At 42.0% G+C, this 392066-nt stretch carries 331 protein-coding genes, 8 tRNA genes, 3 pseudogenes and 2 riboswitches; of the genes and pseudogenes, 186 read left to right on the top strand and 156 right to left on the bottom strand.

Translation table 11 applies throughout. The features are described 5' to 3' along the window. Positions 1-206: 206 nt before the first annotated feature. The gene (rimI, locus tag ES754_RS06590) at positions 207-689 is read left to right on the top strand and encodes a ribosomal protein S18-alanine N-acetyltransferase (protein ID WP_147223131.1); all 483 of its coding nucleotides are present in this window, start codon (positions 207-209) and stop codon (positions 687-689) included. Positions 690-764: 75 nt separating this feature from the next. Here the strand turns inward: rimI and ES754_RS06585 are convergent, their stop codons facing one another. From ES754_RS06585 to trxB, 3 genes are all read right to left on the bottom strand, one after another. Further along, positions 765-1205 carry a MerR family transcriptional regulator gene (locus tag ES754_RS06585; RefSeq protein ID WP_147223129.1) on the bottom strand — a complete coding sequence of 147 codons (441 nt, stop codon included), beginning with the start codon at positions 1203-1205 and terminating at the stop codon, positions 765-767. 179 nt (positions 1206-1384) lie between these two features. After that, positions 1385-2161 (bottom strand): leucyl/phenylalanyl-tRNA--protein transferase, encoded by a 777-nt coding sequence (gene aat / locus ES754_RS06580; RefSeq protein ID WP_147223363.1) that lies wholly within the window; start codon positions 2159-2161, stop codon positions 1385-1387. Between the two features lie 18 nt (positions 2162-2179). Further along, entirely contained in the window at positions 2180-3211 is a 1032-nt protein-coding gene (gene trxB, locus ES754_RS06575) for a thioredoxin-disulfide reductase (protein ID WP_147223127.1), read from the bottom strand. 729 nt (positions 3212-3940) lie between these two features. Here trxB and ES754_RS06570 point away from each other — a divergent pair. Next, complete coding sequence (locus tag ES754_RS06570; protein ID WP_147223125.1) at positions 3941-7300, top strand: DNA translocase FtsK; 3360 nt, start codon at positions 3941-3943, stop codon at positions 7298-7300. 185 nt (positions 7301-7485) lie between these two features. Continuing rightward, positions 7486-8979 carry an amidase gene (locus ES754_RS06565; protein WP_147223123.1) on the top strand — a complete coding sequence of 498 codons (1494 nt, stop codon included), beginning with the start codon at positions 7486-7488 and terminating at the stop codon, positions 8977-8979. A gap of 20 nt (positions 8980-8999) precedes the next feature. On the opposite strand, the gene ES754_RS06560 is transcribed toward ES754_RS06565, so the two are convergent. The 8 genes from ES754_RS06560 to dapC form a co-directional block, all read right to left on the bottom strand. After that, positions 9000-9899, bottom strand: a complete 900-nt coding sequence (locus tag ES754_RS06560; RefSeq protein ID WP_147223121.1) for a DODA-type extradiol aromatic ring-opening family dioxygenase — start codon at positions 9897-9899, stop codon at positions 9000-9002. A 108-nt stretch (positions 9900-10007) separates the two neighbouring features. Next, on the bottom strand, positions 10008-10496 hold the full coding sequence (gene rlmH, locus ES754_RS06555) for a 23S rRNA (pseudouridine(1915)-N(3))-methyltransferase RlmH (protein WP_147223119.1): 489 nt from the start codon (positions 10494-10496) through the stop codon (positions 10008-10010). 57 nt (positions 10497-10553) lie between these two features. Continuing rightward, on the bottom strand, positions 10554-11081 hold the full coding sequence (locus ES754_RS06550) for a DUF421 domain-containing protein (RefSeq protein ID WP_147223117.1): 528 nt from the start codon (positions 11079-11081) through the stop codon (positions 10554-10556). Between the two features lie 143 nt (positions 11082-11224). Continuing rightward, positions 11225-11713, bottom strand: a complete 489-nt coding sequence (locus tag ES754_RS06545; protein ID WP_201538814.1) for an ABZJ_00895 family protein — start codon at positions 11711-11713, stop codon at positions 11225-11227. 72 nt (positions 11714-11785) lie between these two features. After that, entirely contained in the window at positions 11786-13834 is a 2049-nt protein-coding gene (locus ES754_RS06540) for a D-alanyl-D-alanine carboxypeptidase/D-alanyl-D-alanine-endopeptidase (protein ID WP_147223115.1), read from the bottom strand. Positions 13835-13907: 73 nt separating this feature from the next. Beyond that, a complete protein-coding gene (locus ES754_RS06535) occupies positions 13908-14513 on the bottom strand; it encodes a 3'-5' exonuclease (RefSeq protein WP_147223113.1) in 606 nt (201 codons plus the stop codon). Between the two features lie 18 nt (positions 14514-14531). Then, the gene (locus ES754_RS06530; RefSeq protein ID WP_147223111.1) at positions 14532-16496 is read right to left on the bottom strand and encodes a DUF294 nucleotidyltransferase-like domain-containing protein; all 1965 of its coding nucleotides are present in this window, start codon (positions 16494-16496) and stop codon (positions 14532-14534) included. Between the two features lie 217 nt (positions 16497-16713). After that, positions 16714-17967 (bottom strand): succinyldiaminopimelate transaminase, encoded by a 1254-nt coding sequence (gene dapC / locus ES754_RS06525; RefSeq protein ID WP_147223109.1) that lies wholly within the window; start codon positions 17965-17967, stop codon positions 16714-16716. 310 nt (positions 17968-18277) lie between these two features. On the opposite strand from dapC, the gene ES754_RS06520 reads away from it, so the two are divergent. Further along, a complete protein-coding gene (locus ES754_RS06520) occupies positions 18278-18913 on the top strand; it encodes a hypothetical protein (protein WP_147223107.1) in 636 nt (211 codons plus the stop codon). A gap of 93 nt (positions 18914-19006) precedes the next feature. On the opposite strand, the gene glnD is transcribed toward ES754_RS06520, so the two are convergent. Both glnD and map read right to left on the bottom strand, forming a co-directional pair. Next, positions 19007-21754 (bottom strand): [protein-PII] uridylyltransferase, encoded by a 2748-nt coding sequence (gene glnD, locus ES754_RS06515; RefSeq protein WP_147223105.1) that lies wholly within the window; start codon positions 21752-21754, stop codon positions 19007-19009. Between the two features lie 97 nt (positions 21755-21851). Then, complete coding sequence (gene map, locus ES754_RS06510; protein ID WP_147223103.1) at positions 21852-22643, bottom strand: type I methionyl aminopeptidase; 792 nt, start codon at positions 22641-22643, stop codon at positions 21852-21854. 456 nt (positions 22644-23099) lie between these two features. Here map and ES754_RS06505 point away from each other — a divergent pair, with 456 nt between their 5' ends. The 5 genes from ES754_RS06505 to ES754_RS06485 all read left to right on the top strand — a co-directional run bounded on the left by ES754_RS06505 (position 23100) and on the right by ES754_RS06485 (position 29424). Next, the gene (locus ES754_RS06505; protein WP_147223101.1) at positions 23100-23588 is read left to right on the top strand and encodes an META domain-containing protein; all 489 of its coding nucleotides are present in this window, start codon (positions 23100-23102) and stop codon (positions 23586-23588) included. Between the two features lie 312 nt (positions 23589-23900). Then, positions 23901-24881: a Xaa-Pro aminopeptidase gene (locus ES754_RS06500; protein ID WP_227677914.1), complete on the top strand. Its 981-nt coding sequence runs from the start codon at positions 23901-23903 to the stop codon at positions 24879-24881. Positions 24882-24929: 48 nt separating this feature from the next. Then, positions 24930-25094: a DUF2256 domain-containing protein gene (locus ES754_RS06495; protein ID WP_147223097.1), complete on the top strand. Its 165-nt coding sequence runs from the start codon at positions 24930-24932 to the stop codon at positions 25092-25094. Positions 25095-25100: 6 nt separating this feature from the next. Then, positions 25101-25250 (top strand): DUF2256 domain-containing protein, encoded by a 150-nt coding sequence (locus ES754_RS06490; protein ID WP_147223095.1) that lies wholly within the window; start codon positions 25101-25103, stop codon positions 25248-25250. A gap of 121 nt (positions 25251-25371) precedes the next feature. Then, positions 25372-29424, top strand: a complete 4053-nt coding sequence (locus ES754_RS06485; protein ID WP_147223093.1) for an NACHT domain-containing protein — start codon at positions 25372-25374, stop codon at positions 29422-29424. 65 nt (positions 29425-29489) lie between these two features. Here the strand turns inward: ES754_RS06485 and ES754_RS06480 are convergent, their stop codons facing one another. Beyond that, positions 29490-30419: a bile acid:sodium symporter family protein gene (locus ES754_RS06480; RefSeq protein ID WP_147223091.1), complete on the bottom strand. Its 930-nt coding sequence runs from the start codon at positions 30417-30419 to the stop codon at positions 29490-29492. A gap of 199 nt (positions 30420-30618) precedes the next feature. Then, positions 30619-34419: a methionine synthase gene (gene metH / locus ES754_RS06475; RefSeq protein WP_147223090.1), complete on the bottom strand. Its 3801-nt coding sequence runs from the start codon at positions 34417-34419 to the stop codon at positions 30619-30621. A 544-nt stretch (positions 34420-34963) separates the two neighbouring features. On the opposite strand from metH, the gene ES754_RS06470 reads away from it, so the two are divergent. Both ES754_RS06470 and ES754_RS06465 read left to right on the top strand, forming a co-directional pair. After that, a complete protein-coding gene (locus ES754_RS06470; protein ID WP_147223088.1) occupies positions 34964-35518 on the top strand; it encodes a fasciclin domain-containing protein in 555 nt (184 codons plus the stop codon). A gap of 281 nt (positions 35519-35799) precedes the next feature. Beyond that, the gene (locus tag ES754_RS06465; RefSeq protein ID WP_147223087.1) at positions 35800-36429 is read left to right on the top strand and encodes a fasciclin domain-containing protein; all 630 of its coding nucleotides are present in this window, start codon (positions 35800-35802) and stop codon (positions 36427-36429) included. 197 nt (positions 36430-36626) lie between these two features. Here ES754_RS06465 and ES754_RS06460 read toward each other — a convergent pair whose 3' ends face one another. Beyond that, positions 36627-38192, bottom strand: coding sequence for an alanine/glycine:cation symporter family protein (locus tag ES754_RS06460; RefSeq protein WP_147223086.1), 1566 nt, complete (start codon positions 38190-38192; stop codon positions 36627-36629). Positions 38193-39062: 870 nt separating this feature from the next. Here ES754_RS06460 and ES754_RS06455 point away from each other — a divergent pair. From ES754_RS06455 to ES754_RS06445, 3 genes are all read left to right on the top strand, one after another. Beyond that, on the top strand, positions 39063-39695 hold the full coding sequence (locus ES754_RS06455; protein ID WP_147223085.1) for a LemA family protein: 633 nt from the start codon (positions 39063-39065) through the stop codon (positions 39693-39695). Between the two features lie 126 nt (positions 39696-39821). After that, entirely contained in the window at positions 39822-41027 is a 1206-nt protein-coding gene (locus ES754_RS06450; RefSeq protein WP_147223084.1) for a TPM domain-containing protein, read from the top strand. 160 nt (positions 41028-41187) lie between these two features. After that, positions 41188-41712, top strand: a complete 525-nt coding sequence (locus tag ES754_RS06445) for a TPM domain-containing protein (protein ID WP_147223083.1) — start codon at positions 41188-41190, stop codon at positions 41710-41712. A 10-nt stretch (positions 41713-41722) separates the two neighbouring features. On the opposite strand, the gene ES754_RS06440 is transcribed toward ES754_RS06445, so the two are convergent. Beyond that, positions 41723-42565, bottom strand: a complete 843-nt coding sequence (locus ES754_RS06440) for an SIR2 family NAD-dependent protein deacylase (RefSeq protein ID WP_147223082.1) — start codon at positions 42563-42565, stop codon at positions 41723-41725. A 35-nt stretch (positions 42566-42600) separates the two neighbouring features. On the opposite strand from ES754_RS06440, the gene ES754_RS12115 reads away from it, so the two are divergent. From ES754_RS12115 to ES754_RS06425, 3 genes are all read left to right on the top strand, one after another. Next, entirely contained in the window at positions 42601-43071 is a 471-nt protein-coding gene (locus tag ES754_RS12115) for a hypothetical protein (RefSeq protein ID WP_201538815.1), read from the top strand. A gap of 275 nt (positions 43072-43346) precedes the next feature. Next, a complete protein-coding gene (gene nhaC, locus ES754_RS06430) occupies positions 43347-44813 on the top strand; it encodes a Na+/H+ antiporter NhaC (RefSeq protein ID WP_147223080.1) in 1467 nt (488 codons plus the stop codon). A gap of 96 nt (positions 44814-44909) precedes the next feature. Further along, on the top strand, positions 44910-45680 hold the full coding sequence (locus tag ES754_RS06425; RefSeq protein WP_147223078.1) for a YggS family pyridoxal phosphate-dependent enzyme: 771 nt from the start codon (positions 44910-44912) through the stop codon (positions 45678-45680). A 229-nt stretch (positions 45681-45909) separates the two neighbouring features. Here the strand turns inward: ES754_RS06425 and ES754_RS06420 are convergent. Further along, positions 45910-45986 (bottom strand) — tRNA-Arg (locus ES754_RS06420). Between the two features lie 345 nt (positions 45987-46331). Here ES754_RS06420 and ES754_RS06415 point away from each other — a divergent pair. The 5 genes from ES754_RS06415 (at position 46332) to ES754_RS06395 (ending at position 50330) form a co-directional block, all read left to right on the top strand. Continuing rightward, on the top strand, positions 46332-46961 hold the full coding sequence (locus ES754_RS06415; RefSeq protein WP_147223076.1) for a c-type cytochrome: 630 nt from the start codon (positions 46332-46334) through the stop codon (positions 46959-46961). A gap of 187 nt (positions 46962-47148) precedes the next feature. Then, positions 47149-48111, top strand: coding sequence for an ABC transporter ATP-binding protein (locus tag ES754_RS06410; protein WP_147223074.1), 963 nt, complete (start codon positions 47149-47151; stop codon positions 48109-48111). A 32-nt stretch (positions 48112-48143) separates the two neighbouring features. Further along, positions 48144-48917: an ABC transporter permease gene (locus tag ES754_RS06405; protein ID WP_147223361.1), complete on the top strand. Its 774-nt coding sequence runs from the start codon at positions 48144-48146 to the stop codon at positions 48915-48917. Positions 48918-48989: 72 nt separating this feature from the next. Next, positions 48990-49856, top strand: coding sequence for an NADPH-dependent 7-cyano-7-deazaguanine reductase QueF (queF, locus tag ES754_RS06400; RefSeq protein ID WP_147223072.1), 867 nt, complete (start codon positions 48990-48992; stop codon positions 49854-49856). An 84-nt stretch (positions 49857-49940) separates the two neighbouring features. Beyond that, positions 49941-50330, top strand: coding sequence for a lysozyme inhibitor LprI family protein (locus tag ES754_RS06395; protein WP_147223070.1), 390 nt, complete (start codon positions 49941-49943; stop codon positions 50328-50330). Between the two features lie 92 nt (positions 50331-50422). On the opposite strand, the gene ES754_RS06390 is transcribed toward ES754_RS06395, so the two are convergent. Next, the gene (locus tag ES754_RS06390; protein WP_147223068.1) at positions 50423-52141 is read right to left on the bottom strand and encodes a proline--tRNA ligase; all 1719 of its coding nucleotides are present in this window, start codon (positions 52139-52141) and stop codon (positions 50423-50425) included. A 515-nt stretch (positions 52142-52656) separates the two neighbouring features. Here ES754_RS06390 and ES754_RS06385 point away from each other — a divergent pair. Both ES754_RS06385 and ES754_RS06380 read left to right on the top strand, forming a co-directional pair. Next, positions 52657-53424, top strand: a complete 768-nt coding sequence (locus tag ES754_RS06385) for a DUF4230 domain-containing protein (RefSeq protein ID WP_147223066.1) — start codon at positions 52657-52659, stop codon at positions 53422-53424. Between the two features lie 408 nt (positions 53425-53832). Beyond that, positions 53833-55242: a hypothetical protein gene (locus ES754_RS06380; RefSeq protein WP_147223064.1), complete on the top strand. Its 1410-nt coding sequence runs from the start codon at positions 53833-53835 to the stop codon at positions 55240-55242. A gap of 108 nt (positions 55243-55350) precedes the next feature. On the opposite strand, the gene ES754_RS06375 is transcribed toward ES754_RS06380, so the two are convergent. The 6 genes from ES754_RS06375 to ispZ all read right to left on the bottom strand — a co-directional run bounded on the left by ES754_RS06375 (position 55351) and on the right by ispZ (position 60216). Beyond that, on the bottom strand, positions 55351-56061 hold the full coding sequence (locus ES754_RS06375; RefSeq protein ID WP_227677916.1) for a hypothetical protein: 711 nt from the start codon (positions 56059-56061) through the stop codon (positions 55351-55353). A 237-nt stretch (positions 56062-56298) separates the two neighbouring features. Beyond that, positions 56299-56481, bottom strand: a complete 183-nt coding sequence (locus ES754_RS06370) for a hypothetical protein (RefSeq protein WP_147223062.1) — start codon at positions 56479-56481, stop codon at positions 56299-56301. A 134-nt stretch (positions 56482-56615) separates the two neighbouring features. Further along, entirely contained in the window at positions 56616-58748 is a 2133-nt protein-coding gene (gene mnmC2, locus ES754_RS06365) for a tRNA (5-methylaminomethyl-2-thiouridine)(34)-methyltransferase MnmC2 (protein WP_147223357.1), read from the bottom strand. A 34-nt stretch (positions 58749-58782) separates the two neighbouring features. Further along, on the bottom strand, positions 58783-59244 hold the full coding sequence (locus ES754_RS06360) for an SH3 domain-containing protein (RefSeq protein ID WP_227677920.1): 462 nt from the start codon (positions 59242-59244) through the stop codon (positions 58783-58785). Beyond that, the gene (locus ES754_RS06355) at positions 59241-59579 is read right to left on the bottom strand and encodes a YciI family protein (RefSeq protein ID WP_147223060.1); all 339 of its coding nucleotides are present in this window, start codon (positions 59577-59579) and stop codon (positions 59241-59243) included. Before ES754_RS06355 ends, ES754_RS06360 begins: the two co-directional genes overlap by 4 nt. A gap of 85 nt (positions 59580-59664) precedes the next feature. Further along, positions 59665-60216 (bottom strand): septation protein IspZ, encoded by a 552-nt coding sequence (gene ispZ, locus ES754_RS06350; protein WP_147223058.1) that lies wholly within the window; start codon positions 60214-60216, stop codon positions 59665-59667. A 166-nt stretch (positions 60217-60382) separates the two neighbouring features. On the opposite strand from ispZ, the gene ES754_RS06345 reads away from it, so the two are divergent. Both ES754_RS06345 and ES754_RS06340 read left to right on the top strand, forming a co-directional pair. Further along, positions 60383-61264, top strand: coding sequence for a PHP domain-containing protein (locus tag ES754_RS06345; protein WP_147223056.1), 882 nt, complete (start codon positions 60383-60385; stop codon positions 61262-61264). Between the two features lie 168 nt (positions 61265-61432). Beyond that, positions 61433-62998: a GGDEF domain-containing protein gene (locus ES754_RS06340; protein ID WP_147223055.1), complete on the top strand. Its 1566-nt coding sequence runs from the start codon at positions 61433-61435 to the stop codon at positions 62996-62998. Between the two features lie 41 nt (positions 62999-63039). On the opposite strand, the gene truD is transcribed toward ES754_RS06340, so the two are convergent. Further along, positions 63040-64281 carry a tRNA pseudouridine(13) synthase TruD gene (gene truD, locus ES754_RS06335; protein ID WP_147223053.1) on the bottom strand — a complete coding sequence of 414 codons (1242 nt, stop codon included), beginning with the start codon at positions 64279-64281 and terminating at the stop codon, positions 63040-63042. A gap of 295 nt (positions 64282-64576) precedes the next feature. Here truD and ES754_RS06330 point away from each other — a divergent pair, with 295 nt between their 5' ends. From ES754_RS06330 to ES754_RS06310, 4 genes are all read left to right on the top strand, one after another. Next, positions 64577-66208 (top strand): FAD-dependent oxidoreductase, encoded by a 1632-nt coding sequence (locus ES754_RS06330; protein ID WP_147223051.1) that lies wholly within the window; start codon positions 64577-64579, stop codon positions 66206-66208. A 75-nt stretch (positions 66209-66283) separates the two neighbouring features. Next, positions 66284-66862: a GNAT family N-acetyltransferase gene (locus tag ES754_RS06325; RefSeq protein ID WP_147223049.1), complete on the top strand. Its 579-nt coding sequence runs from the start codon at positions 66284-66286 to the stop codon at positions 66860-66862. A 343-nt stretch (positions 66863-67205) separates the two neighbouring features. Further along, positions 67206-67487: a DUF503 domain-containing protein gene (locus ES754_RS06315; protein WP_147223045.1), complete on the top strand. Its 282-nt coding sequence runs from the start codon at positions 67206-67208 to the stop codon at positions 67485-67487. A gap of 165 nt (positions 67488-67652) precedes the next feature. Further along, entirely contained in the window at positions 67653-69011 is a 1359-nt protein-coding gene (locus tag ES754_RS06310) for an AbiH family protein (protein WP_170231077.1), read from the top strand. Positions 69012-69126: 115 nt separating this feature from the next. Here ES754_RS06310 and uvrA (ES754_RS06305) read toward each other — a convergent pair whose 3' ends face one another. Then, positions 69127-72021, bottom strand: a complete 2895-nt coding sequence (gene uvrA / locus ES754_RS06305; protein ID WP_147223041.1) for an excinuclease ABC subunit UvrA — start codon at positions 72019-72021, stop codon at positions 69127-69129. Between the two features lie 749 nt (positions 72022-72770). On the opposite strand from uvrA (ES754_RS06305), the gene ES754_RS06300 reads away from it, so the two are divergent. The 11 genes from ES754_RS06300 (at position 72771) to ES754_RS06250 (ending at position 86026) form a co-directional block, all read left to right on the top strand. Next, a complete protein-coding gene (locus ES754_RS06300; protein WP_147223039.1) occupies positions 72771-74135 on the top strand; it encodes an MFS transporter in 1365 nt (454 codons plus the stop codon). Between the two features lie 76 nt (positions 74136-74211). After that, complete coding sequence (locus ES754_RS06295; RefSeq protein WP_227677921.1) at positions 74212-74784, top strand: DUF3833 domain-containing protein; 573 nt, start codon at positions 74212-74214, stop codon at positions 74782-74784. 251 nt (positions 74785-75035) lie between these two features. Continuing rightward, positions 75036-75695 carry a single-stranded DNA-binding protein gene (locus ES754_RS06290; protein ID WP_147223037.1) on the top strand — a complete coding sequence of 220 codons (660 nt, stop codon included), beginning with the start codon at positions 75036-75038 and terminating at the stop codon, positions 75693-75695. 461 nt (positions 75696-76156) lie between these two features. Then, positions 76157-76480: an H-NS histone family protein gene (locus ES754_RS06285; RefSeq protein ID WP_147223035.1), complete on the top strand. Its 324-nt coding sequence runs from the start codon at positions 76157-76159 to the stop codon at positions 76478-76480. Between the two features lie 221 nt (positions 76481-76701). Beyond that, the gene (gene gspN, locus ES754_RS06280; RefSeq protein WP_147223351.1) at positions 76702-77520 is read left to right on the top strand and encodes a type II secretion system protein N; all 819 of its coding nucleotides are present in this window, start codon (positions 76702-76704) and stop codon (positions 77518-77520) included. Beyond that, positions 77521-78435, top strand: coding sequence for a type II secretion system protein N (locus tag ES754_RS06275; RefSeq protein WP_147223033.1), 915 nt, complete (start codon positions 77521-77523; stop codon positions 78433-78435). It abuts the gene before it with no gap. Positions 78436-78562: 127 nt separating this feature from the next. Then, the gene (gspD, locus tag ES754_RS06270) at positions 78563-80806 is read left to right on the top strand and encodes a type II secretion system secretin GspD (RefSeq protein WP_147223032.1); all 2244 of its coding nucleotides are present in this window, start codon (positions 78563-78565) and stop codon (positions 80804-80806) included. A gap of 77 nt (positions 80807-80883) precedes the next feature. Beyond that, positions 80884-81069: a hypothetical protein gene (locus ES754_RS06265; RefSeq protein WP_147223030.1), complete on the top strand. Its 186-nt coding sequence runs from the start codon at positions 80884-80886 to the stop codon at positions 81067-81069. 1056 nt (positions 81070-82125) lie between these two features. Then, positions 82126-83124, top strand: coding sequence for a TatD family hydrolase (locus ES754_RS06260; protein ID WP_147223028.1), 999 nt, complete (start codon positions 82126-82128; stop codon positions 83122-83124). Positions 83125-83228: 104 nt separating this feature from the next. After that, the gene (locus tag ES754_RS06255) at positions 83229-84197 is read left to right on the top strand and encodes a tRNA threonylcarbamoyladenosine dehydratase (RefSeq protein WP_147223026.1); all 969 of its coding nucleotides are present in this window, start codon (positions 83229-83231) and stop codon (positions 84195-84197) included. Positions 84198-84208: 11 nt separating this feature from the next. After that, positions 84209-86026 carry a GAF domain-containing hybrid sensor histidine kinase/response regulator gene (locus ES754_RS06250; RefSeq protein WP_227677923.1) on the top strand — a complete coding sequence of 606 codons (1818 nt, stop codon included), beginning with the start codon at positions 84209-84211 and terminating at the stop codon, positions 86024-86026. Positions 86027-86164: 138 nt separating this feature from the next. Here the strand turns inward: ES754_RS06250 and efp are convergent, their stop codons facing one another. After that, positions 86165-86737: an elongation factor P gene (efp, locus tag ES754_RS06245; protein WP_147223022.1), complete on the bottom strand. Its 573-nt coding sequence runs from the start codon at positions 86735-86737 to the stop codon at positions 86165-86167. A gap of 185 nt (positions 86738-86922) precedes the next feature. On the opposite strand from efp, the gene epmB reads away from it, so the two are divergent. From epmB to ES754_RS06205, 8 genes are all read left to right on the top strand, one after another. Further along, positions 86923-87930, top strand: coding sequence for an EF-P beta-lysylation protein EpmB (gene epmB, locus ES754_RS06240; RefSeq protein ID WP_147223020.1), 1008 nt, complete (start codon positions 86923-86925; stop codon positions 87928-87930). A 229-nt stretch (positions 87931-88159) separates the two neighbouring features. Beyond that, positions 88160-90076 carry a hypothetical protein gene (locus ES754_RS06235; RefSeq protein ID WP_147223018.1) on the top strand — a complete coding sequence of 639 codons (1917 nt, stop codon included), beginning with the start codon at positions 88160-88162 and terminating at the stop codon, positions 90074-90076. Between the two features lie 258 nt (positions 90077-90334). Beyond that, complete coding sequence (locus tag ES754_RS06230) at positions 90335-92428, top strand: EAL domain-containing protein (protein ID WP_147223016.1); 2094 nt, start codon at positions 90335-90337, stop codon at positions 92426-92428. A gap of 102 nt (positions 92429-92530) precedes the next feature. Next, the gene (locus ES754_RS06225; RefSeq protein WP_227677925.1) at positions 92531-93154 is read left to right on the top strand and encodes a c-type cytochrome; all 624 of its coding nucleotides are present in this window, start codon (positions 92531-92533) and stop codon (positions 93152-93154) included. A 145-nt stretch (positions 93155-93299) separates the two neighbouring features. Continuing rightward, the gene (locus tag ES754_RS06220; RefSeq protein WP_147223347.1) at positions 93300-94298 is read left to right on the top strand and encodes an AAA family ATPase; all 999 of its coding nucleotides are present in this window, start codon (positions 93300-93302) and stop codon (positions 94296-94298) included. Positions 94299-94425: 127 nt separating this feature from the next. Continuing rightward, complete coding sequence (locus tag ES754_RS06215; protein WP_147223014.1) at positions 94426-95493, top strand: DUF58 domain-containing protein; 1068 nt, start codon at positions 94426-94428, stop codon at positions 95491-95493. Beyond that, on the top strand, positions 95490-97709 hold the full coding sequence (locus tag ES754_RS06210; protein ID WP_147223012.1) for a transglutaminase TgpA family protein: 2220 nt from the start codon (positions 95490-95492) through the stop codon (positions 97707-97709). Before ES754_RS06215 ends, ES754_RS06210 begins: the two co-directional genes overlap by 4 nt. A gap of 192 nt (positions 97710-97901) precedes the next feature. Next, positions 97902-97978 (top strand) — tRNA-Val (locus tag ES754_RS06205). Positions 97979-98251: 273 nt separating this feature from the next. On the opposite strand, the gene ES754_RS12345 is transcribed toward ES754_RS06205, so the two are convergent. Next, positions 98252-98305: a hypothetical protein gene (locus tag ES754_RS12345; protein ID WP_266094773.1), complete on the bottom strand. Its 54-nt coding sequence runs from the start codon at positions 98303-98305 to the stop codon at positions 98252-98254. A 623-nt stretch (positions 98306-98928) separates the two neighbouring features. On the opposite strand from ES754_RS12345, the gene ES754_RS06195 reads away from it, so the two are divergent. Together ES754_RS06195 and ES754_RS06190 are read left to right on the top strand one after the other, a co-directional pair. Further along, a complete protein-coding gene (locus tag ES754_RS06195) occupies positions 98929-99642 on the top strand; it encodes a hypothetical protein (protein ID WP_147223010.1) in 714 nt (237 codons plus the stop codon). Between the two features lie 175 nt (positions 99643-99817). Beyond that, a complete protein-coding gene (locus tag ES754_RS06190) occupies positions 99818-100942 on the top strand; it encodes a Fic family protein (protein WP_147223009.1) in 1125 nt (374 codons plus the stop codon). A gap of 344 nt (positions 100943-101286) precedes the next feature. On the opposite strand, the gene ES754_RS06185 is transcribed toward ES754_RS06190, so the two are convergent. Beyond that, positions 101287-101988 carry a GntR family transcriptional regulator gene (locus ES754_RS06185; RefSeq protein WP_147223007.1) on the bottom strand — a complete coding sequence of 234 codons (702 nt, stop codon included), beginning with the start codon at positions 101986-101988 and terminating at the stop codon, positions 101287-101289. Between the two features lie 139 nt (positions 101989-102127). Between ES754_RS06185 and ES754_RS06180 the strand changes: the two genes are divergently transcribed. Beyond that, positions 102128-102826: an aspartate/glutamate racemase family protein gene (locus ES754_RS06180; RefSeq protein WP_147223005.1), complete on the top strand. Its 699-nt coding sequence runs from the start codon at positions 102128-102130 to the stop codon at positions 102824-102826. Positions 102827-102871: 45 nt separating this feature from the next. Then, positions 102872-104278 carry an NCS1 family transporter gene (locus ES754_RS06175; protein ID WP_147223003.1) on the top strand — a complete coding sequence of 469 codons (1407 nt, stop codon included), beginning with the start codon at positions 102872-102874 and terminating at the stop codon, positions 104276-104278. Between the two features lie 423 nt (positions 104279-104701). Here the strand turns inward: ES754_RS06175 and ES754_RS06170 are convergent, their stop codons facing one another. Next, positions 104702-105208, bottom strand: a complete 507-nt coding sequence (locus ES754_RS06170) for a hypothetical protein (protein WP_147223001.1) — start codon at positions 105206-105208, stop codon at positions 104702-104704. Positions 105209-105478: 270 nt separating this feature from the next. Here ES754_RS06170 and ES754_RS06165 point away from each other — a divergent pair, with 270 nt between their 5' ends. After that, entirely contained in the window at positions 105479-105805 is a 327-nt protein-coding gene (locus ES754_RS06165) for a hypothetical protein (RefSeq protein ID WP_227677930.1), read from the top strand. A gap of 8 nt (positions 105806-105813) precedes the next feature. On the opposite strand, the gene ES754_RS06160 is transcribed toward ES754_RS06165, so the two are convergent. From ES754_RS06160 to ES754_RS06140, 5 genes are all read right to left on the bottom strand, one after another. Next, on the bottom strand, positions 105814-105954 hold the full coding sequence (locus tag ES754_RS06160) for a DUF3124 domain-containing protein (protein ID WP_227677932.1): 141 nt from the start codon (positions 105952-105954) through the stop codon (positions 105814-105816). Then, positions 105926-106414 carry a hypothetical protein gene (locus ES754_RS06155; protein ID WP_227677934.1) on the bottom strand — a complete coding sequence of 163 codons (489 nt, stop codon included), beginning with the start codon at positions 106412-106414 and terminating at the stop codon, positions 105926-105928. Before ES754_RS06155 ends, ES754_RS06160 begins: the two co-directional genes overlap by 29 nt. A 170-nt stretch (positions 106415-106584) precedes the next feature. Further along, a complete protein-coding gene (locus ES754_RS06150) occupies positions 106585-107283 on the bottom strand; it encodes a class I SAM-dependent DNA methyltransferase (protein ID WP_147222996.1) in 699 nt (232 codons plus the stop codon). 108 nt (positions 107284-107391) lie between these two features. Further along, positions 107392-108039, bottom strand: coding sequence for a thiaminase II (gene tenA, locus ES754_RS06145; RefSeq protein ID WP_147222994.1), 648 nt, complete (start codon positions 108037-108039; stop codon positions 107392-107394). Between the two features lie 239 nt (positions 108040-108278). Then, the gene (locus ES754_RS06140) at positions 108279-108983 is read right to left on the bottom strand and encodes a hypothetical protein (protein ID WP_147222992.1); all 705 of its coding nucleotides are present in this window, start codon (positions 108981-108983) and stop codon (positions 108279-108281) included. Between the two features lie 200 nt (positions 108984-109183). Between ES754_RS06140 and ES754_RS06135 the strand changes: the two genes are divergently transcribed. After that, positions 109184-109606, top strand: coding sequence for a DUF1810 domain-containing protein (locus ES754_RS06135; protein WP_147222990.1), 423 nt, complete (start codon positions 109184-109186; stop codon positions 109604-109606). A 149-nt stretch (positions 109607-109755) separates the two neighbouring features. Here the strand turns inward: ES754_RS06135 and ES754_RS06130 are convergent, their stop codons facing one another. Further along, positions 109756-111642 carry an autotransporter domain-containing protein gene (locus ES754_RS06130; protein WP_147222988.1) on the bottom strand — a complete coding sequence of 629 codons (1887 nt, stop codon included), beginning with the start codon at positions 111640-111642 and terminating at the stop codon, positions 109756-109758. Positions 111643-111973: 331 nt separating this feature from the next. Continuing rightward, the gene (locus ES754_RS06125; protein ID WP_147222986.1) at positions 111974-112729 is read right to left on the bottom strand and encodes a M90 family metallopeptidase; all 756 of its coding nucleotides are present in this window, start codon (positions 112727-112729) and stop codon (positions 111974-111976) included. A gap of 252 nt (positions 112730-112981) precedes the next feature. Between ES754_RS06125 and arcC the strand changes: the two genes are divergently transcribed. Further along, positions 112982-113923 (top strand): carbamate kinase, encoded by a 942-nt coding sequence (gene arcC, locus ES754_RS06120; RefSeq protein WP_147222984.1) that lies wholly within the window; start codon positions 112982-112984, stop codon positions 113921-113923. On the opposite strand, the gene ES754_RS06115 is transcribed toward arcC, so the two are convergent. From ES754_RS06115 to fdrA, 4 genes are all read right to left on the bottom strand, one after another. Then, positions 113913-114407, bottom strand: coding sequence for a DUF1097 domain-containing protein (locus tag ES754_RS06115; RefSeq protein WP_147222982.1), 495 nt, complete (start codon positions 114405-114407; stop codon positions 113913-113915). The two genes, arcC and ES754_RS06115, sit on opposite strands and share 11 nt — an antisense overlap. A 23-nt stretch (positions 114408-114430) precedes the next feature. Beyond that, entirely contained in the window at positions 114431-115327 is an 897-nt protein-coding gene (locus ES754_RS06110) for an oxamate carbamoyltransferase subunit AllH family protein (protein WP_147222980.1), read from the bottom strand. Positions 115328-115388: 61 nt separating this feature from the next. Beyond that, positions 115389-116780: a YlbE family protein gene (locus ES754_RS06105; RefSeq protein WP_201538816.1), complete on the bottom strand. Its 1392-nt coding sequence runs from the start codon at positions 116778-116780 to the stop codon at positions 115389-115391. Between the two features lie 82 nt (positions 116781-116862). Beyond that, positions 116863-118401 (bottom strand): acyl-CoA synthetase FdrA, encoded by a 1539-nt coding sequence (fdrA, locus tag ES754_RS06100; RefSeq protein ID WP_147222976.1) that lies wholly within the window; start codon positions 118399-118401, stop codon positions 116863-116865. 651 nt (positions 118402-119052) lie between these two features. Here fdrA and ES754_RS06095 point away from each other — a divergent pair. After that, positions 119053-119529: a nucleoside deaminase gene (locus ES754_RS06095; RefSeq protein ID WP_147222974.1), complete on the top strand. Its 477-nt coding sequence runs from the start codon at positions 119053-119055 to the stop codon at positions 119527-119529. A gap of 361 nt (positions 119530-119890) precedes the next feature. Continuing rightward, a complete protein-coding gene (locus ES754_RS06090; protein ID WP_147222972.1) occupies positions 119891-120130 on the top strand; it encodes a hypothetical protein in 240 nt (79 codons plus the stop codon). A 226-nt stretch (positions 120131-120356) separates the two neighbouring features. On the opposite strand, the gene ES754_RS06085 is transcribed toward ES754_RS06090, so the two are convergent. Together ES754_RS06085 and ES754_RS06080 are read right to left on the bottom strand one after the other, a co-directional pair. Then, complete coding sequence (locus ES754_RS06085) at positions 120357-120641, bottom strand: type II toxin-antitoxin system RelB/DinJ family antitoxin (protein ID WP_147222970.1); 285 nt, start codon at positions 120639-120641, stop codon at positions 120357-120359. Positions 120642-120815: 174 nt separating this feature from the next. Further along, positions 120816-122447 (bottom strand): phosphoethanolamine transferase, encoded by a 1632-nt coding sequence (locus ES754_RS06080; RefSeq protein WP_147222968.1) that lies wholly within the window; start codon positions 122445-122447, stop codon positions 120816-120818. A gap of 273 nt (positions 122448-122720) precedes the next feature. On the opposite strand from ES754_RS06080, the gene ES754_RS06075 reads away from it, so the two are divergent. The 3 genes from ES754_RS06075 (at position 122721) to ES754_RS06065 (ending at position 125105) form a co-directional block, all read left to right on the top strand. Continuing rightward, positions 122721-123419 carry a VIT1/CCC1 transporter family protein gene (locus ES754_RS06075; protein WP_147222966.1) on the top strand — a complete coding sequence of 233 codons (699 nt, stop codon included), beginning with the start codon at positions 122721-122723 and terminating at the stop codon, positions 123417-123419. 302 nt (positions 123420-123721) lie between these two features. Then, positions 123722-124351 carry a DedA family protein gene (locus tag ES754_RS06070; RefSeq protein ID WP_147222964.1) on the top strand — a complete coding sequence of 210 codons (630 nt, stop codon included), beginning with the start codon at positions 123722-123724 and terminating at the stop codon, positions 124349-124351. Positions 124352-124490: 139 nt separating this feature from the next. Continuing rightward, positions 124491-125105, top strand: a complete 615-nt coding sequence (locus tag ES754_RS06065; protein WP_147222962.1) for a YceI family protein — start codon at positions 124491-124493, stop codon at positions 125103-125105. Between the two features lie 219 nt (positions 125106-125324). Here the strand turns inward: ES754_RS06065 and ES754_RS06060 are convergent, their stop codons facing one another. Beyond that, complete coding sequence (locus ES754_RS06060) at positions 125325-125759, bottom strand: MgtC/SapB family protein (RefSeq protein WP_147222960.1); 435 nt, start codon at positions 125757-125759, stop codon at positions 125325-125327. Positions 125760-125909: 150 nt separating this feature from the next. Beyond that, positions 125910-126293, bottom strand: coding sequence for a TehB family protein (locus ES754_RS06055; protein WP_147222958.1), 384 nt, complete (start codon positions 126291-126293; stop codon positions 125910-125912). Positions 126294-126617: 324 nt separating this feature from the next. Here ES754_RS06055 and ES754_RS06050 point away from each other — a divergent pair, with 324 nt between their 5' ends. The 23 genes and pseudogenes from ES754_RS06050 to ES754_RS05940 all read left to right on the top strand — a co-directional run bounded on the left by ES754_RS06050 (position 126618) and on the right by ES754_RS05940 (position 151448). After that, positions 126618-127280 carry a 2Fe-2S iron-sulfur cluster-binding protein gene (locus tag ES754_RS06050; RefSeq protein WP_147222956.1) on the top strand — a complete coding sequence of 221 codons (663 nt, stop codon included), beginning with the start codon at positions 126618-126620 and terminating at the stop codon, positions 127278-127280. Further along, entirely contained in the window at positions 127277-128269 is a 993-nt protein-coding gene (locus ES754_RS06045) for an FAD binding domain-containing protein (RefSeq protein ID WP_147222954.1), read from the top strand. Before ES754_RS06050 ends, ES754_RS06045 begins: the two co-directional genes overlap by 4 nt. 2 nt (positions 128270-128271) lie before the next feature. Continuing rightward, positions 128272-130752 carry a xanthine dehydrogenase family protein molybdopterin-binding subunit gene (locus tag ES754_RS06040; RefSeq protein WP_147222952.1) on the top strand — a complete coding sequence of 827 codons (2481 nt, stop codon included), beginning with the start codon at positions 128272-128274 and terminating at the stop codon, positions 130750-130752. 101 nt (positions 130753-130853) lie between these two features. Beyond that, positions 130854-132146 (top strand): XdhC family protein, encoded by a 1293-nt coding sequence (locus tag ES754_RS06035; protein ID WP_147222950.1) that lies wholly within the window; start codon positions 130854-130856, stop codon positions 132144-132146. Between the two features lie 82 nt (positions 132147-132228). After that, positions 132229-133026, top strand: a complete 798-nt coding sequence (locus ES754_RS06030; RefSeq protein WP_147222948.1) for a nucleotidyltransferase family protein — start codon at positions 132229-132231, stop codon at positions 133024-133026. 240 nt (positions 133027-133266) lie between these two features. Continuing rightward, a complete protein-coding gene (locus ES754_RS06025; protein WP_147222946.1) occupies positions 133267-135312 on the top strand; it encodes a heme lyase CcmF/NrfE family subunit in 2046 nt (681 codons plus the stop codon). Positions 135313-135316: 4 nt separating this feature from the next. Next, on the top strand, positions 135317-135907 hold the full coding sequence (locus ES754_RS06020) for a DsbE family thiol:disulfide interchange protein (protein ID WP_147222944.1): 591 nt from the start codon (positions 135317-135319) through the stop codon (positions 135905-135907). A gap of 95 nt (positions 135908-136002) precedes the next feature. Continuing rightward, positions 136003-136458, top strand: a pseudogene (locus ES754_RS06015) (cytochrome c-type biogenesis protein); the annotation flags it as partial. 158 nt (positions 136459-136616) lie between these two features. Then, on the top strand, positions 136617-137897 hold the full coding sequence (gene ccmI, locus ES754_RS06010) for a c-type cytochrome biogenesis protein CcmI (RefSeq protein WP_147222942.1): 1281 nt from the start codon (positions 136617-136619) through the stop codon (positions 137895-137897). Between the two features lie 458 nt (positions 137898-138355). Continuing rightward, positions 138356-138526: a periplasmic nitrate reductase, NapE protein gene (locus ES754_RS06005; RefSeq protein WP_147222940.1), complete on the top strand. Its 171-nt coding sequence runs from the start codon at positions 138356-138358 to the stop codon at positions 138524-138526. Positions 138527-138660: 134 nt separating this feature from the next. Next, on the top strand, positions 138661-139908 hold the full coding sequence (torC, locus tag ES754_RS06000) for a pentaheme c-type cytochrome TorC (protein WP_227677936.1): 1248 nt from the start codon (positions 138661-138663) through the stop codon (positions 139906-139908). A gap of 28 nt (positions 139909-139936) precedes the next feature. After that, positions 139937-142459 carry a trimethylamine-N-oxide reductase TorA gene (torA, locus tag ES754_RS05995; protein ID WP_147222938.1) on the top strand — a complete coding sequence of 841 codons (2523 nt, stop codon included), beginning with the start codon at positions 139937-139939 and terminating at the stop codon, positions 142457-142459. Positions 142460-142680: 221 nt separating this feature from the next. Next, positions 142681-143370 carry a molecular chaperone TorD gene (gene torD / locus ES754_RS05990; RefSeq protein ID WP_227677938.1) on the top strand — a complete coding sequence of 230 codons (690 nt, stop codon included), beginning with the start codon at positions 142681-142683 and terminating at the stop codon, positions 143368-143370. Between the two features lie 96 nt (positions 143371-143466). Further along, positions 143467-144756, top strand: coding sequence for a molybdopterin molybdotransferase MoeA (locus ES754_RS05985; RefSeq protein WP_147223339.1), 1290 nt, complete (start codon positions 143467-143469; stop codon positions 144754-144756). 248 nt (positions 144757-145004) lie between these two features. Continuing rightward, positions 145005-146135: a GTP 3',8-cyclase MoaA gene (gene moaA / locus ES754_RS05980; RefSeq protein WP_147222936.1), complete on the top strand. Its 1131-nt coding sequence runs from the start codon at positions 145005-145007 to the stop codon at positions 146133-146135. Positions 146136-146203: 68 nt separating this feature from the next. Continuing rightward, positions 146204-146749, top strand: coding sequence for a molybdenum cofactor biosynthesis protein B (gene moaB / locus ES754_RS05975; protein ID WP_147222934.1), 546 nt, complete (start codon positions 146204-146206; stop codon positions 146747-146749). Beyond that, positions 146736-147491, top strand: a complete 756-nt coding sequence (gene mobA / locus ES754_RS05970) for a molybdenum cofactor guanylyltransferase (RefSeq protein ID WP_227677940.1) — start codon at positions 146736-146738, stop codon at positions 147489-147491. The genes moaB and mobA overlap by 14 nt, the downstream gene beginning before the upstream one ends. Positions 147492-147525: 34 nt before the next feature. Next, a complete protein-coding gene (gene moaC / locus ES754_RS05965) occupies positions 147526-148056 on the top strand; it encodes a cyclic pyranopterin monophosphate synthase MoaC (RefSeq protein WP_147222932.1) in 531 nt (176 codons plus the stop codon). Positions 148057-148077: 21 nt separating this feature from the next. Continuing rightward, complete coding sequence (locus tag ES754_RS05960; protein WP_147222930.1) at positions 148078-148380, top strand: MoaD/ThiS family protein; 303 nt, start codon at positions 148078-148080, stop codon at positions 148378-148380. 2 nt (positions 148381-148382) lie between these two features. After that, positions 148383-148916, top strand: coding sequence for a molybdopterin synthase catalytic subunit (locus ES754_RS05955; protein ID WP_147222928.1), 534 nt, complete (start codon positions 148383-148385; stop codon positions 148914-148916). Positions 148917-149181: 265 nt separating this feature from the next. Then, positions 149182-150141 carry a molybdate ABC transporter substrate-binding protein gene (gene modA, locus ES754_RS05950; RefSeq protein ID WP_227677942.1) on the top strand — a complete coding sequence of 320 codons (960 nt, stop codon included), beginning with the start codon at positions 149182-149184 and terminating at the stop codon, positions 150139-150141. A gap of 31 nt (positions 150142-150172) precedes the next feature. Next, on the top strand, positions 150173-150874 hold the full coding sequence (gene modB / locus ES754_RS05945) for a molybdate ABC transporter permease subunit (protein ID WP_147222926.1): 702 nt from the start codon (positions 150173-150175) through the stop codon (positions 150872-150874). Positions 150875-151007: 133 nt separating this feature from the next. After that, complete coding sequence (locus tag ES754_RS05940; protein WP_147222924.1) at positions 151008-151448, top strand: CopD family protein; 441 nt, start codon at positions 151008-151010, stop codon at positions 151446-151448. 129 nt (positions 151449-151577) lie between these two features. On the opposite strand, the pseudogene ES754_RS12425 reads toward ES754_RS05940, so the two are convergent. Further along, positions 151578-151685 (bottom strand): annotated as a pseudogene (locus tag ES754_RS12425) (manganese efflux pump MntP); the annotation flags it as partial. 14 nt (positions 151686-151699) lie between these two features. On the opposite strand from ES754_RS12425, the pseudogene ES754_RS05930 reads away from it, so the two are divergent. Continuing rightward, positions 151700-152137: pseudogene (locus ES754_RS05930) on the top strand (DUF421 domain-containing protein); the annotation flags it as partial. Between the two features lie 36 nt (positions 152138-152173). Here the strand turns inward: ES754_RS05930 and uvrA (ES754_RS05925) are convergent. Both uvrA (ES754_RS05925) and ES754_RS05920 read right to left on the bottom strand, forming a co-directional pair. After that, positions 152174-154762: an excinuclease ABC subunit UvrA gene (uvrA, locus tag ES754_RS05925; RefSeq protein ID WP_147222922.1), complete on the bottom strand. Its 2589-nt coding sequence runs from the start codon at positions 154760-154762 to the stop codon at positions 152174-152176. Positions 154763-155135: 373 nt separating this feature from the next. After that, positions 155136-155519: a VOC family protein gene (locus ES754_RS05920; protein WP_147222920.1), complete on the bottom strand. Its 384-nt coding sequence runs from the start codon at positions 155517-155519 to the stop codon at positions 155136-155138. A 440-nt stretch (positions 155520-155959) separates the two neighbouring features. Between ES754_RS05920 and ES754_RS05915 the strand changes: the two genes are divergently transcribed. Together ES754_RS05915 and ES754_RS05910 are read left to right on the top strand one after the other, a co-directional pair. Further along, entirely contained in the window at positions 155960-157075 is a 1116-nt protein-coding gene (locus tag ES754_RS05915) for an S-(hydroxymethyl)glutathione dehydrogenase/class III alcohol dehydrogenase (RefSeq protein WP_476705275.1), read from the top strand. 261 nt (positions 157076-157336) lie between these two features. Continuing rightward, a complete protein-coding gene (locus tag ES754_RS05910) occupies positions 157337-158026 on the top strand; it encodes a hypothetical protein (protein WP_147222916.1) in 690 nt (229 codons plus the stop codon). Positions 158027-158353: 327 nt separating this feature from the next. Here ES754_RS05910 and ES754_RS05905 read toward each other — a convergent pair whose 3' ends face one another. Next, complete coding sequence (locus ES754_RS05905) at positions 158354-158602, bottom strand: DUF2164 domain-containing protein (RefSeq protein ID WP_147222914.1); 249 nt, start codon at positions 158600-158602, stop codon at positions 158354-158356. 115 nt (positions 158603-158717) lie between these two features. Between ES754_RS05905 and ES754_RS05900 the strand changes: the two genes are divergently transcribed. The 3 genes from ES754_RS05900 (at position 158718) to ES754_RS05890 (ending at position 160327) form a co-directional block, all read left to right on the top strand. After that, positions 158718-159128 (top strand): PACE efflux transporter, encoded by a 411-nt coding sequence (locus ES754_RS05900; protein WP_147222912.1) that lies wholly within the window; start codon positions 158718-158720, stop codon positions 159126-159128. Between the two features lie 182 nt (positions 159129-159310). After that, on the top strand, positions 159311-159697 hold the full coding sequence (locus ES754_RS05895) for a tautomerase family protein (RefSeq protein WP_147222910.1): 387 nt from the start codon (positions 159311-159313) through the stop codon (positions 159695-159697). 54 nt (positions 159698-159751) lie between these two features. Then, positions 159752-160327, top strand: coding sequence for a GNAT family N-acetyltransferase (locus ES754_RS05890; RefSeq protein ID WP_147222908.1), 576 nt, complete (start codon positions 159752-159754; stop codon positions 160325-160327). On the opposite strand, the gene ES754_RS05885 is transcribed toward ES754_RS05890, so the two are convergent. The 6 genes from ES754_RS05885 to ES754_RS05860 all read right to left on the bottom strand — a co-directional run bounded on the left by ES754_RS05885 (position 160294) and on the right by ES754_RS05860 (position 165029). Continuing rightward, positions 160294-160989, bottom strand: coding sequence for a class I SAM-dependent methyltransferase (locus ES754_RS05885; RefSeq protein ID WP_147222906.1), 696 nt, complete (start codon positions 160987-160989; stop codon positions 160294-160296). The genes ES754_RS05890 and ES754_RS05885 overlap by 34 nt on opposite strands. A 442-nt stretch (positions 160990-161431) precedes the next feature. After that, on the bottom strand, positions 161432-162046 hold the full coding sequence (locus ES754_RS05880) for a hypothetical protein (RefSeq protein ID WP_147222904.1): 615 nt from the start codon (positions 162044-162046) through the stop codon (positions 161432-161434). A gap of 148 nt (positions 162047-162194) precedes the next feature. Next, entirely contained in the window at positions 162195-162848 is a 654-nt protein-coding gene (locus tag ES754_RS05875; protein ID WP_147222902.1) for a hypothetical protein, read from the bottom strand. A 307-nt stretch (positions 162849-163155) separates the two neighbouring features. Continuing rightward, the gene (locus ES754_RS05870) at positions 163156-163905 is read right to left on the bottom strand and encodes a PhnD/SsuA/transferrin family substrate-binding protein (RefSeq protein ID WP_147222900.1); all 750 of its coding nucleotides are present in this window, start codon (positions 163903-163905) and stop codon (positions 163156-163158) included. A 3-nt stretch (positions 163906-163908) separates the two neighbouring features. Then, positions 163909-164403: a PAS domain-containing protein gene (locus ES754_RS05865; protein ID WP_147222898.1), complete on the bottom strand. Its 495-nt coding sequence runs from the start codon at positions 164401-164403 to the stop codon at positions 163909-163911. A gap of 263 nt (positions 164404-164666) precedes the next feature. Continuing rightward, the gene (locus tag ES754_RS05860) at positions 164667-165029 is read right to left on the bottom strand and encodes a roadblock/LC7 domain-containing protein (protein ID WP_147222896.1); all 363 of its coding nucleotides are present in this window, start codon (positions 165027-165029) and stop codon (positions 164667-164669) included. A 645-nt stretch (positions 165030-165674) separates the two neighbouring features. On the opposite strand from ES754_RS05860, the gene gdhA reads away from it, so the two are divergent. The 5 genes from gdhA (at position 165675) to ES754_RS05835 (ending at position 173464) form a co-directional block, all read left to right on the top strand. Further along, positions 165675-167021 (top strand): NADP-specific glutamate dehydrogenase, encoded by a 1347-nt coding sequence (gene gdhA / locus ES754_RS05855; protein WP_147222894.1) that lies wholly within the window; start codon positions 165675-165677, stop codon positions 167019-167021. A 720-nt stretch (positions 167022-167741) separates the two neighbouring features. Beyond that, the gene (locus ES754_RS05850; protein ID WP_147222892.1) at positions 167742-169625 is read left to right on the top strand and encodes a glycosyltransferase family 2 protein; all 1884 of its coding nucleotides are present in this window, start codon (positions 167742-167744) and stop codon (positions 169623-169625) included. Between the two features lie 124 nt (positions 169626-169749). Further along, the gene (locus ES754_RS05845; protein WP_147222890.1) at positions 169750-171081 is read left to right on the top strand and encodes a glycosyltransferase family 4 protein; all 1332 of its coding nucleotides are present in this window, start codon (positions 169750-169752) and stop codon (positions 171079-171081) included. Positions 171082-171093: 12 nt separating this feature from the next. Next, a complete protein-coding gene (locus ES754_RS05840) occupies positions 171094-172359 on the top strand; it encodes a hypothetical protein (RefSeq protein WP_147222888.1) in 1266 nt (421 codons plus the stop codon). Positions 172360-172432: 73 nt separating this feature from the next. Further along, the gene (locus ES754_RS05835) at positions 172433-173464 is read left to right on the top strand and encodes a glycosyltransferase family 2 protein (RefSeq protein ID WP_147222886.1); all 1032 of its coding nucleotides are present in this window, start codon (positions 172433-172435) and stop codon (positions 173462-173464) included. Positions 173465-173545: 81 nt separating this feature from the next. Here the strand turns inward: ES754_RS05835 and ES754_RS05830 are convergent, their stop codons facing one another. Continuing rightward, a complete protein-coding gene (locus tag ES754_RS05830) occupies positions 173546-174355 on the bottom strand; it encodes a hypothetical protein (protein ID WP_147222885.1) in 810 nt (269 codons plus the stop codon). A 282-nt stretch (positions 174356-174637) separates the two neighbouring features. Here ES754_RS05830 and ES754_RS05825 point away from each other — a divergent pair, with 282 nt between their 5' ends. The 5 genes from ES754_RS05825 to ES754_RS05805 all read left to right on the top strand — a co-directional run bounded on the left by ES754_RS05825 (position 174638) and on the right by ES754_RS05805 (position 178671). Then, complete coding sequence (locus ES754_RS05825) at positions 174638-175225, top strand: PepSY domain-containing protein (RefSeq protein ID WP_147222883.1); 588 nt, start codon at positions 174638-174640, stop codon at positions 175223-175225. 115 nt (positions 175226-175340) lie between these two features. Beyond that, a complete protein-coding gene (locus ES754_RS12110; protein ID WP_201538817.1) occupies positions 175341-175523 on the top strand; it encodes a hypothetical protein in 183 nt (60 codons plus the stop codon). A 782-nt stretch (positions 175524-176305) separates the two neighbouring features. After that, positions 176306-177136, top strand: coding sequence for an amino acid ABC transporter substrate-binding protein (locus tag ES754_RS05815; RefSeq protein WP_147222881.1), 831 nt, complete (start codon positions 176306-176308; stop codon positions 177134-177136). 14 nt (positions 177137-177150) lie between these two features. Continuing rightward, a complete protein-coding gene (locus ES754_RS05810) occupies positions 177151-177873 on the top strand; it encodes an amino acid ABC transporter permease (RefSeq protein ID WP_227677943.1) in 723 nt (240 codons plus the stop codon). A 54-nt stretch (positions 177874-177927) separates the two neighbouring features. Further along, complete coding sequence (locus ES754_RS05805; protein WP_147222877.1) at positions 177928-178671, top strand: amino acid ABC transporter ATP-binding protein; 744 nt, start codon at positions 177928-177930, stop codon at positions 178669-178671. A gap of 398 nt (positions 178672-179069) precedes the next feature. Here the strand turns inward: ES754_RS05805 and ES754_RS05800 are convergent, their stop codons facing one another. The 8 genes from ES754_RS05800 to uraD form a co-directional block, all read right to left on the bottom strand. Continuing rightward, the gene (locus ES754_RS05800; RefSeq protein WP_147222875.1) at positions 179070-179906 is read right to left on the bottom strand and encodes a bifunctional allantoicase/(S)-ureidoglycine aminohydrolase; all 837 of its coding nucleotides are present in this window, start codon (positions 179904-179906) and stop codon (positions 179070-179072) included. A 547-nt stretch (positions 179907-180453) separates the two neighbouring features. Continuing rightward, positions 180454-181014, bottom strand: coding sequence for an ureidoglycolate lyase (locus ES754_RS05795; protein ID WP_147222872.1), 561 nt, complete (start codon positions 181012-181014; stop codon positions 180454-180456). A 239-nt stretch (positions 181015-181253) separates the two neighbouring features. Then, entirely contained in the window at positions 181254-182234 is a 981-nt protein-coding gene (puuE, locus tag ES754_RS05790) for an allantoinase PuuE (protein ID WP_147222870.1), read from the bottom strand. Positions 182235-182974: 740 nt separating this feature from the next. Further along, the gene (locus ES754_RS12255; protein ID WP_228267763.1) at positions 182975-183256 is read right to left on the bottom strand and encodes a cytosine permease; all 282 of its coding nucleotides are present in this window, start codon (positions 183254-183256) and stop codon (positions 182975-182977) included. Further along, entirely contained in the window at positions 183225-183593 is a 369-nt protein-coding gene (locus ES754_RS12250) for a cytosine permease (protein WP_265090713.1), read from the bottom strand. The genes ES754_RS12255 and ES754_RS12250 overlap by 32 nt, the downstream gene beginning before the upstream one ends. 514 nt (positions 183594-184107) lie before the next feature. Then, complete coding sequence (locus tag ES754_RS05780) at positions 184108-185370, bottom strand: urate hydroxylase PuuD (protein ID WP_147222868.1); 1263 nt, start codon at positions 185368-185370, stop codon at positions 184108-184110. A gap of 353 nt (positions 185371-185723) precedes the next feature. Next, on the bottom strand, positions 185724-186083 hold the full coding sequence (gene uraH, locus ES754_RS05775; protein WP_147222867.1) for a hydroxyisourate hydrolase: 360 nt from the start codon (positions 186081-186083) through the stop codon (positions 185724-185726). A 102-nt stretch (positions 186084-186185) separates the two neighbouring features. After that, on the bottom strand, positions 186186-186707 hold the full coding sequence (uraD, locus tag ES754_RS05770; protein ID WP_147222865.1) for a 2-oxo-4-hydroxy-4-carboxy-5-ureidoimidazoline decarboxylase: 522 nt from the start codon (positions 186705-186707) through the stop codon (positions 186186-186188). A 312-nt stretch (positions 186708-187019) separates the two neighbouring features. Here uraD and ES754_RS05765 point away from each other — a divergent pair, with 312 nt between their 5' ends. Further along, the gene (locus ES754_RS05765) at positions 187020-187694 is read left to right on the top strand and encodes a TetR/AcrR family transcriptional regulator (RefSeq protein ID WP_227677945.1); all 675 of its coding nucleotides are present in this window, start codon (positions 187020-187022) and stop codon (positions 187692-187694) included. Positions 187695-188181: 487 nt separating this feature from the next. Further along, the gene (locus tag ES754_RS05760; protein ID WP_147222863.1) at positions 188182-190248 is read left to right on the top strand and encodes a TonB-dependent receptor domain-containing protein; all 2067 of its coding nucleotides are present in this window, start codon (positions 188182-188184) and stop codon (positions 190246-190248) included. Between the two features lie 139 nt (positions 190249-190387). Here ES754_RS05760 and ES754_RS05755 read toward each other — a convergent pair whose 3' ends face one another. The 4 genes from ES754_RS05755 to ES754_RS05740 form a co-directional block, all read right to left on the bottom strand. Then, positions 190388-191146 carry an iron ABC transporter ATP-binding protein gene (locus ES754_RS05755; RefSeq protein ID WP_147222861.1) on the bottom strand — a complete coding sequence of 253 codons (759 nt, stop codon included), beginning with the start codon at positions 191144-191146 and terminating at the stop codon, positions 190388-190390. Between the two features lie 78 nt (positions 191147-191224). After that, a complete protein-coding gene (locus ES754_RS05750) occupies positions 191225-192277 on the bottom strand; it encodes an iron chelate uptake ABC transporter family permease subunit (RefSeq protein ID WP_147222859.1) in 1053 nt (350 codons plus the stop codon). Positions 192278-192315: 38 nt separating this feature from the next. Next, positions 192316-193422 (bottom strand): ABC transporter permease, encoded by a 1107-nt coding sequence (locus ES754_RS05745; protein WP_147222857.1) that lies wholly within the window; start codon positions 193420-193422, stop codon positions 192316-192318. A gap of 37 nt (positions 193423-193459) precedes the next feature. Beyond that, on the bottom strand, positions 193460-194512 hold the full coding sequence (locus ES754_RS05740; protein ID WP_147222855.1) for a siderophore ABC transporter substrate-binding protein: 1053 nt from the start codon (positions 194510-194512) through the stop codon (positions 193460-193462). A 452-nt stretch (positions 194513-194964) separates the two neighbouring features. On the opposite strand from ES754_RS05740, the gene ES754_RS05735 reads away from it, so the two are divergent. The 3 genes from ES754_RS05735 to ES754_RS05725 all read left to right on the top strand — a co-directional run bounded on the left by ES754_RS05735 (position 194965) and on the right by ES754_RS05725 (position 197494). Then, entirely contained in the window at positions 194965-196092 is a 1128-nt protein-coding gene (locus ES754_RS05735; protein WP_147222853.1) for an energy transducer TonB, read from the top strand. A 141-nt stretch (positions 196093-196233) separates the two neighbouring features. Beyond that, the gene (locus tag ES754_RS05730) at positions 196234-196938 is read left to right on the top strand and encodes a MotA/TolQ/ExbB proton channel family protein (protein ID WP_147223331.1); all 705 of its coding nucleotides are present in this window, start codon (positions 196234-196236) and stop codon (positions 196936-196938) included. 154 nt (positions 196939-197092) lie between these two features. Continuing rightward, entirely contained in the window at positions 197093-197494 is a 402-nt protein-coding gene (locus ES754_RS05725) for an ExbD/TolR family protein (protein WP_147222851.1), read from the top strand. A gap of 226 nt (positions 197495-197720) precedes the next feature. Here the strand turns inward: ES754_RS05725 and ES754_RS05720 are convergent, their stop codons facing one another. Beyond that, entirely contained in the window at positions 197721-198161 is a 441-nt protein-coding gene (locus tag ES754_RS05720) for a DUF2799 domain-containing protein (protein ID WP_147223329.1), read from the bottom strand. Positions 198162-198495: 334 nt separating this feature from the next. Here ES754_RS05720 and ES754_RS05715 point away from each other — a divergent pair, with 334 nt between their 5' ends. Continuing rightward, positions 198496-199173, top strand: a complete 678-nt coding sequence (locus ES754_RS05715) for a hypothetical protein (RefSeq protein WP_227677949.1) — start codon at positions 198496-198498, stop codon at positions 199171-199173. A 337-nt stretch (positions 199174-199510) separates the two neighbouring features. Next, positions 199511-202183 carry a type I DNA topoisomerase gene (gene topA, locus ES754_RS05710; RefSeq protein ID WP_147222849.1) on the top strand — a complete coding sequence of 891 codons (2673 nt, stop codon included), beginning with the start codon at positions 199511-199513 and terminating at the stop codon, positions 202181-202183. Positions 202184-202288: 105 nt separating this feature from the next. On the opposite strand, the gene ES754_RS05705 is transcribed toward topA, so the two are convergent. Continuing rightward, on the bottom strand, positions 202289-202846 hold the full coding sequence (locus ES754_RS05705; protein WP_147222847.1) for a superoxide dismutase family protein: 558 nt from the start codon (positions 202844-202846) through the stop codon (positions 202289-202291). A gap of 439 nt (positions 202847-203285) precedes the next feature. Here ES754_RS05705 and ES754_RS05700 point away from each other — a divergent pair, with 439 nt between their 5' ends. Further along, a complete protein-coding gene (locus ES754_RS05700; protein ID WP_147222845.1) occupies positions 203286-203708 on the top strand; it encodes a hypothetical protein in 423 nt (140 codons plus the stop codon). Positions 203709-203828: 120 nt separating this feature from the next. Here ES754_RS05700 and ES754_RS05695 read toward each other — a convergent pair whose 3' ends face one another. The 3 genes from ES754_RS05695 to lon form a co-directional block, all read right to left on the bottom strand. Further along, positions 203829-204992: an META domain-containing protein gene (locus ES754_RS05695; RefSeq protein WP_147222843.1), complete on the bottom strand. Its 1164-nt coding sequence runs from the start codon at positions 204990-204992 to the stop codon at positions 203829-203831. Positions 204993-205028: 36 nt separating this feature from the next. Next, a complete protein-coding gene (locus tag ES754_RS05690) occupies positions 205029-206120 on the bottom strand; it encodes an META domain-containing protein (RefSeq protein ID WP_147222841.1) in 1092 nt (363 codons plus the stop codon). A gap of 157 nt (positions 206121-206277) precedes the next feature. Next, the gene (lon, locus tag ES754_RS05685; protein WP_147222839.1) at positions 206278-208830 is read right to left on the bottom strand and encodes an endopeptidase La; all 2553 of its coding nucleotides are present in this window, start codon (positions 208828-208830) and stop codon (positions 206278-206280) included. 299 nt (positions 208831-209129) lie between these two features. On the opposite strand from lon, the gene ES754_RS05680 reads away from it, so the two are divergent. Beyond that, positions 209130-210491 carry a Na+/H+ antiporter family protein gene (locus tag ES754_RS05680; RefSeq protein ID WP_147222837.1) on the top strand — a complete coding sequence of 454 codons (1362 nt, stop codon included), beginning with the start codon at positions 209130-209132 and terminating at the stop codon, positions 210489-210491. A gap of 75 nt (positions 210492-210566) precedes the next feature. On the opposite strand, the gene ES754_RS05675 is transcribed toward ES754_RS05680, so the two are convergent. Next, entirely contained in the window at positions 210567-210809 is a 243-nt protein-coding gene (locus ES754_RS05675; RefSeq protein WP_147222835.1) for a hypothetical protein, read from the bottom strand. An 18-nt stretch (positions 210810-210827) separates the two neighbouring features. Next, positions 210828-211490, bottom strand: a complete 663-nt coding sequence (locus ES754_RS05670) for a 5-formyltetrahydrofolate cyclo-ligase (RefSeq protein WP_147222833.1) — start codon at positions 211488-211490, stop codon at positions 210828-210830. A gap of 228 nt (positions 211491-211718) precedes the next feature. Between ES754_RS05670 and fumC the strand changes: the two genes are divergently transcribed. Then, complete coding sequence (gene fumC, locus ES754_RS05665) at positions 211719-213122, top strand: class II fumarate hydratase (RefSeq protein ID WP_147222831.1); 1404 nt, start codon at positions 211719-211721, stop codon at positions 213120-213122. A 178-nt stretch (positions 213123-213300) separates the two neighbouring features. Continuing rightward, complete coding sequence (locus ES754_RS05660; RefSeq protein WP_147222829.1) at positions 213301-214179, top strand: hypothetical protein; 879 nt, start codon at positions 213301-213303, stop codon at positions 214177-214179. 156 nt (positions 214180-214335) lie between these two features. Here the strand turns inward: ES754_RS05660 and ES754_RS05655 are convergent, their stop codons facing one another. The 5 genes from ES754_RS05655 to ES754_RS05635 form a co-directional block, all read right to left on the bottom strand. After that, positions 214336-215175, bottom strand: a complete 840-nt coding sequence (locus ES754_RS05655; RefSeq protein ID WP_147222828.1) for a MipA/OmpV family protein — start codon at positions 215173-215175, stop codon at positions 214336-214338. Between the two features lie 45 nt (positions 215176-215220). Then, on the bottom strand, positions 215221-216144 hold the full coding sequence (locus ES754_RS05650; protein ID WP_147222826.1) for a rhomboid family intramembrane serine protease: 924 nt from the start codon (positions 216142-216144) through the stop codon (positions 215221-215223). Between the two features lie 127 nt (positions 216145-216271). After that, a complete protein-coding gene (locus tag ES754_RS05645) occupies positions 216272-217480 on the bottom strand; it encodes an alpha-hydroxy acid oxidase (RefSeq protein ID WP_147222824.1) in 1209 nt (402 codons plus the stop codon). 107 nt (positions 217481-217587) lie between these two features. Continuing rightward, entirely contained in the window at positions 217588-219363 is a 1776-nt protein-coding gene (locus tag ES754_RS05640; RefSeq protein WP_147222822.1) for an L-lactate permease, read from the bottom strand. Positions 219364-219681: 318 nt separating this feature from the next. After that, positions 219682-220020: a glutaredoxin family protein gene (locus ES754_RS05635; RefSeq protein WP_147222820.1), complete on the bottom strand. Its 339-nt coding sequence runs from the start codon at positions 220018-220020 to the stop codon at positions 219682-219684. A gap of 276 nt (positions 220021-220296) precedes the next feature. Here ES754_RS05635 and mtgA point away from each other — a divergent pair, with 276 nt between their 5' ends. From mtgA to ES754_RS05610, 6 genes are all read left to right on the top strand, one after another. Continuing rightward, positions 220297-220974 carry a monofunctional biosynthetic peptidoglycan transglycosylase gene (gene mtgA, locus ES754_RS05630; protein WP_147222819.1) on the top strand — a complete coding sequence of 226 codons (678 nt, stop codon included), beginning with the start codon at positions 220297-220299 and terminating at the stop codon, positions 220972-220974. Between the two features lie 169 nt (positions 220975-221143). Then, entirely contained in the window at positions 221144-223753 is a 2610-nt protein-coding gene (gene ppk1, locus ES754_RS05625) for a polyphosphate kinase 1 (protein ID WP_227677951.1), read from the top strand. 291 nt (positions 223754-224044) lie between these two features. Then, positions 224045-224215: a hypothetical protein gene (locus ES754_RS12085; RefSeq protein ID WP_170231076.1), complete on the top strand. Its 171-nt coding sequence runs from the start codon at positions 224045-224047 to the stop codon at positions 224213-224215. Between the two features lie 74 nt (positions 224216-224289). Further along, the gene (locus tag ES754_RS05620) at positions 224290-224559 is read left to right on the top strand and encodes a hypothetical protein (protein ID WP_147222817.1); all 270 of its coding nucleotides are present in this window, start codon (positions 224290-224292) and stop codon (positions 224557-224559) included. A 162-nt stretch (positions 224560-224721) separates the two neighbouring features. After that, positions 224722-225375 (top strand): hypothetical protein, encoded by a 654-nt coding sequence (locus tag ES754_RS05615; protein WP_201538818.1) that lies wholly within the window; start codon positions 224722-224724, stop codon positions 225373-225375. 85 nt (positions 225376-225460) lie between these two features. Beyond that, the gene (locus tag ES754_RS05610; RefSeq protein WP_147222816.1) at positions 225461-225670 is read left to right on the top strand and encodes a hypothetical protein; all 210 of its coding nucleotides are present in this window, start codon (positions 225461-225463) and stop codon (positions 225668-225670) included. Positions 225671-225793: 123 nt separating this feature from the next. Here ES754_RS05610 and ES754_RS05605 read toward each other — a convergent pair whose 3' ends face one another. Beyond that, positions 225794-226483, bottom strand: a complete 690-nt coding sequence (locus ES754_RS05605; protein ID WP_147222814.1) for a MiaE family protein — start codon at positions 226481-226483, stop codon at positions 225794-225796. A gap of 830 nt (positions 226484-227313) precedes the next feature. Here ES754_RS05605 and ES754_RS05600 point away from each other — a divergent pair. From ES754_RS05600 to ES754_RS05545, 12 genes are all read left to right on the top strand, one after another. Then, positions 227314-229512: a malate synthase G gene (locus ES754_RS05600; RefSeq protein WP_147222812.1), complete on the top strand. Its 2199-nt coding sequence runs from the start codon at positions 227314-227316 to the stop codon at positions 229510-229512. Between the two features lie 500 nt (positions 229513-230012). Next, entirely contained in the window at positions 230013-231206 is a 1194-nt protein-coding gene (locus ES754_RS05595) for a porin (protein ID WP_147222810.1), read from the top strand. A 351-nt stretch (positions 231207-231557) separates the two neighbouring features. After that, positions 231558-232733, top strand: coding sequence for a porin (locus ES754_RS05590; RefSeq protein ID WP_147222808.1), 1176 nt, complete (start codon positions 231558-231560; stop codon positions 232731-232733). Positions 232734-232957: 224 nt separating this feature from the next. Continuing rightward, entirely contained in the window at positions 232958-234592 is a 1635-nt protein-coding gene (locus tag ES754_RS05585; RefSeq protein WP_147222807.1) for a CTP synthase, read from the top strand. Positions 234593-234824: 232 nt separating this feature from the next. After that, on the top strand, positions 234825-235700 hold the full coding sequence (gene kdsA / locus ES754_RS05580) for a 3-deoxy-8-phosphooctulonate synthase (RefSeq protein WP_147222805.1): 876 nt from the start codon (positions 234825-234827) through the stop codon (positions 235698-235700). Between the two features lie 78 nt (positions 235701-235778). Next, positions 235779-236033 carry a hypothetical protein gene (locus ES754_RS05575; RefSeq protein ID WP_147222803.1) on the top strand — a complete coding sequence of 85 codons (255 nt, stop codon included), beginning with the start codon at positions 235779-235781 and terminating at the stop codon, positions 236031-236033. Between the two features lie 134 nt (positions 236034-236167). Beyond that, positions 236168-236392, top strand: coding sequence for a heavy-metal-associated domain-containing protein (locus ES754_RS05570; protein ID WP_147222801.1), 225 nt, complete (start codon positions 236168-236170; stop codon positions 236390-236392). A gap of 360 nt (positions 236393-236752) precedes the next feature. Continuing rightward, a complete protein-coding gene (locus ES754_RS05565) occupies positions 236753-239098 on the top strand; it encodes a heavy metal translocating P-type ATPase (RefSeq protein ID WP_147222799.1) in 2346 nt (781 codons plus the stop codon). Positions 239099-239364: 266 nt separating this feature from the next. Next, positions 239365-240681, top strand: coding sequence for a phosphopyruvate hydratase (gene eno, locus ES754_RS05560; RefSeq protein WP_147222797.1), 1317 nt, complete (start codon positions 239365-239367; stop codon positions 240679-240681). Between the two features lie 159 nt (positions 240682-240840). Then, the gene (locus tag ES754_RS05555; protein ID WP_147222795.1) at positions 240841-241146 is read left to right on the top strand and encodes an FtsB family cell division protein; all 306 of its coding nucleotides are present in this window, start codon (positions 240841-240843) and stop codon (positions 241144-241146) included. 142 nt (positions 241147-241288) lie between these two features. Continuing rightward, entirely contained in the window at positions 241289-242032 is a 744-nt protein-coding gene (gene ispD, locus ES754_RS05550) for a 2-C-methyl-D-erythritol 4-phosphate cytidylyltransferase (protein ID WP_147222793.1), read from the top strand. Between the two features lie 501 nt (positions 242033-242533). Beyond that, complete coding sequence (locus ES754_RS05545; RefSeq protein ID WP_147222791.1) at positions 242534-243166, top strand: BLUF domain-containing protein; 633 nt, start codon at positions 242534-242536, stop codon at positions 243164-243166. A 178-nt stretch (positions 243167-243344) separates the two neighbouring features. On the opposite strand, the gene ES754_RS05540 is transcribed toward ES754_RS05545, so the two are convergent. From ES754_RS05540 to pyrC, 4 genes are all read right to left on the bottom strand, one after another. Beyond that, a tRNA-Glu gene (locus ES754_RS05540) sits at positions 243345-243420 on the bottom strand. A 76-nt stretch (positions 243421-243496) separates the two neighbouring features. Then, entirely contained in the window at positions 243497-243700 is a 204-nt protein-coding gene (locus tag ES754_RS05535; RefSeq protein WP_147222789.1) for a hypothetical protein, read from the bottom strand. A gap of 364 nt (positions 243701-244064) precedes the next feature. Next, positions 244065-244727 carry a ribonuclease T gene (rnt, locus tag ES754_RS05530; RefSeq protein WP_147223325.1) on the bottom strand — a complete coding sequence of 221 codons (663 nt, stop codon included), beginning with the start codon at positions 244725-244727 and terminating at the stop codon, positions 244065-244067. A gap of 301 nt (positions 244728-245028) precedes the next feature. After that, positions 245029-246099, bottom strand: a complete 1071-nt coding sequence (gene pyrC, locus ES754_RS05525) for a dihydroorotase (protein ID WP_147222787.1) — start codon at positions 246097-246099, stop codon at positions 245029-245031. A gap of 306 nt (positions 246100-246405) precedes the next feature. On the opposite strand from pyrC, the gene ES754_RS05520 reads away from it, so the two are divergent. Then, positions 246406-247644, top strand: coding sequence for an argininosuccinate synthase (locus ES754_RS05520; RefSeq protein WP_147222785.1), 1239 nt, complete (start codon positions 246406-246408; stop codon positions 247642-247644). 129 nt (positions 247645-247773) lie between these two features. On the opposite strand, the gene ES754_RS05515 is transcribed toward ES754_RS05520, so the two are convergent. Continuing rightward, positions 247774-248985, bottom strand: coding sequence for a hypothetical protein (locus tag ES754_RS05515; RefSeq protein ID WP_147222783.1), 1212 nt, complete (start codon positions 248983-248985; stop codon positions 247774-247776). A gap of 144 nt (positions 248986-249129) precedes the next feature. Between ES754_RS05515 and ES754_RS05510 the strand changes: the two genes are divergently transcribed. Beyond that, positions 249130-249645 carry a L,D-transpeptidase gene (locus tag ES754_RS05510; protein ID WP_147222781.1) on the top strand — a complete coding sequence of 172 codons (516 nt, stop codon included), beginning with the start codon at positions 249130-249132 and terminating at the stop codon, positions 249643-249645. A gap of 230 nt (positions 249646-249875) precedes the next feature. Continuing rightward, positions 249876-250496: a nitroreductase family protein gene (locus ES754_RS05505; protein ID WP_147222780.1), complete on the top strand. Its 621-nt coding sequence runs from the start codon at positions 249876-249878 to the stop codon at positions 250494-250496. Positions 250497-250610: 114 nt separating this feature from the next. On the opposite strand, the gene ES754_RS05500 is transcribed toward ES754_RS05505, so the two are convergent. Next, on the bottom strand, positions 250611-252149 hold the full coding sequence (locus ES754_RS05500; RefSeq protein ID WP_147222778.1) for a CYTH and CHAD domain-containing protein: 1539 nt from the start codon (positions 252147-252149) through the stop codon (positions 250611-250613). A 194-nt stretch (positions 252150-252343) separates the two neighbouring features. Here ES754_RS05500 and ES754_RS05495 point away from each other — a divergent pair, with 194 nt between their 5' ends. Beyond that, positions 252344-253528 (top strand): DUF4349 domain-containing protein, encoded by a 1185-nt coding sequence (locus ES754_RS05495; RefSeq protein ID WP_170231075.1) that lies wholly within the window; start codon positions 252344-252346, stop codon positions 253526-253528. Positions 253529-253668: 140 nt separating this feature from the next. Here the strand turns inward: ES754_RS05495 and ES754_RS05490 are convergent, their stop codons facing one another. Next, positions 253669-255255 carry an isocitrate lyase gene (locus tag ES754_RS05490; RefSeq protein WP_147222774.1) on the bottom strand — a complete coding sequence of 529 codons (1587 nt, stop codon included), beginning with the start codon at positions 255253-255255 and terminating at the stop codon, positions 253669-253671. Between the two features lie 863 nt (positions 255256-256118). Here ES754_RS05490 and ES754_RS05485 point away from each other — a divergent pair. Both ES754_RS05485 and ES754_RS05480 read left to right on the top strand, forming a co-directional pair. Then, the gene (locus ES754_RS05485) at positions 256119-257108 is read left to right on the top strand and encodes a LysR family transcriptional regulator (protein ID WP_147222772.1); all 990 of its coding nucleotides are present in this window, start codon (positions 256119-256121) and stop codon (positions 257106-257108) included. A gap of 293 nt (positions 257109-257401) precedes the next feature. Then, on the top strand, positions 257402-258790 hold the full coding sequence (locus ES754_RS05480) for an NAD-dependent succinate-semialdehyde dehydrogenase (RefSeq protein ID WP_147222770.1): 1389 nt from the start codon (positions 257402-257404) through the stop codon (positions 258788-258790). A gap of 147 nt (positions 258791-258937) precedes the next feature. Here ES754_RS05480 and purN read toward each other — a convergent pair whose 3' ends face one another. Together purN and purM are read right to left on the bottom strand one after the other, a co-directional pair. Further along, on the bottom strand, positions 258938-259645 hold the full coding sequence (gene purN, locus ES754_RS05475; RefSeq protein WP_147222768.1) for a phosphoribosylglycinamide formyltransferase: 708 nt from the start codon (positions 259643-259645) through the stop codon (positions 258938-258940). Next, on the bottom strand, positions 259645-260694 hold the full coding sequence (gene purM / locus ES754_RS05470; protein WP_147222766.1) for a phosphoribosylformylglycinamidine cyclo-ligase: 1050 nt from the start codon (positions 260692-260694) through the stop codon (positions 259645-259647). Before purM ends, purN begins: the two co-directional genes overlap by 1 nt. Before the next feature lie 293 nt (positions 260695-260987). On the opposite strand from purM, the gene ES754_RS05465 reads away from it, so the two are divergent. From ES754_RS05465 to ES754_RS05455, 3 genes are all read left to right on the top strand, one after another. After that, positions 260988-262094 (top strand): AI-2E family transporter, encoded by a 1107-nt coding sequence (locus ES754_RS05465; protein WP_147222764.1) that lies wholly within the window; start codon positions 260988-260990, stop codon positions 262092-262094. A 348-nt stretch (positions 262095-262442) separates the two neighbouring features. Beyond that, on the top strand, positions 262443-263246 hold the full coding sequence (gene hda / locus ES754_RS05460) for a DnaA regulatory inactivator Hda (RefSeq protein ID WP_147222762.1): 804 nt from the start codon (positions 262443-262445) through the stop codon (positions 263244-263246). Between the two features lie 127 nt (positions 263247-263373). Next, positions 263374-264093: a DUF2057 family protein gene (locus ES754_RS05455; protein WP_147222760.1), complete on the top strand. Its 720-nt coding sequence runs from the start codon at positions 263374-263376 to the stop codon at positions 264091-264093. 104 nt (positions 264094-264197) lie between these two features. Here the strand turns inward: ES754_RS05455 and ES754_RS05450 are convergent, their stop codons facing one another. Both ES754_RS05450 and ES754_RS05445 read right to left on the bottom strand, forming a co-directional pair. After that, positions 264198-264719 (bottom strand): Dps family protein, encoded by a 522-nt coding sequence (locus tag ES754_RS05450; protein WP_147222758.1) that lies wholly within the window; start codon positions 264717-264719, stop codon positions 264198-264200. A 257-nt stretch (positions 264720-264976) separates the two neighbouring features. Beyond that, entirely contained in the window at positions 264977-265636 is a 660-nt protein-coding gene (locus ES754_RS05445) for a YcxB family protein (RefSeq protein WP_147222756.1), read from the bottom strand. A 300-nt stretch (positions 265637-265936) separates the two neighbouring features. Between ES754_RS05445 and serS the strand changes: the two genes are divergently transcribed. The 5 genes from serS to ES754_RS05420 all read left to right on the top strand — a co-directional run bounded on the left by serS (position 265937) and on the right by ES754_RS05420 (position 271708). Beyond that, on the top strand, positions 265937-267223 hold the full coding sequence (gene serS / locus ES754_RS05440) for a serine--tRNA ligase (protein ID WP_147222754.1): 1287 nt from the start codon (positions 265937-265939) through the stop codon (positions 267221-267223). Between the two features lie 433 nt (positions 267224-267656). Further along, a complete protein-coding gene (locus ES754_RS05435; RefSeq protein WP_147222752.1) occupies positions 267657-268016 on the top strand; it encodes an alpha/beta hydrolase family protein in 360 nt (119 codons plus the stop codon). Between the two features lie 38 nt (positions 268017-268054). After that, positions 268055-268798: an SDR family NAD(P)-dependent oxidoreductase gene (locus ES754_RS05430; protein ID WP_147222750.1), complete on the top strand. Its 744-nt coding sequence runs from the start codon at positions 268055-268057 to the stop codon at positions 268796-268798. A 300-nt stretch (positions 268799-269098) separates the two neighbouring features. Next, complete coding sequence (gene tkt, locus ES754_RS05425) at positions 269099-271096, top strand: transketolase (protein WP_147222748.1); 1998 nt, start codon at positions 269099-269101, stop codon at positions 271094-271096. Positions 271097-271360: 264 nt separating this feature from the next. Further along, positions 271361-271708, top strand: a complete 348-nt coding sequence (locus ES754_RS05420; RefSeq protein ID WP_147222746.1) for a hypothetical protein — start codon at positions 271361-271363, stop codon at positions 271706-271708. A gap of 74 nt (positions 271709-271782) precedes the next feature. Here ES754_RS05420 and ES754_RS05415 read toward each other — a convergent pair whose 3' ends face one another. Further along, entirely contained in the window at positions 271783-272388 is a 606-nt protein-coding gene (locus tag ES754_RS05415) for a YceI family protein (RefSeq protein WP_147222744.1), read from the bottom strand. 271 nt (positions 272389-272659) lie between these two features. Between ES754_RS05415 and ES754_RS05410 the strand changes: the two genes are divergently transcribed. After that, positions 272660-273643 (top strand): NERD domain-containing protein, encoded by a 984-nt coding sequence (locus ES754_RS05410; RefSeq protein ID WP_147222742.1) that lies wholly within the window; start codon positions 272660-272662, stop codon positions 273641-273643. A 28-nt stretch (positions 273644-273671) separates the two neighbouring features. Here the strand turns inward: ES754_RS05410 and ES754_RS05405 are convergent, their stop codons facing one another. From ES754_RS05405 to exaC, 3 genes are all read right to left on the bottom strand, one after another. Further along, the gene (locus tag ES754_RS05405; RefSeq protein WP_147222740.1) at positions 273672-274004 is read right to left on the bottom strand and encodes a DUF779 domain-containing protein; all 333 of its coding nucleotides are present in this window, start codon (positions 274002-274004) and stop codon (positions 273672-273674) included. 212 nt (positions 274005-274216) lie between these two features. Beyond that, entirely contained in the window at positions 274217-275245 is a 1029-nt protein-coding gene (adhP, locus tag ES754_RS05400) for an alcohol dehydrogenase AdhP (RefSeq protein ID WP_147222738.1), read from the bottom strand. Between the two features lie 98 nt (positions 275246-275343). Continuing rightward, positions 275344-276870, bottom strand: a complete 1527-nt coding sequence (gene exaC / locus ES754_RS05395; protein ID WP_147222736.1) for an acetaldehyde dehydrogenase ExaC — start codon at positions 276868-276870, stop codon at positions 275344-275346. 391 nt (positions 276871-277261) lie between these two features. Between exaC and ES754_RS05390 the strand changes: the two genes are divergently transcribed. The 4 genes from ES754_RS05390 (at position 277262) to ES754_RS05375 (ending at position 281744) form a co-directional block, all read left to right on the top strand. After that, positions 277262-279190 (top strand): AAA family ATPase, encoded by a 1929-nt coding sequence (locus tag ES754_RS05390; protein WP_147222734.1) that lies wholly within the window; start codon positions 277262-277264, stop codon positions 279188-279190. A gap of 158 nt (positions 279191-279348) precedes the next feature. Beyond that, positions 279349-280530 (top strand): type I glyceraldehyde-3-phosphate dehydrogenase, encoded by a 1182-nt coding sequence (locus ES754_RS05385; RefSeq protein ID WP_147222732.1) that lies wholly within the window; start codon positions 279349-279351, stop codon positions 280528-280530. Positions 280531-280591: 61 nt separating this feature from the next. Further along, positions 280592-280682, top strand: a tRNA-Ser gene (locus ES754_RS05380). A gap of 177 nt (positions 280683-280859) precedes the next feature. Then, positions 280860-281744 carry a hypothetical protein gene (locus ES754_RS05375; protein WP_147222730.1) on the top strand — a complete coding sequence of 295 codons (885 nt, stop codon included), beginning with the start codon at positions 280860-280862 and terminating at the stop codon, positions 281742-281744. A 98-nt stretch (positions 281745-281842) separates the two neighbouring features. Here the strand turns inward: ES754_RS05375 and ES754_RS05370 are convergent, their stop codons facing one another. From ES754_RS05370 to ES754_RS05350, 6 genes are all read right to left on the bottom strand, one after another. Next, entirely contained in the window at positions 281843-282331 is a 489-nt protein-coding gene (locus ES754_RS05370) for a hypothetical protein (RefSeq protein ID WP_227677955.1), read from the bottom strand. Beyond that, positions 282301-282651, bottom strand: a complete 351-nt coding sequence (locus ES754_RS12245; RefSeq protein WP_227677956.1) for a hypothetical protein — start codon at positions 282649-282651, stop codon at positions 282301-282303. The genes ES754_RS05370 and ES754_RS12245 overlap by 31 nt, the downstream gene beginning before the upstream one ends. A 387-nt stretch (positions 282652-283038) precedes the next feature. Beyond that, complete coding sequence (locus ES754_RS05365; RefSeq protein WP_147222728.1) at positions 283039-283365, bottom strand: CopG family transcriptional regulator; 327 nt, start codon at positions 283363-283365, stop codon at positions 283039-283041. 191 nt (positions 283366-283556) lie between these two features. Next, positions 283557-283632 (bottom strand) — tRNA-Asn (locus ES754_RS05360). A gap of 309 nt (positions 283633-283941) precedes the next feature. After that, positions 283942-284017 (bottom strand) — tRNA-Asn (locus ES754_RS05355). 232 nt (positions 284018-284249) lie between these two features. Beyond that, positions 284250-285467, bottom strand: coding sequence for a pyridoxal phosphate-dependent aminotransferase (locus ES754_RS05350; protein ID WP_147222727.1), 1218 nt, complete (start codon positions 285465-285467; stop codon positions 284250-284252). A 726-nt stretch (positions 285468-286193) separates the two neighbouring features. Between ES754_RS05350 and ES754_RS05345 the strand changes: the two genes are divergently transcribed. The 4 genes from ES754_RS05345 to ES754_RS05330 all read left to right on the top strand — a co-directional run bounded on the left by ES754_RS05345 (position 286194) and on the right by ES754_RS05330 (position 289698). Continuing rightward, positions 286194-286724 (top strand): GlcG/HbpS family heme-binding protein, encoded by a 531-nt coding sequence (locus ES754_RS05345; protein ID WP_147222725.1) that lies wholly within the window; start codon positions 286194-286196, stop codon positions 286722-286724. A 276-nt stretch (positions 286725-287000) separates the two neighbouring features. Further along, positions 287001-287567 (top strand): acyl-CoA thioesterase, encoded by a 567-nt coding sequence (locus tag ES754_RS05340; protein WP_147222723.1) that lies wholly within the window; start codon positions 287001-287003, stop codon positions 287565-287567. A gap of 158 nt (positions 287568-287725) precedes the next feature. Further along, positions 287726-288889, top strand: a complete 1164-nt coding sequence (locus ES754_RS05335; protein WP_227677958.1) for a cation diffusion facilitator family transporter — start codon at positions 287726-287728, stop codon at positions 288887-288889. Between the two features lie 32 nt (positions 288890-288921). Next, positions 288922-289698, top strand: a complete 777-nt coding sequence (locus tag ES754_RS05330; protein WP_227677960.1) for a DUF2059 domain-containing protein — start codon at positions 288922-288924, stop codon at positions 289696-289698. Between the two features lie 189 nt (positions 289699-289887). On the opposite strand, the gene dps is transcribed toward ES754_RS05330, so the two are convergent. The 4 genes from dps to ES754_RS12235 all read right to left on the bottom strand — a co-directional run bounded on the left by dps (position 289888) and on the right by ES754_RS12235 (position 291580). After that, positions 289888-290370 carry a DNA starvation/stationary phase protection protein Dps gene (gene dps, locus ES754_RS05325; RefSeq protein WP_147222721.1) on the bottom strand — a complete coding sequence of 161 codons (483 nt, stop codon included), beginning with the start codon at positions 290368-290370 and terminating at the stop codon, positions 289888-289890. A gap of 309 nt (positions 290371-290679) precedes the next feature. Beyond that, a complete protein-coding gene (locus ES754_RS05320; protein WP_147222719.1) occupies positions 290680-291132 on the bottom strand; it encodes an ATP-binding protein in 453 nt (150 codons plus the stop codon). 28 nt (positions 291133-291160) lie between these two features. Then, entirely contained in the window at positions 291161-291424 is a 264-nt protein-coding gene (locus ES754_RS12240) for a GFA family protein (protein WP_228267761.1), read from the bottom strand. A gap of 12 nt (positions 291425-291436) precedes the next feature. Beyond that, positions 291437-291580 carry a GFA family protein gene (locus tag ES754_RS12235; protein ID WP_228267760.1) on the bottom strand — a complete coding sequence of 48 codons (144 nt, stop codon included), beginning with the start codon at positions 291578-291580 and terminating at the stop codon, positions 291437-291439. Between the two features lie 249 nt (positions 291581-291829). Here ES754_RS12235 and uvrB point away from each other — a divergent pair, with 249 nt between their 5' ends. The 4 genes from uvrB (at position 291830) to ES754_RS05295 (ending at position 295718) form a co-directional block, all read left to right on the top strand. Then, complete coding sequence (uvrB, locus tag ES754_RS05310) at positions 291830-293941, top strand: excinuclease ABC subunit UvrB (protein WP_147222717.1); 2112 nt, start codon at positions 291830-291832, stop codon at positions 293939-293941. A gap of 230 nt (positions 293942-294171) precedes the next feature. Further along, positions 294172-294450, top strand: a complete 279-nt coding sequence (locus ES754_RS05305) for a hypothetical protein (protein WP_147222715.1) — start codon at positions 294172-294174, stop codon at positions 294448-294450. Positions 294451-294523: 73 nt separating this feature from the next. After that, a complete protein-coding gene (locus tag ES754_RS05300) occupies positions 294524-295030 on the top strand; it encodes a hypothetical protein (RefSeq protein WP_147222713.1) in 507 nt (168 codons plus the stop codon). A gap of 262 nt (positions 295031-295292) precedes the next feature. After that, the gene (locus ES754_RS05295; protein ID WP_227677962.1) at positions 295293-295718 is read left to right on the top strand and encodes a hypothetical protein; all 426 of its coding nucleotides are present in this window, start codon (positions 295293-295295) and stop codon (positions 295716-295718) included. A 157-nt stretch (positions 295719-295875) separates the two neighbouring features. On the opposite strand, the gene ES754_RS05290 is transcribed toward ES754_RS05295, so the two are convergent. Then, positions 295876-296283 (bottom strand): hypothetical protein, encoded by a 408-nt coding sequence (locus tag ES754_RS05290; RefSeq protein WP_147222711.1) that lies wholly within the window; start codon positions 296281-296283, stop codon positions 295876-295878. A 307-nt stretch (positions 296284-296590) separates the two neighbouring features. Between ES754_RS05290 and ES754_RS05285 the strand changes: the two genes are divergently transcribed. Beyond that, positions 296591-297577, top strand: coding sequence for a hypothetical protein (locus tag ES754_RS05285; protein WP_147222709.1), 987 nt, complete (start codon positions 296591-296593; stop codon positions 297575-297577). A gap of 80 nt (positions 297578-297657) precedes the next feature. Here the strand turns inward: ES754_RS05285 and ES754_RS05280 are convergent, their stop codons facing one another. Next, positions 297658-298173 (bottom strand): hypothetical protein, encoded by a 516-nt coding sequence (locus ES754_RS05280; protein WP_147222707.1) that lies wholly within the window; start codon positions 298171-298173, stop codon positions 297658-297660. Between the two features lie 326 nt (positions 298174-298499). Between ES754_RS05280 and recJ the strand changes: the two genes are divergently transcribed. Continuing rightward, the gene (gene recJ, locus ES754_RS05275; RefSeq protein WP_147222705.1) at positions 298500-300347 is read left to right on the top strand and encodes a single-stranded-DNA-specific exonuclease RecJ; all 1848 of its coding nucleotides are present in this window, start codon (positions 298500-298502) and stop codon (positions 300345-300347) included. Positions 300348-300454: 107 nt separating this feature from the next. On the opposite strand, the gene ES754_RS05270 is transcribed toward recJ, so the two are convergent. The 8 genes from ES754_RS05270 to lipA all read right to left on the bottom strand — a co-directional run bounded on the left by ES754_RS05270 (position 300455) and on the right by lipA (position 309513). Continuing rightward, on the bottom strand, positions 300455-301276 hold the full coding sequence (locus ES754_RS05270; RefSeq protein WP_227677963.1) for a trimeric intracellular cation channel family protein: 822 nt from the start codon (positions 301274-301276) through the stop codon (positions 300455-300457). Between the two features lie 39 nt (positions 301277-301315). Beyond that, positions 301316-301951 carry a trimeric intracellular cation channel family protein gene (locus ES754_RS05265; RefSeq protein ID WP_147222703.1) on the bottom strand — a complete coding sequence of 212 codons (636 nt, stop codon included), beginning with the start codon at positions 301949-301951 and terminating at the stop codon, positions 301316-301318. 72 nt (positions 301952-302023) lie between these two features. Beyond that, positions 302024-303118, bottom strand: coding sequence for a multidrug resistance efflux transporter family protein (locus ES754_RS05260; RefSeq protein WP_147222701.1), 1095 nt, complete (start codon positions 303116-303118; stop codon positions 302024-302026). A gap of 116 nt (positions 303119-303234) precedes the next feature. Beyond that, positions 303235-303957, bottom strand: coding sequence for a 7-carboxy-7-deazaguanine synthase QueE (gene queE, locus ES754_RS05255; RefSeq protein ID WP_147222699.1), 723 nt, complete (start codon positions 303955-303957; stop codon positions 303235-303237). 357 nt (positions 303958-304314) lie between these two features. Further along, positions 304315-305136 carry a 2,3,4,5-tetrahydropyridine-2,6-dicarboxylate N-succinyltransferase gene (gene dapD, locus ES754_RS05250; protein WP_147222697.1) on the bottom strand — a complete coding sequence of 274 codons (822 nt, stop codon included), beginning with the start codon at positions 305134-305136 and terminating at the stop codon, positions 304315-304317. Between the two features lie 175 nt (positions 305137-305311). Beyond that, entirely contained in the window at positions 305312-306253 is a 942-nt protein-coding gene (locus tag ES754_RS05245; protein WP_147222695.1) for an alpha/beta fold hydrolase, read from the bottom strand. Positions 306254-306302: 49 nt separating this feature from the next. Further along, positions 306303-308066, bottom strand: a complete 1764-nt coding sequence (locus tag ES754_RS05240) for an amidohydrolase (RefSeq protein ID WP_147222693.1) — start codon at positions 308064-308066, stop codon at positions 306303-306305. 400 nt (positions 308067-308466) lie between these two features. Next, positions 308467-309513, bottom strand: a complete 1047-nt coding sequence (lipA, locus tag ES754_RS05235; RefSeq protein ID WP_147222691.1) for a lipoyl synthase — start codon at positions 309511-309513, stop codon at positions 308467-308469. 820 nt (positions 309514-310333) lie between these two features. Here lipA and acnB point away from each other — a divergent pair. Both acnB and ES754_RS05225 read left to right on the top strand, forming a co-directional pair. Then, on the top strand, positions 310334-312937 hold the full coding sequence (acnB, locus tag ES754_RS05230) for a bifunctional aconitate hydratase 2/2-methylisocitrate dehydratase (protein ID WP_147222689.1): 2604 nt from the start codon (positions 310334-310336) through the stop codon (positions 312935-312937). Positions 312938-313188: 251 nt separating this feature from the next. Then, entirely contained in the window at positions 313189-313617 is a 429-nt protein-coding gene (locus ES754_RS05225; RefSeq protein ID WP_147222687.1) for a DUF805 domain-containing protein, read from the top strand. Positions 313618-313751: 134 nt separating this feature from the next. Here ES754_RS05225 and ES754_RS05220 read toward each other — a convergent pair whose 3' ends face one another. Together ES754_RS05220 and ES754_RS05215 are read right to left on the bottom strand one after the other, a co-directional pair. Beyond that, the gene (locus ES754_RS05220) at positions 313752-314150 is read right to left on the bottom strand and encodes a hypothetical protein (RefSeq protein ID WP_147222685.1); all 399 of its coding nucleotides are present in this window, start codon (positions 314148-314150) and stop codon (positions 313752-313754) included. 71 nt (positions 314151-314221) lie between these two features. Further along, entirely contained in the window at positions 314222-315019 is a 798-nt protein-coding gene (locus ES754_RS05215; RefSeq protein ID WP_147222683.1) for an enoyl-CoA hydratase/isomerase family protein, read from the bottom strand. A 267-nt stretch (positions 315020-315286) separates the two neighbouring features. On the opposite strand from ES754_RS05215, the gene ES754_RS05210 reads away from it, so the two are divergent. Beyond that, positions 315287-316099 carry an alpha/beta fold hydrolase gene (locus ES754_RS05210; RefSeq protein WP_147222681.1) on the top strand — a complete coding sequence of 271 codons (813 nt, stop codon included), beginning with the start codon at positions 315287-315289 and terminating at the stop codon, positions 316097-316099. Between the two features lie 101 nt (positions 316100-316200). On the opposite strand, the gene ES754_RS05205 is transcribed toward ES754_RS05210, so the two are convergent. The 7 genes from ES754_RS05205 to ES754_RS05175 all read right to left on the bottom strand — a co-directional run bounded on the left by ES754_RS05205 (position 316201) and on the right by ES754_RS05175 (position 324036). Then, positions 316201-317250, bottom strand: coding sequence for an HpcH/HpaI aldolase/citrate lyase family protein (locus ES754_RS05205; RefSeq protein WP_147222679.1), 1050 nt, complete (start codon positions 317248-317250; stop codon positions 316201-316203). Between the two features lie 81 nt (positions 317251-317331). Further along, on the bottom strand, positions 317332-318531 hold the full coding sequence (locus ES754_RS05200) for a cysteine protease StiP domain-containing protein (protein ID WP_147222677.1): 1200 nt from the start codon (positions 318529-318531) through the stop codon (positions 317332-317334). Between the two features lie 35 nt (positions 318532-318566). Then, the gene (locus tag ES754_RS05195; RefSeq protein WP_147222675.1) at positions 318567-319403 is read right to left on the bottom strand and encodes an HAD hydrolase family protein; all 837 of its coding nucleotides are present in this window, start codon (positions 319401-319403) and stop codon (positions 318567-318569) included. Continuing rightward, entirely contained in the window at positions 319400-320086 is a 687-nt protein-coding gene (locus tag ES754_RS05190; protein ID WP_147222673.1) for a hypothetical protein, read from the bottom strand. The genes ES754_RS05195 and ES754_RS05190 overlap by 4 nt, the downstream gene beginning before the upstream one ends. Before the next feature lie 86 nt (positions 320087-320172). Continuing rightward, positions 320173-321480 carry a phosphoribosyltransferase domain-containing protein gene (locus tag ES754_RS05185; protein WP_147222671.1) on the bottom strand — a complete coding sequence of 436 codons (1308 nt, stop codon included), beginning with the start codon at positions 321478-321480 and terminating at the stop codon, positions 320173-320175. Continuing rightward, positions 321473-322816, bottom strand: coding sequence for an NYN domain-containing protein (locus ES754_RS05180; protein WP_147222669.1), 1344 nt, complete (start codon positions 322814-322816; stop codon positions 321473-321475). The genes ES754_RS05185 and ES754_RS05180 overlap by 8 nt, the downstream gene beginning before the upstream one ends. 29 nt (positions 322817-322845) lie before the next feature. Then, positions 322846-324036 (bottom strand): ATP-grasp domain-containing protein, encoded by a 1191-nt coding sequence (locus ES754_RS05175; RefSeq protein WP_420825338.1) that lies wholly within the window; start codon positions 324034-324036, stop codon positions 322846-322848. A gap of 228 nt (positions 324037-324264) precedes the next feature. Here ES754_RS05175 and ES754_RS05170 point away from each other — a divergent pair, with 228 nt between their 5' ends. Next, a complete protein-coding gene (locus ES754_RS05170) occupies positions 324265-325500 on the top strand; it encodes a TerD family protein (protein WP_147222667.1) in 1236 nt (411 codons plus the stop codon). A 167-nt stretch (positions 325501-325667) separates the two neighbouring features. On the opposite strand, the gene ES754_RS05165 is transcribed toward ES754_RS05170, so the two are convergent. The 11 genes from ES754_RS05165 to queC form a co-directional block, all read right to left on the bottom strand. Continuing rightward, positions 325668-326276, bottom strand: coding sequence for a TerD family protein (locus ES754_RS05165; protein ID WP_147222665.1), 609 nt, complete (start codon positions 326274-326276; stop codon positions 325668-325670). Positions 326277-326408: 132 nt separating this feature from the next. Next, entirely contained in the window at positions 326409-327161 is a 753-nt protein-coding gene (locus ES754_RS05160) for a TIGR00266 family protein (protein ID WP_147222663.1), read from the bottom strand. Between the two features lie 165 nt (positions 327162-327326). After that, a complete protein-coding gene (locus tag ES754_RS05155) occupies positions 327327-327902 on the bottom strand; it encodes a TerD family protein (RefSeq protein WP_147222661.1) in 576 nt (191 codons plus the stop codon). A 417-nt stretch (positions 327903-328319) separates the two neighbouring features. Next, complete coding sequence (locus ES754_RS05150; RefSeq protein ID WP_147222659.1) at positions 328320-329381, bottom strand: DUF475 domain-containing protein; 1062 nt, start codon at positions 329379-329381, stop codon at positions 328320-328322. Positions 329382-329586: 205 nt separating this feature from the next. Then, positions 329587-330162, bottom strand: a complete 576-nt coding sequence (locus ES754_RS05145) for a TerD family protein (protein ID WP_147222657.1) — start codon at positions 330160-330162, stop codon at positions 329587-329589. Between the two features lie 196 nt (positions 330163-330358). Next, a complete protein-coding gene (rlmKL, locus tag ES754_RS05140) occupies positions 330359-332644 on the bottom strand; it encodes a bifunctional 23S rRNA (guanine(2069)-N(7))-methyltransferase RlmK/23S rRNA (guanine(2445)-N(2))-methyltransferase RlmL (RefSeq protein WP_147222655.1) in 2286 nt (761 codons plus the stop codon). A 279-nt stretch (positions 332645-332923) separates the two neighbouring features. Continuing rightward, on the bottom strand, positions 332924-334123 hold the full coding sequence (locus ES754_RS05135; protein ID WP_147222653.1) for a mechanosensitive ion channel family protein: 1200 nt from the start codon (positions 334121-334123) through the stop codon (positions 332924-332926). Positions 334124-334183: 60 nt separating this feature from the next. Beyond that, the gene (locus ES754_RS05130) at positions 334184-335686 is read right to left on the bottom strand and encodes a dihydrolipoyl dehydrogenase (protein ID WP_147222650.1); all 1503 of its coding nucleotides are present in this window, start codon (positions 335684-335686) and stop codon (positions 334184-334186) included. Between the two features lie 61 nt (positions 335687-335747). Beyond that, complete coding sequence (locus tag ES754_RS05125) at positions 335748-336245, bottom strand: peroxiredoxin (protein WP_201538819.1); 498 nt, start codon at positions 336243-336245, stop codon at positions 335748-335750. Between the two features lie 185 nt (positions 336246-336430). After that, entirely contained in the window at positions 336431-336760 is a 330-nt protein-coding gene (locus ES754_RS05120; RefSeq protein ID WP_147222647.1) for a hypothetical protein, read from the bottom strand. A gap of 227 nt (positions 336761-336987) precedes the next feature. Further along, entirely contained in the window at positions 336988-337737 is a 750-nt protein-coding gene (gene queC / locus ES754_RS05115; protein ID WP_147222645.1) for a 7-cyano-7-deazaguanine synthase QueC, read from the bottom strand. 310 nt (positions 337738-338047) lie between these two features. On the opposite strand from queC, the gene ttcA reads away from it, so the two are divergent. Beyond that, positions 338048-339217, top strand: a complete 1170-nt coding sequence (gene ttcA / locus ES754_RS05110; protein ID WP_147222643.1) for a tRNA 2-thiocytidine(32) synthetase TtcA — start codon at positions 338048-338050, stop codon at positions 339215-339217. A 151-nt stretch (positions 339218-339368) separates the two neighbouring features. Here ttcA and ES754_RS05105 read toward each other — a convergent pair whose 3' ends face one another. Both ES754_RS05105 and ccoG read right to left on the bottom strand, forming a co-directional pair. Further along, positions 339369-339956, bottom strand: a complete 588-nt coding sequence (locus ES754_RS05105; RefSeq protein ID WP_147222641.1) for a FixH family protein — start codon at positions 339954-339956, stop codon at positions 339369-339371. Positions 339957-340152: 196 nt separating this feature from the next. After that, positions 340153-341562, bottom strand: coding sequence for a cytochrome c oxidase accessory protein CcoG (gene ccoG, locus ES754_RS05100; protein WP_147222639.1), 1410 nt, complete (start codon positions 341560-341562; stop codon positions 340153-340155). A gap of 422 nt (positions 341563-341984) precedes the next feature. On the opposite strand from ccoG, the gene ES754_RS05095 reads away from it, so the two are divergent. Continuing rightward, positions 341985-342743, top strand: coding sequence for an IS5 family transposase (locus ES754_RS05095; protein WP_147222637.1), 759 nt, complete (start codon positions 341985-341987; stop codon positions 342741-342743). Positions 342744-342871: 128 nt separating this feature from the next. Here ES754_RS05095 and ccoP read toward each other — a convergent pair whose 3' ends face one another. From ccoP to ccoN, 4 genes are read right to left on the bottom strand one after another with little or no spacing between them, the layout of a single operon-like run. Then, positions 342872-344023: a cytochrome-c oxidase, cbb3-type subunit III gene (gene ccoP / locus ES754_RS05090; RefSeq protein ID WP_147222635.1), complete on the bottom strand. Its 1152-nt coding sequence runs from the start codon at positions 344021-344023 to the stop codon at positions 342872-342874. Next, the gene (locus tag ES754_RS05085) at positions 344020-344202 is read right to left on the bottom strand and encodes a cbb3-type cytochrome oxidase subunit 3 (protein ID WP_147222633.1); all 183 of its coding nucleotides are present in this window, start codon (positions 344200-344202) and stop codon (positions 344020-344022) included. Before ES754_RS05085 ends, ccoP begins: the two co-directional genes overlap by 4 nt. Beyond that, entirely contained in the window at positions 344202-344840 is a 639-nt protein-coding gene (gene ccoO, locus ES754_RS05080) for a cytochrome-c oxidase, cbb3-type subunit II (protein ID WP_147222631.1), read from the bottom strand. The genes ES754_RS05085 and ccoO overlap by 1 nt, the downstream gene beginning before the upstream one ends. Positions 344841-344849: 9 nt before the next feature. Further along, positions 344850-346331 carry a cytochrome-c oxidase, cbb3-type subunit I gene (ccoN, locus tag ES754_RS05075; protein WP_147222629.1) on the bottom strand — a complete coding sequence of 494 codons (1482 nt, stop codon included), beginning with the start codon at positions 346329-346331 and terminating at the stop codon, positions 344850-344852. A gap of 1185 nt (positions 346332-347516) precedes the next feature. On the opposite strand from ccoN, the gene ES754_RS05070 reads away from it, so the two are divergent. Next, positions 347517-347906, top strand: coding sequence for an SCP2 sterol-binding domain-containing protein (locus ES754_RS05070; RefSeq protein ID WP_147222627.1), 390 nt, complete (start codon positions 347517-347519; stop codon positions 347904-347906). A 146-nt stretch (positions 347907-348052) separates the two neighbouring features. Here ES754_RS05070 and ES754_RS05065 read toward each other — a convergent pair whose 3' ends face one another. Next, the gene (locus ES754_RS05065) at positions 348053-349018 is read right to left on the bottom strand and encodes a hypothetical protein (protein ID WP_147222625.1); all 966 of its coding nucleotides are present in this window, start codon (positions 349016-349018) and stop codon (positions 348053-348055) included. Between the two features lie 438 nt (positions 349019-349456). Here ES754_RS05065 and ES754_RS05060 point away from each other — a divergent pair, with 438 nt between their 5' ends. Together ES754_RS05060 and lolD are read left to right on the top strand one after the other, a co-directional pair. After that, entirely contained in the window at positions 349457-350695 is a 1239-nt protein-coding gene (locus tag ES754_RS05060; RefSeq protein WP_147222623.1) for a lipoprotein-releasing ABC transporter permease subunit, read from the top strand. Between the two features lie 86 nt (positions 350696-350781). Beyond that, the gene (lolD, locus tag ES754_RS05055; protein WP_147222621.1) at positions 350782-351462 is read left to right on the top strand and encodes a lipoprotein-releasing ABC transporter ATP-binding protein LolD; all 681 of its coding nucleotides are present in this window, start codon (positions 350782-350784) and stop codon (positions 351460-351462) included. Positions 351463-351526: 64 nt separating this feature from the next. On the opposite strand, the gene ES754_RS05050 is transcribed toward lolD, so the two are convergent. Then, positions 351527-352240 carry a DUF2062 domain-containing protein gene (locus ES754_RS05050; protein ID WP_227677667.1) on the bottom strand — a complete coding sequence of 238 codons (714 nt, stop codon included), beginning with the start codon at positions 352238-352240 and terminating at the stop codon, positions 351527-351529. 222 nt (positions 352241-352462) lie between these two features. On the opposite strand from ES754_RS05050, the gene ES754_RS05045 reads away from it, so the two are divergent. The 4 genes from ES754_RS05045 to ES754_RS05030 all read left to right on the top strand — a co-directional run bounded on the left by ES754_RS05045 (position 352463) and on the right by ES754_RS05030 (position 358595). Continuing rightward, positions 352463-355435: a ComEC/Rec2 family competence protein gene (locus ES754_RS05045; RefSeq protein WP_227677669.1), complete on the top strand. Its 2973-nt coding sequence runs from the start codon at positions 352463-352465 to the stop codon at positions 355433-355435. Between the two features lie 201 nt (positions 355436-355636). After that, positions 355637-356698 carry a signal peptide peptidase SppA gene (gene sppA, locus ES754_RS05040; protein ID WP_147222617.1) on the top strand — a complete coding sequence of 354 codons (1062 nt, stop codon included), beginning with the start codon at positions 355637-355639 and terminating at the stop codon, positions 356696-356698. Positions 356699-356834: 136 nt separating this feature from the next. Continuing rightward, positions 356835-357716 carry an alpha/beta fold hydrolase gene (locus ES754_RS05035; protein ID WP_147222615.1) on the top strand — a complete coding sequence of 294 codons (882 nt, stop codon included), beginning with the start codon at positions 356835-356837 and terminating at the stop codon, positions 357714-357716. Between the two features lie 78 nt (positions 357717-357794). Continuing rightward, positions 357795-358595: a CPBP family intramembrane glutamic endopeptidase gene (locus tag ES754_RS05030; RefSeq protein WP_227677670.1), complete on the top strand. Its 801-nt coding sequence runs from the start codon at positions 357795-357797 to the stop codon at positions 358593-358595. 36 nt (positions 358596-358631) lie between these two features. Here ES754_RS05030 and dusA read toward each other — a convergent pair whose 3' ends face one another. From dusA to ES754_RS05015, 3 genes are all read right to left on the bottom strand, one after another. After that, positions 358632-359603, bottom strand: a complete 972-nt coding sequence (gene dusA / locus ES754_RS05025; RefSeq protein ID WP_147223311.1) for a tRNA dihydrouridine(20/20a) synthase DusA — start codon at positions 359601-359603, stop codon at positions 358632-358634. Positions 359604-359718: 115 nt separating this feature from the next. Then, a complete protein-coding gene (locus ES754_RS05020; RefSeq protein WP_147222613.1) occupies positions 359719-361020 on the bottom strand; it encodes an MFS transporter in 1302 nt (433 codons plus the stop codon). 178 nt (positions 361021-361198) lie between these two features. Further along, complete coding sequence (locus tag ES754_RS05015) at positions 361199-362896, bottom strand: phospholipase D family protein (protein ID WP_147222611.1); 1698 nt, start codon at positions 362894-362896, stop codon at positions 361199-361201. A 611-nt stretch (positions 362897-363507) separates the two neighbouring features. On the opposite strand from ES754_RS05015, the gene ES754_RS05010 reads away from it, so the two are divergent. From ES754_RS05010 to ES754_RS04995, 4 genes are all read left to right on the top strand, one after another. Further along, on the top strand, positions 363508-364785 hold the full coding sequence (locus tag ES754_RS05010) for an O-succinylhomoserine sulfhydrylase (protein ID WP_147222608.1): 1278 nt from the start codon (positions 363508-363510) through the stop codon (positions 364783-364785). 131 nt (positions 364786-364916) lie between these two features. After that, positions 364917-365246: a YbaB/EbfC family nucleoid-associated protein gene (locus ES754_RS05005; RefSeq protein ID WP_147222606.1), complete on the top strand. Its 330-nt coding sequence runs from the start codon at positions 364917-364919 to the stop codon at positions 365244-365246. A gap of 180 nt (positions 365247-365426) precedes the next feature. Further along, on the top strand, positions 365427-366020 hold the full coding sequence (recR, locus tag ES754_RS05000; protein WP_147222604.1) for a recombination mediator RecR: 594 nt from the start codon (positions 365427-365429) through the stop codon (positions 366018-366020). Between the two features lie 261 nt (positions 366021-366281). Then, complete coding sequence (locus ES754_RS04995; RefSeq protein WP_227677671.1) at positions 366282-367619, top strand: ribonuclease D; 1338 nt, start codon at positions 366282-366284, stop codon at positions 367617-367619. Positions 367620-367676: 57 nt separating this feature from the next. Here ES754_RS04995 and ES754_RS04990 read toward each other — a convergent pair whose 3' ends face one another. The 5 genes from ES754_RS04990 to gcvT all read right to left on the bottom strand — a co-directional run bounded on the left by ES754_RS04990 (position 367677) and on the right by gcvT (position 374352). Then, a complete protein-coding gene (locus ES754_RS04990) occupies positions 367677-368378 on the bottom strand; it encodes an esterase/lipase family protein (protein WP_147222600.1) in 702 nt (233 codons plus the stop codon). Positions 368379-368493: 115 nt separating this feature from the next. Then, complete coding sequence (gene gcvP / locus ES754_RS04985) at positions 368494-371394, bottom strand: aminomethyl-transferring glycine dehydrogenase (protein WP_147222598.1); 2901 nt, start codon at positions 371392-371394, stop codon at positions 368494-368496. Positions 371395-371517: 123 nt separating this feature from the next. After that, positions 371518-372351 (bottom strand): nitroreductase family protein, encoded by an 834-nt coding sequence (locus ES754_RS04980; protein WP_147222596.1) that lies wholly within the window; start codon positions 372349-372351, stop codon positions 371518-371520. Positions 372352-372676: 325 nt separating this feature from the next. Continuing rightward, on the bottom strand, positions 372677-373060 hold the full coding sequence (gcvH, locus tag ES754_RS04975; RefSeq protein ID WP_147222594.1) for a glycine cleavage system protein GcvH: 384 nt from the start codon (positions 373058-373060) through the stop codon (positions 372677-372679). Positions 373061-373188: 128 nt separating this feature from the next. Then, entirely contained in the window at positions 373189-374352 is a 1164-nt protein-coding gene (gcvT, locus tag ES754_RS04970; protein ID WP_147222592.1) for a glycine cleavage system aminomethyltransferase GcvT, read from the bottom strand. 166 nt (positions 374353-374518) lie between these two features. Beyond that, positions 374519-374674, bottom strand: a riboswitch (glycine riboswitch). 42 nt (positions 374675-374716) lie between these two features. Beyond that, positions 374717-374844, bottom strand: a riboswitch (glycine riboswitch). Positions 374845-375218: 374 nt separating this feature from the next. Between gcvT and ES754_RS04965 the strand changes: the two genes are divergently transcribed. From ES754_RS04965 to ES754_RS04935, 7 genes are all read left to right on the top strand, one after another. Beyond that, the gene (locus ES754_RS04965; protein WP_147222590.1) at positions 375219-375539 is read left to right on the top strand and encodes a YcgL domain-containing protein; all 321 of its coding nucleotides are present in this window, start codon (positions 375219-375221) and stop codon (positions 375537-375539) included. A gap of 229 nt (positions 375540-375768) precedes the next feature. Continuing rightward, positions 375769-376617, top strand: coding sequence for a hypothetical protein (locus ES754_RS12230; RefSeq protein ID WP_227677674.1), 849 nt, complete (start codon positions 375769-375771; stop codon positions 376615-376617). Between the two features lie 278 nt (positions 376618-376895). After that, the gene (locus tag ES754_RS04955) at positions 376896-377759 is read left to right on the top strand and encodes an AAA family ATPase (RefSeq protein WP_147222588.1); all 864 of its coding nucleotides are present in this window, start codon (positions 376896-376898) and stop codon (positions 377757-377759) included. Positions 377760-377821: 62 nt separating this feature from the next. After that, positions 377822-379078, top strand: a complete 1257-nt coding sequence (locus tag ES754_RS04950) for a vWA domain-containing protein (RefSeq protein WP_147222585.1) — start codon at positions 377822-377824, stop codon at positions 379076-379078. A gap of 391 nt (positions 379079-379469) precedes the next feature. Continuing rightward, on the top strand, positions 379470-380663 hold the full coding sequence (locus ES754_RS04945) for a globin domain-containing protein (protein WP_147222583.1): 1194 nt from the start codon (positions 379470-379472) through the stop codon (positions 380661-380663). Positions 380664-380883: 220 nt separating this feature from the next. Next, positions 380884-382659: an FAD-dependent oxidoreductase gene (locus ES754_RS04940; RefSeq protein ID WP_147222581.1), complete on the top strand. Its 1776-nt coding sequence runs from the start codon at positions 380884-380886 to the stop codon at positions 382657-382659. Between the two features lie 309 nt (positions 382660-382968). Next, positions 382969-384276 carry a lytic murein transglycosylase gene (locus ES754_RS04935; RefSeq protein WP_147222579.1) on the top strand — a complete coding sequence of 436 codons (1308 nt, stop codon included), beginning with the start codon at positions 382969-382971 and terminating at the stop codon, positions 384274-384276. 192 nt (positions 384277-384468) lie between these two features. Here the strand turns inward: ES754_RS04935 and ES754_RS04930 are convergent, their stop codons facing one another. The 3 genes from ES754_RS04930 to ES754_RS04920 all read right to left on the bottom strand — a co-directional run bounded on the left by ES754_RS04930 (position 384469) and on the right by ES754_RS04920 (position 385754). After that, the gene (locus ES754_RS04930) at positions 384469-385272 is read right to left on the bottom strand and encodes a YidX family protein (protein ID WP_227677676.1); all 804 of its coding nucleotides are present in this window, start codon (positions 385270-385272) and stop codon (positions 384469-384471) included. Positions 385273-385547: 275 nt separating this feature from the next. After that, positions 385548-385624: transfer RNA gene (locus ES754_RS04925), tRNA-Asp, on the bottom strand. Between the two features lie 54 nt (positions 385625-385678). Continuing rightward, positions 385679-385754 (bottom strand) — tRNA-Val (locus tag ES754_RS04920). A gap of 311 nt (positions 385755-386065) precedes the next feature. On the opposite strand from ES754_RS04920, the gene ES754_RS04915 reads away from it, so the two are divergent. The 4 genes from ES754_RS04915 to ES754_RS04900 all read left to right on the top strand — a co-directional run bounded on the left by ES754_RS04915 (position 386066) and on the right by ES754_RS04900 (position 391948). Further along, positions 386066-387703, top strand: a complete 1638-nt coding sequence (locus ES754_RS04915; RefSeq protein WP_147222577.1) for a cardiolipin synthase — start codon at positions 386066-386068, stop codon at positions 387701-387703. A 116-nt stretch (positions 387704-387819) separates the two neighbouring features. Next, positions 387820-389316, top strand: a complete 1497-nt coding sequence (locus ES754_RS04910; RefSeq protein ID WP_227677678.1) for a sel1 repeat family protein — start codon at positions 387820-387822, stop codon at positions 389314-389316. A 172-nt stretch (positions 389317-389488) separates the two neighbouring features. Next, on the top strand, positions 389489-391051 hold the full coding sequence (locus ES754_RS04905; RefSeq protein WP_147222575.1) for a 3-deoxy-D-manno-octulosonic acid transferase: 1563 nt from the start codon (positions 389489-389491) through the stop codon (positions 391049-391051). 72 nt (positions 391052-391123) lie between these two features. Further along, positions 391124-391948, top strand: a complete 825-nt coding sequence (locus ES754_RS04900) for a 16S rRNA (uracil(1498)-N(3))-methyltransferase (protein ID WP_147222574.1) — start codon at positions 391124-391126, stop codon at positions 391946-391948. Positions 391949-392066 lie beyond the last annotated feature (118 nt).

The following is a 392066-nucleotide window of genomic DNA, read 5'->3' as shown; positions in this document are numbered from 1 at the left end:
TAACGTTTAATACTTCTGTATTAGATGCTTAGCAGTGTCAGAGCAATCTGCTAGTCTGCTAAATGGTTAGTCAAAAAGCCGCTCTCTTTGTTGAGAGCGGCTTTTTTATGAGTGGCGAAATTTATTAGAACAACTGTATCACTTGCTATTAATAATTGACGCTAGAGTAAAGTACGTTTGAATAAGTAAGTAGACAAAGGAAGCCCATGTTTAATATAAAGAGGCTAGCAACCGAACCAGATGAACGCGCGGCATTTATTAAAGTGGTTGCGACTATCGAAACTATTGTCCAGATACAAGAGGCCTGGACTTATCAAACCCTTACCGATCTGCTTAAACAAGAGAGCATCAGTTTAATGGTCGTTATTGATATGGCTGAGGATGAAGTGGTGGGATATTGTTTATATCAGGTAGTTTTCGAGCAGGCGGAGATATTACGTATTGGTACTCATCCACAGTATCAGCGTCGAGGAGTGGCATCAAAAATTTTTGCAGCACTTAAGAAAGAATTACAAAATAATGAAGTTGAAAGTCTGCTACTAGAAGTGCGCGCGGACAATACGCCTGCAATAGCACTATATGAGCAGCAAGGGTTTGAGGTTATTCATAGACGTCAAGGCTACTATCATCAGCCGTACCAGCCAGCAATAGACGCTTTGATTATGCAGCGTAGCTTTTTAGAAGAATGATAAAAATTTAAATAAAACTGTAAAAATAGGTCAGCTAACAAACTGTTAAAAAACAGGATTACTGATAAATGGTTCTTAGGGTAATAGAGGCGGCATAGCGTTTTTGCAGTCTTCAACATCGTACTTATAGTTACTGTCTACTTTCATACGTTCGAGTATTTCAATGCGCTCGGTCAATAGCTCGACCATACGATTAATATTGGCTTGTTGTTTTTCAACTTGTTCAAGCTTTTGTTGCGTGACATGTAGCTGTTCGTTAAGATCAAGATGCCCATCATAGTAGTCATTTAAACTGTCTTTAATTTCAGTGAGCGTAAAGCCAATAGCTTGAGCGCTTTTAATCAGCTCAATGCGTTCGATGCATTCTGGGTGAAATTCAGTATAAAGACGCGATCCCGCTTGGCGCTTACGAGATTTTAGTAGGCCCAATTGATCGTAATGGCGCACGGTATCTTTAGTGGTATTAGCCTTTTTTGCTAATGTTCCAATAAGTAAAAACGATTCATCAGGTGCCATATAATAATCTCAAAAGTATAGTGCTTGGTACTTAAAAAAAGAACTACTGACCATGAAAAAGAGTTGAGACTTAGTTTTAATTTCTTCAAAAGTAGTTTCTAACAGTATTATTTCAAAATAATGGCTTGATAATTATTGGCTACGTTATTCGTATAAACACGAGCTTAAAACTTCCTAATTTACAGTTTCAGTTGCCAAGGCTTAAGACTGTCTAACATAGCAACGGCCATTGGCTGATGTGAATGAGGGTGCCATTGGACTGAGCGCTTGCCAATCAAGGTATCTAATTGGATCAAAAAGTCAGCTCGCGGTCGAATTGCTGCGCCTAAACTTAACAGATGGTCATTAGGTAATTGGCAGTCTACCAGCATTACCTCACTTTGGACACATAAGCGCATCAACCCCCAGAATGCCAGTTTTGATGCGTTTGTAGCACGGTGAAACATAGATTCGCCAAAATATATACTGCCTATCTTCAGACCGTACAAGCCGCCAATCAGCTGCCCCTCATTATCCCAAACTTCAACACTATGGGCAAAGCCAAAGCTGTGGAGCTCGGTATAAGCGTCAATCATTTCTTCGTGAATCCAAGTATGCTCGCCTTCAGGCAGCCCATCGCTACGCGGCAGACTACAAGCGCGGATGACTTCGTCAAATGCTTGGTTGAGTGTTAATTGCCAACGCTCACGTTTAGCTTGGCGACGTAGCGATTTACTAGGCAGATAATCAGACGGTACCATCACGCAGCGCGGCTCAGGGCACCACCATGCAATTGGTTCATCTTCATTAAACCATGGGAATAATCCTTGCGAATAAGCAGAAATCAGCGTATCAGGGGCAAGGTCGCCGCCTACTGCTACTATGCCAATGCCATCAGGATCAATGTCAGCAGGACTCGGGAAGTCATAGCGCCCAAGACATCTTAAAGCCTCGGGCGTTATGTCAGTAGTAGACAAATCGAAAGAATTGCTCACTTAAGCTTCTTTATCTGCAGTCAACGTCGATGCGTAAGTATGATCGCGAGCAACCGTTTCACCGATAGCATCTAGATATTTCTCAGCGTCAAGTGCTGCCATACAGCCTGTACCCGCAGAGGTAATGGCTTGGCGATATACGTGGTCGGCAACGTCGCCTGCAGCAAAGACACCTTCGATGCTGGTTTGGGTGGCTTTACCATTAAGGCCACTATTCACCACAATATAGCCATCTTTCATCTCTAATTGGCCATCAAATAGTGCTGTATTAGGTTTATGACCAATCGCAACGAACATGCCAAGAACGTCTAACTGCTTAGTGCTACCATCAATGGTAGATTTAATGACCACGCCATTGACGCCCATATCATCACCGACTACTTCTTCGACGCTATGATTCCATTCAATTTTAATGTTACCGTTTTTGGCCTTTTCAAACAATTTATCTTGGAGAATTTTCTCTGAGCGCACGCTATCACGGCGATGTACTAAAGTAACTTCAGCGGCGATATTGGATAAATAGAGTGCTTCTTCAACAGCTGTATTACCACCGCCGATAACCGCGACTTTTTGGTCTTTATAAAAGAAACCGTCACAAGTAGCACAAGCTGACACACCGAGGCCTCTAAATTTGGTTTCTGACTCTAGACCTAAATACTGGGCAGAAGCGCCTGTCGAGATAATTAGCGCATCACAAGTATAGCTGCCATTATTGCCTGTCAACTGAAAAGGGCGCTCATTTAAATTGACTTCATTAACATGGTCATAAACCAGCTCTGTACCGAAGCGTTCGGCATGAGCTTTCATACGATCCATCAACGCAGGGCCGGTTAAGTCATGCGCATCACCTGGCCAGTTATCGACTTCAGTCGTCGTGGTGAGCTGCCCACCGACTTCCAAACCGGTAACCATAACAGGCTTTAAGTTGGCTCGTGCGGCATAGACGGCTGCTGAATAGCCTGCAGGGCCTGAGCCTAGAATAATTAATTTTTCATGACGTGGACTATTATTAGTAGTAGATGCAGTACTCATGGATATTCCTTATTAGGGGTCAAAATTTAAAGTGATAAGAGGATATGCTAAAATCGGATGTTAAAATTGAAAAAAGTCGTTATTAGTATGTAATAAAATTGAGCATAACTAAGCTATTGTCAATGCTGAGTGATACTAACATAAGGGCAGGCGACAAAAAGTGCAAGTTTGCTAAAATAAACACGGATATCATTAGAACTAAATTATCTTAAGCTGCAAGATAATATAGAGGGTGCGGGTCGTCTCTTCAAACCTATTATTCAATGATATTTTTTTTCGATTGACTCTATTAGTCAGGTGGTGGTTTCGTGCTTGTAGGCTTGTTTTTTGTCAACTTTACATGTAAGACAGTCGCCACTTAAGCGAGGTATTTGTTATTATAAGAAGTTATATTCAGCACCATTGAGGTTGAAGATTATCATCTATAATTTGATAGATTACTTATCATTAACCGGGTTTGGTAAGTATCCGTTATTGTCTATCAATGATGAATATATAATGAGTACCTGCAAAGGGTTGAACGTGTATTTTACGCCATAATTCGTATTCTATATACCTTTAGTGGCTATACATAAGTGGCCATGCATAATGGACAGCCAGCTATGTCATAATAGACACTTCGCTACCCAATTTCAAACGAGTCATTTATGTCAGCATGATTACATTTAATCATGCGTTGACGATTATTTAGTATCGTTCATTTAGTGTTAATAATAAGGCAGATCCTACGTGATATCAGCACCACTTATTGAGTATTTGAAGAAAGGAATATTTACTATCCTTGGGCTAATGTTGTCCGTTTATTTGTTCGTGATTTTGCTCACTTATACGGGTAATGATCCGAGCTGGTCACACATCAGTAGCGACATGACGACCGTTCACAATACTGGTGGCGCGATGGGCGCATGGTTGTCCGATTTGCTCTACAGCTTTTTTGGTCTTGGCGCGTGGTGGCTGCTGGTATTTTTGATATATGAATCCATCTTGATATGGTGGGACAATAAGCCAACATTTGGGCTATTACGACTGGTAGCTTATGTGTTTGTAATATTAAGTGCGAGTGCATTAATTGCTCAGCTGGTTGCTTTAATTCAGCCGATGACCGCTCCCGTAATAACAGGGGTTAAGGGACTTGCAGGCGGTATTATCGGGACCGAGTTGCAGATACGATTGGCGCAACTGTTAACACCGTGGGGCAGTTTCATATTCCTGAGCCTATTCGTGATTATTACGGCAACTTTTGCCTTCAATATTCATTGGCTCGTACTTTATCATAAGTTAACTAACTTAGCGTGGCTTGGTTCGGGGGTAAAAGCTGAAGATAATACGGCTACAGCGTTTAGTAATGAGCAGCAAAATATGAATAAACGCTCGCGAGTTCAAGAAGGTAAAGACTTAATCATCAGTAAATTCACGCAGAAAAAAGTGGACTATGGGCAGTTGCCCCTTGATTTGCAACCAGCTCATCAAACTAACGACGATATCGAGAATCAAGCACCAGATCATAGTGGCCGCTTTAGTGGCGTACTGTCGGATTTTTTAGCCAAATCAGGGTTGGGTGCCAGCGTTAAAGCCACTATGGTTGCAGAGGCAGCAATGGCAAACAGTGCCAATGCCCGCTTACAATCTCCAACAGGAATACCTAGTAACAAGACGGCTGCTATTAACAGTGTAAATAATAACCATACCTTTGTTCCTACCTCTCATTCTAACGCAGCTCCTAACGCCACAACGGTACGCAAAGTAGAGCCTAGCTTTGCTTGGAATGATGCAGACACGGTTCATGACTTATTAGCAAATGCCACGATTATTGAACAAAATAACCCTACGCATAGCCCTGCTCCTGCTGAGCATGCATATATTGAACCTACGCAGGCAGCAGCACCGGTGGCAATAAATACGCCAACAACTGAGACCAATAGTGCCTGTAAAGTAGATACTAGTTTGTCAGCGTCCAATGTAGATGAATTGGCGGATGCTTGGTTGGCAGAACATAGTTCAGTTGAAGATGTCGCTGTAGTATCGACATCGGAAGCAGCCTCTACACCAGAAGACTCATCAGCATTGGTAGATGATGTAACGCATCACTCGACGGTTCAATTTGCACCGGAAACACTAGCTGAGCCTATTAAAGAGTTATCTGAAAAAGTAGAAGAACCGCTCGATGTTTTTGAACAAATGGTATCCGAAACCTCAGTTTTTGAAACGAGAAGACCTTCTAAAGCGCCTGTTTCCGTGCCAGTTATTGCTAAGACTCCTGTTTCTGCTACTGTTGAAGAGGTTGCTTCTGCAGTAGAGCCTGTTGTAGATATGACCCCAACCAACACGCCGCCTGCCAATCCAAAAGCTGCACCAGCAGCGGTTGTTAATACCAAAAATGCGACTACAAGTGAATCTGTTGAGCCAATACCATCACCTAAGCCAACGATAAGTTTTGCCGTGCCCGAAGGTGATAGTAGTAATCATATTACCGACATGATGCCTGAAGATGACAGCTATGATGATGCAGACAGCAACGAAAACTATCATGCCCCAGTGATGCCTGAAATCCATAACGATGCCGCTTTTTCTCAGCGTTCACGCGCTATGCAAACGGCTGCATACCGTGCCCATTTATCGCCTATTCCAGAGATGTCCATATTAGATAAGCCAGATCCCAATCATCAGCCCAGTTATACGGTTGCTGAGCTTGAACAACTATCAGAACTGTTAGAAATAAAATTACAAGAATTCAATGTCAAAGCGCAAGTGGTCAACGCTATTCCGGGCCCAGTGGTGACCCGCTTTGAGGTGGAGCTGGCCGCTGGGGTTAAAGCCAGTAAGGTGACCGGTATTTCACGTGATTTGGCTCGTTCGTTATCGATGGCATCCTTGCGTGTGGTCGAAGTCATTCCCGGTAAGCCCTATATCGGTATTGAAGTCCCTAACAAACAGCGCGAAATGGTACGCCTTATTGAGTTACTGGATACCGAAAAATTCAGAGACTCTAAATCTCAAATAAGTATGGCAATGGGTAAAGATATTGGCGGCAAGCCGATTATTACTGATCTTGCGCGCGCGCCGCATATGTTGGTTGCAGGCACGACCGGTTCTGGTAAATCAGTATTGGTCAACGCTATGCTGCTATCGATGCTACTCAAATATACACCCAATGAGCTGCGCCTTATCTTAATTGACCCTAAGCAGCTTGAGCTTGCTAATTACAATGATATTCCACATTTACTTACTCCAGTGGTCACGGATATGACCGAAGCAGCGAGTAGTTTGTCATGGTGCGTGGCAGAGATGGAGCGTCGTTATCAGCTGATGAGTTTATTAAAGGTTCGTAAGCTCAGTGATTTTAATAAAAAAGTCATAGCCGCTGAAAGGGCTGGCACGCCGATGTTAGATCCGCTGTGGCGTCCCAATGACAATGTGAGTATCAGCCAAGCCCCTAAGATGAAAACCTTACCGATGATTGTGATTGTTGCGGATGAATTTGCCGATATGATTATGCAAGTCGGCAAGCAAGCTGAAGAGCTTATCACTCGTCTGGCACAAAAATCACGAGCAGCAGGGATTCACTTAATTCTTGCGACTCAGCGCCCCTCAGTTGATGTCATTACTGGTTTGATTAAAGCCAATATTCCAGTACGGGCGGCCTTGCGGGTAAACTCAAAAGTGGATTCGCGTACGATTTTGGACAGTGGCGGTGCCGAAGATATGTTAGGTAACGGCGATATGCTGTTCCTAGGTCCAGGACAAATTGAGCCAGATCGTGTTCACGGGGCTTATGTTAGTGATGAGGAAGTTAACAGTGTTTGTGATGCGTGGCGTGAGCGTGGCGCGCCTGACTATATTGATAATATGGCAGGTAACTTTGAATTATCGAGTCCTGGTGGCAGTACGGGTAGCCCATCTGGTGAAGATGATGACCTTTATAATGATGCGGTTGGCTTTATTATGGAAACCCGTAAAGTTTCGGCCTCCAGTATCCAGCGCAAATTCAGCATCGGCTATAACCGTGCTGCGCGGATTGTCGACTCAATGGAGGATGCTGGACTGGTCAGCCCGATGGGTAAAAGTGGTAAGCGTGAGTTATTGATGTAAGTACTATTGAAGTAAAGATTGATTGATTTAATTGAGCAAAGAAAAGACGATTTACGAAAGTAGCTCGTCTTTTCTATTTAAGTAAAGTGGAAATACTACATCAATAATTATTTATAAGATGACTAGCAGTCACACTATTAACTCAATATACTCAATAAAAGCCTAATTTTAATGGGAAATAAATCATGTTTAAAGAATATAACCAATATGACGCGCTAGGATTAGCTGCGTTAGTCAACTCAAAACAAGTGAGCGCTAAAGAATTATTAGACGCTGCGGTTGATAGTGCCAATAAGCTCAATCCAAAACTGAACGCCATTATCCATCGTTTTGATGAGCGTGCCTATAATGCTGCGCAAGCAGGATTACCAGCAGGGGCGTTCACTGGCGTGCCCTATCTGCTAAAAGATTTATCTTTTTATTTTGAAGGCGAGCCGCTAACGATGGGCAGTCGTAGCGTCAATATTGTGAATACTTATGATAGCGAAATTGTCAAACGTATGAAGGCAACTGGGGTCAATACCTTTGGCAAAACCAATACCCCAGAGTTTGGTTTGATTATCACCACTGAACCCAAAGCTCATAGTGCCACGCATAATCCATTTAAAAAAGGCTATAGCTCAGGCGGCTCATCCGGTGGTAGCGCAGCAGCAGTTTCCAGCGGTATCGTACCGATGGCAGGCGCGGGTGATGGGGGCGGCTCAATTCGTTTTCCAGCAGCTTGGTGCGGCGTGTTTGGATTGAAACCCAGTCGCGGACGCAATCCTTTAGGACCAGCGTTTGGTGAAGGCTGGGATGGCGCGATTGCAGATCATGTCATTACTCGTAGCGTCCGCGATAGCGCAGCAATGCTTGATGCCACTAGTGGCGCAGAAGTTGGTGCGCCTTATGTTATTGCGCCACCTGATGGCACATTTTTGCAGGCTGCGATGCGTGCGCCGAGGCCTTTGACTATTGCCCTACATCAACAGCCATTAGTTGCGAATACGGTAGTCGATAAAGAGGTGTTAGCCGTACTTGAGCAAACTGCTGCCCAGTTAGAAGCCATGGGTCATCGCGTTATTCCTGCTGAGCCTAATATTAATATAGAAAAGTTTTGGCACGATTTTATGGTTGTCGTCTGCGCGCATACTGCTTTTACTATCGATAATATTGAACGCCGTTTTGGCTCAGAGCATATAAAAAATCTAGAACCACAAACTTATAATATGGCCATGCTTGGGCGATCGTTGTCAGCGGTAGATTTGGTCCATGCCAAACAAGGCTGGCATGACAGCCAATATCAGACAGGTAAGCTGTTGACTCAATACGATATGATTTTATGTCCGACTGTACCGACCACTGCGGTGAAACATGGTGTTTTGCCACCAAGCCGGATGGATGAGCTGCTCATGCGTAGCGCTGGGGTGCTCAATAAAGGCTTGGATATGGGCAAGGTTGCCTTTAGCTCAGGTATGATTGAGAAGCTTAGCCAACCGGTGTTAGGTAAAATGGCGTTTACTTTATTAGGCAACGTTACTGGACTGCCAGCCATGTCTGTACCGATTGGTATGAGTAAAAAAGGCTTACCAATTGGAATGCAATTGATAGGACGAATGAATGATGAGGTCACATTGTTGAGTCTAGCAGGGGAGATGGAGCGCGCTGGTCTGTTTACCAAACCAGCTTTTGAAAGATAGGTTTTGATGTGTAAATAATACTAATCGAAACGATAAATATCCATCCCTAAACTATGATGTGCCATGCTTTCATGGATGACCGAGACCCGTTGGCCAGCACCTAAAGCAAAGAATAATGGCAGCAAATGTTCATCGCTTGGATGGATATGTTGATAATCAGGGTATTGTTGCCAGTCTAAGGCAGCAGGAATATCCGACTTGAGCTGTTGTAATAGCCACAATTTAAAGTCTTTTGCGCGCACGTCAATACTATCTGCCTCCCAGCGTAAGGCTTTTAGGTTATGAGTAATATTTCCTGAGCCAATAATCAAGATTTGCTGATCACGTAACTGTGCCAGCTGTGCGCCTAATTGGTAGCAGGCATTACTGTCATAATGCTGCGGTAGCGAGACTTGAACAATAGGAACATCTGCCTGCGGATATAGATGCCGCAGTGGCGCCCAAACGCCATGATCACAGACGCGCAGTGGATTGACACTACAAGCAATACCACGTGCACTGAGCTGCTGTGCTAATGATTCGGCAAGCGCAGTATGCCCGTCTACTGGGTATTGCAATCGATGTAGCTCAGCGTCAAAGCCTGAAAAATCATGCCAAGTCTTAGGCTTGGGATTACTGCTAATTTCAAGCTTGGACGATGTCCAATGGGCGGACATGATGATAATCGCCCGCGGCTTAGGTAAGTTATGCCCTATTCGTGCTAAAGCGCTGGTGGTTGCAGACTGCTCAATGGCAAGGGTCGGCGCACCATGTGAGATAAAAATTGCTGGCAGGTTAGACGCATTACTTAACCCAGCAGGCGTGTCTGCCCAAGCTACCGCTGCCGTAATAGGCGCAGTAGGGTCTGTATCATCGCGGTGTTGACCATGATGATTCGGATAATTGGTAGGGATTTTTTTAACAGGTTTTGAATAGCTCATGTGCCAGTTATTAGGGCGCGCACGATTTTTTCAATCCGTTTAGTGATTGATATTTTATTGATATGAGTTTCTTATTTCTTCCAGTCAGTAAGTTTTAATGACTAGATTCTAATTGCCACGGTGATAAGGGTGGTTGTTATTAATACTCATCGCTCGATATAATTGTTCCATTAATACTACCCGCACTAAAGGATGCGGCAAGGTCAATGCAGATAATGACCATTTCATATCAGCGTTATCTAATACCTCTTTTGAGACTCCATCCGCGCCACCAATCACGAGCGCAATATCATTGCCTTGCTGCATTGCCTCTGCCAGTTTTTCGGCTAAGTTTTCTGTTGATAGCATTTTACCTTTGACATCCAACACCCATAGCTGCTCGCGTCCGGCACTATTATGAGCGGCTAAAATTGACTGACCCTCTTGCTCACGATACTGAGCAAGATTGGCCTCAGAAGGATTTTTGGCACGCTTAGCCGCTGCCAGCTCAATGATTTCAGTACTAAGCATTGGCTGGATACGTTTATAGTATTCATCAAAACCGCTTTGTATCCAGCTTGGCATTTTATTACCGACGGTTAACAGTCGTACTTTCATTGCGGCTAATCCTCTATTCTCTATATTATTTATAATGAAAAATGACGTTTAATCTACTCAATCTGTTAACGGTAATAGCGTTTCAGAAACAGCATCAGTGGGCATTTCTTTGTTTTTAGTAATGACCGTCAGTGTGGCATTAGACTCGAATACTATCGCCTCAACATCACTTAATTTATGAACGCCCTCAGCACGCATCGCGTTCTCAAGCTCTTGACGATTCAGACGCTCAGCGCGCATGGCGTCTGGTAAATATTGCCCTTGATAAAAAACAATGCGTGGCTCAGATAAAAGAACACTACTAAACTGCGGCGAGAGAGAGGTATATTTGGTCACCAAAAATTGCATGAGATAAAGTACGGCAATAGCCGACCCGCCCTCAATAAACGGGATATCTTCGAGCAATATCGTACTAGCACCCAATGAGCCAATCATTACCGTAACAATCCAGTCAAAATTATTGAGCTGGGAGGTGGAGCGCTTGCCGGAGATTTTGGTCACAATAACAATCAGGATATAAACCATCGCTGCTGTCAGAACAATACGCCCAAGCTTGTCTATATTGTCAAAAAATAACATATCCATAGTGCTGTCTCCCAATTATGTAGAGCAATTAATACGTTAAAATTTATGGTATAGAGTCAGCGTAACGGATTTTGTGAGCGAAGGGGGCAAAAGGTTTGTAGGTCGTTTGGGCTATAGCAAATTGAGGTGCGTCTATTGCACGTTTATTTAGGGGCAAGTAACCGATTAAAACCCCAAATACCTAAGCGCGCACTGATTAAAGTGAGCACCAATATCATTACCAGCGCACTCAGTAAAGGCAAAGGCTGCTGCGTGGTCATCTCCAGTAATACCTCACGATCAATGGTATCAAATAGCAAGAACCAGATACCAATGAAATAAATAGCGGTCAGTAGCCAAACAACAGCGACACCGCCTATCGTTAAACGGTTCATCTCGCTACGGTCTAGGCCACGGCGCTGATGCTTAATAAATTTATGCACGGCGATATACGCACCGATTAAAATAGAGAGCACGGTAACCAGTTGCGAGTTGACGGTCAATTTAGTCTGAATCATCATAAATATTGCTGTAGCAAGGACATATCCGACGACAAAAAAGCCGACATATTGCGTCATTTTTACCGCTACTATCGGTTTAGAGTTTTTTGATGAGGTATTGCGTTTACTAAGATTAGGTATCGTGCGTGGCATAAGCTGACCTGTATTAATATTAAAAAAATTGAGCAATAAATTAATATGACGTGCTTAATTAATCTTGGGCTATCATTGCTGCGCGGTCCAATCCAGTAAGGCGTCTAGCACGGGTCTTGCAGTATAAGTATTTAAAGAGTGTTCAGTGTTAATCAAGCCGACCACCACATAATCCTGTCCCGATTGGCCTTTGACATATCCTGCCATGGAAGTGACATTATCTAATGTGCCTGTTTTTATCCATGCGCGTCCAATGGCAGACGACTCCGGCAAGCGCTCACTGTGCGCTGCAATAGTACCACTCACGCCCGCAATACCTAAGGAATTCACGTAAGCGTCAAAGCTTGGGTGATGATAAGCGTAGGTTAATAGCTCATTCAAATTAGAGGCAGTGACGGTGCAATCTCGGCATAACCCAGAACCATTAGTCAGGTGCGGCGGCGGTGAAGTGAGGTGCGTTTGCCACCACTGATTAATAGTTGTCAGCGCTTGTGGGTAGCTCGTAGAGTTGGGCTTACCAAATTGATATAAGCTCGCTGTTTTATGACTGGTTATATTGGGCGTACCAGTTTGAGCGATATTGGCTTTTGTCACTGCTGTTTTATGATAAGCCGCTATCGATAATGCCACTTGTTCGGTCATGACATTGTTTGAGAAATGATTAATGTCATAAATTTGCTGAGTCAGGGTCAAAGATGGGTAGCTGACTATTGGTAGTGGCGACACTGGCAAGGTGGCTAAACCACGCTTTGCTTGTGTGTTTTTGGCAGACTGAGTAGCGTCATAAGGTGTCTCTTGTGACACTACTTTTCCGCTCAAAGTATTCCCCAACTCTTGCCACTTAGCAGCAATAACTCGAGCAGCGAAGTCTTTAGCATCGGGATAAGCAACATAAAATACATGCTCGCCGCAACTGTCTGGAAGATTGGCATTGAACGTCAGTTTATCTGTTTGCCACTGTGGTGCTAAGCTGTAGCTGGCTTGTGAACAGACTGCGGTACGGGTATTCACAAGACTAGGCAGCTGATAGTTTGCCAGTTGCGGGGTGTAGGTTAGCTGGGCTTGTCCATTATCTAGTGGATAACTTTGAATGCCCATACTACTAAAATTTACCAAAAAACCATCGGGACTGGCGTTATAAGGTCGCAATGGTGCGTTATCAAAAGCGGCTGGGTTTTTAGTCACGTTACTAAAGATGGTGCTGTCGATAATAATATCCCCATCAATGTGACGTATACCTGCATTTTGGACTTGATAAAGCAGTTGCTGCAAGCGGTCGTGAGTCATTTTTGGGTCGCCACTACCTTGAATAATTAGGTCGCCATGCAAACGATTACCAATAATAATACCCGAATGATAAACCCGCGTGTGCCACACAAAATCAGCCCCCAAGGTATCAAGCGCAATAAAGCTGGGAATGAGTTTCATGGTGCTGGCAGGAGTGCGGGCGATATTAGGCTGATGGCTAATAAGGGGTTTTAGAACGGTTATAGTAGAAGACGTGGTGCTTAGACTGCTTTTAGAGGAACTGTTTTTAGAAGGGCTATTTGTAGATGCAATATCACGGGCTGGCAGAATAGAAGGCGGATTTTCTATACTTTTATAGGTATAAGTGTCGTCGGTATAAGCATGGAGTTTGCGCTCTTGCTGGGCAATTTCTTGTTTGCTGATAACAATAGGTGTGTTTTGGCTCTCTGTCTTTTTATGAACACTATTGACGTTAGCGGAAGTCTGTTTATGAGGCTTAGTGTTGGTAGTGGTAGGGGCGCTAGAACTGGTAATAACAATGTGGTCGGTACTGGTAGTAAGATTGGCACTGTCAATAACTTCTATTATTGGCGGTAGACGACTGGTATTTTTTTCACCGACTGGCGTGATAATAATACTAATATCAGCAGGTGTGAGCACTGCACGCGTTAACGCAGCTTGAATGTTAGCTGGCAATACTGCTTGAGCACCAATGGGCGTGAGTGTCATAAGAACACAGAGCAAACCCAGCTTGAATAAGCGCCCGTTATGGTCGCGGGGTAATGGTAAACGGTTCGATGTGCGGGTACTGGATGAGCGCGTACTAACAGGGATTAGTAAACGCTGACTATAAGTGTTAGGAAGGATAGGCATGAAATATCTATTGTCAGATGTCGAAAACCGCCTATAGTAACATGAGTTGCTAAATTGACGTAGATGCTAAACATTAGCGTACATGCAAAAATGCCATGGCGGTCATCACGGCGTCGTTGTAAGCGTCATGCGTGCCCAATTCAGGGATATTATAATGCGCTAGAATCTTGGTCAAATGTTGCGATGGATTGGGCGCGCTTTGGTCGTGATTGCCCATACGCCGACTGTATAACAGGCGCACATCAATCACTTCATTGGGCAAAGCTGTACCCATGTATTGCTTAACCAAAGGGTTCAAAAAAGCAGTGTCAATCTGCGGGCAAAAACCAACGATGGGACGATTATCAATAAAGGGTAATAATATCGCCAGCATCTCATCGTAGCTTATACCATGTTCAACGTCCGCAGTACGCAGTCCATGAATAACAATGGTATCGCGGTCAGGCATAACCGGCGGACGGCAGACCAAATGTAGCCCATTACCCGTATCAATGGTATCGCCGTTCACATGAATGGCGGCGACAGACAATAGATGATGCTTACGAGGGTTCAATCCAGTCATTTCACAATCAATCGCCACCCACTGTCCAGCCACCGGCGGTTCAAACATTGATGCCAATTCAGGACGCTGCAATCGCTTTTGTTGCCATGAAGAGGATAACTGTTTAAGCCAGCTCATAAGGAATTACCATTCATATTAATTGATATCCAGTTGATAATGCTGTCGCAGTTGGACTTTGAAGCTTTTGACCACTGCCAAACATTCTTTTAACACATCACGCTCAAGCGCCGACAAAGTAGTGGGGTCAACTTGTCGCGCATGCTTGTCCTCCGTTGACAAGGCAACCGCCAAACGCTGCGCCATAAAAAACTCTAGCGCTTCACCTAAAGTATCCGCACGCTCTTGAGTGAGAGCATGGGCTTGCACCAATCCTTTTAGCCGATTTTTGGTACTGGATACTTGCACGATATGGTTCTCTAACGCCAATGCTCGAATACCATGCACCAGTGGAAAGATACCGGCTTTTTTAAGGTCAATATCATCTGGGCTGGGCTTACCCAATAAAGGTACAAACTTTTGCCACCATTGATTCACGTCACCAAACTGTAAGGCGGCACGCGCAAACTGACGGACAAACATAGGGTCTGCCTGCCGATGGGCAATTCTTAAATATTCGCGGACATGTGTTAGTAAGTTTTTATCACCGCAGACATATTCACCGTCTAGTATGGCGGACAGATAGATGCTGTGCATGGGATCAGTGTTTCTAAACCATAAGCTAATCTGAGCTTCAAACTGCTTAAGCGGCTTTCGCCACATCGGGTTGGTCATCATGATATTACCATCGCATAGCGGATAACCAAGCGTTGCCAGATGATTATTAAAAGTCTCCGCAAATTGTGCTAAGTCTGGGTGTGAAAAGTCATCTTTGATAATAAGGGCATTATCTTGGTCGGTACGCATGATTTGCTCGCCGCGACCCTCCGAGCCCATTACAATCACACACGTATTTTTCATGACCTCATCTGGCACAATAAGTTGCCAGAGTTTGGTAAAAACTTGTGCATTCAGCGTTTGTACCATACGGCTGACGATACCAATCTTTACCCCATTCTCATGTTGCGCACGAATATAGCGCCCAATCAAATCCACTGCGGTATGCAGGCTGGCTAAGTCTTTTGCTTGCTCAATTTGAATACTAATCAGTTGGGAATGATGACCAATATGGGCGAGCATATCGCTTTGCCCCAATATGCCTGCGACTTTACCCTGCGCATCAATAACCGGCAGGCGATGAATACGGTAACGGGTCATGGTCAAAAGGGCATCGCCAATTTCATCATCGGTATCAATGGTATGTAGATTAAAGCTTGCATAGCGCTGGCAAGGCGTCGTGGCAGGGTCTTGCTCTTCACTCACGGCGCGACAAATGTCATTATCGGTTAAAATACCGAGCGTTCTTTCCGAGTAGTTCTCGAGGCTAAGTAGCGCTATAGATGGATTGTCTGAAACACTTTCTGAAACCGTTGATGGGCGTACCAGAACGTGTTTCAGTCCGGCTTCGGTCATGATGCGAGCCGCTTGCTGTAAGCTATTATCTGCATCAATAATATGCACCGGTAACAAGGTAACATCAGTCACCGGCTGTAGCATGATTTGCTGCACTTCTTGTTGTGCGCTATAGCCTGTCGACCCCAAAGACCGACTTTGTGAGCTGCGTCGCTGCTGCAACGCTTTTAAGCGCTCCGGTAATTTATCGGACAATAATTGGCGTACCAGATGATTTTGTGCACTGATTTTATTCATTGCAATGCCATCAACTTGCAGTAACAACGTGTCCTCGTCAGCGCGATAGTGATAACTATAGGGCTGAAGATCTGCTGACACGCTATCTTGTTCTTCAGGCAGGCGACGACTGTCAAACCAATCATTGTTATTGAGATGGTCGGAGTGGTTACCGCCTAAATAGGAGGCGACAAATTCCCCATTTAGGGTTTGCTCAACTTGACCTTTTAGCACCACAAAAAAATACTGCAAATCGTCAGGATGTAGAGTTTCATTAGCGGCCAGATAGCGCACTTGGGTATGTTTTTTTAGGCTTTGGCGCTCAGTGGCACTTAATACGTCAAAAGGGGGCTGGGTAAAATCAAGATGGGGCATGGCATCATCCTTGATGGCACGTGCAGTAAAGACTGCTTCATAGAGTTAGTGAGCAGCTACTGCGTGCGACAGGCTACAGTAATGTCCTTTTACTATAGCACTATCTACGCCCTTATCCCCAATAACATAAGGGTAATTAAGATTATTAGGGATGTTTTAAATATTAAGGGTGTTCATTCACTTTATTAACGCTGTTTTTTAAGAGCCAAGATATTTTTTAAGCATTAAGAAGCTTACGGATGCGATTGATTGCCTCACGACTTTCCTCAACGCTAGCGACAAGCGCAACACGCACATAGCCTTCACCTGGATTCTTACCATTCACTTCACGGGATAAATAGCGACCTGCTAAGGCATGAATATTCGCCTGCTCATACAAAGCTTTCACAAATACCTCATCATCACCGTTGAACGATTCGGGGACTTTTATCCAAAAATAGAATCCTGCTTCTGGCATCCGTAAATCCAACAGCTCGCCAAGTTCTGCCATCCACAATGCAAATCTTTCTTGATAAAGCGCTCGATTCTGCGCCACATGCTTCTCGTCCTGCCATGCAACAATGGAGGCAAGCTGATGCGGAATGGGCATCGCACAGCCTTGATAGGTACGGTATTGTAGATAAGAGGTCAAAATGGACGCATCACCTGCGACAAAACCTGAGCGCAGACCTGGTAGGTTTGAGCGTTTTGATAACGAATGAAAAACCACGCAATTCTTAAAATCATTGCGGCCCAACGTTGCGCACGCTTGTAGCAAACCAATCGGTGGCTCATCAAAGTACAATTCGCTATAACACTCGTCACTGGCAATAATAAAATCGTATTTATCAGACAGGCGGATAAGAAATTCCCAATCGTCCATTGTCATTATTGAACCAGTAGGATTGTTCGGACTACAAATAAATAACAGCTGCGTTTGTTCCCAAATATCTTTGGGAACAGCGCGGTAATCACCTTTAAAATCGTTATCTACGGTACAGGGCACAAAGTAAGGCGTCGCCTGCGCAAGTATTGCCGCGCCTTCATAAATTTGATAAAACGGATTGGGCATGACGACTATGGGTGTCTGACTTACAGGGTCCTGATTTATAGAGTTCTGCTTATCTGTGGAGACTGGCTCAGCAGTTTCGCCATGATCGATTACCGCTTGCACGAAGCTAAAAATCGCCTCACGTGTGCCCATCACCGGTAAAACTTCGGTATTGGGATTCACATGATGAAGGAAAAACCGCCTCTCCAACCAATGCGCGATGGTTTGGCGCAGATCAAAAGTGCCCTTTGTGGTTGGATATTGACATAGTTTGTCCAAGTTTTCTCTTAGAACGTCCAGTACAAAGGCGGGAGGGGCATGTTTTGGCTCACCGATACCCAGCTTAATCTCAGTGCAGGCTTGGGCTGGAGCGCTATTTTCAAGTAAAGTTGCCATCTTAGCGAAGGGGTAAGGGTGCAGATAAGATAAGTTGTGATTCATAATTAGGCTAACTATAATAAGGGATAGTAACAAATAGTAAGAATAAGTGACATCTAGTAAAGACTGTACAACAGGCTATAATGAAGGTATAACGAAAAATTACATTTGAGCAGTGTAGCATTTCTCTAATTTTTTGTCTTTTGCTTCTGATAGCCATTGTTATGGCTTTGTCATCTTCCAAGCCAAATCTTCACCGTGCTAATGGTTAGATTGTTTTTAGCCATTTTCATTACTAATGACCCCTGATGATTTTTTGATATAACAACAATGGCTGCCATGCTACCTAGCGGATTATGTAAGGATTACTCATATGCCCATTTTTTCCGATAATAGTGAACGTCGCACCGCCTTTTATAAAGAGCTGCAACGGCGCGAGGGGCAGTGGTGGCAATCACGTCAGCGTCTGATTACGCTTCAAGAGCAGCAGATGTTTTGGTTTGGGGATAATAGTCTTATTATGTGGCTGTTGTGGCAATTGGTCAGTTATGTGGTGGTAGCCATTGTGCTGATGCTGCTGAGCAAATTGTTCAGTGTGCATTTATACTTATGGCAATACCTCGCAGTGTTCGGGTTACAGACGCTGTTTTTTATGGCGATGTTTACTGCTAAAGGCCGCCTCGCCAATATTATGCAAAACAATATTGATAAAGCAGATCTGGTACGCGAGCAGATGCTCAATGAGATGGTTATCCTAGCATCTGACAGTATTTTTCCTGACATTCATGCACATGCACCCATCTCATTACAGCAGATTCATGAACGTTATGAGGCGCAATTGCGTCTGGCAAGCTTACAGTGCTTGTTGCAAAAAGAGATTGACGCTGGACGGTTACTATTATCACAGCAAGAAATAGAGGCGCGGGTGCTACCGCCAGAGCTGGCCGAAGATGAGCTGATTCCACACGCTGGCGATATGATATATAAAAGCTTGGTTCAGTTTCAATAGGTTCAACTGGTACACATATTTATTTGATTACAGCCATTTAGTTCTAGTGATTCAAAGATAGTCATTTAAAGAAAACGACGTAAAGATAATAACTTAAACACAGTTATTATCTTTACGTATAACGAGACTCGCGGTTAAAGCGGCTTGTAAAATATCAAGTTTCTCTGCTGTTAGCGGTTTATCTTGTTGGTCAGTGATATAAAACATATCCTCTGCACGCTCGCCTAACGTAGTAATACGCGCTGCATGTACCTCAATCTGTTGTTGCAAAAATACTTGCCCAACTCGTGCTAATAGTCCTGGTTGGTCAAGCGTTTGCAGACTCATAATATGCTGGTTTGAGGCTTCATTAAACTCAAAGCTAATAACGGTCGGCACATCAAAATGTCTGAGATGACGCGGAATGCGCTTATTAACCAGCTTAGGCAGCGTCGGGTTTTTAAAGGCATCAATTAAGCGCTGTTTTAGCTCTTGTTGGCTGTCTTCATCAGCTAATAATGTGCCGCTACGATCCAATAATACATAAGAATCTAGAGCAAAGTCGCGGGTCGCAGTAATAATACGCGCGTCCAATACATCCAGATTCATCTGGTCAAATACTGACATGGTTACGGCAAACAAATTGGCTTGATCTTGGGTATACACAAAAACTTGCACCGCATCCAGTGCCAGCTCGCGATGCTCACGCAAAACGACTAGCGGCGCACTATCAGCGTCAGAGGCGCGGCCAATGGGTGGGTGGTTTAATATCGCTCCGGTATGCCATAAAATGTCTTCTGCAATCTCCCTCAAAAAATATTCATCACCCAAATCATCCCATAATTTCAACACTTCATCGCGATTCATATTTTGATTGTCAGTGCTATCAAGCATAGCCAGCGCCTGCTTGCGTGTAGCAACAATCATATCTTGGCGATTGGTCGGCGCATCGATATCCGCGCGTAGAATACGCCGTGTTTGTGCATATAACTGCTTCATCAGAGTCGCCCGCCAGCTGTTCCAAAGCTGAGGATTGGTAGCATTCATATCAGCAACGGTCAATACATACAGATGATTAAGATGAGTGACATTACCCACTAAATTGGCAAAAATAGCCACGACCTCGGGGTCAGAGATGTCCTTTTTCTGCGCCGTCCTCGACATTAATAAATGATGACGCGTCAGCCAACCAACCAATTGGGCATCGGCGCTACTCATGCCATGAGTGAGACAGAACTCAATTGCCTCAGTCTCACCAAGCTCGCTATGATTGCCACCGCGACCTTTGGCAATATCATGGAACATGGCAGCCAATACCAAAATCTCTTTACGCTCAATACGCTGAAAAATCGCACTGACTAGCGGGAAGTCTTGTTGAAAACGTGGGTCGGTAAAACGATGTAAAATGCGTATCAAAAATAACGTATGTGCATCGACCGTATAACGATGGAATAAATCGTATTGCATCAGACCCGTCACTTGCGCAAAAGCAGGAATATAATTACCCAGTACGCCGTAGCGATTCATCGTACGCAGACGGTGAAATAGATAGTTTTGCTCTTTTAAATTCGACAAAAATAGCGCTTGGTGTTCAGGATTATCACGATAGGTTTGATCAATACCGCGAGCGGCTATTTTGAGAGCCCGTAACGTCCGCGTCCGCACCTTTTTGATGCCATACTGCCCCATTAATAGAAACATCTCTAAAATAGTTTCCGGATGCTGAGCAAAAACCCGATGATGGGCGATAGCAATGTGATCGCCCATTTGATTAAAGTGCGCATTCAGTGGGCGTTTTACCGGACGTTCATTACTAGGCAGCTTTGGCTCAATAATAGTCTCATAGTAATGATTGGTTAGCATCTCGGATAGCGTGGATATCTGCATAGCACAACGATAATAATCGCGCATAAAACGCTCTACTGCCGCATTAGGCGCATCGTCGGGCTGAGTCTCATAACCCATTCGCTGGGCAATCTCACGTTGATAGTCAAAAAGCAACCTGTTCTCATTGCGTTCCGTTAGCTCATGCAAATAATGACGTATTTGCCATAAATAGCTTTCAGCGAAGCTTAACTCATCAAACTCTTTTTCAGTCAAAAAGTCTTGCTGTACCAAGTCATAAAGCTTACCGATACGAAAATAACGTTTCGTTACCCAGCCAATAATATGGATATCGCGCAGACCGCCTGGTGCGGTTTTAACATTTGGTTCAAGGTTATATTCTGTCGCATTGTGCTGAATATAACGCGCTTTGGCCTCAGCAATCTTAACCTCAAAAAAGTCGCGCTGCGACCACACTTTATTAACAATGTCATTAGGCACGTTTTCTAAAGCTTCATTGCCGATGAGCAACCGTGATTCTAATAACGTACTAGCAACCGTATGATCGCTTGCAGCCTCCAAGCATTCTTCGACGCTACGCACCGCTAATGCTGGCTCCAAACCGATATCCCAAAGCATCGCGACTAAGCTATCAATCTTAGTGCTGACCTCTGCTGCAATATCATCAGGCGCAAGCAGCAAAATATCGATATCTGAATAGAGGGATAACTCCCCACGACCATAACCACCTGTTGCGAACAACGCCAAGTCTGTTTTATCTAACTCAAACCAATTGAACAAAGCGATAAGTAAGTCATCGATTGCACAAGCACGCGCTGCTACCAATTGACGAATAGCAACGCCACACTCAAGCTCACGGCTGATATCGTTATTAATTTGTGTTAGCCACTGCGGAATCCCAAATAGAGATTTATCAGTGACAGAGGAGGCATCCAAACTTGTAGTATTCGAACCTTGTGTTGCAGGTAAAGTCGGCAGCGGTGTAAGATAAATGGAGGCGACATCGCATGTGAACATGTGTGTTATCCGATTAAGAGTTTAAAATATAGGTAATAAAAGCAGTAGTAACAAAACAAGCGCAATAAAAAGACCGCCTAAGCGATCTTTCATTATGTTACTGGGTCAAAAAGCTTAAGTCTTCTTCAGGACGCGTGGTAAATACCTCACAGCCATTGTCAGTCACGACCATTGTATGTTCCCATTGCGCGGACAGCTTACGGTCTTTAGTAATTGCCGTCCATTCGTCCGGTAGGATTTTAGTCTGCCATTTGCCCTCATTAATCATCGGCTCAATAGTAAACGTCATGCCAGTCTTCAGCTCAAAGCCTGTGCCTTTTTTACCGTAATGCATGACTTGGGGTTCATGGTGAAACTCATTGCTGATACCGTGCCCACAGAATTCACGCACGATACTAAAGCGTTCTGGCTCGACTACTGCTTGAATCGCTGCGCCCACATCACCCAACCGCGCGCCGTTTTTGACTACGCTCATACCGGCATATAGGGCCTCTTGTGCTACTTTACAGATACGCTGTGCCATGATGGAGCCATTACCGACAATCCACATTTTGGAGGTATCGCCGTAGTAACCATCCTTAATCACGGTCACATCAATATTAATAATGTCGCCATCTTTAAGGATTTTATTTTCGGTGGGAATACCGTGACAGACCACATGATTGACTGAAGTGCAGATGGATTTTGGAAACCCATTATAGTTTAGCGGGGCGGGGATAGCCTGTTGCACATTGACGATGTAATCATGAGCAATCTGATTCAAGGCTTCAGTACTGATACCCACTTTGACATGCTCGTCTAACATCACTAGCAAATTACTGGCAAGTTTACCAGCAATACGCATTTTTTCTATTGCTTCAGGGGATTGGATAAGGGATTTTTTAGTCATCGTTTTTGATCTTATAGTTATGAAATTAAGGTGGCTAAATTATATCATAAATGCATGCGTGTCGGTTTTAAGGCATTTTGCTGGTTTGTAAAACTATCTTGCTAAAATTATATTCGTATTCAAATCATAATTAGCAGGTAACAATAGATAGATAAAAGAGAGCCAATAAACTGGTAGCAGCTAATCGCTTAACTAGCAAGAGATAGTAGCAAAAGGCCTATACGCTGGAACAATGTTTTATTAAGGCTTATACATAAACCTGCATGACAATCAGATCCCAACAGGACATAATAGATGTAACGATTAGGGGCAACAATAATAAGAAAAAATAAATATACCCATGATCGTAATTATCATAGCAACATAACTGGTATAAAATAAGCTATGCGTAACTTTGAGTTAAGCATTTTGGGAAAACTAACATAATAAATCGATTCAACCTTTCTAGGAGTTTATATGAAAAACATGACTAAAGTAATGATGGCAGGCGTATTAGCAGTAGGCACACTAGCAGCCGGTTGCCAAACTACCCCAGGCGTTACTGCTCCAACCACTCAGAACATCACTACCAATACACTAGAAGCCTATAACTGGCAATTGGTTGATGCTAAACGCACCAACGGTCAGCAAGTTAGCCAACTGTTCTTTAACCCATCAAAACCTTTAACTTTAAACTTCATGAATGTAAATGGCGAGCACCGCGTCACATATATGAATACCTGTAACAACATGGGCGCTCAATACCAAGTGGTTAACGGTAATGTCCAAATCCAGAATAGCCTTAGCACGATGATGGCATGCCCTGAACCACAAGCTAGCTTTGATACAGCCACCCTAGCTACGGTACAAGGTAACTATAGCTTGAGCAAAAACGCGAAAAACACGCCTATCTTAACCATTACCAATGCTAATCAAGTGGCACAGTTTCAAGCAGTTAATAAATAATAGGGTTTTAATAAATAGCCTTAAATAAAAGGCAGTTTGAAACCTTTATTATATATAACAGCTATTATAGAAATAAAGAACGCCTCGCTATGTAGTGAGGCGTTTTTTTGTCTAAGATTTTTCAATATTTACGCTACACTGTTGTCCTTATCTTTTATAATCCTAATGCTCACCTCTTTTAAACTTCTCTGTTAACGCGCTGCCATCTTTAAATACTGCCACCGTTACTTTGTTGCTGCCCTTTAACAAAACGCTTAAAAGTTTGAGGTCGCAGTACGAATTACCCATCTCTGCCTTATTGGATTTTATTCTATGCTCAAATCAATGACTTATCTGTCTACCATCCGCAGCGCAGTTGCGATAATGGTAGGCAGCGGAATTCTTGTTATCTTAGCAGGGTGTCAGACATTATCATCAATGACCCCATCAGACACCACTGCTATTAACCCGCTCACCGCCACCATGCCAGTGATTGATCGCCTTGGGCGCATTGCGTATGTGGAGGAGCAGGGCTTTGGGGCAGCAAAAATATCTTCGCTATATACCATTCGTCCCGATGGTAATGATAGGCAGTTAATTGAGCAGCTCAATGGCTATATCTATTCGCCAGCATGGTCAGCTGATGGTCAGCTTTTGGCGTATAGCAAACAAGAAGCGCGTCAGTATCCACAGATTTATATTTATGATCGCAACAAGCAAAGCCACAATCTGGTTGTCAAAGAGAAAGGGAGTAATTTATCTCCTACCTTTTCGCCAGATGGACAAAAATTAATTTATAGCTCATCAGTCGGTGGCAATGCTGATATTTATGAATTGTCTTTGAATAATGGTGTGATCAAACCGCTTGTTAGCTTACCTAGTACTGAGGTGCAGCCAAGCTACGCCGCTGACGGTAAAAGCTTCGTTTACGTCAGTGATAAAGTTCGTGCTGGACGGCCACGCATCTATCGCTATACTTTTGCTACTGGCATGTCCACACAGATTGCTACTAGTGGTTATGCAGCTAGCCCACAGTTAAGTCTCGACGGTCAGCGTATGAGCTATCTTAATGGTCGTCAAGCCGCAGTCATGAGCTTAGCCAGTGGGCAAGTGGTTAATTTAGCAGAGACGGGACTTGATGAGCCAGCCCGTTTATCACCAACAGCACAATATACAGTCTATGCTATGCAAAATAGCAAAATAAACGGCAGCATTGGTAGCAGTCTAGTCATCCGCTCATTAACAGGGGGCAGCAGTTACACTATCAACAGTAAGTCTGGTGGACTAGCACGTTCGCCAGTCTGGGGACGTTAGACGGCTATTCGCTAGCTGTAATTGATTAAATAACTTAGTGAGAAAAGTATGGCGCACAAAAAGAAGAACGTTCGCAAAAAAGAATGTCCAATCTGTGAGCGAGAGTTTAGTTGGAGTAAGAAATTGGATAAAAATTGGGAGAGTATGGTCTATTGCTCAGACCAGTGTCGTCGGGTTAAGAAGTATGAGAATGTAGATCATCAGAAAGGATAGAAAATTATGGCACACAAAAAAGCAAACCTACCGCAGAAGATTTGCCCTGTTTGCCAACGTTCATTTAGCTGGCGCAAGAAGTGGGAAAAGGATTGGGAGCAGGTGATTTATTGTTCTGAGAAGTGTCGGAGAGGTAAGACTGGAAAAACTGACTGATTAATATATAGCGTTATAATTGGGTATAGTGTACACCAAGCGATTCTTGATGAACTTATTCAGTTTAAATTTATATAGTAAAGTAATCATTTAATACATACAGAAAATATTAGGGTTAAAAATGGCTAGAGCTAAAGAAAATGACTTCACACTCAGTACTATAAGGTTGTTGAGGGATAGGGTAGCCAATTTTTGCTCAAACCCTGAGTGTAGAAAAAATACCATTGCTGCAAACTTAGAGACCACTGATAAAACTACCCTTATAGGGGAGGCAGCGCATATATGCGCTGCAAGTTCTGGAGGACCTAGGTTTGACCCAAGTATGAGTGCAAAGGATATAAAATCTTTTGAAAATGGAATTTGGTTATGCTCAGTTTGTCATAAGATAATTGATAGAGAGCCTATGACATACCCTGTAGAGGTGCTTAACAGCTGGAAAGTTAAAACTGAAACATACGTTCGAGAAAAATTAGGTAAAAATCTTGAAAGTTATGAAAAGTCTAATGAAAGTACGTTAACTGATGAGTGGTTTGAAAATCAAGTTAGAGATGAGATTACTGACTTAGGAGTTAGGTATAGTAAAACATTAAATATTGAAATTGATAAGATATCAAATAGCTTCCAAGCATTATTAAGAAGTGAGAAGTTTAAAGAAGTTATTTTTAATAATTTCAACGAAATATATAAAATTTTAAAGGATTTTAAATACGATATCAAGAGACATAATTTAGACGAGAATGGTGTTATTAAGTCTATAGATTCAGTATTAACTCAACTAAGAGTAAGTTGGGAAGATGTATCGAGCGAAGAAATTAAAAGTATATCATTTTCAAATGTTGTAGAAGCGCTTGACAAACTTGGACCCGATGTTGAAAAAATAATACAAGCCACGAATGAAAGTTATAGTTACTTAAATAGAAATAATATCTGGGATTTAAGAGGTTATATCGAAGATTTGAAAAATGTAGATTTTAATATTTTTGATAACCCATATTTAGTAGTATATGGAGACGCAGGTGTGGGTAAATCACATTTGCTAGCCGATTTAGCATCTAATATAATTTATAAGAATAATAAATGTATTCTGATATTAGGTCAAAAGCTCAACAATCAGGATAATCCTTGGAGTCAAATTTTAAGAAATGAGTTAAGGCTAGACTATAACGAAGATAAGTTGCTAGAAATTATGAACGATATTGGCAAAAGGCAAAAAGAAAGATGCTTGATTATTATCGATGCACTTAATGAAGGTCAAGGAAGGTATTTTTGGAACAACTCATTAGCTGGGTTTATTAACAAGTTTAAAAAATATCCATGGGTTGGCTTAGTTGTATCTGTACGTACTGAGTATAAAGATGAGGTTTTAGAGAATATTAAACCTGCTATTAAGAATAATATTATTAGTGAGATTTTACACGAAGGCTTTGAACATAATGTTTTTGAGGCAGTTCAAGGTTTTTATAAGCATTATAAATTATCTTTACCAACTGAACCAGTGCTAGTTAATGAATTTAAAAACCCTTTATTTCTTAAAATATACTGTGAATATAGGTCTAACTCGAAAAATAATGAATACTCAATAAGCCTAATTACACAAATATTCGACGAGTATTTAAAATTAGTCAATACGAGATTGTCACATATTTCCAAATTTAGCTATCGACCTAGTATAAATTACGTCAAAAAAATACTACTTAGGATTGCAGAAGAATTTTACTTAAACAAAAATAGTAAAATTTCTTACGAAGAAGCAATGAGTTTTACTGTTGAGACTGGTTTTAAAGAAGCTGATGTAGATAGTTTCTTACAGGCTCTAATGTCAGAAAACTTATTGCTTAGCTATAAAGATAAAAATTCTGAGAATGAGTATATATATTTTGCTTTCGAACGATTTTTAGACTATTTAACTGCTGAAAATATATGTAACAGCATAGATGATGTTAATAATTTATATAAAATGTTTATGTGTAATTCATTCTCAGTTAAATACGAGGATAGAATCTTATCTACAGGCGTATTGAGCATCTTATCCGTATTAGTCCCTGTTAAATTCGAGCTAGAGTTTTTTGAAATACTCAAAAGCGATAAAAAATATAATAATTATAGTTTAGGGTTTGCCTTCATCGATAGCTTGTTTTGGAGAGATAGAAAAAATATATATCTAGATGAGTGTAAAATATTTATAAATAATAGCATTTTGTGTAATGATGAGCTTTTTGCTGAATTTATTGACTTTATGTATAAAGTATCAGGTCGTGAAAACCATCCTTTCAATGCTATTAAGCTTCACACATGGCTAAACGATATGAGTATGCCTGATAGAGATGCTTTTTGGACGACCCATATCAGTAGCCAGATTTATGAAACATCATCAATTTATAATTCAATAAGTTGGGCGAAGAAGTCAGCTTTTTCTGAAGGATTATCTGATTCTAGTCGTAAGCTAGTTGGAGTCAGCTTATCATGGCTGTTTACAAGTACAAATATTAAGCTACGTGATAATGCGACATTAGCTCTTGTTAGGTTGCTCCAGAATAAGTTATCAATTGCTTTTGAAGTCATAGACACGTTTAAGGATGTGAATGACCCATATGTTTTAGAAAGAGTTTTTGCTTCAATATATGGAGCAATTTTATCTTCTCAGCAATTTGAAGGCTTAGAAAGTATTTGTAATTATCTAGTTGAAGATTTCTTTGCTCAAAATGAAATTTATCCAAATGTTCTCGTAAGAGACTATGCTAGAAATATTGTTGAATATGCTCAATGCAAAGAAATTATTAATATTAATGATCAGAAACTTGAATTATGTAGACCTCCATATAGCAGTGAGTTTCCAATTAATCTTCCAACGAGAAAACAGATTGTCGAAAAGTATCATCTAAAGAGTGCGGTCAAAGATGACTCTGAATACCGTTTTGTAGGTAGCAAAATTATAAGCTCTATGACAACCGAGTACGGTGCTGGTACTGGAGGGTATGGAGACTTTGGAAGATATGTATTCCAATCAGCATTTCGTAATTTCAAATATCTTAATGTTTCAAATTTAAGTAATTATGCAGTACAACTTATTTTTGAACGTTATGGGTATGATTTAAAGAAGCATGAAGATTTTGATAAACACGAAACAACTAGTGGTGATCGACATACTAATGCTATAGAGAGGATAGGCAAAAAATATCAGTGGATAGCATTGTATGAGGTTTTTGCAAGGGTATCTGATAATCATAAAATGATATACCCGTCTACTAAGCATGGAGAATCAGAAATTAAGGTATGGTACGACGGCTCTTTAGATACTTCGATTCGGGATATAGACCCTACTTTTATTGCTCCTGAAAAAGACAATCTAAAGATTATCATGAATCCAGTTTATGATGATTGGAATGATAATTTTGAAGAATGGGCAATATCTAGCGAAAAGTTAATAGAACCCAAAGAGCTTATTCTAAAACAACATGACAATCAAGAATGGTTTAGTTTACAGCAGTATATTACGTATGAGCAAAAACCTTCACTTGGTGAAAATTCTTATTCTGATGCTTATCAGAGAGTATGGTATAAAGTTCAAGCATATCTCATTAAAGATAGTGAGTTTAATGAGATTGTCGCAAATTTAAATGATAAAAACTTTATGGGGAATTGGATGCCCCAACCTGCTGAAAGGTATTATTTATTTAATTTAGAGTATTATTGGTCACCATTATTAAAAATGTATGAGAATCCGTATTATGGAGACTATGGTTGGCAAGATATTAAACAACGTTTTGATTACAGTTCTCTAGGAAAAGCCTACGCTTGTACAGAAGAACATGTATGGGAAGGAGGAAGAAACTCGGATCTAGCTTACAATTTAGTTTCTCCTAGTAAACTATTATGGCAACAACTAAATCTAGTTAACTCTAAGTATGCTGGTGCATGGGTTAATGAGAACAAAGAAGTCGTTTTATTCGACGCTTCGCTATATGGTAATGATAAAGGAAATTTACTTATTCGTAGAGATAAGCTAGAAGAGTTACAGAATAAGATGGGTTATAGAATAATATGGACGGTATTAGGTGAGAAGGTCGCTATGGGTAAAGGGCGTGATGGTATTAATAAAAGACTGGAGATTTCAGGCTTATACTATTATGAAAATGGAGAAGTTAAAGGTGAACAGAATTTTTTTATAGAATAGTTATCAGACCATTAAAGCATAGAACAAAGAAATATCTTTGTTCTATGCTTTTTTAATTAACAACCCTACAAACCATCTCTTTTAGCAAAAATATTAGCCACTAGAGCGCCACTAAAGTTATGCCACACACTAAATATCGCACTTGGCAGCGCGGTGACAGGATTGAAGTAAGTGGCAGCAAGCGCAGCGCCAAGGCCAGAGTTTTGCATACCTACTTCGATCATGATGGCGCGTCTTTGCGCTTCAGTGAAACCTAAGAAGCGAGCGATTAAATACCCTAAGCTATAACCGAGCAGATTGTGTAAAGCTACGACCACAAAGACGATAGCGCCACTATCTAAGATAGTTGCCTTAGATACAGCGACTACGGCAGCTATAATAATTGAGATACCCAATACTGAAATCATGGGCAGTACAGTGATAGCCGCTTCAATTTTATTGCCAAGAAATTTATGCACGATAATACCTAATAAAATAGGCAAGATTACTATCTTAGTAATCGTAATCATCATACTGAGCAGATCAATATCAATCAGTTGACCCGCAAAAATCTCTAATAGAATAGGGGTCAAAAACGGTGCAAGCAAGGTAGATATGGAGGTAATAGCCACACTCAAAGCGATATCGCCTTTGGCTAAAAAGGTAATGACATTACTAGAAGTACCGCCAGGGCAGCAACCAACCAGAATCACCCCTACAGCTATTAACGGATCAAGGCTAAAGACTTGCGTTAATAAGTAGGCTATCAATGGCATTAGGGTGAACTGTGCTAGCAAACCTATAATTACAGGTTTGGGTCGCTTGATAATCTCTAAAAAATCTGACGTCTTAAGGGTCATGCCCATACCAAACATGATAATGCCGAGTATCGGTACGATAAGAAAAGCTAACGAGGCAAAAAAATCAGGAAAGAGAAACCCTAATACGGCACTGAGTAATGCCCAAATCGCAAAGGTTTTGCCAATCCAATTTGAAAGTGCTGCAATTTGATTCATAACCTTTCTCAACATAATAAAATAGATGATAATTTATCACGTATACCGTTAGAAAATGATAAAAGTATTTTTCTATCAAGGTAGCGATAAGTTTGCTTAAATACGGTAAGTCATTGCTTTATAAAAAATGGCGTACTCAATTAAGTGAGTACGCCATAAGATATTTCTAAACTATCTACGAATTAATCGAGTTTTATCTCTACATATTAGGATTCAACCACTTCTCAGCCGTTTTCATATCCCAACCTTTACGTTCAGCATAACTCTCTACCTGCTCCATACTGACTTTACCGACGTTAAAGTAAACACTCTCAGGATGCGAGTAATAAAAGCCGCTAACTGACGAGGCAGGCCACATCGCATAGCTTTCCGTCAAGGTCGTACCAATCGCGTCAACTGTACCGAGCCAGTCAAACAGTTTACCTTTTTCGGTATGCTCAGGACAGGCAGGGTAACCAGGAGCAGGGCGGATACCGACATATTTTTCTTTGATCAGCTCTTCATTACTCAAGCCTTCCTCAGTTAGGTAACCCCAATATTCAGTACGGATACGCTTATGTAAATGCTCAGCAAAGGCTTCAGCCAAGCGGTCAGACAAAGCTTGTACCATAATGGCGTTATAGTCATCACCGTTGGTTTTATACTGTTCGGCGATGGCTTCCGTACCTGCTATCGAGACGGTAAAGCCGCCAAGATAATCAGTATGTTCAGTCGATGGTGAGATAAAGTCCGCTAAGCTATAGTTGGGCTTGCCGCTGGCCTTATCGCTTTGTTGACGCAAATGCTCGAACTTATAAGCTGGTGTACCGCCCTGTTGTGGGTCGTTATCATAAACAGTGACGGTATCCGCGCCGGTACGTTTTGCAGGGGCGATTTTAAACACACCTTTAGCCACGATTAATTTTTCATCAATCAACTTTCTAAGCATGTCTTCAGCATTTTGAAATAAGTCACGAGCCGCTTCACCGACCACCTCATCTTGTAATATTCTAGGGTATTTACCCGCCAGTCCCCAAGAGATAAAGAACGGTGTCCAGTCAATAAAAGGAATTAATGTATCTATCGGATAATCATCAAATATGACTTGGCCTAATTCATTAGGAGTAGGGGGCACATAGTTGTCCCAATCGTGCTGAAAACCGATGTCGATTGATTCGGCATAAGATAACTTAGCAGCTTTGGGTTGGCGTTTGGCAAGACGCTCCCTTACTGCAATATAGTCAGCACGGGTTTCATCTATTAAGCCTTGACGATTTTCTTTTGATAACAGCTTAGTCACTACGCCAACTGCGCGCGAGGCATCCGCCACATAGATGACGCCATTGTTTTGATATTGTGGTTCGACTTTGACCGCAGTATGCGCTTTAGAAGTCGTCGCACCACCAATCATTAGTGGTAAGGTTATGCCGCGCTCTTGCATTTGTTTGGCGACATAAACCATTTCATCAAGGCTTGGTGTAATTAATCCAGACAATCCGATGATATCGACCTTTTCAGCAAGGGCCGTATCAAGGATTTTTTCACACGGCACCATCACGCCCATATCGACGATGTCATAACCGTTACAGCCAAGTACCACACCGACGATGTTTTTACCGATATCATGGACGTCGCCTTTGACCGTCGCCATGAGGATTTTACCTTTGGTTTCACCTTCGACTTTTTCTGCTTCAATGTACGGGTTCAGCCAAGCAACCGACTGCTTCATAACTCGTGCGGATTTGACCACTTGTGGTAAGAACATTTTACCGGCACCAAATAAATCACCGACTATATTCATGCCGTCCATTAGTGGACCTTCGATGACCTCTAGTGGTTTGGGGTATTTCTCCCACGCTTCTTTGGTATCAGCATCAATAAAGGTGGTGATACCTTTAACTAGTGCATGGGCAATACGTTCTTCAACGGTGCCTTCACGCCATGTCAAATCGACAGTACTGTCTTTTTTCTTACCCCCTGAGAGGTAATTTTCGGCAGCCGTCATTAGCCTTTCGGTGGCATCTTGTCCTGTCTCGCCTTGATTTCGATTAAGCATTACGTCTTCGATGGCATCGCGAGCTTCTTTGGGAATATCATCATATAGCTCAAGCATCGCAGGGTTGACGATACCCATTGTCAAGCCGTTTTGTATGGTGTGATAGAGGAATACTGAGTTAATCGCTTCGCGGATAGGGTTACCACGGAAGCTGAACGAGACGTTAGAGATACCCCCTGATACCATCGCATTAGGAAGGTTGTCAGTAATCCACTTGGTCGCATTAATAAAGTCCGCGCCATAGTTATTATGCTCAGTGATACCAGTGGCGACCGCAAAAACGTTAGGATCAAAGATAATGTCTTCCGATGGGAAGCCGACTTCATTGACCAAGACATCATAGCTGCGCTTAGAGATTTGGGTTTTACGCTCAAAGGTGTCGGCCTGCCCATCTTCATCAAAGGCCATCACGATAACAGCAGCACCGTAGCGCATACATAACTTGGCACGCTCAACGAACTCATCGTGCCCTTCTTTTAAGGAGATAGAGTTCACGATACATTTGCCTTGGGTACGCTTCAAGCCTTCTTCTATGATGTCCCATTTAGAGGAGTCAAGCATCAAGGGGACACGGCTGATATCAGGTTCGCCTGAGACCAAATTCACGAAGTGAATCATCGCTTGCTTGGAGTCGAGCATGCCCTCATCCATATTAATATCGACAACTTGTGCGCCACCTTCAACTTGGTCACGAGCCACATCAAGTGCTTCGGTATAAGCTTCAGTTTTGATTAACCGTAAGAACTTTTTAGAACCCGTCACGTTAGTACGTTCACCAACGTTAACGAATAGACTCTCACGAGTAATGTTAAAGGGCTCAAGTCCAGATAGACGGCAGGCAGGTGGAATCTCAGGTATCACACGCGGTGGATAGTTTGCCACCATAGTAGCGATTTGGCGAATATGCTCAGGGGTAGTACCACAGCAACCACCAACGATATTTAAGATACCGGCTTTGGCGAAGCCTTCTAGTAGCGCAGTAGTTTCTTCTGCAGTTTCGTCATATTCACCAAACTCGTTAGGCAAGCCAGCGTTCGGATGCGCTGATACATACATATTAGCGATATTAGATAGCGTTTGAATATGCGGTCTAAGGGCGTCAGCACCAAGCGCACAGTTAAAGCCAACCGACAGAGGCTTGGCATGACGAACTGAGTTATAAAACGCTTCTGCGGTTTGTCCTGATAATGTACGACCCGAAGCATCGGTAATCGTACCCGAAATCATAATCGGTAGCTCAAAGCCGATGTCTATAAAGACGCCCGTCACCGCAAAGATGGCGGCTTTAGCATTCAAGGTATCAAAGATAGTCTCAATCAAGATAATATCAATACCTGCTTCTATCAGCGCTAGCGTCGATTCACGGTAATTAAGCACCAGCTCATCAAAGGTAATATTACGAAAGGCAGGGTCGTTAACATCAGGTGATAGCGAACAGGTGCGTGAGGTTGGTCCAATAACGCCAGCAACAAAGCGCGGCTTATCAGGCGTTTTAGCGGTAAATTCGTCTGCCGCCTCGCGAGCTATCTTAGCAGCCGTTTTGTTAAGCTCTGGCACTAGATATTGCATATCGTAGTCAGCCATCGACAGCCGCGTACCATTAAAGGTATTGGTCTCGATGATATCTGCACCCGCCTCCAAATGCGCCAAATGAATCTCTTTAATCATATGTGGTTGCGATAATACTAATAAATCATTATTGCCGCGCACATCCTGCTTAATATCAGCAAAGCGCTCACCACGATAGTCCGCTTCCTCTAGCTTATAGTTTTGAATATGGGTACCCATCGCCCCATCTAACATCAAAATTCGCTTCGCCATCTGCTCAGTAATACGCGCACGTGCCGTTAGCTGCTGTTCTTTATACGGGAAGACTTCAGGTGGCGTTAAGATAAAATTATTAGGATTGGCGTTTGGATTGATAGTGTCTGTAGTAACAGTATGAGACGAGGTGGTCAAGGTCATAGGAAGGCTGCTTATATAGTCAATTTTATAAAATAAGGTTATAAGAAAAAGGTGCAAATTGTTAGCATTTTAGCACGAAAATAGTCGTATTCGTGCCCATGTGATTAGGCGTTGCGGGCAATATATCAATCATTAAAACTCGTAATGAGTCCATTTTTTAAAATATGGAAGTACTAAATTAAAGTTTGCAAGCAGCTAACCATTGATATTTGCATCAATAACTAAAAAGAGCTACCAATATCACAATCAAATTCCATCTATCTGTTTAGAAAATGGGCAGAAATTACACGAGCAGCACAAAAAGTAGCGTAATACCGAATTGCTATTGTCTGCTTATATGTTAATTTATATTCATAAGGTTTGTGCTTTTATAAGGTTTTCTAATAAATATTTAGTAACATTTGTTTGTTAGAAATAGTTATTAAAGTACTGCTTATTAAGTGCTCTGGTGATAGGCTACCTTTAGGATAAGCGACATTAACTTGTAAATTAGTAAGCATGTAAGACAACACTCTGGAATTACTTCATTATTAAGGATAGCACTATGAAACTTACCAAACTTGCGACTATCGGAGCACTTGCCATCTCAGTAGCAGGACTGAGCGCCTGTAATAACATGATGCCACAAAAAAATACGACTGTAAAAGTACCTATGACTAACCCAGCTATGGCAAAAATGAACGTCGTACAAGTGGCGCAGAGCAGCCCTGAGTTCTCACTACTAGTTGAAGCTGTACAAGCAGCAGGCTTAGCAGGAGCGTTATCTGACCCTAATGCCAACTATACTATCTTTGCTCCAACCAATGATGCTTTTATGCAGGTTTTGAACGAGACGGGTATGAGCAAAGCGCAGCTATTTGCTAATAAACAGTTATTAACTAAAATTCTAAGCTACCATGTTATCAATGGTGCAATGCCAATTTATGCTAAAGATGTCAAGCCTGGTAACGTCACGATGCTGAGCAACGATACGTTGATGATTACCACACAAGGTAAGCTTATGGATGAAAATGGGCGTACCATTACTTTATTAAAAACGGATCTTGCTGCCACAAATGGTGTGGTACATGTGATTGATAGAGTCCTATTACCTAAATAATATAAGTTCATATCTCTGAATATAACGAATGTTTACAATATGTTGATTCACAGAGTGCCAATATTGGCTACTATACCTCTATTGGCATTACTAATTTATAGCTTATTAAAAATGTTCGCCAATAAAACAACGGTTGTTAACTACGAATCATTAGTAGGTTGTTATTACTAGCCGTCATCCCTACTTATTTCTAAATCTGTACAACAGTCAGTTAAAGTTGTTATCTGATAAGTAAACAAGTCACTCAAACTTCATTTTTTGATATCTACAAGGGTATACCTATGTTAAAAAAGACTTTATTACCATTAACTGTCGCTATGGCCGCCTTCTCACTAGCTGCCTGTAGCAACAACGACACTGCTGCTACAGATACCCCAGCAGATCCTGATAATGTCACTATCGTAGAGGGCGATGATGTGACCGTAGTTACGCCTGAAGAAGAAGCTCAGCCTATGCCTGAAGTTGATCCTATGGGTGAAGCAGTTGCTACGCAATCTATCGGTGAAATGGCTGCTGGCAACGAAAACCTAACCATCTTAACGGCTGCATTAAAAGCGGCTGGTCTAGATACGATGATGATGGAAGCTGGCGAATATACTGTATTTGCACCGACTGACGATGCCTTTGCTGCCGTACTTACCAAGCTAAATGTTACTAAAGAAGAGCTATTAGCTAATACAGATTTGCTAAAAACTGTTCTTCCGTATCATGTGGTTCCTATGGTTGTAAAAGCTGCCGATATTCCTTATGGTACTGACGTTAAAACTGTAAACGGTCAAACCATCTCTATCAGTGATGCTAATGTTATCACTGACGCTAGCGGTAACACGGCTAATATTACTGGAACAGATATGATGGCGACTAATGGCGTTGTCCATGTTATTGATGCTGTATTATTACCAAAAGAGTAAGCTTACTTTACTAACATTTAACCATACTAAAAAGCTCAGTCACTAGTGCTGGGCTTTTTAATGAGTGCAAATTGTTTATCAATAAAGATTTAGATGTTTATATAGATATAGAGAGCAATACATAAAAAAGCCCGTGGCAGTTGCCACGGGCTTTCTTAATTTAACTTAATATTTATTGAACATACTCACATCAAAACCTAGAGTCTAGGGTCTTTATGAAGTGACTCTTTATTAAGTGATTCTTGCTTAAGTGCTGCTTGCTCTCTGAGATGACGCTCTTCCCAATACGGTGCATTTTTGATACCGAATTTTGCTGGATCAAAAGTATAGCGCTTTACACCAGCTTTACGCTGAGCTTCATAGTCCTTGAGCATTGTGAGCGTTGGACGAGCAACAAAGAAGATGACCAAGATACCAACAATATTAAGCCAAGCCATAAGACCAACACCGATATCACCGATATCCCAGATATAGCCTGCTGAATTAAGGCCACCATAGGCAACCATTACCATTATTAAGATTTTAACTAAAAATAGCCCAATTTTATTGGCCTTGCGACTGATAAAGCGGGTTAGGTAAGCGATGTTTACTTCAGCGATATAGTAATAAGCTAATATTGTAGTAAATGCAAAGAAGAATACGGCCACTGCAATAAAGACATTACCAAAATTACCATATACTGATTCCATCGCCATTTGCGTAAAGGCAGGAGAGTTGATTTCGGTAGTAGCAGCTACGTTTTGTACGATGAACTGACCGTCAGGTAGCGTCCCTTGAATGTTATAAGTGCCCATCGTGATAATCATAAATGCGGTAGCAGAACAGACTAGTAGCGTATCAACATACACTGAGAACGCTTGTACTAGACCTTGCTGTGATGGATGCTCAACTTCAGCTGCTGCAGCAGCGTGAGGACCGGTACCTTGCCCCGCTTCGTTAGAGTAAATACCACGTTTTACACCCCAACCAATCGCAGCACCAAAACCTGCTTGAGCTGTGAATGCATCTCCAACGATTGCGCCGAATACATCAGGAATCATCTGATAGTTAGTGACCATGATAATCAAGGCCAGAGCAATATAGCCTAATGCCATAAACGGTACCGCGTATTCGGTAAATGTTGCAATACGCTTAATACCACCAAAGATAATGATACCTAAGACCACTAGAATGATACCTAGGGCCACTAAACGCATAGAGCCGACTTCTAAGCCCATGACATTCATTGCGGTACCCTCACCCATGACCTGTGCGAAGGCACTGATAACCCCGTTCGCCTGTACACCAGGTAAGAACATACCACAGGCCAAGATAGAGGCGACTGCAAAGAGTATCCCATACCATTTCTGACCGAGTGCCCGCTCGAAATAATAAGCAGGACCACCGCGATATTCACCAGTAATAACGTCTCTTTCTTTATAAATCTGTGCGAGTGTCGCTTCAACATAGGCGGTAGATGCCCCTAAGAAGGCTACAGCCCACATCCAAAATACTGCACCTGGGCCACCGAAACCGATAGCTGCTGCTACCCCTGCGATGTTACCCATACCCACACGACCAGCAAGTGAGACGGCAAGTGCCTGAAATGACGAAATACCATCGGCACTGGACTTACCAGTGAATAGTAGTTTTATCATCTCACCAAATAGACGTACTTGCACGAAGCGCGTCATAATGGAATAAAACAGACCAGCACCCAAGCATAAATAAATTAACGCTGGGCTCCAAATAATTCCATTTACTAAATTGACTAAACCTTCCATATGTATATTCCTTAAACGTTCTCTAAGTGGTGATATTAAAGGCTAATAGTTGGCTATTAACTGTAATAGGTTAATGTCCATAAGCACTAAATTGGCCACTGAGTATGGATTGTAGTTGTCTGTATCTATCCGCTTAACGTGTTATTAACACTTTCACAATGCGGTCAGTGTTTATAAGAGGTTCTATGCGGTTGCAATTCCTTTTGCCTTATTGGTTGCTGCAGTGTGATGCATGTCATGCAGGCGGCGTGAAATAAATAGCCTAACGGATAAAACTTATATTTGCATAACAAAATAATTATAGTTATATAACTAAATGTTTACTAAATTACAAAAAAATGTATTAATTGTTTCTATTTGATAACAAATTAACATTAAATTATCTTTTAAATACAAGCGTTTAGCATTTATAAATAAAAAATTGCTAATGAATGTGTGCAAATCATACGGTTACGTAACTGCAATTTGCCATAGTTTTACGCTAATTACTAGGAGTTTCTTAAATTGCTCAGCGTTTCATTTTTACGAAAAGCTGAGATATAATTAAAGAGCCAACTAATATAGTGTAATAGGTGAGTTACGCCCTTCGAGTATCTGTAAATAAGTAGTCATAAGAAATTGCCTATAAATAAGCAAGTACCTATTAAACAAGTAGCTATAAATCAGTTCAGTAAATTTTATCAAGCATGCTGCAAAAGAGTAAGAAATTGAGCCGCTAATACGTTCAGTAGTCAGCAACTGTCGTAGAGGCAGGCTTTGCGGTTGTGTTTTGGTAACGGTCAATTGTAAAAGCGTGGCGATAGCGCCATTATTAGCAGCATATATTTATACTACCTATATCTATCCCATTTATTATTAGGAGACACCAACATGACGCGTCACTCTATCGTAAAACCCATGTTACTATCAGCGGTATTAGCTACCTCAACGCTTAGCTTAACAGGCTGCGGTTATAACAACCTTCAGTCGCAAGACGAGCAAGTAACCGCTTCATGGTCAGAGGTCGTCAACCAATACCAACGCCGATCAGATCTAGTGCCAAACTTAGTGAAAGTTGTCCAACAATATGCTAACCAAGAAAAAGAGGTCTTTACTGAAGTTGCTGCAGCGCGTTCACGTGCGGGGAGCATTAACATCACACCAGAAGTGCTGAATGACCCACAAGCGATGGAGCGTTATGCAGAAGCACAGGCACAAATGGGCGGTGCATTATCACGGTTGATGGCGGTCTCTGAGCGTTATCCTGAGCTAAAATCTGACGCTTTATTCCAAGACTTACAAGCACAATTAGAAGGGACAGAAAACCGCATTACCGTCGCCCGTAATCGTTATATCCAAGAAGTACAAGGCTATAATACGACAGTGCGCCAGTTCCCAACCAATATCACGGCGAAAGTATTCGGCCTACAAGCCAAGCCCAACTTTAGCGTGGCAAATGAAAAAGAGATTTCTACTGCGCCCACTGTTGACTTTGGTGATGATAAACCTGCAACGGCTCAGTAACGGTTAGTGATTATATATAGAAAGGTACGAAAGTATCTTTCTATAAAGAAGGTTTTATAAAAAAGATGTTTTAAGAAAGTATTTTTGCATACCAGCATGGATGGCACTTGAGGTGGTAACAATCAGATGAATAATTCAAAAGCAATCATATCAGCCTTACTTTTTACGCTCAGCGCCACAAGTGCTACCGTGCTCTATGCCGCGCCAGATGACGTTGCTGTTGCTTCTTCTGACGGCACGGCTGCTGATCGTACGCTTAATGGCCAAAACCGTAGTGTTGATGACTTAGTTGCCCTTGCTAAGGCAGGTGAGGCTAACGAAGCTATTAACGATGCCGTGCTGGGTAATGAGGCGATTAATGAGGCAGTGCTTGGCAACGATGCTTTGAACCAAAATGCGGCGACTGATAGCGCGAACAGAACTGGCGCACAAACCAAAACTGCTAACAATTTGCCACCTGTAAAATCAAGTGCCGCTGCTGTTGATGCTGATAAACTCATTCTGAATTCACCGGTTGTTGATCAAGCTAATCTTTTAAACCCGCAGCAAAAACTACGTTTAACTGAGCAGCTACACAGTATCTATCGTCAAGGTTTGGCGCAAGCTGCAGTAGTTATTGTACCCACGACCAACGGCGTGCCTATCTTTGATTATGCGCTACAAGTGGCAGATAAGTGGCAGCTGGGTAGTAAAGACACGGATGATGGCCTGCTGATTTTATTGGCAGTGAATGATCGCAATATTTATATATTAAGCGGTTATGGGCTAGAAGGCGTCATGCCAGATTCAGCCCTTAATCGTATTATCCGTGAAGATATTACTCCAAATTTTAAACAAAATGACTATGCCGCTGGTTTGTTTGCAGGTGTCAGTAGTCTTGAGGCGCGCCTTAAGGCGGATCCTGAAGTATTGGCACGAGCAGATCAGCAAGCCGCTGAACGTAATGCTCAACAAGGCTCAGATGACGTTCCCTCACCGATATTCCTCTTTATTATGGCAATGATATTCGGCAGCTTTATCACCAGTATATTTGGGCGCGTATTTGGCTCTATTTTGACCGCAGGCGGATTTTTCGCAGGCTCATTGGCTTTGGGTGGTGGCTTCTTTATGACCGTTATTATGGCCATATTCTTATGGTTGTTCCTTATTTCTCGCGGAAGTGGGGGCGGCGGCGGTGGTCGTGGCGGACGCGGCGGTGGCATGGTTTTCCTACCAGGCTTTGGCGGTGGTAGTGGCGGCGGCGGCGGTTTTGGCGGTGGTGGGTTTGGTGGCGGCGGCTTCGGTGGTGGCGGTGGTGGTTTCGGCGGCGGCGGTGCGGGTGGTTCGTGGTAGATTATTTATCATGAGTAATCTTGTCATGCATAACCACCTACTAGACTGAACTTTTATTACATTAAGCATCTATAACCCTTGTATATAAAAGCAATGGTAGCAATAACTTAACGCTTACAAGCTAACCTGTGGCTATAGCGTATTTGAGGAAGTAATATATATGGCACAAAACAACTCGTCACAGGCTAGTTTTGCCCGTTGGTGGCGTCAAGTCTTGTTTGTTCCCATGCTACATCGAAAATGGCTGACATTAGAGCTGAAAGCGCGATTAACGGCAAAGGTGACTGAAGCTGAGCGCCGACATCGCGGTGAAGTGTTTTTGGTGATAGAGAACCATCTGCCTATTCAATCGGCTTACCATCTTGACTCACGCGCACGCGCCGTTGAGTTATTTAGTGAATATCGGGTGTGGGATACTGAAGAAAATACAGGCATTTTAGTCTATCTCAATGTCTGTGAGAAAAGCTTGGATATTGTGGCGGATCGAGGTATCAGTACTCACGTCAGCCCAACCGTATGGCGGGCGATGTGTGATAAGGCAGTCTCCGGAATAGCCAATCAAAAGACCGAAGACAGTTTGACTGACTTGCTAGATGAGCTAGGACAGCTGCTACGCCAGTACTATCATCTTGAAAACAATCCTTCTGGTAATGAGTTGTCGGACACCGTGATTTTCCTGAAGTAGCAAGATTTTTTTATAAAATCTGGTCTAATAATAGTGGCATCACCACTCCAGCCTTTGCAGCCAATGTAATATCGACGATAGTATTAGGCGTAGGGTTGGGGTTTATCTCAATAATAGTTGCGCCATTTTGCTTTGCCAATTGTGCTAATCCTGCAGCGGGATAAACCAAACTTGACGTACCAATACTGATGAATACCTCGCAATTAGCCGCCGCTTGCTCTGCGGTTTGCCAAGCATCAACTGGTAGCGATTCGCCAAACCAAATAATATCTGGGCGAATATAACCCCCACAATGCTGGCAAGTTATTAACTCATCATCAAAATTAATGACGTCTTTGCTATTGTTTTCTTTGCTATTATTTAAGAGTGTAGATTTCTGATCAACTGATTTGTAATGATAAGACGCATTACACTGATTACAACGGTTGCGCCACAAATGACCGTGTAAATGGATAACAGTGCTACCCGCTTGCTCATGTAAATCATCAACGTTTTGGGTGATTAAAGTCAGTTGTTGCTTCTTAGTCAGGTGTGATTTAGAGGTCTCAGCACTTTCTTGCCATTGAGCCAGTGCATGATGGGCAGGATTTGGCGCTTTGTCGTGTACCAGCTTACGCCGCCATTGATACCATGACCATACTAGCTTTGGGTCCCGCTCAAAAGCGTCAGGGCTGGCCAAATCTTCAGCTCGGAACTGCTCCCACAAGCCAGTTTGCTTATCACGAAAAGTAGGAATGCCACTTTCTGCTGATACTCCAGCGCCCGTCAAAATACAAATTCGTTGTGCTGCTTGCAATAATGTCGCAGCGCGCTGCACATGAACGATTAATTCTGGTGTTAATTCTGCTAACATGGCCTAACCCTTATTGATAATGGATATATACCTTTATGATAGACGGAATTTGGTGGCTTGTCATATTGATAGCGGTGGTGGTTGCGCTATGGTTATTAGCAAAGGCGCGCGGTGGTAAAGACGATAGTGCCAATCAAGGCTTTGCTGTTGATAAGTCCTTCACTAAGCTATCAGTAAATAAGCCATCACTTTCTAAGAAGTCGATGTCTAAGCAGACAACATCCAAAGAACCTGCCGCCAAAAATATAACATCGTTATGGGCAAAATTGTTCCCTAGTGATGCCTTGCAAAAAACAGCTGCACTTCTCAAGAAATACTTTCCTGAGTACCAAGTGGCGAATAAAAGTAAGCATTTATTGATTAGTAAGCAAGGAAAAAAAGTTGCCATAATAACGGTTGATAAAAAAATAGCCGTCGGTCAGCGCCGTTTAGGAGATATTCCGGTCATTAATTATCATCGTGCACCCAGTCGCGCTCAGTTAGTTGCCACGCTAAAACAGGCGTAATCATAGCCACTCCCTATATTTAAATTCAAAATATAACGTATCTAATTACTGTATAACATACAATCCTCATAATCATCCATAGGATCAGTTGTCACAATAAAACATAGATAATTTTAAGTTTGATTGATGGTTGAATGTAGTTACCGCTTTGTTAGTCACGTTAAACTTATTTTAGAGTGCTTAAGTGACCGAGTTTTTCTCTGCGGTTTCTTCAGTGTGGCTAAAATATGATAAATTCATAATTTGTATATAACTAAAACAAAGAGCAATTGCAAATGAAAGGCTATGGGAAAACTCAGGAATTTAAAAAGCCATCTTTTAAGTTGGCAGCGCTGGCGTTATTATCAGTCATTTTCAGTCTAGTTCTATGTATCATGATCTTTAAAACCGTATCAATACAAGTAGGTTTACTGCTCGGTATGGTCTTTGTCACCTTAATCTCAAGAACCTTGGGCTATAGATTTAATGATTTAATGGTGTTGATTCAAAAGAGCATTGGAGAATCAACTTTCGGCTTATGGTTTTTTATTGCTATCGGCGCCATCATTGCGGCATGGATGGCAGCGGGGACCGTTCCGGCTATTATTTATTATGGCTTGGGGTTTATCTCACCCACTGTTTTTCTGCCAGCGGGGTTTATATTGTGTACGATAACAGCGCTGTGTACGGGGACATCGTGGGGGACAGTAGGCACGGTAGGTATTGCCCTGATAGGTATCGGTCAGGGTTTGGGTATTCCGCTACCTATAACGGCGGGTATGATTATATCTGGGGCAATCACCGGAGATAAAATGTCTCCTGTTTCTGATACGCCAAATCTGACTTCTATGTCAGCAGGTGCTGATCTGTATGAAACGCTCAAAGCTATGCTGCAAACGATAGCGCCTGCTTTTTTTATTACTTTAGCGTTATTCATATATTTAGGTTTTCAGTATGGGTCAGATGACGCGAATCTGAGTATCATTAATGAAACGCGGAGTGTGTTAGCAGACAATTTCAATTTGAACCCCATCGTTATGCTGCCGATTGCCATCCTTTTGACCTTAAATGTGATTAAGTTTCCCTCTCTACCGTCCATGACTATAGCGGTAATGAGTGGTTTGGTGGTCGCGGTTGTATTCCAAGGTGCCAGTGTGCCTGACGCGTTAGAGTTTTTAAATTCAGGGTTTGAAATCTCTACCGGTTCGGCTTATGTGGATCCCATATTAAATCGTGGCGGCATTCAAAGTATGATGTGGACATTTTCTGTGGCATTTATGGCGCTGTCACTGGGAGGCATTTTAAGTAAAGTGGGCTATATGGAGGTGTTGGTTGCTGGGCTTGTGGGTAGAGCCAAAACGGTGGGTTCACTGACCGTACTTACTATGATGTCCTCAATGACTTCAACGGCTGCGTTCGGTGAGGCGTATATGTCCTTTATTTTAAATGGTGAGCTGTTTAAAGAGCAGTTTGATAAGGTTGGGCTAAGTCGAGCGATGCTGGCGCGTATTGTGAGTGAAGGTGGATTGATGATGGCACCAGTCATGCCATGGACTACATTTGGCGCATTTGTAGTCGCAACACTGGGTATTAGCGGCTTTGAGTTTGCGCCGTATGCCTTTATGAGTTTTTTAAGCCCTATATTATCCGTGCTCATGACTTATTTAGGGTTAGCCGTCGTATGGAACAATAAGAAAAATAAGGGCATAAAAAGATTTGAAAATGTTGATCTTTCTAATGAGCCTAGTTTTATACCAAAATAATAGAGTGTCGTACATTAATTAATATTAGGTAGTCATACTCTATTGAACTTATTATAGATCTGCTACCTTTGTTAGCTAATAATGGAGTAAGTTATAATGATTCCTAAACCCTTATATCACAAAGCTGAAACCATTAAAGAGTTATCTGCCAACTTTGCAGATATAGAACAGAGAATTCAGCTGGCGTGCCAACGTGCGAATAGAAATGTCGATTCCGTTCGTCTATTGCCAGTGACGAAGACCGTTGATGAACAAGTGATGCGAATGGCTTTTGAGCTTGGTTTCAATTATTTTGGTGAAAATAAAGTACAAGAAGCGCTTGAGAAATCTGACTCAATGGTTGATCTGCCTATTGAGTGGTCAGTTATTGGTCATCTGCAAACCAACAAAGTCAAATATATCGCTCGGTTTGCAACTGAGTTTCAGGCGCTAGGTAGCTTAAAAGTCGCTGAAAAGCTACAGGAAAGGTTGGAGATTGAAAATCGAAGCATGACTGTGTTAATTCAAGTGAATACGTCGAATGAGGATAGTAAATACGGTCTGCATCCCACAGAGGTTGCACAATTTATCGAGCAGATTAAGAGCTTTGATAGATTGCAAGTTAAAGGGCTCATGACGCTAGCATTGCTGTCAAATAACACCGAAAAGGTAAGAGAGTGTTTTATTTTACTGCGACAGTTAAGAGATGGATTAAAAGAAAATCTACCGGCTCATATGTGTATGGATGAATTGTCTATGGGGATGTCTGGTGACTTTGAGATTGCTATTGAAGAGGGGGCAACTATCGTCCGTATTGGTCAAGCCTTATTTGGTGCAAGAACACTACCTGACAGTCACTACTGGCCAGAAGTTAGCGACACTTTATAAATATTTAGCTAAAACAGAGGTAAGCTCATTTTTGCTATAAGCGTTGCCGTTCAGTTAACCTCAGGCTTTAAAAGCTGACTATTAAGAATGTTGTATATGTACAATAAATTTAACAAGATTGTGATGGTGCTACTAGGTAATAGTAAGTGATAGGTAAATACGTAGAATGATGGTATTAAAGGGTTCTAGCAGTATGAGGTAGTGCGAGGAAATGGCGAAATACAATGATTGGTGCGCTCGGCGGGAATCGAACCCACGACCCTCGGCTTCGGAGACCGATACTCTATCCAACTGAGCTACGAGCGCGTAATGCGATGACTTAAAATGTTGACGATTAACCGTACTCTATTTTAAGTATTTGCTGGGAAATTAAGACCGCCTAGTCTAACAAATAAAAGCCTAAAAGCCAATGCACGAAGCAGGCAATTGAGGTTTTTTAATAAAAAACAAGATAGTCGTCAAACAAGCATGGCAATTCGACCGTCTTTTCCCTTATAATGTCAGGGGAAATGACCTTTGATAATCACCGATTACAAGTGTGTCCGCTAACCTGACTCCTATTTGCTATTGATGACAACATTGTCATAAGAAGATGAATAGACCTTTCAAGTCAAGCTAGCCCCTTGTATACGTAATAAGAGAACGTGACGAATGAGAAAAGTAGTGATGTTATCGGCAGCTGCCATTCTAGGAATCGCTAGTATCGCGGTGAGCCAAGCTGAAGATATCGCAGATACTCCTGTAACCATCTCTGAGGTTGCAGAGGGTAAGGACGCTGTAGCAGAAGCGCCTGAAATGCTAGGTGACGAGACTCAGGCCGCCGCCGATACAACAGAGGCCGCTCCAGCTGAAGATGCTGCACCAGTTGTAGCAGCTGCTGCTGAAGAGCCTATTCCTGAAGATACCCCGCAAGTGCAAAAGCTAATCGCTTTATATCCTAATCTGATTGCACGTATCCAGCCTGTAGGCCGCGTGTGCTTTGAAGAAGGTGAGATTTGCGATGTGACAGCACGCTCGTCTGGCCCGTCAGCTGGCGATGGTCCTCGTGATGGTGGCGCAGTCTATAACGCTGTTTGTCATACGTGTCATGCAGCAGGGCTGCTCGGTGCACCAATTTTAGGTGATGCTGGCGCTTGGGGTCCTCGTATTGGTAAGGGTAAAGGCACTTTATATACCCATGCTATTAATGGCTTTAATGCTATGCCGGCTAAAGGTGGCGCTGATATTGTTGATGAAGAAGTACAAAACGCCGTAGACTATATGGTTAGTGAAGCCAGCTAGACTAAGTTTGCTTATTGAACTTAAGAAGCGCCTATTTCGTATACTGAGATAGGCGCTTTTTTGTGGCAGACGATTTTATCTACTGCTAATGCAGCGCTACCGTTGAAATTCGTCACCATTAGCCTCACATTAGAGCACTACATTATCTATTTTATACGTTATTTTATGAAAAAATACAGAGGTTGTCATGTCTGAGGTACCCGCGCTTTTAATTCAGAATTTATCCAAAACTTATGCCAATGGGTTTTCGGCGCTAAAAGATGTCAGCTTAACCGTACCGCAAGGGGGGTTTTTTGCGCTTCTTGGGCCGAATGGTGCCGGCAAGTCGACGATGATTGGCATTATTAGTTCCTTATTTAAGCCTACCAATGGCAGCGTACATATTTTTGGTGCTGACTTGTTAGCAAATCCTTCGGTTGCTAAGCAGTACCTTGGCGTAGTCCCACAGGAATTTAATTTTAACCAGTTTGAGAAAGTGCAAGACATTTTGATTACGCAAGCAGGCTATTTTGGTATTTCTGCTAAAGAGTCAAAACCGCGTGCTGAACGTTTACTTAAAGCGTTAGGACTATGGGACAAACGCAATAGCATGTCACGGGAGTTATCAGGTGGTATGAAGCGACGTTTGATGATTGCGCGGGCATTGATTCATAAACCTAAATTGTTAATCCTCGATGAGCCAACGGCAGGGGTCGATATTGAGCTGCGCCGGTCGATGTGGGAGTTTATGCAGCAAATCAATATTGAAGAAAATACCACGATTATTCTCACTACTCATTATCTAGAAGAGGCTGAGCAGCTGTGTAAACGCATTGCAATTTTAGATCATGGCGAGATTCGTATTAATACTGAAATGAAAGATTTGCTTGCGCAATTGTCTGTTGAGACCTTTGTTCTAGATTTGACGAAGCCGCTCACCCAGCCTTTACATATTGATAAAGTGACTGAGATTGTTCAGCCGGATGAGCTGACGGTTGAGGTGACGTTAACAGAAGGCGAGACCCTCAACTGTGTTTTTGAGCAGCTTACCGCACTTAATATCGAGGTGGCTAGTATGCGTAATAAGTCCAACCGACTAGAGGAGCTATTTATGCGGCTAGTAGAAAAGAACATTCAGAGTGAAGACAGTATGAAGGAGGCAGGATTATGAAACAGCAAATAGTCATAGATCCTAATGAGACAATGTCTTGGAGTAAAAAGTGGATTGCGTTTCGCACGATTCTATTGAAAGAGATTCGTCGAATCCTTCGTATCTGGCCGCAGACTTTGTTGCCACCTGTTATTACCATGGCCTTATACTTTGTCATCTTTGGTAAGATGATAGGGGGTCGGGTTGGTGAGATGGGCGGTGTACCGTATATGCAGTTTATTGTTCCCGGCCTCATTATGATGGCGGTGATTACCAATAGTTATTCTAACGTGGTCTCAAGCTTTTTTAGTGCCAAGTTTACCGCGAGCATCGAGGAGCTGTTGGTGTCTCCCGTCTCCAAGCACGCGATATTAATGGGTTATATCAGTGGCGGTATTTTTCGCGGCTTAATTATTGCGGTTATTGTCTCTATCGTTGCGCTATTCTTTACTAAACTAGGTATTGAGCATTTATTTGTGACGATATTTACCGTACTTGGCACGTCTATTTTATTTTCATTAGGCGGCTTTATTAATGCCGTATACGCGCGCTCATTCGATGACATCTCTATTATTCCAAGCTTTGTACTGACGCCGCTAACTTTTCTTGGTGGGGTGTTTTATTCGATGGAAAACTTGTCACCATTTTGGCACAATATCTCTCTGCTAAATCCTATCGTGTATATGGTGAACTCGTTCCGCTACGGTATCCTTGGTCATTCTGATGTCAATGTTTGGTATTCGATGGGCGCCATTTTTATTTTTTGTGTGGTGTTTTATATTATTTCCTATCGACTATTAAGCAATGGCTCACGTATTCGCTTATAGTTATTTTATTAAAAATAATGACCGTTATAGAAGTAAAGATAATTATAAAAATAAAGATAATAAGGAAGATAAATGAGTATTCACGGCATTTTAGGCGAGCAAACCACCACTTATCCAACCCAATATAACCCAGAAATGTTATACCCTATCGCGCGTAGTGTCGGGCGTGATGCGATTAACTGGCAAGACGATAAGCTCAACGTTGGTGTGGACTGGTGGCATTCCTTTGAGATGTCATGGTTGAATCCGCAAGGTATCTCGCAAGTCGCGATGGCACGTTTTAGTATTCCGGCAAGCTCACCTTTTATTGTTGAGTCCAAGTCATTAAAGTTGTATTTAAACAGTATTAATTTTACTGAATTCAATAGCTGGCAAGAAGTGGAAACGCTGATTGCGAAAGACTTATCCAAATGTGTGCAAGCGGATGTACAAGTTGAGTTGTTTGAATTAAATGACAATGACTCAGGGTTGCTAATTACTCAACCTGATGGCGTTTGCATTGATAACGCCTTAGCGGATAGTACGGATAAAGTGGCGTTAACGGTGCATCCTGATGCGTCGCTGCTTGGTATTAATGACAGTGGTCACGCTGGCATAACAAAAAATGAAGATCAGTCATTCACTTTTTATTCTAATCTGCTGCGCAGTAATTGTCCGGTGACTAATCAGCCTGATTGGGGTACTTTGGCAGTGACCATTACTACCACGCAAATGATTAATCAGGCCAATATGCTGCGTTATATTCTAAGCTTTCGTCAGCATAATGGCTTTCATGAGCAATGCGTTGAGCAGATTTTTGCTGACTTGAGCCAGTATTATCAGCCGAGTTCATTGATGGTACGAGCATGGTATACGCGTCGCGGTGGTATCGATATCAATCCTTGCCGTGTTAGTGAATTATCATTACTTCCTCAGCCAAGTCGCTTGATTCGCCAGTAAATAATAAATAGCGATTAACGCTTTCATGAATAGTGGTTGCGTCCTATACTGAGTAAACATTAATTTGCTGAATTTAGGGTATGTATGAAGTTAGCCACTGGTTTTTTAACGCTGTTCAGTGCCGCATTATTTTCTATTTCTAGCGCACAAGCGGCATTTGTAGAGAATGATTATAATTGTGATCTTTCACTTGGTGAAGCTATCGATTGTGGGGAAAATGCGGTTAAAGTCGAGAAAAAACGACTCAATAAAATATATATGAGCGCCTATCACACTTTATCATCTAGCCAAAAATCACAGTTAGACAAAGAACAAGCAGCATGGTTAAAGAAGCGCAATAAAGAATGTGAATTCAAACAAGAAGGTTTAATGAATAATATGATGGTTTATCAGATGGTTGGTGCTGACGTTTGCACTGCTAATGAAAGCCAGAAACGCAGTAAGTCGCTTGCTGAAAGATATAAAGTAAGATAAAGGTTTTTTAACAAATTTATAAGTATAAAAAAAGCGCCTGTCTAATTAAATTAGACAAGCGCTTTTTCATTAGTTAAAAGGGTATCAATAAACTATTTAGCGTTTATTTTTGCCAGCACTTCTTCACGGCTGAGTAGTTGTTTTTCACTATCGCGGCGATTGACGTATTCGTACTTATCTTCTGCTAAATTGCGGTCAGAGACGACGATACGGTGTGGAATACCAATCAGTTCTAAATCTGCAAACTTCACACCCGGACGCTCATTACGGTCATCGAGTAAGACGTTAACGCCTTTTGCTTTTAGCTCATCATAAAGCGCAGTCGCGGTTTGCATAACGATGTCTTCTTTAGATTTCATCGGTACGATAGCGACTTCGAATGGGGCAAGCGAATCAGCAACGTCTGGCGTTGATGGCCACATGATGCCATTTTCATCGTTATTTTGCTCAATGGCGGCCGCAATGATACGGCTCACACCGATACCGTAACAGCCCATCATTAGAGTAACAGGTTTGCCATTTTCACCGGATACGCTACAGTTCATCGCTTGTGAGTATTTATCCCCTAGCTGGAAGATATGACCGACTTCGATACCGCGTTTTATTTGTAGCGAGCCTTTACCATCAGGAGACGGATCGCCCTCATTCACGTTGCGAATATCAACAATGCGGGTGATACGGGCATCACGGTCCCAGTTCATACCGGTTGTATGCTTATTGACTTCATTAGCACCAGATACAAAGTCAGACAATGCTGCGGCGTCGCGATCAACAAAAACGGGCATATCAAGCTCAACGCCGATATAACCTTTAAGTAAGCCTGCTGCTTTTAACGCTTCTTCGCTTGCCATAGTTAAAGGCACATCAGCTTCTTCTATCTTCTCAGCTTTGATAGCGTTTAAAGTATGGTCGCCTCTGATAACTAAGGCGATAAGTTGCGCGTCACCCTCAACCGTATGACCATGCACAATCAAGGTTTTGACAGTCGTGGCAAGCGGGACATCTAGATGTTCGGCTACCGCTTCACACGTCGGCATATCAAGAGTGACGACATCTTCGCGCGGCATGGTTGGTGGTTGACGTTCAGCAGTGCTAATAGATTCTGCAAGTTCGACGTTCGCTGCATAATCGGACGAATCTGAGAAGGCAATATCATCTTCGCCGCTATCTGCTAATACATGAAACTCATGCGAGGCAAAGCCACCAATTGAACCGGTATCTGCTTGTACCGCACGGAAATCTAAACCCAAACGGGTAAAAATACGTGTATAAGCATCATACATTTCATCATACGTTTTCGCTAATGACACTTGATCAACATGAAAAGAATAGGCATCTTTCATGGTAAATTCACGCGCACGCATCACCCCAAAACGCGGACGTATCTCATCACGGAACTTGTTTTGAATTTGAAAGAAGGTAATTGGTAACTGCTTATAACTGCGCAATTCACCTTGAGCAAGATTAGTAATGACTTCTTCATGCGTCGGCCCTAGCACAAAGTCGCGGTCATGACGGTCTTTAAAGCGCAATAGCTCAGGGCCATAGTCATCAAAGCGCCCTGTCTTTTGCCAAAGCTCAGCAGGCTGAGTCATCGGCATAAGCACTTCTTGTGCGCCGACATTTTGCATCTCTTCGCGAACGATACGTTCGACTTTTTGCAACACGCGCAGCCCTAAAGGTAACCAGATATATAATCCAGAAGCGATTTTACGAATAAGACCGGCACGCACCATCAATTGACTTGAGGCAATATCGGCATCACTTGGGGTTTCTTTTAGCGTGGCAAACAAAAATTGACTGGCTTTCATAAATAAAGCATGACCTTATCTTTGATAAAATAAAAAATAAACAGTAGAAGGGGAAGCGTTTGTCAAAGGGTCTGATGACCGCTGCACGCTCACCTTGATAGTTACCGTCTATAGCTGCAACAATAACCGGATAAACCGTGAGGGCAGTATGAAAACCTCATCAACTTCACGGTTTGTGACCCTAATAGTAAATTTATATCGATATTTTATCGATACAATCTGACTATGTTAGGTAAACTTCAGCTAAGACGCAATGACTTTTTACTTTTTGGGCTTTAACCGGTTAGAAACGTAAAGATAGTGAGGGAAATAGGATGCTCATTATCTGGTTATTGAATGATTTTTAGAGCAAAGTGTTATAGGTGATTTAGGCGTGTATCATAAATACATAAATAAGAAATTATGTAGAAAATAAGTCGCCATGACTTGAAGATGCTGCTAGCAAATAGCATTTCTATGGTAGAGACCAGCGATAGCCTATTTATAAAAAATAATGATAAATTTAAGGTAGTGTAATGAAAACTCCGGATAACCGTACCTCTAATGATGTACTTAACAAGCAGCCTAAACCGAAGCAACCTGTCGCGATGTCCACGTGGATATTATTATTACTCAGTTTTTCTGCATTAGCCTATTCACTTTATAGCATTCAAAACCGGACGGTAGAAGAGCCGGTTGAAACCATTACCCGTGAGGGTGTAGTGACGCAGATACAGCAGCTGAACCGCTTGCAGACGATTGCCTTTAGTGTTGATACGGTAATTACCAGTCAAAAGCAGGGGAGCTGGATGAAGTTGTGGCAAGATGAGCAAAAAGGTCTGTTCATTGCGCGGGGTCGCGTAGAGGCTGGGATTGACTTGAGCGCGCTAACGCCTGAGATGGTACAAGTGGTACAACCTGCGCAACTGAATGCGGACGATAATAAAACAGATAGTAACAAGTCAAATAGCGCAGAGGGCAACGACCCTATTTCAATCTTGCCAAAAATTAATATTACCCTGCCACCTTCAGAGATATTCTCGGTTTATCTGGATGATATCGAAATTTATGATTGGCAAACCGGTGCTTTTGGCTTGATGCAGGTGGATCCGAAAATTTTAGCACAAGCGCAAAGCATGGCTAAAAAAGAAGTATTGGAGCGTGCCTGTCGCGGTGATGTGATGGATATGGCGCTAAAGAATGCTCAAACGCAATTGCAACAGCTGTTTTCTTTAACAGGGGCAGTCGTTACCGTCACAACCCAAGGTGCAGGGGCGTGTCGATTGCCGTTAGCGAAGCAATAACTTGAAGATAATGCATACATTGCCGCTTTCTTTTTTTACTAGTTAATTGTTTTTACTAACTGATTATCGAGATAGATAGGTAATTTATCTTCTAGTTTATTAAAATTATTCTACCAAAAATGATTGTCTTAGCTTTTTAAAACCGTAGCAGATGTAAATAAGAAACCAACCGCATGAGTGGCCTAATAAAGGTCTTAATAGGGATAGTGTTATGTGGTGCTATGATTTAGACTCCACCGCAGCAGCTGCGACTCAGCATCGTGACAGGGTGTAGGGTAAAAATATTTAGAAACTACGCATCTATGAAAGTACGCATATACAAAATTACGTATATATAAAAGTATAAAGATATAAAGGCGCGGACGTAATAGGCAAGTAAGTTTAAGTGGTGCACTGTGGAGAGATAACGTGAGTAGCTTCTTAGAGAACAGCCAAAGCAACCTAAAAAAAGTACTACGCACTGCATTGGTTGGCTTGAAGCCTGCAGATCAAGTTCTTCTTAAAGGTTATTTGCGGGTACTGCTGCGCTTAGAGGCCGACCTTGAGTGGGTATCAGCCAGTCATCCACAGGTTGACTTGTTTATGATCAGTAATGAGTTTCGAGATGCGGCAAGTATTACTAAGCTGCTAGCAAGTCAGCAACACAAACCCGTGCTTTATGTGAGCCGTACCGATATTGGCGAGGGTTGGATGGTAGACGATAGTCTGGTTTTACCACTCAAAAAACTCGATATGCTTAATGCCTGGTTGATGCAGTCGGTAATAGTGCTTAAACAGAATGCTGGTGCAATCACAACTATTTTACAGCAAAACCAAATAGTCGCTGAAAAGCTGCCTGTAAAGCAGACCCAAACGAGTAATGATGCCTCCAGACGAATGTTAATTACAAAGGCTACTACTACTGCGCAAACTCAGCTTAATAATTCTACACCCGCCTCTAGCGTGCACGTGCAAGATTATCAGGGTCTTATAACTTTCATCCAGCAGTTGCAACAGCGGCCAACAGGTCTACATCAAATTGTTATTCACGCTAATACTAGTTCTCAGACGATTGCTATTATTGAGCCTCGTCAGGGTCGTGTATGGCTGCCTCAGACAAGCGCTGATAGTGTCTTATCAGCATTAAGCTTGGATTGGCAGTTGCAGCCTTATCAAGGGACTGCACCAAGCGACAGCGGGGCTTACGACCTCACTCAGTGGCTTTGGGAGCAAGCTTGGCGTCAAGCGACGTTACTGCTACCTTTAATCAATGATGACTCGACCTATCAGCTGCGCTACTGGATCAAACCGACCTTAATTATTAATAATGAGTCTACTGGTCATTCAGACCTCACTAAAAACGACCGACAAGAGTTGCTGCGCGTAATGACCGCTTTGAGCTCTACGCCGCGTGATGTGAATCAGTTAGCCAGCATTGCCAAACTTTCTATTAAATCTACCAAAAAGATAATCGGTAGTTTATTGTTTTCAGGTAGCCTACAAGCAGATAGCTATAAGCAGCTAGATATTCGTCTTACGCACCTAACAAATACTGCACCGCCATCGTCCGTATTACCTAATATCACTTCAATCGCGATTGAAGCTGCTGAAACAGCAACTGAGGCTGAAGTATCTAAAGGCAAGCAAACTGCAATGGAGGCGTTGTTGGCCAGACGGGCACGCTGTGAGACGATCCCTAACGCGCCATCAAGTTCTGTAGCCGTGTCAAACAGTGCAGCTATGCAAGAACTGTCTACTCAAACCAATAGTCAACCCCCATCTGCTCAACAAGAAAAGCGGGGATTCTTGGCGCGATTACGACAAAAGTTAGGATTATAATTCTACATGTAATAGATAGCGTGGCATATTAATAAGCAATAAAAAGGCAGTGAACGCTAATGATACGTTCACTGCCTTTTTATTGGTCGCAATTGTAAAATTGCTGTTTTATATCTGAGTAATTACCTCAGCTTCTGCACTGATGGCTTTAAAGCTGGTTACTTTGTTGTTTTGAATAAAGTCAATGGCAGTTCCGCCCTCATGACTGACCAACTCAGTATCGCCATCGGGTGAATGATAAGTAGGGTTGTTACCTTGTCCTTCAGGCGCGCTAAGGGTCATTTTTGTATTATTTGGCAAGGTGACAATAGCGTTTAATAGACCAGTTGCCGACGTTTCAAAAACGACGGTCAAAGTTTCACCTGCAGCATTTCGATAACGTACGTCAGTGACTTGGGTGCCTTTTCTTGGTTGTTGCGGGCTGAGCGTTGCCATTTCAGCATTTGATGCTTGGCCTTCAGCGCTACTGTTATTTTCTAGTCTAGCTAAATTGTTTTCACGTTCGGTTTCTGCCGCTATCTCATCAACGCTTGGTTCATTTGTTGGAGCTGCCTCTAGCTTTTGGTCAGCTTGATTGCCATTATTAATGTTAGAGGTAACGGGCGTATTTTGGGAAGTAGACTCTATTGTTTCCGGCTCTGGTGTCTTCTGACAGCCGCTAAGCGTACATAAGCTTAAAACAACAGCGGGGAGCAGGCGTGAATAGAATTTAGGCATTAACAACTTAGATTTTGACAAATTAGGCGACAATAAATGAGGCGATAATAAAGGTGACAGACTGGTTTTTATAAACGATATATTCATAGATGGGCTTTTCATAAGAGAGCTCTTTACAAGCAGGTTATTCATAAAAGAGATAATAGCTGATTAAGTAATAATCAGGACTGGGGTCATTTATCACTATAAAGCTTATATGCAAAGTTATTCAAATAGATTCAAAACTTTCTATTTTAACTTCAAGACATCTTCTGCCATGCCACTGTCTTGAGCCACTTTGTCCAGATATCGACGGCTGGCGAGTAGTTTATCGACTACGCCACTTTGACTATTTAGCTTTTATGGGAAGTCTGAAATTGATTGTAATTGGCTAAGCACCATAATATAGCTCGTGCTTGCCTTATCGCTATTAATGATAGCGTTTTTTGCATAGTTTGGGTCAAGACTTAGGTAATCACTAATCAGCTCTAGAATACGCGTCTCGATTAGCTTATTAAGCGTAAAGAATTGAGATTCAGGCACATATTTATGATGCGTGCCTTCTTATTATCGGCCTATATCATCTATAATTTCCCGAAACGCTGCGGGAACTTGCTCATCATAAAGCAGGTTAATAAGTAGCTTAGCGGCTAAGCCAGCTATAATAAACAGTTAAACTAAGGGCTTTTATGCAGCCGAGCGCGATTGGGTGACAGCCGCGCTAGCATGATGGCAGATAGTGGGGTAAAGCATCCTAACATCATGTCCGCTATCGTTTCAGCACATATCGGCGCTATGGCATAGCCTTTCGCACCCACAGCGGACAGTGTCCACAGGCGTTTGCTGCCCGCTAACCGACCGATGAGTGGATGATAATCAAGCGTTTGAGTACGGATGCCGGCACGCGCTTGCCATAGGCTGGTGTCAGTTGGCAAAATGCTATCCAATTCAGGGATATCAGCAATCAACTTATCACGGTTCTGCTGGTTTTCGTCGCTGCGGATAGAGATATCCTTGTCAGCATCCACAAAGCTTGCACCAACTAAAAACTGTTGCTGACCTTCTTCGATATTGTTAATATCGCCATCACCTGTTTGCCCAATAAATGGAGCGCAGTAACCGCTATATTTGAGTGGAAGTTTTGGTAGCTTAGCCGATTGCTCAGCTGTGGGGGTGAACCAAGACAGTTGCCCACGGATTGTACTGCAATCAACGATGCGACTATCAAGCCCATGGCTTTCATAAGCGGCACAAATGACGACGCTATCTGCTTCGATAGTAATAAGACAGTCACGCTCATGGCTATCGTTATGCAGACCACTGATGCAAACATTGGTCTCTGTCTCATTTATCTTTGTAACTTGTAATTGTTGAAAAGTAATTAACGGGTGCGCAAGTATTATCTTTTTTAAGGCTTGTGGATTAATTAGGCCAGACTGCGGCAGATGTAAATGATCAGCTAACTGTTGGGTTTTTAGGCCGCTCATATCGCTTGCCTGTTCAGCACTTAGAGTCGTTGCCATCTCATTAGGATAGTCTGCAATCTGCTGGGTACCAATATTGGTTTTAACCAGTAAATCTAAAGTACCCGTTGGCTCAAATACGGGTGCGCTATTATTGCTGGCCGCAAGCGTATTTAAGTAGCGATAAAACCGGCTGCTATATAGATAACCAATCGTATGCAAGTGCTCATAGACATGATGAATGGGCGTCATGTTTGGGGCGAGGAGGGCGCGAGGGTTGCCGGATGCGCCAGCTAACGGCGCAGCTTTATCAACTATGGTCACTTGCAGTCCGCGATTCGCAAGCGTCCAAGCGCTAAGTAGTCCTGAGACGCCCGCTCCAATCACGATAGTATGACGCGGCGTATCCGTAGTAATAAATAGGTTATTAGCGTTATTATCAGTAGTTATGCGTGAAGAATACTTGGTATTACTATCGGACGTAGCTTTTCCTAACGCCGCTTCTTTTAACGATGTTTCATCTAACATGACTGCCGCTAGCATTTCACGCTTACGCCCAAAGCCTTTTACTTTGTTAATTTCAAAGCCACTATCTTGCAAAGCGCGTTTGACAATACCCGCACAGCTGTAAGTGGCGGCAGTCGTACCCACACGCGATAAGCGCTGAATTTGCGCAAATATCGACTCTGCCCATAAACTTTCATTACAAGCGGGCGCAAACCCGTCTAAAAACCATGCATCGATATAGGGACGTTTGAGCGCAGTTTCAGAGTCCAGACTGGCTAAGCTATCAGCGGCATCACCTAACCAGATATCAACCGTCAGATTGTCATCATTAAAGTTGAGACGATGGCAGCCAGTAATAAGCGGAGGATAGGCGGCTAATAGTTGCTCAATCAAGTCTGCCAATTCAGGTGCACGTTGTCCCCATAAAGCTAATATCTGAGTCAAATCGTTAAGTGCGATAGGGTGTTTTTCAGTGGTAATTAGATGTAAACGAGAAGTGACTAACTCTGGATATGTCGCACGAAGTTGTCGCCAAAGTTGCCATAATGCCAGCAAATTAAGTCCGGTACCAAAGCCCAATTCTGCGATAGTAAAACACTGTTGCGGAACTAAATTTGCCAAGCGCTCGGATAGCTGATTGTGCTGCAAAAATACATAACGCGACTCTGCTAAACCGTCCGCGTGTGAAAAATAAACATCACCAAACTCACCTGATACGGGAACCCTATTACCTGTATCATCCGTTTGCCAATCAATGTTGGCGGGAATAATCACGTCTGGTGGTTTGATTTTCTTTGGCTTTTTGGGTGTTCTAGGTTGGCGTATAGACGATGCTGGCATTTGGCTATCCGAGGTCAAAGTAGAATTGGCAACATCACCAGCGTTCACGGCGTGAAAACACCAGCCACGATATGAGAACGCCGATTAATAAGCTAATCAGTACCGTAAAAGCGCCGTACAAAAACAGCTGACCTTTACTTTCATATACCAAGACATTAACTTGAGTTTGCAAGTCGTTTACCTGTCGCCGTAATTGTGTATTGTGGCTGAGCAGATCTTGATTGGCAGCTGATAGCGCCTTGTTCGTTGGTCGTAATTGTGCCGCTAAGGTAGTGCCATTGGTCATTGGCGTGGTTGAAGAAGCGTCAAGTGCTGCTTCACTATTCTCGCCTAGAGTAGCTGCGACAGTTGGAGTAGCGGTCGGTTCAGTCTCTATCACCACTGGTGCTGCCTGTACATTCATCGCAGCTACTAGAAAGGCAGCAGCAAAACTTGATCTATAGCGTTGGCGTATAAACCGTTTTACTTGTTCTGATTGCTTTAAGTTCCGACTCACGATGCCTCTATCTTATCAGTAGGTTTTGGCAACACATGAATAAAGGGCTTGATATCGACATGGCTGTAGACGCCATCACGCAGATATGGCTCAGCGCTCGCCCACGTTTGCGCGGCTTCTAGCGATTCAAATTGAGCAATCACAATACTGCCTGACATCTCTATCACTGCACTATTACTATCACTGCCACTGTGCGTAATAGGTGTTGGCCCTGCAATAAGCAAGCGCTGCTCGGCATCTAATGCTTGCAGACGGGCAAGGTGTTCAGTACGAGTGATCTTTCGCTGTGCGCTGCTATTTGCGACGTCATGACCGATAATAGCAAATAAAAGCATGAGGCCTCCTTAATAGAAAGTACGATAATAGAGAGTATGATGGATTAATATTAATTATTTTAGCTTAATAAGGATTAAGCAGTTTTTATTTAGCAGTTTTGTCGGTTAATGCTGGATTGATGTGTTTTTTTAAAACGATAAATTGGGCAATCACAAACACCAGCATAATTGGTATCCAGCCGTAAGTTTTAAAGTTAATCCATGCCTCATCCGTCATTGTAAATGCCGTGATATAATGAAGTATACCCATAAGTGCGAAGAATGCTGCCCAGGCGACCGTTAATTTTTTCCAGCCGGACATGGATAGGCTAAAGACATCTTTCATCGCTAATTGCATCAAAGGTTTATTAATAGCGACGCTGACCAGTAAAGTTAAGGCAAAAATACCATTAATAATTGGGGACTTCCAGCGCAAATAGATGTCATCACGCAAGATTAGGGTACCGCCGCAAAAAACGATGGTTAACAATAGAACGACCCATTGCTGTTTATCAAATTTGCCTTTTTGACGCACAAAATGAATGGCATAGATGATTAAGGTCGCAACTAATAGTGCGCCTGCTGCTGCTAAAATACCGTGGGTGCGAGCAGCAATAAAAAAAGCAATCAGGGGAATGAAGTCTAATAAGGCTTTCATGTCAGGTGGGATTTCCATCAAAAACGTATGGGGTAGTTTACACGTCTCCTGCGCTAAAAAAAAGCAATCAAAGCTAACGGTTACTTTCAGCAGTGATATCACCATTTTCTATCATTCAATCTCAACATTTAATAACACGCTCTTTAAAAACGCTAAGGCTCTACTTATGAAAATCGACTTACATTGTCATAGTACTTGCTCAGATGGTACTTATGCCCCGACAGAGGTCGTACAGCGCGCTCATTCGGCTGGCGTTAACGTGTTGGCATTGACCGACCATGATACGCTAAAGGGAATTGACGAGGCGCGCGCCGCAGCTGTACAGTGCGGTATGCAGCTCATTAATGGCGTTGAGATTAGCTGTGAACATACCCTTAGTGGCGGTTATGGTAAAAATAAATCCACCAATAAAATCATTCATGTACTGGGACTAGATTTCACCGACCGTGAGCAAATGCACGCCACTTTACAACAACTGCAAGACAGTCGTGCCACGCGGGGTCAGCGTATTGCTGAAAAGCTTAGCGAGTTATTAACCCTTGATTATGAGGAGCTGTGGCAAGAAATATGCGCTAAGGCTGGCAATAATCCGCAAGCGGTTGGGCGCGCGCATATTGGGCAAGTATTATATGAGCGTGGATTGGTCAAAACCGTGCAAAAAGCCTTTGATAAATACTTAGCCGATAATAAGCTGGCCTACGTAGCCATTGAGGCGCTCAGTATGGCGCGTGGTATTGAGCTAATTCATGCTTGCGGCGGCAAGGCTGTCTTGGCGCATCCAACGCGTTATCAGCTCTCCGCTACCCGAGTGCGCAAGCTTATAGAAGAGTTCGCTCAGCTTGGCGGTGATGGCTGTGAGCTTCCCGCCAATAGTGAACCGCTGAGCACGCGGCGGATGGTAGATCGCAGTATTGCTGAGCATGAATTGGCGGTCTCGATAGGCAGCGACTTTCATGGTAGCAACATGCCGTGGCGGCGTATCGGCGATGTGCCACATTTAAACCCTGGACAACAGGGCGTTTGGCAAGATTTTCAGACGTTATCATAGGCTATGTATGAATAGGCCGTTCTTATAAGCCATACAAGACAAGACTATTCGTAGTTAATCGTAATATAGTAATGCAAATAAGGTGTTTGCTAATGGCTTAAAAAATTGCCACACTAAATAGGTTATTTACAACCATCTCCTAAGACCCCTACACGCGGTAGCGCACGTATGCCTGTATCTATACATCAGTTAGGCTATAAAAAGCTCTCTCAAGTTATCTTCGAGTGGCAAGCGGCGGACAGAGCGTCGCTGCTTGCGTTGTTTATCGTGCTCGAAGTGTTACTGCATTGGTTTTGGTGTTTGTATGTTTGGTTACGCCAAGATACTTATAATATCTATGTCGATGTAAATTTGTTGTATCCAATTTGGTTAGGGATTACGTTAACGGGACTGTTTTTTTGGTGGATGGTTGGACATTTAGCACGTATTAAGAATAATGATCAGCGTCTGCACTATTGGCAGATTGTATTAATTGTCGTTTATAGCATTTATATTGCTATCGTTGTTTTAGTGATGGGGCACAGCAGCTTAGTGTCTGGCATATCACTGGTGGGCGGGGCGATGCTAGGGATGATGCTGGTACGCCGGAGTTATATTTGGCGTGCTTTTTTGTGGCAAGTTGCTTTTATTATTGTGGTGACTATTATTCCTTATGTTGGGATTGATTTACCCAATTTGCGTCAGCTTACTATTACCTCCATTCCTCTTGATACTTACAGTTATCTCACTTATAGCGAGGCCACTGCCCTCGAAAATGCTATTGAAACCTCACTTTTTCCAAATGGCATACTGAGCTGGGACAATCTGTCTGAGCTGCGGCGCTCTTCTGCCTTTTTTTGGCGCTCAACGCATATGTATTTGGCATTACCTAAAGCCATTTTTATGGTTTATGTCTTCAGAACATTGCTATTAATATTAGATGACAGCAAAGAGGAGATTTTACAGCATGCCAATCAGGATGAGCTTACCAAGCTAAATAACCGGCGCTTTGGTTTGCGTCAGATGCAGCAAACGATTATGACAACCTCTACCGCACAGGACTATAGTGTCATTTTGCTAGATTTAGATTGGTTCAAGAATGTTAATGATACTTATGGCCATGAAGTGGGCGACCAAGTGCTGCGCGAAGTAGCACAAGTACTAACGCAAGCGTTCACTGATAAAGCGATTGTCAGTCGTTATGGTGGGGAAGAGTTTTTGATTGTTTTGCCTGATGCAGACCATGATAGGGCGATGAATACCGCTGAAGAATTACGTGAAAACATTGCCCAGCACGTGATAAAAACCGATGCTGGCTTTAGTTTTCAGTTAACTGCCAGCTTTGGAGTATATACCCTAACGCATACGGAGCTGCTACGAATTAGGCAAGAATGTGCGGCAGCAGTACTTCATAATAATAGTTCTAGTCTTTCTGACGTTGACATAAACACAATTAGAAAAAATAAGTCTACCGCTAACAGAACCCTAGATAATAAAACCAAAGTGTACAAAAATAAGCAAAATAATCGGCATCTAAATAATCAGAATATTGCAATGCCGCGTAAGGATAAACAGACTACTGAGCAGTTTAATCGTCAACAAACAGCGCAATTGTGCAGTGACGTCTGTCATCGATTAATCAGTACCGCTGATAAAGCACTCTATAAAGCCAAAGATCGTGGCCGTAATAAAGTGGTAAGCGCCAATGAGTTATTAGCAGAAGGGCGGATCAATGAGCCGCGCTACGGTACTTAAATTAATGGCACTTAAAGCAACGTTTCTTAAAGTAATAGTTCTTAAAACGATGATATTTGTAGGTTTTGAACCAAACTGGCTAACACACTGGTCGCAAAGCTACCGGTTGGTAAACTAAAACGTAATACCAGCGTCTGCTCGTCACTCCATTGCCAAGACAAATCCTCAATAGGTAAGCGTAGCGCGCGGCGCTGAGCCTTGATGTCGCGCTGTTCTAAACCGGTTGCTAGCTCAGTTAATAATGGGCTTTTCTGTATTACGTCTGTCTCAAGTTTTGCCGCCGCGCCCGCTACTTTATCATTATCTGTACCCCACAAAACGGCTGTTGGATGAATATCGCCTTCAGTAAGCCTAGCGCGTAAGGTATCGTCGAGTTGCTCACTGGCGAATATTGATCCTGAGCCATTCAAATTAAAAACTTCACCTGCCATACCTTGATTCCAGCTGCCATCGCGTACCCGCATTGCTAAAATTTTATTGAATATCAGACTACGAGCGGCAGATAGCGCCATGGTATGCTGTTCTCTTGGCGCACGTTTGCCTTTTTTTTGTGATGGGTTAATGTTTTTTACAGGTTGAGCGAATAGTCTAAGTGCCTCTCTAACATTATTACCGCCATGACCAAAGCGTTGTGGGCCGAAATAATTGGGTACGCCGTATTGGTTCATATGCTGTAAATGTTGTTCTACCAGCTGCTGTTGCTCAACTAATAAGTTATCCGCCTCAAACTGAATATCACGTAAAGTAATGACAAATTGATTGGCTCGATGCGCGCCGCGACCCAGTTTTTTATTATGCCAATGCTGAGCCAGTATCTGTACCGTTTCATTGTCGCCAAGGTCTGTAGGTGTAAAATTAGTAGGCGGCAGTTGCTTTTTGGGGATGCGCAAACTAAACCACTGGGTCGTCAGCGCGTGTCTATCCTTGAGGCCCGAATAACCCACATCACGTAGTGGAATATTGGCCCACTCAGACAATAGCTTAGCAAGGTAAGCTGTGTTCATCCCCACTTTCTGCATATGTAGCCATAAATGCTCACCTTCATCCGTAAAGGTATTTGGTAGAATTTCATTAACGACAAAGTCTTCTGCGCAAGTCTTATAAGTGGCTTGCATTAAAGGCGCTAGCGTTGGTTGTGGCAATTTTGACGTATCCGTCAGCGCCGCAAAATCCAAGCTTGAGCTATCAAATGGCTCTTTAATAAGCGACTTTTTAGCAAGCGTATCTTCTTCCTTTAATAGCGGAGCAGTAGTAGCAGTAATATTGGTTTCTTGAAAAGGCATAAAGTAGTCGTCTATGATAGTTATAACGTTTAAATCAGAATCACAAAATAAGTTTGATAGTAAAGTTGAATGTTAAAGGGTAGACAGTCAGCTAAAAGTTACGTTTTGCTACGTGCTAGACATACAAAACAACATCGTGCTCTAAGCGGTCTTGCTATTATCAATGAGTATTATTCTTCGTTAATTAAATCTTTGTTTAATACCGTTCTTATTTAATACTGCATCGCATGACAATGTATATCGAGCCACACATAATAATTAATCAAGCAGCAATCGCCACTGTTAAGGATAACTCATGACCAACGCAATGATTAGTACAGTAACTATTAATAAAGCCGACATCCCAAGTGGCGGTATGAAATCGTACAAGCAAGAGGATGATAGTATCATTTTAATCACCCGTGACGACAGCACGTTTCATGCTTTTGATGGCAAGTGCCCGCACGCTGGTGCAGATTTGGGTACTGGTCTACGCTGTGGCAATCGCGTGGTTTGTCCTTGGCATCATGCCTCCTTTAACAGTCGTGATGGGACATTATTAGAGCCGGTAGCAACCGAAGGGCTGACTCAATACGAGATTGTCGATAATGGGGACAGTCTAACGGTTAATACTGCCACTAAGATAAACAAAACGGTCGAAAATGATAAACTGGTTGAGACTCATACTGTCATCGTCGGTAGCGGTGCAGCAGGTTTTATGACGGCGCATCAGTTAAGAAATACGGGCTATGGTGGGAGCATTACAATCATCAGCGCCGATGATAAAGCGCCTTATGACCGTACGTTATTGTCTAAATCCTTCTTAGCGGGCAAAGCTGATGAAGAAAAACTCATGCTAGGCGGTACGAATTGGGCAGAGAAGAATAATATTGACCTGCGTCTAAATCAAGCCGTCAGTGAAGTATTGCCTAATGAGCGTACTTTGACTATTAGTAACGAGAAGGGTGCTCACGAAAAGGTAACAGCCGATTTCTTAGTCGTCGCAACGGGTGCTGAGCCTATTATTCCGCCTATCAAAGGGGCTGATATCGATGGCGTCTACACTTTGCGTAGTATGGATGATGCTAAAGCCATTAAAGCGGCGACTCATGACCAGCATGTCGTTATCGTTGGTACTGGCTTTATCGGTATGGAAGTGGCATCAGCGCTATCGCAGGCAGGCACGACAGCTTCTATTACTGTGATTGGGCAAAACAATCGAGTTATGGGTAATATTATCTCTGAAACTGTCAGTAATGCTTTAATCAAATTGCATGAAGATAATGGGATTAAATTTGTATTAGATGCCACCGTGAATGAAATTACGGGTGCTGAAAACAGCACTGAAAACGACACATTCTCACAAGTTGATGGTATTATTTTAGCGAATGGTGAGCAGATAGACGCAGATATCGTCATCTTAGGTACTGGTGTAGCACCTCGAACAGAGTTAATAAGCGAAGTAAATGATCCCGATGGCGTACAAGTCGATAGTCATCTGCAACTGCGTAATGGGGTTTATGCGTTAGGCGATATTGCTAAGGCCGAGGGGCAACTGGGACGCCTACGCATCGAGCATTGGCGCGTGGCACTGCAACATGGTTTAGTCACTGCTGCTGCCATTTTAAAAGATGATAGCGTCCAGTCACTTGCTAAACGTACGCCATTCTTTTGGACGATGCAGTATGGTAAAAGCTTGCGTTACAGTGGTCATGCAAAAACGCCTGATCATAATATATTACTAGGGTCACCTGACATCCTTAATTATATTGAATATTACTTTGATGATGACGGTGAAGACAGTCGTGCTACTGCCGCTAGTACACTTGGCCGTGATAAAGAATTGGTCGCCTTTGATGAGTTATTACGTCGCGGTCATGCACCAACACGAGCGCAGATAAATGCAGGGTTTAATCTGATTGACCAAGCACACGCTTTATCGCGTTAGGATAAGACGTTTATAATGTTTACAATAAAGGCTGCCGCTATATTTTGGCAGCCTTTTTTCACACATGGGAATAATATGACTGATAATACGTTATTTTTACGTCAAGCTGAAACCGATGATGTCAGCGCCCTGAAACAACTTCTTGACCGCTGCTATCGTCAAGCTAAAGGCTGGACTAATGAGGCTGATTTAGTCAGTGGTATACGTATTACCGACTCTGAGCTTGCCAGTATTATCGCTGACCCTAAACATTATATTTTTGTCTACCCAAAGACCGATACGGGTAATCGCGATGGAGAAGAAACGGGTGAGCTGCTTGGCTGTATTGGGGTGGATATGAAAGACAACGCCGATAAAAGCTATGCTTATATCGGCATGTTTGCGGTTCATCCTAAGCTACAAGGGCAAGGCGTGGGACATCAGATATTACAAGCGGCAGAAACCTTTGCTGGACGCCATTTGCACTCTCACAATCAGCCTATTCGCTTGATTATGAGTATCTTAAGCCATCGACCTGAGCTACTGGCTTATTATGAGCGTCGTGGTTATCAGCTGACGGGGGTGTCTATGCCATTTCCAGCAGATGGTAATAATGGTGAGCCTAAACGGCAAGATTTACACTTATTAGAATTAGAAAAAATAGTCAGTGAGTAAAGACAACTGATTTAACTTAGCACCAAAAATTTTTAAAAGTCATAAATAATCCAACGCTAAGCAAGAGAAATGCCACGATAAGTAAGCGCTTAAACCAAGTAAAAGCGGGTAGGCGGGTGGCCTTATCATTAGACATTAGATAAGCAAATAGGCACATCAAGCTTGCCACTAAGGTCATAATACCTAGGCCAATCGGTAGAATAAAAAAGTATACCTGCCACATGGTTATCTCTCAGCGGTCGTTGTTATTAGCATCATAGCAGTAACCCGATTGCGCTGTCTGTAAGTGGCTTGAAAATTCAAGCGAATCTAAACAAGCGGATATTTTAGCAAGGAGCATAAAATGCATATCGTCATCCTCACTCTGAGTTTTTCTCTGCCTGGATGTGGCTCGTTAAAAGAAAAGCGCGGACGCATGGGCGGCTTACATGCACGCTTTGGCAATAATCCAAGCGTTGCGGTATGTGAAAGTGGGGAACGTGATCGGCATGATGCTAGTGAATGGACGTTCGTTGTAGTAGGGCTGTCTAAGCGTGAGGTCGAATCACAGTGCAGTCAAATCGAGGACAAAATAGAGCGTACGGTAGATGGTCGGGTGATGAATGTGGTGCGGGAGTTTATTTAGCAAAAACGAAATATTTTATCTATTGCTAGCCATTATTTTTAGAGTAGTATCATTAGTTAAAAAATACAGATTGAGTTACAACACTAAAAATATAAAATGATTAAAAAATTATTTAATTTATCGCTAGATAAACTGTCTAGTGTAGGTTTGCTAAAGAGGAAGTTCATGACTGTAAGAGAAAGAATACTGATAATTGGTAATGGTTTCGACCTAGCACATTTCTTGCCAACAAAATATGAACACTTTATCCATGCAATGAGAGTGGTAGAAGAAGCTACATCAGATACCTCATTAGCATTTGAGCATTTGTACAAAGATCTTTTAGATAACGAAGACTTTATTCTCACTAAATGTAAGGAACTATATAAGACAGAAGAAATAGAAATGACAGCAGAAAAAGTAGATAACTTGAGAGACAAGTTAATCGATAATGGCTGGTTTCAGTTTTTTAAAAGTCAAATTGATAGCGGAATAGATACGTGGATAGATTTTGAGAATGAAATTAAAAATGCTCTTAATTCAATATGTAGTTTAGTGGATGAGATTGAAAGAGATGCTCAGCACTTTCTCATAGCAGAAGACAGGAAAGTAGCAAGCATACAGGCAAAGCTAATTACAGAAAAAATGTTCAGAAAACATCCTGCTATTGTCAAAATATTATGGCAGTTTGAGATTATCGAGAAAAATCAAGTTGACAGAAGGCATTTCATCTTAAACAGAGAGTTTATTAAATATTATCATGGACGTGCTGTCTATTTAGATACGAATAAAGTGTTTTTAAATCTAATTAAGCACTGGAACAATTTTATTGAAATATTTTCTATATATATTGAGTACATTGATACCTTTAACCCTAGGAAAACATTAGTTGTACCTAAAGCTTTATCAAAAGATGAATGTACTATCTATAGTTTCAATTATTCTTCTACTGTGGAAAGAATCTATAATCATGCCCATATACAGTTTTTACATGGAAAGACTGGAGTTAATAACACTAATACAATAGTTTTAGGTATATCTGCCTTAGAAAATAAACTGCTAGTAGAAGAAAAAGCCTATGGGTTTGTAAAGTACTATCAAAAACTGGTTAATAATACAGACTATCAGTTCTTAAGAGGCAATCCTGATCTAACTGGTTTGGAGAAAGAAAAGTTTGAAACTAGTACTCTTGGTTCGAATGAAATAATTGAAATATACATATGGGGGCATTCCTTAGATTCTTCTGATAGTGATTATATTAAAGAAATATTTAGTTTTAACCAAGGTCCAAATCCTTCTATAAATTTAATTATTTATTATTTTAGTTCTCCACATGCACAACTTGCTAATTTAATTTCAATAATGGGTAAAGATGTGATCGAAAGGTGGATGAAGGAAGGTTGGTTGGAGTTCGTAGAAAGTCCTGATGTTTATCGGCTAAATACAGAAGAATGTTATGAGGATAAACTCAGTAAACGAAGTGAAAAAAAACCACGAAAACTCTTTGGTCAAGAAAATAAAAAATCAATTTTTTCAGATGTTTAGAATCTATTCATAAGCTTGGTTTAAATCTAGGATTTTACTTTTGGAAGTGGGGATTACTACAAAAAAAGGTTATTCCCTTAAGAATAACCTTTTCGTAACTATCTAAGAGTATTTATCAGCTTGCTTGCTGCAACATCGGCTTTAAGAACTCAGCAGTATGCGAGCCTTTAACTTCCGCTACTTCTTCCGGTGTGCCTTCAGCGATAATCAGACCACCCCCTTTACCACCTTCAGGGCCCAAATCAATCACCCAATCCGCGGTTTTAATGACGTCTAAATTGTGTTCAATCACGATGATAGTATTGCCTTTGTCACGCAGCGCATGAAGGATATTGAGCAGCTTGGCGATATCATGGAAATGCAAACCTGTGGTGGGCTCATCCAATATATAGAGCGTCTGTCCGGTATCACGCTTGGCCAGCTCACGCGCTAGCTTGACCCGTTGCGCTTCACCGCCAGATAGCGTTGGCGCTGATTGACCAAGACGAATATAACTGAGGCCAACTTCCATTAAAGCTTCTAAGCGGCGATGAATAGCGGGAATGGGGGCAAAAAACTCAGTCGCATCTTCAACCGTCATATCGAGCACATCGGCGATATTTTTGCCTTTATAACGAATCTCTAAAGTCTCACGGTTATAGCGTTTGCCATCACAGCTGTCGCAGGGTACATACATATCTGGCAAAAAGTGCATCTCAACTTTAATGAGACCGTCACCTTGGCAGGTCTCACAGCGTCCACCTTTAACGTTGAAGCTGAAGCGGCCGGGCTTATAACCACGGGCGCGCGCATCTTCAGTCTGGGCGAACATCTCCCGCACTGGGGTAAAGACACCGGTATAAGTTGCTGGATTTGAGCGCGGTGTACGACCGATTGGGCTTTGGTCAATATCGACCATTTTATCTAAGTGCTCAAGACCACTGATACTTTCAAATTTATCCGCAATAAGGGTTGAGGCATTGTTGAGCTGGGTGGCGGCTAATGGCATTAAAGTACGGTTAATCAAGGTCGACTTACCTGAACCCGACACCCCAGTAACACAAGTCATGATGCCAACAGGTATCGTCAAATCAACGTTTTGTAAGTTATTGCCGATAGCTCCCTTTAGCTCAATGGTCATCGGTACTTTTTTGGGCTTGGCTTTACCTGAAACTTCAACATCAATCATTTTTGCTTGATGACGAATTTTAGGAATCTCGATTTTCAGCTTGCCAGACATATACTGACCGGTGAGGGATTCCTCAGACGCCATAATGTCATCGACGGTTCCTTGCGCGATAACATGACCGCCATGAACACCCGCGCCGACCCCGATATCAATCACATGATCAGCGTGGCGAATGGCATCTTCGTCATGCTCAACCACCAATACGGTATTGCCCAAATCACGCAAGCGCATCAAAGTTTTCAGCAAGCGATCATTATCACGCTGATGCAGACCGATTGACGGCTCATCAAGCACATACATCACACCCATCAGACCCGCACCGATTTGGCTGGCAAGACGGATACGCTGGGCTTCACCGCCTGATAACGTTTCAGCGGAACGGGCAAGTGATAGATAATCCAGTCCGACACTGACTAAAAAGTTCAGACGCTCATTAATCTCTTTAAAGATTTTTTCAGCGACTTCCCCTTTATGACCGCCAATTTTAAGGGTCTTATAGTAGTCAGCCGCATCACCGATAGACAATGTAACGATTTCAGCAATCGTTTGGTCGTCAACGCGCACGTTGCGTGAAATCTCATTAAGACGCGCGCCATCGCAGACGTTACAAGTGGTATCGGCTAGATATTTTGCCAACTCATCACGCACTAGGTTGCTTTGGGTTTTGGCATAACGGCGCTCAAGATAAGGCAACACCCCTTCAAAAGGAATGGTCTTATTGGTTTTGCGACCGCGCTCATCGGTAAAGTTAAAGGTTAGCTTTTCTTTTCCTGAGCCTTGCATGATCAGGTCTTGCTGCTCTTTTGACAACGTTTGCCACGGGGCATCCATATCAATGCCAAAATGATTACAGACCGTAGATAGTAGGCCAAAGTAATAAGCATGGCGCTTATCCCAACCATTAATCGCCCCTTGATTCAGGCTCTTCTCATGATTGGTAATCAGCTTCTCAGCTGAGAAATATTGACGTTTGCCTAAGCCATCACAAGCTGGACAGGCGCCATATGGATTGTTAAAACTAAACATGCGCGGTTCAAGTTCAGACACGGCACGATCACAAACGGGGCAGCTGTGTTTTGCCGACATCAATTGATTGTCGCTGCCATCAGCTTTTGGATTGCCATCCATATAATGCAAGATGACCAAACCTTGACCCAAACGTAGCGCTGTCTCCAAACTTTCGGCCACCCGATTACCTAAGTCATCACGCACTTTAAAGCGATCGACGACAACTTCAATCGTATGCTTTTTGGTTTTTTCAAGCGCTGGTAGCTCGTCCATATCATAGACATGACCATCGACCCGCACACGCACAAAACCTTGTCCGACCAGTTGCTCAAGCAATACCGTATGCTCACCTTTACGGTCACGAATCACCGGTGCTAAGATCATCATTTTGCTGTCATCTGGCAGCGCCATGACCTGATCAACCATCTCAGTGACGGTCTGGGCAACCATCGGCTCGCCATGCTCTGGACAATAGGGCGTACCGATACGCGCATATAATAGGCGTAAATAGTCATAAATCTCGGTAATCGTACCTACCGTTGAGCGCGGGTTATGGTTGGTTGATTTTTGCTCAATAGCAATTGCCGGTGACAGTCCTTCAATACTATCAACTTCTGGCTTTTCCATTTGTGATAAAAACTGACGGGCATAGGCCGATAAACTCTCGACATAACGACGTTGACCTTCAGCATAAAGTGTATCAAATGCTAAAGAGGATTTACCTGAACCTGAGAGGCCAGTAATTACCACGAATTTATCGCGTGGAATGTCTAAGTCAATGTTTTTTAGATTATGGGTGCGTGCGCCGCGTATTGCGATGTGGTCATGTGCCATCGGTTACAGGTTTCCTATTTGCTAAAAGGGTTATTAAAACAAGCATAAGACTTACAGAATGCTGATTAAAAATATCAAAAAAGGTTAATTAAATGAATAGAGGTAAAAGTAAGTAGGTTTTGATGAATTAAGGATAATCATATTCTAATGTATTCATTTAAACTAAGTGAATAGTTCGTTTAAAAAGTAGAAGTTGTGTTTCAAATAGCTGTCTTTAAATAGGCTCGCTTTAACGTTGAAAAAGTATGGGTTATTGTTATAAGTTTGAATAATGTTTTTATATAAATAAAATAGTTAAAGCTTGATATTCTCTGGGCTGTTCTACTTTATTGTCATGCTGGGCGTATTATTCAAGGTATAAGTAAGTATAGGATGCACTTGGTAACAAAATTATTAGCTAAATATTGAGGTTAATGTAGGGGGGCTAAGGATATAAAAGTATCGGCAACTGAGTGCCTAATGTTTTATACTGTGGGGCTTGATTTCTAAGCCAGCCTAATAAAGATGGCGATTAGTATCATGACTATCTAGTATCATGACTATCGCTTAATAAGACTATCGCTTAATAAGACTATTAAAAATAGTCTTATTAATAGGTTAGATAGCCTTGATTAATAACCATGTTGACCAATAAATATATGAAGATATGTCGATGCTATAATAGCTATAGCTCGATTTTATAGTGTAAGGCTGTATCGTAACTAAGATACAGCACCTGAGTCGCTAAATGATAAACCAGTGAGGCACGTATGAATAGCGTAGAAAAACGGGCAATTTTAGGGGTCGGCGGCATTTTTGCCTTGCGAATGATTGGCCTATTTATGATTGTGCCGGTATTTTCTGTGTATGGTAACGACTATGCCCATGCAACGCCATTTTTGATTGGTTTAGCCGTCGGGGTTTATGGGCTTGGGCAAGCTATTTTTCAGATACCGATGAGTCTTGCTGCGGATAAATTCCCACGAAAGCCTATTATCATGCTTGGGCTGATATTGTTTGCGATAGGCGGTATTATTGCCGCCAATGCTACTGATATTTATGAGGTGATTATTGGTCGTGCGCTGGCGGGTAGTGGCGCGGTCTCTGCGGTGCTCATGGCGCTCCTAGCTGATGTCACCCGTGAGGAGATGCGTACTAAAGCGATGGCGACGATGGGATTAACCATTGCGACGTCCATTATGTTGGCGTTTGCGTTTGGGCCTTTATTGGTCGGCTCGCTTGGTATTTCAGGACTGTTTTGGTTGACCGCAGGCTTTGCCTTTTTGGCCATGTTATTGCTGTTGGTCGTCCCATCGCCTATGCGCGTTCTCAAGCACAATTTAGATAGTAAATCGATTGGTCAGCAGTTGTCTGACGTCCTCAAAATTGGTGATTTAAATCGATTACATATTGGTATCTTTGCGCTACATCTAACCATGACCGCAATATTCGTAATTTTACCGCATCAACTCTCAGAGGTCATGGGCTTAACCGTTCGCCAGCAAGGTTTGGTCTATCTGCCACTATTATTTATTGGTTTTGCCGTAGCAATCCCCTTTATTATTATTGCCGAAAAGAAACGCAAAATGCGCCAAGTATTCTTAGGGGCTATTGGCTTAATGACGGCTTCCTTAGTGATACTTGCGCTTGGCAGTCAGGTCGGCATTGGTATTATCTTAGGCTTATTGCTATATTTTATGGGCTTTAACTTACTAGAGGCGACTATTCCTTCTTGGATATCCAAACGCGCACCCGTCTCTAATAAGGCGACAGCGATGGGTTTGAATTCATCCAGTCAATTCTTTGGCGCGTTTGTTGGCGGAGCGATGGGTGGCTTGTTGCTTAATCAGCCTAACTTATTAGCGTGGGGCTTATTGGCTATTATAATGGCGGCATCTTTATTACTTATTATCCCGATTGCCGATCCACCATATCTATCAAGTACCACCGTCACGATACCGAAAAATATCGATATTCAAGACTGGGCGAGTCAAATGTTGGCGATTAATGGTGTCGATGAACTGGTAGTCATGGCAAAAGAACAAGTTGCTTATTTAAAATTAGACAAAACCCAACTGACCGATAATGCACGACAAGAACTGTCGCGTCTTGTACAAAGCCCCCTAGATATTTAAGAAAAATATACACTAAAACAGTAGCAGCTATCGAGTAACATAATAACCTCCATTCTCTATCTAAAAAGGAATTAAGATGAGTAAATTTAATAGGTTATCCAGTATGACTAAAACGCTTGCTAAGCTTGGCATAGGCTGTGGCTTGTCAATAACGTTATTGGCCTCTGGTTGTGCTACCCAAAATATTCAGGCTTATCAAGATACAACGCCAACGCTCGATATGCAGCAGTTTTTCTCAGGTCAGATTGAGGGCTGGGGAATGTTTCAAGGGCGCAATGGCGAAGTCAAAAAAAGATTTTATGTCGATATTGATGCGACTCATGAAGGTGATAATGTCATCGTTTTAGATGAGAAATTTTCTTGGGCGGATGGAACAAAGTCACAGCGTATATGGCGGCTGACTCAGCAAGCGGATGGGCAATGGAAAGGGGTAGCGGGCGACGTTATCGGTGAGGCGACGGGTGAGGTGGTTGGTAATACTTTGCATTGGCAGTATTTATTAGAGCTGCCCGTTGATGATAAAATTTATAAAGTAAACTTCGATGATTGGATGTATTTAATCAACAAAGACGTTATGCTCAATCGTTCCGTAATGACAAAATATGGTGTTGAGTTGGGTAGCGTGACTTTAAGCTTGCATCGTAAGTAAGCTGGTAGACTAACTAAAATAGCATGTTGTTTATTTAGAACGGCATAAGGTTAAACAGAGTAATATATCACGACATTAGCTGTCGTATGCAGCAAATCACCTACTGGATATTTAAGAAAAAATTGGTTAAAGTGAAATCATATTAATGATACATCAGTTAGTTTTATTAAAAAATCATTAACTTTTTGATAAAGTCAGTCATAATTAAACTTATAAATTTATAGAGTCATTCATTAAAAAAGGACGGTATTATGCGCGGTGTTAATAAAGTCATCATTATCGGTAACCTCGGTGCAGACCCTGAAACGCGCCAATTTAGTAACGGCGGTAGCGTAACCAATATCTCAGTTGCAACCTCTGAGCAATGGACAGACAAGCAAAGCGGTGAAAAAAGAGAAGCAACAGAATGGCATCGTATTGCCTTATACAACCGCTTGGGTGAAATTGCTGCGCAGTATTTGCGTAAAGGCAGTAAAGTCTATATCGAAGGCAGTCTGCAAACTCGTAAGTACCAAGCTCAAGACGGTAGCGATCGCTATGCTACTGATATCAAAGCTTCACAGATGCAAATGCTAGATGGTGCGAGTGGCGGACAAGATGGTGGCTTTGGCAACCAAGGCAATAACCAAAATACAGGTGGTCAACAAGGCTATGGTAATCAAAACCAAGGTAACCAAGGCGGTCAAAATAACTTTGGTGGTGGCCAACAGTCAAACAATCAACAAGGCGGCTATAACCAAGGGGGCGGGGCGTCAAACCAAGGTATGCAAGGGGGTGTCCAAAACAGTTTTAATAACCAGTCAAGCGCTCCCAATCAGGCCAATCAATTTAATAAGCCAACACAAGCGCCTGCTCAGCCGAAGCCAACTGCTATGCCAGATGGTCCAGTTGATGATGACATTCCGTTCTAATTTATACAATAACAAGATATTGTATTTATAAACCTATAGTTTATTGATAAGAACCCTTACTAAAGTAAGGGTTCTTTGCATTAAGTTTTGAGATTGTTATTACTCATAATGGAGTAGTACCGTAAAACTTATACAAATAACTACTCTAGTTTTTTAATAAGGTTTTCATTGTTAAAAAACTATTACTACAGACGATTTTATTAGTAAAATTGTGTTTACTAATAAAGTGTTTATCACAGTACATTAAATTAAAATAATTCTAATAAAAAATAAATGAAAAATATTCAATTTATAAATATAATGAAAGTTATTAAATACTTTAAAGCTTTGTATTTAATATTATAAGTAGTTGTGTTAATCTACCGTTCTTATAATCACTACTATTTATATTTTGTTAATACAATACTAGTGATTATTAAATGGATGAATTATATATAAATTGCATTAGAACTGAGACTATTATGAACAACAGTAATACCATTAATTTAGACAATTTGAATGTAGATGAGCTACGCGCTATTACAGAAAATGCACAGCAATTGATTACCAAAAAACAGCATCAAGGCTTGCACGACGCTTATATTCAATTTGAAAAAATTGCTAAAGCTAGCGGCAGTACGATTGAAGAGATTTTAAAAGCAGGTGAAAGCTTAGAGAAGAAACGCAATATTAAGTATCGTAATACTGAAGATAGTAATGATACGTGGACTGGCCGCGGTCGTAAGCCAACATGGTTGGTCGCTGCGCTAGCTGCTGGTCAAGATATTGAAGACTTTGCGGTATAAGTACAAGCGTTATATTTAAGCTTATATCTTAGTGTCTTAAGTATAAATCTAAGTAGATAATTATGCGTTCACTTGCTCTTTAAATAAGTGAAACAATAAGTAAGTTTTTGAAAAAACAAGAGTCAGTATCTTTTCGAGGATGCTGGCTTTTTTACTGCCATCTTTAGGCGATTGTTTGTTATGATAATGGCATTTTTATTGGTTATAAGAGTAATTTGCCTGTGGCTCACGCGTCGTCATCGTCTAATAATCGCCCTCGTAAGCTGTGGTGGCTGGTTGGATTAGTTTTGTTTGCGCTATCTGCTTTATTACAGATGCCAGCAGCGTGGGTATTGGAAAAATTTGCCCCAAACTCGCCTTATGTTCAGCATGTGTCTGGTAACTTGTGGCAAGGCTCAGCGATTTGGCAGCTACCTCTGTCCGCAACACCGCTGACTGGGGTAGCGACATGGTCATGGCAACCTTGGCAGTTGTTGCTAGGCAAGATTGGCGCAAATGTAGAGGTGAGTAGTGGACAGACGCGTCTTGATGGGCAAGTGAAATGGGGTCGTGGGTCATGGCAGATTAATGAGATGAGTGGTAAAATTGCGCCGGAAACGCTGACCAGTGTGGTCGATTGGCAATTACCTAATACGCCTATTCAGGTGAATGCGGTATCGTTGCAACGTCGAACAGGCTCAGGCTCAGGCTCAGTAGCTAAGGGTTTTAGTCAAGCAGACGGGCAGTTGACATGGGTTGGCGGTGAGGTGGGTTATCCTAGTGGCGGTAAAACATTCTATCTCACCATGCCGCCGCTGCGCGCGCAACTAAGTGTTGAGCAAAAAAATAATAAAAACTTGCTACATGTTAACTTGCTAAACAATCAAGATAAGCGTTTAGGTGATTTATATCTTGATGGCGATAACATGCTTGATGTCAGCTTAACTCAGCGTTTGTTAGAAACTATGCCAGAATACAAAGGTCAAGCGCCGCAAGATACGCCAGTAGTCAGCGTGCGCCAGCCACTATTGTCAGGGCTATCAGGGTCAGGAACGCAGTAAATGTTAATGATGACGAGCCGTCTTAAACCGGTGATTGAGATTATGAATCGGTTTTCTGGGTGGCTGCTACTGGTAGCCATTGGCTGGTTATGCTGGACAGCGGCAAGGCTTCTATGGTTATTGTTAGCAGCACCTGCGCCGCCTGCGTTGGCCATTTTGCCATTACAAAACAATGCAGCATCGGCTGTAGACCACAGCAGTATATTTGCGATATTCGCTGACCCCGCGGCCACTGCAGCAGCGGCACAACCACCGCCTAATGTCGCGCTAAAAGGGGTGCTGCTTGCCATACCAGAAAGCTTGTCTTCTGCATTATTGGACGTCAATGGAGAGGTCAAAAATTACCGAATTGGTGACAGCCTGCAAAATAGCGGCTATACGCTAATAGCAGTTGATTGGAATGCTGTTATTATTGCTGACGCCGCTGACCAACAAACAGTTATTCGCATGGCGGATTCGATGCCGCTTGACCAACGAGGACTGGCTGCCGATGCAATGGGGAATCAGCGCTTACTAAACAATAATATGTTGTCAGCTGCGCCGCCAGTTTCAGAAGGTGCGCCAATGCTCGATGGACAAAGTACGGATACTGCCGGAGTTACGGATGCTAACAATCCAAATTCGGCTATTGATGAGGCGGTGACTGGCCTGCAGGAAAACCCAGCCAATTATCTTAGCCGTATGGGTGTGATGGCATCAGGCGAAGGCTATCAAGTCACATCAGGTATGCCAGCTGGCGTACGTAACCGCTTAGGTCTGGAGCCGGGTGATAAAGTGCTGTCGGTCAATGGCAAGTCGGTGGGCAATAGCCCAGCGCAAGATGCAGGGTTATTACAGCAAATTCAGCAAGCCGGTGACGCCCAAATTGAGGTAAAACGCGGTGATCAGATCATTACTATTCGTCAGCAGTTTTAAAGTCGTCAGCAGTTCTAAAGATTAATATTAATAATTAACAACGATTTCACTTGCGCTATGCTTAGCGCCCTTCCAGCTTATACTATTCGATATACAATAAGTGATATCACAGTGGGTAATCATAACCATGGTAAGTTCGCATAAATTTTTACTGACTCCTTTGCATCATATCGTGCAACGCTTGTTATATATGTGCCGCCCGCTTTGCTTGGCGTTGCCTTTATGGGCCGCGACTTGTGGGCTTGCCAGTGCTGAGAGCTGGAAGGTCAACCTGCAAGATGCGGATATTAAGGCGTTCATTAATGAAGTGGCCACTATTACGGATCAAAACTTCGTACTTGACCCGCGTATCAATGGCAATGTGACGGTCATCTCTAATCGTGCCTTATCGCGTGATCAAATTTACGAGTTGTTTTTAAGTGTGATGCAAGTCAATGGTATTGCAGCTATTAAATCAGGTAATACTACCAAACTCGTACCTGATAATGTCGCTAAGCAATCAGGAATTGCGGTTGATTTGCGTGGGGTGACGGTCGGTGAAGAGCTGACAACGCGGGTTATTTATTTAACCAATACCCAAGCGGTAGAAGTCCTAGGCGTCATTCGTCCATTGATGCCGCAGTCTGCGCATGCCACTGCCGTACCGGGTATCAATGCATTGGTGTTGTCTGATCGCGCTGAAAGTCTTAATCAATTGACTGCCTTAATACGTGACTTAGACAGCAACGTCAATGACAGTTTACGGGTCATACCACTGCGCCATGTCGATGCTGAGCGTATGATGGATTTAATCAGCGCTCTTGTCGCCAGCGCTGGTAGCGCCCAAGGTCAAGGCGGTGACCAGCTAAAAGTCATTGCCGATACTTCCAGCGATAGGCTGCTGGTCAAAGGCAGTCCCGAGATGATTGCTAAAGTACAAGACATGGTCAATCAGCTCGATACCACACCAACGCGGCGATTAAGTGGTCTGCGCGTGTTTCGCTTGAAATACGCCAGCGCCAACCATATCGCGCAAATGCTACGCGGTCTGCTTGCCAATCAGTCGATTAATAGTGCGGGTACGACCTCAACTTTAGAATCGGCTTCCCTAACGGATACGAGTACTATTGGTGCGACTTTGAATAGTGCTGGGAATGAAGTACTCAATAGTAATAGTGCAACGGTTATCCCTGCTTCTGGTTCGGGCGGTTCAGGAATCGGTATCGGCGGTCGTCCCTTTAGCATCATCGCTGATGAAACTCAAAATGCGGTCATTGTTAATGCCTCACCTGAGCTTATGTTTGAAATTGAAGATGCGGTCAATCAGCTTGATAATCGCCGTGCCCAAGTTTTGATTCAAGCAGCCATTGTTGAAGTATCTGGCGATGATGCCACGCAGCTCGGCGTGCAGTGGGCGTTAGGCAATGCCAATAGTGGCTATGGGGTAGTGAACTTTAATAATGTCGGTGCAAGTGCTGCAACGCTCGCGGCTGCGGCTTTATCCGGCGGTGCTGGCATTAGCGCCGCTGCGGGTTCTATTGCTGGCGCGTTGCTTGGTATTGGCAGCAGCAGTAAAGACAGTAAAGGCAATGCCCAGTTTTATGGGGCTATCTTGCAAGCGTTAGACTCCTCTACCAGCGCCAATCTGCTGTCCATGCCGTCGATTTTGACCTTGGACAATGAAAAAGCCAGTATTTTAGTCGGTCAAAACGTGCCTTTTGTTACGGGCTCTTATACGACTAGCGGCAATAACTCGAACAACCCTTTTCAGACTATTGATCGCCAAGATATCGGTATCAATCTCAACGTCATACCGCACATTGGTGACAATGGCACGGTGCGCTTAGAGGTCTCACAAGAGGTTTCTTCTGTGGTGCCCAGTAGTATCGGTAATGCCAGCGGTTTAATTACCAATAAGAGCCTGATTAACACTACTATTTTAGCAGACGACCAACAGACTATTGCACTGGGTGGCTTGATGCGTGATAACACCACAACCAGTCAACAAAAAGTCCCTGGTTTAGGCAACGTACCACTCATTGGACGCCTGTTTCGCTCTGACAATGACAACACACAAAAGAGTAATTTAATCATATTTTTACAGCCAACTATCTTGCGTGATGGTGGTGCAGTTGCCAGTGTGACTGAGCGTAAATTTAATCAAATGCGTGTGTTGCAATTGGTTATCGATAAAAACGGAACAATTAAACAGTTGCCATTGAGCGGTACTGAAGGCTGGGATGGCGCAATCAGTCAGGATTATGAGCTGATGCCACTCAATCCACTGGTACCTAAACGTGACCAAACCCCAAAGCCTGCTGCTACTAGGAAAAACGTCACTAGAGTTGATAGTGGTAGTAATGATATTAAAACGTATCCGCTCAGTCGCTAAGGCTGTGTTGAAAAATATTGGGCATAACGCTAAAAACTATCAAATTATAAATTTTTCAAACCACACAGAGGTTAGCCATGAGTAAGCCTGTAACACAACCGCCAAGCAGTAATAGTAATAGAAAAAAGTGGCTGGCTTTAGGTCTGGTAGGTGTCGGACTATTGCTGATTCCAAGGCGTAGCAGTCGCAAAGATACTTCTTATTCTGATAACGTAGCAAATGAAGAATTAAAAAACGAGGCTTCCAAAGCTGAAAGAGCCTAAAGCTAAAAGCACGTCACTGTTTAATGAAAATATACAAAACAGCTAGTTTCTAACATAACTTATCTAATGGCGCTCTTATTTCGATACAAATTCGCGTTAACATTACGCTATTATCTTAAATGTCTTTTATACATAGCAAACCTCATGAGCTTCAAAGGTAATAAACAAAGAGATGTCAATGGTTTACTAACAAGAAGAGAGGGTTACTCTCTAGGATTAGCGATGCTTTTGATTATTAGTAGTGTTTTGGCGAGGTGTGAGCATCAGCCTGAATCTGTATTTTAGCAACAAGCTTAATTAGCAACAAGCTGAAACTGATTCCGCTAGTGAAATTGAGACGCGGGCGCATACAAGCCAGCAGGTGGCTGTTATTGCTCCCGAGCAGCTGTGGCTGATTAATGTTATATGGGAAACTATTGCCCAAAGGTTAGCACCGGAGACGCCACTTGCAAGCGAAGTTGAAACCGCTAAAAAACGGTCTCGATGTTATTTAACCAAATTGCCTATGCCGACCACGTTGTGGATACCTTACCTTTGTACCAGCGTATTGATACGGAGCTAGTGCTAAATTCTACAACAGACAAACGACAAATAGGTAAGCCTACCAGCGCTAAAAAAATGAGCTAAGCTCTGCTGATACTGCTTATCTAGTGATACAATTAAATCAACAGCGCGATGCTAAACATAATCCCTAGTTGAGCTATGCCATGTTAGATATGCAAAAAAAGCTCCGGCTCACCATTGACGATATTTTATTACCACAAGTCACAACCGATGCTCTGCTACTCTTATTTCAGACCGCTAAAAAAGGCTATTGAGATTTACAAAATAGTGAGCCGCAAGTCATTGATCTAAAAGAGTTATCAGATCCGAAAGTAGGTAGTATGAATTTAATCGTGCCTTATACTTGGCTGCAAGGTCTCATTAAGCCGCTATATGTCGTACAAACATCGGCGGCTCTCGATAGTAATCAATAAATAAAGATACACTCTAATTATTATAAAAACTATAATTCCCTATGTTTAATATGCAAATTATCGATTGTGGAGACTGTTTATGACTGCTATCGATCTATCACTGAAAGTTGAATCTAAAGGGCTATCACTACCTCACAGCTTTCCTTTGATTGATACCCATACCCATTTCGATGCCCCCGTATTTGATGAGGATAGAAGTCAACAAGCACAGCAGGCTTACGGACATGGCGTCCGCCATTTAGTACTGGTGGGTTATTTAGCTCGGCATTTTGACCGTCTTTACGAGACCCAACAGGCATTGATGCCGTCTGAGGCTTTGATGGCGACCTCTTCTCAATCATTAAAAGCAATGCCGCAGACCCATATTGCTTTAGGATTGCATCCTTTTTATATTGAGCAGCATACCGACGCGCACTTAGAGCAGATGACGCAGCTATTAGAAAAACAACGACCACTGGCTATCGGTGAAATTGGGCTCGATACCTTTACCGATATCATGAAGCAGCCTGAGATGCTTGCTAAGCAGCAGCGTTTTTTTAATGCTCAATTAGATATGGCGGTGAGTCATCAATTGCCAGTCATGCTGCATATTCGTAAAGCCCATGCCGAAGCGTTGTCATTATTAAAGGCACACGATTATAATGCCCATAAGTTGGGTGGTATCGCTCATAGTTTTAGTGGCGGCGAGCAAGAAGCCAAAGCTTTTGTTAAGTTGGGTTTTAAGCTGGGCGTTACCGGACAAGTCACCAATCCTAACGCCAAAAAACTGCGGCGTGCTATTCAAGCGGCAGTAGCCAATTATGGCGTTGAATGTTTAGTCATTGAAACAGATTGCCCCGACATGACACCGATAATGTGTCAAATATCAAATCCTAGTCGGTCAGCGCTTGGGCAAAGTACAGATAACGAGTGGCAAGGGGCTGCGGGTCACAATCGTAATGTACCGGCTAATCTGCCATGGGTGCTATACAGTCTTAGTGAATTACTAAATGTTGCCCCTGCCGACCTTGCACGGCAACTGTGGCAAAATAGTTGTGATGCGTTACACGTTACATGGGCGTATCCGCATGATCTATAAGTACTGATTTATCACTATTTCAGTATGAATATACTTATATGACGGCAATATCGCTATTTTATTTCACGTTACTATTTTTTTATTATAAGAGCTTTTTATTCCTTATGAGTCATCAACCGCCTGCTACAGATTCTAAGCCTATTCAAACGCTGTTAACTTCTTGTTCACCATTAAAAGTAAGCGATAATCCGGTTTCTAGTATTAACATAGAGGCTATAAATAATTTATCATCTGACGCGCAATCTCAAGATCAGCATAACGAACAATCTGATGAGCACCAGTATCAGCGCCGCTTTCAGGGGACACAAACCCTCTACGGAACCGCTGCATTCGATATTTTTGCTGCTGCTCATATTTATGTTATTGGGGTCGGCGGAGTAGGTTCTTGGGTCGCCGAGGCGCTGGCACGAACAGCAGTGGGCACCATTACGTTGATAGATTTAGATGTGTTGGTGGCGTCCAACGTCAATCGGCAACTGCCTGCCCTAGATAGCACCTTTGGCCAAAGTAAGATTGCGGCAATGGGCGTACGTCTTTCTGAGATTAATCCGCGCGTCACTTTACATCTGGTCGATGATTTTTTGACCCCTGATAATGTCGCAGCTTTACTGCCGAGTAGAGCTTTCGCTAAAGACGCGGCCGCTGCCAATCGTCCCATTGTTATTCTAGACTGCGTAGACGATATGTCGGCAAAGCTTGCAATTGCGCTGCATTGTCGCTTTAATAAACTAAAGCTTATTTGTGCGGGCGGCGCTGGGGGAAAAATTGACCCATGTCAAATTACGGTCAGCGACTTAAAAGAGTGTTATCAAGACCCACTGCTAGCACGACTGCGCTATAAGCTGCGTTTTGAGAAAGGCATTAATAAGGGGCTAAAAGAGAAGTTTGGCATTAAATGTGTGTATTCAACCGAGCCGCCGCGGGTAGATAAAAGCTGCCAAACGGGCGGTTTGCACTGTGGCGGCTACGGTTCTGCGGTAACGGTAACGTCAGTGGTTGCGATGATTATGGTCAGCGAGGCACTAAAAATGCTGACGAAGCACGCTGCAATGGCGCAACCTTACATTGATTAATGGAGACTCCCGTGTCTACTTATACTTATCCGCTAGCGAGTGATGATGAGGCTCGTATTGCTAAGCTACTGGAATTCCAAGTGCTCAATAACGATGTTGAGCCGGCCTTTACACGCCTAACAGATTTGGTCAAACTGTTCTTCGATGTACCGATTGTTACCATCAGCTTTATTGATGCGGATACCCAATATTTGAAGTCGTCTCATGGACTTGGTAATTTATGTAGTACCAAGCGAGAAGTATCGATTTGCAACTATACTATTTTATCTGATGAGATTCTTTTGGTACCCGACTTATCAATTGATGAACGCTTTATTTATAATCCATTAGTTATAGAAGCGCCCTATTTGCGTTTCTATGCTGGCGCGCCGATTATGTTGTATGAGGACGACCAAACTTACCGATTAGGATCCCTGTGTATCATTGATACGGTTCCCAATTATAACTTTGACGATAAGCAGGCACAGCTGCTTCAGCAGTTTGCTATCATGACTGCAGATACTTTACAGCTACGAAAAAAGCAGTACCAATCTAAGCATGCCAACGAGATGAAGTCAGAATTTTTGGCTAATATGAGCCACGAGATTCGCACTCCGATGAATGGTATCGGGGGTATGGTTGAGATGTTGGATGATACCGAGCTGACCCATGAGCAACAAGAATATGTGGATAATATAAAGGTCTCAAGTGAGCATTTACTGTCCATTATCAATGGTATTTTAGATTTATCCAAGGTCGAGTCCGGTAAGATGACCGTTGATATGGTACCGATGAATTTATCGGTATTATGCAACGAAGTTATCAGTTTATTTTCGGTAAAAGCCCGTCAGCGTGGTCTAACTTTAGAATATCATTATACCGAAGCGCTATCGCCTTATGTTCAAGGGGATCCGGTGCGGCTCAAACAAATTTTATCTAACCTAGTCAATAATGCCATTAAGTTTACCCGTGAAGGTGGATACGTAAGTATCAATGTCAACCATGCTCCCCATTGCCACTGTGCGCCTTGTTCTGATGAAGGTGCTGATAACAGTGATATTAATAGAGGCAATGGCCATGTTGATATCAGTGTCAATAATAGTGTCAATAACAGTACCGATAATGATGACCATGAGTCTCATGACTGCGATGAGATGACGTTATGTATCACAGTGACGGATAGCGGTGTTGGTATCAAGCCTGAATCTTTAGAGGCGATATTTGATGCTTATAATCAAGCAGACAAATCAACCCATCGGCTCTATGGCGGTACTGGTCTTGGGTTATCCGTCTGTAAATCGTTGGTGGAGCTTATGGGCGGGCGCATTTGGGCAGATAGTGTGGTCGATGAGGGCACAACTTTTCAGGTGTTATTACCACTTGAAACCCTCGATAAGTCAGAATATGAGTTTTGGCAATATTCTGATCGGATAGAGCCTGAAGTGACCTCTCAGCATACCGGTCATATATTGCTGGTCGAAGATGACAAGGTCAATGCCATTATTGCGCAAAAAGCCCTACGTAGTAGTGGTCATACGGTTACCCATGTCACGGACGGACAACAAGCAATAGATGAGTTTGCAGCCAACCCTAAGCGTTATGATGTGATTCTGATGGATCACCATATGCCTATCATGGATGGCATACAGACGACTATTAAGCTGCATGAGCTTTATGAGGCCAGCGAGTTGCCACCCATCATAGCCTTAACGGCCAATGCAATGGATGGTGAACGTGAAAAGTACTTGCAAGTTGGGATGCAAGATTATTGCACTAAGCCTTTTAAAAAAGAGCAGCTTAACTCGTTGGTACAATACTGGTTGATGTATAAACAATTAATGCAAGAGTAACGAGCAGGTACAATTAGCAATATTTTCGAATAAAAAGAAGTCAATTTTTATCGTCTATTATAAAAAAGCTCAACCCTCGTAATGAGAGTTGAGCTTTTTTATTCGTTATTTGCGTCTATTGATAAGGATCTTATAGACTTAGCTGACGCGCGTTTGGTAATCGCCCGTACGCGTATCGACACGTACAATCTCACCTTGCTGGACGAACAACGGCACACGTACTACCGCACCTGTCTCTAAGGTGGCAGGTTTGCCGCCACCACCTGAGGTATCACCTCGTAAGCCGGGATCGGTTTCAGTAATTTGTAATTCAACAAAGTTAGGCGGGGTAATGGTTAACGGCACACCATTAAATAAGGTTATTGTACAAAGGTCGTTTCCGTTTTCTTTTAGCCATTTTAGCGCATCGCCAACGGCGATTTTGTCAGCTTGTAGTTGCTCAAAGCTTTCAGGATGCATAAAGTGCCAAAACTCACCATCGTTGTACAGATAGTTCATTTCAGTGTCGATGACGTCAGCCGCCTCTAAGCTCTCACCTGACTTAAAGGTTTGCTCAAGCATTCTACCACTGCGTAGATTGCGCATTTTGACGCGGTTGAACGCCTGACCTTTTCCGGGTTTAACAAATTCATTCTCAAGGATGGAATAAGGGTTGCCGTCGAGCATCACTTTTAGACCGGCCTTAAATTCGTTGGTAGAAACAGTTGCCACAAGAGACTCCTAAGGATTGAGAAGGGTTACTATAATAAAGCATATCAATGATAAAAGGATAAATAGGGGTAAAGCATAACGCGTGTCTAACTTGCTTGAACGGGACACATTAAACGAGCATCCTTTGATAGCGTCATGACGAACAGCGTATAATGTCGTTTTTTAGGTATACGTAGTAGGCTGTCATGATAAACCATTTAATCACACAAAAAAACTGGCAAACGCAATTATCCGAAGCTATCACCTCCATTGATGAATTACTTGAGATACTGAACCTTCAGTCTTTAAAAGCGCAGATTTATTTGCCTACGCATTTCGAGCTGCGTGTACCGCGCGCATTTGTGGCGAAAATGGGGGTAGGCGATGCGAATGACCCTTTGCTACAGCAAGTATTGCCAAACCAGATGGAGCAAGTCAGCGTTAGTGGCTATATCACAGATCCTTTAGCCGAAAATACGCAAAATCCTATCAAAGGCTTGCTGCATAAATATGAGTCACGCGTGCTATTGACGCTGACTGGGGCATGCGCAATTCACTGTCGCTACTGCTTTCGCCAGCATTTTGACTATAGTGCTAATATGCCAACGTCCAGTACAGAAGCGGATATTATTAACTATATCAGCGCCCATCCTGAAATTAATGAAGTTATATTAAGTGGAGGCGACCCGTTGAGCGTGACCAATCGGCGCTTGTTTGCGTGGCTTGATATCTTAGAAGCGCTGCCACAATTGACCACCATTCGCTTGCATACCCGCCTGCCAATCGTTATTCCAGCGCGCTTAGACAACGAATTGTTAGAACGGCTGGCACAAAGCCGCTGTCAAATCGTGATGGTTGTTCACTGCAATCATGCTAATGAGATTGATGAGCTGACCGCTATCGCCTTACAACGTGCGCGTGCGGCAGGTCTGACTTTACTCAACCAAACGGTCTTATTAGCGGGTGTAAATGATAGTGCCTCAGTACAAGTGGCGCTCAGTCAGCGGCTATTTAGTGCTGGCGTGTTGCCGTATTATTTGCATGTACTGGATAAGGTGGCTGGTGCGGCGCATTTTGACTGTGACGAGCGGTCAGCTTGTGACTTATATTGGTTGCTACTAGCGGCGCTGCCTGGTTATTTAGTGCCCAGACTGGTCAGAGAGCTGCCGAATAGACCATTTAAGGTGCCCGTTGACATTTACAAACAGGCTTAGAGTGGTCACTATAATGCGTAACTATGTATTAATTTAGACTCAAAATAAATAGTAAGCATTTGCTAGTTTATTATAATATCCTCTATCTACTAGCCCCTTTTTATCATTTACATAGAAAGGAGAGAAGCTTCCTGCTTGATGACGACAGTGGCTTTTATTAAACATGGTTGGTTTGTAAATAGGGGCTCATAAGTGACTGCCCATGGATGATTGTTAAGGAGCGCTGAGGATGAACTTATCGACTTTTCAAGCTTATTTGGTGTCTAAAGCGCCCTTGCCAACGCCGCCGCGTCATTATTTAAACGGGGAAGAAAAGCAGTTACTAAAATGGGCGGCAAGTCTGCCGATGCAGTCAGAAGAGGATCAGGCCAGTCAGTTAGAAAAAATACTTACCGAGCTTAGTGTGGCTGATATTAATGATGAGTTACGTCTGCGTCTCATGAGTATTGTTATGACTGCTACGGACCGGCTGATTGCCGCTTTACGTAAGCATTATATCTATGAGGTGGGCCCGCTTAGCGATAGCCATCTTGACCTCATGGATCAAGTAAAGTCGCTATATTATCTAAATGTATTGGTTTTTGATGCGATAGTTCGCCGTGAAAGCTTGGCACTAAACTACCAACAGCAGCAGCGCGCCCCAAGCCCAAGCGCGTGGAAACGTTTGATGACGCCAACCCGTGTGCCGTCATTTACGTTAGCCGTAGCTATTTATCAATCATTATTAACTTACCAAAAGCTGTTATGCGAAAAAGCTATTTGTTATCAAAAGCCGCCGCTTTATATGTGGTCAGAGTTGAATCAGCTCTATCATTTGGCCTGTCAGTATAATCTGACTCAGTTAGAGCTAACCCCACATGTCGTCACAAAGCAGGCGACGAGTATTCATCAGCTTTATTGCCAAGTTTGTCTACATAGTTTACTCAATGTATTGGCCATGAGGCGGGCAAGTATCTTGTTAATACAGCGCTTAATTCCGGAGTGGGCAGTACACATTAATGCCACCTTGGAGCCGCAGACACAGACGCGCGTTTTTATTAATCTAAGAAGTGACAACCCCCCTGAATATCTGACTGCGCTCACTCCCTTGAATCCGTATGAAGAAGATCAAGACTGTTTGTTTATAGAGCTTGAGCCCTTAGCCACTTACTTACGCCAGCGTCAACATGAACTATTGGCTGCAGATAAAAATCTGACCGAATATCGCCTAGTGACCAAAATTCTAATGGCGATTACCCACCGTTATATCGCCCGTCAAACGACCACCTTATCTAAGTACAGCCCTAAAAAGCGCGCCACGGTCATTACAGGCTTTAACGATATTCATTACCGTGTGGCAGGCAATCGTAGTTTAATGCATATGATTGCGCCGCAAGACTTGCCGGTCGAGTATCTGCCGCGCTACGACACCGCTCCCAGAAAAGACGCTATCCCGCCGGTGTTTGAGATAGAGGTGCAGGAGAGTACCGAGACGATGTCTCATTTTAGGACACTGCGTTTGCTTACGGTACAAGATATTGTAGCGCAGCAAGGAGTGGCCAACGCGGGCTTCAATAAGACCAAAAAGGAAACAAATATTAACGGGCCGCTGATACCTTCTTTAACTGAGATATTTGAGCCCATAACTATTGAAGAGGCCAAACAAGCCAGTGACAGTGTGTTTGACAGCTTTTTGGCAACCGCACCGCCGCGCCTACAAATTATGAGCTTATTCTTATTAAGTAATCATCGAGACTCTGAGAACCAAGAGGCTAAGAATAAAGAACCTGAGAATAAAGAGCATAAGAATAAAAAGTCTAACCCTCAAGGAAATGATAAGGAACATTGGTCTTTAGGCATGGTGCGTTGGCTCACGATTGATGAAGAATATATCGAGGTTGAAGGCCAGATTTTAGGACACGCGCCAAAGGCTTGTGCATTGCGCTTGGACAATCGAGACAGTCGCAGCCAAAGCTTTATTCCCGCATTGCTGCTGGCGGCTGAGGACACCTTACAAACCACTTCAAGTTTGCTGGTACCCTCGTATCATTTTAAAACGGACGATAAAGTAATCATTCGTTTAAATGACCAGCAACAACGGTTGCGCCTGCAGCGCAGTCTGTTAAATACGGAAGAATTCACTCAATATGAAGTCATTCGTCTTTGAGATCAGAGTGCTAAAGCATCTGATTTTAAAAAATAGGAGCTTTTCATTGTATAGTTATGCTAATAAGTGAATATAAGTCGAGATAATAGGTAGCATAAGTGACTCGACCGTTTATAATTGATATTGATTTATAATCACTACTCTCAATAATCGACACTGTTTTTACAATGAGGATCATTGATAACTTGCTTTACTCAAAACGGATACTACGATTGAATCGTACATTATTATGTGGCAAAAAAATAAACAAGGCCTGCTATGCGAAATAAAGCCCTCTTAAATCTATTGGTTATAGACGAAGATCAGCTGTACGCTGAACGTCTAGTAAGTTTACTCTCCTCTTATTATGAAGACGTTAACTTGGGGTTTTTGGATGATGAAGAGGAGCTTTTAAAAATATTGCGCCAGCAGTGGGATGTGTTGGTATTTGGGCGCGCCTATGATTTGAGTTTTACCGATGTGGTGGGTATCGTTCAAGAACAAAGTCTTGACTTGCCAATGATTGGGCTTATGAGTGATGATTTGGCGGTCACAGGACGCAATGATGATGGGTTGCCAGCTGTAATTGATGGCAATATGGTCAAAGCGTTGTTGGCAGAAAAGGAGACTGAGGTGGTTATGGCGATATGTTTACAGCATGCCAGCTTGTGTAGCCGCCGGTATCTCAAGACCTTGCGTTATATTCTATCTGAGGCCGAACAGCGCGCCAATATTTTAATCAAAAACTCTAAGAGTGCCGTTGCTTATTTGGATCAAGGCATTCATATTTTTGCCAATGATCCCTATTTAGAATTATTTGGCTTTGAGGATTTTAATGACATTATTGGGGTTCCCGTTATTGATTTGATTGCCGGCGGTGATAATATTAAAGGCTTTAAGCGGTTTTTAAGCCAGTTTGATAAAGGCAGTCGCGCGCAAGTTGAATTTAAGTTTGAGAGCCGGCGTACCGATGGCACTACCTTTGAGGCCAAGCTCCAACTGGCCGCCGCCACTTTAGAGGGCGAGCCGGTTACGCAAATTATTATTCAACAAAATAATAATAATAGCGCAGAGATTGCCAAACGGTTATCGGTGGCGGAGCGTCAAGACAGCTTAACGGGTCTGAACAACCGACGTGGGTTTGAAGAGTATTTTGAGACGCTATATCAGCTGGTACTAGAAAATAAAACGAATGCCGGACTGTTCTATATTCAGTTGGATAATATCGGCAAAATTAGTACCAGCTTAGGCTTGCAAGGGGTCGATGCGACCATCAAGCAAGTGGGGTATGCTTTGGATGAGAAGATTAGTGGTGGGTTTGTGAGCCGATTTAGTGATACCGCTTTCACTGTATTGGTAGAAAACTTGACTACGTCCGCCTTAAAAGAATTGGCTGAGCGTATTCGAGTGAGCATTAGTGAGATGTATATTGATGTGGACAAACGTACCACAAATACCACCGCTAGTATCGGTATCGTCAAAATTGAGTCCAATTCCGCTGAGCCAACCGTACTGCTGGAGCGTGCTATTGATGCGGTGAATGATATTAGAATAAAAACCCAAAACCAAGGTGATGCCTGTCATTTTTATAACCCTAGTGAACATGCTACTAATGATGACAATGCGCTGGCAGAATCGTTAATCAATGCCATTGCGCATAATCACTTTGAGTTATTTTTTCAACCCATGTATGACATTAATACGGATCGCAGCGATTTCTTTGAAGTCTATTTGCGTCTACCTTTATCTGATACCGAAAATACTGTTCTAAGCCCTGATGGCTTTATGTCTGTTGCAAAAACCCATAAATTACGTGAAAAAATAGACCGCTGGGTATTGATAAATGCCTGTAAGCAGCTCAATGAGGTACGTAAAACACATCCGCAAGCACGTATACTGGTGCAGTTGACTAGCGCTTCATTAATTGATAAAAAGCTGCCTAACGTTGCAAGTCAGCTGATTAACGCGGTGGGCGGTGCGGCCGGAGCCCTGACGTTGCAGTTTAATGAACAAGATGTGGCCAATCACTTAACAGTGGCTAAAGCACAGTTTGCGGCCCTCAGTCGAGTCGGCTGTCAAGTGGGTATCCATCACTTTGGTAAGGCCGCTAAAGCCATTGAAATTGCCGATTTTGTGCAGCCTAACTTGATTCGGCTTGCACGGAACTATGTTGAGGGCATCAATAATGCGGATAATTTGGAAACAGTTAAGTCGCTTATCCTGCGTGCTAAAGCGCTGAACATTGATGTGCTGATGCCGTATATTGAAGAGGCCGCTACCATGTCAGTGTCTTGGAGCGTGGGCGCGCGTTATCTGCAAGGGTATTATCTTGAAGAGCCAAGCAGAACCATGCATATCGCTCCCGAAAAATAACGTATACCCTACTAGGTAGCACGTAAACCACTCCGTACAAACCATCCTTTTAATAACAAGTCACTTTGATAATAAGTCGCTTTAATAATAAGCTGTATAGTTATGTTTAATACCAAAAAGCCACAACGTTGCTGTGTTTTAGCCGCTCCGCTAATAGTACTGTCCATGCTAGCGCTTACCGCTTGCGATCGCACGCCACCAGATTATCGTCCTCTTGTGACCCTACCACTATATACTGCAGGCGACGCTGACAACGGGGCGCTGATTTATGAGGACGCTTGTAGTCAATGCCATCAGCTTAATCCGGGGAGCAATAAAAAGGGCCCGCAGTTGATGAATATTTATGGTGCACCAGCGGCAGAGTTAGCAGATTATAAATATAGTGAAGGTCTGTCAAATTCAGGCTGGATATGGGATGCTGAAACGCTTGACCCTTATATTGCCGATGCCGAAAAGGCGATGGCCGATTCAAAGATGCTAGCCGATCCGATGCCAGATGCTAGTGAGCGCGCTGATGTCATCGCTTATTTATCCACCCTGCGTGATGAAATTCCTGCTCTTGACGAAGATGGGTTTCCAATAAAAGGTGGTGATGCTAATAAAAGCGCTGATATAACGCCTGATAAAGGTAGTGCTAGTACAAGTAATGAGCAGTCAAAGATGACTAACGAACCAGTCGATGTGTCGTCTGACCCAGCCCAAAAACCTGCAGCTGATTTTAGATAGATTGAGCCTTTAACCGCGTGTGTTCTTATTAATATTACCCTTAAATCCATTTATAATAATAAAAATTCGGTGGTTTATTATGCGCCAATCTCAACCTCAAGCTTTTGATAACCCTATTAATACGTCTAATGGCAATATTTCTACCATGCCAATAAATAGTTCATCTGTCAGTACAAAAGAGCAGGCTGTGCTTGTTACCGATGATTATCGTCCTAACCAGCAGCAAGTCGCGCAACTATTAGGGCAGCTTAATCAAGTTGTGTTGGACAAGCCGCAAGTGGTCAAGCTGGCACTCAGTTGTGTGCTGGCAGGCGGTCATCTGTTGCTACAAGACTTGCCGGGTATGGGCAAGACAACGTTAGCACAGGGATTGGCGCAGCTATTAGGTTTAACCTTTAACCGAGTACAGTTTACCAATGATATGTTGCCCGCTGATATTTTGGGTATGAGTATTTATAACCAAGCCACGTTGGATTTTGAGTTTCGTCGCGGGCCCATTTTTACTCAGCTGTTACTTGCGGATGAGATTAATCGCTCTAGCCCCAAGACCCAAAGTGCGCTGCTTGAGGCGATGGAAGAGCGGCAAGTGACTCAAGATGGGCAGACTTATCGCTTACCGCAACCGTTCTTCGTGATTGCCACCCAAAACCCCTTGCAGCAAGCCGGTGTCTATCCACTGCCTGAATCACAGTTGGACCGATTTTTGATGTGTTTATCACTGGGCTATCCGTCACCGGCTGCGGAGCGCGCTTTGCTCCAAGGGCAAGATCGCCGCGAGTTACTGGCGACGTTAAAGGCCCTATTTAATACGGATGCGGTGTCATTGGCGCAGCAAGGCGTGCAGCAGGTTTATGTGGCGGATGTGGTGCTCGATTATCTGCAACGTTTGGTGGCAAAAACACGGGTCAGTCAAGAGTATCACGGTCTGTCACCACGCGGCGTCCTATCACTACAGCGTGCTGCTCAAGCGCATGCCTATGCATCGGGGCATAATGAGGTATCGCCTGAGGATATCCAAGCCGTATTTGCGGCAGTGACCGATCATAGGCTCGGGCAGCGTTTTGTCTCGCCTAATGCACTCAGTGGCCAAGCCCCGCAAACCATTGCTCAACGTATCTTGGCTGATGTCGCGGTCATTATTTAGGACTGCTTTTTAAATCCATTTGTTTAATATAGCTTGTTTAAGCTCATACATTTGAATAAGTCACTTTAACTGAATCGGCTCCATTTAATGTTGTTCCACTGCCAAGCATAACAACGATAGGGTGGTCATGACCATATTGCCCAATGCATTATCCCAACCTATAAAGACTGCGCTGGCAGGTTGGTTTGCCAAGCGCTCGCCTAAAAGCGACAGTGCCACTCTCAATCTGCGTAATGTCTATATTTTTTTTAGCCGCGAGGGCATGCTGTTTGCCTTGCTGTTGATAATTACCTTTATCGCGGGTATTAACTATGGCAATAATTTAGTCTTGGGGCTGTGTTTTTATTTAGTCAGTGTCTGGCTCATTAGTTTCCATGTGACCTTTTCCCACATATCAGGGCTACAAGTACGGTTGCTGGATGTGACCATGGCAGAGGCGGGAGAGTCGGCATGGGTGACACTACAACTGCGGAGTGAGAGTCGACAGCCCAGACGACAATTGGCACTCAGCTTTGAGCCTCGTATTGAGAAAAGTGCTGTCAAAGATGTCAATAATAAGCAAAGTAATAATAATGACAGCAAGGGTAAGAGTACTGGCAATGATATCAGTGCACCCGTATTAATCTCGCGTCTGCAAGATGAGCAAATTATACGTATAGCAATACCTACCAATCAGCGCGGACAACTTGAGCTGCCACGCTTGCAAATCAAAACCGTCTATCCCTTAGGCATCATGCGCGCATGGTCTTATGTCTATTTTGCGCGTACGGCTTGGGTTTATCCCAAGCCTGAGCGCTTTGAATGGCAAGCGCAATATTTGGTGGCCAATAGTGACGACTTGCCGACGGGTGGGCAATATACCCAAGGCCAAGATGACTTTGAGCGCCTTGATAACTATATCGAAGGCGAGTCTTTGGCGCGCGTGTCTTGGGCGCATGTGGCGCGTGGACAGGGTATGTTTACCAAGCACTTTGCCGACCCTGTCGGTCATGAGCAGACGCTAGACTATGCGGACATGCCAGCCGCTCATCATGAACAAAAACTGTCACAATTGGCTCATGGCGTGATAACTTTAGGTCAGCTGGGCGTGCCTTTTCAGATGCAATTACCGCATGAGGATTTGAGCACGGCAATCATTGGTCAAGGTGGGGTGTTTGCCCAAGCCTGCTTATTAAGGTTGGCAAAAATACCATGACCGATTCTAACTTATCCACGCGTAACCCCTTCGAGCAGTTGGCATTGGGTCAAAAACCTAGTGTTAGCAACAATGATATTAATAGTGGCAATGACAACAACAATGACCCCAATCATTCAGCCAGTCAATTAAATTGGTTCCATAAGTTACTAGCCTTACCTGCCTATTACTGGGTACTCATTACTCAGTTTTTGATTATTTTGCCGCATGCGGCTCATTTGCCGTTATGGCTAATGGGCTTTGCGCTAATTAGTATTCTTGCCCAACTGCCCCGTATTAAGTCTAAATTCAAAAAAACGCGACACTTAAAGCGCCTATATCAAGGCATGCAAATGCTTGGGTTTTTGCTGGGGCTGGCAGGCTTATGGCTGACCTATAATGCTACCTTTGGGCTTGATGTGGGCGTGGCGTTTTTAGTCTTGTGCCTAATTAGCAAACTGTGGGAGCTCTATAAGCGCCGTGATGCCTATGTGGTGCTTAACTTATCGCTGTTTGTACTTGCTGCGCTATTCTTGATGGATCAAGGGCTGGTCACGACTGTAGAAGTTATTGTCGGTACTATCGCAGTGTTACTAGCATTTATTGCGCTGAATGATGACAGTAATACTCGCGGTGATGGGCGCTTGCGGACGCTTGGGGTGCTAGGGGTCTCAGGATTACCATTATTGGTGGTGCTATTCTTATTCTTCCCCCGTTTGCCGCCATTGTGGTCAGTACAGTTATCAGGACAGCAAGCGACTACTGGGGTCTCTGATAGCATGTCACCCGGCGACTTTGCTAATTTAGGTCAATCAACTGCCTTAGCCTTTCGTGTTGAGTTTAAAGACACACCGCCTGCACAAAGTGAGATGTACTGGCGCGGTTTGGTATTTAGCGATTTTGACGGCATTACTTGGCGTCGCAACCCTGAACAACCGCCACCTTGGCAGCCTTCTGAGCAGCTCCCTGTCTGGTTTGAGCAAGCGCTAGCGACGGCTCCTACTGAGGTGCAGCGAGCGCCGAGCAGCTATGAGATTATCTTAGAGCCGACTCAGCAGCGCTGGTTGTATGGTCTCGATTATCCTTTGGCACCGCGCCAAGATATTGGCCTTACCACAGATTTTACTTTACTCAAATACCAACCTGTCACCCAGCAACTGCGTTATGACGTCCTGCGTTTTACGCCCATGCGTATCGACCCTGAGCTTGATGACGCCTCCAGACGGCTGAACTTGGAGTTACCGAATAAAGGTAATCCTAAGGCTCTCGCCCTTGCCAAGCAATTATTTGCCCAGTCAGGCTCAGACCCCGAGCTTTATATACAAGCCATTGAGCGCTGGATTAATCAGACCGAGTTTCGCTATACTCTATCGCCGCCAAAACTAAATAATAATCGTATTGATAGTTTTTTATTCGATACCAAAGCTGGGTTTTGTGAGCACTATTCGTCAAGCTTTACCTTTATGCTGCGCGCCGCTGGTATTCCAGCACGAGTGGTTGCCGGTTATCAAGGCGGTGAGTTAAGTCGTGGTGGCAAGGTGTGGGAAGTACGGCAAATGGATGCGCATGCATGGACTGAAGTGTGGTTAGCAGGGCAAGGTTGGGTGCGCGTTGATCCGACGGGCTTCGTTGCGCCTGAACGTGTCGAGAAGGGTATGAATGCCATGACCCAAGCCCAAGGTGCCTCGATGTTCGGCGATGGTGCCGGCGCGCAAATCAGCTATCAGCAATATCAAATGCTACAAACGTTGCGGCGCCTATCCGATCAAGCCAGTTATTATTGGCAAAAGGATATCGTCGGCTATGATCAGGATAAGCAAGCAGGCTCACTGCTAAAGTGGTTTAACATCAAATCAGTGATGCAGCAGATTGCTTGGATGGCAAGTATTGCTATTACGGTGATGACCCTCTTAGCGCTGATGATTTGGCAACGTCGCCGTAAACGTTGGCATCCGGCAGATTTGCCTTTAGTTAAGCTCTCTAAACGTCTTAGCAAGCATGACAATACGCTTGCTCGCGCTGACAATGAAGGTCAGTTGGCTTGGCTTGAACGGTTGGCTGCTACCGATAGTAATAAGAGTAAGTCAGATTTTAATATCAATTACGCCGCTATTGAGTCTCTAAAACAAGACTATCGCCAACTGCGTTACGGGCGTTTAAGTGCGCTTGATAATGGTAGTCATGATTATCAACAAGCGCTCAAGCAGCTTAAGAAGAATGTGCGTTCACTGTTATAATCATTATCTTTATTGATAGCCCAATTATCCCACCTGTAATAAAGGTTTAATAAAATTAAATACTATCAATATCTTAGTCGTTAAGTGGATAGGTATTAAATAATTAAATAGCGATAATCTAATAATAAACCAATATTTAGATAGAAAATGCTTGCAAAGTCTTTAAAACTTGCTAAAATGCTTGACCTAAATAGGCGTATAGCTCAGTTGGTTAGAGCGCTACCTTGACATGGTAGAGGTCAGCAGTTCGAGTCTGCTTATGCCTACCAAATTTAGAAAGCCCCAGTTTAACGACTGGGGCTTTTTTTGTCCGTAAAATATGGGCTGTAGCAGAAATGTAAGGTGAGTTTTAGTCAAAAACTTCATACTTCTAGCCTCAGATAAACTGCATCAAAAAGTCTATGTGCCCAAATTGTGCCTAAGCTGTGCCTTCTATAAATTTTACCTGTCTCTCAAAATAGTGTTTTTGACCTCTACCGTAGTTTTCCTAAAACCACTTTAGAATTAATTTATGTCTCTTTCTCTAACGACTTGTTGGGTACTTAAGTGAACAAATCACTCAATCCAACATCTAGTGCCTCACAAATTTTATCCATGGTTTCAAAGTCTGTTCTTGAAGTTTGTTCATTTACCCTGCTTTTGAGTGTTCAAGTTTTTGAGAGTGATGAGGATATATTATTTAGTCGTTATCTCGATGATAAAAAAAAGACAGCAACTAAAAATCGCAAGATGAAATCGGAGCGTGGTAAAAAAGCGGCCGAAGCTCGTTGGGGTAAAGAGGGCAGTGACAATAGCAAAGTTGAGAATGATACAAGCAACAATACAATCAACCGTCAAGCATCGTCCAAGCAATGCATAAGCAGTACTAATAGCATGCTTGAGCAATGCCCGTCATCTTTATCGTTATCTTCATCATTATCCAATAAAGATTCTCTCTCTCAGATGAGCAGCAGTTCAAGTATTGTTTCTATCAAACAATGGCGAGCACCAACATTAGATGAGATAAACGCATTACTTAAAAGTGAACACACATCAGCACCCATATTAGACTCTGGAACCTATAAGAATCATATCAGTAAGTTCAAAACCTATTATGCCGAACAAGAGCTCAAAAACAATCCCATTTTGACTGATGATAGACGATGCGATGTCCTTGTTACATGGATTATTAATGATCGCCAATAGCAACTCGTCAATACAAAAATAAAAGGACAGTCACATGAAAAACACATCAACAAATCCGATAGCAGTAAGCCAAATGCGTTTGATAGTGCAGTCAGCTACATCGAGCGCAGTAACGATGAAGTCGACAGCTACTTCGATGCCATGGAGCGAACTTGAAACCTATGACAATGAACAGATGCTACGCCAATTAACCAAAGAGATAGTCAGATTGTTTGGAGAGTGGCAACTGAACTTCGGTAATAAAGCACCTGTCAAAAATTATCCTATTCAAAAAGCAGCACTATGGGCAAAAGTAATCCTGTATATGCAACCAACGACTGAGCAATGGCAACAGGCTAAGGAACGTTCATTGTTTGAGGAATGGCCACCAAGCTCAGCACGTGACTTGCTAGCATTGGCATCAGTGAATAATCAGTACTATCCAGATATGCGCCAAGCGTATATTGATGCCGCAGTGTATCAAAAATACAGCCATGCCGTGGTCTATGAAACTGCGCGTCGAGTAGGATTTTGGGACATCAAGAGTAAGTCTGAGACGGTCACTTATAAACGTTGGCAGCAGTTATATCCTGAAGTGTGCTATGAGCATACAACTGGCACTGACTTTGCCATGCCACAGTCAAGTCAAGACAAGTCACGCACAAGCATATACCGATGGCTGATGATAGTCCGATGGCGGCTAGGGTTGATGCGTTTTTGGATAAGTTTAGAAGAAAGCATGGGATTAAAGCTTAGTTTTAATTTCTGAGTGAAGTTACATGAAACTCAATGAGATAAAATAATAATTGTCCTGCTATACCTGCAATCTTATTATTAAAGCTGATTTATTGTTACTGAAATCAGCTTTTATTGTCTTATGTGATTTTTCTCTGCATAATGTAAGGAGATTAAGGCTTTACTCTCTGCATATCACTGAGGAAAAAATGAAATACGTGACCTATATCTATGAAAACCCAGATTGGACCCAGTGGCAGTGGTCAGATAAAAAACTGTTGCCACTCGTCAGTCGTGTGCGCCTATTACAAGGCCGTCTGCTGGGTAAACTGCAAACACTAGGGTTTGATCTGAATGTCGAGGCGCAATTAGATGCCGTCACTTTAGAAGTTGTTAAAACCTCCGAGATTGAGGGTGAGGCATTAAATAGTGAGCAAGTACGTTCCTCTGTCGCCCGGCATTTAGGGATAGATAATGGGGTTATGCCAGCTGCGACTCGTGAAATTGATGCGGTGGTAGAGATGATGCTTAATGCTACTTATCATTATCAGCAACCATTATTGTTGGATGATTTATTAGGGTGGCATAGGGCATTATTCCCAGACGGCTATAGTGGGCTTTACCGTATTAAAGCGGGCAGTATCCGTGATGACAGCCAAGGACCAATGCAAGTGGTCTCTGGTGGTTATGGTCGTGAGCAGGTTCACTTTGTTGCGCCTAGCGCTGATAAGCTATCAGATGAGTTAGACAAGTTTCTATCTTGGTTTAATACGCCACCACATCAGCAGGACCATATAGATTTGGTGATCAAAGCAGGTATCGCTCATTTATGGTTTGTGACGATCCATCCTTTTGATGATGGCAATGGGCGATTGACTCGTGCCATCACCGAAAGAGTACTGGCACAAAGCGATGACAGCGCCCAGCGCTTTTACAGTATGTCAGCGCAGATTTTAAAGCAGCGTAACGATTATTATAAAATACTGGAGAGAACCCAAAAAGGCAATACGGATATCACTGATTGGTTGGTCTGGTTTTTACAAACGCTAGAACAAGCCCTGATTGCGGCTCAAACCACCACCAGTACAATCGTCAATAAAGCCAGCTTCTGGCAGAGACATCGACAGCATGCCTTAAGTACCAGGCAAGTACATATGCTCAATATTTTACTTACTGATTTTTATGGCAAATTGACTACAAAAAAATGGGCAACCATGACCAAATGTTCTATCGACACCGCACTACGCGATATTAATGATTTGATTGAGAAAGGTATACTTAAAAAATCTGAGTCTTCAGGGCGCAGTACCAGTTATGAGATAGAAGCAATCTAATGCATATTTTAGTACATTAGTCTTCAGAAGACTTAGGGCGGTTCATACCCTAGTAATGCGGTGGTTTATAATGCAGATGGCAGTTTACGCTTTCATATCAAATTAAGAGACTAATCTTATATATTACTTTCATAAATTTTTTGCAGAGTGATTGAATACTCTAAAACCAATTGAAAATGTACAACGGATGTAATGATAACAAGTTGAGGAGGGGTAGTGCTTAATGCTTTATCTGGATAAGTCTAGTATAAGCAGTTCTATTATATCAGTCTCATTTGAATAGTCTGTAAACTGGTTTTGGTGAGTGTGAGGTTGGTCTTACTGGAGTATAGTTTGGGAGAGGATCAAGCGTTCAATTGTTCTGCTAGAGTAGCAAGAGGTTCAATAGAACGCTCAAAATCAAGACTCGATTCTAGATGTTCTAAATGTTGACTAATTAATAGAATTAGCTGTTCTTCATCTCGTGCCTCAATCGCTTGCACAATACGCAAATGCTCATCTTCGGCACAGTTCGACGAGCCGAGCTTGTTATATAAGCCAATGATCAATGTAGTACGCAGTGTCAGCTCGCTTAAAAACTTCTCGAGAACTTGATTATCAGCAATAGCCGCTAAATCCATATGAAACTTACGTGATAAGCGTAATTCAACTGGTTTATCTCCTTGCGCGCGTGCCTTGGCTTCAGCAGCTATTGTTGCTCGCATATCAATTATGTCTTGGGCGCAAGCATTCTTAATAACATTGCAAGCTATGATTCGCTCAATGGTACGGCGAGCTTCAAACACATCGCTTGCTTCTTTAGGCGAAGGGGTTGAAATAAAGGCACCTCGGTTAGGTCGTAACTGTACAACATGCATAGTAGCGAGCGTAGAAAGTGCCCGTCTAACATTGGCTCTATTACAGTTAAATATCTCACTTAGTGTTGTTTCTACTAACTTTGTTCCAGCAGGCAGCCGCTGCTCTGATACCGCAGCGGTGATTGAGTTAATAATCATCTGTTCTGGTATTTCGTCAGTGTCAGTATCTATCTTTTTTATTTTTGTCATAATGGGGATTATAGTGCGCTAAACCATTCTTCACAACATGTAATAAAAATATCTATTGTTTTGTTAACAAATTTAGTTAACAATGATTGTTAACAATATTTTTATATTTCATTAACTAACTGATTGATGGTGATACTCTATGAAAATTCTAGTTATAAACCCTAATTCAACGGCATCTATGACGGATAAAATCGTAGCAAGCGCACGTCAAAAGGCAAGTGCCGGCACTACAATTATTGGCGCATCTGGAATCAATGCGCCTGCTTCTATCCAAGGACATTATGATGAGGCCATGTCTGTTCCGGGATTACTTGCGCGCTTGAAACAAGCTGAAGAGGAAGGAATCGATGGCGTAGTCGTCGCCTGTTTTGATGATCCGGGTATTGGGGCTTGTCGTGAAGTATTTTCAGGCCCCGTTCTTGGGATTTGCGAGGCTGCGGTAAAAGCCGCCAGTATGATCTCGACATCTTTTAGTGTGGTGACGACTTTACCGCGTTCTGTACCTGTAATTGAAGAGCTTATTCACGGCTACGGTTTGTCACATCGTTGCAGACGAGTGCGCTCTGCTGCAATCCCAGTACTTGCACTTGAAGAACCTGGCTCAGGCGCTCGTGAAAAAGTCCGTGACGAAATTTTGCGGGCGGTTCATGAAGACAACTGTGAGGCAGTTGTTCTGGGCTGCGCTGGTATGGCTGATTTAACTGAATGGTTGACAGAAGAAACGGGTATTCCTGTGATTGACGGCGTCACTGTAGCAACGCGTATGGTCGAAGCCTTAGTGGGTTGCGGACTGAAAACAAGCAAAATTGGAGCATATGCGTTACCAATCCAAGATTAATAAGTTTATAGCCTACTAAAAATTGTTCCAAGGAAGGAGAACGTAATGGATTATAAAGAAGATTATGCTGCGAAAGCAGAAATAAACGCTATAGATGTTGAAACGATAGGCGACGAAAGCCTTAAGCCAAATGGCCCAAAAGATAGAACTTTGGGTGCGCTTGGCTACATGTCTTTGTGGGTCGGAGACGGTGTGAACATGGGCAATATGACACTCGGTGCGAGTGTTATCGTTGCAGGTATGGCAATATTGAATATTTGGCAGACCATCGCAGCCGCATTAATTGCAATCGTAATTATTTCTACCTTCTTTGCATTAAACGACAGAGCAGGCTATAAATACGGTATTCCCTACGTCGCTCACTTAAGAGCATCATTTGGTAAGAAAGGAGCGCTGCTCTCATCCTTGCTCCGTGCAGTGCCGGCTGTGATCTGGTATGGTGTTCAAAGTTGGATTGGCGGTACCGCATTAAATGAAGTGTTCAAAATATTGTCGAGTGGCGCTTTTGATAATGTATTTGTCTGCTTCATCCTTCTTATAGTTGCGCAGATATTACTTTCAATGAAGGGCTTTAAGAGTATTAAAATAGTTGAGTCGGTAGCATCTGTCGTGCTGATGGGTATCGTCATTATTGTATTTACCATACTTGTTAAAGACCACAGTGCAGCCATTTCAACTTCCTGGGTTAATGCCAAAGGTACATGGGGAATTCCGTTCTTTGCCTATATTATGGTGTTTCTTGGTAACTATGCGGCTATATTTTTAAGTGCAGCAGACTATTCACGCGAGCTAAAAACAGGCTACACGGACGGAAAAAGAGGACTTTTTTACTTCGTACCGATTATCGTGGCTTATGGCTCGGTAATCGTTGTAGGCGCTATGCTTGCAAGTGCGACAGGTTATACAAATCCAGCGCTAGGGCTACCAGTATTATTTGATAGCGTTTATATGCAGCTATTCGTTTCTGTATTTATTGTGTTTGGTGTCATTGCTACCAACATGGTCGCCAACATTGTTACGCCAGCTTATGTTATTCAACTATTTACGAAACTGAACTATAAAGCTTCAGTGGCAATTACTGGACTGCTTGCAATAGGATCATTCCCGTGGCTATTAGTGCAGGACGATAATGCAAAAGGACTGGATACTTTTATCCATGTCTATTCAGCTTTTCTTGGACCGTTAATTGCGATTCTTCTTGTTGACTTCTATATGATGAGAAAACAGCATATCGATATCAAAGAACTATACAAAAAAGATGGGAACTTTGAGGGTGTGAACTATGCTGCACTACTGGCGCTTGGTATCGGAACAGCGGCAGCATTCGCATTCGTTCAGCTTGCTTGGCTGATCGGATTAATCGTTGCCGGTATTGCTTATCCGATTATTATGAAAACAATGTTTAAAGGCTCTAAATTCAAAAAAGGCACTGTTTTTGAAAAAGAGGTTTAACACCATAAAAAGAGCAGTAAAGTTAGCGGCTTTCTGCTCTTTTTATAATAAATAATTCACCTGCTTCGTTAAATGAACCCAGCTGAAAACCATACCTTAATTTGTAAGCAATATTCTGAAACCTTGTATGTATCAGCGATTTTACTGCAATAGAGTTAAGATTTTCTTTTACTAAGCTTCAATTTTTTAAGTAACTTTTATATTTAAGTGATAGGTTATTCCTATCAATTAAAGCCAACATATAATATCTATCAACAATTATTGCTATAAAATTGTTTTCGCTATCAATTACAATATATTCACCATTTTATAAATATTATTTTGACTAAATTTTTATTAGTATGTCGGGGTTTTCAGCAAGGACAAAGTAATATCCAATAAAAAGCCCCGCATAACGCAGGGCCTCACAATCAGCTTGATATACTAGTCTTCTTTACGTACTTCTTTAATTTTCTTGGCAGCAGACTCCATCGTATCAGCTGCTTTGTCAGCTAGTGACCCAAGAACATCTTTTGCTTTAGTGGTGGCATTCTTAACTAAAGATTCATCTTTATCATCTTCAGTATCTTTGCTGTCTTTAGAATCTGAGTCTTTAGAATCTGAGTCTTTAGAATCTGAGTCTTTATCGTCAGACTTGTTGGTATCTTTACTGTCTTTATCATCAGACTTGTTGGTATCTTTACTGTCTTTATCATCAGACTTGTTAGTATCTTTACTGTCTTTAGCATCAGACTTGTTGGCATCTTTATTGTCTTTAGCATCGGACTTGTTGGTATCTTTATTGTCTTTAGCGTCAGACTTGTTGGCATCTTTATTGTCTTTAGCGTCAGACTTATTGGTATCTTTGTTGTCTTTAGCGTCAGACTTGTTGGTATCCTCTTGTTTAGTGTCTTTTTGCTTATTGTCTTCCGTAGCTTTTGAATTACTCATGTTTCATTTCCTTTAGGTATGTTGTTTTTAGTTTTGATTAACTAAGGTCGAGCTTACTACTTTATTGCGTTAGCTGTCTGTATATCATAAGTTTCAATAGGTAATGTGAGTATTCATGCAGCGTACCCTTTTTATGATGCAATCTTATACTGTATAGCCTAACAGCAACTATAATAAACTTGCTCAATTACATGGGTCATTGAGATTGCTTGGTTTCCAATATTTTATTATTCGTATCAAACCTTTAATAACAATAAGATAAGTATGATTATGAATAAGAATGTATTAATAGGTCTAATGAGCCTGCTTTTAATATCCTGCTCATATTTTGAGAAAGATAAAGGCAAAATCATTATAAATAATGAAAGCGCTGATCTTGTATCTAAAGTCAGGATTGAATATACAAGCGCTAAGAGGGTAGATTTAATAGGAGAGTTACCCCCAAACTCTTCTTATAAGTACGCTATTGAATATACAACTTTTGAAGATTCAATCTATATTTACTATACCGACAAGGATAAAAAGGTTCACTCTGAGAATGTAGTCCCATATGCGGCTACATATAATAAAGAGCGGTATATATTTAATATAAAATAAAATTTGTATTAGTGCACAACTGGCGTACCCTGCGTACTAAAGGCAAACCCCGTATTGCTAAAGTTACCGATCATAACCGCCTCAATCACTGGTCTAACCGTCTCGTCTATACCTTCAACTTCAATGATATTGGTAGCATTTGGCATCATAAGCAGTGATGCCAACCAATACCACTGCTAAAAAACTTGAAATAAAAAATTGCGCAGGATTTAAAAAAGCCCGATTGAGGCTAAAGTTATTGTCAGATATTTCACGAATAAAGGTGACGAAAACCGCAATCTTGATGGCAATAAAACCATCAACGGGCAGCGATAATCCTGATTTTATTAACGCTGTAAAATGAACGACCAGCAAAATGACAATCGCCACACTGGTTAACAGGTCAAAGACAGCGACTTTATTTACGGATAGGGGCGATTTTGAGCGAAGATAGCGTCCTACCGTAGCGACAAAGCCCAGTAAAATAATGAATAGGTAGAAGATATGAAAAAGTTGCTGTAGCCCAGTTGATAGTGTAAAACCACTATCAACTAACGCGATTCCTATTCCAATAATGCTAACGACAATGGCAAACTTATTTAACAACCGATACGGTATGACAGCATGCATAGCCTAAGTCCAGACAAGGAGTAACTACCACACTTATACGCCTCTTTTTAACTATCTGCTAAGATTGGTTTTGAATAATCGTAACCAATTATGCTGCATTTTATTATAAAATCTTATTCTTCATCTCATACTGGATTCAGCAGGCTGGTTTTAAAATCTTCATAAGTGAATTACTTCTTAAAGCCACAAACTGCCACATAGTCACCGCGATCATAACCTTCGATAACTTCTTGTACCTTATCGTTGGCGAACATGGGGTGCGTTAGCAAGGTTTGAGCATACTCAAAGTCTACAAAGCCATTGGCCTGCATCAGCGCGATTTTTTCATCAGAAGTACGCCAGTTTGCCGATTTCACCAGCTCAATAGGGTAAGGGTCGGTAGGTGAGATATGCGCTAGCAGCTGATGTTCCCATGTTCCTAAGGAGCTGGCCAAATTGTATAAGCTGGCAAAACCGCTCTCTTTTGGCACATCAATAAGGATCAGTTTACCGCCTATTTTTAAGGCATCAAAAGACTTTTTAATACATAGGTCTAAATCACTGATGTAGCTGACACTGCCATTAAACAGAATGATGTCAAATTTATTAGGCCCAATCTCACAAGATTCAGCAGGGCTGATGTTGACTTGTAAGCCGCGTTTTTCAGCGATTTCAGCCATGTCTTTTGAAGGCTCGACACCGTGTTTAATATGAATGTCGTAGTCTTGTGCCAGTAGCATCTCAAATAACCCGCTGCCACAACCGATAGATAAAATCTTGCTGTCTTTATCCAAAAAGTGGGCGACCAGCTTGAGCTCACTGGTTAATAAGTTTTGATTGTCCAAAAACCAGCTGTCGTATGCGTTGGCATGTTCATCGAATGTGGCCATGATGTTGCTCCTTGATTGTGTTTATGAGTGTGCTTAGAATTATGATGGTTTATATTATTTTTAATAGGTGCATTATTTAGAACGGATTGTATTTGGGACGGGTTGTATTTACGACAAATCTAATGCCATCTGCCAAAAATTAACCTCCATACGAGCTGCAGTGTCAAATAGCTGTTGGAACTTCTTTTCTTGACTGGCAGTTGCTCCAGTCAGTAGCGTATTAATATGTGCCTCGTTTTGGGCAGTCACGTCTTGAAACTCGTCACTTGCAAAGACGTCGATCCATGATTGGTAGGGGTTGTCATCCTGATAGCCTTCAGCTTTAAGGCGTTTGCCGATTTCGCCATAACCCATCAAGCAAGGGGCAATAGCGGCATACAGATCAGCAAGTGACCCTGACATAGCAGCGTCTAATAGATAGCGAGTATAGGCAATGGTGGCGCTAGATTCGGGGGTGTTTTCTACCTCTTCAAGTGGAATTCCCCACTGTTTGCAAAAGTCCACATACATCCCGATTTCGAGATCTAGCATGGCGTTAATACCGGCTTGGCCGACCCGCATTTGCGCCAAACTGTCACTTTTATAAACACTTAAAGCCATGACGCGGGTGTAGTGGATTAAATATAAGTAGTCTTGTTTTAAATAATGCCGGAAGCTGTCTGTTGAGAGGGTTCCTGCGGCCAATTGATTGACAAAATCATGATTAATATAGTCCTGCCATGTGGGGCAGTTATGACGTAAGGTTTGGTAATCCATATTTTTAGCTTATTTTTATGATGGGATGATAACGTTATAAATGGTGAATAGATAAGAAAAGGCAGCGGTTCAATTGATTAAGGTTTTTGAACTAACCTCTCTATTTTGAGCATAACGAAGGGACGTATACTGGAAATAGTGTTAGATGCATTTAGCATCGTCTTTATCACATGAGATGTAACAAAGACGACAACTCTACTTTAGTGGGTTTATCTGCTAATAATTCGTTAAAGCGATAATTATCTACTGGTAAAGTTTATGGTATCAGTCCCATTGTCACTAAGCTTTTTAATAGTTAACTTGCTGTCTAAGATATCGCCTTTAGCGTTGATTTTATAGCATTCTGCTGCGGTTCCATTAGCATCAAAAGCCATCAAGGTATTCTCTGAGCTATTGATACAAAACCATGCCGTGTTACTACTGTCCTGCGCTAGAGACCAAGATTGGTTATACATACCTATCTTTTTACGTTGGCTGCTGTCGCTATAGACGGTTTCAGTGATCAATGGACTTGAATCACCGACCTTAGCCATCTTAGGGATAGTGGTTGTCTGCGTTGATAGCGAATACTCACCTGAATTGCTGGTAAAACCATGGAAAACTAAGGGCGAAAGAGTAAAGTAATTAATGCTGACTGACTGACTAACAACTTGATTGTTCACCTTGTTGATAGTGTTTACTTCAGCACCTTGTACCTGTTTATTATTGAACACCATACTGCCCTTGGGCGTGACTTTAATGTCTGCTGATACATTTTGATTGTCAACGACTGCAACTAATTTTTGGCTACGCTCTTTGGCATAGATATTGAGCATGGCGGCCTCGATTGGATAGTGAGTGACCATTGTATCTTGGTTCACACCACCCGACGTTCCACCATTCATACCAGTCGCACAAGCGCTTACGCTCAGCCCTACCGCAACACATAATCCTAATTTTTTCATTAGTTGTTCCTTTATTTTGATTCATAATGTCAATGAGCTAGCTTGTTTAAACAATTGGTTTAAACAGCTTATATAAGCATCTACTATAGTCGAATTTTAAACCAATGACATCTGCCATTAATTTACGCTCCTGCTATTATTCATTAAGCATAGAGATATAAAATATTTGACGTTTCAAAAGCAGATATAGGATGAGTATTATGAATGACGCTTTTTTCAACGATTTTATCCATGCCCAAAACCCTATTTATCCGCGGGTTATTAACGAGTTAACCCAAGGTAAAAAACGGACGCACTGGATGTGGTTTATTTTTCCGCAGATTAAAGGATTAGGATACAGTGCCATGGCTCAGTGTTTTGCGCTTGAGAACCTAACGCAAGCACAAGCATATTTGCTGCATGAGGTGCTGGGTGTGCGCTTACAGGAATGTGCGGAGTTACTGCTACTGCACTCTGATAAAAGCGCGTTAGAGATTTTTGGCACACCAGACCATTTAAAGCTACACTCATCGTTAACCTTATTTGCTTTAGCAGCTAATAAGGATTCAGTTTTTGAGCCACTTTTACAGCAGTTCTTTGGTGGTAAGTATGATGTAAGAACTATAGATATTTTGGAGCAATAAGGAAATGGTATAAGCAGTACAGACTAATGAAAAAAGCTGTCTAAAGTCCTAAAGTAAGGCAAAAGTGAATTAAAAAAACCGCAAAGTAATTCTCATTATTTAGCGGTTTTTTTGCGACCTATAAAATCTAATATTTTATTAAAGGTTACTTAAAACGCCCCACTAAGTCCGACAAACACGCTGGTCGATTTATCATCATCACCTTGCGAATGGGTGACCCCAGCATTGGCGTTAAGCTGACCAAACTTGCGAGATAACCCAAGGGTCATTGCAAAGTTATCATCATCAGTGGTTGCCATCGGCGTGTTAAAGCTAATGTTCTGTATCGTGTTTAAGCGCGCTGAAACAGCATCACGGTCGTCACTAAGCTGTTTTTGGTAGTGGATATCACCAAATAAATTAAGATTTTCAGCCAAGTTATGGTTGGCTTTTACGCCAAGCTTGCCATAGGTGGTTGTGTATTCTTGCTCATCGAACTGCATGGCGATGCCAGACATCTCTTGTTCTTTGAGGGCATCTAATTTTACTCGACTGACGGTTGCCCCAAGATATGGTGTGATATCAATGTTGCTTATCTGCATTGGATAGCCTGCTTGTAAGCTTGCATAATAACGCTTGCCGTCGGCACTTGATTTGAACTCTTGTCTATAGTCGCTGAGGGTAACAGCGCGGGTGACATCGACATCCATCGTACCGAAGCCAATAGCGCCATTGATGCGTATACCGCCAAGCTGCTCTACAGTATTGGTATGATAGACACCAAAACCGACTTCGCTCAACTCAATGTTGCTCAGACCGGTGGCAGTGTTTGAATTATCGAATTCTTTTTGGGTAATATTACCGTATAAACCTGTCACCGCGTTTGTTGAGTTGCCATGAGCAAAGTCTACCCCGAGCAATACTTGAGCATTGCCATCACTCTCAAACCCTGCGATATCTTGGTTTCCAACCTCACCTGTTGCCCATAAGTTACGCGTAGGCTGTTGTGCACTGTTTTGAATTTGATTGACGTGTGACTGCAAACGCTCGTTGGTCGCTAGCCCTGCTACAGTTGCAATATGTGGCAATACGCCTATTTGACTGGGTGCAGTTACGACTGCCGTTGCATAATCAGCAATCATTTGATGCGCACGCCCCGTGGGATGTATGCTATCAGCAAAAAAGTAGCTATTGTTGGCGTTTGGGGTTACTAAATCATTGGTTCCGCAAAGCAATGAACTTGTTGTCGTACAAGCGGCTTGAGTAACATTGGTAAAGCCGTAAATAGCCGGATTTTTATTAACTTGCTGTAATAAGCTAAACGTATCTAACGGTATGATATTTGCCCCAGTGGCCGCCGCGCCACTCAGCATTGCTTGGTTGTATTGGTTGCTAATAAAGGTACCTTGGGTTTGCGCCAATGGCCCTCGAGCGATAGCACTAGGAGTGAGGCCAATATCGGGAATATTAGGGACTAAAATATAGTTAGCGCCATTATCCTTTAGTGCTTTTATAGTTGAGATTTGACTGCCTACCGCTGATAGTATCGTAGCTTGAGCATTATCAGAATCTTCTGCGGCAGCGAGTAAATCGTTCGCGCCTGCCCATACGACATATAGCCCATTAGGGTCTACTCGATTGTTAGACAGATAACCATTAACTTGACTGTTTGCAGAAGCAACGGGAATACCAAATCCAAATAAGTTATTAGTAACGTCTACGCCAGCTCTTGCACCACCAATGGCATAGTTATTACCGGTTTGACTGCCTTTATATTTATTAGCGACAGACGTTGTACCCAGTTGTTCAGCGAATGAGGTCGCCCACGTATTGTCAGGGTTAGTAGTGAATTGACCCGATTCGTTAAGCCCCAAACCGCCTTGAGTCACTGGGCTAAGATAGCCACCATCCGTTAAGCTATCACCAAAAAACGTAACACTGTTATAGAGGTTAGCATAAGCAACGCCTGTAACAGACAGAGAGAGTGCGAGCATACTTTTAGTAAGGGTTTTAAGTGTGGTGCGAAGAATAGGGCGCTCAGAGGCATTAGGATGCATATCGACTTCCTTGTCGTGAATGTGACGGGTTCATTAAGTGAGTGTAACTGCTTCTGAAAAAGCTAGCAATCAGTTTGACGACAAAAGCTCATGTCCGGTGGTTTATCTGTTATTAGGATTTCTCTGAAAGTTTGCAAACGTCAAATGCTGAGTTAGATAAAATATTTTTAGCTAGCGATTTATGTCACAAAAATTATAGAATAATTAAAGATAAAGGGAGTGGCATTGGCTATCTACTAATTGGCTACATATTAAAAGTATCACATTGAAAATTAGGTATGTAAGTCTCGACGAAGCCTTGATGCCCTATAGCTGTTAGACCGTAGCCCGCTTATGATTTGGATTCAAGTGGATTCTGACGAAAAAATTTGACCATAATCTCGTAAATCTCAGGATAGGCATCAACCAGAGCTGCTGGTGTTTCAAAAAAGACTTCACTAAGAACCGCAAAAAACTCAGCCGGATTGGTCGCACCATAACGATCCAGCCCAGCTTTAGGGTTTTGCTGAAAATCCGCGTATCCGCGTTCCATAGTCTCAGTCCACGTTACAGGATCCATATCGGCTTGCATCGGTGGAAAGCCATTGGCTCGACCATTGAGCATGTCGAGTTTGTGGACAAATTCATGAATGACAACATTATGACCATCGCGCTCACCTGAGTGCTTGGCATCTTTCCATGAAAGAATGAGGGGGCCTCGTAGCCACGCTTCACCGCTACGATGTTGCTGGCTCTTATGCACGATACCGAACTCGTCTACGGTGATGCTTTCGCTGGTGTACGAACCAGAATAGATAATGATAGAGCTCCAGCCTGCGTACCATTCAAGGCTTAGATTCAAAATAGGCAGACAGGCTTGCAAGGCAATGGCTTGTCTTACCCCATCTGTGATTGAAAAGTCTTTGGCACCGGTAATCGACTTGTCGTCTAAGAACAAGGTAGCCAGCTCAAACAGACGGGTGAGCTCGGACTCGTCAAGCCTATCAAGTATCGGAATCTGCTGTGCGGCAAGCATCCAGTCAGAGTGGGTAAATTGACTCTTATCCAGTACGCGCTGTTCGCGCCAGTCTTTTAGTATGCTGAACATGCTTTATTTTTCCTTTAAGGTTGGCATTTAGGCTGTCTTATTATCAACGATTGTAACGTAACCCTAGCACAATAGGAGGCTAAAGCACCACAACTCACACGCCGCCTCAAATCTAATGATACTTACCAAATCTAAAAACGCCCAGTTCATCAACTAAGGTTTTTTTTTGTTCTTAAAATACAGCTTTCAAAGGCGTTCTATTATGTTTACCATGGCCCCCTAAAGGTCACTTGGTAAACATAGGAGGAATTAATGGCAAAAATCGTCGTAGCACTAGGTGGTAATGCCTTGCAAAGCAAGGGTAAGGTGTCAGCTGCTGATCAGAAGGCGGTGGCAAAAGAGACAGCAGAAAAGCTAGTGGAAGTTATCAATCAGGGGCATCAGCTGGTCATAGTCCATGGCAATGGCCCACAGGTTGGTAACATCCTACTTGGACAACACAGCATCGCCTCTGAAGCTGCGCCAGCGATGCCACTCGATACTTGCGGTGCGATGAGCCAAGGTTCAATCGGTTATTGGTTGCAACAAGCATTGAATAATGCGTTTCATAAAAACAATCTCAATGACCAAGCCGTTGCAATCGTCACTCAAACAGTGGTTGATGAGCACGACCCAAAGTTTCTGACTCCAGAGAAGCCGATTGGACCTTTTTATGACTCTGAAGCTGAGGCCGTAAAGACCTCTAATGGACAAGATTATATTTTCCGTGAGGACTCTGGTCGTGGTTGGCGGCGTGTCGTGGCTTCACCATCTCCACTCGAGATAGTAGAAACGAAAGCAATTAAAGCACTGACGGATGCTGGCGTGACGTTGATTGTGGCGGGAGGGGGCGGTATTCCTGTCATTAAGCGAGCTGATGGTAGCTATCAAGGCATAGAGGCGGTGATTGATAAAGATTTGTCAGCAGCACTGATAGCTAAGCACATAGGCGCTGATCGATTTATTATATTGACAACCGTGGCCGCTGTGAAGCTAGGGTTCGGTACCCCTGAAGAGACCTCCTTAGGGGTTGCTAGTAGCGATGATATCTCGCGCTATATCGACGAAGGACAATTTGGGGCTGGTAGTATGTTACCGAAAGTTCAGGCCGCTCAGCGTTTCGTAACTGACTCAGGTAATAATGCAGTCATTGGTGAGCTGAGTGATATCGAAGCTATTGTGGCAGGCCGAGCTGGTACGATAATTACGCCGTAGCTTTTTCAGACACAGTCGGTGCGTATTTTGCAAAGAGTGCTTTACCTAACCAGTCGCACGCTAGGCCAAGTATGGCACCGGCTAACAATGACAGTACGAGTAGCGGCACATTGTTATCAGGCATTGCAAATAATGAGTAGGTTCCAACGAAAATACCAGGGACGTAGCCTGTCCACTTAATCTGGCCCATTAAGACGATACAGGTGACAAATATGCCAACTGCGAGTGCATAAGCGGCGTTACTACCACCGAGAACCGCGGCTCCTTGTAGCATCAGCCATGCAAAAGCGACGCCAAACATCGTAGTGATGATAGTCATAAAAAATCCTGATAGGTAGCGCATGCCGGTTGCAAAATAAGCCGTAGTACTCGCAAATCCTGCCCATGCAACCAAACCAATCGCACCGGCATAACCGCCCCAGAGTCCACAAAGTATGCCGGTAACGGCAGCAGTACCGAGCGTATAGATGAGTTTGTTATCCATGCGACATTCTCCTTGTTTGCGACTTATGCAGGTATTAGTTCGTTATTCACATAGCCATTTTCTATAGCAAGATCCTGTAATAATATCCAACCATCAAGCATACCAGTACAAGTATCTTGGCCTGAGGTAGCACCGTGCGAGAGTACCGCTTGTAAAACGACTTCAAACGAATCTGCCTGATTAGCGACAGCAATAAGTAGATCGCGAAGTGGTTCGCTATACCGTCGTTCAAGTCCAGCACGCAGGCAGGCTTGACTGACGTTAGTGGTTGTTTCTAAATTATCTGAAATGGACTGTTTTACAACAGTTAGTTTTGCGTCATCAGCCTCTACTGCATGATTTAGCACTAGCAGCAGACCTAGTAGATAGTCATCACCAGAAGGGGTTAGCCCAATGCCAAGTCCAATCAGCTGCCGGGTTGCATCAGCAATGCCTTCGATTGACGACTGCATCCAAGCAAGCTTTAATTGCGCGCGGCCACGCTCAAGTCGAATAACCTGAGCACTGTTAAATACATCATTCGGCATAGCACCATAAAAGCTACCATGGATAGCCTGCGCTTGGACGCGTTGCGCAAATTGCTCTATATAGTCACAGCTTGGCACAGGCAGCTGGCGCTCATTTAAGCTATTGGTCACAAATTGACATTCATTTATTGCGATAGTTGTGGTCTTAAAAGTAATAGCAGTAGGGGATAATTGAACGGTTTCACCAATGCCGCCCAAAGTCTGGCCAACCTGATGCGATCCTATTAAACCGGCTGGCGCGTTTGGGCTACCAGCTGGAAAAATACTCAGCAGCTCACCACTATCAAGTCGCAGATTGACTGCACGGCGGAAGACACTCTCAACCGTAGCGGTTTTTAAAGTCTTAAGCGCCGTGTGCCAAGCGCTGTCGGCTGTGATAGCAATGAGCTGCATTTTGTATAGCTATACCTATTAGTGAAGTTAACATTGGTTAAGTTAAAATAAGTCGAGCCGCTTAGTTAATTGAAGCCGCTAACTGCACGATTGCCTTCTCAAATACTTCAAATGGTGGATTAACAAGACCGGCGCCAATCATGCCAATACCAGCGTCTTTATGAGCAATAGCAGTATTAATAATCGGTGGCATGCCCGTTTCAATAACTTTGATAACATCGATACCGGTTGCGAGACCACGGAAATTAAGAATCGGAATCGTAATGTTGGGGTTAGTACCCGTGGTAATATCCATCATATCTCTCGAGTAATTCAGCGCGTCTTCAACCGTACCACCAACCAGAGGAATAATGGCGGGCGCGGCTGCCATGGCAAATCCACCGATACCAAAGGTTTCAGTGATTGAGCTATCGCCGATATCTAGACCAGAATCTTCTGGCTTATAACCTGCAAACATGGGGCCCATGACTTGCTGAGCAGGTCCAGTAATCCATTGAAAACCGTCCATGTGCGAGACTCGAATACCAAACTCAGTACCGTTGCGGCACATGGTGGTTACGATGGTGCTGTTCTCTACACCATGCGCGGCATCCATCGCGTTCTTTGATACTGCCATCCAAGTGGGACCAGAGAAATAGTCGCTTGATTTTACAAACTCGAAAACCTCTTTTTTCTGCTCATTAGTAAAATCAGTTTGGATAATGTAGGGAGCAAGCTCTTGCATGAGTAGCAGTGAGCCGGCAAAGTTACGGTTGTGATCTTCATCGCCCATATGGATTGCTTGCGATAGCAGAAGACGAAGGTCAATCTCACCAGCGAGCTTCATAGCGGCTGAAAGCATTGGGCCGTGGACATCGCGCATCCAGTTGAGACGGTCAATAACCGATTGGTCATTAGCACCCATGCGAAGGATTTTTGCCAGTTGCTCAGATAAGTTCGTGTAAGAGACATTGCCGTAGGTTTTGTTTTTGACAACATGCATATACATAGATGCTGAAGTCACACCAGCCATAGAGCCGACACAGTCATGCTCGTGGCAGGGTGAAAACTGTACACCACCTGAAGCGGCAACTTTTTCGGCCTCCTCAATGGTTTTGGCTAGACCTTCAAAGACGATGGCACCGGTAACGGCACCGCGCATAGCGCCGCACATCGCGTTCCATTTAATGGGTGGTCCGGCGTGTAAAATCATGGTCTTGGTCATGCCAGGAACCACATCGATAGCTTGCTCGTAACCTATGAGTATTTGGTGTGAATTAGTAATTTTCTCAAATACTTCTTGGTTAGCGGCTTTAATCTTGGCAGCTATTTCTGGTTGCTGGAGTTTCTTTAGCGCGTCGCGCACTTCCTGAGAGTATTCGCGGGGCGGTGTCCAATTAACTTGCAGAGCGCTTGCACCTTGTTTCTCAATGTCGCCTGCAAATGAGCTGAGACCAACGTTTATAATGGTCATGTCCTTCGCTTTTCTACCAAATAATGACATATTATTCTTCCTTTATTTTTGTGTTTATTACTTAAATATTAGAGTTCATATATTATTTAGGCATCATTTTTAGCGCAACATTACCCATATCAACAACCGAATCAACGACATGCACACCTAAGTCTTTTAGTTGGTCGATTTGACCTTTTTTACCTTGCGGGTCTCGGTCAGTGCCAAGCACGTAAGCGATAATTTGTAGTGAGCGCTTATCTTTTTTCGCATCCGTATAGGCTTGCTTGATTGAATCAGCTGCTGCTCCAACTGGATCGTCGTTTGAGCCGTAACCGAGTACGAAATCAAGTAGTAAAACCGCGGTTTCAGGATCTTGCGCTTCTTTCACCAGTCGAGCATTACGCGCAGTTGGGTCAATCATTGGATGTGGCCGACCACTGGTAAATTCATCAGAGCCCATATCGAGTAGCGCATGATCGTGGCTAGTAGCACCGATTTCTAATTGATCTTTAGCGTTTTTTGCGACATTGCTGACAACATTATCAGTCGCATGCTTTAAGACATAAAATACTTCATCGCAAATCGTTCCACCGCAGAAAATTCCACGAATAAATTTCTGACTTTTGGCAAATGAGGCATTGATTTTTTCATAGTCAAAGTCATAGCTTTTTGTGTCAGTATCAACAGATAGACCAGCGGCTTGAACCGCTTTTTTCGCAGCTTCTAAAGTGTTATTAGTAAAGTGTAGATTAGCACTATTTTCTGTTGAGTCGCTTTCTGTTGAGCCATCACCGATAAAGCAGACCACTACTGGCTTATCAATACCTTTAGCCACCTCAAGTACGTTATTAGCGACTGATTCTGCAGGTGGTTTTGAGACTAACACGATGACTTTAGTTTGATCATCTTGAGCCAGCATATTTAGCCCATCGATCATCATGATGCCACCAATTTCTTCCGATAAATCGCGTCCGCCAACCCCGATGAGTTGGCTGATGCCGCCACCTAGAGCGTCAACTTGCACACTGAGTTCCTGAGCGCCAGTACCGGAGGCGGCAACGACACCGACTGAGCCGTCGCTAACCGCGTTAGCAAAACATAAGCCCACGTTATTAATAATAGCGGTACCGCAGTCCGGCCCCATGACCAACAAACCTTTTTCATGAGCAAATTGCTTAAGTGCTAATTCATCCTCGACAGTAACGTTGTCACTAAATATCATGACATTTTTGTCTTGTTCGAGTGCTTTACGCGTTTCATTAGCAGCGTATTCCCCAGGAACCGAGATGACGACTAAACTGGAATCATTATCTTCGATAGCTTTATTAAGCGATCGGTAGGATTTTTCTTGAGATTGGTCGGCAACCGAAGCGGTTCGTAGCTCATCAATTTTCGCCAGCACTTCAGCGCACATCTCTTCGGTTTCGCATTCTACAGCGTAAATCATGTCGCTAGTTGAGGCCGCTTCGACTTCAGGCGTCATTAAACCAACGTCGCTAATAACCGCTTTGTTCATCGCTGTGCCCATACCGATCATGGCTTTTTGGACACCCGGTAACTTATTGACCTTGGTAGAGAGCGCCATTAGCGTCATTGAGTCGGCATAGACTCCTGATAGTATTTTTGTTTGTACAGGCATTATTTTATACCCCTTTTATGGTGTGGTTATACTATGAGTATAGCCCAAGTGATTTAGGGGTGCGTATGGTTTTAGGTGATAGAAATGTACTCAATAGTATACTTAAGCTGAGTATTTTGAGGTAGGACTGAGTGAGTTCGTCAATAGTAATAGGTCTTCTCTAATGTTTCTCATTAGAGAAAGTTATAAGTAGTGCCAGATTACGCAATAGTGATTATTGTCTCCTTACAACTCGATTAATATGAAGGATAAGAGCCGTACTTTAATTCGTAGGGCTTTTTTAATAACTGTATGCCTATGCGCAATGTTATTTTACGAGACAATTGGTGTATGTCGTCGACTGTGGAAACGTCGAATTAAAAAGGGGTAATAAATCAGCTGAGCGTTCATAGTTGAACGACAGTTGCTTAAATGTTCTATGCGTAAAACCAAAAAACGGAGCGCGAGAGAGTAAGCATAAAAGACAGGTGTCTTGACAACTACCATGGGTACGGCGATACTCTCTGCTCAAGGGCTGAGCCGTTATGTTTACTCACCTTGACGGAACGCCTTGGTTATCGAACAATAGCACAGGCGTTTTGGCAAAAGTTGTATTGATCACTTGAGCTCAAATTTCAAACAAAATAATACTAATTCATAAAGGAAAAAATAATGGAAGGTAAGTTGACTGATTTTGATAAAGAGATGATAAAAAAATCTATTGAACTGGCGATTGCTAACGTGGAAAAAGGTGGCGAACCTTTTGGGGCGGTTTTGACAAAGAACCAAGAGATTATTACTGAAGCGGTTAATGAGGCTTATATTAACCAAGATCCTACTGCCCATGCAGAAATGCAAGCCATTCGCCAATCTGGCGAAACACTAAACCTGCCACGTGATTCTGATATCACTATGTATGCAAGCGGTAAACCTTGCGGGATGTGCATGGCAGCCATGCTACAAGTCAAAATAACACGTGTCGTATTTGCAGCAGATGAAGAATTGGGTGAAGTCTACGGCTGGGGTACACAGCCTTTATATGACAGTCTGAAAAAAGACTTTGGTCAGCAAGGTATTGAAGTCATCAATTGCCCCGATCCTAAAAGCAAAGAAGCGTTTGTAGCCTATGATAACAAGCACAAGGCGTAAAACACCTAGTAGGCAGTAGAAGAACAATAAGCTAGAAACACTATAGGCGTCAGATTAGCTTGTAGTGCTTAGAATATTAGTAAAACTCTTATCATTCTTGGTAAGAGTTTTTTTGTGCCTACTTATGCCCTTTTATTCAGGCTTTTAATTTAATATTAAGTTTATCTAAACTAATAGTATAACTCATAGTAACAGTTGAAACCAATAACTGCTTTTTTGTTACATAGTAAGCTGATATCTTGCCACTCTCAAATGTATTAAATAAGAAAAATTATTTGGTTTTTAGCGGCTATTTAATACCGAAAATATGGGTATAGAACTCTATAAACAGCTATTTACCAAATAAAAAAAGGAGAAACACATGCCAAAGACTGGTGATGAATTAATATGTATGGGTGGCAATACTTGTTATACAGCAGGAGAGACTTATATTGTAGGCAGGATCGTAAGCGAAAAGTATTTTGAAATCATGACGGGCTCTAGTGATGACCGTTGGTATGCCACAATAGATGAACAAGGTATATATGTCCGCTTCAACCATATGCAAGATCTAGTGAGCGATGCTTGGTTTAGTAAATTAATTGATGAGATTGGCGCTTAAATTGATTGTTAATAATACCTATTTAATGATGATTATTTCTTTATAAGTGTTTAATGCCGAGCAATAAAGCTAGACGCTACTGAGTAAAAAAATAGTTGTCGATAACGCCTTATACGTAACGTGTAACTCATTGCTGACTTATAATATAAAAAACTCTTGCCATTTGTGGTAAGAGTTTTTTTGTGATGATATATCTGCATTAAATCATATTTTTCTTGCTGCTAGGTTATATGTGTTTCTCTGCCATCCTTATTGCTAACTTTAATAGGTCGTTAGATGTCATGTCCTTTAAAGGTTCTTGTAACCCTGGTTCATCTTTTTTTAAAACCTGACTCATAATGTTCTGTTCGGAGGGTAGGTTGGGTTTTTTAGAATTGTTAATGTAATCTTGCATCAACTCGCGCATAACCAGCGACTTGGTATACCCGTTTTGCTCGACTACTTGCTTAAATTCGTTGGCTAAATCATTATCACAACGAATATGGATGGATGCCTGTTTAGGTTTGCTCATTAGTATTTAAACTCCCCTATATAAAAACCAAAGTTTCGATATGCTACTCATTCAAACGTTATAGCTTAAGTCTTTACTGTAGCATTTGTAGCCCACTTTGCAACACATACTTAGGATACTCAATTAATATTTATCTTTTGACTGGTAGTGCTATTTAACTTTGAAAAAGTATCGTTATTTCGTCTCAAATAACGTCAGCTTATCCGCAGTTTCTTGGGTTTCAATATTATAAAAACTTAGCAAGGACGGCGTAACCACATCATGTGAGATCGGTTTTGTTAGGAGCGCTCGAAGAGCGTCTGAATCAATTCCGTTATTCTCTGGCGACCATACGATCAGTGGCACTTGTTTCTGAGCTTTAGGCGCAATTTTATAGGGCAGGCCATGGAGATAGATGTTTTTTTCTCCTAAACTCTCGCCATGATCGCTCATATAGACCATTACAACATCATAAAATTGCTGATGTTTCTTGAGGGTTTCAATGGTAGTGTTTAAAAAGAGATCAGTATAGCGAATAGCATTATCGTAACTATTAATAAGACTTTTTGAATCACATTCTGATAGCTCATTACTCCTACAAACAGGCTTGAATATCTCAAATTCTTTTGGATAGCGTTTATAATAAGCAGGCCCATGATTACCCATTTGATGCAAAATTAGTAAAGTATCTTGCGGTTTGCCTGAGGTCGATACTAGCTGATCAAAGCCGCTGAGCATCCCAACATCACGGCATTCTTCATCACATACTGGGTTCAGCGCGTCAGTTTTAAAATCTTCATAAATAACTCTGTTTGCAACACCTTTTGAGCTGGAGTTATTGTCACGCCAAACTACCTTTACACCCAGTCGGCTAAGGGTATCAAGGACGTTGTCGTGATACTTCGCATTATTGACATCATAGGCGCTTTGATCCAGATAGCTGAACATACAAGGGACTGAATAGGCGGTAGATGTGCCACAAGCCATGGCTTCTTTAAAACTATAGATATTTTCTTGTTTACCTAGTAGCGGCATGGTGTCACGTGGATAGCCATTCAAACTGATATGATCACTACGAACCGTTTCCCCAACGACAAACACCATGAGCTTAGGTTTAGGCTCTGAGTTTGCAGGAGTGATTTTCTTGGTATCAATAGCATGCGCAGTGATTGAGGTTGGTTCTGTCATATCATCATAATAAACTTTTGCCAGTTTGAATGCGGAATACACCGGTGTGATGGGATTGGTGTAGTAACGTACTTGTTTATGTTGTCGAAAGAAGCTGGCATATTGGTCGCCAAACGGCAGCATACTAACGGCGATTAACGCGACTGCCATAATGAGGGTTACCGCTTTATGTTGTATCGCCTTTTTCCATGAGAGACGGGGGACATTAATTTTATAAATAAAAACTGCGGGCAGCACCCCTAGCAATAATAGCCGAACAATAAAATCAAGGGTTAACAGGTCACGCGCTTCAGCCTGATCCGTTTGCATCCCATTCAATAGCATGTCACGATCGAATATTGTGCCGTAATTATCAGTAAAATAAGCACAAAGTGCCGCTACAATCACCATAAATATTAAGACAAAACGGTAGCTAATACGGTAGCAGAGCAGCTGTAGCACGAGCCACAATATACCCAGCACCATACCGCCTAATGACAAGATAAAGCCTATATTGTCTTTGAAGTCATAGACACTCAAAACTTGCTGAAAAAACTCTATATTGGCAGTGACCACTAGAAATAGCGCTGTCAAAAAAATCAAATAGTCTAAGCTAATCTGACGAGTGGATAATCTGAGGTTGGACAACCATGTGTTCATTTTCTGTGCCTGTCTAACTTAATATAGGTGATATAAAATATAAGGAGGTTAATATAATAAAGCTGCTGTTAAGAACACGTTAAGATGGGTCATACTGCTGAAATCATTATAATTTAAGTCACTGTAATTTAAGTCGCTATAATTTAAGTTAGATTGTTCTGTATTATCTATCGACCAGTCGTTTTAAAGCCCGTTAAGTCAATAGCCGTTGGATTATACTCTTGATGGCTACCTTTAGATTTATCTTTCTATCGTTTAAGGATAAGGATATTTATGCACCATTCTATTCATGACGAAGCCCATCTGAGTAATCGCAACCATTGGTTAAGGGCGGCAGTACTGGGCGCAAATGATGGCTTGATTTCAACCGCCAGTTTATTAGTCGGTGTCGCGGCGGCAAGCCCAAGTAGCCAGACGTTAGTACTGACAGGAATGGCAGCATTGACAGCGGGCGCTTTATCAATGGCGGCTGGAGAATATATTTCAGTATCGTCACAAGCAGATACCGAAAAGGCGGATTTAGATAAGGAGCTGCATGAGCTGACTCATAACGCTGAGCGTGAGCTGTTTGAGCTGACAAAGATTTATGAGACTCGCGGACTTGATTATGCTTTAGCGCATCAAGTTGCCGTGGCTTTAACCGAGCACGATGCGCTGGCGGCTCATGCCCGTGACGAGATTGGCTTGACGGATCTTAGTCAAGCAAAGCCGATTCACGCCTCAGTCGCTTCAGGATTATCGTTCATTGCTGGCGCTATTTTACCCGTTATCGGAATTCTGCTATTGCCGATGCATTCACTGGTCTGGTCACTGGCATCTGTGACCGTAGTGGGCTTAATTTTGCTCGGAGTCATCTCTGCGCGCTTGGGCGGTGCGCCTGTTATTCCTGCTACTGCTCGGGTAGTGATTTGGGGCGTTCTAGCAATGCTTGCAACCTCATTAATTGGGAGGTTGTTTGGGGTGGCGGTTTAGATTTAGCTCTATGTCTAAAAAAATACAGTATCTTAACAATAAGCTAAGTTATGATAGTAAAAATTCCTAATAGAACTTAATAGATTATCTAGAAAACCTTAACTATATTTCTCATTTCTCTTAGCTCAATATTTAAAATAATATATCAGCTGCTTCACCACTCTTCTCTTACCTCTACTTAGTAGCAATACTTTCTAGCTTCACAGTAAGCACCCAGTTATTTAATCCCATGACTGAATCTAATGACTTAACCTAATGACTTAACCTAATGACTTAACCTAATTATTTAACAAGGTATCGCAATGAATCAAATGAGCGAGTGGGTGCTGATTATTATGGCAAAGTTTGGCTATGTCGGCATTGTCTTTGCTATGTTTGCTGAGAACGTTTTTCCGCCCATACCATCCGAAGTCATTATGCCAGCCGCTGGTTTTGCAGTGGTGAGGGGAGATTTAAATCTAGTATTGGTCATATTAGCGGGTACGCTGGGTTCTGTATTAGGCGCGTTACCGTTGTATTATTTAGGACGGGTGTTTAACAAGGAACGCTTAGTAGAATTTACTAAAAAGTACGGCAAGTACGTGTTTGTTAAACCTGACGACGTACTGTCCTCTAACGATTGGTTTAACAAACATGGTAAGAAGGCGGTCTTTTTTGGGCGCATGGTGCCCGGTATTCGCTCTCTTATCTCAATTCCTGCGGGTATGAATAAGATGCCTATTGTCTCTTTTTTAACACTAACGGCATTAGGGTCAAGTGTTTGGACAACGTTATTAACCCTAGCAGGCTATCACTTTGGCAAAAACTACGTGGTTATTGAGACCATGCTTGCGCCATACTCTAAAGTTTTCTTATTACTTGCCGTCGCTATTATTATAGGTTGGTTCATTAAGCGACGACTGTCTAACCAGATACATAGTAATAATGCCTAATACAAAAATTCGTTCATTTATCTTCTCAATTTAATTCTTCTCAGTACTCACTTCAACCACCTCAGCGTTATGAAGCACGCCTATTGTCCCCCTTAAAAAGCGTGTCATCAGTAAAACCATTCAACAAAGGAATGTTGTTATGAGTCAGATTTTATATGACAAAGCACTAGTACAGTACGGCAAGCCAATAGGGACACTATTATTGATGGTAGGCTGCATTGGTAGCAGCCACGCCGCTACCTATAAGATTGAGCCCAATAACTCTAACGTCCGCTTTGCTATTGACCACTTTAAAACCTCTGCTACTACGGGTGGGTTTTATAACGTAATAGGATTACTACGATATGACCCGCGCGCGAAGACGGGCGACATCTCCCTTGTTATTCCAATCAACTCGTTAAATACTGGTAATAGAGCATTCAATCTTAAGCTCATGGGCCCTGAGTTTTTTGATATGGAACGGTTTCCATTCGCTCGTTTTGAATCTACCAAGTGGCATTTTACGCCTGATAAAGAAAATCCAAAGGTTACCCGAGTCGATGGTAAACTTACGCTGCACGGTGAGACTCATCCTATTAGCTTACTGGCAACCAAGTTTGACTGCTACCTAACTCCTACTCTAAAAAAATCTGTTTGTGGTGGTAATTTCACCACTACGATTGACCGCACTAAATGGAATATCAAAAAATATAGCGTATTTGGTTTGACTAAAAACCTGACCTTAAATATACAAGTAGAAGCCGCTAAACAGTAGCCAACTCAACCTTTAATCTGCGCTAAGCCATTAATGTTTTTCTTTATCGTATGATGCGACGTTAAATACAGTAATTAAGTGAATAACTTAGAAGGATTTATCACTCAAATTTTGTATAATTAAAATTACTAACGTCATTATAATTAAGTAGTTTTGGTTTATTAAAGGTTTTGCTGAAGGTTATAAGGGTTAGGTAACCGTCAAATTAGCCCTCAGCACCTACTGTTTCTTTTTTAAATTAAAGGGGTCTGTGAATTGCAGTATTAAAAAACTAACAACAGACAAAATAATAGCAATTTCATAAATACCATAGGCCACCGAAATGCCGATAGCAGCGGTATTCCATAAGCTAGCTGCCGTTGCTGTCCCTTTTACACCATTGTCGCTTTTAAAAATAGCACCACCACCGATAAAACCCATACCGGTAATAATAGCGTACATAATCCGTGCTTCAGAATCTGATTCATGATAAGTCTCCATACTGATTAGCATGAACGCACACGATGCAATACTCACGAGTGGAAAAGTTCGAAGTCCCGCCCCATGATTTTTCATTTCGCGATTAAGCGCAATCGGTAGTGCCAGTATAAAAGCAATGCCCAGTTGAAAAGAATGGTATCCCAGCAACTTTAAGCTGAAGTCAAATTCAAACATACCTTGTTACGCTCTCTAAAAGTGGTGACTAAGATTAGTTTGTGCTGAGGCTAATATCTGTTACCAGTCAAATAGACTCAGTAAATAACGCTGTGATGGCGCTGATTCTTTAGAATCAACGCCATCAAGTATGCGTATATTGAGTGTTTATTATTCAGTGGGTTTATCAAATAAGGTTTCAATCGGTTTAGTGTGAATACTAGAGCTATTGAACATCGATTTATTACCGGTATCGCTTTCAGTCCAGAAGTTAATATTGAATTGGGCATCATCGCTAAGCTCTACGCGATGCCAATATTCCGGTGGGCTGACGGCAAATTCTCCGGCCTGTATGATGATGGTTTGCTCAGGTTCGGTGGCTGCTTCATCAGCAAAGCCGTAGAAGGTGACAGTACCTTGCATCACGCAAATTTGTCCGAACACGCCTTCTGCGGTGTTATGATGGGTTAACAAGGCTTTGGGCACTTTATCTTTAGTAAAAAAATGCGTAGAACGTTTTATTTTCCAATGGCTTGGTATGGTTACAGGGCTCATGGTAACTCCTTGATGGTTGAGTGGGTGATAGTCTTATCTTAAGTTGTTGGTGCTAGCGATGTGAAAAAATTTGTAATTAAGAATGATATTGCTTTGAGAATAAAGGATGCAGCCTCATTACAGTTAACCAACCTAAATAGCGCTATTTATTATCTACAAATAAACTCTATTGTTGATGTAAAAGCTCGACTGAGTCTACATTAGACTCTGTTAGTTCAAATAAACGCTTTGAGAGTCCAAAGAAAATCAGTTAACACTTAATGTATAGACTGGCAGCCGTACTCCCTTTAGAATTTTATTATCATTCGCCAGCGAGAAGCCAGCATGCTTACTTTAACGATTAATCAGCAGGATTATCAATTTGATAACCTCGACCCCCGAACGACATTGCTTGATGTCTGCCGTCAACATCTCCAAATTACTGGACCCAAAAAGGGTTGTGATCACGGTCAATGCGGTGCTTGTACCATGCTCGTCAATGGACGGCGGATCAATTCTTGCTTAACATTAGCAGTCATGCACGATGGTAATGAAATCACTACGATTGAAGGCATTGGTATGCCTGATTCCTTATCGGAGTTGCAACAAGCCTTTAAAGATCACGATGCTTTTCAGTGCGGCTATTGTACGCCCGGCCAGATTTGTTCAGCGACCGCCTTAATAACAGAAATTAAAGAGCAATGGCCAAGTTATGTCACTACTGACTTGCAGCAGCCTGATGGGTTATTAGTCCAAGAAATTGCTGAGCGCATGAGTGGCAATATTTGTCGCTGTTCGGCCTATCCCAATATCATCAGAGCGATTCAGCAAGTCCTTGAAAACCAAGTGTCGGACCAGACATCTGAGCCATTTTCAATGACAACCAGTCCTTCTACTTCAACAGTAAGCGGTATCTGGTCGCCACCACCGAGTGAAACCCAGCTTGGCAATCAATCATCTAACAATAAAGCTGCCAACACTGACAATGCTATAAGGAGCCGCTCATGAAACGTTTTGAATACATCCGCGCCCTTGAACCGCAGCAAGCCGTTATGTTTGCCACCCCAAAGGACGCGTCATTTATCGCAGGTGGTACTAATCTATTAGATTTGATGAAGTTTGAGATTGAGACGCCTCTTAAGCTGGTTGATATTAATCGCTTAGAATTAGAACAAATTGAGACCACTGCTGATGGTGGACTACGTATCGGCACCCTCGTGACTAATAGTGATTTAGCTGCGCATCCAACTATTATTGCAAGCTATCCGGTATTATCGCGCGCAATCTTGGCTGGCGCGTCAGGGCAGCTACGTAATAAGGCAACAACTGGCGGTAATCTACTACAGCGTACCCGTTGCTTTTATTTTTATCAGCTGGACAGTCCATGTAATAAGCGCGAGCCGGGTTCTGGTTGTCCTGCTATTAATGGAGAGAACCGTTTACTGGCTATTTTAGGCACTAGTGATGCTTGTATTGCCCAGCATCCCTCTGATATGGCAGTCGCTATGCGCTTGCTAGATGTCACTATTGAGACGCTCAAAGCAGATGGCTCAACTCGTCAGATTGCGATTAAAGACTTCTATTGCTTACCAAAAGATACCCCGCATATTGAGACTATTTTGGAGACTGGCGAGCTTATTACGCATGTCGTTTTACCTGCCCCTATTAAGGGCGTACACACTTATGACAAAGTTCGTGATCGTGCCTCTTATGCCTTTGCCTTAGTATCTTGCGCTGCTGTGATAGACAAAGACGAAAGCGGCAAGATGAAAACGGTACGTCTAGCATTTGGTGGTATCGGTACCGAGCCTTGGCGTAATGAAGCGGTCGAGGCCATATTGACCGGTACTGACGGCAACACTCACGTTATTACGCAAGCGGCAGACTTATTATTAAAAGATGCCAAAGGTAGTGGGCAAAACGACTTTAAAATACCATTGACACGTCGCTTGTTAAAGCAAGTCATTCAGCGCGCATTAACGACTCAGGGAGCATAATCATGGCACTATTTAATTCAGGGGCTCAGTCAGAACCTACTAAAAAGATGACCATGAACGAGCCTGTTGAGTCTCTTTTTGACAAAGTACCTAGTAAATTGGTAGGTCAGCCTATCACTCGTGTGGATGGCTCCCTAAAAGTTAGCGGCCAAGCCCCTTATTCCGCTGAGTTTCATCTTGAAGGCCAAGTTTACGGAGTTTTGGTCAGCGCAACGATTGCTAAAGGCAAGATTAAACACATTGATAGTCGTGCAGTAGAAGCTATTCCAGGGGTAATTAAAGTCGTCACTGACCCCAAACATTTTGTGCGCAACTCGCAACAAGGCGGCGCTACCAAATCACCTACTCAAGGCGTGACTGAGATTTTTTATCATGGTCAGCCAATTGCTGCTGTTATTGCTGAGACCTTTGAGGCGGCAACTGAAGGCGCCAAAGCCCTTAAAGTGACTTATAAAGATGAAACAGAAGATGCGGTACTAGATTTTGAGGCAGCGCTGTCTGATGCCCATGCGATTGATGAAGCAACAGGCTCCGATAAGAATCAAACCCAAGGTGACCCTGAACAAGGTTTGACCGATTCTGAGGTTTCACTTGACCTTGTCTATCATACACCCAGCCAAAGTAACTCTCCTATGGAGCCCCATGCGACGCTAGCGCATTGGGAAGGTGATAAGTTAATCATGTATACCTCCAATCAGATGCTAGCCTCGTCTAAACAACAAATTGCTGATGCGCTAGGCTTGGATAACGATAAGGTGCAACTGATTGCCCGTTATGTCGGTGGCGGCTTTGGTAGCAAGCTTGGTATTGCGCCCGAATCAATTGCAGCGGCAATATCTGCAAAAGAGCTAGGCCGTCCGGTCTTAATCGTTATGACTCGTCCGCAAGTCATGGAAGCGACCGTGCGCCGCTCGAATACTCGTCAGCGTATCGCTATTGGTTGTGACAAAGACGGTATTATTAATACCTTTATCCATAATAGTATCTCTAGCAATTTACCGGGTGAGAGCTTTTTTGAGCCAGTGGCGTTGTCTACGCATTTCCTATACCGCGGTGAAAACCGTCAGGTTGAGTATCAGATGGTCGATACTAACCAAGTCTTATCTGGTTCCATGCGTGCGCCAGGTGAGGCCGTCGGACAAATTGCAGTTGAATGTGCGATGGACGAGTTGGCAATTAAACTCAATATAGACCCGCTTGAGCTCCGCCGCCGTAATGAGCCAGAGCAAGACCCGAGTCAAGATATTCCCTTTTCAACCCGCAGTCTAATCGCCTGTATGGAACAAGGCGCTGAGAAATTTGGTTGGAATGAGCGCAATCCTAAACCTGCCAGCCGTTTAGAAGGTGACTGGTGGATGGGTATTGGCATGGCAGCGGCCGCCCGTGGCAACTCATTAGGCACTTCTGAGGCGCGAGTAATCTTGCAAGTCGATAGCTCAAAAGAGCTGGGTATCAAAGCAGTTGTAGAGACTGACATGACCGATATCGGTACTGGTTCTTACACGGTGTTTACCCAAATAACTGCTGATTTATTAGGTTTGCCGATTGACCATATTGAGATGAAGCTAGGCGATACTAGTCTGCCGCCAGCCGTAGGTTCTGGTGGTAGTAAGGGCGCTTCCAGCTCAGGCAGTAGTATTTACCTTGCTTGCCAGCAGCTGCGTGAGATGCTTGCGGATAAAGTTGGCCTATACCCTGATACTATCCAGCTGCGTGCTGGTCAGATTGAAAAAGTAGGCGAGCACGAAGCGACGTCAACAGAAGCTATCATAGAAGCTGGCAAAGATATTGCTACTGACTTGGTAGATAAAGCCACAGATGTTGTAGATAACCTAGCAGAAAAAATAGGCTTGTCTGCATCTAATCAAAAGAGCTTCCAGCAAGAACGCTCTGAACCAAATGTTTCTCAGCAAAAAAGCTATGACTTTAGTAATTTTCAAAGCTATTCATTAGCGGATATCATTGGTGAATATGATGAGAAAAAGCTGAGTGCCAAAGGCGAGATTAAACCCGGTAAAAATGCCAAAAACTATCGCCAAGCTTCGTTCGGTGCTCAGTTCGCCGAAGTTGGCGTGCACCGAGTCACGGGTGAGATTCGAGTTAAACGTATGACGGGTGCATTCGCCGGCGGGCGCATTCTTAATCACAAAACGGCCACTTCACAGTGTTACGGCGGTATGGTGTTTGGGATTGGCTCAGCTTTAATGGAAGAAATTATCCATGACAAGCATGACGGTCGCTTATGCAACCACGATCTCTCTGAATATCATATCCCTGTTAACGCGGATGTACCGCAAATAGAAGTTATTTTGGTAGAAGAAGATGATCGCTATACCAATCCCATGCATACCAAAGGCATTGGAGAAACCTCTATTTCAGGCGCTGCGGCTGCCATAGCCAACGCTATCTATAACGCAGTCGGTATTCGAGTTCGTGAGTTGCCCATTACTTTAGACAAGCTCCTCGATCAACTACCAGAGTAGTTTTTCTTACTAGAAGTTATTTCATATTAAAAAAACCCGCTACCTAAACGGGTTTTTTTAAGCTTATCTTTTGAGATTGTTTTTAGGACTTAAGGAGCGTTATGAATCAAGTGGCCGACATTCTTAAGCTTGCCATGCAGGCTGAGCAACAAAATATCGATGCTGTACTGGCAACGGTAGTCCGTACCGAAGGCTCAGCTTATCGGCAGGCTGGTGCCATGATGCTTATTTGTGCAGATGGACGTTCGGTTGGGATGATTAGTGGGGGTTGCTTAGAGCCGCATATTATCAAACGTGCGTTTTGGTTGACCCGTCATGGGGCTACTGTGCAAACTTATCAGACTGGTGAGGATATTGAATACAGTGAAAATGGTGAGGCGGAAGCTGCTGTTAATAACAAAGATAAACCTTTATATGACGATTTAAAAAGTGACTTATATGATTATTCAGATGACGACTTAGATGAGGAGCTGAATTTTGGCTTGGGGTGTAATGGACGAGTTCATGTCTTGTTCGAGCGTTTAGCAACAGCAATGCCTTTGCTGGATTTAATCCGGCAGGTGCGCAGTACGCAACAACCGCTAACGATTGCTACTCTTATTAAATCTAATAGCTATAAGTTTCAAACTGCTCACTCTAAAGGCTCTCAACTTCAAATCGGCACTCGTATTAATTTAGACGCTTATCTCAATACAGGGCAACTAATTACTATTGATAGCAATCAAAATTTTTCTGACCCTACTCATATAGTTATAAATGTGCTTAAAAAACTAGCAGCATATAAATTTCATAAAAAAAATGCTGAGTACGTTGTGGTAGAAAGTAATTTAGAGAAGAGTTACGAAAAAGCAGTTAAGCAAAAAATAGAAGAAAAGACGATACAAACAGCATGGTTAGTACAACGAATTTATCCACAAATACGACTGCTGATTTGCGGCGCGGGTAATGATGTTATGCCGCTCGTGACAATGGCAAAGCTGCAAGATTGGCATGTGACGGTAATAGACAGCCGTCCGCAATATGCGACGCGTGCACGATTTAAGCAGGCGGATGCAGTGCTGTGTTTACCATTGGATGATACCGAGACGTTAATCAAAACCAGCTCTAATTCTGCTGTTGCAGTCATGTCGCACAGTTTAAATCAAGACCGTGCTCGTCTAGCAGTGCTATTAGAACATCCACCTGATTATCTTGGACAATTAGGCCCGCGCTATCGAACTGAGCGCCTCATTAAAGAAATTAGCGCTACAAAATCTAATCCGGCTGACCTAGCTATAGGAATTGCGCAACTGCATTATCCTATTGGCTATAAGTTAGGCGGAGACGGCCCTGAAGCCTTGGCACTCAGTATCATGGCGCAAATGAGCGCGGTCATTCATGGTCAAAATTCATAAACAAATATTGCCAACAATAAATATGAATGCCGCTATTAATACAACTTTCTAATGCAATTTTCAATAAAATCATGAGTAGCTTATGACCAACAAATCTATTTTATCTGCTGCAATTCTAGAACAGGGGACTATAGAAAGTCATGCAGAAGATGAGGTGGTAAACCATGCTGTTATTATCTTAGCGAGTGGTTTGAGCCAACGTCTTGGTCAATCTAAACAACTATTAAGCAAAAATGGCGAAGCGCTGATTTGCTATATGACAATGCTTGCTTTATCGACCCAGCCTAAAACAATCATTGTTGTTGTTCCTAAGAATAGACCAAAGATTTCGAATGCACTCTCTGATTTAAGCCGTAGAAACTCAATGATTGATATTGTGGTGAATCCTATACCCGAAGTAGGTATGGCACACAGTTTGTATTTGGGCATTGAAGCCTTAACTGGCTTTGACAGATCTCTTAATGACACACTCAGCAGTACTCCTATCAATCGAGTGCTAATAATGGGTGTTGACCAAGTCTTATTGGATAGCCATCATCTAACCAATTTACTGGCAGGTACGGAAACTGTCATTGCTAGTAGTTACCAGCATTTAAATGAGCAGTATTTAAACAAGCAAGATTTAGACGAGCCGAGCTTAGATAAAGTCGCGTGTACTGAAAAATCTAAAGGCAGTATCATCGGCTTACCTATAGTGATTAGTTACGAGCTTCTCAAACAGTGGCAATCAGCGTTAATAGGGGATAAGGGGCTACGGTATTTAATCAGAGCATTGCCCTCCAACCAGCTTAGTACCGTCAATAACCCTCAACTCAGCTATGATATTGACACGCCCCATCAACTTACTCACGCGCAGCAACAGCGCTGGCTCGACAGCTAATTTAAAAACTCTTTCAAATTAAAATTCACTAAATTGTTATCAGCCTTCATGCCAATGAGTGGCTGATTTTCGTGGTTATTAATATTGAAACCGTGGATATTGACGGCCTAGGATAAAGGCATGAATTTCAAAATAAAGTCATTAATGTTAGAATGGTTTTATTTTGTACAATCCAGTTCATTCTAAATTTTTTGGGTCACTGTCAACGATGACCGAACAAGATCAAATAAGGTCAGATATATGCTAATCACAGAGCTGGGATATTTTGCTTTGCTGGTAGCCTTTGTGCTTGCCATATTACAAGTTGTATTGCCTACATGGGGCATCTCTCATAACAATGTGGCTTTGCAGCGCCTAGCACCTAGTCTAGCTTGGGCACAGTTTGGCATGATGATGGTGTCATTTTTGGGGCTGGTGGCAGGCTTTTATTACAATGATTTTAGTCTAGAATATGTGACGCAGCACTCTAATAGCTTGCTGCCTTGGTACTACCGAGTGTCAGCGACTTGGGGTGGTCATGAAGGCTCGCTATTGTTATGGATGACCATTTTGGCGACTTGGGCGGCTCTGGTTTCCTTCTTTAGTCGTGGTTTGCCATTATCAATGCGTGCGCGGGTCTTAGTCATCATGGCTGGTGTGCAGACGATGATGTTGGCGATGCTTATTCTCACCTCTTCTCCGTTTGACCGTACTTTACCGTTCTTGATGGTCGATGGCGTTGACTTGAATCCTGTCCTCCAAGATCCTGGCTTAATCATTCATCCGCCGATGCTTTATATGGGTTATGTCGGGATGGTGGTGCCCTTTGCTTTTTGTATGGCGGCACTTTGGGCAGGCAGGTTGGACGCGGTATGGACGCGCTGGTCACGTCCTTGGACACAAGCAGCTTGGGGGTTTTTAACCTTAGGTATCGCCCTTGGTTCTTGGTGGGCTTATTATGAGCTTGGCTGGGGTGGCTGGTGGTTTTGGGATCCGGTCGAGAACGCCTCGTTGATGCCGTGGCTTGCTGCTACTGCACTATTACACTCATTGGCGGTCACCGAAAAGCGCGGTGTCTTTAAAGCATGGACGATTATGCTGGCCATCTTTACTTTTGCGTTAAGCTTACTGGGTACTTTCCTCGTGCGCTCTGGCGTTATTACCTCTGTCCACTCCTTTGCGGCTGACCCTACCCGCGGTCTCGCTATTTTAGTGATTTTGGCCGTGGTGATTGGTGGCGGACTAATGATGTTTGCACTGCGCGGTTGGCGACTTACGGTTGAGAGTCAGTATCGTCTGGTCTCTCGTGAATCCTTTCTAGTTATTAATAACGTCATTATTTTAATAGCGACTTTGGTGGTTTTACTGGGCACTTTGTACCCTATTATTGCTGATGCCTTTAATTTAGGCGAAGTATCCGTTGGCGCGCCTTATTTTAATGCACTATTTGTACCGCTAACGTGGTTATTAATGTTGGCAATGGGAATGGGCTCAAATATTCGTTGGAAAAAGGACAGCCGTCCTTTACTAGGACCAGCACTAATTATTGCTGTTAGCAGTGCTGTCCTTGGTGCGATTATCAGCTACTTTACACATCCAGTAGATATGTTCAATATTGCAGTCACTGTGGCGTTGAGTCTATGGGTATTGGCATGGATGGTTGTCGATATTAGAGACAAAACTAAGAATGCTAAAACCCGTTTGGCTGGTGTTAGAAAGCTTAAGAGCAGTTATTGGGGTATGCAAACCGCTCATCTAGGCGTATTAATTGCCGCTATAGGGGTGGCTTTTACATCCAGTATGAGTATTGAGACTGATGTCGCCATGGGTATCGGCGATAGTGTCCACGTCCAAGGTTATGACTTTAAGATTAAAAGCTTTACAGAGGTCAAGGCCAGTAACTATGACGCGACCGAAGCAGAGGTTCTAGTCAGCAAAGACGGGCAACTGGTGACCACCTTACGTCCACAGAAGCGTACTTATGTGGTCAGTATGATGCCAATGACCGAAGCTGCTATTGATGACCGTTTAAGCCGCGATCTTTATGTTGCTCTAGGCGAACCTATCGCTGAAGACAGTCATCAATGGGCCATTCGCATTTATGTTAAACCTTTGATTCGCTGGATTTGGCTCGGCTCTATTATTATGGTACTTGGGGTGGTGTTATCGATGCTTGACCGTCGTTACCGCTTTAAGCCTAAGAAACGCGCTAAGATTTTAAAGGATGATCTTGATTATGGTATCTATGACGATCGCCTAAAATCTATTGAGCCTGCAGATGTAAACCAACCAGTAGAGGAGCGCTAAGATAATGGACAGTCAACAATTAAAACTGTGGTTTTTAATTCCTCTTATTGTGTTCGTCGGTCTGATTATCATGTTGTTCTTTAGATTGGGCAAGCCGACAGAGATAGTGACCAATACGGCCCTTGAGCGCCCAGTACCGACGTTTGAATTGCCGCTATTGTCTGATACTAGTCGCATGGTCACTGACGCTCAGATGCCAACATCCCCTTATCTGATTAATATTTGGGGTTCATGGTGTCCGACTTGTGTATACGAGCATCCTTTCTTTGTAGAATTAAAAAAGCGCGGTGTGCATACGGTTGGTGTGAATTATAAAGATGAGATTGGCGACGCACTTGAGTATCTTAATGATCTTGGCGATCCGTATTTAATGTCCGTCCAAGATAAATCTGGACAGTTTGCCCTAGATTTGGGATTAACAGGCGCGCCTGAGACTTTTGTTGTTGATGGTAATGGCGTTATCCGTCAGCACATCGTTGGTGAGGTCAATGAAGACAATTGGCAAAGCAGAATTAATCCCTGTTTAAAGGTCTTACAAGATGAGGCTGCCGGCAAGAAAGGGCCAGCCGATAACATCGAGGAAATCTGTAAATGAGCCACAAATCCTTACCTTTAAAATCCTTACCTTTAAAATCCTTGCCACTTTATAAATCGGTATACGTAGCCATATTTGCGCTGCTGGTTTTATTAATGGGCGCGACTACACCAAGTTATGCGGCTATCGATGTTTATGACTTTGACTCAAAGCGCCAAGAAGCACAGTATCGCGGCTTAATTGATGAATTTCGCTGTCCAAAATGTCAAAATCAAAATCTGGCAGGTTCTGATGCGCCAATTGCACAAGACTTAAAGCAAAAAACTTATGATATGGTCAAAGACGGACGCTCGGATGCTGAGATTCGTCAGTATATGCAAGAGCGCTATGGCGATTTTATTAGTTACAGTCCACCAGTGCGACCATCGACTTGGGTGCTTTGGTTCTTTCCGCCGCTGCTGTTGATAGTAGTATTGGGCGGCTGGCTGTGGCGCAATCGAGGAAATCGCACGCGAACCATCAAGCCCCGCTCAACGGTAGATAGCTCATTGAGTGCTGGCGAGCAGGAAGCGCTGGACAAATTATTAGCAAGTCGCATGAAATCAAGCGTAACTGAGGCTAGTGTCAACTCAGATGAGCCGAAATTATCTGAAGTTAACGCGACTAAATCTAATTCGTCTAAGCTTAAAAAGAACAAGTCGAAAACGGACAAGTCGAAAACGGACAAGCGTAAATCGAACAATCAAGCACGCGATAAAGGGGATTCCTTATGAATGTGTTTTCTACTTTTGGCTTATTTATTACGTTAAGCTTATTAGTTGCTGTATTAGCCGCGCTAGTGGTCATCGTACCGTGGTTACGTGCAAAAAAAGGTGTCCCTGCTGTCGAAGACAATCGGCTCATTGACCTTAATATTGATGTCTACAAATCCAGACTGCGTGAGCTTGCGACGGATAAGGAAGAAGGGACGCTCAATGAAGAAGAATACCTTGCGCAAAAAACGGAGCTTGAGCGGCAGTTATTAGCGGCAGAGCAAATTGCCACCCCCATGCAAACGCCCAGTTTAAAAAACCAATTGATACTCATCATATTTGTACCGGTTATTGCCGGATTGGCTTATTTCTTTATTAGCGATCGCAGCAGTGTGTTTGAGTTGTGGCAAGCGCAGGATAAAGTGGGAGACATCGCCGATGAGCTTCTTACGGGTAAAATTGATGTGCTGCCAGAGTGGGCTTTTGAAGATGGCGCAGGGCTTTTTTCGACCATACAGACCAATGTCCATCGCAATGCTGGAGATTCTTATCGCTGGATGATATTGTCTGAGATTTTCTTATCTTTTGAGGAGCCAGAATCAGCTTTAGAAGCGCTATCGAGAGCATATAGACTGTCTCCTGAAGATGAAAATATTGCGACAGAGTATGCGCAGATAAGTTTTCTGACGAATGGGGGAAGTTTAGATGACGAAAACCGCCGCGTTTTGGCAGATATTTTAAAAGCCAACCCTGATAATGAAGGGGCGCAGATGTTGATGGCAAGAGGCGAGGCAAAAGCGGGCAACTATAAGGAAGCACAAGGTTGGATTGATAAAATGCGCCGCCACTTGGCGCAAGTGCCAAGCGATGATACCCATGCGCTCAGCGGTTTAGATGAGCTAACAGCAACGATTGCTCAGCAACAAGCACAAGCGGCTGCAGGGGTTGATGTGTCCGTCACCGTAAATACCAGTTTGCTGCCTTTAGTCACTGCCGATGATGTGTTGTTTGTGGCCATTCGTGCCGCCGCTGGCGGCCCTCCCTTCGCGGCAAAACGCGTGCCGATTAGTAACCTAAAGCAAGGCAATATTGCCGTCAGTCTAAGCGACTTAGATGCCATGATGGCAGATAAAACGTTGCAATCTGCACGTGCTTCCGGTGAGCAACTGGTTGTGACGGCACGAATCAGTCATTCTGGCACGGCACTTTCCCAGTCTGGGGATTTATCTTCTAATCCAGTCGTCTTAAAAAGCGACCAACAGCAGGTGAATCTTGAAATTAATCAGCAAGTCCCTTAAGGTTTCAGTCTAAAACGTATCATCAATTAATAGCTATTTATTCCTTAAACGCCCCAATAATGTTGGGGCATTTTTTTTATTAAAAATACCTACAAAAGCTGGGAAGTAATAAAGTTCGACCTGTTGTATAAAACCTACTTTGTTTGACTAAAAGGCACAATTAAATTAAAAAATTACTCTGCAGTCTTAGGTCAAATGTAGAGGATTGTTTACTGAATAACAGTATTTATGTTAACATTACCATAAGTAAGGAATTAATAAACTTTTGGTTTTAGTTGTTCTACATTTATCAATAGCTAAGTTAAAAAACCCTAAACAATAAAAGTATAAAAACAACTACTTAATCCTTTTTGATAAATATTTTATTACTGATTCAGTATCATGATTCTATGATGATTATTCTGAACAGCCCTGTTTTACTACTTGTTAGCCAGCGTGAATATATTGAGAGGTGAGCTATGAAACATGAACAGCAACTACAAACCCAAGAGCCACCAGTCAGACGTGAGTGGCTCAGTGCCTTGGTGATGGCTTTTATCGCTCTGCCATTTATCGCGCTTTTATTCATTTGCGCTTACGGATTTATTGTCTGGTTCGGCCAAATGTGGTTTTGGGGCCCACCGTCTTAGTTATTTGCCAAATAGCGTCTAGTTACTATGAACTAAGCAGAAAACACCCCATACTTTCACGCAAAATAATGGACAAATTATTGCCCAAATTGCTCTGAAATCCAAATTGTTAAGAAACACAGTAAGGAATTATTATGAACAAAATAATGAACGCAATAAAAGGCCTATTTAATTGGCTGCGTCGTCTTCTGTTCAAGCCTTCAACGAAAATCGGACTTGGTCTTCTTATTATTATCGGCTTTGCGGGTGGGGTGTGGTTTTGGGCGGGATTTAACGCTGGACTTAAAGCCACCAATACCGAAGAGTTCTGTTTGTCTTGCCATACTATGGAAGACAACTTGTTACCTGAGCTTAAGAAAACGGTGCATTTTAAAAACCGTAGTGGTGTCAGAGCCGTCTGTTCAGATTGTCACGTACCGCATGATTTTACCGCTAAAGTGGCGCGTAAAATGCAAGCCTCACGTGAGGTGTTGTCGGAGCTGATGGGCGATATTGAAACTCGAGACAAGTTTAAAGATCATCGTATCGTGTTGGCGCAACGTGAGTGGGGTCGGTTTAAAGCCAATGATTCTAAAGAATGTCGCTCTTGTCATGACTACGACAGTATGGATTTTGATAAAATGCGCGTTACGTCCCAAATGATTATGCGTAGTGCGGCTGAGCGTGATGCCAGCTGTCTTGACTGCCATAAAGGGATTGCACATGAATTGCCAAATACCGAAGGGATGCACAATCCAGCATTTGACTCCTTATTGTCTGAAGCCAGAAGTACAAAAATCAAAGACGGTCAAAACTATTTCAACATTGTACCGCAAGATTTGTATACCTCAGAAGATAGAAAAACCAAAGCAGGTAGTATAGAAATCGCTGCACCGGTTAAAGTATTGGCGCACAAAGATGGGGCTGTACAAATTGAGCTGGATATGTGGCGCAAAAATAAAGGCTTTGGTCGGGTATGGTTTACTAACTTTGGTTTAAATATACCTGATGCTATTATCGAAAAAGACTTAGCCAGTGATAAAAACCTGATCACAGCAGGCGAAGCTAAAGAAGATCCGTTAACTGGTCTTGAGTGGCAAAAAGTGAAAGCGCAGTTCTGGGTGGCTGAAGGTGGACTCATGGACAGCATCGAGCCTGCATGGGACATTGCGAGCCAGACTTACAGTGACAGCTGTAGTACTTGTCACCGTCAGCCAGATCCAAGTGGACACGATGCCAATCAATGGCCAGGACTGTTTAGTGGCATGGTCGGGTTTACTAACTTAGACAATGATAGTGCTGGTATGGTCTTAAAGTACTTACAGTTGCATTCATCAGACTTTAGAAAGAACCCTCAGGGTAGTGGTTCACCTGAAAACACGTTCCAAGCTGCTAGACCGTAACTAGAGAAAATAATTAGAGAGAAATATTATGAAGAATACCAATCGCAGAAACTTTCTCAAGTCACTAGCCGCTTTAACGGGTACCGCGCTATTACCGACATCACTACTTGCTGATAACAGTATCGTTACTGGTAAGACTGGGAAAAAACCTGATTTAAGCGGCTGGAAAATGTCAGGTGCCCATTGGGGTGCCTTCCGTGCCAATGTTCAAGGTGACAAACTCGTTGAAGTGCAACCTTTTGAGTTTGATCAGTTCCCGACCGATATTTTGCAGGGTGTACCGGGGATTATTTATAGCCCGTCACGGGTACGTTATCCTATGATTCGGGTTGACTGGTATAAAAACCGTCATAAAAGTGATACGACACAGCGTGGTGATAACCGTTTCGTACGCGTCGGTTGGGATGCTGCTCTAGATATGGTCTATGAAGAGCTTGAGCGTATCCAAAACGACTACGGTCCTTGGGCATTACACACCGCTAACGTTGGCTGGCGTTCAGTAGGACAGATCCACAGTTGTGGTAACCATATGTTACGCGCTGTGGCGATGCATGGCCGTAGCGTCGGTACCGCAGGGGATTATTCAACGGGTGCTGGTCAAGTGATTATGCCTTACGTGTTGGGTTCGACGGAGGTGTATTCACAAGGTACGTCATGGCCGTTGATTTTAGACAATTCAAAAGTCATCGTTATGTGGGCGAATGATCCCGTCAAAAACCTCCAAGTCGGCTGGAATACAGAAACTCATGAATCTTATGAATACTTAGAGCAGCTTCGCGAAAAAGTCAAAAATAAAGAGATTGAAGTCATTTGTATTGACCCAGTAAAAAGCAAAACCCAGAACTATTTAGACTGTACCCATCAGTATGTTAATCCGCATACGGATGTGGCGTTTATGCTCGCTATCGCGCATACGCTATATACCGAAAAGCTTTATGATAAAAAGTTTATTGACGTCTACACTCTCGGCTTTGAAGAGTTTATCCCTTATGTGATGGGAAAAACTGAAGATAAAATCGAGAGGACCCCAGAGTGGGCAGAAAAGATTTGCGGTATCAAAGCGGATCGTATCCGTGAGCTTACGCGTAAAATGGCGAAGAACCGTACCCAGCTTATTTTTGGCTGGGCGATTCAGCGTCAACAACATGGTGAGCAACCTTATTGGATGGGAGCGATTATCGCTGCTATGTTGGGTCAGTTTGGTCAGCCGGGTGGTGGCATTAGTTATTCGCATCACTATAGCTCATCGGGTGTTCCAGCTTCAGGTGCTTCTATGCCAGGGGCGTTCCCATTAAACTTAGATGTAGGCCGTAAGCCTAAGCACGACAACGAGGACTATAACGGTTACAGCTCCGTCATACCGGTTGCGCGCGCGATTGATTGCCTATTAGAGCCCGGTAAAAAGATTGATTTTAACGGTCATGAAGTCACCCTGCCGCCTTACAAAATGGGTATCTTCTCCGGCTGTAACCAATGGCATCGCCATCAGCAGCGTAACCGCATGAAAGAGGCGTACCGCAAAGTTGAGACTGTCGTTGCGGTCGATTATAACTGGACGGCAACCTGTCGCTTTGCTGACATTGTGCTACCAGCGTGTACCCCTTATGAGCGCAATGATATTGATGCTTACGGTACCTATAGTAACCGTGGCGTTATTGCCATGCACAAGCTGATTGACCCGTTATATCATTCTAAATCAGACTTTGATATTTGGTATGAGTTAACCAAGCGCATGAATCGTGAAATCGAATATAGCCGTAATATGAATGAGATGCAGTGGATTGAGCAAATATACGAAGAGTGCCGTGCTGATAACTTGAAAAAAGACTTTTTTATGCCGGAATTTGCTGAATTCTGGAAAAAAGGCTACGTGCTATTCCCAGAGGGTGAAAACTGGACAAGACATGCTGACTTCCTAGAAGATCCTGAAGTCAACGCTCTTGGTACACCATCAGGCTTTATTGAAATAAGCAGCCGAAAAATTGCCAGTTATGGTTATGATGACTGTAAAGGCCATCCGACTTGGATGGAAAAAATTGAGCGCTCGCATGGTGGCCCAGGTTCAGATAAGCATCCACTATGGCTACAGTCAGTGCATCCAGATACCCGTCTGCATTCACAAACTTGTGAGTCTGAAGAGCGCCGTGCAACCTATACAGTACAAGGTCGTGAACCTTGCTACATGGGTCCTGAGGACGCCAAAGCTCGTGGTATTAAAGATGGGGACATTGTACGCGTATTTAATGATCGCGGTCAGTTATTGGCAGGTGCGGTTGTCTCTGATAACTTCCCACCGGGTATCATTCGTATCCAAGAGGGGGCATGGTATGGACCTACTGGCCCTGAAATCGGTGCCTTAGATACCTATGGAGACCCTAATACGTTGACTATTGATATCGGTACGTCAAGTCTTGCGCAAGCACCTAGTGCCAATACTTGTATCGTCGAGATGGAGAAATTCGTTGGTAAAGCACCAGCGGTGACTGCATTTGGTGGTCCAAAGTATGTCAATCCAGATGGTAGTATTGCTGCATTATCCCAAATGGGTTAGTTTAGTTTGGGGCAGTGAGTGATAAAAAGCGCCTTTGTAAACCACATGCGATGTAAATAGCGTTTGTGATTTACAAAGGCCTTTATCCCTATAGATAGTCTGTTCTAGTCTAGTGCTCAAAATCAGTGTTTAATAGAAATAAAACCGCTATTTAATAACCCTGTTACTTCACAAAAGTTTCAGCTAATAAAACATAGAAAATAGCTAAAATTGGATCTTAAATGAACATAACTGAAGATAAAATCAACATCAATGAAGAATGGCAAGCTGCTAGTCCGGCACGTTCTGCACTTTATCGTTGGTTTGCAGATGTTTTCGCACGTGAGCTGACCTCGGCGACTTTAGATGAATGGCAGCAGAATCAAGCTTACGATAACCTTCATGAGGTGTTTGTTAGTCTCGGACTTGAGCAATATAGTAATCGCGTGAAAGCGGCCATTGATGATTTACAGCAATTTCCTAAAGAGCATCGTGCTATTGAGCTTGCCGCAGATTTTGCCCAGGTTTTCTTACTCAGTGGTGATGATAGTGCACCGCCTTACGCTTCTTATTATCTGAGCAGCGATAAACATCTTTATGGCAAGCCTGCAGCGCAAATGATGCGTTTTCTTGATAGCCAGCAGCTAAGTTTACATCCTGAATTTCGTGAGCCGAATGACCATTTAAGTGTTTATTTTATCGTTATGAGTTTATGGATTAATAAAAGTATTGAGCAACAGCTGGAGATGGTTAACACAGCACAAGAACAAATTGATTTTCTTGATAGTGCTTTACTCAATTGGTTACCGCAGTTCACTGCACTCTGTCAAAAAATAAACGTAAAAACAGATATTTATCCTGCCCTTGCTGCTTTGGCCGAGCAGTTTGTCATAGAAGACAGGGCGGGATTAGAGAGCATAGTGGTTAGCTAGCTTATTAATAATGAGTATCTTGAATAAGGTAGGTGACTGCTTTAAGCTCAGTGATGTTAATTTATAGGCCATCAGACATAAGTGAGTATAAATCTAGTGATTACCCTCGAAGCACTTCAGCAAGCCATAACCCAGCGTATTGAGAGCTACAATCAAGATGATTGTCCTATAGACAAAAGAGCCACACAAACGTGTGCCCTGTTAGAGAGTCAAAATCATATACTTGCACAAGATATCATCTCACCTTTTACCGTCCCTAGAAACAATCTATCGGCGATGGACGGCTATAGCGTTGCTGCCGGTAGCGACCTGAGCAAAGACGCGACTATCGATATTATTGGAGAGTCGCAGGCCGGTACACCGTTCACTGGTAATCTACAGGCAGGTCAGGGCGTGCGTATCTTTACGGGCGCTGTGGTTCCAAGTGATTGCGATACGGTCATCATGCAAGAAAATACTAACTTCTTGGATATTAGAGAGTCGCTCGACAAGTCAAAAACTTATCCCATTACTTTATCTCAAGCTGTCGAAGTTGATGAGCATATTCGCAAACAAGGTGAAGAGATTGAATCAGGTGAGGTGGTATTAACCGCTGGTAAACGCTTAAATCCTGCTGATATTAGCTTGCTTGCTAATCTAGGGGTCGATAAAGTCGATATCTATAAACCGTTAGTGGTTGGAGTATTGGCGACTGGTGATGAGCTAGTTGCCTTAGGGGCGCCACTGAAAAGCTTGGCACAGATTTATAATTCCAATACCCCGACGCTTAAAAGTATGTTATCTGACTTGCCAGTGATTATTCATGACTATGGCATTATCCCTGATGATTTGGATAAGACCACAGCTGCCGTCACTAAAGCCATGCACGACTGTGATGTATTGATTTCTACCGCTGGGGTGTCAGTAGGGGATTATGATTTTTTAACCACTGTCGTTGAGAAGTTGGGTCAGATAAATCACTATAAGGTAGCGATGAAGCCGGGCAAACCTTTTGTGTTTGGTGAGCTAAATAAAGACCTCGATAAGCCCGTATTATACTTTGGCTTACCCGGCAATCCTTTGTCTACCGTCGTTGGTACTTTACAGCTAATTATTCCTGCGCTATGGCGTTTATCAGGCGTAAGCGCTAATGACTTACCAATGACTGTAAAAGTGCAAGCAACTCTACAAGACGATATTAAAAAGTCAGTGGGTCGCAAAGACTTCCAACGGGCGATATTATCGCAAGATGAGAATGGCGAGTTTCAAGTGAAAGGTTTTCCAAAGCAGCAGTCACATCGTATCAAGCAACTTAGTAACGCCAACTGTCTAATCGTTTTGGCACAAGAAGCTGGCAATGTGACAGCAGGCGAGAAGGTAGAAGTGCAGTTATTTCCTTGGTCGTAATACTTGATAATGAGCCCAATTAAAACCAGTTGTTAACATAGTTTTTCATTACTTTACCCTACGAGTCTTATACCTAATGTCATTTATTTTAACGTTAGGTATAAGACTCGTAGGGTTAATTGTTATCTACCGCTAATTTGTTATAATAGCTATTCATTATAATGATTGTTAAATAAAAATTATTCACTCATAACCCGAGGCAACGCCTAAAAGTACACAACCTATTCAACACTAATGGTAATACTACTATGACCTATCACGCCCCCACAATAGGGAATGCTCAATTGTATTCACCTGTGGCAACCCCTGTTATCTTTGATGGTCAAACCCCTTCTATCATTGATGCGGCTGTTGATAATCTGCTTATTGACTCACCTACCTCTATTAGCGACAGCAATAGCCATCAACCATTAACAGACAGTTTCTCTAGACGTCTGACTTATCTGCGCCTGTCCATTACAGATTTTTGTAATTTCCGCTGTGAATACTGCCTGCCCAATGGGTATCAAGGTAAACGCCCTGATGACGAGCTAAGCGTGTCTGAGATTGCCACCTTGATAAGTGGCTTTGCCCAAGTGGGCACTGAAAAGGTGCGCATTACTGGCGGTGAGCCTTCTATTCGCCGCGATGTCGTCGATATTATTGACACGATTAAAAGCACTGACGGTATTAAGACGGTCGCCATGACCAGTAATGGCTATAAACTTGGCAAGCATTTAGCCAATTGGAATCGTGCTGGGCTGAATCAAATTAATATCAGTATGGATAGCTTCGATGCCGCTACCTTTCATAAGATGACCGGTTTTGATATGTTGCCGCAGTTATTGACTGATATGGATAAATTGTTAGAGACCACGGATATTAAGCTCAAGATAAACAGTATATTAATGGCAGAAAACGCTTTTGAAAATTTAATTAGAGCTATGGACTATGTTAAAAGTCGTCCGGTAATTTATCGTTTCATCGAATTTATGCAGACCAGTGACAACAGCGATTTGTTTTTTGCTCAGCATGCGCAATCGGATATTATTACTGAATATTTATTGGCGCATGGCTGGCAAGCTAACGCGCGTGGTAGTGCCGATGGGCCAGCGATAGAGTACAGTCATCCAGATTACGTTGGCCGTATTGGTATGATTGCGCCGTATGCCGCCCATTTTTGTGATAACTGTAACCGCTTGCGGGTCAGTAGCTTAGGTAAGGTGCATTTGTGTTTATTCGACCAAGGTAACTACGACATTCGTAAGTATCTACGTCAGAATGACGTTGATGGTCTCATTGCTACGCTGCGAAGCTTTATGCCTATCAAGCCTGAACATCATCATTTGCACGAATCTAATAGCGGTATGATGAATAATTTATCAATGATTGGTGGTTAAACTCAATTATTACTACTTCTACAACTATTAAATAACAGCCATTAAAGAATAACTATTAAGGAACACCTATGTCCAAACCTGCTGCTGAATTTATCCCGCTTAATATTGCTATCTTGACGGTTTCTGATAGTCGCACAATTGATGAAGACACCTCGGGTCAGTATTTGGTCGACCAACTGACAGCTGCTGGTCACAACCTTGCTGATCGTCAGCTTATTACCGATGATATTTATAATATTCGTGCCGTTATCAGTGGCTGGATTGCCGACGCAAATATACACGCGGTTATTACTACTGGCGGCACTGGTTTTTTCATTCGTGACAGTATGCCTGAAGCGGTCAGTGTCTTATTTGACAAGTCTATTGATGGTTTTGGTGAGATGTTCCGCTTAATCTCAAAAGACGATATTGGCATGTCTACTATTCAGTCGCGAGCGATTGCAGGTATGGCCAATAGTACTGGCATTTTCTGCCTACCAGGTTCAACGGGCGCTTGTCGCACTGGTTGGGAAGGTATCTTAAAAGAACAATTCGATAGCCGTACGCGTCCGTGTAACTTTGTTCCGCATTTTATGCGTGCCAATCCCAGCCATGAAGCTCATGACCATGGATAGTCCTTTGCCAAGTTTGGCTGGTATTGTGATTCTAGCTGGCGGCAATTCCAGACGTATGGGCACACCCAAAGCTAAGCTCACTTTACCAACTACTGAAACCTTGCTGGACTATCATGTTCGGCAGGCTATCAAGTTAAATGTGCCTATTATGATTGCGGATAATGGTCGCAGTTTTACAGTAGATGCCGAATTATTAGCAAGCAATCCAGAGCTGTCAATTTCTCATATTGCTGATTACCGTTCTGCTTCTATATCAGATAATAATAAGATAGAAGAGTCAAATACCAGTACTACAGACGGGCCGTTGGTAGCGATTGAATCGGCGTTGCAAATATTGGTTAACGATGCTACTGCTACTGAGCAAGCGTCATGGTTGATGGTGATTAGCTGTGATAGCTTAATTACGGCTCACGACTTGTGGCAGGAATTGAATCCTTACATTGATACAACCGCTGAGGATATGGCGGCTATTCAAGCTAGCGTTCAATCGACTATTCAAGCAGTGGGTAAATCCATAGTTTGTCTTACTGATAATGAACATTTATATCCGCTGTTAGGGCTTTACCGGTTAAGTATTGAACCTGATTTACGTGCTTATATTGATAATGGGGAGCGGAAGGTTATGACGTTTATTGAGCCTATTACGCAGGCCGTTCCAGTGGTAAAAGAATGGTTGCCATTGACCAACTTTAATACTCCTGAAGATTTTGAGCGTGCCTGTGCCGCTTTATATGATTTATAGACCGTAATATTCATAAAATAATGAGAGTTTCTAGATGAGCGCCAATGCCAAACACCAGAACACTCAGGCTAATTCAATATCTCCTGCTTTATCCCATTTAGACAGTAATGGCGATATAAATATGGTGGATGTGAGTGGTAAGACTGCAACGACCAGAGAAGCCCATGCTAGCGGGCAGGTGCGTTTTCCAAGTGACATTTATACCCAGATTAAAGCAGCTGATGGCATGACCAAAAAAGGCAGTATCACGCAGACCGCCCACATCGCTGGTATTATGGCGGCTAAGCGTACCCACGAACTGATTCCATTATGTCATCCACTGCCGTTAGATAAAATCGGTTTAACTTTTCATTATGACGATAGTATGCAGGCGATTACCGTGACCGCAACGGTCAAAGTAACGCATAAAACTGGGGTTGAAATGGAAGCGTTAACCGCGGTTAGCGTGGCCTGTTTGACAATATATGATATGACCAAAGCTATCTCGCACGACATCGTTATTGATGATATCCACCTGATTAATAAAACCGGTGGCAAGTCAGATTACCAGTTTCCATCTAATTAGTTAATAATGGAGAACGCTATTATGTCTATTACAGAAAAAAATGTAGACCAAAGTAAAAATACCGCTACGGCACACAGCACTATGAATATTAATGTTTTATACTTTGCGGGCTTGGCGGATGAAGCCAACTGTAATGAAGAAAAAGTGACCGTGCAGCAGTCAACTTCTTTGATCGATTTATATGAGCAGTTGAATGAAAAATATCGTTTTAGCCGTCCGCAATCGCAACTACGAGTCGCGGTAAATGATTACTTTGTTAAATGGACAGAAGCGATTAATGATGGCGACAATGTGGTGTTTATTGCACCAGTAGCAGGCGGCTAAAGATGACAGATAGTGCGAATAATACCAATGTCGATTTAGAAAGCGACAAAAAAGACGTCCATAGCCAATCAATGCGCATTAATCGTAGCGTTGATGAGGCATACACGATAGCCGAGTGTGATGGCTTTTCCTTATTAGATATTGCTATTGATGAAAGTAGACTGAGAAATATGCTCGATAATGACAGTTGCGGCGCCTTTGTCAGTTTCGAGGGTCGCGTGCGTAATCATAACAACGCCAGTAGTGTTGAACGTTTGAGTTATTATGGTTATGAAGAGTTAGCGATTAATCAAGGTCGGCAAATTATCGAAGAAGCGAAAAGTAAATTCGATATTACGCATGCGATTGCAATTCATCGTATCGGCGCGTTAGAGATAGGCGATATAGCGGTATGGATTGGCGTGGTTTCGTCGCACCGTTATCCTGCCTTTGATGCTTGTCGTTGGATATTGGACACGATTAAGGCTGATATTCCAGTGTGGAAGCAAGAATACTACGAGAATGAAGACTCTAAATGGTTAAGTAACAATGGTTAAGTAATAGCGGTTAAGTCTAATTAGCCATAGTTAACAGTAAAATAATAATTATAAAGTAATAACAGTCGATAAGTAACAAGAAAGGAATCACGGCTAAGTAAGAATAGTTTTAGGGCTATTTTTACTTAGTCGTTTTAGTATCTCTTTTCAAAGCTGTCTTTAATATCTTTTCGAAACAGAGCGTGTTTCAAAGTCGTGCAAGTATTTATCGTAGTAATAACATTACCAGTTTGCGCGTATTGTAGTTAATCAGAGGAGATATACTATGAAAACCAGTGAATTAGGAGGCTATAGCATGACAAAAAGCAGTCAAACTTTAATGCAGCGTGTAACTGGCGCCTCCAAAACAGTGCTAACTATTGGTGCTTCCGCTTGTATCGCCTTTACCTTAGCGTCCTGTACTAAAGAAAATACGACGGATGCTACGGAGCAAGCACCTGTTACGCCTGATGAAGCTATCGTACAACCTAGCGAAACAGCTGCAACATCTAGCGAGACAGTTGTGCAGGGAGAAAAGATACGTATTGCGGCGGCGGCTAACTTAGCGGATGTATTGCCTAAAATCGTTGAAGGCTATAAAGCTGCGAAAAACTTACCTGAGCAAGAAATTGAGCTTACCTTTGCCTCCTCTGGCAAATTATATGCGCAAATGCAGGCCAGCGCCCCTTATGATATTTTCTTATCTGCCAATCAAGAATTCCCTGCGAAGTGGGTTAATGAGCGACCTGCGGATGCTCCTAAGCATGAGGCTTTCACTTATACGCAAGGCCAGCTGACTTTTTATAGTGTGACTAAACCTGTTGGCGAGCTGAACCAGACGACACTAGCAGAGTTATTAGCAAAACAATCTGATGCTAAGATTACGATTGCTAACCCTGAGCTTGCCCCTTATGGCGCATCTGCCAAAGCGTATCTCCAATCACAAAATGTCTATGATGCATTGGATAGCCAAAAACGTTTGATTCAGGCTGAAAACATCGGTCAAACGTTCCAGTATGCCAATACGGGTAGTGTCGACTACGGCTTTGTGGCGCAATCACAAGTGACCGCGATTAAAGCGACTCCAGAACAATTCTACATCTTAGCGCAAGACTCTTATCCTGCTATTTTGCAAGATGGGGTGGTACTTAGTGATGCAGCAGTGGCAACGGACTTTACGAGTTATTTACTATCACCTGCTGGGCAAAAATACTTTGCAGATGCAGGTTATTTAAAAGTTAAATAAGAAGAAGCCATGACGAATTAGTAGTGATATTATGATAGATCAAGCGCTGTTATCAGCGATGCTAACCCCGTTTTGGGTGAGTATTAAGCTCGCTGGTATTACGACCTTGTGTTTGTTATTGCTTGCGACACCGCTTGCCTATTGGTTGGCCAAACCCAGTCGTCGAAACGTCGTTGGGCGCCTTAAAGTAGTATTAATGGGCGTTATTGCTATGCCCTTAGTATTGCCGCCAACAGTCATTGGTTTTTATTTATTACTACTCATGAGTCCAACTTCCAGTTTTGGGAAATGGCTTGTTGAGCATAATATAAGCACTTTTATTTTTACTTTTGAAGGGTTGGTGATCGGCTCTATCATTTACTCGCTACCGTTTTATGTCCAGCCTGTCTACGCCCAGTTTTTGCGTATCCCAACCAGTGTGATGGAAGTTGCGCAGTTATTAGAGCCCAGCCGCCTAAAACGCTTTATAAGAGTGGCACTACCACAGGCTCGTGCTGGCATTGTGCTTGGTGGTCTTGTTAGTTTTGCGCATACCATTGGTGAGTTTGGCGTGGTATTGATGATAGGCGGCAGCATCTCTGGTGAAACAAAGGTTATCTCCATCGCAATATATGAACAAGTCGAGGCGCTTAATTATGAAACGGCGCATATGATGTCAGCGATTCTTATTGTAGTAGGAATGCTCATGGTCATGGCGATAGCGAGCGTGAATAAATTTATTCACCAACAATAAAAACTTTATCTATCAATATCTTATTTAACGTATCTTTTTAACCGCTCCTGATTACTGTTGATTGCAATGCTTACTATATTTGGATTAACCATTACAAATGGCCTCATGCGCCTTTTTTGCGGAATTTAACGTTATGCTTAACTATATACTTATCGCGCATTTATTAGGGGCTACTATCTGGACAGGGGGTCACTTAATATTATCTTTGGTTATTTTACCTAAAGCGCTGTCGACGCGTAATCTTGATGGGTTGCTCCAGTTTGAACAGCAGTTTGAAAAAGTCGGTATGCCAGCTCTCGCTGTGCAAGTACTGACTGGGCTGTGGATGGCGCATATATTACTACCTGATGTCAGCGCTTGGTTTGCCTTTGATAGTGATCTTAGTATTTTGATTGGTCTCAAATTATTACTCTTACTCGCGACTATTATCGTTGCGATACATGCCCGCTTTTTGGTTATCCCCACGTTATCTCCCAGCACTCTTAACGCATTTTCAGTAAATATTATTTTGGTAACGCTGTTATCCGTGAGCTTTGTTGTTGTAGGTACGTTATTCCGTACCGGCTTTAGCTAATATTTAACATCGCAGCGCTAATTGAAAAGGGTCGTGATAGTCCAGTTATTTAGGAGCAAGTACTTCTCTATTTTATTTAGAGTAACTAGAATTACTACAGCTGTTGTTAGCTCAAACTACCATTTTTATTCAATAGCTATCAGTACTAAGCCAGTTTCCTGACTGGCGGTCTATATAGACTCCTAAAATACTTAAAACGCCTGTTGTAAGGGCAATAATTAGGCATGCCAGATAAGCAAGGAAAGGATTGCATGGATTGGGCTAGTGTTTTTATTCATGACACGACATGGTCATTTGCCGCCGAAATCGCAGTACGGGTGGTAGTGATGTTTAGCATGATTATTCTATTTCTACGTTTCACCGGCAAACGTGGCGTTCGGCAACTGTCTATTTTTGAGCTGACAATTATTTTATCTTTGGGTTCTATCGCAGGCGACCCGATGTTTACCGAGGACTTGCCGCTGATTCAAGCCGTCTTGATTATGTCTATCGTGATCTCACTATATCGGCTGTGTACGTGGCTAATGATGAAATATCAGCCTATCGAATATTTTTTAGAAGGAAAATCGCTTTATATTATAGAAGACGGCCTATTAGTACTTGAAAAAGTTAAAGAGGGGAAAATGTCGAATGATGAATTTTTTGCTGAAATGCGCCAGCAAGGCATTGAGCATTTAGTTCAGGTTCGCCCATATTCCCATTTACCACAATAATTCTATAACGTTTTACGACTCACACGCCGCTAATAAAAACGGTGCTGTTCGGCTAACTTTTGACTTGGCCACTTCTGCAGGTGATCCTTGGGCGACAATCTGACCACCTTCGTCGCCAGCCCCTGGGCCAATATCAATAACCCAGTCGCTATTACTGGCAACTTGCATATCATGTTCGACCATAATGACTGTATTACCCGCGTCAACCAGTCCGTTTAATTGCGACATTAACATCTTGACATCTTTGGGATGTAAACCAGTGGTTGGTTCATCAAGCACATAAAGCGTATCGCCGCGTTGTATGCGTTGCAGTTCAGTCGCAAGTTTAATGCGCTGAGCTTCCCCACCTGATAGCTCAGTCGCCGGTTGACCAAGTCGCAAGTAGCCCAGTCCCACTTGTAGCAGGGCATTTAGAGCACGTAAAATGGCAGGTTCATCGCTAAAGAACTCATAAGCGGCTTCAACGGTTAGCGCCAGCACTTCGGCAATATTTTTACCTCGATAGGTTATCTCCAGCGTTTGCTCATTGTAACGCTGCCCATGACAGACTTGGCAAGGGGAATAAACACTGGGCAGAAACAGCAGCTCGACCATCACAAAGCCAAGCCCTTCGCAATTGGGGCAACGACCTTTTACGGTATTAAACGAGAAACGACCGGCATTGTAACGGCGCGCTTTTGCCTCTGGCGTTGACGCAAACAGTTTACGGACGTGGTCGAATAGACCGGTATAAGTAGCTAGGTTTGAGCGCGGTGTACGCCCGATGGCCTTTTGGTCGACCGTTACCAGTCGTTTGACGTCATCCATACCAGCAATAATTCGCCCGCCTGTTGGTATCTCTGACTCTTGTTCGAGTAAATCAGCCTCACCCGTTGGCGCGTCAACCGTCAGTTTTTGTCCTAGTGCCTCATAAATAAGCTCGACCAAAGCCTGACTTACTAAACTTGATTTGCCCGAACCTGATACACCGGTAACGGTGGTCATAACGCCTAGCGGAAACTCAACAGCTAACCCTTGTAAGTTATTACGCTCAACCCCTGCCAGCTTCAGCCACGCTTTGGGCTCTCTTGCGTTTTGTTTTACTTTGGCTGCACTGTTGAAAAGATATTGCGCCGTATGCGAATCAGTCACTTCGCGCAAACCTGCAACAGGGCCACTATAAATAACTTTACCGCCATGAGTGCCAGCATCTGGCCCAACATCCACAATCCAATCCGCGTGCCTGATAACACTGACATCATGCTCAACCACAAACACTGAGTTGCCAGCAGTGATTAGCTCATCCAAAGCACTTAATAGCGCTTGAGTATCTGCCGGATGCAAACCAGCTGACGGTTCATCGAGTACGTACACCACCCCAAACAACTGCGAGCGAATTTGAGTGGCTAAACGTAGCCGTTGTAGCTCACCCGGCGACAAAGTAGGCGTGGTGCGTTCAAGCGAGAGATAACCTAAACCTAGCATCGTCAAGGCTTCCACGCGGGAGAGAATATCACTGGCAATGCGCTGGGCGACAATCGATTTTTCTCGATTTGATTTATCATGGTCTGGGTTTTTATTGGCCGCATCTTGCAGTTTGAGTGCCACTTCGGTCAAGGTCAACTGCGACAACTCACCAATATCAAGTCCGGCAAATTTGACCGATAAGGATTCTTTTTTTAATTTCTTACCGTGGCAATCCGGACATACCGAAATCTGCATAAACTGAGAAACACGTTTTTTAGTAAGTGGGCTTTGGGTGGTCGCAAAGGAGTGCAGGATAAAGTTTTTAGCACTCACATAAGTACCCATATAACTTGGCTTTTCTTCTTTTTCAATCGCCGCACGTACTTGTTCAATATTATATTCCGAATAAACAGGCACTGTTGGCGTCTCGTCAGTAAACAGTATCCAGTCACGGGTTTCTTTTGGCAGCTTGTGCCAAGGTATATCGATATCGTAGCCAAGGGTGGTCAGAATACGGGCAAGGTTCTTACCTTGAAATGCGGGAGGCCATGCCGCAATAGTACGCTCGCTAATGGTTTTACTATCATCAGGAACCAATAGCTTTTCTGTCACCTCAAACACACGCCCAATACCCGAGCAGGTCGGACACGCACCCTCTGGGGTATTGGGCGAAAATGCATCGGCATACAATATTTCTTGACCAGCAGGATATTCGCCAGCCCGTGAATAAAGCATGCGTAGTCCGTTTGAGATAGTGGTGACGCTGCCAACCGACGAGCGTACAGAAGGTGTGCCGCGTTGCTGTTGCAAAGCGACTGCTGGTGGTAGCCCTTCTATTGAATCCACATCAGGCTCGTCCACTTGGTCTATTAATCGCCGCGCATAGGGCGATACTGAGTCAAGGTAGCGACGCTGCGACTCTGCAAATAAAGTTCCAAAGGCCAGTGACGACTTACCTGACCCGGAGATACCCGTAAAAACTACCAAAGCATCACGAGGTAAATCAACATCAACGTTTTTTAAATTATGGACACGCGCGCCTCTGACTTGAATGCTGTGATCGGTAACGCAGGGGTCGGCAGCACGAAGGTTTTTCTTGGTTTTTCTGCTATTGAGTATTGTATTATTCATTGATGTTTCATTATTAGTGGTCATAAAGCAGCGACTCCTATTGAATCATATTTTTAGATGTATTTGAGCGTTAGCCGATAAGGCGTTTCTCAGAGCAGGATTAAATGGTTTTATAAGTTTTTTCCTCCAACGATCACATTGCTACCTAAGAAAGATTCTAACATTGCAGTGCTATAACAGAGCTTTACTCTTACTGACCTAATACGCATTATTAACATAAACTTAGTATTACTAACCTTTGCTCACTCCTATTAAAATTAAAATAACCAGTCTTAATAGTAAGGTTTTAAACGTTATGCTAAGGGCAAAAAAGCCCACATAACTGTAGGCTTTTTTATAATCTAGTATTAAGTAATTAGTCTTCGTTACTACGAATGAGCTATTCGTTAGGCATTTATTATGCTTCTTTAAAACAATAAGCCGTTAGTTTATTACCATCTAAATCGCGAATATAAGCGGCATAGGCGTTAGGTGCCCAATCGCGTGTACCCGGCAGACCTGCATCTTCGCCACCAGCACTTAAACCAGCGGCATGAAACGCATCAACAACCGCACGGCTAGCAGCATCAAAGCTGACAGTAACGCCATTACCGACAGTTGCTGGCTCGCCGTTAACGGGTTTCATTACGAAAAAAGAAGGCGAGTCTTTACCCCATATTGCCCCATTATCACCTAGATCAGCAACGCGTTTTAGGCCTAAAGTATCTAAAACACTATCATAGAATGTACGGGCTCTTTTTAAATCGTTGGTACCAACGGCGACGTGAGTAAAAATGCTCATAGTTTTCTCTCTAGGTTGTGGATGAGTTTTGATAAATGGTGTGCTAGCGAAGCCTAATAGGTTTGCGGCTTCGCCTAGTGATAGCAGATATCATATAGTGTTCTACCTAGAAGGTAATGAGCTAAATAGTAAATAACTTTTACTGGTCAGTAATAATTGTCTACTCTTTAAGTAAGCTAACAAAGAATTTGGCAACTTTAATAAGCTTCTACTGACGGATTACACTTTTTTATTGCAGCGTTACAAGTCAGGCCTACCTATACAAGGTCAGTAATATTAGAATTGCACTGGTATTTTATAGTCTGTAAGCTGCACTTATTAAGAGTGCATTGATTATAATCTAAAGCTCAATACTCCAGTCATTTGTGATTTAACTATAAAAAACCAGTTATTAAAAGTCCAATTAACTAAAAAGAGAGACTAATATGTCAGACAAGTTTATTAAATCTAGAGCCGCCGTTGCGTGGGGGCCAAACCAGCCACTATCGATTGAAGAAGTCGACGTCATGTTGCCGCGTAAAGGTGAAGTGTTGGTAAAAATCCTTGCCAGCGGCGTCTGTCATACTGATGCGTACACTTTATCTGGGGAAGACCCAGAAGGCGTATTTCCAGCGATTTTAGGTCATGAAGGCGGCGGTATCGTTGAGCAAATCGGCGAGGGCGTGACCAGCGTCCAAGTTGGCGATCACGTTATTCCTTTATACACCGCAGAATGTGGCGTGTGTAAAATGTGTCTATCAGGTAAAACCAACTTGTGCTCTGCAGTACGTGAAACTCAAGGTAAAGGCTTAATGCCAGACGGCACCACGCGTTTCTATAAAGATGGCGAACCTATTTACCATTATATGGGCTGCTCAACTTTCTCTGAATACACCGTGTTGCCAGAGATTTCTTTAGCCAAAGTTGATAAAGATGCCCCACTAGAAAAAGTTTGCCTACTTGGTTGTGGTGTGACTACCGGTATGGGCGCAGTCATGAATACGGCAAAGGTTGAAGAAGGCTCTACTGTCGCAATCTTTGGTCTTGGTGGCATTGGTCTAGCCGCTGTTATTGGCGCAAAAATGGCCAAAGCCAGCCGTATTATCGGTATTGATATTAACGAAGACAAGTTTGAGTTGGCGAAGAAGTTAGGTGCAACCGATTGTATCAATCCGAAAGATTATGATAAGCCCATTCAGGATGTCATCGTTGAGATGACGGATGGCGGCGTTGATTATTCATTCGAATGTATCGGTAATGTCGATATCATGCGTTCAGCGCTTGAGTGCTGCCATAAAGGGTGGGGCGAGTCGGTTATCATCGGCGTCGCTGGCGCAGGGAAAGAGATCTCAACCCGTCCCTTCCAGCTAGTAACGGGTCGCGTCTGGAAAGGTTCGGCATTTGGCGGTGTGAAAGGCCGTTCAGAACTACCCGGCTACGTCGATCGTTATATGCAAGGTGACATCCCATTAAATGACTTTATTACGCACACTATGCCACTTGAAGATATTAATGAAGCGTTTGAGCTCATGGAGAAAGGTGAAAGTATCCGTTCGGTTATTCATTTTGAGGCGTAAGCTATAATCGCTAAGTTTTAACTCTCTAGTAAAAAATGCTGACCTATAAAGGTCAGCATTTTTTGTTTTAAGAAAGCTGCTTTGAAATAGACCATTTAATAGCAGTCGTTTAGACGAAAATCTACTTGTCAGATAAAATGTTAGGTCAATACCACTAAGCCTTTAGGGGTATATTTGTAGCAATACGTTGACTAAACAAGGATTCTGACATAGTATCGAGTATCAAGATATTCTACATAGTATTATAAAAAGGATAAAACCATGTCAAATAAATCTTTGAATAACAAAGACATAGATAATGATGTATTGGAATCTTCTAAGAAAAATACCGTAGAGTCTGACAAGAAGGACAAATCTGATAAGAAAGACAAATCTGACAAGAAAGACAAATCTGACAAGAAAGACAAATCTGATAAGAAAGACAAATCTGACAAGAAAGACAAATCTGACAAGAAAGACAAATCTGATAAGAAAGACAAATCTGATAAGAAAGACAAATCTGATAAGAAAGATAAGTCTGATAAGAAAGATAAGTCTGATAAGAAAGATAAGTCTGACAAGAAACAAGGTAAAGAACAGAAGAAGCAAGATAAGATAGACGCTAAAGAACAAAAAAAGCAGGACAAGATAGATGCTAAAGAACAAAAAAAGCAAGATAAGATAGATGCTAAAGAACAGAAAAAGCAAGATAAGATAGATGCTAAAGAACAGAAAAAGCAGGACAAGATAAACGACAAAGAGCAAAAAAAGCAAGATAAGATAGATGCTAAAGAACAGAAAAAGCAAGACAAGATAGACGATAAAGAATTTAAGAAGCAGCAAAAAATACGAGATAAGAAAAATCAGAAGGCTCAGAAAAAGCAAGATCAAATAGACAGTAAGGTTCAGAAAAAACGAGATAAGAAAAAAGGTAAGATTCAGAACGAACAAGATAAGAAATGGCAATTCTGAAACTTCTAAGAAAGCTATTATTTCTAAAAAGGCCATTGTTTAATGAGATCTTGGCTTATAATTTCTTTAGAAACCGATAGCTAATGTAAAAGAAAACCGTAAGAATATTACTGAGAATAAAGAGCAATACCAACACATGATAGATAAATTGGAAAGCTGTTTATTAGTTTAACAAGTAGATATCATGGTGTTATCGATCCAGTTCTAGACGCTAAAACTAAGCGTTTAGAACTGGATTTTTTATTGTCATTTTTTGGTTATATCTGTAGCTTAATAAAGGTAGGGTAAATGATGTAGTATATATAAACTTATTTTATTATCACATATTTAATCTTTTTTAAAGCTATGTATATCTTCTAAGATACCCGTGAACCTGTCGTATAACCAAGGCTCCATATCATCAACCACTTGACTGTATAAATGCGGGCCTATCGTTTCAATGATAAAATCTAATAAGAATCGGGCAGGTAAATTACCAATATCGACATCAAACTCTTCTGTCATGTACACTCTAAGCTGATCCAAAACCAACTCTTCTGCTTCATCTGATAAGTTTATTAGTTTGTCTTTACTCATATTAACGTCTCCAACGTGAGGGTTATTGACTCAAAATCGTATACACTTCAATTTTGATATGAGAGTGTAACAGATACAATTTGTCCCTACATGACTGAACCAATTAGGAAGCTTAATGCGTACCACCAAAGATCGGATTCGCCACACTCTAGGCTTTGAGATAATCGGCTTAATTATCTTCGCACCGTTAGCAAGCTTGGTATTCGGCTATGACCTCCAACTTATGGGTGTTATAGCAGTAGTCGCCTCTATTATCGCTACGGTATGGAACTTTTTTTATAATCTATTATTTGATCATGCCATGCTGAGACTGCGCGGCGACGTGCGTAAAACCATTTTGATACGAGTCATTCACGCGCTACTATTTGAGGGCGGTCTGCTATTATTGTTTATGCCGATGATAGCTTGGTACTTAGGGATTACATTATGGGAAGCCTTCATCATGGATATCGCTATGGCGACCTTTTATGTGGTGTACGCCTTTATTTATAACTGGATTTATGACAAGGTTTATCCTATTCCGTAAGCCTGCCTTTTGTCCCGCAAGAGCAGATTATCTGCAATAGAACGAAATGCAAAGAATGCTCGCATCTAAATTACTACCCTAATAAATTTGCAAGTATGAATAACAAAAGGCTCAACAGTAATCTGATTTTTTGCTTTGATTGTTTAGCGCTATACTAATTATTTTTAACTATAGACTTTATTATGATTGTTATTTACGGTATTAAAGAAAACCTGAACCCCATTAAATCTGCATTATCTGACGTGATTCATGGCTGTATGCAGTCGGTTCTAGGGTTGCCAGAAGATAAACGCGCCCAGCGGTTTATTCCTCTTGAAGTCGACGACTTCTATTATCCTAGCGGTAGATCGGCGGCATATACTGTCATCGAAATTAACATGATGCAAGGACGTACTGTTGCCACGCAAAAGGCGCTTATTAAAGCCTTATTTCAGCAAATTGAATTACACATAGGCATCTTACCGATAGACATTGAAATTACGATTAAGGAACAGCCTGCCCATTGTTGGGGCTTTCGCGGGATGACCGGAGACGAGGCGCGTGATCTAAAGTATAAGGTAAATGTGTGATTTGAATAAAGGCAGATAGTTTAAAATTTATTAAAATGAAAAAGATTAAATAATATGAACGTAGAATCATTAGAAACCCAACGCCTTTATTTACGTCAGTGGCAGCCAAGCGATTTTGCAACATTTGCTGCTATGAATGCCGATCCAGAGATCATGCGCTACTTTCCTAAGCTATTATCAGCAGCAGTGAGTGATGTCATTGCCAATAAATGTCAACAGCTTATCAAAGATAATGGCTGGGGATTTTGGGCGCTCAGTCTAAAAAGTGATTTAAAAAAGGCTGATAATTTTATCGGTTTTGTCGGTTTGAATGCAACGCATGCTGATCTACCGTTTGCGCCAAGCGTAGAGATTGGCTGGCGACTACATAAAGATTATTGGGGACAAGGTTATGCTACTGAGGCTGCGCAGGCCTCATTAAAGTTTGCTTTTGAAGAGTTGCATCTTACTGAAGTAGTGGCATTTACCGCTGTTATTAATAGACCCTCTCAAAAGGTTATGCTGCGTATCGGCATGACGAATACGCAGGATAACTTTTATCATCCTATGCTTGAAACCAATCATGTCCTTGCTAAGCATGTGTTATATAAGATTACTCAGGAGCAATGGCGTGAAGCTATGGACAGTTGACCATCCCGTGAGAACGTCAGAATATATCCCTTAAAAGGCTGCTCAAGATAAGCCGTATCTTCCGGTTTAGCATGATCACTGCTAAAACCAAACTCTATCATCTTATTGGTTAGTTTGTTTTTACGTCCACGGCCAGGGTCTACGATGATGACTTCACAAGTTGGCTTAGCATGACGCTCAATGAAGTCTGCCAATATCGCTATATGCTGGTCTTCATAGAGTAAGTCGCTACCGATAATTATATCGAATTTGCCAAGACTGCTATTATCTTCTGCCCAGTCTAGTCGCTCAAAAACGATCTCTTTATCATTATTCAGCAAGGTATTCTTATCAAGGAAGTATTCAACCGTCGGGTGATAGTCAGTGGCGGTAATATCGGCATGGCGATGATTGAGCAGTAAGCTAGATAGCGCCATTCCGCATCCCACTTCTAAAATACGCTTGCCTGCAATATCATAGTCAAGCATATGATTGGCCAGTACCAAGCTTGATGGCCAAATGACACCGAACAACGGCCACGATGCTGAGCAAATACCTAGATTTAGCGCCTCGTCATCAGGGTCACTAAATTGTTGGTTGTCACGTAGAGTACAAATATGAATATCAGTATTGCCAATTTCAATCGTTTGATAACGCACACGCACAGCAGTAAGCGAAGTCATAAACTATCCTAAAAAAAAGCAAGATTGCAAAGGTTGGCAGAAGTTGCCAGTATTAAAGGCTATAAATAAGGAGGAAAAGTAGCGGTTGAATAATTAATTTTTTATAGAAAGTAGCATAAAAAGACAGGTAGTTTTAAATGTTTTATATAGGCATGACAATAGTATGACGTATAGGAATGCAAGTGATTGTTATTTCGCAGGGGCTTATTATTACTATGGTTTTGACAGAGCAATGATGACTTACGCGGCGGGGTTGTATTGATAAGCGGTGAAGCGTTTAGAAAACTACCCAGACAAGTTTTTAGAGGCGTTATCTTTGAGCACCTCATGCTTAATCAAGAGGCACAAATATATGAGAGGTATTATAACGTTACGGCTTAGCGGCTTTTTTTCAGTATAAAAAGAAGTTCTGCCTTAAAGTTGCTGGTTTTTAAAAAAGGTATTAGCTTTCAAATTTGAGTCCAGAGGTTTTAATGCCCCAAATCAGCTCGACAAAGGCGCGATTATTAGTCAAGGGTTCACCGTCAATGATTAACGCGTAGCCATCTTTATCAATCCACAAGAATACGAAGCTGGTATCAGGTACTAATAAGTCTACTTCCTGAAAGAATGAAATGGCACGACTTCCCACTGACCAACCGCGCTGCTTTTGCCGGATCATAAAACCTGAAAAATCAGCTGCCGCCACACTAAGCATGTCAGCTTCTTCTTGACTGTAGCCAATACGTGCCAAACAAAACCCTTCGTCTGATGCGATGGCAGCACGGCGCTTACCTGATAAGCTTGCGACCACGTAAGGTAAGAATTGATCAAGAGGTAGGTTCGGAGCGGGTAAAAAAGTAGACAGCCTTTCAATAAAGCCTTGCTCAACAAAACCATCTAACCATAGCTCTGGATACTCCTCTAGCCAAGTCGCCACTAGCACAGTCTCACGATGTGATAGTAATGCTTGGAGTGCTAACTGCATTGCAGTTGGCTCATTTTGTGAAAATGCTTCAAATACGCCAGCAGGTGTCAGGGTAATATAAGTTTTGTCAGCATTATCAAAAATGGACATAAAAGCTACCTTGTTGAAAGTTTTAAAGTGAGCATCACAGCAAACGGTAATTGGTATAAATAAGTATTAATTTGCTATATATGACTGTCTATATTTTTCTGACATAATTAAATGTCGAAGATGCAATCATATGGCCGCTAGCACTGATTTATTGGTGTTCTACTTTGGCTTCGGGAGCAGGTTCTGAACTGGATCCCGTCTGTTCTAGACGCTGTTGACAGTCACTCCAGCCCTCATTAAATTGCCAATCACTTTTTCCCAAACGGAACCAAACAATGGAGAAGGCGAGGCGGTCGTTACAGGCTAAGCAATGGGCAAAGAATTCATTCTCAATTTGTTCAACTGTATGCCAGTCTTCGTTATCACGCGCAGTCATCAGCTCATTAGTAATATTTTTAGCAACTTCTTTAGCGTCATCGCTACTAATACGCAAACGGTGTGTGTCAACATTGAGCGACGGTGTTACGAGCACACTCCAGCGTGTTGCAAAGACACTGCTGTACTTAATGTAGTCGAGTTTGTTAATACAGTTATGAAAGGCTTGTTCTATTTGTGGATGCAGGCGTCCTTGAGTACGCTCAAATATCTCTTCAACATCGTAAGGAATATCGTACCAACAACCATAGAAAAAGTCAGCCATAGCGCCTTGCAAGGGCTCTTTTTCATTCAATAATAAGGCGGCATTGATACGCTGCTCATGATAATAGCGATTATTGGGAACAACGAATATTTTGCGCGAGAAGTAGCGAAAGGTTTTGCGTGCTGCCAGTTCACTCTCATCAGTTGTAGGTAAGTCGGCCATGACGGTATCCTTGATTTTAGAGTTAGTACTGTAGGTAAAGGCGCGCGCAGCATTTTTGGAACTATTTTTATAGCATAATCATTATAAATAATTATGAAGCAGAATTTTAAAGTATTGTTTAATAAGACAGTGTTTAGTAATGTTTTTCAATTTAAATAGTATCCATAACCCTTTATTAATAAATTATTAGTTCACTATAAAGAGCCAGGGATAATGGTTAGATTGTTGAATTGTTGAACGAAAAACGCGTAGTTGAACAGACAATAAAGTTTATTAAAGAACAAATGAGAGCAATCAACTAGGAATGTTAGCTCATTAGTGCTTCCATCAAATCGAGCATAAATTCAGCATCTTCTTCACTCATAGTCTCAAAACCTTGGGGCATGCCAAGCTCAGCAAGCGCTTCTTTGCCATCGTCATCATTATGCAAATTAAGAATAGCATCCATGAGAATTTCGGTATCAGGGAAGTCTTCTTTAATCAACAGCACATGACTGATATCAGCTAAATCACTTTCAATCAATACTGATAGCTGCGTCTTGGTCAGGCGTGAAAAGCTATGAAAAATTTCAGCTAAAAAGAAAGCGGCCTGAGATTCGCCTTTAATAACTTGGCGTGCTGCTGCTTGGTAGGTTTCAGTCATTGACCAGTTGAGATCCGCTTCTTCTAAATCGACCGCTTCCAGCAAGCGCAAACCAATGAGCTTAACATCACGGTTATTAGCCATAGAGATGGTCGAGCCTTTAGTAATATCTTCTAAGCGATTAATATCGCTATTGGTAGATGCTGCAATTACCATCTCATCAGATTTACCGACAGGACGTGCAACCGCACGGTAGCCTTGCTCACGGATGAGCGTTGCTGCATCAAAAGGATTGGCGTAAATAACTTGAATGTCGCCCGCACCAATTAGCTCTTCTTGCTCAGCATGTGAGGCTGGCATGTTTAAGTGCATGTTTAGATTGGCACGCTTTTGGATTAAGATATTAAACATGTGCCAGCCTGCAAAACGCTCAGGCGAAAAATCAGGGGCGATTAACATATTATGCGTCGTCATGATTTAACCTTCCTCGTTTTGTTTCATTTCGGCATATTGAGCAATAGCCGCTTCGATCTTGCTCCGTGATGGCTTACGACGTACTGAGGTGTAACCCACAGTCTCACCGTGGCGTACGTTGGGCACGACAGTCGCGTAGACCCAATAATGACTGCCATCCTTACATAAGTTTTTAACATAGCCATGCCATTTTTGTCCAGATTCTGCGGTTGTCCATAAATCTTTGTATGCCGCTCTTGGCATATCCGGATGGCGCAAAATAGATTGTGGCTGGCCAATAAGCTCGTCAACACTGTAGCCGCTAATTTCCACAAATGCATCGTTGACGTGTGTCAGAACACCATCTAAATCAGTACGTGAGACAATGAGCTTGCCATCAGGGTAGGGGCGCTCGATACCAGAGTCGTAGACAATGCGTGAGGTTCCATCATGATAAGTCAATGTGATTTGCTCAGCTGGCATCTCAGGCTTATTGGCATCAGGAAGTGGAGAACCCATAGTAATCTCCTTTATTCGTTGTTGTATTCATTAGTAGTCAATTGGTATTACAATCCATGCGATTTATTATTAATTTATATATGACGGCACTATCCCACTATTTTTTTTTGCAAAATAGTTATTTCAAAGTATTTGCTGGTGCTTGTAGGCAAACATCTTCTTATCTACAAGCTTTTGTTTGCTCATTGAATTTGTATATGGCGTACAAAATTAGACAGTTTATATCATGACCTATCAACTGGCTTATGCAGATCATTTATCTGTTAAAGCAGTTTTGCTAGGGCTTCTGAGGCACGTTTGATATCTAGAAAAATTAAGCCGAGTTTAGCGTTGGGTTTTGCCATAATGGTCAGAACTGCTTCTTCACCAGACGAGGTCATAATGACAGAACCCTTTTCACCTTGAATCATAATCCTATCGATACTACCACGGGCTAATTCGCGACCAGCACGATCTCCTAATGATAGTAGTGCGGCTGACATTGCGCCTACTCTATCTTCATCAACACCGGTTGGTAGGGCTGATGCAATCATGAGACCGTCAGTTGAGATGAGTGCTGAAGCTTCAACGTCTGCCGAGGAATTGTTTAGGTCTTCTAGTATCTGTTGGAATGAATCTGTACGCATATGTCTCTCTCTATCACTGATTGTTGAATGGATACAAACTGTATATTGATAATACTCAAAAACAGTTTTTTGCCAATGGAGAGTAGTATAATACCTTGTTATGCATATTGATATAATATTCTTCAATTAAGCAGCAAAAATCAGCTAAACTTACCGTTTAGAGCCTATATATTGCCTCCTATAATTATCCTCAGGCTAATTTGGAAACAAAAGTCGTCTAATAGGTATGTATCTCCATTATGACAACGCTCATAGGTGCTAGTAAAAACCACTCATTTTGGCATAAATGATTGACTTTTTTATGTAGACCTGTAAATTAAATAAGCAAGGCCAAATCTTTGACCATAAAACGCCTTTCACGTGCTATTCTTGTCATTATATTGTAACGCTCTTACCTATCTACAAATTGCAGTTCAGATAGCAATCTATGGTTACCTATTAATGGCTATAGACGACAGCATCGTGTATCGGTCAATAGATGAGTTAACAGGCTTCTATCTAAGTCTGTACTTATACGCTCTGCGCAAAGTCAAAGGCTGAATTTTTAATGCTACACCGGTATTTGTCATATTGTAGTATATTGTGATGCAATATTGCCCGGATGTCATTTAGTACACCCCCTCGTTCCATAGTTAAGGAAGATATATGAGTATCAGTGACGCCATCAAAAAAATTGAAGCACAATACCCGCATCAATCCGAATTTATTCAAGCAGTAAAAGAAGTCGCTGTTACTATCAAGCCGTTATATGACGCACATCCTGAATATGAAACCTTGAAAATATTTGAGCGTTTAGTAGAGCCTGATCGCGTGGTTGCCTTTCGTATTAACTGGGAGAACGATAAAGGTGAAGTTCAAGTCAACCGCGGCTGGCGTGTGCAATTTAATAACTCTCTAGGGCCTTATAAGGGTGGCCTCAGATTTCACCCTACTGTGACCGAATCGGTTCTAAAATTCTTAGGTTTTGAGCAAATTTTTAAAAACGCATTAACCGGTTTGCCAATCGGTGGCGGTAAGGGTGGCTCTGATTTCAATCCTAAAGGCAAGTCTGAATTCGAGATTCGCCGTTTCTGTTACGCTTTTATGCGTGAGCTTTATCACTATGTTAATAAAGACATCGACGTTCCCGCTGGTGATATCGGGGTAGGTGGCCGTGAAGTCAGCTATATGTATGCCATGTATAAAAATCTAACCCGTGAATCTACCGGTGTGATCACTGGTAAAGGCGTAGGCTTTGGCGGTAGTTTAATGCGTACTGAAGCTACAGGCTACGGTGCGGTATATTTCTTAGAAAGTATGCTCGCTGCTCAAAATGATAATATCAAAGGTAAAAAAGTACTGGTATCAGGTGCAGGTAACGTGTCCTTACATGCTGCTGAAAAAGTTTGCATGCTGGGTGGTATGGTACTAACGGTATCCGACTCACAAGGTACTTTGTATGACGAAAAAGGTTTGAATCAAGAAAGAATTGATTGGCTAAAGGCACAAAAAGCACAAAGTAAACCTCTAGCTGACTATGTTGATGTGTTCGGTGGAGAATGGCTGGCTAAGCAGAAGCCTTGGCATATCAAAGCAGATATTGCTATCCCATCAGCCACGCAAAACGAAGTAGATGAAGCAGATGCCAAATTATTGGTTGATAACGGCATAAAATATGTCGTTGAAGGCGCTAATATGCCACTAACGGCTGATGCTATTGATTATATCCGCCTGTATCATGTGCACTATGCACCTGGTAAAGCTGCTAATGCGGGCGGTGTGGCGGTGTCTGCGCTTGAGATGTCACAGAACTCTGTGCGTCAGTATCAGACTTTTGAAGAGATTGATGAGCGTCTAAAATGCATTATGAAAAACATCCATGATAGCGCTGCTGAAGCGTCGGAAAAATATGGTCAGACAGACAACGGTTATATTGACTATATGGCCGGGGCAAATATCGTTGGCTTCAAACGCGTTGCAGATGCGCTCGTTGCTTACGGTATTCTCAACTAAAGTATTTAGTTTATAATAGTTATTAATTTCGTCTAAACTATTCTTTCATACCGAAATAGTACCGCGTTTATAATTTATAGATAGACGCGGTATTTTTTGTTTAAAAAATTGAGTTAACGTTTAGTTTTAACAAGTTTCTCTAAATAAATATAAACAGAAATTTTCTTATAAAAGCAATCTAGATAAACTATAGTTTGTTATAAGCTACCATCACATCGTCTTTTTATTTTTCCTTTTCCTTCTTATTCTGCTTTTTAGCCTTACACGTACCTGTATGTAATGCTCTATTCTCTCTATGAAATATTTATCTTCGAATAATTATTTGAATAGATTAATAACGATACTTTATTTTTGCAGTGCAAGCTTTCCGTTACGCATTGAAGAATAGCTATATATACTGCAAAAGACGTTAGCTAAAGTTTTTCGGTGTATAAGCTACCCATAACTAACTCGAATTTACACTCTTTACGAGGCGTTACATTAATGCGAGTCTATAGACACTTCTTAAGTAACATTTGATTACCCTTTAGACTATTATGGATTATGTCAATAAAAGCCTTACCTTTATAAAAGGTTGTGCCACTGTGGTTCTAGTGGCTAATAATTTTGGTTATCGTAAACCTTTCTCACTCTTATTGAAAAAATAAAAAATTTAAACAACGGTAAAATATTTGACTTTATTCATCAGTCTCAATTGACGTGTGTGCCTAAGGATAAGACATGACGATCGGTAAGGAAGTATATGCGAGGGAAATATACGCTGGAGTAAGCTCACCGACTATGGCTAAGGGTTCAGATAGACTACCTAGCTATGTAAATAATGCTAATAGCCTAAATAAAGATATCAGCGTGAATAACGAGGTTATCGATATTCTCAAACCTTGTAATAACAAAGCTCGTGATAACTTCAATCCATCCAATAGTATTTCTTATCAAAATGAAGAGTTGGCTACTGACTGTCTTAATTGTGAAGCAGATAATGCGCTTAGCGCGTCCTTAAAGAATAACGCCTCATTTAAAAATAATACACCACTAACCGTCAAGTCAGTACGTTTAAGTTTTCAGATGATGACCCGTGCTGAACCAGTAGAGATGGTGATTGCAACGATTAAAACCTTACTCAAAATAAAAGCGCCTGACGATGAGATATTAATTGTTGATAATAATAACACTGAGACTGCCTTATATGAGCCATTGGCGAAATTTTGTGCGGGACTGGATGCGCAGCTAAATGTGCGTTTTTATCATATTGATGCAGTAGCAGGGTTCAAGGCAGGGGCGCTCAATTTAGCATTGGGGTTAATGGATCCAAGGTGTACGCATCTGGTCGTAGTAGATAGCGATTATCAAGCACTGCCGCAAGCAAGGAAGTCGATTGCTGCTGCTATCAATAGTTATCCTAATCATGCGCTCTTACAGTTTCCACAGTTTTATCGTGATACAGGCCGAGATGATGTGCATAGTGAGCTGAACCATTATTTTAACTATCATTTATATCGCTCTTTTAACCGCAAGCGTGCATTATCAACCGGCACTTATGCAATTATCCGCCGTGATGCGCTTCTGCATTTAGGGGGCTGGTCAGGCGCGTCAATTACAGAAGATGCGCAAATGGGTGTACTGATGCACGGCCATGGCCTGCGCAGCCGGTTTATCCCTGAAGTTATTGCGACTGGTCTACTACCGAACACGCTAGGAGATTTGATGAGTCAGCGCCGGCGTTGGATTTATGGCAATATGCAGGTGCTCAATACTTATTCTTCTATCCGTCCATCAGCACCGATGTCTGCTGCTGTCCCATATTTAGCGACAAACTCAGTTGAACTATCTAAATTAGCAGTTGAGTTGTCTAAATCGAACTCTCTTAGCGAACGCTTAGCTTATATTCGTGCTCATTTATCACAGCTGAGTGCTTGGATAAACTTTACGGGCATTTTTATACTGCTACATATCTGTACTCTGCTGATTATTGCAGGTGCACTATTAATGGATGTAAGCATTAACTTAACATCATTACTGACGCCTTTGTACGTGGTATATGCAGGCTACGGGCTATTTTTGGCAAGACGTTTATGGGCTTATAGTCAGGATAGTGCGCCACTCAATCAACAAGTGAATAGAGCCGATGCGCCTAGGTTTTATGAGAGATTGCGGGCTTGGCTACTGCATTTGAACTTTTGGGAGCTTGGTGCGTTGTCATGGTTGCCTGTACTTTGGGGTCAGGATAAGCCGTTTATTTGCACGCCAAAATATGAGGTCATTAGGACGCGGCGCACTGTCATGGCGGCTAACTTAGCTGCGTTACCTAAGTTGTTATTGGTGCTCAATATAGTAACTGCTATTATCGTAGCCCCATTTTCGCCGCTTTATTCACCCTTACTGTTTGGCTGTGCGCTAGTGGTCTTGGTTTTAAAGTTATGGGCTGCAAAGGTAATATTTGCAAATTATCCTTATACAGACAAGCGTGGCGTAGGGCAGAGTGTTTCCATTGACACAGATGAGCCGCTAATAAGGCTTAATACTAGTAATGAATCTACCCAAAACAGGTGTTCTTCGCGCACTGAAAAACCGCTTACTGCTCTATTTAAAGATAACAAAATGTAAATATAATAAGACTATTAACTTTTAGTTTCTATTCGCTAATGCCACCAATGCTTATATCACTACAGCCCATTCATAACTTTGTTTTCACAACCTAATTCGTTATTTAATTCATTCTGGATACTTTATGCTGTCTTCTATTAATGTCGATGTACCGAACACCGTGAATAATAAAAATACCAGTTCTATGACTTTACCTAAACCCTCAACAGCTAACATCTCGCCACTACGAATAGCGATTATTGCCCATTCTTTATACCCGATTGCACAGCCTTATGCTGGGGGGCTTGAGATGATTACTCAGCTGCTATGTGATGAGCTTGTCGCGCAAGGCCATGACGTATCGCTCTATGCGCATGCGGAAAGTCAGACAGACGCTACGCTGATTCCGCTATTAACGCGCGATGAGTTTGATGCCATGGTTTATGAGAATGAGCATGACTCAGTAGGGATGAGCCGTGAAGAGCTGTATCAGTATTTAGTCTATCAGCGCGCGATGCACGATATCATTGTTCGAGACGAGCGCGGCGAGATTGATGTGGTCCACAATCATAGCTTGCATCATATCCCAATGATGTTAGGTCAAGCCTTTGGGTCGCGGTCTTTTACCACTTTTCATACGCCTATTTTTCCACAGTTGCGTTTGGCATTATTGACGCTACGGCAAGGCACGCAAACGCAGTTTACAGCGATTAGTGGTCACCAGCAGCAGTTGTTTGACGAGTTTGTGCCGTCACATGTGGTCTATAACGGTATTGATGTACAGTCATTTACTGCCAATGTTGATCCTATTAAAGATGAGGTGTATTTTTGGTTTGGGCGTATTTGTCCGGAAAAAGGTACACATTTGGCTATGCAGTATTGTAAAGCGGCAGGGAAGCGCCTGGTTATAGCGGGGCCGAAAAGTAATGAGGATTACTTTAATCAACAAGTTGCTCCTTTACTGGCGGAAGATGAGAAAAACAGTCAGAAAAATGGCGTGCCAAAATTATTTGATTATCTGGGGCATTTAAGCAAAGCTGAAATTAATGACTATTTACGCCAATCAACTGCGATGTTATTTACCAGCACTTGGGATGAGCCTTACGGGTTGACGTTGGCTGAAAGTTTGGCTTGCGGGACGCCAGTAATTGGCTTTAATGTGGGTGCTAGCGCTGAGATTGTCACGCCAAGTACGGGCATTATTGTACCGAAAGAGGACAAAGACGCTTTCGTACAGGCTTTTGCTAGTATCAAGGATATATCACGGCAGGCTTGTCGTGACCGCGCAGAGCAGTTTTGCTCAGTAGCAACGATGGTAGACGGCTATGTGCAATTGTATAAACAGGCGTTAGAGGACAATTCTGCGATTAATAAGCAATCTATTGATAAGCAGATAGTCTCAGATAATACCCCTTCAGATCATTCACTCTCGGACCCTACGCATACAGACTGTAAAGCACCCGCGTCTATTTCTTAAGGAACTAATATCATGCGTATTGGTTATTATGCCCATCATCATGGCTCAGGTCACTGCCGGCAGGCGGATAAATTAGCAGCATTATTACCCGTCGAGTTACAGTCGCAGCTGACTGTGTTTACCAATTTGGCTGCTGATGCCTATACTTTCACTACTATAACTGAGTCGCAGATTGTCCGTCTCAATGCGGAAGATGAACGCCCAGATGATGTGCTGCCAGGTCGCGCTGGACAGTATTGGCAGCCTAACAGTATGCACTATTCTCCTGTCGGTAATAGCGATATTCAAACGCGTAGCTGGCAAATATTAGACGGTATTAAACAGCGCCAGATTGATATTATGATTATTGATGTCAGTGCTGAGGTGGCGATGCTATGCCGCGCTGCTAGCGTGCCTTATCTCTATGTTAGGCTGGCAGGCATTCGTGATGATAGTGCCCATGTTAGTGCCTTTACTGGCGCACTTGGGCTACTGGCGCCTTATCCGCAGGCTTTGGAAGCGTTAATGACACCTGACTGGATGCGCCAAAAAACGCTGTATCTCGATTTTTTACCCGCTGCTAATAGTAAACCGTTAACTTATGAAGTATTCATCCAACTGCTAAGGACGTCAACGTCTAATACTGCTAATGAGCGTTTTGATAATGCAGAGCAAATAACAAGCAGCAAAGTAACTCCTATAAACGAAGATAAACGCCAACCTATGATAATCACTGTGATTAAGGGTTATGGTGGTCATGAAACTATTGATGCAAAGTTTCCCGAACTACGGAATGCATTGCCTGATGCCTTTATTATATCGCTGGGTCCTATCAGTGATGATATGCGTGAGTTTGTAGATTTAGCGACTCAAGTTGATGATGTGACGCCATTTATTGCGCATAGTGATTGGCTCCTAATGGCCTGCGGTCTTAACGGTATTGCCCAAGCTTACGACTATGCTACGCCACTTGTCGTACTGCCGGATCATCGTCCACATCAAGAGCAAGAAGTCATGGCAGAGGCGCTAATAGCTCAAGGCCGTGCTCTAAGTTGGGAGCAATTTATGGGGCAGATAGTAGAGGGGCACATTCAAAACTTATCACCAACGCATGACAACAACGACAGCCTAAATATTGAAAATGGGAATAAAAATACTATATTGACCAATAGCGCTTATTCTTTAACGCAAGATTCTATGGCGAAAATTTTTATCATCAGTGTTGCCACTTATCCCTTAGCTAAATCATGGTTTCAGGAATGGTTATTACCGCAGCTTGGTTTAAGCCCTGAAATTTAATATAAAAATAAGCAGTGATAAGACACTCACATATCCATAAATAAAAACAATAAGAAAGATAAAAGAGGACATTATGACCCTAGCAACAGAAAAGCCTACAATTGGTTCGGTGATCATTCCTGTGAGTGTTATTACGACTTGTTATGGGCGTAATCGGCATCTTTATAATCTGCTGAGTAGCCTTATGCACGGTAGTGTTCGTCCTGCTGAAGTCATTATTGTGAATGACGATGCCGACTCCGAACAGTTGGCAATGTTCGCTCTTAATATTGTACAAATTCCCACTACTGCCAGTGCACTATCGGAGAGTAGCACTCAACCAGTAAACAGTTCTTTTGATATCGGTCGCAATCGTAATGTTGGGGCTGCACATGCTAGCAATAACGCGCTGATATTTCTGGATGTCGACTGTATTGTTGAACCAAGCTTTGTTGAGCAATTAGCTTCTAAGTTACAAGCTCATCCTAACGCTTTACTGATGGGGCAGCCGCGCTATCTTACCCGACCTTTAACAGATAGCGAAGGTGAGCAGTTACAACAAGGTGCTTTGTCAAAAGTAAGTTTAGACAAGTTATCCGTCTATAATCCTTATCGGTATAATTTTGACACCAATACCGAAGCTAGTATTGAAGAAAATGAAGAAGAAGTTATGAAGACCGCCGAGAAGACTCATAAACAAACCCAAATTGAACAAACACAAGATTACGGGGCATTTTGGAGTTTATGTTTTGCGATATCGCGCGGACAATTTGAGCGGATTGGCGGTTTTGATACCCAATATGTCGGCTATGGTGCTGAAGATACAGATTTTTCCTTTACTGCTCGCTCATTGAATATTGATTTTTATTTAACCAACGATGTCATCTATCACCAACAGCATGATGTATATCGGCCCCCATTAAACCACTTGGAGAGTATCGTCATTAATGCCAATCGCTTTTACGATAAGTGGCAACATTGGCCAATGGCAGGCTGGCTGTTAGCGTTTGCAGATATGGGACTGATTGATTGGCAAGTTGACCAACAGCAATTAATTAGTATGATTCGCAAGCCGAGCGCTACTCAGATTGAAAAGGCGCATTATCCTGATGCGCCTTATGTCTAACTTCCTTATTTATTAATACGTCTATTTAACAGTTATGAGTTTATATTTGATAACTGTTTTATGTACGGCTCACGATAGCTTCTAATACTGGCGGATAATTTGTACACCATAGGGTGCCTTCGCCATCTCTTGACGTTCAAACGTCCAATTGTGCCCGGGCCAAAAGTGGGCAGTCTTATCCTCATCATTAAAGCCAATCATTAATACCTGTAACGGCATTGCAGACTCTTGTAAGTGCTGCACATGCACGCGCGCTGCTAATAGCAGACGATATAATAAGAATCCTGATGACGGTGCTGATGAATGAATATCAGCAAAATGCGGATAATCCCCTACGACCGGATGATGCTCTGAGAGCACGCGGCAATGATTGTCATCATGCAATAAGTCGTTCAGGGTGTCTGGAAGGGCCAATACTCTGCTTGCGGTGACAGGGTCATGATGCGCGCTTGCATCCTCACTTGGACGTGGGAACTGATACGGCTGATTGCTAAGTAATATGCCAAGCGGCGCCTGCTTACTCATCTCATTAATAGCCGTTACATTATTGTTTCTAGGCGGTAAGCCAAAATGCAGATTGCTATCGCCAATTTGACGAAAAAATAATAGTTTCGGTAATTTACTTATAAGTGGATGATTGGCAAAGTAATCGGCATGTATAAAATGATTAAATAAAACCAGCATATCAGTCGGTTGGAGCAAAGCATCAAGGCTTGTCGTATCTACAGAGGGGTTATTGGCAATACATACAATACGTTTTTTTTGCGTGAGCGCTTCTTGTATGACAGTAGGTAAGCTTGCAAAGGCGGCGGCTGCCTCAGAATAGATAGCAAGATCAGATAGAGCAGGATTGTTGTCATTAGTACTGTCATCGGCTAGCAAGTCTGACATAGTGAGTAACGTATTATTTAGTGAGGTATTTAGCATAAGGGGCGTGGATGACCTAGTGAGAATAGACAAGTAAAATGATTGTAAATAAGGGAGCATATTATACCGTCTGTTGGCTAAAATAAAACGAGTATCTATAGATTAACAGTTTAATTTTTCACCGTACATTGATACCACATTACGCTACTTTTTTGTCTCAATATTATCCGTAGACCGACGTATTATTATATTGATATATAAAAATATACCAATGAAAAATCATAATATAATCGAGGAGATAATATAATGAATACTTTATTAAAAAACCTACAGCTTACAACGCTAAGCGCCTGTCTGACAGTAACCTTAGGGGCTGGCCTGTTAGGTACGACGGTCAATGCGGCGACGGCTCAAACGGCTAAATCTAGTGAAGTACGTGCAGCGCAAGCCAGTAAAATCACTCTAAAGCAAGCCATTAGCATTGCCAGTAAAAAAGCCTCTGGTACGCTTATTAGTGCTGAATTTGATGATGATGACGATAAAGCAAAAGGCGGTGTCTACGAGATAGAGTTCAATACGGACACTCATAATTATGAAATCAAAGTCGACGCCCTTACTGGGAAAATTATTGGTACTGAAATGGACCGCCTAGATAGTGGTGATATTGCTGATTTCAAAACGCTTAAACAAGCAAAAATTAATATGATGCGTGCTATGAGTATTGCTGAAAAAGAAACGGGCGGCCGTGTGATGGAAATTGAATTTAAAAATGACCGCGATTATGCTGACCATACCACGTATTATGAAGTCGAAGTGCTGAAACAAAACCATATTGTTGAGTTAAATATCGATGCTACGACAGGCAAAGTATTTAACAGCAAGGTTAAAAAATAAACTGTCAAAGAAAAATAGTTTGAACAATAAAGCATTTGCTGATTAAGGTTAGCGGGTGCTTTTTTACGTGTAACACAAGTTAAATAACACGACTAAGGCTAAATCGGTAACGATTTTGAATTGGTCGCTTGCCACAAGTGATACTGCGACTCGTGATATCTTGCGTCTACATATTGCTGCAGCCATTAATCAAGAAGTTAGGGATGTACAACACACTGGTATTAGTGTTATTCAGATTGATGAGCCAGCATTCCGTGAAGGCTTACCTCTGAGAAAAGCGGAACATGTGCATTACTAGAAGCAAGCAGTGGATAGCTTTAAGCATTCTGTCAGCTATATGAATCCTGAAAATCAGATTCATAGCCATATATAATTATTCAAGCCTCCATAATTGCTTGCCTCATATCCTAGCTGTGGATGCTGACATGATTACGATTGAGACTGCGCGTTCAGACTTATAACTGCTAGACGCATTTAAAAGTTAATGACAGTATTGATGGAGCGGACACTAGCAATGAAGGCGACTATCAAAACGTCATTGTCTCAGATTTCTATGACTGACATTCATAGCCTATGCGCTTCTGATATTAATAATATACAAATTGTTATCAATGACGCGAAGAAATGTATTTCGATTGAGAGTCTACGATTATGACAGTCATGATCGGGGATTATTTTGCTGCCTACAGTAAGGATGACAGACCGTTAAGAATGCAATAAGTAAGATAATTTACAGCAAAATACTAACAATCTTACGCATGGACACTGTTTATGTACGGTTAATCTAACCGAGGCGCGTTAGTATAGATATAGCTGAGTACCTTTACTCTCAAAAAGTACATTAAACTCTCAAAAACTATATTAAAATAAAGCCAGTACGACAAACGATATTATGATCAATATTAAGCTCAATGCTAAAATTAATATTAAAAGTAACCTTAAAATCAGTATTAAAACCAATATCTACATTGAAAATCATTTCCCGAATCCTCAAATCGGACAACCAAGTTTATACTTTATATATTATAAGCCGTCTGTTTTTGATTATGATTTGCTTATTCATTTGCATAAGGACCACTTATGAAACGTCGCGCTTTATTAACCCTTGCTGCCAGCACAATACTGCTTGCTGCCTGTAGCCAATCTAATAATAACGATGCTGATACGACTAGCAATGCGGTAGATAGCGGCTCAGAGCTGCTTCAACGTATCAATAGTGGCGGCACCATTAACGTTGGTACTGAGGGCACTTATCCACCATTCACTTATCATGATGAGAGCGGTAAGCTTACCGGCTATGATGTTGAAGTAACGCGTGCCGTTGCTGATAAATTGGGCGTAAGCGTAGAGTTTAAAGAAACTCAGTGGGACGCGATGCTGGCAGGTCTTGATTCTAAACGCTTTGATATGGTCGCGAACCAGGTAAGCCTGACCACGCCTGAACGTATGGCAAAGTATGATAAGGCGACGGCTTACAGCTGGTCAGGTGCGGTGGTATTAGCACCGACAGATGACAATCGTTATAGCTCGTGGGAAGGGCTGAAAGGGCTTCGTACTGCTCAATCACTGAGTAGTAACTACGGTGAGCTGGCAGAGCGTTACCAAGCAGAAATCGTTCCTGTTGATGGCATGGCGCAAGCGGTGCAATTGGTTAAACAAGACCGCGCTGACTTTACCATGAATGATAACCTTGCCATATTGGACTATTTGAAGAAGTTTCCAGACAGTGGCCTTGAGATTAAACTGGTTGCGCCAGCGAGTGAACAGCGTGGTTCAGGTTTAATACTACGTAAAGGTGATGATGCGGTTGTCGCAAAAATAGACGAAGCGATGGCAACTTTACAAGCTGATGGCACATTGACTAAAATTAGCCAAGAATTCTTTGGTGCTGATATAAGCAAACAAAACTAATGCTCGCATCTATAATGTCAGTTTTTGCTGATCTATTAGCCTTATTGCCGTTCATGACGCCTGAACGGGCGCATATCGTTATTACCTCGTTTTGGCCTATGTTGAAAGGCGGTATCTATTATTCGATACCGCTCGCATTGATTTCTTTTACGATAGGCATGACGATTGCTCTGAGCGTAGCGCTTATCCGTATTGTGCCGCGTGCTGGCTGGATGCACGAAATTGTTTATCGTCTGGCTCGTATTTATGTGTCCGCTATTCGTGGTACACCAATGCTGGTGCAGCTGTTCATTATTTTTTATGGTCTGCCCAGTATTGGTATTAAGTTAGATCCCTTTCCCTCCGCTATCATTGCTTTTTCGCTTAATATTGGTGCTTATGCGTCAGAGACGGTGCGCGCGTCCATTTTGTCTATTCCAAAAGGGCAGTGGGAAGCAGGGGCAACGGTTGGCCTGACTTATCTGCAAACCTTTCGCCATGTAATTTTGCCACAAGCACTGAGGGTATCGGTACCGCCGTTGTCCAACACTTTTATCAGCTTGGTAAAAGACACGTCTTTAGCGTCTTTAGTTTTAGTCACCGAGCTATTTAAACAGGCGCAGATTATCACCGCGCGTAATTATGAATTCATGTTGGTCTATACCGAAGCGGCGATTATTTATTGGGGTATTTGTTTATTCTTAACCTTTATCCAAGGTAGGCTTGAGCAGCGCTTGGATCGCTATGTTGCCAAATAAACCATTGATTAAATTTTATAAACAGTTATTAATTCCCGCACAACAGGAAAAATTATGATTCAAGTCACTAATATTCATAAAGCCTTTGGTAGTAATCAGGTGCTCAAAGGTATTGACTTGACCATCCATAAAGGCAATGTGGTGGTGATATTAGGACCATCAGGCTCAGGAAAAACAACTTTTTTACGCTGTATCAACGCGCTTGAGATTCCTGATCAAGGGGTGATTGCTTTTGATGACGGTAGTTTAACCGTAGACTTTGCTACTAAGCCTAATAAAAAGACTTTGCTCGCACTACAACGTAAGTCAGGTATGGTGTTTCAGTCTTACAATTTATTTCCGCATAAAACAGCTATCGAAAATTTAATGCTTGGACCCGTTGTTGTTCAAGGCACAAGCAAAGCGGTAGCACGTACGCAAGCCTTAACACTCCTTGCTAAAGTAGGGCTATCTGGTAAGGCAGACTTATATCCGTTTCAATTATCTGGTGGTCAACAACAACGGATTGGCATTGCTCGTGCGCTCGCTATTGAGCCGTCTTTATTATTATTTGATGAGCCAACTTCTGCGCTAGATCCAGAATTGGTAAAAGAGGTATTAGCGACTATGAAGCAGCTGGCCTCAGAAGGCTGGACGATGGTTGTCGTCACCCATGAAATTAACTTTGCTCGTGAAGTAGCTGATCACGTGGTACTGATTGAAGATGGCTATGTGGTTGAAGAGGGTAGCGCGGAGCAAATGTTTGAGCTGTCCACCCATCCACGTACGCAGGCATTTTTGCAGCGTATTAGTGAGTAAATTAGACAGCTACTTATTTAACTGATGATAAACAACAAAAGGCTCTTTGTCTCTCATTAAGATAAGGGGCTTTTTATGTCTAAAGTTTTAGATGATTACTCTTAAAAATGAGACACAAAAAAACCAGCTAATCGAAATTAACTGGCTGATATAATAATTACTAAAGTTTAAACAATAGTATTAAACATAAATCACTAAGCGATACGTGAGAAGGTTGATTTTTTTCTTAGGTGATGTTGCCATTATTGGGGTTTGAAACGATAGTTAATGCAGGTTGAAGTTTACCTTGAGAGATTTATTCCTTTTCATAAAAAACTGCGCTATCAATTGCATCGATAGCGCAGTTTTAAAAAGTAATCAATGACATATTCGAATGAACGATTATGCCTTCATATTACTTATTTTACTGGACGAATAAACGGCATATGTCTATTCACGTCTTTATACAGTAAATATCTGAATGGACCAGGTCCACCAGCATAGCAAGATTGTGGGCAGAATGCGCGCAGCCACATAAAGTCACCTGCTTCAACTTCTACCCATTCACCGTTTAAGTGATAAACTGCTTTACCTTCTAGTACATACAAACCATGTTCCATAACATGAGTTTCATCAAATGGAATGACGCCACCTGGCTGGAATGTAACAATATTTACATGCATGTCGTGACGCATATCCGACTGCTCTGTAAATCTGGTAGTTGTCCATACGCCACCAGTACCCGGCATTTCAATCGCTTCAACATCATGGTCGCTAGTTACAAACGCTTCCGGCACATCAACACCTTCACAATGTTGATAAGCTTTACGAATCCAATGAAATTTAACATGCTTGTCGCTATTGTTTTTTAGCGTCCATTTGCAGCCAGGTGGTAAGAATGCATAACCACCTGATTCAAGATGATGCGACTCACCTTCAATAGTGATATCCATTTCGCCTTCGACGATGAATATAACACCTTCAGCATTTGCATCTAGCTCAGGCTTTTCTGAGCCACCATTAGGCTCAACTTCGACGATATACTGTGAGAATGTTTCAGAGAAACCTGATAGTGGACGCGCAAGCACCCACATGCGCATGCCTGTCCAAAAAGGTAAATAGCTAATCACAATGTCGGTTAGTACACGTTTAGGGATAATCGCATAAGCTTCGGTAAAGATAGCGCGGTCAGATAGTAATTGTGTTTGTGGCGGCAATCCGCCAGTTGGTGCGTAATAAGTACTTTTTGTTGACATTTTTGATGTTCCTTAGTGGTTTTATGCCGCGATAAATTCGTATCTGAAATCATGGAGCAAAGGTTCGGTAACCCCGTTTGGCTGGGATTTCCCTTTAAACACTAAATCAAAACACTAAATCAAGTGCAGCTTGGAAGGCTAAGCTATTGTCAAAATCGTTAGACGTTAGACATAACCTGATAGCTTGGATCGTTTTCATTTTGTTGATCGACAACTGATGCCATTTTTTTAATGACTCATCGAAAATTCAACGCTCTAATCTGTTGTTGATATGCTGACTAAAAATACGTAAAGTTGCCCTGTCTTCCATGAATCCAATGTCATTGATATCAGGCACCTTAAAAGCGCTCATGCCTGAATCAACCTACCGAACCACGTAAACTAACATTCCTTGCGCACCTATATTTTAATTCATTTTCAAGTTCTTGTGCGCTTAATGCCTCAGGAACCTTTAATAAAGGGACCATTAGAATATCATCAATGTGTGCATGAGGTCCGTATTGTTATATCTGATGCTAGTATGCTTTTTAGAACACTAGCATAACTTCTAAACAGCATTAGCCTTTGCTCTATTTGACTTAGCTTCCTCAGTGGCGACATCAACGCAAACTTCCCAATCGTCAATTTCGAACTCATGGCAGTTATTACCATCACCATTGATGCGGTCGACCACTAAAAAGTCACAATCAGCTTTTAGCGCCAGTAGTGGATGATGCCAAACATTGGCATCATACTGTACACCTTGATACGAACGGGCATAAAAAACCTCTAAATCATCCGCTGATTTTGGTGGCTCGCCAGCTTTGGCCACAACGACGATATAGTCTGTGCTATTCATAGAAAAGAAGGCTTGGCTGCCAAACGGATGGTATTCCATCACTGATAACGTAATGGGGCAATCGCGTCTTTTGGTACGGAAAATGCTAAAACCAACTTCGCCGCCGTCATGCTCAACTTTTGAGATAGAATCATGGCGACAGGCAAAGCCACGGTTGATATCCCAACTGTTTTCAGGACATTTTTCTTGATCATTATAAGGCTCAATAACTGAGCCATAGGGCGCAAAAGCAGCTTTAGTTAAAGGTTGAGCAATTATTGTGGTTTTCATAACGTGGCCTTTATTCATGATATAGTTCATTAAGTTATAGATTTTCAGAAGTCGATAACTATATTTTATCTTATTGTTTTTTTTCGTGAGCTTTTCTGCTTACGCTGCACGGTTGTTAGCTGCTTATCTTGTTAGAAGTTTAGACCGAGCGTCACCAATATTTGTTTGAGTAAATAAATATAGAACGCCCAATTTAAGATTAAAGCAGATGTATAACTGAGATAATAAACTGTCTAGGATTACATCCAGTCTGCGCTGTTGTCTGCAGTGGCTGGATGATTTTCATACCAGTGCTTAGCAATTTCATCGCGGCGGCATACCCAAACGTCAGGCTTGCTGGTGATATACTTTAAAAATTGCTTGAGTGCAGTAATGCGACCAGCACGGCCGATGATACGGCAATGCAGACCGATCGTCAGCATTTTTGGCGTGTCTGCGCCTTCTTCATATAAGGTATCAAAGCTGTCTTTTAGGTATTGGTAAAAAGGTTCAGCATTAGTAAAGCCTGGGCTTGAGGTAAAACGCATGTCATTGGTTTCAAGGGTATAAGGGATAACCAAATGCGGCTTACGGACGATGCTGCTACCGTCTTCTACTTTGACATTGAGCCAATACGGAAGCTCATCTGCGTAAGAATCGGAGTCATAAATATAACCGCCTTGCTCAGCGACCAATTCACGCGTGTTAGGGCTATCGCGGCCAGTGTACCAGCCTAATGGCTGTCCGCCCAGCATCCGATCAAATATTTTAGTGGCGGCTTGTACATGCGCACGTTCCGTCTCGCGGTACATGTCCTGATAAGTAATCCAGCGCAGGCCGTGGCTTGCAATTTCATGGCCATCTTCTAAGACGCGCTCAATGATATGCGGGGTCTTCTCAGCTGCTGCGGCACAGGTAAAGGTGGTGATAGGTAGACCGTACTCTTTGAACACATCGAGTACACGCCAAACGCCAACGCGGCTACCATATTCAAAGGCTGACTCAATAGACTGATGACGATTGTTAAATTCTGGTGTCCCTAAGACATCAGATAAAAAGCGCTCAGACTGACCATCGCCATGAATGACACTGTTTTCTGCGCCCTCTTCAATATTCAGTACGAATTGAACAGCGATTTTTGCGCCACCTGGCCAATTGGCTTTTGGTGGATTGCCACCATAGCCTTTTAGGTCACGAGGATAGGCGTCCTGATCAAAGTCGCTAGTGATTTTTTTTGTCATCGTAGAGAGTCCTTTATAAAAACAGAGTGATTGTTTGTCTAGCAGCAATCATGCGCCTAATCCTTGGCTAAAAACTAACTGGACAGACCTAACTTATTTGATATAAACAAACTGGTTATTTGATATAAACAAGCTAGCCACACGCAAATCAATCAGCAAGCTGGACTTGATGGTCAATGTGATGAGCGCGTGCTTTAGAGTAAGCCACCATTTTAACTTATGAGTAGCTACTCAATAGGGTAGAGGCGCAGGTATCGCTGAATAAGTTTTAGATATTGTTCGGTCAGGCTAGAGATAAAATCTAGCAGACCTAGGTACAGCGTTGGGGCTGTGATAGTGCTGAATGTTTTAGGCTGAGTATTTTAGATAGTAATACGTTGTCAATTAGAGCGTTATAAGAATTATAACACCATCAAGCTAAGCATCATAACCACTTACTTGAAATACTAGCGAATGCCATTTTTTACTATTATTTTGTAGCGTCTAGTTTGTAGGATCTAGAAATGATTATTAACCAGTCGTTCTACATTCTGACAAATGGCAATCATTACTAATTCTGTATTACTGTATGTGTATCTGATGCTTTGGTCAAGATAATTTTGCTTTATATTTATAAAAACTAATAATAAAGAGAGAGGCAGTACAAAAGTAATGCTATTTGTACTGACTTAACACTTTATATTGTCGTTTTTTTTATTATTTATTGAGTTTGGCTTTATTGTTTATTGGCGCAGTAACATCTAATAGATATGACTTCCAATAGCTGAACATAATAAGAAGCTACAAGCTTCAAACTTAGTCAAAGGGAGTGCATTTATTTTCTCAACGATATCTGAAGGGTTAGGCAGCGCCTCGCTAAACAATACGAGTGTACCCTCAGTAATCACTAAGGCGATAAATGATAAGAAAAACATATTGATGGGTAAATCAATTAAGTAACCGATCTTCATATCTCGTTCACTGCGCAAAAAGCGCGAGAAGTCGCTAAAGTTAATTACTACGGCGGCAAAATAAGCAACCATCGTACCCACTCATTATAGCCGTAAATGCTTGCAATTGATTATCGTTATAATTATTGGTGCCGGTAAAAATAGAGCTGATTGCTGGCAGCAACTCAGACCCTGATTGATACCATACCACCGCCATCAAAAGCGCGACTGCGATCGATGCAAAATAAGTTTGCACCCCGTACCAAAAAATACTAATGATGGCACGTAGTACTGCTGGTAAGTTTGCGCCACTAACACTAAGGCTTGCCCGTATCAATACTGGAAACGGGATACCGTATTTGACGCTAGGCCTACCAGTCAGATTGACCATAAACATCGCGACAAAGCCGGTACATATAATCGCTGCCATTACCCACCAGCCAATCAAGCTATAACTTAAAAATAACAAGGCTGCAGGGTATAGCCCAATAAGCTCTGTATACCATTGGACCAGACGTTAAATATAGCAAACCAGCCCCACGTACGATTTTCTGGCTTGAGTGGTGCTAAACCTTCATTATATAGTCTTAAGTTTTTAATAGCCGGATCAAGCTGACTGTGATTACAAATACTTTGATACTGTTGTGTTTGCTACCGTTTGTCAGATATCCGTAATTTCTTTTAGAGGATTGCGGCTAAATTTAAGTCCGCTTTACTTTAAGGACATCGGACATTAAGGGCATCGGACAGTTCGGTCAAGATAATTATTAATTTACCTCTTTAAAATATGATAAAAAAGGGGATAAGAGGCGATATGCTAAAACGTTACGAAGCTATTTTTATGTAGAAACATCTAGATCATAAAAAATCCTACATAAAAATAGCCGGTCATTTAGACCGGCTATTTTTAATATACTTATTATACAGTTACCGCTGCTATTAGATTATAAAGCCGAAGTATATACTAGAACTTGCTGACGCTCTTCATCAGTCATCTCAGTAATATTGCCCAATGGCATATAATTAGTCTGTAATGACGTTACGATTTTAGCTTTGTGTGTTTTTAAGTCCGCTGTTGTAGCAAGAATAATACCTAATGGTGGCGCATTAACCGTCGCATTCGTAGGCTTCTCAGCATGACAAACGCTACAGCGCTCATGTACAACAGCCATAATGGCATCATCATCACCTGAGGCAGAAACAGGAACGGCTTCAGCAGTTGTTGACTCGCCTGCGTTATCAGTGGTAGCAGAAGCTACTGGTTGAGTGACAGGTGCTGCTTCAATTGGGGCAGGACGCATCCAGAAAATTAACGCAAGCGTCGCAATTGCAGGAACGATTAAGTAACCTGGTTTGTTGTGACCCAAATGTTTCAGGTTAAAGTAATGACGAGCAGTCGCAGTGATGATACCAACGAATACTAGTACCAACCAACCCTTACCATTTCCAAATGAATACATCATTGGATAGTGATTACTAATCATGGTAAAGATTAGGGGTAGGGTAAAGTAGTTATTCATCACTGAGCGGTTTCTGGCCATCAATGCTAAATCTGCTACTTCTGGACCCGGTTTGACACCGCGGCGTACGCAATCTACGAGTGCGCGCTGAGCAGGCATAATACCAAAGAATACGTTACCCGCCATGATAGTACCTAAAATGGCACCGACGTGGATAAAGGACGCACGATCACTAAATAACTGATAAGAGCCCCACGTCGCAATAATTATTAGTATAAAGATAGTAATACTAAAAACCATTTTATTTTTGCCGATACGGCTGCGTACAACTAATTCATAAATTAAGTAGCTACCAAATAGGAACGCTAAGCTTACAAAAATAGCTTCTAAATTTGTAAAAGCAAACTTTCTGGTATCAACTAAGTATGCCGTTGCATTGGCATAATAGACGATAGAGATCATGGCCATACCGGTTAGCCATGTGGTGTAAGCTTCCCATTTGAACCAATGTAGCGTTTTTGGCATCTCTTCAGGTTCAAGCTTATATTTAGCAATTTCATAGAAACCACCACCATGAACCGCCCAAAGGTCACCTGAAATGCCTTTATCAGCTTTCCATTTGGGCGGCTTCTGTAAGCTCATATCGAGCCATACGAAGTAGAATGAGGCGCCAATCCATGCCACACCAGCAATGACGTGAAACCAGCGGAAGAATAAGTTTAACCAATCGAGATAATATGCGCCCATGCACGAGTGTCCTTTTGTATTGCTATGTCTTAGTAGGTGTTAACGGCGGCGGCGCATCATGTTGGTATAACAATCTAGTGATACCAACATAATGAAACCAAGAGTAGAAAGGCCGGCTTAGATATCTGATGTCTAATTGCTACGATACCATCCATAGGAGTAGCTAGAATTAAACGACGTTATATCAATAAGCAATTCGTTGAATTGATTTGAATACATTAATCAAAACAACGAATCAAACTACCAGAGTTAGCGATTTGTGATGTTCTTGGATAATAAAAATAATATTCGTATTTAATGGGGCTATCAAATCCTAGAAACCAAGTCTTAAGAACTTGATAGCCCTTATAAACTTACGAACCGCGATACGTGCCATAGCCATGGGCGCTAAGTAATAGCGGCACATGATAATGACTGGCATCGCTTACCACAAAGTCAATCACAACTTGCGGATAGAACGCTGTCAGCTTTTGCGCGTCAAAATAAGATTGGGTATCAAAGGTCAAGGTATAACGACCAGCACTTAAGTCGCAATCAGCACCATCAACAGCAGCCCAGCTATCTGGTGCAACGCGGCCATCATTGTTGGTCGTACCATTGGCTAGTAATGTAGCATCGCCACTGTCTTTGATGCGATGTAAGGTAACTGCGATATCAGCAGCAGGTTTACCAAGATGAGTGTCTAAAATGTGTGATGATAGGGTGGCTGACATAATGCTTCCTTATTATAGGTAAATAACGATAGAGTCTTATCGTATAAATTTTATGCTGACATCGTTTATTAGATATCAAGCGTGTGTTATTAATCTGATAGTTTATGCGGCGCCTAATAGCTTTTGGATACGTAGACGCGTAATTTTATTTTGCTCAGCAGCAGCGTTCGCCAGTTCAGTTTCACGGTCATTGGGTAGACGCGCTAATAGTAAGTCAAGCATTTGCTGGGCACTTTTGCCCGTTGCGAATACAATAAAAATAAAACCAAACTTATCAAGATAGTCTTGATTGCCTTGGGCGAGTGCCTCAAGCACTTGGTCTTCAGCATCATTCGCGCCTGATTGTTCATGCGCTGCGCTGTCTTGGGTGTTACGATATTTTTCTTTTAATGAGTCGACGTTGCCAATTTGCGGATGACCGTCAAAAGCTTCAATTAAATTGGCTTCGCTGGTTTGCGCTTTATTCCAAGCGTCATCATTAGCGACAAGCATGGCATCAATATCTGCAAAAGGGCGGGCGCTGGCAAGGGTTTGTGCCCAGCTAGTGCTAGTACAACAGGTTAACAGTTGTGCTGTAGCATCTTCTTGGGATAGGTCGTTAAATTCTGACAGGGTTAAGCTCATGATGACATCCTTTTCTTTTAATAGGGAAGCCCGATAGTCTATCAGGCAACGATGATATAGCAATCCCTTTGCATAACGCTTAAATTTTATAACTCTATAAGGCGTAACCCCATAAATCGTTTGCTAAAGGGATACTAATTAAAACGTAATTGGTTTATATTGTCTATTGTGCAAAAACCTGACCATTTGGTCAACTATTTTATACAAAAACTTTCAATTTGTAGTGTTATGTTCCATAAATAGTAGTATTTATTGTAACTGCTAACCAGAATATAACGTTTTTTCTAACAAAAATGCCGTATGGCCTAAGTTATGACCATTATGACTCAAAATAATCACAAAGATAATTCGTGTGCATCGGAAGCACCTACCCCGCGCAGTCAGCAAGATATCCGTGCGCGCAACCAGGAACTGATTTTAATGGCGGCTGAAGAGGAGTTCGTCCTCAAAAGCTACCGCGGTGCCACTATGCAAGGTATCGCCGATCGAGCAGGACTTCCTAAAGCCAATATTCATTACTACTTTAAAAACAAGAAAAATCTATACAGGGTGGTACTGCGCTCTATTATTCAAGAATGGAACGAGGGCTTAGTGACCATGACCGTGGACAGTGATCCAAAAACGGTCATCGAAAAGTTCGTCCGTACCAAGCTTCATCAAGCCTTTGTGCACCCTAATCGTCATAAACTATTTGCTGTTGAAGTGATCGGCGGTGCACCGCACTTGCATGACTTCATGTCCACAACGATGCAAGAATGGGCGCTTGATAAGATACAAGTCATGAAAATATGGCATCAACAAGGCAAAATCGGTATTGAGGATCCCTTGCAATTATTAATTTTAATTTGGGCAACGACGCAACGTTATGCTGAATTTGAAACTGAAATCGTCGGCTTAATGGGGAAAAAGGCTTACGATGAAGAAGATGAAGCCCGTGCTGCTGACTTCTTAGTGCCCTTTATCTTACGTGGTTGCGGACTTGGATGATAATTAAGTTAAACCCACTCAATGGTAAAATGGTTTTGGTAAACAGCAAAAATATATTTATTTTCTAGTACTAACGGCTGACAATAGGTATCAGCTATTATCAATCATTTTGTTCGTTAATGCAGATTAAAACCTGACCAACTGGTCAGGTTTTTTTAATATACAAGTAAGTTAACTTTTCATGAGCTTTTCTTTATGTAGTTCTTAAGATAAACTATTCTCTTTTTTAACGCCTACTAAGTGACCGCTGTTCCTAAATCAGTGGTCATTTAGAACATAAAAATATTTTTTATTTCAAATGTTGCTTAATTATTAACAATTCGTTATTATACTTTCGTTCTCAAATGTTAACTATTATCATTTACATTTCTAATAGCATTTACAGTTTTAATTTCATCTCTTAATTTGTAGGCTATTACTCAACTAATATTTTTTATTGAGTAGCCTCGTTATCAATAATTCTTAAGTTTTATAAAGTGAGTGCGTTATGCGTGAATCAATATTTTCTAGTCGATTAACGGTGCTGTCAGTAGGTATAGCTGCTGTTCTAGGGTCACAAGTAGCCAGTGCTGAAGAGGTAATGCAGACCTCATTACAGACCATTACAGTCACAGCCAATAAGTCAGCTAGAAAAGAGGCACAAGAAGGTAAGGTCTATATTGATGACTATACGCCGGCGCAGCAAGCCAGTCATTTGAGCGATTTTTTAAATGTGATTCCAGGCGTTACCATAGGTGGCACCTCGTCCATCAACCAGCGCATTCGTATTCGTGGTCTTGAAGACAGTAACTTAAAAGTGACCATTGATGGGGCGCGCCAAGAAGGCAAGCTGTTCTACCATATGGGTGACGTGACTATCGACCCAGATTTATTGAAACAAGCGGATGTCTCTGTCGGTAATAACTCAGTCACTTTAGGTAATGATGCTATTGGCGGTGCGGTTGCTTTTAAAACCGTTGATGCCGCAGACCTACTTAAACCCGGTCAGAAAATTGGTGCTAAGGTACATGTCGGCTATGCCAGTAATAATGATGAGCTACTAACCTCAGCGACCGTTTTTGCAGCGCCAACGGACAATGTTGATTTGCTGGCTTATTATGGCAAGCGTGATACAAGCTCTGGTGAAGATGGTAGCGGTCGAGAGTTGTTTGAAGACAGTAAAGGCGAGAACATCCTTCTAAAGGCTGGTGCTTATATCGCAGATGATCACCGTATAGGGGCTAGCTTTAGCCGTACTGATAAAGAAGGTGTCTTTCCGTTCCGTCCAGATTTTCCAAGTCTAGGCGATGATCCAATCCCACAAAAAGTAAAGCGAGATACTTATACAGTCGATTACAATTTCAATCCATTAAACTCGCTCATTGATGTTGATACCACCATTTATCAAACCGAAACACAGATTTCGCGTGATAACGATCCCAAAACATCGCCAGGGTATGATTGGAATGCTAAAGTAAAAACCACAGGTGGGAAAATTGAAAACACCAGTGTGATTGACTCAACGTTAGGAAGCCATAAACTGATTACAGGGCTAGAGCATTACAAAAAGCAGTCAGATTATGGCGCTCTTGATCGTAAAACCAAACTACCCGTAACAGGTAATGATGAAGCCAAAAATACTTCAGTATATCTAGAAGACCAATGGCAAATGGGTAAATTAACTTTAACCCCTGGCGTACGTTATGACCGCTATGAGTCCCCTGAATTTGTGTCTGCTGGCAAAACTTACGATAATGTCGTTGGTGCACTGGCGGCCAGCTATGAGATCGCGCCGCGTACACAAGTATTTGCCAGCTATACTCAATTATTTAACGGACCAGACTTAAGCCAAGCTATTTTCAATCGAGATGGTGCTGGCACCTATGTCAATAAAGACTTAAAGGCTGAAGAAGGTGACAATGCGGAAGTAGGTATTGCGACAACTTTACGCGGTCTAACCACTGCTAATGATGCCCTACAGTTAAGCGGTAAATACTTTGAAACCAATATCGAAAACTATATTGAATACGTGCGCAGTGGTGGTAGGCATTCAGGTTTAGATTGTGTGACCGGCGCGTTAGGCGGTGATTGCCAAGGCGCTATCAATAAAGATGAAGATTATAAGATCAAGGGTGTTGAGCTTGCCGCTGATTATAAAATGAATGATTTTATTATGGGTTTGAGCTATGCTCATGCGCGTAGTAAAGGTAAAGACACGGGTCATAGTATCTATTCACAAACTGGCAGTAGCTCAGATACTGGTGATAAATACATGGTCAATTTGGCTTATGAACCAACAGAGACGACAGATCTTGGCTGGCGCAGCACCTATGTTGCTTCAGTAACGCCAAACACAGGTGGTGATGACATCAAAAAAGCAAGTTATGATGTTCATGATATCTTTATGAGCTATTCGCCAACACAAGTTGATGGCCTAAAAGCCACTGTCGGAGTGTATAATATCTTTGATAACACCTATGCCAGTCATGCTTCAAGATACAATCCGCTAGAAGATGAGAGCACTGATTTTGAACCAGGTCGTAATATTAAAGCGTCATTGACGTATCAGTTCTAAAAAGTATTGGTTTAAACGACACCATTATTGTTTATACTCTAATTATTGATAATAAAAAGACCACTTATGTTTTATAGGCGGTCTTTTTTTATGGGCTATATTTTAGAATGAATTTGGTCTTTTCTTATTATATTAGGGTTTAAAAACTATCGATAATAACTGGACGGCCCTGATGCTTAAGCACGGTGACGTCAACGTTATACAGCTCTTTCATAGTTTCTTGGGTGATAACATCAACGGGACGCCCAGTTGCCATCACTCGTCCGTCTTTCATAGTGACTACCGTATCCGCAAACTGCGCGGCTTGATTAATATCATGCAGCACTATTACCACCGTTTTTTGTTGGCTATGACTTAATGCGCGAAGCTCACGCATTAGCCGCCCAGCGTGATACATATCCAAACTATTAAGCGGCTCATCTAGCAATAGATATGGGGTATCTTGACAGACAATCATCGCAATCAGCACGCGCTGGCGTTGTCCACCCGATAGCGCCGATAAGAAACGATCGGCTAATAGCTTTAGCTCAAAGCGCTCAATAATCTCATCGACCTTTTGATGGTCGTTGGCTGTTGGGCGGCCTTGATGATAAGGATAGCGCCCAAACATTAATAGCTCGTGAACGCGCAGTCGCCCTTGGACTTGATTGTCTTGGCTCAGGGTAGCGACTGTAGTGGCAAGGGTACGCGAATTACAGCTAACAATATCATGCTCAGCAAAGCTAACTTTCCCCGCTTGTAATGGTTGCAGGCGGGACATCACCGAAAATAAAGTCGATTTACCTGCGCCATTAGGGCCAATAAGGGCAATGACCTGTGAGCTTGGTAAAGATAAGCTAATGTCATGCAGAATTTGCTGCTTACCGATATGATGCGAGACGTTACTTATTTTAATCATAGTCGTTCTTATTTTAAAATCGTTTTTTAATACACTTCAATTTTTTTATCTATAAGCCTAAAAGCAATTAAGTCACCTTTAACGGCGATGGGTCATAAATATTAATACTAAAAATACCAAACCACCAGCCAACTCAATGACTACCGATAACACCCCAGCCATACCTAATACTTGCTCGAATACCGTTTGACCCAAAACCAAGCAAATCATTGCCACTAAACTGACTAATATTAAGCGCTCGCTATGAGCCATATTGCGGGCAAGACGATTGGTTAAGGCACAGACTAATAGTCCAAAAAAGGTTACTGGACCAACCAAAGCCGTCGCGGTTGCTACCAAAATAGCGATAACGGTTAATAGGCCAAAAGCCAAACGCTGATAGTTTATACCTAAGTTAATCGCTTGGTCTTTACCGAGCATTAAGACATCACATTGATACCGCCAGCGCCAGATAAATACTGCGCTAATCGCACAAACGATAATGCTAATGCTTAGGAGATCAGGATTCACCGTGTTGAACTGTGCGTAACTGGCCGACTGCACTACTACAAAGTCATCTGGATTAATCAGCCGCGCAATCAATGCGGATAAGCTACGAAACAACACCCCAAAGATAACACCGACTAAAATAAGCCGCGTTAAATCTTGGCTACTCTTCGAAAACAACAATCGAAACAAGAGTAGTGAGGCGCCGAACATCAATACAATCTCAAGCCCGAATTTGGTTATCGGGTTGATACTGGTATAACTTATTGACCCTAAGAAAAACACCAACAAGCTTTGTAGTAAGACATAAAGCGAATCAAAGCCCAGTAATGATGGCGTCAAAATAGGGTTATGGGTTAAGGTTTGAAACAGTAAGGTTGACACCCCAATTGCATAGCCGACTACCATCAGCGCTAGTAGTTTTTTGCCACGTAATGGCAATGCAAAATCCCAATGACCATGAACATTAACCGTTAAAAATAAAATGGCTGAGATTAATAAAATAATACTGGCAATTGATTTTGGATGTTGAGTAATTGTTTCCCACAGCCTTGCCCAAAATCCTAATAACTTGCCATGCTCAGATGATTCAGTATGAGTATGAGGATCCGTATCTGTGGTGGTAGAGGCAGAAGGTGAGCGCATGTGGGTATCCATTTTATTTAGTGCCTACTGTATAGATGTTAAGACTGAGCAGGGGCACGTAATAATAGCCATAAAAATACCACCGTACCTACCACCCCGAATACAGTAGCAACGGGCACTTCGAACGGATAGCGAATAGAGCGCCCGATAATATCGCACAGTAAAACTGCTGAAGCACCAAGCAAGGCAACCGCTGGCAAGCTACGTCTGAGCTTATCACCCATGATGCGACTGACGATATTAGGAACAATCAAACCGATAAAAGGAATGACCCCAACCGTAACCACCACCACTGCACTCATTATCGCTACCATTCCAACGCCAATCCACGTCACATGGCGCTTACTGATACCTAAGTTCAAAGCAATATTGTCACCTAAGCCAATGATAGTCAGCTTATCAGCAATAATATAAGCAATAACGCATAGACCACCCGTTAACCACAGCAGCTCGTAACGGCCTGCTAATACGGCTGAAAAGTCGCCAAATTGCCAAACGCTGAGCATCTGTAAGGTCTCAGTTTGATAAGCAATAAAGGTGGTAATAGCAGTAATAATGCCGCCAAAGACAATACCGATAAGTGGAATCATTAAGAAGTCAGTCGGCGGAATACGGTGGATAAGCAGCATAAATAGCATCATGCCGAACACCGCAGCGATGGTTGCCACACCCATTTTTATGATAAGCGCGCTGGCAGGAAAGAAGAGGCTGACTACTAATAATCCCAGTGCTGCGCTCTGAGTTGCACCAACCATAGAAGGCTCAACGAAACGGTTTTTGAGCACTACTTGGATAATCATGCCAGCAACGGCCATTGCAATACCGGTCAAAATAATGGCAGTCGTCCGAGGCAAGCGACTGACCAGCATCAGCGAGCTATCTGAGTTAGCGCTATGGTTAATAAGACTATGGAATATGCCTGACCAAGAAAAGTCTGCTACCCCAATAGATAGGCTCAGTAACACCAAAAGCCCCATGATAATGAGGCTCCCTGTGTTTATCAACCATGGCGGTAGTGCAGCTCGGCGATTTTTATTAGCGCCTATGCTGCTAATGCCCCGCTGCCGCCATGTTGGAAGCGCTGGCAAGTTATCGCTAGGCTCAGCTATAACACTATTATTGCTACGATTAGAAAATAACGACATAACTATTTATGGCCTACATAATTTACTACTATGACCACTATTTAGCAGCGCTAAAGGCAGCTTTGATAGACGTCAAATCTTGCATCCATTGATTATAACCACCAAAGGCTAAATAAGAATCTGGGCTAAGATAAACCACTTGGTCTTTTTTCCAAGCCGTGGTTTGTGCGACCAATGGATTATCTAATACCGCTTTAGCACCTGCACTGTCTTCACCGATAGCCGCACTGCGGTCAATCACGAATAACCAGTCTGGATTGGTTTTTTGTAAATACTCAAACGATACGGGCTGACCATGACGGGCATCTTCAATTTTACTATCGACCATAGGCACACCAAGTACGGTATGGACAAAACCAAAGCGTGACTTATCACCGTAGGCTGACAGCTTATTGCCATTAACCATAACCACTAAGCCATTGCCTTTACCTTTGGTTAACCCTTGAGTCTGCTCGATTAATCCATCAATATTTTGTTGTAGTTTCAACGCTTGGTCACTTTTGCCAAATAGGGCACCTAAGTCATGTAAACGTTGCTTACTAGATTCATAAATATTGGCGGTATCGATGCTCATATCCAGCGTTGGGGCAATGTTTGAGAGCTCGTTATATTTTTCAGCCATACGTGAACCGACTAGAATCGCTTGCGGTTGCATCGCATTTAATGTTTCAAGATCCGGCTCAAATACAGTTCCCACTTCTTTTGGATCGGGCTGTACTTTTGATTGCAAATTATCTAAATGTAGACCGCTTGGCTTACCATCAATAGCCACATCCAGCGCTGCCAAGTCCTGCATTATCGTCATGTCATACACCACAATAGGTGATGGATTCATCGGTAAGCTTACTTTACCTTTAACTGTATCGATATCGACAGTAGCAACAGAGACCGCATCATTATCAGCAACGTTCGACGCGGTATCAGCCGTTTTGTTTTCTTTTTTAGTGTCATCCAACTCAGAGTCATTCGGCGATGAGCAGCCTGCTAAGCTAATGCTTGCGAATAATGCCGCGGTCATTGCCGCTAGTAGAGGACGTTTGAATAACGAAGGGCTTGCAGAATTAGCCGTGGCTAAAGTACTAGTAAACATAAAACACTCGGTATATTACAGGTGATAAGCAGTACGTTTATAAAACGTCGGCAAGGTATAAAAAGAAAAAGAGCGCGTTCAGCCATTTACATAAATGTGCTAAAACAATGCTCATCGATCAAGGTTCTTAACTTTATTTTTAATTTGAAAATTGTTTTAACAAAATGGATAAAAATAAACTGAGATTATAATATAGGAATTAAGGTGTTTTATCAATGATAATGATAACGATTGCCATTAATAATAAGGTTTGTGTTTATTATAAAATAATATTTTGTAGGGTAGATAAACGCTGTGCTGGGCATTATTTAAGGCTTTACGCATTCTTTCAAGCGTATTTTTTAGAGGTAAGTAAGGACAGAGATCAGTAAAGTTTCTATTATTTTATTGATAATAGTTATCGTTTGTATTAATATTAAGCCACTTTGATTTCAGCGAAATATTAGGGTGTTATGGGCTCAACCGATTTTAACGCGCCACCACGTAAATTAACACTGATAGCGATTGGTGCCGTTGTGGGGCTGCATGTACTTACCGCGATGGCACTAGTGGCCATGAAGCCACCAGCCCCTATAGACGAAGTCCGCGATACGCCGCCCCCTATTGAAATACAAATGGTGACGCTACCTACTGACGTAGCACAACCTGAGCAAATCGAACTTGAACCGGTAGAGATTGAGGTTGCTAAGGTTGAAGAAAATGTTGAAGAGGTTCAAGAAAATACAGAACCCGAACCTCTCTCTATATCTGAGCCTGAATCTAAGATTAGTCCAGAACCTAAAGCTGAGCCTGAACCTACCATTAAGTTAAAACCAATAGTCGAGCCTACACTAGAACCACAGCCTAAATCAGAACCCCAATCCCAGCCTGAACCAATAGTTGACGCTAAGCCTAAACTACAAACAGAGCCTGTTGTAAACACCACAACAAAAACAGTAGTGACAAAAACTAAGCCGAAAAAAGTAGAGCCAGAGCCTTACATCAATCAGAATCAACCCAGTCAGAAGTTTTCGCAAGAACCGAGAGTTGGGAATACTACGGCTGATGATCAACTTAGATACTTAGCAGAACAAGAGCAAGATAATGCTAGAAATGCTGCTAGAAAACATGCTCGTGAGGCGAAAGCTGATTCAGATGCCAGAGCGAAAGCTGATTCAGATGCCAGAGCAAAAGCCGATTCAGATGCCAGAGCAAAAGCCGATTCAGATGCTAGAGCGAAAGCCGATTCGGATGCTAGAGCGAAAGCCGATGCAGAGGCTAAAGCGGCAGCAGCTGCTAGCAATGCACCGGTCAACTTTAACGCCAGCAATGCCAATTGGGCCGCTGCGCCAAGCTTTAGTTTTCCTGACCGTGCCAAACGTGGTGCACGTTCGGGCGATACCTTTAACTTGGTATTGTTACTACGAGTGAACAAGCAAGGTGGCATCGATAGCGTCAGTTTGGCAAAATCTTCTGGCAATTCCGTCTTAGATAGGGAAGCGCAGCGTCAAGTTCGCTCTGGTAAGTTTAGACCTTTTCAGCAAAATGGGGTGCCTGTTGTTGGTAATGTTACTTTGCCGATTAGCTATGCGATGCCCTAAAAGCTGTTTATAGACGTTTTATCGTATTCATTTTTTAGCACCTTTATTATAAAACATTCATTTATAACTTTTTCATGATAAGAGCAGATGCGCCAGTCGCAACGTCTTCATGTGATTGCACAACTTATTAAGGAGTCTGACATGGACTTTGCAAGCTACTGGCAATTGAGCGATATGGTGACCAAAGGGCTGTTTTTTATACTGCTGGTATTGTCGTTACTCTCTTGGGTGACGGGTATTATCCGTGTATTACAAAGCCGCACGCTTGCAAACCAAGTGGCTGATGACTTGAGTCAGGCTATCCAGCAAAAGCGTTCAGCACTAGCAGGATTAGATGCGGCAGCTCGGCGTTTGGTTACCGAGCAAGCGTTACTGCAACATATTGGCCGTTATCGCTATAATAGTGAGCGTGGTTTGCCTATTTTAGGGACGACTGCTGCCATTGCGCCATTCATCGGACTGTTTGGTACGGTGTGGGGTATTTTTCATGCGCTACATAATATTGGTGTTAGCGGACAAGCAGGACTTGGACAAGTAGCAGGGCCAGTTGGCGAAGCCCTTATTATGACGGGTTTGGGGATTGCTGTGGCTATTCCAGCCGTAGTGTTTTATAACCTTGCGGTGCGTACTAATCGCACTGTCATGTACCATGCTAATGATAGAGCCCATGAGCTGTTGGCCAAGACTGCCGAGTCAACGGATTATCAGCAGCCAGTTGTTAAATCACAAATGGCAGCCAATACCAGTGCTAATAGTAATGTAGCAGCGACTAATGTGAATACTGGCAAACAAAACGTTGCTAACCAAAACACCGGCTATCAGAACTCAGCAACTTCCCGCTCATAGCACTGGTTTAGGGCTATTGTAGCCTGTTATAAGCTATTATAAATTGGTGGTTTTATGAGCAGCTTTTTATATAAGCAACCTTTTTATACAAGCAAACCAAACCTCTATACAATTTTAAATTCATATAGAAAAATGACCCACAATTGAGACTATTATGGCATTTCAGTTAGGTGATGATGACGCACAAAGTATGAATGAGATGAACCTCATTCCGCTTATCGATGTCATGTTGGTATTGATGATTATATTTCTATTGACCGCGACGGTTCTAAATCCTACCGTGCAGTTAGATTTACCTAAGACCAGTGCAGTAGTTAACGAGCAGCCGCCAGAAGTGATTCAAATCAGCATTGATAAAGATGCCGGTATCTTTTGGGATAGCGATCCTATTAGTATCGAGGAGTTAGACAGCCGCTTGCAGCAAGAAAGTGCTAGTGGTAGCGACCCTGCTATTCAGCTGCGAGCGGATAAAGAAAGTAAATATGATACAGTGGCGCAAGTGTTGGCCTCTGCCAGTCAAGCAGGACTCAGCAAAATTGCCTTTGTAAATGAATAGCAGTTTGTATAAATAGAGGCGTTATTATTTATACGAGTAAGCTGGCCGTAATAAACAAATTAACTAAAATAATAAGCCAGTCACATAGACCAGCCCTGCTATTAATAAAAAAATAACTAAGATAATAAGAAGAACAAATAAAATAATAAAACTTACCTCCAGCCTCGCAAGGTCTACTTTGCGGGGTTTCCTTTATTTACCACTTTCTAAATTGAGGCAAGGGCTTTTACCAGCCATAACCAAAGGGGCGATAGCCGTAACCCAATCGCCCATAACCAAATGGCGAGTAATAAGGAGAGCGTAAGCTATCGAGGTCGCGCTGACGGATATAATAGTAGCGCCCTTGCGAATAAGCTTCTTCTAATTTATCAATGCCTTCGAGGGGGCAGACTGGCTGCCAATCATAGCCTTCGCGGCCATGTTTATAAGCACTCAGCTCAGTACAGTAGTTTTTGAGCCCTTGCTGGCGACCTTGTTCCCATAGCATGCGGTTAGGCGTTGCACCGACTACGCTGGCACAGCTATTGGTATAGTGACCGAAATATGCGCCTGAACGTCCACGCGAGCCATCGCTATAGCCGACTTGCTGCCAATCACTAGCCTGACACTGCTGCGGTGTTAAGCTTTGAGTGGTAGCACAGCCTGATAACGTCACCATTGCTGCCATTATCAAAGTCAATGTAGACGTTGCTTTGACAGCTGGTTTTGTTATTAACGGCTTGAACGATGAGATTAGTTTGACAATATAAGTCATAATAAACCTGCGTGCGTTTAAAATTATGGTTTATCATAGCACTTTTTGTGCGTCGCAACTTTCTGTATCTCGTTAGCCTGATAAATTATTTGTATTACCTAAGTGGCTGATATTGAACTGTTAATAGCGCTTTTTTTATTATGAGTTGGACAGGAGCGCTTGATTTATAAGCGTTCGTGCTCATTATGAGTACCTAATGTCTTCTTTTATCCGTTAAATTTTAATCCAGTTAAAAGGTCACACTATCATGGGTGTATGGATAGCCGTTGCCATTGTACTATTCGTATATGGCAGTATGATGGCGCTCAAACCTAGCGGCATTGACCAGCGCTTGGACAAGCTGCGTATGACGGCGCGCCGGTTACAACTCAATCCAAAGCTGGTTGCTTGTCCGGACTGGGTGCGTGGCCGTGACAATGAATATGGTCGTGGCATGCTGGGTCAATATGGTCTAGTGCTAGACAATGTACAGCTGCCCCACACGCGCTATAAAGTTATTGATGGACAATGGCGTCCGGAAGGCGAGGGTACGATAATTACAACAGCTAAGACTGTAGTTGATAAAACTACTGCTAACATAGCCATGTCGTCTGCTAGTTTTAATCTGGACAAAGTAGCGTTGGAACTGCCAGCAACGATTGAACCGTTTGTAAAAGCGTTATTGGTCAAAGCCAATAGCATTGTGGTGTATTGGGAAGATATTGCCTACGTGCGTCCATTGACCAACCCACATTATAAGTCTTTTAAGATTGAACCTGACTTACTGGCGCTCAAAGCACAGATGGAGCAGTGGGCCCTGCAGATGCAAACCAGCCAAGCCAACAGCTCTAACGGTAGTCGCACTAATAAGAGCACTGATATTAGTAATGGTACGGCTCATTATAATAGTGGCGTTGGTAGTAGAATGCTTAATAAAAGCTTTTGAGTATAGTGAGCTAATCATAACGTAGTTGTAAAAATAAAACTTGATAGTATGTTTTTAAAAAAAGATAAGCTTCTATTTAGGATGCCTTTATTAGATTATCGGATCCTATCTTGCGGCATCCATATTTATTTACGGTTGACATCTCAACTCCTAGCAGTGTAACGTCTTGCTAAGTTTACCGCTATTTTTTAATTATTCTACTATTATAGAATAGTTATTGTTTTTTTAAGACCACTTTTATTGGCAGCTGCCGTTATAATAAATAAATTAGCGACAACAAATGGCAACGCTGTTAAATTTTATTTATCTTTAATCCATTTATATGGTGTCGTCAAACATGGCAAAAACCACAAGTAAAAAAAGCTCAACTCCTGCTGCTGACTCTGCGGCCGCTAGCTCAAGCTCCAATGGTAAATCGTTGGTGATTGTCGAATCACCTGCCAAGGCAAAAACGATTAATAAATACCTTGGTAATGATTTTATCGTACGCTCCAGTATTGGGCATGTGCGAGATTTACCGGTGGGCGCAAGTAAAGGTGCCAAGAAAGCGACCAGCACTAAAAAAGATGAGACTTTAACTAAAGAAGAGAAAACGCAGCAAGCCTTAGTGCGGCGTATGGGTGTCGACCCTGAGCATGATTGGGCTGCCGTCTATGAAGTGCTACCGAATAAAACTAAAGTTATTAAAGAGCTAAAAGCTTTAGCTAAAGATGCGGATAAAATCTATCTGGCAACGGATATGGATAGAGAGGGGGAGGCAATCGCGTGGCATCTCAAAGAAGTGATTGGCGGCCCAGACAGCAAATATGAGCGTGTAGTCTTTAACGAGATTACCAAAACTGCCATTCAAAATGCCTTTAAGCAACCCTCCAAACTGGATATTGACCGCGTTAATGCGCAACAAGCCCGGCGCTTTTTAGACCGTGTTGTTGGCTTTATGGTGTCGCCACTACTTTGGCAAAAGGTTGCTCGTGGTCTGTCTGCAGGCCGTGTACAGTCGGTTGCTATGCGTTTGGTAGTTGAGCGTGAACATGAAATCCGTGCTTTTATTCCTGAAGAATACTGGCAGATTTTTGCAGATACTCATATCGCCGCTGGCACAAAAGCCGCCGAGCAAATAGGTATTCGCCTAGAGGCAACCAAACAAGGCGGTAAAACGCTTAAGCTGGTTAATAAAGAGCAAACTGATAAAGTTTTGGACGTTCTAAAATCAGCCAGCTATCTGGTCAAAGAGCGTGAAGAAAAGCCGACTCAATCAAAACCAAGTGCGCCCTATATCACCTCGACTTTGCAACAAGCAGCCAGTACACGTTTGGGTTTTTCGGTAAAGAAAACTATGATTTTGGCGCAACGTCTATATGAAGCGGGTCATATTACTTATATGCGTACCGATTCCACCTTTTTATCTGGTGATGCATTGGCGGCAGTTCGTGGCTATCTAGAGGACAGTTTTGGTGCTAAATATGTGCCAGAAAAGCCGAACTTCTACGGTAACAAACAAAACGCACAAGAAGCGCATGAGGCTATCCGTCCGTCTGACGTCAATATGAAATCGACTCAGATGAAAGGAGTGGAGCGTGATGCTATTCGTCTTTATGAGCTGATTTGGCGGCAATTTGTCGCTTGTCAGATGCCCCCAGCAAAATATCTATCGGTGAATTTATTCGTAACTGCCGATGATGTTGAGTTAAAAGCTCGCGGTCGTACAATGACCTTCGATGGTTATACTAGAGTACAAGCGCCCGCAAAAACGGACGATAGCTTGTTACCTGATGTTAAAAAAGGCGATGAGCTTATTTTAGACAAGCTAGATCCGAGCCAACACTTTACTAAACCTGCTCCGCGTTATACTGAAGCGAGTTTGGTTAAAGAGATGGAGAAAAAAGGTATCGGTCGTCCATCAACTTATGCCTCAATCATCTCAACTATTCAAGATCGCGGTTATGTGAAGTTAGAGAATAAGCGCTTATTTGCTGAAAAAATGGGTGATATTGTCACCGACAGGCTGACAGCTAGCTTCCCAGACTTGATGGATTATACCTTTACTGCCGCGTTAGAAGACAAGCTGGATGACGTCGCTGAAGGCGAAAAAGACTGGAAAGATGTTCTAGATAACTTCTATGGTGACTTTAAAGTTAAGCTTGAGCATGCTAAAGATAAAGATGGCATGCGTCCCAATGATCCAACTGATGTACCTGATGTCCATTGTGACTTGTGTGATCGTCCAATGCAGCTACGTACTGGCTCAACTGGGGTATTTCTAGGCTGTACCGGTTATAACTTACCACCGAAAGAGCGATGTAAAGGTACAAAAAACCTCATGCCAGTCGAAGCTTTTGCTAATCTTGATGAGGCGGAAGGGGATGACGAAGCAGCTGAAGTCAGAGATTTGATGGAGAAAAAGCGTTGCCCAAAATGCGGTACGGCAATGAATGGGTATATCGTTGACGGTGGCCTTAAGCTGCATGTTTGTGGTAATAATCCTGATTGTGATGGTTATATCTTAGAAGAAGGTAAATTTGAAGTTCCGGGCTCTGACTCGCCAACCATCGACTGTAACAAGTGCGATGGACAGATGGAGCTTAAGACTGGTCGCTTTGGCCCTTACTTTGCTTGTCAAAAATGTGATAACACGCGTAAAGTACTCAAAACCGGCGAGGCTGCGCCGCCCCGTATGGATCCCATACACATGCCGGAGCTAAAATCAGTTAAGCATGAGGATTACTTTATCCTACGTGAAGGAGCAGCTGGCATGTTCTTAGCAGCGTCTAAGTTCCCCAAAGTCCGTGAGACACGTGCGCCTAAACTGGCTGAGCTACGGGCTATCAAAAATCAGATGGAAGATAAGTTCCAGTATCTGTTTGAGGGGCCAGATGAAGACCCTGAAGGCAACCCAACTATCTTGCGTTGGTCACGTAAGAAAAAAGAGCAATATATTGGCTCTGAGAAAAATGGTAAAGCCTCGCGTTGGGGAGTGTACTGGCGTAAAGGTGAATGGGTTGAAGAGTAATAAAACTATTCTTCAATTCGACTTAAACAAGCGACCAATAAAAAAACCTCTTATATCTTAAGAGGTTTTTTTATTGGCCAAATTCAATATTATTGGTACAGATTATTAGTTCTTTTCAATGATACCACAAGCAATACGGTCACCTGACGCGCCTGCTGGCTGGCTGGTATAGTCATCCGCACTGGCATGAACGATAAAGGCGCGACGATAAACGCTGTATTTACCCGCTTCTGCAGCAGAGATTTTCTTATTTACATAGTTGATGGTTGCAACACCATTATCATTAGCGGTTAAGTTTGGTAAGTCACCGGCATGACCATTCATATCATCTGGATGAGCATGGGGTTTGTTGTCTGGATTAAAGTGACCACCGGCTGCTTTACCCATATCGGCGCAGCTGCCTGTTTCATGAATATGCAGTGCAACCGTTGATCCTGGCGTCATATTCATAAGCTTACCATATACTTGCACACCGCCATCGACAGGACGTAAGAAGATTTGACCGACTTCTTGATTGCTACCATCAACTGCTTTTAGCGTAGATTTTAGTACCGGCTGATTGAGCGGATTACCTGTTTTTAGCTGTCCTTCGGTACTTTGGCAACCGGTCATTGCTAAAGCAGAACCACATAATAAGGCACTCGCAAGCATCATCTTTTTCATTGTTATCTCCATTAATAAGTTGCCGTTATCGTTAACGGTTATATTTAGATTTCTTAATTATCATTCAATGTATATTAAGGCATCAACGTATCTGATTTAATCTATTAATATAGTTTATGAATATAGCTATATCTAAATTCGCTATGTTCTTTCCTTAAGATTGCAACCAGTATAGCCAAGCGCAGATAATAGATATTCATTAGATGCGCAACAAAGCGTTAATATATGTAAGCTGCTGATAACACATCATCTATAGTATAGAAAGAGAGCCCTTAACAAACGCTTAAGAAAAGCTCACGAAATGAAATGGTCAAATGACTAGTCGTGAGGCAAAATAGTGCATTATAAGAAATGCGAACTATCAATAATAATATATAACTTTCAATAGAAATAGCTTATGTATAACGACTATTCTCTATAACTACTATAAGGGATTAATATGAAAACATTGATTAAATTAGCAGGATCAACTGCGCTACTTGTGGGCATGATAGGTACAGGTATGACTACCGCCTCAGCTGCTAGCCAAAGTGGTGACATGCATTACACAGCAGATTGCGGTGTCAAAGAATTGCGCATGGCAAAGGGCAGCTATGATGTGAGCCGAGCGGGTGCTATTAAAGGAAGTAACTATTGTGAATACCAAATCTATGCCAAAAAAGGTCAAAGTATAAGCGCTACTATCGTTGGCAATGATGACTTATATCCTATACTTTATGGTGCTAATTCACCAGATTTAAGCAATCAAACGGTCACACTTGATAAAACAGGCGAGCATACGATTCGTGTATTACAGCCGCGCAATCAAGCTCGTGAAGGTAACACGCCTAAGCCTTACTATATGACGGTAACTGTTAAATAGCTGGTTTTTAGCATTTAATTCGTGACTTAAAAGGCCGAGTATTGATTGCTTGGCCTTTTTATTGGTTATGTTTCTATTCTCTATAAAGTTAATTTTTTTGGGATTAGTATCACAAAAATTTTAGTCAGTATTTGCAGCTTCTGTTTCAACCTTATCTACTAAGTCACTATTCAAACTTGAATTAGGATAAGGCTTAGGTGTGGGGATAGGCTCGTTTTGCCATAATAAGGTTTCGCCCGTCTCCATCGTTTGTAGTAAGTTGTAGTGTGGAAAGTCAGCTTGGGTTTCTAACGCTGGTTTTGCAGGTTGCAGACTTAAAGTTAGCTGACTTTTACTACGGGTCATCAGCTTGGAGAGTCTTGCCTCAACTCTATCACCATTTAAACCACAGCTCATCGCAGTTTGAGCACCCCTGCCCACCAGTAGGGTGTTATCTTCCAATAAGGCATAACTTCCACCAACACCATAATTACAGTTTGAATAAAAAGAAGCATACTGATTGTTATTATAGTCAGGGAAGCTCAGCGAAATCGGAAAGTCGGGGTGGTAAAAATCACTGATCAGGGCTTTCGACACTAATTTCCCATTGTTGTCATATTTATTCTTCACAGCATTAACAAGTCGCCATTGATAATCCGCCAATAGCTCATCGGTAATGGGTAGTCCAGCCGGTTTGGGCAGAATTTTGGGCGTCCCTTGAAAGATAAAGGTATTGCCATGTTCGATAACAAGCGCCAGTCGTTTGGGCGCAGTTTGGGTAGTCTTCGTAGGTTGAGCTTGCGATATCAATTGAATATTAAAGTTAAAATACGGATATTTAGGAAATAATGTTTCTATAATACTGCCACTATTGTTAATAACATTATCGGAACCACTCTCTATACAGTCCGACTGCGGTTGAGGAGTACCAGAGGTATGATAGGGAAAAGGTGGCGCTAATAATGTCATGAATTCAAGGCTATAATTTTGACAGCCTTGATATAAATTAATAATATCAGGCGCTACCTCAAGCTTTATAGGTGGCGAAGTGGGTATGGTAATAGTATTGCCTTGAGCATCAACGACTTGTTGTAACTGCCAGTCATACCCATTAGCCCATTGAATCACTTGAGCTTCTTTTACGACAATCTCTTTAGTAGGGGCAGGCGTATCCATAGTCGGAATATTGACTGTGGGTGGCGGCTTTGAGCTTTTGATAGGAGCGGACTGACAGCCTACCAAACCAACCACCCCAAACAAACTTATAAAAATAATCGGGAGAATAGAGCTATTTAAAATTGTCATAACAAACCTCTCAAAATGATTATAAAAAGCTTAGCGTTACTCTTTTTTCTCATTCTTCCAAATTAAAGTGTCACCTGAATCAAGCTTTTGAGTGAGTAGGTAATAAGGAATCTTAGCAACACTTTCATCACTGTCTGGATACTGTTTAAGCGATAGCTGGCCACGGCTCAGTTGTTCGACCTCTCTAATCTTATCTTCTGCCGCCTCACGCTTTGGACCACAGCCCATCATTGACTGTGCGCCAGAACCAATTAACAATATATGGTCAGGCGTCAAAATATACGGTCCACCAACACCATTACAGTTGGCGCTAAAGCCAGCATTGCTGCGCTCATTACTAGTATAAAAACCACTATAAATTGGAATGCCACGATAGTTAAGCTCAGTAATGGGCTGCTGATTACTGTTAATAGCGCTTACGAGTCGCCATTTATGACTCTCAAGAAATTCTTTGGTAATAGGTAATCCAGACGTTGGCTTTATCGTTTTTACACTACCTTTAAAAGTCAGCGTATCATCTTGAGCTTTTAAGACCAGTTGATAGGTTGACGGTTTTTGTGATATCAGCTGGAAGCTAAAACTCCCTCTACCGTAACGAGGGAATAGTGCTGTTAAGTTCTCAACTATTTTGTAGCGCTGTTGTTTCTGCTCTGATGAAAGTGAATGGCTTGATGATGGTACAGGGGTTGTTAAACAAGAAGGCGGAGTAAGGGTAGAGACAAGATAAGGGCTGTACTTATAATCATTGTAATCGCTATGGTCGACACGATAACGCTGACAATCATAGTCAAATATCAAGTTGCTTGGTCGCACATCCATTAGTACTGGTCGTTCAGCATCAAGGTTAATAATTCTGCCTGTTTTATCTAGCCATTCAATCAATTGCCAGTCATAACGGTTGAGCGTGCTTACCGGAAGCTCTGGTAATTTCCATGATCTTATATGTTCATTTGGTTCGCTATAGATTCGCTCAATCAGCGCTTCCATCTCTTTATCGTTTACTAAAGCCGAACTTTCAACAGTTAGGGGTTTAATCTGATTACCTTCAGTTGTCTGACAACCAAGCAAAACGACTGAAGGCAGTAAGCTCATAATCAGGAATGGGATAGTTAAACGATATGAAGTCATATTTTTCACCAAACAAACATTTGTCTAAAATATAGCACAGTCACTTAATGAGCACGACTATAGAATTATTTACCGCACAAAAAAGCCGCCCACTATAATAGTGAACGGCTTTGATTAACTTATGGTTTTATTCAGACGCTATTGATTAGCGCTTAGCTTAGTTATGTAAGACTTTGCCTTTGGTTTTATCAACCGTAACTTTAGCGGGCTTTAGTGGCTTTGGCATACTGACCAAGGCCACTTTTAATATCTCATCAATCGTTGCTACTGGCTGAATGGTCAGGCCAGCTTTTACGTTATCCGGAATATCAGCCAAATCACGCTCGTTGGTCGCTGGAATCAAGACATGCTTGATACCACCGCGATGCGCTGCTAAGAGTTTCTCTTTAAGACCACCGATGCGCAGGATTTTACCGCGTAAGGTAATCTCACCAGTCATAGCAATCTCTGGGCGAATGGCAATGCCCGTCATGGCTGAGACTAATGCTGTCGTTAGTGCGCCACCAGCAGATGGACCATCTTTTGGTGTGGCACCTTCTGGCATGTGGACGTGGACATCGGTCGTTTTAAAGGTTTCATAATCGATACCCAAGCTGTCACCACGCGCCCGAACCACGCTCATCGCTGCGCGAATAGACTCTTTCATGACATCGCCTAGGGAGCCGGTGAAGATAAGCTCGCCTTTGCCTTTCATAGCCACAGCTTCAATAGTCAGCAGCTCGCCGCCCACTTGAGTCCATGCCAATCCAGTAATGCGACCAACCTCAGGCTCTTCTTCGGCAAGCCCATAGTCATACTGATGCACACCGAGATAGTCGTCAATATTCGTATCATCAACGACGACCAGCTGACGCTCATCTTTTTTCGGTGCGCGTGCGCCATGAGCTTCAACCGAGCCGCGAACGACTTTACGGCAGATTTTATTGACTTCACGCTCAAGGTTACGCACGCCGGCTTCACGGGTGTAACTCTGCACGATGCTATGCAATGCCGCTTCAACAATCTCAATTTCGCCTTCTTTTAAACCATTATTCTTAATGGCTTTTGGCACCAGATATTTCTTCGCGATACTGACTTTTTCTGCTTCGGTATAACCCGGTAGACGAATAACTTCCATCCGGTCAAGAAGCGCTGCTGGAATATCCATACTATTAGCAGTACAGATAAACATCACTTGCGATAAATCCAGATCCATATCTAGATAATGGTCGTTAAAGCTATGGTTTTGTGACGGATCTAATACTTCTAATAATGCTGATGCCGGATCACCACGGAAGTCTTGCGCCATTTTATCAATTTCATCTAACAAGAATAGCGGGTTTTTAACCTCAACTTTTGCCAGTGACTGCACGATTTTACCAGGCATAGCACCGATATAAGTACGGCGGTGACCACGAATCTCAGCTTCGTCACGGACACCACCAAGCGCCATACGCACAAACTTACGACCCGTTGCGCGTGCGATTGATTCACCAAGAGAGGTTTTACCAACACCAGGAGGACCGACGAGGCATAGAATCGGGCCACGAAGTTTTTTCACGCGTGACTGAACCGCTAAGTATTCTAAGATGCGGTCTTTCACATCTTGCAAGCCATAATGGTCTTCATCCAAGATGGTTTTTGCTTTATCTAGATTAATCGATACTTTAGTCGTTGCGTTCCACGGCGTGTCTAAAATCCACTCAATATAATTGCGGACGACTGAAGACTCAGAAGACGCTGGTGGCATCATTTTGAGCTTTTTCATTTCTTGATCGGCTTTTTTGCGCACATCTTCTGGCAAGTCAGCATCTTCAAGGCGCTGCTCAAGCTCACCGACATCGTCATCGCTATCAAATGCACCGTCATTCATATCTGACAGCTCATTCTTAATGGCTTTCATTTTTTCATTTAAGAAGTATTCGCGCTGATTGTCTTCCATCTGCTGACGGACCGCATCTTGAATATCTTGTTCGATATTTTGCTCAGCGCTTTGTTTAACTAAGTATTCAGTCAACGTATTAATGTGTGCTTTAAGATCGTCTTTTTCCAAAAACGACTGTTTAACATCCAAGTCCATCGATACACGGGTGGAGATGAAATACACCAGCTCAAGTAAATCGTCGATACGTTTGGCCACGCGAGTAAGCTCACGAGCATTGCGCAAACGGGCATCAGCATAACTTTCAAAAAGGCCAGTTAACGCTTTCATGGTGTTTTTTTGTTGACTGTCATCCATTTGCACGTCAAGGTCAGCACGCTCAAAGGTTGCCATTAAAACGTCGTCGTGCTCTTCTAATGCATCGACTCGCGCGCGGTATTGACCTTCGATAAGGACTTTAATGCAATTTTCATCGCTGTCATGTGGCATGGTGCTAACGATGCGGCACACGGTACCATATTGGTACAAGTTGTCTTGGTCAATATCTTCGGTTAATGAATCTTTTTGCGCAACGACCAGTACTTTATCGCCATATTTGGCTTGTGCCAATTCAACCGCTTTAACCGATGGCGCACGACCAACGAATAGCGCAATTTGCATATGTGGGTAGACGACGACATCTCTAAGGGCAAGCAGCGGTAAGTAGGTATCCGGCTTGGTATCGTCTGTGGTTACAGACTCGCTTTCTTCGCTTACGGTATCAATCTCGCTCTCAGCGCCAGTCTCAGTATCAATTTCAGTGTCGATCTCAATGTCAACGTTGTCTTTATCAATATTATAGTCAGTCATATCTTCTATTTCCTTATTAACCAGACTTGTAAAGTCAAGTTGGTGGTTCATGTTTAAATAAATGGTGACCCCAGAAAAAATTGCAAGGCTTATGGTTTAAGAGAATAAAAATAGTGTGGGTCGGCTTGCTGTCTGCGAGGTTCTGCGCGTAGGTTTTAAAGCCAAAATAAGGTAAACTGGCGCGCGTCTTAAATACGTGCGGAAGCATTATAAAAAATGAGCATAAGTGTTTAAGACAACAGCATTAAAAAATTGGCTGAAAATTAGGTAATACATTACAAAGGTAAAGGGACTAAAACATGACCATCAATGCAGTGCTACTCGCGGTAGTCATTATGCTGGGGCTGTCACTGGCGCGAGTACATGTGGTACTGAGTTTACTTATTGGGGCTATGGCTGGCGGGCTGATAGCGGGTCTCGGTATGACTGATACCTTAACGGCCTTTCAAGAAGGTATCAAAAATGGGGCACAAATTGCACTCTCTTATGCCTTACTTGGGGCGTTTGCGGTAGCGATTGCCCATTCAGGATTGCCACAGTCGCTGGCAGGTGCTGTCATCAAGCGTATTGACGCTGGTGGTACGAGTGGAATGATTAAGTATATGCTGTTTGCTGGTCTGGTCATGATGAGCTGCTTTAGCCAAAACTTAATCCCGATTCATATTGCCTTTATTCCCCTGCTTGTACCACCATTGCTATTGGCATTTAATCGCATGCACATTGATAGACGGCTAATAGCTTGTCTGATTACCTTTGGTTTGGTGACCACGTACATGTTTATTCCTTATGGTTTTGGGGATATTTATCTCAACCAAATAATGCTCAAAAACGTCGGTGAAGCGGGTATAGATGTCAGTAATATCTCAGTCACTAAAGCAATGGCAATTCCAGCATTAGGCATGTTCGTAGGTTTATTAATTGCAGTCTTTGTTAGTTATCGCAAGCCGCGTCAGTATCAACAGCTGACCATTGATAAAGACGCGCGTGATGCCGTGGTAGATGGCGACGCTTTAAGTAAAACGGCTGCGGATGCCCAAGCGCAAAGTAAGCTCAAAACGCTCGTGGCACTAGCAGCCATTGTCACCGCTTTCGTGGTTCAGCTTTATACCGACTCGTTATTACTTGGTTCTATGTTTGGCTTTGGCGTCTTTATGGCCACCGGTGTGGTCAAATGGCGTGATGCGGATACGGTCTTTAACGACGGTATTAAGCTGATGGCCATGATTGGCTTTATTATGATTACTGCGCAGGGTTTTGCCGAAGTCATGAAAGCAACCGAGCAAATCCAACCTTTAGTTGATGGCGCGACGTCCATTTTTGCAGGCAATAAAGCGATGGCCGCTTTTGTTATGCTATTGCTGGGGCTAATTGTGACGATGGGTATTGGCTCGTCATTCTCCACCATTCCGATTTTAGCTGCGATTTATGTGCCACTGTGTATTTCCCTTGGATTTTCGCCATTAGCTACCGTTGCGATTATTGGTACGGCTGGTGCGCTTGGCGATGCTGGTTCTCCCGCGTCAGATTCGACCCTTGGTCCAACGTCTGGTCTCAACGTCGATGGACAACACGACCATATCAAGGACAGCGTGATACCGACCTTTATTCATTACAATATTCCATTATTGGTGTTTGGTTGGATTGCGGCAATGGTGTTATAAAGACGGCCTCTAAACATTAAAAATAGTTAAATTAATCATTATTAACGGCTGTAGGCTTATCACTTACTGCCGTTTTTATTTTTTATCATTCGTTTTATCCGTAATTTTAATAGGTTTATCTTCAAAGTCTGCTATATCCTGTTCAGTGAATGCTAAAAAGTTATCACATTCTTGCAGTAGCGCCTCTAAGCGTTCAGCATTCAGTGTCGCCGCTAATTCTGACTCACTAAACTTATCATTATAAGCCTGCGTATTGGTATCATCATCAGCTGATAAATGTGCCGCGAGATAGTCAGCAACTGATTTATTTGTCGTCATGGTTAGCTTTTTTAATAATCATTTAAACCATCTCAGGCCACTAGGCGTAATCAACCCATCAAGCGGCACATCCCAAGATTGGCGTGCAAGTTGCTCAACCACCTGAAAGTCATAGCACCAGCCTATCTTTAATGGTTTTTTCGAGCCGGATTGATAGCTCTTAGCAAGAGTCGTATCATAAAAACCACCGCCCATACCCATGCGATTACCAAAATTATCAACCGCTGTTAAGGGGCAGATAATCACATCCAATTCCCGCGCCCACAATAATCGGCGATGGTGATTTTGCTTCATACCAAGCCTATGTATGCGCGTTGGTATGTTTAATAATTTTGATTGGTGAATAGCCACAAAACGCAGGCGTTTATCATCATTGCCTAATGACCCAACCACTGGCAAATAAGGCCGATAGTCTAAGCGTTTACACCAATCTACTAATGGCTGAGTCGGAAGCTCACCAAAGCCGTCGTAATATAAACCAATACGGGCGTTGGTAGGCAAGCGCTGCTGTAGTTTAGTTAAGTGCAAACTGGCATTACGGGCAAAGTGTTGGCGCTGATTGTCAGTTAATTGACGACGCTGGCGGGTAAACTGGCGTCTGGGTGGATTGCTAATGACTGGTTGCTGCTCCGACTGAGCCTGCAACTTTTTATCATCACAAGTGTTGATGTTGGTGATCATATTTTGATTACCTTTTTTAATTTAAAATTTAATTTTTACTATAAATAATTGGCTTTAGCGATACAGTATCTATTATTATGATTGTAAATATGTCATCGCAACCTTAAGCCGTCCTTGAGATATTTGTGATAAGTCGTGCTATTATATTGTAAATGACATGCATGGTTAGTCAAATGAGTCACAGTTTAGGCTCTTTCTTCTCGCAATCAATCATTAAAGAGGACAGTTATGTCGACACAGAATCAGGCAACTCGTACCGAAAAAGATACCATGGGCAACGTAGAAGTGCCGGTAGATGCTTATTGGGGCGCCCAAACACAGCGTAGCCGCGAGAACTTTAAGATTGGTGGTGAGACTTTACCGCGTCCGATGATCGAAGCGATGGCAATGGTCAAAAAAGCCGCTGCGATTACCAATGCGAGCTTAGAGCGTTTAGATACTGACAAGCGTGATTTAATCATCCAAGCCGCTGATGAAGTGATTAATGGTGGCTTAACCGACCAGTTTCCGTTAGTGGTCTGGCAGACGGGTTCTGGCACCCAGTCAAACATGAACATGAACGAAGTATTGGCCAACCGTGCGAATGAGATTGCGGGTTCTGAGCGTGGCACTTATCAGCCGATTCACCCGAATGACCATGTCAACCATGCGCAATCAACCAATGACAGCTTCCCAACCGCTATTCGTGTGGCTGCTGCGCGTGAGATTAATAGCTTATTGATTCCTGCGATAAATGCACTACGCGATACTTTGGATAAAAAAGCCAAAGAATTCGATAGCATTGTGAAAATTGGTCGTACGCATTTGCAAGATGCCACGCCATTAACTTTAGGCCAAGAATTCAGCGGTTATGTGAGCCAACTTGATCACTCACTTGTCCGTATTGATAATGCGCTACAAGGCTTATATGAATTGCCACTGGGTGGTACAGCGGTTGGTACGGGTCTAAACGCTCATCCTGATTATGCGGTAAAAGCAGCTGAGCAATTAGCAACATTGACGGATTTACCATTTGTCACTTCACCGAATAAGTTTGAAGCTTTAGCGGCGCGTGATGCTGAAGTGTTTGCCTCAGGTGCACTAAAAACGTTAGCGGGTAGCTTAAATAAAATTGCTAATGATGTGCGTTGGTTGGCGTCAGGTCCACGCTGCGGTATCGGTGAGATTACTATTCCAGAAAATGAGCCGGGCTCCTCTATCATGCCGGGCAAAGTGAATCCCACTCAGTCAGAAGCGATGACGATGGTTGTCGCTCAAGTCATGGGTAACGATACCACTATTAATATGGCTGGCGCGTCTGGTAACTTTGAGCTAAACGTCTTTAAACCGGTGATTGCCTTCAATTTATTGCAGTCTATTAAGCTGTTAGGCGATGCGTGCAATAGCTTCAACGAACACTGTGCTGCCGGTATTGAGCCAGTAAAAGAGAAAATCGACTATTACTTACATAACTCTTTAATGCTAGTGACCGCATTGAACCGTCATGTCGGTTATGAGAATGCCGCGAAAATTGCAAAGACGGCTTATAAGGAAGATAAAACCCTTAAGCAAGTTGCGGTTGAACTTCAGCTGCTAACTGAAGCTCAGTTTGATGAGTGGGTAACCCCTGAAGATATGGTGCATCCTTCTTAAGAAAAAGAAGCGGTTTTTGCAGTTTAATAAAAAAACCTTGTCATGTAATGTGGCAAGGTCTTTTTTTATTAAAAATGCAAATGCTTCGTTAAATCATACCCTTTCTCCATAAAGTTTATAGCTAGTTATAGGTGTAAATGTTCATGCTATGATGCATAGATATATCTGGAGGTTGTCTATGAATTTAAATACAAAGTCGCTTGAAAAACTACGTATGCTGATTAACGAGGAAACAAGTTATAGAAAAGGTTTCCAGCTGGTTGATTTCTTCAATAGTCTAGGATTTAACGATATTTATGGACAGGGTTTTCCATCTCGTTCGATATATACTAATCAAAAGTTAGAGATCATCAATGGCACGCCTAGGATGGAGCAATGCATTAAGGCAGTGTTATACCCTGCAAGTTTTATAGATAAATTAGAACATCTTGATGAGTGTATAGAAACCCTAAATAAATATATTGCTTTCGATAAATGGAAGGTAATTCGTAACAGCGCTGATATTAATTTTCAACGATTAGATAAAGTTGAGGTTAAAGAGCCTTCAAAATCTAATCATGCTACTACTGAAAACCAATTTCTAAGTCGAGAATTTTCAAATATTTCAGTACAGAAAATTGGATTAGAAGGGATGGTCTCTGAGGTAATTGAAGGGAGAATAAAAGAAATCGAAAGGTGTTATTCTTCAGATGCATATTTATCTGTAATTATTATTGCAGGTAGTACTCTCGAAGGGGTTTTATTAGGTCTGGCTAATCAATACCCCAGACATTTTAATACTGCAAAATCTTCTCCCAAGGATAAATCAGGTAAAGTGTACGAACTTTCCAAATGGTCGCTAAGCTCATTTATTGATGTTGCGTATGAGCTGGGACTGGTACAACATGATATTCAGAGATTTAGCCATACGCTTAGAGACTTTCGCAATTATACTCATCCATATCAGCAAATGAGTTTTGGGTTTAATCCAAGAGAACATACCGCAAAAATATGTTTGCATGTATTAAAGGCGGCTATCCAAGAGATTAGCGAAAATGTCTCAAAAATTAATACTTAATTTCTATAATCATAATATTTGCGGGATGGATTACGTTTAGCCTGCACTTTCTGTCAGACCTTGATAAAACTAACCCAAATTATGGCTAGTGCAAAAAAAAGACCTCACCACATAATGCGTTAAGGTCTTTTTTTATATCAAACTTCTAAAAATACTTTAAAACTTATACAACAACCCAAGTGTCGTCGTTGAATCCGTACGTGAGTTCACCATTGGACTGTCATTTTGCTCATTCGGTAAAAAGCTCAAGCTTTGATTGGCAAATCCTGCCCACTTATCATTAAAGTCATAATTGGCACTAACATTCACATAAGGATTCAAGCTTTGATTAGACTCATAAGCGTCAACCCCTGTACGTGCTGACTCTTCATCACTAACGCCATAATAATAATTGTTGTAATCATCATCATAAAACTCAAAGCCAACGCTCGGATAGACCGTTAGCTTGTTTTTAGTGATTTTAGCAAGATAACTCAAGCGGGCGCTATTGCCACCACTATGATCTAAGATATCAGTAGCGACTTGTGCACGGAAGCCACCGACAGGGGTAAGGCGCATGTAGCTAAGGCCTGCCGCTGCTGATAACTTACGCTTATCAAGACCAGATAGTGCACCGTTAGCATCATCAGGATCAAATGAATTGCCATCAAGTTGCGCGTAGGCCGCGAGCTGATTGGTGCCATCATTAATTAAATAGGCGCCGGCTTGGGCACCGCGCGCATAGAACTTATTATTGTCATAAAAGACACCGGGCAATACGCGGACTTTATTATTGTCATCCAAATCATAAGCTGAATTGTTGACTAAGACATTCACGCCCACGCTTAATACCGCATCTTGATCCGCTGGTAGGTTATTAAAGAACGCCGCATTTGCCATACCTGCTACGCTAAATAGCGCGGTTGCTGTTAAAGCATTAACCAAGGTGCGCGTGCTAACGATAGAGGTTGCATTTTCTTTTAATGCAGAAACAGTTAACGTAGGAAGTTTTGACATAGTCGGCTCTCATTAGCAATTAGGTAAGATTGAATTAAATAGTATTTATACGGCGGCTAATACTTGTAATATTTGATTATGAATATCTTGCCACCACCAGACGAAACCAATGGTCACCAGTAATATCACTATCCACGGTAATATCTGCCAAATGATAGCGGGCTTAGTATGAATAGGTATAGCAGGAGGAGTGCTGGAATAAATATCAGGATTTATAGTAGTGGTTTGGTCATTGCCGTTTGAGTCATTATAATTGTTTTGATAGCCCGTCTGGTCATTAGAGTGATTACTTTGATAGTCCATCTGATAATTAGGGGGAGGAGTTGGCAATGGTACAAGTGCAGCCGAACGTTGGCGATGCGCAATGCCTATTGCTAGTGCAATCACTAAGCCAGTCAGCGCGCCGCCAATATGTCCGGCATTATCAATACCCGGTACCGCAAAACCGTAGACTAAGTTAATGCCCATGATAAATACTAAGCTTTTAAGATTCAGCACCATGTTATTCACGGATATTTTAAACAGGGCAGCTATCAATAATGCCGCCCCGATACCCATAATACCACCAGACGCACCAGCGGATAATCCCGGCTGTGCAGTCGCGTCCAAAATACCTTGCCAAGTAATATGATTATTCAGCAGGTTACCGCCAACGGCGGCTAGTAAAAATAGCAGTAAGAATTTAGCTGAACCAAACATGGGCTCTGCAATCTGGCCAAAAAAGTACATGGCAAAGCTATTAAACAATAAATGCATAAAGCCAATATGTAAAAAAGCACTACTGACCAAGCGCCATGGATCATCACCCATAGTGTAAGGAAGGGCATTTGCGCCCCAATGTAGCAGTTGCTCAGTTGAAGGGTTATTGGCATCAACGCCTGACAACACTTGTAGTACATACAAGCCAATGAAGCAGACTAGTAGGATAGTGGTGACCGGAGCCGTTTTTAACAGTTGTTGAATAGTCATAAAGCGCTATAGTAATCAAAAGGTATGGGTAGAGTATAAAGGGTATGATAGGTATAAAGAAAGCGTTCAGCTCCACCAACACTTATCAGTGCTCTATCTTATTTGCTCCTATCCATACTTATATCGTTTACCAGCGCATCGGCGCGACATACGGTAGCGCGGTTTTGAGATGTTCGTAAGTGCCTTTAACTAAAATATCATCGGTTACTTGATTGATATCCGTATGACCGCAAAATGCCATGGTGATATCACACTCGTTATAAATAAGCTCAAGCGCACGGCGCACGCCGTCTTCACCATACGCACCCAAGCCGTATAAAAACGCCCGTCCAATCATAGTGCCATTAGCGCCTAAGGCCATTGCTTTGAGCACATCTTGGCCAGAGCGAATACCACTATCGAGCCAAATCTCGATTTGACTGTTCTCAGCACGTACCGCTTGCACGATATCAGCAAGGGAAGCAATAGAGGAGGGCGCGCCATCAAGCTGACGACCGCCATGATTCGAGACTACTAGCGCATCGGCACCACTACGCGCTGCTAATATCGCATCTTCTGGCTCCATGATACCTTTGATAATAAGCTTGCCGCCCCACATGTCCTTAATACGGGATACATCGTCCCAGCTTAGCGCAGGGTCAAACTGCTCTGCTGTCCATGCTGATAAGGAGGAAAGGTCTTCAACATTTTTGGCGTGACCGACGATATTACCAAAGGTTCGGCGTTTGGTGCCAAGCATATTCAGGCACCATTCTGGCTTGGTCATCAGGTTTAGGATATTGGCTAGGGTAGGTTTTGGCGGCGCGGATAAACCATTTTTAATGTCTTTATGACGTTGGCCTAATACCTGCAAATCGGCCGTTAAGATAAGCGCTGAGCAATTGGCGGCTTTGGCACGGCGAATGAGATTGGCTATAAAGTCTTGATCGCGCATCATATATAGCTGAAACCAAAACGGCGCACTGGTATTTTCTGCGACATCTTCAATCGAGCAAATACTCATCGTTGATAAAGAGAAAGGCACGCCAAACTTCTCTGCTGCCCGTGCGGCATGAATCTCCCCATCTGCCCACATCATGCCGGTAAAGCCAGTCGGTGCAATAGCCACTGGCATTTTTACTGGTGAGCCTAGCATATCAGTAGCAAGCGAGCGCCCTTCCATATCAACCAGTACCCGTTGACGTAATTTAATACGGTCAAAGTCGGTTTCGTTATTACGATAAGTGGTCTCAGTCCATGAACCTGAATCTACATAATCATAAAACATGCGCGGTATTTTACGCTGAGCGACTTGGCGCAGGTCTTCAATTTCAGTAATTTTACTTAAATCTTTCATGGATTTTCCTTGGTAACCAAATATAAATCTGACGCTAGTATAATTAATATAATAGCGTCAGATCAAGGGCTTGTGATTCATTCATAATAAGTGATTCGTTATCCAATTTAGCCGTTTGATATTGATTTAGAAGCATTTTTTTTATCGCTAAGTGCCAAAATTCCAAAGAATGTTATGGGCCAAATGACAGCCAATATCCACCACCACATGTCACCGAAGATAATACCCATACCGATTAGTCCGGTCTGAATAACATAATAGGTCATTGCTAGCAGTGTCTTACGTATGACATACCCTTCTTTATCCATCAGACCGACTACCGCACAGGCAGCAACTACGTTGTGCACTGAAATCATATTACCCGCTGCGCCGCCCACTGCTTGTAATGCGACTACTTGACCTGCAAGATTACCATCAAGGCCAATTTGACTGGCCGTTGACCATTGGAAATAGGAGAACATCATATTACTGACCGTGTTTGAGCCTGCAATGAACGCACCCATTGCGCCAATCCACGGTGACACTAAAGGCCATGCGTTTTGGAAAGCACCAGCGGCACTCTCAGCCAGCAATATTGGCATCGCAGGTAATGCATTAGCGACTTCAGCAGCTGAACCAGAGTTGATAAACACTTGTACCATAGGCACTGAAAATAGTAGAGCAGGTGCAGCGTCGACCATGGTCTTTGCCGAGCTGCTCCAACTGCGTTTTACAGCTTTCCCGTTCATTTTAAACAATAAGATACACAGTAATGAGGTGACAATTAAAATGGAGCCGGGAGAGTAGGCAAGCTGTACTTTACTAGAAATAGTGGTACCAAAAAGATTACTGAATTCTAACGTGGTTAAATTTCCCGTTAAAAAAGCTTTTAGTGGTGCAATAGTCCGAGTTATGATTAATAGGGCAATGATTATGATGTAAGGGGAAAACGCCCGCATTAAAGAAAACTTCGGTGCCACTGTATCATCATATTTCTCTTCTGGAAGTGACCCTAGCCAGTCTTTGTCCCATTTGGCGCGAGGCGCAAAATCAAAGATATCTTTGGGCATTAAAAAGCCGCGCTTTGCCGCAGGAACGACAATCATGAGACCAATAAAACCGCCTACCAATGATGGGAATTCAGGGCCTAGATACTTGGCAACTAAGAAGTAGGGAATGGTAAAGCTAAGACCAGCAAAGATGGCGAATGGCCATACTTTAAGCCCTTCCATAAAAGACCGTCTTGCGCCAAAGAATCGGGTCAAAAATGCACTCAAAATTAATGGTATTAAAAAACCAACTAGCGCATGTATCAGACCAATATTACCCGTAATTTGTAGTAGGTAATTTTCAGCAGAAAGGGGCGCAATGGCCTGCGTTATATCCTGTTTATCATTGATACCCGTCCAAACGCCAAGCAGTACTGGCGTACCAACCGCGCCAAATGATACAGGTGTTGATTGGATGATTAGCACCGCCATAACGGAGGCCATCGCTGGGAAGCCTAATGCCAATAACAGCGGTGCACCGATAGCAGATGGAGTACCAAATCCTGATGAGCCTTCCACCATTGAGCAGAATAACCACGCCACAATAATCACTTGAATGCGTCTATCGGGTGAGATATCCATAAAGCCTTTACGAATGGCGACAATAGCCCCGCCTTCTTTTAGCGTATTCAATAATAAAATGGCAGCAAAGACAATGAATAACAGGGTGAGCGCGACAATAATACCATTTGCAGTAGCCGCCGCTACTTGAGCACCACTCGCTTGCCAGACGAACAATGCTAAAAGTGCGGTTACTAAATAGGCGACGCCCATCGATATTTTGGCAGGTAAGCGCATGACCACGAGTAATACGAGAACGACGAGAATGGGCGCTAAGGCCAGAAAGGTATACATTATTAACAATCCTTGTTAGTAAATGTCTTTTAGGTATTAATCGACTTATTGTTATTAGTTTTCTATAAACTGATATTTTTTACATTAGATTGGTAATTAATTTAAACTCCAAGGATGGCACAAATAGTAAGTTCGCATAGTCAACTTGCTATGATGACTATAAAATCAACATAGCAAAAGATGATTGGTTTTACTAGCAAATAATGAGCGCGTGAAAAATTAAAATAGAAGTGAAGGAAAGTAGGGCTACAAAGCTTAAAGTTATCAACACATTACTAGCAAATTATATTCAAAGGTTGGCATCAATGTAGGAAACTATTAATAGTTATTATGCTCCTCAACTAACCGCTGCAAATCTAATACCGAAAATGGATAGTTTAACCGCTGGGTTTTGGTGAGCAGTACGGGGATAGTGGTAGCAAATTGCATCATAAGAGTTTCATCGAAATTCGCAATATCGATATGCTGATAAGTAACCGGTTGCACCGCTTGAAAATTTGTTAGCAGCTGCTCAGCAATCGTACATAAATGACAGCCAGACGTCCCCAATAACCACCATTCGTCTTGAAGTTCAGCATGAGTAAGAGTAGGGATAGACGTTAGGATATGTGTTCGTAGCTTATTTATAGTGTCGTTATTGTTCGTACTTTTATTCATGCTTATACTCTTGTTTTTATTAGGACAGTTAATAATTTTTATTTGAAACCTTGCTGTTTTAGACTTTATTCTAAATGTTAAGAAATTAGGATTCTTAATAGGGTTTGCTATGATTTCTATCATAAAGAAAGCGGGCAAATAATGACAGCGATTGTGAGATTAGGTAAGATAGCCTGCTGTTTACCACAATAGCTACATACTCATATCTGAACACTGATATGCGCTACCCTGTCTTCTTCAGTTTATTTATTCTTTAATCACTTGGATATTGCACGCATGACAAGTATTGGCAAATTTATAAAACGGCTATTATGGGCAGTGCTACTGCTGGTAGTGGCCTTTCATGTGTTGGTAGCGGGATTGCTTTTAATATGGAAAACACAGCCAATTAATAACAGTATGTTTATGCTCACTCATAGGTTGACGGGGGGCAGTGTTACTCAAACTTGGGCGGACTACGACGCTATTGCTCAGTCGGCTAAGCAAGCTGCCATTGTCAGTGAAGACTCTAAGTTTAGCCAACATAATGGTTTTGATTTTGATGGTATTGAGGCGGCAAGGAAAAAGAATGAAGCGTCTGGTACGATGTCAGCAGGTGGCTCAACTATTACGCAGCAGCTGGCAAAAAATCTGTTTTTGACCTCGCATCGCTCTTATGTGCGTAAAGGTGAGGAAGCAGTTATTACCGTCATGATTGAAAAGTTATGGGACAAACAACGCATTCTAACTGCTTATCTGAATGTGGCAGAATTTGGCAAGGGTATCTATGGTATTGACGCCGCGGCCCATCATTATTTTAATAAGTCTGCCGCTAAGCTGAACCGTGACGAGTCAGCACTACTTATAGGAATGTTGACCAATCCAAAATATTACGGAGACAATCAGAGCGACAGGGGTCTGCGTAATAAACAACGTATTATTAAAAAACGCATGAATAATGCGGTGCTACCATAAGATATTGAGCGCGAGCTGCACTTATTTTTATCTTAATAAAAGACAAAGCAGGCCGTTAGGACTAAAATAAACAAGTTTTAATAAGCTGCTTTTCTGAAAGTAACTTGCTAAAAAACAATTATTAATGCCAATATGAGTAATATCGTTACGCTATTAGGGGAGAAGTTGCATGACCAGCGCAAATAATGACCAGAGTACAAGTGTTAAAAATAGCTATTCTGAAAAAGAGAACAATCAAGAAAAAAGTAACATTCAGGAAAAACCTAATCAAGAAAAAATCATGCAAAAAAAAGACACTCAAATTGTCGCTCAAAACAATATAGAAACGCAAATTGATAAGAATAGACCTACTGACAATGTTAATGTTTCTACAAACAGCGCCTTAAAAGACAGTGATGCTAAAGACAGCGACTCTGCAAGCATTAACGCCCACACTCAGGTTACTGATATGTCGATTACTGCACTGACCACGCCTGAAAAATCTAAAACTGTCAGAAAACCAAGATCCTCTACTGTCAAGACTACACCAGCAGCTAAAGCACCAAAGGCCTCAGTCAAGGAGGCATCAACAACATTAGCAACGGTATCAACAAAAGCCACTCCAAAAACTTCAACGCCTACCATATCAAAGTCAGTGTCAATAAAAGCAAAAGATAGTACGACCACGCTGACTCAGATTGGATGGCAGCGTTCAGAAGATGGCACTTATTCGCCAAACAGTTATATCAACCGTGACTTGTCCTTACTGCAGTTTCATCTGCGGGTTTTAGCGCAAGCGGCCAGTCCACGTCATCCATTACTAGAACGCTTATTCTTTTTGATTATTTTCTCCTCCAATATGGACGAATTTTTTGAAATCCGTGTGGCTGGAATCATGCAAAAGCTGAATCTTGGCAACGTTGCTGATACCCCGCACGGTATGCGCCCAAGTGAAGTCCTTAATGAGATATCAGCAATCACTCACAAGGCTATTGCTGAGCAATACCGTATTCTTAATGAAGATATCCTGCCAGCGTTAGCGAAACAAGATATTCGTTATCTGAAGCGCGATGAGCTTAATGCGGAACAGTCAGCATGGATGAAGCGCTACTTTATTGAGCAAGTCTCCCCTGTATTGACTCCGATTAGCATTGATCCGGCGCATCCATTTCCACGATTGGTTAATAAAAGTTTAAACTTTATTGCGACGTTAGAAGGCAAAGATGCCTTTGGTCGTGATATTAATCTGGCTATCGTTCCTGCACCGCGCAGTCTACCGCGCGTGATTCGTCTGCCAGATGAGTTAACTGGCGGTAAAGAGCACCATGTCATGCTCTCAGCCGTTATACATGAGCACATCGGTGAGTTATTTCCGGGCATGAATGTTACTGGTTGTCATCAATTTAGACTGACGCGTAATGCGGATTTAGATTTAGCGGATGATGTGGATGATATTGCCAAGGCATTAGAGGGCGAGCTTGAAAACCGCCGCTTTGGTGACAAAGTACGTTTAGAGGTGACTACCGATTGCCCAACGCCCATCAGCGATTACTTATTGAATGAGTTTGGCCTGCATAATAACCAGCTCTACCGTGTCAATGGCCCGGTGAATTTAACGCGTCTATTGTTTGACTTTAATATTCCAGAACTGCGCTATCAGCCTTTTACGCACATTGTCCCTAAAGCATTTCGTCGTGATATTGATAAGCTGGATAAAACCACGAGTATGTTTGCCGCTATGCGCAAGCGCGATGTGCTAGTACATCATCCTTTTGATTCGTTCACTCCAGTCATCAATTTATTGTGGCAAGCGGCAAACGATCCAAAAGTCTTAGCGATTAAACAAACCTTATACCGCTCTGGTACCAACTCAGAGATTGTTAAAGCGCTTGCTGCAGCTGCTCGTAATGGTAAAGAAGTCACCGCGGTTATTGAGCTGCGTGCGCGCTTTGATGAAGCGTCTAACATTGCAGTCGCCAACTTCTTGCAGGAAGCCGGCGCAGTAGTAGTGTATGGCATTGTTGGCTACAAGACCCACGCTAAGCTCATGCTCATCGTCCGCCGTGAAGATAATCGTATTCGCCGCTACGTGCATTTGGGCACTGGTAACTATCACGCAGCCAATGCAAAAGTCTATACCGATTATGGCCTATTCACAGCCGATCCTGATATCTCAGAGGACGTGCATAAAATCTTCCAAGAGCTGACGGGTATGGGTAAACCTGCCAATCTTAAAAAGCTATTGCATGCGCCGTTTACCTTGCATGACAAGCTCATGAGCTTTATTGATGAAGAAATTGCCCATGCCAAAGCAGGCAAGCGTGCTCATATCATCATTAAGGTGAATGCACTGACTGAACGTCGCCTGATTGATAAGCTTTATGATGCCTCGCAAGCAGGCGTCAAGATTGAGCTGATTCTTCGCTCTATGTGTTGTCTGCGTCCGCAAGTGCAAGGCTTATCAGAAAATATCACCGTACGTTCTATTATCGGTCGTTTCTTAGAGCATACCCGCGTCTATTATTTTTATAATAGCGGTGATGAGCGTATGTATTGCGCGAGTGCCGACTGGATGGATCGCAATCTGTTCCACCGTGTTGAAGTCGCGTTCCCGATTGAGGATAAAGCCTTATTTAAACAAATCTATCAGGACGGATTGATAAACTATCTACAAGATAATATGCAATCGTGGACGCTAGATGGTAAAGGGTACTGGCAGCAAAATCAGCCCGCAGAGAATGAACCAATACATATTGCTCAAGATTACCTATTAAAAGTCATCAACCGCGTTGGCGAATAAAAAGTGAGTAGAATGAGAGTGATCTAACTGGAATTATCTAAATAGATAGAACCTACATATCTAATCTCTAATACAGAACTTTTTAATCACCAAAAACCAAGCTCAGGCTACAGTCTGAGCTTGGTTTTTCTTTTATTGGTTACAAACTATATTTCAACCTCACACATACTCACATATTAATACTGCAATACACTGGCTTATAAGTTCAATTTATATCTATAATCGAGATTAGACAAGAAAAGTTTAAGCAGTTCATATCTCTAAAATTATAAATAATGAAAGGCATTTGCGATGAGCACAAATAATGATGATACATCAGACATTAAACAAGCAGCTGATAATGTAAACGTACAGCAAATCGAAAAAAACTTGCAAGACAAAAAACAAACCGATAAACCAGAACCCTTAACCGAAGAGCAGGCAACCCCTTTTATCGATGCAGAAGTCCGTACTGACGATTAATTGAGTACCTAATAAAGTTTAAATAGATTTAAAAAATAAATGACCTGTAATACTAAACATGCGAAGGATTTGCTATGACTATTCAGCCAGAAATCAATAAAAAAACTGTGAACAACGAAGAAGAAGTATTTGTTGATGATCCTGCGGCTTTAGCGCCAGAAAACCCAGAAGGTAGCTATGAAGGGCGTAAGAATGATCCAGATATAAAGGGACCTCAGCAAAAATCTCAAGAAACCGATGAGATTTATGCTGACCCACGTAAAGATGAAGATATTCCTGATGGCGGTAAAAACGTTGGTGATTTGAGCGCCTTTAACTTAAGCCAAGAAGGGAATGATATATAAGAACGATTGATAAAAAACAATTATCAAATTGGCTGCTAAAAAAATAGTGGCTAAAGTAGTAAAGATTACACCCAGCAAAATAAAAGTAATCATAGTCATTGTTCAGATTTTAATGGTAGTAGTTTAAGATATTCAACGACACTATTTTTTAAGGACAACATCATGGAAACCAAAGATCCTGCATTAACCAAAACGCGCATTACTGACACTAATGCTAATACTGACACTAATAGTGTACCTGCTCATGACAATTTTGAGGGTACTAATCACATTGAAAGCCACACTGAACAAAAAGGTACCAAAGCGCTGCTAGAAACAGTGATAGGCACCAGATATGTTAGTGATGATGCCGCACATGGCGATCATAATCATGATGACATCCATCATGATAATTATAATGTTATGTCCAGCGGTGATGATATTGAAGACCACACTAATGTAGATAAGGGTGCAGAGACTTTTCGAGAAAGTGTAGTAGGTTCAGAATACATTGATGGTGATGATATCAATAATCGGGACACTATCAATAACCATAAGGTTGATGATAAAGATATTGAAGACTACACAACGGTTAATAAAGGTACAGACACCTTTAAAGAGGGAGTAGTGCATTCAGAGCACGTTAATGAGGGTGATGAGTCAGCCCGTCAGCCAGATCGCCGTGATCAAGAAGGTGGTACGCCATTTGACGAGGGTATTAACGAGGATACGGTGGGTAGCGAGGAGCCGAAAAGCGAAGGTATTAACGATGTGAACCGCTACGCCACTCTTGATAATGCGCAGAGTCGTATTTTAAACCCTGACGAAAAAGATTAAGAATAGGTAAGAATTATGTTGAGACCTTTACCTCATTAGACTTATTAAGATATTCAACAAATAATAACCATAATAAGGAGTAATTATGAGTAATTCAAAGGATATGAATAGTGGTCATGAAGATAGTAACAAAACTTATAAACTAAGAGATGCTGCTGACAATAAAGGTGTCGTCCCTGATGACGCGCTGCAAAAGGTCAATCCAGCAGCGGCTGAACGGGCTACACCGGATCACGATCTGCATAATGTAGCTAAAGATCATAAGCAATACGACAGCGCGGATATGAAAAAGTAAAAGTGATACTAAATCTAATATTAAGATATAAAAAATCAGCCCTACTATCGTTAGCCTTAATCATAAAGCGATAGTATGGCTTTTTTCACAGCTATCATAGTGGAATGTCTCTTAGAGAAAAATCTAAGCTGGCATTCCACTATGAAAACGAAGCTCACTATCAGGACTCGTTATTAGCTCAGATTCTATACCTTTAAAGAACGCCACTCGCTCATCAATACTATCCTCAGACAACGATTGTGCTAGCGCCAAGTAATCCTCAAAATGGCGACTTTCCGACTTAAGTAGGTAACGGTAATATTTAGCCAAACGTGTATCATTAATTTCCGCTGCCAACGCCGCAAAGCGTTCACAAGAGCGCGCTTCAATAAATGCGCCAATAATCAATACGTCTATCATTGCCGCAGGTTCATGGGTGCGTTTTTGTTTTAGCATGCCTTTAGCATAACGCCCCGCACTCAGATATTCCCAATCCTGCCCACGCTCATTCATGATGCCGAGTACTTGCTCATAATGCAGCATCTCCTCACGGATTAACTGAGCAAGCTTACATTGCAATTCATAAGAAAACTCATAGCGAAAAATTAAGTTCATTGCCGTACCTGCGGCTTTTTTTTCGCAGTTAGCATGGTCTTGGATAATCAGTGGCAAATTAGCGAGTGCGGTGTCTACCCATACTTGTGAGGTTCTGCTGCCCAAAAATTCATATATAGGTGTGAGATCCACTTTTATTGGTACACGTAGCTGAGTAATATCCACACTATCTTCTTGCTGAGATTTTAATTCCCTAATACTGGTTTTTTGGGTAGTCATGATTGTATGGGCCTATATTAGAAATCATTATTTAGTCTATTAAATCTGTCTATATTTATAGAAATCGTTATTTTTTTATCTCACTGGATAGTATTTTAAATGAGGAGAGTTGGTAATAGTAAAGAAAAAATTACTGTAGTAGATAGCATTTAAGCATAAACAAATTTTGTAATGATTACTTACACTTTATAAACAACTATTAACCATTTACTATAATGAGATAGATTGTACTGTTAAAGGTATGAGTGCTATAGAGTATCATTATTATAAAACTTCACTATTTATTTAATAAATGGTAATTTACTGTTTATTTTATTTTTTGATAGTAGGATGCATTTTGTTTTTGAGACGTTTTGTCTTACTATTGATAGTGCTTCGAGTATGATAGTGCTGAGAAGGCGGATTTTAGCTCATTATCTGATTTTTTATCATCCAATAGAGTGATTTTTGCTCAGATAAAATAGCCATTTATAGCTTTATGCGACCATTTTTCTATCATTATATTACTATAACGTACAACTCTATTTTTTATAAGATGCACTGATGATAAAGCATAATCTAGCCGCTGTTGGTACTTTGTTTTTGTGGTAAGCATTATTATTTTTACGCTTATTAATGAATCATGATTTTTTTATATTAAAAATTAGAAATGACTGAAGGGTTTTTAATATAAGTTTGAGCATGATGTACTATGAAACTTTTATATCCGTTTTTCGGTTTGGTCTGCTAGCGCTGTATGGACTGAATATAATATTTTGCATTGATTGGTTTAAGCAGCCGACGCGCTAAACCAACATTGAAACCCTTCACGACATGATAAGGACACCACTATGAGCCAGGATTCTCACGCTAGTCGCATCCAGAAAGGCATTCTTGCCATTGATCCGCTAATGTATAACTTTGTAGAAAATGAAGTGCTACCGACGGTCGGAGTCGATTCTGAGAGTTATTGGACAGGTTTTGAGAAGGTCGTCAAGGAATTTACACCACGCAATAAGGCTCTGTTGGCAACCCGTACTGAGTTACAAGACAAAATTGATCAGTGGCATTTAGACCATCCTGCCAAAAACGGTGAGATTGATTTCCCTGTTTATAAGCAGTTCTTGATAGATATCGGTTATTTGCTGCCAGAAGGTAATGATTTTAAAATCAGCACTGAAAATGTCGATAAAGAAATCACAGAGATTGCAGGTCCGCAGTTGGTTGTGCCGGTAAAAAATGGTCGTTATGCACTCAATGCGACCAATGCGCGTTGGGGCAGTCTATACGATGCGCTATATGGTACGGATGTGATTAGCGAAGACAATGGTCAAGAGACCACCCGCGCTTATAACCCAAAACGTGGTGCAGCAGTGGTGGCTTATGCCAAAAATTTCTTAGACGAGCATTTTGCACTGGTATTAGGTTCTTATACTGAGGTGACAGGTTTCGATGTGGTAGACGGTCAACTTGTTATCAAGCAAGGCGAGACAACTACTGAATTGCAGGTGCTAAGTAAGTTTGTCGGTTATGTTGGCGATGCGAACAGCCCATCAGGGATATTGTTAAAGAATCATAACTTGCATGTTGAGATTCAGATTGATGCCAATAATCCAATCGGTAAAGATGATCCGGCATTTATCAAGGATGTTTTATTAGAGTCGGCAATTAGTGTGATTCAAGACTGTGAAGATTCTGTTGCGGCGGTAGATGCTGATGGTAAAGTGGCGGTATATCGCAACTGGCTTGGTCTGATGAATGGTGATTTGCAAGATACTTTCAAAAAAGATGGCGAGATGCAGACGCGTCGACAAAATCCAGACCGCGAATATACCACGCCAGAAGGCGGCAAGCTTATTTTGCCCGGTCGCGCCTTATTGCAGATTCGTAATGTGGGTCATTTGATGCAAAATCCGTCTATCCTTGTTGATTTAGGGGATGGTCAAGAAGAAGTCTTTGAAGGCATTATGGATGCGCTCATGACACCATTGATGGCACTGAATGACATTCGAGGAAATACTGAGCGCGCAAATTCGCGTACTGGTTCGATGTATATTGTTAAGCCAAAAATGCATAGCCCTGATGAGGTGAAGTTTGCTAATGATTTGTTTAACGCCTCTGAAGATGTTTTAGGATTACCACGTTATACCATTAAAATGGGCATCATGGATGAAGAGCGCCGCATGACGGTGAATCTCAAAGAAGCCATTCGCCAAGCCAAAGAGCGCGTAATTTTTATCAATACGGGCTTTTTAGACCGTACTGGGGATGAGATGCACACCAGTATGAATGCTGGACCTTTCGTGCGTAAGATTAAAATGAAAGCTCAAGAATGGCAGCCCGCTTATGAGCAGTGGAACGTAGATATTGGCTTAGAGACTGGTTTTAAGGGTCATGGTCAGATTGGTAAAGGTATGTGGGCGCGTCCGGATGACATGAAAGAGATGATGGTGCAAAAAATCGCTCATCCACAAGAGGGTGCTAATACCGCATGGGTGCCGTCGCCCACTGGTGCCACCTTGCATAGTATGCATTATCACATGGTCGATGTTGCAGAGGTGCAAAGTCGTCTGAAATCTCGTAAACGCGCCAATATTGATGAGATTTTAACCATTCCTTTGGCAAAAGACACCGCGTGGACAGCAGAAGAAGCGCAGACAGAGCTTGAAAACAATGCTCAAGGTATCCTAGGGTATGTCGTACGTTGGGTAAACCAAGGCATTGGCTGCTCAAAAGTGCCTGATGTGAATAACGTCGGTCTGATGGAAGACAGAGCTACCTTGCGTATCTCAAGCCAGCATATTGCCAACTGGTTGCTGCATGGCATCGTCACTGAAGCACAAGTGATGGAAGTCATGAAACGCATGGCAAAAGTCGTTGATGGGCAGAATGCCAATGACCCCAGTTATCAGCCAATGGCGACAGATTTTGATAATTCTATTGCTTTTCAAGCTGCTTGCGACTTGATTTTCAAAGGTCGCGAACAACCTAGTGGCTATACTGAGCCACTGTTGCATCATGCGCGTCGTGCGCTAAAAGGCAGCTTATAAATTAATACAAGTTCATTAAGAGAAGCTTAGCTATTTCATAGTCTTATCACTATCATTTCACATATTTGAGATGAATCTAGCACCCCTATCTGCTTTGGCAGGTAGGGGTGCTTTTTTATGGTTATTGGTATGACTTGGAGATTATCTATTAGAGCTACTTTAGTAAGATTTCTGCAGTATTAGTATCATACAAAACCAAAAAAAATGTTGCAAATTATGTCAAAGTTGTTATGCTTGTAATCGAAGTATGAGTTTGGTAACGAATGTTACAAAGTAGTGTGCATAAGACCTAAGCTTACATCAACGTTACATTCTTAGTATTAGTTATGTAAGTCAGTGTTTTTTCATCTTACGGTAATAGAACTTCGCCACACTTGTTTCTGACTAATTTCGGTAGCCAGTTACACATTATATCCTTGAAGATTTGTGACGATACCATTTTGGGTTCTAGCTTAAATGAGAGCAGCCCCTTACTAAAATTGTAAAGTGGAGATATTCCCATGAAAAAATTACTTTTAGCTTCAGCAATCGCTGCTCTATCTGTATCTGCGGCGCAAGCAGCACCGACTTTCTATGGTAAAGCATTCGTTACTGCTGACTATGTCAACGCTGAATCAGACATGAATCTTAGAGCAAACGAGAGAGCAGACAAATTTTTAATAGACTATGACGAGAATACAGTAGAGATTAACTCACATGCTTCACGTCTAGGCCTTAAAGGTTCTGAAACCTTATCTGCTAATACTGATTTAGTGTATCAATTAGAATATGGTATTGGCATTGATGGTGATAACAATACTTTCAAAAGCCGTGATACTTATCTAGGTGTGGTCAACAAAGATTTTGGTCAGTTCCGCGTTGGTCGTAACTCATCAGTGCTTGGTTATGTCAATAACGTCACTTTAACTGAAGGTTATTGGGACAATCTAGGCAATAGTAAGCTTGAGTCAGAAAATGACCTTAGAGCCCTAAACATGCTAGATGACTCACGTCAAAGCAACTCAATCGTTTGGATTGCCCCTAAATATAATAACCTGCCATTAGAGCTTGCGTTACAGTATGCTTCTGATGAAAATTTTGTTGATAGCAAAAACGGTTATGGTGCGTCATTAATGTTCGACCAAGGTACTGGCTTCACAGCAGGTCTTGCCTATAGTAAAGATATGGATGTTAGAGTAGAAAAAGCTGATTTATTAGACAACTCTAATCCATTGTTACCAAAGATTATGGGTAATCAAAATTATCGTGGCGATGTTATCCGTGGTACGGTAAGTGCTGATTTAGCCAAGTATGTCACTTATCCTGTAAAAGTAGGTGTGATGTATCAGCAAACTGACTATGACTTTAACGGTTCTGATAAAGAAAAAGGTCTCGTTGTTAGTGGCGAGATGGGTCTAACTAATTTTGCTAAGCCTGCTTCAGTTTACTTACAGTACAACAAAACAGATAACTTGAACGGTTTCGGTGATGCAGAATCTGATCAAATCGTACTAGGTGGCAAGTACATGTTTAAGAAAAACATGATTGGTCATGCCTATGTTGGTCAAAATTCAGCTGACTACGTCCGTCCTGGTAAAATTGATACGGTAGCTGTCGTAAATGGCAAAGAAGTCGTTACTGACACTCGTTATGGCAATTATAAGTCAGATATCGATGTTTTCGCAGTGGGTGGCGGTCTAGAATATAAATTCTAAGCCTAACCTTTGTATAGATATCATGATAAAAGAACTCATCCTTAGGGATGAGTTTTTTTATTGTCGCTATTTGCATACTTAGCACGTCAATATATAGAGACGCTAAGATCTAGAAGTTTTATAGTCCATTAATTCAGAAAATGATATAAATTATGTGTAGAAATATTCCAAATTATGTCAGAATTGTTATAATTGTAACTAAGATATTAGTTTGATAGCAATCATACAACATGCTTGCGCTTCTTTATTTTTGCCATGCTGTCACATCTTTTGGGATTTGTGACAACATTATTATAAATTCTGATGTCTTAAAGCAGTCCTTCACTAAAATCATTACATTGAGATATTTCCATGAAAAAACTAATCTTAGCTTCAGCAATCGCGGCTTTATCTGTATCAACAGTACAAGCAGCACCAAAATTCTACGGTAAAGTATTTGTTACCGCTGACTATGTTAATGCCGAAGCCGATATTAAAACTCGTCTTAATGACAATGAGCGAACCGACGCTTTGAATGATTACGATGAAAATACAGTACAGATTAACTCGCATTCTTCACGTTTAGGCATTAAAGGTTCTGAAAAGCTATCTGCGGATACTGACCTTATCTATAAATTAGAGTATGGTATTGGTGTTGATGGGGACAAAAGAGATTTTAAAAGCCGTGATACTTATCTGGGTGTGGTCAATAAAGACTTCGGTGAGTTCCGCGTTGGTCGTAACTCATCAGTCCTTGGCTATGTGAATAACGTCACCTTAACTGAAGGCTATTGGGACAATCTAGGGAATACTAAGCTTAAAAGTGAGAATGAACTTCGCGCACTCAATATGCTAGATGACTCACGTCAAAGTAATTCTATCGTTTGGATTGCGCCCAAATATAAAGATTTACCGCTAGAGCTGGCATTACAGTATGCGGCTGATGAGAGTTTTGAAAACGCTAGTAATGGCTTTGGCGCGTCATTATTGTTTGATAAAGGCACAGGCTTTACGGCGGGTCTTGCCTATAGTAAAGACATGGATATCAATGACGATATTAATCTGTTAAATACGACGGATTCAAAGAAAAAAAATAAAGTCGACTACGGTGGTAACGTTATCCGTGCTACTGCTACGGCCGATTTAGACAAATATATTGAAGCGCCAGTAACGCTCGGGGTGATGTATCAGCAAGCAGACTATGACTTTGCTGGTGCTAAAAAGGAGAAAGGTCTCGTGGTCAGTGGCGAGATGGATCTAAAGAATTTTGCGAAGCCTGCTTCTGTTTACCTTCAGTACAACAAAACAGATAATCTAAATGGCTTTAGTAACTCCAACTCCGATCAAGTCGTTCTAGGTGGTAAATATAAGTTTAAGAAAGATATTACTGCCCATGCTTATATTGGTCGGAATTTAGCAGATTATGTCGCTGTTAGTAAGATTAATAAGATAAACAAAAAAGGCGAAGAGAAGTTTGAGCGCTATGACATGATCAATTCAGACATTGATGTCTTTGCATTTGGTGGTGGTCTAGAATATAAGTTTTAAATAACCATCTAAATAACCAATAGGCACATAGCCTATGACAATAATCAGTACGATAGAAAGCTCATCTTTTGGGATGGGTTTTTTTGTTAGTGCCTTTTAAAGGCTTAGTACGATATGATAGTCGGACACTAAAAACGAATAGTTTAAAAGAGTTTGAGCTTTTGCTCTATATTTCATAACGCATTTTTAGTAAAATCCTCCTTTACCAATTGTTGATGAGTACTATGACCAAGTTTATATTTGTGACCGGTGGGGTAGTGTCCTCACTAGGAAAAGGTATTACTGCCGCTTCTCTTGCCGCAATCCTTGAAGCCCGTGGTGTTAGCGTGACGATGACTAAGATGGATCCGTATATTAACGTTGATCCGGGTACGATGAGTCCGTTCCAGCATGGTGAGGTATTCGTCACTGAGGATGGTGCAGAGACGGATTTAGATTTGGGCTATTATGAGCGTTTCTTGCGCCACTCAAAAATGAGTAAGAGTAATAACTTCACTAGCGGTCGCATCTATCAAAATGTATTGAATAAGGAGCGTCGCGGTGAATATCTTGGTGGTACGGTACAAGTTATTCCGCACATTACCGATGAGATCAAGAGCAAAATCATTGCTAGTGGTGTAGGTTATGACGTTGCTATTATTGAGATTGGCGGTACGGTTGGTGATATTGAGTCATTACCCTTTATGGAAGCAGTACGCCAAATGCAAGTAGAGCTCGGTCGCAATCGTGCCATGCTGATGCATTTAACACTCGTTCCTTACATCGCCAGTGCGGGTGAGACCAAAACCAAGCCAACACAGCATTCGGTGAAAGAGTTGCGCTCTATTGGTCTGCAACCAGATATTTTGATTTGTCGCTCTGAGCATCATATCTCTCTTGATAATCGCCGTAAAATCTCACTATTCACCAACGTTGAAGAGCGTGCGGTTATTATGTGTGAAGATGCCAAGAGTATCTATCAGATTCCGCGTACGCTGTATGAGCAAGATCTTGATGACCTCGTTTGTGAACGTTTTGGTCTGGATGTGCCGGAAGCAGATTTGAGTGATTGGGATAAAGTGGTCGAAGCTCAGCTTAATCCAGAGTCGACGGTAACCGTGGCAATGGTCGGTAAATATGTTGAGTTACCTGATGCTTATAAGTCTATTAACGAAGCATTATTACATGCAGGTATCACTCATAAAGCAGCGGTCAAGATTGACTATATTGATGCTGAACGTTTAGAGGATGACGATAATTTATTGGCACGGTTAAGTGATGCTGATGCCATTCTAGTTCCTGGTGGTTTCGGTGAACGCGGCACGATGGGTAAGATAAAAGCCATCACTTATGCACGCGAAAATAATGTTCCTTACTTAGGTATTTGCCTTGGTATGCAGCTTGCCGTGATTGAATATGCGCGTAATGTGCTGAATATTGATGCTAACTCTTCTGAGTTTGATCGCAAGACGGCTGAGCCTATTATAGGCCTGATTACCGAGTGGATGGATGAGCGCGGCGAGTTACAAATTCGCAGTGATGATTCAGATTTGGGCGGCACGATGCGTTTAGGCGCGCAGCAAGCTGAACTGGTCGCTGGTAGCAAACTGAGCCAAATTTACGGTGCTAGTACTATTACTGAGCGCCATCGCCATCGTTATGAGATGAACAATCGCTACATTGAGCCATTGGAGCAAGCGGGAATGACCATGTCAGGTTATTCAGCCAAGCAACATTTGGTTGAAGCGGTAGAAATTGCAGATCATCCTTGGTTTATCGCCGTACAGTTCCATCCTGAATTTACCAGCTCACCACGTGGTGGTCATCCGCTCTTTAATAGCTTTGTAAAAGCCGCGAAAACTTATAGCGCTAGCAAGTAATACTCCAAGCAATAAAAAAGACCAATCTCCGGATTGGTCTTTTTTTGTCTTTTTAAAGCTATAAGGGTGAAATACCTAGTCTCTGGCTATTAAGCTAATTAAGCTACTGAATGGTTAAGTTACGTCTAGGGCTTTTTTTAATGATACTATCGGTTACAATAACTTTGGTAGCATCGATAACCAGATTGTTAATAACAAAGTCATCAATAACAATAAACAGGATTATACGTTTATGGATAATTTATTAACCGCACAATCGCATATTCAGTTGAATACTCCTAATAGCAGCATCATCAATATTGGTAATGATCAACCTTTTGTATTATTTGGCGGTATGAACGTTTTAGAGTCAAAGGAGTTGGCTTTTGAGATTGCTGAGCAGTATATTGATATTTGTGAGCGTTTAGGCATCGGCTATGTATTTAAGGCCAGCTTTGATAAAGCCAATCGTTCAAGTTTACATTCATTTCGCGGGCCTGGTTTAGAGAAAGGTATTGACTGGCTAGGACAAATTAAAGAGAAATACCAAATACCGATTATTACTGACGTTCATGAGCCCTATCAAGCCGCACCTGTCGCTGAGGTTGCTGATATTATTCAGCTGCCTGCTTTTTTATCCAGACAAAGCGATTTGGTAGAGGCGATGGCTAAGACTGGTGCAATTATTAATATAAAAAAGGCTCAGTTTTTAGCGCCGCATGAGATGCGTCATATTATGAATAAATGCCTTGAGGCAGGTAACAACAAACTTATCCTGTGTGAGCGTGGTAGTGCTTTTGGGTATAATAACTTAGTGGTTGATATGCTGGGCTTTGATACGATGAAGCAGATGAATGTGCCGGTATTTTTTGATGTGACTCATAGCTTGCAACAACCGGGTGCGCGTAGTGACAGTGCTGGTGGTCGCCGTGAGCAGATTACCACTCTTGCACGTGCCGGTATGGCAACGGGTTTGGCAGGGTTGTTTTTAGAGGCGCATCCTAGCCCCGAAACGGCAAAGTGTGATGGCCCTTGTGCACTGCGTATGAACCAATTAGAACCTTTTTTGCAGCAATTAAAGCAAATTGATGACTTAGTTAAAGGTTTCGATATTTTAGATACTGAATAACTTAAAAGTCATACCTCTATTAATGATTAAAGCTTATTATATTTATTGATCAGTCTACAACAATAAAAGGATAAGACTATGGCGATTAAAACTGCAAAGGTAAGTATCGAAAATATTGATGATATTGAAGGTCTTGAGAGTGTAATGGTGGCATTGAAGAACATTACAGGGGTGACTGCGATAGAGCTTGATCCTGCTACTAATACTGCATTAATACGCTATGATGATACTGATACCAGCATTCATGCATTTACTGCAGCGATTAGTATGGTGGACTATGTTACGCAGCCATATCCCATTGATGCGCCGCAAAATCCACGTTACCATGAGTAAAGCCCTACTAAGCTGCCTTGATGTTAAGATAGAGATGGCTTAATGTGGAGATGTGCTAACTGACAACAGTTACTAATTAGTAGCAATGGTTAGCTAGCCTATAAACTTTGATAGATAACAATAAGGAGCCTACCATGGCCAATCAAACTCGTATTATTAAAATTGACGGTATGACCTGCGGTGGATGCGTAGCAAGTATCCATACTGCTACCGCTGACATTGAAGGTTTAGACACTATCTCTGTTGAACTTACTGATAATCAAGCAACCGTCACTTTCGATGACCAACTAACCAGCGCTGATAAAATCGCCGCTGCCATTGAAGATGCTGGATTTGATGCAACCGTTGCGAATTCTTAAGCTAAGTAAGTAATAAATAAAAAACCAGCTATCATAGCTGGTTTTTTTTCATGGAATTTTTAGGGGTTTTTTAAGGTTACTCATTGTTGAAGAGTACTAAATAAAGCTGCTAGGCTTAGTTAGTGAATGCAGTGAGCTGTAACTATTAAGCACCCTTATCGTTGTTAATAGACTCTTCAGTATGTTTTTTAGTATAATGATGTCATTCTTGACATGAGCCTACTTGAAAATTCAAATCAGAGCCTAATCTCAAGGTAAGACTTGCTTTTATTGTTATCGGTACAAATAAATTAATCCGATGGCATATTCTAATCCTGTTACACTCCTATGATTTTATAAATACCATGACGAGTTTTAGTTATGAATGATGTATCACGCACCACTGAACCATCCTACGACGTAGAAACTGATATTCAGTCCAATACTCAGTTACAGCCGCAGCGCGCTCATTTGCAACTAGCAATTGAGGGTATGTCGTGTCAGGCGTGTGCGTCGCGAATTGAAAAGGTGCTCAATAAAAAGCCTGCTATCTATGAGGTAAGCGTCAACTTCGCAGGAGAGACAGCTAATGTCGACTATAATCCAACGACAACGACACCGGAACAAATTACTGAATGGGTTGATAAAACAGGATTTGTGGCAAACCTGCAAGCCGCTGATAGTTTGTTTGCACAAACGGATGAAGATACGGCTACTCGTTTGCCGTGGCGACTGATTGCGCTGTGGGTTTGTCTATTGCCATTTTTAGTTGGTATGGCAGGCATGCTGATTGGTCAAGGAATGGCGTGGATGCCACCGGTTTGGATCCAGTTTATATTAGCAACGATTGTTCAATTTGGATTGGCACTGCCATTTTACAAAAGCGCATGGGCATCAATTAAAGGTGGTCTGGCCAATATGGACGTACTGGTCGTCCTTGGCACGGTGACTATTTGGGCATATTCGACTTATATATGGTTGACTCATGGTGACAGTAGTATGGGTCGCATGCTACAAGACGCTGCTAATCATGGCCCTGAAGTGTATTTTGAAGCAGGGGTGATGGTCATTGCGTTTGTGCGTACTGGTAAATATTTAGAGGAACGCACTAAAAAACATAGCCTAAATAGTATCGACTTATTGCTGTCATTAACGCCTGATCAGGTTGAACAGCAGCAGCCCAATGGCGACTTTCATAATGTTTCACTACAAGATGTACAAGTAGATGATATCTTACGCGCCAAACAAGGCAGTCGTGTCGCAACTGATGGGACAGTCATCGATGGTAGTGGCTGGTGTGTTGAGAGTCACTTAACCGGTGAGTCAGTCCCCCTCAAAAAAGAAGAGGGTGATGAGTTATTAGCGGGTGCTTTGGTTGAAAATGGCAGCTTGCTATATCGTGTCCGTGCTAAAGGTAGTGATACTAAGCTTGGTGATATGGTACAGGCGCTTAGTGATGCTCAAGGCTCAAAAGCGAAGCTGGCACGCCTTGCTGATAAAGTTACCGCCATCTTTGTGCCCGTAGTCGTTGCCATATCACTGCTTACCTTTGGGCTGACGTGGTGGCTCACCGGCATGGTCGATACTGCTTTAATGCATGCGGTGTCAGTATTAGTAATTGCCTGTCCTTGTGCCCTTGGGCTAGCGACACCTGCTGCTATTATGGCCGGTATGGGTGTGGCGGCGCGTCATGGTGTTTGGTTTAAAGACGCGCAAAGCTTGGAGGCTGCAGGCGATATCGATACGGTTGTATTGGATAAAACTGGTACCTTAACTATTGGTAAACCGGCCATCGTTGAGCAAATGATGGTTGATAAATCAATAGCTATTAATGATGTATTACAGCTGGTTGCTAGTGTCGAGGTCCATGCCAGTCATCCATTAGCGACAGCGGTAGTCAATGCTGCGAAAGAACGTCGCTTGCCGCTATTAGGAGTTACTGATATCAGTGTTATTAAAGGCGCTGGTATCCAAGCAAAAATTGCAGGTCTTGGTATTGTAAAAGTCGGTACTGCTGAATTTGCGAACTTAACCCTACCGAAATTTATGCCCAAGGTATGGCAGATTGCCAGTACTGTTGCCGTTAGTATTAACGATGAAGCATTAGGTGCTTTCGCATTAGCAGATGATTTAAAAGCGGATACGCCGCAAGCAATTACTGCGCTGCAAGATGCAGGTCTTAATGTGATTTTAATGAGTGGCGATAAACAATCGGTTGTTGACCATGTCGCTGAACAGTTAGGCATCACAGCTGCTTACGGTAGGATGAGCCCGCGTGATAAAGCCAGCCAAATTGCTAAGTTGCAAACGGCAGGTCATAAAGTAGCGATGGCAGGCGACGGTGTTAATGATGCACCTGCAATGGCAACAGCTGATGCCAGTTTTGCGATGTTTGAAGGTACGGATGTTGCGCAACATAGCGCCTCTGCGCGCTTAATGGGCGAGTCCTTAATGCATATCGATGCTGCGCAAAAAATTGCTTATGCAACTGTGCGCAATATTAAACAGAATCTGTTCTTTGCTTTTATTTATAACTGTCTTGGTATTCCGCTCGCTGCTTTTGGTTTCTTAAATCCGATGATTGCAGCAGCAGCGATGGCGCTCAGTTCCATCTCCGTATTGATGAATGCACTGCGTTTGACTACTTTTAAAACGGCTGTAGAATTAAATAATACCGTCACAACGACTGAACCTGACGCCAATAAAAATAGCACTATTAAAGCTTAACTTAATCCATAATGGTTCGCATTAAGATGGGCGATGTTTTATGGGTTTTATGCTATGATGCGAATCACTGTAGCTAAGTATAATTTTTAGCCTAACTGCCTTTATAATCTATTTTTGAATAGGAGTAATTGGTAGTAGATTGGCTATACCATGATTTTATAAATTGATTGATGAATTGATCGATAAACTAATTTGATTGCTTTTTTATTTTATTGACCCTTTTTTATCCCACAAACTTGGCATGACCAAAGGAATTAATAGACACTATGTACGCTGAAGAAACCAAGAACGTCACCCAAATTAAAGACATTCGCGCCCGTGAAATTCTAGACTCGCGCGGTAACCCAACGATTGAAGCTGATGTTATTTTAGCTGATGGCACTATTGGCCGAGCAGCTGCGCCTAGTGGTGCATCAACGGGCTCACGTGAAGCAATTGAGCTACGTGATGGCGACAAAGATCGCTATATGGGTAAAGGCGTTAAAAAGGCCGTTGCTAACGTCAATAGTCAAATTCGTAGCGCTTTGATGAACACCGACGTGACAGAGCAACAGCGTATTGATGACGCAATGATTGCGCTCGATGGCACTAGTAATAAAGACAACCTTGGTGCTAATGCTATATTGGCAGTGTCACTTGCAGCTGCAAAAGCGGCGGCCCAGTCAAAAGGCCTACCGTTACATCAGTATATTGCTGATTTACGTAATCAGACGTCATTGACCATGCCAGTCCCCATGATGAACATCATTAATGGTGGCGAGCACGCTGACAACACTATTGATATTCAAGAGTTCATGATTACGCCAGTTGGTTTTAACAGCTTTTCAGAGGCGCTACGTGCTGGTACTGAAGTTTTCCATAGCTTAAAATCGGTGCTTAAATCACAAGGTCTAAGTACATCAGTGGGTGACGAAGGTGGCTTTGCACCGAACTTACGTACCAGTGAAGAAGCCATCACCGTTATTATGCAAGCCATTGACCAAGTAGGTTACAAAGCAGGCGAAGATATTCATCTAGCCTTGGATTGTGCAGCGAGTGAATTTTATAAAGATGGTAAATATATCTTGGCAGGTGAGGGCAATAAAGCCTTTGATAGTCAACAGTTTTCGGACTACTTAGTCGATTTAGCTCGTCAATACCCAATTATCTCTATTGAAGATGGTCTTGATGAGTCAGATTGGGATGGTTGGAAGTATTTGACAGAACAAATCGGCGATAAAGTACAGCTGGTTGGTGATGATTTATTTGTGACTGATCCTGCTATATTACAAGAAGGTATTGATAAGCACATTGCCAATGCAATTTTGATCAAATTTAACCAGATCGGTACGTTATCAGAAACGCTTGATGCCATCTATTTGGCTAAGAAAAATGGCTATGCAACCATTATCTCTCATCGTTCAGGCGAGACTGAAGACAGTACTATTGCTGATTTAGCAGTGGGCACCGCCGCAGGTCAAATTAAAACGGGTTCGTTGTGCCGCTCAGATCGCGTCGCAAAATATAATCAGTTGCTCCGTATTGAACAGCAAGTTCGTGCTAGCTATCGTGGTCGCGAAGAGTTTATCGGTCTACGTGGTTAAGATCACTAATTAAAAATTAACTGAGTAAAACTAATGCTTAGCGACATATTAAGGTGCATATCGTAATATGTCGTTAAACTGTCTTAAGTCTTTAAAATTTAGCAATGTTTGTGTTCCAGTATTTTATACTTTCATCCTAGCGTTTGGCGTTATTCTTCTATGAAATACCTTAGCCAGTTCATGTTACTTGCCTTAGCGGTTGCCGTGCTATTAGGGCTACAATATCAATATTGGCTGGGCGGAAATGGACGTGTTGAACGCAATCAATTATTGACTCAAATTGAGGCACAGAAACGTTTAAATGGCAATCAAATTTCTGCAAATGACTTACTGCGTACTGATGTCCATGATTTAAAGAATGGTCTGGAAGCGGTAGAAGAGCATGCGCGTTTGGATTTAGGTTTGATTAAGCCTAATGAGACCTTTGTACAAGTGTCTACTGCACCCACAACACAAAGTCGCTAATAGCCTTTATTGTTAACTATTTAATTTTGGCTGATAACCGCTCTATTTTTGTCGCCTTAACTTCCTATTCTTTGTACGTTTTTCTATTATCTCTGCGCCCTCTTTTCTCATACGTTAAATCCTACGCTATAAGAATAAAACTATGAATACCAACTCTCAAGTGCACGCTATGATCGTCGCTGCTGGTCGCGGTAGTCGCTTTGGTGCGTCTGTCCCTAAGCAATATTCGATACTCAAAGGGCAAACTCTCTTGCAACTTAGTGTCGCGAGACTGGCAAGCAGCGCTTACATTAATGACTGTCTACTTGTAATTGCCGCAGATGATGAAATAGCGCGGACACTTGATTTTGCCTTACCTATTCATTATGTTTTTGGTGGAGAAGAACGTTGGCAATCAGTTCAGGCGGGACTTGAATCGATTATTAATGTAGGCGCTAATGAGGCAGACTTAGTGTTGATTCATGATGCCGCGCGTCCAGCCGTATCTTACATTGATATTGATAATGTTATTGAGGCTGCAATGTATGAGCCTTATGGTGCGATTTTAGCCACGCCAGTTGCGGATACTCTAAAACAGGCTAAGCAAGTCAAATCTACTTCCATCTCTTCTCCTAGCTTTAATGATAACGCCCATATTTATGCTGAACGAACTATAGACCGCACTCATATGTGGCAGGCACAAACCCCACAAGTGTTTCGAGTTGGGCAACTTCAACGCGTATTAGCATATATTGCTAAAAACAACCTATCCATTACGGATGAGGCCAGTGCTTTTGAGCACTTAAACCTACCTATTCGTCTGGTTAATGGTAGTCGCCAAAATATCAAGCTGACTTATCCTGATGATGCTACCTTGTTAGCAGCGATTCTTAATGGGCAAGAATAAGCACTTTTATTTATATACATCATCTAACACAAAAGGTCTTTTTAGGCTTGTCATCCTATATCAGCTTCTCTATGCGCAGCATATAGTATTCCCCCTGTTCAATCTTACTTTCCTGTTAAGTATTGTTTTATACCTATCTTGTTCAAGACTCCATTTCTAAATCATACTTATATTGGCTATTATAAAATATTAAATTGAATCTCTTTTCTTTTGACGGAAATTAGCTAACTCTTAACTCCTGTAACTAATAAGCTTCATCTTTTATCACTATAAAAAGTGTGTAAATTTATTTTATTACAATAAGTTATTGTTGTCTTATCGTAATAGATTGCTTTGTTGACTGAACTAACCTATGATGTAACCAAGTTAATACAATAAATATAATTGCTTATAGAAAATCGGCACAATGCAGCACTTTGATAGTGCAATTTGCTATATTGATTTTGATAGCTATCAGCTGACTTGCTTAACCGAGTTTGCCTAATAATAAGGAGAAGTTGATTGTCGACTTTCACTGGTACATCAAACTCAGAAGCGGTAGATCTTTACCAATTTGTATATATAAGCCGTATTACTTCAACAGGCTTATCGGGTGCTAGCACGCTCAACGATATCGCCGAGACCTCTATAAAAAACAACAAAAACAATCATATTACTGGCATTCTTTGCTATGGTAACGGCTATTTTTTTCAGTGCATTGAAGGAACAGAGCAAGCGTTGACCAATCTAAAAAATCAGCTATTGATGGATGATCGACATAAAGACTTGCAGACTTTAAGCTTTTCAGCAATCGAAGCACGCCGCTTCCAAAGCTGGTCACTACGTTCTATCGTTCTAGAGCGCTGGTTAATCAAAGATCCTACGATGAAAGCTTTAATGCCATTCAAGCCATATGCTTGGAGTATGGAAGAAAGCAAACAATTTTTAGAACTATTGCAGCACTATTATGAAAATCAAGAGCAAAAAGATGAGGTAGATATGCAGCCTATTAAATACAATGCTTTAGGTATTACCCTGTTTAAAGTAGTGGGTCAACATCAAGCATTTTTCTTAATTCAAACGGTATTAAGCATATTGATTTTACTTACTCTACTGTGGTTTATACTGTCAGATAAGCTTTACTTTTTTTCATAGGTCAAAATTTTACTATTTAAGTCAGCACGTTGCTGGCTTTTTCGCTTAGTAAAATAAGTCATATAAATTTTAAACAATATAAAAAAACTTAGAAACATAAAAAAACCCTCAAAATCTATAAGATTTTGAGGGTTTTTAAAGCATTACTTTTAACAACCAGCAATAACGCTTTAGTATATGGCGTCCCCAGGGGGGTTCGAACCCCCGTTACCGCCGTGAAAGGGCAGTGTCCTAGGCCACTAGACGATGGGGACTAGTGATACTTAAGTTTACTTTACAGTTTACGCTGAAGTGGTGCACATAATAGTAGCAATCTTAGATACTGTCAAGCTATTTTCGCATATTTTTCGAAGTTTTATATTTCTGACGCCTTTTAGCGGTTAAATACTTTTTTCTGATGGCACGGCGTGGATGCAAGTCATTGTTTTTTAGATGATGACGTATCCATAAAGAAGTACAAGTGCTGATGGTCAAAGCAAGTAACATATAACCAAAAATTGTTCCCCATAATATATGATGCGGTTCCAGTTCCATGGAAATTCCCTCTTATTAGGCCTAACATAGCGTAGCGCTTGCTATCGAGGCGGGGTGAGCAACCTAAGTCATCAATAGCGTATCAGAGCGTCATCTAAGACGAGAACAGTAACAAGTGAGTGAACTATCAATTCCATTTAGACAGTACATCCAACCCATTTGGGCTGACAGTTAACTTGCTTATCATCGTATCAATAATATCCCTATTGATTGCGAAATGAAGATAGTAGAGTATAACTAGTTAATTAAGGGTTATGAAGTTAGCAAAATAGCGTTGTTGTTTTTGACAATTAATCGTCAGTAGGCAATTATCCATGAATACTTACTAAGTACTAATTATAACTGAAATATTTTTAATTACTGTTTACTTATTATTATCGTTATCAGTTAACGCTACCTTGCTCGGTTCAGCATGTAAAGCGTTGGCCAGCATAGGATAGCTATTAAGAATGTGACAAAATAGTTCTGCTGTTTTCTGAGTGTCATACAAGGCTGAGTGAGCATTATTACCGTCAAAATCAAGCCCGGCCGCCTTACAAGCACGTGCTAGTACGGTCTGCCCAAAAGCAAGTGCTGCCAAAGTGACGGTATCAAATACGGAAAACTGATGAAAAGGGTTATGGTTTTTACTATTGGTACGTAGCACTGCTGCATTCACAAAGCTTAAGTCAAAATGGGCGTTGTGACCAATCAATACACATTGGCGGCAGTCTTCTTCCTTGCGTACTTCTTTTAGGCCTTTAAAAATCCGTCGCAGCGCCGTTTTTTCATCTTCAGCAATCGCTTTACGCATTGGATTATTAGGGTCGATACCGGTAAAGGCTAAAGCACTAGGCTCTAAGTTTGCGCCTGCAAAAGGTTCAATGTGTGCATTCAAGGCTTCGCCTGGATAAAATACTCCTTGCTCATTTAATAAGATAGGGATACAAGCAATCTCTAGTAATGCATCAGTCTGCGAGTTAAAGCCGGCAGTTTCGACATCAACGACCACTGGTAAGAATTTACGAAAACGCTCTTTTAGGGTCATCGGTGCTGATTCTTCGCTATCAGTAGAGATTTTACTATTGGGAGAGCTCTTACTAGCAACAGGACTACTATCAATAATATCGTCAGTTAGTGAGTTACCAGCAGGTAAATTTGTGCTATTTGGAAGGGTCATATCAGATCAAATCACTTTTATCGGTCGTACAAGATATATTAAAATAAATAAGTGCCCAATAATATAGGTTGTCTAATCGCGTTGCCTATATTACTGAGTCGAATTAGCTGTTCTTTATATTAAACAAACACACTAGCTAGATCACAATGCTTAGATTAAAGTGCCTAGATTATCCCTTAATAGACCAAGGGAGCGTCTCACCAGCCATCAGCGGTGTGAGCGTTGAGCCATCAAAATAAGGGTAATCTGTCGGCACTTGCATTGGGGTATTGATTAGAGTCACGGTATTAGTAGTCACTGGTAACCCGTAAAATTCTGCACCAAAGCGACTGGTAAAGCCTTCTAAATTATCAAGCTTACCAATACTATCAAAAACAGTAGCATATAATGGTAGGGCGGTAGCTGAGCTATAGCAACCCGCACAACCACAAGCCGCTTCTTTTTTATCAGTCGCGTGTGGCGCTGAATCAGTACCTAAAAAGAACTTCGAACTACCACTGGTTGCCACAGCCAATAGTGCCTGCTGATGGGTAGCACGTTTTAGAATAGGCAAACAATAAAAATGCGGCTTGATACCACCTAGTAATAGATGGTTGCGGTTAAGCATTAAATGCTGCGGCGTGATTGTAGCGGCAACTTGCTTACCTTGAGCTAAGACAAAATCTGCAGCATCGCTAGTAGTGATATGCTCTAGTACGATCTTAAGCGTAGGGAAGTTGCGAACAATTTGTACTAAGACTTCATCTAAAAATCGCTTTTCACGATCAAAAATATCGACATGGTCGTGAGTCACTTCGCCATGTAGCAATAGCGGTAAATTATACTTCTCCATCGCCGCAAATACCTTGGCGAGGCCATCGATATCAGTCACACCATCAGCGGAGTTAGTGGTGGCGCCAGCAGGATACAGCTTAACGGCTTGTACAATACCAGACTTCGCCGCCATCTCAATATCATGGACTGAGGTGTGATCCGTCATATATAACGTCATGCGCGGGTCAAAGGCTGACTTGCGTGCGGCCCTCACGTCACTAGCCTGTAGGTACTGCATAATACGCTCACGATAAGCGCGGGCATCATCTGCATTTTTGACCGGCGGCACCAAATTTGGCATACAAATAACGCGGTCAAAGCTAGTGGCTGCATGCGGCACCGTGGTTGCCAGTGCTTTACCGTCACGTAAATGAATATGCCAATCGTCTGGCTGCAGAAGGGTTAACTCTTTAATCGAATCAGTCATAGGGATCATATTACTCAGTATCATGAAAGGCGGGAATAAAAAAAGGGGGAATAAGGCAGATAATGATAACCTTTAATCTATAGCTATAATAACAGATTTACTTGCCTGACTAAATATGTGGTTAAATGGTTATGAGTTAGGCGGCCTATACTTAAATAACAGGCGAAACTATGACAAATCCTAGAGTCACGCGGTGGTTACACTTTTGCCTGTTCTAAATATGATGTACACTGAGTGGGCACTCTATTTTTTTAATTTATTCTAATCATGGTTTTTATCACTAAATTCTAATATGAGGAGTTATTCATGGCTCAGCTCGACCCAAAAAATATTAATAAAATTGTTTTGGCTTATTCTGGTGGTCTAGATACGTCCATCATCGCCAAATGGCTACAAGACACTTATGATGCTGAAGTGATTACTTTTACCGCTGACATCGGTCAAGGCGAAGAAGTTGAGCCGGCCCGTGCCAAAGCGGAAGCCATGGGTATTAAGAGTATCTATATTGAAGATTTGCGCGAAGAGTTTGCGCGTGATTATGTGTTCCCAATGTTCCGTGCCAATGCCATTTATGAGGGCGAGTATCTACTAGGTACTTCTATTGCCCGTCCGCTTATCGCTAAGCGTTTGGTTGAGATTGCCGCTGAGCATGGCGCAGATGCCATTAGCCATGGCGCAACGGGTAAAGGTAACGACCAAGTACGTTTTGAGCTTGGCGCTGTTGCCTTGTCACCAGATGTAGTAACGATTGCGCCTTGGCGTGAGTGGGACTTGTCTAGCCGTGAAAGCTTGATGCAATATGCCGAAGAACATAACATTGCGATTGATTATGCCGGTAATAAGACCAAGTCTCCTTATTCAATGGATGCCAACTTGCTGCATATCTCTTATGAGGGCGGCATTCTAGAAGACCCATATGCTGAAGCAGAAGATGATATGTGGCGCTGGTCAGTGAGTCCAGAAGAAGCGCCAGATGAGGCGCAGTATTTAGAACTAGAGTATGAAAAAGGTGACATCGTTGCTATCGATGGCGAAACGCTCAAACCGTATGAGATTATGATTAAGCTGAATGAAATCGGTGGCAACCATGGTATCGGTCGTTTGGATATCGTAGAAAACCGTTATGTTGGCATGAAGTCACGTGGCTGTTATGAAACCCCAGCCGGTACGATTATGCTAAAAGCGCATCGCGGTATTGAATCTCTAACCTTGGACCGTGAAGCGGCGCATCTAAAAGATGAGCTCATGCCGCGCTACGCCAAGATTATCTATAACGGCTATTGGTTCAGCCCTGAGCGCCTCATGCTACAGGCCTTAATTGACAAGTCACAAGAGTATGTTAACGGCACGGTACGCTTGAAGCTGTATAAAGGCAGTGTCAGTGTGGTCGGACGTAAATCAGACGATTCATTATTTGATGAAAAAATTGCTACCTTTGAAGATGATGCCGGTGCCTATGATCAGAAAGATGCGGAAGGTTTCATTCGTTTAAACGGTCTACGTTTGGCTATTGAAGCCAGCCGTGGTCGCGATTTGTCTAAATAACAGATTCAATTTGTTAATTTTAGTTCCAATAACTGAATCAAAAAATAGTCATAAGAAACAATCACAATAAAAAACAGAGACATCATGTCTCTGTTTTTTATTGTTTGCTCACTCAGGTTTTATTGTCTATTATTCTAAGGTTTCTTTCTCATTCGAGTCATCGGCTTTGGCGGCATCAACTTTTTGTCGGGCGCGCTCTTGAGCAAGGTCTCGCTCCATAACGGCTACGGTCGCTGATACTACACCATCAGATTTCTTACTTTGATATTTAATAGTAGCAAGGACGCTAAGCGTACCAATAACCACGATAAGAATAAGAATAATTGGGTTTTTCCAAATAGGATAGGTATCTTCTTTTTTAATAATGGTCTCACTAGCAGTTTTGGGAGTAGCGTCATTTTTGTTAGCGATTAAGCGTAAATTAACCGAAGGTCGCGTCGGTGGATTTATTGGTTCAGAGGTGATACGCAGACGATTGCGACTCAGATAAATATCAGAGATTTTTGCTAATTGTAGCAGCCAACGCTGGTGTGGCAAATAGATAGTAGGCATTTGCGAAAAGACTAACATGTCATTGTGGGAGCCAATTTGCATATTTTCTGGTGAGCGGCCAATTGCTTTTAGATAGTTAGAAGTGGTTTGTTGTATATCTTGTATAGGGACAGTATTTTTGATCGTAAACTTCGTCAGCTCATACCAGTAATGGTCAAAAGGAGGTGGTATCATATCTAGAGTTGTAGCTTTGATGTTAGTATCTGCTGAGTTTGTAGTTGATATTTCAGTACCTGTTAATAATGTAGGCTGTATTACAGAGTCAGTGTTAGCAAAGCGCTCAGCTGATAAAAACTGGGGTTGCAAAGTAAACCAGTTATCAATTTCCTCATAATCTAGCTGGCTGTAATCCGCGAAGATAGCCAATTCACGTATAGCAATCACACACATAGATGTGAGCAAGATTTGTGCTTGTGGCGATGTTGTCTCAATCTGCTGCGCAATATATTCGCTAGCAGTAATAATCTGTGCACTATCGTTGAACAATGCATCCGCCATATCATGACGATGATATAGAATGGCGTCGATAGTTACAAAGTTCATAGAGTTGTATTTTCTCAGCTCTTTAATCGCACTACGAGTAAATAATTTTTTGCTAACGGCTTGACCTTGATAGTGCTGCTGATAAGCGAGTAGAGTGCTGACGATCACCTGCAAGCTGTGACTTATTGCTAGATGCGTTTGTGGCAATGATAGCTGTGCGGCATCGGCTAATAGCGATACCATTGGCTGGATATCTTGATATAAAAAATCGTACATCGACACACGTGTCGGGGAAATAGTCGTCATAATCTGCTAGCACCAAAAGTGTGTGCCCATAGTACGGTGACAATTGCCTTGAGACAATACCTTAAATTTAGAGTTTTCTTATTAATAACTTATTTATAAATGGTTATTAAGTAGATACTTATTAGTAACCGGACGACAAAGCCTATGATTGATAACCAAAAACTAGGATTAGAGCTACGGATTAATATTGCTGAGCAGACGCTTACTATGTATCAACAAGGTATAGAGGTCTGCCGCTATGCTATCTCTACCGCTCAGAACGGCATCGGCAGTCTACAAGACAGTGGTTGTACGCCGCTTGGTGCTCATATTATTGCCCAAAAAATAGGCGGCAGTCAGCCCATCAATTCAGTATTCGTTGGGCGCGTACCCACTGGAGAGATTTATAGCGCGATGCTCGAGGAAGAATATCCAGAACGTGACTGGATACTAAGCCGTATCTTATGGCTGGCAGGCTTAGAGGAAGGTAATAATCAAGGAAGCAATGGCCAAGGCAACTGCGATACCTATCAGCGTTATATTTATATCCATGGCACACCTGATAATCAACCCATGGGTATTCCACGCTCTCATGGTTGCGTGCGAATGCGTAATCAAGATATTGTTGAGCTGTTCACGCAAGTGGCTGAAGGCACGCCAGTTAGTATCGTTGCTGACTAAAGCTATTGTCGTTTGCTAAAAAAGGTTACAAGACTATTTATAAAATAAATTTAACAGTTACGAGTTGTGGTTTAGGCATTGTTATAATAGTGACCGCATTTAGCCGTATGTGATAGCTGCAAAGTAGAAGCACAATTAAATGATGTCTGCCGAGCTATTAGATGACTGAATAAGCAAATGATTGCATCAGTAAATAATAAAGCTAAACCCTAACAACGAGGATAATAATAATGACTAAAGCAACACTAGTAAATTTACAACAGGCCTTTGATAAGCGCCGTACAATCTATGCTTTGGGTGATGAGTTACCAGTAGATCCAAGGGCGATTGTTAATATTGCTGAGCGTGTACTATTACATACCCCTTCTGCCTTTAATTCCCAGTCTTCACGGTTGGTAGTATTATTCGGTGAGCAGCATCAGCAACTTTGGGATATCACTGAGATTAAATTGCGCGAGCAAGTCGGTGATGGTGATTTTACTGGCTCTAAGCAAAGAATGGATAGCTTTCGCGCTGCGGCAGGAAGCGTATTGTTTTTTGAAGATAAAGAAGTCGTTAAATCCCTACAAGATAAGTTTACGTTATATGCAGATAAGTTCCCTCTATGGGCGCATCAAACCTCAGCTATGCATCAGTATGCGTTGTGGACAGAACTAAGTACCTTAAACGTGGGGGCTAGTGTGCAGCACTATAACCCACTGATTGATAGCGACATCGCTGCTGCATTTGATATTCCTGATAACTGGGATTTAATCGCGCAAATGCCGTTTGGCAATATTGTAGAACCTGCTGGTGATAAGACGTATCAGCCGCTTAATGAACGTATGAAAGTGTTGGGACTTAATAACTAATAAATTAATGGCTCATGAATTAAAAGTTAAAAAAAGACAGTTCAAATTAAGGATACTGTCTTTTTTATAACCTTTGAACAGTTTTTTTAGTTAGAGCTTTTTATCAAGAGTCTCTTACCAAAAGGTAGCGCTATCTTGAATACGATCTAAGTGCTTTTGGCAGCGTTTATGATCAGTTTTTAATGACGCTGCAAACCACCCAGCACCATATAAGGCATCAGTATCGGTTACTGCCTTCTGCTGATAGTACTGTTGATACTGAATATGTTCATGATACTGACTGAGCGATTTTTGGGCTTTCGTTAAGCATTTTAACCAGCGTTTGCTTTTCTTTTTGCCATATAACGGTGCGGCGAATTCACTGATATAGCGTAAATCCTCCAGAAGACAGCGTATCTTATAAGTATAACTGTCAGGTTCTAAGTCGCTGAACTCCAAACCATTATCATCTTTATCATTAAAAATTTGCACATTTTCAAGTAATTTCATATATTTTTTAGACAAGATTTTGGATAGTTTATCTATTGCAAGTATATCTGACTGAGCTTCGGTACATGGGTCGTTCATGGTAAATTCGATGAGCTCTAGTAACGCCAGCTGGAGGTCGTTATCACTCACTGCATCAATAGGTTTGATTGTCTTATGCTCAACTTCTATTGTCCAATCAATACTCGGCGCGCCATGTTGCACTAATATTGGCTCAATATGCGAGGTCAAATAGGCAAGCTCATAATAGTCGCCAAGTAGGGCAGCAGTTTGTTTTAGAATGGGCTGCCATTCAGGATTTAGCTGCTCTGAGAATTTGTTAAAAGTATCTAAAGCAACTGTTAGGCGGCGTAGGCCAATACGCAGTTGTAAAATGTGACTGTTAGCCTCACTACCAGCGACGATGGCGCTACTGTTTGGCAGTATTTGCAACAGACAGTTATGTATGGCAGCACGTATAAAGGCTGGCATGCTGCTATCTTTATTAACATTAAGCTGCTGCAAATCAGCTTTAACCGCTGGGCTATAATCTTCGCCCTTAACAAGCAAACCCCCATGCTCCGCCTTAGTTACGGTAGATAAGCAAAGCTTATAACGTTTACACCATATTTTAGCAGTCGCAAATAAAAATGCCAGCTCCCCTGAAACCAGCTCAAACTCAATTTCTTGAATGGGTTGACGCTGACTATCGTCGTTACCATGGATGATCTCGCCCTCGTCATAAGCCATCTCTAAACTATTGCTGTTGTTCTCCAACATGCGAGTGGTACGCTGGATATCGGTAACATATTGACGGGTCAAGGTTTTTGCTAGTTTTTTTACTTTAAAATCAGCCAAAGCTGGAGCTATATAGGTGTCTTTATACAAGCACAAATCAGGCATCAAATTATTACCATCAAGCATTGCTTGGACATGGTCAGTATCAAGGACGGTATTATGCTCCAAGCGTGCTGCCATACCATCGCCACCTGCTTTTATGGTCTGTACCCAAGTATCGCCTTCTTGGCGGATACGCAATCCGATACCAGCTTGTGCTAACGCCTGCTTTGGGGTATCGAAATAGTGGGCAGCCATGTGAATATCTTGTGAAGATTTAACCTTTGCTTGGCGCATCAGCCCTTTTAAACGCGCTTGGGACACTAAAAACTTCAGCTCAATTTCTTGCATGACTTTCCCCTTGGGTTTGAGTGAGATAGTAATAATTTTAGCATCGTATGAATGCTATTAGATAATGATAAGTAGGTTAATTAGGATGGCTTATATCTTATTGTAGCGATAAATAGTTGCTTTAACGATATACTAAATTATCAGGCTGAGTAACCCCGTCATCCGCAACAGTGATTATGCAGGAAGTCTTAACCATGACATCATTATTTAATCTTTATCAGCACATAGACAGTTACAACCATATTAATAACCATGCCATAAAAAACACCACAGCCCAAGCGTATTTGTCATTCATTGGTATTTTAGCATTGTCATTATTGCTGGTAACGGGTTGCAGTGACAACTCTCAATATAGTGAAAGCAGTACTGACGTCAGCTATGAAGAAAGCGTCCAGGCCTCTGAAGATATGGGCGGTACAGATGCCGACATGAATGCAATGGATGCAGGCAGTGACGAACAACAGAAAACACTCACGGTTGAAAATATAGGCGGCGATAGCGCGCAAAGCTTAGACACGCAAGTGACGGGAATTGAAATAGAAGGCAAAACCTTACTGGTGAATGTCAATGCCAATTTTAAGGTTGCCGATGTGGTCAAGAGCAGCAGCGCTATTGAGAAATTAACCCAGCAGCAAGGTGGCTATGTTGCGCTGAGCGATATTAGTAATAATGAAACCGATCGTCGCACTTTTGCCAAGGGTGCACAAAACATCACATTCATCATCTATCAGCGTCAAGCGAATATGACCGTGCGTATTCCTAAGGTTAACGTCAAAACGTTTTTACAGCAAATTCAAGCGCAAGTGGCATTTTTAAATGAGCAGTCACTCAGCGCTCAAGATGTGACCCTTGATATCTACCGTCAGCAATTAGCCGCCAAACTTAATAACGATATGGCAGCAGAGCTCGAGCAAGAAAGACTAAAAAGCCAAAATGCTAAAGACCAAAGTAGTAACGTTAATGCCATAACCGCTACTTATACCGCGCGCGAGCAACAACAATATGCCAAGCTTGAGCAATTGGATATCGCAGATAAAGTCAAATATAGCACCATTACGCTAAGCTTTAATCAGCCTGCGAGCAGCTATAAAGAAACTACCCAAAATATCGACTTACTGATAGACGTTGAATCTCCAAGTTTTGCCAACCAAGTTAGCAATGCCTTTAAAACCGGTTGGGAAACCCTAAAGTTAGCCATTATTACGCTGATAGGGTTATGGTGGTTATTGGTTGTGATGAGCATTTTTTACCTACTATATCGTTTGGTTAAAAAATCCTATCAGACATTGGTGAGTTATAAAAGAGAGCAGAAAATAAAGCCAGTGCCGTATAAGAAAAAGCCATTACCAGATAATAAAATAGACACTACTGAGGATTAGAAAAGCTGAACTATATATCCAAACCACAGGCCATAAAATATAATGAATAAATCATTAGACATAAAAAAGCCGCCCTACATAGTGTAGAGCGGCTTTTCTTACTTTATATAATATATAAAGTGTTACTTATAGGTTATGGTCTATTTGAACTGATCCATAGTGTTCACGCCACCACCAGCTTTAAGCGCGTTCTCACCAGAGAAGATCTCTTTATGATCATCACCGATGTCAGAACCAGCCATTGCTTGGTGCTTAACAGCTTCAACACCTGCACGGATCTCTTTACGCTGTACGCCAGCAACATAAGCAAGCATACCGTCTTCACCGAAGTAGCCTTTAGCAAGCTCATTCATTTCAAGCGCGGTAGTGTGATACGTAGGTAGCGTGATTAGATGATGGAATACACCTGCTTCACGAGCAGCATCACGTTGGAAGCTCTTCGCAAGCGCGTCAGCTGCTGTGTTCAACTCTGTATCGTCGTAATCGCCGCTCATCAAGTCATCTTTGTTATACGCAGAGATGTCTTTGCCTTCTTTTTCCCATGCAGCAATCACTTGCTTACGGAAGTTAAGCGTCCAGTTGAACGATGGGCTATTGTTATAGACCAATTTCGCTTGTGGCTGCTCTTCTTTAATACGATCAACCATCATTTTGATGTGTTCAACGTTTGGCGTAGGCGTTTCGATCCATAGTAGATCAGCACCATTTTCAAGCGCAGTTACACAGTCAAGTACAACGCGGTCAATGTTGGTGCCTTCACGGAACTGGTACAGACCGTTTGGTAGGCGTACTGGACGAACCAATTTGCCGTTATGCTTAAGCAAGCTGTCGTTTTCATTAGCAGTCTCAAGCGTAACTTCTTCCATTTCGATAAAATCGATATATTTAGAAGCTAAATCGCCAGGCTCATTTGATACTGGGATTTTTTGCGTGAGTGATGCACCTTCAGAGTCAGTACGGGCAACGATAACACCGTCTTCAACACCAAGCTCTAAGAATGCATAACGGATAGCGTTAAGCTTTGAGATATAGTCTTCATGCGGTACAGTAACTTTACCAGCTTGGTGACCACATTGCTTCGCATCAGATACTTGGTTTTCGATTTGTAGTGCACAAGCACCCGCTTCGATAAGTTTCTTAGCAAACAAATAAGTCGCTTCTTCGTTACCAAAACCAGCATCGATGTCAGCAATGATTGGTACCACATGCGACTCAAAGTTTTCGATTTTGTCTTGAATTGCCTTAGTGTCTTGACCCGCTTCTTCAGCAGCGTTTAGCTCACGGAAGTAATCGTTCAATACTTTAGTATCTGCTTGACGTAAGAACGTGTAGATTTCTTCGATAAGGTCAGATACCGCAGTTTTTTCATGCATAGATTGGTCAGGTAATGGACCAAATTCTGAACGAAGGGCAGCAACCATCCAACCTGATAGGTAGATGTATTTTTTAGACGTGGTACCGAAGTGTTTTTTGTTCGCATACATGGTTTGCTGGGCAACAAAACCATGCCAAGCGCCTAAAGACTGGGTATATTTAGAAGTATCTTGGTCATATTCTGCCATGTCTTCGCGCATGATTTTTGCAGTGTATTTTGCAATGTCTAAACCAGTTTTGAAACGGTTTTGCACCATCATACGGGCAGCATCATTCTCGCTGATGTGTTCCCAGTTGCCGTATTTTGCTTTCAGTTCACGTACACGTTCAATTGCAGATGTATAAGTTGACATCTAGACTTCTCCTTGGTGGGGTATTTAAATTAACGCACAAAAAATCAACTGTTAAATACAATCATAACGCGATGCACAGTATTGCACTGAATATGCAAACTCCATGATTGTATTATTTTATTGATACTTAATGATTAAAGGTATGACTGACTGATGGACTAATAAATAGGTATTGAAGTTCAATCCGTAAACAACAAACAGCAATAAGTTTTATTCTTAGCCTTGTTACCCTAAACAAACTTGGTGAAAAATACAAGTGCTTTGCATGACTATTACACTAAAATATATCAAAGAATTATCAATACTACTCAAATGGATAAGATGCAAATTCAATATTCATAACCCGCCCAGCATCTGTATTCTAGGGTCAATATTACTACTAATCGTTAAGAGATGCTACAATAGGCTTCGCTGTACGTAAGAAGATAAATACTTACCATGGTGTCTTAACCAGACAATCGTATGAATATATTTGAAATAAGAGTACTGCTGTGAATTTGTAAATGGTACATCATCAAGTATTGATATGATAATGCCAAATCATCTTGCTTGTGGATCAAGGTATGGTTCTTGAACTGCTTATGTTACTCACTATAAAGCGTCAATTAAAATTTATCTAATTTATGATAGTTATCTTTGTTATTTTTATTCGTTATAGTATAACAAAAACAGTAGCTTAAGCGCAACTAATGATATTACCATAATTACGCTGATAAAGCTTTTAGGACCAGAGACGATATTATAATCTAAAAAGACAACAGTGCGCTATTTTAGTTGAACTGTCGTCTAGCATAATGGACAAAATAGAGCCTAAAACCGCCAAAACTTAAGTGGCATTTATTCTAGAGCAACGAGATACATATATGAATTTGCAGCGAGTTGATTTGAATTTATTGGTACATTTAGATGTATTGCTTCGAGAAAAAAATGTCACACGCGCAGCCGAACAATTGGGCATCACTCAGCCAGCTATGAGTAATATCTTGCGGCGCTTGCGTAAGTTATTTAACGACCCATTACTGGTACGCTCATCGGAAGGTATGACCCCAACCGAGCGCGCGCTTGAATTGCAGCCGCGTATCCGTGAAGTGCTTGCTGACTTGACCCAAGTGCTAGAGCCGCGTACGGAGTTCCGTCCTTATAGTACCTCACGCGTTTTCCGTATCATGACCTCGGATTATGCTGAAGCTACACTGGTGCCAAAATTGGTAAAGGCGTTACGCTCAGAAGCACCCAATGTTATTTTAGATTTTTTAACCCCATCTGATGTCTCTTATAGAGATATGGAGCAGGGTCGGGTCGATTTAGCGATTAACCGCTTTAACGAGATTCCACAAAGTTTTCACCAAGTATTGGTATGGCGAGATACTTTTAGTTGTCTATTATCTGCCGACAGTCCTTACGCCAATCGCTTTAACCTTAAAAATTATTTAAAAGGTCAACATGTTTGGGTGTCTAAAACGGGTATGGGCGTAGGCTTCGGCGTTAATCCGGAAAAGTCCGGTGGCCTAGGCTCTATTGACCAAGCCTTACAGCGTCTGGGACAAAAGCGCCAGATCAGCGTCTTTACCCGTCATTATCAAATGCCAGCGATGCTCGCTGCTAACAAAGACCTTATTGCAACCTTACCGACGCGTGTTGCACGCATGCAAACGAACAATGACAGTATTATCATGAAAGAACCGCCATTTTTTATTCCAGAATTTGAGCTAACGATGGCATGGTCACCGTTATTACAGCATCATCCTGCACACAGATGGTTACGTCAACTAATTATGCATGTGGCGCGGCAGGTGGTGGCTGAAGAAGAAAATCAGGAGGAAGATATTCCGATTATTAACCACTTGTTCTAAAGTATAACTTATTTAGTAATCAATCCAACTATCAACAGAAACCAGCCATTGCGCTGGTTTTTTTATTGCCTTAATATTTAGCAAGATACTAACATGGTTAACATTTTAAGCACATTTTACAATATTTTGTAAAGCTTAAACGGTGATAGGTTTGATACATTGTATAAGGACTAGCAAATACAGAAAGATAAATAATAGTTCAAATAATAAAATCTATTAAGAAAAATTAAATATAAATAAGATTCGATCAAGGCTTATTAAATTTTAAACATCATCAAAAAAGGATAATTATCATGGCAGATATTACTACTGTAAACCCAACAACGGGTAAAGACATTAAAGAGTACAGCTATATGAGCGCACAAGAGGTTGATAAGATAATTGATGCCTCTCATCAAGCATTTTTAAAGTGGCGCATGGTTAGCCATCAAGAACGTGCAAAAGTGATCAGCTCTATTGGCGATACTTTAATGGAGCACAAAGAAGAGCTTGCCAAACTGATGACTGAAGAGCGTGGCAAAACTTATGAAGCCAGCTTAGGAGAAGTTGATTTATGTAAAGGTATCTGTGACTTTACTGCTGAGCAAGGCGTTGCTGCATTAGCTGAAGATGAGCGAGATATTGAAGGTATAAAAAAAGGTCTCATCAGTTATGAGCCTATTGGTATTATTTATGGTATCCAACCATGGAACTTTCCAGCTTATCAAGTGTTCCGCTATACCATTGCCAACTTAATGGCAGGCAATAGTATTTTATTAAAACATGCCTCAAACGTCACTGGTTCTGGGTTACTAGTCGAAAAAATATTCCATGAGTCTGATTTACCGAATGATTTATTCCGTACTATTCTCATTAGCCATGATCAATCAGAAAAAGTTATTGAGCATGATAAAGTACGCGGTGTAACGCTGACAGGAAGCGATGTAGCTGGGAGAGTCGTTGCTCAACAAGCGGCTAAAGCTTTGAAGAAAACAGTTATGGAGCTGGGTTCTAACGATGCCTTTATCGTGCTAGAGGATGCAGACTTAGATTTAGCGGCTGCCACTTGTGCTCATGCGCGCTTATATAACAACGGTGAAACCTGTATTGCTGCCAAACGCTTTGTAGTAGTGGATAGCGTTTATGATGAATTTCGCAAACTAATTATTGAGAAATTCAACAGCTATAAAGTCGGCGATCCAATGGATGATGCGACTGATATAGGTCCGTTATCAAGTGCTAAGCAACGTGATGATTTACATAAGCAAGTTGAAGAGAGTGTTAGCAAAGGCGCAACCATTATTTTAGGCGGTGAAGTACCAAATAAAGCCGGTTCTTTTTATCCACCAACTATTTTAGAGGATATTACACCGGATCAGCCGGCTTATAAAGATGAGTTGTTTGGCCCAGTAGCTTCTCTGATCCGTGCCAAAGACCAAGACGATGCCCTACGTATTGCCAATGACAGCCGTTATGGGTTGGGCGGTGCAATCTTCTCTCAGGATGAAGAAAAAGCGATTAGTTTAGCCCAACAGTATTTCGATACGGGCATGGTTTATATCAATGGTTATGATCTTGTTAATCCGGGCCTGCCATTTGGTGGCGTTAAAGATTCGGGTTACGGCCGCGAACATGGTGGCTTTGGTATAAAAGAATTTGTTAATATTAAAGCAGTACATGTGGTTGGTAAAAAACCAGCTTAGTTTTTATAGTTGTTCGTAATATTTTAAGTCAGTTTTTTTAGACTGTAGCTGTACTTAATAGAACAATAAAAAACACCCCGTTACTCAGCAGCGGGGTATTTTTATAGCCTTAATTTATAATTATTCAATTTAACTTGCATAATAACTTTAATTATCTAACCAGAGCTTTAAAGGTAGAGCAGGTAAATGAGATTCTGACTCTGATAGCTTATTGTTAACATCGAGAGGTAAAACCCCTTTTGCTAATAATAATATCGTCCAAGGCAATAGCTGATGTTCAAGTACCTGCACACGTGTTTGCAAGCTATCCGCAGTATCTTTAGTTTTAATATTTAGTAATGCTTGCGTTAATACTTGCCCTGCATCAAGCTCCGCTGTAACCACGTGGATACTACAACCATGATGACGTTCTCCAGCTTGGATGGCACGTTGATGGGTATCAAGTCCCTTATAAGCAGGCAGTAGAGCAGGGTGTAAATTAATCATTGGTGCTGGCGCGCTATCAATAAATGCCGCACTTAATACTCGCATAAAGCCGGCAAGCACAATTAAGTCTGGCTGCCAGGCCGCAAGTTGCGCGCTAGCATGAGTCTCAAAGGTCTTGATACCCATACGTTTGCCACTTGCGGTATGGGACAGTACAGCCACTGGAATACTGGCTTGCTGAGCACGAGTAATGGCATAAGCATCCTCGCGATTACTAATGATGCCAATAATCTCAATTGGTAGCGCGCCAGCTTGCATAGCATCTATCAATACTTGCAGATTGCTTCCATTACCTGACACTAGTACGGCTATACGTAATGGCTTGGTCTGCTGTTGTATAACGCCTTGCTGTAAGTTATTCACTGACATTAACGATACACCACTGCATCCGCTTCACGGTTGATCATCTCACCGATTTGCCAAGCGTGCTCGCCAGCATCATTTAGGGTTTTAATGGCTGCATCGGCTTTATCTTTTGGTACGACAATCACAAAACCGATACCACAGTTAAAGGTACGGTACATCTCGCTTTGATCAATATTACCTTGAGTTTGTAACCATGTGAACAACTCTGAGAATTTCCAACTATTGGTATCAATGCTTGCGGCTAAATTGTCTGGTAAGACGCGTGGTAAATTGTCAGTTAAACCACCACCAGTAATATGTGACATCGCATGCAGGTTGTGATTTCCAAGTTTATCTTGTAACGCTTTAATCGCTTTAACATAGATGCGAGTCGGTGCCATTAATGCGTCTTGAATAGACTGACCATCTAACTGTTCAGTGCTGGTTGTTACATCAATACCGCTGACCTCAATGACCTTGCGTACGAGTGAATAACCGTTAGAATGTGCGCCACTTGAAGCTAAAGCAATCAATACATCGCCTTCTGCTACATTGTCGCCAGTAATAACTTCCGCTTCCTCAACCACGCCGACACAAAAGCCAGCCAAGTCATAATCGTCATCTTGGTACATACCGGGCATTTCAGCCGTTTCACCCCCGATAAGGGCGCAATTTGCTAGTTTACAGCCTTCACCAATACCAGTGACTACGGTAGCAGCAACGTCGACATCAAGTTTGCCTGTAGCATAGTAATCCAAGAAAAATAACGGCTCTGCACCGCAAACTAGTAAGTCATTGACGCACATCGCGACTAAATCAATGCCGATGGTGTCATGACGATTAAGTTGTAAGGCTAACTTTAATTTAGTCCCAACACCGTCAGTACCTGAAACTAGTAGCGGTGAGGTATAGCCGGTCGGAATACGGCATAGCGCACCGAAGCCACCAAGTCCGCCCACCACTTCAGGACGAGTAGTGGCTTTTGCCACTGATTTGATACGCTGAACCAACGCATCGCCAGCATCAATATCAACACCAGCATCTTTGTAGCTTAAAGAAGGCTTGTCACTCATGGTCATCTCACAGTTAGGGTAGGTAAGTGAAGTCAGTGATCGAAATTATTGTCGCAGGATTTGACTATAGTGCGCGCATTATACCCAAAAACAGACCTCACTCGCAAAGCAACTTGCCAATATTTGACCAACATGGCTGATAATTGTACTAACCCTAAAAATATATACTAAATAGAAAGCTACGAAACAAAAAATCACTGCTTTTTCTATAGAGTCTGCGATAATAAGGCGCTTAAGATTTTACCCTCTATAACTGTATTATTACTCTCCGCTTACTCGCAGGATTGCCCTTAATGATCAACCAACGGATAGATCCTTTTTTTCGGCGTTTATTTATCGTCGTTGCTATTGTTATATCACTGGTTATGCTACATCTGATGATGCCGGTTATTATTCCGTTTGTCTGTGCCTTTGTGCTCGCTTACTTATTTAACCCGCTGGTAAAACGAATATCAAAATATATCAGACGCTGGATGGCAATTATTGTTGTCTACGCTACGATTACTTTGGGAATGGTGATGCTTTTATGGTGGTTGGTGCCCACTTTATGGCGCCAAATGCAAGCAGCTTGGGAGTATTTACCACAAATTCTACACTGGTATAATGAGGTAGCACGGGAATGGTTTATTAATAATACCCGTATTCGTCTGCCAGCATTAGAGGCCAAAGGGTTTTCTGAGACGTTAGTAGATTACATGCAAACTCATTATAAAATCTCTGATGCCAGTACTTGGATGAGCCAAATATTATCATCCAGCTTAAATTTTATTAATAGTGCAGGTCTTATCGTGTTGGTTCCTATCTTAACCTTCTATTTTCTATTTAACTGGGACAAACGAATACTTAGTTGGAAGATGGCCATTCCTACGGGTTATAGCAAAAAAGTGATTGGCATTGCACAAGAGTGTGATCGGGCGCTGATGGCATTTATCAAAGGCCAGCTGCTGGTTATGGTGTTATTAGGAGTGATTTATGCTGTCCAGCTTCAACTTATTGGTCTTGAGCTTGGGCTCATCATTGGTATGGGTGCAGGCATTGCCAGTTTCGTCCCTTATTTAGGCTTTGGTCTGGGTTTTATTGCTTCAATTGCTGCTGGTTTATTTCAGTTTGGTCTCGACTGGTTTCATTTGTCTTTAATTGTCGGAGCGTTCTTAGTAGGACAAGCAGCCGAGGGTTATATACTTCAGCCGTTATTGTTGGGCGATAAGATTGGTCTGTCACCCTTATGGGTTATCTTTGCGGTGTTGGCAGGCGCAAGCTTATTAGGTTTCGTGGGTATGCTGATTGCGCTGCCGGTATCTGCAGTAATTAATGTCTTGTTCCTCCATCTGTACGCCTATTACCGAACGACTGACTTTTACAAAGGCCGTAAGCAGCTGGATTTATTTGAGAAAAGATAGTCGGTCTACTATTAAAACCGGACAGTTTAGACAAGCAAGTATCTGCTACGTATAAGCCTAGAAATTAATAGCTAATAAGACTTGAAGATTAAAAGACTTGTCACTCATTTTGTAATTATGGTATATATAGGCGCAGTGTTTACGATGTGAGCGTTACTATAATTAGTCTAGTAGCGTATTATGTCCTCACCCTATTAGTCAGACAAACTTTTTAATGAACAACCTAAGTTAATATAACGTAAATTCAGAGCCCATTTGATAAAGCTCAGTTTAATAAAAATAAAATAGAGAGTAGCCTTCTAGTTATTTATTGCCTATTGTGCGCTACGCGAACCGAGTGGATGATTCATGGCAAAAGCACAGCTAAGTCTCAATTTGGACATCAAGCATGATGCGAGTCTCAGCGACTTTTCTGGTCCCGGTTGGATGTCGATTATTGATGCAGTTCGGCAGTTACATGTCGGCCTGATTGGACAGCTGTACCTGTTCGGTAGCCCTGCTACGGGAAAGTCTCATTTGTTATCAGCCATTTGTGAATCATTTATTGAGATGAATAAGTCGGCGATTTGCCTATCGCTCAACGAGCTTATACATACTGATGTCAATGTACTGTCCTCACTTGAGAATTTCGACGTTATTGCTATTGATGATTTAGAGATACTTGAGCATAGCAACCAATGGCAAGAAGCCTTGTTTCATCTGATCAATCGTAGCCGTGAAGGACAGCGTCAGTTATTATTTGCTGCAAATAAACCTGCTGGCGATCTACCGTTTCAGTTGACTGATTTACTAAGTAGATTGTCGCAAGCGCCTACTTTTAAAGTTCCGAATGGTCGTGATTTGGCTGACCGTCAAGCTTTGTTAGAGTCTATTTTGCGGCGTCGTGGTTGGCAGTTTGATGAGCGTATTATTCATTATCTACTCACTGAAGGCCCGCATCGTATTGGGGCGATGATGGTGGTACTCAACTATATTCAGCCAATGTTCTCAAATCTTGGGCGCAGTAATATTTCTAAAGCAGTGATTAGTGATGCTCTGAGTACCATTGACGAGCAAACACTTGTCGCTGAACTTGCTGACATTACTCAAGAAACACAAGTAGACAAACGTGCGGCAGACCATGACAATCTTACTATTCCATTAGAGTTTTAAAACCTCAAACACTCATAATTGCAAGCGATCAAAGTTTTTAATTTGTTGTTTATTTCGTTTACTCTACTCAAGTTTGCTCAACCTGAATGCATTTACCCTAATGTCATTATCACTGATAGGATACCTTATGAAAAACACCACCGCTACATTAAAAAAGTTGACTATCAGCACGCTATTCCTTGGCGTAAGTTCAGTATCTATCATGTCCCATGCGGCAGTGACATTACTGGTGGATAACAATATCAAGGTTACTGCTATCAATGGCCAAGAGCTCAAACAAAGTGTCTTTCAACCGCTAACGAAAGAATTCACGTTGCAGCCCGGGAAGCACGTGATTACTGCTAAATACGACCGTTTATATAACTTGCGCCGTGATGAGCATGACTATCTACGCTCAGGAAATATAAGTGTGGCTGCAGATTTGGCCGATAACCAAACCTACCGTTTAGTCATGCCTAATCAACCAGAAGACTATGCTGCTGCCAAAAAATATGCGGAGCGTCCGACTTTGGCAGTACAACAAAACAATACGGTTATCACTAGTCAGCAAAGTATTGATAACAATGATGGCAGTATCTTCTCAGGATTTGGTAAAGCACTAGGTGGCGTGTTTGGTGGTGGCGGTAATGCAGAACTGCAAAATCAGCGCGCTATTGCTGCGCTAGACCAGCCTGTTGCAACGACTCAAAGCAACGAAAATCCTAGTGTAATGTCTTCAACAACTTATACTGCGACTCCAGCTGCAAGTGCAAATCAATCTGCTAATACCCTTGACCAGTTTATGCAGCTTTGGCTTAATGCCACACCTGCTGAGCGTGAAAAGATGCGTCAATGGATTCAGCAATAACAAGCAAAATTTGGATAATAAAAAAGCACCTAGATAAGGTGCTTTTTTATGGTTTTGATTATGGTTAAGTAGGTATGTCCTCTAATTTATTTATGCCTAAGCTACTATTGAGCTAAAAATGCATTGTACATCCAGACCAGTTTCTCTTGCTCTTGCACGTAGGCATCCACAAGATCTGCTGAGCCTTGATCTTCGTTTTCTGCTGCTAAGGCAGACACTTGACGCTGCTCTTCAATAAGCTCTTGCAAGCCAGTTACTACACCTCTTACGCAGGTATTGCCATCTTTCACGTTTTTATCTTCAGAGATACCAGTGTGCTGCGTAAAGTCGCTATAGGCATGAAATGGTGTGCCGCCTAAGGTTAAGATACGCTCAGCGATTTCATCAATTTGGATTTGTAGCGCAGTATATAGTTCTTCAAATTTAGGATGTAGTGAGAAGAAATGTTCCCCTTTAACGTTCCAATGATAACCGCGAACGTTGATATAAAACATATGATAGCTTGATAGCAAGCCATTAAGCTTAGCAATTACATGGCTCATATCTGCTTTTTCTAAGCCGATTTGATTGGTACTATCATTATTATTACTGTTAGTAGTCGTTGTATTGTTGGTAGCGTTACTCATAATATTATCCTTGTAGTGTGAGTAGAAAAATCATTATTACAAAAATGATGATGTATACATTAGCGTGCTAATCTTTATACCTTTGATGTTTATTATCATAACAGGCCATTAGTGATAAGTTAAGTTAAACAAATCAAAACCTATGTTATGTTTTATAAAACGAATAGCAGAACTGCGCGGCATTCATGAATTAGCAACAGCAAGCTATCTAGTAATATAATTAATAATCTACCCAATAAGCAAGCAGTCAACCAAACTTAAGCAGGTGGTTGTAGCTTCTCAGGCTGCAAGCCGCGAATAGGTACCACTTCTTGCAAATGCTGGCGTACGGTATCGATAGGAAACTTCTGTGCTTGTAGGCGTTTGGGTACAATTTGGCTGCCTTGCTGACCTTTAACTTCAAACATCATAAATATGTAGTCGTCTGTCTCATCCCAGCTTTTGACTGCTGTCCAAGGAATGACCGCTTGTTGCATCGCACCTGCACGCATTTGCATGCCGCGCATTTGTGAGCTCTTCATCAGGTCTGGCTGATTAGATGCCATAGCCATGACCAAGCCATGCTTTTGTACGCCTAGCTTCATTTGGCGCATCTCATCTGGCATCTCTTGTGCCGCGACTTGTTTTTCAAACTCTTTTTTGACGTACCATTTAAAACCAATAGTACGCACTAGTAAGTAAATGACTACTGCGACGAGTATCATCCAAAATATAATGGTTGAATAGCCCGATACAAAAATCAGTCCTGTCACGGCTAATATGACGCCTATCGCTATAAAGATCCATTCTTTCATTTTGATGCTTTTTAGACCAAAATTGGGACTGGCATTGGTAAATAGCTCGTATTGCGCTTGCTGAAACTCAGCTTCAGTTAAGTTTAAGGCGACAGGTTGTAGCGTATAAGGGTAAAGGGCCATAAAAGGTTCTCGAATACTTATATTAAAAGTGTTGGATTAAAAGCAACGGTTGTCATCCGTTATGCCAAAGTTGGCAGTAAGTGGAATAACGTATGCTTATCTTACCGAAAAGCGCTCCTAAATGAAACATATAAGCATCGCTGTCTGTTGTTATGGTGGATATTTACAACCCATAAGCGAATACTGCAACACGCGAAAACGTAGTCAAATCTGCTGGGTATTGTTATCATAGCAGTTATCCTATTTTGACCTCTTTATTATTACTTCTATCACTCAACCCTTAGCGCTATAGGCAATATTATGATTGATCCAAAACTCTTACGCGGCGACTTGAGCGCTTTACAACAGCAATTGGCCACTCGTGGTTATGAGCTAGATATCAACTTTTGGCAAACGATTGAGAATGAGCGTAAATCATTACAAGTGCAGACCGAAGAATTGCAGTCACGTCGTAATGCTGGGGCAAAGCAAGTAGGGGCACTAAAAAAATCCGGCGAAAATGCTAGTGAACTGTTGGCTGAAATGCAGGATGTCAGTGGTGAGATTAAAACTGCCGAAGATAATCTACGTACTCTACAAGAGCGTATCTCAAACGCAGCATTGCAAATTCCGAATATTCCGGCAGCAGATGTACCCGTGGGCAGCTCAGAAGATGATAATGTAGAAGTACGTAAATGGGGTACGCCGCGTGAGTTCGATTTTGAGATTCAGGACCATACTCATATTGGCGAGACTTTAGGCATGCTCGACTTTGAAGCGGCTACGAAATTAACCGGTAGTCGTTTTAACGTATTAACAGGCCAGTTGGCACAAATGCATCGCGCGCTGATTCAGTTTATGTTGAATACGCATACGATGAAGTATGGCTATACTGAGACTTATGTGCCTTATATTGTTAATTCAGAGAGCTTAAAAGGCACCGGTCAGCTGCCAAAATTTGAAGATGACCTATTTAAATTGACCAATCATACTAATAACGACGGTACCGACTTTTACCTTATTCCCACTGCTGAAGTACCAATGACAAACTTAGTCCGCAGCGAGCGTTTGGATATCAGTGAGCTACCGTTAAAGTTTACGGCACATACGCCATGCTTTCGTAGTGAAGCCGGCTCACACGGTCGTGATACGCGTGGTCTAATTCGTCAGCATCAATTTGAAAAGGTTGAGATGGTCAATATTGCGACTGCTGAGCAATCTGATGGCTTGTTAGAGGACATGACTGGGCAAGCTGAATATATCTTACAACAGTTAAATCTACCTTATCGCACGGTAAAACTATGCACGGGAGATATGGGTTTTGCTGCACAAAAAACGTATGACATTGAAGTCTGGTTGCCAAGCCAAGATACTTATCGTGAGATTTCAAGCTGCTCAAACTGTGGCGACTTTCAAGCACGCCGTATGGGCACCCGAGTGAAAGATGGTAAGCAAACTGCTCTTGCGCATACTTTAAATGGTTCTGGTCTAGCGGTAGGCCGTACGTTACTAGCAGTAATGGAGAACCATCAAAACGCTGATGGTAGTATTACCATTCCGGAAGTACTGCGTCCGTTTATGGGCGGTGCTGAGACTATTTCGGCTTAATAAGCTACACATAACAGTTTCAGTTTTATAAGAAGCCAACTATTAAGCACTAGCCTAATAGTTGGCTTCTTACTATCCACGCTAATTTAACGAAACTGTTAAGAATGGTTATCAAATCCAAATGCTGTAGTCATACCCGATATAATTCATAAATTCTATGTTAGTTATATGGCGCGTAAAGTAGAAAACACTTTGACTAAGTCAGACTAACCTTACTTATCTAAGAAGTTACCTTGATGCATCGCCACTGATATTTATCGCATTAATCAATCAGTGGTCACTAGACACACAACGTACATTCATAAGAAAATTTCTCTTATAACTGTAGACGGCATGTTATGCGGGTATTTAGGTATGCACTTTATCTAGGATAAGTATGATCAGCTATTTAATTTTTATTTAAAACTAAAACCAACCTGAAAAGGGTATTGCAATGGAAAAGTTAGAATCACACCGTGTACTATTTTGTATTGGTATCAACCAAAACTTTATGGATGCTCCGATAGAAGAGATGAAGCAAGTTTGGCAGGCATTTAGTCAAATGTTACAAAATATCGATGAATTACCGGGACTAAGCATTTTAGGTATTATGGATGACGATCGTCTACAAGTAGGTGCTGCCTCATCTGCCCCTTGGATGGCTTATATCATGGCTGATGTGCCAGATATTGAAACGATTATTGCTGCTTGTAATTTCTTTAGAACCGTTCCAGTCGGTGACGGCACTTATAAATTGTGGAAATATTGTAAGATTGAAGCCCGTATTGGCAGAGAATTGATTGTGCCTGAATAAGTCATTTATTAAGAAAAAACTGTTAAAAGAGAACTATCATGAAAGACGTCATTGTAATAACTGGTGCTGGTCAAGGCTTAGGAGAGTGTATTGCTAAAGCGCTTATCAGCAACGGTTTTCGCGTAGCAATCACTGATATTAACGAGGAAAAAGCTGTTGAATTAGCCAAAAAACTCGATACTGATGGCAATACTGCTGTCGGGTTTAAGTTGGACGTGACAAAAAAACAGGATTTCGAGCAAGTATTAGCGAACGTTGAAGCCCGTTTTGGACAAGTGAACGGTCTGGTTAATAACGCTGCTCTCACTTTAATGACCTCTGTAATGGACGTAACCGCCGAGGAGTTCGATCAAGTTATAAATATTAACCTGCGCGGTACATTATTTGGTTGCCAAGTGTTTGGTGCTTATTTAGCAGAAAAAGGGTACGGCCGTATTGTCAATATGGCTTCATTAGCGGGTCAAAATGGTGGGGCGGCAGCTAGTGTACATTATGCTGCTAGCAAAGGCGGCATTCTGACAATGACCAAGGTGTTTGCTAGCAATTTAGCAGCACAGGGCGTCACCGTTAATGCGGTTGCCCCTGGACCTATAGATTTACCGATTGTATATGAGTTAGTTCCCCCTGAAAAACTGCAACATTTATTAGAAAATGTGATCCCTGTAAAAGCTTTGGCTAGTCCTAGTTTTATTGGTAATATTGTCGCGCAGTTGCTGCAACGTGATGCATTTGGTGTAACGGGGGCCACGTGGGATATTAATGGTGGCTTATTTATGCGTTAAATACTACTTATGCTAGTCAAGTTTATTCGTAGTGCGGCTCTTGAGATTTAGTCTTTACTAATAGACCTGTCGCAGTTGCTTATTATCGATGCTAATTTAACAAAACCGATATGAATGATTATTAAATCCAAACGCTGTTGTCACGCCATTTTTTAGCGTCACTTGTGCCAAATATGTTAACATTGCATTCTGATTTTACAGTCTATAACTTAGGGCGCGTTTGGCGTCCTTATGTTATTCTGCTTTGAGTAAATCCTCCTCTTATCTTTAATACTTCTTATCCGAATATTAGGACACTCCATGCCAACCCCAATTAATGAACGTAAATTAGCCAATGCTATCCGTGTACTATCATTTGATGCGGTTCAAAAAGCCAATTCTGGACACCCTGGTGCACCGATGGGTATGGCCGATATTGCTGAAGTATTATGGCGCAAGTTCTTAAAACATAACCCTGCAGATCCTAACTGGTATAACCGCGACCGTTTTGTTTTATCAAACGGTCATGGCTCAATGCTCATCTATTCATTGCTACATTTATCTGGCTATGACGTTAGTGTTGATGACCTAAAAAGCTTCCGCCAACTGCATTCAAAAACCCCTGGCCATCCTGAGCTTGGTTATACCCCAGGTATTGAGACCACTACCGGTCCATTAGGACAAGGTATTGCTAACGCTGTTGGTTTTGCTATCGCTGAAAAAACGTTAGCTGCGCAGTTCAATCGTGACGGTCATAATATCGTTGACCATCATACTTATGCGTTCTTAGGCGATGGTTGCTTGATGGAAGGTATCAGCCATGAAGTGTGCTCGCTTGCCGGTACATTGGGGTTGGGTAAATTAGTCTTCTATTACGACGATAATGGCATCTCTATCGATGGTGATGTTGACGGCTGGTTCACTGATGACACCCAAGCGCGCTTTGAAGCGTATGGCTGGCACGTTATCAAAGTCGATGGCCATGACACTGACGCTATCACTCAAGCCACGACAGCAGCAATTGACGAGAGTAATAAGCCAAGCCTAATCATTTGTAAAACTACTATTGGTGCTGGTAGCCCGAACAAGCAAGGCTTAGCGTCTAGCCATGGAGCGCCACTGGGTGATGATGAAATCGTCTTAACTCGTGATGCGCTATCATGGACGCATGCCCCATTTGACTTAGATGATGAAATCTATCAAGCATGGGATGCCAAGCCAAAAGGTGATGTCTTACAAAAGAACTGGCAAGCGGATTTTGAAAACTATAAAAAAGCTTACCCAGAGCTAGCGGCTGAATTGATACGTCGTCTAGATGGTGATCTGCCTGCTGACTTTGATAAGAACGCCCAAGACTATATTCAGCAAACTCAAGAGCAAGGCGGTGATGTCGCCAGCCGTAAAGCCAGTCAAAATGCCATCAATATTTTGCAGCCATTATTACCAGAGCTTATGGGGGGTTCAGCGGATCTCGCGGGCTCGAACTTAACACTATTTAAAGATGCTAAAGGTATCCAAGAAGACGCCGCTGGTAACTATATCTATTATGGTGTGCGTGAATTTGGCATGACCGCGATTGCTAACGGTATCGCGCTGCATGGCGGCTTTATCCCTTACGTCGCAACCTTTTTGATGTTCATGGAGTACGCTCGTAACGCCGTGCGTATGGGCGCATTAATGAAGCAGCGTATCATTCATGTCTATACTCATGACTCGATTGGTTTGGGTGAAGATGGCCCGACGCATCAGCCGGTTGAGCAATTAACTAGCTTACGTACCACACCAAATCTACATACATGGCGTCCTTGTGATGCGACTGAATCTGCTAGTGCTTGGGTTGAAGCGATTAAATCTGCGCATAATCCATCAGCATTGATCTTTAGCCGTCAAAGTTTGCCACATCAACAGCGTAATGCTGAGCAGGTTGCTAATATCACTAAAGGTGGTTATATTCTGGCTAAAGAGCAGGGCGAGCTGCAAGCTATCATTATCTCAACAGGCTCAGAAGTGGGCCTTGCTATGCAAGCCTATGAGACGTTAAGTAGTAATGGTGTTGGCGTCAGAGTAGTTTCTATGCCTTGTGCTGAAATATTTAACGAACAAGATGCCAGCTACCGCGAAGCCGTCTTGCCTGCTAACATACGCGCTCGCGTGGCGGTAGAAGCTGCGCATGTTGATTACTGGTATAAGTTCGTCGGCTTAGATGGCAAAGTCATCGGCATGACGACTTATGGCGAGTCAGCGCCTGCTAGTGACTTGTATAAAGAGTTTGGTATTACCACTGAAGCTGTGATTGATGCGGTGAATAGTTTGGTTTAATTAGTTTTTATAGCAGCACGCAATAAAAAAGCCCCAAGTTATTTAAATAACTTGGGGCTTTTTTATTATTTTGAATTTATGTCTGAATCTATGCTTGTAGTAAGAGTTTCAAAAACCGTTCAAATATTTATAATAGACTACGTTAAAAGCAATATGGCATTGAAGTCCGCTATAATAAACGACTGTCTTATCCTAACAATAAAATAGCTAATATATTACAGTCAATATGTTTAACAGCTTAGGTCTGAACAAGGAGTTACTTATATGTATAAATCGCTACTAGTTATACCTCTAATCGCTTTAATCAGTGCTTGCTCACCCTCTACTATTCCCAAATGCAGTGCTCCTGAAGTAATAGACACTATAAAAGAAATAGCAAATGAAGAGATGGCTATACAACTGGGTAGTGAAACTGCAGAAAAGTTTACCTATGCCATTAATAGCATAAGAACAACGGATGAGAATGATAAGACTGGGGCTTTTGAGTGTGCTGCACAGTTAGAGATTCATGCTAATACCAATGATAATTCAACAGAGATTCCTATCACTTATACTGTTGAGAAAACAGACGATGGGCAAGACTTTTACGTTAATGTATTTGGACTTCGATAATTAAAATTAAAAGCACTGACAAAAAAAGAGCTACTAGAATATCTCAGTAACTCTTTTTTTAGAAGCTAAAAAGCTTAACTAGCAGCAATAAGTTTACCCGATATATCAAGCGGTATCATATTGCCGACTATATTTGGAAAAGCCGTTACACCATAGGTATATCTATCGATTAAGCCAGTTGCCCGAAACTTTAACATAGGTTTTCGAGTGACTGGATCATTTTCAACATTGGCTAGCGTTACTTTAACCGTTAAAGGTTTGGTTTGACCCAACACAGTAAAATCTCCGGTTACGTTTGCTTCTTTAGCATTAATCATATTCACTTTCTTTGATACAAAGACCATCGTAGGATATTGCGCTGTATTAAGCAGTTCTTTTCGGCGCAAAAAGGCATTCCGTAGTTTCCCTCCTGCATCTATACTATTGGTATTTACGGTGAAATTTATAGTAGTATCCGTTGGGTTTTTTACATCATAGTTAATGGCGCCATTCACTTTGTTAAACTGACCTTTAACGGTACCACTGCCTAAATACGCTACCTTAAAATCTACGTTGGTTTTTGGTACATCCAACTTCCATTTTTGCGGTGTATGGATAGCCGCAAAACCTATCACTGGTAATGACATCAATAAACAGGTACTGAGCGTTATTTTAAGTAAAGAGATAGCAGGTGTATTCATATTTATAATCCAAAAATCTGTATTAAAGATAAAGATTTGATATCGTACTATACCTCTTTAGCTAGCAGGTATTATTAAAGTCATATGTTGCAAAAGTGCTTAGCATCAACAGACTTAGGCAACATACCGTTAATAGTTATTAAATTATTGCTACATTTATAAAAATAATTGTTTATGATTGCACTGCAAAAAATGAATGGGTAAGTAAGACGCCATAAAGCTGTTTTTACCGCACCCTTGTATTAAAATAACACACATCGAGCCAAAATTAATGTCCCTCATGTCCAGCTTCAAAGGTATCTTAGGTGAGACCGTCATGAACATTGCCACGTGGCTCAAGCTTGATAAAGCCGTCTATCATCGCTTGAATAATATCACTTTGCCATTACGTAATGGCGGCAGTACCCAAATTGACCATGTTATCGTCTCTGTGTACGGCATTTTTGTGATCGAAACTAAGAACTATAAAGGTTGGATATTTGGTAAGGAGAAGCAAGCGCAGTGGACGCAAACGATAATGGGACGAAAATACAAATTCCAAAATCCATTACGCCAGAACTATCTACATATTAAGACGCTCGCTGAGTTGCTTGAGCTGGATATGAGTTACTTTCATTCTATGATTGCCCTCATCGGTGAATGTGAGCTTAAAACCCGTGAGGAATTGCCCGAGCATGTCTTAAAAGGTGGGGTCATATCTTATATTAAGAAAAAGCAGGATAAGATATTAACCGAAGCAGAGGTTCAGTTAATAGTTGAACAGATTCAAACCAATCGCTTTGCAAAATCTTGGCGAACCAATAGACAGCATAAAGCGTATTTAAAAAATAAGCATGCTGATCCAAGGACTAAGCCAAGTTATAAGTCTAACAATAACTTAATACCTAAGCAGAACCCAAAACCGTCTGAGCTAAAATCTCCAAAGAGTGCTGAAATAAGAGAGCATCCTCGATGGTCGGGTCAAGTCGAACAAGCTTATGACTCATCAATTATGAAGTTCATCAGCAAAAACGCTATCTTTATCACACCGTTTGATATTGTCGAGTTTGAATCTCAAATCAATGATATTCACAATAACGAAAGTTTTATAATGGAGCAAGTTAGCGACCCTATTATTTCGGTTACTATTCCTACTTGCCCAAAATGTAATGGGGAAATGATTGAGCGCGTCGCTAAAAAAGGTGCGCGACAAGGTCAGGTATTTTTTGGTTGTACGCAATTTCCTAAATGTTGGGGAGTGGTGAATATTAATTAGTTGATAACTTGCTACTAAATAATGTGGTTTATTCTTCAACCGCACATATCTCAGAGCGCACAATAAAGCGTTTGCCCTCCGGTATCTCGAGTGAAAAGCTCGCACCGCGACCGTTGACCACATCGATAGTTAAATCAGTATGCTGCCATAGCTTATATTGCGGCTTACCCATATAAAAAGGACAGCCAGCCAGTTCACCGATGAGTACATCTTGACCGCCCACTTTAAACTCGCCTAATGGATAGCACATCGGAGAGCTACCATCACAACAGCCACCCGATAGATGAAACATCAGCTCGCCGTGCTTTGAATTTAAGAGTTCAATCAGTTCTTTACAGGATTCTGTAGCGTCAAGCTTCATGTCATACTCCTCATTGTTAGGGCTATAACTTTATTGGAAATAAGCGTTATATATAAAACATTAAAGGTCGTATCATATTCATTCACATTATTAATAGCATGTGGCTGAAGATAATACGACCCGTTATTTATGACTAAGTTATTAATGATTAAGCATATTGTTTATCAAATATACTAACTATCAAACGTGCTAATCATCAAACTGTCCTACAGTTACATGGCATAGTCGATAACAATACGACCTTCGATTTGTCCTTTACGCATACGCTCAAAAATATCATTTATATTCTCTAACGGCTCAGCGGCGACCGTCGCTTTTACTTTGCCTGCTGCTGCCATATTCAACGACTCTTGCAAATCAAGCCGCGTACCCACAATTGAGCCACGAATGGTAATACCGTTCAGAACGGTATCAAAAATCGATACTGGGAAATCACCCGTTGGTAAACCATTGAATACTACGGTACCACCACGTCTTACCATACTCAGCGCTTGATCGAATGCTATAGAGGATACGGCTGTCACTAGTACGCCATGAGCACCACCAATCTCTTGTTTTAGATACTCGCCGGGATCAGTATTTTTAGCATTAACAATGACAGTCGCGCCTAATTTTTTGGCAAATTCAAGCTTCTCGTCGTCAATATCTACAGCGGCAACGTTTAATCCCATAGCAATCGCGTACTGTACGGCCATGTGACCCAGTCCACCGATACCTGAGATGACGACCCAATCACCTGGACGGGCTTCAGTCATTTTTAGGCCTTTATACACCGTCACGCCTGCACACAACACGGGGGCAATCTCAATAGAATCAACGTTATCGGGTATAATGCCCACATAGTCAGCATTGGCCAGCACGTATTCTGCAAAACTGCCGTTAACTGAATAGCCAGAGTTCTGTTGACTCTCACATAAGGTTTCCCAGCCGCCCAAACAATGGGTACAGTGACCGCAGGCAGAGTACAACCAAGCAACGCCCACGCGGTCGCCTTCTTTCACATGGGTGACGCCTTCGCCAACAGCAGTAATTAGGCCTACACCTTCGTGTCCAGGGATAAATGGTGGGCTAGGCTTAACTGGCCAATCACCTTCAATGGCATGTAAGTCAGTATGACAAACGCCTGAGGCTTGCATCTTGACGAGGATTTCACCAGCACCTGGCGTTGGAATATCAACTTCTTCAATCTGCAAAGGCTGACCAAATTCATGTAATACCGCTGCTTTCATTTTATTACTCATGATAGTACTCCTAGTTACTTTCTTTCAGTTTTAATGATTAAAAAACATCTATTTTATAATTTCACGACTCTACAAATAAAATACCATAAGCAAGCGGCTTAGAAGAAACCCATCGCTTTAGGGCTATAAGAGACCAGCATGTTTTTGGTTTGCTGATAATGCCCGAGCATCATTAGATGGTTTTCGCGGCCAATACCAGACTGCTTATAACCACCAAACGCTGAATGTGCAGGATAGAGGTGGTAGCAATTTGTCCAAACGCGACCGGCTTTAATGCCACGACCGAAACGATAAGCGCGAGTGCCGTTACGCGTCCACACCCCAGCACCAAGACCGTATAAGGTGTCATTGGCAATAGCCATAGCATCTTCATCATCTTTAAAGGTAGTGACGGCAAGTACAGGACCAAAGATTTCTTCTTGGAACACGCGCATATCGTTCGTGCCTTCAAAGATGGTTGGCTGTACATAGTAGCCGTTTGCCATGTCGCCATCATGTTTGGCGAGTTCACCGCCCACAAGGACTTTGGCGCCTTCTTTTTTACCGATATCAAGATAAGAGAGGATTTTTTCTAACTGGTCAGAGCTGGCTTGGGCGCCAATCATAGTATCAGTATCGAGTGGGTTGCCCATTTTGATGGCTTTAACGCGAGCGATACAGCGTTTCATAAATTCATCATAGATGCTTTCATGAACGAGGGCGCGTGACGGGCAAGTACAGACCTCACCTTGGTTCAGTGCAAACATGACCAAGCCTTCAACTGCTTTATCTAAGAAGTCATCGTCTTCATCCATCACATCGGCAAAGAAGATATTTGGACTTTTACCACCAAGCTCTAACGTCACCGGAATGATGTTTTCACTAGCGTATTGCATGATGAGGCGACCAGTAGTGGTCTCACCAGTAAAGGAGACTTTATCGATGCGCGGATTAGAGGCAAGCGGCTTACCGGCTTCAACACCGAAGCCGTTAACGACGTTAAGAACGCCTTTAGGTAAAATGTCCGCTGCGCCTATTAAGTCAAGTAGGTATAAAATAGAAGCGGGCGTTTGCTCGGCAGGCTTGAGGACGACACAGTTACCGGCGGCAAGGGCAGGGGCAATTTTCCAGATTGCCATTAAAATAGGGAAGTTCCAAGGAATGATTTGACCGACGATGCCTAGCGGTTCATGGAAATGATAGGCGACAGTATCCTCATCGATTTGGCTGATGCCGCTTTCTTGCGCGCGGATAACGCCAGCGAAGTAACGTAAATGGTCGATGGCTATGGGAATATCGGCGGCAAGGGTCTCACGAACGGGTTTGCCATTCTCATAGCATTCAGCAATAGCGATTTTTTCAAGGTTGGCTTCGATACCATCGGCAAGCTTGAGCAACATCTTAGAGCGTTCAGTGACACTGGTTTTGCCCCAAGCGTCTTTTGCGGCATGCGCGGCATCTAAGGCTTTTTCGATATCAGCGGCTTTGGAGCGTGCGACTTGACAGATGGTTTTACCATCGATGGGACTAGGATTGTCGAAATATTCACCATCAACGGGTGGGGTCCACTCTCCGTTAATAAAGTTGTCGTATTTATCGCGGAATTGTACTGGACTGCTTTCGGTATTAGGATAAGCGTATAACATAAACTATTCCTTGTTGTGTTATATGTAAAGTAGATCATATATCAACCGCTATTTATTATTTTATAAACCAGTACAAAAAATAAATGCTGAAGCAATCGCTACTAGATCTTCCTGATCAAGTTACCATTCTATCGTACTGAACTTTTGATTAGAGTGCTAATAACTTTTAATAAAGTTTTGTTTAGGTGTTCATAAATTTAAGTTATGGGCTTTTCTATGTCCAAATAGGTTCGCAAAGCTTGTACAGCTGTTATAATTGGTGCTTCTGTAGATTGCTATTCTTAGTAGACAGTCACACCATTTTATTTTTACTGGATGTTACACGGCTAGCTATTGAATGATTTCAATAGCAGCGCTCTCCTTTTCTCATGTTATTGGTTGGTTTGGATATATGCGTCAATCTTCTGCTCTTGATATTTTAAAAACAGGTCAAAACGTCTTTTTAACAGGTTCAGCAGGTTCCGGTAAGACCTATACCCTTAATCAATATATCAATTATCTACGCGCCCGTCGTGTGCCCGTGGCCGTCACTGCAAGCACCGGTATCGCTGCCACGCATATGAGTGGCACGACTATTCATAGCTGGTCAGGTATCGGTATCAAAGATGAGCTAAGCGAGCGTGATTTAACCAATCTTGCTCGTAAGCAATTTCTAGCAGACAGGCTCAAAGATACTCAAGTGCTTATCATTGACGAGATATCGATGCTGCATGCTAAGCAACTTAATGTTGTTAATGAAGTACTCAAACACGTGCGCAAAAGTCCACTAGCATTTGGTGGTATCCAAGTGGTAGTCGCCGGAGATTTTTTTCAGTTGCCGCCGATTGGCAGTCGCGGTGAGAGCAATCGTGAGAAGTTCGCATTTATGTCGCAAGCATGGCTGGATGCTGAATTTCATATTTGTTATCTGAGTGAGCAGCATCGGCAAGTCAGCGAAGAGGCAAATGGTGGGCTTGATTTAGACGATATTTTAAATCAGATTCGTCGTCAGGAGGTGAGCTTTGAGTCGATTGCTGCCCTTGAAAATACCTTTAATCAAGATATCGATATCAAACGTACGCGTCTTTATACCCATAATTTGAATGTCAATAAAATCAATGATAAAGAGTTGGCCGATTTAACTGGTGAGACTATGCGTTTTGATGCGGCTTTGATCGGTGATACTAAGTTGGTTGAAACTCTAAAAAAGACCGTGCGCACCCAAGATGAGCTGACTCTAAAAGTGGGCGCAAAGGTGATGTTTATCAAAAATAACACTGAGCTCGGAGTTTCAAACGGTACGATGGGCGAGCTGATTGGCTTTGCAGCAGTAAAAGTTGACGATAATAAACATAAGGCCAAAAGTGATGCTTTAGCTGATATGAATGCCGATGGAGCAATAAGCGTTAAAGAAAAGGCTGATGCTAGTGCTAATGACAAAGAAAAGCCTAAGGCTAAAGGTAAAAAACCTGCACCGCAAAAAATGCCGGTGGTTAGATTGAACTCAGGGCGTGAAGTGATTGCTGAACCCGAAGAGTGGATTATTGAAGATGAGCACGGCGAGGTACTGGCAAGTTATGAGCAAGTACCGTTATGTCTGGCATGGGCAATTACTATTCACAAGTCGCAAGGTATGACTTTAGAAGCAGCTGAGATTGACTTATCGCGCACCTTTGAGCTGGGGCAAGGCTATGTGGCGTTATCGCGCCTTAAGTCGCTCGCGGGCTTACAACTGCTGGGTATGAATGAGATGAGCTTACAGCTTGATCCTTTAGCACGCGGCGCAGACAAGCGCTTTTTAATCTTGTCAGATGAAGCCGATGCTAACTATGCGATGCTCGATGAAAAAAGCATGAAGCAAGCACATGATAAATTCATTCTAAAATCTGGCGGTACGCTTAGTAAGTCCGTTATTGAGGCTTATGCCAGCTTACAAAAAAAGCGTCGTGAACAGCAATTAGCGCAGCAAGATAAAAAACAAAAACTAGGCAATCAAATCTCTGATAAATCTGAGAGTACCTTGCTTGCCACACGGCTGTTATTAGAAGAAAGCTTGAGTATTGCGGATATTGCGCATACACGTGGACTTGCACAATCGACCATTATGCGCCATATTAGTGACCTTAAACGTGAAGACCCCAGCCTTGCTTGTGACCATTTGCGTCCTGACGATGCGGTGATGACTGCCGTTGGTAACGCTTATGTCACCATTAAAGTTGCCAACAATCCTAATGATTTCAATGATGATGGCAGTATTAAGATTAAACCCACATATGAGCATCTCAAACAAAGTATTGATTACAATACTATTCGTTTGGCACTAATTTTTATTACCCCATAAGTTTTCATAATAATTATTCATTGCAGTCATTTATAGACAGTCCCTCATAATTGAGATTTTGAAAGTGGGTTCCCTCAGAACTTGCTTAACGTCATGCCGTCATTTTCTATATGCCGCCTGAATACCCCGTTTCTCCACATGGATAGTGATACCTTTTTATGCCTGATTTTTCTAGTGCCAAATACTGTCTGACCTCCGACTTTGCGGTAGCGACCGCTTTTCATGCTAATAATGAACACACACAGCCTCTCAGAGTGGCGATTAACGGCTTTGGACGTATAGGGCGCAATGTGCTACGTGCGCTACTAGAGCGTTTTGAAGTGTTGGGACGGGCCATTCATGTGGTGGCAATTAATGATTTAGCGCCCGCTGATATTCTATTGCATCTGCTCAAATTTGATACCACGCATGGTCGCTTAAGCCGCCTTGGGGTGAATGCAGAATTGGTGACTCATGATGGTAATGAGACTAGCGAGACGCAACTGTGTCTGACCAAAAATGATTACACTTACTGTATTCGCATGCTGTCAGAAGCAGATCCGCAACAGCTTCCCTGGAAAAAGCTTGGTATTGACGTGGTGCTCGAATGTACCGGCTATCTTCGCTCTTATGAGCAAGCAAGCTTACATATTGACGCAGGTGCCAGCCAAGTTATTATTGGTGCAGCGCCTTTTGATAATGTTGATGCTTGTATCGTCATGGGCGTCAATAGCGATGAGCTGACGACTGGTTTACCGATTATTTCCAGCGTTTCTTGTACCACGCAGGCGTTAGTACCATTGATTGATACTTTGGATAAAGCCTTTGGGGTAGAGTCAGCAATGATGACCGAGATTCATGCGGTCACCGCTGACCAGACGGTGCTCGACCAAGCGCACCGCGACCCAAGACGGGCGCGGGCATCGGGATATAATATAATCCCAACGACGTCGAGTAGTATCGCTGCCACTGAGCGCGTATTGCCCAATATGATTGGTAAAATTAATGGTCATTCTATCCGTGTACCAACGATTAACGTCGCGGCTATTGACGTGACCTTTGTGTTTAGTACACCAGATGTTAGTATCGAGGCAATGAGAGAGGCGCTCAAATCTGCTAGTGAAGGATACTTAATTAATATCATGGCTTATACTGATGAGCCTTTGGTCTCAAGCGACTTTATTCATCAGCCTGAATCACTTATTATTGATGGCCAGCAATTGATGCAAGTCGGTAACCAGTATAAAGTTTTTGCTTGGTATGATAATGAATGGGGCTATGCCAATCGTTTGCTTGATATGTGTCTACATCTAGCATCTAGCAAACAGTCTGCTAATAAACAGCCTATATCCGCTAAATAATCTAACTTTTTTAGATATTTGCTTGCATTCTCCTATTATATCGCTATAATGATGCACCAATGGAGACGTGGCAGAGCGGTTGAATGCACCGGTCTTGAAAACCGACAAGGGTTCATAGCCCTTCGAGAGTTCGAATCTCTCCGTCTCCGCCAAATTTAAGTACAATAAAAAAGCCCTCATCATTATTGATGAGGGCTTTTTTATTGGGGACGTTTATTTTAAACTGAATTTTCTACGACATTATATAAAGACAAGAGATGTCTATTGCCTATTACTGAATTATTGTCTATCCTCATATAATTTTGGCAGTATAACTTGGGGTTGGCATAGTGAAAAAAACAGCATTGTACGTATTGATAGGTATAGGTCTTTTAGGATGTGGTAGTGATGACTCTAGACCGGGAGTAATGCCTGGACTGCCACCTGGGGGCACAGTACAACCAACGCCGCCTAATCAAGGTGGCTCTACGCCAAATCAACCACCGACTGATTCAAGTACGCCGCCTCCAGGACCAGGTAATACAAATGAAGGCTCTACCAGCGAATCGTTAGCAGGTATTTATACAGGAACGACAGGTAGAAACCAGACGGTAAAAGGCATTATTGATCAAGATAATAATATTTGGTTCGTATATGGAGATAACGCAGACTTAGACATCAATACAGGATTTATAAACGCGAATTTAAAGGCTGTAAATAGTGAGATAAACGGGGAAGGTAGAGACTATGCATCTATAGATGATAGTGCAGATAAGGTGACTATCAAAGGTAGCTACCAAAATAAAGTGATGCTAAGCGGCACTCTCATTCCTGAGGGCTCTAAAATCAGTGACAGTTATAGTTTATCTTATAATAACCAGTTATCTTCTCCGCAGCAGTCTCTTGCTAGAATAGCTAACAAGACGTTTAATGGCAATGTCTACATCAGTAAGGGTGGTGTGGATTCTGCAAGAATAACAGTCAATTCAGATGGTAGCTTCAGTGGCTCAAGTGTAGAAGGCTGCAAAGTAAGCGGCGATCTGAGCTTCCCTCAAAAAAACACCAAATCGGCTATGTATTTTGTAAGTACAGTTAGATTGGGTAACGCGCCTTGTTACCCAGCCAATCAAATATTTAAAGGAGTCGGTCATCTTGATGCTACTAACGAGTTGATAGTGGTTGGTATTGACGATAACAAAAGACGTGGATTGATTTTTGGTGGACAAGGTTCTTAAATAGTAAACATTATTAGTAAAAATTAATAAATAGAATTAAAAAGCCCCAATCGGCAAATGATTGGGGCTTTTTCTATGGCTGTATGTTTCATTAAAAACTACTTAACCAGTTCATCTTTAAACTCAAGCTTTTGGCCGTCAGTAAGCGTCAATGCGCCTTCACTAATCACTATGGTGACATCTTGCGCATTTTTAATGGCGCGCATAACGTTGATGTCTTCGATACTACTCTCAATAACTATTTTACCGGACTGGTCAGGCTGGATAGGAGGTACGAACCGCGTAAGAGGTATATTAAAGCGTTTACCTTTAGGCAGCTTAGCATCCTGCATCAGCAGCGACCCCTTAAAGCTCCTAATAGGAACTTTGCCCTCATTAGACAGCATAAATTGCAACTTCACTTGGTTTAAGCTGTCACTATCGCTGGTTTTTACTGGCAGTAGGGCAATAGAATAAATTTGTTGGTTGGTAGTACCAGCTTGTTTGCTAGCGACAATCGGACTTTTCTTACCAGTAGGATTGTTAGGGTGCAAGCGCTCATACTCGCGCTGCTGTACTAAGGCTTGCTTGATAGTAGTACGTGGCATCGCCCCTGACTCATAAGCTTCATGCGTAGCATATAGCGGCTCAGTAGCTGGCGGTCGCTTTCAGGTAGCTGCTCAAAGGTATCACCCAGTTTCTTTTGCCATTGGTTAGAGTCTGTAGGTATGGTCTGTTGCTTAGGATCCGCTTGCGGCATTGAGCAGCTAGCCATAACCGGCATTATACTGAGTGCTATAATTAGTGACAGGACATTACGCGTGCTCTGAGTGCCAGTACTACCCAGCGCAGAGGAGTATAAATTTTCAGAGCTACTTGAAGACTTATAATTGCCCCTTGATAAATATTTTTTTAATAAAACTACCATCAACCACCTCCTTGTTAATGTCAAATACCAGTGCTTGATTATTCTCTAATGACGCACAGCTACATAGTATAATTTTGGTACAGACCATTAATTTGAATATACCTCGTTTTGAAGGAGAATAGTGCTAAGACAGTATTAAATACTGTGTTAAATTTTGCAAGAAGGTAAAGCTGAGAGAGTAGGGTTAGATGAGAAATAGAATTTATTATAGAGAAAAGGAAAAAATAAGAAAGACTTACAGCTACGAAGCTAAAGACTAGGCGCTGTCAAGCGAACCTAGTCTCAACATACTTGTTAATCATACATTTAATATTAGGACTTTTTCTTTCAATAAGCGATAGTAAATCTGGTTTATACATAAGGAGTTTCTATTATTAATAGCGTCTATTATTTATCTTGCAGCCCAGATAACGGATGAGTCATATTATTATTGTGCGTCTCAACGATAGCCTCATCAATAATATGCTGACTGACGCCATTTTTACGCAGAGTTTCAATGAATATCTCGTCATGGGCTAAAGTATAATCCTGATGATCACGGTCAAGACCTTGGCGAATATACAAGCGAATTAGCCCCTGGATGCGTTTAAAACCCAGCTCAGCTGATGTTGCCCCTAGTAGCTCAATCATCTCTTCAGAGAGGCGAATACTAATCGGCCGCATGACTTTTTGCGGATGAGCAGAAAACTTATTTTTGATGCGTACAGGTATCATAATAAACCATTACTTGTAGTGAATAGGAATAAAGAACTTGGACGAAAATTGCTACTACCTACCATACAGCATAGCGCTTTAAAATAAAATGCTAGCTGCACTAAAGGGTAGTGGTGCTACAGAATAACCCTGCTAAAAATAGCAACCATAAAAAAACCTTCATCGAATAATGATGAAGGTTTTTTATAATATGGCTCCTCAACCTGGGCTCGAACCAGGGACACACGGATTAACAGTCCGACGCTCTACCAACTGAGCTATTGAGGAATAAGTTGTGATAACCACAAACGGGCTAAACTTGTTTGCGTTATGTGGGACACATTCTAGCCAAGGTTTTGATGTCTGTCAACCCCAACTAAAAAAATATCCTCTATTACCAAAAATTTACGATTTATACGTGACAAACTAACTTCGCTAAATACCTTTCATATTTCTTTGAAGTGGTATTACTATCTTTATAAAAGCTATCACTATAAAAAAACCCTCATCATGTAGATGAGGGTTTTGGCAAATGCCATAATCGAATCACAGTAGATTCTAAGTAGTGCTGTCTATAAATGAACTATAGACTAAATATGGCTCCTCAACCTGGGCTCGAACCAGGGACACACGGATTAACAGTCCGACGCTCTACCAACTGAGCTATTGAGGAATAAGCTGTAAAATTATTATCTTACAGCGAGCTTAGCATTAACTCTGAGTTCTTGCTAAGTGGGGCGTATTCTAGCAAGTATAAAAAATACGTCAAGTCTTTTCTGCGTTTTTTATGAGAATAATGCCTTTAACGGCTAAACACACTGTTTTAAAGTCAAAAAAGACGCCGCAGTGGGCGTCTCTCTTGTTTTTGAATTAACTATTTTTGGAGCAATCGTATTGGCAAAATTTTATTCAGCAACTTTGAAGCTAATAACGTCTAAATCAGCAACAGCGCTTTCGATACGTGCTAAGGCATCTTTTAGTGTGGCTTCATCGGTCGCGTAGGAGATACGCATATAACCGCCAAGACCGAATGCATCACCAGGAACCACAGCAACACCCACTTTCTCTAATAACCATGCTGAAAACTCAGTACAAGACTTCAGACCAGCGGCTTTGATCAAGGGCTTGATGTCAGGGTAGACATAAAATGCGCCATCAGGACGTAAGCAAGTGATGCCTTTAATCGCATTTAAACCGTCTACAACGAGGTCACAACGTTTTTCAAAGGCTTCAACCATCGGCGTGAGCACGCTTTGGTCACCGCTAATAGCAGCCTCAGCAGCGACTTGACTGATTGATGTTGGGCACGAGGTTGATTGTCCTTGTACTTTTTTCATTGCGGCAATGAGTTTGGCAGGGCCACCGGCATAACCGATACGCCAGCCAGTCATCGCATAAGCTTTTGACACACCATTTAGGATGATGGCACGCTCTTTTAGCTCAGGAGCGGCATTCAAGATGTTATAGAATTTATCACCTGTCCAGCGGATGTGCTCATACATATCGTCTGAGGCGACATAAACTTGCGGATGCTTTTTAAGTACTTCAGCAAGGGCTTTTAGTTCATCTAAGCTATAAATCATACCCGTTGGGTTAGATGGGCTGTTTAATACTAACAGTTTGGTTTTGTCAGTAATGGCATCTTCTAACTGCTCAGGAGTGATTTTAAAGTCTTGTTCTTCTGGACATTTTACGATGACTGGCACACCTTCAGCGATGATAACCATGTCAGGGTAGCTGACCCAATATGGTGCTGGAATGATGACTTCGTCGCCTTTATTAATAAACGCTTGTGCCAAGTTAAAGAACGACTGCTTGCCACCGACCGAGACCAAGATTTCATTCATCTCGTAGCTGATATCGTTATCACGTTTGAACTTGTCGATAATTGCTTTTTTGAGACTTGGCGTGCCATCGACGGCAGTATATTTAGTAAAGCCGTCATTAATCGCTTTGATTGCTGCTTGCTTAACGTGTTCTGGCGTATCAAAATCTGGCTCGCCTGCGCCAAGACCGATAATGTCTTTGCCCGCAGCTTTTAGCTCTGCGGCTTTACTAGTGATGGCAAGGGTTGGAGAAGGTTTAATATTGTTGACGCGGTCAGATAATTGCAGTTCGCTCATTGGAAATCCTTTTTATAGTTGCTTGGAGTTTTAGATACATGAAGGCTGGTTATAAACATATTGCCAGCTTTTAACGCACAGTGAAAATATGATGTGTAAAAATCACTGTTGTTAGGACGCCTTGACAAGCGCCCTAGATTTTGGTTTATCGCATTGTAACATGACAATATAACACTGTCTTAAGAGACCATTAATCGAGAGTATAAAAAACGTAGAAAATAATTCAGCTATTTAACGATATCAAGTTTCAACTCTTTTACTTGCACTTCTAAAAGTTTCAACTCTTTCACTTGCACTACTAAAAACGATAACGGTCAGCAATTAATGGCTTGTTTGCGAAGTTACAACAATAGGTATCACTGCTTATACTATACTTATTTGAACTTTGATTATTTAGATTTGTTAAATGAGTGTTGCTATTTGATTAGTTAATCACTAATAAAAATAATTATCCCTTATTTAGGGTAGTGTGGTTTCTAAAGTTCTTATATTTCACATAGCGACTATAAAAGGATGTTTACGATGAAAACTTCTCCTGAAAATCTCCATATTCTAATTACGGGTGCAATTTCTGGTATTGGCAACCAAATAGTAAAAGACTGCCTTTATTAAAGGCTTTTGTTGACAGCCACTCATTATTTATATTTTTAGTGTGACGTCTTAAATATTTTAAGGTGTTGCTTACAATTAATGCTCACATCTGTGAGCTAAATTTCAGGAATTTTTATGCGTTTAGTATCAAGTTATTTATCTACAGCTTTAATGGCCCTAGTTGTCCTAGGCAGTGCTAGCAATGTTATGGCAGCCAAACCTACTGTTGCTAAACCAAGCCTAATATTGCAACAGCCGAATGTATCTTTGGCTTTAGCCAATGAATTAATTGATGCCACTATGGCAGTCTGCCATGCAGAGGGTAAATCTGCTGTCGTCGCTGTCGTCGATCGTGCTGGTAACCTCATTGCGCTACAGCGTGATGACAGTGTAGGCCCGCACAATACCGATGCCGCTGTTCGTAAAGCATATACCGCACTGTCTACCAAAACACCTTCACGGCTTTTGGCTAATAATGCCCGTGCGAACCCAGACTCAAGTAATTTAAACACAGTACATGACTTGTTACTCATAGGCGGTGGTGTGCCATTAAAGTTCGGTAATGAAGTAATAGGGGCTATCGCGGTGGGTGGCTCAGGTGGGGCAATGCAAGATGAAAGCTGTGCGTTAAAAGGTATTGAAAAAGTACTTCCTACACAAAAATAAATCCTAGAATAGACATAGAACGTGTTTGATATTCACGAGTTGAAAATTAGACACGCTTTAAGCATTAGTATCATCGAAGTCTTTATTGAAGACAAACTATATCCTAAAATCTTTGGCGTACCAATTCCATTGGTTGAGCTAAAAAATAACGGTTTAATATAAAGTAAATTATTTAGGAAACCAGCTTCCTATTAAGAAAAACTATCCAAGAGTCCTTAATATGCGCTACACTAAATATCGCCATATTAATGGAATCATACAATAGTAAGGATTGCTATGCCTCAAGATAATACCTCTTCAACCGCCAAAAAAGCCCCCTTAAATCACGAACTGTATATGTCGATACTGATGACACCCGATATGGCAAACTTCATCGGTAACGTTCACGGTGGTGATTTACTCAAAATGCTTGATCAAGTCGCGTATGCATGTGCGAGTCGCTATAGTGGTAGCTACGTCGTAACGCTGTCTGTTGACCAAGTAATGTTCCGTGAGCCTATCTATGTGGGCGAGCTGGTTACTTTTGCTGCCAGTGTCAATTACGTCGGTAGAACGTCGATGGAAATTGGTATCCGTGTTGAAGCAGAAGACGTGCGCGCGCGTACGATTCGCCATACCAACAGCTGTTACTTTACCATGGTCGCCATCGATGATAATGGTAAGCCGACGCCTATTCCACCGCTTAAGATTAAGACACCGATGCAGAAATGCCGTTCTGACGCGGCTATAGAGCGTAAACGTCTGCATATGGAAGGTTCAAACCGACTGAGTTGTGATATCTCTACGATGGTCGGTGAGTTAAATTTAACTCATAATGATGAGTCTGAAGAAACCAATCTTTAACTACTAAATATAGAATATTTTAAATAACGACTCACTAAAAAGTTACTGATACTTTTGCGATCCTATTTTAAGCTAAAGTATCTTTTAACTAACCAGCAATGCACAGACAGTAATTGCCATTCATAACACTGTACTTGCGTTGTTGCAATGAGTTCAGCATGAGCCTAAAACCTTCTATCGCTAAGCCCCACGCCCATCTTGAGGTCAATCCTCAGGTACACATCTCCACTCGTTCTCGTAGTGCTGGCTCGCCTAATGTTTCTGACAGTCTTCATAGTAACTCATATAATACTCTTAATAAAAACGATCTTGGTAACCACTACAACAATACTGGTAATCCGTCGCCCGATGTCGAGAAAAAACATTCTGGCTCGCTAATGACTGTAATAATTGCTATTGGCGCTAACGTTCTTATTGCTATTGCCAAAACGGTCGGTGCGTTTATGACCGGTTCTGCCTCTATGATTGCCGAAGCTGCGCATTCATGGGCAGATAGCGGTAATGGCGTTTTTTTACTTATTGCAGAAAAAAAATCGGTTAAACCTGCAGATAAAAGCCATCCGCTAGGCTATGGTAAAGAGTCGTACGTGTGGTCAATGATTGCCGCCTTTGGCGTATTCATGGCAGGTTCGATTGTCTCCATTTATACAGGAGTTAAGGAATGGAATGCTGTTCAGACTGATACTGACTACACGATTGGTTTTGTTATTTTAGCGGTTGCATTCGTGCTTGAGGGCATCTCACTAATGCAAGCCTATCGTGAAAGTAAACAGCATGGTGATGCGCTCAACATGAGTGCTTTTGGGTATGTAGTCGACACGTCCAACCCTACGTTGCGTGGCGTGTTCTTTGAAGATTCAGCAGCCGTTATTGGGCTAGTAATAGCAGCTGCTGCGATGGGCATGCATGCTTATACTGGTCAGCCATTTTGGGATGCGCTAGGTTCTATCGTGGTAGGTATATTGTTAGGGGCAGTGGCAATATTTTTAATCAGCCGCAACCGTGAATTTTTAGTTGGACATAAAGTATCGGATAGAATGCATTGCTATGTATTGGGTGAATTGCTGGAGCACCCTGATATTGATAGTGTGTCATATCTACATTTAGAGTGGGTAGGTCCTAAAAAGATATTCATGGTAGCCGCAGTAGACATTATAGGTAATCAAGAGGAAAAAGATATCGCACTAAAATTTGAAGGTATAGAAAACCAATTCCGTAACAACCCAATATTTCAAGAAGCTATTTTGACATTATCAGTACCTAACGCTGAAACGTTGACTTTACCCGATACTAATGCTAATGGTGCACAATCTATAGGTTAGCTGTCTGAACATGACAAAAACAAGAGTATAAAATGAACCTCATAAATAATAGTACTCAAGTTAATTTGCAAGCTTCCGTTACTCGTCCATTAGCGGTTCAATCATTACTAATAATGACACTTATCGGTGGTGTTTTTGGCTTTGTTATAAATCATGCGAATGCTGAAATGATTATTCATAGTGAACCTAGTTCGCAAATCAAAACACGCAGCAAGTCTACAAGTGATGTCAACACTCAGGCTGTAAGTTCCCAACCTTATAACACGCAATTTATTGACAATCCATTGATGTCTACTCGAACGCCAACTGAGGTATCTATCGTTAAGCTGATGCAGGTCATGCATATTGATGAGCAGATAACCGCTATCGTGAATGGTCAACATGCAGCCGTTGATGCGATTAACACGCAAACAAGTAATATCCAAACAAGTAAACGTACGCAGCAATCAAGTGCTGACAAAGTAGGCGATAAGAAGTTAAACAAACGCCAACTTGAACTGCAAACTCGAATCCAAGGACTGTTAGGCCAATATACCAAAATCTTAACTGGTAGTATCGACGAAGCAACTGATATTGAAACTATGACAGCGGCTTATATGAGCGCGGCAAAGGCTTATTATACTCAAGCTGAAGTTGATGCTCAGATTAAGTTTTATGATACCGCTATCGGTCAAAGTATTTTAGCTAAGCAGCCACAAGTGACCGCTGAATTTTTAAAACAATCGTTACCAGAGGATATGGATGCTACTAAAGATCAACTGAATGAGTTATTGCCGCAAATGAAACGGCTTATGAAAGACATTTTATAGAGTAGGAGAGAAGTGGTTCTTAAAAGGATGCCGCCATCAGTATGTTGTTATAAACCCATGGTTTTTAAAGAACTCAGTATATAAAAATTAGACATAGAAAAAGGTCACCTTGATAGATGACCTTTTTCTTTCACTGCTATTAATGTTTTAGTATTGAACTAGATTGAAACAGTGTTTTCTCTTTAAAGCTTATTTCTTTGGCGCATTCGCACCGATGAACCAAGCGTCTTTATCGATAGTACGGCTAACTTCAGTCAATAAATCAGCGGTATCTTCATCACCAGCTTCGCCAGCGGTATCAATCGCTTCACGCAAAGATGCTGCAATGGTCTTGTAGCGATTAGTAAGCTCACGAACGTGCTGGTCAACTTCAGTGATATCAGTAGGGTAAGTCTCTAAGATAGAGTCCTCAACGACACGCTTAGAGATACCATTGGCTTTACCGCCAAGAATAACAATGCGTTCAGCAACAGTATCAAAAGCTTCAGTTAAGCGATCATAAGTGTCATCTAATAGCTGATGTACACCAATAAAGCCAGTACCTTGCAAATTCCAATGACATTGCTTGCTGTCCATACTCAAATCGATCAGATTTGCTAAATTAGCATTCAACAAATCAGTCATTTTCTGTGCAGTTGCGTCGTCTATTCCACTTGCGTAACGTTCTCTCATGTTTTGCTCCATTATTTAATTATTAGTTAAGGGCTATATTAATAAGAATTCTTTAAGTTGTTATAATAAATTTTGATCAGCACCAAGTTTATAAATTATCGTAGTCACGATACTTGGCGTTACTGCTTAATTCAGCACCAATAATAGCAGCTTAACTCAAACATGAAACCCTTAAGCGTTAGGCTTTATTAAGTGGTCGTGTAACAACTTTGTTAACCATGAAAAGCTTTGTAAAGTTGAACCCTTATCTAGACAGGTTATGTAGTCCTAGAGCATTTATTTAATCGAGCTGGAATGCAGTTGATGAGATTAAGGTGGTGCACTATCTAAATATTCATTGATAGAGAATGTATCCTCACCAACACTAACAATAAATATCCTATCAAAGCCTTCCTCAAATCTTGGGCGTTGCATCTTTTTTGCCGTACCTTTAACACCAACTTCAGGGATTTTCTCTTTACCTTGACGAGCATTATTACGTGCTAACGCATCTTTAAACGGACAATCAAGGTAGTAGGCAATAACTTCAAAGTTAGCGGCTTTTGCTGCGGTAATAAAGTCAGCACGCTCAAGCACAGTCGGATTGGTTTTATCAATGACCGTTTTGGTCTTGCTGGTAAGACACGCCTCAAATAATAACTGTAGCCGATGATTGGTGTTGAGCATGTCTTTATTGAGGCGGATATGACTGTGGAAAAACTGGCGCTGATAAAAAGTGGATTTACCAGCGCCTTGGATACCAATAAAAATAATCAGTTGCATAAATAGCCATTTATCCTAGTTAAATATACTACTCGGTAGGTTTGATGCCTTTCTCTTTAAACTTATCAAACAATTGCTGCTGGGTTAAGTTTTCAGTGTCATTGGCAAACTCATAATAGTCCGGCTTTCTATCAATGAAAATTTGGCTTTCAAAGGTAAAGTTAGTGTGGTCTTGAAATAGACCTAAAGATAAGACGTAAGTCTCAGAGCCAAGCTGATGATAATATAAATTAGTACCGCATTTATGGCAAAATGCGCGCTCTGCCCATTCGGATGAAGGGTAGACGGTCATAGAGTCCTCACCTTAAATGTCGGGTTTTGAGTTGCTATGTACTGCCATTAATGGACCGCTGCCCCAGCGGCGACACATTGTGCAGTGACAAGCCTCAAAGGTGTTGATGTCTTCTACTTCTATAGTGACATTACCGCACAGACAGTTGCCTTTCATAATCCATTCCTTTGTTTAATGTCTTTAGACTATACCTTAATTTTTCGGCTTTATTTTTATTATATTTTTACCTTTGATTATATTTTCAAACGTATATGTCACTTATTTATCTTTGATAAATAGTAGCTATATATCGTGATATTTTGGGTAAAATATATACCCCTATATTAAGGATAAGCTCTTAAATTGTCCTTTAAAAATAGCCATTTATCCCCATATTATTAAAAACATTAAAAGAAGATAGCTATTATGCGTATGCCCGAACCGCGTTCATCGCGTCAGTTAAATCAATTGGCCACTCAGCTGCAAGGCGAAGCTGAAATTAGTGGTGTTAATGCGTCAGGTACGCAAATAGCAAGTCGTGCTTTTGAGATGGTCACCGAATTTGAGCCAGCAGGCGATCAGCCGCAAGCGATTGAAAAGCTAGTTAAAGGTATTAATGCAGGCATGGATGAGCAGTTATTGCTTGGGGTAACGGGCTCTGGTAAGACCTATACCATGGCAAAGGTCATCGCTGAGACGCAACGTCCAACCATTATCATGGCGCATAATAAAACGCTTGCTGCGCAGTTATATGGTGAGTTTAAAGCGTTTTTTCCCAATAATGCGGTCGAGTATTTCGTCAGCTATTATGATTATTATCAGCCCGAAGCTTATGTGGCCGCTAGTGATACCTTTATCGAAAAAGACAGCGCGATTAATGATCATATTGACCAAATGCGTCTGTCTGCCACACGGGCATTGTTAGAGCGGCGTGATGCGATTATTGTCGCTTCGGTATCGTGCATTTATGGTTTGGGTGATCCCGAAAGCTATCTAAAAATGCTACTGCATATTGTGGTTGGTGACCGCATAGATCGTACTGCGACCATTAAACGTTTGGTTGAAATGCAATATATGCGTAATGAGCTAGACTTTGGTCGTGGTACGTATCGCTTGCGCGGTGAGATACTAGATATCTATCCAGCAGAATCGGAGCAGCTGGCTGTGCGGGTCCATTTGTTTGATAATGAAGTGGAAAAAATCACTTGGTTTGATCCGCTAACTGGTAAAACGGTGCGTAGCGTGCCGCGTATTACCATTTATCCAAAATCGCACTATGTGACGCCGCGTAATAAGCTAGAGGCGGCAACTCATACGATTCGTGCTGAGCTTGAACCACGTCTTGAGTATTTCCGTGATAATAATAAATTAATTGAAGCGCAGCGTCTTAAAGAGCGTACGCAGTATGATTTAGAGATGATTCAACAGCTGGGCTATTGTAACGGTATCGAGAACTACTCACAGCATTTATCTGGACGTCCATCAGGGGAAGCGCCGCCGACATTGTTTGATTATATCCCAGAGGATGCCTTGCTATTCCTTGATGAGTCGCATGTGACAGTCTCGCAAATTGGGGCGATGTATAAAGGTGATCGGTCACGGAAAGAAAACTTGGTCAATTATGGTTTCCGTTTGCCAAGTGCCATGAATAACCGTCCAATGAAGTTCGAAGAATGGGAACGTATTAAGCCGACCACGATTTATGTCAGCGCCACGCCTGCATTATATGAGTTGGAACATAGCGAACAAGTCGTCGAGCAAGTGGTGCGTCCAACGGGTCTGATTGATCCTGAGATTGAGATTCGTCCGGTACTTACCCAAGTCGATGATGTGCTATCGGAGATTACTATCCGCAGTGCCAAAGATGAACGCGTATTAATCACTACTTTAACCAAGCGGATGTCAGAGGATTTGACCAGTTATCTCAAAGAATACGATGTCAAAGTCGCTTATCTCCATTCAGATATTGACACCCTTGAGCGTATGCAAATTATTCATGAGCTGCGGACGGGCGTATATGATGTACTGGTCGGTATTAACCTGCTACGTGAAGGTCTCGATTTGCCAGAAGTGTCATTGGTCGCAATATTTGATGCGGATAAAGAGGGCTTTTTGCGTTCGGAGCGAGCCTTGATTCAGACCATTGGTCGTGCTGCGCGCCATCTTCATGGTAAGGCGATTCTCTATGCCGACCGTATCACCAACAGTATGCAAAAGGCGATTGATGAGACCGATCGTCGCCGTGAAAAACAAGTGGCATTTAACCTTGAGCATAACATCACGCCAAAAGGTGCGCGCCGAAATGTCACTGACAAAATCGATACCGGTGAGGACCTCGATGCCAATGACAATCAAGCGATTCCGGTCAAAAGCAATCTACCTGATGTGGATATTAGCATCTTACGCAGTCCTGATTTACTCGCTAAAGAAATCAATCGTCTGGAGAAGCTGATGAAGCAATATTCGCGCGACTTGAAGTTTGAAGATGCGGCGAAAACTCGGGATAAAGTGTTGGAGCTAAAGGCGCATTTGCTTTAGCAGGTAAAGCATAGAGTTCACAGAGAGTAGGGCGGGTTAGCTGATAGTTAGCTCGCCTTTTTTATGTTTAGTTAATATGTCAAAGTTAATTTTACTTTTCATTAAAGTTAAAATGAGTCAGTTTCATTAAAAAGATGAACTCTTTTAACCAATCTCTTTTAAAAATATTTTATATGGTATAAAGAACTACAGTTATCAGCAAGCTTACTTTTATCAATTGGAGAAATAAAATGAGTAGTTATAAAGATGTAGTTATTGAAACTTATATTAATACAAAAGGTGGTTCATCAAAGAGTATACGGGCTCGTCCTATAGCGGGACAAAGTTTTGATACGAGTATGAATGTAGAGTGCTCTTCAAAGATGAGAAAATCTTATCCAGTCGGTACAAGATTCCTAATTCAAGCAAAAATTTCTGAAAGAGAAGGTGGAACTCCGTTTCTTTACGCTTATTATAATGCTCCTTATAGAATAGTAGCTGAGCGTGAGATTGAAGAGCTAATTGGATAACATTTTTTACTCTAGTTTTGGTAGAGGTTTTACTGTTTTACTTATGTGTTACGATAAATCTGGATAAAATTAAATGCATAAATTTAGTGAACTCATAGAAATGTCTACATTATTAACAATTAATTCAATGGAAAGAAGTTATGAGCTAATATCAAAAGAGCTGGAAACAAGTGGAAGTACTTTATGGGTTAAGTTTCTACAGACACTTACTCTACAGAAAACAATATACATTATTGGAGTATTCTCCTTTTCAGAATCTACATTACAAACACTATTAATATGCAAGAATGGTTTTATTCAAGCTGAAAAAGAGTTGAAAGAAATGGGTGAAACTGAGTTAGTGAGTAAATTTGAAATCTACAGAGCGGCGATTAATGTATTGAAGCATGGGTATGGAAGGAGCTATGACTACCTTATAAAAAATAAACACAATTTATCTTTCAAAGTAAAAGGTGAAAATGAAGGGTTTTTTGAGGAAGGGGATGTTTCTGAGATAGTTACTCTCATAGAAGTGGATGACCAATTTGTTTTAGACTGTACGGAAACTATTAAGCAAGTTTTTAAAAAGCTAGGTTTTTGACTTTCGTGGACAGTTTTTATTGAGAATGTGACGACTCTTATCACTAGTTTCGCTCGATATTTTGCATTACCCACATGACTATTGACGCCACTATAAGTGATAACACCAACATCATGTCATTGCTAATATCAAACGTAGTTTTACACTTTGCCACTTAAAAAATCCTACTGGTTTTTGTAGTATAGCTCAACAAAGCATCATCTAGGTGACAGTCATTTTGAATGTCTCAGGTCTACAAAATTTAAACTTTAGGAGTGTATTTATGTTTGATGTTAAGTCGTTATTTAAAAAAGCGGTAGAAAAGGAACTGGTCAATGTTGATGACTATATTTTTATGCCTGAGCGTATAGATATGGTCATGGATGAAGGTGATTTAAGTTGCATCTTAAACAGTGATGGTACTGTCAATATTTTCTATACGAAGCAAGGAATAACGGACGTAAGGGCAGCGGCTCGTAAGCATCCTTTTACCGCTTTTGAGACTGAGCTGCATCATGGGATATATGATGATGTTATTGAGGATTTGGTTGAAGGTGTTAACAAGGTTATTGATGGCAGATCTAAATACTTTACTAAGGTAGTTTTACCGTCAACCTCTGCTTTAGGTGCGCCCGTACCTTTGAAGCCATCACAAAATGAGAGACCTTTAACGGGAACCCCGTTATCAGGAACGCCTTTAAAGCCATAATTATCTACATAGAATAAGTGCTTAAGTTTATTGGTTTAGACGCTTCATTGTAATATCCTTCTTCACAACCGTGTTAAAAACAAAAAGGCTGAGTTCATAATGAAACTCAGCCTTTTTGTTTTTAACACGGATGAATTTTTTAGCTTCATCACATCTTTTATTTTAACATAGTGCTGTAACAACTTTGTAGCGTGTTCGCAATGACTTTAGTCGCCAGTTGTACTCTATAGTTAGAATTTATGGCTGCATTTCCCAGCTCAACAAGAGTCACTTGTTGTGGTGCTTGCTCACTGACGCAGCCACAAACTTTGCTTGTTGCCGCCTCTTGTTGTCTCTCATTCATAGCGGCACTAACGATGCGCCAAGCAGGTTGTTTTTCAATCTCATAACGGCATTGGTTATCGATAACGGTTTTTAATACATTCATCCCAGCGCTGTTTACTGTACCAATAGCAGTGCCTGCTGCGCCTGGGATCGTGCTTGGGTTGGTGTTAGCGCCTGTTGTGGTACATCCGGCGAGAGCAAATGTAGCAAGCATAGCAGTAGAGATAAAGAGTTTTTTCATAGTGTAATCCTTTGATATTAATTAGTATTGTTTAAAAGTTGTGGTTGAAAGTATATTTTGATAAAGGCTTTTAAAGTGGTTTTTAAATAAACAATCATCGTTCGATTTGAGGTACTGACAACGACTTGCGATTATTACATACTTTTAGAGCTTTGACTCACACCAAATATTGTAAGAGCGAGATATAGATACTTTTAGCAGGGTCTTTATTTAGTTATTAACTTAGTTTAAATAGGTGCAATCTGTTTACCACTCTCTCCAGCCGTGCTATTTTAACTCTAACTCTTCATGGGTAGTGGAGGCGGATATGTTGCGATATTATTTTATGCTATCGACATTATTAATCAGTACGGTTTCGGTCGTCCATGCTCGAGAAGTCGTGTTGCCAAAGCCCGTCATCATAGCGTTAATAGAAGAGCGTTGCTCATCGCCCGACCCCAATCCGCGTGTGAGTCCTGTACTAGAGTATGACTGCTCAGATAAATATGAAGATGGCGATGAGGACGAGCAGAGCATGGATTATAGTCTGCGCTTGGTGCCTTTAATCGCGCAGGATTTTGACCGAAATGGTATCCGAGATTTTGCGTTGGTGGTTGAGTCTTCTGGTCCATTGGGCGGTAGTGTGACGACCAATAGCGGTATTCATTATGTCCTATTAGATAAAAAACAGAAAATAATAAAAGATCATGAGGTGTTACTTTATGCACCCTTTAGCGAGCATATCGTTGAGTATAGCATCGTCGGTCAGCGCATTAAGTATGAAGCAGTACCAAACTATCGCAGTCATCCTGAAGCTTATAAAGATGGCGTGCTGCTAGTACCAGCCCTTAAATTTGAAGTGAACTGGATAAATGGTAATCCCACGAGTACCTATTATCGGGAGAACTGCCGACTGGCTGGTATTAAAGACAAACCCCTGCTGAAACTTGCTCGCGGTGTTACCCGTGAGACCGATATCGATATGCATGACTACACGCAAGTCATTACAGAAAAGGCGCAGATACGTGATCTACAAGTGACGGCTACTTTGGAAGGCTGTGATTATAGTGAGGTTGTATTTAATATTGAACCCATTAGTGGTCAGACTTTACCTGTTCTAACCGACGTTTTGCAAGCGTTGATTCCGGTCACACACCATCATAAGCAACTTCGAGACCTATTAAAACTAGATCAAAAATCTCAGATAAAATTCGGTGAGGTGCTGTCTTTAAATAATAACTGGTCGGGGCGAATATATATAGACAGAAAGAACAACAGCTCTAGGCTAAGAATCAACTTATCTCAGATAAAGTAGGTCAGAAACGTGAGTGATTTAAATTAAAAAACCAGCGAAGGTAACTCAGCTGGTTTTTTAATCTATATGATTATAGGGTTTTAAACATTTTTACCATGTTGCTCTTGCTGAATACTTTTAGCCAATTTATAACATTCTTCGATATGGTCGGTGGCGATTTTTTTGAAAATCATGTAGCCCATCGTTGCTGCAACCAATTGTCCACCGAGTGGAATAAACTTGGTCACTTGCTTAGCCGCAATACGACCACCAAAACCTTGCACCGTTTTCTTCACGATACCGCGGGTTGCCATAAGGGCTGCAAAGTCGACGGTGCGATCTTTTAAAGCACCCCAATGAATAGCGCGTGACTCTAAATCTACTGCCGACTCACGACCTTCAATTAAGCCAAAGCGTTCACTGATATCAGGAAGCAGTTGGGTTAACATGCCAGCATCAACGGCCACATCAAAGAAGGGTACAGGGACAACGGCCACACCAGCGGAATATCTGGCGCGTTTTTTGACTAAGTCTATACATTCTTTTTTGACTTGTTCTAGGTTTAAATTAGGATCGATAGTATTGGGGAGTTTGTCAACGGCGGGGGTAGTGAGCATAATAGTATCCTTATAAAGGTATCAATGTTGAATAAATAGTAAGTTTGACAAGTAGCTATCATTTTATGTATTTATCGCTGGCATGCAATCATAGCTTTGTATCGAATTATAAAAAATAGCTTATCTATACGCAGTTTTTGTAAGTTGCACATAAGATAATCATATCTGCTTATCATAAGAATGTTGGTTAAGTTGCCTTTACTGATATCTATATTGACGTCTATCTTGACATGTTTATTGATGCCTTTATGAATCGCTTTTATCTGTAGACGCCGCTGCTATAAATTAACATTGTGAGCCAGTGACAAAGCCAGTAGAATACCAACATGCTAAATTTGACCCCCCGATATACTGGCACTCGCATTGACGAGTTGCCCGCCGCGCTGCAACCCCTTGCTGCCCAATCCTTTACTCTTGCTCGCCTGTATGCAGGGCGAGGTATCATTGAACCTGATGAGCTTGAGACCACTTTGTCTGGTCTGTTACCGGCTGAGATGTTGCATGGTGTCACGGAAGCCGTACGTTTGTTAGACGTGGCTATCGATGAAGGTCAGCGAATCCTAATCGTTGGTGACTTTGACTGTGACGGTGCCACCAGTACCGCGCTGATGATGCGTGCCTTGACGGCTATGGGCGCAAAAGTTGATTTCTTAGTGCCTGATCGCTTTAAGTACGGTTATGGTTTGACGCCTGAGATTGTCGAGTTGGGTATTGAGACCTATCAGCCGCAAGTGATTGTCACGGTGGATAATGGTATCTCAAGCCATGAAGGCGTGGCACGCGCGCAAGCGGACGGTATCACCGTTATCATTACTGACCATCATCTCACAACCAAACCTGTGCCGCCTGCTGAGGCCGTGGTCAATCCCAATCAGCAAGACTGTGACTTTACTAGTAAAGCTTTGGTCGGAGTTGGGGTCGCGTTTTATGTGCTTGGACGCTTGGCTAAATTACGCCGTGAGGCTGGCAAGTCTACGGTGCAAGTCAGTCAATATTTAGACTTAGTAGCGCTGGGTACGATTGCAGACGTTGGTATATTGGATAAAAACAATCGTATTCTTGTACATCATGGGCTAGCTGCTATTCGACAAGGGCGCTGCTGTATGGGGATTTTAGCGCTGCTTGAGCAAGCAGGGCGCGACCCCAAAAAATTGCATGCGCAAGATTTTGGTTTTGTATTGGGGCCACGTATTAATGCGGCTGGGCGTATGGACAATATGCGTATCGGTATTGAATGCTTATTGACTGAAGATTGGCCTACCGCGCAACGCTTAGCGCACGAGCTTGAACAGCTCAATCGTAACCGCCGACAAGTCGAAGGCGAGATGCGCACTCAAGCCGATAGTATTGTAGAAAGTTTAAACGCTGATGATGAGTCTGATGGCAGCAATAGTGAAGACAGTAACGATAGCCATAATAATGATGATAGTAATGATATTATCATTACTAAAAAGGCTGAAAAAAACCCAGTTACTAATAATAATGACCAGCGTAGTATTGTTCTTTATCAAGACAACTGGCATCAGGGCGTTATTGGTATTGTCGCTGGCCGCTTAAAAGAAAGTTATTATCGTCCTAGTATTGTCTTCGCGCCTGCCGATATGGAACGTACAAATGGTGATGATGCGATTAAAGGTTCAGCCCGCTCGATAGCTGGGGTGCACATTCGCGATGCGATTGAGCAAGTGGCAGAACAGCACCCTAATTTAATCAGCCATTTTGGTGGGCATGCGATGGCCGCAGGCTTGACTATTAAACGTAGTAACTTTGAGGGTTTTGTTACTGCTTTTAATGATGTGTTAGATGAGCTTGATGATAGCGTATTCGCTGAGCAAAAATATACCGATGGTACACTGCAAGCCGATGATTTTAGCTTATGGTTTGTTGAGAATTTAGCAGAGGCCAGTATTTGGGGACACGGCTTTGCACCGCCGATATTCGATGGGGTGTTTGAAGTGTTGAGCTTTAAAGTGTTAAAAGACAAGCATCTAAAACTATCACTGCGTTATCCAGACGTACAATATCCGATTGAGGCGATTTATTTTAACTTTGATAGCAGCGAGTGGGATTATCGAGCTGAGAAGGTCCACTTATTATTTGAGCTTGCTATTAATGAGTGGAATGGTAAAAAAAGCTTACAGTTGATGGTTAAAGACTTAGCGGTAATTATCTAGTTTAAAATTATGAATTTCAAAAGCACTAATCATAAATTTTGATATAAAAAGGGGCGTCAATCATTAGGGTTAATGCCCTTTTTTTGATTCTTATCTTCTTTGAATGGTTAAAGCGAATGTTTTTTCATTAGTCCAATGTCTGGAAAATGCCAATCATAGCGCACCGCTAGCATACGAATCACAAAAATCGTCATCAGCGTACACGACTCTTTTATCCAAGAGGTCACACCCATACCCTCTAATGCAAAGTACAACACGCCGCCAATAATTGCTGCAGTGACATAAATCTCGCGCTGCAATACTAATGGAATCTCATTACACAGCATATCGCGTATGACCCCACCAAACAGAATATTTAGTACCCCAAGCAAGATACAGATGGGGATATTAGCGCCCATTTCTTGCGCCACTTGTATGCCAATCAAGGTAAAAATCGCCAACGCCAAGCCATCGAATAGCTTTAATAAGCCATCCACATGCCGCGCTTTTGGGTTACAAAACATCTGAAACCCAACGGAGGATATAGTGATAATTAGCAGGTAATTCATATTTACCATCCAAAACAGCGGATAGCGATCAAGAATAATGTCACGCGCTGTCGGGCCACTAATGGCAGCAATCATCGCCACTAAAATGCAGCCAAACACATCAAAGTTTTTATGCTTGGCCAACACGGTTCCCGATATGCTACAGGCAAAAATACCAAACATCTCAAGCCAAAACATAAACGAGGTGGGCTCAAATCGCGTCACAAACTCAGGAGTGAGGGCCGCCGGAGCATGGGCGATTGGGGTGATAGAAGTAGACGGAGCGGCCGCACTGAGGGTAGCGAAGGTAGGCGAAAATAGCAGGTCGAAAGATTTGCCAAATAGGGTCATACAACAGGCATTCAGCCACGCATACAGATTGACACTGATAATACTGATCATAAAGTTTCACATAAAAAATTCACGCAAGCGGCTAAGAAGTTAGCCAACCAGGCGAATGGAGGGAAGATGCCAATCAAAGCGCAGTGCCAACATCCGCACTGCAAAGATGACGCTAAGCATAATAAATTCATTCAGTCGTGCAGGCATGCCCCAATGCTCAAGTAGTAAATACGTCACTGAGCCTACGATACTGGCAGAGATATAAATCTCACGTTGGAGCAATAGTGGTATCTCATTACAGATAATATCGCGCAATAAGCCGCCGATAATCGCCGTCCATACACCCATCATAATGGCGATCACCGGCAACATACCTTGATCGAGCGCCACGTTAAAACCGATGACGCTAAAGGCGGCGAGCCCAATCGCATCGAACAGCTTTAACGCGTTATCGATTTTATGATAAAGATTAGCAAATATTTGTAGAATAAGGGAGGTGACGGTAATAACGATTAAATAATTGAGGTCAGTCATCCAAAATAGCGGATGGCGATCTAACGCCATATCACGCAGTGTACCGCCGCCAATGGCATTGACCATTGCTACTAAAATGCAGCCAGCAATATCAAAGCCTTTATGCTGCGCGAGCAAAGTACCCGCGATAGCACAGGCAACAATGCCAATCATGTCTAAGATATACAGTAAAATATCAGGGAAAATAAAAGCAGTGAACATGGTCGTATCCCTAATAACGACTGACTAAAAGAGCTTTATTTGAATACTAATAAAACAGATTTTTCCTTAGTCTCAGCCGTCTTTAGCAAACAAGACCAGCCCCAGCATAATTAGCCCAATACCCACTAGCCCCATCGCTGATGGCAGAGCATTGCCCAGTAATAATATACCACCAATTAGCGCAAATATGACTTCACTAGCCTGAGTTGAATCAACACCGGCGACTTCGCTTGAAGTCTCAGCGCGTTCACGGGCATATAAAAAGATACTGGTTGCCCCAACTCCAGCTAATAAAGCCACCAATAAAGTATTGAATATCTGCGAGGTAGCAGGAGCTTCAGGACGCACTATAATGCCTAAAATTAACCAAAATGGCAAACTACCAAGAGTCATTAGCCAAACTTTATTAAAGGCATTTTGTAGTAGCTCAGTCTCAATTGCTGGAATACGGGCAATTAGGTTTTGTAGCATAGATTTGGGCGGTGTCTTTTCAGCAGTGGTGGCTGGAGATATAGGGGGCGCTTCTGTCGTAAGTGGTTGAGCACTGTTTTTATGAACATTACTTTCGCGTGCTTTACGCAGCGCTGCTGTATGCTTGCGTGAATTATACGAGACTTGCCAAACCAGCTGATTGCCAATAGGGTAACTAAAGGCAGCAATTAAGGCCGGCAATGCGCCATATAGCAGCATCTCAGCCATAGGTGTCGCCTCTATAGTTGAGGCGCGTAAGCCTTCACTGACATTGACCAAGACTACACCAAGAAATACTAATAACGCATAGACGATGAATTTTTTGTCAAAACGTTGCCCAAAAGCTAACAATACTAGCAGGCTAGTTACTACCGTAAACATAAAGGTGGCAGCTACTACCCAGCCAGCAACGTGGTCGCCAGCATAACAAATACCGGTATAAAACACCCCAAAACCAATGCTACCGGTGATACACCAAAAGCCCCAGTTATTACGGAAGATAATAGCTAATTCTTTAATGCGCCCAAAGCCATGTTGCATGGTGATAATCATGGTAATCATCAGCCACATAAAAATATAACGTAGGCTTGCTGACCAAAACCAATCGCCACCAGCAGAACTCATTAGCTCGTTCAAGATAAAGGTTGAGCTAAATAGCGCGCCCGCTAACAAGCCTAATAAAATTAGTTTGACCATGGTTGCATCCTTGCACTTTCTAACTTTGACGATGACTTTCTTTAGTTACGCGCAGTAGACTATTCAGAAACAGGCGGTTCAAAAGCAAGCTATTCAAAACTGATAGCTTGCCTTGCTTATTTACCTTTGGCATCCGCCCAGATAATTTTATGCAGTTGCAATTGAAAGCGTACTGGTAAAGCATCGGCCAACATCCATTCAGCCAACTCACGCGCTAATTCGGGTACATCTGGGCTGCTGTCATTCTCAGCCACATTAAACATCGGCGAAAACCACACAGTTCCAACTAATTTATCTAGTTTATACTCAAACAGTTTGGCTTTAGCCCAGTCGTAATCAGCACGGTTCATAATCACGAATTTAAGCTGATCATGCTGGGTGAGGTAGTCAAGGTTTGACCATAAGTTTTTAGCCGACTCACCTGAGCTTGGGGTTTTAAGATCCATCACTTTACTAACGGCTGGCGGGACATTTTGTACCGATAGCGCCCCTGCAGTCTCAAGTGATATCTCATAGTCGTCTGCCAGCAAGCGCTTGATGAGCTCAATGGCATTGGGCTGCGCTAATGGCTCACCGCCAGTGATACAAACACGCTTGCAAGGATAGCTACCAATCGTAGCCATGATCGTCTCTAGCGATTGACGCTCGCCGCCGCTAAAGGCATATTCCGTATCGCAATACACACAGCGTAGCGGACAGCCAGTTAAGCGGACAAATATTGTCGGCAAGCCTGAGGTCAAAGCTTCCCCTTGTAGGGAATAAAAAATCTCAGTCATGCGTAAACCCGCTTCAGGGTCAGTGACGGGGATGGCGGAGGTACGTAGCGATAGCTCACTCATAAAAATTTCAAATAAGATAAGGGGTTGATAGCGTGGTCAAACGTTTTACAAAAGCAGAGGTGGTAAGAATAATACCAACTTGAAAAAGCAGTTAAAACACGGTTATCAAACAAGATAAAAATAAGGCACACGATAGCTGGCAAGTATAAAACTTGGCACAAGATAGGTGCAAAAAAGGGCAGTCATTAGTTTAGATAGCGATCAGTTGCAGTATTAGATAAGGTATTAGAATATTACGATAAATTATAGCTCATAGATTATAGCTTAAGCGGCTATATTAAGCTGTAAAAAAGACACTGAAGTTTATCTTCAGCATCTTGATTTTGACCAATACAATTATTAAGGCAGTAACAAGGTTTAGTCTAAACGTAGTAACTCATTAACCGCTGTTTTCGCACGCGTTTGTGCATCTACTTTTTTTACAATGATGGCGGCGTATAAGCTATGCGTACCATCTTCAGAAGGTAGTGAACCCGGTATTACTACTGATCCGGCTGGTACACGGCCACGATGAATCTCGCCTGTTTCGCGGTCATAAATACGGGTTGATTGACCGATGTAGACACCCATTGAGATAACCGCGCCTTCTTCAACGATAACGCCTTCAACGATTTCAGAGCGCGCACCGATGAAGCAGTTGTCTTCAATAATAGTTGGATTGGCCTGCAATGGTTCAAGTACACCACCGATACCAACGCCACCTGATAGATGCACGTTTTTACCAATTTGAGCGCATGAACCGACTGTAGCCCAAGTATCTATCATCGCACCTTGATCGATATAAGCACCAATGTTGACATAAGATGGCATTAACACCGCACCCGCTGCGATATATGAGCCTTTACGCGCGATAGCAGGAGGCACAACACGAACGCCCGCTTCTTTAAACTGTGCTTCGCTCCAATCAGCAAATTTAGTCGGTACCCTGTCATAAAACTGCACGTGCTCGCCAGCTGACATGATGTAGTTATCATTGAGACGGAACGATAATAGTACTGCTTTTTTTGCCCATTGATTAACAACCCATTCGCCATCTTTCTTTTCAGCGACACGCAGACTGCCGTTGTCAAGTTGCTCAAGTACTTGCTCGATAGCATCACGGACGTCTTGTGGCATGGTACTGGGGCTATATTCGTTACGATTCTCAAAGGCTTGTTCGATAGCTTGTTGTAGTGACATAAAAACTCCTAAAGATGATTTATAGTGAGAGAAAAGTGAGAAAAACTGCTTCTTATCTACATTTAACGCGTGCGTTATATAATTCTTAATTAGACTAAAGTACTTAAGCTAAAGAGTTGCCTGTCGTATTTTTGCTAAATTAGCAAACTACAGTTTTTATTAACAATTCAACCTATTAAACGCTCAACGTTCTTATCCAGTTTAAAATATCGTAATAGACCACGCTAGGATGCTGCTCATGTAATATTTCGTGGCGCATATTGGGGTATAAGCGCGCGTCAACCTTGCTGAATTTTTGCTTATGTAAGTTACTGATGATATTTCGAACACCATGGCCCATATTACCGATGGGGTCATTCTCGCCGCTGACAAACAGCATTGGGAAGCTCTTAGTAATAGTTGATGCCCACCCTTTATGCAGACCCGCTTGCATGAGCGTAAACAATGTCAAAAAACCATTGTTAGTAAAGGTAAAACCAGCCAATGGATCCGCTTCATAGGCTTCAATGTTAGCAGTGTCTTCACTCAACCATGCAAACTCGGAGGACGAGATACGGTTATCAAGCTTGGCATTAAGTACTTTATTCATCGTATCAGCAAATACGGTATTGGTCTTTTTAGGAGCGGCTTTTGCTAACATTTTATTGATTGGTAGTACCATTTTAACCAATGGATTAGCGTCTGCTGTGCCCATCAGAATAGCCCCTGTGAACTCTTGAGCATGATGCTTAAGTACGGTACGCACAATAAATGAGCCCATTGAGTGCCCTAATATAAAGTGTGGCACCTCAGAGTGACGCGCTTTTAAAGCATCCGACATGATAATGACGTCTTTTAACAACGACTGTACGGGATGTTCATTACCAAAAAACCCTAACTCATCAGGCGCTTTAATCGTCTGTCCGTGCCCGAGTTGATCGTAAGTCGCTACCGCAATGCCATGATTCGCTAAAAACTGCGCAAAATCAGCGTAACGACCGCTGTGCTCTGCCATACCATGCACAATGAGCAAGGTTGCTTTGACTGCGCTGCCCTTTTGGGTATCAGCTGGCTCAAAAAATGTATGGTGCAAATAATGAGTATTATCGGAGGAGGTAATGTTCTCAGGGTTACTCATAAGCGGTTCCTTAAGTTAAAAGTTTTAGAAGTTCAAGGCAAGTTATTCATTATTGTGCTGGGCGCTGATAAATCGTTTTGCCTGCTTTAATAGTTTTTACTACCTTAATATCTTTGAGCTTATTAGGCGTGATCGTTAGCGGGTTAGCATCTAAAATGACCAAATCAGCCAATTTGCCTGAGGTTAACGACCCTTTACTGTCCTCTTCAAAGTACTCATAAGCGGCATTGGTGGTAATGGCTTTAAGCGCTTGATAGGGGCTAGCACGCTCATCTTTACCAATTGTTTTACCTGAGCGCGAGGTACGATTAACTGCTGACCATACTGTGAACATTGGATCTACAGGGGTTACTGTATCATCGGAATGGTTAGTATATTTTAAGCCCATTTTATCGGCGGTTACAATGGGGCTTAAGAAGTTGGCCCGTTTTTCGCCTAGATTCTTGACGTGTACATCACCCCAAAAATAGGCATGGTTGGTAAAAAACGAGGGGTGCATGTTATACTTTTTAAATGCTTGTAATTGATCAAAACGTACAAATTGGGCATGAATAGGAATAGTACGGCGGTCTTTGTCCGCAGCTTGTCCGGTTTTTTTCACCGCGTATTCGTGCGCCTTGATAATCATATCGGTAGCACCATCGCCATTATTATGGATAAATAGTTGATTGTCACGGGCGTAAGCTTTTACGAACATCTCGTTGAGCTCATCCTGACTGACGCTTGGCAGACCTCGGCAGTCTTTTTTGCAATCATCAACTGGGGTGAGGTAAGGCTGACTGAAATAAGCGGTTTTACCCTGCGGTGACCCATCAGCGACGATCTTGGTGCCTTGAACTTTAAAACCGTTTTGATAGGTTTTCCATACAAAGTCTTTGTCCGCTAAATTCTCGTCTAAATCGCTAACACCTGCCAGCGCCACTAAGTCAATTTTGAGCTTACCGGCATCGGCTTGCTTTTGAAAAAACTGAATAGTATCACGGGCAGTCGAGCCATTATGCGCAGTGGTCAAACCATGCTCAGCATAATAATCTTGGGTCTGCTCAAAGAATTTGGCTTGATTGGGGTCGAGTACCTCTAGCATTTTGCGCACAAAAGGGTACATCGCGGTTTCTTGTACTAAACCCGTTGGCTCATTAGAGCCTTTAACCCGTGCAATATTACCACCAGCAGGCGCTTTAGTAGCCGCCGTTACTTTCATAGCTGCTAGGCCTTTGGTATTGGCAACGCCCATATGACCACTGGTATGTTGCAGATATACCGGATTGTTCGGTAATACTTTATCGATATCCTCTTTGGTTGGGTGTTTGCCCTCAGCCAGCTGAGTCTCATCATAACCCCAACCGTATATCCACTCACCATCCGCGATATTATTATCTTGTTTATAGGCTTTTAAAGCTTGCAACATTTGCTTAATACTATCGACGTTACCAATAGGGGAAGGGTTTAGATTCACTTGACCCATCGTATTCGACACCATATCAAAATGACTGTGCGGATCGATAAAACCCGGTAGCAACGTTTGGTTTTTTAAATCTACCTGCGCGGCATTTTTATATTTTGATTGCGCTGCGTTTAGACTGCCAACGTAAGCTATTTTACCTGCTTGGGTGACTAAGGCTTCAACCATCTGCGGTTCATTACCCTCCATAGTGATGATATTACCGTTGTAATAAACAGTAGCCGCATCGCCAACTTCTGTGACCTTGCTGGCGTTATTGGTCTGCATAGCAGTACAGGCCACAATACTCATTAGACCCAAACTTAATAAAGTCGGTTTAATTAAGGTGGATATTGTTATTGGGTTAGTCATTGAATATATCCTCAAAATTTTACAATTAAAAATAACGCTATTTTTTTGATTGCTGCTTTTAAAGCAAAGTCGTTATTTGCTAAGTTATTGCTGTAACCAATTTAACCACAAAGCTTTGTAGGGTCAATGCTATTTCTTTTATTATTATATAATGCAGCGTTGGCCATAATTTCGTGATTAAAATAAGTAGGTGGGTGCTTGGTATTGAATTATTTAGTATTGAATTACTTAGGATTCAGTAACCAAAATGAACGACTATATAAATCATTAATAAAAAGCAGTTTTAATCAACTTTCTACTTAAAAATAAAAATAAAAAAAGAGGCCATGTCTGACCTCTTTTTTTAATAGTTAATTACTGGTAATTAACTGCGGTAATTTATAAAAATCCCATACTGTTTCTAACAACCAAGCTTACCTTCAGCAATGAGTGCTTTTTGACTACGGATAGGCGCTGGGCAATCTTCGCCATAGAATTGACGGTCGGCAAAATAGCTCGAGCGTACCATTGGACCTGCCCAAATATTAAAAAAGCCAATCTTTTTGCCATATTCCATATAGCGCTCGAATTCGTCAGGATGGACATACCGATCAACGGGCGCATGATTCTTGCTGGGTTGCAAATATTGACCGACCGTAATCATATCGACATCATGCGCTTTCAAATCATCAAGTAAGGTATAGATTTCTTCTTCAGTCTCACCCAAACCTACCATAAAGCCACATTTGGTAGCGATATCAGGACGACGTTCCTTATAAATTTTCAGCAAGTCTAAAGAATGCTGGTAATCAGAACCAGGGCGGAACGCTTTATACAAACGTGGCACCGTTTCGATATTATGGTTGAACACATCCGGCGCGGTTTCGGCTAATAAATCTAAGGCGATATCCATACGGCCACGGAAATCAGGCACTAAGATTTCGATTAAGCAATTTGGGCTCAGCGCACGTGATTCATTCAATACTTCAACGAAATGCATTGCGCCGCCGTCTTTTAAATCATCACGGTCAACTGAGGTAATTACCGCATATTTAAGCTCTAGACCCAAAATAGTTTCAGCGGTATGGCGCGGCTCATCCTTATCTAACTCATTAGGGCGACCATGTCCCACATCACAGAACGGGCAGCGACGGGTACAAATGTCACCCATAATCATAAAGGTCGCCGTACCATCAGAGAAGCACTGTGCTAAGTTTGGGCATGCAGCTTCTTCACAGACGGTATACAGCTTTTGCTCACGTAGCTTCGCTTTAATACGCGCCACTTCTGCAGGTGAAGATAATTTAACCCGAATCCAGTCTGGCTTTTTCTTTGCTTCAATCGTGGGGATTACTTTAATTGGGATACGCGCAACTTTATCGTAGCCGCGTAATTTTTCACCTTGGATAGCTTTTTTTGGTTTGGCTTTGGCAGCCGGGACGTAGGTTTGTACTGCTAATGAGCTCATAGAGTTATCCTAAACCTTCATAATCCTAAGTCTTTATAAGATAAGGGGTTTGTTTGTTATTCAATGACAGTGAAAGGTAGATTTAATACGACGATTATAGCAAAAGTTATGCGGTTTTTCATCCAGCAATAATAATTATCAGGCGAACATGCGGGCAAGACGCAAAATGTGTTTGTCTACACAATATTTACTAGGTAAAGGCGATTTAAATGAGAAAATATCTAAGGTTTGCACAATCTAGTTAATGTTGAAAGTGCTATCAGTATTAGGCCGCGTCTAACGAAAAAATGAGATGAGCAACACTCAGTAATGATATTAAATATAGAAAGTAATTGTCTGTTTTTGGACTGATTTCTTCTTCATCTTAAAGGCACTAAAGCAAGTTTAAAGGTATCAAAGCTATGGAGAATAATCTTATGATAAAAACTATTACCATAAAGTTAACTTGATAACCACTACAAGTGCACAGTCCATGATGCCGTAGCGATGCCATTAAGGCGTATTGGTTTGCTGGTTGCCTTACAATCTAACAGAAAATAGGGCAGAAAACACGGGAAAATTAACTCAGTGTCTTCGGTAGTTTTATTAATTGTCAATGATAACTAAAAGTTCAGGCACTCTAATCCACGTTGCAAAATACCTCCCATTTTTATAATAAATGTTGGCTATGGGGGTCATTTCACAGTAGGGTCATTAACATTTTGACTGTTATACGCTATATTAGTAGGCATAAATATCCAAATTGGTGCATCAATGCAGGCGGTCATTCTGACTACCCCCCCATAATGTGCTAACCACTTAACCGACGAGGATGACTATTGTGTTAGAAGTTTATCGTAAACATGTCGCAGAACGTGCCGAGCTAGGAACTGTACCCCTTCCTCTTAATGAGTATCAAGTAGCCGAATTGGTTGAACTGCTTAAAAACCCACCAGCGGGTGAAGATGCGTTCTTGGTAGATTTGCTTGAGAACCGTATTCCTGCCGGTGTTGACCAAGCTGCCTACGTGAAAGCGGCCTTTTTAGCCGCTATTGTTAAAGGTGAGGCACAGTCGTCATTAATCAGTAAGCAAAAAGCCGTTCAAATTTTAGGTACCATGCAAGGTGGCTATAACGTTCAGCCATTAGTTGCTGCACTAGACGATGCCGAAGTAGCACAAGACGCAGCCGAAGCGCTAAAGAAAACGTTATTAGTATTTGATGCCTTCCATGATGTGACTGAAAAAGCAGAAGCGGGTAATGCCATCGCTAAAGAAGTCATTCAATCTTGGGCAGATGCTGAATGGTTTACGAACCGCGCTGAAGTACCAAAGAAATCAACTTATACTACATTTAAAGTCAGCGGCGAAACCAATACCGACGACCTGTCGCCTGCGCAAGATGCGTGGAGCCGTCCTGATATTCCATTACATTCATTAGCCATGCATAAAAACTCTCGCGACGGCATCACTGCTGACGATGAAGGTATTATTGGCCCAATGAAACAAATTGAAGAATTAAAAGAAAAAGGCCATCAATTGGCTTATGTTGGTGACGTGGTTGGTACCGGCTCTAGCCGAAAATCAGCAACCAACTCAGTATTATGGTTAATGGGTGATGATATCCCTAACGTGCCAAATAAACGTGGTGGCGGTCTGGTATTGGGTAACAATATTGCCCCTATCTTCTTTAATACTATGGAAGACTCAGGCGCATTGCCAATTGAAAAAGTAAACGTTGATAATTTAAATATGGGTGATGTATTCGATATCTATCCATATGAAGGCAAAATTACTAAGCATGATTCTGAAGAAGTGCTATCAACGTTTAAACTAAACTCACCAACACTACTGGATGAAGTCCGTGCCGGTGGTCGTATTCCGTTAATTGTTGGTCGTGGTTTGACCAATCGTGCTCGTGAATATATGGGTCTCGGTCATTCTGATATCTTTGCTAAGCCAGAAGAGCCAACCGATACCGGTAAAGGCTTTACCTTAGCGCAAAAAATGGTCGGTAAAGCATGTGGTCTAGCAGGCGTACGTCCGGGTATGTATTGCGAACCTAAAATCACCACAGTTGGCTCGCAAGATACGACTGGTCCAATGACCCGTGATGAGTTAAAAGACTTAGCCTGCCTAGGTTTCCAATCAGATCTAGTATTGCAGTCCTTCTGTCATACCGCCGCTTATCCAAAGCCAGTTGATATCGAAACTCAGCATACACTACCTGACTTTATCATGAACCGCGGCGGTGTAAGCTTACGTCCAGGTGACGGCATTATTCACTCATGGTTGAACCGTATGCTACTTCCAGATACAGTTGGTACTGGTGGTGACTCGCATACCCGTTTCCCAATTGGCATCTCATTCCCAGCGGGTTCTGGTTTAGTCGCATTTGCTGCGGCGACTGGTGTTATGCCACTTGATATGCCTGAATCTGTCCGTGTTCGCTTCATCGGTGAGCGTCAAAAAGGTATTACCTTACGTGACTTAGTACACGCGATTCCTTATCAAGCGATTAAAGAAGGTCTGTTGACCGTTGATAAGAAAGGTAAAATCAACGAGTTTAACGGACGTATTCTTGAGATTGAAGGTCTAGAAGATTTAACTGCTGAGCAAGCGTTTGAATTGTCTGATGCTTCTGCTGAGCGTAGTGCGGCTGGTTGTACGATTACCTTGTCTGAGAAATCAGTAACAGAATACCTAACGTCTAATATCACCTTATTAAAATGGATGATTTCAGAAGGTTACGGCGATGCACGTACGATTAGCCGTCGTATTGAAGGCATGCAAGAGTGGTTGGCTAATCCAAGCCTATTGCGCGCTGACGAAGATGCAGAATATACCATCGATATGGTCATCGACATGTCTGAAATCAAAGAGCCGATTCTTTGCTGCCCGAATGATCCAGACGATGCAAAAACCTTGGCAGATGTTGCCGGTGACACCATTGATGAGGTATTTATTGGTTCATGTATGACCAACATCGGTCACTTCCGTGCCGCTGGTAAACTGTTACAAGACGTCCCAGCAGGTAGCTTGAAAACCCGTCTATGGATTGCGCCACCAACTAAAATGGATGCGCGTCAATTGATGGAAGAAGGCTACTATAATATCTATGCACAAGCCGGCGCTCGTACTGAAATGCCAGGTTGTTCATTATGTATGGGTAATCAGGCGCGTATCGCACCGAACTCTACTGCGGTATCGACTTCAACCCGTAACTTCCCGAACCGTTTGGGTCAAGGTGCTGATGTTTATCTAGCCTCTGCTGAACTGGCTTCTGTTGCGGCCGTGTTGGGTAGATTACCAACCAATGAAGAGTATCAGCAGTATGCTGGCATGCTCGATAGCATGGGGGAAGAGGTGTATAAATACATGAACTTCGACCGTATGGAAACCTATACTAACGAAGCGGATAAAATTAACGTTGCTCAGTTGGCTTAGTTTTACTGTAAAGTGTTTCTAAAAGTTAGAAACTGAAAAGCAAAAACCCCGTATCGTTATGATGCGGGGTTTTTTGTATTTATTATAGATTAAGATTTTAATAAACTTTTATTGAATAATATCTTATAATTTATAAGGTGCATCAATAAGTACTTTCACATGTGTCATATATAAACTGAAGTTCTTTAATTCTTTAATTCTTTAATGTAACTCTAGAGGCTACAAATAAAAAATCCAAGGAAAATAAAAATATGCTGAATAAAGTAACGCCTCCACCATTACCAAATACTACGGATGCAAATAGTCATGGTGTTGAATCAAATTACGGTATGATTGATTGGTTCAAAAAAGGACTGAGAAACTATGCCACTTTTTCTGGTCGCGCCCGTCGCAAAGAGTATTGGTATTTTGTATTGGTGCAGTCTATTTTAATGATCATTGCTATGATTTTAGATTCAATAGTATTTGGCTCAGAAATGGGGCTGTTTTATGCAGTAGTAGGACTTGGTCTATTTTTGCCTAGTATTGCAGTTGCTATACGCAGATTACATGATACCAGCCGTTCAGGATGGTGGTTTTTAATATCCATTGTGCCATTGATAGGTTCTATTATATTGGTAATATTTTTGGCTAGTGATACCAAACCTGAGACCAATCGCTGGGGACTTCCGGCAAAGTAAGGCTAAGTTTTATAAGAATAAGTTTTCTTTAAAATCGTAGCAAGAATTTATGCTAAAAAGTATTTTATGAAATGAGCTATGGCAATTATTTTAAGAGCTAATTGGTTACCATAGCTTATTGTAGATACGCTCACTTATTCCGAGCTTATATAGGTGAAGACCAACTTATCTGTGACCTTTCTGCCATTCGGAATACAGCCTGCACTATAGCTATCACGTGTGCCGATTAACACCACTTTGGGTCCGCTGTACACGTTACCATTGACTTTATAAGGTAGGCTGTCATCACAATACTTTGAGAATACGCGTGCCGTACCGTAGTACTTATCTCCTTTCTTAAAACCGTTAAATAAGACATCACCTTGATGAACGCCTGCTTTTTGCATTTTTACTGAAGGATATTCATAAGTGAAAACGCGTTTATTACCGTAATCTTGTAGACGCATTGTCGAACCATTATGATCCCAGAAAGAGTCAGCTATGGCTGTTGATGCCATTAATAACACAGAAAAGAACATGAGAGACTTTTTCATTAATAACCTCAGTTATATATAAGAGTTACAAAATTATGATGAGTATACTTTTTTAATATTTCAATCTACTGTTACTTCCCCTCATAAACCGGCTGTCGCTTTTCCATAAACGCGGTAATTCCTTCTTTAAAATCATCCGTTCTTGCCATCATCGTTTGCTGGTCGACTTCCATATCCAACGCTTCATTCAGTCCCATATAAGCATGAACATTAATCATATGCTTCATCGATGCCAATGCCTTTGCGGGTAATTGACTGAGACGAGTCGCTAATGCCAAGACACTTGCATCAAGCTCTTCCGCGCTAACGACTTCATTTACTAAATTCAAACGCGCCATATCTTCCGCTTTTAATTTATCACCAAGCATGACCAGTTCAGTCGTTTTTGCCACGCCAACGAGTTTATTAAGCAAGTAAATTCCGCCAGCATCTGGAATCAGACCTATATTCACAAAGGCCTGCACAAATTTTGCATTGTCAGCAGCAACACGAAAGTCACAAGTCAGCGCCAGATTCATACCAGCTCCAGCAACTGCGCCTTCTAATTTGGCAATAATAGGCTTATGAATATTGCGCAGTTTTAAGCTAATTTCGGCAACCTCAGACACCATAAAATTGATTTTATCGGCTAAAGCGTCACTGTCCATGCCGTTCTCTAACATCTCACCGATGTGACCGCCACTTGAGAAATGATTGCCTGCCCCTTGTAAGACTATCACCCGTACCTCGTAATCAGCATCCGCTTGATTTAGGGCATCCATCATGGCATTTTTGAGTGACGTGCTAAAGGCGTTTAGCGTTTTAGGGTCATTCATGGTAATAGTGGCGATATGCTGTTCGGTTTGATAGTCGACTAAAGGGTGCGACATGATAAGTTCCTTATAAGTATTATGATTTACTAGCAATGACTATAGCAGCTCAATACCATTCTAAAAGACATTATTGTAGGTGCTAAAGACGCGTTTACATGACATCTTACTATCATAGATTGTTGTGAAGCAGAATACTTTTAAAATAACACTATGCAAGCCATACCTTGTGATTTATGCTAAAAGCATATAACGCGCAACATGGGTCTGCTCGTTGATATGTTTATAGTAGTTTGTATAAATTCGTACTTAGATAAGGAGGTAGTTATGCCTCATATTCAGATTAATGATGCCAATATTTATTATGAAGACAGTGCGCCTGAGGATACAGGTAAGCCGGTGATGGTATTTGCGCATGGGTTGCTGTGGAGTACGCAGATGTATGATAAGCAGGTCGCGCACTTCCAAGATAAATACCGTTGTATTGCTTTTGACTTCCGCGGGCAAGGGCAGTCGCAAATTACTAAGTCCGGCTATGATATGGACACTTTAACTGAGGATACGATTGCGTTATTGACTGCGCTGAATATTGATCAGTGTCACTTTGTAGGCTTGTCTATGGGTGGTTTTGTGGCGCAGCGTATTGCTATCAATCATCCTGAACGCTTGCTGTCACTCATTTTGCTAGCTACCTCTGCTGATCCTGAAGACCCAAAGATGGTTCCAGAGTATCGTAAACTTCTGACTGCTATTCGCTGGTTAGGTATGAAGCGGGTTAGTAAAAAAGTGCTCCCTATTATGTTTGGCAAGCGCTTTTTGCACGATAAAACGCGTCGAGAGGCCTGTCTACAAGGGCTGGCGCAACTACAAGGCAATCATAAAGTGGGGGTTACTAAGGCGACGATGGGTGTGATTGAACGTAAAGGAATATATGAGCAACTGAGCGATATTACTGCGCCGACGCTTATTATAGTCGGTGATGAGGATGCAGCGACGCCTTATCCTCAATCTGAGCGTATGCATTTTGCAATTAAAGGCTCGAAGCTAGCGGTCTTTAAAGGGGCGGGGCATACCCCAACAATCGAGGAGCCAGAGCAGGTTAATACCGTTATAAGTCATTTCTTAGAATGCTGTATTTAGTTTTAAATCAGCTGTTAAAAAAGCCGTTATCAGATGAATGATAGCGGCTTTTTAGTATGAATTATTTTTAATATAAATTATTCATAGTTTGCACTCTACAATTACGGTGCATAGTCCATATTGCCATCATTAATTGTGCCAAATACTGCTGCGCGATTGACCACTTCTTGTGCCCAAGAGCGATGAGTGGCAGGCTCGAGCATGGTATTGTTATATTTAAACACGGCTTTGGCTTCGCTGTGCAATATTGCCTGTGCTTCATCAAGGATACTCAGAGGGACGCAGTAAGCTTGTTGAACCAAGGCAATTTGGCTTGGATGAATGACGGTTTTACCAACTAATCCCAAGCTGACATCACGGGTCAGTTCTTGCATCAATAGTGTCGGCTGATCCAAATATTCAAAGACTGGTGCGGTTAAATAAAAGCCGTGAGGTACAAAGCAGCCGAGCAGCTGATAAGCGAGTGTGCCAATAGGGGTGTCATAGACAATGCTGTCTTTAGGACGACGCAGACGCAGGGCTGCAAATAAATCATTGCCGCCAATACGGAGCGCAAACATAGGCTGACTAAAGGCTTCTTTAAAAGCGATGGCAAGCTCTTGATTGTGATGCGGATTAAATAGAGCAGCGGTCTCTAACGTTGGCATCAATAGCTGGTCGGTCTCTAGGCTCTGACAGGCCATACGCCAATTGGATAAACTGTACATATCGACTTTGGGCATGACAAAGCCGTCAAGTAGATTGATATGCTCAAAATCTGCCAATTGTTGTAACATCATTGGATTACGAGGACGCACAAATACTAGCGGACGCGTCGGTTGTTGCGTTTGTTCTGCCGCTGGATTGGAGGGCGCATTGATGCTATTGACATGAGTTGCCCACGTATTGAGCAATGCCTGCAATCGCGTTAACGCTAGCGCCACATCATTGTGGCTGACGGCATCTTCTAGACAAATAATAATACTATTAATCGTCGGTAGTTTTTCGCGCTTAATCACTTGCCAAATATCCTGCCGTGTGGCGGGCATGTAGAGACTTGCGCCCAGCTGATAAGGGTGATAAGTATGCGGTTTGACCATGGCATGACGCTCAGTAATGAGGTGTACGTAGGACTGGGTATTACTATAAGGACTGGCTGGCTTATCTGGCATAATAGGTGTCATACATAGTGATGAATAAAGAGTAAAAATAGAGTCGTGCCTTACTTATCTAAGCCTTACTTATATAAGCTTTTATTCTTGGGAGGCGCGCTGTTTAATAAGAGTAACCGCTTGATAAGGGAGTATTTTAGCACCTAATACCACAACATTAATATCTCTATCGGTACATAAATGACGTAACAACGCCGTATCTGGATGATCAGAAGTGGCTAGCAAAACACACTCAGGATCTCGGCGCAATATCGCTCGTGTTGCTTCAGCAATAGTTGGCTTAATACGGTTGCGATTAGTAATTTGATAACGCATTGCCAGCATATCGATAATGGCTTTAGTCTTATAACGCGGCTGCTCAAAAGTCGGTAACAGCTGTGGCGGCGTATTCAATTGCTTCCTAGCCATGTCAATACAATCGATAAACGCAAGGCTATGATCAAACGTAATTAAATCATCATAAAAAATACTGCGATGTAGACCCGATTGCGGCGCGGTATATAGGCTTCGTGATATCAATCCCGATACCGTACTATTGAGTAATCCTGAAGGAATGAGCCAATCCTCTTCACTGGCAGCAAGCCAAGCCACGTCTGCTGGATCAGCAAGAGTAAGCAGCGGAATCACATCCATCCCTTGATGAAAGATATTGGTAAAATTTGGGTGGTCGGGATGATTAAATTCTGCAAGGCTCGTTGCTAATTCTTGATAAATTGCCCCTTTTCCCGTCCAGCCATCAATAAATACTATTGGGCTGTTTGGATAAGTCTCTAACAGAAGTTGCAAAGCGACTGCATCTAAACCACGGTCACGAATAATGCTCATGCCGTAATGCTTACTTGGCAAAGAATAAGAGCTATCACTATCCGCTAAAGCCCGTTGCAGCAATACTCCAATGGGCAAGCCTGCGCGTACTAAGCTCACCAATATTAACGGTTGCTCATCATTATTGACGCTGCTCTGAAAAATATGCTGCAAAGTATAAGCAAGATTAGCGACATCAGTAGCGTTGCGTTGCGTGCCTTGTTCCAACGCTTGCCTATATAGCTGCTCATGCATGGCGCTCGGTGCTTGCTCCAAGGTAAGCATATCTGAATAATGACGCTGACCACTTTGAATAAGGGCTTCTTTTTGGCTGACCGGCACATCAGTCACCGCGTCTTTATCAACGATATCTAATAGCACCGTGACATCGCTGGCTAGATAACTGCCTGAGCCGTAGCTTGCTAAGTCAATATTGTTTAAATTTACAGCTGTTTTATTAAATGGTTTTATCGTCATAGTAGAGTTATTCGCGCTAATTATAATTGCCATGTCTATAGTTGAGAGTGACGTTGCGCTGGTAGCGTCGAGTGTAGCTGACCGTGATTGGGCATGCCATACCAGTCCAATAGTTGCAGAAAGGGTAAGTCTGCCAAACTGTCCCCAAACCCAAAACTAGGGCGCTGCTTGTCTAAGCATTTATCTAACAGAAATTGCACAGCATGGCGTTTATGAATGCTATGGGGCAGGATAGCTAAATTATTAGCATTCACATGCACATAAAAGTGCTTATCGAAGTCTGCTATTAATGTTGGTAGTTGCTGTGCTAAGTCGGCTAGGGCTTGATGGTCTTTTTGCGCGTGTTTAATCGCTAAATAAATATTTAGCACTTTAGCATTACACCCATCATTAAAACTATCAATATGCGGGGTAAATACTAAATCGTTATTAGAGTTTTCATAATAATTATTAATCAATCCAGTAAGTTGGTTTAGCCTATCTTGTAATGGCGCAAGCTGCTTATAAATATGCTGCTGCCAGTCGTTAAGTTTTTTGCCATCGGGCATTATAATTACGGCGCCGTGAGTTAATACCTGCCAACTGTCAAACGGTAATAGAACCCTCTTAATCTCTGTCGTATCACGAGCAGTCACCGCTATTAGCTCAGTACTGGCTAGTAACCAATTAAAAAACACGGCTTGACGCTGAGTCATAAAGCTTAATAGCTCATTCTGTTTGTTTACCGTGGCGCAAACTAAGTTTTCAGCTTCAGCAGTTGCTAAATCCCAAGCATCTATCTTCCGCTTGGTTTGGAATAGGGTATCGTCTAAATCCATTAGTGCGTAGGGTTTGAGAATGTCTGAGTTTGGTTGAAAGAATGGGATGGTCATGTGTTATTAGTACCTTGATTGTTTTCAAACAATTCACTTTTTTCTATTAATGATTGGATAGCGAATTCTTCCTTCGAATAAGTTTTTATAGCTTCGTGCTTAAATATTAGATTAAATTCAATAGTTACAAAACCTATCAGCGCTAGAATATATATTAGAGTATATGATGCAAAATTTTGAATTAGTAACAATGCTATAACTGAAATAAATAAAAATATGAATCCAATTAAAATACCCTTCCAGATAATTTTTTTTGACCAAAATCTATGCAGCCAGTTCATATTTAATTGATATTTATTATTACAGAACAATAAAACTTTCCCTTTTTTAAGAGTGTCTATTTGGTTTAGATCTAAAGGTAAACAACTCTGTTCTAAGAGAAACTCAATCTCTGTTGTCTGATAGTTTCTTAAAGAATAAAAATTTTCGAATGTTAGTTGTTTAACTAGGAAAGGAGCAGACTTTAATTTTTCAGTAAAGCTTTCATCTTCAATTATTCTCATTAGAGTGTCAAACTGCTTGTCACTTTTACTAATTCTACTAGTTTGTAACATACTTAAGAATTTAAGAGAGAGTGGGATTACTATTATAAAAATAATAACTACGACTTCAACGGCTTCAGGAAAGGTAAGTGCTTGATGCAAAATATCAAAGTATGAATATTCTTTATCCAGTATTTTCATTATTCTCTCTCATACCTTTTTAAAAACAGCATTAGCCTTGTAGGATGCGTTTAGCAATGCATAACCCCCCTATTCAACTCACAAATTTAGTTATCAGCACCAACCACCAACACATTATCCAACGCTGCCCACATCGCGTCAATACTAGCCGCTGGCGTCTCTATGCAAAGAACTATCAAGTCCCAATCCTCAGGATTGACATTATAAGCAAAGTTAGTCATGCCCAGGCCATAATTATCGCTAAAGTTGAGCATGGTGGTAATCGCGCCGCCAAGCGCAATCGGTGAGCGGGTGAGGGCGCTAAACTTAACGATTGCTGCGGTATCTGAATTTTGACTTTCTAGCCATTCCGCCAATAAAAAAGGTAACCAGACAAACTCATTACTGCCCAATACTAATATTTTCTTCGGTAGTTTAGCGTGGTCAAAAGTAGCTTGCTGATTAAAGACTGCAAACACTGTTTGAAATTGCATTAGATAATCGTTAAGGCCGTTGGTACTATCAAGGGTCGGAAAGCGTCCCCAACTGCCCGTTGGTAAAATGGGCTGCGAACCTGCCGCTGTGGTATCGACCGAAGGCATAGTAATCGGCTCAGGATTGGGGGCATCTGTCCATTGCCACGCGCCCGACAATAAATGATGACGATGAAAGTCAATGTCGGGTAAGCGCTCAGCCAGCATGCCATCTAAACCCGGTTGACCTAATGACCAATCAACCAAAGTAGTGAGATGGACTTGCTTTAAATGTGACAATCCAGCGTCACGCAAAGCAGTGACCACGTTCATACAAGTATTGCCAGTTGAGGCTTCATCATCAACCATAATGAGCGTTTTACTGGCAACCAATTGCGCTTGTGTGGTCTCATTACTACTTTGATAAATTAAATGCTGGCTGGCATGACTGTGGTCTTCACTAAAAGTTGTTAGCAAAGCTTCATTGTTATTAGTATGGCTTTCATTAGCATCGTGATTGTCATTATTATAGTTAGCAGCATCGTGCTGGGCATGGCGAGTAGAGTTGAGTAATAAAGCATTCGGATAGCGTGTTTGTAGGGCTTGATGGACGCCAGCGGATAGCCCAACTGCGGTTTCTGCCATGCCAATCACTAAGATAGGTTCAGGCAAATCATCAGGTACTAAGGTTGCTAAATCAGTAAAAGCACTACGCATGACAGTCGGCGCAACGGGAATATGGCGTCCTAAAACTTTGGAGACAAACAGAAAGGCGCGTTTGGGATTGATACGTTGAGCAAACCCAAGTAAATCTTCTAATTGATAAGGCTGATTGTCAGTATTGTCATTTATCTGATACGTTAAGGCAAGTTCGCCACGCGGTAGGCTGATGATGCGTTTATGGATGTTATTAGTTGTGCTTGTATTGTTAGTCTCAGTCATCGCTTAGTTCTACTCCATATTTTTCGCAAAGGTAGCGCAGATTGCCGTCTATACTTTGATGCTTTGGCGCAAACTGCCACTGATTACCAGCTCGGGTTAAAGTAAATAGCAGTAAACTCTTACTGGTCTTATTCTGTAAGTCAAATTCGCCTGAGAATAATACGATGTTGCTTTGTGTGTCTGTAATATTTAACTCAACAGATATTTGACCTAGATATAAAGACAAACTGTCGAGTAACTCACTAGACAAGGTAAACGTGAGTTGCTCAATCGCAGCAGGTTGCTTACTTAAGTCACAACTAAATTCGGACAGTGATTCACTGTCATCAAGCTGCTGGTCTAATTTTATTGTCCCATCTTCACTGTGAGTTTGGCCATAAAATATCATGTCTTCATCGCCACGTACCTTTTTATTAGCATCTACCCTAAACAAAACCGCATCAATAGTGGACGCTGCTATTATTTTAATAACAATAGGAGTCGCAGCGAACAGAGTTGAGTCTACATTGGCTAATGTTTGTTTAATCACTGGCTTGTTTGCAACGACTCTTCTATTACTAGTTGGTGGGTTCTGAGACTTTATTTTGGCCCAAAAGCCATTATTCTGCCGTCTTATATCGTATAGACGCAGCGCGGTAATAAAAGTAGAGAATTTCTCATAACCATATTTACTGAGTTTGATATGGTCATGATTCTTACTCAGTTGACCTGCCAGATGTGATAAGTTTGACCAACCATTATGGGCGTTAGGGTCGTCTTTAATAATATTATTTAAAGTATTTATTAAGTGCGTTTGCGATTGTAGTTGCTTGGTCGTCCAAGGCGTTACGGTATCGCTTGCTGCCTTGTTTGCAAGCTGATTTAATGAAGGTGTTGCTATAGTAGAATGACTTGGCACAGGTAATAAGTCTTCTACATAAAAAAATCGATCACAAGCCTGCGTAAAAGCGCCGACAGTATGACGTTTACCAAAGCCAAAAACCTTGATATGGTTTTTACGGATGCGCAATGCCAGTGAGGTAAAGTCGCTGTCACTGGAAATCAGGCAAAAACCATCGTAAGCGCCGCTATATAGCAAATCCATGGCTTCGATGACCATACCGATATCGGTAGCGTTTTTACCTTTGACGTAGGCAAAATGTTGCATAGGGTCGATGGCGTATTTTAATAGCGCTTCTTGCCAGCTTTGGATATGGGCATTGCCCCAATCACCATAGATTTTTTTGCAGCTAATATGACCCAGTTTTCCAATTTCTTGTAACACTTGGCCAATACTATTGGCCGAGGCATTATCGGCATCGATAAGCACCGCAATGTTGTTGAGCTTAGCTGACATTATTCTTCCTTAAAACAATTGGTGTTTTATTAGAGCTTCACACTCATCATAATTGACCGTACTTGGCATGGAGTAATTTGCTTAGCGACATTCTCTAAGTTGGGTTTGTCAGTTAAGCCCAGCCAATAAGCAAATCCTACTTGGGTCAAATCCAAACCACTATGCGCGGTATAGCTAATTCCCCCTGATGGGCGACTATTAATCTCTAGTACTCGATGCTGACCATCATCGTCAGCCTTAGTCTGTACGCTAACAATACCATCACAGCCGAACGCTTTAATTAGCGGTATAACTACCGCTATGACTGATTCATCGTAGCCTATATGTTGAATCTTGCCAGTTTTATGACGGGTAACCGCTGCCAATACTTCGCCATATTCGCATACCACATCGATAGAATATTCTTGCCCTGCTAGATATGGCATTAGTAACATCGGAATCGGCTGCTCTTTTGTCATCTGGCTATGGTTATAGGCGCTCATAAACTGCGCAGTGGTGATTTTTTTATCTTCGGTAAAGTATAAATGCTCAAAGCTATCGTATTGCTCATCATCAGCTTTGCCCGTATCCAAACGCCAAAACCCCTGCGCAAAGATACCCGTCACCGGCTTAACACACAATGGCTGGTGATCATGCTCAGCCAATAAAGCCTGCAGCTCGTCACTATTATCAAAACGCCACGCGTCTGCCACCGGAATATCATACGCCTGACAATGCTGCATAAAGGCAAACTTATCATCAATCATCTCTAATGCCGATACACTAGTTGCGCCTGTTAATAGGCGAATACCGGCAGCGCTAAACTGCTCACGCTGCGCCTCGTAGTCGATACCGTTACGACCAGTAAGTAATACCTTCACGTTATTTTTTTTAGCTTCTTCTAATACAAACTGCCAGCGCGGCATTGTCTCAGCTAGCAGTTCCTCTTTGCTGTCCTTAAGGTTAGAAGTAGGCTCAAAAAATACCTTATCTGCACATTCAAAAATCTCAGGCCGACTTTGGCGATGAGAGGCGATAACTATAAAGGGCAAGTCAGTTTTAGTTTTTAACGTCTGTAAACTGGCAAGCATATCACGCTGGCTTGACTGCCCTTCAGCCAACCAAACGGCTGTTGGTAAATTATTATTGTCGGTCTCGTTACTATAGTTATTCGTCTCGTTAGTACGGCAATCAATAGTGTTATCCATGGTTTTCTCAGCGCTTTGGTTAGTGTTTCTCATGTCACCGCCATTATATACATATGACGATAGCAAAACAGGGCTGTGCAATAGTTGAGCCTTTATTTACTATATTTAATAGCCAGTTTTGAAAATAGGCGCTCATTAATAACCCAGCATATTCATGCTACTATAAGCCAGAGGCAAAATAGCAATAATCAAATACTGATAAGCAAATAACAATAACCAAATAGTGATAAGAATTAATCACAACTATTCTAAGGATACATGATGAGCCAAACCTTAATTGCCGGTGCCAATGCGCCACTGCCCAATGACAATATTAGCGTGCGCATCCTCAGTCAAAACTCTATCGACTGTGCGGCGTACCGTTTGACCCCCGATGGTAAAGTACGCGGTGACGGCGATATGATTTTCTATGGTCAAAAAAGCAGCGATGATAACAGCGTTAGCTTTCGCGGACATGATAGCGATGGTTTTTTTGATATTAATTTACCCGCCCAACCAGCGAACATCGACAAAATAGCATTGGCTTTTTCCAGTGCTCAAACATTGGCACAAATTGGTGATGTTGATATTCAAGTATTACAAGGCAGCCAAGTGGTACTTACTTGTCAGCTCAATGCGACGGGTCGTTCTGAGAAAGCAATTATTTTGGCAGAATGTTATCGTCGGCAGGGCAGTTGGAAGTTTCGTTTTATTGCTCAAGGATTTAATGGTGGTCTTAAGCCATTGTCCGAGCATTTCGGGGTTGAGATTGCTGATGAAGCACCTGCTCAAGCTCAGCCTATTAATGCTCAAAAACCGCTTAACACGCAGAGAGTAAGCACGCCGCCACCAATTCCTAATACCAATAACGCCACTAAACCGTCAGTCAATTTAAGTAAAATTACCTTAACCAAAAATCAGTCCAGTATAAATTTAACCAAACGTGATGATTTTGGTAAAATATCTGTGAATCTTAACTGGAATCAACGTCCGAATATAGACAAGCAAGCCCCCAAAAAAGGCTTGTTGGGGGATTTATTTAAGCAACATGGTGCTAGCGGGATTGATCTGGATGTTGGGGCGATGATTCATCTCAAAAATGGTGAAAAAACTCTCATTCAGGCTTTGGGTAACCGCTTTGGTAGTTTGCAATCAGCGCCTTATGTTTGTCTGCGTGCTGATGATAGAACGGGTCAAACCTCTGGTGGCGAGTGGCTCGATATTAACGGTCAGCAGTGGGCACAGATTGAGGAAGTATTTATCTTTGCTTTCATCTACGAAGGCGCTCCCAACTGGGCACAAACAGATGGGGTAGTCACTATCCATGCCCCTGAGCAGCCACCGATTGAGACGCATCTGACAGAAGGCGCTGGCAATATGCCAATGTGTGCGATTGCGCGTTTGGTCAATCAGCAAGGCAGTATCAACGTTGAGCGTATCAATCAATATTTTAAAGGCCATCAAGAAATGGATAAAGCCTTTAATTGGGGCTTTAGCTGGAAAAAGGGTAGGAAATAGATTTCAGTTACGCATTAAAACTCAAATTGAAACTAAAAAAATCGGCCCCCTTATCTATTACTTTATTAATAATAGGTAGAGGGGCCGATTACTTTGGAGTGCTCGAACACTTCTAGTGATAACTAATAATTAAGTACTAAATATCAGTTATCAGATTCTTAACTCAACTACGCATGCGGAGTGATAGCTGGCATCAGGTCATGGAAAGTACGACCAGAGGCAGTTTCGCCAATCGCATGCATTTTCCATTCATCATTATGGCGATAAACTTTTGCCATAATCATTGCTGTATGCGTGCCTTGTGACGATAAGTTGTAGCGCGCTACTTCAGTATTGTTATTGGCATTAACGATACGACAAAATGCATTTTCTACAGTTTCAAACGTCTGACCGGTAAAGCTATTAACGGTAAAGACCAGTGAGACCACATTGGCAGGCACTTTTGATAGGTCAACATTGATGACTTCATCGTCACCATCACCATCGCCAGTACGGTTATCGCCCGTATGAAGAATACTACCATCTTTTGATTGCAATTGACTGAACCAAATGGCATCGACTGCCTTTTTATTACTATCAAACATAATGCACGAGGCATCTAAGTCAATAGAATCGCCGCCGCTACCGCCACCAAATAACTTACCTAAGAAGCCGCCTTTTTTCTCTTGTGGGGCTTGAGCCACGTCCCAGCCTAAACCTAATTTAACTTGGGTTAGTGTCCCACCCGCTTCTTTATTTAAGGATATTTTTTGTCCTTTTTGTAGACTGATAGCCATATAATAATCCTTGTAATCGTTATTAAAAAAGTTGAGAGTAAATTTCAATAAATAAAATTATTCTTAACAAAAACAGCTAAATAAGAATAGAGGGTTATAAATTTTGCTTTTGAGAGACTTTAAAAATGCACTCTATAAGATATTACCCATAAAGCCATTGCTACCGCCGCGTCCGCCAGAGCTGGTGCCTAAGATGCTTTGCAGCCAGCCTTGATAGCTGTCACGGTTACGCGAACAGATGATAACTTTGCCATTACCAGAGAAGTTCAAGACCATACCTTCGCCACTAGTGACGGAGTTGATAATGTTGCCCATAAAGCCTTTTTTCTTACTGGTAGCGACGGACAGTTTATAATCCAAATTTGAGTCCCAGCAGACCACATGACCGTTATCAATAATGACATCTTTACCTGGCGTCACGTCAATCTCAAACAGGGAGCCAAAGCCTGATACGACTACTTGGCCGTGACCATGGGTTTGCATCACCATAAAGCCGCCGGTATCACCGAAGATAGCACCGCCTAAATTACGCTGAATTTTGGCTTTAATATCGACGCCAGTTTGTGCCGCGACAAATGCCCCATCACTCAAGGTATATTGCTGCGCACCGACATTGATTATTTGCATATCGCCATCGAGGGTGGGCGCAAGAAGGCAATCACCTTCGCCATTAACGGCTTCAATTTGTTGCTGGAATAAGGATTCATCATTAGCAAAGCGCCGCATTAATGACTGCACAAGACCTCCTTGCAACTTACCTTTAAGCTCAAGGTTAGATTCCATCATCACCATCGCATTGGCTTCACAATAGATCGAATCGCCTTTTTTGAGGTTGCAATGTAAGAACGGTTCAATCGTACCGATTAAGCTAAATGTTGCGGCCATAGAGTGCAAATCCTTATATCAATGCTTTAAGGTATTTTTAACAGTATTTTTTATATATCTATATGAAAATAGGTTTTCGCTAGCCAATTACTTTTAAAGCCATCAAATGTGATATTAGGGCACACTTGATGGCTTTGTTTGCATTTACTGATTTAGCTTTTAAACTTAAACATTAACGCCATAAGATGAGGCTAATGGGCCTAGACCGCCACTAAAGCCTTGACCAACCGCGCGGAATTTCCAATCGCTGTTATGACGATATAGCTCGCCAAAAATCATTGCAGTTTCAGTGCTGCCGTCTTCTGATAGGTCATAACGGGCAATTTCAGCTGCGCCAGTATCATTAACAACACGAATATAAGCATCACCAACTTGACCGAAGTTTTGGTTACGGGCTTGGCCTTCATAAATAATGGCACATAGAGCAACTTTACTAACATCAGCTGGAATGTTAGCTAGATTTACTTTGATGGCTTCATCATCACCGTCGCCTTCGCCTGTACGGTTATCGCCAGTATGCTCAACTGCACCGTTATCTGACTTTAAGTTATTAAAAAAGATAAAGTCTTGATCGTTACGGACTTTACCAGATTCATCAACCAAAAAGCCAATAGCATCTAAGTCAAAATCTTGACCGTCAGTCGCACGTGGATCCCAGCCAAGACCAACAGTAATGTTAGTTAGACCAGGGGCTTCTTTTGATAAGTTGACGTTGCCGCCTTTTGTTAAGCTAATAGCCATGTAAGTGTCCTTTGGTTTATTCATTAAGTGATTTTATTTTTTGATAGAATAGAAGTTACGCTAAAAAATAATATGGCTTAACGCTATGTTAAACAGAGCGGTATTAAAAAATACTATACTAATGCTAAGCCACGTCCTGTATATCATTACGTTTTACTATACTAAGCAGTTACTGACTAAGCAAGGCGAATTTTGTGCGCTTACCAACTAACATAATAACCTTGTGTAGCTGATAGTTTTTTAACAGTTTATGCACTAATAAACAAGGTAAAGCTATACAATTCATTTTAGGCTAAAGACTATGTGAGTGAGTCTTTAGAAATGAAAACAGGTTATACCAAGATGTTTGGTATAACCTGAGAGTATTAACAATGTACTTTAGGTACTGCTATGCAACGCTAAGTTTTTAACTTATTGCTAAGTGAGTTTGGCTTCGTTTTTGCGATGCTTTATTGACGCTAACAATGCCCAACCAATAAAGGCGATACCGACCAGACCAGTAACCAGCTCTGGGACTTGGAATTTCATTGATAACAGCATGATAATTGCTAATGCACCAATCGCATAGTGAGCGCCGTGCTCGAGATAAATGAACTCATCAAGCGTGCCTTTGTCCACTAAGAAGATAGTCATAGAACGTACAAACATCGCACCAATGGCTAGACCTAGCATAATGACAATGACGTCATTCGTAATAGCAAACGCGCCAATCACACCATCAAAACTGAACGAGGCATCGAGAACTTCAAGATATAAGAAACCGATAATACCGCCTTTCATAATGGCACTACCTGCTGAGGCACCAGAGCTATTGCCTTCTTCTTCATCCTCTTCCATGTTGCCTTCAAGCATACCTGATACGACCTGTACGCCTAAGTAAATCAAAATACCCCAGACGCCAGCGATTAACACTGCAGAGTCTTGTGCGTCATTGACCCAAGTTAATGACACCATCAAGACTGCGAGTGCTACAAACACACTCATAGCATTCACTTGTCCAAATTTTGCTAAGCGGCTCTCCAACCAGTCAAACCAATGCACTTCTTTATCATCAAATAAGAAGTTTAAGAACACGAGTAATAAGAACATACCACCAAAGGCTGAAATCTCAGCATGATGCGCCAAGAGTCTTGCTGAGTATTCTTTGGGATCGTTTAAGGCTAAGTTGATTACTTCCATCATACCAAGGTCTGCGGTAACCGCGACGATGACAATGGGGAATACCAAGCGCATACCAAATACCGCAACCAAAATACCAACGGTTAAGAAAATCTTTTTCCAAAATTCGTCCCAGTGTTTGAGCACTGAGGCGTTGACCACCGCGTTATCAAACGATAACGAAATCTCCATCACGGCCAAAATAGCGGTAATAGACAGCGTGGATATCATCCCGCCCATACCACTATGTGAATAACCCCACCACGCGGCTACCATTAAAGCGATAGCTGTGAAGATGAAGTCTAAATAAAAATGTCTCATGACATATCCTGTCTGGTTGCGTAAAGCTAAAGTCGATCTACTAGAGATATAGACCATAAAAAAGCGGCTATTGCTAGCCACTTTTTTATGCATAATTTTAAATGAAACATAAAGCATTATTAATCGTTTTGCTATAGCGAATTGTGACTATTTTGCAACCAGATGAGCTTTACTTTTTAGACCTAATAAAAACATAAGGCGCAACTTAGATATTCACACCATATTGCTGACACATTGCTTGCAGGCCGCCTGAATAACCTTGACCGACTGCGCGGAATTTCCACTCGCCGTTATGACGATAGACTTCGCCAAATACCATCGCTGTTTCTACAGAATAGTCTTCTGCTAAGTCAAAACGTACCACTTCTACACCAGTTTCTTCATTAACGACGCGGATAAAAGCGTTGGCAACTTGACCAAAGTTTTGGCTACGGGCAGTGGCATCATGAATAGTGACCGTGATAACAATTTTATCGACATCAGCAGGAACTTGAGTGAGGTTTACTTTAACCGCTTCATCATCACCGTCGCCCTCGCCAGTACGGTTATCACCAGTATGTTCAACCGCGCCGTTATCTGATTTAAGCTGGTTATAAAAGATAAAGTCGTGGTCGCCGCGTACTTTACCGGCAGTGCTGAGTAAAAATATACTGGCATCAAGATCAAATTCAGCACCTGAGGTGGCACGCTCATCCCAGCCTAAACCAATAACGAGTTTGGTTAAGTTCGGGTCTGTTTTAGTTAGCGATAAGTTACCGCCTTTATTAAGTGATAAAGCCATGGGATTGTCCTTGTTATTAGAATGAAATAAACCGTGATATGAAAACGATTACTCAGTAACACTCTATCATAACAACAAAAAATGACCCAATCAAAGCCGATTGAGTCATTATTGTTTTAAATCAGTGTTTGACGTATTTAATACAAAATAAGCGCTTTTAAACTAGACGAAATTCAATCTTTAACGTTCAGTAAATTTAACGATGACGAATCTCAAAACTTTGATGAATCGGTTTTTTAACATCAAAATCAAAGCCAATGGTCTGTGGTGTAATATCGATAACGTCATAGCGCTCGGTTAGCTGTTCATCTAGCTCAAAACGGGTAAAGTTATTTGAAAAATACAGTACACCATCAGCGGTTAAGCGATTCATCGCACGATTGATGAGCGCGGTATGATCACGCTGGACATCAAAGGTTCCTTGGAACTTTTTCGAGTTTGAAAAAGTCGGCGGATCAATAAAGATAATATCGAATTGCTCAGTATTGTCTTTAATCCACTCAAAAATATCAGCAGCGACAAAGTGATACTTATTACCACTAACATTTAGACCATTGAGCGCAAAGTTTTGCTTACCCCAATCCAAATAATTCTGTGATAAATCAACACTGGTGACTTTCTTAGCACCAGCCAATGCCGCATGCACACTAGCCGTACAGGTATAAGCAAATAAATTAAGTACCGCTTTGCCTTTACTATTGGCTTTGATACGCGCACGCATATTACGATGGTCAATGAACAGACCCGTATCAAGATAATCGGTAAAGTTAACGTAAAAATAAGCGCCGTCTTCACGGGCGATATAAAACTTACCACGCTTTTCAGTATTGCCTTGTTTGCTATATTGGTCATTACCAGACTGACGGGCGCGGGTTTTGATAAAGATCTGTTCACGGTTAATACCAAAGACTTCACGGATACCCATAAGCGCCAGATTAAAGCGCTTTTTAGCAGTTTCAGGTGGAATGGTTTTCGGTGGCGCATATTCTTGTACGTGCACATAATCGCCATATAAGTCGATAGCAACCTTAAAGTCAGGTAAGTCAGCATTATAAACACGCAAATTGCTGACATTTTCTTTACTGGCTTGTTTTTTAAGGCGACCAAGATTTTTTTGCAAGCGATTGATAAAATCTTGCCCTTCTCCAGAAACAATTTCACGCTTTTCAAACTGACTCATTAAATAACCCACTTTCCCAGCAATGAGGGTGCCGTAACGGAAATAAACCGTGATAGCACCATTATGGCAACGCAAGGTTTTTGGCTCTTTAATCGGTAAAATGTCCACTTGTTCAACGTGCGACGCTAATATACCAAGCATTGGCGTGATACCACTACCGGCAAAGCTATCTTGTAGAATAAGCCCGATCGCTTGATACAGCGGCTTAATCATCTCTTCATCACCCAAACGCTCACCATATGGCGGATTAGTGATAATCAGCGGGTTGCTCAATCTGCCGTCATTAACCATCGGACGTAAACGGTTATTCAGTTGGTCAAGGGCACGGGTTTCAAGATTAATCAGGGGTAATAAGTCATGTAAACCAGCAGCGATTAAATTCTTTTCTGTCGCTAAAATAGCACCACTATCCGCATCAAACCCTAAAATAAGGGGTAGGGTATCGGGTTGCTCACAAGCAATGGCTAACGCCTCACGGAAACGTGTCTGCGCATCATTAATCATCGAGAGCCACAGGGTTTCATCATGATGCTGCCATTGATAAAAGCCAAATTGATTGGCCGCTTTGTCAATACCGACCGCATAATCACAATGCATGAGCAAGGCTTCGATGAGAAACGTCCCTGAACCACACATTGGGTCGATTAAAGCATTGTAGTAAGGCGCATCACCTTCCGCATTTTTCTTATGCCAGCCGGCACTATACAGAAGGGCAGCCGCTAGATTTTCTTTTAAAGGCGCATCGGTCATTGCCACACGATAACCACGGCGATGTAAGCTGGTACCTGATAAATCTAGGTATAACTCTGCTTGCTTATCATTAACCGTTGCAAAAATCGCAAAATCTGGATTTTTACTGTCCACGTTCGGGCGGCTGTCATAGGCCTCATTAAAGGTATCGGCAATCGCGTCTTTAATACGTAGCATGGCGAACTGTTGACTGACCGCCACGCGCTTATCAACAGACAAACGAATGGCAAAAGTTTGTTCTAAATTAAACTGCTCTGTCCAGTTAACCGACTTTGCCAAGCCATAAAGCTGCTCGGCAATATCGTATTCGGCATTGATGTTTTTGCGTTTGATGAGCATCAATACGCGCGATGCCACTCGCGACCATAGACAAATAGTATATAAGTCACGTAGCGAGCCTGTAGCGGTTAGCCGTCCCGTACTTTTAATTTCACTCTCAATACCGAAACTGGTCAGCTCAGTCTGTAACGGTACTTCCAGCCCATCGGCACAGGTGATAATAAGGTCGAGCGTTAATGCTAATGAAGATGGGGGCGCGGTTTGTTCGGTCATACGGATACCTGTGGGCTGGGGCTAAATGGGCTGAGCAAATAATAAAATAGGAAGTTCAACCGGTGATTTTACCATAGTTCAAAGCATAAGGTTTATCGCACTGGGGTTTATAATGTGGTGCTCAGTGGAAATTATACAAAAATAACAGCTAGCGAAAGTGAGAATCATTGCCCTTAATATCCATTATAGTTAAGAATCTGACAACCAGGATTTATTGAAGATAAGTGAGAGACTCTTAGGATTTATAAACGACAGAGTTAAAGTCTTTTAATTAATCAGCTATTCAGGACTTTTAACCAAGGATGGTTTTAATGAACTGTCTTCCGTCACTATTTGCGTGGTAGTTGCAAATGGCTTAGTGGGAATAGGGTAGTCCACATCTTTTGGCATCAGTAGGCGCATATGTGGGTAGGGAGTAGAGATATTAGCGGCATCAAAGGCACGCTTAATATCTTCTTGTAAGCCTTCTTTAATTTTAGGCATACGAGCAACGGATGCCGGCTTGACCCAAAAGCGAACAATAAAAAAAACCCCATATTCACCAATCTCTGCCACTGTTGCTGAGGTTTCAGGACGTTTTAATACTACGTCAGTATCGATGAGTACCTGTAAAATCTCCTTCCGTGCTGTATCAATATCATCTTCAAAGGCAATACGTACTCGTACATCAAAGCGAATAAAGTTTTTTGAGGTTATGTTGGTCACCTCAGCAGATGCAACTGTAGAATTAGGAATAATCACCGTAATATTATCACGAGTCAAAACATGAGTCGTCCGTAGCGATATGAGCACCACACGCCCTTCATTATCATTAATATTAATCCAGTCGCCAACTTGAAAGGACTGCTCGATTAAAATAGTAATACCCGCGATAAAGTTAGCGAGCGTTGACTGGGCTGCAAAACCTACAGCCAAACCGACAATCCCCAAACCTGCCACTAAAGAGACAATATCAAAGCCAAACTGCGCCATGACGCTGGCAAGCCCAAAGACTAAAATAAGGACCGAAAACATGTTTTGTAGCAGTTGCTCAATTGAGGCATTGAGACCGTAATGTACCAGCACTTTATGGATAATATGTCCTGATGACGTCCATAGCACATAGTATATACCCGCCCAAATACAGGCTTTGGCAGTGGCTTTTACCGTACTCGGTTCAAAGTAAATTTGACTCATAATGGCAAGGAGGCTCGCCACCACCCACATATAACGCAGCGCGGAACGCGCAATTTTGGTGCGTCGGTCGTTGAGGCGTATACGGGCTCTATTATGTTTGAGCAGGTAAATAGCAAGCCAGTAGAAAAACCCCAATACCACAAGCAGTATTAGGATTTTAATGCCAGTGCTGACCAGTTCTACCGCGTGAGAAGACCAATCGCGTGAATCCTCTTCTAAGGAGCCACCTATGGCAAGATATAAGCTGGAATACAAATCACGCGCAATTTCTTGAAAAAAATCAGTAATACCAGCGATTGCCATTGTCTCATCCGTGGGGGTTTTAGTATTTATTATACTTTAAAAGTCTAACTGAGCCGTCGCTTAAAAATCATCTTCCTGTGTCAGTTGAGCTTGATACGGGATAGACATTTTATCTTGTACATCACGTAGCGCAGTACGTAGCCCCTCAACGATAGTGGGATGATAAAAAGGGGTATCAAGCAACTCTTTAATGCACAAATCATTAGTAATGGCGACTGCCAATATATGAGCAATATATTCGGCGTCTGGGCCAACCATACTGGCGCCTAATATTTTATCCGTTTCTTTGCAGCTATAGATATGTAGTAGACCACAGTTGACACCCATTACCCGGCTACGTCCTTGAGTATCAAAGCTGACCTTACCGATGACATAGTTTAGTCCTGAATCTTTAACTTCTGGTAGCGTCATACCGATATTAGCAATTTGAGGTTCACAGAATACAATAGATAAAGGAATGGAAGGCGGACGCAAGTTAGCATCGGTATTATTAGGACAAACCGAGCTGCCGGCACTAAAACCTTCATCACTAGCGACATGCAGTAATGGGATATGAGCATTGGCATCACCAATAATATATACTTCAAGATCGCCAATTTGTCCGGTGTTAATATCTAGGTTTTTTGGACGATTTTTATCATCTAGCTCAACGTCTAGATTCTCAATGCCCAACTGCTCGATATTATTACGTCGGCCTGTCGCAACCAATACATATTCGCCTTGCCATTCTTGTACTTGACCCTCACGGTCTTTATATTTAATAAATGCCACTGATTTTTTGTTTTCTATTGTCTTGTCATCTGAACAAGTACCAACATCTTCGACTTTGCTCTTTAGCTTCATAGTTAGTCCACGAGCCAAGCAGTCAATAGCCTTTTTATTGATATCGTCATCTTGTAGACTGGCAACACGATTTTCACGGTTGAATAAAGTGACATTCACACCCAAGCGCGCCATAGATTGCGCCATCTCTAAGCCAACTGAACCGGCACCGATGACGGCCATCGACGTCGGTAAATCTGATAATTCAAAAATATTATCGCTAGTTAGTAAGGTGTCGCCAAGCTTATCGGTCCAACCCTCTGGAATAAAAGGTGAGCTGCCGGTCGCAACAATAATTTTATCCGCTTTGATGAGCTCATTATTAACTTCAATGAGGCCGTCTTTGTTGATATGAGCGCGTCCTGATATTTTTTTATGCTCGGGCCAGCTATCCACTTGTTTTTTTACACTATTCGCAAAAAAATCACGTTCCGCTTGTACCCGCGCCATTACTTGCTTGCCGTCTATTTGGACATCAGCATGAATACCAAACTGATCAGAATGCTGGGCATCATGAGCACGACTAGCCGCTGCAATCAATAGTTTACTTGGCATACAGCCGATAGTGGCACAAGTCGTTGTCCAAAATCCGTCGTTAATAATAACGATATTTTTAGTGGTTCTCCTAGCAGCGCGAAAAGCATTTTGGCCAGCAGTGCCTGCTCCAATCACAGCAACTTCTACGTGACGAGTTATGTTATTAGTAGCATTCTCAGTAATGTTATCAGAGGAGTGATTCATATTATTCTCAAGTATTAAGTGCGTTATTGTTATTAGTATTTAATTCGTTAGCAAACAATTATTATGGCGCTAAGGTATCAAGTAAACGATCAGTATAACCTGCGGCACGTAAATTACGCTGGGCATGAGTTAAAGTGCCTTCTTTATCGAATACGAATACTGAGCGCACTAAACCTAGTGAAATTTTGCCATACATGTTTTTTTCTTTAATGACATCGAAGTACTGACATAATTTTTCATCACTATCACTGATAAGTGGAATCTGTAGGTCATATTTATCAATGAACTTTTCATGAGAGTCAACGCTATCGCGAGAGACACCAATGATATCGTAGCCTAAAGTATCAAAAGCATTAATATTATTAGTAAACTCAGTCGCTTGTGTCGTACAACCTGGGGTATCGTCTTTTGGATAAAAGTAGAGGATAAGACCTTTATCTGTATGTTCAATCAGCTCGGTTAGACTAATATCATCATGAATAAAGTGACCATCCAGCTCACGTACTATCGTTACTGGAAAGTCCGGTAGCACTATCACTTCGGCAGTGGGCTTAGCCATTATAAATTCCTTTTTAGTTTTGAGGCTTTATAGTGAGTCTTAATTAAGGGCTATGTTTAGGTAAGTAGATAAATTGTAGGCAGGTATCAGTCTGACATTTTGGCGGTTTATTGGCAACTGTTAGCCAAAAAAAGACTGACAATTGCCAGTCTTTTAGGTTATACGATACTTATTTAACGAGTTGTTTAAGCTGGTTTTTGTGGCTGTTTTAAATCTAAGCCTGTTGTGCATTGTTGTAAGTCTTTCTGCAATTTCTTTACGTAAGGCAAAGTGGATGGGTCTTTTTTGCTTTGCGCGTAACTCTCGATTTCCCACATTTGACCAATAGTCATTTTGCTACGGACATCGATGGTACATTTACAAAGTTTGGTGGCAGTGCTTTTGTCAGCGACTTTAAACTTCACGGCGCCATTAACACAGTTATTAATATTGTCTTGTTTGATATCCAATGCATTGGCTTGTGGCATGGCAATAAAACCAATAAATGCTAGGGGTAGGAGTTGCAATAGCTTCATAAATATCCTCTCAAGGGGTGTTAAAAAATCCATTAAAATCATAATAAAAACTAGGGACTAAAAATATAACAAGTGATTATAAATATAAACTTGCTTACCATAACAACTATTTTTGGCAAAAAATACTATGCACATGCTGTATTGATGCAATTATATGTTACGCATGTGTTTATAATCGCTGCCTTATTTACACTTTATACCCTATTTTATACTAATTTAAGATCAACTTATGGCTGTGATTGATAGTGAGTAGGGTCAGCGATGCCTACTTGAGCAAATCCTTGACGTCGTAGCGCACAGCTGTCACATACGCCGCACGCAAGGCCATGGCTGTCAGCTTGATAGCAGGAGATAGTCTGACCGTAATCCACGCCCAACGATAGACCAAGCTCGATGGTTTGTGCTTTAGACAATTGTTGCAATGGCGTTTGGATACTGAGATGATGACCGGTAACGCCTGCTTTTGTCGCTAGATTCGCCATATGTTCGAAAGCTGCAATATATTCTGGGCGACAATCAGGATAACCAGAATAATCAACCGAGCTCACCCCGATGACGATATGATTGGCATCAGTCACTTCAGCGACTGCCAAGGCATAAGATAAAAATATCGTATTACGCGCTGGTACGTAGGTGTTCGGAATGGCATCGTTATCAATTACATCATGTTTTTTATTAGGAAATTTATCAGCATCACCATCAGGGACAATCATACTATGGTCAGTGAGTGATGAGCCGCCCAGCTGGGCAATATCGATATCAATAATACGATGATTGACACCGGCCAATTCAGCAATCGTCTTAGCCGCTACAAGTTCACTATTGTGGCGCTGTCCGTAGTCAAAACTCAGCGCAGTAACGGTAGCATAACGTGCTTTTGCCCAATAAAGACAAGTTACAGAGTCGAGGCCACCTGAGAGTAGCACGACGGCATTTTGGGTTTTTTCGGTCGGGTTATTAAGCTTAATGTTTGTCATAGTTAGGTCTTTAATTATTATGAATAAATGGTAATGCGCTATTTTAGCAAAATTAGTCCTATTACAGAACCATGGCTTTGGATATCGTCAATACAATTTAATAAAATAGTATTTAGCGCTATCTTTTTTGGCGTTACCTTTGATGCTTAAAGTTAGTAGCCTCTTTTCAAACTATTAGCAGTTTTTGTTATAATTGCTATCATTTTTAAGATTATTGCTAATACGGTTGTATTTCATAACTACGCAGCGCTAAGCTTTTTGCTGCGAAATCTTATTGCAAAACTATTAATTTATAAACATCGAGTAATTTATGACTGCTGCTACCTTATTTACGCCAACGCTCACATCTCAAGCTAACACTGATGCTGTGAGCACCAATTATAATGGCTGGGAACAGGATAGCATCGATAATAGTGCTGAAGAAAATACTGCGCACGATAGCGATACTGTTCATAGTGATGAGCTCTTCGTTACTCAGCCAGTAGCCACAGATTCCGCCCACTTTCGTAAATTACAAAAAAAGCTGCGTAGACAAGTATCATGGGCGATTCGTGATTTTAATATGATCGAAGAGGGCGATGTAGTGATGGTCTGTGTTTCAGGTGGCAAAGACAGCTATACCTTACTTGATATTTTGCTGTTATTAAAACGCATTGCCCCGATTCATTTTGACGTGGTCGCTGTTAACTTGGATCAAAAGCAGCCTGACTATCCAGAAGATGTACTACCTAATTACCTAAATGCACAAGGCATTGCGCACTATATATTAGAAAAAGACACTTATAGTATTGTTAAAAGCGTGGTGCCAGAAGGTAAGACCTATTGTTCTGCCTGTTCGCGTTTGCGCCGTGGCTCGTTATATGGGTTTGCTAAACAAATTGGTGCTACTAAAGTTGCGCTTGGTCATCATCGTGATGACATGTTAGCAACGTTCTTTCTTAATCTATTCCATGGCGGCTCACTAAAATCTATGCCACCGAAGCTACTGAGTGATGACAAACAAAACATGCTTATTCGCCCATTGGCCTATGTTGAAGAAAAAGATATTATCGAGTATGCGCGTTTAAAAGACTTTCCGATTATTCCATGCAATCTGTGTGGTAGCCAAACCAATCTGCAGCGTGCCATTATTAATGATATGTTGCGCGAGTGGGATGATGCCCATCCGCAGCGTTTGGCGTCTATTTTCAAAGCCATGCAAAATGTTGCTCCTTCGCAATTAGCTGATAGAGAGCTATTCGACTTTGAACGTCTGAGCCTTGAGCGTAATGATAACGCGCGTTTATTTGAAGGTAATAATATCCAAGCAGGGCAAGTGGATAGCCTAGCTGAGATTGGGTTGCCGGTTGCACCAAAAACCCAAACCTTTAATCCAAATAACCCAAAGTCTGCCGATAAAACTTCCTCAAAAAATACCCAACCAGTTGATAGTAACATCTGTCAGAAACAAAAGATTCCGACAGTCAATCCAGCTATATAAACATATAAAGCCAACTGGCTAGCACAAAACTGAGATAAAAAAACCCAGCTAATGAATAGCCGGGTTTTTCTATCTTTCAATTCTGATGAGTAAATCAAGTTCTTGCAGTACGTTGGCCTTAATATTTCAATTTAGTTTTTTAAATAAGTGGCTAACTTTTAGCAAATACGGGTAGCGGATTAAAGCTTACCTCTGGACGCGGTAATTTCGCCACGTCTTGCATGCGCCAATCATCTTTACCGTCATGGCTAACTTGTAAATAATATTTACCTTTGACATTATCTAAATCAACTTGTGCACTATATTTATTGCCACTTTGGTGCTGCAGTGTCACGTCACGATCTTTTTTGATATCGGTCGCGTGTGAGATAGATAAGTCTAGCGTATCAGGGTAGGTCAGAGCTTCGCCATTAAGCAGCTTACCGGTTTGTAAGCTTTGCTCAGGATAGTTCAGATAAAAAGTAATATCTCCCTTATCTGAAAACTGCATTTTACCATGTAAGTCTAAATCATAGGTCAGCTTATCGCGTCCCACATCGTGATATAGCGTCTTACCATCCATATACCAGTCATCACGCACCACGCTATCACGGATTTGGTAAGAGTAATATACAAACCAAATGCAAGCAATCACTACAAAAGCTGGCATACCAATAACAAAAACGACTACCATGTAGTTTTTATACCATGGTTGACTGTCTTGTTGTTTAAAGTCTGGGGATTGAGTTGGGGTCGACATAAAATACCTATTTATTAAACATCTATTTAATGTATCAACTTATAAACTTAGCCGCCAAATGCTGCTCGTTCAATGATAATTAATAATCATAGTCAGTATAGCTTGATTTGTGAGGGACTGCATCTGCTAAGTGTCTGATAAACAAACACTTAACAGAAAGCTGATCTGTTTTAAAGGAGTTATGTTCTTTAAGCACCTATTGACCTTGAGTAGTAAAGATATTTTGCTTACTCACTTTGTATTTACCATCTTCACTCACTACATTTAACGTAACGGGTGTCTGTACTTCCGTAATAACTGCGGGGTCACCTTGAATACTTACTGACATATCGAAGCTTTCACCAGGATCTAAGGGTACATCGTTGAAACGCAGTTGTAAGCTCAAGCCATCTTGTGCCGCTAAAGTGATTTTATAAGTGTGTGCTTCCTGAGTTTTATTGGTGAGCTTAACGACATAGCTGTTTTCGATCATACCTTGAGCATTGGTTGATGACAGCTGGTTACGGTCACGGCGTATATCAATCTCTAACGGTACACGATCAGCCAAGGCGTATATAACACCACCGCATAACACCGCAAGTAAGGTTAGATAAGCAAATAAACGCGGGCTGAGTACGCGAGTAGCTTCTTTTTCAGCCAATTGCCGCTCTGTGGTATAACGAATTAGACCACGTGGATAGCCAACTTTATCCATAATCTCATTACAGGCATCGACACAGGCAGCGCACTGAATACAGGCCACTTGCAGACCATCTCGAATGTCGATTCCAGTAGGGCAGACCTGTACGCACATCTGACATTCTATACAATCACCTAAGTTATCAGGGTGGGTGCCTTTTTTACGAGCACCGCGAGGCTCACCGCGGTCATAATCATAAGACACGACAAGGGTATCTTTATCAAACATCACACTCTGGAAACGGCCATAGGGACAGATTTGAATACACATCTGTTCACGCATATAGCCCGCATTCACATAAGTAGAAAAAGCAAAAATAAACACTGCAACCCATATCCACGTTGACCAATCAGGAAACGGAATAAATCCTATCATCTGCCAACTTTGGTATATGGTATCTGTGCCCGATACATAACTGACGAACGTAGTGGCCGTAATCATCGAGAATATGAACCAAATAAAATAAACTAAAAAGCGCTTAAAAGCTTTATTAGCGCTCATCGGCTGTTTATCGAACTTAATACGCTTATTACGGTCGCCAATCACCAATTTCTCAACGTATTGGAACATATGCGTCCAAATCGTTTGTGGACACGCATAGCCGCACCACACCCGCCCCGCATATACGGTCACCATGAATAAGGTGAAGGCGGCAATAAGCGCAAATGCTGCAATAAAGTAAAAATCTTGGGTTAAGAAGGTCATACCAAAAATATAGTAATGCTGAGATGGAACATCAAACCAAATTGCCTGCCGACCGTTATAGCGCAGCCACGGTAAAATCAGAAACAATGCCAAAAATGCATACATACTGATAACACGGATATTTTGATAAAATCCTGTGATGAATCTAGGATGAATACGTTTTTTGGTGGCGTTAAGGTCGACTTCAATAACAGGAATTCGATTAGGTTGTGGTGCTGACATAAACTTGCCTCTTTAAAAAAAGAATCAGTCTGCTGGCATGGGTAACAATCACTTATTGTAAAAATAAGAGGCGGGAGGTTACGCTGTTATCAATGTCAGTAAGTAGTGGAATTCTTGTACATAATAAATACCAATATGGTTCCAACTACTGAATGAGCGATTATAAATAACTGGTTTTAGTGGTCATCATTTTAGCATTCGCTTTCACATAAGTGGGGTGATAATCTAGAAAAACAATCATTATATGAATATAAATAGCGATAGCTAGCCTCTATTCCGTCTAACATCTACGTATTACTATTTAAAAAGTATGAATATTTACCTAAGAACACCAGGGGCTGTATAGAATTGGGAAATAGTTGAAAAAAATAAGCAACGCCTTACACTCTTGTTTACCACAACAAAGAGAAAAGGCGTCACTTATGACTCGTACCATGCTCACTGATGAACAATGGAAAAAGCTGTTTTATATATTGCGACAAATCAACATATATAACAAGCCCAATCTAAGACGAACCGTTGAAGCGATGCTGTACCGCATCCGTATTGGCTGTCCTTGGCGAGATTTACCTGCCTATTTTGGCAAGTGGTCTGCTATATATCACCAATACCGCTATTGGCGTAAAACGGGTAAATGGCAGCAACTGATGACTATAGTGACCGCAGACTATGATAGCGAATGGTTATTTATAGATGGTAGCGTGGTAAAAGCACATCAGCACAGTATAGGCGCTGCCAGCGGTTGTGATGAAGCCATCGGCACCAGCGTTGCTGGTAATAGTAGCAAGTTGCATCTAATGGTCGATGCCTGTGGTAATCCTGTCCATGTTGAGCTGACAGGAGGACAGGTACATGATTCTAAAATGGCTAACAGGCTGATTAAAAGTACCATTAAAAAAGAGACTAAGGCGGTTGTCGCAGATAGAGGCTATGACAGTAGCAATATCAGAGAGTGTATCTTTGAACACGGTGCTGAATCAGTCATACCGGTTAAGTCAAATTCAAAAAGCAACAATGATACGCTAGATTGGTATTTATATCGCTGTCGCCACTTGGTAGAAAACGCCTTTGCTAGGTTAAAACACTTCAGAGGCATTGCCACACGCTATGATAAGCTCAAAGACAGTTATGAGGCTGCTGTTATTCTAGCTTGTGTCTTTATTTGGCTGCCGCTGATTTGAATTCTATACAGCCCCTAAGCGAGTTTTTTTAAATAAAAAAGGAGAACTGTAATGACAGCTCTCCTTTTTTTAAATTGTAATATCCTATGATTCAGCTATTTACTAAGTCGTAATGAACTACAGACTTATTAAGTAGCAGGAGTCGCTGCAGGTGCTGCTGCTTTTGGTGCAGTAGTATTTGCAGGTATTGAAGCATTAGCTGTTTGAGCACCTCGGTCTGATAATGAGTAAACATAAGCTACAACCAACATAATACGCTCGTTACCTAACTTAGTTTCCCATTCAGGCATAACACCGGCTCTACCGTAACGTAAAGTATTACGTACTGTTTCGCGTTCGCCACCATATAGCCAGATATTATCAGTTAAGTTTGGCGCACCTGCTGAAATCATACCTTTACCATCTTTATCGTGGCACAGTGCACAATTCTGCTGAAAGATAGGTCCGCCTTGCGCGACTAAATTTTTGTCAAGCTCACCATTATTTTTATCGCCATTATTAGTAGATAATGATAAAACGTACTCTGATGCTGCTCGCACACCATCTTCACCGATTTGATCACGCCATGCTGGCATACCCCCAACCCTACCTTTATGTAGCGTGGTTAAAAGATTAGTTGCTTCTCCACCATATAGCCAGTCGTTATCAGTCAAGTTAGGATAGCCAGTTGCGCCTTTAGCGTTAGAGCCATGACACACCGAACAGTTCTGTAAGAACAAACGGCTACCGACTTTTAATGCATTCGGGTTTTCAGCAAGCTTTTCGATGTAAGGAGCAAGTTCTGCGGTTTTCTCATCAATCTGAGTTTGCAAATCTGCAGGAGGTGACTCACTACGACGCATGGTTGCTTGCATTTCAGCTAAGCTTGCTAAGGTCTTAGTAGCACCGCTTGCGTCCGCGTTTGCCAAAATGCTTTTTTCAAAGTTATCAGTGAATACTTTATTATTACTTTCTAGATCACTATTTAACTCATTGTGAGAGGTCCAAGGTACCGTTTTGCCATCAATTTCTACGGTTGCGATACCATCCCAGTGTTTTGGAAACACAGCCGGGAAAAATATCCAATAAGCAATGCCCCAAATAATTGAGCCAAAAAATATCACCAACCACCATTTAGGCAGCGGCTTATCGTATTCTCGGATACCGTCATAGTCATGACCTGTTGTGCCGTCTTCTTCTACTTCTGGTTTATATTTTAATACCATTAGTAAGACACCAAGGATACCCGCCCAACACATGAAACTTAGTACGGTAATCCAAGTACTCCAAAAAAATGTCATCGTTCGTCCTTATTGCGCTGCTCGTCAGACAAGGTCTCTATATCCTCGTCATCAAGCGCAAGTTGTGCATCTTCTTCGAAGCGTTTTTTGTTTTTTGGCGAATACGCCCACCATGCAACGCCTACGAAGGCCACAAAGGCAGAAACGGTCGCAATTGTTTGTAATTCACCAATACCCATTAGCGCTGTCCTTCCATTGCAGTACCTAGCTGTTGAAGATAGGCAACCAAAGCATCAAGTTCAGTTGCGCCTAGAACAGCATCAGGAGCGCCGTCAATATCTTCTTCAGTGTAAGGCACCCCAAAACGGTCCCGGAATAGACGCATTTTGGTCTGTATGTTTGAGCCATTGACTTCATTCTTAGCAAGCCAAGGGAAACCGGGCATCACCGACTCAGGTACTAATGACCGTGGGTTAATGAGATGTTGCTTTTGCCAGTCTTCAGAGTAACGTCCACCAACCCGGGCTAGATCAGGTCCAGTACGCTTAGATCCCCATAAAAATGGATGATCCCACGTGGACTCAGCAGCACGCGAGTACGGTCCATAACGCTCTACTTCTGCGCGCAGAGGGCGAACCATCTGAGTGTGACAAACGTGACAACCTTCACGGATATAGATATCACGACCTTCAAACTCAAGCGCGGTCCAAGGTTCCATAGCAGGTAGGGGAGCGTTCACCCCACCTTCTTCAGGACCTTTTTGATCGTATATCAGCGGGACAATCTCAACGAGGGTTGCAAAGCTAATAGCGATAACGATACCGATGACCAACAAGCCTGTATTTTTTTCAATAATTTCATGCGGTGTACCAGCCATGATCGTTCCTTATACTTTAGCTGTCGAGATTTGATCGACACTAGGTTCATGATCAGTTGGATCAGCAATATTTACAGGCTTACCTTCTGGCATTTTGAGCGTTTTATAAACGTTATATGCCATAACGAACATACCTGATACATAAAGCAAACCACCAAACGCACGACCAATATATGGGAAATGCGAGAACTCAACGGTATCAACGAAGCTATATACTAAGGTACCATCAGGGTTTGTAGCTAGCCACATCATGCCCTGGCCAATACCTGAGATCCACATTGATACGATATAAAAGATGGTACCCGCAGTTGCCAACCAGAAATGCGTTGTAATCAAGCTGATGGAATACATTTTTGGTTTATTATAGATACGTGGTAACAGTACATATAGCGAACCAATGGTAATCATACCAACCCAGCCAAGTGCACCTGAGTGTACGTGACCAACTGTCCAATCTGTATTATGAGACAGTGCGTTGACCGTTTTGATTGACATCATTGGGCCTTCGAACGTCGACATTGCATAGAATGATAATGCCACAATCATAAAGCGAATAATCGGGTCAGTACGCAGCTTATCCCAGCTACCTGATAAGGTAAGAACACCGTTAATCATACCGCCCCAAGATGGCGCGAATAGGATAATAGAGAACACCATTGCTAGAGACTGCGTCCAATCTGGAAGCGCTGAATAATGCAGATGGTGACCACCTGCCCACATATAAGAAGCAATCAATGCCCAAAAGTGAACGATAGACAGACGGTAAGAATAGATGGGACGACCAATCTGTACTGGGACAAAGTAATACATCATCCCTAAGAACGCTGCCGTTAGATAAAAGCCTACTGCGTTATGTCCGTACCACCACTGCACCATCGCATCAGTTGCACCGCCAAATAGAGAGTAAGACTTAAATGCACTAACAGGAATTGCCATACTATTGACGATATGTAGTAAAGCAATCGTAATAATAAAGGCCGCAAAGAACCAGTTAGCGACATAGATATGAGATGTTTTACGCTTGATGAGTGTACCGAAGAACACAATGGCATAAGAAATCCATACCAAAGCAATCAAAATATCGATCGGCCATTCAAGCTCAGCATATTCTTTGGTCGAGGTTAAACCTAAAGGAAGCGTGATTACGGCTGAAACGATAACTGCCTGCCAGCCCCAAAAGGTAAACCATGCTAAGTAAGGCGCAAATAACCTCGTTTTACAGGTACGCTGAACGATATAGTAAGACGTTGCGAACAGGGCAGAACCACCGAACGCAAAAATAACAGCATTAGTATGCAATGGTCTGAGACGACCAAACGATAACCATGCAATATCAAAATTAAGTGCTGGCCATGCCAATTGCGAAGCAATGAACACACCAAGACCCATGCCGACGATGCCCCATACTACCGCCATAATCGTAAAAAATCGTATGATAGTGATTTCATACTCACGGTCGACAGGGGCGACTGCTGTGTTTTGTAAACTCATTGGATGATTCCTTTACAGCCCGAATTATCAACAGAATTAACTAAATCCCCACGATATCTATGCTACAACTCTCGAACAAGAGTGTCATCTCACGACCGTGGCACATACTACTGTCCAAATTGCTTATCATCGTAACGGTTTATTAACTATCAGTTTAGGTTGTCGCTGATTATCAGCTATTGCAGATGAGTCCACTGCGCTAAACCAGCACGGCGCTTACTGCTAAACGGGAATTGGATAATTAATACATCGTTAAGGTTAATAAGGAAATGCGCCGTCTCCAAGTACTGAATGTGTATTCATACTCATATAAGACCTTAAGGACTAACATCTATTTGATTGACCATATTGTTCGTTAATCATAAAGTTATGTTAGCAGCGACTGACAAAAAGCATGTTTACGTAATGTTTAGTTAAAACTACCGACTCTGTTTAAGGTATTGTAACGCAATATTAAGCAAATATCATCAGAACTATGCGCCAAAATACAAACTCTTTGGTAATTAATGGGGTCTACAACCTTTACTCATAGCGTAAAAAATCAGTTGTAAACTCTTAAATTTGTTGTGAATATAAAAAATATACATCTTATATAAAGGTAATACGCGCTAAAAGCACTTAACACTATTAATCTGCTAATTATGGTTTCAGTAATATAACTTACTAACATAATGTTAACACTATTATTAACTCATAATACGCTTATAAGGGGTAGATGTTAAGACAAAAATGATTAGATCACGTTGATGTGGCATAGTTATTGTTTTTATACGCTCATATATCTATAAGTTTCTAAGCATAAGAGAGGCTAACGGCACTTATCATAACAAAAAATACTGACATATCAATACAATAAACAAGGGATTGCTCTAACAAAGAGATATTACGCTAAGCACAATCTTTAACAGAAGATATTAATTGCCTGAAGAAACTTTCTTATAGGTAGTCTAAATATGAAAATTTGTTACAATTTCGCAAGTACTGGTTGTTTTGGGTTTTACTTATTTTGAAACAGCGCCATAATAAGGCTCGCCAACATTGCTCGCTGATTTTTATACTATTTCCAGCAGAGAATGTTCACATACTTTTAAATAGTAATTCTTTTAATAATAGTGATAACAACATTGATGCCGCCACTTACCATAGGGGTATGCATTATGATTAATAATCACCAAGGATAATAATATGGCAGTTTTTCTAACAGACGAATGGTTCGAGCAAGTTGCAGAATTTGGTAAGGAAGCTGGTGAGCTGAATTTACCACCTGCATTGGCTGATATGGTCATCAACTTAAAGGTTGCTGATGGCGAGCAAAATATCCAAGCAAACTTTTCAGACGGTTTGTTACATCGTGACTTGAATAGTAATGCGACTACTACGTTGCTGCTTGATCGTGAGACCTTGCAATCTATAATCACTGATTTTGATATGAACGAGATTATGGGTGCCTTTATGGGTGGTCAGATTCGCGTTGAGGGTGATATGTCACAGCTCATGGCGCTACAGACCGCACGCCCAAGCCCAGAGCAAAAAGAGCTGTTCAAACGTATTCGTTCAGAGACGACTATGGCTTAATACGCTTAAAGAGGTATTGCCTATTCACGATAGCGTAGTAAAAAGCCCCTAATTGTATTAGGGGCTTTTTCAGGTTTGAAGTGATTTAATTTTAAAACTGCGTTGATTATTCAGTTATAAAGGTATTTATATTAGCTGGCTTTTGGCTAATCTTCCGATGGTACTGCAGTCTGATTTTCTTTATAAATGGCTGCCTGTAGCCAAATATTAGCTTGGACATAGTCATTGACTTGAATGGCTTTAGTACCTGCTGTACTCATTGCACCCATCCGCACTACGAATGGAGTGGTGTCTTGCTCACGCAATATCACAACGTCAAATAAAATGATAGGTTTGCCATTAAACAATGTTTCTTGTTTGCCTAATACTTGCCCTTGACACCATGCTTCATCTTCTTGGCCTAAGGTATCGCCGAATAAATAGGCACACATATCACCTAAATTAATTTCTACTGGCTCCATCTGCTCTTTAGTGGTTGGTTGCCAGTCTTTAATCTGTTCTTGGAGATCATTTGGCACTTTACCATCATTAGCCGCGACAATATCGTTGAAGGCGCGATGATAACGAATGGCCTCGACGTCCTCAACCATGATGACTTCATTTTGCTCACTGTTAGTAATCTCATGCGCCCATGCGCTAAAGTTCACAAAGTAAGGGGTATTTTGTTGGTATAAATGCTGATTCGCCGTATAAAGCTGATCAAAAGCATAAATAATGCTGCCATCAGTCGTGCGTAATCGTAGTACCGCATCATGAGTATTTTCATTAACAATCACACGTTCAATGCGGCAGTTCAGACCATAAGGGCCGTTGACACAGGGATAGGCGTTAATGAAACATTCTGGCTTGCCATCTTTCATCGCGAGGACCTGATTGATATGGCAGGGCTGGTCTTCTGATAGCAATATACGATTGTCTTTCGAGCTCACATTGCCATTGAGACCTTTGGGCATTGCCGCCTTTTCAATCATTTGTTGTAACCACTGCGGCACATCATGACTCATATCGTCGGTTAAAATGCGCCAATGATCAGCATGACCAGCAGTTTGCTCGTCGGTTAACGTGACTTTAGTAGGAGCTTGTATATTTTTATATTGATAATTAATGGCCATGAAGATACTCAAAATTAAGTCAGCTATGAGGTTTGGAGGCTAAACTGTCAATGCTTATATGACAGCCAATGTATGAAAACGATTGGTCTATAATAAATAACAGCATTAACAATAAAGGGTCAGCAAACGACAAGGGTGGGTTAATGACAATTGTCCCTAGCCTATAATATATAGGTATTGAAGTAACTAATAGCAAGCCCCACATAAAAAAATAATAACACAGCAGAGCGTTTTATTAGAAAATACGTGCAGTTCTTATTAATGAATGGCACATGTTAGATAAATTGTGTCAAACTATCTTCCTTTTGCCAGTCCAGCTACATTACCAACTATGTAAAGAGTTAGTAATGTAGTGTTGCTGTCTAAAACCATATTTATGTGCCCGATGGCTTGATGGCCTATATAAAGGGTTGCATAGATAAGATAAAGAGTTTGAATATGTTTCGTCCTTTAGCGTTGTTTATTGGTCTACGGTACACTCGAGCAGAGCGCAGTAACCGCTTTATCTCTTTTATATCGCTGATTTCGATGATAGGTTTGACCCTTGGGGTTGCGGTATTAATCACGGTTTTATCTGTGATGAATGGTTTTGATCGCGAGCTGAAAACTCGTATTTTAGGTATGGTACCGCAAGCGACGGTGAGTGCTGCTGAGGTCATTGGCGACTGGAAACAGTTGGCTGATCGAATCAAAGAAGAAGATCCAGAAGTGGCGGCCGTTGCTCCTTTCATCCAGCTGCAAGGTATGTTGACGTCAAACGGTCAAGTAGCCGGAATTATGGTCACTGGTATCGAGCCTGAATATGAAAAGAAAGTCTCAATTATTAATGACCATATGACTGAAGGCAGTATTGATACGCTAAAAAGCGGTGATTTCAGCATTGTGCTTGGTGAGGAGATGGTGCAGTCACTTGGGTTAACCATTGGTGATAAAGTAACGTTAGTGCTGCCGGAAGCGTCGCCGTCACCTGCCGGCGTGATACCGCGCTTTAAGCGTTTTACCTTAACCGGTATTTTTAGTATCAGCCCAGAAGTTGACAGCTTGATGGCCTTTATTCCAATGGAAGATGCCGCTAAATTACTGCGTCTGCCGGAAGGAGCGCAAGGCATTCGCCTGAAACTTAATGATATCTTTACTGCGCCGATTGCAGCACAAAAAGCGGCGGCAATTGCGCCCGACTATTTGTATCCGAACGACTGGACGCAAACTCATGGCAACCTATTTGGCGCAATACAAATGGAAAAAGCGATGGTTGGCTTGCTGTTGTTTCTGATTATTTTGGTCGCTGCCTTCAATATTGTCTCAAGCTTAGTAATGCTAGTTACCGATAAAAAAGCAGATATTGCCATCTTAAAAACTTTTGGTGCCTCTCCACGCTTGATTACGCAAATATTTATGGTTCAAGGGGTGGTCATTGGTTTTATTGGTACTATCGCTGGTACGATATTGGGCGTCATATTTGCGCTAACTATTAGTGATATTTTAGGATGGATTAACCAAAGCTTTGGTCTGAATTTATTTGATGCTTATTTCATTAATTATCTGCCATCGCAGTTACGCTTGGTTGATGTGGTGTTGATTACGGGTGCCTCTTTCATCTTAAGTTTTTTGGCAACTATTTATCCAGCCCGCCGAGCAGCCAAAATCCAGCCAGCCCAGACCTTACGCTATGAGTAAATAATTGTTTATTTAGCTCAGGGTTGTGACTTTTTAAATTAGCTGTTATCGAATAGCGGTTATGAAATACGAATAAAGGAAGCGCTATGTCTGCCATCTTAGAGGCGAGCAATATTAGTAAGATATATGATGAAGGGGCGGTACGTACACAGGTATTAACTGGTCTAGATATGACGGTCAATGCAGGTGAGCGCATTGCTATTGTTGGTACGAGCGGCTCGGGCAAAAGTACTTTGCTACATTTGCTGGGCGGTCTTGATACACCTACTAGTGGTGAGGTATGGCTACATGGCAAGTGTCTGAATCATATGAATGAAACTGAACGCGGGGCGATGCGCAATCAGTACTTAGGATTTATTTATCAGTTCCATCATCTGTTAGCAGAATTTACAGCGGTAGAAAATGTTGCTATGCCACTATTGATGCGTCCGAAAGTATCTACAACGGATGCCCGTAAGCAAGCGATTGAGCTGCTGGAGAATGTAGGCTTGGGTCATCGCTTAGACCACAGACCGGGCGAATTATCAGGCGGTGAGCGTCAACGGGTAGCGATTGCCCGTGCGTTGGTGACGAAGCCGTCGCTGATTTTAGCGGATGAACCAACGGGTAACTTAGACTATGATAACGCGCAAAGTGTCTTTGGATTGCTCTCAGAGTTACAGAGTACCATGCAAACTGCGTTATTGATGGTCACCCATGATCGTAATTTGGCGGCACTTGCTGATCGGCAACTGTTGCTACGTAATGGACATTGGGAAACCTATTAATAAATCGCTGGCTTTAATTGAGTGGTGTTGAAGCCGTCAATTTGTTTATTGAAACTCATGTGCCTTATAGCTGCTTAGGTGGTTTTTTAGTAGCCTCTTGCTGACGTTTTTGCCAACTGATAATCGTTTTATAACGCCAAATTACTTTAAATGCTAATCCGCTAATAATACTGGTAATGATTGCCAGTATTATTAGACCCAAACAAAACGCTGATAACGAGACCGTACCACGATAGGTAATAAATGGATTGGCACCTTCTGCTAATATCCATAAGCTAAAGTCAGATATCATCCTGCCGATCAGTCGCAAACTAATCATTGGCACATCGAGAATCTTAGCGCCCACATAGTAGGCTGCATAAAAGACGGGTAGGGTAGTAACTGGGTTAGTGATCCACGTTAATCCAAGCGCCATCGGGACATTAGCTCGAAAAATAAGCGCACCGATTAACGCCAGTAACATCTGTCCTGGGAGCGGAAAAAATGCGCTGAGCACGCCGATATAAACCGCCTTATTCAAGCTATGACGATTAAATTGCCACAAACGTGGATCGGCTAGAAGTGGCGCCAATAGCTTTAAAGAGCGACTTTCTAATATTTTTTCGGGTGTGGGTAGGAGGTTTTTAAGTGTTTTTTTGGGCACAGGCTCGCCTTTACTCTTTGGATACAATTCGCTCAGCATGACGCCAGTGGCTAGTATCCAAACTATATTGTCAGTGATATTATTATCGATAATAGAGGGGTAACATGCGACAAAATCAATGCTTATTGATGCCACATAATATTTATTTAGTATAGGGTAATCTAATGACGAATGCTATTGCTAGGCGTAATGTGGGCTAACATTACAACAGTCATTTTTAAAAATATCATTACGCTCATTTTAATGAGAGTACATGATTAAGAATAACTATTATTGAGCCTTTAAAGCATCATATTTTAGACCATCAAGCAAGGAGTGCTGGTGTACGGGTTGATTGGTACTCTCATAATAATTATTATGATAGGCGCGTTGGCAGTCGCCACTAGTGTAGGATTACCAGACAGTGATTTACTGGTCAGCATGAGTGCTTTTTCGCTTGTGCCGCTTATCCTTATTATTGTCGCCATTGTCTTAATAATGATTACTCAGCGTAGAGCATTGTCTTATATCCCTGCCAGCTCTACTGTTTCTCGCCACACCTCATCTATTTTTCATTTCCCCCTAAAGATCGTCCATTATTTGCTTATAGCGCTACTAATTATCATGTTGCTTATAGGTAGTGCATGGCAAGCATTGAGCCAGCATCAGCAGGCAGAAGCTGCGAAAATTACTGAGACCATGCGTGTACAAGCTTGGGTAACTATCGAAGGTATTAGCGACAGCGTTTATGACCCTGAAACCAATAGTGGCTATCGGCAAGTAGCCCTATTACGGTCGATTTCGCCTTTGGTTTCGGACTTGACGGCACAAGATTTAAATGTGGCTACGGATAAGTATGTGGCTGCGCAAACTCAAACTAGCCTAGTAAAAAATAAGAATGAAGACAAACAATATCGCATTTTACTCAATGCCTATCCTAAACATAATAAAAATGATACTAAACTTACCGGTTTAAATAATTTGAAACCGGGTGATCAGTTATTGATGACCCTAACGCTTGCGCCGCTAAAAACATCACAAGAAGTTATTAATAATTCGTCAGGCTTTGACAGTTATCGCTGGTTGCGTGCGCGTCATATTGATGGTGTGGCCAATGTAATCGCAACCGGCTCTCCAATTAACACCACCACTAATTCGTCGATGATGATGATGACGTCCTCAGACTCTTATTTACAGCGTTTGCGGGTCACTATTGACCAAGGGCGCTGGCAACTACGTCAGCATTTTTATCGAGAGTGGGCGCGGCAACCTGATGCCCAGCAGCAAGCTAATGCGGTAACGCTGAGCTTGTTAACCGGCGACCGCAGTCTTATCAATCATGACACTAAAGACTTATATCAGCTGTCTGGAATCTCGCATTTGCTAGCTATTTCTGGTACCCATGTACTGTTTTTAGCCATTGTGCTGGCAGGTTTAGTCACGCTATTGATTGATAGGAAATGGTCATTACTATATCGGACTATCCCGCGTTGGCAAGTACGCTGGTGGGTGATGATTGGCGCGGCTTTTATATATGCCTTATTTACAGGGTTTGATGTGCCGGCAGCGCGAACAGCGTGGATGCTACTGGCGATAGGATTGGTAAGGTTGACCTTATTACCAATTAGTACGATACGAGTATTATTGGCGCTAGCCATATTGATGGCATGGTTTGACCCTTATGTATTATGGCAAGCAGGCTACTGGTTGTCCTTTATCGCTGTGGCGCTCCTGCTAAAATATGATGATTCGTTACAATTACAGAATAAAAACGTTTCTAGAGATTGGCAGCAACCTCAGGATTTTATTAGTGAAAAATCCAACTTGCCTCACAAAAAGCTGTGGTTACTGTTCAAAAGGATATTCAAGCTGCAATGTTGGTTATTTATAGCGTTATTACCCGTCAGTTTATTGTTGTTTGGTAAGGTCTCATTATGGGGTCTGGTGATTAATCTATTTGCCATTGGTTTGTTTGGCTGGGTGATTGTGCCGCTGAATTTGCTGGCTGGACTTTGTTATTTAATATTACCACCAGTCGCTGATAGTATTTGGGCCGTGGTGAGTACTATCGTTGCCAACTTGCATGAATTAATGGCGTGGCTGACAGCGCTACCCGCGCTCAAAGGCGCATGGCTGTATACGCCTATTAATACAGGCATATTACTAATGGCACTATTAGTCATGCTGCCGTGGTTGCTACCGCGTGGACTTATCAGTCGCTGGTTAGTATTACCTCCTTTAATGCTACTGATGATGACGATTTATGCCAATCAGCAAGCGTTGACACTGACACCCACGTTATATGTTCTGCCTACAGGCGACCGTTATGTAACCGCTGCTTTACTACAGTATCCTATTAATAATGACGAAATTAGTAATGGTAATGGTAAGCTTAATAAAGAGAATGAACTTGAGAGTTCACTCGTGTCAGGTAGTGTTAGCTGGTTATTCTTAGCAGATCATCGTCCAAATGGTACGCGCACTATGCCAAGCTCGTTAACAGCTGAACAGTTATCTGCGACGCTAGAGCAGCAGCTTCGTACCTTATCTGTTAGTCGTTTAGAAGGTATTGTGGTACAGACCAGCGTAGCGACATTGACCAGCCCTTTAGCCAATAGCTTGCCAAATAAAAAATCTAAAGAAAAAAGTATAGCCTTGTCACCTGAGCTGTTGCCAATGACGGTGGCACAATTAGTCCAAAGCATGCCAGTCAGTCGCTATTGGCAGGCGGGACGTAGTGAACGTTGGTCAACACGGCAGCAAACTTACCTAACTAACAACCCATCTAAAACTAAAACCTTAATAAGTGCGCAACGCTGCGAGTTAGGTAAAACGTGGCAGCTGCCAAGCGGCGACTTAACACTAGAAGCCGTAACCGGCTGGCCTACCATCGACGATAACAGCGTTTGGGATTGCGCACTGGCTATTGACAGCCGTTCACTCATACAGGTTGTACAATATAATGCCACTAATCCGCAGCAGTCTGCAAAGTTGACTGCTCAAAAATTAGAGTCGTCCATCACGCCACCAAAAGCAAGTATAAATAAAACTTTAAAGGCAGCAAGACTAGAAAATCGACAAATCAATCAACCAACCAAATCCTCTCAATCGCGCCTTATTCTTGATGCTAGCACTCATCCTCGTGTTTGGGAGTTGTGGTCATTGTTATGTGAAGCGAAGCCATTTGCCATTAATAGTGGTTTGGATAATTCAACAATGTGGTTAAGTCATAGCGCATCGCAGGTATCTGCTGATATATTAACGGCGCAGCATACAGATGAGGTCATAACTTATGATAACGAACCTTTAGAAGCTGCGTTGTCCCTTGGGACTGAAACTCAAGTTGATTGAATAGATGAAAATAATCTAGAAAAACCATTTCATTTCATAGTTTATGGGCTTCTACTATTGAACCCTAACTGAAATACCACCATACTTAGCAGCTAACGAATTTAAATAGATATTACGGTGAGAAGGGGAGTTTTCTTGCTGTATTTATTTTTTATATGTTCTTTTTTATTGTTTTAGATTGTTTCTAACTTAGGAAGTTATATGCCCAACTGGCCACCAGACCCTAATAAACGCTCTGATAATTCGTCAAACCAGCCAGCGCCAATACAACCGCTGCCACCAAGCCAGCCAAGTGGACAAGAATGGCGACTGATCGAAAACACTCTATTAGCCAGTGTGGTAGAGCAGCGTCGAGCGCGGCGTTGGAGTATCTTTTTTAAATTGCTGACTTTCGGTTATCTTTTATTCATCGTGTTGGCTTTGGGTCGCGGTTGTACGAGCAAGACTCCGGCGGGCTTAGAAGGTATCGATACCAGTAAACCACATTTAGCGGTGGTTGAGCTACAAGGTACGATCAGTAATAGTGACAAAGCCAATGCTTATGATGTCAGTAAAGCGCTGACTCGTGCCTTTGAAAATAGCAATTCCAAAGCGGTAGCCCTAGATATTAATTCACCGGGTGGCTCGCCTGTGCAGTCGGATGAAATCTGGCAGACGATGATGGATTTGCGCAAAAAATATCCTGATAAAAAGCTCTATGCGGTTATTGGTGATATTGGTGCTTCTGGCGCTTATTATATTGCGTCTGCAGCTGACGAGATTTATGTTAATCCATCAAGCTTGGTCGGCTCTATTGGTGTCATTATGCCAAGCTATAACATCGAAGGGCTGATGGATAAAGTGGGCGTGAAAGACCGTACCATTACCGCTGGTGAGTATAAAGATATCTTAAGCTTGACGCGTCCGCTAACGGATTATGAAGAGCAACATGTTGAAAAAGTGCTGGCCAATACTCATAAGCACTTTATTAATGCGGTGAAGCAAGGTCGCGGCGACCGTCTCAAAAACCCAGAAGAAAATAAACTGTTCACAGGTTTATTCTGGACAGGAGAGCAGTCAATTGCCTTAGGTTTAGCGGATAAAACGGGCAGTATTGCCAGTTTAGAGAAGCAACTCAAACTTAAAACAGTAGTGAACTATACGCCGATGGATCCGTTCCAGTTCTTTATGGACCGCTTTGCTGTTAAAATGGGTGCAGGTATTGGCTCAAGTATCAATCTTGATTTATTACCACAAGAAGACAGCAACTCGCAGATGCGCTAGCCTTAGAGCTTTCAATTTAGTAGCTGCTTAATAACGTTATCACAAAGACTGAGTCCTGCATAATGGCTCAGTCTTATTTTTTATTATCTGTTAATTTGTTTCAATAAGTGTCAATCAAAACCCGTGAGAATAAGCCATGAGTGTTATCAATTCGCAAACTTTTTCGTCGCTGCCTGTATCCCAAAAAACCCAAAAACCTGTGATACATTTCGCTCATGCCAATGGGATGCCAAGCGCGGTCTATGAGGATTTTTTTGCGAGTTTAGCAGAGCTTTTTACTATAGAAGCTATTCCGATGTTGGGCGGCAACCCTGATTATCCGGTTGATAATCACTGGCGCAGTTTAACGCAGCAAATAATCGACAGTGTAGAGCGTACTTGTCAGCAGCACGGCGTCGCGCAAGTGGTAGCCGTTGGACATTCATTGGGTGCCATGTGTACCCTACAGGCGTTATATCGTGCGCCTCAGTATTTTAGCCAAGCCGTATTGCTCGATCCCCCTTGGATTTACGGTAAGACCAGTTTGCTATGGCATTTAGCTAAGACGGCTGACCGTCTGCCGCTGATGAACAATCGCTTAATGGATAAGCTGTCGCCTGCAGGTATCTCTAAATACCGCCGTGATGTTTGGGACAGTCGCGAGGATGCCTATGATAAGCTGCGCCATAAAGGGTTTTTTAAACATTTTGATGAGCGTAGTTTTCAGGGTTATATCAAGCACGCTTTACATGAGCGCGCAGATGGTAAAGTGACGTTAGCAATTCCTAAGGTTAATGAGGTCGCGGTATTCCGTACCAATCCGTCTTGGTATTGGCTAGTACCGAACCGTGCGCCTAAGTTGCCTGTAACCTTGGTTATTGGCGAAGACAGTGTGTTTTTAAAACAGCGTTTTCCGCAACAAATCAATGCGCGTTTGGGTATCAAGTATGAAACCCATACAGGCGGTCATATGTTTCCACTTGAGCATCCAGAGTCAGTATCAGCACGAGTATTGAACCTAATTGCCCAGCAACTTTAAAATTGGATCATGAATAATCATGGTTGTTTTTAAAACACGAGTTAAACATATCTTGCCGCCATTTTGAGCCACCACGCTATGCTAAACCAAATGCCACCTTCAAACGTATTAGCTATTAATCAGCCTAAGAGACGGCCTTTATTTTCGCGTTTGGGTACGCTGGCGCTTATTATAGGGATGGTTGTTGCATTCTTCGTTAGTCAGTTAATAGGTGTTTATTTGGCTGGCAAGGTACTATTACCGGCCGCTAATAGCTCAACAGTCGGTGACATTTTCTTTTTGGGTAGTAGTGACGGTACCATCGTAAGCGTCTCTATAATTATTAGCTGCGTCATATTGATGCTAGTTAGCATCATGATTATTCGTTTAAAAGGCGGTGAGGTGCGGCGATATTTGGCACTCAACCAGTTTTCGCTAGCAACTGGTATGGCACTATTAGGCATACTAATCGTATTTATGATTGGCAGTCAGGCACTGACTTATTGGTTAGATGCCAACCCATCTGCTTTCGTTGACCCGTTATATCAGTCGGTCAGCTCAGTGTGGCTGCTTATATTGGCGTTGGTTATCATCGCGCCAATATATGAAGAGTTGGTCTTTCGAGGGTTGCTATGGTCTGCTATTGCTGAGCAGTTTTCAAGTCCGTATATAAACGAGAGGTCAGCGCAGCGCGGCGCAGTCATTGCTAGTATCGTAACCAGTATTATTTTTGCTATCATTCACTTGCAATACGGTCTATATGAGATCAGCACCATCGTCGTGTTGGCGCTAATATTTTGCTATGCTCGCATCAAGTCTGGATCGTTATTACTGCCTATATTACTGCACATTCTCAATAATGGCGTGGCAATGTGGCAGTATTTATCACAAGTTGCTTGACCTGTTAAATTAGTTTTCTAAACCAGCTTCCTGATACTAAGCATCAGGATTTAACGCCAACACCTCAAACGCTGCTTGCTCTATATCTGCAACTGTCAAATGCGGCTTGCCGCTCAACGCTTGCCGCCATTTGCGTGCGCCACTTAGGCCTTGAAACAATCCTAAATAATGTCGTGTCATCGTAGACAGCGGCTCACCTTGGTTAACTTGCTGATGCAGATGAGGATACAATTGCGCTAAAATCTCTGAGCGTTTTGGAATGGGCTGATTCCACAAAATATTAGCTTCTGCTAACAGGTAAGGATTGTGATAAAACGCACGGCCAATCATCACGCCATCGATATGTTGCAAGTGATTTTGGATGTCTTCTATCGACTCAATACCCCCATTAATCTCAATAATAAGCTCTGGGAAGTCCTGCTTTAATCGATACACGTCCTCATAACGTAGCGGTGGAATCTCGCGATTTTGTTTAGGGCTAAGACCTTGCAGCCACGCCGTACGCGCATGAACAATAAAGCGCGTGCACCCGCCATCAGCTACGGTCTGTACAAATTGGCTCATAAAGTCATAACTGTCAAAATCATCAATACCGATACGATGCTTAACCGTTACTGGAATATCAACCGCTGCTTGCATATGCTTGACCAGTTTTGCAACCGTATCAGGCTCAACCATTAAGCAGGCACCGATTTTATTATGCTGCACGCGGTCGGATGGGCAACCAACATTAATATTGACCTCATCATAACCATGCTGCTGCGCAAATTCAGCACATTGGGTCATCTCACTGATATCAGCACCGCCCAGCTGTAAGACAATGGGATGTTCGCTATTGTCAAAGCGCAAGTGGCGTGCACGGTTACCATGTAATAGCGCGCCAGTACTGATCATCTCAGTATATAAATACACATTTGGATTAAATAACCGGGCAAAATAACGATAGTCTGTCGTTGTCCAGTCAATCATCGGTGCTACTGAAAGCCGCTTCTTGGTCATATCAACCATCATTATTTACTGCCTTTTTTTAGATAACTTGTTTTTTAAGAACTCAGCTTTGTATAGTTTAATGTTGTTATTTAAAATCTTGACCCTTAATTAATGCTCAATAATTTAACTTACATTAAATAATGCTATCGATTTTTCCAAATGCAGGTAAACGATAAAAATATAGGCCCATTATCACGCCAATAAAGCCAATAAACGCGATATATAATGCCGGTGAGAAGCTGATATACAACGTCGCATAACCGAGTCCAAACGGTACCAGTCCGCCAACAATACCGTACATCACACTATAAGAGAGCGCCATACCTGTCAGTCGGACATTGGTCGGAAAGAGCTGCACAAAGATAGCAGGTATCATGCCAACAATACCTGAAAAGAATCCGAGTAGGGCATACATAATCAAGATGTAGTCACCACCTGCTTCTAAGTGATAATAAAAGACAAATGTCTGAATGATTAATAATACCGAACCTATTATCAAAATTTTACCAAAATTTTGATAATTAGACAGTATTCCATAAAAGATACAGCCAAAAATCATAAAGACAATGCCAAGGCTATGCGAAAAACCAAACAAATCCGTGTCTACCGCAAAACGCAGCTCAACCAATTCCGGTAACAATAATACGATGACCGTAGTGATACTGGAGATAATTAGCGTTAACATTAAGCCGATAAATAGGGAGTGTCGACAATGTTTAAACAATAGGGTAAAAGGCTGATTGGTATGTTTTTCCGGCTTGACGTCACGTAGTTCCACAAAGAACGGCGACTCATTGATAAAGCGCCATGCTAACAGCGGTAAAAAACTCAGTACTGCACCTACCATAAACGGTAAACGCCAGCCATTAGTGATGAGCTGCTCAGGCGTCATAGTGCCATTCAGCCACATAAAAAAAGCATTAGAAAACAATACCCCTACGAAAAAACTGGCCGTTACATAGCTACAGCCCAGCGAGAGATATTGGCGCGGAACGTGCTCAGCGATAAATATCCACGCCAGCGGCACATAAACTCCAAATGCCATACCTTGTATCAGCCGTAGCAAAATAAACAAGACGGGCGCAATCAGTCCCCATTGAGCGTAAGTCGGCAAACACGCCATCGCTAGCATGCTGAATGCGGTAATGAGCATGCTGAATAAAAGCACTGGCTTGCGACCTTTAATATCACCGTATCGCCCGAGAAGTAACCCACCAAGCGGACGCGCTAAATAACCGACAGCAAATAGCCCGAACCCTTGTAGTTTAGTCACTAGTGGATCGATATTGGTCGGAAAAAACGTAGAGGAGATAATATCTGCCATATACAAATAAATCAAAAAATCAAAAAACGCGACAGCGCTACTAAAACAGACAAATAACACCATGTTTTTGTCTTTTGAAGACATGAGCTCATATTCAGAACGAGAGGGCATAATAGATCACGTATCCACATATCAAAATGATGGTGAAAATAATCATAATAAAGTAGATTATGAGATTACTGTCCACCATAAAAAGCGGTAAATCATCACGTTGCTATGATGATTTACCGAGTTATTAATTAAAAAGCCAAAGACTCATTAAGACGCAAAAATTATATCATTGTAGTCACTAAAGTAACCAGTCAATGGGTAGCCACGACATAATCGTGAGCCAAACGTGATCAACCGTATCAACTTTGGGCTCAGATGTGTAAATAACCTTTCGACCATTTTCAACTGTATGCCACTCTAAGCGTCCGTTCTCGTTCAACTTGACTTCGTACGCTTGGTTTAACAAATCATCACTCAGCGCTTCATGTAACTGCTGTGCCAATTGATCATCGTTAATAATGACACCCATTTCAGTATTGATATTAGCAGAGCGCGGATCGACATTATAGGAGCCGACAAAAACTTGGTGGTCATCAACGGCAAAGGTTTTAGCATGCAAGCTGGTTGAGGACTGGCTACGCGCTTTCCAAAGTTTATTTTCACGCTTCTCTTCACTAGCGGTTGATTTTAACTCATAAATTTTGATACCGGCGCGCAGCATTTTAGGCCGCCATTGACTGTAGCCGGAATGTACGGCGGTGACGTCGGTAGCATCAAATGAATTGGTCAAAATTTTAATATCGATACCCGAATCTGCCAATTGTACCAACGTATCTACCCCGTCTTTGGTCGGTACAAAGTAGGAAGAAATGATAGTTAACTGCTTAGAGGGGCTACCCAGTAGCGTGCGCAACTGTTGGACCAAATTGGTTTGGGCTGAGACGCTTTTGGTTAACTTACCCACATCATCGCTTAAAAATTGCATGTCTGTCCAACGAAAGGGCACGCTTTTATTGAGCAAATCGGAATCAATAGACGAGTCTTCAATAGCTGATTTATAAACGGCTAAGCTAGTACGCGTATTATTTTTCTCATTTTCATCAAGCTTGTCTAAGCCTTGTAAAAAGTCTGTCGTCGTGCCTTTATCTAGCGTCGCTAAGGTTTCAATATCAAACGATATGGGCGCTGACCAATAACTGGTAAAACTGTTATCGATATCTGCCACCACCTTGCCGATAAGCAGCACATCGAGATCAGCAAACTGACTGTTTTGACTGTTGCTGAGATATTCATCTCCGATATTACGCCCACCAATAATGGTAATTTGCTTATCAAAGGTCATACTTTTATTGTGCATACGCCGATTGATGCGCGGCAGTCCAGTGACAAAGTTCAGCGCCTGAAATTTACGGTGCATCAAGGGATTGATAATCCGTACCGCAATATTAGGATGACGGGAAAAACGTACTAAATGCTGATCAAACTGGGCCGTATTATTAAAATCATCGAGTAATAAACGTACAATAACGCCGCGCTCAGCCGCTTCCCATAAGTCTTTGAGTAGCAGTTGTCCTGCTTGGTCATCATGCCAAATATAATATTGCGCATCAATGTTTTTGGTTGCCATTCCCGTTAAAATACTACGCGAGGCAAACGCATTCGCACCCGTTACAATGGGATGGTAGCCAGATAAATCGGGATGAACCTCATTTTGCTCGCTAATAGCAGCGACTAAATTAATAGTAGAGCGGCCAATCTGTGCTTGCTGTTGAGTTTTTTCTTCACTTTGGTTGGATTTGCTGCTTATTTTTGCACCATCAGGTTGTACGTTTTCACTATTGCCTTGTTGGTATAAGGCGTTGACTCTGGCTGATAGCTGCTGGCTTGCAGGCAAGTGCGGCTGTTTGGGCAAGCTTTGACACGCACCCAGACTTAAAGATAGCCCAAGCGTCAGACTCAGCAATAGGTTGCTTGAATCTATATTAAATATTGACATAGTGGGTTTACCTTAATGCGCTTAATAATTTGCTAAGAGAGAACCAAAAAAGTTAATCTATCGACGAATGGACCAGCGATTTTTAAAATACTGATGCAGTATAGAGTGGCCACTCAGTTATTGTAACGTCGCTGTTTCATATATCGTCTTTAAGACAACCAACGCCGCCTATACGCAAATACGGTTGTATGCTTAATAATTTCAGCGACTTGAATATAAAAGCTATCATCACAAGTATAATTAAAACCTTATGAGCTTAGAGAAGTTTCGCTTGTAATTAATTATAATGAGGGCTGAATAAATATGAAAATAAACCTAGCGTTAAAGTAGTATAGAATAACTCGGCGCTAAGCTTAGCAGGTGTAATAGTATCTGCCAATTAGAAATACGTTATTTTTCTTAGCTACAACCCTTGCTTGAAACTAGTGACTATCTTGTAAATAGTCATCGTAAAGAATTAAAATAGGCCTCACGATAATAACTTTCAAGATAAGCGTTAGCAGGTGTCTGAAATAGGGGAGCGTGATATCATAAACCTAAATTTAGAACCTGAATAAATCAATAATTAAATTCAGTTTAATTTTTATATACTCAAACATAATGGAACTTTTATGAGCCAGTCGCGAGCGCAGGAAGACAAATATTCAGACAGTGGTTTAGACCCAAACTGGCGCTCAGATGCCCTAGATTTAGGGCTAGATTACGGTATGCAGACCATCGCTGTACGCGCAGGACAGCATCGTACTGATGAAGGCGAGCATTCTGAGCCTATTTTTACCACTAGCTCGTATGTTTATAAGTCAGCAAGCGACGCCGCCGCCCACTTTGATGGCACCAAGACCGGTAACGTTTATTCACGCCATACCAATCCTAGTGTGCGTACCTTTGAGCGCCGCCTTGCTGCTTTGGAAAATGGCGAACGCGCCGTCGCTACCGCTTCGGGTATGGGTGCAATTTTGACTATGTGTCTTGCTTATTTGAAAGCAGGTGACCACTTATTGGCTGCCAATCAATTATTTGGCTCATCGATTGGCTTATTTGATAACTATATGGCTAAGTTTGGCGTTGAAGTTAGCTATGTCGATTGCTTTGATAACGAAGCATGGGCCAATGCGGTTCAGCCGAATACTAAGGTTATCTATTGCGAAAGCCCTAGTAATCCACTGGCGCAAATTTGTGATATTGGTTTTTTAAGTCAATTATCAAAAGCCAATGATATCTTGTTAGTGGTAGACAACTGTTTTGGCACGCCAGCATTGCAGCGTCCGCTCGACTTAGGGGCAGATGTGGTCATTCATTCGGCAACTAAGTATTTGGATGGTCAAGGCCGGGTTCTAGGTGGCGCACTAGTCGGTAGTGATAAGCTGATGCAAGAAGCCTTTACCGTGGTACGCTCAGGTGGTATCAGCATGAGCCCGTTCAATGCGTGGGTATTTACCAAAGGTCTTGAGACCCTTAAACTGCGTATGCAAGCGCATTGTAGTAATGCCAATCAAGTCGCACAGTTTTTGGTCAATCACCCGAATGTCAGCACCGTACACTTCTCAGGGTTAACCGACCACCCTTCTCATGAGTTGACCAAACGTCAGCATCATATGAAAGATGGCTATGGCGCGATTATGGGGTTTGAGGTCAAAGCTAAAGAGGGCGATGACCCAAAATCTGGCGCTTGGCATGTCATTGATGCGACCCGAATGGTCTCCATTACTAATAATCTAGGGGATGCCAAAACCACGATTACTCATCCAGCAACCACCACCCATTTCCGTATGACGCCTGAGGCACGCGCTGAAGCGGGAGTCAAAGATGGTTTGATACGGTTATCAGTAGGACTAGAGGATGTGGAAGATATCATCAAAGATTTGGCACGGGGTTTAGACAGTTTGTAGCGTTAGCGGTATAATCACTGCTGGCTATGAGCTAATGTATGACTTTTTATTATCAATGAGCGTCTATTATTAACACCTGTTATTAACAGTTTTTCATTTTTATAACTTCTCCATAAATATAAGAGGCAATTATGAATATTCAAGCATTAATGCAGCAAGCACAAAGTATGCAAAAGAAAGTCGAAGCAAATGTCGAGACAGCAAAAAAAGACTTGGCCAATAAAGAAGTCCATGCTGAAGCGGGTAGCGGTCTGGTAAAAGTCACGATGACTGGTCGTCATGTGGTTAAGCGTCTAACGATCGATCCAAGCTTGTTAGAAGATGAGCCAGATATGATTGAAGACCTAATCGCTGCTGCTATCAATGACGCCGTTCGTCAAGCGGATGAACTATACGAAGCAACGATGACTGGCGCGACTCAAGGTATGGGTCTACCACCAGGTATGCAAGGTTTGTTCTAAGCCTTAATTTGAGCTAAGTAAAGGTTATTGAAGTCAAAAATGGGGTTGTTATCTATACGATATGACCCCATTTTTATGGGTACCGTTTGTGATTCTACTGATTTTGATTGACGGATTCTGAACGACTGATTTGAAACAAACAATGCCGAATATGCCTCTATATAAAGGAAGGATATAACTTTGCTTACCGCCAAATTTGATCAGCTGGTCAAACAGCTGCGTATTTTACCGGGTGTTGGTCAAAAAAGTGCCCAGCGTATGGCACTTCATCTGCTTACCAAAAAACGTCCTCAAGGTATGGCACTAGCCCAAGCCCTTGATGAGGCGATGCGTGATATCGTTGAATGTCAGCGCTGTCACAGCTTTAGTGATGATACTATCTGTCCACTGTGCCAAGATCCGCGCCGTGATGATAATTTACTATGTGTGGTCGAGACCGCAGCTGATGTGATGGCTATTGAACAGACAGCTGGCTATCGTGGGCGCTATTTTGTATTGGGTGGGCATCTGTCACCGATTGATGGTATCAGTGCCGATGATTTGAATATCGATCAGCTGGTTTGGCGCCTGAAACAAGAGCCAGTTGAGGAGCTGATACTGGCAACGGGTACTACCGTTGAAGGGCAGACCACTGCGCACTTTATCAGTGAGGCAGTTGGCCGGCACGTCAACAAAGTCACGCGTCTAGCGCAAGGGGTACCGATGGGGGGCGAGCTGGAATATTTGGATAGTATGACCCTTGGACAAGCCATACAAAATCGCTCTTTCTTATGAAACCTATACGCTGTAAATACTAAGTATTGTGAACACCAATTGTTATAAATCTACCGTAATAAAAGTACGGTAGATTTATAACAAAAGTATTAAATGCTGAATTTTTGCGTGCGGGCTTTCCATTTTTTATAGTGAAATTGCTATACTTACCCAACTTATTTATTTTATGGCTCCCTTTTATAAATGCTTACCGCTATTTTATAACCAATGATAGCGGTATTCAGCATTATTACTTTCTTTAATTTATGCAGGTATCTGCCCGTGTCTGACCCTTCATCATCTATAAATTCTCAAGATAACTTTTCTACTACTCTCGATACTAATCAAGCTGTAAGTGTTACAAATACTGAAAGCACCGTAAGTATAGAAAGTACCGATACAAATTTAGCAGGGTTGCCGCCAGAGCCGAATCTTGATGCGCTGTTAGATATTGCTGACGAGCTGCCTGTTACTTGGGTGCGTGAACAATATCAGCTACAAGAAGTTATCGATGCTTTAGAAGGTTGCGGGCGTGTGGCGTTAGACACTGAGTTCATCAAGCGTGATACTTACTATCCACGTCTGGCATTAGTACAGCTGAATACTGGCGACCACATCTATTTATTAGATGCGCCGGAACTACAATTAGGAGACTTTTGGCAAGCAGTGAGCGAGGTAGATATTGCTATTTGGCATGCTTGCGGTGAAGATTTGGGTATTTTTTATCTATTGTCCGGTTGCCCGCCATTAACTAATATCTTTGATACCCAGATTGCGTTGTCTTATTTAACAGGACAATTGCAAATGGGTTATCAGCAAGCGCTTGATGACCAGTTAGATATGCATATCGATAAGGAACAAAGTCTGTCTGATTGGCTCAGACGGCCATTGTCAGATGAGCAGGAGCAATATGCTATTGATGATGTGCGCTTTTTGCCAGCATTATACTTAAGTATTGAGCACACCTTAAAGTCGCAAGGGCTATATGACTATGTGTGGTCAGATTGCCAGCTTTATGCCGCTGAGCTTTATGCCGCGCAACATGTTGCAGATGAGGCAATGTATTTAACGATGGCAGATTACCGCTATAACTCGCAACAAATGGCCATCTTACGGGCAGTAGCGACATGGCGTGAGGCGCTGGCACGGGCGACCAATCAGCCGCGTACTTTTGTGATTAAAAAACAGGCTGTACGTGAGATCCTTACTGAAAATCCAAGTAACATGCGTGAGCTTGCCCATAAGACGACTATACATCGTAGTATGCTGCGTTTGTATGGGGACGAGTTAATGAAAGTGATTAACGATGCAAAAATGCTGTCGCCTGTTGAGCATCCGCCTTGCCTGCTGCCACCTTATCGCTCAAAAAATAAAGTACTATCAAAAGCAGTAGAAGACGCAGTTGCTGCGCGCGCTGAGCAAATTGGCGTGCCAGAAAGCGTGCTGCTGCGCAAAAAATGGCTTGGGCAACTGTATGAAGTTATCGCCTTTGATAAAGACCTAGTGGATCTACCACAAGGATTGCAAGGCTGGCGCAATGAATGGGTTACCCAAACTTTGATTCCGGTCATTAATGCGCATAAAAAAGAGCTGCAACAAGGCATGGGTATTAAGGTTTGATATTTACTAATCTTTAATAGTAATTAACATTCAATGCTTATGGGTCCTCAATGTTAATTAACGTTGAAACTGCGCATGTTGTAAAAAGTGCGCAGTTTGCTTGGCTACATCTCTGTCAACCAACATACCCGTGTGCGAGACGGGCATAATGATATGGTCAGTAGCATAGTCAAGCTTGGTCTCTTTTACATACACCGTGCCATCGTGTGCTAGATAGTCATCTAACAGTGGGCTATTTTCTTTACGCAGCTTACGGTTATGATGTTGCAAAAATAACTGCCCTAAACCATATGGTTTATCACCTGCAACCACGCCCAAGGTGATATGCTCAGGCAAAGGGGCTACCGTCCCATCTAATGCATTCAAATACGATTGCCCCACAATAGCAGGAGTAATCCGCCAGATATAATCCGCACAAATACTGCCCAAATGTGGCGTGCCAAGCGTCACGCAACGTCCAATCTGCCACTGCGGATACTCATCAACAAAATCACGAATAATAAGCCCGCCTAAGCTATGACCAACAAGGTCTATAGGTAGGTCAGGGTGATGATGTTGTTCAAGCCAAGTATTTAGACGGGCACTATTGGTCTTGATGCCATCACGCATGCTGCGATAGCCATATTGATAGGTATTATCAAACCCTTCTGTTTGTAAGCGTTTGGCTAATGAGCGCATGTTAAATGGTGCTTGGTGTAGCCCATGAATAAGAATAACTCGGTTTTTTTGTGCCAATGTTTGCGATAAAGTTTGCGACATAAATTTATCCTTAAAGTAGTTTTAGCTTAAACTAATATTCCATAAAAAAACCTCCAAGTCAGTAACTGACTTGGAGGTTTATATTATGCGTAATTGAAAACTACTAGCTTAAAAATTACATGTAGTTTTCAATACTTGGGCAAGAACACATTAGGTTCTTATCACCATAAGCATCATCAACACGAGCGACACTTGGCCAGAACTTGTTGTTACGAATGTATGGTAGTGGGAAGGCCGCAGTTTCGCGGCTATATGGATATGCCCACTCGCCATCAGTAATCATCGCAGCAGTGTGCGGCGCATTAACCAATGGGTTGTTATCAAGCGTCCAGCCATCTTCGCCAGCTTTGGCTTTTAGGGCTTCCGCTTTGATAGATTTTAGTGCGTTAATAAAGCGATCAATCTCTTCTTTAGATTCAGACTCAGTTGGCTCAATCATCAAGGTACCTGATACTGGGAAGCTCATGGTTGGGGCGTGGAAGCCATAATCCATTAAGCGTTTTGCAATATCACTTTCAGTGATGCCAGTCTCCTCTTTTAATGGACGAATATCGATAATACATTCGTGCGCCACTTGTCCGTTTTTACCGGTATAAAGAACAGGGTAATGGTCTTTAAGCTCAGAAGCAACATAGTTGGCGTTGAGCAATGCCAAGTTAGTGGCTTCTAATAAACCATCACGGCCCATCATGGCGATATACATCCATGAGATTGGTAGGATACTGGCTGAACCATAAGGCGCTGCTGATACCGCTGAACAGCCTTTTTGTGCATTATGCACAGGAATGAGCGTGTGGCTGGCCATAAATGGTGCCAAATGCGCTTGCATACCGATAGGACCCATACCTGGACCGCCGCCGCCATGCGGGATACAGAAAGTTTTGTGCAGGTTCATGTGCAACACGTCAGCGCCCACTTCCGCAGGCTGCATGATTGCGACCTGTGCGTTCATGTTCGCGCCATCCATATATACCTGACCGCCATGCTCATGGATAAGGGTACAAATATCACGAATACCTTCTTCGAATACGCCATGCGTTGAGGGATAAGTAATCATTAAGGCGCCAAGATTGTCGCTATGCTCTTCACATTTAGCGGTTAAATCAGCGATATCAACGTTACCATTGTCATCAGTTTTAACCACAACGACCTTCATACCCATCATGATCGCCGTTGCAGGGTTAGTACCATGCGCTGACTGCGGAATGAGGCAAATATCACGATTGTCTTGACCGATTGACTCATGATAGCGGCGGATAGCTAGGATACCGGCATATTCACCAGAAGCTCCAGAGTTCGGCTGCATAGACACATCATCAAAACCAGTGATGGCTTTGAGCTGTTCTTGTAAACTGTCGATCATGTCGATGTAGCCTGACACTTGACTCAATGGCGCAAATGGATGCACGTTAGCAAACTCAGGCCATGTAATTGGCAACATCTCACTGGTCGCATTGAGCTTCATGGTACAGCTACCAAGTGCAATCATGCTGCGGTTCATTGCCAAATCTTTATCTTCTAAAGATTTCAAATAACGTAACATTTCATGTTCGGTATGATGCGTATTAAATACTGGATGGCTTAATATAGCATCCGTACGTAAATGGGCCGCATCAAGTGATACGCGCGCCTCTGTTGGTAAATCATGTGCTTTGCCAACGAATAACTGGGTCAACACACCAAAGTCTTCTTGGTCACTAGGTTCACTAAAGGCAACGCCAATTTTGGTCTCGCCCAAGCGCCATAAGTTATAACCGACATTGGCCGCATTTTCAAAGATTTGGGTCGCCAATTGCTCTGAACCACAATCAACCAATACAGTATCAAAGAACTGATCATGGACGACGCTTAGCTTATTGTCGCCGCCAGAATTTTTGATCACATCAGCAAAAGCCGTTGCAAACGCATGGATACGTGTTGCAATACGCTTAACTCCATTTGGACCATGATAAACCGCATACATACCTGCTAAGTTGGCTAGCAATACTTGTGAGGTACAGATATTTGAGTTGGCTTTTTCGCGGCGGATATGCTGCTCACGAGTTTGCAATGCCATACGTAATGCAGTATTGCCTTGTGAGTCTTTTGACACCCCAATGATACGGCCAGGCGCTGAGCGTTTGGCTTTATCAGAGAATGCAAAGTAGGCGGCATGTGGACCACCGTAACCCATAGGGATACCAAAGCGCTGCGTGCTACCAAGAGCCACATCAGCACCCATATCAGCAGGTGACTTGAGCAATACTAAGCTCATAATATCACTGGCTACTGACACGTAAGTTTTGTTTTCCTTTACGGCAGCGATAACGTCCGTTAAATCTTGTACGTCGCCTTCTTCACCAACATATTGGAACAACGCGCCGAAATAGTCGCCCGATTTCGCCAATTCAAAATCACCAACGATGACCTCAAAACCGAAATATTTAGCACGGGTATGGATAACGTCTAGCGTTTGTGGATAGATACGCTCATCAACAAAGAACTGATCTGATTTGCTTTTGCTCATGCGCTTTGACATCGCCATTGCTTCAGCAGCAGCAGTCGCCTCGTCAAGTAATGAGGCACCCGCCAATTCCATACCGGTTAAATCAATACAAACTTGTTGGAAGTTGAGCAAGGCTTCTAAGCGACCTTGAGCAATTTCAGCTTGATAAGGCGTGTAAGCGGTGTACCAGCCTGGATTTTCTAGCACGTTGCGCTGAATAACGGCAGGCATGCGTACTGGTGAGTAGCCTTGACCGATATAGCTTTTATTAACCGTAACGTTATCAGCCATAGCACGCAACTTAGCAAGCGCGGCATGTTCACTCATCGCTACTGGTAAGTCTAATTCTTTAGGCATGCGCACCGTATCAGGCACGGTAGCATCGATGAAGCTTGCCATGTCATCAAAACCAATTGCTTTTAACATATCGGCTTGTTTGTCATCGTTAGAACCTAGATGACGATAAACAAATTCAGATTCGTTAAATAGCCCTTCGAAGGTATCGAGAGTTGGATTTTGTGAAGTAGTCATAATAATCCTTGTTAGAGTTTATAATACAGGCGATTAATAAATTAAAATAATATAAGGCAATGCGACTGAGACTTTCATTCAGCAATAGGCCATAAGCTATGCAAATGAGTATAAGTAAAATTTCTATATGTAATGCACAAACTGATCTTGAGCAAAGCGGAATTGTTCATTATAAATACCGTTGTCTGCACGTTCTCCAGCACCGATCATCATTACAATATGATGGTCATTGCCAAGCTTTAACAACCGCTTCATTGCCGGCTCATCAAAGCCGCCCATTGCACAGCTATCAAAGCCGTGTGCACGTAAAGCGAGCATCAGGTTTCCAGCTGCTAAAGCCGTATTGTTGGTCGCCCAATTTTTGACATCATTAAAAGTATAATAGGGTGATTTAATCGGTCCTTTTACTTTTCTGACAACTTGGGTCACGCCCCATTTAGCGGCTGATACCACATTAACTGGACCGCGTATAAAGTCCATTGTGACAACTTTGTTATAGTAAGCTTTCACCTTTTTTGGTACAGGCATCTCTGGATACTCACGCAAAATTTGCTTGGCATGATTATGCCAGTTATCCGTGCGTGCTACCACAGCAATCAAACGCGCAGCAGTCTTAGCAGCGTTTTGGTTCATACAGTTTTTGACTGCCGTTTTGCGTGCATCTCTGCTATCAATCACATAAAACTCCCAAGGCTGAAGATTGCTTGAGTTCGGAGCCAGCATAGCTAACCGTAAACACTCTGTAAGCACCTCATCAGATATGGGCGTATCAGTAAAGCGCCGTACCGAACGACGGGACTCAACTACTTGGCAAAACGCTTGTAGCTGAGGGGTCGCTGTATTATCTACTTGTTCTTTACCAGTAACGGTTTCTTTATCTGCACTATCGCCGCATTGCTTAGCGGTTTGATTATTGCTTGTATTGATAGGACTGGCGTAAGTATCAGCTGGTTTCATAGGTGACTCTAGAATAAGATTACAAAATAATAAAGGTAAAATAGGTGATGGTAGCGAATGATAAAGCGCGCTGAGTGGTGTTAATAACCTGATAAATTAAAAGCTTTTTGCTATACAAATAAGACTCATATCAAAGTAAGAAAGTCATCAGCACCCCGTCAAAAGCATCAAGTTAAAAATCTTGGGTTTTTACTCTTAATTGCCTGCGGTTAAACATTAAATATGTAGGTCATAAAGTAAGGGCAGATACCAACGCCGCGTTGATACCTGCAATAGTATAGATCTGATGTTACTCATTTATAAAGTATAGGTATCGATACGAGTCTTACAGCTCGTTTTCGTACTCTTCAGCAGTCAATAACGCTTCGTAATCTTCGAGGTTGTCAGCTTTCATAGTATAAAGCCAGCCTGCGCCATATGGATCAGCGTTGATGGTTTCAGGATCTTCATCAAGAGTTTCGTTAATAGAAAGAATTTCACCATTGATAGGGGCGTAAACGTCAGAGGCCGCTTTTACTGATTCAACAACAGCGATTTCCTCGTCAACTGTGATAGTAGCGCCAACTTCTGGTAGCTCAACATAAACCACATCGCCAAGTAGTTCTTGGGCGTGCTCAGTAATACCAACAGTGATAGTAGTGCCGTCTTCTTCAAGGCGTAACCATTCGTGGCTGGCGACGTATTTTAATTCTGCTGGGATATTGCTCATGGTATCACTCCGTTGAGGATTGTTAAGAAATAAAAGATATAAAAATACAGGTAAAAAGTAGTTAAGTATAGCTGACGAGTCATTAAGGTTTAATGACTCGTCAATAAAATATTATTTTTAAATATTAATTAGTCTTCGAATTGCTGTTTGCCATTACGGACAAAAGGCAGCTTCAGCACACGCACATCAACGAATTTGCCTTTACCGCGCAAATCAATTTGTACATTGTCGTCATCTGCTAACGTTGTTGGAACGCGGGCGATAGCAATAGAGTTTTTGAGGCTAGGAGAGAAGGTGCCACTGGTGATAACCCCTTTTTGCTCATTATCAGTGCCTTGATTGATGGTCACTTCCATACCCTCACGAAGAACCCCACGAGAGGTCATTAATAGACCCACTTGTTTCATTGCTGTGTTGCCATCTTTGGCTTGTTTACGATTATTAACCAGCGCTTCACGGCCGATAAATTTGCGATCATCTTTAAGTGCAAGCGTCCAACCCATGTTGCAATCGTAAGGACTGATGGTCTCGTCCATATCGTGACCATACAAGTTCATACCAGCTTCCATACGTAAGGTATCACGAGCGCCAAGACCTGCAGGCTTAATACCAGCGGCTTTTAGCTGCTCAAAGAATGCAGGAGCATCATCGGCATGCATAATAACTTCAACGCCATCTTCACCGGTGTAGCCGGTACGTGCGACGAACCAATCTTTGCCTTCGATATCGGTTAAGTCAGCACCAACGAAAGGCGTTATTGCAGCAAGGGTATCAGCCCAGTTTGGCTTAACCTGCGCTAGTTTTTCAACCGCATTAGGACCTTGAATGGCAAGCATAGCAAGCTCAGTACGCTCGGATAGAGTAACGTCAAAGTCTTGAGCTGTTTTTTCAAAATGTGCCATGTCTTTATCACGAGTACCGGCATTCGATACGATACGGTATTCAGTCTCATCAGCATTTGATAGATAGACAATTAGGTCATCAATAATACCGCCTTGTTCGTTAAGCATGGGAGAATACAGCGCTTTACCAACCGTTTTTAATTTACTGACATCATTTGCCAAAAGCTTTTGAAGCCATGCTTTACTATCCGCACCTTTAACATCAACAATGACCATGTGTGAGACATCGAACATACCAGCATCAGTACGAACCGCTTCATGCTCTTCGATTTGTGAACCGTAATGAATAGGTAATTCCCAGCCAGAAAAATCCACCAGTTTGCCATCACTATCAACGTGAGACTGGTAAAGGGGGGTGCGCTGAGGGGCTTGGTTGTTGGTATCAGTCATAACAAATCCTTGTATATACGCCATAAGTACTCTAACAGTAAGTACTAAAATAATAGGCGTGGTAACGCTACGAAGAGCAAAATTGCACAATGCAAATATTGCGGTAAAGGGTGGTGCAAAAAAATAAAGCTATATATCAAACAGACAAGATACGTCCGTTTGATCAAAAGCCCTATCTGTCCTGTGACCTGAGATTTTCAACACGTACCATGCACTTAATATTAGTGTGCCTTAACCCAAGGTTAAAGTCTATGGTAGCGCATTTTCTCCCCTTCGGTGGGTAAGACATCGTTCGCCATTACCACTCTCCAGATTTGTTATGCCGTTGTATTTGAGATTGCAGAATGCAAAAAATAGTAAGGACAAGTGTTTTTCAGTCCTTTTACCTGAGCGATTAGCAGGGTAGATGCGCCTTCGGTGGTTTTATAACAAATATGAACGAGGCTAGTAAGCGCTGCGTCTCGTCATAAAACTCTCTCCTGAAAAACGCTTTTATTATGAAACGTTCAAGATGGTTTTACAAGCCACTAAAGGGATTAAGATTAACTATTTTGCCAAAAATCCTCTATTCTTCTTAACTATCGTTTAAAACTCTTTGTAGAGTAGGATATTTGTTTTTACTTTTAATGTATAAAATATTTTATAACGACTGATTTATTCGTATATCCGTACAACGGTGATAATACGTAAAGCTACTACTGATGCTAATAAAAATTATGCTAGTCTAGTATTTCTTAATAACCTTGCAAGCTAGTAGCTTTATCATTGCTCTTTGTTAGCTATAATTTTGTTAGCTATAGTGCAGCAAGTCATGTTAGGCATTACTTCTATTCCGTTTTAATTTTAGCTTTTGACAGGGTGCTCCTATGCATTGTGATATTTATAAATTTCCAAAACATAATGATATGTATGTCTATATTGCGCGCCCTGACTATCCTGACGATACCGATGAGATTAAAGACTGGCTTAGCGTATTGCCAAAAGACTTTCGTTCTACACTTGGGGTTAGTAAGTTTGTGTTGCATTTAGATTTATCGACTACCCCAACTCTTGCACGCGTTGATAAAGACGAGGTCATTACAAAACTTAAATCACAAGGCTATTTCGTGCAAATGCCGCCGCAAGACGTAATGCGTAGACAAGCTGAACTGAGGGCACTTGATGCACAAGATAACAAATACGATTAATGCAGTTACTGAAGTCAGTATAACAAGTTGATAAAAATTTATTGAAAAGGCTGTAATATGCAATTTATCACGAAGTCGTGATAAACTAGCGATATACTAAGTGCAGATGTTCATCTTTTCATCTCGTCTTTTTAAGCTCTAATAATTAATTTCAATAATTCAAAGCGCCATAGACCATTGCAATATTGAATTGGCGCGTGACTTACTAAATGCAGGTATCTAAACACGCATGGACTGGCTAAAAAATATCTTACAAAGCTTACCATTAGAAAAAATCAGTGACATTCTCGGTGAGATTGTTATATGGTGGAGCCAGCTGGTGAAAGGCGTTCCCCCTGCCGATTTGCCGACGTATGCTTATATTGGCGGTGCAATCGTAGTATTGGCGCTGTGGGTATTGGTTGCGCGTATGTTGCCGCGCCCACTTGGCGGCATGAGTTGGATGGTGCTGTTTGCGGTCTTATTAGCGCCAGGTACTGCACTCAGTGACCCCGGTCTTCTTGCGCCTGCAAGTATTAGTGTCGTCTATGCGGTTATGATGAAAGATACTGCCGCTGCTGTGAATAATGCCCTACCGATATTAGTGGTGCTGGTAGTAGGCTTGTTTATAGGTTTTGTATGGCAACTGATTCGCGGCGCTTTTGAGTCAAGCTTGGATGAAGCACGTCGGCGTACCGCTGAAGATACTACCGCGAATATGCAACTGGCAACGGGCAATTATTTGGCAAGTACGTCAATAGAAGAAAGGGTTGACGAGCCTTTACCAGTGGAAGTTCCACCAGCTAAGCTTTCAGTAAATACTGAACAAATAAACAAGACTCCAATAATCGCTGCTGATGTAAGTAATACTCTAAAAACCAGCACTGTAAAACCAGCAAGCAGGCCGAACCTAATCCAGCAAAACAGCAGTATGAAAGAGACAAGCCCAAAAGATATCAGTCTAAAAAAAGATAGTGAAGTGAAGAAGAAAAAGATTGAGGGTTTTTATAGCAAAAAGATGATTGAAGAGCCTGCAGTAAAGATTACAGACGTTAAAGCCGATAATATCAAAAACGGTGGTATGAAAGACAATAAGTAGTTTTAGCTATTAATTATAAGTAGAATGATTCAATAGCTTATTCAAGTACGATAAAAGACACCTAGCGTGTCTTTTTTTATGGCCGTTAAATAGGACTAGCTTTATTAAATCAGAAATAGCTTTCCCTAATTTTTATAAATAGCAAACTATAAAAACTGGGAACCCATGAGTATTTTGAGCTTAAGACCGGCTGTGCTAATCTAAATTAATATTTACTAGATTTCATACTTTTTATATTTTTCTATATTCATATCGATAATAATAATTGAGATTGTTTTATGACTACTACTAATAATACCAGACCGAATTTTACGGGTACTGACAGCTATATTGCTACCGATGACCTACAATTAGCAGTTAATGCAGCGATAACCCTACAAAAACCATTACTAATAAAAGGGGAGCCGGGAACAGGTAAAACCTTACTGGCTGAAGAAGTTGCTGCTAGCTTGGGCATGCCGCTCATTACTTGGCATATCAAGTCAACTACCAAGGCTGAACAAGGGTTGTATGAGTATGATGCGGTCTCACGCTTGCGCGACTCACAACTGGGTGACGACAAGGTCTACGAGATTGGTAATTATATCAAGCCCGGTAAATTATGGGATGCCTTTACCAGTACCGAGCGCAGTGTGTTATTGATTGATGAAATTGATAAAGCCGATATTGAGTTCCCCAATGACTTGCTGCATGAGCTTGATAAAATGTCATTTTATGTTTACGAGACTGGCGAAACCATTACTGCTGAGATGCGTCCGGTGGTAATTATCACCTCTAATAATGAAAAAGAATTACCTGATGCCTTTTTGCGCCGCTGTTTTTTCCATTATATCGACTTCCCAGAAGAGCAGACCATGCGTCAAATTATCGACGTGCATTTTCCTAATATTCAAGAGAAACTGGTCAATGATGCACTAGATGTGTTCTATAAACTGCGTAATGTGCAAGGGCTAAAAAAGTTGCCATCAACCTCAGAACTGGTTGATTGGTTGACGTTATTATTAGCTGATGACATGGCACAAGCGGAGCTAGAAGAAAACTTACGTGGTGAAAAATCTATTCCACCACTATATGGGGCGTTACTGAAAAACGAAGCGGATGTCAGTCTATTGCAGCGCTTTGCCAATATGATGCGCCGTTAAGTAAGTTTTTAATAACCTGCGATCGGTCATAACCAAACCTGCTAATAAGTGATGCGTATTTTATGTTTATAAAACTATTTTATACTTTACGTACTTACGGTATGCCGGTCAGTACTCGTGAACTGCTGGATTTGAATGCGGCGCTTGAGCAAGGACTTATGATGCAGCAGCGCTCACAGGACGAAAACGCAAACAACGATGAGCAACGAAATGACCCAGAGCTACCCGTGTTTGCCAGTCGTGAAGACATGTATCGGCTGATTCGTCTGTGTATGGTAAAAGATGAGCGTCATTTTGATAAGTTTGATCGGGCAATGGCTGATTATTTTGAAGGGGTTGATAGTTTAGATACCGATGAGTTGATGGCCAAGCTAACTGATATTCCTAAAGAGTGGTTGGACTTGAAGTTAGATCCCAAGAATCTGACCGATGAGCAGCGGCGCTTATTGAAGAAGTACGGCTCGCTTGAAGAACTAATGAAAGCTTTAGAGGAGCGCTTAAAAGAACAAAAAGAGCGGCATCAAGGCGGTAGTAAATGGGTAGGCACTGGCGGTACTTCACCGTTTGGGGCTTATGGAGACCATCCTGAAGGGGTACGTGTTGGCGGTGAGTCGCGTAAGCGTAGCGCTGCCAAGGTTTGGGAGCAGCGTAAATACCGTAATCTTGACGAGGATAGGCAGCTAGGTACGCGACAAATCCAGATGGCCTTACGCAATTTGCGCCAGTTTGCACGTACTGGTCAAGCGGATGAGTTAGATATTAAAGAAACTATTAAACGGACAGCCAAGAAAGGTGTGCTTGATATCCATATGCAAGCTGAGCGCCGCAATCGGGTCAAAGTGCTTATGTTGTTCGATGTTGGCGGGAGCATGGATATTCATGTTGAAGCTTTAGAGAAACTATTTTCTGCGGCTAAAAATGAATTTAAAACCTTGGAATTTTTTTACTTTCATAATTGTCTTTATGATTATGTTTGGCAAGACAATGACCGCCGCCATAGCGCCCCTATGCCAACCTTCGAGCTGTTAAGTAAATATGGCCGTGAATATCGAGTGATATTCGTCGGTGATGCCTCAATGTCACCCTACGAGCTATTTACAGTGGGTGGCAGTGTCGAATACATGAATAATGAAGCAGGGGCGGTGTGGTTAAAAAGAGTCATTGAGCATTTTGATAAAGTGGCTTGGCTCAATCCTGAAGACCCAACCTATTGGTCATATACACAAACCATCGTTGAGATTAAAAAGCTGTTCAACAATCAAATGTATCCGATGACTTTGCACGGTGTTGAAGAGATGACTGCTCATTTAGCACGATAGCTTATGACGTCAAAACTCCATATCAATGTTGCTTACCAACGTTACTTACTAAGGTTACTTACCAATGCCATTCATTATAGCCATTGCTAATGATGAGCAATGACGAAGTATTAAATCACAAGAAAGCAGCCACTACGCCCCTTTAGTGGCTGTTTTTTTTATTGGTATTCTCAGGTTTTTGGACTGATAAAATCATAGTGGAAATAATAAAAATGGCAGTACACATTGGCACATTAAAATAAATATGATAAGATGTATTTCAAATGAATCTTATAGAGATATTTTAATAAATTGGCTCATGAGAGTCTAACTACAGTCTGCAAATCTTACTTGTTATTGCCAGCTGTAGTACTTCAACTTACTAATGTGATGACTCACTAAGAGAAAAATAATGGCTACCGCACAAACTATAGAAATCGTAAAGGCAACTGTTCCTGTACTTGAAGAACATGGCACGACCATCACTACTGTGTTCTACAAAAACATGTTTGCTGCACATCCTGAATTATTAGATATTTTCAATGAAACCAACCAAAAACTAGGCCGCCAGCAGACAGCATTAGCCACAACGGTGTTAGCCGCGGCCAAACACCTTGACCATTTAGAAGTTTTGCTGCCGGAAGTGACTGGAATAAGTCATAAGCATCGTGCGTTGCAAATCTTGCCAGAGCACTATCCTATCGTAGGGAAGTATTTACTTGGCGCTATAAAAGAAGTCCTCGGTGATGCGGCAAATGATGACATTATGAATGCTTGGACAGAAGCCTATGATGAAATTGCTAACGTCTTTATTCAACTTGAAAAAACTATGTATAAAAAAGAGATGTGGGAAGGCTTTGCAAAATTTGAAGTCATTGAAAAAACAGCAGCTGCCACTGATATTGCCGCTTTTACTGTCGTACCAGTTAATAGCGAGCAGAATATTGACCTCAGCAAACTTAACCTAACTGCTGGACAATATATCACGGTGAAAACAGACCCTAAAGACAGTGATCATTTAGCGCTGCGTCATTATTCCTTATATTCTGCCAATACCGATAAAGGTATTCATTTCGCCGTAAAAAGAGACAATCGTGACCAATATCATGGCTTAGTATCCAACTACTTACATGATGATTTGCAAGTGGGCGATACCATCTTATTGTCCGCTCCAGCAGGCGATTTTGCTTTGAATCAAGAACTCATGACCCAAAATGACATCCCGTTGGTGCTCATCAGTGCTGGTGTTGGGATAACGCCCATACTGTCGATGTTAGAGGCGCAAGTAACCACCAATCCGCAGCGACCTATAATTTGGGTTTATGCTTGTCAGAATCAACACCATCATGCTTTTAAACATCAAGTCGATCAGTGTTTAGCGTCCGCAGAAAATGTTCAGCAACATATCTTTTATTTTGATGAAGGGCAAATATTAGATAACGCATTGATCGCTACTCTACCGAAGCCTGCAGATGTTTACGTTTGTGGTTCAATGGGTTTTATGGAAAGTATAATAAACGGGCTGACTGGCCTAGACCATAGTGTAGATTCCGTTCATTATGAACCTTTTGGCCCTAAAATGAGTCTAGAGCTCAAAGCGGGCTAGTAAGGTTAAAATACTCTTCGAAGATTGCAACAAGATATAAACTAATAGGGCAAAGTTATGAAATAACTTTGCCCTATCTTATAGTGTCACTTATTTGAAAACTAAAGCTTTCATCATGCTTTGAAATAATTATAAAAAGTAGAATAATATTATTTATTAAAAAATTACTTATAACAATAATAAGCACAACACAAAAAGCATAAAATAATAAGGAAACTTTATGTCTAAGCCTAATTCTCAACAAAACAACTCTAAAAATAATAATTCTAACCTTACCGCTCAATCTGATAAGAAAAACATTCTAATCGCAGGCGGTGGCATTTCAGGGTTGACGGCAGCTTTTGAGTTATCCGAAGACCCCAGTCTTGATATCACTATAGTAGAATCAGGCGCTAGCTGCGGTGGCAAAATGATTGGCTACTTCAATACCGATAAGCAGCGCTTTGAAGAGCATTCCATTCGTGCACTGAGCTCTACTTATTTCTCGCTATTTAATATCTTTGACCGCGCCGGTCTATTGCACATGCTAACGCCTGTTGATGATTACCAGTTTTACCAAAGCGGTGACGGTAGTTTTAATTATGGAAATAAAGACGATGTTAATAAAGATGATGCGCGCGCAGAAAAAGGCAAGCGCGTTGCAATCGATAGGCGCGCAGCGATAGACTTACAAACTATTGAGTCGATGATTGATACTTTTGACTTGAATAAAAAAGACATGTTACAACTGGTACAGCGCATTGTGCATCATGTGAATGCCAGTGATGAAGAGCGTGCTGAGATGGCCTTCAAAAAAGTGGGTGATTTAATTGGTATTGAGGATTTTGATACTCGAACCAAGCAGTTTATTACCAATTGGTTTGGTATCTTAACCGGTGCCAGAATGCACAGTAAAGCGGTCGATATTATGGACAGCTTTGTGTTGATGTTCTTACCGATGACTGAAGCGCCAATATTGCCAGCAGGTGCGACCTCTAAATCTTACTGTTTTAATCGCCCAACCTCCGAGGTCCTTGAAACGCTAGTAGCGATATTAAAATCTCGGGGTGTGACTATTATTACCCAAGCACGAGTGTTAAATATGCACCGTCAGGATAATGGTAAGCTGAGCGTTGATATCAGTCGTACTAACATTAGTTGCACTAATGACAATGAAAGCAATGCTGATGAATATGATAACTTGCAACAGCACTTTGATGCGGCAGTTATGGCTCTTCCACACGAAGTATTATGGAAAATAGGGCTATTGCCACAAGTCAAAAAACCTTTTAACGATGAATGGTCGTTCGGTACTCAATATCCTTTAACACAGATGCCTGACGCTTTTAAACCGTTCTTAGGTAAGTCTTATAATTTATGTTTTGATGCGCCGTGGAACATTGTTTTCCAAATTCAGCATCGCGGTGGTTTTTGGCAAGATGTTGAATTCCCTGACAGCTTTGATTACAACTTATCCGCAACTTGTAGCTCACCGTTTAATAAAGGCGCACTATTTGGCAAGCGCTTTATGGAGTGTACGCCAAGCGAGGCTAAAGAAGAGATCTTATATCAGCTGGGTATTACCGATAATAAACAGCGCCAAGCTATCGCTAAAGGCGGTATTATCGACCCCATTAACCTGCGATATGTTGATGACTGGCAGGCATATGCTGATATCGAAACTGCTGAGATGGGTATCGTACAAGATAACGGTAAGCGCTGGGTAAACTTGGCGCAAATCTATGTGCGTAATGCCGATGACGCGCTGATTGATACCCAAACTCATTGGGACAATGTGGTAGTAGCGGGGGAGATAGTGTCAGTAGCTGGGCGCTGGAAAATCCCAACTATGGAGCAAGCCGCAACTTCGGGTAAGCAGGCGGCGCAAGCACTATTTACTTATCTTGGGAGTGAGAAACAAGTTAGCCTAGAGACCGCAACGCTGCTACATGAAGGGCGTTACAAATATCTTGATCCGTTAGTGATGACCTTGAATAAAGCGGCAAATATCTTATAGAGTTTATTTTTGATTTTTAAAAATATTAGTATTCAAAATGAGTCTAATCCATAAAACCATACTAATAACATTTATTAGTGTGGTTTTATGGATTACTTATATCTGGCAAATAATAAGCGCTGTACTTACCATCGACTTTATTACCAATTATTGCTAAAGTAACTTCATTTGTTGTTCGAGTAAATCTTTTGTTAGTCGAGTGGTTTTAGGGATTGCAAAACTATCCTGTGATAAATAGCACGTCCGTATTCTTCAACTTGTTCCAAATTTGATTTATTTTTTCAGTTATTATCGTTACTAGAGACTTTTATGATGTCAAAAAAGCAATATCTTGCGCTATTCCCTATATTGTTCTTAGCCAGTTGTGTCAGCCAAACACAGACGAGCAAACCAGTTCGTCAAGGCAATGTCCAAATTACTGAAAGTCAAACCATTATTAAGCCTGCGCCTGTCATCGTCCAGCCGAATAAGGTGGTAAAGCCTCAACCGACACCGCAGCCAAGCTATAGTAGCTTTACAGACTGGAAGTCGGACTTCTCGAAGCGTGCGATTGCCTCAGGGTATAATAGCTATGACGTCCAACGCTTGCTGGAATCAGCTTATTTGAATCAACAAGTTATCTCTTTAGATTCAGGTCAGCCAGAATTTTCAAAGATGCCTTGGGACTATGCAGATTCTGCGGTGTCGGCTGGGCGGGTAAATACTGGTAAAAGTAAGTTTGCAGAACAGCGCTCGTATCTATCAGGTTTAGAGTCGCAATATGGCGTTAATGCAGAGATAATTGCTGCAATTTGGGGTATGGAGTCGTCTTATGGTGCGGTGACTGGTAATAGCCATCTGCCAAGTGCGCTGGCAAGTCTCGCCTATGATGGTCGTCGCCAAGCGTTTGCCGAAAGCCAGTTATTATCATTAATGACGCTGCTACAACGCGGTGATGTGTCGTGGTCACAGCTAGAAGGCTCTTGGGCGGGCGGCATGGGACAGACGCAGTTTATCCCCACTACTTGGCTACAAGAAGGGGTAGATGGTGATGGTAACGGTCATAAAAATCCTTGGTCAACCGCTGATGCGCTGGCCTCTACTGCCAATTATTTGAGTAACTCTGGTTGGGTACGCGGCTTAGCACCTTTTTATGAGGTCACTTTACCTTCGTCATTTAATTACTCTACTGTCAATACTAAACAGTCTTTTGCCCAGTGGCGCTCGATGGGTGTGAGCAGCATTGATAACAGCTACCTAGATTCTGGAAAGGTTTTTGAGCTATGGCTGCCTGCTGGTAAAGATGGGCCTGCACTGTTACTGAGTAAAAACTTTGACGTTATTAAAGTCTATAATAACTCGTCAAACTATGCGTTAGGCGTGAGTTTATTGGGTAAAGCTATCGCTGGTCAAAGCGGATTGCAACAGTCATGGCCGCGCTATGAGCGTCCATTATCTACCTCTCAAGTGCGTAACTTACAGCAGCGTTTGACCAGTGCCGGTTATGATACTAAAGGGACTGACGGTATTGCTGGTACCAATACGCGCAATGCATTCCAGCGCTGGCAAGGGGCCAATGGGCAAACGCCAGATGGTTTTATTACTCAGCGTAGCGCTTCGTCATTAGCCTCATGGTGAAATCTCTGGGCAACGCCGTTTTTTGATAGCGATTATTGGCAGCAACTGTCATTAAATAACGAATCTAAAATTCCATAATAAAAAAGCACCCAGTCATAGGGTGCTTTTTTGTAAGTGTAGCTATCGCTTTAACAAGTCGCTGCTTTAAATAACTACTACTTTAAAAAATCGCTGTTTTAAATGGCTATGGTTTTAGTTTGACACACTATCAAGCAATTGAAATGGAAAAGTAATCACGTCAAATGCGAGTGCAAACGGCAGTAAGACTAGCTTTTCTACACCACTTTTGCCACTGCGCGAGACTTCATTTTGCTGCACCTGAGTATGAAAGCTTACCGTATATGGCTTACTTAGCGTACGATATTTCGACTGGATAAGGCTTAAATTATTAACTGGCGGATAAATTGCACCTTTAACCGGTACTGTAAAGCAAAAGCGCTGAGCGGATATGCGCGTATCGCTAGCAGTAGTACAATCTTGGCCGCCATTTTGTAGAAAAAACTGATAATCAGTACGCTTAAACTCATCTTTTAATTTGGCATAAGACAGCTTCATCTCACCTTGAAAATAACCATCATTATTAGGCAAATCAAACGTCATATCATTCTGAACTTGGATATTCTTTGGTGTTAGAGTGGTTAATAAACTTACCATTTCTGTCCCACCTTGGGTCAAAACATAGCTGTTTTTATTACCGACGATGACCATCGTCGCGTTTGGCATATTAGGTAAAGATTGTACAGGACGCCCAAATGCAACGATTTGATCCGTAGATAATGTCTGTGTGACACTCTTAGTACTGACATATTTGTCATTTTCTAACAGTGAGCTGGTCGCACAGCCGGAGCTGGCAAATATAGCGGTCATCGTTATGCCAACCACTGCTGACTTAACCAAAGGTAGCGCTATTGTTGATTTGGTATAATATTTCCTACGTTGAATAGAGGTTTTAGGCCGTTGTTCGTTATGTGAAGGAGTATTCGTGTTGTGAGTCATGATAAGGCTTCCTTGTCTACAGTATAATAACATCGTACCTTTTTTGGTCTTATCATACCTACTAAAGATTTTATTTAGCCTACTTTAAACAGAAGAGATACCGCTAGACACTTCGAACTTACCAAAACCTTGCTCGAAATATTGGTGGTCATTATTCTATTTATGAGTGATTAAGAAAAATAAACAGACACAAAAAAACCCCAAACAAAGTTATGTTTGAGGCGAAACTTGCATAAACTCGAGAGCTTAAATACGTTTTAGCTTTTTACTAAATATGGCGCAGCGGACGGGACTCGAACCCGCGACCCCCGGCGTGACAGGCCGGTATTCTAACCAACTGAACTACCGCTGCTTAGGTCGTTTTTAGCGTCTTGCTCTTATCAAGGAGCCCACTTCGCTAAAAGAGTGGTGGGTGATGACGGGCTCGAACCGCCGACATTCTGCGTGTAAGGCAGACGCTCTACCAACTGAGCTAATCACCCTTGAGAAAATGTCTTAAATAACATTTTCTAAATTAATTAAAACTGTCATATTCCAATTAATTTTTCTACAGCTAAAAGCTCATTAAAGCCACTTGCTGTGGGTGTGTAGTATATACATTTCTACCTACCTGTCAAATATTATTTTGCATTTTGCCTAAAATAGTCGTTATTAGACGAAAAATGCATAGAATAGGGAACGAGGCCTGAGTACATAGTTGCCTATTGTATGACTGATAAAAGCCACTATACTATGAGCATTTTAGGGCTTGTGGTTCAATGTAGTTGGTTTTACTTATACGAGTCATGTGGTTATGAATGTGAATATAAACGCTTTAAGTACTGAGCAGCACATTGCATCGTGGTCATGGACTGATTTTGCAGGGTTTGGTTGGATACTGCATATTATCCTAATGGTCGTGATGACTTTGCGTATTGTCTCCGTACAGCGCAATATTGGTGTGGCCATTGCATGGATAGCAATTTTGTATACGTTGCCTGTGTTTGGACTGATCACCTATGTTCTGGTCGGCGAGCCGATGATCGGTAGTCGCTATCGTCAGCGGATGGATCAGGCACGGCTGCTCATGAATGAGATGGCAGAGCGTGAGCGTTTGGTGTTTAATAAAGGCCAAGAGTTGCTGCCCGAGCACTACCGCGGTGTTAGTAAAATTGGTACGCGTTGGACGGGTTTTGGTGTCTTTGCTGGTCACCAGATGCAGCTATTGACTCATTCTGAGGCTATATTTGAGCGTTTGATTGAGGATATTGAGGCGGCTCAACGTACGATTTTGATGGAATTTTATATCATTTATCCTAAAGGGCAGGTGCTAGATGTTATAGAAGCACTAGTGGCAGCTGGTCAGCGCGGGATAGAATGTCATATTCTTATCGATAGCGTTGGTAGTTTTAGTTTCTTTAATAGTGCAGAACATCGGGAGTTAGAGCGTGCGGGTGTTTTTGTGCATCAATCGCTACCAGTAGGATTGTTTAAGACGTTATTTAAGCGCTCAGATCTGCGTAATCACCGTAAGATTGTGGTTGTTGATGAGCACATTGGCTATATCGGTAGTTTTAACTTGGTTGATCCAAAGTTTTTTAAGCAGGATATAGGGATCGGTCAGTGGATTGATATGGCGATACGTAGTGTCAGTGAGAACGAGGTCAGTATTGCAACGGCGATGGCTAAGGTAGTAATCACTGATATTGGCGCTGAGAATAGCGACAATTTAGATGAGTTACATAAGCGAGTAAACAGTTATACGCGTAAGCTGTACGTACGACATCCAACCATTAATGATATGAACAGTCGGATACAGGTACTAAATAATGCGGTAGATTATATTGAGCAGCCGATTACGGGAGCGACATCCATTGTCATTCCGAAAATGCCTGTAGTAGACGGAGTGGTGGCACAGCTGATTCCCTCAGCGCCTCAAGTGACGGCGCATGTAATTTATAATACTTTGGTAACCGTTATTCACCGCGCCAATAATCGAATTCAAATTACCACCCCCTATTTTGTTCCGGATGAAGCCCTATCAGGGGCGCTAGTAACCGCAGCCAAACGCGGGGTTGACGTGACGTTGATTATTCCCGAAAAGGTCGATTCGTTTTTAGTCCAGCATGCCTCACAAGCGTATTATCAGGAGCTATTAGAGGCGGGGGTGACCATTGCGTTATTCAAAGGAGGACTACTGCATGCTAAAACAGTCGTTATTGATGATGATTACTGTCTGTTCGGCACGGTCAATATTGATATGCGCAGCTTTTATTTGAATATGGAGGTAACTTTGGCTATTTATACGCCAGAGATGGTCGCGCAAGTTGCTGATTGTCAGGAATCGTATTTACAAAGCTGTCGTTTTATGGGATTAGATGAATGGGAGCAGCGCCGGGATTATGAGCGTTTATTTGATAATGTCGTGCGTCTGTTTAGTCCTTTATTGTAGCGATTTGGATTTTGGGTTAAGGTAACGGCTGAGCGCTTTAATTACTGACAATACTGAACACTCAATATTATAATCGATCGCTGCTCACTTATTTAATAAAAGGATAGGCTTGCCTTATGCCGGTTATGTCTGCAACCTCTTTACCCAAAACGCCACTCGATTATGTCGCAGAAGGCTACTGGCAAGACTTCTTAACTAATCGTCCTATTGCGGGCGGTATTGCCTATGAGGCGGCTTTGCATAATTGTCAGTTAGATAAGTCATTACTGAGCTTGCAACGGCTTGATACGCTGATTTTGCAGATGCGTCGAGATATGATTAAGGCTAATATCTGGCATGAAGACAAGTTGTTAGCGGATGAGCGCTATCGTAATTTGCTGATATTTCTAGCCTTTTATGCAGGACAGGTATTGGCAAAACAGTGGCAAAATATGCCCCATTGGTATGGTCAATTTGAGTTGCGTGCGCGATATCCTGAATTACCCTTGATAACTGATGACTTTTATCGACATATGGCGGTACTGTATAAAGCTGCTGCTACCCAGAATGAAGGCATAAAGGCTGAAGTGAGTGACAAGGTAGCCGTGCCGTTATTCTTTGCTTTAGAACCGATAGGAATGCGCTTATTTGGTCATATTGACCGGCAGTTTCAGGCACTACAAGGGGGACAAGTTGCCAGCGGCTTATATCAGGCAGTTAGTGCTTTGTTACCTAATTTCACATCCAATAAAGCCAATAATAATGTCAACACTGAGTTTTCAGCGAATAATAGCTTAATAGATGACACACTAATAAATAAAAGCCCACGTGCCAGCCAGCCCATCGTTAACACAGCACAACAGATATCTGTTGCATCAACATCATCGTCACCAGTTTCAATAACTAAAGTAGCACCGACACCCATTTTAACAAAAAATTTAATAACAGTGCCTGATAATATTCAGCCAACGCCAATCCAAACTCAGCCAGCGCCACCAAAACCAGCCATTCAAATAGCCCCAACACCTGAAATATTTACTCAACTTCTCACCGAATTGGATGAGATTGAACTGGTACAAACAGCGGGCAATGAGGACTATAGGCAAGCACGTAAAATTCTTGACCAGTTTGAACGCCATATTGCTAAGCAGCATAAAGCACGCGCCCAAGTGATGTTTTCACATAAGCACCAAGCGTCACGCGAGCAAGCCCTTGTTTTACTAAATAAATCTGCAATGGCTGGTAATACTGCCGCGATGCTGCGATTGGCGATGTATGAGTTATTAGGTGAAGGCTTGTCAATAAATAATTTAGAAGATAAAGCCGCCAGTAAAGAGGCGGGCGTTGATTGGGTCAAACAAGCCGCTAGTACTAAGGATAGCCGCGCCCAGCGTTTGCTAAGTAAAATGTATTATCAAGGGGTAGGCGTGACGCAAGATATTGAGACTGGTAAACAATGGCTTGAACAAGCGGCTAAGAATGGACATCTCGAGGCAGAAAGCCTTGTAGCGCAGTGGCAGCAAGCGCAGATGTTAATTACCACGCGAGAGCAAGAAGAACATAGCTTTAAGCGCTATCAGCTTTTAATTGCGGCAGTAATAGTTGCGGCTGTATTATTAATTATTTTTGTGTAGTCATCTGACCTTTGATTATGGTTTCCTTATTAATCTTGTTTTTCTTATAGCAATTTTTAATAATAATTTCTCATTAAATGGTGCAAAACTTATCTTTGAATTTGAGCTGTTAAATCCTAAGCCTCATATAAATAAGTCTCATATATATACAAAATAGCTGAACAGTCATCTTATGGAAATAAATTCTACACCAGTAACTAGACGCCCAGTCAGTAACCCACCTTGGTATTACCGCCTAATTATTAGCTTATTAAAGCCTTTGTATCGCCTGCAAGTATGGCGGCGCTCACATAAGCGTGATAACTATCAGCAAGAGGTCGCGCAGCGCTTTGGTAAGCATTATCCGCCGCGCCCAGTGACTCAAGCTAAAGCCAATCGCAAAATAATTTGGTGTCATGCGGTGTCACTGGGTGAAACCAATACGATTGCGCCATTGCTGGATAAATTACTACAACAGGAGTATCAGATTTGGCTGACCAACACTACGCAAACTGGTTTTACCCGTGGTGCTAGCCGTTTTGCAGAGGCTATTGTTCAAGAGCGCATGAGTCACAGTTACGTGCCAGTCGATACCCCAGCAGTTATTAAGACTTTCTTAGCGCATGTGCAACCGGTCGCTGCTATGTTTGTCGAAACTGAGCTGTGGGCAAATACCTTAACAGTGCTTGCCCAGCAGAATATTCCCAGCATCTTAGTCAATGGTCGGTTATCAGCAGCGTCTTTTAACCGTTATCAAAAAATTAGCGCAGTCAGTGCCAGTATGATGCAAAACCTAACGTTAATTATTGCTCAAGACGATGAATCAGCTGAGCGTTTTCAACAATTGGGTGCTCATAGTTCGCAAGTTCAGGTGACTGGCTCGCTTAAATGGGTAATTAATGCACCTAAAATAACTCATAGTAATGACGATAATTTAAAGCAAAAAAAAGACCAAGATACAGCAGAAAAAAACGCTATTATTCTTAATCAACAAGCGCTCAACGAACAACCTACCGATATTGAGTTACGTCATTTGAAGCGCCCTATTTGGGTCGCTGCCAGTACCCATAGCGGTGAGGAAGATATAGTATTGTCATTGCAGCAGCAATTATTAGCCATACCTGAGCTTAGCGATACCTTATTAATTATCGTGCCAAGACATCCTGAACGCTTTGATGAAGTCGCAGTTTTAATTAAAAAATTAGGATTAAATATGGCGCGGCGTAGTAGTAAGGAGAACGTCACCGCGCAGACGCAGGTTTATCTGGCTGATAGTATGGGCGAGCTGATGACTTGGTTTGCGCTGGCTGATGTGGCATTGGTCGGTGGTTCTCTAACGGATATTGGCGGTCATAATCCGGTTGAACCGGCAAGCGTGGCGACACCTATCTTGATGGGACGCTATACCCAGTCATGCCAAACTGTGGTGGACAAGCTTGCTGGCGTTGGCGCATTATATCAACCGCATAACGATTTTTATCGTCCTATCGCTACCGTTAAGCCGTTTGCCGAGCACGATAAAGCTGAGCTTATTGCGCAAGCTGCTGGTGTTGATGGTGGTGTTAATGCGAGTGTTGATGCTAACGATAACGCTCTTATTTATAACCAATTGCAATTTTGGCTAAGTCATCTGCCTCTTGCTAACCAAGCAGGGCAGGCAGGCGCAGAATTAGCCGAGCAACAGCAAACCGTACTGACGCGTCAGCTCATGATGATTGAAGAGGTCATTGCGCAGTTTGCTAATAGTAACCAATAAATTCTATTACCAAGCTTTATTAATAATAGCCCTTTACCTTAAGATAGCCTTTCACAGTAAGTAATTGACTTTATGAATTGTATTTTATTACCTGCTGATCATTTTTCACGACCTTTTGCAAAGATTAGCGCCATCAGCCAAATTGAACATATCAATAAAGTATTGGGCGCAAAAGTTGGCGATACCTTAAAAATTGGTGAGCTTGGTGGTAATTTGGGCAGCGCAGTTATTGATAAAATGACAGCTGATAGTATCCAACTGCGTGATGTACAGTTAGATAAACTACCACCTGCTAAACTTGATGTGACGGTAATTTTGGCCTTGCCACGCCCCAAAGTATTGCGGCGCTTAATTATGGATATGACCGCGCTTGGCGTGCGCGATATTATTCTGATCAATAGTTATCGTACTCAAAAAAGTTACTGGCAAAGTCCCTTATTAGCGCGTTTAGATGAGTTCGTCTTAGAAGGCCTACAACAAGGCATCGATACGATCGCGCCAGGTATCAGTTTGCAAAAACGTTTTAAGCCTTTTGTTGAAGATGAGCTGGCAAGTTTGATTACTCATCATGCCATCGTCGCCCATCCTTATAGTGAGCAATCATTATTGGCATATTTACGCCAGCTTTCTTTACCGTCAGTTTCATCGTTAAACGAGCAGCCAGAGTTAGCTACAGCTGACGGTTACTCTGTGAAGGAAAACCCAGCTGTAAATACACTAGAGACTGCGTTACCTAGTGTGGTTTGTATTGGGGCGGAAGGCGGTTGGATTGATTATGAGATTGAGCTATTTGCTGCGCAAGGCTGTCAAGCGGTGAACATAGGCACGCGAGTTTTACGTACTGAAGCGGCGGTAAATGTGGTTTTGGGACATTGGCTGCTGCACAGTTCATTCTAGGTTATCTCTTAATAGCATGACAGTGTAATCATAAGCTAATACAAATGTATTGATAACTAATCTCATTTGTATTAGTATGTTGCTTTCAGTTTTTATCATTTTGTGATTAACGTTTTTT

Origin of the sequence: Psychrobacter frigidicola (genome assembly GCF_007997305.1) — a bacterium.
Classification (GTDB): domain Bacteria; phylum Pseudomonadota; class Gammaproteobacteria; order Pseudomonadales; family Moraxellaceae; genus Psychrobacter; species Psychrobacter frigidicola.
Note: the sequence above shows the minus strand (reverse complement) of the source record. Positions and strands in the feature narration are given on the sequence as shown.

Bases quoted from the DNA above. Each gene is read 5' to 3' on its own strand.
- ES754_RS06075 (WP_147222966.1), top strand. From the start codon at position 122,721: ATGCACCATTCTATTCATGACGAAGCCCATCTGAGTAATCGCAACCAT.
- ES754_RS05840 (WP_147222888.1), top strand. From the start codon at position 171,094: ATGCGTATTGGTTATTATGCCCATCATCATGGCTCAGGTCACTGCCGG.
- ES754_RS05095 (WP_147222637.1), top strand. From the start codon at position 341,985: ATGACTCGTACCATGCTCACTGATGAACAATGGAAAAAGCTGTTTTAT.
- ES754_RS06090 (WP_147222972.1), top strand. From the start codon at position 119,891: ATGCCAAAGACTGGTGATGAATTAATATGTATGGGTGGCAATACTTGT.
- ES754_RS06035 (WP_147222950.1), top strand. From the start codon at position 130,854: ATGAATCAAGTGGCCGACATTCTTAAGCTTGCCATGCAGGCTGAGCAA.
- ES754_RS06405 (WP_147223361.1), top strand. From the start codon at position 48,144: ATGTCTTGGAGTAAAAAGTGGATTGCGTTTCGCACGATTCTATTGAAA.
- ES754_RS05225 (WP_147222687.1), top strand. From the start codon at position 313,189: ATGCTGAATAAAGTAACGCCTCCACCATTACCAAATACTACGGATGCA.
- mobA (WP_227677940.1), top strand. From the start codon at position 146,736: ATGACCATGGATAGTCCTTTGCCAAGTTTGGCTGGTATTGTGATTCTA.
- ES754_RS05730 (WP_147223331.1), top strand. From the start codon at position 196,234: ATGGACTTTGCAAGCTACTGGCAATTGAGCGATATGGTGACCAAAGGG.
- dusA (WP_147223311.1), bottom strand. From the start codon at position 359,603: ATGGTTGATATGACCAAGAAGCGGCTTTCAGTAGCACCGATGATTGAC.
- ES754_RS05200 (WP_147222677.1), bottom strand. From the start codon at position 318,531: ATGACGATAAAACCATTTAATAAAACAGCTGTAAATTTAAACAATATT.
- ES754_RS05615 (WP_201538818.1), top strand. From the start codon at position 224,722: ATGGAAACCAAAGATCCTGCATTAACCAAAACGCGCATTACTGACACT.
- ES754_RS05210 (WP_147222681.1), top strand. From the start codon at position 315,287: ATGCCTCATATTCAGATTAATGATGCCAATATTTATTATGAAGACAGT.
- ES754_RS05575 (WP_147222803.1), top strand. From the start codon at position 235,779: ATGGCGATTAAAACTGCAAAGGTAAGTATCGAAAATATTGATGATATT.
- ES754_RS06055 (WP_147222958.1), bottom strand. From the start codon at position 126,293: ATGAGCCCTGTAACCATACCAAGCCATTGGAAAATAAAACGTTCTACG.
- ES754_RS06535 (WP_147223113.1), bottom strand. From the start codon at position 14,513: ATGAGCTGGCTTAAACAGTTATCCTCTTCATGGCAACAAAAGCGATTG.
- trxB (WP_147223127.1), bottom strand. From the start codon at position 3,211: ATGAGTACTGCATCTACTACTAATAATAGTCCACGTCATGAAAAATTA.
- ES754_RS06180 (WP_147223005.1), top strand. From the start codon at position 102,128: ATGAAAATTCTAGTTATAAACCCTAATTCAACGGCATCTATGACGGAT.
- ES754_RS05880 (WP_147222904.1), bottom strand. From the start codon at position 162,046: ATGTCCATTTTTGATAATGCTGACAAAACTTATATTACCCTGACACCT.
- map (WP_147223103.1), bottom strand. From the start codon at position 22,643: ATGACTAAAAAATCCCTTATCCAATCCCCTGAAGCAATAGAAAAAATG.
- arcC (WP_147222984.1), top strand. From the start codon at position 112,982: ATGGCAAAAATCGTCGTAGCACTAGGTGGTAATGCCTTGCAAAGCAAG.
- fumC (WP_147222831.1), top strand. From the start codon at position 211,719: ATGTCGACACAGAATCAGGCAACTCGTACCGAAAAAGATACCATGGGC.
- ES754_RS05420 (WP_147222746.1), top strand. From the start codon at position 271,361: ATGTATAAATCGCTACTAGTTATACCTCTAATCGCTTTAATCAGTGCT.
- ES754_RS05485 (WP_147222772.1), top strand. From the start codon at position 256,119: ATGAATTTGCAGCGAGTTGATTTGAATTTATTGGTACATTTAGATGTA.
- ES754_RS12085 (WP_170231076.1), top strand. From the start codon at position 224,045: ATGAGCACAAATAATGATGATACATCAGACATTAAACAAGCAGCTGAT.
- ES754_RS05265 (WP_147222703.1), bottom strand. From the start codon at position 301,951: ATGTTCACTGCTTTTATTTTCCCTGATATTTTACTGTATATCTTAGAC.
- moaA (WP_147222936.1), top strand. From the start codon at position 145,005: ATGACCTATCACGCCCCCACAATAGGGAATGCTCAATTGTATTCACCT.
- ES754_RS06440 (WP_147223082.1), bottom strand. From the start codon at position 42,565: ATGTTAGCAGAATTAACACCAGAATTAATCGTTCATGTGCAGCGCGCT.
- ES754_RS05150 (WP_147222659.1), bottom strand. From the start codon at position 329,381: ATGAGACATTTTTATTTAGACTTCATCTTCACAGCTATCGCTTTAATG.
- ES754_RS05160 (WP_147222663.1), bottom strand. From the start codon at position 327,161: ATGGCCGCAACATTTAGCTTAATCGGTACGATTGAACCGTTCTTACAT.
- gdhA (WP_147222894.1), top strand. From the start codon at position 165,675: ATGAGTATCAGTGACGCCATCAAAAAAATTGAAGCACAATACCCGCAT.
- moaB (WP_147222934.1), top strand. From the start codon at position 146,204: ATGTCCAAACCTGCTGCTGAATTTATCCCGCTTAATATTGCTATCTTG.
- ES754_RS04990 (WP_147222600.1), bottom strand. From the start codon at position 368,378: ATGTCGCAAACTTTATCGCAAACATTGGCACAAAAAAACCGAGTTATT.
- ccoP (WP_147222635.1), bottom strand. From the start codon at position 344,023: ATGACATTTTTTTGGAGTACTTGGATTACCGTACTAAGTTTCATGTGT.
- ES754_RS06290 (WP_147223037.1), top strand. From the start codon at position 75,036: ATGCGCGGTGTTAATAAAGTCATCATTATCGGTAACCTCGGTGCAGAC.
- ES754_RS06085 (WP_147222970.1), bottom strand. From the start codon at position 120,641: ATGAGCAAACCTAAACAGGCATCCATCCATATTCGTTGTGATAATGAT.
- ES754_RS05590 (WP_147222808.1), top strand. From the start codon at position 231,558: ATGAAAAAACTAATCTTAGCTTCAGCAATCGCGGCTTTATCTGTATCA.
- ES754_RS05660 (WP_147222829.1), top strand. From the start codon at position 213,301: ATGAATTTAAATACAAAGTCGCTTGAAAAACTACGTATGCTGATTAAC.
- ES754_RS05045 (WP_227677669.1), top strand. From the start codon at position 352,463: ATGATAGGCGCGTTGGCAGTCGCCACTAGTGTAGGATTACCAGACAGT.
- ES754_RS06135 (WP_147222990.1), top strand. From the start codon at position 109,184: ATGAATGACGCTTTTTTCAACGATTTTATCCATGCCCAAAACCCTATT.
- ES754_RS05320 (WP_147222719.1), bottom strand. From the start codon at position 291,132: ATGCAACTGATTATTTTTATTGGTATCCAAGGCGCTGGTAAATCCACT.
- ES754_RS06355 (WP_147223060.1), bottom strand. From the start codon at position 59,579: ATGCTTTTATTTGCTATTATCGGTCATGACGTCGCAAATAGCAGCGCA.
- ES754_RS06165 (WP_227677930.1), top strand. From the start codon at position 105,479: ATGAATAAGAATGTATTAATAGGTCTAATGAGCCTGCTTTTAATATCC.
- ES754_RS05270 (WP_227677963.1), bottom strand. From the start codon at position 301,276: ATGATCAGTATTATCAGTGTCAATCTGTATGCGTGGCTGAATGCCTGT.
- ES754_RS05720 (WP_147223329.1), bottom strand. From the start codon at position 198,161: ATGGCAGCAATGGTGACGTTATCAGGCTGTGCTACCACTCAAAGCTTA.
- ES754_RS05920 (WP_147222920.1), bottom strand. From the start codon at position 155,519: ATGAGCATTTTTACTCACGTCGCCGTTGGTACCAACGATTTAAAAAGA.
- torA (WP_147222938.1), top strand. From the start codon at position 139,937: ATGAAGAATACCAATCGCAGAAACTTTCTCAAGTCACTAGCCGCTTTA.
- ES754_RS06140 (WP_147222992.1), bottom strand. From the start codon at position 108,983: ATGAAAAAATTAGGATTATGTGTTGCGGTAGGGCTGAGCGTAAGCGCT.
- ES754_RS05860 (WP_147222896.1), bottom strand. From the start codon at position 165,029: ATGCGTACAGATTCATTCCAACAGATACTAGAAGACCTAAACAATTCC.
- ES754_RS04965 (WP_147222590.1), top strand. From the start codon at position 375,219: ATGCATTGTGATATTTATAAATTTCCAAAACATAATGATATGTATGTC.
- ES754_RS05280 (WP_147222707.1), bottom strand. From the start codon at position 298,173: ATGCTCACTACCCCCGCCGTTGACAAACTCCCCAATACTATCGATCCT.
- ES754_RS05670 (WP_147222833.1), bottom strand. From the start codon at position 211,490: ATGATCACCAACATCAACACTTGTGATGATAAAAAGTTGCAGGCTCAG.
- ES754_RS05135 (WP_147222653.1), bottom strand. From the start codon at position 334,123: ATGGCAATCGCTGGTATTACTGATTTTTTTCAAGAAATTGCGCGTGAT.
- ES754_RS05555 (WP_147222795.1), top strand. From the start codon at position 240,841: ATGAAATACCTTAGCCAGTTCATGTTACTTGCCTTAGCGGTTGCCGTG.
- gcvP (WP_147222598.1), bottom strand. From the start codon at position 371,394: ATGACTACTTCACAAAATCCAACTCTCGATACCTTCGAAGGGCTATTT.
- ES754_RS06285 (WP_147223035.1), top strand. From the start codon at position 76,157: ATGAACAACAGTAATACCATTAATTTAGACAATTTGAATGTAGATGAG.
- ES754_RS05070 (WP_147222627.1), top strand. From the start codon at position 347,517: ATGGCAGTTTTTCTAACAGACGAATGGTTCGAGCAAGTTGCAGAATTT.
- ES754_RS06050 (WP_147222956.1), top strand. From the start codon at position 126,618: ATGCTTACTTTAACGATTAATCAGCAGGATTATCAATTTGATAACCTC.
- ES754_RS05010 (WP_147222608.1), top strand. From the start codon at position 363,508: ATGAGCCAGTCGCGAGCGCAGGAAGACAAATATTCAGACAGTGGTTTA.
- ES754_RS12255 (WP_228267763.1), bottom strand. From the start codon at position 183,256: ATGGTTGCTTATTTTGCCGCCGTAGTAATTAACTTTAGCGACTTCTCG.
- ES754_RS05780 (WP_147222868.1), bottom strand. From the start codon at position 185,370: ATGGGCGCATATTATCTCGATTGGTTAAACTTATTCTTCCGCTGGTTT.
- ES754_RS05220 (WP_147222685.1), bottom strand. From the start codon at position 314,150: ATGAAAAAGTCTCTCATGTTCTTTTCTGTGTTATTAATGGCATCAACA.
- ttcA (WP_147222643.1), top strand. From the start codon at position 338,048: ATGACTGCTGCTACCTTATTTACGCCAACGCTCACATCTCAAGCTAAC.
- ES754_RS05015 (WP_147222611.1), bottom strand. From the start codon at position 362,896: ATGTCAATATTTAATATAGATTCAAGCAACCTATTGCTGAGTCTGACG.
- ES754_RS06275 (WP_147223033.1), top strand. From the start codon at position 77,521: ATGTTAATGATGACGAGCCGTCTTAAACCGGTGATTGAGATTATGAAT.
- ES754_RS05725 (WP_147222851.1), top strand. From the start codon at position 197,093: ATGGCATTTCAGTTAGGTGATGATGACGCACAAAGTATGAATGAGATG.
- ES754_RS05600 (WP_147222812.1), top strand. From the start codon at position 227,314: ATGAGCCAGGATTCTCACGCTAGTCGCATCCAGAAAGGCATTCTTGCC.
- ES754_RS06260 (WP_147223028.1), top strand. From the start codon at position 82,126: ATGACTGCTATCGATCTATCACTGAAAGTTGAATCTAAAGGGCTATCA.
- ES754_RS06410 (WP_147223074.1), top strand. From the start codon at position 47,149: ATGTCTGAGGTACCCGCGCTTTTAATTCAGAATTTATCCAAAACTTAT.
- ES754_RS05635 (WP_147222820.1), bottom strand. From the start codon at position 220,020: ATGAATAAAAGTACGAACAATAACGACACTATAAATAAGCTACGAACA.
- ES754_RS06095 (WP_147222974.1), top strand. From the start codon at position 119,053: ATGGAAGGTAAGTTGACTGATTTTGATAAAGAGATGATAAAAAAATCT.
- tkt (WP_147222748.1), top strand. From the start codon at position 269,099: ATGCCAACCCCAATTAATGAACGTAAATTAGCCAATGCTATCCGTGTA.
- ES754_RS05345 (WP_147222725.1), top strand. From the start codon at position 286,194: ATGCGTTTAGTATCAAGTTATTTATCTACAGCTTTAATGGCCCTAGTT.
- ES754_RS05480 (WP_147222770.1), top strand. From the start codon at position 257,402: ATGGCAGATATTACTACTGTAAACCCAACAACGGGTAAAGACATTAAA.
- queC (WP_147222645.1), bottom strand. From the start codon at position 337,737: ATGACAAACATTAAGCTTAATAACCCGACCGAAAAAACCCAAAATGCC.
- ES754_RS05175 (WP_420825338.1), bottom strand. From the start codon at position 324,036: ATGAGAAACACTAACCAAAGCGCTGAGAAAACCATGGATAACACTATT.
- ppk1 (WP_227677951.1), top strand. From the start codon at position 221,144: ATGACCAGCGCAAATAATGACCAGAGTACAAGTGTTAAAAATAGCTAT.
- ES754_RS05835 (WP_147222886.1), top strand. From the start codon at position 172,433: ATGACCCTAGCAACAGAAAAGCCTACAATTGGTTCGGTGATCATTCCT.
- ES754_RS05570 (WP_147222801.1), top strand. From the start codon at position 236,168: ATGGCCAATCAAACTCGTATTATTAAAATTGACGGTATGACCTGCGGT.
- ES754_RS06225 (WP_227677925.1), top strand. From the start codon at position 92,531: ATGTTTAATACCAAAAAGCCACAACGTTGCTGTGTTTTAGCCGCTCCG.
- ES754_RS05620 (WP_147222817.1), top strand. From the start codon at position 224,290: ATGACTATTCAGCCAGAAATCAATAAAAAAACTGTGAACAACGAAGAA.
- ES754_RS06450 (WP_147223084.1), top strand. From the start codon at position 39,822: ATGAATAATTCAAAAGCAATCATATCAGCCTTACTTTTTACGCTCAGC.
- ccoG (WP_147222639.1), bottom strand. From the start codon at position 341,562: ATGTCAGCACCACAACCTAATCGAATTCCTGTTATTGAAGTCGACCTT.
- ES754_RS06455 (WP_147223085.1), top strand. From the start codon at position 39,063: ATGACGCGTCACTCTATCGTAAAACCCATGTTACTATCAGCGGTATTA.
- ES754_RS05365 (WP_147222728.1), bottom strand. From the start codon at position 283,365: ATGATACCTGTACGCATCAAAAATAAGTTTTCTGCTCATCCGCAAAAA.
- ES754_RS05295 (WP_227677962.1), top strand. From the start codon at position 295,293: ATGTTTGATGTTAAGTCGTTATTTAAAAAAGCGGTAGAAAAGGAACTG.
- lon (WP_147222839.1), bottom strand. From the start codon at position 208,830: ATGACTGACTATAATATTGATAAAGACAACGTTGACATTGAGATCGAC.
- ES754_RS06300 (WP_147223039.1), top strand. From the start codon at position 72,771: ATGAATAGCGTAGAAAAACGGGCAATTTTAGGGGTCGGCGGCATTTTT.
- ES754_RS05690 (WP_147222841.1), bottom strand. From the start codon at position 206,120: ATGACTTCATATCGTTTAACTATCCCATTCCTGATTATGAGCTTACTG.
- ES754_RS06415 (WP_147223076.1), top strand. From the start codon at position 46,332: ATGAGAAAAGTAGTGATGTTATCGGCAGCTGCCATTCTAGGAATCGCT.
- ES754_RS06375 (WP_227677916.1), bottom strand. From the start codon at position 56,061: ATGAAAAGCCCATCTATGAATATATCGTTTATAAAAACCAGTCTGTCA.
- ES754_RS06005 (WP_147222940.1), top strand. From the start codon at position 138,356: ATGAAACATGAACAGCAACTACAAACCCAAGAGCCACCAGTCAGACGT.
- hda (WP_147222762.1), top strand. From the start codon at position 262,443: ATGGCAAAAGCACAGCTAAGTCTCAATTTGGACATCAAGCATGATGCG.
- ES754_RS05120 (WP_147222647.1), bottom strand. From the start codon at position 336,760: ATGAAGCTATTGCAACTCCTACCCCTAGCATTTATTGGTTTTATTGCC.
- ES754_RS06495 (WP_147223097.1), top strand. From the start codon at position 24,930: ATGGCGCACAAAAAGAAGAACGTTCGCAAAAAAGAATGTCCAATCTGT.
- ES754_RS06080 (WP_147222968.1), bottom strand. From the start codon at position 122,447: ATGAACACATGGTTGTCCAACCTCAGATTATCCACTCGTCAGATTAGC.
- ES754_RS05465 (WP_147222764.1), top strand. From the start codon at position 260,988: ATGATCAACCAACGGATAGATCCTTTTTTTCGGCGTTTATTTATCGTC.
- ES754_RS04905 (WP_147222575.1), top strand. From the start codon at position 389,489: ATGGAAATAAATTCTACACCAGTAACTAGACGCCCAGTCAGTAACCCA.
- gspD (WP_147223032.1), top strand. From the start codon at position 78,563: ATGGTAAGTTCGCATAAATTTTTACTGACTCCTTTGCATCATATCGTG.
- ES754_RS05205 (WP_147222679.1), bottom strand. From the start codon at position 317,250: ATGCCAGATAAGCCAGCCAGTCCTTATAGTAATACCCAGTCCTACGTA.
- ES754_RS05185 (WP_147222671.1), bottom strand. From the start codon at position 321,480: ATGACTGAGACTAACAATACAAGCACAACTAATAACATCCATAAACGC.
- ES754_RS06215 (WP_147223014.1), top strand. From the start codon at position 94,426: ATGACCATATTGCCCAATGCATTATCCCAACCTATAAAGACTGCGCTG.
- ES754_RS05305 (WP_147222715.1), top strand. From the start codon at position 294,172: ATGAGTAGTTATAAAGATGTAGTTATTGAAACTTATATTAATACAAAA.
- recJ (WP_147222705.1), top strand. From the start codon at position 298,500: ATGCTAAATTTGACCCCCCGATATACTGGCACTCGCATTGACGAGTTG.
- ES754_RS06185 (WP_147223007.1), bottom strand. From the start codon at position 101,988: ATGACAAAAATAAAAAAGATAGATACTGACACTGACGAAATACCAGAA.
- ES754_RS05865 (WP_147222898.1), bottom strand. From the start codon at position 164,403: ATGGGTTCTCCACTTCCTGATGCCAATAAGCCTGAGATGCCAGCTGAG.
- ES754_RS05810 (WP_227677943.1), top strand. From the start codon at position 177,151: ATGTCAGTTTTTGCTGATCTATTAGCCTTATTGCCGTTCATGACGCCT.
- rlmKL (WP_147222655.1), bottom strand. From the start codon at position 332,644: ATGACCGAACAAACCGCGCCCCCATCTTCATTAGCATTAACGCTCGAC.
- ES754_RS06045 (WP_147222954.1), top strand. From the start codon at position 127,277: ATGAAACGTTTTGAATACATCCGCGCCCTTGAACCGCAGCAAGCCGTT.
- ES754_RS06325 (WP_147223049.1), top strand. From the start codon at position 66,284: ATGACTGATAATACGTTATTTTTACGTCAAGCTGAAACCGATGATGTC.
- lolD (WP_147222621.1), top strand. From the start codon at position 350,782: ATGTCTGCCATCTTAGAGGCGAGCAATATTAGTAAGATATATGATGAA.
- ES754_RS05130 (WP_147222650.1), bottom strand. From the start codon at position 335,686: ATGAATCACTCCTCTGATAACATTACTGAGAATGCTACTAATAACATA.
- adhP (WP_147222738.1), bottom strand. From the start codon at position 275,245: ATGAGTAATAAAATGAAAGCAGCGGTATTACATGAATTTGGTCAGCCT.
- ES754_RS05520 (WP_147222785.1), top strand. From the start codon at position 246,406: ATGGCTCAGCTCGACCCAAAAAATATTAATAAAATTGTTTTGGCTTAT.
- modA (WP_227677942.1), top strand. From the start codon at position 149,182: ATGAAAACCAGTGAATTAGGAGGCTATAGCATGACAAAAAGCAGTCAA.
- ES754_RS05645 (WP_147222824.1), bottom strand. From the start codon at position 217,480: ATGAAAGATTTAAGTAAAATTACTGAAATTGAAGACCTGCGCCAAGTC.
- ES754_RS05640 (WP_147222822.1), bottom strand. From the start codon at position 219,363: ATGTATACCTTTCTGGCCTTAGCGCCCATTCTCGTCGTTCTCGTATTA.
- ES754_RS06105 (WP_201538816.1), bottom strand. From the start codon at position 116,780: ATGACCATTATAAACGTTGGTCTCAGCTCATTTGCAGGCGACATTGAG.
- queF (WP_147223072.1), top strand. From the start codon at position 48,990: ATGAGTATTCACGGCATTTTAGGCGAGCAAACCACCACTTATCCAACC.
- ES754_RS05515 (WP_147222783.1), bottom strand. From the start codon at position 248,985: ATGACGACTATTTCCCCGACACGTGTGTCGATGTACGATTTTTTATAT.
- ES754_RS05065 (WP_147222625.1), bottom strand. From the start codon at position 349,018: ATGGCCATTAATTATCAATATAAAAATATACAAGCTCCTACTAAAGTC.
- ES754_RS05650 (WP_147222826.1), bottom strand. From the start codon at position 216,144: ATGACTATTCAACAACTGTTAAAAACGGCTCCGGTCACCACTATCCTA.
- ES754_RS05745 (WP_147222857.1), bottom strand. From the start codon at position 193,422: ATGTCGTTATTTTCTAATCGTAGCAATAATAGTGTTATAGCTGAGCCT.
- ES754_RS05905 (WP_147222914.1), bottom strand. From the start codon at position 158,602: ATGAGTAAAGACAAACTAATAAACTTATCAGATGAAGCAGAAGAGTTG.
- ES754_RS05415 (WP_147222744.1), bottom strand. From the start codon at position 272,388: ATGAATACACCTGCTATCTCTTTACTTAAAATAACGCTCAGTACCTGT.
- ES754_RS06585 (WP_147223129.1), bottom strand. From the start codon at position 1,205: ATGGCACCTGATGAATCGTTTTTACTTATTGGAACATTAGCAAAAAAG.
- tenA (WP_147222994.1), bottom strand. From the start codon at position 108,039: ATGGATTACCAAACCTTACGTCATAACTGCCCCACATGGCAGGACTAT.
- ES754_RS12250 (WP_265090713.1), bottom strand. From the start codon at position 183,593: ATGGCAGCGATTATATGTACCGGCTTTGTCGCGATGTTTATGGTCAAT.
- ES754_RS06445 (WP_147223083.1), top strand. From the start codon at position 41,188: ATGGCACAAAACAACTCGTCACAGGCTAGTTTTGCCCGTTGGTGGCGT.
- ES754_RS06220 (WP_147223347.1), top strand. From the start codon at position 93,300: ATGCCAATAAATAGTTCATCTGTCAGTACAAAAGAGCAGGCTGTGCTT.
- ES754_RS05805 (WP_147222877.1), top strand. From the start codon at position 177,928: ATGATTCAAGTCACTAATATTCATAAAGCCTTTGGTAGTAATCAGGTG.
- dapD (WP_147222697.1), bottom strand. From the start codon at position 305,136: ATGTCACTACAACAAGCTATCGAACAAGCCTTTGAGAATCGTAACGAA.
- ES754_RS05430 (WP_147222750.1), top strand. From the start codon at position 268,055: ATGAAAGACGTCATTGTAATAACTGGTGCTGGTCAAGGCTTAGGAGAG.
- ispD (WP_147222793.1), top strand. From the start codon at position 241,289: ATGAATACCAACTCTCAAGTGCACGCTATGATCGTCGCTGCTGGTCGC.
- ES754_RS05870 (WP_147222900.1), bottom strand. From the start codon at position 163,905: ATGACGACGCATAATATGTTAATCGCCCCTGATTTTTCGCCTGAGCGT.
- dps (WP_147222721.1), bottom strand. From the start codon at position 290,370: ATGAGAGAACGTTACGCAAGTGGAATAGACGACGCAACTGCACAGAAA.
- ES754_RS06505 (WP_147223101.1), top strand. From the start codon at position 23,100: ATGAAAAACATGACTAAAGTAATGATGGCAGGCGTATTAGCAGTAGGC.
- ES754_RS05245 (WP_147222695.1), bottom strand. From the start codon at position 306,253: ATGAGTAACCCTGAGAACATTACCTCCTCCGATAATACTCATTATTTG.
- ispZ (WP_147223058.1), bottom strand. From the start codon at position 60,216: ATGAAAGCCTTATTAGACTTCATTCCCCTGATTGCTTTTTTTATTGCT.
- moaC (WP_147222932.1), top strand. From the start codon at position 147,526: ATGAGCGCCAATGCCAAACACCAGAACACTCAGGCTAATTCAATATCT.
- ES754_RS05020 (WP_147222613.1), bottom strand. From the start codon at position 361,020: ATGCCCTCTCGTTCTGAATATGAGCTCATGTCTTCAAAAGACAAAAAC.
- ES754_RS05285 (WP_147222709.1), top strand. From the start codon at position 296,591: ATGTTGCGATATTATTTTATGCTATCGACATTATTAATCAGTACGGTT.
- ES754_RS05125 (WP_201538819.1), bottom strand. From the start codon at position 336,245: ATGGCTAAGCCCACTGCCGAAGTGATAGTGCTACCGGACTTTCCAGTA.
- ES754_RS06065 (WP_147222962.1), top strand. From the start codon at position 124,491: ATGAGTCAGATTTTATATGACAAAGCACTAGTACAGTACGGCAAGCCA.
- ES754_RS05330 (WP_227677960.1), top strand. From the start codon at position 288,922: ATGAACCTCATAAATAATAGTACTCAAGTTAATTTGCAAGCTTCCGTT.
- ES754_RS05740 (WP_147222855.1), bottom strand. From the start codon at position 194,512: ATGTTTACTAGTACTTTAGCCACGGCTAATTCTGCAAGCCCTTCGTTA.
- ES754_RS04900 (WP_147222574.1), top strand. From the start codon at position 391,124: ATGAATTGTATTTTATTACCTGCTGATCATTTTTCACGACCTTTTGCA.
- ES754_RS05165 (WP_147222665.1), bottom strand. From the start codon at position 326,276: ATGGCTATCAGTCTACAAAAAGGACAAAAAATATCCTTAAATAAAGAA.
- ES754_RS06155 (WP_227677934.1), bottom strand. From the start codon at position 106,414: ATGCATGCTGTCATACCGTATCGGTTGTTAAATAAGTTTGCCATTGTC.
- ES754_RS06175 (WP_147223003.1), top strand. From the start codon at position 102,872: ATGGATTATAAAGAAGATTATGCTGCGAAAGCAGAAATAAACGCTATA.
- ES754_RS06030 (WP_147222948.1), top strand. From the start codon at position 132,229: ATGACCAACAAATCTATTTTATCTGCTGCAATTCTAGAACAGGGGACT.
- ES754_RS06115 (WP_147222982.1), bottom strand. From the start codon at position 114,407: ATGGATAACAAACTCATCTATACGCTCGGTACTGCTGCCGTTACCGGC.
- ES754_RS05755 (WP_147222861.1), bottom strand. From the start codon at position 191,146: ATGATTAAAATAAGTAACGTCTCGCATCATATCGGTAAGCAGCAAATT.
- lipA (WP_147222691.1), bottom strand. From the start codon at position 309,513: ATGAGCTCATTAGCAGTACAAACCTACGTCCCGGCTGCCAAAGCCAAA.
- ccmI (WP_147222942.1), top strand. From the start codon at position 136,617: ATGAATGTGTTTTCTACTTTTGGCTTATTTATTACGTTAAGCTTATTA.
- ES754_RS05585 (WP_147222807.1), top strand. From the start codon at position 232,958: ATGACCAAGTTTATATTTGTGACCGGTGGGGTAGTGTCCTCACTAGGA.
- ES754_RS05800 (WP_147222875.1), bottom strand. From the start codon at position 179,906: ATGTCAACAAAAAGTACTTATTACGCACCAACTGGCGGATTGCCGCCA.
- ES754_RS06545 (WP_201538814.1), bottom strand. From the start codon at position 11,713: ATGCCACGCACGATACCTAATCTTAGTAAACGCAATACCTCATCAAAA.
- ES754_RS05955 (WP_147222928.1), top strand. From the start codon at position 148,383: ATGACAGATAGTGCGAATAATACCAATGTCGATTTAGAAAGCGACAAA.
- ES754_RS05060 (WP_147222623.1), top strand. From the start codon at position 349,457: ATGTTTCGTCCTTTAGCGTTGTTTATTGGTCTACGGTACACTCGAGCA.
- ES754_RS06480 (WP_147223091.1), bottom strand. From the start codon at position 30,419: ATGAATCAAATTGCAGCACTTTCAAATTGGATTGGCAAAACCTTTGCG.
- ES754_RS06560 (WP_147223121.1), bottom strand. From the start codon at position 9,899: ATGAGCTATTCAAAACCTGTTAAAAAAATCCCTACCAATTATCCGAAT.
- ES754_RS06125 (WP_147222986.1), bottom strand. From the start codon at position 112,729: ATGTTCAGCATACTAAAAGACTGGCGCGAACAGCGCGTACTGGATAAG.
- ES754_RS06520 (WP_147223107.1), top strand. From the start codon at position 18,278: ATGCCCATTTTTTCCGATAATAGTGAACGTCGCACCGCCTTTTATAAA.
- gcvH (WP_147222594.1), bottom strand. From the start codon at position 373,060: ATGAGCAATATCCCAGCAGAATTAAAATACGTCGCCAGCCACGAATGG.
- rimI (WP_147223131.1), top strand. From the start codon at position 207: ATGTTTAATATAAAGAGGCTAGCAACCGAACCAGATGAACGCGCGGCA.
- ES754_RS06195 (WP_147223010.1), top strand. From the start codon at position 98,929: ATGAAAAACACATCAACAAATCCGATAGCAGTAAGCCAAATGCGTTTG.
- topA (WP_147222849.1), top strand. From the start codon at position 199,511: ATGGCAAAAACCACAAGTAAAAAAAGCTCAACTCCTGCTGCTGACTCT.
- ES754_RS05180 (WP_147222669.1), bottom strand. From the start codon at position 322,816: ATGTCAGCTAAGCTCAACAACATTGCGGTGCTTATCGATGCCGATAAT.
- ES754_RS06070 (WP_147222964.1), top strand. From the start codon at position 123,722: ATGAATCAAATGAGCGAGTGGGTGCTGATTATTATGGCAAAGTTTGGC.
- ES754_RS04945 (WP_147222583.1), top strand. From the start codon at position 379,470: ATGGCTACCGCACAAACTATAGAAATCGTAAAGGCAACTGTTCCTGTA.
- eno (WP_147222797.1), top strand. From the start codon at position 239,365: ATGTACGCTGAAGAAACCAAGAACGTCACCCAAATTAAAGACATTCGC.
- ES754_RS05455 (WP_147222760.1), top strand. From the start codon at position 263,374: ATGAAAAACACCACCGCTACATTAAAAAAGTTGACTATCAGCACGCTA.
- ES754_RS04940 (WP_147222581.1), top strand. From the start codon at position 380,884: ATGTCTAAGCCTAATTCTCAACAAAACAACTCTAAAAATAATAATTCT.
- ES754_RS05900 (WP_147222912.1), top strand. From the start codon at position 158,718: ATGCGTACCACCAAAGATCGGATTCGCCACACTCTAGGCTTTGAGATA.
- ES754_RS06315 (WP_147223045.1), top strand. From the start codon at position 67,206: ATGCATATCGTCATCCTCACTCTGAGTTTTTCTCTGCCTGGATGTGGC.
- ES754_RS04915 (WP_147222577.1), top strand. From the start codon at position 386,066: ATGAATGTGAATATAAACGCTTTAAGTACTGAGCAGCACATTGCATCG.
- ES754_RS06395 (WP_147223070.1), top strand. From the start codon at position 49,941: ATGAAGTTAGCCACTGGTTTTTTAACGCTGTTCAGTGCCGCATTATTT.
- ES754_RS05170 (WP_147222667.1), top strand. From the start codon at position 324,265: ATGAGCCAAACCTTAATTGCCGGTGCCAATGCGCCACTGCCCAATGAC.
- ES754_RS05765 (WP_227677945.1), top strand. From the start codon at position 187,020: ATGACCATTATGACTCAAAATAATCACAAAGATAATTCGTGTGCATCG.
- ES754_RS05500 (WP_147222778.1), bottom strand. From the start codon at position 252,149: ATGCAAGAAATTGAGCTGAAGTTTTTAGTGTCCCAAGCGCGTTTAAAA.
- mtgA (WP_147222819.1), top strand. From the start codon at position 220,297: ATGACAAGTATTGGCAAATTTATAAAACGGCTATTATGGGCAGTGCTA.
- ES754_RS05595 (WP_147222810.1), top strand. From the start codon at position 230,013: ATGAAAAAATTACTTTTAGCTTCAGCAATCGCTGCTCTATCTGTATCT.
- ES754_RS05760 (WP_147222863.1), top strand. From the start codon at position 188,182: ATGCGTGAATCAATATTTTCTAGTCGATTAACGGTGCTGTCAGTAGGT.
- ES754_RS05450 (WP_147222758.1), bottom strand. From the start codon at position 264,719: ATGAGTAACGCTACCAACAATACAACGACTACTAACAGTAATAATAAT.
- ES754_RS05260 (WP_147222701.1), bottom strand. From the start codon at position 303,118: ATGGTCAAACTAATTTTATTAGGCTTGTTAGCGGGCGCGCTATTTAGC.
- ES754_RS06340 (WP_147223055.1), top strand. From the start codon at position 61,433: ATGCCTGTATCTATACATCAGTTAGGCTATAAAAAGCTCTCTCAAGTT.
- ccoO (WP_147222631.1), bottom strand. From the start codon at position 344,840: ATGGCTGGTACACCGCATGAAATTATTGAAAAAAATACAGGCTTGTTG.
- ES754_RS06060 (WP_147222960.1), bottom strand. From the start codon at position 125,759: ATGTTTGAATTTGACTTCAGCTTAAAGTTGCTGGGATACCATTCTTTT.
- ES754_RS04910 (WP_227677678.1), top strand. From the start codon at position 387,820: ATGCCGGTTATGTCTGCAACCTCTTTACCCAAAACGCCACTCGATTAT.
- ES754_RS06490 (WP_147223095.1), top strand. From the start codon at position 25,101: ATGGCACACAAAAAAGCAAACCTACCGCAGAAGATTTGCCCTGTTTGC.
- ES754_RS06385 (WP_147223066.1), top strand. From the start codon at position 52,657: ATGAAAACTCCGGATAACCGTACCTCTAATGATGTACTTAACAAGCAG.
- purM (WP_147222766.1), bottom strand. From the start codon at position 260,694: ATGAGTGACAAGCCTTCTTTAAGCTACAAAGATGCTGGTGTTGATATT.
- glnD (WP_147223105.1), bottom strand. From the start codon at position 21,754: ATGTTCACATGCGATGTCGCCTCCATTTATCTTACACCGCTGCCGACT.
- ES754_RS12240 (WP_228267761.1), bottom strand. From the start codon at position 291,424: ATGACCGTCTACCCTTCATCCGAATGGGCAGAGCGCGCATTTTGCCAT.
- uvrA (WP_147222922.1), bottom strand. From the start codon at position 154,762: ATGACCACTAATAATGAAACATCAATGAATAATACAATACTCAATAGC.
- ES754_RS06020 (WP_147222944.1), top strand. From the start codon at position 135,317: ATGGACAGTCAACAATTAAAACTGTGGTTTTTAATTCCTCTTATTGTG.
- ES754_RS06550 (WP_147223117.1), bottom strand. From the start codon at position 11,081: ATGGATATGTTATTTTTTGACAATATAGACAAGCTTGGGCGTATTGTT.
- ES754_RS06310 (WP_170231077.1), top strand. From the start codon at position 67,653: ATGACTGTAAGAGAAAGAATACTGATAATTGGTAATGGTTTCGACCTA.
- ES754_RS06500 (WP_227677914.1), top strand. From the start codon at position 23,901: ATGCTCAAATCAATGACTTATCTGTCTACCATCCGCAGCGCAGTTGCG.
- ES754_RS05715 (WP_227677949.1), top strand. From the start codon at position 198,496: ATGGGTGTATGGATAGCCGTTGCCATTGTACTATTCGTATATGGCAGT.
- ES754_RS05700 (WP_147222845.1), top strand. From the start codon at position 203,286: ATGAAAACATTGATTAAATTAGCAGGATCAACTGCGCTACTTGTGGGC.
- ES754_RS05145 (WP_147222657.1), bottom strand. From the start codon at position 330,162: ATGGCTTTATCACTTAATAAAGGCGGTAACTTATCGCTAACTAAAACA.
- ES754_RS05940 (WP_147222924.1), top strand. From the start codon at position 151,008: ATGCTTAACTATATACTTATCGCGCATTTATTAGGGGCTACTATCTGG.
- ES754_RS05750 (WP_147222859.1), bottom strand. From the start codon at position 192,277: ATGCGCTCACCTTCTGCCTCTACCACCACAGATACGGATCCTCATACT.
- ES754_RS05030 (WP_227677670.1), top strand. From the start codon at position 357,795: ATGCTAAACCAAATGCCACCTTCAAACGTATTAGCTATTAATCAGCCT.
- ES754_RS05435 (WP_147222752.1), top strand. From the start codon at position 267,657: ATGGAAAAGTTAGAATCACACCGTGTACTATTTTGTATTGGTATCAAC.
- ES754_RS05680 (WP_147222837.1), top strand. From the start codon at position 209,130: ATGACCATCAATGCAGTGCTACTCGCGGTAGTCATTATGCTGGGGCTG.
- purN (WP_147222768.1), bottom strand. From the start codon at position 259,645: ATGTCAGTGAATAACTTACAGCAAGGCGTTATACAACAGCAGACCAAG.
- ES754_RS04935 (WP_147222579.1), top strand. From the start codon at position 382,969: ATGATGTCAAAAAAGCAATATCTTGCGCTATTCCCTATATTGTTCTTA.
- ES754_RS06485 (WP_147223093.1), top strand. From the start codon at position 25,372: ATGGCTAGAGCTAAAGAAAATGACTTCACACTCAGTACTATAAGGTTG.
- ES754_RS06460 (WP_147223086.1), bottom strand. From the start codon at position 38,192: ATGGAAGGTTTAGTCAATTTAGTAAATGGAATTATTTGGAGCCCAGCG.
- epmB (WP_147223020.1), top strand. From the start codon at position 86,923: ATGATAAACCATTTAATCACACAAAAAAACTGGCAAACGCAATTATCC.
- dapC (WP_147223109.1), bottom strand. From the start codon at position 17,967: ATGAATCACAACTTATCTTATCTGCACCCTTACCCCTTCGCTAAGATG.
- ES754_RS05190 (WP_147222673.1), bottom strand. From the start codon at position 320,086: ATGAAAATACTGGATAAAGAATATTCATACTTTGATATTTTGCATCAA.
- ES754_RS06330 (WP_147223051.1), top strand. From the start codon at position 64,577: ATGACCAACGCAATGATTAGTACAGTAACTATTAATAAAGCCGACATC.
- ES754_RS06160 (WP_227677932.1), bottom strand. From the start codon at position 105,954: ATGATGCCAAATGCTACCAATATCATTGAAGTTGAAGGTATAGACGAG.
- ES754_RS05875 (WP_147222902.1), bottom strand. From the start codon at position 162,848: ATGGCCGACTTACCTACAACTGATGAGAGTGAACTGGCAGCACGCAAA.
- sppA (WP_147222617.1), top strand. From the start codon at position 355,637: ATGCCCAACTGGCCACCAGACCCTAATAAACGCTCTGATAATTCGTCA.
- queE (WP_147222699.1), bottom strand. From the start codon at position 303,957: ATGAGTGAGCTATCGCTACGTACCTCCGCCATCCCCGTCACTGACCCT.
- ES754_RS06230 (WP_147223016.1), top strand. From the start codon at position 90,335: ATGCGAAATAAAGCCCTCTTAAATCTATTGGTTATAGACGAAGATCAG.
- ES754_RS06170 (WP_147223001.1), bottom strand. From the start codon at position 105,208: ATGAGTAATTCAAAAGCTACGGAAGACAATAAGCAAAAAGACACTAAA.
- fdrA (WP_147222976.1), bottom strand. From the start codon at position 118,401: ATGCCTGTACAAACAAAAATACTATCAGGAGTCTATGCCGACTCAATG.
- kdsA (WP_147222805.1), top strand. From the start codon at position 234,825: ATGGATAATTTATTAACCGCACAATCGCATATTCAGTTGAATACTCCT.
- ES754_RS05795 (WP_147222872.1), bottom strand. From the start codon at position 181,014: ATGAAAACCACAATAATTGCTCAACCTTTAACTAAAGCTGCTTTTGCG.
- ES754_RS05960 (WP_147222930.1), top strand. From the start codon at position 148,078: ATGTCTATTACAGAAAAAAATGTAGACCAAAGTAAAAATACCGCTACG.
- ES754_RS06130 (WP_147222988.1), bottom strand. From the start codon at position 111,642: ATGCATCCTAATGCCTCTGAGCGCCCTATTCTTCGCACCACACTTAAA.
- ES754_RS05490 (WP_147222774.1), bottom strand. From the start codon at position 255,255: ATGTCAACTTATACATCTGCAATTGAACGTGTACGTGAACTGAAAGCA.
- ES754_RS06465 (WP_147223087.1), top strand. From the start codon at position 35,800: ATGTTAAAAAAGACTTTATTACCATTAACTGTCGCTATGGCCGCCTTC.
- ES754_RS05890 (WP_147222908.1), top strand. From the start codon at position 159,752: ATGAACGTAGAATCATTAGAAACCCAACGCCTTTATTTACGTCAGTGG.
- ES754_RS05005 (WP_147222606.1), top strand. From the start codon at position 364,917: ATGAATATTCAAGCATTAATGCAGCAAGCACAAAGTATGCAAAAGAAA.
- modB (WP_147222926.1), top strand. From the start codon at position 150,173: ATGATAGATCAAGCGCTGTTATCAGCGATGCTAACCCCGTTTTGGGTG.
- serS (WP_147222754.1), top strand. From the start codon at position 265,937: ATGATTGATCCAAAACTCTTACGCGGCGACTTGAGCGCTTTACAACAG.
- ES754_RS04955 (WP_147222588.1), top strand. From the start codon at position 376,896: ATGACTACTACTAATAATACCAGACCGAATTTTACGGGTACTGACAGC.
- uvrA (WP_147223041.1), bottom strand. From the start codon at position 72,021: ATGGCACATGACCACATCGCAATACGCGGCGCACGCACCCATAATCTA.
- ES754_RS05610 (WP_147222816.1), top strand. From the start codon at position 225,461: ATGAGTAATTCAAAGGATATGAATAGTGGTCATGAAGATAGTAACAAA.
- ES754_RS05825 (WP_147222883.1), top strand. From the start codon at position 174,638: ATGAATACTTTATTAAAAAACCTACAGCTTACAACGCTAAGCGCCTGT.
- ES754_RS05605 (WP_147222814.1), bottom strand. From the start codon at position 226,483: ATGACTACCCAAAAAACCAGTATTAGGGAATTAAAATCTCAGCAAGAA.
- ES754_RS06565 (WP_147223123.1), top strand. From the start codon at position 7,486: ATGTTTAAAGAATATAACCAATATGACGCGCTAGGATTAGCTGCGTTA.
- ES754_RS06150 (WP_147222996.1), bottom strand. From the start codon at position 107,283: ATGGCCACATTCGATGAACATGCCAACGCATACGACAGCTGGTTTTTG.
- ES754_RS05240 (WP_147222693.1), bottom strand. From the start codon at position 308,066: ATGACTAACCCAATAACAATATCCACCTTAATTAAACCGACTTTATTA.
- ES754_RS05535 (WP_147222789.1), bottom strand. From the start codon at position 243,700: ATGGAACTGGAACCGCATCATATATTATGGGGAACAATTTTTGGTTAT.
- ES754_RS05695 (WP_147222843.1), bottom strand. From the start codon at position 204,992: ATGACAATTTTAAATAGCTCTATTCTCCCGATTATTTTTATAAGTTTG.
- ES754_RS05300 (WP_147222713.1), top strand. From the start codon at position 294,524: ATGCATAAATTTAGTGAACTCATAGAAATGTCTACATTATTAACAATT.
- ES754_RS12115 (WP_201538815.1), top strand. From the start codon at position 42,601: ATGATAGACGGAATTTGGTGGCTTGTCATATTGATAGCGGTGGTGGTT.
- ES754_RS04930 (WP_227677676.1), bottom strand. From the start codon at position 385,272: ATGACTCACAACACGAATACTCCTTCACATAACGAACAACGGCCTAAA.
- ES754_RS06255 (WP_147223026.1), top strand. From the start codon at position 83,229: ATGAGTCATCAACCGCCTGCTACAGATTCTAAGCCTATTCAAACGCTG.
- ES754_RS05495 (WP_170231075.1), top strand. From the start codon at position 252,344: ATGACATCATTATTTAATCTTTATCAGCACATAGACAGTTACAACCAT.
- ES754_RS05565 (WP_147222799.1), top strand. From the start codon at position 236,753: ATGAATGATGTATCACGCACCACTGAACCATCCTACGACGTAGAAACT.
- ES754_RS06025 (WP_147222946.1), top strand. From the start codon at position 133,267: ATGCTAATCACAGAGCTGGGATATTTTGCTTTGCTGGTAGCCTTTGTG.
- uraD (WP_147222865.1), bottom strand. From the start codon at position 186,707: ATGAGCTTAACCCTGTCAGAATTTAACGACCTATCCCAAGAAGATGCT.
- ES754_RS05195 (WP_147222675.1), bottom strand. From the start codon at position 319,403: ATGACCATCCCATTCTTTCAACCAAACTCAGACATTCTCAAACCCTAC.
- ES754_RS05405 (WP_147222740.1), bottom strand. From the start codon at position 274,004: ATGAAGCTTGACGCTACAGAATCCTGTAAAGAACTGATTGAACTCTTA.
- ES754_RS05845 (WP_147222890.1), top strand. From the start codon at position 169,750: ATGCTGTCTTCTATTAATGTCGATGTACCGAACACCGTGAATAATAAA.
- ES754_RS05815 (WP_147222881.1), top strand. From the start codon at position 176,306: ATGAAACGTCGCGCTTTATTAACCCTTGCTGCCAGCACAATACTGCTT.
- uvrB (WP_147222717.1), top strand. From the start codon at position 291,830: ATGCGTATGCCCGAACCGCGTTCATCGCGTCAGTTAAATCAATTGGCC.
- ES754_RS05735 (WP_147222853.1), top strand. From the start codon at position 194,965: ATGGGCTCAACCGATTTTAACGCGCCACCACGTAAATTAACACTGATA.
- ES754_RS05085 (WP_147222633.1), bottom strand. From the start codon at position 344,202: ATGGGTATTGGTGAATTACAAACAATTGCGACCGTTTCTGCCTTTGTG.
- ES754_RS06470 (WP_147223088.1), top strand. From the start codon at position 34,964: ATGAAACTTACCAAACTTGCGACTATCGGAGCACTTGCCATCTCAGTA.
- ES754_RS05410 (WP_147222742.1), top strand. From the start codon at position 272,660: ATGTCCCTCATGTCCAGCTTCAAAGGTATCTTAGGTGAGACCGTCATG.
- ES754_RS05390 (WP_147222734.1), top strand. From the start codon at position 277,262: ATGCGTCAATCTTCTGCTCTTGATATTTTAAAAACAGGTCAAAACGTC.
- ES754_RS06530 (WP_147223111.1), bottom strand. From the start codon at position 16,496: ATGCCCCATCTTGATTTTACCCAGCCCCCTTTTGACGTATTAAGTGCC.
- ES754_RS05105 (WP_147222641.1), bottom strand. From the start codon at position 339,956: ATGTCGACCCCAACTCAATCCCCAGACTTTAAACAACAAGACAGTCAA.
- ES754_RS05505 (WP_147222780.1), top strand. From the start codon at position 249,876: ATGACTAAAGCAACACTAGTAAATTTACAACAGGCCTTTGATAAGCGC.
- ES754_RS05910 (WP_147222916.1), top strand. From the start codon at position 157,337: ATGTCAAATAAATCTTTGAATAACAAAGACATAGATAATGATGTATTG.
- ES754_RS12230 (WP_227677674.1), top strand. From the start codon at position 375,769: ATGGACTGGCTAAAAAATATCTTACAAAGCTTACCATTAGAAAAAATC.
- pyrC (WP_147222787.1), bottom strand. From the start codon at position 246,099: ATGACTGATTCGATTAAAGAGTTAACCCTTCTGCAGCCAGACGATTGG.
- ES754_RS06235 (WP_147223018.1), top strand. From the start codon at position 88,160: ATGAACTTATCGACTTTTCAAGCTTATTTGGTGTCTAAAGCGCCCTTG.
- puuE (WP_147222870.1), bottom strand. From the start codon at position 182,234: ATGACAAAAAAAATCACTAGCGACTTTGATCAGGACGCCTATCCTCGT.
- ES754_RS12235 (WP_228267760.1), bottom strand. From the start codon at position 291,580: ATGAAAGGCAACTGTCTGTGCGGTAATGTCACTATAGAAGTAGAAGAC.
- ccoN (WP_147222629.1), bottom strand. From the start codon at position 346,331: ATGAGTTTACAAAACACAGCAGTCGCCCCTGTCGACCGTGAGTATGAA.
- ES754_RS06190 (WP_147223009.1), top strand. From the start codon at position 99,818: ATGAAATACGTGACCTATATCTATGAAAACCCAGATTGGACCCAGTGG.
- mnmC2 (WP_147223357.1), bottom strand. From the start codon at position 58,748: ATGCCAGCATCGTCTATACGCCAACCTAGAACACCCAAAAAGCCAAAG.
- ES754_RS05675 (WP_147222835.1), bottom strand. From the start codon at position 210,809: ATGACGACAAATAAATCAGTTGCTGACTATCTCGCGGCACATTTATCA.
- ES754_RS06425 (WP_147223078.1), top strand. From the start codon at position 44,910: ATGATTCCTAAACCCTTATATCACAAAGCTGAAACCATTAAAGAGTTA.
- ES754_RS06390 (WP_147223068.1), bottom strand. From the start codon at position 52,141: ATGAAAGCCAGTCAATTTTTGTTTGCCACGCTAAAAGAAACCCCAAGT.
- ES754_RS05215 (WP_147222683.1), bottom strand. From the start codon at position 315,019: ATGTCGCACCCTTTAGTCGACTATCAAACCGAACAGCATATCGCCACT.
- ES754_RS05445 (WP_147222756.1), bottom strand. From the start codon at position 265,636: ATGGCCCTTTACCCTTATACGCTACAACCTGTCGCCTTAAACTTAACT.
- uraH (WP_147222867.1), bottom strand. From the start codon at position 186,083: ATGTCAGCCACCCTATCATCACACATTTTAGACACTCATCTTGGTAAA.
- ES754_RS05895 (WP_147222910.1), top strand. From the start codon at position 159,311: ATGATTGTTATTTACGGTATTAAAGAAAACCTGAACCCCATTAAATCT.
- ES754_RS05370 (WP_227677955.1), bottom strand. From the start codon at position 282,331: ATGCCACGTACTACTATCAAGCAAGCCTTAGTACAGCAGCGCGAGTAT.
- ES754_RS05340 (WP_147222723.1), top strand. From the start codon at position 287,001: ATGCCTCAAGATAATACCTCTTCAACCGCCAAAAAAGCCCCCTTAAAT.
- rlmH (WP_147223119.1), bottom strand. From the start codon at position 10,496: ATGAAAGTACGACTGTTAACCGTCGGTAATAAAATGCCAAGCTGGATA.
- ES754_RS06210 (WP_147223012.1), top strand. From the start codon at position 95,490: ATGACCGATTCTAACTTATCCACGCGTAACCCCTTCGAGCAGTTGGCA.
- ES754_RS12245 (WP_227677956.1), bottom strand. From the start codon at position 282,651: ATGGTAGTTTTATTAAAAAAATATTTATCAAGGGGCAATTATAAGTCT.
- ES754_RS05655 (WP_147222828.1), bottom strand. From the start codon at position 215,175: ATGTCAAAACTTCCTACGTTAACTGTTTCTGCATTAAAAGAAAATGCA.
- ES754_RS05035 (WP_147222615.1), top strand. From the start codon at position 356,835: ATGAGTGTTATCAATTCGCAAACTTTTTCGTCGCTGCCTGTATCCCAA.
- ES754_RS05335 (WP_227677958.1), top strand. From the start codon at position 287,726: ATGAGCCTAAAACCTTCTATCGCTAAGCCCCACGCCCATCTTGAGGTC.
- ES754_RS05290 (WP_147222711.1), bottom strand. From the start codon at position 296,283: ATGAAAAAACTCTTTATCTCTACTGCTATGCTTGCTACATTTGCTCTC.
- ES754_RS04980 (WP_147222596.1), bottom strand. From the start codon at position 372,351: ATGAAACCAGCTGATACTTACGCCAGTCCTATCAATACAAGCAATAAT.
- torC (WP_227677936.1), top strand. From the start codon at position 138,661: ATGAACAAAATAATGAACGCAATAAAAGGCCTATTTAATTGGCTGCGT.
- ES754_RS05510 (WP_147222781.1), top strand. From the start codon at position 249,130: ATGATTGATAACCAAAAACTAGGATTAGAGCTACGGATTAATATTGCT.
- ES754_RS05350 (WP_147222727.1), bottom strand. From the start codon at position 285,467: ATGAGCGAACTGCAATTATCTGACCGCGTCAACAATATTAAACCTTCT.
- ES754_RS04950 (WP_147222585.1), top strand. From the start codon at position 377,822: ATGTTTATAAAACTATTTTATACTTTACGTACTTACGGTATGCCGGTC.
- exaC (WP_147222736.1), bottom strand. From the start codon at position 276,870: ATGTTATACGCTTATCCTAATACCGAAAGCAGTCCAGTACAATTCCGC.
- truD (WP_147223053.1), bottom strand. From the start codon at position 64,281: ATGCCTTTTCAAGAAACCAATATTACTGCTACTACTGCTCCGCTATTA.
- ES754_RS05385 (WP_147222732.1), top strand. From the start codon at position 279,349: ATGCCTGATTTTTCTAGTGCCAAATACTGTCTGACCTCCGACTTTGCG.
- torD (WP_227677938.1), top strand. From the start codon at position 142,681: ATGAACATAACTGAAGATAAAATCAACATCAATGAAGAATGGCAAGCT.
- ES754_RS05830 (WP_147222885.1), bottom strand. From the start codon at position 174,355: ATGTCAGACTTGCTAGCCGATGACAGTACTAATGACAACAATCCTGCT.
- ES754_RS06540 (WP_147223115.1), bottom strand. From the start codon at position 13,834: ATGCCTATCCTTCCTAACACTTATAGTCAGCGTTTACTAATCCCTGTT.
- ES754_RS05705 (WP_147222847.1), bottom strand. From the start codon at position 202,846: ATGAAAAAGATGATGCTTGCGAGTGCCTTATTATGTGGTTCTGCTTTA.
- ES754_RS06345 (WP_147223056.1), top strand. From the start codon at position 60,383: ATGAAAATCGACTTACATTGTCATAGTACTTGCTCAGATGGTACTTAT.
- ES754_RS05850 (WP_147222892.1), top strand. From the start codon at position 167,742: ATGACGATCGGTAAGGAAGTATATGCGAGGGAAATATACGCTGGAGTA.
- ES754_RS06295 (WP_227677921.1), top strand. From the start codon at position 74,212: ATGAGTAAATTTAATAGGTTATCCAGTATGACTAAAACGCTTGCTAAG.
- metH (WP_147223090.1), bottom strand. From the start codon at position 34,419: ATGACCTTGACCACCTCGTCTCATACTGTTACTACAGACACTATCAAT.
- ES754_RS06040 (WP_147222952.1), top strand. From the start codon at position 128,272: ATGGCACTATTTAATTCAGGGGCTCAGTCAGAACCTACTAAAAAGATG.
- rnt (WP_147223325.1), bottom strand. From the start codon at position 244,727: ATGACCCTAAAAGAGCGTTTTCGTAAATTCTTACCAGTGGTCGTTGAT.
- ES754_RS06265 (WP_147223030.1), top strand. From the start codon at position 80,884: ATGAGTAAGCCTGTAACACAACCGCCAAGCAGTAATAGTAATAGAAAA.
- ES754_RS05155 (WP_147222661.1), bottom strand. From the start codon at position 327,902: ATGGCTATTAGCTTAACAAAAGGCGGCAACGTCAACTTATCAAAAGAA.
- gcvT (WP_147222592.1), bottom strand. From the start codon at position 374,352: ATGACTGATACCAACAACCAAGCCCCTCAGCGCACCCCCCTTTACCAG.
- nhaC (WP_147223080.1), top strand. From the start codon at position 43,347: ATGAAAGGCTATGGGAAAACTCAGGAATTTAAAAAGCCATCTTTTAAG.
- ES754_RS06110 (WP_147222980.1), bottom strand. From the start codon at position 115,327: ATGCAGCTCATTGCTATCACAGCCGACAGCGCTTGGCACACGGCGCTT.
- ES754_RS05885 (WP_147222906.1), bottom strand. From the start codon at position 160,989: ATGACTTCGCTTACTGCTGTGCGTGTGCGTTATCAAACGATTGAAATT.